Raw genomic sequence first — 448939 nt, forward strand, 5'->3', positions numbered from 1 at the left:
GCAGGCGACGCGCGCGCGAGCCGCGGCTGACATCCTCGGGGGCATGTCGCCCCGCGTGTTGCTGCTCGTCGGCCTGCTGGCCGCCGCCATCCTCGTCGCGTGCGGAAGCGGTGACGGGACGGGGACGACGACCTCCACGGCGGCCACCGCGACACCGGACACGACGAGCGACGACGGCGCAGCGGCCGACGGCACGGCCGCGGCCTCGCGCGGCGTCAAGCTCGTCAAGGCCGGGTCGTTCGATCAGCCGCTCTACGTCACCGCGCCGCCGAAGGACACGCGGCGCGTGTTCGTCGTCCAGCAGGGCGGCAAGATCATGGTCTTGCGCGGCGGTCAGAAGCTCCCGGCGCCGTTCCTCGACGTCTCCGGCAAGGTGACCGCGGGCGGCGAGCAGGGCCTGCTCGGCCTCGCGTTCGCCCCTGACTACGCGACGTCCGGGTTGTTCTACGTCTACTACACGGGCTCCGACCAGAAGCAGCACCTCTTCGAGTACAAGAAGCAGTCCGATGACGTCGCGGATGCCGGCAGCGCGCGCCAGGTCTTCGTCCACGACGACCCCGAGGCCAATCACAACGGCGGGCAACTCGCTTTCGGCCCCGACGGCTACCTGTACGTCGGCACCGGCGACGGCGGTGGCGGCGATGACCAGCACGGCGCGCGCGGCAACGCGCAGAACCTCGCCTCCCCGCTGGGCAAGATCCTGCGGATCGACCCCAAGGCCAACGGCGGCAAGGCGTTCACGCCCGCGCCGAGCAACCCCTTCATCAAGCGCTCCGGCGCCCTGCCGGAGATCTACGCCTATGGGTTGCGCAACCCGTGGCGGTTCTCGTTCGACCGCTCCACCGGCGACCTGACGATCGGCGACGTCGGTCAGGATGCGGTCGAGGAGATCGACTTCGCCCGCAAGGGCACGGCCCGCGGCGCCAACTACGGCTGGCGCCCGTGGGAGGGTCGCGAGCGCAACTTCCCGGGCGAGCCCGCGCCGAGCGCCAAGTTCCCCGTGTTGACCAAGACCCACGCTGACGGCTGGTGCTCGATCACCGGCGGCTACGTCGTGCGCGACAAGGCCGTGCCGGGGCTCTACGGCCGCTACGTCTACGGCGACTACTGCAAGGGCCAGCTGCGGTCGGCCAAGCTCTCCGGCGGCAAGGCGACGGGCGACCGCGCGATCAGCGGCGTGGCGACGATCGCCGGTCTGGACTCCTTCGGCGAGGACGCGCGCGGTCGCGTCTACGTCGTCTCTCAGGAGGGCTCGGTCTACCGCTTCGCCGCGCGCTGATCCGCGGCGCGGCGTGCCTGCGCCCGGGCGCGCCACGGCGTGAGCTCGGAGACCGGCGCCGGCGCGGCGCGCAGCGCGTCGAACGCCGCCTCCAGGTCGCGCGCCAGGTCGACCGCGTCCGGCATGACCTCGGCGTCGGCCGCCACGCCCACGTTCAGCCGCCCGTCGTAGGAGACCGCGCCGACGGTCAGCGCGTGGCCGTGCAGCAGCGGGACCATCGGGTGCACCGAGCGCAGCTCGCGGCCCAGGAGCGACAGCGCGACCGGCGGCCCGGGCACGTTGGAGACCACCAGCGTGAACGGCAGCGCCCGTGCCGCGCCACGCGCGACCAGCCGTCGCGCCACGCCGGGCAACGCGTCGGCGCCGCGGGTCAGGGCGTCCAGCGCGCCCGCGTCGCCGCCGGCCTTTGCCGCGGCGGTGCGCGCCGCCACGAGCGTCAGCGCGCGGTGCGGGTCCGGCTCGCCGACCGGAAGCGCGATCGGTAGGAACGCGATCCGGTTGCCGAACGCGGGGTCGTCGCCCGCCCGGAGGCTCACCGGGACGAGCGCGCGCAGTGTCTCGCGCCGCTCGCCGCGGCGCCGCAGCGCGCCGCGCAGCGCGATCGCCGTAGCGGTCAGGAAGACGTCGTTGATCGTCGCGCCGCGGGCCCGGCCGACCGCTCGCACGTCCTCGAGGGGCGCGTCGGCGTAGGCGACGACGCGGCGCGCGGTGAGCGAGCGCTCCAAGGCGGAGCCCGATGGCGTCGCGGCGGCCAGCGCCTCGGCCGCGCGGGCCGCGTCGCGCAGAAGGGCGGTCGCGCGCTCCGGGGTGGCATGGCGGGCCAGCGACGCCACAGCGCGTCCTCCGGTCGCCGCGGTGGCCCAGAGGGTGGCGGTACCGGTCGGGGGTGGGGCGGGCGTCCACGAGCTCCCTGGGGCGTCGCTGGCGGGTCCGAAGAGCAGCTGGGCCACCTGGATGGCGGCCACGCCGTCGATCAGCGCGTGATGGGCCTGGCCGACGATCGCGAACTCCTCGCCCGGCAGGCCGTCGACGAGGTACATCCTCCACAGCGGCCGCTCGGCGGGCAGCGGCGTGGACAGCAAGCGGCCCGCGACCGCGCGCAGCTCGCCGCGCAGGGAGACCGCGAAGACGTGGTGGGCGACGTCGAAGCCGGGGTCATCAGCCCACACCGGCCCGCCGCCCAGCCCCGGGCGCACCAGGCGACGGCGGAAGCGAGGCACGCCGCCCAGCCGCGCGTCGAGGTGACGGCGCAGCGCCGCCAGCGATGGCGCGCGGCCCGTGAAGCGCAGCGTGAAGCCGACGTGCAGGGGGGCCTGCGGCGTCTCCAAGTCCAAGAAGGCGAGATCCAGCGCGGTGGGGCGATCCACGGTTGAAGCCCCATCCTCTCGCACAAACGTCCATCTGTGGCGCATCCCGCCTCAAGTTCGTTCGGGACTTGCCGCTTAAAAGGCGAGAGGCGCCCTCTTCTCAGAGAGGACGCCTCGAACAAAGGTCGCCGTACTTCGTCAGTTAATTACTGGCGCCAACCCACGGTGCACCTCCAAAGTTCGCGCTGCGCACCACCGCAGCTCAAGCGGACGGACGGATATCCCGACGAACGGCGCCCAGCCTGCCAGCGCGGCGCCGTTTCGTCATGCGGGACGCAAGTTTCCTCGCAAACGTGTCCGTCCCGCCATCCCCACTTTTGGGTATCGGACAGACCTTTGGACGGATGTCCTATCCAGTCGGGTTTATGACGACTGGCCGTCCAGCCCGGTCAGGTGGCCGAGTTTCCAGGCCTTTCTGGCGCACTGAAGCGCACTTCACCGCTGCGGTGAAGTTCCGCCAAATGGCCCTAAGGCCTTGAGGACTCAGGCTGCCTGGGGCAGCGCGTAGCCACGAACCCGCGCGTCGAAGTCGAGCTCGCGCTCGAAGTCCGCATCGGTCGTGTGCTGGAACTGGAGGCCTGACCGCTCCAGGATCCGGATGAAGGCCTCGACGAGCTCTCCGTCGAGCTGCGCGCCCGAAACGCGGCGCAATTCGGCGATTGCCTCCGCCTGGGAGACCGGATCGCGGTAGGAATCGCGCGCCGTCATGACGTCGTAGGTGTCGGCGATCGAGATCATCCGCGACAGCAGCGGGATCTGCTCGCCGGTCAAACCGCGCGGGTAGCCGCGGCCGTCGATGCGCTCGTGGTGGGCGAGGATGATCTCGGCCACCGGGCCGTAGCCGTTGATGCGCCGGACGAGGCGCGCGCCCTGATACGGATGCGTGCGGACGATCTTCCAATCGTCGTCGTCCAGCTTGCGGTTGGCGAGCAGGATCCGGTCCGGGAAGGCGAACTTGCCGATGTCGTGCAGCAGGCCGGCGGTGTGCACCAGCTCCTGCTCGGCGGTCGTGCAGCCGACCTCCTCGGCGATCGCGCGGGCGTAGCGCGCGACGGCGGCGGAGTGGCGGGCGGTCATGCGGTCACGCAGCGACAGCGTCTGGACCAGCGCGGCCAGGACGCCGACCTGCAGCGAGGCCAGCTGCGTCGAGCGCGCCTCGAGCTGCTCGGCGCGGTCCTGCGACGTGAGCAGCTCGCGCGTCAGGACCTGGAAGAGGAACAGCACGCCGATCAGCGCGATCAGCGGCGCGAAGCCGACCAAGTTGTAGGTCACCGCGATCGCGACCGTCAGCGCGCCGGCGAGGGCCTCGGACGGCAGCATCGGCACGAACATGTCGCGCACCTGGTCGCGCAGGTGGAGCCCGTGGGTGACCCGGCGCGGCGCGGCGATCAGGAAGAAGTTGAGCGCGTTGGTGATCGCGAACACCGCGAAGATCCCGAGCGCGAAGTCGATGTCGTCGGCGTCTTCCATCCCGACCGCGCGCACCAGCAGCGCGCCGACGAGCGGGAACGTGGCGTAGGCGCTCATGTTCGCCAGCAGCGCGGTGGTCCGCAGGCGATGGCGGACCGCGTCGATCGCGGTGGTGACGAGGCCGATCATCACCGCCGGGCCGGGACCGAGCAGGGCCATGGCCACCACGAGCGAGATGAAGGCGCCCGAGAGGCGCAGGCTGCGGGTCCCGATGGCGACCGCGTCGGAGACGATTGCGAGCGCGGTGAGCAGCAGGACGAGCGACAGCGGCTCCCAATCGGAGGTACGCGAGGTCGCCACGACAACGACAAGCGATGTCGCGAGCAAAGCGAACTGCGTAACAACGAGGGTCCTACGGCCCATTACGCCCTGCTTATCGGCCTAGTTCCCAGATTCCTTAGCGCAAGCGGGGCGCAGTGCCTCCGGATCCATGTTTAGATTGAGGCCCGTGTCGCCGGTGAGGAGATCCCTTCGGGTACGCGGATTTCCGGCGCTCGCGACGTCCTACGCGATCAACGAGCTCGGCGACAACCTCGGCGTCGTAGCTCTGGCGATCCTCGTCCTGGATCGCACGGACTCGGCGCTGGCGGTGACCGCCCTGTTCGTCGCGGGGAAGTTCCTGACCGCGTTCGCCGCTCCCGCGCTGACCGCCGGCCTCGATCGCCGGAGGATCTCGCGCGTCCTGCCGGCGTTGTACATCCTCGAGGCGGGCGCGTTCGTCGGGCTGGCCGCGCTGGCGGGCGACGCGTTCTGGCTGCCGGCGGTGCTCGCGTTCGCGTTCGCGGACGGACTGCTGGCGCTGACCGCGCGCGGGCTGTCGCGCGGCGCGATCGCGGCGGTGCTCACGCCGCACGACGCGCTGCGGGAGGGCAACGCGCTGATCAACGTCGTCTTCGCCGTGATGAGCGCGGCGGGCCCCGTGCTGGCCGGGTTCATCGTCTTCCAGTGGAGCGCGGCGACCGCGCTGTGGGCGGACGCCGCGTCGTTTGCGATCGTCGCGCTGCTGTTGGCGCTGAGCGCGCGGTCACTGCCCGAGCCGGAGGTCGACGACACGCGCGAGTCGTGGCGGTCGCGCGTCCGCGACGGACTGGACTACGTGCGCGGCCATCCGATCGCCGGGCGGCTGATCGCGGGCGAGGCGATCGCGATCCTGTTCTTCACGCTGATCATCCCGATCGAGGTCGTCTACGCGAAGGAGACGCTGGACTCGACGTCGCTGGGCTTCGGCGTGCTGATCGCGTCGTGGGGCGGCGGGATCCTGCTCGGGTCGGCGCTGTTCGCGCGGTCGCGGTCGCGGTCGCTGTCGTCGCTCGTGCTGCTCTCGACGGCGGCGATCGGCGTCGGCTACGCGGTGCTGGCCGGCGCGCCGACGCTGCTGGTGGCGTGCGTGGGCTCGGTCATAGGCGGGACCGGCAACGGCGTGCAGTGGGTGGCGGTGATGACCGCGCTGCAGGAGGCGGTCGAGGACCAGTACCAGGCGCGCGTCGCGGGGCTGCTGGAGAGCGCGGCGGCCGCAGTGCCGGGGATCGGCTACATCGTCGGCGGCGCGCTGACGTCGGCCGTCTCGCCGCGGCTGGCCTACGCGGTCTCGGCGGTCGGCGTGGGCATCGTGGTGCTGCTGTGGTCGCGGCGGCCGATCGTGCCGGACCGCGCGCCCGAACGGGCGCCCGTGCGTTCGTCGTAGATTGGCCGCATGGACGACGTCGCGCTGGTGCGCGCCGACAACCCGTCGCCGCTGACGCTGACGGGGACGAACACGTGGCTGGTCGGGCGTGATCCGTGCTGGGTCGTCGATCCGGGGCCGGCGGATCTGCCGGAGCACGTCGAGGCGGTGCTGGCCGCGGCGGGGGAGCGGGGTGGTGTCGGCGGTGTCGTCCTGACGCATGGGCACGGCGACCACGCGGGCGCGGCGCGGGCGGTGGCTGAGGGTGGTGGGGGCGTCCCGATCCTCGCGGCGGCGTGGGAGGGCGCGACGGCGCGGATCGGCGACGGAGATGCGGCCGGCCCGATGTTGGAGGCCATCGCGGTTCCGGGCCACGCGTCGGACCACCTGTGCTTCGCGCTGCGCAGCGGTGAGGCGTGCCTGACCGGCGACGCGGTGTTGGGCGCCGGCAGCGTGTTCATCGCGCCGGACCCGGGGGCGCTGCGCGGTTACCTGGACGGCCTGGAGCGCCTGCGCGCGTGCAGGTTCGCGCGGCTGCTGCCCGGCCACGGGCCGGTCGTGGAGGACGCGGACGCCAAGTTGGAGGAGTACATCGGCCATCGCCTGGACCGCGAGCGGCGGCTGGTCGAGGCGCTTGGCGCCGGCGCGCGGTCGATCGACGCGCTCCTGGACGCGGCGTGGTCCGACGCGCCGCCGGAGCTACGGCTGCCCGCGACCGTCACGCTCTTCGCCCACCTCGACAAGCTCGCCGAGGAGGGCCGCTTGCCCGACGGCGTCGAGGAGCGACCGGAGTGGTTCGCCCAGCTCGGGCGCCACGCGCACTGAGCGGACGCGCGGGCGTTGGGTGGGCGGGTACCCTCTCTCGCGATGCTCGCCAACGCCTACGGCATCTTCATCTGCGTGGCCGGCGTAGTCGGGATCATCTGGATCCTGTACGTCATGCGCCACGGCGACAAGGACCGCTACGTCGAGGACGACGCGCGGACCTTCTTCGACGAGCACGGCCACTGGCCGGACGAGACGCCCGAGCAGGCACAGGCCGAGCGCGAGCGCTTGGCGGCGGCCTCGGCGTCGGCGGCGAGCGCGGCGGCGGTGCCGGTGTCGCGGGCGTCGCCGGATGGGTTCGTCTAGGCGCTGACGCTCGGGTCGCTGGCGCTGCGCCGGCGTTGGTGGCGTTCAGTTCGGGGTGTGGGTGGCGGTGCGTTGCGTTGGAGAGGATCCGGCGAGGGAGTGAGAGCGCTGTGGCGTGGCGACCGCGGTCGGTCGTCCTCGGGCGTTGTCTTGGGCGCGGGGAGGGCGGTTCGGGGCCGAAGGGATCGATCCGGGTCGCCTAATAGTCGATATACGACGCTTATTCGACCCGGATCCCTGGAGGTGCTCCATGAGGGCTGTTTTCGGGATGCGGGTCGCGTGAGCCGGAATAGTTCCGGTCAGCGCGACCCGGACCGATCCTTCGGCCCCGAACCCTCCCCCGCGCCCGAGAGGCGGCCCGAGGACGACACCAAGCGGCGGCCACGCCAACCCGGCTTCACTCCCTCGCCGCCCCTCTCCAACGCCCCGCACCACCACCAAAGCCGCGCGCCGAACGCCACAAACGCCCGCGCCACCCCGCGGCAGCGCCCCCCTTCAGACCGCCAAATTCCGCGCCGCCAACGCGCTCGCCGCCGCCAGCGGCGTCGTTCCCGCCCCAGCCGCATCGTCATAAATCCGCCGCAGCGTCTCGCCGATCAGCGCCGTGCGCGCCTTCGCCCGCGCCGGGTCATAGCCGCCGCGCTCGAACTCGACCGAGATGTTCACGATCCCGCCCGCGTTGGCGACGAAGTCCGGCGCCCACAGAACACCCTGCGCCCGCAGCAGATCGGCCACATCGGCGGACGCGAGCTGGTTGTTCGCCGCCCCCGCGATCGTCGGCGCCTGCAAGCGCGGCACGGACTCATGGTCCAGCACGCCGCCCAGCGCGCACGGCACCAGCACATCCACCGCCGCCGTCATCGCCTTGGCCGGCGTCGCCCACTTCGCGCCCAGCCGCTCGGCTTCGGCCTTCTTCCCGCGGTCGATGTCGGCGACGACCAACCGCGCCCCGGCGCGCGCCAGCAGCTGCGCGACCCGCAGCCCGACGTGGCCCAGGCCCACGACCGCGACCCGACGGCCCCGCGGCGATGGATCACCGAACGCGCGCTCCAGCGTCGCCTCGATCGCGTGCACGACGCCGAGCGCGGTGAACGGTGATGGGTCGCCGCTGCCCCCGGCGCGTCGCGACAGCCCGCTGACGTGCTTGGTCGCCTTCGCGATCACGGTCATGTCGCGCGTCGACGTGCCGACGTCCTCGGCGGTCACGTAGGTGCCGCCCAGCCGCTCCACGGTCTCGCCGAAGTCCAGCAACGCGGCGCGGCGGCGCTTGGCGTCCAGCGGCTCGCCGGGGCGCAGGACGATCACGCCCTTGCCGCCGCCCAGCGGCAGGCCCGCGACCGCCGACTTGTAGGTCATGCCCTCGCTGAGCCGCAGCGCGTCGCGGATCGCGGCGCGGTTGTCGTCGTAGGTCCACATGCGGCAGCCGCCGAGGGACGGCCCGCGCACCGTCGAGTGGACGGCGACGATCGTGAACAGCCCCGAGCGCGGCCCGCGCCGCACGTAGAGCTCCTCGTGGTCGAGTGTCGCGAGGTAGCGCTCGATGGCGGCGACGTTAGCGTGCTAGGGCGTCGGAGTCGCCGACGCGCCCTGAGCGACCGGGCCGGTCGTGCCCTGGGAGACCGTGCCCGACGGGGACGTCACCGCGCCGCTCGTGGACCCGGCGGACGAGGAGGACGACGTCGTCGACCCGCTCGTGCCGCTCGTCCCGCTCGTGCCCGCGCTGCCCGCGTCGCTGCCGCTCGCCGTCGTGGCCGAGCCCGCCGCCGCGTCGCCCGCGCCCGCAGTCGCCGTGCTGCCCGCGCCCGAGGTCGCCCCCTGCGCCGCGCCGGACGTCGCCGTGCCGGAGCCGCCCGGATCGACCGGCGTCGAGGTTGCCGCGTCGGCCGGGGCCTCCACGCCGCCTGAGGTCTCGTCCACCTTCGGCGCCGCCTCCGCGGAGGCCGTCGCGGACGTCGAGAGCTTCGTCACGGTCGCGCCGCTGCCGCGATGCGACGCCGGACGCAAGCCGCCCGTGTGCGAGAGCGAGCGCTTCTTCGCCGCGCCGGACGCCGCTGAGGACGAGGCCCCCGACACCGCCGCCGTCTTAGCCGCCTGCTCTGCGACCGCAGAACTCACGGCGCTGACGCTCGCCGTCGCCGGCTTGGCGACGACCCGCTCGTGCGCCGCCGGCTGCTTGACCGCGTGCTCGACCTTCTGCACCGTCGCCGCGCCGCCGCCGACCACGGCCGCCGCCGCGACGACCGCCACGACCTTGGTCGCCACCGCGCTCGTCCCGACCGTCGCCGCGGTCCCGGTGGTCACCGTCGCCGTGGTCGCCGCGCCACCGCCGCCGAGCACCGCCGCGCCGCCGCCCGACCCGGCGCCGCCGATGCCCAGAAGCTTCGCGATCAGCCCGAGCGGCCCGTGCGACGGCGCCAGCCCGTTGAGCTGCTTCTCCACGCTGCGCAGCGCGACGCGGTAGTCGCGGCAGCCCGCGCACTCCTTCAAGTGCTTGCGCGCGCGGCCGGAGACGCGCACGCCGCGGCCGAAGGCGCTGTCGAGGTCGTCGCGGATCTCGACGCACGCGGTGTCGCGCGCCTCGACCGCCTCGACCAGCCCGATCCGCGCGCGGACCAGCAGCGACTTGATCGCCGGGACCGTGACGCCGAGCGCAGCGGCCAGGTCGTTGTAGGACAGGCCCTCCATCTCGCGCATCAGCAGGGCGCTGCGCTGCTGCTCGGGCAGCGCGCGCACGTCGGCGATGAGGCGGCGGAGGTCCTCGCGGCGCTCGGCGGCCTCGGCAGGCTGCTCGGCCCCCGAGCCGCGGTTGACGTCGAAGATGTCCTCGGCCGCGGGGGTGGGCCGGCGGAGGTGGTCGATGCAGCGGTTGTGCGCGACGCGGTACAGCCACGCGCGCAGCGCGACGTCGCGGCGATCGGCGCGCAGCGAGTTGTACGCGCGCAGGAAGACGTCCTGGAGCACGTCCTCGGCGTCGCCGCGCGAGCCGCCGAGCATCTGCCGGCAGTAGGCGAACAGGCGCGCCCGATAGCGGTCGTGGATCTGGCCGAAGGCCTCGTCGTGGCCGGCGCGGAAGAGCGCCACCAACTGGTCGTCGGTCCGGAGCCGGAGCAGCGGTCCCGCGAGCGAGACGCGGCCGAGTCCGACGGGGTGCGATAGCGCTGAAGCTTCCACAGTGGTCCTCCTCCTCGGCGACTCTAACGGGAGGTCAGGAAGAAGGTTTCGCGTTCCTCAGAGAAACTTCACGAAATGACCAACGTCGTGATCACCTCCGCCGCGCGCACCGCGATCGGCTCCTACGGCAAGTCGCTGGCCGGCGTCGCCCCGAGCGACCTGGGCGCGACCGCCGCGCAGGCCGCCATCGAGCGCGCCCAGATCGACCCCGCGCAGATCGAGCACGTCGTGTTCGGCAACGTCATCCACACCGAGACCAAGGACGCCTACATGGCGCGGGTCGTCGGCATCAAAGCCGGGATCCCGAAGGAGACGCCGGCCTTCACCGTCAACCGCCTTTGCGGCACCGGCGTCCAGGCGCTGGTGAGCGCGTGCCAGGCGATCCAGACCGGCGACGCCGACGTCACGCTCGCGGGCGGCGCGGAGTCGATGAGCCGCGCGCCGATGTGGCTGAGCCAGGCGCGCTGGGGCTCCAAGATGGGCCCGGCGCCGGTGATCGACCCGGTCCAGGGCGCGCTGACCGACCCGTTCCACGACATCAAGATGGGCGTGACGGCCGAGAACCTCGCCGAGCGGATGGGGATCTCGCGCGACGAGCAGGACGCGTTCGCGGTCGAGTCCCACCGCCGTGCGAGCGCGGCGCAGGCGGCCGGGAAGTTCGACGACGAGGTCGTCGGGGTCGGCGTGAAGGTCAAGCGCGAGACGGTGGAGTTCACGCGCGACGAGCACATCCGCCACGAGGTCGACCAGGCCGGGATGGCCAAGCTGCCGACGATCTTCAAGAAGGACGGCGGCACGGTGACCGCCGGCAACGCGAGCGGCATGAACGACGCGGGCGCCGCGCTGGTGCTGATGAGCGACGCCAAGGCGGCCGAGCTGGGCGCGCCGGTCCGCGCGCGGGTGCTCGCCTACGCCTCTTGCGGCGTCGATCCCGAGGTCATGGGCATCGGCCCGGTCCCGGCGGTGCGCAAGGTGCTGGACCGCAGCGGCGTGAAGCTGGAGGACATCGGTGTGATCGAGCTCAACGAGGCCTTTGCCGCTCAGGCACTGGCCGTCATCAAGGACCTCGATCTCGATCCCGCGAAGGTCAACCCGAACGGCGGCGCGATCGCGCTGGGCCATCCGATCGCCGCGACGGGCGCTGCGATCACCACGAAGCTGCTGTCGGAGATGGATCGCGAGGGCCATCAGTACGGCCTCGTGACGCTCTGCATCGGCGGCGGTCAGGGCATCGCGATGCTGCTCGGCAAGGAGTAGGGGAACGGGGAGCCCGCTATGGGTCGCGGAAGGCCGGTACCCTCCGCGACCCATGGCGCACTTCGAGTCCGACGCCGAGGTCTACGACCAGCTCGGCGGCATCCTGAACAACCTGGTGTACAACGCGGAGCGGCGTGCTCTGCTGATCCAGGCGGACGCGGTCGTGCAGTTCGCGTTCCGGGACCCCAACGCGACCGTCACGCTCGACGTCCGCGCCAACAAGACGCCCCGCATCGAGCTGGGCGACAGCAAGCTCCGCGCCGACGTCGTGCTGTCCATGGACGCCGACACCGGCAAGGCGCTGTTGACCGGCGAGCTCTCGCCGACCATCGCGCTGGCCCGCGGCGACGTCCGCACCAAGGGCAACGTCGCGAAGGTCCTGCGCATCGTCCCCGCCACCGTCGGCGCCCACGAGGTTGAGGCTGACCTGGAGCCGGAGCCCGAGCCCACGCCGGCGCCCGCCGCCGAGGAGGCGCCGGCCGCCGAGGCCGCGCCCGCCGCCACGGAAGACGCGCCCGCCGCCGAGGAGGCGCCCGCCGTCGATCCTCCGGCCGAGGCCGAGGAGCCCGCCGCCGCCGAGGAGCCGCCCGCCGAGGCGATCCACGCGGAGGAGGCACCGGCCGCCGAAGCCGCGCCGCCCGCCGAGGAGCCCACGGGCCCCGAGGCCGCCGAGGAGTCCGCGCCGGTCGATCCGCCGGTCGAGGCGGAGACCCCGCCCGCCGAGTCTTAGACCCGGCGACGCATGCCGCAACGCCCGGGCGGGAACCGCTGGGGCATGAAGCTGCTCGTACTCGCCACCGATCCCGTCGACGCCGACGACCTGCGCGGCGCGTTGGGCGACGATGACCTCACCGGCGCTGAAGTGCTCGTGGTCTCGCCGGCGGTCAACGAGTCGCCGCTCGCGTTTTGGGTCTCGGACTCCGACGAGGCGATCATCGAGGCCGAGTCGACCGCCAAGCAGACGGCCGAGGCGCTGTCGGCCGAAGGCGCGCGCGCACGTGCGACCGCGGGGGAGAGCGAGCCGCTGCTCGCGCTCCAGGACGCGCTGACGACCTTCCAGGCCGACCGCGTCGTGGTCTTCGCCCGCGGCGACGAAGAGGCCCAGCGCTATCGCGAGGACGACCTCACCGGCGAGGCCGAGCGCCGCTTCGGCGTCCCGGCGACGACCGTCACCCGCTGACGGTCGCGCGCAGCGTCGTCGCCGCGTCGTACTTCGGGCGCCAGCGCAGCTGCTTGCGCGCGCGGGACGTGTCCATCAGCGTCGGTCGCCGGACCGCCTCGATCCACGTCATCTCGTCGGGCAGCGCCGGCAGCCGCGCGATCATCTCGGCGGTCGCGTCGACGGCGATCCCCGGCACGCGCACGCTGATGTAGCCCATCGCCCGCGCGACGTCGCCCATCGTTACCGTCCCCGGACCGGCCAAGTTGTAGGCCCCAGGCTCGCCGCGGCCGAGCACGCCCGCCCGCAGCGCCGTGGCGACATCATCATGATGGACGAGCTGGAACGGCACGCCCGGATCCGGCAGCACCGGCCGCACGCCCGGCACGGCCGCGAGCATCGCCTTGACCGCGCCCGGCAGCCGGTCGCCCCAGCGCACGTATGGGATCTGGTCGATCAGCAGCGGCGCCTGCGGCCCGGCGACGATGCACGGCCGGAAGATGTAGGCGTCGATATCTGCGTCGGAGACGATCTCGCTCAACAGCCCTTCGACCTGCGCCTTGTGATGGGAGTACGGCATCGCCGCGTTGCCCGCGGCCGGGTCGTCCTCGACGATCGGCCGGTCCAGCTCGGGAAACCCGTAAGCCGCCACGCTCGACGCGTACACCAACCGCTTCGCGCCGCTCTGCGCCGCCGCCTCGAAGACGTTGCGCGAGCCCTCCAAGTTGATGTGCTCGCTCTCGCGCGACCCAGCGACGATCACGAACGCGAGGTGCACGACGACGTCGGCGTCCTCGCACAGCCGCTCCACCGACGCGCGATCAAGGACATCGCCTTGCCGGTACTCCACCTTCTTCCAGCCGTGCTGCGCCGGGTCGAACGGCCGCCGCGCCATCCCCACGACCGACGTCACGTCGCGCGAGCGCTCCAGCGCGCGCACGAACGCCTTGCCGATCTCTCCGGTCGGCCCGGTGACCGCGACGCGCACCCGTCAGGCCACCGCGTGCGGGACGACGCGCCAGCCCTCGGCGCCGTCCAACAAGTCGCCATGAACGCACGGCCCACCGCCGGCCGCGTGCAGGCACGCCGGGCCTTCCTCCAGCGGCATCCCCACCGGCAGCCACGGCAGCCGCAGCACGCCACCGCGCGGGTCGGGCGTGACCTCCAGCCGCGCCGCGAACGGGAAGCCGTCCGGGCCGACGCACGCCAGCAGCCCCGACGACACGCCGTCGAGTCGGTAGTCCCAGTGCCCGCGTCCGCCGGCCGGCGCCGCGTGCGGGATCTCGGGCTCCTCGTTGTGGCCGGACCGCACCTCCTCCAGGTGCGTGTCGAACAGCCGCGGCTCGGCGTCCGCGTCGTTCCCATCCCACGCGTACACGCGCTCGGGCCGCACGTGCAGCCCGTCGTCGGCGTACGCGGTGCCCTGCACGAGCACCACCGGCCCATCGGCCGCGAACAGCAGCGCGACGTGCGGGTCCTCGACCGCCGCATCTCCGCCGCCGGCGACGTCGATGCACGGCCCGCCCTCGCGATAGCGCGGTGTGACCGCCTGCGCCCGTGGGCGACCTTGCTCGTCGATCGTCACCAGCTCGGCCTCGGTGCAGCGCGCGAACACCTCGCGCAGGTCATCGGGCAGCGTCGCGGTCATGGAAGGCGACAGTACGCCCACCGCCTAGCCCGCGCCAACTGCAGGCGTCCGGCTAGGCGTCCTCGTACCCCGGCTCGCCCGGCAAGAGGATCCGCGCGGCCTCGCCACCGAGCACCACGCGCGGCTCGACCGGCACGACCTCGCGGCCGGTCGCGAACGCCAGCAGCGCGTCGGCGCTCTCAAACGACGAGAGCTGCTCCAGGTGCTTGATGGTGGGGAAGACCAGCAGCAGCTCGCCGGCGCGATGACGCTCCAGCGCGCCCTCCGGCGTGAACCACCCGAGGTCGACGCACTCGTGGCCGTCGACCGCCGGCTCGGCGCCCTCCGGCGACGGCGCCAGGAAGAAGTGGGTGTCGAAGCGGACCTTGACCTGCGGCGGCGTGATCCAGCGCGAGAAGCGCACCAGCGACGCCGGAGCGACACCGGAGACCGCGGCCTCTTCGTCCAGTTCGCGCACGGCCGCGGCGCGATGGGCCTCATCGCCCTCGCCCTCGCCGCGATCCACCGCGCCGCCGGGGAAGACCCACGCGCCGCCCATGAACCGCTGCGCCGGGTTGCGCTGCACGAGCAGCACCTCCAGCGCTTGCCCACCACCGCGCAGGAGGATGATCGTCGCCGCTTGGCGCGGCGGCGTCACCGTTCCCGCGTCGTTGAGCTCCTCCCCAGGACCCGGCCGATCAACGTCCACTCAGGGGACACTACTGGCCGCTCGGCCAGTACCGTTTCGGTCCACATGAGCGAGACCGTGCAGAAGTGGATCTGCGAGTCCTGCGGGTTCATCTACGACCCGGCCGACGGCGACCCCGATGGCGGCATCCCGCCCGGGACCGCCTTCGAGGACATCCCCGACACGTGGTTCTGTCCCGTGTGCGGTGCGCGCAAGCGCGACTTCGTCGCCTACGAGGACTAGGCCCTCAGGCAGGCGTCGAAGCCGGAGCGACGGCTGCGGGCGCGCGTGGGGTACCTGCGCCCGTAGCCGCCGTGATGGCCTCGGCGGTGATCGCCACGAGCTGGCGCAGCTCGTCTTGTGCGATCGACAGCGGCGGCATCAGCACGACGGTGTCGCCCAGCGGCCGGACGATCGCCCCGCGCTCGCGGGCCGCGAGCGTCACCTGGTGGCCCATCCGCGCCTCGAGCGGGAAGTCCACCAACTCGATCCCGGTCATGAAGCCGCAGCGCCGGATGGACCGGACGGTCTCGATCGGCGCGATCAGCTCCTCCAACAACTCGCCGAGCAGGGCGATCTTCGGCTGGAGCGCGTCGATGACGTCCTCGTCCTCGAAGACCTCGAGCGTCGCCAGCGCCGCCGCGCACGCCAGCGGGTTGCCGGTGTACGTGTGCCCGTGGAAGAACGTGCGGAACTCCTCGAAGCGCCCCAGGAAGCCCTCGTACACGCGCTCGGTGGCCAGCGTCGCGGCCAGCGGCAGGTAGCCGCCGGTCAGCCCCTTGGCCACGCTCATCAGGTCCGGGACGACGCCCTCCTGCTCGCAGGCGAACATCGTGCCGGTGCGCCCGAAGCCGGTGGCGACCTCGTCGACGACCATGAGCACGTTGTAGGTGTCGCACAGCTCGCGCACCGCGCGCAGGTAGCCGTCGGGGTGCATCAACATGCCCGCCGCGCCCTGCACGAGCGGCTCCATGATCAGCGCGGCGATCTCGTCACCCTGTTCGCGTAGGACTCGCTCCAGCCCCGCGGCGTCCCCGGGGGCGACCCGGATGCCCTCGAACAGCAGCGGCCGGAACATGGTGTGGAACAGGTCGATCCCGCCGACCGACACGCTGCCGATCGTGTCGCCGTGGTAGCTCATGTCCAAGTACACGAACTTGAATCGGCGGCCCTCGGGCTCGCGGATCCGGTGCCACTGGAACGCCATCTTCAGCGCGATCTCGTTGGCCGTCGAGCCGTTGTCGGAGTAGAAGACGCGCGACAGCGGCGCGCGGCCCTCGGCGCGCGGGGCGATCGCCAACAGCCGATCGGCGAGCTCGATCGCGCCCGGATGCGACAACCCCAACATGGTCGTGTGCGCGACGCGGTCGAGCTGCGCGCGGACCGCGGCGTCGATCCGCGGATGCTGGTGGCCGTGGACGTTGCACCACAGCGACGAGGTCCCGTCGAGGTAGGCGTTGCCGTCGGTGTCGTAGACCCACGACCCCTCGGCGCGCTCGATGATCGGCGCGTCCTCGGTCGCCCAGCCCTGCTGCTGGGTGAACGGATGCCAGACGGCGGACCGGTCCAGCGCGCGCAGCTCCTCGGTCGTCATGGGCCGAACCGTAGGCGCCCGCGCGGACGGGACCCCGTAGGCTGACGCGGGTGCAGGACCGCCGCTCCGTCGCCCTCGTCGCCGCTGTCGTGGGCGCCGCCACCCTCGGCGCGGAGATCGCCGCCGCGCGGCTGCTCGCCCCGTGGTTCGGCGCCTCCACGATCGTCTGGGCGAACACGATCGCCACCGTGCTCGTCGCGCTCAGCGGCGGCTACTACCTCGGCGGCCGCCTCGCCGACCGCGACCCGACCTTCGCCGGGCTCTGCAAGCTCGTCCTGCTCGGCGCGGGCTTGATGGCGGCGGTGCCGTTCGTCGCCGGGCCTTTCCTGCGCGTCAGCGTCGACGCGCTGGACAGCGTCGAGGCGGGCGCGTTCGTCGGCTCGCTGCTCGCCGTCCTGATCCTGATCGCCGCGCCGGTGCTGGTGCTCGGCTGCGTCTCGCCCTATGCGGTGCGGCTCTCCGTGGGCGCGCTGGACGAGGCCGGCCGCGTCGCGGGGCGCCTGTACGCGATCTCCACGCTCGGCTCGCTGGCCGGCGTCTTCCTGTCTGCGCTCGTCCTGATCCCGTTCGTCGGTACGCGCCGGACGTTCCTGGTCTTCGCGCTCGCGCTCGGCCTGGCCGCGATCCTCGGCCTGCGCCAGCGGGTCGCGCTGCTCGCGCCCGCGCTCGTCGCGCTGCTGATCGCGTTGCCGACCGGGACCGTCAAGGCGACCACCGACGGCCGCGTGATCTGGGAGGCCGAGACCGAGTACCAGTACGCGCGGGTCGTGGAGTTCGACGACGGCGAGCGCCAGCTGGAGCTCAACGAGGGCCAAGCGGTGCACTCGGTCTTCCGGCCGGGCACCTACCTGACCGGCAACTACTGGGACGAGCCGCTCGTGCTGCCGTTTGCCGGTCGCGCGACGCCGCCGCGGTCGATCGCGATCCTCGGCAGCGCCGCCGGGACCGTCGCGCGCGCCTACGGCCACTACTTCCCGGCGACGCGGATCGACGCGGTCGAGATCGACGGCGAGCTGACCGAGGTCGGCGAGCGGCTGTTCGACTTCCGCGCGCCGCACCTGGAGACCCACGCCGCCGACGCGCGCCCGTGGCTGCGCGCGACCGACCGCCGCTTCGACGTCATCTACGTCGACGCCTACCGCCAGCCCTACATCCCGTTCTACCTGGCGACCAAGGAGTTCTTCCGCCTCGCGCGCGAGCGCCTGAACCCGGGCGGCATGGTGATCGTCAACGTCGGCCACCCCGAGGACTCCAACAAGCTCGAGAAGGTGCTGACCGCGACGATGGGCTCGGTCTTCGGGCACGTCGCACGGGACCCGGCCCAGGACGTCAACACGCAGCTGATCGCGTCGGAGAACCCGGTCACGCCGGAGATCCTGCGCGCCTCGATCCCCGCCCTCCCGGCTGAGCTGCGCGCCACCGCCGGCGACACCGCCGCCCGCCTCGCCGGCCCGCTGCGCGGCGGCCGTGTCTACACCGACGACGTCGCGCCGGTCGAGTGGCTGATCGACGCCTCGATCGTGCAGGTCGCCGCGGACGGCGAGCGGTGACGGAGACCGCGGCGCCCGCCGCGCACGCCGCGTCCGGCCCGCGCGTCACGACGCTCGAGCTCTTCTTCGACCTCGTCTTCGTCTTCACGATCACGCAGCTCAGCACCGTCCTCGCCGCCGACCTCTCCTGGGCGGGCGCCGGCCACGTGGCGCTGATGCTGACGATCATCTTCTACATGTACGGCGGCTACGCGTGGCTGACCAACAACCTCGACATGAGCGTGCCGGTCAACCGCGTGTTCCTGCTCGGCGGGATGTGCGCGTACTTCGTGATCGCCCTGTCGATCCCGTCGGCGTTCGACGGCAGCGGCCTGGCGTTCGCGCTCGGCTACGCGGCGGTGGTGGCGATTCACCTGTGGCTCTACGCGCACGCGTCGCCCGCGGGCTTCTGGACGATCGTGCGCCAGCTCGCGCCGGGGAACCTGCTCGGAGCGTTGTTGGTGTTGATCGGCGGCGCGATGGGCGGCGACGCGGAGATCGCGCTGTGGATCGCGGCCGCGCTCGTCTCGTGGATCGTCCCGCGGTTGCTGGTGGACTTCACCGCGATCAGCGTCGCCGCCGACCACTTCGTCGAGCGCCACGGCCTGGTCGTGATCGTGGCGATCGGCGAGTCGCTGATCGCGATCGGGATCGGCGCCGAGGAGCTGCCGGTCGACGCCGAGCTGATCCTCGTGGCGTTGTTGGGGCTGTTGCTGAGCGCGGCGCTGTGGTGGACGTACTTCGGCGGCGACGACGAGCGCGCCGTCCACGCGCTCGACGCGATGACCCCGGCCCGTCGCGGCCAGGCCGCGCTGGAGGGCTTCGGCTACGCGCACCTCGTGCTGCTGCTGGCGATCGTCTTCGTCGCGGTCGGGCTGAAGAAGGCGACCGGTCACGCCTACGACACGCTGGAGGACGGGCAGGCGCTGGTCCTGTCCGGCGGCGTCGCGCTGTTCCTGGCCGCCGACGTCGGGTTCCGGCACGTGCTGGGGCTCGGCTTCGGCCCGCGTCGCCTGGTGTGCGCGCTCGCCGCGCTCGTAGCCTGGGTCGCCGGGGTGGAGGTGGCCGCTATCGCGCAGGTCGCGCTGCTCGTGGTGATCGTCGGCGTGGCGTCGTATGAGCGGGGGCCAACGGCTAAAGGTTCGGTGTCTTGACGCCGAAACATTAGGCGACTAACATTTAGACATCGAAATGAATTCCCCCTCTTCTTCTCTCCCCACCTCCGCCGCCCCAGGCATCGAGCCCCACGTCCGCCGGATCATGATCGTCGTGATCCTCGGCGCGATCATGTCCGTGTTGGACACGACGATCGTCAACGTCGCGCTCGACGACCTCTCGAAGGACCTCAACTCGTCGCTCGACTCGATCCAGTGGGTCGTGACGGGCTACATGCTCGCGCTGGCCGCGGTGATCCCCGTCACCGGCTGGGCCGCGCGCCGCTTCGGCTCGCGCCGTCTCTACCTCATCGCTTTGGTTGCCTTCACGATCGGCTCCGCGCTGTGCGGCCTGGCGTGGTCGGCGGGCTCCCTGGTCGCCTTCCGCGTCCTACAGGGCATCGGCGGCGGCATGTTGATGCCGATCGGCCAGATGGTGCTGGTCAAGGCCGCCGGGCCGCGGAACCTGCCGCGCGTGATGGCCGCGATCGGCGTCCCGATCATCCTCGCGCCGGTCTTCGGCCCGACGATCGGCGGCCTGCTGCTGGAGCACGCGGGCTGGCAGTGGATCTTCCTCGTCAACGTCCCGGTCGGGATCCTCGCGGTGACCGCCGCGCTGAAGCTGCTGCCGCACGACTCGCCCGAAGAGGCCGGGCAGCTCGACGCGATCGGCCTGGCGCTGGTCGCGACCGGCCTGGTCGGCGTGACCTACGGGCTGGCCGAGACCGGCAGCGCCGGCTCGCTGACCGACGCCTCCGTGGTGGTCCCGCTGCTGGCCGGCCTCGCGCTGATCACCGCGTTCGTGCTGCGCGCGCTGCGCATCCCGGCGCCGCTGCTCGACGTGCGGTTGTACAAGAACAAGGCCTTCGCGGCCGCGTCGCTGACGACGTTCTGCCTCGGCGCCGCGCTGTTCGGGGCGATGATCCTGATGCCGCTGTACTTCCAGACCGTGCGCGGCGAGGACGCCGTGGCCACAGGCCTGTTGCTGATGCCCCAGGGCATCGGCGCCGCGGTCGCGATGCGGCTGAGCGCCACGTTCACCGAGCGCTTCGGCGCGGGCGTCACGGCGCTGATCGGCGGCACGATCACGATCTTCGCGACCATCCCCTTCGTGTTGATCGGCGGCGGGACGTCGTACTGGCTGATCGGCGCGGCGATGGTCGTCCGCGGCCTGGGCATCGGCCTGTCGATGATGCCGGCGATGACCGCGGCCTTCGCGGTCCTGCGGCCCGACCAGGTCAACCACGCGACGCCGCAGCTCAACGTGCTGCAGCGCGTCGGCGGGTCCGTCGGGACCGCGATCCTGTCGGTCGTGCTGAGCAACCACCTGACGAGCGCGGCGACGGGCGCCGGCGGGGCGCCGAGCGCCGACGCGCTGGCCGGCGCCTTCGGGACCACCTACTGGTGGGTCATGGGCGTGACGGTGCTGGCGCTGGCGCCGACGGCGCTGCTGGCGATCGTCGAGCGCCGGGCGCGCAAGGAAGGCCGGGTCGCGGCGGCGGACGAGGACGTCTTGGCCGACGCCGCGCTGGTCGAGGCGGCGGCCTGATGAGCGCTCCGGTGCAGGCCGTCGAATCGTCCGCGACCGAGGCGGTCCGGCTGGCGTTCGTGGAGCTGATGGGCGCCGAGCGGCGCCTGCGCGCGCGGGACCGCAAGTGCGCGAAGGGCGAGCTGACCCAGTCGCACATCCGCGCGCTGTTCATGATTGACAAGAGCGGCGAGGCGACGGCCGGCGACCTCGCGAAGGCCGCCGAGCTCTCACCCGCCTCCGTCACCGCGATGCTCGACCACCTCGAACGCGACGGCGTCGTCTCCCGCCGTCGCTCCGAGCAGGATCGCCGCGTCGTCGTCGTCACGCTCACCGAAGCCGGCCGGGCGCTCCTGAACGAGAAGCGCGCCGCCTTCCGCCGCCGCGCTTCCGCCACCCTCGCCGGCGTCTCCGACGAGCACCTCGCCGCGGCCGCCGACGTCATGCACCGCATGGCGTCGCTGCTGGACGAGCTGTAGTCGCCACGGGCGTGGACGTCGTCTTCCTCAAGCCGGTCGAGGGACGGCGGTACCGCTCGCGGCTGCGGCGCGCCGACGGGCGCGTGGTCGAGCTGGAGGGCGGGAGCTGGAACCGGATCGGTGGCGTGGAGCGTGAGCTGCCGCACGACCTCGCCCACCTCGTCGTGGAATCCGGCTTGGCGTTCGGCATGGGGTTGTGGGGCGTGATCGCCGCAGGTGGGCTGTTCGGCGAGGTGCGGGTGGTGGAGGGTCGGCGCCCGCCGCACGGCGAGGCGCGCGGCCGGGCGATCACCGAGGGCGCTGGCGAGACGCTGCGCCAGGCGGAGATCCTCGTGCGCGCGGTGTGCGACGCGGCGGTGTCGGGCGAGGCGCTGACGGTGGCGCGGGTTGGCGAGCGCTGGTGGGATGACGCGCTCGCTTCGCCGCGCCTTGACGCGACGATCGTCGCGCTGCGCGACGCGGCGCGTGCCTGGGCGCGGACGCCCGGCGGCGGCGAGCTGCGCTGGCCGGCGTCGCTCTAGGACGCGAGCGCCAGGATCTCGGCGGCGACGTCGCGGGCGTCGCGGTCGGTGGTGTCGATGACGTGGTCGACGCCGGGGAGCGACGGGATCGTCTCGGCGAGATCCCGGGCGTGGGCGATGAGGCGGTCCTTGCCTGGCCAGTCGTCGGGCTCGCGGGCGTCGATGCGCGCGGCGACGACGTCCGGCGAGGCGGCGAGGGCGACGACGATCGCCCGCTCCGCCGCCGTCGCGTCGACGACCGCGCGTAGCTGTGCCGCGTCCTCGGTCGTGGCTGCGACCACGAACCGCTCCCGGCCCGCGGCGCGCTGTCGCGCCAGTACGTCGGCCAGCGACGCCGTCCACACTGAGGCCTCCAACAACGGCCAGCCCATCGACAGCTGCTCGGACTCGATCGACCCGTACGCCTCGCGTCGCCGCTCCAGCGCGCTGCCGAGCGCCTCCAACACGGAGGACTTGCCCGCGCCCGGCGCGCCGATCAAGATGATGGCCTCGGTCAGGACGGGCGCTCGGCGTAGGAGATGAACTCCAACAACGAGCCGTCCGGGTCGCGAAAGTAGACGCTGAAGCCCGGGCCGCCGGCGCCGTTGCGGGGGACCGGACCCTGCTCGGGCTCGACGCCGTGCTCGCGCAGGTGGGCGATGGCCTCGTCGGCGGTGCCGGGCCAGACCAGGCAGAGGTCGGCCATGCCGGGGGCGGCCGGGATCCGTGCGACGGGCGTGGGGTCCATACCCGGGCCGTGGACGTTGAACATGATGTCGCCGAAGCGGTAGCGCCAGCGGCGCGGGCCGTGCTCGGTCAGCTCGACCAGTTCGGCGCCGCACACATCGCTGTAGAAGGCGTTGGAAACCTCCCAGTTGGAGACGGCGATCACCACGTGGTCGAGGGTGATGCCATCTCCGCTGCCGGTCATGACAGCCAGTGATCGTAGGGGAGGGTCGCGCCCGCGGACGCCAGTTCGCTGACCGAGAACCCCGGCACCCGCGCCAGCGTGGAGACGCCCACGCCGCTGAGCGCCTCGATCGTCGTCGCGTTGGAGCGCTGCATGTCGGTGGGCTCCTGCGGCCATGGCGTAAGCACGACGCCGCGCACGTCGATCCCCGCGCCGCGCGCTGCCTCGATCGTCAACATGGTGTGGTTGATCGTGCCCAGGCCTGGCCGCGCCACCACGACCAGCGGCAGGCCAAGCGCCACGACCAGATCCCGCACGAGCACGCCGTCGAGCGTCAAGGGCACCAACAACCCGCCGACGCCTTCGGCGATCAGGACGCGCTCGCCGCGCTCGCCAGCGGCGGCGCGCGCCGCCGCGACCAGGGTCGCCGCGTCGATCACCTCGCCTGCCAGCTCCGCGGCCAGGTGCGGCGAGACCGCCGGCCCGAACCGGTACGGCGCGACGTCCTCGGGCGCCATGCCCGCGCACGCGGCCAGCAGCTCGTGGTCGTGCGGCTTGTCGCCGTCGGGCTCCTCGTCCAGCCCGGTCACCGCGGGCTTGAACGCGCCGACCGCAACCCCGTCCGCGGCCAGTGCTGCGGTCAGTGCCGCCGCGACGACCGTCTTGCCGATCTCCGTGTCGGTCCCGGTGACGAACAGCCCGCGCACGTCACGCCGCCGCGGAACGCAGCGGCGCGGGCAGCCGCTCGTCCGGGTGTCCTGCAGGCTGCGCGGCGGCGACCGGCACGCCCGCGCCCGGTCGGAACCCCGCCTGTAGCGCCGCGCGGCCCAGCGTCCGGGCGGCGGCGCGCAGCTCGTCGCGCGTGTGCGTCGCCATCACCGCGACGCGCAGCCGCGACGTGCCCTCCGGCACCGTCGGCGGTCGGATCGCCTGCGCGAAGACGCCGGCCTCGATCGCGCGCTCGCAGACGGCCATCGCCAGGTCGGCGTCGCCGACGACCAGCGGGACGATCTGCGTCGTCGACCCCGCGACCTCGAAGCCCTCGCGGGCCAGCTCGTCGCGGAACGCGTCGGCGTTGCCGCGCAGGCGCTCGACCATCTCTGGGTGCTCCTGGAGCACCTCCAGCGCCGCGAGCGCGCCCGCAGCTGACGGCGGCGGCGGCGCCGTCGAGAAGATCAGCGATCGCGCGCTGTTGACCAGGTAGTCGCGCATCGGCGCCGAGCAGGCCGCGAACGCCCCGTAGGCGCCGAGCGCCTTGCCGAGCGTCCCGACGACGACGTCGACCTGTCCCTCGAGGCCCGCCTCGGCGACCGCGCCGCGCCCGCCCGGGCCGAGCGTGCCGGTGCCGTGGGCCTCGTCGACGACGGTCCGGAGCCCGTGCCGTCCCGCTAGCTCGACCAGCTCGGTGAGCGGCGCGACGTCGCCGTCCATCGAGAACACGCTGTCGGTGACGATGATCCCGGGCCGCCCACGGTGTTGCTTCAGCCCCCACGCGAGGTGCTCGACGTCGCAGTGGTCGTAGACGAACGTCTCGGCGCGCGCCAGGCGGCAGCCGTCGATGATCGACGCGTGGTTGAGCTCGTCGCTGAAGACGACGGCGTGGTCGCCGGCCAACCGCGCCAGAGCGCTCACCACGCCGAGGTTCGCCAAATAGCCGCTGCCGAACAGGACCGAGGACTCGGTCCCCTTGAACGCCGCCAGCGCCTCTTCCAGGCGCCGGTGCACGGTCATCGTCCCGGAGACCAGCCGCGACGCGCCCGCGCCCGCGCCCCAGCGCATCGCCGCGTCGGCGGCCGCCTCGCGCACCCGCGGGTGGTCCGCAAGGCCCAGGTAGTTGTTGGAGCACAACAGCAGGACGGGTCGCCCGTCCAGCACCACGCGCGAGCCCTGCGGCCCGGACACGTGGCGCATCCGCCGGTACAGCCCCGACTCACGGAGCTCGTCCAGGCGGGCCTCGACGTCGCTCACGCCGCTGCTCAGTGCCCGAACGGCATGCCGGACAACTGAGCGGGCTTCTCGGCCGGTGGTCGCTCGCCCTCGGGCCAGCGGTTCGGCGCGCCGTCGGGGCGCGGCGGGACGTGGTCCTTCTTGGCGTAACGCAGCTGTGAGGCCGGATCCCAGACCGTGACCTTGATGCCGGCCGCCTCGGCCTCGGTCAGCGTGTCGAGGTAGTCCTCGACCACGTCGGGCGTCTCGCCGTCCAGCCACCCGGAGCGGTTGTCGGGTCGCGGGTTCGCGCCGTTGTCGGCCTGCCGTGCCACGTTGAGGCCCAGATCGGTGAACATCGCCCGGTCGTCGGCCGGGTCGGCGTTGAGCGTCGTCAGGAAGTTGCCCATCATCACGCCGTTGAGCCCCGCCTTGACCGCCAGCGGCTGAAGCTCGCCGAGGTTCTCGACGCGCCCGCCGCAGAGCCGGAACAGCGCGCCCGGCAGGACGAGGCGGAAGATCGCGATCCACTTCACGACCTCCCACGGGTCCATGTAGTCGCGGTCGCCGAACTTCGTGCCCGGGCGCGGGTTCAGGAGGTTGATCGGCACCGAGGTGGGGTCGATCTTCGACAGCTCGAACGCCATCTCGACGCGTTGCGCGCGCGTCTCGCCGAGGTTCAGGATCCCGCCGACGCAGGTCTCCAGCCCGGCCTCCTCGACCGCGGCGATCGTGCGCAGGCGCCCTTCGTAGCGGACGGTCGAGGAGACCTCGGGGTAATAGGACTCCGCGGTCTCGACGTTGTGGTGGACGCGCTGGATGCCCGCGTCCTTCAAGGACTTCGCGCGCTCGACCGACATGTGACCGATCGACGCGCAGCGCTTGAGGTTGGTGTGGGTCGCGACCAGCCGCGCACCCTCCAGGATCTTCTCGAAGTCGCGCTTGGACAGCCCCTGGCCTTGGGTGACCATGCAGAACCGGTGCGCGCCGGCCGCCTCGGCGGCCTTGGCGTGCTCGAGCATCTGCTCGGGCTCCATCATCGCGTGCATCGGCGTCTCGGCCTCCGCGAACCGCGACTGCGCGCAGAACCCGCAGTCCTCGGCGCATCCGCCGGACTTCGCGTTGACCAGCGAGCACATGTCGGTGGCATCACCGAATTGGTCCTGCCGCGCGGCCCATGCGCGGTCGACCAGCGCGAGGATCGCGTCGTGATCCTCGATCTCCCCGAGACGGATCGCTTCCTCGCGGGTGATGAGCGGCGCGGGCATGGTCGGCACAGTAGGCGGGGTTCCGGACGGTTCCTCGAGGGACACGCCACCCACCGATCGCACGGTCGAGTGGACGACCGTCGGTCCCCCGATCAACAGAAGTGGGGATGGCGAAACGACGCTCACCAACCGATGATGTGCAGTACGTGGCTGCCGCCGACCCCATCCGTGTGCTGCTCTGCGACGACGCCGAGGGCTTCCGGGCCCTGATGCGCTCGACGCTGGAGGAGGACCCCTCGATCGAGATCGTGGGCGAGGCCTCCGACGGCGTGGCCGGAGTGGAGGCGACCGCCGAGCTGCAGCCCGACGTCGTCTTGCTGGACATGTCGATGCCGCGCATGGGCGGCCTCCAGGCGATCCCGAAGATGCGCCGCCGCGCGCCGCGCACGTCGATCATCGGGCTGTCGTCGCTGGCGGCCGAGCGCATGGCGGGTCCCTCGATCGAGATCGGCGCCCACTCCTATCTGGAGAAGGGCTCCGACCTGGACCAGATCCGCGCGGCGATTCACGAAGCGGCCGATCGCTGAGGCCGCTAGCGTCGTCCGCGATGGACGATGCTGAGTTGGAGGGTCGCTCGATCCGGGGTTTCGCTGCGATGCTCGCGCTGCTCGATGGGCGCGGGACCGGGAATCCGTGGGTGGACGCGACGGTGAGGGAGGGAGACGCGCACACGCTGTGGCTGGCGGACGAGGCGCAGCCGCCGCCGGGCCGCGTCGAGGACCCGTCGATCGCGATGCCGGTGCTGGGGCTGGAGCTCGACGGCGCGGCGCTGGACGGCGGCGAGCGAGATGCGCAGGCGCCGTCGTTGGACGTGGTCGGCGCGATCAACGACCGCGCCTACGACCAGGGCGAGGTGCTGCGGCCGCTGTTCGTGGCGATTGACGGCGCGCCCGGGCTGGCGACGCACGGGATCCGCATTGATGGCGTCTGGGCGTGCGTGTTGGTGACGCTGCGCGTTGAGGACGACGTCGCGGTCCACTACGTCGCCACCGACTCGGCCTTCCGCCGGCGCGGCTTGGCTTCGCGCCTGATCCGCGCCGCGTTGAGCGACGCACGCGCCGAGGGCGCCATCACCGCCACGCTGCAAGCGTCGCCGGACGGCCTGAGCGTCTACGAGCGCCTGGGCTTCCGGCGCGTCGGGATGCTCAGGGCGTTTCAGCGCGCGTGAGCGTCGGTGGTGCTTCGCTCATCAAAGGGCACGAGGCTGTTGTGGCGTGGCGACCGCCTGGTGCGTGGATCGTCGGGACTGGTGCTGCCAGCGGCGAGGATTTAACTGCGCATCAAGACATCAATCCGGTCCTCAAGGGGCGTCCGCCGGCCCCGGGGTTTGAGGGTTCGGTCCCGAAGGAGGCCCGGATCCCGATTTCGGGATGCGGGTCGCTTGAGCCGGACATATTCCGGTTGCAGCGACCCGGATCTCCGAAACCCTGATCCCTCGAACCCCAGCGGGTGAGGGACCGCAGTGGAGGCCGAGTCTGATGTCTTGATGCGCTGTAAATCCCCGCCCGCTGGCAGTGCCCGAGCGACGATCCACACCGCTAGCGGTGGCAACGCCCCAACAGCCTCACGCCCTTTGATGAGCGAAGCACCACCAACGCCCCGCGCCCGCGCAGCCCCGCCCCGCCACTACCTCCCGCAGCACTTCTTGTACTTCTTGCCCGACCCACACCAACACGGCTCATTCCGCCCCGGCGGCCACGCCACAGCGCCGCCCTCCTGCGCCACGTCATACGCGGCGCGCGCCCGGACCTCCGACGCGCCCGCATCCAACCCGTTGACCGCAGCCAGCTCCAGCACCCGCGCCACCGTCAGCGGCGCCACGACCGGATGCCGCGGAACCCCCGGCGCCACGGCGCGCATGCGCCGGTCAAGCTCCAAGGCATAGGCCTCCCAGCCACCCTCGGCCCAGTCCTCCGCGAACTCAGGCCATTCCTCCACGGCCAGCGCGAACTCGTCGACCGAGAAGAACGGCGTCGCCACCGGGGTGTCGGCGCCCGTCGCTGCCGCGCGGGCAAGCGCGCGGCGCGCCAGGTCGTCGATCTCCTCCGCCGGCAGCTCGGCGTCCGTCAAAGCCTCCGTGCGCGCGCCGACGATCTGGCGCAGGGTCTCACCGTCAGCACCCGCCGAAAGCGCCAGCTCCAGCGCGCGTGCGAACAATTCCGCGGCGACCGCCGGCTCGCCGGCCTCGACGTGCGCGTTGCCGGCCAGGTAGGGCACGGTCGGATCGTGCGGGTGGTCGCGCTCCAGCGCCGCCCAGATCTGGTCGGCCTCGCGCTTGCGCCCGGCCAAGACGTGCATCCACGCGATGTGCCAGCGCTGGTCCTCGCCGGTGACCTCCTGAAGCTCGCCGAGGACCGCGATCGCCTCGTCGTACTGGCCGGACCGCTCCAGCGTGTCGACCCGCGCCTCGAGCTGCTCGACGGACGGCATCCGGAGCTCCTACCGACCCTGCCACCGCGCCGGGCGCTTCTCGCCGAACGCCTTGACGCCCTCGGCGAAGTCCTCGGACTGAAAGCACGCTTGGCGCAGGGCGATGAGCTCCGCCGCAACGTCGTCCTCCAGCGAGGCCTCCGCCTCCAGCAGCGCCCGCAGCACGCGCTTGTTCCCGCGCACCGACAGCGGCGCGTTGGACGCCAGCTCGGCCGCCCAATCCAAAGCGAAGCCTTCGAGGTCCTCCGAGCCCACGACCTCGTGGATCAACCCCCACACGGCCGCCTCGCGGGCGTCCACGTTGCGCCCGAGCAGGAAGAGCTGGCGCGTGCGCGGCTCGCCGATCGCGTGCAAGAAGCGCCGCAGGCCGGTGTGCGAGTAGACCAGCCCGAGCTTGGCGGGCGGCATCCCGAGCTTGATCCCGTCGCGCGCGACGCGCAGGTCGCAGGACAGCGCCAGCTCCAGCCCGCCGCCGATCGTGTGACCCGGCAGCGCGGCGACCGTCGGCACGTCGGTGGCGTCGAGCGCCTCGATCGCGCTCGTGAACGGATGCGCGACGAGCTTCTCGGCTTCGGCGGCGAAGACGTCTTCGGGGATGTCGCCGATGTCGTAGCCCGAGGAGAACATCCCGTGGGCGCCGGTGAGGACGATCGCGCGCGTGCCGTCATCAGACGCCGCGCGCACCGCCTCGGCGATCCCGTCGAGGATCGCGTGGTCGAGCGCGTTGCGCTTGTCCGGGTTGGAGATGGTCAGCCGCCGGACCCCGTCCAGCGGCTCGTCAATGAGCAGTTCGCCCGCCATTCGCGGCGGGACGCTAGTCGAAAGCGGCGGTGCGCCGCCTATTCGAGCACGACGAGCGTGTCGCCCTCGTTGACGGCCTGGCCCTCCTCGCAGCGGATCTCCTTGACCGTGCCCTCGTCCTCGGCCTCGACGGGCATCTCCATCTTCATGGATTCGAGGATCACGACCGTGTCGCCCTCCTCGATCGTGTCGCCGACCTTGCACTCGATCTTCCACACGGTGCCCGTGATGTGGGCCTGGATGTCCGCCATGACAGGGAAACCTAGGTCCCGCGCCGGACGGTTTTGCAGGCCCCTTCGACCGGCGGGCGGAAGACGTCGAGCGATGTTCCGACCGCTGGGCGATAGAGGGCGGACCCACCCGTGGGCATCATGCTGTTCAAGTGATCGGCCGGGGGACATCGCAACAGCGCACACCGTCTCCTCCTGCGACGACTCGCCGTTGTGCCGACCGATCGCCGCTCCGAGTGCCGGCCTGACCCACTGGCCCGGAGCACGCCTGGGGACTATGCGCCGCATGAAGGAGGGACAGCCTTCATGCGGCGCACCCCGGGTGGACTCGATCAGAGATTCCCTCGCGGGCGCGCGCGGGTAGGATCCCTTCACCGTGAGCGAGCCGCAGCTGTCGAAGATGAAGGATCAGGTCTACCTGGATCCGCGCCCATCGAGCTACTTCGACCGCTTTCACGAACGCAGCCGCACCCGCGACCCCGACTGGGTCTACGAAGCGGTCCGCTCCGTCACGCAGATGTACGCGTGGGGCTTCTTCCGCGCGCGGGTGATCTCCTCGGAGAAGGTGCCGCCCACCGGCCCGGTCATCCTGGCGCCGAACCACTTCTCGTTCATGGACCACTTCTTCGTCGGCGACTCCGTGCGCCGCAAGGTCCGGTTCATGGCCAAGTCGCAGATGTTCAAGCCGCCGCTGCAGTTCATCTACACCCACGGCGGCGTGTTCCCGGTCCGCCGCGGCCAGCGCGACGAGGAGTCGATCGAGACCGCGACGACGATCCTCGAGAACGGCCACGTCCTGGCGATGTACTGCGAGGGCGGCCGCTCCCGCGACGGCAAGCTCGCCGACGAGGCCAAGCCCGGCATCGGCCGCCTGGCGCTGGCCACCGGCGCGACCGTCGTGCCGATCGCCATCCACGGCTCCTCCCGCGTGCGCAACTGGAAGCGCCTGGAGTTCCCGAAGGTGACGATCCAGTACGGCGACCCGTTCCGCTACGAGAAGATCATCGAGCCGACGCGCGAGCAGGCCAAGGCGACCGCCAACGAGATCTTCGACGCCATCAAGGTGCTTTACCACGGCCTGGAGGCGCACGGCCGCAGCGGCGTCGTCGCCCGCGTCCGGGCCGAGCGTCGCGCCGCCCGCCGCGCGACGAAGACCAACGCGCGCGTGGCGTAGGCCACGGGCATCGCGGGCAGCACGAGCCGCATGAAGCGGCTCGGTCTCCTCCTCGCGTTCCTCCTCGCCCTCGGCGCCGCCTCGGGGCCCGGCGCGAGCGCCGCGGTCTCGCTCCTGCAGGTCGGGACCTTCGCCCAGCCGGTCTACGTGACCGCGCCCGCCGGCGACGCCGAGCGACTCTTCGTCGTCCAGAAGCAGGGCAAGGTCATCGTGGTCAACAACGGCGTCGCGTCGACGTTCCTGGACCTCACGGCCAAAGTCCGCTCGACCGGCAACGAGCAGGGCCTGCTGTCGATCGCCTTCGCCGCCGACTACGCGACCTCCGGCGAGTTCTACGTGTTCTACACGGCGCCTCCGCCGGGCGGCGCCGGCGCGGGCTCCGACCTGACGGTCGAGGCCTACAAGCGCACCGACGCCGACCATGGCGACCCGGCCTCGGCGCGGCCGCTGCTGACGATCCCGCACCGGATCAACGAGAACCACAACGGCGGCCAGCTCCAGGTCGGACCCGACGGCATGCTGTGGATCGGGACCGGCGACGGCGGTGGCGGCAACGACACGCTCGGCAACGCCCAGAAGACCGACCCGTCGTGGAACGACGCGGCCGCCGGCCACGACGCGCGCCTGGGCAAGCTCCTGAGGATCGACCCCAAGACCGGCGTCGCCGCGGCCGGCAACCCTGGCTTCGCGCAGTCGGAGATCTGGGCCTACGGCCTGCGCAACCCGTGGCGCTACTCGTTCGATCGCGCGACCGGCAACCTCGTCATCGGCGACGTCGGTCAGGAGACCTGGGAGGAGGTCGACTTTGCGCCCGGGCCCGACCGCGGCAAGGGCTACAACTACGGCTGGAACACCTACGAGGGCAACCACCCGCGCGGCACCAGCGACCCGGCCGGCGCGGCCGCGGGCTTTGCCTGGCCGATCCTCGAGAAGGCCCACGCCGCGCCCGACTCGTTCTCCTCGATCGCCGGCGGCTACGTAGTGCGCGACCCCGCGCTCCCCGACCTGGCCAACCGCTACATCTACGCCGACACGTACCGCGGGGACATCCGCGCGGTGACGCTGGCTCCGGGCGGGGCGGCCGGCGACGCCGCCACCGGCCTGCACGTCAACACGCTCGCGTCGTTCGGGGAGGACGCCTGCGGCCGCGTCTACGCCGTCTCGCTCGACGGTCCCGTCTATCGCCTGGCCCAGAGCGGCGACTGCATCCTGTCGACGCCGGGCGGCGGGACGACCACGCCCACGCCGCCCAGCGGCGGCGGGGCGACCGGCGGCGCGCCGAAGCTGACGCTGCGCGCTGCCTCCAAGCAGCGCCCGTGGAAGACCGGCGTCGTGCGCTTCACCGCCTCGTGCGACGCGGTCTGCTCGATCAGCGCCCGCGGCACGTTCCTGATCACGCGCACGAAGTCCGGCGCGGGCGCGGCGGCCGTCAAGCTCCTGCGCACCGCGACCGCGAAGACCACGCTGGCCGCCGGCGCGCGCGTCTCGGTCAAGCTGAAGGTGTCGGCCAAAACGCGCCGCTCGCTGCTGCACGCGCTCAAGCGCAACCGCCGCGTGACGCTGCGCTTCGCGGTCACCACGACCGGCCGCGACGGGAAGGCCGCGACCACTACCGCGCGCTCGCAGATCACGCGGCGCTAGCGCGCCTCAGCGCCGCTCAGGCCCACAGCGCGCTGAGCGGAACGGCCTAGAGGTAGTCGAAGTCGATCCTCTCGCCGACGAGCGGCGCGAGGCGGCGGGCGATCAGGTCCGTCACGGTCGCCGACCTCGGCAAACCTGGAGTTCATTTTCGGCAAAACGGGAATTGGCGTCTGGCAAATCGGGAATCGCATAGCGCCGCCGCCCTTAGCGCCGCACGTCCTCGCAGTCCGCCGCCACCTGGTCGGTCGCGTCCGCGAACACCGTGTCGTTGCCCTCGCCGCACGAGACGCGATCGAAGCCGCCGCCGACGACCTGGATGCGGTCGTCGCCCTCGTCGCCCGCGATGACGTCGTCGTCGAGGTTGCCGAAGATGGTGTCGTTGCCCGGTCCGCCGTTGATGGTGTCGTTGCCGCGATCGCCGGTGATCTGGTCGTCGCCCTCGTTGCCCAACACGATGTCATTGCCTCCGCGGCCGTGCAGCGAGTCGTTGCCCAGGCCGCCGTGCAGCTCGTCGTCGTCGTTCTCGCCGTCGACGTAGTCGTCGCCGCCCGCGCCGAACAGCACGTCGTGGCCGTCGTTGCCGAACAGCGAGTCCGCGTTCTCGGTGCCGGTCAGGACGTCGTCGCCGACCGTGCCGAAGATGTTGTTGGACGGTGGCGGCGCGTCGGTCGCGGGCTCGGCCGGGACCGGGATCACGTTCTCACAGGACTTGAGCGTGTCGCGCGTGGGCGCGTCTTGCTCGACGTAGACGGTGTCCTTGCCCGTGCCGCAGTCGACGGTGTCGGCGTCGCCGTCGGCCACGCGGATGTCGTCGGCGCCGCGCCCGCCGCTCACCGTGTCGGCGCCCGGGCCCGCGACGATCTCGTCGGCGCCGTCGCCGCCCGAGAGGTAGTCGTCGCCCGAGCCGCCGTCGATCTGGTCTGTGCCCGCCGCGCCGTAGAGCGTGTCGCGGCCGGCGTCGCCGCGGATCGCGTCGTTGCCGTCGCGGCCGTAGACCGCGTCGCCGCCGGTGCCGCCGTCGATCGTGTCGTTGCCGTCGCCCGCGTCGATCTTCTCGCCGCCGGGGCCGCCGAAGAGCGTGTCGTCGCCCGCGCCGCCGTCGATGACGTCGGTCCCGCGGTTGCCGTCGATGTAGTCGTTGCCGTCGCCGCCGTCCAACAACATGTCGTTGCCTAGCGACGTCTCGACGATCCGGTCGTTGCCGAGCCCGCCGCGGATGATGTCGTCCCCCTCGCCGCCGTCGAGCGAGTCGTCGCCGTCGGCGCCGTCGATCTCGTCGTTGCCGGTGCCGCCGTTGGCGTAGTCGTTGTCCGGGCCGCCGTCGATGACGTCGTCGCCCTGGTGGCCGAAGATCCGGTCGCTGCCGGCTTCGCCGAAGAGCTGGTCGCCGTCGGCGCCGCCGTCGACGGTGTCGGCGCCGTCGCCGCCGTGCAGGAGGTCGCCGCCGCGCCCGCCGAGCAGCGTGTCGTCGCCGCCGAGGCCGTCGATCCGATCGGCCAGCCGCGTGCCGGTGAGCTTGTCAGGGCCGGGCGTGCCGGTGATCAGGCCGACGCCGGGCTGGACGGCGAGCGCTCGGGGTCGCTCACCGGCGCGCAGACGGCGCACGGTCAGCCGTCGGAACGAGAGCGCGCTGAGGACCGAGATCGTCCCCGCACGCTGGTCGGCGACGTAGATCCGCACGCCGTCGGGCGCGACCGCGGGGTGGCCGGGCCCGACGCCGGTGGCGGTGCGCGCGACGACGCGGCCGGTCGTCAGGTCGAAGACCGCGGTGACCTTCGCGTCGACGCCCGCGCCCGCGATCACGCGCTTGCCGTTGCCGGTGACCGCGAGGCTGCCGCCCGGTCCGCGGGCGGTCTTGATCGCGCGACCGAGCTTGCCGGAGGACGTGTCGACCGTGACCAGCGCGGTGCGCTTCTTGGTGCTGGTCAGGACGTACGCGTGGCGGCCGGTCGGCGCGAACACGACGCCGGTGGCGCCCGCGAGCTTGACGCGCCGGACGCCGCCGCCGACCAGGTCGACCACCGCGATCCGCTTGGAGTCCAGGACCACGACGCCCTTGGCGCCATCGGCCGAGACCGCGATCGCGCTCGGCGCGCGGCCCAGCTTGCCGAGGTTCGCCGAGCGGATCGGCGTCATCGTCGCCGGGTCGATCACGTCGACCGCGCCCCGCCGCGCCGCCGCGATCCGCCGTCCGTCCTTGCTCATCCCCATCGCCAGGACCGTCGAGGTCAGCTGGACGTCGGCGACCTTTGCGCGTGCGTTGAGGTCGATCGCCGCCACGCCCGCGCCCGCGGACACATACCCGCGCACGCCGTCCGGCGCGACCGCGACGTCCCGCGCGGCGCCCGACAGCGGGATCCGCGCGACCACGGAGCCGCTGGAGACGTCAAGCAGCGTGGCGCTCCCCGTGCCCGAGGCGACGACCATCACGCGCGCATGCGCGGAGGCGGCGGCGGTGAGCAGGACGACCGCGAGGGCGATGATCGGCAGCGTTCGGCGCATCGCCGTCATAACCCGAACAAGGCGCCCAAGGTTCCGGTCCTATGGTGGAACACGTATGCCCAAGCTCCACGTGATCCTGGCCAGCACGCGACCCGGCCGCGCCGGGGAGCCGATCGCCGAGTGGTTCGTCGCGCGCGCTCGCGCGCAAGGGGCGTTCGACGTCGAGCTGGTCGACCTCGCCGAGGTCGGGCTGCCGTTCTTCGACGAGCCCGCCCACCCGCGGCTACGTCGCTACGAGCACGAGCACACCAAGGCGTGGTCGAAGCGGATCGACGCCGCGGACGCGTTCGTCTTCGTCACGCCCGAGTACAACTACGGCTATCCGGCGACGCTGAAGAACGCGATCGACTACCTGCACTTCGAGTGGCAGCACAAGCCGGTCGCCTTCGTCAGCTACGGCGGCGTCGCGGCGGGCACGCGCGCGGTCCAGCAGCTCAAGCAGGTCGTCACGACGCTGAAGATGCTGCCGCTGTTCGAGGCGGTGAGCATCCCGTTCCACACGCAGTTCATCGACGAGGAAGGCCGCGTGCAGGCCAACGAGACGATGGAGGCGGCCGCCGACGCGATGCTCGACGAGCTCGTCCTGAGCGAGCAGACGCTGCGCCCGCGGCGCGCGGCGATCCGCGAGGCCGAAGCGGCGTAGTCCTACTCGTACACCTCGGCCAGCTCCGCCCACGCGGCGGTGTCATGACCGGGGATGTACGGCGCGCCCGGGTGGTCGGCGATCCACTTCTGCACGCGCGCGAGCGACTCTCGGTAGGCGTCGTCCTTCCAGGTCAGCAGCGGCGTCAGCGAGCGCTCGACCGTCTCGCGCGCGTAGGCGGCGTCGCCGGTCAGCAGCAGCTCGCCGCCGGAGGCCAGGCGCAGCACCACCGAGCGGTGACCGACCGTGTGGCCGGGCGTGCGCAGCAGGCGGATCGTGCCGTCGCCGAGCAGGTCGACCTCGTCGTCCTGCGCCGCGATCGTCTCCCACTGCTGGCCGGGCGTCTGGAGCTGGTGGGGCATGTACCCGTCCTTCATCGACCCCTTCGTCGCCGCGGCGTGCTCGGCCGCGTCGACGTGGACCGTCGCGCCCGGGAACTGCGACAAGCCGCTGGCGTGGTCGTAGTGCAGGTGGGTCATCACGATGGTCTTGACGTCCGCCGGATCGATGCCCCGCGCGCGCAGCTGCGCCGGTACCGCCCACTGCGGCTGCATGTCGATGGTGAACGCGATCGCGCCGAGCCGCCCGAGGGCGCCCTTGACGTCGGTCGCCACCTGCTCGTGCATCCCGGCGTCGATCAGCACCGGCCCGGCGTCCGGGTGCTCGACCAGGAACGCCGGGATCGGCAGCCAGATCCACTTCGACCGCGGCACGTGCAGCCCGATCCCGCGGAGCATCGCCAGCGGCTTGGGTCCGCCCGGACGGTCGTAGAACGCGGGCATCGCCTTCATCCGCGCGGTCATCAACGGGTGAACGCGCACGCCGGGGGAGGAGCCCATGCGGCGCAGCGTACTTGTAGGCTCAGGCCGGTGCTCGACGTGCTGCGCCCCGGGGTCCTGGACGGCTTGACGGTCTGCGTCGTCGGCGACGGCGCGGCGGAGCGCGAGCGGGCGATCGCGCTGGGTGCGCGGGTCGTGACGATCGATGGCGAGCTGGCCGACGAGGACGCGGTGCAGTTGGCGATCGGCGCGCTCGGTCACATCGACGTGCTGATCGTGGACGCGGCGTCGGCGTTCGCGGAGGCCGGCGGTGGGATGCCCGGGCTGCGGGTCTCGGTCGACGACGCGTGGAACGTCGTGCGCGCGGTGGCGACCGCGTCGTGGATCGGCGCGGAGGGCGAGGACCCCAAGAACGATGGCGGCAAGGTCATCTTCGTCGCCCCGATCGACGCCGCCGGCGAGCACGCCTCAGCGGTCGGCGCCGCGCTGGAGAACGCCGCCCGCACGCTCTCGGTCGAGTGGGCGCGCTTCGGGATCCGCGTCACCGCGATCCGGCCCCGCGAAGGCTCCGCGACCGACGAGCGCGCCGAGCTCGTCGCCTTCCTGGCCTCGCCCGCAGGCGACTACTTCACCGGCTGCTCCTTCTACCCAGGCGGCGCGCCGCCCACCACATGACCATCCCGATCGCCGCCGCACTGGTCCTGCGCGACCGCACCAACGCCGACCATCAGCAGGTCCTCGCGCTCGCGCTCGACGCGCTGGTCGCCGACGGCACGTGGAAGGCCGACCGCGGGTGGCGCCGCCTGCGCCGGGTCCGGACGCTCACGCCCGCGCGCCAGGCCGCCGGCACCGCGCGCCACACCGAGCCGCTCAGCGCCCTCGACCAGGTCCTCCGCCGCGCCGCCGCCGACCTCGGCACGCCGCTGTCGGTCCCCACCGCCGGCGCCTGGTGCGCGCTGCACGCCGAGGGTGACGTCGAGACCCTCCCGCGCCGGACGATCGACGACCTCATCGCCCACGGCCTGCTCGCCACCGACGGCAGTCGCTTCACCGTCACCCGCGCCGGCGACGACGCGCTGGCCACCGCCAAGCCACCCGCCACCGTGCGGCCCAGCGCCCACGACGAGGCGACCCGCGTCGACGCGCTGCAGACGCTCTCGCCGCTGGCGCGAGACTTCCTCCAGGCCTACAGGAACGCGCTCGGCAGCGACCTGCCGAAGTCCGGCCTGCCGACCGGCGGCGACAACCAGACGGCCGGCTGGCGCACGGGCACCGGGACCTACTAGTCCAGCAGCTCGTGCTCCGCGCCGCGCAGCGCGCCGACCGCCGCGTCGAGCTGCGCGCCCGGCACGAGGATCCAGTCGGTGTCGTGCGTCGCGATCGGGAAGATCGGCACGCTGGCCTGCGCCAGCGGCGCCGCGATCGACGCCATCACGCCCGTCATCCCGAGGTCCAAAGGTCCCAGCACCTCCAGGATCCGCCAGCCGCGCACAACCGTCGCGCCGTCGGCCCAGTCGCCGTCGACCAGATCCTCCAGGCAGACCAGCGACCGCTCCTCGCCGACCTCGGTCAGCGACCAGAAGCCGGAGCCGCGCGGCGGCGTCGGCGGCGGCACGTCGACCATCGCGCTCAGACGGCAGACCGCGTACTCGCCCTCCAGCACGCGCAGCCTCATCGCGGCGCCCACGGCACTTCGACGGCGTCCTCGGTCGGCGAGTCGCGCGCGACGACGTACTCGGCGTCCTCGGTCGCCGACGGGTTCTCGAGCACGTGGACCTCGTGCGGCGGCACCCACAGCATGTCGCCGACCTCCAGCTCGACCACATTCTCCAGCCGCTCGCCCCAGCGGATCCGCATCTGGCCGCGGAGCATGTAGCACGCGGATTCGCACCCGGCGTGGAAGTGCGGCCGCGACGCCGCGCCGGCCGGCAGCCGGAAGATCCCCATGAACAGGTTCTCGCTGCCGGTGGTCGCGCGCGAGACCTCGTGGCCGCCGACCACGCCGCGGGGCTCCTCGTGCGGCGGGACATTCGGCCGAATGACCTTCATGCCGCACGAGGCTACCCGCAGAGGGTTCTAGAACGCCATCCCCGTCATCTGGCCGCCGGTGACGTTGAGCACCTGGCCGTGCACGTAGTTCGACCACGGCGAGCACAGGAAGAAGATCGCGCCCGCGGCCTCCTCCGGCGTGCCCGCGCGGCCCAGCGGGATCAGCATCTTGCCCATCTGGGCGAGCTGCTCGGGGATGCCGAGCTGGACCTTCTCGCCGTCGATCTCCATCGTGTTGTCATCCGCCTTGGCGGAGGTCAGGCGCGTCTCGATGAAGCCGAAGGCCACCGCGTTGGCGTTGACCTTGAACTGGCCCCACTCCTTGGCGATGGTCTTGGTCAGACCGACCACGCCGAGCTTGCCGGCCGCGTAGTTGGCCTGGCCGGCGTTGCCGAACATGCCCGAGGTCGAGGAGACGTTGACGATCTTGCGGAAGACCTCGACGCCCTGCTCGCGCTCCTGCTTGGCGGGCTCGCGCAGGTGCGGCGCCGCGGCGCGGATGACCTGGAAGGGGACCTTCAGGTGGATGTCGAGCATCCGGTCCCACCAGTCGTCAGACAGCTTGTGCACCGGCGCGTCGAGCGTGTAGCCGGCGTTGTTGACGATGATGTCGATCTTGCCCCAGGCGTCGATCGCCGTCTGGACGAGCTGCGCGGGCGCGTCGCCCTTGGTCAGGTCCCCGCCGAAGACCGCGGTCTCGCCGGCGATCTCCGAGGCGGTCTGCTCGGCCACATCGGTGTCGAGGTCGTTGATGACCACCTTCGCGCCCTGGGCGCTCAGCAGCTCCGCGGTCGCCCGGCCGATGCCGCGGGCCGAGCCGGTGACGATCGCCACCTTGTCGTCGAGGACTCCCATGCGCGTCTCCTTCGTACGAAATTGAATCCTGCGTCAGGTCAGGCGGCGGATCCTATTGAGAGGAGGTCCGCGGAGATTTCTCCACGCGCCTAGGCAACTGGGTTACGGTCGTCCCGGGTCTTGCAGGAGGAGAGGGTCGTTGGAGTCGCAGGAGGTCCGGGCGGCGGTCGTGGGCGTGCTACGTCCCACGATCGACCGTCTGACCGACCAGGTGCTCGAGAGCGTCGTCGAAGAGGTGCCGCCGTTTGCCGAATGGTGGGGCGGCCGGATCGACGTGCGCCTCGGCGTGCACCAAGGGATCCTCGGCTTCCTCGACCTGTTGGAGAACGGCCGCGCCGACGAGGTGCTGCTGCCGCGCCACGACGTGTTCTTCGACTTCGGCCGCAGCGAGGTCCGCGCGGGACGCTCGGTCGGCAGCGTTCTGGCCGCCTACCGCGTCGGCGCCCAGACCGCGTGGCGGCTGATGGTGGAGACCGGCGACGGCGCGGGCGTCGAGCCGCGCGAGCTGTACGCGCTGGCCGACGCGATCTTCGCCTACATCGACCGCCTCTGCGCGGCGACGGTCGAGGGCTATGCCTACGAGCAGTCGCTCGGCGCGGTCGAGCGCGTCGACGCGCGCCGGCGCCTGGTCGAGCTGGCGGTGCGCCGCGGCCCGTCGCCGTCCTCGGAGGGCGAGCTGACCGGTGCGGCCGCCGACGCGAGCTGGCGTCTGCCCGCCACGCTGGCGGTCGTCGCCTTCCGGGACGAGCGCAGCGCTCGCGTCGCCTCGCGCCTGCCCGCCGACGCGCTCGTCGCGCGCGTGGACGGGATGGGCTGGGCGCTGGTCGGCGACCCCGACGGCCCGGGCCGCCGCGGCTCGATCCTCCAGGCGCTGCGCGACGTGCGCGCCGGGATCGGCCCGGTGGTCGCGCCGACGCTCGCGGCCGCCTCCGCGCGCATGGCCGAGCGCGCGCTGGAGCTGGCCGCCGACGGCCCGGTCCTGGCCGAGGAGCACCGCGTCGACCTGCTGCTGCTCGGCGACGCCGACGTTGCGCGCCGCCTGGTCGCCGACGTCCTTGACGGCCCGCTGTCGATCGCGCCCGCCGCGTCGCGCGAGCGCTTGGTCGAGACGCTGGCCGCGTGGCTGGAGCACCAGGGCGAGATCCGCCCCGCGGCCGCCCAGCTGCACGTGCACACGCAGACCGTGCGCTACCGCGTGGCCCAGCTGCGTGAGCTGCTCGGCGACCGGATGTCGTGCGCCGAGGGCCGCCTGGAGCTGGAGCTGGCGCTCCGGGCGCGGGCTCTGAGGCCCGCGCCCGGCGTGCAGCGCTAGAGACCTAGCCGATGATCGCCCGGATCGCCGGCACGTCGCCGTTGGCGTAGCCGTTGCGCGTCGGGTGGTAGCTGTCGGCCGTGTGCAGGATCGTCAGCCCGTTGGTGAACGGGTTGCTCGCGCACACGTCGTGGCCCGCCCAGTAGGGGTTGACGTCGGCGTAGCTGAACCCGTAGGCCTGCGCCCGCGTCTTGATCGTGTTGTTGAGGCTGTCGACCAGCGTCGTCAGCGACGTCTCCTCCGAGGACGACACGCCGGTGGCGGCCAGGCAGGTCTTCGGCGGGTTGGCGAACGGGCGGCCGTAGCCGAGGACGACGACCTTCGCGGTCGGCGCCTTGGCCTTGATCGCCGCGTAGGTCGAGTTCAGCTTCGCTGGCAGCTCGTTGTTGATCTTGGCCTGCGAGGAGGCGATCTGCGACGCGCAGCCGAGCGTCGTGCAGGCGATGATCAGGTTCGTGAACCCGATGTCGTTGCCGCCGATCGTGATCGTCACGAGCTTCGTGTCGGACGTGACCGAGTTGACCTGGCCGTTGATGACGTCGCCCGTCACGGCGCCCGAGCAGGCGACGAACGTCAGCGCGTAGCCCTTCTGCTGGCTCAGCACGTACGGGTAGGCGTAGGTGTTGCGATTGCAGCTCGAGTTGAGGTTCGTGCTGTTGGCGCCGTTGCCGGCGGAGTAGCTGTCGCCGAGGGCGACGTACTTGTCGGCGGCAAACGCGCTCGCCGAGAGAGACAGCATGAGCAGCAGGACGCCGAGGGTCGGCGCGATGCCGCGGGTAAGACGCTTCATGGGAATGGACACTCCTCCGGTAGATGACCCGGCGCCTCCCGTCATCGACCGTACTCCGGTGAGGAGCGCTCAGCTTCGTGAAAGTGCAACAGCCTGACGGTGTCTGGTTGCGCGATCGCGCAACCGCGTCAGCTTCTGTCCCGCAAACGGCCCAAAACGGGGATAGAGAGGAGCACCGCGGCCGCGCAGACGCCCCACATCGCCTGGTAGCCGTCGGTTGACGGGAAGACGCCGTCGAGCAGGCCGATCGCGATCCCCGCCAGCAGCGGGCCGAGCGCGGTGCCGACCCCGCGCGAGACGGAGTACAGGCCGGTCGTCAGGCCGTGGTCGTCGTCGGCCATCAGGGGGATCAGCAGCGCGTAGGGGAGGGTCATCACGACGCCGCCGCCGAAGCCGACCAGCGGCGCGGCGCACGCGACCACCACCGAGTCGGCGACGAAGAACGGGATCAGCATCCCGATCCCGTAGACCAGCAGCGACCAGCGCATGACGCGCACCGGGCCGAAGCGGTCCGACAGCTTGCCGCTGATCGGCGTCGCGGCGGCGATGAAGACCGCGCCGCCCGCGACGGCCAGGCCGGAGAGTGACGTGGTCACGCCGAGGCCGACCGTGAGGTAGAGGATGATGAAGGTCTTGGTGGCTCCGAGCGACAGCTCCCAGAGCCCGTTGGCGACCATGAACGCGCGCAGGTCAGCGCGCTCGCGCACGAGCGCGTAGAGCCGCCGGACGTCGTCGCGCAGCGACTCCGACTGGTTGGGCTCGTGCTCGGCGCGCTCGCGCGGCAAGAGCATCAGGAACGCCGCGATCGTGATCCCCGAGACGATCGCCGCGGCGACGAACGGCACCGTGTCGCCGATGGCCAGCAGCGCGCCGCCGGTCGCGATCGCCAGGATCGTGCCCAGCCCGCGCCACAGCGCCTGCGTGGACTGTGCGCGGCCCGTGATCCGGTCGTCGACCATGTCGGGGTACAACGCTCGGTAGGGCTCGTAGGCCACGAAGTACGCGGCGAAGAAGATGATGACCAGCGCCAGCGCGACCGGCAGCGACGACGCCAGCCCCATCAGCGCCAGCGCGACGACGAGCACCGGCGACGCCCACTCCACGAACGGCAGCCGCGAGCGCCCGCGATCCGAGAGCGCACCCGCCGGCACCGCGAGCAGCAGCGCCATGATCCCCTCGATCGCGATCAGCAGGCCGATCACCGTCGAGGAGGTCGTGAAGTCCCGCGCGAGCACCGGCAGGTAGGTCGTCGCGACCGTGGTCGCCAGCGCGTAGGCGAACGTCGGGAGCCCCAGGATCAGGAGCAGCCGGCGCTCGCCGGGCTTGATGGGCGATGTGCTCACTCCCGGCGCAACGTACCCAAGCGGGTGCCGCTTACAGCGCCGCGCTGTGGGGCGGCGGCGCCAACCTGCGTGGACCGGTGCTCACAGCGCCAACACCTTGGAGAGGATCTCGCGCATGATCTCGTCCGTGCCGCCGCCGATCGGGCCCAGGCGCGCGTCGCGGGCCATGCGCTCGATCTCGTACTCCTCCATGTAGCCCGCGCCGCCGTGGATCTGAAGGCAGGTGTCCATGACGTCGAAGCAGGCGCGCTGGGTGGCGAGCTTGGCCATCGTGACCTCCTTGACCGCGTCGCCTTCGGTGCGCACGAAGCGCTCCAGCGCGTCGTAGGTCACCACGCGCGAGGTGTGCACGGTCGTCGCGATGTCGGCGAGCTTGTGGCGCAGCGCCTGGAAGCCGCTCAAGGGGCGCCCGAACGCGTTGCGCTCCTTGGCGAACGCGACGGTCTTGTCGTAGGCGACCTGCATCGCGCCCACGGCGCCGAGCGCCATGACCAGCCGCTCCCACTGGAAGTTGGCCATGATCAGGTAGAAGCCCTGGTTCTCGCCGCCGAGCAGGTTCTCCTCGGGCACGAAGACGTCCTCCAGCGCGATCAGCGCCGTGTCGCTCGCGTGCCAGCCCATCTTGTCGATCTTCGACGCGCTCACGCCGTCCTGGCGGTCGACGAGGAAGAACGACAGCCCGTGGTGGCCGCCCTCGGCGGTCGTCTTGGCCGCCGTCACCCAGAAGTGCGCGCGCACCCCGTTGGTGATGAACATCTTCGAGCCGTTGAGGACCCAGCCGCCGTCGACGCGCTTGGCGTGCGTCTTCAGCCCGGCGACGTCGGAGCCCGCGTCGGGCTCGGTGATCGCCAGCGCGGAGATCTTCTCGGCGGCGATCGCGGGGCGCAGGTAGCGCTCCTTCTGGTCCTCGGTCCCGAACTTGGCGATCGGCGGGGTGGCGATGTTGATGTGCGCGCCGATGCCCGCGGCCACGCCGCCGGACCCGCACAGCGCCAGCTCCTCGGCCAGGACCGCCTCGTGCAGGAAGTCACCGCCCTGACCGCCGTAGGCCTCCGGGTACTTCAGCCCCAAGAACCCGTGCTCGGCGAACTGGCCGAAGAGCTCATCGGGGAACCAGCGGGCGCGCTCCCACTCCGAGGCGTGCGGGCGCACGTCGGCCAGCACGAAGCGCCGGATCGACTCGCGCAGCGCGTCGTGCTCGTCGGTGAAGAGGCTGGCGGCGCTCACGACGGCAGCACCGTGTGGCCGCGGGCGGCGTGGTCGAAGCCGCGCAGGTCGCCGCCGCGGTCGCCGTAGTAGGCGCGGACCTCGGCGATCAGCCCGTCGCGGAACGTGAACAGCTCGGCGCCGCGGTCGAGCAGACGGCGTGACGTATCGCGCGGGTCGTCGAAGGCCAGCGACCACTCGATCGCCGCCTCCGTCTCGTTGGCGACGATGTGCTCCAGCCGCCACTCCGCGTGCAGGTGCTCGACCGCCAGCGCGGCGTTGGCGCCGATGACCCCGGAGCCGATGTCCGGGTCGCGGCGCGTGTAGTAGTGCACGGCGTCGGGCGTGAAGTGGGCGGCGACGCGCTCGGCGTCGCCGTCCAGCAGATCGGCGTAGTACGCCTCGACGCGCTCCTTCGGGCTCACAGGCCGTACGAGCGGCCGATGACCTCCAACATGATCTCGTCGGTGCCCGCGCCGATGCGGTTGAGGCGCAGGTCGCGCCAGACGCGCTCGACGCCGTACTCCTTCATGTAGCCCGCGCCGCCGTGGATCTGGATGCACTCGTCGGCGACCTCGACCGAGATCCGCGAGGCGTACAACTTGGCGATCGAGATCTCCCGCACGGGGTACTCGCCGTTGTTGAAGCGCCACGCCGTCATGTACACCAACTGGCGTGCGGCCTCGATCTTGGTGGCCATCTCCGCGAACTTATGGCGGATGACCTGGAACTTGCCGATCGAGCGGCCGAACGCCTGACGCTCCTGGGCGTACTTCAAGGTCATGTCGAAGCAGTGCTGGGCGCCGGCGACGCAGCCCGCGGCGCCGATCAGGCGCTCGCCCTGAAGCTCCCAGCTGATGTGGTAGAAGCCCTTGCCGATCTCGCCCAGGACGGCGGAGGCCGGGACGCGCACGTCCTGGAAGGCCAGCAGCGCCGTGTCGGAAGAGTGCATGCCGAGCTTCTCCAGGCGCTTCTCGCGGATCACGCCCGGCAGGTCCATCGGGACCAGGAACAGCGTGATGCCGCCGTGGCCGGCGTCCGGGTCGGTCTTGGTCACCAGGACGATCACGTCGGCGCGGTGGCCGTTGGTGATGTAGGTCTTAGAGCCGTTGATGACGTACTCGTCGGTGGCCTCGTCGTAGACCGCGCGGGTCTTGATCCCGGCGACGTCGGAGCCCGCATCCGGCTCGGTGATGCCCAGGCAGAGGATCTTCTCGCCCTTGATCGCGGGCACGACCCACTCCTGCTTCTGCTCCTCGGTGCCGAACGCGAGGATCGGCGGCATCGCCATGTCGGTGTGGACGGCGACGCCCATCGCCAGGCCACCGGAGCGGGCGTGGACGAGCTCCTCGGCGAGGACCAGCGACGTGTAGTAGTCGCCGCCCTGGCCGCCGTACTCCTCGGGCTTGTCGAGGCCGAGGAAGCCGAGCTCGCCCATGCGGGAGAAGACCGAGTCCGGGAAGGTCGTCTCCTCCCACTCCTCGGCGTGCGGCGCGAGCTCCTTGGTGGCGAACGCGCGGATCGACTCGCGCAGCTGCGTGTGCTCGTCGGTGAAGATGAAGTGCTTGCGTGCGGCGCCGTGGTCGGGCTTCAGGACGCTGTCAGCGGTGGCCATGGGCGGACCGTACTGGCCCGCCAGCCAAAAGTAAACAGTGGCACGTCCTACTTTCAGCCTTGGGGTGCGGCGGCCTCCAGCGGCGCAAAGGCCGACGCGCACGTCTCGCCGACGTGCCGGCCGGCGTCCTCGACCGACATCCGGCCCGCGCTGATCTCGAACATCGCCACGACCGCGAGGCCGCGCATCGTGGTCAGCATCCAGCTGACCGGGACGTCGGGGCGGACCTCGCCGCGCTGCTGCGCGGCGGTCAAGTAGTCGTTGAGCGGGTCGCGTCCCTCGCTGTCGTCGCTGCCCTGGAGCGTGCGCTCGCGCAGCTCGGGGTGCGCGTCCAGGAAGCGGTAGCGATCGCCGATCGCGATAACGCGCGCGCCGAGGTCGCAGAGCAGGTCGCGAGCGTTGGTCGCCGCGCCGATTGCGTCCTTGATGGTGTGCGCGGACTCGGCCAGCACCTGCTCGTAAAGCGCGTCGATCAGGTCCTGGCGCCGCGGGAAATGTCGGTAGACGGTGGTTCTGCCGAGCCCTGAGGCATCGGCGACCTCCTGCATGGTGGCCTGTGGGCGCTGCGCCAAGAGCGCGACTGCCGCATCAAGCACGGTGCGGCGGTTGCGGCGTGCGTCAGAGCGCAGCCGGGCGTCGGAGGTGTCGTCGTTCATGACTGGGGTCCTATGGTGCCGTAGCGGAGCACGGCGTGTGAACGCTCTGTTCCTCTTTGGCCTTCAGGGTCTTTCCGTCGTTGGCCGAACTGGCCTTAGTGTGGCGCACAAACGCTCACCGCTAACTAAGTGGAGCATTAGTGTGCCGGATGGGCACACCCGCCTGCTGCCCGAGCATGCTTTGCTCCCCGCCCATGAGTTACGAGACCGTCCGCTACGAGATCGACGACCGCGGCGTCGCGACGATCGCGCTCGATCAGCCCGAGACGCGCAACGCGCTGAGCGATGCCGTGTTGGATGACCTCCTTGCGGCGTTCGGGGCCGCGCGCGACGACGACGCGGTGCGGTGCGTCGTGTTGACGTCGACGCACGAGACGGTCTTCAGCAGCGGCGGCAACCTCGCCGGGTTCGCCGAGGACGTCCCGCTGGTGCACAAGCACTTCGGCACCGACCGCTTCCCGCGGCTGTTCCAGCTGATCGGCGAGCTGGGCAAGCCGACGATCTGCGCGGCCAACGGGCACGTGCTGGCGGGCGGGCTCGGGTTGGCGCTGGCGTGCGACCTGATCGTCGCCAAAGACAGCGCGACGTTCGGGACGCCCGAGATCAACGTCGGGGTCTTCCCGTTCATGATCATGGCCTTGATCTACCGCAACATCGGGCGCAAGAAGACCAACGAGCTGCTGCTACTGGGCGACCGGATCAGCGCCGCGGAGGCGGAGCGGATCGGGATCGTCAACAAGGTCGTCGCGGCTGCGGACTTCGACGCCGCCGTGGGGGAGTGGGCTAGCACGCTGGCGGGCAAGTCCCCCGTGTTGATGCGCCTTGGCAAGGATGCGATGTACCGCCAGCAGGACATGCCCTTCGAGGAGGCGCTCGAGTTCCTCCATCACAACCTGACACTGGCGTTCTCGACCGAGGACATCCAGGAGGGTGTGCGCGCATTCTTCGAGAAGCGGGATCCGGTGTGGACCGGCCGTTGAGCATCGTCGGCATGTTGTGCCGGTCCTCGGAGCGCGTCGAGGACGCGGCGGCCGGGACCGAGGCGCTGGCGCGCGAGCTGGCGATGCGCCACGACGTCGACGCACGGCTGATCGGGTCGCCGTCGCCGATGAAGGTGCAGCGCTTCGAAGACGACTTGCGCGAGTCCCGGGGCTGCCTGCTGGAGGCCGGCGGCCAGGTCGAGGACGCGTTGGCGGCGAGCCGGCGCCCGGTGCTGATCGCCGCTGACTGCTCGGTGAGCGTCACCACGCTGCCGGTCGTCGCCCGCTACGCGCCCGATGTGACGGTGCTGTGGCTCGACGCCCACGCCGACTTCAACACGCCCGAGACCACGGTCAGCGGTTACCTCGGCGGCATGTGCCTCGCCGCGGCCTGCGGTCTCTGGGACGCCGGGTTGGGTGACGTGCCGTCGCTCGATCCCACCGCCGTCGTCACCTGCGGCCTGCGCGACGTCGAAGGCCCCGAGTCGGTCCTGCTCGAGACCCGCGGCGTGACCCGCATCACCCGCCCCGGCCTGCTCGCCGACGCCCTCCGCGGCCGCCCCGTCTTCGTCCACCTCGACCTCGACATCCTCGACCCTTCCATCATCCCTTCGCCCTTCCCCTCACCCGGCGGCCTCTCCGACGCCGGCCTCCGCACCCTCCTCACCGAGCTCGCCGACTCCGCCGACCTCCTCGGCTGCGAGATCACCGGCTTCCACGACCCCGCGCTGGTCGAGCTCATCGCCACCGCCGTGGACCCGCTGGTCGCCCAGTAGCGGCGTTCAGCTCGGGCGTTGGCGGTGGCTTCGGGCGTTGGAGAGGGTCATCGAACGGAGTGAGCGCTGGGGCGTGGCGACCGCTGTTGGTCGTCCTCGGGTGTCTGGCCGGGCGCAGGGCGGGCGGTTCGGGGCCGAAGCGATGGGTCCGGGTCGCTTTAGCGTCGATATACGACGCGAAAACGACCCGGATCCCTGACGGCGCTCCATAGGGGCCGTTTTCGGGATGCGGGTCGCGTAGACCGGAACTATTCCGGTCTACGCGACCCGGATCCCGAAAACGGCCCCGAACGCTCCCCCGAGCCCGAGAAGCAGCCCGAGGACGACCGCAGGCGGTCGCCACGCCACAGCGCTCTCACTCCTTCGCCGGATCCTCTCCAACGCAACGCACCACCACGCACGCCCCGCGCCGAGCGCCCTCAGCGCCGCGATAGGCATCGTGTCGTCGTCGCCGCCGCTTGACGCGCGGCGAAGTGGGAAGTAGGACTTCCTACTTCTGATGAGTGACGTCACGAACGCCCCCACGTCCCTGTTGAGGCCTTTGGTCGAGGAGCTGGCCGAGCGGCGAGCGGCTGCGATGCTCGGTGGTGGGGAGGAGCGGATCGCGCGACAGCATGCGGCGGAGAAGCTGACGGCGAGGGAGCGGATCGATCTGCTGGTGGATCCCGGCACGTTCAACGAGCTGGGCCTTCATGCGGGGATCCACTACTCCGTGCGCGGGTTGGAGGACAAGGAGGCGCCGGCGGATGGGGTCGTCACCGGGTGGGGGCTGGTCGAGGGGCGGAAGGTCGCGATCGCGGCTTATGACTTCACGGTGATGGCCGGGTCGATGGGCATGACCGGCGAGATCAAGGTGGCTCGTCTCCGAGAGCTGGCGCTGAGCAAGCGGATGCCGATGGTGTGGCTGCTGGACTCGGCGGGCGCGCGGATCCAAGAGGCGGTGGGTTCTCTGTTCGCCGGCTCCGGCCACCTCTTCAAGGAGGAGGTCGTCGCCTCGGGCGTCATCCCGCAGGTCGCGGCGCTGATGGGGCCGTGCGCCGCGGGCACGGCGTACATCCCGGGGCTGGCCGACTTCGTGCCGATGGTCAAGGGCCGCGGGTCGATGGCGCTGGCCGGCCCGCACCTCGTGCGCGCCGCGGTCGGCGAGGACGTCACGCAGGAGGAGCTCGGCGGCTCGCGCGTGCACTGCCGCAAGTCGGGCGTGGGGGACCTGGAGGTCGCCGACGACCAGGAGTGCATCGAGAAGATCAAGGCCTACCTGTCGTTCTTGCCGTCGCACAACGAGCAGGCGCCGCCGCAGCGCGCGACCTCGGACCCGATCGACCGCATGGACGAGGAGCTGCTGGACGTGCTCCCCGAGTCCAACCGCAAGCCCTACAACATGTACGACGTGATCTCCAAGATCACCGACGACGGCGAGTTCTTCGACATGAAGCCGCAGTTCGCCAAGACCATCATCACGGGCTTCGCGCGCTTCGGCGGGCGCCCGGCGGGCATCGTCGCCAACCAGCCCAAGCAGCTCGGCGGCATCCTCGACAACGACTCCGCCGACAAGGCCGCTCGCTTCGTCAACCTCTGCAACGCCTTCGGGATCCCGCTCGTCTTCTTGATGGACGTGCCCGGCTTCATGGTCGGCACCAAGGTCGAGCAGGCCGGCATCATCCGTCACGGCGCCAAGATGCTCTACGCGGTCGCCAACGCGACCGTCCCGAAGATCACGGTCGTGCTGCGCAAGGGCTACGGCGCCGGCTACTACGTGATGAACGGCCGCGCCTACGAGCCGGACCTGATTGTCGCCTGGCCGTCGGCCGAGATCTCGGTGATGGGCGCCGAGGGCGCGGTCGAGATCGTCTTCCGCAAGCAGGTCGAGGCCGCCGAGGATCCGGCCGCCAAGAAGGCCGAGCTGATCGCCGCCTACAAGCAGATCATCGACCCCTACATCCCGGCCAAGAACGCGATGATCGACGACGTCATCGACCCGCGCGAGACCCGCCCGACGATCTGCCGCGGCCTGGAGATGGCCGAGGGCAAGCGCGTCCAGCGCCCCTGGAAGCGCAACGGCGTGGTCCCTGTCTGAGCTACCGTCCGGTGCGTGAAGCACCCGATGAAGTGCCCCAACTGCGACGCTCGGCTGGTCGAGATCGAGCGCTCGGACGTGCTCATCGACGCCTGCCCGCAGTGCCGCGGCGTGTGGCTGGACCGCGGCGAGTTGGACAAGATCCTGGTCAAGGAGCGCCAGCTGTCCTCGGCGGATCCCGACGAGGACTTCTACCGCGAGATGGAGGGGCGACGCCCGACGGCGCCGCCGCCCCCAGCACGCGACCACGATCGCCGCTACGACGGCGGCGGCGAGAAGCACTACAAGAAGAAGAAGCGCAAGTCCTTCCTAGAGGACCTGCTCGACTTCGACTAGGCAGCATCGCTGCGTGCTTAGAGTGGCCTAAGCCACGCGGCCTACCGTCAAGGCCATGTCATCCCTCACAACGGTGTGGCTCGTCACCATGATCGTCCCGCTCGGGCTCGGCCTGTGGGCGCAGACGATGGTGAAGCGAACCTTCGCGAAGTACAGCCAGGTGCCGGTCCGCAACGGCATGACCGGCGCCCAGGCGGCCGCGGCCGTCGTACGCGCCTCCGGCCTCCAAGGCGTGGAGATCCGCGCGGTCGACGGCACGCTCAGCGACCACTACGACCCGCGCAACCGCACGCTGAACCTCAGCGCGGACGTGGGGCAGGCCAGCAGCGTCGCCGCGCTCGGCGTCGCCGCGCACGAGGCCGGCCACGCGATCCAGGACGCGCGCAACTACCTGCCGATGCGGGTGCGCCAGACGTTCGTCCCGGTCGCCTCGATCGGCTCGTCGTTCGCGATCCCGATCATCTTCGTCGGGCTGATCCTGGGCGCGACCGGCCTGACCAACATCGGCCTGGCGCTGTTCACGGCGATCGTCGCCTTCCAGCTGATCACGCTGCCGGTGGAGTTCGACGCCTCCAAGCGCGCGCTCGTCGCGCTCAACGACGGCCGCCTCCTGGAGGCCGACGAGCTCGCTGGCGCGAAGAAGGTGCTGAACGCTGCGGCGTGGACCTACGTGGCCGCGTTCGTCGCCGCGCTCAGCCAGCTCATCTACTTCTTCCTCGCCTCGCGGCGGTAGGCGCTAGGCGCCGACCGCCAGCTCGAAGCGCGCCACGAGGCGCTCCAGCTCGTTCGCCGTCGACGCCAGGTCGGCGGCGGACGCGGCGATCTCCTCGGCCGACGCCGAGGTCTGCTGGGTCGAGGCGGAGACCTGCTCGGCCGCCGCGGAGGACTCCTCCGCGACCGCGGCGACGTCGCTGACGCGCTCGCCGACCGAGGCCGCCGAGGCCGCGATCTGCTGCACGGCGGCGGCGATCTGGCCGACGCGGGCGGTGACGTCCTCGACCGAGGCGCCGATGCGCTCGAACGCCGAGCGGGCCTCGGCGACGACGGCCGCGCCGTCCTCGGTGCGCTTGGCGCTCTCGTCGACGACGCCGACGGCCGACTGCGTGTCGGACTGGATCTCGGCGACCAGCGCGGCGATCGAGCGCGAGGCGTCCTGGGACTCCTCGGCGAGCTTGCGGACCTCGTCAGCGACGACCGCGAAGCCCTTGCCCTGCTCGCCGGCGCGGGCGGCCTCGATGGCGGCGTTCAAGGCCAACAGGTTGGTCTGCTCGGCGATCGAGCCGATCGTGCCGATCTCGGCGGACTTGGCGTCCAGCGCGCGGATGACCTCGCCGGCGCGGGCCGAGGCGTCGCGGACCGAGACCATCGCGTCGTCGGCGCCGAGCACGGCCTCAGCGCCGGCGGCCGCGATCTGCAGGGCGTCATCGGCGACGCGCGCCGTGTCGGAGGCCTCCTGCGCCGAGCGGCCGGTGGCCTCGCCGACCTCGTCGACGATGCCGCGCATCTGCTCGATCGAGTTGACCTGGCGGGTCGAGCCCTGGGCGACGTCCTCGATCGCGCCCGCGATCTCGGTGACCGCGCGGCCCGTCTCCTCGGAGGTCGACGCCATCTGCGTGGAGGCGGCCGACACCGTGTTGGAGGCGCCCGCGACCTGGGCGATCAGCGCCGACAGCTCGTGGCGCGTCGAGTTGTAGGCGTCGAGCGAGGCCACCGTGTTGACGCGGACGGTCTCGACCGCGCGCGCCGCGTCGCCGAGCTCGTCGCCCGAGAACGTGTCGATGGCGGGCGTGACCGGCGTCGCCTCGTGCGTGAGGTCGCCCTCGGCCATGCGGTCCAGGCCGACGCGCAGGTCGGCGGTGTCGCGCTCGCTGAGCGAGTCGAGGCGGTCGACGATCGTGCGGACCGCGGAGCGGATCGCGCGGGTGATCAGCGTCGCGACCGCGGCGCCGAGCAGCAGGCCGAGCGCGAGCAGGATCCAGGTGGTGCGCTCGGCGCGGTCGCGCGCTTCAAGCGCGTGCTTGGCCGCGACGTCACCGTCGAAGTCGGCGTCGTCGCCCCAGGCCTTCAGGTCCTTCTCCAGCTTGGCGAAGCTCGTCTCGGTGCCGTTCATCAGCGCGAAGGCCTCGGCGTCGCGGCCCGCGGAGGCGAGCGCGGTGAGCTCGGCGGTCGCGGTGCGGTACGCGGCCCAGTCCTGGGAGACGGCGGCGAACGAGCGACGGTCGAGGTCGTCCTGCATCAGCGGGCGGTAGGCGCGGAACGCGGCGGCGACGGCCTGGCGGTCCTTGACGAGGTCGGCCTCCAGCACGGCTGAGTCGGCGGAGGCGATCAGCCGGAACTGGTCTTGGCGGTAGACCTCGATGCCGGTGAGCGCATCGTCGATGTTCGAGACGCTGGGCACGGTCTCGTCGTTGATGGTCATCGCGTGCGAGGTGACCGTCCGGATCTCCTTCTGGCCGAGCAGGCCGAGGGCGGCGGTGATGAGCAGGACCGCGCCGAAGGCGGCAGCCAGCTTGACTCCAATCGAGAAGCGCATACAACCGGGACGATCGGATGTCGTTCGCGTTCCCTCATCCCCCGATAGAGGGACGCGCGCTTGACGGACGGCGTGGGAGTACGACAAAGTAGGAAGTGGCACGTCCCACTTTCCACCTGCTGCCCCATCGGAGCGAGCGAACCGCCTTGAGCCTCGAGGATCCCGTCGTCATCACCTGCGCCATCTCTGGCGCGCTGGCCAACCGCGACCAGTGTCCGGCGATCCCGTACACGCCCGAGGAGTATGCCGCCGAGGCGCGGCGGATCGTCGACGAGGGCGGCGTCCACATCCACATCCACGCGCGCAAGCCGGACGGGACGCCGAGCTACGAGGCCGAGGACTTCACCGCGATCCACGACGCGATCCGCGCCGAGGTCGGCGACGCCGCGATCCTCAACTTCTCCACCGGAACGATCGGCGTCAGCGTCGAAAAGCGGATCGAGTACCTGAAGGCCTGTCCGCCCGAGGTCGCCGCGCTCAACATGGGGTCCATGAACTACGCCAAGTACTCGGCGCGCCGCAAGGACTTCGTCTTCTCGACGGTCTTCGCCAACCCGTTCGACGAGATCATCGCGTTGTTGAAGGCCATGAAGGAGCTGGGGATCAAGCCCGAGCACGAGTGCTTCGACCTCGGCCACGTCGGTTCGCTCACGCCCTTGATCGACATGGGCGTGTTGGAGGCGCCGCTGCACGCGGACTTCGTGATGGGCGTCGTCGGCGGCGTGCCGCCGACCGCGCGCAACCTCGCGGCGATGGCCGACAACTTGCCCGAAGGCGTGGCGGCCCATTGGGGCGTGATCGGGATCTCGCGCGTGCAGTGGACGCTGCTTGCCGCGGCGCTCTCGCTCGGCGGCTCGATCCGCGTGGGGTTGGAGGACAACCTCTACCTGCCCGACGGGACCATGGCCAACAGCAACGGCGAGCTGATCGCCAAGGCGCGGCAGATGACGCAGGACGCGGGGCGGCGCCCGGCGACGGTCGAGGAGGCGCGGGCGCTGCTCGGGCTGAAGGCGCGGGTGTCCGCATGACCGGTCTCCCGTTCGAGGGCCTGCGCGTCCTGGACCTCTCCCGCCTGCTGCCCGGCGGCTTCTGCTCGCTGCTGCTCGCCGACTTCGGCGCCGACGTCATCAAGGTCGAGGACACCGGCATGGGCGACTACATCCGCTGGTCGCCGCCCGCGTTCGAGGGCGCGGAGGAGACCGCGAAGTCCGCGTTGTTCCTGTCCTTGAACCGCAACAAGCGCTCGGTCCGGATCGACCTCAAGAGCGACGCCGGCCGCGAGGTGCTGCTCAAGCTCGTCGAGGACGCCGACGTCGTGCTGGAGTCGTTTCGCCCCGGCGTGCTGGACCGCCTCGGCGTCGGCTACGAGGTCATGCGCGCGCGCAACCCGCGGATCGTCTACTGCGCGATCACCGGCTACGGCCTGACCGGCCCCAACGTCCACCGCTCCGGGCACGACATGAACTACCTGGGGCTCAACGGCGTCCTGGCGCTCGGCGGCGAGCAGGGCGGCGCGCCGGTCCAGGCCGGGGCGCAGATCGCTGACCTGGGCGGCGGCGCGTTGATGGGCCTGTTCGGGATCCTCGCCGCGCTGCGCGAGCGCGACCGCTCCGGCGAGGGCCAGCTCGTCGACGCCTCGATGTTCGACGGGGCGTTGTCGTGGCTGGCGATGGTGACCGCGCGCGTCTTCGCCGCGGGCGAGGCGCCCCGGCGCGGCTCGGAGATGCTCAGCGGCTCCCTGCTTTGTTATAGGCCATATGAATGCGCCGACGGCTGGGTGACGCTCGGCGCGCTGGAGCCGAAGTTCTTCGCGGCGTGGGCCAACGGCGTCGGGCGGCCCGACCTGATCGAGAAGCAGTTCGAGCGCCCGGGCAGCGAGGCTCACGCGCAGGTGGAGGAGATCTTCAAGACGCGCACGCGTGCCGAGTGGGCCGCGTTTGCCGACGAGCACGACTGCTGCCTTGAACCGGTGCTCGAGGTTGAAGAGGCACTGGACTCCGAGCTGGTCAAGGCGCGCGAGATGGTCATCGAGTTCGAGCAGCCCGGGGCCGGGACGGTCAAGGGCCTGGGCTTCCCGGTCAAGTTGTCGCGAACGCCGGGCGCGGTCCGGCGCGGCGGCCCGGCGCTGGGCGAGCACACCGAAGAGGTGTTGCGCGAAGCGGGCTACGACGACGACGCGATCGCGGCGCTCCTGGACTCCGGGGCCGTCGCGGCCGCGGCGGCATCTGCGACCGGAGATACCTTCCTCGCCCAGTGAACGACCAAGGCCTCCTCAAGATGAGCGAGCTGGCCCAGCGCAGCGGCGTCAGCGCGGGCACGATCAAGCACTACCTCCGCGAGGGGCTGCTCGGCGACGGCGAGGGCGTGGTGCGCACGTCGCGCAACATGGCCTACTACCCGCCGGGCTACGTCGAGCGGATCACGCTCATCAAGCGCCTCCAAGAGGATCGCTTCATGCCCCTGAAGGTCATCAAGGGGATGTTGGACGAGGACCCCGACCGCGCGCTGGCGCTGGTCGAGCTGGAGGACAAGATCATCGAGCGCGCGCTGGAGCAGCGCGAGTCCGAGCGCGTCAGCGCGGCGGAGATCAGCGCGCGCTACGACCTGCCCCAGAACGTGCTCGACCGCCTCGTCGAGCTCCAGATCCTGACCCCGACCGCGCGCGGCTACGACGCCGACGACGTCGCGATCATCGAGGCGATGGTCCGCTTCCGCGCGGGCGGCTACGACGAGACGCTGGGCTTCACGGTCTACGACACGCTCCGCTACCGCGAGGCGCTGCAGCCGCTGGTCGAGGAGGAGATCGCCACGATGCTCGGCCGGCTGGCCGGGGAGGTCGAGGCCGAGCGCGCCGCCGAGATCATCGCTTCTGGCACCGAGCCGCTCCGCGAGCTGCTCGGCGCGTTGCACTCCAAGCTGCTGCTGGCGGAGCTGGCCCGCCAGGCGCGGGATCGCTGAAACGTCCGTTCCGGCAAGTCCGCCGGATTCCCGTGTCACACTGGTAGGCGTGATCCCCCGCGTCCTTGCCGTTGTCGTGGCCGTTTCGGCTGCCCTTGTAACCCTCCCGTCCGCCGCCTCCGCGGCCAAGCCGCTCTACGGCGTGCAGGGCGTTCCCAGCTTCGCTGCCGCTACCCCGGCCTCGATCGACCAGGCGCTCGACATCGCCAAGTCGACCAACGCGAAGGTCGTCCGCATCGAGGCCCTGTGGTCGCTGCTGGAGCCTTCCACGAGCGGTCAGCGCGACCCCGCCGAGCTGGCCGCGCTGGACCACGCGATCAACGGCGCCGCCCAGCGTGGGATCAAGACGCTGCTGATGATCGACGCCACGCCGTGCTGGGCCTCGTCCTACGCCGACAAGGGCAGCTGCGCCGCCGGCGCGGCGAACACCGTCAAGGCGACGCGCTACCCGCCGTCTGACGTGTCGAAGTACGTCAGCTTCTCCGCCTTCCTGGCCCAGCGCTACGCGGCCAACCTCGCCGCCTTCGAGATCTGGAACGAGCCCGACCAGGCCAACGAGCTGTACTGGGCCGGTCCGAACAAGATCAAGGGCTACGTCGCGATGGCCAAGGCCGTCTACCCGGCGGTCAAGCAGGTCGCGCCGAAGGTCCCGGTGCTCGCCGGCTCGTTCGTCGGCGCCAACGGCAAGTGGCTTCAGGCGCTCTACGACGCGGGTCTGAAGGGCAGCTATGACGCGCTTTCGGTGCACTTCTATGACTTGCCGTTGTCCGCGCTGACCGCCACGCGTGCGGTTCAGAAGAAGAACGGGGACAGCAAGCCCATGTGGTTGGCGGAGTTCGGCTTCACCTCGTGCTACTCCAAGGGCGGCCCCGCCTACAAGATCGACCACGCGTGCAACACGCGCGCGGGCCAGGCGGCCAACCTGGTGGACACGCTGCGCGCAATCCAGAAGGTCAGCTGGGTCAAGGCCGCGATCGTCTACACGGTCTACGACCAGTCCGACGCCTACCAGTTCGGCCTGCTGACGTCCTCCGGCGTCAAGAAGCCGTCCTTCAACGCGGTGCGCGACGTCTTCGGCGGCAAGAAGAAGGCGATCACCAAGCCCAAGATGAAGAAGCTGACCGCCAAGCGCGGCCGCGTCACCGTCAAGGGCACCGCGTCGCAGACCGAGTTCTACACCTTGCGCGCCTGGGTGCACGGGACGCTCGCCTACCGCGCGACGCTGCGCACCGACCGCTTCGGCGCCTACTCCCTCAAGCTGCCCAAGCAGCTGGGCACGTCGGGCCTGAAGGTCCGGCTGACCGGCGCGTGGACCGGCAGCGTGACGAGGACGCGGTAGGAGCACGGCTCAAGGCGCCCCGGACGGGGCCGATGGGTGTGGCAGAGTGAGATGAGCGTGACCGGCCCCGCACCCGTTCCCGTCCGCGGCACCGTTCCGGCGCCGCGGCCGCTGTACCTGCACGTCGGCGAGCAGGCCGATCCGGTCTTCGGCGTCTTCCACGCCGTGGAGGCCGGCGAGGCCACCGGCGACGCGGTCCTGCTGCTGCCGCCGTTCGGCTACGACGACGTCTGCGCCTACCGCGGCCTGCGGATGTGGGCGCTGTCGCTGTCGGCCGAGGGCGTCCCGTCGCTGCGCATCGACCTGCCCGGCAGCGGCGACAGCGGCGGTTCGCCGCGCGACCCCGGCCGCGCCGAGTCGTGGACCGCGGCGGTCGCCGGCGCGGCCTCCTGGTTGCGCGCGGAGACCGGTGCGCGGCGCGTTGTCGCGATCGCGCTCGGGCTCGGTGGGCTGATCGCCGCCCAGTCGCTGATCGAGGGCGCTGAGGTCGACGACCTCGTCCTCTGGGGCTCGCCGTCGCGCGGCAAGGCGCTCGTGCGCGAGTTGAAGGCCTTCGCGCGCCTGGCCGTCTCGCAGACCGAGGGCTTCGCCTGGGACCCGGACACGATGCCGCCGCTGCCCGAGGGCGCGCTGGAGAGCGGCGGGTTCCTGATGACCGCCGAGACCGTCGCGTGGCTGCAAGGCCTCGACCTGGCCAAGGCCGATTGGCCCGACGCCACCCGCCGTCACGTGCTGCTGCTCGGCCGCGAGGGCATCGCGGTCGACGCCAAACTGCACGCGGCGTTGCAGGAGGCCGGCGTCGGCGTCACCGCTGCCGAGGGCCCCGGCTACACCGAGCTGATGGACGAGCCGCACCGCTCGCTGGCGCCCGAGGAGACGTTCGCGGTGGTCTCGGCTTGGCTGACGGAGACGCGCGTGGGCGAGCGGCCTGCGCCGGCCGCGCCGGCCGCGGTGCAGACCACGCCGACGGCGGAGCTGACCGTCGACGGCCACGCGATCCGCGAGACCCCGATCGCGATCGAGGCGCCCGGCCACGACGGCGCGCTCTTCGGGATCATCGCCACGCCGGCCGATCCGGACCGCGCCGCCGACCTCGGGCCGCTGACCGTCGTCTTCCTCAACGTGGGCGCCGAGCGCCGCATCGGCGCCAACCGCATGTGGTTGGAAGCTGCTCGCCGATGGGCGGCGCGCGGCATCCCGTCGGCGCGCATCGACCTGATCGGCATCGGCGAAGGCGGAGGACCCGCAACGCCCTGGAACGGCGAGTGGGCGCTCTACGACGACGCGCTCGTCGAGCAGGTCCGGATCGCGCTCGACGCGCTGCCGAGCTACGGCCTGCCTGCGCAGTTCGAGCTGATCGGCATGTGCTCGTCGTCGTACTGGTCCTTCAACAACGCGGTCAAGGACCCGCGGATCCAGGCCATGGACCTGCTCAACACGCGGATGCTCTTGTTCGACGACACCTTGGGCGGCGCCGCCGAGGTCCATCGCCTCAGCCACCTCGGGCCCGCGCAGATCTGGGCCGAGATCAAGGCGGGGAAGTTGACCTGGTGGCGCGTGCGCCGCACGTGGGGCGCGCTGATGAAGGTCGTCCGCACGATCCCGGGCAAGGTCCTCGACAAGCTCAAGGCCAAGCAGATCGGCGGCGACCCGCTCGACCTCGCGCTCGACACGCTGCGCGACCAGGGCACGCAGCTGAGCCTGCGCTTCACCGAAGGCGAGCCCTTGCAGGATGAGCTGGAGCGCTCGGGCCACCTCGGGCGCCTGGCGCGCTGGCCGAACGTGACGGTGTCGGAGATCCGCGGGCCGGCCGACTCGCACACGCTTCAGAACGTCCGCATGCAGCCCGCCGTCCACCGGCAGCTGGATGCGTTCCTCGACGCGCAGCTCGCCCGCCTGCGCGCCTCGTGACCGACGCTCCCGCCACCGAGCCGCTCGAAGCGGCTCCGCTCGCGGTGCCCAGCCGGGAGCGCGCGTTCCGCGACGTCGCGATCCAGGTCTTCACGCGCGTCGTGAACCTCGCGCTGGGGATCGTCGTCACCGCCCTGGTCGTCCGCACGCTCGGCGACACCGGCTACGGCCAGTGGATGACGATCCTGACGACCTTCCAGCTCGTCGCGTTCTTCACGTCCTTGGGCTTGGAGTCGGTCGCGGTCCGGGAGGCCGCGCAGGATCCCGCGCACGCCGAGGACTGGGTCGGCGCGCTGATGGTCACGCGGCTGGCGCTGACGCTGCCGGTGATCGCGGTCGGCTTCGTCGTGTTGTTGTTGATCCAGGAGAGCCACGCGATGCTGATCGCGGGGGTGATCCTGCTGATCGAGTTCCCGTTCGGCGTCGGGTCGTCGTTGTCGGTGGTCAACCAGCTGCGCGTCGACAACCGCGTGCCGATGATCATCCTCACGATCAACAGCGTCCTCTGGGGCGCGTGCGTGCTGGCCATCTACCTCGCGGGCGGCGGCCTGGTGGCGATGGCAATCGCCATGACCGGGGTCACCACGATCACCGCGTTCATGCAGGCCTTCTCGGCGTTCAAGATCATGCGCTTCAAGCTGAAGCCGTCGCGGGCGGCGATCGTGCGGCTGATCAAGGTCGGCGCGCCGCTCGGCGTCGCGGGCCTGCTGGTCAACGCCTATGCCCGCATCGATCAGATCATCGTCTTCGAGCAGGCCGGCGCGCAGGAGGCGGGCTACTACGGCGCGGTCTACCGCGTGCTGGAGCAGGCGCACTTCATCCCCGTGTCGGTGCTGACGACGCTCGCGCCGATCATGGCCGGGCTCTACGCCGCGGATCGCCAGCGGATGCTGCGGATCGTCACGCTGACCGCCGAGTTCCTGGCGATCGGCGCGTTCGGCGCGCTGGCGTTTGCGACCGTCGCCGCGACGCCGCTGGTCACGCTCTTCTTCGGCGAGGAGTTCGCACCCGCCGCACCCGCGCTGCCGACCCTCGGCGGCGCGTTCGTCTTCATCTGCTTCGGCTACCTGACCGGCAACCTGCTGCTCACCCTGGGCATCGCGCAGAAGCAGATCGTCGTCGGCCTCGCCGGCCTCGTCGTCAACGTCATCGGGAACCTGATCCTCGTGCCGAAGTACGGCTTCGAGGGCGCGGCGTGGATGACGTTGGCCACCGAGGTCGTCGTCGTGAGCACGGGCGGCTACTACGTGGTCAAGGAGCTGGGCGGGTTCAGCGAGCTCTCGCCCGGCCGCCTGCCCAACGTGCTGGCCGCGGCGCTGCTGCTGCTGGCGATCCTGTTCGGCCTCGACCAGCTCGGCGCCGGGCTGTGGCCGCTGGCCGCCGCGGCGGCGATCGCCTACCCGGCGCTCCTGTTCGGGCTGCGCGCGGTCGAGCCGCACGAGCTCAAGGGCCTGCTGCTCAAGCGCGCGTGATGCGACGCGCGGCCGTGATCCTCGTCCTGGCCGCGCTCGTGGCGGCGTTTGCGCTGGGCTGCGGCGGCAACGACGGCCGCGCGGCGACGACGCACGCGCTGCGGCTCGGGATGGTCGCCAACACCGTCGGCTACGGCACCGCGATGGGCCGCGAGCAGGACCTCATCAAGCGCGCGGGCGCGCCGTGGCTGCGCGAGGAGCTGCTGTGGTCGGTGGTCGAGCCCAAGCGCGGCGCGCGGCGCTGGGTGGCGTTTGACCGGATGTTCGCCGCGGCCGCCGCGCGGGGGCTGCGCGTGCTGCCGCTGCTGTCCGACACGCCGCCGTGGGCGGCGCGCCCCAACGGCGGGCTGCCGACGCGCACCGAGGCCTACGGCGCCTACGTTCGCGACGCGGTCGCGCGCTACGGCGTGGGCGGCACGTTCTGGAAGGCGCACCCGCAGTACGACGACAACTTGGCGCCGGTCTGGTTCGAGCTGTGGAACGAGCCCTACCTGGCCGGCAAGGAGGTCGACGACCAGACCTCGGCGACGCGCTACGCGGCGCTCTTCCGCGCGGGCGTGGAGGGCGGGCGCAGCGCCAACCGCGACGCGCGGTTCCTATTGGCCTTGGACACCAGCGCGGCCGGTCATCCCGGCGTTCCCGGCCGCTGGCTCGGGCGCCTGCTGGCCGCCGACCCGCAGGTCCTGACGCGCGCCGACGGGATCGCCGCCCACCCCTACAACATCTCGCTGGGCTTCGGGCAGAACGCGCTCGACGAGCTACAGGGCGTCCTGGACGCCCACGGCGCGACCAAGCTGCCGATCTGGGTGACCGAGATCGGCTGGAGCACCTGCACGATCCATGGCGGCTGCGTGAGCGAGAAGCGCCAGGCGATCGACCTCGCGTCGTTCCTGGAGCTCGTGCGCGTGCGCTACCCGCGGGTCGACGCGGTGTTCGTGTACCGCTTGCGCGACCTGGTGGTCAAGCCGCAGTTCGACCGCGAGGGCTCGTTCGGGCTGATCCACGTGGACGGCTCGCGCAAGCCGGCGTGGGCGGCGTTTCACCGCTTCGCGCTGAAGCTGAAAGGGCAGTGACCGACGACCATGGCGATGAGCGGGGACACGACCATCAAGCGATCGCGCGCGGGCACCGCCGCGCTGCTGGCCGTGCCGACGGTGATCGCCGCGTTCTTGGTGCTCTACGGGATTGGCCGCGAGTCGCTGTGGCGCGACGAGGTCGCGTCGGTGACGATCAGCGGCCGCTCGCTGAGCTCGATGTGGCACGTGATCACCCATCACGAGTCCAACATGGCGCTCTACGACTTCCTGCTGGCGGCGTGGCAGCAGCTCGGCCATGGCGACGGCTTCCTGCGGCTGCCCAGCGCGGCGGCCGCGATCGCCACCGTACCGGTGACGATGCTCGTCGCGCGGCGCCTGGCGGGCGACCTGGCGGCGGCGGTCGCGGGCCCGGTGGTGGCGCTCAACGGGTTCTTGGTGGTCTTCGGCCAGCAGGTGCGCGGCTACGCGTTCACCATGTTCTTGGCGGCGCTCGCGGCGCTGCTGCTCCTGCGCGCGCTGGAGCACCGGCGCCCGCGCGACTTCGCGCTCTGGGCGCTGGCGATCGCCGCGCTGCCCTACACGCACATGCTCGGCGCGCTGATCGTCGTCGCGCAGGTCGCGTCGCTGGCCTTCTACGGATGGCGGCGGCTCCCGCTCCGTCCGCTGCTCATCAGCCTCGTCGCGGTCGGGGTCGCCTACCTGCCGCTGCTGGTCTTCGCGGCGTCGGGCGACAAGGACCGCACGGACTGGGTCGCGCCGCTCGGACGCGACCTGCTGCGCCAGTCGGTCGAGGCGCTGGCGGGCAGCCTGTTCCTCTTCGGCGTGCTGGCCGTCGCGACGCTCGTCGTGGCGGGCGCGCTGGCGCGGGCGCTGCGGGCGCGTGACCCGGAGGCGTGGCGCTTCGCGCTGCCGGTCTGCTGGCTCGTGATCCCGCCGGTCCTGCTCGGCGCGCTCTGCGTCGTGCAGAACACGTGGGTCGACCGCTACCTGATCGGGACCGTGCCGGCGTTCGGCGTCGTCGCGGGCGTGGCCGTCGCCACGCTGCCGCGCCGCTTCGCCGCGGGCCTGGCGGCGCTCGTGCTGGTGGGCGCGCTGCTCGCCGCGCTGGACGAGCCGCACCCCGCCTCGACCGGCGAGGACCTCCGCGGCGCTGCCGCCTATGTCGCCGACAACGCCCAGCCCGGCGACGCGATGGTCTTCGCGCCCGCCTTCGCTCGCGTCGGCTTCTTGTACTTCTTGGAAGGCGACGGCGGCACGCACCCGGCCGACGTCGGCCTGCGCGAGAGCGCGGTGGCCGCCGGCGACCTCTTCGGTCGCGAGTACCCCGCCGCCGAGGTCGCGCGCCGGATCGGCGGCGCGAACCGCCTCTGGGTCCTCGGCTACGGCTTGGTCGACACGTCCTCCAGCGCCTGGCACCCGACGCCCGAGCCGGTGATGGCGGTCGCGCCGAAGATCCTGAAGGCCGACTTCGTCCGCGTGTCCGAGCGTCGCTTCGGCGTGTTCACCGCGACCCTTTACCGGCACCGCTAGATGGTCGATGCGACATTCTCCCGGTCGATCGATCTCGCATCAACCATCTGATGGGCGTCGCCTACCTCGTCATGGCCCACGGCGCGCCCGAGCAGGTCGCGCGGCTGGTCGCGCGCATCAGCACCCCCGAGGACACCGTCTTGGTCCACGTCGACCGCAAGTCTGACCTCGCGCCGTTCGAAGCGGCCTTCCGTGAGCTGCCGATCCCGCCGGTGCTCACGCCCCGGCGCGTGCCCGTGCACTGGGCGGGTTGGGGCATCGTGCAGGCCACGCTGATCGGCATGCGCGCGGCGCTGAAGACCTATAAGACGAAACCGTGGACGCACCTGGTGCTGCTCAGCGGCGCCGACTACCCGATCCGCTCGGCCGACGAGATCCACACGTTCTACGACGACAACCAGGGCAAGTCCTACATCTTCTGGTCGGCGGGTGAGGAGCGCCAGCTGTCTGATGAAGAGCGAGAGGGCAACCACGTGTGGTCGTGGTCGGGCGACCGCGAGCGGCTTCAGACCTGGTGGATCTCGATCCGCGGCCGGCGCTGGCACATCGACCGCCACCGCCGCTTGCCGCGCGGGCTGAAGACCGCCTACCAGGGCTCGGCGTGGTGGTCGCTGACGCCGGAGGCCGTGCGCTACGCCCATCGCTTCCTGACGCGCCGCCCCGACGTGCGCTTCTACTTCCGCTTCGTCCACGTCCCCGACGAGAACCTCTTTCAGATGGTGTTGTTGCAGTCGCCCCTGCGCGACACGCTGGTCAACGAGGACCTGCGGTTCCTGCACTGGGCCGGCAACAGCCCGCCGCCGATCACGGCCGCCGACGTGCCGGCGATGCGGGCCTCCAAGAAGCTCTTCGCGCGCAAGTTCGACCTGGCCGCGCACCCCGAGCCGATGGACGAGCTCGACGCCCTCGCGCTCGGCGACGGCCGCTAAGGTCCTCAGCCGCTGTGCGGATCCTCGTGACCTCCACGCTGTACCCGCCGATCGCGCTGGGCGGATACGAACGGGAGTGCGCGATCGTCGTCGGGCGCCTGCGCCAAGAGCACGACGTGCTCGTGCTGACCTCGAACTGGGACGTCGCCGACGTGCCCGCAGGGGAGACCGGCGTGCTGCGCACGCTGCCGACGCTCAGCCAGGACGAGAAGGGCGCCCTGCGCGCGCCGCGCGAGTCGGTCGCCGCGGTCAAGGCCGCGCGCCGCGCGCTGGACGACTTCCAGCCCGACCTCATCTACTCGTGGAACGGCACCGCGATCCCGCAGGCCGCGCTGCGCGTCCTGGCCGACTCCGGCACGCCGATGGCCTTCCGCGTCTGCGAGCACTGGTTCGGGCGCCTGTTCGTGGTCGACCAGTTCCTGCGCGAGCTGGCGCCCGAGCAGCGCTCGCCGGCGCGCGCCGCGTGGTCGGCGCTGTGCCGCGGCTACAACGCCGTGCACCCGGCGCTGCGCCTGGACCCGGCGCGCCCGTTTAAGACCGCGATCTCGTGGAACTCCGAGGCGATCCGCCGCCTGGCGGGCACGCCGCCGTCCGCGCGGCCGGTCCTCGAGCGCATCGGCCACTCCGTGCCCCGCGACGGCGCTCGTTACGAGGCGGTCGTCCGCGACCCGGCGCCCGAGCCGGAGATCGCGTTCGTCGGCCGCGTCACGCCCTACAAGGGCCTGGCGATCGCGATCGAGGCCCTTCAACACCTGCGCGACGACCACGGCCTCACGGTCAAGCTCGTCGTCGTGGGCCCCGAGGACGAGGACCACGGCGCGGAGATGCGGGCGCTGGCCGAGCAGCTCGGCGTGGCCGATCAGGTCGAGTGGATGGGGTCGGTCGACCCCGATGGCGTTGCCGCGGTCCTGACGCGCACGCACGCGCTGATCCTCCCGTCGACGTGGGAGGAGCCGTTCCCGCTGGTGACGATCGAAGGCGCGTTCGCGCGCGTGCCGCTGGTGGCCGCCGACGTCGGCGGCGTGGGCGAGGGCATGCACGACGAGGAGCACGCGCTGCTGTATCCCGCCACGGACGCGGTCGCCGCCGCCCGCGCGCTGGCGCGCACGCTGACCGAGACCGAGCAGACCGCCGCGCGCGTGCAGCGGGCCTTCGCGCGCGCCCAGGAGTACCGCTTGGAGCCCTACCTGGAGGCCCAGGCGGCCTTCGTCGCCGACGCCCACGAAGCCTTGCAGGCGGCGTCCGGCGCTCAGGCTGCGCGTGTCAGCGGCCGATAGCCCGGGAAGGCGATGTCCATCACCATGTCCGAGACCGACCTCACCGACGCCTTCCCGCGCGCCGCGATCGCGCACGACTGGCTGACGATCCCCGGCGGCAGCGAGAAAGTCGTGCTGGAGCTGCTCCAGCTGCTGCCCCACGCGGAGGTCTTCACGTCGGTCTATGACCCCGAGCCGTGGGTCGACAAGCTCGCGGGCGTCCCGGTCCACCCGTCGTTCCTGAACCGGATCCCGAAGGCGACCACGCAGTACCCCAAGCTGTTGCCGCTGATGAACCGCGCGTTTGAGTCCTTCGACCTGTCGGGCTTTGACCTGGTGGTGTCCTCGTCGCACTCCTGTGCGAAGAACGTGCTGACCCCGCCCGACACCAAGCACGTCTGTTACTGCCACACGCCGATGCGCCACGCCTGGGAGCCCGGCTACCTGGCGGGCGAGGACCTCGGCCGCGTCGGCCGGCTGGCCGCGTCGGTGCTGATGCCCGGCGTGCGCCGCAACGACTTCCTCGGCGCCTCGCGCCCCGACCTCTTCGTCGCCAACTCGTCGTTCGTCGCGCGGCGGATCGAGAAGTACTACCGCCGCGACTCGGTCGTCGTGCACCCGCCCGTGGAGATCGCCCAGCACTTGGAGCGTCCGCGGGCGCAGGACGACTACTACCTGCTGCTGGGCCGCGTCATCCCCTACAAGCGCGTCGACCTCGCGCTGGCCGCGTGCGCCAAGCTCGGCCGCCGCGTGAAGGTCGTCGGCACGGGCCGCGCGATGGAGGCCGCCAAGGCCGCCGCCGGCCCGGAGGCCGAGTTCTTGGGCTTCGTGCCCGACGAGGAGCTCGGCGACGTCCTGGCCGGCGCCCGCGCGCTGCTGTTCCCGGGCGCCGAGGACTTCGGGATCGTGCCGGTCGAGGCGCAGGCCGCGGGCATCCCGGTGATCGCCTACGGCGCTGCCGGCGTACTGGACTCCGTGATCGACGGCGAGACCGGCGTGTTCTTCTCCGAGCAGACGCCCGACGCGTTGGCGGCCGCGATCCTCCTGTTCGAAGAGCTTTCGCTGGACGAGCAGGCGATCCGCGACAACGCGCGCCGCTTCTCGCCCGAGCGGTTCCGCAACGAGATCGCCGCGTTGCTCGGGGGTCTGGACGTACGATCCACCCGTGGAGGCACGAGATGACGCCGCGGGTTGACGACCTGGGCTTCGAGGACGAGGGCGCGGATCGCGCCACGTCGCCGTTTGAGCTGTTCCGCGTCATCTGGCGCCGGAAGGTGCTCGTGGTGCTCGTGGTCATCCTCTGCGTGCTCGTCTCGGTGCTGCTCGTGCTGCGCACGCCGAAGGAGTACTCGTCGACCGCGTCGCTGCTGTTCCGCGACCCGGGCTTCGCGCGCACGCTCTACGGCAACGACCTCTTCGACGCCGGCCAGGACCCCAAGCGCGCGACGCAGACCAACCTCGACGTCGTCGCGTCGACCAACGTCGCCAACGAGGCCAAGAAGATCCTCCACACCGACGAGTCGGCCGCCTCGCTGCTGGGCTCGATCACGGTGACGCCGGGCTCGGACTCCGACGTCGCGTCGGTCGAGGCCACGCGCGCCTCGCCGGTCGACGCGGCCGCGGTGGCCAACGCGTTCGCCAAGGGCTACATCGCCTACCGGCAGGCGACCGACCGCGCCGCCGTCCAGAACGCCCAGGACCTCATCAACCAGTCCTTGACCACGGCGGGCGAGGACGAGCGCTCCGGCCTCCTGACGAGCCTGCGCCAGCTCGAGGTCCTAAAGACGCTGCAGACCGGCAACGCCGAGGTCGTCGCCTCCGCGCAGCCCGATCCCAACCCCACGTCGCCCAAGCCCAAGCGCGACGCGATCCTGGGCCTGATCCTCGGCCTGCTCGCGGGCTGCGGCCTGGCGCTGCTGGTCGACTACCTCGACCGCCGCCTTCAGACCGAGGAGGACGTCGAGCGCGCCTACTCCGACTTCCCGGTCGTCGCGACCGTGCCGGAGGACCGCGTCGGGTCGCTGCAGATCGAGCCGACCGGCCGCACCGGCGAGTCCTACCGGATGCTGCGCGAGGGCTTGCGCTTCCTCGATCCCGGCCGCGAGGTGCGCTGCCTGGTCGTCACGTCGGCCGACGAGTCCGAGGGCAAGTCGACGGTCGCGCGCCACCTGGCGGTGACGCTCGCCGCGGTCGGCCAGGACGTCATCCTGCTGGAGGCCGACATGCGCCGCCCGACCGCGGGCTCGCGCCTGGGCGTCGATCCCGAGCTGCCCGGCTTCTCCGACGTGCTGGCCTCCGACGAGTCGCCAATGCGCTACCTCGTCACGCCGATGGGCCGCGGCTCGACGCTCGACGTCCTGCCCGGCGGCACCGTGCCGCCCAACCCGGCCGACCTGCTGCGCACCGGCCGCGCGGGCGACGTGCTCGCCGAGCTGCGCGACGCCGCCGACATCGTCATCGTCGACGCGCCGCCGCTGATCCCGGTCGCCGACACCCGCGTGCTGCTCCAGCTGCCGCAGGTCGATGCGGTGGTCCTCGTCGGCCGCGTCGGGACCACCCGTCGCGACCGCGCCCGCGAGGCGCGCCGCGTGCTGCTGCAGTCCGGCCGCCGCGTGCTGGGCCTGGTCGTGACCGGCACGACCGACTCGCTGAACTCCTCGTACTACAGCGATGGGCCGGCGAAGCCGAAGTCGCGCCGCGAGCGCCTGCTCAGCCGCCTCTGACGGCGGCGGGAGCGCCCACGGGCGGTCGAGCGCAGCGCGTACTCGCGCGCTGAGAGCGTGCCGCCCATCGCGGTCAGCAGCAGGATGATCTGCGCCCAGTAGAACGAGTCGTAGAAGATCGTGACGATCGCCATGCCGGTGATGCCGAGCGCGAGCGCGAGGTCCTCGGCGGGTGGCGTGTAGGCGAACCACAGCCAGCGCCCGAGCAGGCTGAAGGCGACGAGGATCGGCACGAGCACCGCGGCGAGGCCGAAGATCCCGGTGTCGACGGTGATCGACAGGTAGCCGTTGTCGACCGCGCCGATGTCGGTCTGGTCGGCGGCCTGCTCGGCGCTGTAGCCGGGCGCGCCGCCGCCGAAGAACGGGCGCTCCTTGATCTGGCCCAGCGCGTAGCCGTAGCTCCATGTGCGGTGGGTGACCGAGTCTGACTGCGTGACGTCGGAGCTGAGCTTGCGCTCGACGATCCCGTGCAGCGACCCGGTGGACATGATCGCGATGAAGCTGATCGCCGCCAGGGCAGCGACCGCGCGCAGGGCCCGCCAGCGCTGTAGGCGGATCAGCATCGCGGTCAGCACGAGCAAGACCCCGACCGCCGCGACCCAGGAGCTGCGCGACTCGCTGAAGATCAGCACGAGCGCGGCGATCGCGCCGAGGCCGATCGCCAGGTAGCGCGAGTAGCGCGCGGCCTGCACGAGCGCGAGCGGCGCGAGGCCGACGACCAGCGCGCCGTAGGTGATGGGGTAGCCGGTGAAGTAGCCGACGCGGTTGGAGCGGTCCTGCGCGTAGGCGAGCAGGCCCATGCCGACCAGGATGATCAGGCCGGCGAGCGCCGCCGGGCCCCAGGCGTCGTTGAGCTTGGCGAAGCGGCGGGCGCAGAGGAACGCGACGCCGGCGAAGAGCAGGCCGAAGTTGCCGGAGTCGATCATCGGCTGGATGCCGCCGACCGCGTCGTGGATCGAGATTGCCAGGCAGAAGAAGACCAACCCGTACAACAACGCGCGACGGCTGGGGCGGCGGAACGTCCCGCTCTGGCGCTCGGAGAGGATCGACCACAGCCACGGCACCAGCGGCGCGCCGGCGATCGCGGCGCAGAGGACCTTCTGCGGCACGCGCGGCGCGGCGGCGACGTCGTTGATGAAGGGGTACCAAGGCGCGACCGCGACGAGCACGATGCCCCACGCGAACGCGCGGTCGCCGAGGACCATCAGGCCCATCACCGCGGTGACGCCGACGCCGATGAGCAGCGCGTAGGACGGGTGCTTGGCGACCGCGGCGCCCATGAAGAGCCCGAGGCCGATGGCGGAGGCCAGGAGGACGAGGCGGTTCTGGGCGAGGGCCGTCATCGCGTCGCGATCCCGGCGAGCAGGTCCACCAGCGCGCGGGTGTTGGTCCGAGCGTCGTACTTCGCTTCCACTCGCGCTCTCGCCGCCGCGCCCAGCGCGCGCCGCTTTGCGTCGTCGGCGATCAGAGAGCGCGCCGCGTCGCCGAGCGCGCGGCGGTCGCCGTAGCGGACGAGCACGCCCGCGTCGCCGACGAGGTCCGGGATCCCGCCGACGTCGCTGCCGAGGATCGGCAGGCCGCAGGCCATGCCCTCCAGGACCGCCCACGGCGCGGCATCGGCGCCGGAGGGCAGCGCGAGCAGGTCGGCCTGGCGGCGCAGCTCCATCAGCTCGGGGTCGCCGGGGCCGAGGCGGTGGACGCGCAAGCCGTCGCGCGGCGCCACGTCGGCGGGCGTGACGGCGTCGATCTCCACCGTCGTGCCGAGGTCGTCGCCCAGCGCGGCGACCAGGTCGGCGCCGCCCTTGTCCTCCCAGCGGCCGCCGACGAAGAGGATTCGCGGGCGCTCGCGCGGCGCGCGCTCGTTTGCCGGCGCCGGGGAGAAGCGGTCGAGGTCGAGCCCCGGGTGGTGGACGACGACGTTGGCGCCCGGCGCGGTCGCCCGCACCGCACGCGCGGCCCAGTCGGTCCAGGCGAGCGTCAGCGCGGCAGTCTCGAACGCGCGGCGCTCGGCGCGCTCGACGACCTTGAGCTGGAGCGCCGCGCCCCGCGACGCCGTCCGCCACGCGGGCATCCGCGCCCAGTCGCCGATCGTCACGTCGACCGACAGCGCGGTGGGCGTCTGCGCCATCAGCCCGCGCATCTGCAGGGCGACCGAGTGGCTGTGGACGTGCATCGCGTCGGGCCGGAACGCCGCAACCGCTTGTGTCAGCGCGCCACGCCCGCGCGTGGACTGCACCGCGTGCCAGCGCAGCGTGCGCAGCTCCAGGCCGGTCTTCGCCAGGATCGGACGGCTCCACGACGCGGCCGCGTGTGCCCAGCGGCCTTGCGGGGCCAGCGTCACGAACTCCGCCTCCAGGCCGGCGACGTCGTCGGTCATCGCGCGCAGGGTCGCCTCGACCTGGGCCTGGCCGAGCACGTGGGAGCCGAGGTTGCCCTCGTTGAAGAACAGGAGACGCACGGGTGCCGGCAGTGACGGTAGACGACCAAGCGCCGCCGGGGTCCGGCCCCGACGGCGCTCCGGTGCTTCGTGATGTCGGCGGGAAGTCCTACACGCCGGTCGTCATCAGCGAGACGACCTCGTCGGTGTAGGCGCCCTTGGGCGTGTTGTCGGACTTCATCGCGCCGAAGTAGTGCTCGCGGTCGGTCGAGGCGCCGGTCGAGCGCTGGTCGGCGGTCGAGTACAGGAAGACCGAGGCGAGGCGGGCGCCGTAGCGGGCGCGCATCCCGGCGACGACCGTCTTGAGCGTGTTGGCCGCCGTCGTGTAGGACATGCACTTGTCGTAGCCGAAGTTGTCGCTGAGGCAGCGGCCGTTGTCGGAGGACACGCCCCACTCGGTGACGTAGAGGGGCTTCTCGGCGGCGCCGCGGGCCTTCATGGCGGCGAGCATGTTGTCCATCGGGATCTGCCACTGCGGGCCGTACGGGTGAACGGTCCAGCCGGCCACGTAGTTCGCGAGGTCCGGGACCGCGTCGAACATGGCGTTGATCCAGGTGGTGTAGCCCGAGTACTGGTCGCCGACGGCGAGGATTCCGACCTTCGGGTTGGCGGCCGTGACGGCGATCGCGGCGTTCTTGGCCTGGCGGGCGTACTCCTTGGCCAGGTTGAGGTACTGCGAGTTCTTGTACCAGTCGTCGGCCAGCGTCCAGCCGTTGTACTGGTAGGGGTTGTTGGTCTCGTTGCCGAACTCGATGCGGGTCACGGCGGTCGACGGGGCGACGTTCTTGCCCTGCCAGAACGTGCCGCCCGGGCCGAAGGCGGCAGCCCAGGTCGCGAGGTTCTGCGCCTCGGTGGCGGTCGGGGTGCGGCCCTGGAAGCCGGCCAGGAGCATCGGCTGAATGCCGGCCTGCGCGTACTGCAGGACGATCGGGGCGATGTCCGACACGTTGGTGTTGATGTCGAACTCCATGCGGACGTGCTTGGCCGACAGCTTGGTGATGAAGCCCATCTCCCAGGCGATCGCCGAGCCGGAGTTCATGCCCATCTCGAAGTTGGACGTGGTGCTCGGGGCGGCGGGCGCCGGGGCCGACGAGTTGCTGGTCGTCGAGCCGCTCGTGGTCGTGCCGGCGGTCGAGGAGCCGTTGCCGGTCGACGGCGTGCCCGCGCCGGGCTGCGTCGTCGTGGTCGAGGGCGCGGTGGTCGTCGTGCCGGTCGAGGCGGCCGGGAAGCCGATCGAGACCTCGCGGGCCCAGGCGGCGCCGTTGACGTTCGTGCGGACCGAGTAGCGGACCGTCTTGCCGGCCTTGGCCGGCGGCGTGACCGACGTGCCGGTCACCGTCTCGTAGACGTCGGCGGCGCCCGGCTCCTTGGTGACCAGGACGTAGCTGTCGACGCCGACGACGCTCGTCCAGCGCAGCGACTTGCCGTCGACCGACAGCGCCGGGGCGGCCTGGCGCTGAGCGGCGGTCGCGTACTTGACCTGCAGCTCGCGGGCCCAGGCGGAGCCGACGACCGCGGTGCGGACGCTGTAGGTGACGGTCTTGCCCGCGATCGTGTCCGGGGTGACCGTCGTGCCGGTGACGGCGGAGTAGAGATCGCTGCGGCCGGAGACCTTGCGCACCAGCACGTAGGTGTTGACGCCGGCGACCTTCTTCCAGGTGAGCTTCGCGCCGGTGGCCGAGAGGACCGGGGCGACCTGGGTCGGCGCCAAGGTGGACGCGTTGGACGCGGCGGAGCGGGCGAGCGAGCCCTGGAGCTTGGAGAGCTTGAGCCCGGCCTTCTGCAGCGCATTGCGCTCGGTCTTGCAAACCTTCGGGGAGGTGCTGTTGGTGCGCACCTGGCAGCGGGAGAGGCTCTGGGCAGCGGAGACCACGGCCTTGTCGGCGGCGCGGTACTTCGTCGTGTTCGCGGACGCGGCGCTCGCGGACGCCGGAAGGACACCGGCGAAAGCGATCGCAGCTGCGATCAAGGTGGCGTGCAGGGGCAGGCGGCGGCCATCCTGCGGGGAACAGAACGTCATCGAGATCCTTTGGGAAGCTGGGCTGTCTCGGAGAGACCCCTGGCTTTGCGAGCCCGCCTCGCGACGGGGGTGCCTTTATCGGGGAGCGGAGCGCCGCGGCTTCAGCGGCGATCCGTTGCTCTAAGTTTCGGGTCGGGTTGGGGAACCCGCGATCGGGGACCCCTGGAATTGGACATCTGTTGGTTCGGATGTCCGTATTCGGTCATTGGCCGATGACCTCGGCACAATGGGGAACACGTGATCGACCTTCACTGCCACCTGCTTCCGGGCCTGGACGACGGGCCCGCGACGATGGACGACACGCTCGTTTTGGCGCGTGCCATGGCGGCCGCGGGGATCGAGCGCGTGGTCGCCACGCCGCACGTCTCCGGCGAGTACCCGAACGACCCGGTGCGGATCGGGCTGCTCGTCCAGCTGGTGGAGAAGGAGCTCGCGCGGCGCGCGGTGCCGCTGCGCGTCGAGGCCGGCGCGGAGATCGACCTCACGCAGTTGCGCGCGCTGGGCGATGACGCGGCGCCCACGCTGACGCTGGGCGACAGCCGCGTGCTGCTGATCGAATGTCCCTTCACGCGCGTGGCACCGCACTTCGAGGCCCGCGTCCAGCAGCTGATGGGTCTCGGCCACACCGTCTTGCTCGCCCACCCGGAGCGCTCGCCGCTGTTCCTGCGCGAGCACGCGCTGCTGGCGCGGCTGACCGAGAGCGGCGCCTACGCGTCGCTGACCGGTGCGTCGCTCACCGGCCGCTTCGGCTCGACCGCGCGCGAGTTCTCGCAGTGGGCGCTGGACGAGGGCATGGCCCACAACGTCGCCACCGACGCCCACAACGTCCGCGGCCGCTCGCCCGTCCTGCGCGAAGGGCTCGCGCACGCCGGCTATGAGTGGTGCGCGGACTGGCTGACGCGCGACGTGCCCGAAGCGCTGCTGAACGACCGCGCGCTGCCGGCCCGCCCGTCGCGCCCGGCGCGGATGCGCCCATGGGGGCGCAAGCGGACTAGCGGCCGAGCGCGCTGATCGCGTCGCCGATCTCTTCGAGGCGGGCCTCCCACGAGTGGGCGGCGGCTTCCTGAGAGCGGGCGGTGCGGTGGGCGTCGTCGTTCTGGGTCAGCGCGGCGTCGAGGGCGGCGGCGAAGGACGGCGCGTCCGGGGCGGTGGTGATCGCGGTGACGCCGTCCAGCGCGGGCAGCTGCGTGGCGACGACCGGCAGGCCCGCGGCAAGGTACTCATACACCTTCATCGGGAAGATGGAGGCGGTGAGCTGATTCGACGCATAGGGGATGATGCCGGCGTCGGCGCCGCGCAGGACGGCGGGGAGCTCGTCGTGGCTGCGCGCGCCGAGCAGGTGGATGTTGTCGACCTTGATCAACGCGGAGACGTCGGTCGATGGGTCGCCCATGCCGGTCGGGCCGACGAGCGCGAAGGACCAATCGGGGCGGGCTTTGGCGACGTCCACGATCAGCTCCACGTCGAGCTTGGTCGCCACGACCGCGCCGGTGAAGACGACTCGCGGGTGGGGGAGCGCGTCGAGCGCGGCGTCGATCGGGCCGGGAGCGAGGGCGCTGGAGAACGCGCGGGTGTCGGCGACGTTGGGCGCGTAGAGCACGTTGTCGTTCAACTCGCGCATGCGCGCGGCGAGCGCGGGTGCGCTGGCCAGGACGAGGTCGGCACGGGCCGCGAAGCGCTGCTCGGCGGCGCGGAAGCTCGCGGCATCGACGCCGGGCTGGGCGGCGATGTCGTCGACGCAGTGGTAGACGACCAGCGCCGGGTTCAGCGCGTCGAGCAGCGCCTCGGCCTGCGGGACGTAGCCCCAGAGGATCGGGCGCTCGTTGAAGTGCAAGCGCTTGGTCGCGCGCTTGACCAGCGCGGGCAGCAGCCGGGCGTTGATCGCGCGGACCGCGGGCCGGGAGTGCAGCGGCAGCACCAGCGGCGAGAGGACGTGCACGCCTTCGGGCGCTGTGCGCGGCGGCTGAAGGCCGCGCTTGAGTCGCCGCGCGATGCGCGACACGTCACGGCCCGCCAGCTGTGGACGGCGCAGCCCGAGCGACTCGATGAACAAGATCCGGTTGTGCTGGGCCAACCGCGACATCAGGTGATGTTGGTTGGTCAGCAGCTCGGTGTCCCAGTCGGCGAAGCCGACGCAGACGATGTCGCGCCCCTGCAAGGTGGTCATCGGCGTTCGATGATGGCGGACCGCAGCTTCTGGGCGGCGAGCCAGGTGTCGTTGCGGACGCGGGTGGCGGTCGAGTTGTCCAGGTTGAAGCGGTGGGCGGCGCGGCCGGCGTCGGCCAGGTCGGCGCGCAGCCGGGTCGTCCGGTCGCGGGTGAGCGCGCGCGCCGCGCGGCGAAATGACAGGCCCTTCTCGGACGGCAGGTGCCAGAGCGCGAGCGCTTTCGGATCGGGCGGGTTGGCGGCGCCGTGGCGCGGGCCGGTCCAGATCCGCCCGGCGAGGTCGGAGCGGTCGGTGAAGCGGATCTGGCCCAGCGCGCCGGCGTAGGTCAGCAGCGCCTCCTCGGTGGGCAGGCGGGCGCCGCTGGGCGCTGCGGCGTCGAGCGCCTCGCAGGTCGCGACGAGCTCGCGCAGCGCTCCGGCCCGGCCGGCCAGCAGCTCGCCGCCGATCCACGGCGGGGGCTCGGCGCTGTTGGCCAGCGCGCCGATCGACGCGCGCGTGTGGCCGGAGACGTCCCAGTCGGGCGGATAGCCGATCGTGACGCAGGCGATCGCGTCGTCCTCTGGCGTGGCGGCAAACGCACGCGCCGGGTCGCGCCAGACGCAGTCGACGTCGACCAGCCAGACGGCGCGCTGCGGATCGTCGGCGCTCGTCACCGCGCCGATCGCGTCGAAGACGTAGCGCGAGCTGTAGAACATCTCGACCTCAGGCCCTGGCGCGTGGTCGTAGGGCGCGGTGAGGCGGCGGACGCCAAGGCGGTCGATCGCGTCCAAGACGCGGCGGCCGTGGTCGTCCAGCGCGGCGGCGGGGTCGGCGAGGTTGGTGACGAGCACCGGCTCGCACGCGACGCCGGCGAAGCGCAGCGAGGCGGCCTGAACGGCGGCGCACTCCAGGTAGCGGGCGGCGAGGCGGCGGGCGTCGCTGCCGCCGCCGGCGCGGGCCGACGGGTAGGTGTAGGTGTCGCCCGGCGCGTGCAGGTAGAGGTACTGGACGACGAGGGGCGGGGCGCTCATACCGCGACCGCCTGGCGCAGCGCGGCCATCGAGTAGCGGTCGGCGACCAGCGCGCGGCCCGCGGCGGCCAGGCGCGCGGTGTCGGCGTTCTCGCCGGTCAGGGCGATGATCGCGCCCGCGAAGGTCTGGGCGTCCTCGCCTTCGAGGTAGTGCTCGCCGTCGCGTACGGCCAGCCCGGCGGCGGCGCGCGGCGTGGCGACGACCGGCAGGCCGTGGGCCATCGCCTCCAAGAACTTGAACGGCGTGCCGCCGCCTTCCAGCAGCGGCACGACGGCGCAGGAGGCGGCCGCGTACTCGGCGTTCAGGTCGTCGACGAAGCCCGCGGGCTGCACGCGTGGGTCGTACGGACCGTCCGGCAGGCCGCGGCCGACCAGGCGCAGCGTCGCCTCCGGGCGCTCGGTCCACACGCGCGGCATCACCTCGTCCACCAGGAAGCGCAACCCATTGGCATTGGGTTCGTAGGTGTAGTCGGCGACCATCAGGATCCGCTGGGCGTGCGGGTCGGCCGTGGCGGCGGGGATGGCCTCGATGTCCACCACATTGGGAACGAGGCGCAGCGTGGCGGTCGGGCACAGCTCACGTGCGCCGGCCAGGTCGACCTCGGAGACCATCCACGACTCGGCGAACGTGGCGAGCAGACGGCGCTCGGCGTTGCGCAGCAGCCCGGGCGAGCCGAGGTCGTTGTCGGCCAGCGTGTGGCGGTAGGCCGACTCCAAGTTATGGGCGTTGTAGATGACCGGGCGACGCTTGGCGAGCCCGAGCAGCGCGGCGGCGGCGCCGGGGCCGTCGGCGATGACGCGGTCGGCGCCCTTGGCGCGGGCGCGGGCGGCGGACACCAGCTCGGGCGAGATCGCGCGCGCCCATCCGGCCGGCAGGCGGCGGCCGCGAGCCAAGGCGTAGGTCAACGCGCGGGCGGCGCCGCGGGACGGGTCGACGGCCTCGAACGTCAGCCCGTCCACCGCCTGCAGCTCCGGCGCCGGCTCGTCGCCGCCGAAGCGGACGTGCAGCACGTGGACGCAGCGGCCGGTGTCGGCGAGCGCGCGCAGCACGGTCGCGACGCGCAGCGCCTGACCGGTCCCGCGCACCGGCGTCTGGACCGCGACGAACAGGTCTTGGGCGTCCATCGCCAGGGATCATCCCAACGGCACCGGCCTGTACGCTCGCTGCCTCGTGCGGGTGCTGGTGATCGAGCAGGGCGGACGCGGTGGCGTCGCCGACTACACCGCCGCGTTGGCCTCCGCGCTTGCCGCGGATGGCGCGCGGGTGGACCTCGCGACGGCGCGCGACCAGACGAGCTACCGCGACGTTCCTGAAGGCGTTCAGGTGCGGACCGTCTTCCGCTACGTGCGCGACGCGTCGCCGATCGGGCGCCTCGTCCGCCGGGCGCGGCTCGGGCGCGTCGCCAACGGGCTGCTGTTCGTCGCGGCGATCCCGCGGCTGGCGTGGTTGGCGCGGCGCGCGGACGTCGTCCACACCGAGGGCTGGGAGGACCTGCGCCTCGGCGTCCTGGCGGTTGGCGCGCTACGGGCGGTCGGCGCCACGGTCGTCCAGACCGAGCACAACACCTTCGAGCGCGAGGCCTCGCTGGAGCGCACGCGCAAGACGCTCGCGCGGATGACCGCGCGCACGATCGTCCACACCGAGAGCGACCTGCCGCGCGCGTATGCGACCGAGCGCGGCGCGGTCGACGTCATCCCGCACGGCGAGTACGGCGGCCTGGCGCGGACCGGCGGCGACGGCGACCGGGCGCGCGCCCGCGCCGCTTTGGGGGTCCCGGTTGACGCGCCGGCGGTGCTGCTGTTCGGCCAGCTGCGCTCGGATAAGGGCCTCGGCGACCTGTTGGGTGCGGCGCTGGAGGTCGAGGCGCTCCACGTCATCGTCGCGGGCGAGGACCTCGGCGCGCCGGCCGCCGAGCGCGACGCCATCGCGGCGTTGGGCTCGCGCCTGCACCTCCGCGCGGAGTTCATCCCCATGTCGGACGCCGCGGACCTCTTCGCCGCCGCCGACGCGGTCGTGCTGCCCTACAAGCGCGCCTCGCAGTCCGGCGTGTTGTTGTTGGCCTACGGCTTCGGCCGTCCGGTCGTCGCCTACCCCGTCGGCGGCTTGGCCGAGGCCGTGGAGGACGGCGAGACCGGCTGGTTGAGCGCCGCGCCCTCACCTGACGCGCTCGCCGAGGCCCTGCGCGCGGTCGTCGCCGCCGGGCCGGACGAGGCCGCGCGCCGCGGCGCGAACGGGCGCGAGCTGGCCGAGACCCGCTTCGCCTGGGACGCCATCGCCCGCCGTACGCGCGACACGTACGCCAAGGCGCGGGGCGAGGACGACGCCGCGCGGCGCACCGCGCGCGTCGTCTTCGCCCGCGAGCTCGCCGACGGCGTCACGACGGAGGCGGCCATCTCCGCGCCAGACGTCCTCGCCGCGCTGCGCACCAAGCGCGTCCCTCCGGCGCCCGTCCGCTTCAAGCAGCTCGTCCAGCGCCGCCGCGGCGGGCTGGACTTCGCCTCCGCCGTCGCCGCGCCGTTGCAGGACGTCCGGCGCTCCGTGCTCGGCGCCGCCGCGTCCGCGCCGCCGCGGTTCCTGGTCCGCGTCGACGAGTTCCCGCACTACCAGGCGTGGGACGAGCCCGGGCGCTTCGGGACCGACAGGTACCAGCGGTTCCACACCATCTTGACCGAGGCCGGGGTGCCGTACTGCATCGCGGTCCCGACGCGGGTCAGCCGCAACCCGCTCGATCCGCAGCAGCGCGAGTGGCGGCCGCTGGACGACTCCGAGCTGGCGATGCTCCAACGCCTTCAACAAGACGGCGTGACGCTCGCACTGCACGGCCGCGACCACCGCACGCGCTTCGCCTCACCGCGCCGCCGCAGCGAGCTGAGCGGCCTCGACGCCGCCGCGACCGCTGAGCTGCTGGACACCGCACTCGCCGAGCTCGCCGCCGCCGGCCTCGAGCGCCCGCGCGTCTTCGTCCCGCCCTACAACCGCTTCGACGCCACGCAGTACGCGCCGTTGGCCGCCCGTTTCGATGTCGTCTGCTCCGGCCCCGAGACCTTGCAGACGATGGGCTTCCACTCCACGCCCCAGTGGCGCGACGGCGCCCTCTACCTCCCGTCCTACTGGCCGCTCTACGGCCACGCCCGCGAGGTCCTGCCCGCCGCCGACGCGCTCATCGCCCAGCAGGCCGGCCTCTGGGCGCCCATCACCTTGCACTGGGGCTGGGAGTCCGACGACGGCTGGACCGAGTTGGAGGCCTTGGTCGCCCGCATCGCGGCGACCACCGCTCACTGGGACGAGCTGCTCGCGGCGATCGACGCCGCCTAGGCGAGCAGGCGCTCGATCTGCTCGGCGACGACCGCGCCGTCGTAGCGCTCCTCGGCCAGGCGGCGGCCGGTGGCGCCTTCGCGGGCGACGCGCTCAGGGTCGTCGCGGTACTGCTTCAACAAGTCGGCGAGCGAGTCGGCGTCGTGCTCGCGTTCGGCGATCGCGCCCATACCGGGCTCGATCATGTCCCAGACGCCTTCGGGGCCGGTGCTGACCACCGGACGTGAGGCCTCCATCGCGTAGATGACCGCGCGCGGCGCGCCCTCGGTCGGCGAGGGGCAGAAGACGGAGACGTCGAGCGCGCTCAGCACGTCGGCGATCGCGCGGTGCGGGGTGGGGAGGACGTGGGCGCGGTCGCCGAGCAGCTGGTGGCTCAAGGCCTTCAACTCGGCCTCGGTCTCGCCGTCGCCGGCCAGCAGGAGGTGGGCGTCCGGCCCGAGCTGGGCGGTCGCGCGGATCAGCACGTCGAGCGGCTTCTTGGGGTGAAAGCGCGACACGCAGCCGACCGTGAACGCGCCCTCCGGGATGCCGTGCTCGGCGCGCACCCGCGCCCGGGCCTCGGCGCTGAAGCGCACCGCGTTCAGATCCATCACATTGGGAACGACCGCGACCTTGTCAGCGTCGATCCCGGCCTCGATCAACGAGTCCTTGGTCCCGGCCGACACGGCCAGTACGACGTGCACGTCGCGCGCCGCGCGCTTGAACACCACGTTGGGCGCGCCGCTGCGCAGCTGGCGTGGGACCGGTCCCCATTCGGCCCAGACGAGCTTGGGCCGCAGGCGCTTGGGCAGCCACGGCGCCAGGAGCTGCTCCTTCTTGTAGTGCACCAACAAGACGTCGTAGGGCGCCTCGCGCTCCAGCGCCGCCTTCAAGGACTTCAACACGAGCGGCGCCTTCGCCGTCAGCGACACCGCGCTGCGCCGCGAGAGCTTCGGCCCGAGGTCGATCGGCTTGACCGGGACGCGCGTGCCCTCGGCGACGTCGGCCACGTTGGACAACATGACGCACTCGTGGCCGCGCCCGATCAGCGCGTCGAGCAGGTCGACCGCCGCGTACTCGCCGCCTCCGCGCGCGGCGGTCGTCATCACGCTCACGATCTTCACGTCGCGGCACCATAGTGGGCGCGTGCTCTTGTCCACCGCCCAGCCGTTCGACGGCGCCGCCGTCCTGAGGTTCCTCGCCGCCCGCGCGATCGACGGGGTCGAGACGGTCGAGGGCGGCACCTACCGCCGCACGCTGGCGCTGCCGGGCGGCCCGGCGATGATCGCGCTTACGCCGCGCGCGGACGGGGTGGACGCGGAGTGGTCGCTCGCCGATCCCGCCGACGAGCCGCGCGCCATCGCCACGGCGCGCGCCCTCTTCGGGCTCGACGAGGACCCCGCGGCAGTGGTGCGAGCGCTCGGCGACGACCCGATCCTCGGCCCGCTCGTCCGCGCCCGCCCCGGCCTGCGCGTGCCCGGCGCGGCGTCCGGCTTCGAGGTCGCGGTCCGCGCGGTCGCCGGCCAGCAGATCAGCGTCGCCGCCGCGCGGCGCCTGCTCTCGCGCTTGACCGCCGCGGCGGGGGAGCGCAGCGGGGACGACGGCGCGCTCTCGCTCCTCTTCCCAAAGCCTTCGGCGCTGGCTGCCGCGCCCGACGAGGCGTTCCGGATGCCACGCAACCGCGCCCGCACCCTGCGCGAGCTCGCCCTCGCCGACCCACCGCTCGCCACACCGGACGACGCCGCGCCGCTCACGCAGCTCTACGGCATCGGCCCTTGGACCGCCGGCTACGTCGCGCTGCGCCTAGGAGACCCTGATGTCTTCCTCGACGGCGACGTCGCGGTCCGCACCTCGCTCACCCGCCTCGGCGCGACGACGGCCGACGCACAGCGCTGGGCGCCGTTCCGTAGCCAGGCAGTCCTGCATCTCTGGGCAAACCTCGCCAAAGCTGCCGTCTAGGCGCCAACCCGTAGAGGAGTCCGCTCGCGGACCGGGTAGGCAACACCCTGAGATGAGGGTTCCTCACCGGGTTGCCGCTGCTCCGCCCGAGGTCCGGTCGCTGTCGGCACTGACCTTCGTGGCCGCATTCGCCTGCGCGTTCTCCGCGGCGTTCCCGGTCGCGCCCGGACGGCCGACCGACCTGCTGATCGCGCTCACGGTCGTCGGCGTCGTCCTGGCGATCGGCCTCGTCGTCGCGGGCCCGCGCATCGACCACACCGGCCTGACGGTCACGGTCGCCGCGGTGATCGTCATCACCAGCGTGTTGGTCGGCGCGTCGTCGACGACCGGCGGCGCGATGCTCGCCGGCTACGCCTACGTGTGGATCACGGTCTACTCTGGGCTCTTCCTCTCGCCTGCGGCCACGCGCCTGCACAGCGCGCTGATCACGATCGGCTTCGGCGCCGGGCTGCGCGCCGCCGGCCTGGACGAGACGCTGACCGCCTGGATCCTCGTCACCGCCACGGTCTGGGGCTCCGGCCACGCGCTCTCGCGGCTGAGCGAACGCGTCCGTCGCCAGGCCGAGACCGACCCGCTGACCGGCCTGCTGAACCGCCGCGCGTTCATCACCGCGGCCGAGCGCGAGCACGAGCTGGCGGCGCGCACGGGCGCCGACCTGGCGGTTGTGCTGATCGACCTCGACGACTTCAAGGCCATCAACGACCACGACGGCCACGCGGCGGGCGATCAGCTGCTGGCCGATCTGGCTCAGGCCTGGCTTGGCGCGCTGCGCCCGGCCGACCTGCTTGCGCGCCACGGCGGCGACGAGTTCGCGCTGGTGCTGCCGGCGACGTCGGAGGACGGCGCCACGCGCGTGGTCGCGCGCCTGCGCGAGGCGCACCCGATGCTGTGGTCGGCGGGCACGGCCGCGTGGCCGCGCGGCGCGACGCTCGACTCCGCGCTGGCCGCCGCCGACGCGCGGCTCTACGCGGCCAAGCGCGCACGGCCGGGCCGCGGCGGCGAGGCGACCGCTCCGCCACCGGCCGCGCCCCGCGCCGAGCCGCTGTCGCCGTAGTCCTAGCTCTTGCCCGCGGACGCCGCGTTGCTCGCCGCGGCGGCGCGGAGATCCTCTTGCGTCCAGGCCTCGGCCAGCCGCACGATCACGGCCGCAGCCGACGCCATGTCCTGAAGCGACGCCCACTCGCGGACCGAGTGGAACTCGTGGCCGCCGGTGAACACGTTCGGCGTCGGCAGGCCCATCGCCGAGAGGCGCGAGCCGTCGGTGCCGCCGCGGATCACGGTCCGCCGCGCCTTCAGGCCCTCGGCGTCGATCGCGCGCTCGGCGGCCGTGACGACCTCCGGGAACGGCTCGAGGTGCGCGCGCATGTTGGGGTACTGGTGGTGGACCTCGATCTCCAGCTTCGCGCGCGGCTCGCGGCTGACGATCTCCTCCGCGGTCGACTTAAGGAGGTCGATGTGCTGCTGGAGCAAGTCGTCGTCGAAGTCGCGGACGATCCACGTGGCGGTCGCCTTCTGGGCGTCGCCGCCGATCGCGTAGGGGTGGACGTAGCCCTCGCGCTCGTCGGTCGTCTCGGGCGTCAGGCGGTCGTCCGGCAGCGCGGCGACGAACTGGGCGATCAGCCGCGCGGCGTTGACGAGGATGCCCTTCGCGAAGCCCGGGTGGATGTCGACGCCGTGGATCGTGACCTCGACCTGGGCGGCGGTGAACGTCTCGTCCTGGAGCTCGCCGACCTCCGAGCCGTCCAGCGTGTAGGCGCAGAACGCGCCGAAGCGCTCGACGTCGAACAGCGTCGCGCCCTCGCCGATCTCCTCGTCGGGCGTGAAGCAGACGCGCAGCGTGGGGCGCGGCAGCTCGGGGTGGGCGGCGAGGTAGGAGACGGCGGTGACGATCTCCGCGACGCCGGCCTTGTCGTCGGCGCCCAGCAGCGTGTCGCCCGACGAGGTGATCACGTCGTGGCCCTGCTTGTCGCTCAACGCGCTCACCGACGCCGGATCCAGGATGGTCCCGCCGCGCGGCAGCTCGATCACGCCGCCGTCGTAGTCGCGGTGCACGATCGGCTCCACACCGGCGCCCGGGGCGTCCGGGGACGTGTCGACGTGCGCGATCAACCCGACGACCGGCGCGTCCTCGACGTTGCCCGGCAGCGTCGCGACGACATAGCCGTTGTCATCCAGGAACGCGTCCTCCAGGCCGGCGGCCTTCAGCTCGTCGACCAACAGGCGCCCCATCTCCAGCTGGCCGGGCGAGCTCGGCGACTGCGTTCGCGAGCGCGCGGCGGTGGACTCGATGCGGCAGTACCGCACGAAGCGCTCGAGCAGGCCTTCGGCCAGCTCCTCGGCAAGGGGCGACGAATGGGACGCGGACATCGCTCCAGCCTAGAAGGCCGCGGCGCCGGGCTACCAGCGGGCCGAGTGGCGCTCCATCACGCCCCAGCCGCGGGCGACAACGACGCCGTCGGGGAGCGTGCCGGAGAAGGTCCCGAACGGCTGGACGTAGTCGGAGGCGAACAGGCCGAAGTCGTCGTCGCGCGCGCGGCGCGTCTCCTCGGCGAAGGCCAGACGGGACTCCGGCGCGTCCGCGAACGTGACCGCGCTGAGGTCGTCGGCGAACGTCGCGAGCGGCAGCTCGGCCGAGCGGCCGTCGACCCACACGGTGCGCTCGCTGCCGACCGGCGCGTCGTGCAGGCCGGTGACGATGTTGAAGGCCAAGGGCGTCCCGTCCGGCGTCTCACCGACGCCCGCGCACCAGCGCCAGTCCGTGCGGCGCGCGTGGTAACCGGCCGAGTCGTCGATCAGCCCGCGCAGCTCGACGGCCTTCCCGGCCACCGTGCCCGTCGCGCGGACCGGTTGCTTGCGCGTCCAGATGTAGGAGTCGCCGTGGCGCGAGGTCACCGCCATCGGCTCGCCGTCGTCGGTCAGCGTCAGCTCGCCTTCGGGGAAGCGGACGCGGTGGCCGTCGACGGCGACAGCGCCCGGGCGGAAGACGGTCTTCTCGCGCAGCTCGTGCCGGTCCCACGTCGCCCAAAACGCCTGCGGCAGCCCCGCGACGCGGACGACCGCCGCGCACAGCATGATGTCCTCGCCGTAGAGGCCCACGTAGCGCCAGCGCTTCAGCGGGCGGCGGTCGTGCAGGAGCGCCATTCGCGCGGGCGGCACCGCCAACCCGGTCGGGCGGTCTCGCAGCGGCAGCTCGGACAGGGTGGACACGGCGGGGTATGCTCCCAGACGGCGATTGACTGACCAGTCAATCGCCAAACCCAGGACCCCCACACACCGTGCGCGCCGCCGCTGTCCAACTCACCGCGACCGCCGACAAGGCGACGAACCTCGAGACGGCCGACCGCCTCGTGCGCGCCGCCGTGCGCGACGGCGCGACGCTGGTCGTGCTGCCCGAGAAGTGGTCGGTCTACGGGACGGCGGAGGACCAGCGCGCGGGCGCCGAGGCGCTCGACGGCCCGGCGCTGAGCTGGGCGCGCGCGATCGCGCGGGAGCTGGAGATCGACCTGGTCGCCGGCTCGATCGCCGAGCGCGTCTCGGAGGCTTCTGACGGTCGCGGAGCCAACACGTCCGTCCACGTCGGGCCCGACGGCGTCGACCGCGCGACCTACCGCAAGATCCACATGTTCGACGTGCTCGTCGGCGGCCGCGATTACCGCGAATCCGACGGCGAGGCGCCCGGCGACGAGATCGTGCTCAGCGCGACCGCTTCTGGCGTCGGCCTCGGATTGACCATCTGTTATGACCTGCGCTTCCCGGAGCTCTACCGCCGCCTGGCGGTCGACGGCGCGCAGCTCCTGGCGGTGCCCTCCGCCTTCACCGAGCCCACGACCCGCGACCACTGGGAGGTGCTGTTGCGCGCCCGCGCGATCGAGAACCAGGCCTTCGTGATCGCCGCCAACCAGGTGGGGCGCCACGCGCCGGGCCTGCGCACCGGCGGCCGCTCGATGATCGTTGACCCGTGGGGCCTCGTCCTCGCGCAAGCACCCGACACCGAGTCCTACGCGATCGCCGACCTCGACCTCGACCGCCAGGCCCGCATCCGCGCCGACCTGCCGTCGCTGGCCAACCGGCGTCCCGAGGTGTACGGGTAGCCATGGCCACCGCACGGTCCTCCGCCGCGGCCGCCGAGAAGCGCCGCCTGATCCTCGACGCGGCCGTCCGCGTCTTCGCCCGCCAGGGCTTCCACACCTGTCGCGTCAGCGACATTGCCGACGAGGCCGGCGTCGCCTACGGCTTGGTGTACCACTACTTCCGGTCCAAGGACGAGGTCTTGGACACGCTCTTCCTCGAGCGCTGGAACGTCATGTTGGAGGCGATCCGCCAGGTCGACTCCCAGGACATCCTCGCCCGCAAGAAGCTCGAGGCGATCGCCGGGTTCATCATCGACTCATACCGCCACGACCCCGACCTGATGAAGGTCATCATCGTGGAGGTCACCCGCGCGGCGAACTCGTTCGGCCAGACGCACCTGGCGAAGATCACCGAGGCCTACAACCTGATCGCGCAGGTCGTCGAGCGTGCGCAGGAGGCCGGCGAGTTCCGCACCGACATCTCGCCGCAGTTCGCCGCGATGGCGTTCTACGGGGCGATCGAGCAGGTGCTGACGGGGTGGATCTTCGACTCGCTGCCCAAGGCGGGACAGGACTTCGACGATGCCAAGCGGTTGATCGTAGAGACGATCTGCGGCGGGCTGGATCAATAGGTCGCGCGCCGTCCGGGTAGGGTTTGGACCCGATGCAGCACAACGACATCACCAAGCGCCTCGCCTGGTCGGGCCTGCTCGCCGCATTCGGGGCGATCGCGTCGATCGCGGCCTCGCGCGTCGCGGCCGTGGCCTACCGCCGGATCTTCGACGAGGATCCGCCGGAGTGATGGCCTCCGAGGACCCGCACAGCCCGACGACTGCGGGGCCGGATCCCGTGGTGGAGCCCGAGCCCGCGGAGGCCGCCGCCCAGGCGCCGATCCCGCCGGCCGCCGATCCGCCCACCGAGCCCACGCCGACCGTCGGCTCGGGCGAGGCGTCTTTCTCCCAGCCCGCGGGCAGCGCGCTGCTCGGCGACGGCTCGGGCGCGGTCGATCCGCACCCCGAGAAGCTCGTCGGCGCCGCGTTCGGCGGCGGGCTGGTCGTCGCCCTGCTCCTGAAGGGCCTGGCCAAGAGGAAGCACTCGTGAGCGATCAGCAGCCGACCAACATCGCCCAGGCGATCTCGGACGTCAGCGAGAAGGCACAGCTCCTCGTCCGCGAGGAGATCGAGCTCGCCAAGGCTGAAGTCACCACCAAGGTGCGGTCGCTCGGCGTCGGCGTCGCGGTCGCCGCGGCGGCCGGGGTCTTCGTGCTCGGCGCGGCGATCATGCTCCTGTTCGGCTTCGCGTACCTGGCCTATTGGGCGATCCCGTTCCCGGACGGCCAGGAGTTCTGGGGCTTCTTCACGGTGGCCGCGATCCTGCTCCTGCTCGCCGCGCTGGCGGGCTACGCCGCGTTCCGGGCGATCAAGAAGGGCTCGCCGCCCGCGCCCAAGATGGCCATCGAGGAGGCCAAGCTGATCAAGGACACCGTGACGGCCGAGCATCCCGGGGGGACGGTCTAGATGTCCGCCCAACGCTCGCCTGAGGAAATCGCGAATCTCCTCCCGGAGGCTTGCTGATGTCCCAGCGCTCCCCTGAGGAGATCCGGCAGTCCATCGAGGCCAACCGCGCAGAGCTCGCGGTCTCGCTGGAGCGCCTGCGCGGCGAGGTCGCCGAGGTGACCGATTGGCGCAAGCAGATCCGCGAGCACCAGCAGGAGGTGCTGATCGGCGCCGCCGTCGCGGGCTTTGTGATCGGCGGCGGCATTGCCGGCGTCGTCGGCCTCCTGCGCCGCAAGAAGCGCCGCTGGTAGCTCTTGCGGTCGTCTGCCCTGGACCGTCCGGCCGCGCGCCTACGGTTCAGGGTGGATGACCTCTCGCCCACCCGACATCCCTGCGCGCACCGTCGTGCGCGTGGTCACGATCGTGGTGTTGGCGGTCATCGCGCTGTACCTGGTCTACCTGCTGCGCAAGCCGATCGGGTGGGTGCTGACCGCGACGTTCATCGCGGTCGCGCTGTCGGCGCCTGTCAACAAGCTCAACCGCCACATGCGGCGCGGGTTCGCGGTCGCGATCGTCTACCTGGCGGTGATCTTCATCCCGGTCGGCCTGACGGCGCTCGTGGTGCCGCCGCTGGTCACGCAGGGCACCGACCTGGCCGAGGACCTGCCGAACTACGCCAACGACGTCCAGGATTACGTCAACAAGAACGAGCGGCTGCGCGAGCTGGACGACAAGTACGACTTGACCGGCCAGCTCCAGAAGCAGGCCGACCAGCTTCCGGCGAAGATCGGCGACGCGGCGAAGGTTCTGAGCGACATCGGCCTCGGGCTGGTCAACTCGGTCTTCGCGCTGGTCAACATATTGATCTTGAGCATCTTCATCGTGTCGGGCGGTCGCGGCTGGACCGACGCGGCGTTGAAGCTGAGACCCGAGGCCGAGCGAGAACGGATGCGGCGCATCCTCGACCACACCGCCTCGGCGGTTGGCGGGTACGTGCAGGGCGCGCTGACGATCGCGTTGATCGCGGGCGTCCAGGCGTTCATCGTGATGGAGCTGCTCGGCGTGCCGTTCGCCGCGCCGCTGGCGGTCGTCGCCGGCCTGGCGTCGCTGATCCCGCTGATCGGGGCGACGGCCGCGGCCATCCTCATCGGGTTGGTCACGTTGTTCAACGACTTCCCGACCGACACCATCATCTGGGCGATCTGGGCCGTCATCTACCAGCAGCTCGAGAACAACATCATCCAGCCGCAGATCCAGCGCCGGACCGTGCAGGTCCAGCCGATCGTGGTCCTGGTCGCGGTGCTGTTCGGGTCGACGCTGCTGGGCGTGCTGGGCGCAATCGTGGCGATCCCGCTGGCAGCGTCGATCCAGATCATCGCGCGTGAGTGGTGGTCCTGGCGTCAGGAGCTGAAGGCCGCAGCGCTGTTGGACCCCAACAAGCCGCTGCCACCGCCTGACGAGGGCGGCGGCGGGTCCGTCGTCCTGCCCTCGACGGGCTAGACGCCCAGCTCGGCCATCAGCGCGCGCGGCAGGCCGCCGGCGCCGATCAGGCCGGGGCCGACGTGGGTGCCGATGACGGGGCCGATCTCGGAGACGAAGACCGGCTCGGAGCCGAAGATCTCGCGGCCGCGCTCGACGAGCTTCTCGGCCTGCTCAGGCGCCTGGATGTGCTGGACGACCCAGCCGTCGGCGCCGTCTTCCTTGCGCGCCTTGAGGTAGTCGACCATGCGCTCGAACGCGCGGCCGGCGGTGCGGACGCGCTCGACCGGCGTGATCTCGCGGTCGATCGTGAGGATCGGCTTGATCTTCAGCGCGCCGCCGAGCCACGCCTGCGCGGTGCCGATGCGCCCGCCGCGCTTGAGGAACTCCAGCGTGTCGACGGCGAACCAGATCTTCATGGCGTCGGTGGCCTCGTCGACGCGGGCGCGGACGGCGTCGACGTCGGCGCCGGTCGAGGCGGCCGCGGCGCCGGCCAGCGCGCAGAGGCCGATGCCGCCGCACGCGGTCCGGGAGTCGACGACCTCGACGCGGCGGCCGGGGTACTTGGTGGCGATCTCGGTCGCGGCCTGGCGCGCGGTTTCAGGCGTGCCGCTGATGCCGCCGGCGATGTGCACCGAGACGATGTCCTGGCCGGCCTCGGCGAGCGGCTCGTAGACCTCCAGGAAGTCGCCGATCGAGGGCTGTGACGTGGTCGGCAGCTGGTCCATCCCGCGCAGCTCGTCGTAGAACGCGTCGAAGTCTGGCATGTCGGACTCGCGCTCGTGGCGATCGCCGAGGTTGACGTAGAGCGACACCTGGTGGATGCCGTGGGCGGCCAGCAGCTCACGCGGCGCGTAGTGGGTCGTGTCGGTGACGACCGCAACTCGGGACATGGTTCGCCAGCCTACGGGTTCCGCCACCTGGCAGGATGCGCGCGAGATGGGAGTGACGCTGGTCACCGGGGCCACGGGCCTGGTCGGATCGCACGTCGCGCGGGCGGTGGTCGCGCGCGGCGATCGCGTGCGCGTGATCGTGCCCGACGGCGCGCGGTTGGAACTGCTCGACGGGCTGGACGCCGAGGTCGTCGTCGCCGACGCGCTGGACACGCGCGCGGTGCGCCGGGCGCTGAAGGACGTCGACCGGCTCTTCCACGTCGCGGGCGCCACGACGCTGCGCGCCGGCTGGCGGGAGCTGCACCGCGCGAACGTCCTGGGCACGCGCGTGGTGCTGGAGGAGGCGCTGCGCGCGGGCGTCGAGCGAACCGTGCACACCAGCGCGGTGGCGGCGATCGGGCCGGCCGGTCACGGAACCGTGACCGCCGACGAGACGCAGGTCTTCAACGCGGCCCGCGTCGGCGTGACCTACGCCAACGCGAAGGCCGAGGCCGAGCGCGAGGCGCTGCGGGTCTGCGCGCAGGGCCTGCCGCTGGTGATCGTCAACCCGGCGCACGTGCTTGGCCGCGGCGACATCCACCGGTCCTCGACCGAGCTGGTGCGGCGGTTCCTGCGCCGCGAGATCCCGGTCTACGTCGACGGGACGCTGTGCATCGTGAGCGCGGAGGACGTCGCGCGCGGTCATCTTCTGGCGGCCGAGCACGGCGCCGTAGGCGAGCGCTACATCTTGGGCGGGCGGAACTTCACCAACGATCGCCTGTTCGCCGACCTGGGACGCCTGAGCGGCGTCGAGCCGCCGGCAGTCAAGCTGCCGCTGCACGCCGCGCTCGCCGTCGCCCGCGGCTTCGAGGCGATGCCCGGGCGTCCGGCGATCACCGTCGAGGAGATCCGCGCGCTGTCCTTGCGCTGGGCCTACCGCTCGACCAAGGCCAAGCGCGACCTCGGCTGGAGCACCGGCCACCACGAACAGCCGCTGATCGACACGATCGAGTGGTACCGCGAACGCGAGCCAGCAGACGTCGGGCGCCCCGGTTCGAGGCAGCCGCTGGCGCTGCGCGTCGCGGGCTTCGGCACGCGGCGGCTGACGGCAGCGGCGCGCGTGCTGCGCGACTGAACGCCGTCAGGGACGAGCGACGCTGAGCGGCGTCGAACGATCTAGGGTGACCACTGGCTCTGGTGGCCGCTTGCGGCGCCAGGTATGGGTTGGCCATGATCGCTCACCCGCGCCCCGCAGTCGGCACCTGGGCCAGGCAGCGAATGGCGTCGCTCATCCCGGCGCTCGCCTTTACGCTCGGCCTCGGGGTCGTCGCGCTGCTGACGGTGCCCAAGCCGCGCCTGTCGGCGGACGCGATGGACGGACTGGCTCGTCAGGTGATGGGCCGCGTTCCGGTCCTCGCCGAGATGGGTGGGGCCCATGGGAACGTCGAATACAACCCGCTCGATCCGAGCGTCGCACACCGGCCGCTGGCTCTGACGCTCGCGCTCGCGCTGCCCTACTTCGTCGCCGTGCTCGCGCTCGGCGCTCCCATCGTCGCCGCGGTGCGCGGTGACGACCGCTGGCCGTCCGCGCTCTCGGGGCTGGCGGGCTTCCTGCCGGGCTACTTGATCGTGCTCGCCCCGGTGCAGCTGCTCTACGGCGTCCTCCCGGTGCGCACGGCGTCGTGGGTCGCGCTCGCAGCGGTCCCGGCGGCAGCGATCCTCCTGCATCGCAAGGCCATCACCGCCGCATGGGTCGAGCCTGGACAGCGGGCCGCGCATGCCCGGCGGCTCGGGTGGGCGGCCGTCGGCGTCGTCCTGATGGTCCTGGTCATGCTCGTCCATCGCCTACAGGTTGATGGGGACTACCTGACCCAGGACTCCATCCACTGGTTCCTGGAGGCCGGCGGTCAGCAGCTCGGCCAGTTGCTCGGGACCCATCTCGCCCAGTGGGCCTCGCAATCCGACGAGTGGGTCTTCAACGCGCCGCTGATGTTCTCCTCGACGAACCCCGGGGACATCTGGCTGCCGTTCTACTTGACCCAGGCCATCGGGATCGCGTCTGTTGCGGCGCTGGCCTACGGTCTCGTGCATCGGCACGCGCGCCAGCGGAAGGCCCTCGCCGGCGTCGTGGTCGTCAGCGCGATGTTCACGGCGACCGTCTCGATCTACCCGTGGGTCTACGTCCGCCTGGTGATCGGCGGACAGCCGCTGTACTGGCTGGGCCACACCGGCCGGCTGATCGGCATCGTCGCGCCATGGGCCGCCCTGCTGCTCGTGCGACGCCATTCGCGGTCCGTCACGGCCCTGCTGGCGCTGACGACGATGGGGCTGGCCTTCACCTCCGCGGAGGTCCTGCCGCACGTGGCGATCGCGGTCGTCGCGGTCCTCCTCTGGCGGGCGCTGTCCGGTCGCCGCGCCGGGTGGCTTGAGGGCCGCGGCGGCGCCCTCGTGCACCTGCTGCCCGTGGCCGCGCTCTCGCTGTGCGCCTTGCCGTTCTGGGCGATCCAGAGCTTCTCCGACAAGGACCAGGCCGCCTGGTTCCTCGTCGCCGCGATGCTGCTGGCGCTGGCCGGCGCGGTGGCGCTCGCCGTGAACTCCGCGCCGGTGGTGACGCAGCCATCGCTCTCCCGAAGGTGGCTCGTCGTTTGGCCGCTCGTCGCCCTGGCCGGTCTGCTGTTGTCCAACAACTTGATCGGCGGCTCGGAAGCGGGGGAGGCGATACGAGACGCGATCGGATCGGTGCTGCCGGGCTTTCGCGGGGAGCTGCTCCAGCGGCCGGACATCGGGGACGGGATGTTCGCCGGGCTGTCCTTCCCGAACCTCTCCGAGGGCGCGTGCTCGGCGCTCATCGAGTGCCGGGGCATCGCGGACTTCCTCGCGACTTTCGGCGTCCTGTCCGCCATCGCCTGGGGTACGTGGGCGGCGCTGGGGTCACTGACCGCCGACGTCGTGGCCAACGCGCGCCGCGCGCTTGTCCTCTTGCTGATCGCCCTCCTGGCGGGCGCGCTCGTGATCCTGTTCTTCGTCGGAGGCGCCCCGCCAGAGGCAGACGCCGGCCTCTACCAGACGGCGATCTTCACGCGCCTGATCGAGCTGCCGCTCTACGGCGTGCTGATCCTCGCCGGCATCACGTTCGTGGAGGCGCGCAACCGCTGGACCTTCGCGGTCGGGACGGCCTTCCTGGTGGTGTGGACGATCACGCCGTTCGTCGCCTTCGACCGACCGCAGGAGTTCGTCCGCAACGCCGGCTGGTACCTGCACCACTTCGGGATCACGTGAGCAGCGCGGCGATAACGGGAAGCGATTCCGATCGCTAAGAGGTTGCCGGGCTGTCTCTGGCAGTCGCCATACTCGGTCAGCTAGAGATGCGGTCTCATGCAGCAGCAGACGCTCCCGGCGGTCGGCGAGCGCCGGAGCGCGCGGGCGCTCCGGCCGGCGGTCGGCCTGGTCGGCGGCCTTGTGCTCGTGGCGAACATCGTCGCCACGCACGGGCGGCTGTCCCCACACGCGCTGGACGCCCGGTTCGGCGTCAACTCGGGGATCTTCCCGGTGGGGGACGCAACCGCCACGTATCCGGAGGACCTGGCGATCAGCCCGTTCGAGACGGCGATCGCGCATCGATGGTGGGTCCTCACGCTCGTGCTGGCTCTCGCCTACTGCGGGGCGACGGCGGCGCTGGGCAGGCCGATCGTCGCGGCGGTCCGGGGCGAGGATCGCTGGCCGGTGGCCATCTCCGCGCTCGCCGGCTTCATCCCCGGGTTCGTGCTGCTGCTCGGCCCGCTGCAGTTGCTCTACGCCGCGGTGCCGACCGAGACGGCCTCGTGGATCGCGCTTGCGGGGACCGTGGCGGCGGCGCTGCTGGTCAATCGTGACGCCGTGCGGGCCTCGCCGACCGTTCTCCGCGCTCGCGCCGCTCGCGCCGGCGTCGGCTGGGGGGTGGCCGGTGCGTTCGCCCTGGTGCTCATCGCGGTCGTCCACCGGCTGCAGGTCGACGCGGCGTTCCTGACCCAGGACTCGATCCATTGGTACCTGCTCGTGGGCGCGCAGCAGCTCGACGGGTCCCTGGGCAGCTACCTCGTCCAGTGGGCGCACCAGTCCGACGAGTGGGTCTTCAACGCCCCGCTGATGTTCTCGTCCTCGCATGCGGGTGACCTGTGGCTCCCGATCTACCTGACGCAGTGCGTCGGCCTGGCCTCGTTCGCGGCCTTGGTCTTCGGGCTCACCCATCGCGCGGCGCAACGGCGCAAGGCCCTCGCAGGGTGGCTCGCCGTCGCGGCGGTGTTCGCGACAACGATGTCGATCTATCCGTGGATGTACGTGAAGAACATCGCCGGAGGTCAGCCGCTCTACGAGATGGGACATCCGGGTCGCCTGATCGCGATCGTCGCGCCCTGGATGGCGCTGCTACTAGTTCGGCGCCACCCACGTGGAACGACGATCGCGCTGGTGCTGGCGACGATCGGATGCGCGTTCCTGTCTGCCAACGTGCTGCCGCAGGTGGCCGCGGCGATCGTGTTGGCCCTGGCGTGGCAAGCACTGCGCGGGGGGCGGGTTCCGTCGCTCCGGCTGCGGGTGGCGACGCATCTGGCGCCTGCGGTGTCGCTGGGGCTGTGCGCCATCGCGTTCTGGGCCATCCACGTGCTCTCCGACCCGTCGCAGGCCGCTTGGCTGCTGGTCGCGAGCGTCGTAGTCGCCTTGGCTGGGGCGGTGGCGGTGGCGGCGGTCACCGAGCGTGGCGATGCGCCGTCGCTTCCCGGGCGAGCATGGCTGGGCGTATGGCCGGCCGTGACCATCGCCGGGGTGCTGTTGTCCAACAACCTGATCGGCAAGACGAACTTCGACGATGCGATTCGACGAGGGATCGCGCATGTGCTGCCGGGCTTCGGCGGGGAGATCCTGCAGCGTCCCGACCTCGGCGACGGCATGTTCAGCATGGTGTCGTTCCCGGACCTCTCCGAGTCGGCCTGCCTCGTCTACCTCCAGTGCCAGGGCTTCGCCGACTTCGTGGCCTGCTACGGCGTCCTGATCGTCCTCGCCGGCGCGATCTGGGCGGTGCTGGGGCCGATCACCTCGGATGCGGTCGTCAACCTGCGCCGGGCGATCTTCCTCGTCCTCGTCGCAAGCCTGTCGGCCGGGATGCTCGTGATCTTCTTCACCGGCGGCAAGCCGCCCACCGGCGACTGGCCCTACCAGCCGCTGATCGCCAGCCGCTTGGTCGAGCTGCCGACCTACGGGCTGCTCGTGCTCGCGGCGATCGCGTTCGCGGAGTCGCGCAACCGCTGGACGTTGTTCGTGTGCACCGGCGTCCTCGTCACGTGGACGGTCGTCCCGTTCGTCGCGCTTCAACGTCCTGAGGAGCTGGTCCGCAACGCCGGGTGGTACCTGGAGCGGCTCGGGGTGTTGTGAGGCTGGACGCGGTCAGCTGAGCAGCGCGGCGATCGCGTCGGTCGTCACCGGCGAGGCGATGCCGCGCTCGGTGACCAGCGCGGTGATGAGCGATGCGGGCGTGACGTCGAAGGCGGGGTTCAGCGCGGGCGTGCCGGCCGGCGCGACGGGCGTGTTGTTGTAGGACGTGACCTCGGCGGCGTCGCGCTCCTCGATCTCGATGGCGTCGCCGTCCGGCGTTGCGAGGTCGATCGTGGAGGTGGGGCCGGCGACGAGGAAGGGGGCGGAGGCGGCTTGGGCCGCGAGCGCGTGGGAGTACGTGCCGACCTTGTTGGCGGCGTCGCCGTTGGCGGCGACGCGGTCGCAGCCGACGACGACGGCGTCGGCGAGGCCGCGGCGCAGGATCGAGGCGGCGGCGCCGTCGACGATCAGGGCGAACGGGATGCCGAGTTTCTGTAGCTCCCAGGCGGTCAGGCGCGCGCCTTGAAGCAGCGGGCGCGTCTCGCAGGCGATGACCTTGACGCCCTCGTGGCGCTCGGCCAGCTCGATGCAGACGGCCAGCGCGCTGCCGCGGCCGCCGGTCGCCAGCGCGCCGGTGTTGCAGTGGGTCAGGATCGTGCGGGCGCCCGCGTCGGTGAGGACGTCCGCGCCGTGGTGAGACAGCGCCAGCGACGCCGCGTCCTCCGAGGCCTGGATCTTCTGCGCCTCGCCCCGCGCCGCGGAGGCGATCGTGGACGGGCCCGCGCCCATGACGGCGGTGCGGACACGCTCGACGGCCCAGGCCAGGTTGACCGCCGTCGGGCGCGAGGAGACGAGCACGTCCGCGCCCTCCTCCAGCGCCCCGAGCGACGGGTTCGCGCTCAGCTCCATCGCCAGCCCGTACGCCGCCGCGATCCCGATGTTCGGCGCGCCGCGGACCGCCAGCCGCTCGATCGCGTCGGCCGTGTCCTTCGCACCGGTCAGCCCGATCCAGACCTCCTGGCCCGGCAGCTTGGTCTGGTCGAGGATCGACAGCTGCTTCCCGTCCCACCGGACGGCCTGGATGCGCTCCCGCACGGACTCGATCGCCACACGCCGGACCATAGTGCGACCGCGGCGCCGGACCCTTCTCTACTGTTCCGCGAACCCGTGTCCCGCCTGCGCCTTGCGGCTGTCGCTGCCGCCTTCCTGCCCCTGCTGGTCCCCGCCGCCGCCCGCGCGGGAGATCCGATCATGCCGCTCAGCGCTGTGCAGAACGGCATGCGGTGCGTCGGCTACAGCGTCATCAAGGGCACCGAGATCATGTCGTTCGACGTCGAGGTCGTCGACGTCCTCGCCGCGCCGTACGCGTCAGTGCTGGTGCGCGTCAGCGGGCCGGCCGTGGACGAGACCGGGATCGCCGAGGGCTTCAGCGGCTCGCCGGTGAAGTGCGTCGACCCGGCCGACGGCGTCGCCAAGACGATCGGCGCGATCGCCGAGGGCACCGGCGACTACGGCAACAAGCTCGTGCTCGTCACGCCGATCCAGACGATGCTCGGCGAGCCTGCGGTCCCGCCGGTCTCCGCGGCTGCCGCGTCCAAGTCCTCCAAGAAGCTCGCGCGGCGGGCCCGCGCGCTCGGCACGCCGCTGGCGTTCGCCGGCGTCTCGGGCCCGGTCGCGACCTCGCTGGCCAAGGCCGCCAAGAAGGTCGGGCGCGCCGTCTACGCCGCGCCCGCCGCGCCGCGCATCGCAGCGTTCCCGACCCAGACGCTCCAGCCCGGCAGCTCGGTCGCCGCCTCGCTGTCCTCCGGCGACATCGAGGCCGGCGCGGTCGGCACGGTCACCTACGTCGACGGCGACAGCGTCTGGGCGTTCGGCCACCCGCTCGACGGCGCCGGCCGCCGTTCGCTGCTGCTCCAGGACGCCTACGTCTACACGGTGGTCGGCAACCCGGTGGACACCGAGGAGGCCACGTCCTACAAGTTCGCAACGCCCGGCCACGACCTCGGGACGCTGAGCAACGACGCGCCGTCGGCGGTCGTCGGCCGCCTCGGCGCGCTGCCCGAGACGTTCCCGCTGAACGTCACCGCCACCGACTTGGACAGCGGCCGCGTCACCCACCAGTCCTCGCGCATCGCCGACGAGACCGCGGTCGGCCAGCCGACCGGCACGTCGTCGCTGACCCAGGTCGCGCCGGTCGCCGTCGCCCAGGCCGCCTACGACATCCTGCGCGGCTCGCCCGCCCGCCAGAGCGGCGAGATGTGCGTGCGCTTGACGATCCGCGAGCAGAAGGCACCGCTGCGGTTCTGCAACACCTACGTCGGCGGCTCGCCGAGCGCGCCCGCCGCGTCGCTGGTCGCCGACGTCGCCACCGCGGCCACGCTGATCGACCAGTACAACTTCGGCGCGATCCACGTCACCGCCGCGTCGATCAGCCTCAAGCTGCGCCGGGCATTGCACCAGGCCTACATCTTGGACGCGACCGGGCCGACGCGGGTCAAGCGCGGGTCGGACGTCAAGGTGAAGGTCTACGCGCAGAAGATCCGTGGCGCGAAGCTGACCAAGACCGTGAAGGTCCACATTCCGCGCTACCTGAGCAAGGGCACGCACCTGCTCACGCTGACCGGGACGCCCGCCGACACGGTCGCCGGCAGCGGCAGCGACGACTACAGCTCGACCTTCACGATCTCGCTCGGAAGCGAGGACTCGCAGAACTCCGACGATCCCGGCCCGCGCTCGCTGGCCGAGCTCGCCGCGATGTTCGGTGCGATCCACCGCGAGGACGGCGTCACCGCGAGCTTCCGCGACACCGACGACACGGCCGGCGACACCGCCACGTCGGAGATCGCGGTGCTCAACGACCCGCAGCTGCGCTTCAGCGGAAGCGCGGCGCTGCGGGTCGTCGTGAAGCCGTAGGCCTCTCGCTAGGAGAGGCGGTTCTCGATGCCCAGCGGCGCGGGCTGAGCCGGGGCGGGCGCAGCGGCGGCGCCGTCCTCGACGTCGTCGGGCTGCTCGACGCCGAGCGCCTCGGCCAGCTCGCCGGAGTCGAGCATCTCGAGCACGATGTCGCAGCCGCCGACCAGCTCGCCGCCCACGAAGAGCTGCGGGATCGTCGGCCAGTTCGAGATCGCCGACAGCTCCTGGCGGATCCGCGGGTCGGGCAGGATGTCGACGGCCGCAAACGGCGCGTCGAGCGTCTGCAGCGCCGCGACCGTGCGCGCGGAGAAGCCGCACGCGGGCGCGTCAGGCGTGCCCTTCATGAAGAGGATCGTGGGGTTGTCGCGGATCGCCTCGGCGATCGCCTCGCGGATGGGGTTGTCGCTCATGAGTGCTCCGGAACCTTGGTGGTCAGTGACAGCGCGTGGATCGCCCCGCCGATCTCATTGCCGAAGACGTCGTACACGAGCCGGTGCTGCTGGATCCGGCTGAGGCCCTCGAACGCGGAGGACACCACGGTCGCGCGGAAGTGGTCTCCGCCGCCCGTCCAGTCCTCCACCTCGGCGGTGCTGCCGGGCAGCGCCGTCTCGATGCGGTTCTTGAGCTCGTCCGTCGTCGGCATGGACGCTTGAGGGTATCGCTATCCTTTGTATAGCGATGACCGGAACCACCGTCACCTTCAAGGCCAAGGGCGTCCACTTCACGGAGAAGGGGGCCGTCAAGGTCCGCGAGTTCCTGGAGTCCCAGGGCGCTGACATCAGCACCGCCGGCCTGCGCGTCGGCGTGCGCGGCGGCGGCTGTTCGGGCTTCCAGTACAACCTCGCCTTTGACGACGAGCACGATGGCGACGCCATCTTCGAGGACCAGGGCCTGCGCATCCTCGTCGACGCCCAGTCGCTGCCTTACGTGGACGGCTCAGAGATCGACTACGTCGACTCCCTCCAGGGCGCCGGCTTCCAGGTCAACAACCCCAACGTGGTCGCCGCGTGCGGCTGCGGCTCGTCCTTCCGGGTGGAGGACGAGGAGCAGGTTTCCGCGGTCTGAGTCGCAGGCTGGCGGTCGCGGCGGCGACGCTTGTCGTCGTTGTCGCCGGGTGCGGTGGGGGAGACGACGACGCGCGCTCTCCTGAGCGTCCGGCGACGACGCAGCAGGCCTCGCAGACCGCTCCGGCGACCACGGCGGCGCCTGCCCCGACGGAGCCCGAGCCGGTCGTGCTGGCGACCGGGATCACGGAGTCCAACCCGCAGCTGCTGTGGGACCGGGCGGCGCGCCCGGTCGTCGCGCCCGGGTTCGACATCTGGCGCGACCGGCTGTTGGCGCTCAAGCCGCGCTACATCCGCGTGCCGGTCTACTGGTCGCAGCTGCAGCCGGATCCGGCGCAGCCCGCGGATCTCGCACACGCGGCCGACGGCTGCTTGCGCGGCGCGCCGCCGTGCGGCGAGTCGAGCGGGATCTCCGACCAGCTCGCGGCGATCGCCTCGCTACAGAAGGCGGGGCAGGGCGTGCCGGAGGTCGAGCTGGTGGTCGCGGGCGTCCCGGAGTGGGCGGCCAACCCGGCGACCGGATGCGAGCGCTCCGACGCCGCCCCGCGGTCGCGGCCGATCAACGCGCAAGGGCTGACGGCCTACCAGGCGCTGATCGGGCAGGTCCTCACGCTGGCCACGCAGCAGGGCGCGACCGTCAAGTACGTCAGCCCGTGGAACGAGCCCAACCACCCGGCGTTCATCTCGCCGCAGCGGGCAACGTGCTCGAGGGATTCGCCGACGCTCGCGGCCGGCGTCTACGCGACGCTCGTACGCGCGGCCAAGGCCGCGCTCGACGCCGCGCCCGGCGACCAGCAGCTCGTGCTCGGCGAGATGGCCGGGACGACCGGCGCCTCGCCGCGGCGCTCGACCGTCCAGGAGATGGTCGCGGCGCTGCCCGACGACGTGGCGTGCCTGTCACAGACGTGGTCCCAGCACGACTACGCCCAGGTCCACCCGGACGCGCGCAAGCCCGACCCGGTCGCCGAGCTGGAGCGCGCGCTGGACGCCCGCGAATGCACGCGCGGCGCGCATATCTGGATCACGGAGACCGGCGTCGGCGGCGACGACCCGGGCGGCGCGCGACCGACCGGCGACACCGCGCTGCGCGCCCAGTGCCGCGCGCAGGACAAGCTCCTGCGCCGCTGGGCCACCGACCCGCGCGTGGACGCCGCGTTCCAGTACACCTTCCGCGAGGACACCGCCTACCCCGTTGGGCTGGCCGACCCGGGCCTGACGCGCCTGTACCCGACCTACGACCTATGGGCCGCCTGGGGCGCGCGCGATCCGAGTGCGCCGGCGCCGGCGCGGCCGGCGGCGTGCGCTTGACGCTTGCTTGCTTGCTTGCGGCGCTCAGTGCGGGGCGCCGATGGCGCGGCGAAGCGCGGTTCGGGGGCGGCGAGGGAGTGAAGCCGGTTGGCGTGGCGACCGCCGGCCGTCGTCCGCGAGCCGGGTCGCCGGGCTCCGAGGGAGGGTTCGGGCCCGAATGGGTGATCCGGGTCGCCTAGTGCTCCATATATGAGCATTAGGCGACCCGGATCTGGCGGAGCCCGCTCACGGCGCGCTCGATGGCACATGACCCGCGGTATGCGCGGGTTAGGTGCCATCCGTCGATCGTTCGACCCTGGATCGCCCTCCCGGGCCCGGCGCCGCGCCCGCGGACGACGAGCCAACGGCGGCCACGCCAACCCGGCTTCACTCCCTCGCCGCCCCGAACGGCGCCCGCGCTACGCCAGCGCCCCGCGCTGGGCGCCACCCACGCCGGCGACCCCTAAGCCACCGGCGACGTCCGCATCCAGCGCCACAGCAAGGCACAAGCCGTCGAGCGGTACGGACGCCACGGCTCGGCCAGCGCGTAAAGCTCGTCGCGGCTCGGCAGCGCGTCCAGCTTCCACCCGCGCTCGACCGCCCGGCGGATCACGAGGTCGCCGGCGACCAGGACGTCCGGGCGGCCCAGCTCGGTGACCAGCAAGACCTGCGCCGTCCACTCGCCGATGCCCTTCACGCGCGAGAGCTCCGCCACGGCCGCGTCGTCGTCCAGCGCGTCGAGCGCCGCCAGGTCCAGCGTGCCGGTCTCCAGATGCTCGGCCAGCGACTGCAGCGAGCGCACCTTCGCCCAGGACAGCCCCACGGACTTCAAGCCGTCCGGGTCGTCTTCGAGCACCTCGCGCGGCGTCGGCACGCGCCCGCCGAAACGCGCCTCCAACCGTCCCAGGATCGCGCGTGCCGCGCCGACCGAGAGCTGCTGGGAGACGATCGCGTCGATCACCGCGCCGTAGGGATCGCCGGACGGCGTCCAGCCCGGGACGTCGTCGCCGACGTCGTCGAGCATCCCGGCCAGGACCGGGTCGGCGGCGCGCAGGTGCGTGAGGGCGCTCAGACCCCGACGCTCAGCGCCTCGCCGTCAAGCGCGTTCAGCGCGCGCTCGATCGACGTGTTGATGCACGTGAACGACGGCGTGTCGCGCAGCGTCCACGCCGAGGCTTCGGTCGTCCGCAGCCGCTGGACGAGGTCCAGGAACGCGCCCGCGTCGTCGGTGTCGAAGGCGACCACGAACTCCTGGTCGTCCAGGCCGAACGAGTACGTCGTGTGGTTGTCGACCGTCGGGTACTGGCGGCCGACCTCGATGTGCTCCTGCATGATCCGCCAGCGCTCCTTCGGATCCAGGCCGTACCACTGCCGGGTCTTCACGAAGGGGTAGACGAACAGGTACTTGCCCTTGAAGCGCCGCGGGACGGCTCGCTCCTCGTCGCTGTACTCCGACGCCTTGCGCAGGCCCAGGAACGAGTAGGGCTGCTCCGCCCACTTCATCAGCCCGGACTGGGCGAGGACGACGTGGAACTCGTGGATGCGATCGAGGTTCTCGGCCTCCATCACCAACATCATCTCGGCGTCGCCACGGGTCCCGACGAGGCTGAACCCCTGGAGCAGGTGGTCGCTCCCGAAGTCCTCGCAAGCCGCCAGGAACTCCGCCTTATGCGCCGCACGCTCGGACTCCGGAAGCCGCCTCCAAGCAGGATCGAGCTTGAGGAACGTGTACTTCACGAAGTGCCGGTCAGCCATAAGGGCGTCCAGTTTAGTGTGAAGACGGGTTATCCCCCGGGTCATTCCGGGCATGCGGCCGATACGATGGCCCGGATGCGCATCGCGCTCGTTAGCCCCTATTCATGGACGTACCCCGGGGGCGTCACGCGGCACATCGAGGCGCTTAGGCAGGAGCTTTCAGTCCTGGGTCACGATGTGCGGGTCTTGGCGCCCGTCGATCCGCCCGACCGCCGGTCGGTGCGGCGGCATCGCGGTGCCGTTCCCCAGGCGCGCGAGCTGCCCGAGTGGCTGGTCCCGCTCGGGCGCACGATCGGCTTCCCGGCCAACGGCGCGGTCACGAACGCGACCCCGATCTCCGCGACGAACGTGAGCGCGCTGCGCGAGGAGCTGCGCAGCGGCGGCTACGACGTCGTCCACGTCCACGAGCCGGTCACGCCGTGCGTCGGCTGGGACACGCTGATGACCTGCGGCGTCCCGATGGTCGGCACGTTTCACTGCTACGCGACCAGCCGCCTGTCGCACGGGATCGCGATCGGGATGGGCGCGCGGCGGCGGCTGAATCGCCTGAAGGTACGGATCGCGGTGTCCGACGCGGCCAAGTGGACCGGCGAGCGCTTCTACGGCGGCCGTTACCGCGTCGTGCCGAACGGCGTGAACATCGATGAGTCTTTGGAGCCGGCGCCCGCCGCGGCGATCACGCCCGAGCGGCCGCTGCGCGTCGCCTTCGTCGGCCAGGCGGTCGAGCGCAAGGGCCTGCCAATCTTGCTGCGCGCCTTCGAGGCGCTGCGCGAGCACGTGCCGGCCGAGCTGACGATCGTCGGCGCCACCGAGGAGGAGGTCGAGCCGCTGCTGCTCGACGGCCACGAGGGCGTCACGGTGCTCGGCAAGGTCGACGACGCGACCAAGACGCGCGTGCTGCGCGAGGCCGACGTGCTGGCGGCGCCGTCGCTGGGCGGCGAGTCGTTCGGCATGGTGCTGACCGAGGGCTTCGCGGCGGGCACGCCGGTCGTGGCGTCCGACATCGCGGGCTACCGCGACGTGGTGCGCGACGGCGTCGACGGCGTCCTGGTGCCGCGCGGAGATGCCGCCGCCCTGGGCGAGGCGCTGCGCGCGCTGGCGCTGGACCACGAGCGGCGCGCGGCGATGGGTGCCGCGGCGCTCGAGTCGGCTCGGCGCTACGCCTGGCCGGTCGTCGCCGCCGAGGTCGTCAAGGCCTATGAGGACGCGATCGCCGTGGGCGCGCCGTCCGGGTCGGTCGTCCAGCGCGCGGCGGTGCGCGTGGGCGCGCTGCCCTCAGACCTTCAGCCGCGCCGTCCGGCGCGGCGCCTGCCGTCGATCGAGCCGCGCGCCCCGCGTGCGCCCCGCGGCAAGCGCCCGGTGCTGGCGTTCGTGCGTCGGGCCGTGATGGGGCTCGTCGCGGCGATGATCCTGGCGGGCTCGTTCTTCGCGCTGCAGCGGATCGGGCTGGACCGGATCGGCCACTCGCTGCTGCACGCGACGGTCTCTTGGGTGTTGGTGGCCTTGGCCTTGATGTGCGCGTCGATGGCGGTGCGCGCCGTGTCCTGGTCGGCGATCCTGCGGGCGGCGATGCCCGGGCCGCCGCGGCCTCGGCTGAGCGACGCCTTGCAAGGGACCATGATCGGCGTGCTGATGTCGGCCACGCTGCCCGCGCGCCTGGGCGAGCCGGCGCGCGCGATGATCGTCGCGCGCCGCATCGGGCGCCCGCGCGACGGCCTGCCGATCGTGCTCGGGACCATCGTCTCCCAGACCTTGTTGAACATCTTGGCCTTGGTGATCCTCGGCTGCGTGATGTTCCAGTCGGTCCCGGTCTTCAACAACCACCAGAGCGGCCTGATCGCCTTTGCGGCACTGCCGCTGGTGATCCTCGCTGTTGTGCTGGGTGCCCCGGCGCTGCTGCGCAGCGGTGGTCGCGCATCGAGCGCCCGCGTCCGCGGCTGGGCGCGGCAGGCGCGACGAGCGACGGCGCAGGTGCGGACGGGCCTGGAGGTCTTCCGCCACCCGAAGCTCGGCGCGGTCGCGGTGAGCGCGCAGCTCTTCGCGTGGGTCATCCAGTGGATGTCCTGCTACGTCTTGTTGGTGGCTTTCGGCCTGGACGACCGCGCCGGCATTGGCGCCGCGGCCGCGGTGTTGTTCGCGGTGAACGTGTCCGCCGTGCTGCCCGCGACGCCGTCGAACCTGGGCGTCTTCCAGGCCGCCTGCGTCTTCGTATTGCACAAGGGCTACGGCATCAGCGTCGAGGACGCGCTGGGCTACGGCATCATCTTGCAGGCCGTCGAGATCGCGACCGCCTTCGTCATGGGCGCGCCCGCCCTGCTGAAGGAAGGCGTCTCCTGGCGCGACGTCCGCATGCGCGCCATGCACGCGACGCCCGTGGAGTTGGCGCCCTTGCCCCGCCGCGGCGACACCGCCGCCTACGAGGTCGACGGTTGACCCACCGCGCGAGCCGGGCCGCGCTGCTGATGCTGCCCGCCCTCGCGCTCTCCGCCTCGGCCACCGCCTGCGGCGACGCCAAGGTCGACAAGAAGGACCTCGAGTCCAAGATCGCCGAGTACGTCAAGCAGCAGACCGACATCGCCGTCGACGTCGACTGCCCCTCCGGCGCAAGCCCCAAGCAGGGCTCGAAGGTCCACTGCACGACGGTCCTGTCGGGGGCGGTCACGGACCTCTACGTGACCTTCACGCACGACCGGCGGTTCTCGCTGCAGGTGCGGCCGCGCGTGAGCTGACGCGGCGCCGCGCTCGCGCCGCTCTCGGGCACACGCGCCCTCCACTACGCTCGAGGCCACCAGCGCCCGGGCCGCGGTCGGCTCCGTGAGGGGCGTCACCGTCCTGCTACCGATCGTCGTCTAACCGCGAGCGTCATCCGCCGCGGGTGAACACGGACGACGCGTCACACGCTACGGCGAAGCCCGCCGCGACCTTTGGCTGAGAAACGGCCCTGGGCAGGGAATTTCGGTTGGGATGGAAGATTACGGGGCGGTCCGAGCGGTTGTCAGGATCACTATTGCTAGGCCTGGGACATGGTTCCGGACACCGAAGCCTAGTCCGGGCGCACGCCGCTGCTTCACATTGCGGAACGTCTCCGCGGCTGTTCACGACCGACTCGTGGTGTCCGGCCAGACCGTGAGAGTGTTAGGGCTTCGATCCAATGCCTGACTCTGCTTCCAACCAGCTCATCGAGCACGTCTGCCGGGTTCTCGACCTGGATGCCGGTTCGCTGTTCGACGCTACCTCAACGCCAGGCGGGGGACTTGCCCCCGAACAATGGCGGACCCATGGCGACTGGCTTCTCCTCGCGAATCGGATGTGCGCAGAGCGCGTTTTCTTTGTGGGCAGCGATCCCGTCATCGTGTTCACCACAGTCGCCTCAGATGCGACGGAAGCCGAGCTAGTCGCTGCGTATAGAAGCGCGTGGAGCTTGTCGAGGCCGCGGTGTCTTTTTCTCGCCCGAGGCGGAGAGTTGCGCGTGTACGCGCTTACGGCTCCGCCGACAATGGACGACGAAGGAACGACCTGCGTTACGCCCATCGAGATCGTGGAGCGTGCTGCTGATGTACAGACCAAGTTGTCGCGCTTCCAGCGAGACCGCGTCGAAGCAGGCGTTGCGTTCGAGGCAAAGGAGTTCCGCTCAGCTGGGGGCCGAGCGGACCACCGGCTCATCGCCGACGTCACCGCGGCCACCGACGCGCTCAGCGACGCCGGCCTCGATCAGGCAACCGCCCACACACTGATCGAACGCGTCATCCTGGTTCGTTACCTCGAAGACCGAAAGATCATCGTTCGCGATTATCTGGAGGCTGTCGCCGCGAAAGACGCCAGATGGGCGGCGCTGTTGGCGACACCGTCAGCGGTGCCCAACTTCGGAGCCGACAGCACATTCGTCAGATGTCTCGCTGACGCCGACCTGTCGTACGCGGTGTTCGATCAGCTGGCGAAGGACTTCAACGGAGACTTGTTCATCGCTGACAGCTCCGAGAAGGCGCACGTCAAGACCAAACACTTGCTTCTCGTCAAGTCCCTCCTAGAGGGGACGGTTGCGACAGGCCAAAAGCCGTTGTTCTTGTGGGCTTATGACTTCGGCGTCGTGCCGACGAGCCTGATCAGCACGATGTACGAAGTCTTCTACCAGCAAGACGTCGTTAGTAAGCTCACGGGAACGCACTACACGCCGAGTGAGCTTGTCGAGTTCACGCTCGCCCAAACCCTGACGGACTCGGCACTGCGGCAGCAGCCCAAGGTTTGCGACCCCGCATGCGGATCCGGCATCTTCCTTGTGGAAGCGTTTCGAATGATCGTTCGTTTCGAGTCGGCCAAGCTCGAACGACGGCTGACCGCCGATGAACTCCGGGCGATCCTCCTGGATCGAATCGCTGGGATCGATCTCAACGAGGAGGCGGTGCGTCTTGCTGCCTTCAGCCTCTATCTCGCCTACCTCGACTACCAAACCCCTCAAGACATCCGCGAGGCTGGTCCCCTCCCGCGTCTGATCTGTCGAGGAGTTGATGACAAGCGGGTCCTGGTGGTCTCAGATGCCTTCGCACCAACCTTGGACGAGGAATGCGAAACCGACGCTCCGCGTCTGCCATGGCCGAGCGGTGCCTTCGATGTCCTGATCGGCAATCCGCCCTGGACCGAACCAAAGGCCAGCGAGCGAGGGCTTCCAGACGAGTGGGGCAATCGAAACGGGCTAGAAGTCGGTGACCGGAACAGGTCCCAGCTATTCCTGTGGCGTGCGTTGGATTTGCTCAATAGAGATGGCATTGGTGCCATGCTCGTTGCTGCCTCGGCCTTCGTGAACAAGCGGCATACCTCGCGCGCGTTTCGCCAGGCGTGGCTACGTCAAGTCGACGTCTCCCACATCGTCAACTTCGCACAGGTGCGCGGGCTCTTCTTCACGCAAGCCGTCGCTCCGTTCTTTCTCATCTCCTTTAGCCCGCGGTCGGACGCGCGTGGCCAAGTTCCGGTGGTCTACGAGACAGCTGTCCCGTCGCCGGCGTTCAGGCGAACGCGATCCATGGCCTTCGCCCGTCTCGAGCGTCGCGTGGTCCCGCAGGCATCGCTCGAAGCGCATGACCATCTATGGAAGGTCTATGCGTGGGGCAGTCATCGCGATGAGGCGCTCCTTGCCCGTCTCGGGATCGAGAAGCGTCTCAAGGATCTGTTCCCGGCAGCCGGACCTCAGCCAGGCTACGGCTATCAGCGCGGGACCGACGAGCCCAGCGAAACGCTCAAGTCCGTGCCTTCTTTGAAGACCTTCACGCCCTGGGGTCCGCTCGAACCGACCGATTTCGAACCGAAGCCGACAGGAACAAAGCGTCAACCAGACGAGCGGCTCTACGGCGGACAGCGCGTCCTCGTCCGGCGCGGAGTGAGCAAGGCGTTCGGACCGTATGCGCGGCTGGTTGACGAGCCTCTCAGCTTCCGTCATCAGATCTACTGCTTGCCGATGCCAGACGGCGAGCCGTGGAAGGCGCGGGTCGTGACCGGGACCCTGCTGTCCTCCCTTGGGCGGTACTACCAGTTCATGACCTCGAGTGCTTGGGGTTTCTGGTACGACCAGGTCTATCTGAACGAGGTGCTCGACGTTCCCGTACGCATGCGAGGCAACGCACCGGCGACCTCCCGAGTCGTGGCCGCCGTTGACAGGCTTCGAGCGCTACCAGAGAAGCCCACTGATGAACACTTTGCAATGCCAAAGATCGATCCAGCCGCACTGACGGATGCGCTACTCGAACTCGATAGTGCGGTCTTCGATCTGTTCGAGCTTTCCAGCGACGAGCGCGATGTCGTGACGGATTTCTGGACTCGGTTCGCCGAGAAAAACAAGCCATCAGCTCTGGTTGTCTCACCAACGCGCTGGGGCGTCGACCCCCCGGGCGACGATGACGTGATCTCCCGTTATCTGCGCACCTTTCTCGGGCAGTGGAATGGCCTCCTCCGCGACCGCGAAGCAAGACTCGACTGGCGACTCATTCGTGATCCGAATGTGCCGGTCGCTGCTGCTGTTTTTCGCGTCATTCCTAGCGGTCAAGACGACGTTACGACCAAAGTTCAGGACACCGCGGAGCGATGGCGGGACGCACTTCTTCGATACTCCGCGGCTGACGCGCAGCGACAAGGTGACGAACGTCTCTATCGGGAAGGCCTCCTGCGTTCCGTGTCGGATGACGGCATCGTCATCGTCAAGCGTGCCGAGGCACGACTCTGGAGTCGAAGCGCGGCGAGAGAGGACGCCGAGGCAACCGTTCTCCAAGCGATGAGGCTTGGAACTCGTTGAGTAAGTCGCCGTCTCCCGGCCTCAGCAGTCTGGATCTGTGGGGGATCCATGCGGCGCGCTGCATTGCCGTCCTACAGCGAGCGCTCGAACTCATGGCGGCGTCGGATCTTCTTCCGTCTCCGCTCGACGAAGTGACCTTGAATCGCGCCTTGTACTGGCACATCCTGGCAGCACAGCGCGAGCTTGGGGAGAAGGGCCTGGCTCCACTTGCACCCGTTATCCCCGAGGGGCACAACCCGCCGGCCGCCGACGACGTGGAGCGCGGGAGTCGCGAGAACAAGATCCCAGACTTCCAATGGGGATTGACAGACGATCAGGTCGCCGACATTCGACGGTCAGCCAAGCACTTCGTAGTCGAATGCAAGTGCCTGATCGAGCCGCGACGGGCGGACTGGATCTACACGGAGCAGTACGTCATCGCCGGCATCAAGCGATTCGTGTCTGTGGATCATGGCTATGGCATCGACGCGCGAGACGGAGCGATGGTTGGTTACGTCCGCTCCCTTTCTTTTGAGGAACTCCTGTCGAGCGTCGGCGAGCATGTCATGGCCGAAGGGCTCCCGGCGCTCGGAGAAACCAGCCGAGACGAAGAGACCCGCATCGAGCTGGCGCAAGACCTGGATCGTCCTTTCGGTGAATCTCCGATCCGCCTCGCGCACTTCTGGCACCGGGTCTAAGACTCTCCGACGCCTTGCAGTCCATTGCGCGTGTGATCAACGGGAAGGCGCGAGTGCTGGACGGAGAACGGCGGCGTACGCCTACAGCAACTTTGGGCTCGTGAACCTACTGACTGGCGGCCCGGGCTTGGCGTGGCTGGGGCAAGACGCGGCCGAGAAGACGAAGGTGCAGGCGGCGGTTGGCGCCGCCCGCGTTCGCTTCGTCTAGACCTTCGCGAGGAGACGGTTCAGCGTGATCGCGGCTTCGCGGTCGCGGTCGACGACCGTCTGGTCCCAGGTCTCCTGCTGCACGCGGTCGATGTTAGTGTGGCCGAGGTCGTAGCGCCGGCGGTGGAGCTGTTCGATGAAGCCGGCGGTGAACGGGACGTCGACGGTCGCGGGCGGGTCGTCGGGGCGGCGCCAGCCGATCGTGTCGAGGACGGCGAAGGCGTCGCGGTAGATGACCGAGAGCGCGTGCTGCGCTTCCGGGCCGAATTCGAGGATCTCCTCGAAGTAGTAGTGGTTGGCCTCCAGGACCACGAGGGTCTGGTGACGGAGGACGTCGGCCGTGGACGGGTCGACGGAAACCACGCAGGCGCTAATACGCTGCTGGGTGCTCATGGAGTTACTGCTCCTTGGGCCATGCCCCCGGCCGCTCCAACGGCGCGGGGGCGCTTTGTTAAGGATGTTGCTTCAGCGGTTGATGGTACCGCTAGGTCCGGCGTCTACGGCAAGCGCCCCAGCCGCGGCAAGGACAGCAGCCCCGCCGCGATCAGGAGGACGAGGCCCGCGCCCGCGAAGCCCGCGGTGATCTCGCGCTGTTCGTGCTTGGTCGCCAGGCGGGAGCCGAGGGACTCGTAGATGGAGCGGAGCTGGCCAGCGTCGTCGGAGGTGAAGGCGCGGCCGCCGGAGACTCGGGCGATCTCGCGGAGGGTCTCGGGGTCGGGTGGGACGGCGATAGGAGGAGAGAGGGGCGAGATCGGGTTGGGGATCGTCGCGTCCTCGGTGCCCAAGGCCACCGTGTAGACCGGGATGCCGAGGCGCTTGGCGACGCGGGCGACCTCGACGGGGTCGCGGCCGGTGGTGGTCTTGCCGTCGGAGAGCAAGATGATGGCTGAGGCCTTGGACTTGGCCTTGGTGCCGTCGGGTGCGAGCGTGTCGATGGCGACCTGTAGGGCTTCGCCGGTGGCGGTCGCGCCCGAGGCGCTCTGGGACTCGATCGTGGTGCGGATGCGCTCGCGGTCGGTCGTCGGCGCGAGCGTGCCGTCGGGGCCGTCGGAGTAGGCAACCACACCAACTCGGGTCTGCTTGGGCAACTTGTCCAAGAAGGTCTCGGCGGCGGCTTGGGCGGCGCTGAGGCGGTCCGGCTCGACGTCGGTCGCCGACATGGACCCGCTGTGGTCGGTAACCAGGACGACCGATGCGCCCTCGACCGGTACCGCGACCGTCTTCTGCGGCTTGGCCAGCGCCAGCGCCAGCGCGGCGATCGCGGCAAGGGCGAACGCGGCGGGCAGGTACTTGCGCCACGCCGCCTCGGCGCCCGCGGCGATCGCGAGCGACCCGGCCGCCGGGAAGCGAACTGCGTAGGCGGTGCGGCGGCGGCGCGCGGCGTACAGCGCGGCGAGGGCGAGCGGGATCGCCAGCAGCGCCAGCAGGCCGAGCGGCGCGCCGAAGGAGAGGGCGAGCGGCGGGGCGGTCATCGCAACCGCCTTCCGAGCTGGAGCAGCCAGTCTTCCTCCGTTGACAACGACGCGTGGTCGACCCGCAGCCTGCGGAGCTCAGACGCCAGCGTCTCCCGCCGCTCGCGCTCGATCGCCTCGAACTTCGCGCGCACCCGCGGTCGCGACGTGTCGACCTCGACGCGCTTGCCTGTCTCCGGGTCCACGACCGCGATGCGACCTACCGGAGGAATCGACGCTTCGCGCGGGTCGTGGACCTCGACGGCCAACACCGCGTGGCGGGCGCGCAACACGCCCATCGCTCGCGCCCAGTCGTGCTGGTCGCGGAAGTCGGAGATCACGACGACCAACCCCGGCAGCCGCGCCACACGCCCCACGCGGCCCAAAGCGTCGGCCAGCGCGTGAGGGTCGGCCGCGCCATCGATCGCCACGCCCGCGCCCAACGCGCGGCGCAACGCCACTACCCCCGCCTTCGACCCGCGCGGCGGCCGCACGACGGTTCCGCCCGCGCCGAACGTCACCATGCCCACGCGCCCCGCGTGGCGCAACGCCAAACGCCCCAAAGCCAGCGCCACGCCCTCCGACACGTCCCACTTCAACCGCCGCGCCGTCCCGAACGCCATCGACGCGCTCACGTCGACTGCCAGCCACGTCGTCAGCGTCCGCTCCGGCACCTCCAGCCGCACGTGCGGCTCGCCGGTGCGCGCCGTCGCGGCGGCGTCGATGCGCCGGACGTCGTCGCCGAACGCGTAGGGCCGGATCTGCGCCAGCTCGGTCCCCGCGCCGACGCCCGCCGCGCGGCGGTCGCCCGGCAGCGAGCCGGCGACCCGCTGCGTCACGGCGATCGCCAAGGCATCCAACAACGCGTGCGGCATCGGGCCCGGGCCCTGTCGGGCGGCGGGCGGTGCCATGGGGATGCGGGGACCGGACGAGGCCATCAACAACGCCTAAGCGGCCGTCCCCCGTGCGACGCGATGCTGGTAGCGATCCTCCGGCACCGGCACGGCCTCCAGCACACGATCGAGGATCTGGTCCGCCGTCACGCCCTCGCTCAAAGCGTCATAGGACAACACCAATCGGTGCCGCAGCACGTCGGGCGCCAGATCGCGCACGTCGCCCGCGTTCACATAGCCCCGGCCGCGCAGCATCGCCAGAGCACGAGCCGCGTGCACCAGCCCGATCGGCCCGCGCGGCGACGCCCCGAACTCCACCATCCCGGCCAGATCGCCCATCCCGTGCGCCACCGGATGGCGCGTCGCATCGGCCAAGGCCACCGCGTAGGCGATGATGTCGCGGTCGACCATCACCTGGCCGCACAGCGCCGCGTAGCGCTCCAGGTCATGAAGCTCCAACCGCTGCCGGATCTCCGCCGGCCCGCCCAGAGACCGACCCACGACCGCCGCCTCTTCACCCGGCGTCGGGTAGTCGACGATCAACTTCATCAAGAACCGGTCGACCTGCGCCTCGGGCAGCGGATACGTCCCCTCGGACTCGATCGGGTTCTGCGTGGCCAACACCAGGAACGGTCGCGGCACCGGGAACGTCTGGCCGCCGATCGTCACCTGGTGCTCCTGCATGACCTCCAACAACGCGCTCTGCACCTTGGCGGGCGCGCGGTTGATCTCGTCGGCCAGCAGCACGTTGCCGAAGACCGGCCCGAGCTCGGTGTCGAACCTGCCCGTGTCCGGCCGCCAGATCCGCGTGCCGACCAAGTCCGCCGGGACCAAGTCAGGCGTGAACTGCACGCGCCGGAACTGCCCGCCGACGACGTCGGCCAGCGTCCGCACCGTCAGCGTCTTGGCCAGGCCTGGGACGCCCTCCAAAAGCACGTGGCCGCCGGCGAGCAGGCTCACCAGCAACCGCTCCAACATCGCGTCCTGGCCGACGATGACGCGCTTGATCTCGTGCAGCGCCTCGCTCAGCGCGCGCCGCGGATCCTCGTGCACGTCGTGGCCCAGCTCGGTCGTCTCGTCCATGGGTCGTTCCTCGTTCTCCATCACATCAACTAGATCAATCGCCCGAACCAGCGCAGCGACATGGCGGCGCCGAGGGCCAGCAGCGCCAGCCCCGCGCCTGCGAACCCCGCGGTGATCTCGCGGGGCTCCTTCTTGGTGCCCAACTGCGAGCCGAGGCTCTTGTACACATCTGACAGCCCTGAAGCGGTCTGCGCGGTGTAGGACTTGCCCTTCGACGCCCGCGCGATCGCCTGCAGCGACTCGACGTCCGGCGGCACCGGCTTGGTGATCGTCCCCGCCGACGGGTTGGCCTCCGAGCGCGGCACCGTGATCGTCCCGCCCTGCGTGCCCAGCGTCACCGTGTAGATCGGAATCCGCACGCGCCCGGAAGCCGTCGCGGCCGCCAGCGGGTCAACGCCCTTGGTCGACGCGCCGTCCGACAGCAGCACGATCGCCGACGGCGGCTTCTTGCCGTTCTGCGCGGGCGCCTGCGCCAGGACGCGCACCGCGGTCTGGATCGCCTCGCCCGTCGCGGTCCCGCCGCTCGACCGCAGCCGGCCCAGAGCGAGGTTCAAAGCGTCGCGGTCGGTCGTCGGGTTGGCCAGCACCTGCGGCGCCTGGTTGAACGCCTCGATCCCGACGTTGACCTGCCGCGGAACCTGCTCGATGAACGCCTTCGCCGCGCGGCGCGCCGCCACCAGTCGGTTGGGCTGCACGTCGGTCGCGAGCATCGACCCCGACACGTCGGTCACCAACATGATCTGCGCCTTCTCGACCGGGACCGCGACCGTCCGCTGTGGCTTGGCCGCCGCGACCACCAGGATCGCGACCGCCAGCAGGAACGCGGCGAGCGGCACGTGGCGGCGCCAGCGCGGGCGGCGCGGCGCGACCGACGGCGCCATGTGCGGCGCGGCGAACGCCGCCGCCGCGCGCAGGCGGTCGCGCTGCAGCACGACGTAGCCCGCCGCCAGCAGCGGAACCAGGACTAGCGCGACGAGGACTAGTGGCGCGCCGAAGCTCACGGCGTGGTCTGGGTTCCCGCCTGCGAGGGGACCTGCTCGGGACGGTTCTCGAGCGTGACGTCGAGATCTTGCGTCTGGCCGCTGCGCTCGACCTTGAGCTTGATCTTGTCGCCCGGCGCCCTGGAGTTGATGTAGGTCGACAGGCCGGTCGAGTCCCGGACCTCCTGGCCGTCGACGCTCTTGACCACGTCGCCGGCCTGCAAGCCCGCGGACTCCGCCGGGCCGCCGGTCTCGACCGACCCGATGACCGCCCCGGACGTGGCGTTGGGGGCCGACGCGCCGGACGTGTCGATCTGGACGCCGAGCCACGCGTGGCTGACGGTCTTGCCCTGCTTCAGGCCCGGCACGACCTGGCGGACCGTGTTAGACGGGACCGCGAAGCCGATGCCGACGTTGCCGCTCGTCACGCCGTTGGTGGCGATCTGCGAGTTGACGCCGATGACCTTGCCGCCGTCGTCCAGCAGCGGGCCGCCCGAGTTGCCGGGGTTGATCGCCGCGTCGGTCTGGATGACGTCGTCGATCTGGAAGCCGTTGGGCGCCTTCAGCGTGCGGCCCAGCGAGGAGACGATGCCCTCGGTCACCGTGCGGTCCAGGCCGAACGGGTTGCCGATCGCGATCGCGACGTCGCCGACCGACACGCCGCGCGAGTCGGCGAACTCCAGCGGCTTGACGCCGCCCGGGATCGTGGAGGCGTCGATGTGTACGACCGCCAGGTCGCTGGACGGATCGACGCCCTTGACCTCGCCCTGGATCGTGCGGCCGTCGGTGCCGAACTTGACCTGGACGTCCTTGGAGGTTTCGACGACGTGGTCGTTGGTGACGACCGTGCCTTGCTTGTCGATCAGGAAGCCGGTGCCGGTGCCGGTGGAGGTCCTGATCGAGACCACGGCGGGGGAGGCGGCGGCGTAGATGGCGCCCGCGCGGGTCTGGCCGCGCGACGGCGTGACCGGCTTGGAGCCGACCGACGGCAGCGCGGCGACCGGCGTCGTGGAGCTCTTGGAGTCGTCGTCGCCGTCGAGCAGCAGGCCCGCGGCGAACGCGCCGCCGCCGATGATCAGGATGGCGACGATCGCCAGCGCGGCGACACGGCCGCGACGGGGCGGCGCGCCCTCGGGCCGGGCGTAGGGATCAGCAGGCGATCCGGGGGCGATCGTGCGGCCGACGGCGGTCGGCGCTTCGGCGGCCTGCGACTCGCGAGTCTGGCGCTCGGCCTCCGCTTCGGCCCGGCGGCGCGCTTCGGCCTCGGACTCCGCCTCCCAGTCGCCGCTCCACACGTGCTTTGGCGGCGTCATGCCTGGTTCTCCCCGGTCCGGACCACATGCATGTCAGCAGCGTGCCGGAACACCCTGAGGATTCCCTGTTGCACAGCTAAGGGGGAAGTAAAGAGGATGGGGTCCATGTCCTCAGACGTGGTCACGCTGAAAGCCGGTGCCTGGACGTCGCGCTGGGTGCCGTCGGTGGGCATGGTCGGAGTGTCCCTCTTCGGCCATGGCCGCGAGCTGCTGGGTCAGCTCGGCGGCCTGGATGCCTACGTGGCGCGGGGGTCGAGCTTCGGCATTCCGCTGCTTCACCCATGGGCCAATCGGCTCAGCGGCTGGTCGTACGCGGTCGACGGGCGGACCATCGCGCTCGAAGCGGGCGCGCACGGACTCCGCACCGACGGCAACGGGCTCCCCATCCATGGGCTCATGGCGGCCTACAACGGCTGGCAGGTGGAGGCCGATGACGGCCGTCGCCTGTCCGCGGTCGCGGAGTGGGACGAGAGCGGCGATCGGTTCCCGGGGTTCCCGTTCGCGCACCGGCTCGAGCTGGAGGTCTTCCAGGGGACCGACGGCGTGACCGTGACGACGACGCTGACGCCAACCGGCGACGCAGGCGTGCCAATCTCGTTCGGCTTCCACCCGTACTTCACGTTGCCGGGCGTCAAGCGCGGCGACCTCGTCCTGCGCACGCCCGCGATGACGCGGCTGCTGCTCGACGAGCGCAACCTGCCCAGCGGCGAGCGCGAGCCGGTGGGCGCACGGCACGCGCGGCTGGGCGACGCGATGCTCGACGCGCACTTCACCGACCTCGGAGAGCATCCGGCGTTCACGGTCGCCGGCGGCGGGCACGAGCTGACCGTCGAGCTGCTGGAGGGCTACACGCACCTCCAGCTCTTCTCGCCGCCGGAGCGCCCGATCGTCGCGATCGAGCCGATGACCGCGCCGATCGACGCGCTGCGCTCCGGCGACGGCCTGCGGATCGCGACCGAGCCGTTCCGGGCCGCGTTCCGGATCGACCTGTCGGAAGCGAGCTAGCGGCGCTGGGCGCGGCGCGGCAGCCGCCGCGTCATCCCCGCCGGACCGGTCGCGCCCGCGATCGCCGGCGGCGCCATGCCGTTGCGCAGCGCGGCGGCGATGGCGTCCACCAGCGCCTCGCCGTCGCCGTAGCGCGGCACCAGCCAGAAGCAGCGGTCGCCATCTGACGACCACGCCTCTACCCGCCACGGCCGCTTGAGCAGCACGCGGCCGAGCACGCCCGCGCCGGCCAGGACCGCGAACAGCGCGACCTCGACGAGCAGGTAGACGACGGGGAAGAAGTAGAAGGCGAAGATGATCGGCAGCAGGATCAGCGAGAACGCCAGCAGAGCGACGTTCAGCGCGCCCTCGGCGCCGCCGAGCAGGGGCGACATCAGCCTCCCGATGATCGACGGGTAGTCCTCGCTGCCACGCCAGCGCGGCGTGACCGACGCGTTGAACACGCGCCGGCGGACCTTCCACGTCACGCCTTCGGGACCTCGGACCTCACGAGCCATCGCGCGCGACAGCGTACGCACGCGCCGCGGGCGGGCTGGACGTTCAGACGATGCCGCGCTCGACGTCGGCCGCCAGCTGGGCGATCGCGTCGCGGCTGTCGCGCCAGCCAGAGACCTCGCGCACGGTGCGCCGGCCGTCGGACGAACGGGCCTCGATCCGCCACGGACGGCGCAGCGCGACGCGGCCGAAGAGGCCGATCCCCGCCAGCAGCAGGAACAGCAAGACCTCGAGCAGCAGCACCGCCAGCGGCAGCAGCACGAACGCGATGAACGCCGCGAGCACGATGATCGCGATGATCGCCGCGATCGCGCCGAGGACGCCGCTGTCGCCCAGGCCGCCGCCGAGGTCGGCGAAGCTGAAGGCGTCGGCGTCACGCGTGCCGCGCCAGCGCGGCCGCACCGGCGCGTGGACCCAGCGGCGCCGGACGGTCCAGCGGACGCCGTCCGGCGCGACGACGCGGCGCGCCAAGTCCTAGGCCTCAGCCGGAACCGGGGCGGCCTCGCCCTCGCCCTCGGCGACGCCGCCCTCGACCGGGTCGCGGTCGAGCTCCTCGGCATCGGCCTGGGCGAACAGCGACGGGTCGCGCTTGGAGCCCTTGATGACGTCGTCGGGCGACGTCGCATCGACGGGCTTGAGCTTGCCCTGCTTCATCCCGTAGTAGAACGCCTGCGGGTGGTGGGCGACGAGCGCCAGCGTCGACTGCTCGGGCACCGGAGCGAAGCCGTCGGACAGCTCCATGCCGATCTGCGACAGGTCGAGGACCGCGTCGAGCTTCTCGTGCTCGGACTGGTCGGGCACCGCCGGGTAGCCCCACGAGTAGCGGCGGCCCTGCGTGGCCGGGATGCCGAGGTCCTCGCGGACCTTCGCGTGCAGCCACTCGGCCAGGCCCTCCGCGGTCTGGACGCCGAGGCCGTGGACGAACAGCTGCTCGGCGAACTCGCCGTCCTTCTCCAGCTGGGCCATCAGGTCGGTGACCTCGTCGCCGACCGTCACGGCCTGCAAGGCAACCACATCAAGTTCGCCGCTGTCCTTCGGGCGGAAGAAGTCGCTCAGGCAGACGTGGTCGTTGCCGGGCTGGCGCGGGTTCACGAAGCGCGTCAGGACCGTCTCGCGATCGGACGGGTCCAGGACGACGAGGTCGTTGTCCTCGCTGTAGCAGGGGAAGTACCCCAACAACGCGCGCGGGTGCAGGTAGGTCTGATCGCGCCACATGCGCTCGAGCTTCGGGCGGAAGCCCTCGTCCTCGTCGGTGCCCTCCAGGAGCTGGCGCCACGCCTCGCCCTTGACGCCCTTGCCGCCCCAGTGCAGCTTGAACAGCACGTGCGTGTCGAGGTGCTGGTAGACCTCGTCGAGGTCGACCGGGATCTCGCGCACGCCCCAAAACGGGGGCTCGGGGATCTCGACGTCGGTGGCCGCGGCGGAGCGCTCCGTGCCGGTCGTGTCGAGTACGACCTCCACGTCGCCCTTCTCGCGGAACGCGTCGGCGTCGGCCTTCAACTTGGCCAGCAGCTCGGCGCGCGCGTCCTCCTCGACGATCTTGTCCATCACGTGCAGGCCCTCGAAGGCGTCCTTGCAGTAGAAGACGCCCGGCGCGTACAACTTGCTGTCGTCAAGGCCATTGACATGCAGCGCCCGGTAGCCGAACGCGCGGTTGATCGCGGCGCCGCCGATCAACACGGGGTACTCGAGGCCCTCGCGCTCCAGCTCCTGCACGGCCAGCGGCATCTGCTTGGAGGTGGAGACCAGCAGCGCGGACAGGCCGATCGCCGTCGCGTCGTGCTCCTTGGCCGCCTCCAGGATCGTGGAGACCGGCACCTGCTTGCCGAGGTCGATGACCGTGTAGCCGTTGTTGGTGAGGATCGTGTTCACCAACGACTTGCCGATGTCGTGGACGTCGCCGAAGACCGTCGCCAGGACGACCGTGCCCTTGGTGTAGCCCTCGATCCGGTCGAGGTAGTTCTCCAGCTGGGCGACCGCGCGCTTCATGACCTCGGCGCTCTGCAGCACGAAGGGCAGGATCAGCTCGCCGGCGCCGAACTTGTCGCCGACCTCCTTCATCGCCGGCAGCAGCACGTCGTTGAGCACGGGGACCGCGCCGATCTTCTCGACCGCGGCGTCGATCTGGGCCTCGACGCCGTCCTTCTTGCGGCGCAGGATGTGCCAGTGCAGCGCCTCCTCGGGCGTCATGCCCGCGGTCGGATCGGCGACCTCGGCCTCGGCCTCCTCGCCGCGGCTCTCGAAGTGCTCGATGAACCGCTGCAGCGCGTCCTCGCGGCGGTTGTACACCAGGTCGTCGGCGAGCTCGCGCTCTTCGGTGCTGATCTCCCCGTACGGCGTGATGTGATTGGGGTTGACCATCGCGAGGTCCAGCCCGGCCTCGACGCAGTGGTGCAGGAAGACCGAGTTGAGCACCGCGCGCGCGGGCTGCCCGACGCCGAAGGAGACGTTGGAGACGCCCAGCGACGTCTTGACGCCCGGCAGCGCCTCCTTGACCGCGCGGATGCCGTTGATCGTCTCGATCGCCGACGGCTTCCACTCGTCGTCGCCCGTCGTCAGCGTGAACGTCAGGACGTCGAAGATCAGCAGCTCGGGATCGAGGCCGTGCTCGTCGCAGGCGATCTCCTTGATGCGCTTGGCGATCTCGACCTTGCGCTCGGCCGTCTTGGCCATGCCGACCTCGTCGATCGTCAGCGCGATCAGTGCGGCGCCGTGGGCGATCGTGAGCGGGATGACCGTGTCGGCCTTCGCGCGCCCGGCCTCCAAGTTGATGGAGTTGACGATCGCGCGGCCCGGGGTCTGCTCCAGGGCCAGCTTGATGACGTCGGGCTCGGTTGAGTCGATCTGCAACGGCGCGGGCTGGGAGAGCGAGACGCGCTTGGCGACCATCCGCATCTGCTCGTCCTCGTCGACGCGCTCGGTTAGCGCGACGCAGAGGTCGAGCACGTGCGCGCCGCCCTCGACCTGGTCCTCGGCGATCTGCACGAGGCCGTCGTAGTCGTCGGCCAGCAGCATCTCCTTGGCCTTGCGCGAGCCCTGCGAGTTGACGCGCTCGCCGACCAGCGTCGGCGCCGGCTCCTGGACGAGCGGCGTGGCGGAGATCATCGAGGAGACCTGCGGCGGCCGCTGCGCGGGGCGCGGGCCCGGCTTGTGGCCCTTGACGCGCTCGGCGATCGCCGAGATGTGGTTGACCGTCGTGCCGCAGCAGCCGCCGACGACCGAGACGCCGTGCTGCTCGACGAACTCACCCAGGACGCCGGCCAGCTCGTCGGGGCCCTCGGGGAAGATCGTCTCGCCGTTGCGGCCCTGCTGGGGCAGGCCGGCGTTCGGGATGCAGTGGATCGGCGTCGAGGAGTGCTCGCCCAGGAAGCGGATCGCATCGCGCATGTCGTTGGGACCGGTCGAGCAGTTCAGCCCGATGACGTCGACCTTCAAGGCCTCCAACGTGGTCAGCACCGCGTCGATGTCGGTGCCGAGCAGCATCTTGCCGCCGTTGGGCAGCAGCGACACGCTCGTCTGGATCGGCACGGAGCGGCCCTCCAGCTTGAACGCCTCGCGGGCGCCGAAGACGGCGGCCTTGACCTCCAGGATGTCCTGGGCGGTCTCGATGATCAGCAGGTCGGAGCCACCGCGGACCAGGCCCTGGGCCTGCTGGGTGAAGATCTCGACCAGCTCGGCGAAGGTGATCGCGCCGAGCGTCGGGTCGTCGGAGGCGGGGAGGTGGCCGGTCGGGCCGATCGAGCCGGCGACGAAGCGATCCTCGCCGACGGCCTTGCGCGCGATCTCGGCGGCCTTCTGGTTGATCTCGAAGGTGTGCTCGCCAAGGCCCCACTCCTCGAGCTTCAGCTTCGAGGCCTGGAACGTGTCGGTCTCGACGACCTCCGCGCCCGCGCGGACCATCGACTCGTGCAGCTCCTGGATGACATCCGGGCGGTGCAGGACGAGCGCCTCGTGGCACTTACCCTCCAGCCCGCCGTAGTCGGCCTGGGAGAGCTCGAACTCCTCCAGGGTCGCGCCCATCGATCCGTCGAAGACGACGACGTGGTCACGGACGGCGGCCAGGAAATCGCGCATGCCCGGAAGGGTAGCGCAACCTTGACACAACTGTGTCAGGGTATGTCCTATGGACGTCCTGGTTCGCCCGTTCAGAGAGGACGACGCCGCCAGCCTCGAGGCGGCGGTCGCGGCCTCGCGCGAGCACCTGATGCCGTACATGCCGTGGGCGTCGGAGCCCTCAAAGGGCGTCGAGTGGCGCCGCGGCTGGCTGGCGCAGGTGATCGCCGAAGAGGCGGCGGGCGGCGACCGCTACCGCGGCTTCTTCGACGCCGACACCGGCGTCCAGGTCGGCGGCGGCGGCCGGCACCGCCGCGTCGGCCCGCGCGCGTGGGAGCTCGGCTATTGGGTGCACGTCGACTGGACGCGGCGCGGGGTTGCCACCGCGGCGGTCGCCGCGCTGGTCGCTGAGGCGTTCTCCGACCCGGAGATCGACGCCGCCGAGATCCGCCACGACGCCACCAACCTCGCCTCCGCGCGCGTCGCGCAAGCGGCCGGCTTCACCGAGTCCGGCACGGTCGCGCGCACCCCGGCCGCGCCCGCCGACACCGGGACGGACCGGTGCTGGCGCCTGGAGCGCCCGCGAGCGTCCTAGTACTGGAAGCGGATCGTCTTGCCGCCGCGCTTGCAGGTGGTGTTGAGCACCAGGCCCTGCACGCTCGTTCGCGCCGTGCAACGGTAGCCGTGGCGGACACACGGGCGGGCGAACGCGAGGTGGTTCTCGCTGTCGAGGAACTTCACGCAGCCTGAGGGCGTTTTGTCGCCGGCGGCGAACGCGACCTTCACCGCGGTCGCGCAGCGGATGCCGGTGGCCTTGATCCCTTGCGGGATGCGCTTGGGCTTGAACGGCGAGCGGCAGCTCTTCTCCTTGGTCACGTGCGCGTCCGGCCCTGGGCTGGGCGCGGCCATGGCCGCCGCGACGAAGAGGACGGGCACGAAAGCGAGTCCGATGATCAATGATCGTGCAGCGGACATGACGAGACCTTAACCGGACCGCAGGTTTACATGCGCAACATCGCTTAGCCCGAGCTGCCGATCACCCGGAACATCTCGATGCGATCGCCGACCGGGTAACGCACCGTCGCGCTGGCGTTTCGCAGGACATATGCGTTGTGCGACACCGGCTCGACGTGGCGGAAGCCGTCGTCGTCGGTGACCTCGATCTTGTCGATGCCATCTGGCAGCACGCCGTAGATCGAGGTGCCGTTGTTGACACGCACGCCGTCGCGGAGCACGACTGCCTCGGTGTCGCAACCGCCGTTGACCCCGCCCGTGGGCTCTTCCACGGCCAGGCATGTGAACCCGTTGCCGGGCACCAGCCAGAGGCGGTTGCCGTCGATCCGCGTCAGGACGCGGGCGGCGGACGGATCCAGGCCGAAGCGGCGGCGGAGGTTGCGTGCCCAGCCGCGCATCTGCGCGTCGTCACGCTCCTCGGCGGAGGGCGCGTCGCGCAGGCGCGAGTACCCGGCCAGCAGCGACTCCGGCGGGCGGGCGAGCGGCGTGCGGTCGATCAGACGGCCGTCCGGACCGGCGCCTAGCGGCGCGGTCCGCGGCTGCTCCTTGGGCGGCGTTTCCTGCACCAGGACGACCACGGCGGCGCCGACGCCGACCGGCAGCGCGGCGCCGATGGCGGCCAGCGCGAGCGTGCGGCGGGTGAGGCGCCCGATCGGCAGGGTGACGCGGAAGCGGCGGCGCTGCGCGGCGCGTGCCGCAACGGCCGCTTCCGCAGCGGCGACCAGGTTGGCGCGGTTCTGTGGAACTAAGGTCATGACGGCTGGTCCTTCATCTGCTCGCGCAGCGTCTTCAACCCACGGCTGACGGTCTTGCGCACGACCATCTCCGAGCAGGCGAGCTGCTCGGCGATCTCCTCGTAGGGGCGCTCGTCCAGCACGCGGGCGCGGACGGCCTCGCGCTGGCGGTCCGGGAGCTGCTCCAGCGCGGCCATCAGCGCGGGACCGTCGCTCTCCAAGGCGACGATGGCGTCGAGGTCGATCTCGTGCAGGAGGACGGGCTCCCAGGTCTCCAGTCGGCGGCGCGCCTGCTCCTCGACGCGGCCGCGCCGGAGCGAGGTCAGCAGCGTGTTGCGGGCGATCGTGAACAGCCATGCTGCGGCGCTCCCACTTCCAGCACCGATAAATCGATCAGCAGCGCCCAGCGCAGAGGCGAACACCTCGCCGCATAGGTCGACGACGAGCTCTGGGTCTTTGACGCGGCGCTGAAGCCAGGCCAAGATCGGCCCTTCCCAGCGCTCGTAGAACACGGCAAAGGCCTCTGCGTCGTCTCTTGTGCGTTTGAGGAGCTCGGCGTCCGGCGCCGATCGCAAGGGCCCCATGTCCATATGAACCGACTGGGGCCCTCGCTGTGACCGAATCTGGACGGCTTCAGCCCGAGACGTCGAACTCCGTCAGGCCGTTCGGACCCTCTACGCCGACCGTGGCGTCCTCCGAGGGCAGCGTGTAGACGCCGCCTTCAGTGACCGGCACAGCCGCCGTCGCCCCGCCCGATGGGGTGACAGTGACGGCGTCTACGCCGTCAGGTGCAACGCCGTAGATGTGCGTACCGTCGCCGATCGTCGTGCCGCGGGCGACGACGTCGCCGCTGGGTTCACACGCGGAGCCCAGCGCAGTCGCGGCGGTCTCCTCGAGCGCGAGGCAGAGCCCGCCGTTGACGGGGACCAGCCAGACCGGGCCGTCGCCGGTCGCACCCACCACGCGCGCGCCGTCGGTGTCCACGCCGATGCCCGAGTCAGTGGCGTATCGCTCCAGCACTGTGCGATCGGCGTCCAGCCCGAACGACAGGTGCGACGTGGCCAGCACCGAGAACGCAGTCTTCTGTGCCTCGGTGGCGGGGACCGCCGCGTTGGTCACCGGCGGCCGCCACAACGGCGCAGGGTCGTCGCCGCCGGCTTGTCCGAGCCCCAGCCCGACGCCGGCGCCCGTCCCGAGCGCAGCTACGACCACGATGGTTCGGATGGGCTTCCTCAGTCTCATTGCCGAACACCCTCAGTAGCTGTAGTGGGTCGATGAGTCCACGAGCAGGTCGTTGCCCGTGCCGTTGCCGATCCAGCCGTGGTAGCAGCAGGCTGCGTTCTCGCTGCGGCTGGCGAAGCCGCCGCTGGACGCGCAGGCCGGCGTCCCAGTGGGGGAGTGGACCGACAGCAGCTCGTACCCGCTGATGTCCTGGTCCTTGGCGACGCAGAACCCGTTGTAGTTGCCGGTGCCCTCGATGTAGGTGATCGAGTTGGCGGCGGTGCTGGCGTAGCCGTACCCCGGGGTGAGAGTCCCGCTGAACCAGTGGTTGGCGGTGGCGAACGCCGCGGTTGCACAGACCGCGAACACCCCGATCAGGATGGCGCCGAACAGCGCCAACCGTCCTCTTCGCATGGAAATCGATCTCCCTCATGACGTTGATTAATGCTAAGCGGCAAGAATCAATAGCTTTTGCAACATCCGCCGCTGTTAAATGACGAAATGATGGAGCTTTCCTTAGCGCAGCAAACGCCAACGCCACCAGCCACCGGCCGGTTGGCTCAGCGGTTCTTAGGAAACGTTGATGTCCCGTAACACGTTCGTAACGTGCCGCCTGGCAAGACGGAAGCCCCGCCGGGTGGCGGGGCTTCCACGGGTCCGTCCGTTTGGTGCGTGCGCGGCGTTCAGCCGGCGACGGTGAACGACACAGTGCCGCTCGGGCCGTCGAGCGCGACCGTCGCATCCTGCGATGGCAGCACGTAGAGCCCTTGCTCGGAGACGGTCACCGACTGCGGCGGTCCATCGCCCGGGGTGACGGTCACCGCGTCGACGCCATCGGGTGCGACGCCGTAGATGTGCGTGCCGTCGCCGACCGTTGTGCCACGGGCGACGACGTCGTCGCTGCCCTCGCACGCGGTGCCGATCGAGCCGTCGCCGGTGTTCTCGATCGCGATGCACACGCCGCCGTTGGCGGGTGCCAGCCAGACTGGCCCAGTCGCCGTCTCACCGACGACGCGAGCGCCGTCAGCGTCGAGGCCGATCTGCGACCGCTCTGCAAGCTGGCGGACCAGCCCGCGGTCAGGGTCCTCTGCACCCGGCTCGGCGCCGAGCGTGGCGAACGCGGCCTTCTGCTCGGCGGTAGCCGGAACCGCGGCCTCGGTCCGCTGGGGCTGCCAGGTCTCCGGGGCGTCGTCGCCGGCGATCGCGAGCCCGACCCCGGCACCCACGCCGAGCACCGCGGTCGCTGCCATCATCGCTGCCTTGTTGGTGGTGCGCATGACGGGACCTCAGTAGTCGTAGTGGGTCGAGGTGTAGACGGTGATGGTGCTCCCGGTGCCGTTGGCGATCCAGCCGTGGTAGCAGCAGGTGCCGTTCTCGAAGCGGCTGGCGAAGCCGCCGCTGCTCGCGCAGGCCGGGGTTCCGGCTGGCGTCCGACTGGACGAGCCGTAGCCCGCGAGGCCGGTGTCCTTGGCGACGCAGAAGCCGTTGGCGCTGGCGTCGCCTTCGATGTAGGTGATGGAGTGGGCCGCCGTGCTGGCGTAGCCGAGCCCGGACCCCAGATTGCCGGAAAACCAGGCGTCGGTTCCCGCATGCGCCGCGGCGACACAGGTCGCAAACACGACGACGAGCGCGATGCCGAGGAGCCCTCGGTGTCCTCTTCGCATGGTGTACCTCCATGGTGGTGGCGAGAGGGTGGACAGATGCGAGCGCAGGGTTGCCCGACTGGCAGGGCGCGGTGTGACCGGCCGCAGATTTGATGGAGGGTGGACCCGCCAGACAATTCCTAAGCTTCCGTTTAGTGCCTAGGAATACAACTTGGTAGGATCAGTACACTAGAACACAAATCGATCAGCACTTTTGCTGAACGTTTGATGTTTCCCAGAACGACGGAAGCCCCGCCAAGGGCGGGGCTTCCGAGGGTCCTGCGACGCTGTCGCGCTGGCGCTACTTGATGAACAGCATCTCGCTGTACTTCGGCAGCGGCCAGAGGTCGTCAGCGACGATGCGCTCCAGCCTGTCGGCGATCTCGCGGACGCCGTCCATCGCCGGGATAACGGTGTCGCGCATGTACTTGGCGTGCTTGATGCCGCCGTCGGGGCCGTCGTGGTCGTTGGCCTTCTCCAGCTTGAGGATCGCGGCGAACAGCTCCTCGACGAGCGGCTCGACCTCCTCGGCCAGGCCGGCGACGCCGGAGGCCTTCAGCTCGGTCAGATGGCGCACGGCCGCCGGGAGGATCGACGTGCGGGCGATCGACGCGGCGGTCTCGGCCTCGATGTTCAGCTTCGTCGCGTACTGCTCGACGAAGACGTCGTAGCGCGACTCCAGCTCGCGCTCGGAGAGCACGTTGTAGGCGCCGAACGCCTTGACCGTCTGCTTGTTGACGATCCACGGCAGCGCGTCGGGCGTCGTCGGCAGGTTGTAGAGGCCGCGCTCCTTGGCCTCCGCGTGCCACTCGTCCGAGTAGCCGTCGCCGTTGAAGATGATCGCGCTGTCGGACTCCCAGACGTTCTTGACGACGAGCGAGACCGCAGCCGTGACGTCGCCCTTGTTGCTCTTGAGCTCCTTGGCCAGCTGGGAGGTCAGCTCGTCGATCGACTCGGCGACGATCGTGTTGAGCACCGTGTTGACGAAGCCGAGCGACATGCTCGACCCCAGCGCGCGGAACTCGAACTTGTTGCCGGTGAAGGCGAACGGCGAGGTGCGGTTGCGGTCGCCGCCGTCACGCGGCAGGTGCGGCAGCACCTCGGTGCCCAGGCCCATCAGGCCCTTCTTGACGCGGCGGCCCTTGCCGGTCGCGATCTTCGTGAACGCCTGCTCCAGCTCGGCGCCGAGGAAGATCGAGATGATCGCCGGAGGCGCCTCGTTGGCGCCCAGGCGGTGGTCCTGGCCGACGTTGGCCACCGACGCGCGCAGCAGCGCCTGATGCTTGTTGACGGCCTTGATGACCGCGGCGCAGAAGAACAGGAACTGCGCGTTCTCGTCGGGCGTGTCGCCCGGGTTGAGCAGGTTGTGGCCGGTGTCGGTGCCCATCGACCAGTTGTTGTGCTTGCCCGAGCCATTGACGCCGGCGAACGGCTTCTCGTGCAGCAGGCAGACCAGGCCGTAGCGGCGCGCCACGTTCTGGAGGACCTGCATCGTCAGCTGCTGGTGGTCGGAGCCGACATTGGAGTTCTCGAAGATCGGCGCCAGCTCGTACTGCGCGGGGGCGACCTCGTTGTGGCGCGTCTTGACCGGCACGCCGAGCTTGCGCAGCTCCTCCTCGGACTCCATCATGAACGCCAGGACGCGCTCCGGGATCGAGCCGAAGTAGTGCTCGTCGAGCTCGTGGCCCTTGGGCGGCTTGGCGCCGAAGAGCGTGCGGCCCGTCGTGTACAGGTCAGGACGCTCGAAGTAGTACTGCTCGTCGATCAGGAAGTACTCCTGCTCGGGGCCGACCGTCGTGAAGATGCGGGTCGCGTCGCTGTCGCCGAATAGGTCCAGCGCCTTCAGCGCGCTCTTGGACAGCGCGTCCATGGAGCGCAGCAGCGGGATCTTGTGGTCCAGCGCCTCGCCCGTCCACGACACGAACGCCGTCGGGATGCACAGGAACGTGCCGTTCGGGTTGTCGATGATGAACGCCGGCGAGGTCGGGTCCCAGGCGGTGTAGCCGCGGGCTTCGAACGTCGCGCGGATGCCGCCGGTCGGGAACGAGGACGCGTCCGGCTCGCCCTGGACGAGCTCCTTGCCCGAGAACTCGGCGATCGCGTGGCCGTCGCCCGTCGGGTTGTAGAAGGAGTCGTGCTTCTCGGCGGTCAGGCCGGTCAGCGGCTGGAACCAGTGCGTGTAGTGGGTGGCGCCCTTCTCCATCGCCCACTCGCGCATCGCCTGGGCGACGGCGTCGGCGAGCGTCGGGTCCAGCGTGGTGCCGGCCTCCAGCGTCGCCTGCAGCTGCTTGTAGACGTGCTTGGGCAGGCGCGCGCGCTGCTCATCGATCGTGAAGACGTTGGCGCCGTACGCGTTGGCGCCCGGCAGGGTCAGGTCCGGCGCGCCGAGGGCGCCGCCGTTGACCGACCACTGGGCGGCCGTGACGTTCTGCTGACGGGAACTCATGGGGCGGGAACTTCCTCCTGTGCGTGCGTGCGTGTTCGGGAGCGCGGCCATGCGCGGGCTCGCGGGCCGGCGCGCTGATGACGAGCGTATTTCTCGCGCGTGAGAGACACCTTGTACCAGTGTCCAAACTGCGGCGTTGGGCCTTCGCCCTGAAGTAGGCCCGCCCGTCAAGCCCTCCTCGACCAGGTGGCGAACGGCACCGGACGATCTTTCGACATCGGGCTAACGACCCTCGACCTGTTGGCGAAGAGACTGCCGTGGCACGCTCGACTAGGAGGTCACATGAGACGTTCCCTGACGGCTCGCGCGCTGATGTTTGGCGCTCTCGCCGCTCTGATCCTGCCGGCAACGGCTTCAGCAGACATCTACGATTCCGGCGCCCTGCCGGACAGCGTCGGCATCAACTCCCTGTGGGTGATCGTCGCTGGTCTGTTTGTCTTCTTCATGCAGGCGGGGTTCGCCTTCTTGGAGATCGGTTTCTCCCGCGGTAAGAACGCGGGCACCATCGTCGCCAAGATCCTCGTGAACCTGGCGATCGCCTCGATCCTCTACTGGGCCGTCGGCTTTGCCTTCGCGTTCGGCGGCGATCCTGGCCACGTCATCGGTACGCACGGGTTCTTCCTGCGCGACTACGGCGATCCGCAGGAGGCGTTCCCGATCATGGGGCTCTCCAACGCGACGATCGAGTCGAAGTTCTTCTTCCAGTTCGTGTTCTGCGCCGTCTCCCTGGCCATCGTCTGGGGCACGACGCTGGAGCGCATCAAGTTCGGTGTGTACGTCCTGTACGCGATCGTCTTCTCGGCGCTGATCTACCCGATCTTCTCGGGCTGGGTCTTCGGCGGCGGCTGGCTGCAGAACAACCTCGGCATGCAGGACTTCGCCGGTTCCACGGCCGTCCACCTCATCGGTGCGACGGGCGCGCTGGCGGTGCTCTTGCACCTCGGACCAAGGAAGGGCAAGTTCGGCCCTGACGGCAAGCCGCGGGCGATCCCGGGGCACAACATGCCGCTGTTCGGCCTGGGCATCTTCATCCTGTGGCTCGGCTGGTTCGGCTTCAACCCGGGCTCGACGCTCGGCGCGCTGGACGGTCGCTTCCCGGAGGTCGTGCTCACGACGAACATCGCCGCCGCTGGTGGCGTCCTGACCGCGGTCGCGACCGCGTACTGGAAGACCAAGACCATCGACATCGGCATGGCCGGCAACGGCGCGATCGCCGCGCTGGTCGGCATCACGGCGCCCTCGGGCTACGTGGTTCCCTGGGCCGCTCTCGTCATCGGCGCGGTCGCCGGCGTCATCGTCGTCCTCGGCGTCTACGCCATCGACAAGAAGATCGACGACCCGGTGGGCGCTCTGTCGGCGCACGGCCTGGCCGGCATCTGGGGAACACTGGCCTGCGGCATCTTCACGCATCCGAAGCTTGCGGCCTACAACGCCGTCGGTGACGGCGGCCTGATCTACACGGGCTCGTTCCACCAGCTCCTGGTGCAGGCGGCCGGTGTGGCGGTCGTGTTCTCCGGCGTTCTCATCAGCTCCTACATCGTCTTCGGGATCATCAAGGCGACGTACGGGCTGCGTGTGAGCGAGGAGGAGGAGCTGGCCGGTCTGGACATCTCCGAGCACGGCATGTACGGGTACCCGGAGCAGTTCATCCCGGCGCCGGAGCTCGTCGGCTACGGTGCGGCCCCCACGGGGACCGCAGCCGCTAGCGGCGCCGGCCCCGTCCCGACCCACACGGAGGTTCCCGCAACATGAAGATGGTGGTGGCATACATCCGCCACGAGTCCTTCGAGCCGATCCGCACGGAGCTCTTGGAGCTCGGCTTCCCCTCGCTGTCGATCAGCGAAGTGAAGGGCTCGGGCCGGCAGAAGGGCATCACGGAGCGCTACCGCGGCGCCGAGTTGACCAACTACCTGCGGCCGAAGATCAAGATCGAGTGCATCGTGGCGTCGGGTGACGTCCAGACGATCGTCGACACGATCCTCAAGCACGCGCGCACCGGGGCCGTCGGTGACGGCAAGGTGTTCGTCATGCCGGTCGAAGAGGCCTATCGGGTGCGGACCGGCGAGGCGGGCGAGGAGATCCTCCAGGCCCACCCCGACGCCGCCACCCCGGCCGCGTAGTTGAAGTACTAGCGAGTCCAGGAGAACAATCAGCTATGGGTGAGGCGGCGGAGAAGATGATGGATCCCACGGGGCGTTCCGCCGCCTCGCCGGCTGGTTCGTTGGTGGAGCGGCTGCGGTCGGTCCACCTCAAGATGGTCGACGCCGTCCTGGGCGGCGACGGCCTGCAGCAGGTTGCGGCATTGGCCGCGGAGGCCGCGGGCGCCCCGGTGGCGATCGTGGTCCCGCGGCTGGATGCCGCGGTCGCGTCCTCCGGGGCCGGGGCCGGCGCCGATGCGGCGCCCGTCCGCGAGAGCACGCTTGAGGAGATCCGGCGCTACGTGAGCGATCGCGTTCGCGACCGGCCGTCGCAGGTGCCTGAGGCGCTGGCGGCGGAGGCGCCGATCCAGTCGGGTGACGACGTGGTCGGCGCGGTCGTGCTGCTGCGTGAGCCCGGCGGCGCCGATCCCTCGCCCGAGGCCGGGGACTTCCTGCACCTGGCCGCGGTGGCCTGCCTGACGGAAGTCGCCGTCGAGGAGGCCAAGGAGGAGGTCGAGCAGAACCTCCGCGGTTCGTTCTTGGAGGACTTGCGGTCCCGTCCTGACCTGGAGCCGCGCGAGGTCGTTCGCCGCGCCGCTCGGTTGGGTTGCGACCTGTCGCGCGGGGCCGTCGTGCTCTGCGCCGAGCTGACGACCGACCGTCCCCGCCACGTGATCGCGACGATCACCGGTGACGAGCCGGGCGCGCTTGCCGAACACCTTGATGGTCGCGTCTACGCGATCCTGCCGGGCACCGGCGGCGACGACGCGCCGGACACCACCACGGCCCGCGGCCGCGCGCTGGCGACGCGGTTGCGCCGCCACGGCACCGTCGGCGTTTCGTCGTTTTACAGCGACCCCGCCGAGCTTCCGCGAGCCATCCAAGAGGCCGAGCTGGTCCTGGATGTGCTCAAGCAGGGTGAAGGCGGCGGCTGGGACGGCGTCCAGGACATCGGCACCGGCACCTACCGGTTGCTCTTCCGCGTGCTCGCCTCGCACCCCGAGGAAGTCCGGAGCTTCTACGAGGACACGGTCGCGCCGATCGTCCGCTATGACGACCAGTACCGCACGGACCTGGTCGGCACGCTCGAGGCCTACCTCGAGCAGAACTGCAACATGAACGCGACGGCCTCGGCCATCTACGCCCACCGCCACACCGTCGCCTATCGCCTAGAGCGCGTGAAGGAGCTCACCGGCCTCGACCCGATGCTCTCCGAGGACCGCGAACGCCTCGGCCTCGGCCTCAAGGCCTACAGGATCATCGCGCCGCGGCTGCCGAAGTAGGCCTTGGCACTGCACCAACGGCATGTTCGTGTCGCCTACCGACACGAACATGCCGTCGGTCGCGCGACGCGCTCGCTCAGGCCGGCGCGCTGGCGCGCTTGACGTGCCGGATCTCGCCCGGCTCCAGCACCGGCAGGTCGCTGATCGCGGGCGCCGGCGCACGGCGGCCCACGCCAAGCACCATCACCGCGCTGAGCACCAGCCCCGCACCGCCCAGTTGCGCCACGGATAGCGACTCGCCAAACACCGCAGCAGCCAGGCCGATCGCCGTCACCGGCTCGAAGGTCGAGACGATCGACGCGGTCGTGGGGCCGACGCGGCCGAGTCCCGCGAAGAAGAGCGTGATCGCGCCGACCGTCGAGACGACCGCGATCGCCGCCAGCCAGCCGTAGCCGCCCAGCGAGACCGCGCCAGGTTGTAGGTCGCCGGTCAGCACGCCCGCGACGGTCAGCGTGAACGCCGCGCCCGTTGCGACCAACGCGGACAACAAGAGCGGGTCCAGGCGGGCCGACACGCCCGAGGAGGTCAAGATGTAGGCGCTGTAGACGATCGCCGCGGTCAGCCCCAGCGCGGTCCCGAGCGGGTCCAGCGCGCCCGATGGCGCGCCGCCCAGCACGAAGACGCCGCCCACGCACGCCGCCGCCAGCGCGGCGACCACGCGGCGCGTCAAACGCTCGCGCCCGAGCGCCGCGGCGGCCAAGGCCACCATCACGGGGAACGTGTAGAGCAACAGCGACAACAACGACGCGTCCAGGCGATCGAGCGCCGCGAAGTACGCGCCGGCCTGCGCCGCGTAGCCGAAGGCGCCGAGGCCCAGCGACAGCAGCACGTCGCGCCGTGGCACCAGGCGCAGCGTGCGCAGGCGGCCGGTCAGCGCGACGATGACCCAGAACAGCAGCGCCGCCCAGGCGAAGCGCACCGACAGCAGCGTTCCGACGGTCGCGCCCTCGTCATAGGCGAGCTTGCCGAAGATCCCCATCGCGCCGAACCCGGCGGCGGACAAGAGGCAGAAGGCGATCCCGAAGGCGGGCATGGGTCCAGGATCGCCGACACGACCCATCACAAGCGATTCGGATTTCTGCACCCGATCCGTTAGCGTCACTAAGGCAACGAAAACGATGCTCGACCTCCGCCGACTCCGCCTCCTCCACGAGCTCCACCACCGCGGCACGATCGCCGCCGTCGCCGACGCGCTCCAGTTCACGCCGTCCGCCGTCTCCCAGCAGCTCGCGGTGCTGGAAAAAGAGACCGGCGTCCCACTCACCCAGAAGGACGGTCGCGGCGTCCGCCTGACCGACGCCGGCCTCATCCTGGCCGAGCAGGCGGCCAACCTCCTCGACCAGGCCCAGCGCGCCGAGGCCGAGCTGGCCGCGGCGACCCACGAGCCGTCCGGCCGCGGCCGGATCGCCGCCTTCCAGTCGGTCGCGCTGCACATCGCCACGCCCGCGATTGCCCAGCTCGCGCAGACCGCGCCCAAGCTCCGGACCGAGCTGATCGACGCCGAGCCCGAGGAGGCCCTCCCGGCGCTGGCGCTCGGCGACCTCGACCTCGTCCTCGCCGACGAATGGGCCGGCCAGCCGCTGCCGCGCCTGGCCGGCGTCGACCGCCACGACCTCCACGTCGAGCCGCTGCTGCTCGTGCTGCCCAAGGACCACCCCGCGGCCCACGCACGGGGCCGGAAGACCAAGGTCCCGCTCGCGGCGCTGGCCGACGCCGCCTGGGTCGGCGCCCCGCCCGGCGGCGGCTGGGAGTCGATGATCCTGCGGACCTGCCGCGACCTCGGCGGCTTCGAGCCTCAGATCCGCCACCGCACCAACGACGCGATCGTCGCCTGCGGGCTGGTCGCCGCCGGCCAAGCCGTGACGCTCCTGCCCGAGCTGACCGACCCCGGACGTCACCCGGGCGTGACGACCCGCCGCGTCGCCGACGGCGACGTCCACCGCACGCTCCTGGCCGCCACGCGCACCGCCGATGCGCAACGTCCCTCGACCCGCGCCCTCCTCGACGCCGTCCGCGCCGCAGGCCATGCCCGCGGCTGGAGCTAGCGACTAGCTCTTCGCCTCGTCGGCGTCGACGACGTCGCCCGTCTTCGGGTCGACGACGACGGCCGGCGGCTCGCGCGAGACGTCGACCGGGAAGGTCCCGACCGCGTCCTTGCCGTCCTCGGTGCGGGCGACGGCCTTGCCGTTGAGCCCGGCCGCGACGTGCCAGCGCAGCGTGTGTGACCCCGCGACGACCGGCGTCACGTGCCACTCGAAGGTCTTGGTGGCGCCGGGCGCCAGCCCGCCGAGTGCCCAGGTGGACACGTAGGCGGTGTCGCCGCCGTGCGGCCCCTCGTCCACGATCCACAGCGGCCGCGACGCGTCCGCGAGCCCGTCCATGTCCGAGCGCGTCGCGAAGCCCGCGCCGCCCTTGGCGTCGTCGTCGTTGGTGATCGTCACCGCGACGTTCGGGATCGCCTTGGAGTCCGCGTTCTTGATGGTGATCTTCATCACCGACGCGTCAGCCAGGCGCTGCTTGGCCGGGAACGAGTGGGAGACGACCTCGACCTTGTAGGTCCCGGCCGTCTCGTCCTTGTCCTGACGCTCGCCGCCGCCGCATCCGGCGACGGGCAGCGCGACGCAAGCCGCCGACAACGCGACCCCCGCCAGACGTAAGGCTCTCCGAGACCCCTCCACTGCGCGCCGGAACGTACCAGAAGCAGGTGTTGTCGAGCGCAGGTGGAATCCGACTCAGAGCCGCGACGGTTCCCGGTTGGCAGGCGTGACGGCGGTCACATAGACTGGCCGCCGTGCGGGAGGCCGCGCGTGCTCTTGCGCACGGCCCGTCCCGAGGGTTGAAAGAGGAGAGGTCCGAGACCGCGTGGTCAGCAGCGTTGCCGACCGGGCGTTTGCCCCGGCGAAGAGCCTGCTCGAAGAAGTAGGCGACATGATGATCCTGACGGGGAAGACCCTTGTGTCTGCCCTGCGCCCGCCGTACCCGTACGGCAGCGAGTTCGTGGGTCAGTTCTTGTTCGCGCTGCGTCTCTGCTGGCTGCCCCTGCTGATCTCCACGGTCGCCGTGTCCTACGGCGCACCGGGTCTGCAGGCTGCGAACTTCCTGATCCTCTTCGGTGCGCTGGACCGCCTCGGCGGCTTCTTCGTCCTGGCGATCATCCGCGAGTTCGCCCCGTTCGTCTGCGCGATCATCGTCGCGGGCGTCGCCGGCACGGCGATCACCGCCGACCTCGGCGCGCGCAAGATCCGCGAGGAGCTCGACGCGTTGCAGGTCCTCGGCGTCGACCCGGTCAAGAACCTCGTCGTCCCGCGCTTCCTGGCCCTGATGCTCGTCACGGGCCTCTTCGACATCTTCGCCATCATCTTCGGCATCACCGGCGGCCTGATCGCGACGCTCGTCAACGGCGCGCCGCTCGGCCCGTTCTGGGCGACGTTCTTCACGAACGCGTCGACGACGGACCTCTGGGGATCGCTGCTGAAATGCACGCTCTTCGGAGCGATCACCGCGATCGTCTGCTGTTACAAGGGGATGACCGCGTCCGGCGGCGCCGAAGGCGTCGGCAAGGCCGTCAACCAGGCGGTGGTGATCACGTTCCTGGGCGTCTTCGCCTTCAACTACGTGTTCACGCAGACGCTCCTGGCCACGCATCCCGAGATCCAGGTGATTCGCTGATGGGCGGCTGGCTGGCAGTTCCCAAGGACTGGATCGGCTCCTTCGGCGCGATCGCGAAGTTCAGCGGCAAGATCCTCAAGCAGGTCTACACCCTGCGGGTCCTGCACTTCTTCGGCGAGACGCTGCGTCAGTGCGGCGTCCTGATCCTGGGCTCGACGCTCGTCATCTGGGGCCTGGTCTTCATCGTCGGCCTGCAGTGCGGCATCGAGGGCGCCTACTTCACGCGCGCGCAGGGCGCGCCCGCCTACGCCGGCGTCTTCGCCGCGTGGTGCGACCTGCGCGAGATCGTGCCCTACGGCTTCGGCTACATGATGGCCGCGAAGGTCGGCACGGGCATCGTCGCCGAGCTGGGCTCGATGCGGATCTCAGACGAGATCGACGCGCTCGAGGTCATGGGCATCGACTCGGTGCTGTTCCTTTGCGCGACCAAGCTGCTGGCGAGCTGGCTGGTGCTGCCGTTCATGTACATGGCGGCGGTCGGCGCGGGCTTCTTCGCGTCCTACCTGGCCGTCGTGCAGCAGATCGGCGAGGTCTCGCCCGGTGGCTTCTCGCTGATCTTCTGGATGTTCCAGAACCCACCTGACCTGCTCTACAGCATCATCAAAGCCATGACGATGGCCACCGCCATCGTCCTGGTCGGCTGTTATTACGGCTACCACGCAGGCGGCGGACCCGTCGGCGTGGGCACCGCCACGGCCAAGTCGATGGTGATGAACATCGTTTTGGTGCATTTGATCGGGATGTTGGGAACACAGGTTTTCTGGGGAGCGAACCCGCGCGCCCCAATCGGAGGCTGACGAACCATGACCGAGACGCCACGCGACCGCGAAGACGACCCGTACGCCGAGGGCTACGAGGGCGACGGCTCCGACGAGCCGACCGCGATGCCCGAGCCGGCGCCGACGCCGGACGACGAGCGGCTGGCCGCTTCCGAAGGCGCCGACGCGCCCACGCGCGCCTCCGTCGTGCGCGAGGCGCCGCCGAGCGACGGCGAGGGCGACGAGGACGAGTACCGCTGGCACACCGGCATGAACCGCCCCACAGGCGTGCCGGACGCGGTCGAGTTCGTCGACGTCCACAAGGCCTTCGGCCGCAACAAGATCCTCCGCGGCCTGAACATGGGCCTCCCGGAGGACAAGATCTCCATGATCCTCGGCCCGTCGGGCACGGGGAAGTCCGTGTGCATCAAGCACATGGTCGGCCTGCTGTACCCGGACGAGGGTGACGTCCTGGTGCACGGCGAGTCGGTCCCGAACATGACCGACGACGAGCTGTTCGACATGCGCAAGCGCTTCGGCGTCCTCTTCCAGGACGGCGCGTTGTTCGGCTCGATGAACCTGCTGGACAACGTGGCGTTCCCGCTGCGCCAGCACACCGACAAGTCCGAAGACGAGATCATGGAGATCGTCAACAAGCGCCTCGAGGAGGTCGGGCTCGGCTCGGCCTACGACAAGATGCCCAACGAGCTCTCCGGGGGCATGCGCAAGCGCGCCGGGTTCGCACGAGCACTGGTCCTCGAGCCCAACATCGTCCTCTTCGACGAGCCGGACTCCGGCCTGGACCCGGTCCGCACCGCGCTGCTGTGCGAGCTGATCCAGGAGATCCACGAGGAGAACGGTGGCTGCTACACGGTCATCACCCACGACATCATGAGCGCCCGCCGCGTGGCGGAGTTCATCAGCGTGCTGTGGAAGGGCCGGATCGTGGAATCCGGGCCCGCGGAAGAGCTGTTCAACTCCGAGAACGCCTTCGTCCGGCAGTTCCTGTCGGGCGAGTCCCAGGGTCCGCTCGGCATGGAGTAGTCCGCACGGCAGCATCCGGCCGGCGTCTAGGGGGCGCCGGGCGGGACGCAACATCGTCTCAACACACCAACTGCATGATCATCGGCCGGTCCACCGGCCAGAACCGAACCCCACACGGTCCTGTCGTCTTACTCATCACCTTGTCCCGACGTGATTGCCGCACCTCTTGAGGTGCGTCGATGACCCTTGCCCGCGGTCTCGCCGTCGGGGCGGTTGGCGTTGCCATCGTCGTGGCGATCCTGCTGCTGAGCGGCGGCAGCAAGCACGAGTACACCTTGGTCTTCCAGAGCGCGGGCCAGTTGGTGAAGGACAACGACGTGCAGATCGGCGGCCGCCGCATCGGCCGCGTCGCGGAGATCAAGCTGTCGTCCAACAACCTGGCCGAGGTCCGGATCCAGGTCGACGAGCCCTACGCGCCGCTGCATCAGGGCACGACCGCGACGATCCGCTCCGGCTCGCTGTCGGGCGTCGCCAACCGCTACATCTCGCTCGCGCCCGGCCCCAACAACGGCAAGAAGCTCGACGACGGGTCCACGCTCGGCCTCGACAAGACCACCACCTCGGTCGACCTCGACCAGCTCTTCGACACGCTGGACCCCGACACGCGCAAGAACCTGCAGAAGGTCATCAAGGGCTCCGCGCAGCAGTACGAGGGCAAGGGCGCGCAGGCCAACGAGGCGCTGAAGTACTTCAACCCGACGCTGTCGACCACGGCCCGCCTGGTCAACGAGCTGGACCGCGACCAGCAGTCGCTGCAGGACTTCATCGTCTACACGGCGCGCGCGACGACCGCGCTGGCGGCCAAGCGCGATGACATCTCAAGCCTGGTCGGCAACGCCAACACCGCCGCGGGCGCGATCGCGTCTGAGAGCGACTCGCTCAACGAGGCGCTGAGCGTGCTGCCGCGCACGCTGCGCCAGGCCAACACCACCTTCGTCAACCTGCGCTCGACGCTGGACGACCTCGACGACCTCGTCGACGCCTCCAAGCCGGTCGCGCCGAAGCTCGCGCCGTTCTTCAAGCAGCTGCGCCCGCTGGTCACCGACGCGCGCCCGACGCTGCGCGACCTCAGCTCGCTGATCTCCCGCAGCGGCGCCAACAACGACCTGATCGACCTCCTTAAGAAGCAGCCGCAGCTGACCAAGGTCGCGACGCCGACCTTCCAGCACTCGATCAAGGGCCTCCAGCAGGGCACGCCGGTGCTGCAGTTCATCCGGCCCTACGCGCCCGACCTGATCGGCTGGTTCCGCGACTTCGGCCAGTCGACGGCCAACTACGACGCCAACGGCCACTTCGCGCGCATCTCGCCGATCGTCAACGCCTTCCAGTACACCGACACGCCGGCCGGCGGGACGCTCACCGCGCTCCAGCCCGCCGACCGCCAGGTCGGCCTGCAGAGCGGCAAGATCAAGCGCTGCCCCGGTTCCTCGACGCAGACGGCGACCGACGGCTCCAACCCCTATGCCCCCGAGGGCTCGGACTGCGATCCGAGCATCGTCCCGCCCGGCCCATGATGCGCGTGCGACTTCTCGGCGTGACCGTCGCGCTTGCCGCCGCCGCCCTCGTGCTGGTCGTCTTCGGCACGGGCGCGGGCGACGACCACAAGGGCGATTACAAGGTCCGCGCGATCTTCTCCAACGCCTTCACGGTGATCGCGGGCGAGGACGTCAAGATCTCCGGCGTCAAGGTCGGCACGATCTCCGACCTCGAGGTGACCAAGGACAACAAGGCCGCGGTCGTCCTCAGCATCACCGAGCCGGGCTTCAAGGATTTCCGCAAGGACGCCACCTGCACGATCCGCCCGCAGTCGCTGATCGGCGAGCGCTACGTCGAGTGCACGCCGACCCAGCCCAAGGCCCAAGGCGACCCGCAGGCGCCGAAGCTCGAGGAGATCAAGGACGGCGACGGCAAGGGCCAGTTCCTGCTGCCGGACTCCCAGACGATCAAGCCGGTGGACATCGACCTGGTCGGCAACATCATGCGGTTGCCCTACCGCCAGCGGCTGTCGATCATCATCAACGAGCTGGGCACCGGCCTGGCCGCCAACGGCGGCGCGCTGCGCGAGGCGATCAAGGAGGCCAACCCGGCCCTCGAGCAGACCGACAAGGTCCTCGCGATCCTCGCCGACCAGAACGAGACGCTGGCCGACCTGGCCAAGAACGGCGACGAGGTCCTGCGCCCGCTGGCGCGCGACAAGGAGAAGGTCGCCGACTTCATCGACAAGGCCGACAAGACCGCGGTCGCCTCGGCCGAGCGTCGCAGCGACATCGAGGCGTCGCTGGAGAAGTTCCCGGCGTTCCTGAAGGAGCTCACGCCGACGATGGAGCGCCTCGGCGGCCTGGCCGACGAGATGACGCCGGTGCTCAACGACCTCAACTCGGCGGCGCCGCAGATCAACCAGTTCATCAAGCAGCTCGGGCCGTTCAGCGCGGCGGGCACGCCGGCGCTGAAGTCGCTGGGCGACACCGCTGATGTCGGCGACCAGGCGCTGATCAAGGCCAAGCCGATCGTCACCGACCTCGGGACCTTCGCCACGCAGGCCAAGCCGCTGACCAAGAACCTCAACAGCCTGCTGACCAGCCTGAAGACCACGGGCGGCATCGAGCGGCTGATGGACTTCCTGTACTTCTCGGCCGCGTCGACCAACGGCTATGACTCGCTCGGCCACTACCTGCGCGCGATCTTCGTGGTCACCAACTGCACGACCTACGTGATCGTCCGCTCGCCCGGCTGCTCGGCGAACTTCGAGAAGCCTGCCACCGGCGACGCCGCGGTCGCGCGCGCGTCCTCCAAGAAGACGCCGACGGTCGAGAGCGTCAACCAGGAGATCGCCGACGGTCGCAGCCCGTTCCTCGCGCGCCAGGACGCGGTCGCCGCGGGCCTCGACCCGGCGCTGCTGGACGGCGACGCGGAGAACAGCAGCTCGGACAGCAAGTCCACCAAGAAGTCCGACAGCAAGTCCTCGTCGAAGTCGTCGAGCGGCTCCGCGGGCGCGAGCGCGCCGATCAGCCTGCCGACCAGCGTCTTCCCGGGCCAGCCTGCGACGTCCTCGTCGCCGAGCGGCTCGGGCTCGGGCTCCACGACGACCGCCACGCCGCAGGCTCCCGCGCCGGCGCAGACGACGTCGACCGAGACCACCACCTCGACCACGACGTCGACCACGCAGTCCAGCAGCACCGCGCCGTCTTCAGGCACCACGACCGATCCCGCGGCCGCCTCGACCCTCCTCGACTACCTGTTGGGCGGCTGAGATGCGGCGCGGATCGTCTTCCATCGCGGCCAACCCCGTCCTGATCGGCGCGGCGACGACGCTCGTCGTGCTCGTCGCCGTCTTCCTGGCCTACAACGCCAACAACGGCCTGCCGTTCGTCCCGACCTACTCGGTCACCGCCGAGGTCCCGAGCGCCGCCAACCTGGTCCGCGGCAACGAGGTCCGGATCGGCGGCACGCGGATCGGCGTCGTCGAGAAGATCACGCCCAAGCGGCTGGACAACGGCAAGGTCATCGCCGAGCTGCACATGAAGCTCGAGACGACGGTCAAGCCGCTGCCCAAGGACTCCACGATCCTGATCCGCCCGCGCTCCGCGCTGGGTCTGAAGTACGTGGAGGTCACCAAGGGCAAGGCGCCGGACGGCTGGGACGAGGGCGCGACGATCCCGCTCAAGCAGGCCACGCCCGAGCCGGTCGAGTTCGACGAGTTCCTGAGCACGTTCGACGAGAAGACGCGCAAGGGCGCCCAGCAGCAGATCAACGGCTTCGGCACCGCGCTCGCCGGCCGCGGCCAGGACCTCAACCGCGCGATCATCGCGCTGAACCCGCTGCTGGCCAACCTCGGGCCCGCGATGGCCAACCTCGCTGACGACCGCACGCAGCTCGCCCGCTTCTCCGAGGCGCTCGGCCGCACGTCGGCGATCGTCGCGCCGGTCGCCGAGCAGCAGGCGTCGCTGTTCGCCAACCTCGACACGACCTTCGACGCGTTCGCGTCGATCGCGCGGCCCTACCTGCAGGACGCGATCAGCGGCGGCCCGCCCGCGTTGCAGACCGCGATCGAGGAGCTGCCCAAGCAGCGCGCGTTCCTGGCCAACTCCGAGGGCTTCTTCCACGACCTGCGCCCGGGCGTCAAGGCGCTGTCGGGTGCGGCGGGCGACCTGGCCGACGCGTTCACCGTCGGCGAGCCCGCGCTGCGCGAGTCGGTCACGCTGAACAAGCGCTTGAAGCCGGTCTTCGCGTCGCTGGAGCGCTTCGCCGACGATCCGCTGGTCACGCTCGGCGTCGACGACCTCACGCAGACCGCGAAGATCGCCAACCCGCTGTTCGCGTCGATCACGCCGTCCCAGACCGTCTGTAACTACTGGACGCTGCTGTTCCGCAACGCGGCCTCGCTGCTGAGCGAGGGCGACACGAACGGCACCGGCCAGCGGTTCATGATCGTCGCCACGCCGCAGGGCCCCAACAACGAGGGCAGCCCCTCCTCGGCACCGGCCAACGGCGGCGGCACGAGCGCGACGACCGGCGCGGCGACCCGCGACAACTACCTGCACTCCAACCCGTACCCGAACACCGCGGCGCCCGGCCAGACGCAGGAGTGCGAGGCGGGCAACGAGACCTACGACCCGGCCAAGCAGGTCATCGGCAACGACCCGGGCAACCAGGGCAAGACCACGCAGGCCACGACCACCTCGAGCGACACGCCGAGCAACTGATGAGCAGCAAGAGCGACAAGCGCAAGCGCGTCCTGCGCAAGGACCGGACCGGGGTCAACCCGGTCACGGTCGGCCTCGCCGTGCTCGTCCTGGCGGCGATCGTCGTCTACGCCGGCTTCTCCAAGCACGTGCCGTTCACGCACGGCTTCCGCGTCAAGGCGGTCTTCGTCAACGCCAACAACGTGCGCCCTAACTCGCCGGTGCGCATCGCGGGCGTGAACATCGGCAAGGTCACCTCGGTCAAGGCCTACAAGGGCGGCGACGGCAACATGTCGCTCGTCACGATGGAGATCAACAAGGCCGGCCTGCCGATCCACAAGGACGCGACGCTGAAGGTCCGGCCGCGCATCTTCCTGGAGGGCAACGAGTTCGTCGACCTCCAGCCGGGCACGCCGAGCGCGCCGACGATCGACGACGGCGACACGATCCCCTCGACGCAGACCGCCGCGCCGGTCCAGTTCGACCAGGTCCTGAGCGCGCTTCAGAGCGACACGCGCGACGACCTCAAGCAGCTGCTGGAGGGCTACGGCACCGCGCTGACCTACGAGCCGACCGCCGCCGACGACAAGAACCAGGACCCCGCCGTCCACGGCGAGACCGCGGCCAAGTCGCTCAACGACTCGATCGACGACGCGCCCGGCGCGTTGAAGAACGCCTCGATCGTCAACCACGCGCTCCTGGGCCTCGAGGATCACGACCTCTCCGGGCTGGTCGACAACACCGCCACGGTCGCCAAGGCGCTGTCCAACAACGAGGCCTCGCTCCAGGGCTTCGTCTCCAACTTCAACACGACGCTCGGCGCGCTCGCCTCCGAGCAGTCCAACCTGCGGCAGTCGATCGCGCTGCTCGGGCCGACGCTCAAGCACGCCGACAGCGCGCTGACGCACCTCAACGCGTCGTTGCCCAACACGCGTGCGTTCGCCAAGGAGATTCTGCCGGGCGTCAAGGAGACGCCGGCAACGATCGACGCGGCCAAGCCGTGGATCGTCCAGGCGACCAAGTTGGTGTCCGACTCGGAGCTGGGCGGGCTGACCAAGGAGCTCAAGCCCGCGACGGTCGACCTCGCCAAGCTCGTGGACGGCACGCTCAGCGCGCTGCCGCAGGCCGACCTGGTCGCGCAGTGCGTGACGCACACGATCCTGCCGACCGGCGACGTCAAGATCCAGGACGGCCAGTTCACGTCCAACGTCGAGAACTACAAGGAGTTCTGGTACTCCATGGTCGGCCTGGCCGGCGAGTCCCAGAACTTCGACGGCAACGGCCACTACGTGCGCTTCGCGACCGGCGGCGGCTCGCAGTCGATCTCGACCGGCAAGTACGGCGGCGCCAACGGCGCCAAGTTGTACTCCAACGTCAACCAGGCGCCGATCGGCACGCGGCCCGCCTACCCGGGCAAGCGCTCGCCGTACAACCACACGGCCAACTGCAAGGACCAGAAGCTGCCCGACCTCAACGGCGCCAAGACCGGGCCCGCGGACGGCAGCCCCCAGGCGCAGGCGGGCGTGATCTCCACCGACGCGATCAAGACGCCGGGCACCACGACGTCGACCGCGTCGAGCGCTTCGGTCCCGACGACGCGCAAGGCCTCCAAGGACGACCTGGCCGCGCAGCTGATCGACCGGCTCAACCCCTTCCGGAAGGGGAGCGGCAAGTGAGGTCGGCGATCGTCAAGCACCGCTGGGACTTCATCGCGATGGTCGGGATCTTCCTGGTCGCGCTGGTCGTCGGCGGCTACATCCTCGGCCACCAGCGCTTCTACCTGCCCAAGTGGGTCCCGGCCGTCGGCACCGACTTCGTCAGCTACAAGGCGGAGTTCGCCACCGCCCAGTCGGTGACGCCGGGCCAGGGCCAGACCGTGAACGTCGCGGGCGTGCCGGTCGGCGAGCTCTCCAAGGTCGAGCTCAAGAACGGGCGCGCGATCATCACGCTGAAGATCCGCCGCAAGTACGCGCACGTCTACAAGGACGCGACCGCGCTACTGCGCCCGAAGACCGGCCTCAACGACATGGTCGTGGAGCTGACGCCGGGCTCGAGCAAGGCGGGGGAGATCGACCCCAAGAAGGGCTACATCCCGATCACCCAGACGCTCCCGAACGTCAACACCGATGAGTTCCTGGCGGCGCTGGACGGCGACACGCGGTCCTACCTGCAGCTCTTGGTCGCGGGCGGCGGCGAGGGGCTGGGCGGCAACGGCAAGGAGCTGTCGGCGACGTTCCGCCGCTTCGAGCCGACCAACCGCGACATCCTGAAGATCACCAAGGCGCTTTCGACCCGCCGCGAGAACATCAGCCGCTCGATCCACAACTTCAAGGAGCTGACCGGCGCGATCGGCACCAAGGACAAGCAGCTGTCCTCGCTGATCGACGCGTCCAATGCGGTCTTCTCCTCGTTCGCCAAGCAGGACGCCAAGCTGCGCGAGACGCTGCAGCTCCTGCCCAACGCGCTGAAGACCACCGACAAGGCTGTGGTGAAGGCCGACGCGCTGGGCAAGACGCTCGGGCCGACGCTCGGCAAGCTGCGCCCCGGCGCACGCGCGCTCGGGCCGTCGCTGAAGCAGTCGCGCCCGTTCTTCGAGCAGACCACGCCGGTGATCGAGAAGCAGCTGCGCCCGTTCGCGCGCGACGCGCTGCCGACGGTCAAGGTGCTGCGCCCGGCTGCCCGCGACCTCGCGGCGCTGACGCCCGACTTCACCTCGGCGCTCAAGACGGCCAACTACCTGCTGAACACGTTGACCTACAACCCGCCCGGCGACGACGAGGGCTACATGTTCTGGGTCTCGTGGCTGAACCACATCGGCCCGACGGTCTTCAGCACGCAGGACGCCCACGGCCCGATCCGCCGCGGCGCGCTGTTCTTCAGCTGCGGCGCGCTCGGCCTGCTCGACCAGCTCAAGACGGCCAACCCGCAGCTCGGCACGATCATCGGCCTCGTCAACGCCCCGTCGCGCGCCGCCGCGTGCGCGACGTCGGCGCAGGCCCCGAACACGAACGCGACGGGGTGATCGGCTAGATGCAACGGCAGATCCCCAGCATCGGCAAGATCCTCGTGATGGTCGGCTTCGCGCTGTCCTGCTTCGGCCTGCTGCTGTTCCTCTGGCTGGCCTTCGGCGGCGCGACGCCGTTCAAGCCCAAGGGCTACCAGTTCAAGGTGTCCTTCGGCGAGGCGACGCAGCTCGCCCACGAGGCCGACGTCCGCATCTCCGGCGTGCCCGTCGGCAAGGTCAAGGCCATCGTCACCGACAAGCGCACCGGCCTCTCAGACGCGACGATCCAGCTCGACCCCGACTACGCGCCGCTGCCGTCGGACGCCAAGGCGATCCTGCGTCAGAAGACGCTGCTGGGCGAGACCTACGTCGAGCTGACGCCGGGCTCGTCGAGCGCCAAGCCGATCGCCGACAACGGGCGCCTGCCGACCGCGAGCGTCGCCGACACCGTCGAGCTCGACGAGATCCTGCGCACGTTCGATCCCGAGACCCGCAAGGCGTTCGGGACCTGGGTGCAGACGCAGGCCCAGGCGCTGGACGGTCGCGGCCAGGCGCTCAACGACGCGCTGGGCAACCTTGCGCCGTTCGCCGAGGACACGACCAAGATCCTCGAGATCCTCAACCGCCAGAAGGCCGGCGTGCGCCAGCTCGTGCGCAACACCGGCGAGGTCTTCGACGCGCTCAGCGAGCGCGACGGCCAGCTGGCGGGCGTCATCACCAACTCGAACCGCGTCTTCGCGACGACCGCGGCGCGCGACGCCGACCTGCAAGCCGCGTTCAAGGCGCTGCCGACGTTCGAGAAGGAGTCGCAGACGACGCTCAAGCGCCTGTCGCAGTTCTCGGCGAAGGCCAACCCGGTCGTCACCGACCTGCGCCCGGCGGCCAAGGAGCTGTCGCCGACGCTCGAGGAGCTCTCGGCGCTGGCGCCCGACCTCAAGCACCTGTTCGAGTCGATCGACCCGCTGGTCAAGGCGTCCAAGAAGGGCCTGCCGGCGACCACGGAGTTCCTCGACCAGCTGCATCCGCTGCTGGCGAACTTCGACGCGCCGCTCAAGCAGCTCAACCCGGTCCTCGACGGCGCCGGCCTGTACAAGAACGAGATCAACGCGTTCTTTGCCAACGCCACCGCCGCGACCCAGGGGACGCAGCCGATGCAGGCCACCGGCGAGCCCGCGCACTACCTGCGCACCTCCAACCCGCTCAACCCCGAGGTCCTCGCGCAGTATCCGAACCGGCTGACGACCAACCGCACCAACGCGTATCCGTTCCCGGGCGACGGCACGAACCTCAAGGACGGCCTGTTCTCGTTCGAGACGCGCCAGTGCACGGGCCAGAACCTGACGCCGACCCTCGGGCCGGCCGTCGAGGGCGTGCTCAGCGAGACCCTGCGCCAGGGCATCCTCAAGTACGCGCTCAACAACGGCAACGTCACCGCGCCGCCGTGCCGCCAGCAGAACCGCTTCGACCTCGGCGGCACGTTGACCCGCTTCCCGCAGGTCACGGCGAACGTCAAGGGCCTGCAGCCGGGCCTGCCGCAGCCGTAGGCGTAGCCGGTCCCACCCACCCACCTGGCGCGGACGCCCGCGTCTCCCGGTAGCCTCAGGGCACTGATGGGTCGGCTGCCGCGCATCCTGGGCGCCGCCATGGGCACGGCCGCCCGCCGTCCGGTGGTGGTCGGCCTCCTGGTGACGGCGCTCGCGCTGGCGGGCGCCGCGCTGGCGCTGCGCCTCACGCCGACGACGGCGACGAAGACGCTCGTCGGGACGTCGAGCGCGTCGTGGCAGGCGACCGAGCGCGACCACGAGCTGTTCGGCGAGGACGCGGTCTACGTGCTCGTCAAGGGGCCGGTGTCGAAGGTCGTGCTGACGACCGACCTCAGCCAGCTCGTCGGGTTGGAGGGCTGTCTGGGCGGCAACGTCCCGAAGGACGCGACGCCGCCGGGCGGCTGGAGCGGGCCGTGCGGTCAGATCGCCAAGGCCAAGCCGTCGATGGTCGTCTTCGGGCCGGGCACGTTCCTCAACGAGTCGGCGCGGCAGATCGCCGAGCAGTTCACCACGCAGCTGGCGTCTTTCCAGGCCGAGGGCAAGAAGGCCTACGACGCGGCCTACAAGTTGGCGCGAGGTAAGAACTACACGGTCGTCAAGGCCAAGGCGGTGGCCAAGCAGGCCCAGGATCTCGCCAGCGCGCAGGCGGCGAGCGACGCGATCCAGCTCGCGCTGAAGTACGGCATCACCTCGGCGCCGAACATCAACGACCCCGGGTTCATCGCCTCGATCGTCTTCGCCGGCGGCAAGGCGGCCGGCACGCCGAAGGCGCGCTTCGCCTACCTGTGGCCGAACAAGGACTCGTCCTTGATCCAGGTCCGGCTCAAGCCGGGGCTGGACGACCAGCAGCGCAAGGACGCGATCGCGAACATCCGCGCCGCGACCGAGATGAAGGACTTCAAGCTCGCCAACGGCGGGACCTACACGGTCACGGGCGCGCCGGTCGTGCTGTCGGATCTGACGACCAACGTGACCGACGCGATCGTCACGCTGCTGATCGCGTCGGTGTTGGTGATGGCCTTGGTCCTGGCGCTCGTCTTCCCGGCGCGGCGGCGGCTGCTGCCGCTGGTCGTCGCGCTGGCGGCGGTGGCGATCACGTTCGGGGCGCTGTCGCTGATCGGCGCGTCGCTGACGATGGCGTCGGTCGGCGTCGTGCCGGTACTTATAGGCCTGGCCGTGGACTACGCGATCCAGCTCCAGGCGCGGATCGAGGAGCGCGCGGGGTGGGGCGCGTCGCGGGCGGAGGTCGTCCGGTCGGCCGCCTACGTGGCGCGCCGCGGAGCGCCGTCGGTGGCGATCGCGGCGCTGGCGACGGCGGCCGGGTTCTTGGTGCTGGGCCTCTCGCCGGTGCCGATGGTGCGCGGCTTCGGGTGGCTGCTGGTCGCGGGCATCTTCGTGGGGTTCGCGACGGCGACGACGCTGGGCGTCGCGGCGCTGGTGGCGACGGCGGGCAGGGCTGGCGACGGCGCCTGGAAGCGTCGCGTGCCCGCCCCGGTCGCCGAGGCGGGCGCGATGATCGGCTCCGCCGGGCGCGGCGCCGGCGAGCTGCTGCGCGAGAACCCGGCGACGCGGGCGCTGCTGCGCGGCGGGCGCGCGGTGCGCGGGCGCGCGCTGAGCGCGGCGGCGCACCGGCCGGGCCGGGTGCTGGCGATCGGGTTGGCTATTGCCTTGGTCGGCTGGGGCCTGGACACCCAGACCAAGGTCGAGTCCGACGTCACCAAGCTCGTCCCGCAGGACCTGCCCGCGCTGCGCAACCTGACGGCGCTGCAGGAGTCGACCGGCGTCGGCGGGCAGATCGACGTCGTCGTGCACAGCGACCAGCAGATCGCGACGCCCACGACGCTGAACTGGATGGCCGCCTACCAGGAGCGGCTGCTGAAGACCTTCGGCTACACCGAGAAGCGCGGCTGCGGGAAGGCCGAGCTGTGCCCGGCGTTCTCGCTGCCCGACCTGTTCGGCGGCGAGAACGGCGACGGCAAGGTCGGCTCGCAGACGCAGGTCGACGCGCTGTTGTCGGTCGTGCCGGCCTACTTCTCCCAGAGCGTCATCACCAAGGACCGCAAGACGGCCACGCTGGCCTTCGGCATCAGGTTGATGTCCTTGGAGCGCCAGAAGCAGGTCATCGACACGATGCGCCGCGAGCTGCATCCGCCCAAGGGCGTGCAGGCAGACCTCGCCGGCCTGCCGGTGCTGGCCGCCGACGCCAACGCGTCGGTGTCCTCGACGGGGCGGCGGATGCTGTTGTTGGTGTTGGGGTTGCTCGCGGTCGCGGTTGTCTTGTTGGTGGCCTTCCGCTCCTGGCGCCGCGCGCTGACGCCGCTGGTGCCTATCGCCCTGGCGACCGGCTGGTCGGCGCTCGTGCTGTTTGCGATCCGCGTGCCGTTGAACCCCATGTCGGTCACGCTCGGCGCGTTGGTGATCGCGATCTCGACGGAGTTCAGCGTGTTGTTGGCCGAGCGCTACCGCAGCGAGCGCGCCGAGGGCCTGGACCCCGCGGCCGCCTTGGAGAAGACCTACAAGTCGACCGGTGCCGCGGTGCTGGCCTCCGGCGTGACGGCGATCGCCGGCTTCGCCGTGCTGACGCTGAGCGACATCCGCATGCTGCGCGACTTCGGCGCGGTGACCGTCGTCGACCTCACGGTCTCGCTGCTCGGCGTGCTGCTCGTCTTGCCCTCCGCCCTGGTCCTCGGGGAGCGCCTCAAGCGCTCCGACCTGCGCGTGCCGCGCCCGTCCCTGCCGCGCCGCCGTCGCCGGCGTCGCGCCGCCGCCAAGCCGGTCGCATGACCGAGCGCGGCCCGCTGGACTTCGACGACGGCGCGCCGGGCGAGGACGAGGAGCCCCCGCGCGCCGCCGCGCCGCCGCCGCGACGGCGCTCCCCGATGGCCATCGCGCCCGCCCGGTCCTACGTCTGGGTCGTCGGCATCGCGGCGCTGGTGCTCGTCGTCGTGCTCTTCGCGTCCACGATCCGCAACGGCACCGACCGCGGCGCGCGCGGGATCCCGGACGGCGAGGCGATGCCGCCGTTCGCGGTGCCGACCGCGACCGGGAAGCTCGACGGCGACGCCAACCTCGCCACCCAGGCCGACGAGGGACAGGCGGGGCGCGTCCCCGCGTGCGAGGTGCGTGGGCCCGACGTGCTCAACGGCTGCACGCTGCAAGACGCCGGCCCGGTGGTGCTCGCGTTCTTCACGGTGCGCAACAAGGAGTGCATCGAGCAGGTCGACGTCCTGGACCAGGCGCGGGCGCAGCTTCCGGGCGTGCAGCTGGCGGCGATCGCGATCCGCGGCGACCGCGGCGATCTGCGCAAGCTCGTGGCCGACCACGGCTGGAAGATCCCGATCGGCTACGACCGCGACGGCGCGCTGTCCAACGCCTACCACGTGCAGGTCTGCCCGCAGATCACGTTCGCGCGGCCGGGCGGGCGCGTCGCGGCGACGACGTTCGGGACGCTGCCTAAGGACGACCTCGTCGCGCGGGCGCGGGAGCTCGGCGGGACGTGAGCGCCGACGACCCGCACGAGGGCACGGTCGACGCGGCGCTGCGCGAGGAGCTGCCCGGCCTGCGCCTCCGCTGGGTCGTCGCGCCGCTGGAAGGCGGCCACCGCACGCCGAAGGGCCTGGCACGCCGCCTGGGGGACGTCAGCACCCGCTTTCGCGGCGCCAACGCGATCCAGCTGCGCACGCGCCCGGTCCCGCGCGCCTACCGCGTGTTCTACCGCCAGGTCGGCCTCGATCCGGACGTCGACCGCACGCCGGTCGAGCAGCTCGCGCTGGAGCGCCTGATCCGCGGCGAGCTGCACACGGGCGACCGCGTCACCGATGCGACCGTGCTCGCGCTGTTCGAGACCGGCGTGCCGATCGTCGCCTTCGACGAGGCGCTGCTGGACGGCGACGTCGTCCTGCGCCCGGCGCGGCCGGGGGAGACGCTGCCGACGGATGGCGGCTTTGCCCACGACGTCCCGTCCGGCCGCCTCGTGCTCGCTGACGGGCGCGGCCCGGTCGCGATCCTCTTCGGCCGCCGCTCGGTCGCCCATGAGCCCGGACGCGCCACGTCGGTGGTCCGGCTGGTCGCAATTGCCGTGCCCGGCGTGCCAGAAGCCCACGTGGACGAAGGGTTGTGGCTGGCGGCCGAGGGCCTCGGGCGCTAACCTCGAACCGGAGAGAGGAGCTTCGTGGTCGTTCTCGCCGACAGCCCCCGCCTTGCCACGCCGCTCGTCGCGCCCGTCGACGAGCGCGCTGCCCGTCGCTCGCTGCGCGCTCAGATCGCACGGCTGGAGCGCGAGCTGGGCGAAGCCGTCTTTGCCGCGTTCCCGCATCTGACCGACGCGGACGTGCACTCCGGCGCTCACAGCTTCGGCCCGCGCCTGCTGGGCCTCGGTGACCTGGAGCGCGTACGCGACGAGTTGGCCGAGCGCGTGCACCGCGCCCGCGTCGTCGTCGCTCATCGCGCGGATCTCGAGGCCGACAGCCGCGCGCTCCTGGAGGAGATGCTCCGGGACCCGCAGCGCTACCGCCACACCCGCATCCCGCTGGCCGACCTCGGCGAGCGCGGCTGCGGCGTCTACTCCGTCCAGCCGCGCCTGGGCATCGTCGGGCGCTGCATGGGCTGGTGGCAGGTCAAGCTCTCCTCCGGGTGTCCAAGACCCGCGCCGGCGTGAGGCCGGCACTCGCTCAATAGCATTCGGTCGCGATGGGTCGCCGCAGCCGCAAGCGCGTCAGCCACGAGATCGCGCCGCCGCCGCCCCCGGAGGCGCCGCGTTCGGTCATGCCGCCGCCGGCTCCGCCGCGGACCGCGACCTACACGTCGCGCCGCGAGGACGCCCCGCCCGCGCCATGGGCGCCGTTCCCGCTGACCGAGCTGTGCATCCTGCTGTCCATCATCTTGCTCGGCGGCGGCTTCCTGTTCGCGTCCGGCGACCGGCGCGCGGTGATGATCGGCGGCGGCTTCGTCCTGGTCACGCTGTCGGCCGGTGAGCTGTCGTTCCGCGAGCACTTCGCCGGCTACCGCTCGCACACGTCGCTGCTGGCCGGGCTGACCGCGGTGGTCGTCGCGATCCCGCCCTACGTCGCCGGTGTCGACCAGGGCGTGATCCTGCCGTTCGCGCTGGTCATGGGCGCCATCGCCTTCGTCGTCCTGCGTCGCGCGTTCGTGCGTCGGAGCGGCGGCGTAGGGTTCCGCACGTGAGCGACCTTCCTCCGTCCGGCGCTGAGCCGCCTCAGCAGCGCATGCAGCTGCGTGGGCTGCACCACGTCACCGCGATCGTGGCCGACCTCGACCGCACGACCGCGTTCTACCGCGACGTGCTCGGCCTCGCGCTGACCGCCCAGGAGGACAACCCCGACGATCCCGGCTCGCGGCACTTCTGGTTCGGCGACGCCTACGGGACGCCCGGGACGCTCGTCTCGTTCATGGAGTACCCGCAGATGGAGGAGGCGCGCGACGGGCGCGGCGGCGTCCACCACTTCGCGTTCAGCGTCGGCTCCTCCGACGAGCAGGAGGCCTGGCGCGATTACCTGCGAGCGCGCGGCGTGCCGTGCAGCGAGGTGTTCGAGCGCGGGCGCTTCAAGTCCATTTACTTCCGCGATCCCGACGGGCACCTCTTGGAGATCGCGACGGCCTAGGCCGTCGCGGAGTGGCCGCGACGCGACGGGGAGCCCACCCGAGGGGCGCCCCGCCGCGCGCTGCGCATCAACCTTCTAGGCCGGAAGACCCTCCAGCAGGCCGGCAAGGGCGTTTCGCTGGCGCTCGGTCATCGACCCCACGGTCTTGTTCTCGGACATGGGGACCGACTGCAGGAGCTTGCGACAGCGTGTGCTGCCCCAACGGCGCTGGCTGGTCAGGAGATCGGAGACCGTCATGGAGGCGGCCTCCCAAGGGCACTCGAGGATGACGTGCGCGGCGCTGATCTCCCCCTCTGCCACCTGGCGCTTGAGCTCGGCGCGCGCGAGGCGCACCTCGTTCGCTCGAGCCAAAGCGCGCAAGTGTTGCGGCGCAGGGGCGATCGTCGCTGCTGCGTTCATCTGTCCTCCCTGCCGTGCTCACCTCAGCGTGAGACGGCACTCGTGTGTTGTGCGTGACGAAGCATCCGGGCAGCGACAGCCACGAGGTCGACCACGTGTACCGGGACGACGAGCGGGCGACTCCTCAATCGAATCCCGCTCCTCGGTCCGGGACATCCACTCCCCGGGGTCCGCCGCGAATGCGCTTCGAACGTATGCCAGGGCGGCACGTTCGATCAAGGTGTGAACGAGCGCAACATTCGCTCAGAGCGCCTTTTTTCTTCCGTCTAGAACGCCTGTTTGTCCGCCGGCTGCCGACCACTCGAGGGGGCGTCACGGAGCGCCTCCGACGTGCTACGGAGACTTGCTGAAATCGGCCTGAGCAGTTTTGCTGAGACGGTCTCAGCGGGCGGGTTCTAATCCGTAGGCGCGCGGCGACGGCCGTGCTCGCCCGGACCGGGCAGCGGGCCGTGCTCGGCCTCGAAGGCGGCCTTGACGGTCGAGAAGGCGGCTAAGGCCTCGTCGAGCGTTGCGCGGTCGTGCGTGGCCATCACCGACGTGCGCAGCAGCGACTGCCCGGGCGGCACCGCCGGGTGCAGCGCGGTGTTCACGAACACGCCCGCCTCGTAGAGGCCCTTCCACATCAACCCGGTCTGCCAGTCGTCGCCGATCAACACGGGGATGATGGGCGTGACGATGTCCTGGCCATAGGCGTGGCCGGCTGGGAGCTGCTGCGGCTCGACGACCGCGAAGCCTCGCTCCTCCAGGCCATCACGCCAGTAGCGCGCGTTGTCCTGGACGGCCTTCAGCAGCGGCGGGCCGTCGGCGCTGCGCACGACGCGCAGGGCGGCCAGGGCGGCGCCGGTAGCGGCCGGGACGGCGCTGGCGGTGAACAGGAAGGTGCGCGACTGGATGCGCAGGAACTCGATGACGTCGGCCTTGCCCGCCACGAAGCCGCCGCACGACGCCAGCGACTTCGAGAACGTGCCCATGCGCAGGTCGACGCGGTCCTCGACGCCGAACAGCTCGCTGGCGCCTGCACCGCGGTCGCCCAGTACGCCGGCGCCGTGGGCCTCGTCGACCATCAGGCGCGCGCCGTAGGCCTCGCAGAGGTCGCAGATCTCCGGCAGCGGGGCGAGGTCGCCCTCCATCGAGAAGACGCCGTCGACGACGACCAGGACGCCGCCGCCGTCGCCGGCCGCGCGCTCCAGCATCCGCTCGAGCTTGTCGAGCTTGTTATGGCGGAACGGGCGCAGCTTGGCCTTAGACAGCAGGCAGCCGTCCAGGATCGAGGCGTGGTCGCCCGAGTCGACGATGACCGTGTCGCCGGGCGCGAGGATCGTCCCGAGCGTGCCGACGTTGGCCTGGTTGCCGGTCGTGAAGACGATCGCGTCCTCGGTGCCCATCCACTCGGCGATCTCGCGCTCCAGCGTCAGGTGCGCCGCGGTCGTGCCGTTGAGCAGTCGTGAGCCGGTCATGCCGGTGCCGTACTGCTCCAGCGCCTCGCGGGCGCCGTCGATCACGCGCTGGTCTTCGGTCAGCCCGAGGTAGTTGTTGCCCCCGAGCATGATCCGGGAGCGGCCCTCCATCTCGACCACGGGCCGCGCCGGGGACTCCATCACCCGGAAGTAGGGCACCATGTCGACCTCGCGGGCGGCACGGAGGATCTCCAGCCGCTCGTGGGTCCGAGCCTTCTCAAAGACGTCGACCTGCGCTCTTGCCGTCACGTCAAGAGCGTACCGGTGCCTTTGGTCGCTAGGGTCGGAGCCGCTTATGTCGGTCACCGTGCGTCCCGCCCGCTCCCACCGCGACATCGGGGCCTTCATCGAGCTCCCGTTCCGGCTGCACGCAGGCACGCCGTGGGTCCCGCCGTTGCGGATCGAACGCCGGCTGTTCCTGTCGCGCCGGCCTCGGATCGGCACCTATGCGTCGCGCGTCGACTTCGAGCTGTTCCTGGCCGAGCGCGACGGGCGTGTGGTGGGGCGGATCAGCGCGCACGTCGACCAGGCCTACAACGCCCACCACGGCGAGCTGCGCGGGTGGTTCGGGTTCTTTGAGTGCGAGGACGACTCCGAGGCGGCGGCCGCGCTGGTCGCTCGCGCCGAGGACTGGCTGCGCACGCGCGGGATGACGCTGATGAGCGGGCCCGCCGACTTCACGATGAACGACGAGTCGGGCATCGTCATCGAGGGCCACGACCTGCCGCCGATGGTCCGCCAGCCGTGGCACCCGCCGTACTACCAGCGGCTGCTGGAGGGCGCGGACGTCGCGCTGGAGAAGGAGGTCGACCTCTTCATGTGGGAGCTCGACATCTCCGACCGCGAGCAGATGCTGGAGATCCTGCCGGAGCTCGCGCAGGACGCCCGCGAGAAGCACGGCGTGACGATCCGCCGGATGACGCGCAAGCGCCTGCGCGAGGACATGGACGTCTTCGGCGAGATCTACAACCGCGCATGGCGGCGCAACTTCGGCTTCGTCCCCTATGACAAGGCCGACCTGGACCAGTACGCGCTGGAGATCCAGTTGGTGTTCAACTCGACGTGGATGATGGTCGCCGAGGTCGGCGACGAGCCGATCGCGATCGCGCTGACGTTCCCGGACATCAACCAGGTGCTGCGCAAGATGAACGGGCGGATCTTCCCGTTCGGCTGGTGGCACTACCTGCGCCGCAACAAGATCATCGACAAGGTCCGCGTCGGGTTCTTGGGGGTCAAGCCCAAGTTCCAGCACACGGGCGCGGCGGCCGCGTTGTACGTCGAGCACTTCGACACCTCGGCGGTGCACCCGTTGATCAAGAGCGGCGAGATGGGCTGGATCTTGGAGACCAACCGGGGGATGAACCGCGGCATGGAGGCCATGCACGGGCGGATCGTCAAGAAGTACCGGGTCTACAAGCGGGACTTGTAGCGCGCCGGATTCCGGTTGCGTGCGCAATCACGTTGCGCTGCATTGATAAGGTAGGCCTAATGGCACGGTCCGACGATCTCAAGGCTTCGCCGCCGATGTTCGAGAGCCCGCTGCTGGACCGCTTCACGCGAGTCCACCCGTCGGTGCCGCCGATCATCTTCGTCCCGATCATCCTGCTCATGCTCGTCACGGGCTTTGGCCGGATGAGCACCCTGCAGGCCGTGCTGCTGCTGGCCGCGGGCTACGTCTTCTGGACGCTGTTTGAGTACTGGCTGCACCGCGTCGTCTTTCACTTCGAGCCCTACAACTCGGCCGTGGGGATGCGCCTGCACTGGATGATCCACGGGGTTCACCACGACCACCCGAACGACCCGCTGCGGCTCGTGATGCCGCCGTCGGTGTCGCTGCCGCTCGGCGCGCTGGTGCTGTCGGTCTTCTGGCTGCTGCTCGGCTACGACGCGGCGCTGGTCTTCGGCGGCGGGTTCCTGGCCGGGTACTTGGCCTACGACATGCTCCACTACCACGTCCACCACCACAAGCCGCGGACGGCGCTGGGGCACAAGCTGCGCGAGCTGCACATGCGCCACCACTTCCAGGACGACGAGACGGGCTTCGGGATCAGCGCGCCGTACTGGGACAACGTCTTCGGGACGTCGACCGCGCAGACCGGCAACCGCGCGGTGGCCCAGCAGCAGCAGCGCGGCGGCGCGGGCTCGCACGACCGCGCGGCGACCTGATCGGGCGCCCGTTGTCCGCGGCGGTCGCGTCCCGCCTGTCGATGCGGCATCCTTGAGGCCGTGACGGATCCCTCCACCGAGCACGCGACCACCGAACCCGACGACGTCGAGGTGGTCGACGCGCTGCCGGTGCCCGAGGCGCACGAGCTGCCGCCGGCCCCCACGCCGGCTCCTGCCGAGCCTTCTCGCGGCGGCCTCGTCGTCGCCGCACCCGTCGCGGTCCAGGCTGCCGCCGTCGCAGTCACCGGCTTCGCCGCCGGCGCCGCCACCGTCGCCGTCGTCCGCAAGGCCCGCGCCCGCAAGCAGGTCCGCGCCCGCCGCTCCGGGAAGGACAAGGCGCGCGGGGACATCCGGGCGACGCGTTCGTTCCTGGTGGACATCCACCTGCTGGGCCGGGACTAGCGCTCGCTGGCGGCGGGGTTCCGGCGCGGGGTGTGGCGCTGGGCGTGGTGAGTGAGATCGGCGATGCGTGATGTGGGGTCGGTGGACGGGATCACCGAGAGCGCGGTGAGGGGTTGATGGCGTGGAGACCGTCTGGGCCGCGCTCGGGCGTTGGTCTTGGGTTCGGGGTTGCGTCCGTGGGGCGTCTTGCCGGGCTCGGGCCCGAAGTGTCGATCCGGGCCGAGTTGGCCGCCACTGTGCCCGCCAACTCGACCCGCACTGTTACTGCGGCCCCGTATGCTCTCCCGAGCCCGGACACGCCACCCGAGGACGACCCCAAGCGGTGGCCACGCCCAGGGCTCTCTCCCTTCGGTGCCCTTGCCCACCACAAGGAGCGCCGTCCTCAATGCCTGCACTGAGGCGCGACGGCGCACGCGGCCCCTCTCGCACGCGCCGCCCTCCGCGCATCCGCCCGACGGCGTACCCTCCGGCCCGCGCATGATCGAGGTTCGCCGTGAGATCCATCCTGTCTGGCCGTTCCGGTTGCCCGGTGCGGGTGGGATGGATGGGATCGCGTCGGTGCGCGGTGGGGTGTGGGAGCGGTTGGTGCACGTCGAAGGCGTGCCGGTGGTGGTCCGGGCGGGGCAGCCGTCCTCTGACCTGGTGGTGATCGGCGCGCGGGGTGGCGCGGTGGACGTCTGCGAGGAGGCGATCGCGCAGGTGCGCGTCGCGTTCGGGGTGGACGAGACGCTGCGGGAGTTCTACGACCGGTTCCGCGATGACCCGTGGATCGGGCCGTCGGTGCGGTTGCGGCCGCATCTGCGGCCGGTGCGGCGCGTGGAGCCGTTCGAGGCGCTGGCGTGGGCGATCTGTGAGCAGCTGATCGAGTACGAGCGCGCGGCGGAGATCGAGCGCGCGATCGTGTGGCGCATGGGGCGGCGGGCGCCGTCGTGGGACGGGTCGCGGACGTTGCGCGACCTGCCCTCCGCGGCGACGCTGGCGGGCTGCGCGCCCGCGGAGCTCCAGGCGCTGGGGTTGGCGGGATCACGGGCCTTGGCGTTGGTGAAGGCTTCGCGGGAGGTGGCCGCGGGCCGCTGCGCGCTGCGGTGCGCCGCCGGCGATGAGGAGGCCGGCTGGGCGCGGCTGCGGCGGATCTCCGGGATCGGCTCCTGGACGATCGCGGTGCTCGCGCTGCACGGCCAGGGGCGCCTGGACGCGTTGCCCGCCGGCGACCTGGCCTACATGAAGCTGATCGGCCGTGCGGCCGCCGGCGGTCGCCCTTCGGCGCGGGCGACCGAGGAGGAGGTCCTCGAAGCCTTCGCGCCCTACACGGGGTGGATGGGGCTGGCCGGCCTGCACGCGCTGGGCGTCAAGGCCACGGGCGGCGGCGCCGCCACGCGCTTCGCCGCGGCGGCCTAGGCGGCGGTGCCGCGGGCGCGCGTCGCGCGGCCGCCGACGCGTGTGGCGGTGATCGCGCCGTCGGCGCGAATCGCCTCGGCCTCGATCCGCGACGGGCGGCCCAGCGCCCGGCCCTGGAGGATCGTGAACGCGTGGCGGCCGTCGGTCGCGGCGAGGTCCGCGAGATGAGCGGCCAGCGCGCAGGCGGCGACGCCGGTCGCGGGGTCCTCGTCGTAACCCGCGCGCAAGGGGAACTGGCGGGCGGCCGCGTCGCCGGCACCGTCGCCGTCGAGCAAGGCGTAGGGGTAGAAGCCGGTCACGTCGAGCGCCTCGCAGGCGGCCCACAGCGCCTCGACGTCGGGCCTCAGCGCGTCGAGCGTCTGCTCGTCGGCGACCGGCACCATCAGCTTGGCGCGCGACGTCGACGCTGCGCGCACGCGGCCTGCCGGCTCCACGCCGCCCAGCGCGGCGACGACCGGCGCGAGGTCGTCCACCCACGGCCCGAACGCCGGCGGGAACTGCTCGACGATCGCGCGGTCGCCGTCCACGCGGACCTCCCGCACGCCGAGCGGCGTCTGCACGCGGGTCACCCCGTCCCGCCCGCGCAGCACGGTCGCCGCGACCGTCGCGTGCACGCACATCTCCATCTCGTGGTTGGGGACGAAGTAGCGGTAGCGGACGTCGGCGGCGTCCGGGTCGTCGGGCGCCAGCACGAAGCACGTCTCGTGGCCAAAGCCCGCCGCGGCGGCCTGCATCAGGTCGGTCGTCCAGTCGTCGGCGTCCAGGACCACCGGGCACGGGTTCCCGCCGCTGGGCCCGTCGGCGAAGGCCACCATGTGGACGACCTCGGACGCCATCGCCTGCCCTCTAGATCCCCCGGCCGGGCAGGAACTCGTTGGTCAGCGACGTCGGCGTCGGCAGCGTGGTCACGAGCTTGTTGTCCACCATCCACTGCCCGTAGATCTTCCACTCGTCAGCGTTCATGTAGCCGAACGGGAAGTTGGTGTCCTCGGGGAAGAAGACCGGGAGCGTCGCCTTGACCGCCGCGAGCTGAAGGCCGCGGTCGAGGCTGGAGTCGGCCTTGACGAGCGCGTCGGCACCGACCGCCGGGTCGGCCTTGACCGCCTTGGCGCCGCGCGAGACCGCCTGCATAAAGCGGCGCATGACGGCGCCGTAGCCCTTCTCGCGTAGCCGGTCCATGTTGGCGACGAAGACCAGCTCCTGGTAGGTCGGGACGCCGACCTGGTCCATCTTGATGATCGTGGGGTCCTTGTGCTGGCGCTGGAGCTGGACGCCCTCGACGTTCCAGAACGCGCCGAGCGTGGCGTCGACCTTCTTGGACAACATGCTCGGCACGAGGTTGAACCCCACGTTGATCTCGGAGATCGAGGAGGCGTCGACGCCGTTGGCCTGCGCGATCGTCTTCAGGTAGGCCGTCTGGTACGGGATGCCCGCGGTCCCGACCTTGGCGTTCTTGAGGTCCTTGACGCTCTTGAAGTCCTTGTCGAGCGACATGATGGACGTGAGCGGCTTCTGCACCAGGGCGCCGATCGCGGCCACGCGCGCGCCCTTGTCGCGGGCGAGCAGCAGCTCGGGCTCATAGGAGATCGCGACGTCGGCCTGGCCGGACTGCACGAGCTTCAGCGGCGCGGCCGGATCGGAGGGGACGCGGATCCGGACGTCGAGGCCGGCGGCCTTGAACGCGCCGATCGCCTGCGCGGCGTAGATCGGCGCGTGGTCGGCGTTGGGGAGGTAGTCGAGGACGAGGTCGATGCGCGCCGAGCTGCCCGTCGTGGTCGTGACGTCCTTCTTGGACCCGCAGGCGGAGAGCGCGAGCGCGGCGAGGAGGAGCACGACGACGGCGAGGCGGGCGGGGGCGGTGCGGCGGCGGATCACGTGTCGGGGTCCTTTGGTCGGTGGGCCCACGGCGCCAGGCGGCGCTCGGCGAGGGCGAGAAGAGCGAAGCAGAAGACGGCGAGGGCGGCGAGGACGGCGACCGCGGCCCAGGCGCGCGCGGTCTCCAGCTGCGGGATCGACTGCAGCAGGAGGTGGCCGAGGCCGTCCTCGGAGCCGGCGTACTCGGCGAACACGGCGGCGATGCCGCCGACGGCGACCGCGATCTTGGCGCCGCTCAGCGCGGCGGGCAGCGCGGTCGGCAGCTCGACCCAGCGCAGCGTCTGGCCCGGCGTCGCGTTGAGCGTGCGCATCAGCTTGTGCTGCTCGGGGTCGACGGCGCGCAGGCCGTCGAGCGTCGTGACGACGATCGGGAAGAAGCAGACGAGCGCGACGATCACGAGCTTGGGCAGCAGGCCGTAGCCGAACCAGGCGGCCAGGAGCGGCGCGATCGTGACGATCGGGATCGCCTGGGTGCCTACGAGCAGGGGGTAGAGGGCTTTGCGGGCCGCGGCGAAGCGATGCAGCAGCAGCGCGAGCGCGGCGCCGGCGATCAACGCCAGCAGCAGCCCGAGCAGCATCTCCTGCGCCGTGACGAGCAAGTTGTCGAACAACAGTCCGCGGTCATGCCACAGCGACGACGCGACCTGGTCCGGCGCGGGCAGGATGAAGTCATCGACCGGGCCCAGGCGCGCGTAGAGCTCCCACGCGCCGAGCAAGATGATGATGATCAGCGCGGCGAGGATCGCAGCGCCTCCATGGCCTCGGCGCGGACGGCGACGACGGCCGGATCGGTCGGGACGCGCGGTCGGGGAAGCGGCGGGCCGGCGATCGTCGCGACGACGTGGCCCGGACGGGGAGAGAGCACGACGACGCGGTCGGCGAGCAGCGCGGCCTCCTCGACGTCGTGGGTGACCAGGAGCGTCGTGCGCGGCTCTTGCTGGAGGGTCTCCGCCAGCCACGCCTGCGCGTCCGCGCGCGTGATCGCGTCCAGCGCGCCGAACGGCTCGTCGAGGCACAGGATCGGCGCGCCGGCCAGCAGCGTGCGCGCGACCGCGACACGCTGGCGCATGCCGCCGGAGAGCTGCCACGTGCGGGCGCGCTCGAAGCCGTCCAGGCCGAGGCGAGTGAGGAGGGCGTGCGCGCGGGTGCGGGCCTCGTCCTTGTCGACGCCCGCCAGGCGCAGCGGCAGCGCCGCGTTGTCGCGTGCATCGAGCCACGGCAGCAGCAGGTCTCGCTGGGGCATAAGCACCGCGCGGCCGGCGCGCACCGACCCGGCGTCGGGCGTTTGCAGCCCGCACACCAGCTCCAGCAGCGTCGACTTCCCGGAGCCTGACGCGCCCACGACCGCGACGACTTCACCCGCAGCGACCGCCAGCGAGACGCCGTCCAGCGCCACGACCGCACCGAACCGGCGGGTCACGCCTTCCAGCCGCACCTCGCTTGTCGCGTCGCCCAGCTCCACCTCCGGAGCCTCGAGCCTCGTCGCCATCGCTCCCTCCGCGGGCATTACCCCGACCAGGTTCGAAGGGTCAGCGCCGGCCTCCTGGGCGCTATCTCAGCCCGCGTCCGCGAGCCCCCCTGTAGTTGTAGCTGCCGAGGCTATCGGAGCGCGGCGCCGGACGAGGTCATCCAGTCATGCCGAGATCAGTCATGTCCCCGGCGCTGATCGCCTCGTTGAACAGCCACAGGTCGTCGATGAACCCGTCAAACTTCTCCGACGAGAAGTAGGTGTCGCCGCCCACGAAGAGGTGGTCTGCCGCGACGTTTACCTTTCCAGTCGCGAGCGAGGACGTTTGCGTATCGGCGAGCGCTCCATCGAAGTAGAGCGACGCCTGGTTGCCGTCGACGATCAGCCCGACGTGGTGCCACGCTCCGTTGGAGAGCGTGTTGCGAGGCGTGTCGTAGAGGTCGAGCGTCTCCAAAGTCGCCCCGTCGCGCATCCTGATGTAGGCGTGAACGGTGCCGCTGTCGTTCGTCGTCCCGTAGATCGCCCAGCTGTACGTGCCATACGTGTCGTCGTCCACGAAGACAAGCGGCTGCCAGCTGAAGCCCCAACCCGTGCTGCGCGCCCAGACGGACACGCTGAAGTCGCCGTCGGAGGCGGAAGTGAACCCCGAGCTACGCCCCTCCGTGTAGTCGTTATCCCCGTCGAGCGCGAGCGAATGGCAGGGTCCTTCCTCTGCCGAGCAGAACGAACGATTACCTGCATGGTTGCTGGCGCCGTCGTGCAGAGTCAGCGTGCCAGTTCCGTATCCGGAGAGCGTAGTAGTGGAAGTTGCGCCACCGAACTGGAAGTTCACGTTCGATGCGGTGGCGGCGGCCGGCAAGACGAGCGCGGCGAGGCTCGCGGCGGCGGCGAGAAGAGGCATACGCATAGAAGGTTCGCTCCGTGAAAGGTGAGAGTGAGTAGTTCTTACCGTAAGCGGAGCGGCCCGGCACGCGCCAGAGCCGAGTGGCTGTGGATGGCGCTGGCTACTTCGGCGGCGCGGACGTAGGCACCGCGAGCGAGCCGCGGTCCGAGCGGGAGTCGGAGACGGCGGTGGCGAGGCCGGAGGGGCCGGGGGCGAGGCCGGCAAGTTGCATGCGCGGGACGGGGCCGTACTCGCCGGACTTGGAGAGCGTGTAGCCGGTGGTGGTGAGGGCGTTCAGGACGTCGGGAGAGAAGCGGGTGTCCTCGATGGTGAGCTTGTTGGTGCCCTGGTCATCGAAGCGCTCGGCGTCGACGGCTTGAGGGAGGGTCATGCCGAAGTCGATGGTGTCGATGACGGCGAGGGTCGGGCCCATGATGATGGTGGAGCCGCCGGCGGCGCCGGCGACCAACACGGGGGCCTTGCCCTGGACCACGATGGTGGGGTTGATGCTCGAACGCGGGCGCTTGCCGGGCACGGGCTGGTTGGCGGTGCCCGGGCCGGAGAAGTCGGTCAGCTCGTTGTTCAACAAGAACCCGGTCCCGGGCGCGATCACCGTGGAGCCGAACTCCTGCTCGATCGTGCACGTGACGGCCACCGCGCCGCCCTTGGCGTCGATCACGCTGACGTGGGTCGTGGACCCGTGCTCGTTGAAGTCCTCGCCCGCGCGGCGCGCCACGGCCGCGCCAGACGGGAAGACGCCCGGCGCGTAGGTCTTCGCGCGCGTCAGGTCGATCTCCGCCCGGCGCTGGGCGGCGTAGTCCTTGGAGACCAACTGGGCGATCGGCTGCGCCACGAAGGCCGGGTCGGCGAGGTAGGCGCCGCGGTCGGCCCAGGCGATCTTCTGGGCCTCGCTGATCGCCGTCACCGCCTGCGCGCTGCCCGCGCCCATGGCCTTCAGGTCGAAGCCCTCCAAGATGTTCAACATCTCGATCATCGTCTGGCCGCCGCTGGTGGCCGGCGGCGCGGCGTAGACGTCGCGCCCGCGGTAGGTCGTGTGCAGCGCGGTGCGCCAGAGCGGCTTGTAGGCCGCGAAGTCCTTGACGGTGAGCAACCCGGCGTCCTTGGTCTCCGGCCGCGGCGCGCGCATGTCGCGCACGATCGCGCGCGCCAGCTCGCCGCCGTAGAGCGCGCTGATGCCCTTGTCCTGGATCAACCGCAAGGACTTGGCCAGGTCCGGCTGCACGAGCAGGTCGCCCGGCGCGTACGGCGCCCCGTTCTTGAGGTACTGCGCCGCCGTCGCCGGGAACAAGGCGATGTCCTTGGCGCGCCGCGCCATCGCACCGCTCAGCGACGTCGGCACCCGGAAGCCGTCGTTGGCGATCTTGGCCGCGGGCGCGAGCGCGTCGCGCAGCGAGAGCGTCCCGAAGCGGTCCAGCGCGGACGCCATCCCCGCCAGCGTCCCCGGCACGCCGACCGTCAAGTGCCCCGTGAACGTCTTGTGCAGCCCCGGCCCAGCGAAGGTATCGGCCTTGATCGCCGCCGGTGCCGTCTCGCGGAAGTCCAGCGCGCGCACCTTGCCATCAGGCGACCGGTACACCATGAACCCGCCGCCGCCGATCCCGCACGACTGCGGTCGCGCGACGCCCAGGGCAAAGACCGTCGCCACCGCGGCGTCGATCGCGTTGCCGCCGCGTGCGAGCACCGCGCGCCCGACGCGCGCCGCCGCCGGCGACTCGGTGGCGACGACGCCCGCGGTGCCGCTGACGCCCTCGTGGTAGCGCGTTCCCTGGACGGCGGAGGCGACAGAGCCGGGCAGGAAGCAGGCGACGGCGAGGGCCGCCACCAGGACGAGGCGCGAAGGCGCACGGCGGAGCATGGCTCCCCGATACCCAACCCGGCCCGAGCCGGAACCGCGGCGGTCAGTGCCGGATCGGCTGCGTCAACGCCTTCACGAAGTCCTCGAGCTGCTGGGTCGTCCAGCACTCGTAGGCGTCGCAGTACTGCTCGTAGGCGCTGATGACGCTATCCCCGTAGTTCCAGTACAACCGCGGCTCGGGGTTGAGCCAGAAGGTGCGGCCGGCCTTGGCGGAGATCTTGGCGAAGATGTCGGCGCGCGGGTCGCGGCCGTTGGTGCGCGCATCGCCGAGCACGATCACGGTCGCGCGCGGGTGCAGGTCGTCCTCGACCAGCTCGCGGAACTCGGTCCAGACGCGGCCGTAGTCGGTGTAGCCGCTGATGTCGGCGACGCCGGAATCCCGGGCGATCGCCTCGCTCACGGCCTTGAAGTCGCGCTCCTTGGCGAAGATCTCCGAGACCTCGGAGATCCGCTCGATGAACACGAACGAGCGCATCTTGCGAAACGAGTCGTGCAGCGCGTGCAACACGGACAAGAAGAAAACTGAGGCGCTCGTCACGCTCGTCGACACGTCGCACAACACGTAGATCTCGGGGCGCCGTGGCCGCTTGGGCTTCTCCTTGATGACCGCGGGCACGCCGCCGAACTCCAAGGAGGCGCGCATCGTCTTGCGCATGTCGACCGCCGCGTGGCGCCGGTGCCCGCGCTGCTCGTTGCCCTGCGTCTTCAACCGCCGCTTGAGCTGCGCGACCACGCGATGGACCGCGGCCAGGTCCTGCAACGGGCCTGACGGCAGCGCGCGGTCCAGCTCGTTCAAGGGCCGCGCCGGCGACAGCTGCTCGGTCCGCTCGATCTGCGACCGCTCCAGCTCCTGGCGCAGCAGCGCCTCGAAGCGCCGGATCTCGTCGCGCGGCAGCCCGTCGCGCCGCGGGTCCTCCGGCGGCAGGTCGGGCTGCGGGTCGGTGCGCAGCGCCAAAGACCTGCGGATCCGCTGCACGTCGACGCCGATCACACCCGAGCCCTCGCCCTGGCGCCCGAACGCCGCGATCGCCAGCCGCGCGAGGTCGCGCATCAGCGCCTCGTTGCCGTCGCGGACCGCCTCAGCGACCTGGCGGCGCAGCTCGTCCATGTCGAGCGTGCCGGCCTCGTCGGGGGAGATGCCGCCCTGCTCGCGGATGCCCTCCTCGATCGCGGCCAGCTCAGCGGCGCGGAAGAAGAAGCGGTCGAAGACCAGCTCGAAGACGCGGCGGTCGTCCTGGGACTTGGCCAGCGTCGCGGCCAGCGCCTCGCGGAAGTCGACCTGCTCGGTCCACGGCACGTGCTGCAGCGCCGCGAAGGCATCCAAAAGCTCCGACGTTCCGATCGCCACGCCCTCGCCGCGCAGCTCCTCGCCGAACTCGAGCAGGCGCCCGGCCATCCCGGGACGGTCGAGCTTGACCGTCCCGTGCACGCCCGCGCGGCGCGCGTTCCTATGAGGAAGCGCCGGCACTGACTCCCAGCCCGCTGCCGAGCTTGGCCGCGACGCGCTCGGTGACGATGTCCAGGTCGGTGCGGTGCTTGACGATCACCGACATCGTCTCGGTGAACACCTTGGAGTCGATGTCCTGCGCGCCAAGCAGCAGCAGCGCGCGCGCCCAGTCGATCGACTCGGCGATCGACGGCGGCTTCTTGAGGTCGAGGTCGCGGACCTGGGAGATGACCTCGACGAGCTTGCGCCCGACGGCCTCCGGCAGGTCCGGCGTGTGGAGGCGGACGATCTCCAGCTCGTGCTCGAGGTCCGGGTAGTCCATCCACAAGTACAGACAGCGGCGCTTGAGCGCCTCGGTCAGCTCGCGCGTGTTGTTGGAGGTCAACAGCACGATCGGGTGCGACTTGGCCGCGATCGTCCCCAGCTCGGGGATCGTGATCTGGAAGTCCGAGAGGACCTCCAGCAGCATGGCCTCGAACTCCTGATCGGTCTTGTCGATCTCGTCGATCAACAGGACGACCGGCTCCGGAGAGGCGATCGCGGTCATCAGCGGGCGCTCCAGCAGGAACTCCTCGCCGAAGATGTCGTCCTGGACGTCGTCCCAGCCCGTGCCTTGGCGTTCGGCCTGGATCCGCAGCAGCTGCTTGCGGTAGTTCCACTCGTAGAGGGCCTTGGCCTCGTCGAGCCCCTCGTAGCACTGCAGGCGCACCAGCTCGCGGCCCAGGTACTTCGCGAGGGCCTTGGCGAGCTCGGTCTTGCCGACGCCCGCGGGACCCTCGACGAGGATCGGCTTGCCGAGCTTGGCCGACAGGTAGGAGACCAGCGCCGTGGACTCGGCGGGCAGGTAGCCCGTGGCGCGCAGGCCCGCGTGGACGTCTGTGACAGAGGAGGGCTCGACCGACATGGGCATGGGAGTCTACGAAGCCCGCGATCTGCGAGGCTCCCGCGCGTGATCCTCGGCGCCATCTCCGCCACGCCGATCTACGCGCTGATGGCCTTCAGCGTCGTCTTGACGCTGATGGGCCACATCTTCAAAGACCAGAAGATCGTCGGGATCGGGATCGCGCTGCTGTTCCTGTCGACCGCGCTGCTGATCATCGGCGCGTACGGCAGCTACCAGGACAGCGGCCCGATCGACGTGAAGTAGGACCCGCCCGCCCCGTCGTCGGACGCCGTCGCTCGGGGCACGATAGTTGTGGTGCTATAACCATTGTGTGGCTATAACGGATCTCGACCGGCGTGGGCGCACGCGCGTCCTGCTCATCTGCTGCATCAGCCTGTTCATCGTCGGGCTGGACAACACGATCGTCAACGTCGCGCTGCCCTCCATCCGGCACGACCTCGACGCGTCCGTGTCGCAGTTGCAGTGGACGATCGACGCCTACACCCTGGTCCTCGCGGCGCTGCTCATGCTCGCCGGGTCGACCGCCGACCGGCTCGGCCGCGTCCGCGTCTTCCAGGTCGGGCTGGCGGTCTTCACCGTCGGGTCGCTGGCCTGCTCGCTGGCGCCGAGCGTCGAGTGGCTGATCGCCTTCCGCGTGCTCCAGGCGATCGGCGGCTCGATGCTCAACCCGGTGGCCATGTCGATCATCCGCAACACCTTCGAGGACCCGCGCGAGCGCGCGCAGGCGATCGGCGTGTGGGGCGCGGTGGTCGGCATCAGCATGGCGCTCGGCCCGGTGCTCGGTGGCGTGCTGGTCGAGGCGTCCTGGCGCGCGATCTTCCTGGTGAACATCCCGGTCGGGCTGGCGGCGATCGCGCTGACCGCGCGTTACGTGCCCGAGTCGCGCGCTGCGCACGGGCGCCGCGTCGACCCCGTCGGGCAGGTGCTGGTGATCGTCCTGCTGTCGACGTTGGTGTACGGGATCATCGAGAGCGCGCCCGTGTTCTACGTGGTGGCGGCCGTCGCGCTCGCGGCGCTCGTGCTCTACGAGCCGCGCCGCGAGGAGCCGCTGATAGAACTGCGCTTCTTCGGCAGCGCGCCGTTCAGCGGCGCGACGCTGATCGCGATCTGCGCCTTCGCCGCGCTGGCCGGCTTCTTGTTCATGAACACGATCTACCTTCAGGACGTGCGGGGCTTCAGCCCGATCCACGCGGGCCTGTTGACGCTGCCGATGGCGGCGATGGCCGTCGTCGGCGGACCGCTGTCAGGGCGGTTCGTCGGGAGCTACGGGACGCGCGCGCCGCTTGTCGTCGGCGGGCTGGGCATCTTGGTCAGCGCGCTGATGCTGACCGGGCTGAGCCCGACGACGTCGATCGGGTGGATCATCGCGGCCTACGTGGTCTTCGGGATCGGCTTCGGGGTCATCAACCCGCCGATCACCAACACCGCGGTCAGCGGCATGCCGCCCGCGCAGGCCGGTGTGGCGGCGGCGGTCGCCTCGACGTCGCGGCAGGTTGGGCAGTCGCTCGGCGTCGCGATCGTCGGCGCGACGCTGCACGGCGCGCTGCCGGGCTCCAGCGCGACGGGCTGGTGGATCCTGGTCGCGGCCGGCACGGTGGTCGTGGCGCTCGGCTTCGGGTCGACGACGCGCTGGGCGCGGCGCACGGCGGACGCGACCGCGCAGCGGCTCGATCAGCCGATGGTGGCGGCGTGACCGGACCGGGCGACGACGACGAGATCGCGCGCCGGGTCTGGACCGAGCTCTCCTCGCTCGTGCGCCGACGGGACCGGCGACCCGCGGTCAGCGACGCGCTGGGGATGAGCTTCACCCGCGTCAAGGCCTTGCTGTACACGGCGATCGAGCCGCGCACGGGGCGCCAGCTGGCCACGCTGCTGGCGATCGACGCGCCGTACGTGAGCGTGATCGTCGACGACCTGGAGAAGCGCGGCTACGTGCGCCGGGAGCCGCACCCCACCGACCGCCGGGCGAAGCTCGTTCGCGTGACGGCGGCGGGCAAGAAGGCGGCCAAGAAAGCCCAGGAGGTGCTCTACCTGCCCCCCGAGGCCCTCCTGGCGCTGCCGACAGAGGACCTCGAGGCGCTCGACCGGATCGTGGCCAAGCTGGCGGGCTCGGACCCGGAGATCGCGTAGATCGCCTAGACGCGGTGGTGCGGCGTGGTGCGCGGTTCGTCGTCGTGCGCCGGGTCGCGGTCGACGACGGCCGTGCGCGGCTCGTCGGTCGCGGCGGCGGCAGGCGCGTCCTCGGCGGGGCCGGGGCGGCGGAAGCGGCGACGGGGTGCGACCTCGTCGTCGTCGCCGACGACGTCGCGGTCGCGTTCCCGGTCGGTCGTCGTCGTGGTCGTGCCGACCTCGCGGCGGCGCGTCACGCGCGGCATCAGCGCGTTGAGCAGCATGGCGCCGCCGGCGATGGCGAAGCCGAGCTTGGTCCAGAAGTTCGCGGCGGCGAGGCCGAGGACGTCGCCGTCGATGATCGCGATCACCGCGCAGGCGGCGAGCGCCAGGCCGACGATCAAGGACATCATCTTGGCGAGGTGATGCTGGGCGGCGCCGAACATCAGCAGCGCGCCGGCCGTGATCGAGAAGAAGCAGGTCCAGCCGTTGACCTCGATGCCCAGGAACGTGGTGCCCTGGACGTCGCCGTCGGGGAACGACGCCGAGAAGCTCGGGAAGTCGTTGTTCTCCAGCAGACCGAGCAGCCCGAAGGCCACCAGGATCGCGCCCGCGATCAGCGCGGGGCCCTTGGCGAGGGAGGGACCGTGCTCGACGATGACCTCGCCCGTGTCATCGACCGGCTCGCGGCGGCGTCGTAGAAGCATGTACTGAGGCGTTCCCGGCCGGGACGCCGCGTAGTCGCCGCGTGTTACTCCTGCTCGTCGAAGGAGAGCTGCGTGCCGCCGTCGATCTCCGGGCGGGCCGGGCCACGCTCGGTCGGCGCGGCCTCGGGCGCGCGCGTCGTCGTCGGTGCGGCGGGCAAGACCGCGGTCTCGCCGGTCTCCCCGCGACGGCGCGCCTCTCGCGCGCGCCGCTCGGCCTCGCGCTCTTCGCGGGTGCGCTCGGCGCGCGACTGGGCCGGCACCGTCGTGGTCGGCGCGTCCGCCGCGGCTGGGCGCCGGTCGACGACCGTCGGCGCGGCGGCATCGCCCGGGCCCTCGCCGGGCAGCGGCGGCTCGGGCACGTTCACCTGGCGGATCCGCTGGCCGGTGATCGCCAGCGCCACGCCGCACAGCAACGTCACGAAGATGCCCCACGAGACGCCGTAGTCGACCTTCTGGAAGTCCGACGTCGCGCCGGTCTTGTTGTCGATCAGCCGGTAGAAGACCAGCAGCGCGACCCACGCGCCGGCGGCGAAGATCACGAGCCCGTCGCCGCCCGGCAGGTGAAACGCCTTCTTCTCGCCGCGCGCGAACAGCAGCGCGAGCACGCCGACGGCGACCAGCAGGATCGCCGCCTCGACGAACGAGAACGCCTTCCAGGCCATCAGCGTCGAGCCGACCGTCTGCAGCCGGCCGCTGACGACCGCGGTCGTGTCCCGCGTGTACCAGGGCAGGAACATCGTCACGAACAGCCCGAGGGCCGCCGCGCCCGCGTACCGCTGCTCGGGCGCCAAGACCCCGAAGGCACGCCGCACGCGCCCGATCATGCTGGAGCCTCCGCGGCCATCTCGGCCCGATTGTAGGCGCGCGGGCGGATCGCCATCAGGCGATCGGGATGTCCTGGAGGCCAGAGCCCCCGCCTGGGCGCCGCGCGCCCGGAGCGCCGTTGGGCTCGTCGCCCATCCGCTCCACGATCAGGTCCAGTAGTGCGCGCAGGAGCAGCAGCAGCTGGCGGACGATCTCGCGGATCTGCTCCCAGAGGTCCTCGGGGACCGCGTCGCGCAGCGTGCGCAGGACGCTGACCAGGGCGCCGATCTCGTCCGCTGCGGCGGCCTGGGCCTGGGCCTGCGGCGGGGTGTGCGGGATCTCTTCGGCCAGACGCGTGGCCGCCTCCTGCGTGTCGCGCAGGCGGGCGCGCAGTTCGTCGATCCGGGTGGGCTCGGCGGGCTCAGGCATGGAAGGCGATGGTCAACGCGCCGTCCTCGAAGGTGGCGCCGGAGGGCTGGAGGTCGTCGAGGGCGGGCGGCAGCAAGAGGGTGCGCTTGTACCCGTCGACGCGGACGATCAACTCCGATCCGAGGCGCTTGAGCGACAGATCGCCGCGCGAGGCGAACGGCAGCTCCAGGCGCAGGGTCGCGCCGTCGGCGCCGAGCTCGAGGCGTTCGGAGACGCTGTGGTGGTGCAGCGCGTGGGCGGACGGGGCGTCGTCGTCGCTGGCAAACAGCGCGTCGCCGAGGCGGTCGAGCATCGCGGTGCCGACGACCTCCTCCTCGAAGTACGGCGCCTGGAGGACCGGCACCGGCGCGAACGCGTCGCGGACCGCTTCGAGCTGCTCCTGCTGGCGCGCGCGCCACGGGCCGAAGTAGTCGCCGACCTCGGCGCCGAACACGCGGTTGACGACGATCGCGTCCGTCAGGTACCCGTACAAGTTGAGGTAGGTGAACGTACGCCGCGCCTCGTCGACGACCATCCGGTCAGGGGTCATCACCAACCGGATCGAGACGCGCTCGTGGTCGCGGAGGATCTCGTTCATGGCAATTAGGTTGCGGACCAGGCGCTGGACGTCGTCGAAGACCTCGGCGCCCGGCAGCGACACGTCGAGCACCGCGCGGGCAAACGGCCGCGCCGCGTCGAGGATCCGGCCCTGCTGCGGGAAGACCTTGTCCAGCCACCAGCGCGCGACGTCCGGGAACGACAGCAGCCGTAGCGTCTCGCCGGTCGGCGCGCAGTCGACGATCACCGCGTCGTATTCGCCGGACTCGTGGTGGCGCTTGATCGCCAGCAGGCTGAAGAGCTCGTCTAGGCCGGGCGGGACCGTCAGCTCCTCGGCGCTGATCCGGTCCACGCCGCGGGCGATCAGCAGGTCGCCGAGCCAGTCCTGCACCCCGGCCCAGTTGCGCTCCATCTCCTCCTGGGCTGAGACCTCCTGGCCCCACAGCAGGTCGCCGACCTGAACGGGCTCGGAGCCGAGCGGGGTCTCGAACGAGTCGCTCAGCGAGTGCGCGGGGTCGGTGGAGAGCACCACCGTCCGCAGCCCCGCCGCCGCGCACCGCCGCGCGGTCGCGGCGGCGACCGACGTCTTGCCGACGCCGCCCTTGCCCGTGTAGAGGATCGTGCGCGGGGCTTGGCTCAAGAGCCGAACCCTAATCCTTCTCGGCGTGCTTCTTCTTCGGGGTCTTCTTCTTGGGGACGGCCTTGACGCGCAAGACCGCCTGGTCGGAGCCCGCGTTGCCCGCGAGGTCGACCGAGGTGGCGCGGAGCGTGAGCGCGCCCGCTGCCGATGGCGTCAGCTTCAGCGTGTGGCGACCGTGGGCGTAGCGGCGCGTGACCGAGTACACCACCTTGCCCTTGCGGGTCGCGGTGAGCGTCACGGTGGAGATCTTGTCCAGCGTGAAGCGGACGGTGATGGTCTGCTTGGCCCGCGGCTTCTTCGGCAGCTTGAAGGTGACCTTCGGCGGCGTGGTCAAGTCCTTGGTGAACCGCGCGGCGGTCGAGCAGTAGAGCTTGGGGCTGGGATCGTCGCCCGCCTTGGTGAGGCGGTCGCAGAGGTTCTGGACGAAGTCGCGCAACACCTTGTGGTAGCCGAGGTCGGACTCGCTGCCCGGCTTGGAGTAGAGCGACCAGGCGCCCGTGTCGAACTGCGGCAGCTCGTGACGCAGCTCGCGCTCGCCGCTGGCAAACAGCGTCCGGCCCTGTTCATCGTTGGCGAGCGCTGCAAAGTCGTGAAGGCCGTTGAGCGCCTGCGTGAAGCCGTTGGCGATCCGCAGCGTGGGCGCGTAGGAGTACTGGAGGTAGTGGACGCCGGTCGAGCGGGTGTAGCGCACGCCGGTCGGCGGCGGCGTCTTGAAGATCCCGAGCGCCTGGCGCGCGGCGTCGAAGTAGCGCGGGGACTTCAGCCGCACCGCGCCGCGCGAGAGCGCCGACAGGCCCGTGCCCTGCGCCAGGCCGCTGACCCACGGCGGCGTGCCGCCGTCGAACTTGAACAGGTACTCGAAGGCGATCCCGCCCGCGCGCTGCGTCGCGTAGGTCAGGGCCTCGTCGAGCAGGCGGCGCAGCTCGTCGTCCTTGCCGCCGTAGGACCACAAGGCGTTGGCGATCCCGAACGTCGCCAGCCACTGGATCTGCCAGCCCTGGCCGGGGTAGTACTGCCAGACGAGCTGGCTCGGGGCAAAGGAGGTGCGCTGGCCCCCGTGGGGCAGCGGCTTGGCCGCCCACCAGTCGCGGTTGCGGCGCAAGGTCATGAACATCGCGGGCAGGCGCGAGGGCGTGAACTGGTGGCGCCGCGCGGCGTCGTTGACGTTGACGACGACCGCCCGCAGCTCGCGAAAGCGGGTGCCGTGGAGCTTCTTCAGCGTTGCCTGCGCGTTGTCGTAATCGGCGCGCCAGGCGGTCGCCTGCTCGGGGACGATCTCGCCCTTCTGCGCCAGCCGGGCGATCTCCCCGCGCACGGTCGGGCCTTTCGCCGTGGCGCTCGCAGGGAGCAGCAAGGCGGCGGCGAGCAGGGCGGCAACCAGCGTGCGCAGCACCCACCCGATGCTACGTTGGCTCGCCGTCGCCCCGCGCAGCATCCCTTGCCATGAAGCCGTCCCGCCTCGCCGTTCTGCTCCTCACCGTCATCGCCCTGACCGCTTCGGCGTGCGGTGGCGGCTCGTCGTCCTCGGGCGGCGGTGGCGGCTCGTCGAGCGACGCGTCCGCGCTGCTGAAGGACACGTTCGGCCAGGGCCACCAGATCCGCAGCGGCCGCGTGGACGCGACGCTCGACGTCGACCTGAAGGGCTGGGCGGTCCTCGGCACGCCGCTGAACCTGCACCTCAACGGGCCGTTTCAGTCAAACGGCGGCAACAAGCTCCCGGACTTCGCGCTCGACGTCGACTTCGGCGGCGAGCAGCCGTTGACGATCGGCGCGGTCTTCGCCCAGGGCGGTGGCTACCTGTCGCTCGAGGGCCAGGCCTTCGACCTCGGCAAGGACACCTACAACGCGTTCAAGAAGGGCTACGAGAAGGCCAAGCAGGAGGCCGCCGCCTCGTCGTCGGCGCCGGCCAACACGTCGTCGCTGTCGGCGCTCGGGGTCGAGCCGATCCGCTGGCTGTCCGATCCCAAGAAGGTGGGGGAGGAGGACGTCGCGGGCACGCCGACCGTCCACCTCGCCTCAGGCGTCGACGTCCCCAAGCTGCTGACCGACGTCTCGACGCTGCTGGGCAAGGCCAAGTCGGTGACCGCGGGCGCGGCGGCAGCGACCGGCACCGACGTCCCGACGCAGCTGAGCGCCGAGCAGCGCGAGCTGATCGCCAAGTCGGTCAAGTCGGCCAAGGTCGACGTCTGGACCGGGACGTCGGATCACACGCTGCGCAAGGTCGCGGTCGCGATTGAGGTCGACGTGCCCGAGGAGCTCGAGGACCAGGCCAACGGGATGACCTCCGGGCACATCAACCTGACGCTCTCGATCGCCCAGCTCAACCAGCAGCAGAAGATCCTCAAGCCCGCCGACGTCAAGCCGATCGCGCAGCTGCGCAGCGTGTTGCAGCAGAGCGGGCTGCTCGGCTCGGCCAGCAGCGCGACGCCGTCGACCACGACGACGCCGGACAGCTCCGGGGCGGACGCCGGCAGCGGCGCCGCGACCAGCGCGACGCCGTCGGCCACCGATCCGCAGGCCGAGTACCAGCAGTGCCTGAACGACGCGGGGTCGGACCTCGCCGCGGTTCAGGACTGCGCCCAGTACCTGAACAAGTAGTCTGCCCCGCGTGCAGCTGCGCTCCTTCCTGACCAGCGGCGCGGGCTGGCCGTACCTGCTGGTCCCGCTGATCCCGCTCGCGATCATCCTCGACGTCATCGGGGCGTCGCCGATCGCGATCTTCTTCGTCTCGGCCGGCGGCGTCATCCCGACCGCGGCGCTGATGGGCCGCGCGACCGAGGAGCTGGCGCACAAGTCCGGGCCGGGCATCGGCGGGCTGTTGAACGTCACCTTCGGCAACGCGCCCGAGATCATCATCGCGCTCTTCGCGCTGAACGCCGGGCTGCACGAGGTCGTCAAGGCGTCGCTGATCGGCTCGATGCTCGGCAACATCCTGCTCGTGCTCGGCGCGTCGATGTTCATCGGCGGCCTGGGCCGCGATCGCCAGAAGTTCGACCGCACCGCCGCGTCGACCCAGTCGGCGATGCTGCTGCTCGCCGCGGTCGCGCTGGTGATGCCTGCGATCTTCGAGCTGATCGCCGGCAACGGGCTGCCGCTGCCGGGCGCCGAGATCGTCGACTACCCGTCCGACGTCGAGAACCTGTCGCTGGCCGTCGCGCTCGTGCTGATGGCGACCTACGCGGCCGGGCTGCTGTTCTCGCTGAAGACCCACCGCGACCTCTTCAACCCCGACCACGGCGAGGACGCCGAGGAGCACGAGGGCGGCTGGACGGTCAAGCGCTCGATCGTGATGCTCTCGCTCGCGGGCGTGGCGGTCGGCGTGATGTCGGAGATCCTCGTCGGCTCGATCTCCGAGGCCGCTGAGGGCGTTGGCCTGTCGGAGTTCTTCATCGGCGTGATCGTCGTCGCGATCGTCGGCAACGCCGCCGAGCACTGGGTCGCGGTCCTGGTCGCGCGCAAGGACCAGATGGACCTCGCGGTCAACATCTCGATCGGCTCCTCGGCGCAGATCGCGCTCTTCGCGGCGCCGCTGCTGGTGCTCTGCTCGTTCTTCATCGGCCCGCACCCGATGGCGCTGGTCTTCAACGGCTTCGAGGTCGGCGCGCTGGTCCTGGCGGTGATGATCGCCAACCACGTCACCAACGAGGGCGAGTCGACGTGGTTCGAGGGACTTCAGCTCCTGGCCGTCTACGTCGTCCTCGGGCTGACGTTCCTCTTCGCCGGCACGTAGCGACGCTAAAGCCAGGTGGCCGGATGTCCGACCACCAAGGGGAGATGACGTCCGTCAACGCGACCACCGCGACCACCGCGACGACCACCACCCCGGCGACGACGACCACGACGCCAGCGTCGACCACGACCAAGAAGTCGTTCGACGCGCTGTTCGCGGAGGCCAAGGACGACCTGAAGAAGGGCGAGAAGCTCTCGAAGGTCGACGGCCACCAGTTCGGCCGCATCAAAGGCGGCGATCGCGACGAGATGTGCGTCAACCTGTCCGGCAACGCACGCAGCGGGCAGGCCTTCGACCTGGTCTGGCGCGACGGGCGCCAGTTCCACATCTACGGCAGCGGCAAGGACCGCCACGTCGTCGAGGTGGGCAAGAAGGCGGCGTCCACGACGGACACGACCTCCACGTCGACCGATTCCACGACGTCGACGGACGCCACGAAGTCGACCGGCACCACCACCGGCGCGACGTCCGGCACCTCTGCCACCACCAACACCTCCGCCGCGTCGACGACCGGCGGGACCAGTACGACCGCCTAGCGGCCGGACGGCCTAGAGGTCGTCCTCGTCGGGGTCCTGGACCTCGAAGCCGTCGAAGTCGTCGCTGTCGTCCAGCTCATCAGGCTCGGCCGAGTCGTCCCCGGTGGCCGCCGCGCTGTGGCGCGCCTGGAAGCGCTCGATGAGGTCATCGCGCGTGTGCTCGTCGACCGGCGCCTCGTCGGAGATCAGCACCCAGTCGGCGCCCTCGGCCTCTTCGAGGTCGAAGATCTCGTTGTCGAGGTCGGGCGAGTCGTCGACGACGATCAGCACCTCCGTCTGCGGGTTGAAATACGTCCCGGGACGGTTGACGAGGTCGTCGAGCTCGAAGCGCCGCATGGCCATGGCTTGGGTTTTATAGGACTTGCCGGATCGGCGGCAAGCTCACGTCAGCTCGCGGAGCTGGCGGGCGACCTCTGCTTCGACGTCCAGGGGCTCCTTCCCGGCCCGCGCGCGGCGCGCGTTGCGGGCCTCGACGAGCTGGCGGACCTCGGCGACCAGCGCCGGGTCGGCGGCGGCCGGCGTCGCGCTCGCGAGCAACCGCGCCAGCTCGGCCTCGACGTCCAGGGGGTCCTGGCCGCGTGCGATCCGGCGGGCGTTGCGGGCGTCCAGCATCTGGCGGATCTCGGCGTCGCGCTCGGCGGCGGCGACGACCGTCTGCACGCCGCCGGCCTTTGGCGCCGGCTCTTCGAACAGCCCACCGCGCCCGATCTGGTCGTACGGCGCACGCGACGCGATCCCCGCCCAGGCCGCGGCGATCACCGCTCCTGCGAGCACGACCACCAAAACCCAGACGAACGCGTCCTGCATGCCGTTCGCATTGTGACGTCGGTCTAGAGTCGCTTGACGCGACCCGGTGTTCCGCTACCCTTCCGAGCAGTCATTGACTGACCAGTCAATCGCCTCCGGCGCACGCGGTCGCCTCCGCGTGCGCTCCCCCGTTCTTCTAGGAGATAGTCCCCATGGTCGACTTCACGCTGACCGACGAGCAGAAGGCCCTTCGCGAGCTGGCCCACGACTTCGCGGAGAAGGAGATCCGTTCCGTGGCCTGGGAGTACGACAAGGAGGGCACCTGGCCGTCCGACGTCTTCGCCAAGGCCCACGAGGTCGGGCTGATGAACACGCACATCCCCGAGGAGTACGGCGGGCCGGGCCTGTCCTACCTCGACGGTTGTCTGATCGAGGAGGAGCTCTCCTGGGGCTGCTCCGGCATCACCACGTCGCTGGGCGCCAACGGCCTGGCCAGCGCGCCGGTCATCCTCGCGGGTTCTGAGGAGATCAAGAAGAAGTACCTGGGCATGCTCGCCGAGGAGCTCAAGTACGCGTCGTTCTGCCTGACCGAGCCGGGCGCCGGCTCCGACGTGTCCTCGATGCGCACGCGCGCCGTGAAGAAGGGCGACAAGTACGTCATCACGGGCCAGAAGTGCTTCATCACCAACGGCACCTACGCCGACTGGTACACGGTCTACGCCAAGACCGACCCGGACGCCGGCCATCGCGGCATCTCGGCCTTCGTCGTGCCCCGTGACGAGACGGTGGTCATCGACAAGAAGGAAGACAAGATGGGCCAGCGGGCGTCGAACACGGCGACCGTGACGTTCAACGAGACCGAGATCCCCGCCGACCACATCCTCGGCGAGGAGAACAAGGGCTTCAAGGTCGCGATGATGACCCTGGACCGCACGCGTCCGGGCGTCGCCGCGATGGCGACGGGCATCGCCCGCGCCGCCATGGAGTTCGCGGTCGAGTACTCCAAGGAGCGCGTGCAGTTCGGCGTGCCGATCGCGATGCACCAGGCGATCCAGTTCATGATCGCCGACATGGCGACCAAGGTCCACATGTCGCGCCTGGCCACCTGGCAGTCGGCCGTCCTGCTCGACAACGGCATGCGCAACACGATCGAGTCGTCGCACGCCAAGCGCTTCGCCGCCGACTCCGCGATGGAAGTCGCCACGGACGCCGTGCAGGTCTACGGCGGCTACGGCTTCATCAAGGAGTACCCGGTCGAGAAGCTCATGCGCGACGCCAAGATCATGCAGCTGTACGAAGGCACGTCGCAGATCCAGCGCCTGGTCATCGCCCGCGAGACGCTGCTGCCGCGCCGCATCGAGGAGCCCACGGCCGCCACGGCCTAGGCCACCGATCAAACCAAGCTCGCGGCGTCCGCGCCGCTTGTGTCAGAACGACGGGCTGTCCGAAAGGGCAGCCCGTCGTCGTTGTGCGTAAGGCCTTTGATGCTGGGCCGTAGAGAGGGGGCAACAACTCCAACCCCTCTCCCCAGGAGCACTCCCCGCATCATGTTCCGTTCTCTCACCATCCTCGGTCTCATCGGCGCCGCCGTCGGCCTCTTCTTCGGCGCCAAGGGCCTCATGACGGCCAAGAACGCCACCGACTCGGTCAACCGCAAGGGCGGCGACGCGAAGTCCCAGTTCCACGCCGATCGTCTGACCAAGTCGCTGGACAAGGTCCGCGCCGAGGTCGGCGCCGACGGCAAGCTCCTGCAGTTGAACATCTACCCCGGCTACGTCGTCGCCGACGCCGCGACCGGCTCCGAGGACAAGGGCCGCTCGTTCCGCATCCAGGAGAACGGCCGCGTCGACGAGCTGCCGGTCACGCTGACCGGCCCGGGCAAGTTGCAGGACAACGTCTTCCCGATCGAGGACGTCGACACGAAGGTCGTCGAGAAGCTGGCCAACGAGGCCTCCGCCAAGGAGCACCTCGGCCTCAACGACGTCTCGCACATCATCGTCTCGATCCAGCCGGACTCCGGCAAGCCGGGCGTAAGCGTGTACCTGAGCAACCAGCGCTTCTGGCGCGCGGCGCTCGACGGGTCCGGCCTGTCGAACCCCGACCAGCAGGCGCGCGCGGCGGTCGACAACGCCGAGAAGGCCGTGGAGGGCCTGGAGAGCAGCGCGCCCAAGACGGCCGCGCCGTCCGCCGGGACCGCCGCGCCGAAGACCACCGACCTGGCGTCCTGCCTGACCGCGGCCGGGACGGACTCGGCGAAGATAACGGCCTGCACGAAGTAGCGATCGCTTGGCTCCCACGCATGGCCCGCCGCCATGCGTGGGAAGCCGAGCTTCCCGTGGTGGTGGCGCGCATGATGCGCCGCCATGCGTGGGAAGCCGAGCTTCCCGTGGTGGTGGCGCGCATGATGCGCCGCCATGCGTGGGAAGCTGAGAGCCATGTCCGGGTCCCGCCGTCGTACCGAGGAGGCCGTCGCTGAGGCGGCGCCGCTGGGTGCTGCGCGCGGGGCCGTTGGCGGTTCCGGGGCCGGATCGAGCGACCCGCTGGCGGGCGAGCTGCGGCGGGCGGGGCTGCTGCCGCTGCTGGTCCTGCAGATCCTCGGCGACGGTCCGTCCTACGGCGGCGCGCTGATCGAGCGGATCGAGACGCTGTCGCGGGGGCTGATCGCGGTCAACCCCAACACGATGTACCCGCTCCTGCGGCGGCTGGAGGCCGAGGGCCTGGTCGCCGGCGAGTGGGAGCATCCCGAGCGCCGGTCGCGCCGCTTCTACCGCCTCACCGACGCGGGCGCCGCCGAGAAGGCGCGGCTGGCCGAGACGGTCGGGCCGCGGTTGGACGCCGTCGCCGCGGCGCTGGACGACATCCGCCGCGCGCTGGGCTGGTAAGACTGCGCCGTACATGGGACGCGTGAAGGCCGAGGTGGAGGTGGCGGCGCTGGCCAGCGCCGCCGAGGAGCTGTGGTACGACACGGCCCGGTGGCCGACGTTCGTCGACGGCCTCGCGCACGTCGCCAAGGTCGAAGGCGAGTGGCCGCGCTCGGGGCGCGTCGTCTGGGACGCCAAGCTCGACGGCCGCGGCCGCGTCCAGGAGCGCGTCATCACCCACGAGGCCCGCGTCGGCCAGACGCTGGAGATCGAGGACGACAAGATCACCGGCACCCAGCGCGTCGAGTTCCACCCCGCCGGCGAGCGCTGCAAGGTGGTGCTCTTGCTCGACTACACGCTCAAGCTGGACCCACCGCAGCGCCAGGTCATCGACTTCTTCGCACGCCGCCCGCTGCGCGACTCGCTCAAGCGGACGCTGAAGCGCTTCCAGCACGAGCTGGAGGCGGGGGACCTGGGCGCTTAACGACGCCGGCCGCCGTCGCTGGGTCGGAGCGACGACGGCCGTGTTGGAGGAGGAGCGTCGTGTTCGGTGCTGCGTCTTCCGGCGAGGGTCAGTCGCCGAGCTTGGGGCGGTCGCAGCCGTGCTGGAAGCAGGCGGCGACGTTGCCCTGTGCGCCCTGGTGGAAGTGGGGGTCGTTGGTGCGGTCGGTGCGCGTGAGGGCGCGACCGACGGCGTCGATGAAGCGACGGGTCATTTCGGATCCTTGGGGAGGTGGGGGAGAGGGGTCCTGCGTCGCCGGTGGTGGGGATTTGGCGACAAGGACATTGTGACACGCTTGTGACAGCTGTCGAGGGATGTGTGACCCCTGCCACAGCGATGGTGGCCCACACAGGTGATCGGGGCTTCGCGACTAACCCGTTCTGGCTAGTCTTGACCGCCGCAGCACCCGCAAAGCCGCCAACCAGAAGGGTTCCCGAGACCTCATGTTCGTGTTCAAGGCCGCCGTCGTCGGCGCCGGGACGATGGGCGGGCAGATCGCGCAGACGATCGCCGCCTCCGGCATCCCCGTCGTCCTCAAGGACGTCAAGCAGGAGTTCGTGGACGCCGGCCTCACCGAGGCCCGCAACGTCACCGCCGGGCAGATCAGCCGACTGGTCAAGAAGGGCAAACTGACCGAGGAGCAGGCGGCGGCCGAGGTCGACCGGATCGTCGGGCTGATCGAGGGCGCGACCGACTACTCGTCCTTCGGCGACGTCGACTTCGTCATCGAGGCCGTCCCCGAGCGCATGGAGATCAAGCAGGCGGTCTTCTCCGAGCTCGACGCGGTCACGCCTGGCCACGCGATCCTCGCGTCCAACACCTCGTCCTTGTCGATCACCGAGATCGGCGACGCGACGCTGCGCCCGGACAAGGTCGTCGGCTTCCACTACTTCTACCCGGCCGCGGTCATGCCGCTGATCGAGGTCATCGAGGGCGAGGACACCTCCTCGGAGACGCTCAACGCCGCCACGACGTTCGCGCAGAACATCAAGAAGCAGCCGATCACCTGCGCCGAGGTGCCGGGCTTCGTCGTCAACCGCATCCTCAACTCCGGCATCGCGGAGATCTGGCGCGACCAAGAGGAGCAGGGCCTCTCGATCAAGAAGATCGACGAGGGCGTCGGCGCGGCGAACGTCGTCCCGATGGGCCCGTACTTCCTCATCAACCTGCTCGGCCTGGACACGGTGCTGCACGTCGCCGAGCACCTCGCCGAGTCCTACGGCGATCGCTTCTACGTCCCCGAGGGCATGTCCAAGCTCGTCGCCGACGGCAAGTTGGGGGCCAAGACCGGCGGCAACGGCTTCTACGACACCGAGGGCAACGCGAACCTCGAGGGCGACGCCGATCCCAACGTGGAGGAGTTGGTCGAGAAGCTGGTGCTCAAGACGTTCGTGGAGGCCGCGAGCGTGTTGGAGGAGAACGTTGCCAGCCACCGCGACATCGACTTCGGGATGATGGCCGGTGCCGGCCTCGATCCCCGCCGCGGTCTGCTGCCGCCGTTCTTGAAGGCCGACATCGAGGGCCTCGACTCGATCCTCGAGCGACTGGAGACGGCCGAGGAGAAGTGGGGCGAGCGCTTCGCGCCGCCGACCATCCTGAAGCGCTTGGTCGCCCAGGGCCGCCTGGGTCAGAAGTCCGGCCAGGGCTTCTACGCCTACCCGCAACCCGACGCCGAGCAGCCCGCGGGCGACGACGCGGTGATCAAGCTGGAGTCGCGCGGCGACATCGCGATCGCATGGCTGGCCAACGGCCAGATGAACTCGATCGCGCCGAAGGTCATCGAGGACCTGCGCAAGGTGTGGGACAAGGTCCAGGCTGACGGCGTCCGCTCGCTGGTGATCGCCTCGTCCAACCCGTTCCTGTTCAGCGCGGGCGCCGACATCAAGGCCTTCACCACGCTCGATGAGGCCAGCGGCGCCGAGCTGATCCACTCCGCGCACGCGCTGTTCCGCGAGCTGGAGACCAAAGGCGTGGCGACGATCGCCGCGGTCAACGGCCTGGCGTTCGGCGGCGGCTGCGAGCTGGCGATGGCCTGCGACGTGCGGATCGCCGCGCAGTCGGCGATCTTCGGCCAGCCGGAGATCAAGTTGGGGATCATCCCCGGCTTCGGCGGCACGCAGCGCCTGCCGCGCCTGGTCGGCGAGAACAAGGCCTTGGAGATGAACCTGATCGGCGATCCCGTCGGCGCCGACGAGGCCTACGAGTTCGGCCTGGTCAACCGCTCGGTCCCCGACCACGAGCTGCTCGACACGGCGCTGGCGTGGGCGCGCAAGCTCGGCGAGGCCGCGCCGCTGGCGCTGGCCGAGGTCAAGCAGGTCAGCGCGGCGGGCGACCTGGACGAGGGCATCGAGAAGGAGAAGGCCGCGTTCGCGCGCGTCTTCGGAAGCGAGGACGCCAAGGAGGGCATTGGCGCCTTCCTCGGCAAGCGGAAGCCGGAGTGGAAGGGCCGCTGAGCACCGCTGAGCGGATCGACCGCCTCGCGTCCCTGGTCCGGGACGCGGGGTCGGTCGTCGCGCTGACGGGCGCGGGGATCTCGGTGCCGTCCGGGATCCCCGACTTCCGCTCGCCCGGGACCGGGCTGTGGGAGAACGTCAACCCGATGGAGGTCGCGCACATCGACGCGTGGCGCGCCGACCCCGAGCGCTTCTGGCACTTCTACGGCAACCGCTTCCAGACGCTGGAGGACAAGGAGCCCAATGGCGCGCACCGGGCGCTGGTGGAGATGGAGGCGCGCGGGAAGCTCGACGCGGTCATCACCCAGAACATCGACCGTCTGCACCGCCGGGCGGGGACGCAGAACCTAGTTGAGGTCCATGGGTCGATCGACACGTCGTCGTGCCTGACGTGCGGTCTTGCGTATCCGATCGCCGATGTGCGGCGGCGGCTGGAGGAGTCGGAGATCTCGGTCCCGCACTGCGACTGCGGCGAGCCGCTGAAGCCCGACGTGGTGCTCTTCGGCGAGTGGCTGCCGCAAGGCGCGCTGGAGGAGTCCTACGCCTTGGCCGCGGGCGCCGACGTCCTGTTGTGCATCGGGTCGTCGCTGGAGGTCCACCCGATCGCCCAGCTGCCAGGCGTGACGCGGCAGAACGGCGGGGCGGTCGCGGTGATCACACAGGGGCCGACGCCGTGGGACGCGCGCGCGGCGGTCAAGCTCGACGGCGACGTCGTGAGCGAGTTGGAGGCGTTGGTCGCCGCGTTGTAGGCGTTGCTACTGGATGCGGCGGGTGATGCGACCGTGCGCGTCGCCGGAGAACGCGGCGCCGCCCTTGAAGTAGGCCGACCACTGCGGGCCGCTGCCAGCGAAGTTGGCCAGGACCACGTAGTCGATGGACTTGGTCGAGCGCCCGAGGCGCTTGGCGGCCTGGCGGACGAGGCGGGACGGAGCCTTGACGTCGACGCGCGCGAAGCCGATGGTCTTGCTCGGCGTGCCGGGCGCCTCGATCACGTTGCGGCCGCCGTCGGCACGGATCTGGACGAGCGTGAGCCCGCCGCTCTTGCGCGCGAGCTGGAGGTCGGCGCGGTCGGGGGCGACGCGCAGGAGCGTGAGGCGGCCGCCCGGATCGCGCTGGGCGGCGGCCAGCGCGGTGCGCAGCGTGGACGCGTGCAGCAGCGAGACGTTGGCCGAAGCCTTCGGTGTGCCGGCCGTGGTGGTCGTGGGCGTCAGGCCGGACGTGAGGCCGCGCGACTTGATCACGACGCCGTCGACGGCGTCCTTGGCGGTGTGGAACGCGTTGTAGGCGACGTAGCCGCCGATCGCCAGCGGGGCGGCGAAGAGCAGGAAGACCGCGAGGCCCACGAAGCGCGCGCCCCAAGAGGTCTTGGAGGGGCCGTAGGTGGGGATGGTGGGGATGGTGGGGATCGCGGTGCCGAAGGCGATCGGCGTGGGCTCGGGCGTTGCGGGCGTGGGCGCGGCCGTCGGCCCGGCGGGCGACGCTGGGATGCCCGCCAGCGGCGTCGCGCTCGACGCTGGCGTCGTGCTGGGGCTGGTCGGCTCGATCGGGTTGCCGAAGGCGTCGCGCTCGGTCACGCCCATACAACGGGCGGCGCGCCGCGTGCTTACGTCGTGATCCAGCTGATGTAGCGCCCGCGGGCGAACGTCCCGAAGAGCACGTTGACGCCGCCGGCGCGGCCGCGGCAGCCGAGCAGGACCCGCTCGCCGGGGCCGACGGTCACCTCGCGGACGGGGCTGCCGGCGTCTGGGAGGCGCAGCTCCAGGCGGTGGGTCCCGGGTGCGACCTCGAGCGTGATGTGGTCGCCGTGCTCGAGCATCCCGGCGTGCTCGTCGTTCAGCAGCACCGCGAAGGGACGTCCTGCGTCGGGCGAACCCACGGGCGGGCGGGCGATCCGGATCAGGGCGGGCTGCACGCTGTCAATCTAGCTGCCGCCCGCGTTTGGCCGAGCCGCTTGACGCGGTAGCCCTTTGGCATGGCCACCAAGGATCACGGACCGTCCATCAAGGACGACAAGCAATATGAGGGCCTGCGCGAGAAGGGCATGAGCAAGTCGCGCGCGGCCGCGATCGCCAACACGCCTGATGCCTCGGAGAAGGGCGGCAAGCACTCGCACTCCGGCGGGTCGAGCCAGTCGAGCAAGTCCTCCGGGGAGGGCAGCGGCGGCAACCGCGCTCAGAAGCAGGCGGCCGGCCGCAAGGGCGGCAAGGCCAGCGCGGCGAAGAACAGCTAGATCGCGCGGGGCGACGAGTCGAAGGGCGCGTCGCCCCAGGCACCCGCGGAGAGCCGGCCCTCGGTGGGCGTGGCGAGCAGGCCGTTGATGATGATGTCGAGGCCGAGCCCGAAGCGCTCCGGACCGGTGCCATGCGTCATCAACGCGGCGATCGACGCCGTCACGGGGAAGCGGTCGGGGGTGATGCTCTGGAAGCGCTCCATCACGCGTCCGATCTCGCGCTGCTCGTGCTCGGGGTCGCGGTAGAGCTCGTGGTAGAGCGCCTGCTCGTAGGCGATCGAGGTGATGTACATCGACACGAGGTCCGGCGCGTAGGCCAGCGCCGGGTCCGCGACGCCGCCCGCGCGCAGCAGCGACACCATCGACTCGGTGATGCGCATCGCGCTGTCGCCGGTCGGGATCGTGGCCATGCCCATGATCCCGATGCCCGGGAAGTCCTCCACCATGGTCTTGACCATGCGGTCGGCCAGCGCGTGGAGCTGTTCGCGCCAGCGGTCCGGGTCGGTCTCCTCGAGCGGGATCGTCGCCAGCGCCGCGTCGAACAGCAGCGCGTGCAGCGCGTCGCGGTTGGCGACGTAGACGTACAACGACGCCGGGCCGGTGTCGAGCGCCGCGGCCACCCGCCGCATGCTCAGCGCGCCGACGCCCTCCTCGCGGAGGATCGCCAGGCCCGCGTCGACGATCGCCTCTTGGGAGAGCGCGGGCTTCGCCGGCCGGTCGCGCCGGCTGCGCGGCGCCCGGGCGGCGGCGAGCGGCTCCTGGGCCGGGATGGCGGCGTCGGCGTCGTCGGTGGACATGCACCGGAGAGCATACCTTGACACGAACGCCATTCGTGACGTACGGTGTTCGTAGCGAACGGCGTTCGCTCTGCATGCCGGCCAAGCGGCGCGCGGGGCGGAGAGCGCTCGCCTCCCCAGTCCTCTGACCCCTCTCCAAGGACCTCTCCCCAATGTCCTCTTCCTCCTCTCTCGCGGCCGAGGCCGCGACGGCGCCGGACGCACCCGGCGAGGCGCGGCATCCCGCCTACCGCCTGCGCTGGGTCTGCCTGGCGATCGTGATCGTCGCCGAGATCATGGACCTGCTCGACAGCACGGTGATCACGATCGCCGCGCCGACCGTGCGGGCCGAGCTCGGCGGCAGCGCCGCCACGATGCAGTGGTGGGCCGCCGGCTACACGATGGCCTTCGGCGTCTTCATGATCGTCGGCGGCCGGCTCGGCGACCTCTTCGGGCGTCGGCGCGTGTTCGTCGTCGGGATCGTCGGCTTCACGCTGGCCAGCGCCGCCTGCGCGCTGGCGACCTCGCCCGAGCTGTTGATTGCCTTCCGCGTCCTGCAGGGTGGCTTCGGCGCGCTGCTGATCCCGCAGGGCCTCGGGATCATCAAGACGGTCTTCCCGCCGTCGGAGATGGGCGCCGCGTTCGGCACGATCGGGCCCGTGATGGGCCTGGCGGCGGTCGGTGGGCCGGTGCTCGCCGGGTGGCTCGTGTCCGCCGACCTGCTCGGGACCGGCTGGCGGATGATCTTCCTCATCAACCTGCCGCTCGGCGTCCTCGGGCTGCTCGGCGCGCTGCGCTTCTTCCCCGAGTCGCGCGCGCCGGAGAGGCTGCGGCTCGACCCGCTCGGCGTCGTGCTCATCTGCGCGGCGACGTTGGCCATCATCTACCCGCTCGTGCAGGGCCGCGAGCTGGACTGGCCGCTGTGGACGTTCGGCCTGATGGCGCTGGGCGTCGCGCTGCTCGGCGTGTTCGCGAAAGTCGAGCGGCGCGGGTACGGCGTGCCGCTGATCGAGCCGTCGCTGCTGCGCAACCGCGCGTTCACGTCCGGGTTGGCCGTCGGCGTCGCGTTCTTCGCCGGGTTCGCCGGGCTGTTGTTGGTGTTGTCGGTGTTCCTGCAGGCGGGCCTGGGCTTCACGCCCGAGCACGCGGGCCTGACGTTCATCCCGGCGACCGCCGCCAGCGCGTTCGCGGCGGGCGCGTCGTTCCCGTTGATGGCCAAGCACGGCCGCTACGTCCTGCAGGCCGGGATCGCGATCATCGCCATCGGGTTGGTCGCGCTGGCGGTCATCCTCGACGGCGGCGGCGAGCTGACGACGTGGTCGTTGGTGCCCGGGCTGATCCCGTTCGGCATCGGCCTCGGGTTCGTCTTCGGGCCGTTGTTCAGTGTGATCCTGGCGGGCGTGGACGACCGCGAAGTCGGCTCCGCGTCGGGCACGCTGAACGCGGTCCAGCAGATCGCCAACGCGATCGGCGTGGCGCTGCTCGGGACGATCTTCTTCTCGCTGATGGACCACGGCCACGCGTCGACCGACGCGATGCGCGACACGACGCTGATCTCGGCCGCGCTGTTCTTGGTGGCCTTCGGACTGTCGTTCCTGCTGCCGCGGGAGGCGCGGCTAGATGACCCGCACTGAGCGCGGCGTCGCTCAGCGCACGCGCGCGGCGCCCGCGTAGACGTTGACGCGGTCGCCGCGCGCGAAGCCCGCGAGCGTGAGGCCGCGGTCGCGCGCCAGCTCGACGGCCAGCGACGATGGCGCGCCGACGCCGACCAGGATCGGCGCGCCGGCCACGGCCGCCTTCTGCACGAGCTCGAACGACAGGCGGCCGGAGACGCAGAGGATCCGGCCGGCCAACGGCAGCTCGCCGTCGAGCAGCGCGCGGCCGATGACCTTGTCCATGGCATTGTGTCGCCCGACGTCCTCGCGGACGTGGATGAGCGTGCCATCGGCGTCGAAGAGGCCGGTGGCGTGCAGGCCGCCGGTGGCGTCGAAGCCCGGCTGGCGCAGGCGCTCAGGGAGCGCGGCGAGCAGGGCGCGGTCGACGACCGGGCCGTCGTCCGGGTCAAGTGGGGCGGCGTGCACCGCGACCTCCTCCAGCGCGCCCTTGCCGCAGACCCCGCACGAGGACGTCGTGTAGAAGCGCCGCTCGCGCGCGTCGGCGGTCAGCTCCGCATCGACGTTCACGATGTTGTTGGCGAAGTCCTCCGTCGGCCCCGCGTCGAGCACCGGCCCCGCGAGCAGCCCTTCGCCGTGCAGGAACCCGACCGCGAGCTCCTCGTCGTGGCCCGGCGTCCGCATCGTCACCGCCAGCGCGCGGCCACGTACCCGGATCTCCAACGGCTCCTCGATCGCGACACGGTCCTCGACGCCGTCGTCGCGAAGCACGGGCGCGTGGCTGAGCATGGCGACGAGTATGCCGCGCGGGGTCAGTCCAGGCCGCCGGCCGTGCGTGCCGCCAGCGCGGCCTCGATGCGGCTGACGATCTCGTCGACCGCTTCGATCTGCTGGGCGCTCAAGCCGCCCTCCAAAGCGCGGTTGGCGGCGGCGGCGACGGCTTCGCGGTCGGCGCGGAGGCCGGGGAGGCGGGAGGCGACGTCGTCGCGGTGCGACCAGGCCTGGAGCTCGGCGAGGGCGGCCTCCAGCGCGACGCGGAGCTGGAGGGCGGCCTCACGGGTGCGGCCGCGGTCGAGATCGAGACGGGCTCGCAAGGTCAGCTCCTCGGCGGCGAGTGCGACGTCGCGGCCCGCCAGCAGCGCCGCGAAGCGCTCCTGCGGGCGCAGCGCGCTCTCGCGTGAGCGTGGCGCCAGCGCGTCGGCCGGCAACGCCCGCGCCTCGGTCCAGTGGCCGTCGGCGACCTCCTCGCCGCGGCCGATCCCGACGCGTGCCGCGACCGCTTGCCCGGCGCGGACCTCGCGCACGTAAGGGTCGGCGCGCACGAGGCGCTCGGCGTGCAGCACGCGGTTGAGGACCTCGACCGCGCCGTGGATCTCGGCCGCGACGTCGGCGGCCTCCAGCCACGCCTGAGCGGCGTCGTCGCCGGCCAGCGGCGCGGCGGTCACCAGCGTGGCGATCGTCAGCGGCGCCAGCGCGGGCGCGGTGCCGGCCTCTTCGCGCTGGGCCTTGGTCGCGCGGCGCGACAGGCGCCGGCGCCGCGGCGGCGCGCCGATCGTCTCCAGGACGAGCACGTGCTCCGGCTCGCCCGCGTGGCCGCGCAGCACGTAGCGCCCATCGGCGGGGCCGAGGGCCCACGGCAGCTCGAGCTGGACGAAGCGGAAGCGAGAGCCTGGGGCGGGGGCGTCCAACGACGCGCCGTTTCCGGAGCTACTCGCCGACGTGCGCGCCGGAGGCGCGCGCGGTCTTCGAGTCCGTCGACGTCTTCGGGTCGTCGATCGCGTACTTCGACGGCGACGTCGCGACCGTCGGGTTGTCGATCTGGCCGAGGCGGTCGATCAGCTTGATCCACTGCTTGGGCTTCAGCGCGCTGTTGAGCTGACGGCCGAGCTTGGAGTCCGAGCCGTACAGCGGCTTGAACCCGACGTGGATGTGATCCGCGTGGTCGGGCAGCGACAGCGTGTTGTCCGCGCCCTCGAAGGTCATCAGGGAGATGATCTGGTGCGGCTTCATCGTGCCCTGGAGCGTCAGCAGGCGGCGGACCGTCATGTCGGTGATCGAGCCCTCGCCCTGGTGGCCGAGGATCGGGATCCCGTTGATCGCCGCGATGTCCACCGCGTTGCCCGAGGAGTGCTCGGAGACGTTGCCCGAGGCGGTCATCAGCGAGTGGCCGCACTCCATGGCGGAGACCGTCGGCTTGAGGCCGGACGTCGCCAGGAACTCCAGCGTCGCGAGGACGCGGCGGTCGATGTTGCCCGCCTTGACGTCGGTGCGGCCGCAGTCGTAGATCGCGATCCGCGAGTCCTCGAGCACGCGCTTCTGCAGCGACTCCTTGGACATCAGCAGGATCTGGCCGATCGACGGGTTCTTCGCGTCGGGGCCGAAGAACGGGTTCTTGCCCGCGGCGCGGTAGACGGCCGTCGACTCGAGCAGCTTCCAGCCGTCAAGGATCGGCTTCGGGTCGATCCGCGGCGCGCCCTTGCCCGCCGGGCGGATCTCGAAGAGGAGGTGCGACGCGACGTGCTTCTGCGTCTTGCCCAGGCGACCGAGGATCGTGCCGGCGACGACCTTGGAGCCGACCTTCAGCTTCTTGATCTCGACGTCCTTGGAGTCGAGGCCGAGCACCTTGGTGAACTGCGCCTGGTAGCTCGTGCCGCCGGCCTGGAACTCGCGGTTGAGGAGCTGCTCCTCGCCGCCGGCCTTGAGGGAGGCCGGGCGCGACGGGTTGGCGAACGCGCGCTCCTTGGTGACCTCGGCGGCCGAGGACGCGGACACGACCTCCTTGGAGGCCTTCGGGTCGGCGACCTGCGAGGCGGTGCGGGCGGCGGTCTGCTCGGCGGCGGAGGACGCGGCCTTCTTGGCCGTCTTCGCGGTGGCGGCGCTCTTCTTCTGCGTGCCCGCGGAAGCGGCCTGCGTCGGCTTGGGGTCCCGCTTGGGGAGACCGAGCTCCTTGGCGACAGATGCCTTGGAGACCTTCTCCTCCTTGGGCACCGCGTACGCCTTGGCGACCTTCTTCAGGTGCGCGTAGGTGTAGGTGTTGCCGTAGACGTCCTCGATCTGGATGAAGTTGCCCAGACGCTTGGACGCGCCGATCTTGAGGACCTTGCCGTCCTGCGTGGCGATCGCAGGGGAGCCCGCCGGGGCGTAGACGTTGATCCCGCGGCGGCTCGTGTTGGCCTCGACCGGCATCGCAGCGTTGCGGCCCGTCGCGATCTTCTTGTTGATCTCGCGCTCTGAGAGGTCGTCCGCGTAGGTCGCCTTGGCGCCGACCGGGAACTGACCCTGCGTGAGGCCCGTGAGCGAGCCGACGAGGTCGGACGGCAGGCCACCGATCAGGCGGGCGCGCATCAGAACGGAGTCGACGTACCAGTCCGCGTGGTTGTAGGCGAAGACCGCCTTGCGGATGTCGGTGTCGGCGCCGGCGGCCTTGAGGTAGCGCGCGGCGGCGAAGATCGCGTCGACCGGGTTGAAGGGGTCCTTCTTGCCGTCGTGGTTGGCGTCGACGCCGTACTGCTTCCACGTGGCCGGCATGAACTGCATCCAGCCCAGCGCGCCGGCGGACGAGACGTTGAGGTTGCGACCGTAGTCGGTCTCGATCTCGTTGATGCCGGCCAGGACCTCCCAGCGCACGCCGTACTCGATGCCGGCGGCCTGGTAGATCGGGAGCAGGAAGGGCGGGATCCGGAACTTGTCGATGAAGAAGTTCGGGACGCCGATCGCAGCGGCGCCCGGGAGCGCCTGCGAGAAGGTGGGGTTGGCCGAGGTCGGCGTGCCGTCGGCCTGGCGGATCGTGGAGGCGTCGGGCTGACCGTCGGCCTTGCGCTTCTTGGAGGCCGCGTCCTCGCCGGTGGCCTTCTTGAGCTCCTTGCCGACCGTCTCCTGGCCCTTCTGGCCACCGGCCGAGACCGTCGGCTTGGAGCCGTCGGCGGACAGCGTCGGGACGCTATCGGCGGGCGTGGTGGTCGTGGAGGCGGGAGCCGTCGTCGACGGTGTGGCCGACGTGGCGGGATCGACCGGAGCGGCGGGCGCGGCCGGCGCGGGCGTGGAGGCGGTCTCCGTGCTCGCGGGCGCGGGCGCCTCGGTCTGGGTGCCGGTGTCCGCCGGGGTGGTGGCGGCGTCGGTTGGGGTCGCAGCGTCGGTCGGCGTGGGCGTCGAGACCGTCGGGAGCGCGTTGGAGGACGTGGTGTCCGTCGCGGCGTCCGGCGGCTCGTCCACCTGCACGGTCACCGTCTGGCCGCCGAGCAGCGTCACGGTGATCGTGCGCAGCTGCGCCGAAGCCGGAAAAACGGCAGCGCTGAAGCCTGCCGTGAATGCTCCGGCAGACATGAGTCCGATCAGCAGCTTGCGCCGTCTCATACGTAAGTGAAATCTCCTCCCGCGACCCGGTCAGGCGCGACCGCGCCGCTGGTGCGGCGTGACCCTACCAAGGGGGACCGATCGGGGGTGCAGGACGCTACTTGCATGTTTCTAGATGTGCAAACCACAACCGACTGGCCGGCTTGTACCCAGGAGGGAACAAGTCCAGAGGGCCGCAGACTGGAAGATCGGCTGGACGGGCGCAGGACTTGAAGACCGGACGTCCGTCGTCAGCATGAAGTTGCGCTGCCGAGGGCAGGAGGCTGACAGCATGAAGCTTAGGTAGAGCTTGAGAGTTTGGCCCTGCCGCGGGGCACGGGTAGGTTGCAGGCCAAGACCCCCGGCATCCAATCGGAGACAACGACGCTATGAGTGAACAGACGGAGAACACCGAGGGCGACGGCCTGCGCGAGCGGCTTCAGAAGCAGGGCGAGGAGACGCTGGGCCAGTTGGCAGCGGGGCTGCTGGAGTCCCCGCTGGTCCACAAGGCGCTGGCCGGTGCGTTCGACGCGCGCGAGAAGGCCACCCAGGCCCAAGAGGCCGCGATGGGCGCGCTGAACCTGCCGTCCGCGGCGGACCTCGAGCGCCTGACCCGGCGCGTGCGGTCGCTGTCGCAGCGGCTGGAGGGGATCGAGGACGGCGTCGACAAGCTCGACGAGCGTCTGGCCGCATTGCCCGGCGCCGGCATCGAGGAGCGCCTGGGCGGGATCGAGGCCGCGCTGGAGAAGCTCGGCAACGAGGTCGAGGCGCTGCGCAAGAAGCTGCCCGCGACGCCGCCCAAGCGCGCCGCGCCCAAGCGCGCGGCCGCCAAGAGGGCCGCCTCCTAGTCCCTTAACGAGCAACGGCCCGGCAGGAGGTCCGGGCCGTTCTCGTTTGTGGGGGTCTGGAGGGGAGGGGTCGTATTTCGGTGCCCGCCGGCCTGGGATGGGGATGAACGGCCGACGGGCACCGGTGGCTGCACAGCCGGGGGTGACAGGAGGGGGAGGAGGTTCAGCGCGTGCAGTCGATGAACTGGATAGTGCCGAAGGTGCTGTAGGCAGACCATTCGGCTTCCTGGCGTCCGCGGGTGTGGTTAGCCGCCTACTTCCTGGAGGCAATCCGCCGCCGCACGGCCGGCCCGCTCGCCCGCCCGCGTGAGCGCGTCGTCGTCCAGGCGGTGGCCGTCGAGGATCAGGATCGCTCCGAAGGCGATGCCGTGGCGCAGCGCGACGGAGGCCAGCGCGGCGGTCTCCAGGTCGGCGGCGTGCAGGCCTGCGGCGCGCCATTGGGCCGCTTGCGCGTCAAGGTCGGGCGCGTAGAGCGCGTCGTGGCTGACGATCGGGCCGCGCGCGTCAGCCGCCAGCGTGTCGGCGAAGGCGAGCGGCATCGTCTCCGGTGCGGCGAGCGCGCGGCTCGTGCCGTCCAGCGCGTGGACCTCGGTCACCGCCAGCAGCGCGCCCGGCTGCACACCGTCTTGCAGCCCGCGCGCCGTTCCGACCCGGATCGCGCGGCGCGCGCCGAGGCGTGCCAGCTCCTCGAACACGACCGCGCCCGACGGCCCGCCGATCCCGGTCGACTGGATCGTCAGCGGCTCGCCGTCGGCCGCCGTGCCGGTGTAGCCCCAGAGGCCGCGATGGTGGTGGAACATCTTGCGGTCGTCGCCGAGGACGACCTGCGCGAGGGCCAGCGCGCGCCCCGGATCGCCGGGCAGCAGGACGCGCGGCGCCAGCGGCGCGGTGGGGCGGAGGTGAAGCGGCTCAGCGGCGGACACGGCGCGGGACTTTAGAATCAACGAGCAGATGCCCAAGGACACCGACCAGGATCCGACGGCGAAGTCACGCGCCGACCAGCTGCGCAGCGCGGTCGAAGGCGCGTTCAGCGCCACAGCCCAAGGTGCCGCGCAAGGCGCCGCGCCGGTGCAGAAGCGCGCGCAAGACCTCGCCGACGAGCTGGTGAGCGTCGCCGCGCGGGTGCGCGAGACGCTCGGCTCCGCGGCCGGCGGCGGCGACCTCGCCACCGAGCTGGCCGCGCTGCGCGCCCAGGTCGACGCGCTCGAGGCGCGCGTCGCCGAGCTGGAGCACCGGAACACCACGTGACCCCCGTGACCGCGCGGCGCGTCCTGATCACGGGCGTCTCCGGCCCGCTCGGCGCGCGGCTGGCCGCGCGCTTGGCGGCCGATCCCGGCGTCGAGCATGTTGTAGGGATCGACACGCGTCGTCCGCCCGCACCGCTGGCCGACCGGATCACGTTCGTCGAGGCCGACCTGCGCCGCGGCGAGCTGGCGGCGATCCTGCGGGTCGCCGCGCCGCAGGTCGTCATCCACCACGACATCACGCAGTTCCCCGAGCCGGGACGCTCGCGCCGCCACCTGCATGACCTCAACGTGATCGGCACGCTCCAGCTCCTGGCCGCGTGCGGCGAGGTGGCGGGGCTGCGCCAGATCGTGGTGCGCTCGAGCGCCTCGATCTACGGCTCGTCGCCTGATGCGCCCGCGTTCTTCACGGAGGACCTCGCCCGCTCCGCCACGCTGCGCACGCGCTTTCAGCGCGACATTGCCGAGCTGGAGCGATTGGTCGACGCGTTCGCGCGCCGCCATCCCGCGATCGTCTGCACCGCGCTGCGCCTGCAGCCGGTGATCGGGACCGCGCTCGACACGCCGATCATGAACCTCTTCCGCGCGCCGGTCGTCCCGACGTTCCTGGGCTTCGACCCCCGACTCCAGCTGCTGCTGGACGAGGACGCCCTTGGCGCGATCCTGGCCGCGGTGCGCGTCCCGGTCCGCGGGCCGGTCAACGTCGCCGCCGACGGGACGGTCTCGCTGGCGCGGATGCTGCGGCGCCTGGGCAAGCGCGCGCTGCCGATCGCCTCGCCGGTCTACGCGCCGACGGTGCGGGCGCTGGCGCGAGCGGGCGTGGTTCCGGCGGTCGACGACGACGTCGTCAGCTACCTGCGGTTCGGTCGCGGGGTCGACACGACGCGGATGCGCGCGGAGCTGCGGTTCGTGCCGACGTGCACGACGGTGGAGGCGATCGACGCGGTCGCCGATCGACTGCGTGAGGAGCGGGCGGCGGCGTGATCAGCTTCGGCTTGTTGAAGGACTTGAAGCGCGCGCTCGACCTCGTCAGCCATCGCCTGCGCGGCGAGTACGACGAGGACGAGTGGGGCTTTGACCCGGAGTTCGCGGCGGCGCTGGAGCCGCTGACGTCGTTCTTATATGACAAGTGGTGGCGCGTCACCGCGACTGGGACCGAGCACGTGCCCGCGCAGGGTCGCGCGCTGGTCGTCGCCAACCACGCCGGCGTGCTGCCGTGGGACGCCTCGATGATGACGGTCGCGCTGCGTCGTGGCGGCATCGAGCGGGACCCGCGCTTCCTGGTTCTCGACTGGGCGTTCGGCCTGCCGTGGGCCTCGGTCGCGATCCGGCGCAACGGCGGCGTGCCCGCCTCGCCCTACAACGCGCTGCGGCTGCTGCGCCAAGACCACTTGGTGATGGTCTTCCCCGAGGGCGCCAAGGGCGTCGGCAAGCCGTGGTCGGAGCGCTACCGCCTGCAGCGCTTCGGGCGCGGCGGGTTCGTCGAGCTCGCGCTGCGGACCGGCGCGCCGATCATCCCGTGTGCGGTCGTCGGCTCTGAGGAGATCTACCCCAAGTTGGGCGAGATCCCCGGCGTGGCGCGGCTGCTGGGCGCTCCGTACTTTCCGATCACGCCGACGTTCCCGCTGCTCGGCCCGTTCGGCACGATCCCGCTGCCGTCGCGCTGGCGCATCGCCTACGGCGAGCCGATCGACCTGAGCGGTCTCGGGCCGGACGCCGCCGACGATCGCGCCACGGTCCTGGAGATCGCCGAGGACGTGCGCGAGCGAATTCAAGGCATGGTGTACGACAACCTGATCGAACGTCAGGGGGCGTTCCGGTGAGGTTGACTCCGGTGCCCGACAGGAGTACCCATAACGCTTATAAGGCCGGAGAGTGGGTGGCTCGACTCCACCCGCAAGGCGCCGCCCAATTGTGGACGAGCGCCGGCGGCCTCGTCGCGGGCCGTGCCCGCGAGCGGCGGGATCCTCACCAGGGTTCCGCCGCTGACATGAGAGGGGCGTTTCGGGCGTGAGTACGCCGCCGGAGCCGTCGTCGCCCTCGCTCGCGGACGTCGCGCGGCGGGTCGGCGTCACGCCGGCGACGCTGCGGCGGTGGGTCGCGTCTAGGTTGGTGCCGTCCGACGGCGAGGGCGGGATGACTCCCGCGTCGCTCGGACACGCGCGGGTCGTCGCGCGGCTGCGCGAGCGCGGGCACTCCTTGGCCGACATCCGTGCAGCGACCGAGAGCGGGAAGCTCGCCACGTCCTACATCCAGGGGTTGCTTCCGGACGCGCCCGCGACGTGGACGCGCGAGGAGGCGGCGGCCGAGACCGGGCTGGAACCAGCGCTGATCGAGCGCATCTTCATGTCCATGGGCTTCGCGGCGCACACGGTCGACCGGCTGACCGACGACGACGTGCAGCTGCTGCGCTACGCGGCGGCGGTGCTCAACGCGGGACTGCCGCTGGTCGCGTTCCTTCAGCTCACGCGCGTCTACGGCCAGGCGATGTCGCAGATCGCTGACGCCGAGGTCCGGCTGTTTCACCTCTACGTCCACGAGCCGCTGATGCGCGACGGCGTGCCGGGCTTCGAGATGGCCGAAGAGATGGAGGGGCTCGCGCGGGAGATCCTGCCGCTGGCGACGCCGATCATGGAGCACGCGCACACGCGGTTCTTGCAGCACTTCATCGAGCAGGACGTGATCGGGCACATGGAGGCGGACCTGGAGGACGGGCCGCTCGACTTGGGTCGGTTGCGCGTGGCGATCGCCTTCGCCGACCTGGCCGGCTACACGCGGCTGACCGAGGAGGTCGGCGACGAGGAGGCGGTGAGCGTCGTGGAGCGCTTCGTGGAGAACGTGGAGCGCTCGCTGCCCGACGAGGCGCGGATCATCAAGACGATCGGCGACGAAGTGATGGTGGTCGGTCCGGACGCGGGCGCGCTGCTGGAGTGGGCGGTCGCGTTCCAGGAGCGTTCTGACTTGCGGCCACCCCCGCGCATCGGCATTCACTACGGCGAGACCCTGTATCGCGACGGCGACTATTACGGGCGCGAGGTCAACCAAGCGTCGCGCGTGGCGGCGCGGGCGGCAGGTGGCGAGGTCCTGGCGACGCGCCCGGTCGTCGAGCACGCGGGCTCCGGGCTGGCGTTCGAGCGGATCGGCGAGGTGCGGCTGAAGGGCTTCACCGAGACCACCGAGCTGTTCCTGGCGCGGAGGGGCTGAGGCGGCGTGGACGTCGTCCCGCGCGTGCGCGCGACCGGGCTGGTCGTGGAGGGCGAGCCGCTCGTGGTGATGCTCAGCGGCGGGCGCGACAGCGTGTGCCTGCTGCACGTTGCCGTAGAGCTCGGCGCGGTGGTCACCGCCTTGCACGTCGACTACGGGCTGCGCGGCTCCGAGAGCGACGGCGACCGGGAGCGGTGCGTGGAGCTGTGTGCGTCGCTCGGTGTGCCGCTGGAGATCCGGCGCGTGGCGCGCGCCGACGATGCCGTCGGCAACCTGCACGCCTGGGCGCGTGACGTCCGCTACGCAGCGGCGGCCGAGCTGGGAGATCGCGTGGCGGTCGCCCACACGTTGACCGACCAGGTCGAGACGATCCTCTACCGGCTGGCGTCCTCGCCGGGGCGACGCGCGCTGGCCGGGATGGAGGCGGTGCGCGGGCCGATCGTGCGGCCGCTGCTGGCCGCGGGGATCCGGCGCGAGGAGACCGCGTCCTACTGCATGGCGCGGTCGCTGGTCTGGCGCGAGGACACGTCGAACACGGACCGCGCGTATGCGCGCGCTCGTGTGCGGGAGGACCTGCTGCCGGCGTTGCGGGCGGTCGACCCGCGGGCGGAAGCCAACGTGCTGCGGACCGCCGAGATCCTGCGCGAGGAGGCGCTGGTGCTCGACGAGGTCGTCGCGGAGGTGATCGCTGGACGCGCCGAGCTTCCGCGCGCCGAGTTGGCGGCGCTGCCGCCCGCGCTGGGGCGCCTGGTGCTGCGGCGGCTGGCCGAGGATGCGATCGCGGCGCCGTGCGCGCGGGCGGCGGGTCGCCTCGGCGAGGTGCTGGCTCTGGGCGACGAAGGCGCCCTGGATCTCGGCGACGGAGCGCGCGCGATCGTCCGCGCGGGCGTGCTCTCCGTGGGCAGGACCCCTGCCCGGCCGTCCAGGCGTTAGCGTGCGCGGCCTCATGCGGGACCCTCAGATCGGCGAGATCCTCGTCCAGCCCGACGACCTCAAGCGCAAGGTCCGCGAGATCGGGGAGCAGATCTCGATCGACTACGCGGAACGCGACCTGCTGCTGGTCTGCGTGCTGAAGGGCGCGGTCTTCTTCCTGGCCGACCTTATGCGGGCGATCGACATCCCGTGCGAGGTCGACTTCATGGCGGTCTCGTCCTACGGGTCGGAGACCGATTCTTCGGGAGTCGTTCGGATCCTGAAGGACCTCGACCGGCCGATCGCGGGCCGCGACGTGCTGATCGTCGAGGACATCGTGGACTCCGGGCTGACGCTTCAGTACCTGCTGCGCAACCTCGGCGCGCGGGAGCCCGCGTCGCTGGAGGTCTGCGCGTTGCTGACCAAGCCGGAGCGCCGGAAGGTCGAGCTCCCGACGCGGTACGTGGGCTTTGAGATCCCCGACAAGTTCGCGATCGGATACGGCCTGGACGTGGCCGAGCGCTACCGAAACCTTCCCTACGTGGCGGCGTTGACGGACCAGTAACCGGGAACCGGCCAGGGGGCCCGGTTGCCCCTGGTACCCTCCAGTCCTTTCCCGAGCGATGCGAAAGCAGTCCGCGTACCCCTCATGAGCAGGTTCTTCAAGAGCGCCGCATTCCCGATCCTGATCGTGGTCTTGCTCGCCTTCTTCGCCCAGAAGCTGATCTCTGACGGCAATCAGAAGGCGCCGCCGACCTACGGGCAGTTCATCGCGGACCTCAACACCAAGGGCGTCATCAAGTCCGTCGACCTGCGGACGAAGAACAACGTCGTCGCCGTCACGCAGACCGACGGCAAGAAGTACGAGACGGGGTTCACCGACCAGGGCGCCGAGCAGCTCAGCACGCAGCTGCAGAAGGCCAAGGACGAGGGGAACATCGCCAACTACGACATCGAGCCGCGGAAGTCGAGCGCCCTGTTGGGGCTGCTGACCTACGTGTTGCCGTTCGTGATCTTCATCGCGTTCTGGATCTTCCTGATGAACCAGGTCCAGGGCGGCGGGTCGAAGGTGATGTCGTTCGGCAAGTCGCGTGCGAAGCGGATGTCGGTGGACTCGCCGAAGATCACGTTCCGCGACGTGGCTGGTGTTGACGAGGCGGTTGAGGAGCTCCACGAGATCAAGGAGTTCCTGGAGAACCCGAAGAAGTTCCAGGCTTTGGGGGCCCGCATCCCGAAGGGCGTGCTCTTGTACGGGCCTCCGGGCACGGGCAAGACGCTGCTGGCGCGCGCGGTCGCGGGCGAGGCGGGCGTGCCGTTCTTCTCGATCTCGGGTTCGGACTTCGTCGAGATGTTCGTCGGCGTCGGCGCGAGTCGCGTGCGTGACCTCTTCGAGCAGGCCAAGCAGAACTCGCCCTGCATCATCTTCATGGACGAGATCGACGCGGTGGGTCGCCACCGCGGCGCCGGTCTCGGCGGCGGGCACGACGAGCGCGAGCAGACGCTCAACCAGCTGCTGGTCGAGATGGACGGCTTCGAGATGAAGGACAACATCATCTTGATCGCCGCCACGAACCGCCCGGACATCTTGGACCCGGCCCTGCTGCGCCCGGGCCGCTTTGACCGCCAGATCGTCGTGGACCGCCCGGACCGCAAGGGCCGCGCGAAGATCCTCGAGGTCCACACGCGCGGCAAGCCGCTGGCCAAGGAGATCAACACCGACGACCTCGCGGGCCAGACGCCGGGCTTCACGGGCGCGGATCTCTCGAACCTCGTCAACGAGGCCGCGTTGCTGGCCGCCCGCAACGGCAAGCGCGAGATCACCCAGGTCGAGCTCGAAGAGGGGATCATGCGCGTGATCGCGGGCCCCGAGAAGAAGACCCGCGTGATGGGCGAGAAGGAGCGCCTGATCACCGCGTACCACGAGATGGGGCACGCGATCGTCGGGCACTACCTCGAGCACTCCGACCCCGTGCACAAGGTCTCGATCATCTCGCGCGGCCAGGCGCTCGGGTACACGATCTCGATGCCGCAGGAGGACAAGTTCCTCACGACGCGCGCCGAGCTGCAGGACACCATGGCGATGACGCTGGGTGGCCGCGCGGCCGAGGAGATCGTGTTCGGCGAGATCACGACCGGCGCGTCCAACGACCTCGAGAAGATCACGGCGACGGCCAAGCAGATGGTCATGCGCTTCGGCATGAGCGACCGCCTCGGTCCGCGCGTGTTCGGCCACGACCACGGCCAGCCGTTCCTGGGCCGCGAGTTCTCCTCCGAGCCGGACTACAGCGACGAGCTTGCGCGTGAGATCGACGACGAGATCCGCCGCATCGTCGAGGCCGCGCACCAGCGCGCGAAGGACATCCTCGAGGAGCACCGCGAGTCGCTGAAGACCATCTCGGAGATCCTGCTCAAGCGGGAGACGATCGAGAAGGAGGAGTTCGTCGCGCTCCTGGACGGCAAGTCCGAGCTCGAAGTCTTCGGCCCCGACGACGAGCCCGACTCCGAGCTTCCGCCCGGCGCCGCCGCTCCCGCAGACCGCGCCGGCCGCGAGGCCCCGCGTCCCCTTCCCCGCCCGGGGTTGGCCGGCGGAGGCGTCGAGGCCCGCGGCCTCGACGCGCCAGAACGACCAAACCTGGCCTGAGCCACACCAAGCTGTCCGACCCGCCCGGCGCCCGCGCCGGGCGGCGTCGTTAAGGGGCCACTTGCTCGGCCCGAGGCCCGAGCGTCTCGACTTGTGGCCCTCCTGGGGCCGTTTCTCGAGACGGACTAGGCGAACGGGTCCTGCGGCATGTGGGTCGGTGGACATATACCCTGCGCCGCCGTGTTGGTCCTGTTGCCGCCGTCGGAAGGGAAACGTGCGCCTGAGGAAGGTGCGCCCTTGGATCTCGGCTCGCTCGTGTACGCGAGCGAGCTGACGCGAGCGCGGGAGAAGGCGCTTGCGGCGCTGGTCAAGCTGGCGGGCGGCAAGCAGCGCAACCGCGCGTTGGGTCTGCTCGGGCTGACGGCGGGGCAGGCGGAGGAGCTCGATCGCGATGCCGCGCTGCTCGACGCCCCCGCAGCGGAGGCGGGCACCGTCTACACGGGCGTCCTCTACCAGCACCTGGACCTCGCGTCGCTCAGCGAGACGGCGCGCGACCGGGCGCGGGAGCGCGTGCTCGTCGCCTCCGCGCTGTGGGGTGTCGTCGCGCTGGACGATCGCATCCCGGCGTACCGGCTCTCGATCGGCGCGCGGCTGCCGGCGCTGACCAAGACCGGCCTGGCGGCGTACTGGCGCGCCCCGCTTGCGAAGGCGCTGCCGGACGACCCCGGCGCGCTCGTGGTCGACATGCGCTCCGGTGGCTACGCGGCTGCCTGGCGGCCGCGCCACGCGACCCTCGTCGAGGTCAAAGCCTCGACGGCCGATGGCAAGCCGATCTCCCATATGGCCAAGGCCGTGCGCGGCACGGTCACCCGCGAGCTGCTGCGATCTCCCCAGCCCGCGACCACGCCCGAGGACGTCGCCACCGCAGCGGAGAAGGGCGACGGCGTGGGCCGTGTGGAGCTCAGCGCGCCGGCGGGCGGCGGCGCCGGCGCCTACGTCGTCAACGTGATCGCCGCGGCCTAGATGGTCGTTGCGAGGTTCCCGCGGCCGTGCTCGCACGCCGTGCGGCGCTGGATCGCCACGCGATCGCTTGCCGATCCAACCAGGATCGGCTGCGCGATCGCGCGGCGCCCAGCATCCACACGACGCACGATCACGACCACGGTCTACCTCGCATCGACCATCTAGAGCGCGACCGGCAGCGCGCGGTCGAGCACGTCAACCAGCGACGCCAGCTCGTAGTCGTGCAGGTCGCCGTCGCGTGCGGCCAGCTCGGCGATCGCGCGCGGGCCGGCGATCGTCACGCCCGCGACGATCAGCGGACGGAGGCGGGCAGTGGGCTCGTCGCCGTCGAGGCAGAGCGCGCTCTGGACCGAGACCCAGTCCTGGATGACCTCCCGCACGCCTGCGGCCCGCTCCAGCACCGGGCCGACCAGCGCGGTGCGGTCGGCGGCGGCGCCGTCGCGCAGCAGGTCCGCGCGGGCGCCGAAGATGCCGTGGAGGCACTCGACCGTCAGCGGCGCAGGGAGGTCGGCGACCGGCCAGCCGGCGATCACGGTCGCGCCGCCCGGCCCGACCGCGAGGTGCTCGATGACCAAGCCGTTGGGCAGCAGGCGGTCGTGCAGCATCACGACCGGCAGGTGCCGCAGCGCCTGCTGCAACGCCCGTGCGAGGTCGCGCTCCGGTACGTCCTCGGCGTGCTGGGTCAGCACCCGCTTCAGCCCCCAGCGCAGATCCGCCCGCTCAGCGGCGCTGAGCGGATGAGGATCGCGATCACGGTGAGCAGGGCTCTCCATGTACGCCTCCTCGGCTTCCACGGCTCTGGGGATGAGCCGCCTGGCCATCTGTTGGACGACTAACGTGACGTTCCATGTCCTACGCCGAGATCATGGGCGTCGTCAACGTGACCCCGGACTCGTTCTCCGACGGCGGCGAGTGGTTCGATCGCGACGCCGCGGTCACGCACGGCCTCCAGCTTGCCGCTGAGGGCGCGGCGATCCTCGACGTCGGCGGCGAGTCCACGCGTCCCGGCGCGCTGCCGGTTCCTGACGACGAGGAGCTCAGAAGGACCGAGCCCGTCGTCCGGGCCCTGGCGCGCGCGGCGGGCGGCGGCGGCCGCGTCACGGTCTCGATCGACACGACCAAGCTCGCCGTCGCCGAGGCCGCGCTGGACGCCGGCGCCCGCTACGTCAACGACGTCACCGCCTTTCGCGCCGCGCCGGATCTGGCGGGCCTCGTCGCCGACCGCAACGCCCGCTGTTGCCTGATGCACATGCTCGGCGACCCGCGCACGATGCAGGCCGACCCGCGCTACACGGACGTCGTCGACGACGTCAAGGCGTTCCTGCTCGAACGCGCGGAGTTCGCGGTCCGCGAGGGCGTCAAGGAGGAGCTCATCGACCTCGACCCCGGCATCGGCTTCGGCAAGACCCTGCAACACAACCTGGAGCTGCTGGCCCGCACCGACGAGATCGTCGCGCTCGGCTTTCGCGTCGTCATCGGCGTCTCGCGCAAGTCGTTCATCGACAAGCTCTCCCCGGCGCCGGATCCGCACGATCGCGTCCCCGGCACGATCGCCGCCAACGTCCTGGCCTACGAGCGCGGGGCACGCGTGTTCCGGGTCCACGACGTGGCCGAGGCACGTCAAGCGCTGGCGGTCGCGAGTGCTACGTTGCATCGCGATGGCGCCTGACCAGGAACCACCGGACGACCTCGAGCCCGACGACGTCGACGAGGACTTCGACGAGGACGGCGGCGACCAGACCGAGGTCACGATCGAGGTCCGCGGTCTGTCGCTCTACACGCACCACGGCGTAAGCGCCGCGGAGCGCGAGGTCGGCCAGCGCCTGGTCCTCGACATCCGCCTGGAGGTCGGCGACTGCGACGCGACCGTCACCGACATGGTCGAGGACACCGTCGACTACGGCGAGGTCTGCAACACGGTCTCGCTCGTCGCCCAGCAGCGCTCCTACAAGACGCTGGAGCGGCTCTGCAGCGCGGTCGCCGACCGGCTGCTGGACGAGTACAGCGCCGACGAGGTCTGGGTGAAGGCGGCCAAGCCCGAGCCGCCGATCCCGCTGCCCGTGGACGAGGTCAGCGTCGAGGTCTGGCGCCAGCGCGGTGGCGACGACGACGACTGAGCTGGACCGCGACACCGCGGTCATCGCGGTGGGCGACGGGGTCTGGCAAGCAACGATCTCCGACCAGTGGGCCGTCCCGCGAGGGCCCAACGGCGGCTACATCGCGGCGCTGATGCTGCGCGCGATGCTCTGCGCGGTCGACGACGAGGCGCGCGCGCCGCGATCGCTGACGCTGCACTACCTGCGCCCGCCGGTCCCGGGCACCGACGCGACGATCCACACGACGATCGAGCGCGCCGGCCGGACGCTGAGCACGGTGACCGCGCGCATGGTCCAGGACGACCGGCCGATGGTGATCGCGATCGGCGCGTTCGCCAACGACTTCCCGACGGTCGCGGACTACTCCACGCCGCCCCCGCCGGAGATCGCGACGCCGCCGAAGGAGCTGCACACGTTGGAGCCCGCGCCCGGCGTCCCGCCGATCGCGCTGCGCGCCGCGCTCTCGCCGGTCTTCGGGCCCGGGCCGATGAGCGGCGGCGACGAGGCGCTCGTCGGCGGCTGGCTGCGGCTCGCCGACCCGCGGCCGGCCGACGCGCTGGCGGTCGCCTTCTACACCGACGCCTGGCTGCCGTCGCCGTTCGCGCGGCTGACGACGCCCGCGCCGGCGCCGACCGTCGACCTGACGATCCACTTCCGCACGCGGCTGCCATACGCCGGGATGGCGCCGGACGATCCGGTGCTCGCGCGCTTCTCGTCGTCGACCTCGGCCGGCGGCTTTTTCGAGGAGGACGGCGCGATCTGGGCGCCGGACGGCACGCTGCTGGCCCAGTCCCGGCAGCTCGCGCTGCTGTTCCCGGGCGCCGCGCCGCCCCCAGCGTCGTCGTGAGCGCCGGCCTCGCGCACCTCGGCCTGGGCTCCAACCTCGGCGACCGCCGCGGGCAGTTGCAGGCCGCGGTCGACGGGCTGGCCGAGCGCGGGGTGTTCGCCGTGGCGTCGTCCTCGACCTACGAGACCGACCCCGTCGGCGACGTCCTCGATCAGCCGCAGTTCCTCAACGCGTGCCTGGCGGTCGAGACCGAGCTGGACGCCGACGCGCTGCTCGTCGCCTGCAAGGACGTCGAGCGCGCGCTGGGGCGGACGACTGAAGGGCCGCAGTACGTGCACCACGGCCCGCGGCCGATCGACGTCGACGTGCTGCTGGCGTTCGGACGCGAGCACGTCTCCGAGCGGCTGACCGTGCCGCACCCGGGTCTGCTCGAGCGCCGCTTCGTGCTGATCCCGCTGTTGGAGATCGACTTCTCCCTGGCGACGCCCGGCGGCGTCGCGCTGGCCGACGCGCTCGCCGCGCTGCCCGTTACCGAGGGCGTCCGGCGGGAGGGCCCGCCGCTGACGCTGCCTGCACGCTGACCGCCGGCACCGGCTCGATCTGCAGCAGCTCGGCGCACTCGTGGTCCATCTGCAAGGTGGTGTGCTCGATCCCGAAGCGATCGCGCAGCAGCGTTTGTAGGCCCATTCGCGCCTGATGGCAGTCGCAGTCGCGGCCGACGACCACGTGCGCGGCCAGCGAGGGGAAGCCGGACGAGACCTCCCAGACGTGAAGGTCGTGGACCTCGACGACGCCCGGCGCGTGCGCGAGCGCCTGGCCGATCTCATCCGGGTCCATGCCGCGCGGGGCGGCCTCCAGGAAGATCCGGCCCGACTCCTTCAACAACCCGTACGAGGCGTACAGCATGATCGCGGCGACGATCAGCGCGGCGATGCCGTCGGCCTCGCGGAAGTCGGTCAGCAGGATGATCGCGCCGGCGATCGCCGTGGCGATGAACGCGGCCAGGTCGGTCAGCAGATGCTGGTAGGCGCCCTCGACGTTCAAGGAATCGCGGTTGGCGCGTGCGAGGACCATCGTGGCGATCAGGTTCACCACGACGCCGACGAGCGCGACGATCAGCACCGCGGTGCCCTCGACGTCCGGCGGGTTGATGACCCGGCGGATGCCCTCGACGACGACCAGCAGCCCGAGCACCAGCAGCGTCGCGCCGTTGAACTGGGCCGAGAGGATCTCCGCCCGGCGCAGGCCGAAGGTGAACGCGCCCTTGGCGGGTCGCTTGGCGAGGTTGATCGCGACCAGCGCCAGCGCGATCGCGGCCGCGTCGGTGAGCATGTGGGCGGCGTCGGAGAGCAGCGCCAGCGACGAGGCCGCGATGCCGACGGCGACCTCGACGGCCATGAAGCCGAGGATCAGCGCCAGCGCGACGGCGAGCTTGCCGCGGTCAGCGTCTGCGCTGATCTCGTGGCTGTGCCCGTGACCGCCGTGGCCGTCATGGGAGTGATCGTGGCCGTGACCCACGTCCACAAGGCTAGTCTGCGCGCGTGACCGAGTCCGCCTCGTTGCGCGCCCACGCCGCGGTGCCGTTCATGAACCCGCTGAGCGAGGCCGACGTCGACGGCGCGATCGCCGGGCTGGAGCTGCCCGCGGGCGCGCGGGTGGTGGAGACCGGCTGCGGTGCGGCGGTGCTGTTGCGGCGCGTCCTGGCCGCGCATCCGGGCGCGAGCGGCGTCGGCGTGGACCCGGACGGCGAGGCGCTGGCGCGAGCGCGCGCGGCCGGGGTGGACGCGGAGCTGATCGAGGCGCGTGCCCAGGACGCGGGCCTTCGGGAGGGCGCCTTCGACCTCGTGGTCAACGTCGCCGCCTCGCACGCCCACGGCGGCTTCCCGGACGCGCTGCGCGAGCTGCGCGCGCTGGCCCGGCCCCACGGCGGCCTCGTCCTCTTCGGCGAGGGCTTCTGGGCGCGCGAGCCCTCGCCGGCGTTCCTCGACGCGCTCGGCGGCGCCACCGCCGACGAGCTCCCGCTCGGCCTCGATGCGCTCTTGGATGCCGCCCGCGCCGCCGGCCTCGCGCCGGTCGCGCCGCCGCGCGTCGCCTCCGCGGCGGACTGGGCCGCCTACGAGGACGGCCTCGCCGCCGAAGCCGAGCGGTACGACGACGCCGAGGCTCGCGACTACGCCGCCCGCATCCGCGCCCGTCACGCGCTGCCCTACGGCCGCGACACGTTCGGCTTCGCGCTGCTCGTCCTCCAGCGCTGAACGCGCTTGAGCATCCGACCGTTCCTGCCGATCACCCGGGACGATGAGCAGGAACGTGACCTGGGGACTGCGGGCGGGCTTCGGCCTGGTCGCCCTCCTGCTGTGGGCCGTGATCGCCAACGGTAGGGCGTCCGACGCCCACGACGCGCAGGTCCTGCGCTGGATGGAGGAGTCCGAGTCGGTCGTGCTCGCCGGGACGACCCCCGGCGGCGACCGCGCCTCGGTGGGGCTCGCCCACTCCATCGACCACGTCGAGAGCCTCGCGTTCGCGCTGGACCTCCGCTGCACCCCACGCCGCGCGCAGCGCCTGTTCATCTGGTTCCCCGGTCTGCGCGCCGAGCAGCCCGGCGACCGCGACGCGGCCGGCGTCCTGCATCTCCGCCAGCGCGTCGCCGACCCGCATCTCCGTTTCCGCATCAAAGGCACCGCCACCGTCGCCGTCGACGCCCGCTACGACGCGCGCCACCTCACCGGCACCGCCTCCGCACGCGTGACGCTGGCCGACGGCACCACGTGCCGCTCGGGCGACGTGCCGCTCCGCCTGACCCGCTAGCCCGCCGCCAGCCCGTCGATCAGGCCGTTGACGACGACCTCGACCTCGGCGCGCGCCGTGTCGGGGTCCTCGGCGCGGGCGACGTAGAGCGCGCCCTCGTCGAGCGCGCCGAGCAGGAGGTGGGCGAGCGGCGTGACGGGTTGGGGGGCGATCGCGCCGGCGTCGATCCCGGCCTGTAGCGTCGCGGCGACGAGGCCGAGGCCGTAGCGGAAGCCGATCTCCCGCCAGCGCGCCCAGCCCAGGACCGACGGCGCGTCGAGCAGCGCGACGCGCTCGATCTCCGGCTCGGCGCAGATCTCCAGGAACGCGCGGGCGCCGTTGCGCAGGGCGGCGACGGGATCGGTCGCGTCGGTCAGCGCGATCTCGGCGATGCGCTGCGTGGTCTCGGCCTCGACCAGCTCGAAGACCGCCTCGAAGAGCTGCTCCTTGCCGTCGCGGAACTGGTGGTAGAGCGCGCCGCGCGTCACGCCCGCGGCGCGGACGATCTCCTCGGTGCCGACCGCGGCGTAGCCGCGCGTGGCGAACAGCGCGCGGGCGGCGGCGATGAGCTTCTCGCGCGTCGCACGCGATCGCTCCTCCTGCTTGTTGGGGGACTTGTCTTCCATACCGTCTGTATGTAAGTTACGTGCAGGCTGTACGTAAATCTACCCGGAGGGCCTGACGCGATGCCCGAGCTGACGCTGGACCAGGGGACGATCCGCTACCTCGACGAGGGCTCCGGCCCGCCCGTCGTCTTCGTGCACGGCGCGCTGGTCGACAGCCGCCTGTGGGAGCCGGTGATCGAGCGGCTGCGCGGACGTTTCCGCTGCATCGCGCCCGACCTGCCGCTGGGCTCGCACCAGATCCCGCTCAAGCCCGACGCCGACCTGTCGCCGCACGGCCTCGCGCGGATCGTCTCCGGCGTCATCGAGCAGCTCGACCTGCGCGACGTGACGCTCGTCGGCAACGACACGGGCGGCGCGCTCTGCCAGCTGCTGGTCGTCGCGGCGCCCGAGCGCATCGGCCGCCTGGTGCTGACCGACTGCGACGCCTTCGAGGACTTCCCGCCGAAGATGTTCAAGCCCTTGATCACCGCCGCGAAGATCCCGGGGGCGCTGCGCGCCGGGCTGGAGCCGATGCGCGCCAAGGCGGCGCGGCGGCTGCCGATGGCCTACGGCGGGCTGCTCAAGCGGCCGATCCCCGACGAGGTCATGGACGGCTGGGTCCTGCGCGCTCTCAAAGACAAGGGCATCATGAACGACCTGCGGCGCGCGCTGTCGGGGATCGACTCCAACATCTTGCTCGACAACACGCCCAAGCTCGCGGGCTTCAAGAAGCCGGTCTTGTTCGTGTGGTCGCGCGAGGACAAGTTCTTCAAGATCGAGCACGCGCATCGGCTGGCGAAGATCTTCCCGGATGCGCGCGTCGAGGAGCTCGACGACGCCTACACCTTCGTCAGCTGGGACCAGCCGGACCGCGTCGCGGAGCTGATCGGCGCGTTCGCGAGCGGCGGCGGTCAGGTCGCCGGGAGCGTCGCGGCAGGCGCCGCGGTGTGAACCGGCAGCGCCCCGGCGGGGACGGACGCGACCGGGCGGTCGAACCACCGGAACGTGAACGCCTCGGCGGGGCGCCCCGCGATCAGCGGCCGGACGTCGTCCAACGCGTACAACAAGCGGATCGTCGGCGCGATCTGCAGGTCGGCGGCGTTCGGCTGCTCGCCGTCCAGGACGCCGTCGGCGATGTAGGTGTCGACCTGGTCGAGCAGGCCGGGCAGCGCGGCGAGGTCGGCGCGCACGCCCGCGTCGTCGACGTCGTTCATCTTGCGCTCGATCGGTAGGACGGCGTAGGAGGCGGCGACGACCACCGGCTTGGGCAGCTTGGGCGACCTGGCGCCCTCCTGGAAGCCGTACATCGCGGCGCGGTCCTTGGTGAACGCCTCCCACAGCAGGCGCCGCGGGATCGACTGGAAGACCTCGTCGCCCCAGCGCTCGGCCTCGAGGATCGCCTCGGCTCCCGCCGAGCCCTCGTAGAGCGACGGCGTCGGAACGCGGTCCTCAAGCGCGCGCAGGATCGCGCGTGACCCCTGGACCTTCACGCCGTCGTCGAACTTGATGCCCGGGACGGTCCGGCCGCCGAAGAGCAGCTTCATCACCAGCGGCTGCGTGGAAGCGGGCAGCTCGACCTTCTTGTAGGCCACTCCCTTGAGGTCGAGAGCCTTCTCGACGGTCTGGCAAGGATGCGAGCCGTGGACGACGTAGAGGCGGGTGGCCATGGCGCGAGCCTAACCGGAGAGGCGCGTTCCGCGCGTGGATTGGCATGATGCGCGCCGATGCTCCTCGTCGTCGACGTCGGCAACACCCAGACCCACTTCGGAACGTTCCGCGGGGACGAGCTGGTCGAGCACTGGCGCTTCGCGACCGTGCGCACGTCGACCAGCGACGAGCTGGGCGCGGCGCTGCGCAACCTGCTGGAGCTGCGCGGGGTCGGCCTGGCGGACCTCAGCGCCTCGATCGTGTCCTCCACCGTGCCGCAGCTGGAGCCCGAGTGGCTGGCGATGGCCGAGCACTACCTCGGGCACCGCATGCTGGCCGTCGGGCCCGGGATCCGGACGGGCATGCCGATCAAGATCGACAACCCGCGCGAGCTCGGCGCCGACCGGCTGGTCAACGCGGTCGCGTCCTACGAGCGGCTCGGCGGGCCGTGCATCTCGGTGGACTTCGGGACCGCGGTGAACTTCGACGTGGTCAGCGCCCAGGGCGAGTACATCGGCGGCGTGCTGATGCCGGGCGTGGAGATCTCGCTCGACGCGCTGACCTCGCGCGGCGCGAAGCTGCCGCGGATCGACCTGGTCGCGCCGCGGCGGGCGATCGGCAAGGGGACGGTCGACGCGATCCGCTCCGGCGTAGTGTTCGGCTTCGCGAGCGCGGTCGACGGCCTGATCGGCCGGATCCAGGACGAGCTGGGCGAGGAGGCGGCGACGATCGCCACCGGCGGCCTGGCGGGCGTGGTCGTGCCGCACACGACGGCGATCGGCGCGGTCGACGACCTGCTGACGCTCAAGGGCCTGAAGTTGCTGCACGAGCGGAACGCGTCCTAGGGGCGGTTGCGCGGTGGCTCGGGCGGTCGTCAACCGGGCGCTGGCGGTGGGCGACGTGCGCGCGCAGGACGGCGCGGACGCCCGCGCGTTCCACGACGGGTTGGCGGGCTACGCGCCGACGCCAGTCCGGGAGCTGGAGCCGGGCCGCGTCTGGATGAAGGACGAGTCGGCGCGCCTCGGGCTGCCGGCGTTCAAGGTGCTCGGCGCGTCGTGGGCAGTGGAGCGAGCGCTGCGCGAGGTCGCGGCCGCCGGCGAGACGGTCCACACGCTGGTCGCGGCGTCTGCGGGCAACCACGGCCGCGCGGTGGCGCACGTCGCCGCGCTGCGGGGCCTGGCCGGCCGGATCTTCCTGCCCGCGCGGTCGGCGGCGGCGCGGCGCGCGGCGATCGCGTCTGAGGGCGCGGAGGTCGTCGTCGTGGACGGCGGCTACGAGGAGGCCGTCGCGGAGTCGGTCGCCGCGGGAGAGCAGGACGGCGTCCTGGAGATCGCCGACGTGGGGGACTCCGGCCCGGCGCGCTGGGTCGTCGACGGCTACGCGACGCTGTTCGCCGAGCTGGGCGATGTCGATGCCTATGACTTGATCATCGTCCCGGTGGGGGTCGGCTCGCTGGGCGCGGCGGCTGCGCGCTACGGCGCGGCGGCCGGGATCTCCGTGGTCGCCGCTGAGCCCACGACCGCCGCGTGCCTGGCTGCGTCGTTGGAAGCGGGGGAGCCGACGACGATCGTCACGCCCGGGACGACGATGGCGGGCCTCGACTGCGCCGAGGTCTCGGCCTACGCGTGGCCTGATCTGCGCGCTGGGATCGCGGGGGCGATCGCGGTGAGCGATTTTGAGGTCCATGGCGCGATGGCCGATCTGGCCGCTCGTGGGTACGCGATCGGCGACTCGGGCGCGGCGCCGCTGGCGGCGCTGCGGGCGTTGCGGGAGGACCCGGAGTGCGGGGCGTTGCGTGACGCCGTCGGCTTCGACGACGGCGCGACGCGGGTGCTGCTGGTTGCCACGGAGGGCGTCACGGACCCGGAGGGGTACGCGGGGGTTGTCGCGCGGGCGTAGGTGGCGTTCGGTGCGCGGCGTTGTTGGTGGTGCGGGGCGTTGGAGAGGGGCGGCGAGGGAGTGAAGCCGGGTGGGCGTGGCCGGCGCTTGGTGTCGTCCTCGGGCTGCCTCTTGGGCGCGGGGGGAGCGTTCGGGGCCGAAGGATCGGTCCGGGTCGCGCTGACCGGAACTATTCCGGCTCACGCGACCCGCATCCCGAAACCGGCCCTCATGGAGCACCGAATGGGATCCGGGTCGAATAAGCGTCGTATATCGACTATTAGGCGACCCGGATCGACCCTTCGGCCCCGAACCGCCCTCCCGAGCCCGGCCACACGCCCAAGGACGACCAACAGCGGTCGCCACGCCACAGCGCTCTCACTCCCTCGCCGGATCCTCTCCAACCCGGAGCACCACCACCCACACCCCGCACTGAACGCCCCCTAGGCCCGCGGCGGCACCCCAACAAAGTCCGGCCGCAAAACCACGCCGTCATAACCCCGAACCTCCCGCCGCCCCCGCAGCAGCTCCTCGACCAGCGCCAGCGCCGCCGCCGCATCCGCGAACTCCGAGTGCATCGCCGAGCAGCCCACGACCACCACCTCCCCCGACGCCTGCGCCCAAACGCTGAACGCGATCTCCGAAGCATGGGCCAGCACGACCTCCACGCCATCCCCCCGCGGCGTCGCCTTCGTCATGGCGACATCCAGCAGCGGTGGCGCCAGCGCGTCGAGCAGCGCCACCAAACCGCTGAAGAACGCCAAGGGCAGCGGGGCCAGGCGGCTGGTGTCGAGCGTCAAGGAAGGCACGAAGCCCCTCTATCCTGAACGCAAGACATGACGCCTCGTCCCGCCCTCACCGATCCCTGGGAGCTCGCTCCGGGCATCACCGTGCCCAACCGCGTGCTGCTCGCACCGCTGGCCGGGATCGGCAACTGGTTCGTGCGCCTGCAGGCCGCGCGCCATGGGGCCGGAATGGCCTACAGCGAGATGGTGTCTTCGTTCGCGATCCACTACGGCAACGAGAAGACGCTCACCGAGCTCCTGCGAGTCCACCCGGACGAGGGCCCGACCGCGCTGCAGCTCTTCGGGCAGGACCCGGACGTCATGCGCTCCGCGGCGGCCTATGTCGCCGAGCACGTGCCGCAGGTCGACGTGATCGACCTCAACATGGGCTGCCCGGTCCCGAAGGTCTGTAAGACCGGCGCGGGTGCGGCGATGCTCAAGGACCCCGACACCGCCGTCGCGGTCGCGCGCGCCGCCCGCGAGGGCTCGGGCAAGCCGGTGACGGTCAAGCTGCGCAGCGGCTCGGTCCCCGGCGACACGAGCGGAGTGGAGCTGGCGCATCGGCTCGTCGAGGAGGCCGGCGTCGCCGCCATCACCTTCCACCCGCGCTCGGCCAAGGTCCATCACAAGGGCACGCCGGACTACGACCTGGCCGCGGAGCTGGTCGCTTCGCTGCCGGCCCCGGTGATCCTCACCGGCGGGCTGCACACGGTGCAGGACGTCGAGCACGCCTACGAGCGCACCGGCGCCGCCGCGGTCATGCTCGCCCGCGGCTCGCTCGGCAACCCGTGGCTGTTCGAGCAGCTCCTCGGTCTGCGCGAGGAGGACCCCTCCGCCGCAGAGATCCTTGCCGAGTGGCACTGGGTCATGGATCGGGCCGAAGAGCACCTCGGGACCGACCGCGCGGGCCGTTACCTACGCAAGTTCCACCCCTGGTACGTCGAGCGCCTCGGCGGCTCGAAGGACCTGCACACGGCCATGCAGCAGACGTCGAGCATCACCGAGGCACGCGCGGTTTTGGACGCGCATGCCGCCGTGGCACCAATGGTCTAGAAGACCCTGGAATCCCGGCGCTGGTAGTGGGTACCTGCGTCGCTATACTGCCGCGCTCGCTGGGCCCGGAAGACGCCGCTGGCTGACCCGGACCCGGACCGGTCTATCCCCCTCACTGAATGCCTCGAGACGTCATCCTCACCCCAGAAGGCCTCACCAAGCTCAAGGACGAGCTGGAGCATCTGCAGAAGGACGGCCGTCGTGAGGTCGCCGAGCGGATCAAGGAAGCGCGGGAGTTCGGGGACATCTCGGAGAACTCCGAGTACGACGACGCTAAGAACGCGCAGGCGATGTTGGAGACCAAGATCGCCCAGCTCGAGGAGCGCATCCGCGCCGCGACGATCGTCGATCCGTCGGAGCTGTCCTCGGACATCGTCGGCGTCGGCTCGACCGTCCACGTCAAGGACGAGAAGACCGGCAAGTCGCAGAAGTTCACGATCGTCGGCTCGGCGGAGGTCAACCCGGCCGAGCTGAAGGTCAGCAACGAGTCGCCGATGGGCCGCGCGCTGCTCGGCCACAAGAAGAACGACTTGGTGTCCGTCGCCGTCCCCAAGGGCCCGGCGCGGAAGTTCAAGATCACCAAGATCGACGTCGGCGTCTAGGCTCCGCACTCACCATGGCTGAGCCCGACGCACAGCCGGGCGAAGAGCCCACGGCTGAGGATCACAACGCGCTGCTCGCGGTCCGCCGCGAGAAGCTCGACCGCCTGCGCGCGGACGGGATCGACCCGTATCCGCCGTCCTACCCGGGCGTCGTCCCGTCGCAGCAGGTCCGCGACGAGAACCAAGGCCTCGAGGCCGGAGCAGAGACCGAGAACGCCTATCGCGTCGCCGGCCGCCTGACCCAGCGCCGCGGCCAGGGCAAGATGGCGTTCCTGGACCTCGTCGACCGCTCCGGCCGCATCCAGCTCCAGGCGCGTCTCGACGTGCTCGGCGAGGAGAAGATGCAGCGCCTGCTCGGCGAGGTCGACCTCGGCGACATCATCGGCGTCGACGGCACCGCGTTCGTCACCCGCCGCGGCGAGCTGTCGCTGCGCGTCGACGACTACGCCGTCCTGGCCAAGGCGCTGCGCCCGCCGCCTGACGCCCATTACGGCCTGCGCGACGTCGAGACCCGCTTCCGCCAGCGCGAGCTGGACCTGATGGCGTCTGCCGACGCACGCGACCTGTTCGTCAAGCGCGCCAAGATCGTCGCCGCCGTCCGTCGCTTCCTCGACGACCGCGGCTTCGTCGAGGTCGAGACGCCGGTCCTGCAGCCGCTCTACGGCGGCGCCGCGGCGCGCCCGTTCACCACGCACTTCAACGCGCTGGACCGCGACTTCTACCTGCGGATCGCGACCGAGCTGTACCTGAAGCGGTTGATCGTCGGCGGCCTGGAGCGCGTCTACGAGCTGGGCAAGGACTTCCGCAACGAGGGCATCTCCTACAAGCACAACCCCGAGTTCACGATGGTCGAGTGGTACGAGGCCTACGCGGACTACGAGGACATGATGGCCGCCGTCGAGGAGCTGTTCCCGCGCGTCGCGGAGGCGGCGCAATACGACGGCGAGATCGACTTCACCACCACGCCCTACCGCCGCGTGCCGCTGATCGACGCGATCCAGGAGGCCACCGGGATCGACGTCATGGCCCACGAGACCGGCGACGCGCTCGCCCAGGCCATCAAGGACGCCGGCATCGACATCCCGACCGACGGCCTCGAATGGCCCGGCCTCGTCGACGACCTCTTCTCAAAGAAGGTCGAGCCCACGCTGGTCCAGCCGACGTTCGTCGTCGACTACCCCAAGGCGCTGTCGCCCTTCGCCAAGGACCACCGCGACAAGCCCGGCCTGGTCGAGCGCTTCGAGTTCTTCGCCAACGGCATGGAGGTCGGCAACGCCTTCACCGAGCTCAACGACCCCGACGAGCAGCGCGCCCGCTTCGAGGCGCAGGTCCGCCTGGCCGAGGCCGGGGACGAGGAGACCACGCCCTACGACGAGGTCTTCGTCGAGGCGCTGGAGCACGGCATGCCGCCGACCGGCGGGATCGGCATCGGGATCGACCGCCTGGTCCTCCTGATGACCGGCCACAAGTCGATTCGCGAAATCGTGCTGTTTCCCGCGATGCGGGACTAGCGCGGGATCGAACCGGGCGCTTTCGCGACCCATTCCCGTCTATTGCGGGTCGTTTCGGAGGTCCGGGTCCGCGTCCTACGGCGCGGTAGACTGGCCTATGCCCGCCGAACGGACCTGATCTGCTCATCCTTCCGGCCCCTACGGTCGAATAGAAGGGTAGATCGGGTAACTCGGTGACCTCCAGCACCGTTTCACCTTCAGCGACGAATTTCCATCCGGACCACCTCTTCGACCGACCGCTAGCGACTCTCCCCCCGCAGTAGGAAGGACGTTCCCCAAGATGTTCGAGCGATTCACAGAGCGAGCCCGCCAGGTGGTCGTGCTCGCCCAGGAAGAGGCGAGGACGCTCAAGCACAACTACATCGGCACCGAGCACATCCTGCTCGGGCTGCTGCGCGAGGAGGAGGGGCTCGCCGCCCGCGTCCTCGAGTCGCTCGACATCACCGTCGAGCGCGTCCGCGCGCAGGTGGTTCGCATCGTCGGCTCTGGCGAGGAGGTCACCTCCGGTCAGATCCCGTTCACGCCGCGCGCCAAGAAGGTGCTGGAGTTGGCTCTGCGCGAGGCCCTGAGCCTCGGCCACAACTACATCGGCACCGAGCACATCCTGCTCGGCCTGGTCCGTGAGAACGAGGGCGTCGCCGCCCGGATCCTCCTGGACTTCGACGCCGACTCCGAGAAGATCCGCAACGAGGTCATCCGCATGCTGAGCGGGCCCGGCGGTCGCCGTCAGGGCGGCCAGGGCACCGGCACGGCTGGCGCCGCGGGCGCCGGAGCGGCGGGCGAGGGCAAGAAGTCCTCCAAGCTGCTCGACCAGTTCGGCCGCAACCTCACCAAGCTCGCCCAGGACGGCAAGCTGGATCCGGTCGTCGGTCGCGAGAACGAGATCGAGCGGATCATGCAGATCCTCTCGCGCCGCACCAAGAACAACCCGGTGCTGATCGGCGAGCCCGGTGTCGGCAAGACCGCCGTGGTCGAGGGCCTGGCCCAGCGGATCACGAACGCCGACGTGCCCGAGCTGCTCAAGGGCAAGCAGATCTACACGCTGGATCTCGCGGCCCTCGTCGCCGGTTCGAAGTACCGCGGCGAGTTCGAGGAGCGCCTCAAGAAGGTGATGAAGGAGATCACCCAGCGCGGCGACATCATCCTGTTCATCGACGAGATCCACAACCTCGTCGGCGCGGGTGCCGCAGAGGGCGCGATCGACGCCGCCTCGATCCTGAAGCCCGCGCTGGCGCGTGGCGAGCTGCAGACGATCGGCGCGACGACGCTCGACGAGTACCGCAAGTACCTGGAGCGCGACTCCGCGCTCGAGCGGCGCTTCCAGCAGATCCGCGTGGAGCAGCCGTCTCCCGAGGAGACGGTGCAGATCCTCAAGGGCCTGCGCGACCGCTACGAGCAGCACCACAAGATCGAGATCACCGACGAGGCCCTCGAGGCCGCGGCGGAGCTCGCTGACCGCTACATCTCCGACCGCCAGCTGCCCGACAAGGCCATCGACCTCATCGACGAGGCCGCGTCGCGCATGCGCATCAAGTCGATGACCTCGCCCCCGGTCTACCGGGAGCTCGAAGAGGAGATCGAGGAGACGCGCCGCGCCAAGGAGGCCTCGATCGAGGCGCAGGAGTTCGAGAAGGCCGCCAGCCTCCGTGACACGGAGCGGCGTCTGACGAACAAGAAGCGCGAGCTCGAGGAGCAGTGGGAGGCCGGCGAGGCCGAGGGCGCCGAGCGTCCGGCCATCGGCGAGGAGGAGATCGCCGACATCGTCTCGATGTGGACCGGCATCCCGGTGTTCAAGCTCACCGAGGCCGAGACCCAGAAGCTGATGCGCATGGAGGACGAGCTCCACAAGCGCGTCATCGGGCAGCACGCCGCCGTCGAGGTCATCTCGAAGGCGATCCGCCGCTCGCGCGCCGGACTGAAGGACCCGAAGCGGCCCACGGGCTCGTTCGTGTTCCTCGGCCCGTCGGGCGTCGGCAAGACCGAGCTGGCCCGCACGCTCGCCGAGTTCCTGTTCGGCGACGAGGACTCGATGATCCGCATCGACATGTCCGAGTACATGGAGAAGCACGCGGTGTCGCGCCTCGTCGGGTCGCCTCCCGGCTACATCGGCTACGACGAGGGCGGCCAGCTCACCGAGGCCGTGCGGCGCAAGCCGTACTGCGTGCTCCTGCTCGACGAGATCGAGAAGGCGCACCCGGACGTCTTCAACATCCTGCTGCAGATCCTGGAGGACGGTCGCCTGACCGACTCCCAGGGCCGCACCGTGGACTTCCGTCACGCCATCGTGATCATGACGTCGAACATCGGCGCGTCCGAGATCGCTCGGAACACGCCGCTGGGCTTCGCCGTGAGCGACGACGAGACGGGCATGACGTACGACGACATGAAGCTGCGCGTCATGGGCGAGCTCAAGAAGGTCTTCCGGCCTGAGTTCCTCAACCGCATCGACGACGTCATCGTCTTCCACAAGCTGCAGAAGGACGAGATCAAGACGATCGTCGAGCTGCTGCTGCGTCGCATCCGCGAGTCGCTGGCCGAACGGGAGCTCCAGCTGGAGCTGTCCGACGACGCCAAGGACCTGTTGGTGGAGAAGGGCTGGGATCCCGCGATGGGCGCCCGTCCGCTGCGCCGCGCGATCCAGCGCTACATCGAGGACCCGTTGGCCGACTTCGTCCTGCGCGCCGAGCTGATGCCCGGCGGCACGGTCATGGTTGGCAAGGCCCCGGAGGACCGCCCCGAGGGCGATCCCGAGGTCACGCTGGAGGTGGTCGCGCCGAAGAAGGCGCCCAAGCCGGTCGGCGTCGGCGCCGCGGGTGAGGCATCGGAAGGCTCGGACGAGCCGGCCGAGGACAAGGTCCTCCCGGGTGAGCCGGACGCGTCGCGCTCGGAGAACCCCGAGGTCGAGTAGCTCGCGCCTTTCAAGGCATAGATGTCGATCGAGGGCGGCCCATGTGGCCGCCCTCGGTCATTCCGGGTTGTCACGAATCCGCTCGATCGGGAAGGATGCGCGTCATGGACACCGCACGGCTCAAGAGCATCCCGGTCTTCTCCGACCTCGACGACGACGCGCTGTCGCAGGTCGCCGCGCTGGCGGCGGAGGTGTCGGTGCCCGCCGGCAAGGAGCTCGTCCGCGAGGGCGACTACTCCTACGACGTCCTCGCGATCGAGGAGGGCACGGCCGAAGTGACCCGTGGCGGCGAGAAAATCGCCGAGCTGGGCGCGGGCGACGTCATCGGCGAGATGGGCGTCCTGGAGCGGTCGCAGCGCAACGCGACGGTGGTGGCGACGTCGTCGATGTTGTTGGTGACCTTGACGTCGTGGGACATCCGCAAGCTGAAGAAGTCGGCGCCGGCGGTGGTCGACCACCTCGTGTCGCTGGTGGAGAAGCGCAAAGAACACGCCTGATCGCTCGCCCAGGGGCGAGGATCAGGTCGCGGGTGTTCGCCCAGAGGGCGAAACCCGCACCGCTTAGGCTTGGTCCCATGGCGGTTGAGATCAAGGTCCGCGACGACGGGCCCTACAAGATCACCGGCGCGGTGCGGATCGTGGACGGCGAGGGCGTCGAGCTGACGCCGCCGCCCGACGACCGCGGCCGGCCGATCGTGCTGTGCCGGTGCGGGCAGTCGCAGAGCAAGCCGTTCTGCGACGCGGCGCACAAGGGCAGCGGCTTTGAGTCGTGTGTGCGGGCGGCGGCGCTGTGAGCGGCGCGGGCCAGGGCGACTCCACGCGGGTCGTCCACGCGGGCCTCGGCGATCCGGCGCACGGCGCGCCGTTCCTGGCCGGGCCCGTGTTCCAGGCGGCCAACCACTGGGTGGGCGACGCCGGGCCGGGCGGCTACGGGCGCACGGGCAACCCCACGTGGAGCGCCTACGAGGACGCGCTTGCGTCGCTGGAGGGCGGCGATGCGCTCGTCTTCGCGTCGGGCATGGCGGCGGTGGCGGCGACGCTGCTGCCGGTGCTCGGTCCCGGCGACGTGCTGGTCGCTCCGCACGACGCCTACCCCGGCGTGCGGGTGATCGCGACCGAGCACCTCGAACGGGCGGGCGTGGAGGTGCGGTTCGTCCCCTCCTCGACCGACGCGTTCGTGGCCGCCGCCGACGGCGCGACGGTGCTCTGGGTCGAGACGCCGTCGAACCCGGGCCTCACGTTGGTGGACATCCCGCGGCTCGCCGCGCTGCCGCCGCGCCTGGTCGTCGACGGGACGCTCGCGACGCCGTTGCGCCAGCGCGCGCTGGACGACGGCGCCGACGTGGTGGTGTCGAGCGCATCGAAGCACCTGACCGGTCACAGCGACCTCGTATTGGGGTACGCGGCGACGCGCGACACCGAGTGGCTGGGGGCGATGCGCTCCTGGCGGGCGATCGCGGGCGCGATCCCGGGGCCGTTCGAGGTCTGGCTCGCGCATCGCTCGCTGCCGACGTTGGCGGTCCGGCTGGAGCGTGCGGAGGCCAACGCGCGGGCCTTGTTGGAGGCCTTGCCCGCCTCGCTCGATCCGCGCTACCCCGGCTTCGGCTCCGTCTTGACCTTCACCCTGGAGAGCGCCGACGCCGCCCAGGCCTTCCTCGCCCGCTCCGCGCTGGTCGCCGAGGCCACCTCGTTCGGCGGCGTGCACTCCTCCGCCGAGCGCCGTGAGCGCTGGGGCACCGACGACGTCCCGCCCGGGCTGATCCGCTTCAGCGCGGGGATCGAGGACACGACGGACCTGGTGGAAGACGTTCTGGGCGCGCTGGCGGCTGGGTAGGCTCGCGTTCATGGGACGCCGCGAGCAGGGATACACGCCGGGCACGCCGTGCTGGATCGACCTGACGACGCCGGACGTCGAGGGCGCGATCGCGTTCTACGGCGCGTTGCACGGCTGGACGGCGCGCGAGGTGATGGAGGGCGCCTACTGGTACTTCGAGCACGACGGCGCGGTCGTAGGCGGGCTCTCGGCGCTCAACGACGAGCAGCGCGCCGCGGGCATGCCGCCAGCGTGGTCGATGTACGTGAACGTCGAGGACGCGGCTGCCTCGGTGGCGTCCGCGGAGGCGCTCGGCGGGACGTCGACGCTGCCGCCCATGGAGATCCCTGGCATCGGGACGATGGCCGCCGTGGCCGATCCGCAGGGCGGCGTGACGCTGCTTTGGCAGCCGGGTCCGTTCGCGGGCGCCGAGGTCGTCAACGAGGTCGGCGCCTGGGCGTGGGACGATCTCCAGACCACGGATCCGGAGGGCGCCGCGCCGTTCTACGAGGGTCTGTTCGGCTGGTCGGTGGCCGAGATCCCAGGCGCGGGCGGGGCCTACATGTCGATCGCCCACGAGGGCCGCGGCATCGCCGGGATCATGCGCGCGACCCGCGACATCCAGCAGCCTTACTGGACGGTCTACATCGGGGTCGACGACGTCGACGCCGCGCTGAAGCGCTCCACCGACGCCGGCGGCCGCGTGATCGTCGAGCCGATGGCCGTCCCGACCGGGCGCTTCGCCGTCGGCCTCGATCCTCAGGGCGCGGTCTTCTGCGTCCTGGAGAGCAGCGCCTACGACGACTGACGCGCACGACCGCCGCCGCTGCTCGTCCTCGCCCTCAAGCTGACGCTCGCGCCCGCGTTCGTCGTCGGCGCGTCGCTGACCGCACGGCGGCTCGGCCCGCGCATCGGCGGCCTCGTCGGCGGGCTGCCGGTCGTCGGCGGCCCGATCCTGCTCGTCCTGGCGGTCGTCCACGACGGCCCCTTCGCCGGCCGTGCGGCAACGGCGGCGTTGTTGGGGTTGATCTCGTTGACGGGCTTTGTCGTCGCCTACGCGCTCGCCGCGCCACGCGGCTGGCCGCTGGCGCTGCTCGCCGCCTGGCTCACCTTCGCGCTGGGGACCGTCGCCTTCGCGCTGCTCACCGCCGCCGTCCACATCCCGCCGACGATCGGCCTCCTCGCCGCCTGCGCGTCCTTCGCCGCCGCCGCACGCTGGTTCCCGGCCACCGCCGACACGCCGAGCGCGCCGCCGCCCCCGCCACCGCCCGCCTGGGACCTGCCGGTCCGCGCGGCCTGCGCCGCTGCGATGGTCCTCGCCATCACCGCCCTCGCCTCCGCCGCCGGCTCCCGCGTCGCCGGCCTCCTCGCACCCGCGCCGATCATCACCTCCATCTTGGCCGCCTTCACCCACGCCCAGGCCGGAGCACCGACCGCGCTGCGCGTCCTGCGCGGCATGCTCACCGGCTTCTACGTCTTCGCCGCGTTCTGCTGGGCCGTTGCGGAGATCGCGCTCTAGAAGGCGCGCGACGGGCGGATCCATCGGGTCGCCGCCCTACTCTGGCTGGCCCGCATGCCGAAGCCCTCCACGATCCACGTCTGCTCCGAATGCGGCCACGCCGAGGCGCGTTGGCATGGCCAGTGCCCGGGCTGTGGTGCGTGGAACACGTTGGTCGAGGAGCGGGCGCCGGTGGCGTCCGCGCGCGGTGGCGGGGGAGGCGGCGGCGGTGCGATCGGGCGGCGCGGTGCGGCCGGGGCGGCGCTGACGCCCGTGGCGCTGCGCGACGTCAAGGCGACGGCGGTCGCGCGGCTGTCGACCGGGATCGGCGAGCTGGACCGCGTGCTCGGAGGCGGCCTCGTGCCGGGTTCGCTCGTGCTGCTCGGCGGCTCGCCGGGCATCGGCAAGTCGACGCTCACCGGCATGGCGATGGGGAACATCACCGGCGCGGGCAGCAGCGCGCTGTACGTCTCGGGCGAGGAGTCGGCGGCGCAGATCAAGCTGCGTCACGAGCGGCTGGAGCACGGCGCCTGCCGCGCGCTCGATGTGCCGGTGCTCGCGGAGACCGACCTGGACGCGGTGCTGGCGACGATCGAGCACCACCGGCCCGAGGTCTGCGTGATCGACTCGGTGCAGACGCTCAACGCGTCCGACCTCACCGGCGCGCCTGGCTCGGTCGGCCAGGTCCGCGAGGTCGCGGCGCGGCTGATGCGCACGGCGAAGGCGGTCCAGACGACCGTGATCCTCGTCGGCCACGTCACCAAGGAGGGCTCGATCGCGGGCCCGCGCGTGCTCGAGCACCTCGTCGACTGCGTGCTGCAGTTCGAGGGCGAGCGTGAGCGCACCTACCGCACCCTCCGCGCGCTGAAGAACCGCTTCGGCTCGACCTCCGAGACCGGCGTCTTCGAGATGAAGCAAGGGGGCCTGGTCGAGGTCCTGGATCCGTCCGCGCGGTTCGTGGGGGAGGCCACCGGCAAGCCCGGCTCGGTCGTCCTAGCCGCGATGGAGGGCTCGCGACCGCTGCTGGTCGAGGTCCAGGCGCTGGTCTCGCCATCCGAGATCGTGCCGCCGCGCCGCGTCGTCACCGGCATCGACCGCAACCGCCTCGCGCTCGTCCTCGCCGTCCTCTCCCGCCACGCCAACGTCGGCACCGGTTCCGCCGACGTCTTCGTCAACGTCGTCGGCGGCGTGCGCATCGACGAGCCCGGCGCCGACCTGGCGATCGCGCTGGCCGTCGCCTCCGCCCAGCGCGGCATCGCGCTGGGCACCGAGAACAAGCCGCTGGCCTGCTTCGGCGAGCTCGGCCTCACCGGCGAGCTGCGCACCGTCGGCCACCCCGAGCGCCGCGTCGAGGAGTCGACCAAGTTCGGCCTCGGCGCGCCCGTGCACCCCGGCTCCGCCCGGACCCTGCGCCACGCGCTCAAGGCCGCCTTCGCGACCGCGGGCGAGCCGGTCGCTGCCTAGCACGTCGCGGATCTCGGATCACCTGATCTGGCACGGATTTGGCGCGCTCCTGGCCATCCGGCCAGATTCTGAAAAACGCTCGTGCCCCGGTAAGGCCGATCTAAAGGAGCCCTGGTAGAATTGTCGTGATGGCGCAGCGATCCGGCGACGATTTGAACGAGCTGGAAAGTCGTCAAGAGCCCCGTCTCGTCAAGGCTTTGGAGATGGTTGCGCCCGGTACGGCGCTCCGCGAGGGCCTCGACAACATCCTCCACGCGCACACCGGCGGACTCCTCGTCATCGGCGATCACGACGAGCTGAGCTTCCTGTTCTCCGGGGGCATCAAGCTCGACGTCGACTACACGCCCGCGCTGCTTTACCAGGTGGCCAAGATGGACGGCGGCATCGTCCTGAACGCCAACGCCACCAAGATCGCGATGGCCAACGTCCAGCTCACGCCGGACCCGACGGTCCTGACGCTGGAGACCGGCACGCGCCACCGCACCGCCGAGCGCGTGTCCAAGCAGACCGACGCGATCGTCATCGCGATCTCCCAGCGGCGCGAGGTCGTCAGCCTCTACGTCGACGGCGCGAAGTACATCCTCGAGGACATCCCGGTGGTCCTCGCCAAGGCCAACCAGGCCCTGGCGACCCTCGACAAGTACCGCACGCGCCTCGACCAGGTCTCCACGCGCCTCACCGCGCTGGAGTTCGAGGGCGGCGCCACGCTGCACGACGTGCTCACCGTGCTGCAGCGCTCTGAGCTGGTCACCCGCATGGCCGTCGAGATCGAGCGCTACATCGTGGAGTTGGGCACCGAGGGCCGCCTGATCGAGATGCAGCTCGAGGAGGTCATGGTCGGCGTCGCCGCCGACAAGGCCGCGCTCATCCACGACTACCTGGCCGCGGACTCCGACGAGACGTTCGCCGCCGCGCTGGACCAACTTGGGCGGATGCCCCATCAGGACCTGCTCGACTTCGGCCGCCTCGCCGAGCTGATGGGCTACGACCGCAAGCTGAACACCCTCGACTACCCGGTCTCGCCGCGCGGCTTCCGGATCCTGGGGCGCGTCCCCCGGCTCCCGAAGCTCGTCGTCGCCCAGATCGTGAAGGAGTTCGGGGGCCTCGACGAGCTGCTCGCCGCGACGGACGCGGAGCTCGAGACCGTCGAGGGCGTCGGAGAGATTCGTGCGAAGGACATCCGTGAGGGCCTTCGCCGGTTGCAGGAGATCAACCTCGTCGATCGGTACCTGCAGACCTGACCGAGCCTGCGTGAAACAGGCCTGGACGGAACACAGTGGCTGCTCGTCTCCTCGGCGCGCGGCCCAAGCCAAGGAGGACCACCATTCCCGGTAGCACCGAAGAGCAACTGCTGGAAGACCTCGACATCGAAGTCGTCGTCGAGAACATCGATTTCGAGATCGGCGACAACGTCGTCTATCCCCACCACGGGGCTGGGCAGGTCCTCAAGAAGGAACTGAAGAAGATGTTCGGTGAGGAGCGCGAGTACCTCACCATCAAGATCCTGCACAACGACATGACGGTCATGGTGCCCTGCGAGAACGCGGGCGTCGCGGGTCTCCGTCGCGTCATCGACGAGGAGACCGTCAAGAAGGTCCTCGCCGTCCTGCAGGACGAGCTGTCGGAGATGCCCAAGAACTGGAACCGCCGGTTCAAGCACAACCGCGACAAGATCAAGACCGGCAACATCTACGAGCTCGCCGAGGTCGTCCGCAACCTGGCGATCCGCGAGCACGACAAGGGCCTCTCCACCGGCGAGAAGCAGATGTTCACGCGCGCCAAGAAGATCCTCGCCTCCGAGCTCATGTACGCGCTTGAGAAGAGCGAAGACGACGCCGAGGCCTACCTCGACGACCTGCTGAAGTCGTCGGCCGAGCGCCTGGCCGCCGCCGCGAAGTAGAACCACTGATGTCTGCGGTCGCGCTCGTCGTGGCCGCCGGACGTGGCGAACGCCTTGGGTACCCCGGTCCCAAGGCGTTCGTCATGTGTGGGGGTCGTCCGATGCTGGAATGGTCGATCGACGCCCTCAAGGCGGTCCCGGAGATCGGGCACATCGTGGTGGCCACGCCCCCGGGCGTCGAGCCGCCGGCCGGGACCTCCGGCGTCTTCGGCGGACAGGAGCGCTCGCACTCGGTGCGCGCCGCGCTGCATCACACGCTGGCCGGCGACCCAGTGCTCGTCCACGACGCGGCGCGCCCGCTCGTGACGCCGGAGATCATCCGCGCGGTCCTGGCCGGGCTGGACGACGCCGCCGACGGCGCGATCGCGGCCTCGCGCGAGGCGGACACGCTCAAGCGCGAAGCGCCCGGCGGCGGCGACGGCCCGAACGGCCCCGCGACCGTCGCCGAGACCGTGCGCCGCGACGGTCTCTGGGCCGTGCAGACCCCGCAGGTCTTCCGTCGCGAGATCCTGAGCCGCGCGCTCGACCAGCCCCACGACGTCGTCGCCGGCGCCACCGACGACGCGTCGCTGGTCGAGGGACTGGGCGGAACCGTCCGCCTCGTAGAGTGCCCACGCGAGAACTTCAAAGTCACGACCCCCGACGACCTGCGCCTCGCGGACCTCATCCTGCGATCGCGGTCGCGCTGATCTCCCCTTGCTGACCGACTATCACGTCCACCTCCGTCCCGACGGAGAGAACACGCCCGCCTCGGAGTACTTCACCGAGGCCAACGCCGAGCGCTACCGCGAGACCGCGGCGGACCGCGGGATCCAGGAGCTCGGCGTCGCCGAGCACATCTACCGCTTCACCGCCGCGCTCGACGTCTGGCAGCACCCGCTGTGGATCGAGAACGCCCACGACGACATCGACCGCTACGCCGAGTTTGTGCGCGAGCGCACCGACCTGAAGCTCGGCATCGAGGCCGACTTCATCCCGGGCAAGGACGACAAGATGCGCTCGCTGCTGGAGGCGCGCGACTGGGATTACGTCGTCGGCTCGATCCACTTCCTCGCCGAGGGCGCGCTCGACTACGACCGCTTCGACGTGTGGAACTCCGCGCGCTCGGCCGATCACGTGTGGAAGACCTACTTCACGTGGCTGGGCGAGCTGGCCGCCTCCGGGTTGTTCGACATCATGGCCCACCCGGACCTCGTCAAGCACTGGGGCAAGGAGCGCCCTTGGCCGGACAAGGACCTGCGCTTCTACTACGACCTCGCGATGGAGCAGATCGCCGAGTCGGGGATCGCGATCGAGCTGTCGACCGCGGGGCTGCGCAAGCCGGTGGGGGAGATCTACCCCGACCGCGCGTTCCTGGAGATGGTCGTCGACGCAGGCAATCCCATTGCCTTGAGCAGCGACGCCCACACGCCCGAGCAGCTCGGCTTTGAGTACGAGAAGGCCATGGAGCTGCTCAGCGACGTCGGCGTGACCGAGATCGCCACGTTCTCGCATCGCAACGTAACCCTGGAGCCGATCGGACCGTCATGAGCGCCGCGCCGTCCGTCCGCACCGGCATCGGCTGGGACTCGCATCGCCTCGCCGAAGGCCGCGCGTTGATCCTCGGCGGCGTGACCATCCCCTATGACAAAGGGCTGGACGGCCACAGCGACGCCGACGTCCTGGTTCACGCGGTGATCGACGCGCTGCTCGGCGCCGCCGGGCTGGACGACATCGGCGCGCTGTTCCCCGACACCGACGCGGCCTACAAGGACGCCGACTCGATCGCGTTGCTTCAGGACGTCGTCGGCCGCGTGATCGCCAAGGGCCTGCGCGTCGACCACGTCGACACCACCGTGATCATGGAGCGCCCGAAGCTCTCGCCGCACCGCGCCGAGATCCGGGCCACGCTGGCGGCCGCGCTGGGCGTCGACGGCGACCAGGTCAACGTGAAGGCCTCGACCGGCGAAGGCCTCGGCTTCGTCGGCCGCGGCGAAGGTGTCGCGGCGCTCGCGGTCGCGACGCTGAGCACCGCGTCGTAGTCTGATCCGCGATGCACGGCGACCTCGTCGTCCTCGCGGTGCTCCTGGGCGCCGGGGCCTTCCTCCTACTCGCGGACCGCACGCAGATCCCGTACCCGATCCTGCTCGTGATCGGGGGGACCACGCTCGCGTTCGTCCCGGGCGTCAGCGAGCTGGTCCTCGACCCGGACGTCGTGCTGATCGCGTTCCTGCCGCCGCTGCTCTACGGCGCGGCGTTCTTCACATCGATCCACGACCTGAAGACCAACTACAAGCCGATCGGGCTGCTGGCGGTCGGTCTGGTCGCGGCGACGACCGTGACGGTCGCCTTCGTCGCCCACCACGTCGTCGGCCTGCCGTGGGCGGCGGCGTTCGTACTCGGCGCGGTCGTCTCGCCGACCGACCCGGTCGCGGCCACCCAGATCGCCGTGCGCTCGCACGCGCCGCGGCGGCTGGTCTCGATCGTCGAGGGCGAGTCGCTGATCAACGACTCGACCGGCCTGATCGCCTACAAGTTCGCGATCGCCGCCGTCGTCAGCGGGACGTTCAGCGCGTTCAACGCCTTCGGCGACTTCGTGCTGAGCGCGGCCGCGGGCGTCGCGATCGGGCTGGCGGTCGGCTGGGCGGTCGCATGGCTGCGCGCCCGCCTGGACGACGCGCCAACCGAGACCGCGGTCTCGTTGCTGACGCCCTACGTCGCCTACCTGCCGGCCGAGGCGCTGCACGTCTCCGCCGTGCTGGCGGCGGTCACCGTCGGGCTCTACCTCGGCTGGCGCTCGCCGGAGCTGGTGACGCCGTCCACGCGGATCCAGATCACGGGCTTCTGGGAGCTGCTGAGCTTCGGCCTCAACGCCGCGCTGTTCGTCCTGATCGGCTTGCAGCTCTCCACGGTCGTCGACGGCCTCGACGGCTACTCGACCGGGGAGCTGCTCGGGTACTCGGCCGCGATCGCCGGGACCGTCCTGGCGACGCGCATGGCGTGGCTGTTCCCCTTCAACATCGCCTCGCGCCTGCTCGTGCGCAAGCTGCCGCGGATCCGCGGCAACGCCACCGAGACCGACCCGCCCGACTACTGGCTGACGCTGCTGCTGGGGTGGTCGGGCATGCGCGGCGCGGTGTCGCTGGCCGTCGCGCTGGCGATCCCGCTGACCACCGACGCGGGCGACCCGTTCCCCGGCCGCGATCTGATCATCTTCCTGGCCTACGCGGTGATCCTGATCACGGTCGTCGGGCAAGGCCTCACGCTCGGCAAGCTGATCGAGGTCGCCGGCGTCTACGACGACGACGAGACGGTCTTCGAGCAGGAGGCCCAGGCGCGGATCGCGGCCTCGCGCGCGGCGATCGCGCGGATCGAGGAGCTGGAGGACGAGGAATGGGTCCGCGAGGCCTCGGCCGACCGCATGCGTCGCGGCTACGAGTTCCGGATCCGGCGCTTCGAAGCCCGCCTGGACGACGATGACGATGGCGACATCGAGGAAGGCTCACAGGCCTTCCAGCGCCTCCGCCGCCACGTCCTGGCCGCCGAACGCGCCGAGATCGTCCGCGCCCGCAACCGCGGCGACATCACCGACGACATCATGCGCCGCATCGAGCGCGACATCGACCTCGAGGACGCGCGCCTGGAAATTTGAGCGGGGGCCGCTAGGACGCGGTGCCCAGCTCGGCGCGCAGCTCCTCGACGATCGCCTTCTGGCGGTCGGCGAGGGCCAGTGAGCGCTGAGGAGCGGTGCGCTGTGAAGAGGCGCGCTGGGTGCGCAGGGGCAGCTCGACAGTGAAGAGCGCGCCGCCCTCAGGGGCGTCGCCGACGGTGACGGTGCCGCCGTGCAGCTGGGCGATCTCGTTGACGATCGCCAGACCGAGGCCGGTGCCCGCGGACTTCGCGCCGCGGCGGTAGCGCTGGAAGATGTGCTCCCGCGCGTCGGGCGGGACGCCGGGGCCGTTGTCGGCGACCTGGAGGATCAGGCGGCCGGGCGCGGTCGACAGCGAGCAGCGCACGATGCCGCCGGCGGGCGCGTGGCGGATCGCGTTGGCCACCAGGTTGCTGACGACCGAGACGAGCTTCTCCTCGTCGGCGACCGCGGGCAGGCGGTCCGGCACGCCGAGGCGCAGGTCCAGGGAGCGCTGCGCAGCCAGCTCGCTGAAGCCGCCGACGCAGGTGCGGACGATCGAGGCGACGTCGACGACCGCGGCCTCCAGGGCCTGGTCGGCGTTCTCCAGGCGGGCGACGAGCATCAGGTCCTGGACGCGGCGCAGCATCGAGTAGGCGTTGGCGCGGATCCGCGCGACGTCCTCGGCGTCCTCGTCCGCCAAGCGGCCGGACTCCTCTAGGCGCGTGCAGAGCGCGAGCATGATCGACAGCGGCGTCTTCAGCTCGTGGCCGACGTCGGCCAGCTGCTGGCGGTGGTCCGGCGCAGGGGAGCCAGAGGCGCCCGCGGCATCAGCATCCGGGGTCGGGCCATCGGCCGCGCTCTGCGCGCGACTGCGCCACCACCGCGATGTCGGCCGCCGACGGCGGTCGTCGTCCATCGCGTCGTGACCGTCCGGGTCCACGTCAGCTTCGGAGCTCACTTTGATCAATCCCCATGTTCCGTATGAACGTCGTGTCCTCCGGAAACCTGCTCGTCCCCATTGAATCGGCAGATGCGGGACGGGCATGGGGGAACTTCCTAACCCACGGACCAAGAGCGACCTGCCTCGCGGGTGCGCATGCAAGTCACCCTCGTGCCGGTTGCGTCCGTCGTAGCTTTCCGGGCGCACGGTCCGCCGGCAGGAGAGCCCTCGATCGTGCAACGCCGCGTGGGCCGGGAACGCACCGGACGGTCCGTGCCTGGCGGCGCGTGGCCGCGTGGCGGTTCCCTTCAATCCCCAGGGAACCGCCTACGCGGCCGCAAATCCCGCGCAACGGCTCGGGCCCGAACGCCTTACGCGGCCACCTGCACGATCGTCCGTTTTCCTGCTTGGGGGTCGAAAAATACCCCACGTGGGTGATGTCTTTGCTCTTTTCTTTGCTTCTCCGGTTGCGGAGATAACCGGTTGGGGACGAGACCGGGAAGGGCTCATTGGGGATGGAATTCAAGGTTGACGGGGACGCGCCGCTGCGCGTCATCGTGGCGGACGACGATCCGCTCGCGCGACGCATGCTGCGCGACGTGCTGCAGCAGGCCGGCATTACCGTGATCGCCGAAGCAGGCTCCGGTCGCGAGGCCGTCGAGCTGACCGCGTACTACACGCCGGACGTCGTCGTGATGGACCTCATCATGCCGGGCATGGATGGCCTGGCCGCGATGGGCGAGATCCGCCGCACCTCGCCGGACGTGCGCGTAGTGATCCTCACCTCGTCTGACGACGACGAGGTCGGGCTCATGACCTTGCGCGCGGGCGCCTCCGGGTTCCTGTGCAAGAACGTCGGGATCGACGCCCTGCCGCGCGCGTTGCGCTGCGCGAAGAACGGCGAGGCGGTCATCACCCGCCGGCTGACGATGCGCCTGATCGAGGACCTGCGCATGGTGCGCACGGATTCCGCGGGCATGCGTCCGATCCGCAGCCAGCTCACGTCCCGCGAGTGGGAGGTCCTCGACCTCCTCTGCCAGGACCTGTCCACGGACGAGATCGCTGATCGCCTCGTCGTGTCGGTCGAGACGGTCCGCTCGCACGTCAAGAACGTCCTGCGCAAGCTCGAGGTCCGCTCCCGTCGGGACGCGGTCGCTGCCGCGTCGCGCCTGCGGGCCGGCATGCTCGAGGACGGGCTCCCGGCCGAGGAATGACCGAGGAGGATCCTGCGACGGCGGGCTCGCTCGCCGCACGGCAGGACGGCCTCGAGTACTTCGCGGCCCTGGCCGCCCACCAGCTCGGCGAGGCGATCGCGCTCATGCGCGGCGCCGCCGCCGTCCTGGAGCAGCAGACCGGGGGCAACCTCGGCACCGGCGGGCAGGAGGCGCTGCGCGCGCTGCACGCCGGCGGCGATCGCGCCCAGCGCTACGTCGACGACCTGCTCGACGTCGTGCGCGCGGCCGGCGCGCTCGAGGATCCCGCGACCTGCGACCTCGACGCGCCCTTCGACGCCGCGGTCGCGGACCTTCAGCTCTTCATGGACCGCGTGCCGGTCCACCTTCAGCGCGAGCCGCTGCCGCGGGCCGCGGTCGCGCCGCGCGACGCCCAGCGCGTCTTCTCGCACCTGCTGCGCGCCGCGCTGTCGGCGGGCGCCACGCGCCTGGGCATCACCGGCCGCGTCGAAGGCGACGACGTGATCGTCGAGCTCTTCGACAACGGCACCCCCGCGCGCGAGGGCACGCAGCCGCTCGAGCCGTTCGGGCGCCCGCGCGGGCGCGGCCCGCTCGTCGGCGCCGGGGTCAGCCTCCCGCTCGTCCGCCGCCTCGTCGAGCGCGCCAACGGCCGGATCGACATGCAGGTGCGCGACGACGGCGCCACGATCGTGACCGTCGAGCTGCCGGCCGCATGAGCGCGCCGTTTCGGGTCCTGCTTGCTGACGACGCCGCCGAGATGCGCGCCCTGCTGCGCTGGGCGCTTCAGCGGGAGGACGGCGCGATCGAGGTCGTGGGCGAGGTCGCCGACGGCACCGATGCGCTGGCCCAGGTCGTCGCCTTGGCGCCCGACGTGGTGATCCTCGACCTCCAGATGCCGGGCCCGCCGCCCGCCGAGCTGCTGCGCGAGATGGCGGCCACCGGCGTCCCGATCGTCACCTTCAGCGGCTTCGAGCCGGACCTCGTCGCGCCCGACGAAGCGCGCCTCGTGGCGCTGCACGTACCCAAGACCACGGACCTGCCGCTCGTGCGCGAGGCGATCCTCTCGGTCGCGCGCGGTGACGACTCAAGCAATACTTAGGGACATCGCGGCGAACGGTGGACATGAGGCACGGCAGCCCGCACGCGTCGTCGTGGTCGACGATGACGATCAGCTGCGCGGGCGCTTGCGCGCCGCCCTGCAAGACGCGGGCCTGACCGTCATCGCCGAGGCCGACAACGGCCGCGACGCGATCGAGCTGGCCGCGCACTACAAGCCGGACGTGATGATCATGGACATCGTCATGGCGAACATCGACGGCCTGTCGGCGACCCGGCAGATCGTCGCGCGCGCCCCGACGGTCCGGATCCTGCTGCTGACCGCCTCCGACGACGTCGACCTCGGCATGGTCGGCCTGCGCGCGGGCGCGGCCGGGCACCAGGTCAAGGGCGTACCGACCGAGGAGGTCGTGGCGGCGGTGCGGCGCATGGCCGCGGGGGAGCCGGTCATCGGCCCCGAGCTGACCTGGCGGCTGATCGAGTCGCTGCGGGCGCTGCCGGTCGGCGGCCAGGGCGTGCGCCCTGTGCGCTCGAAGCTCACCCCGCGCGAGTGGGAGGTCCTGGACCTCCTCTGCGCCGGGCGCTCGGTGGACCAGATCTCCGACGACCTCGTCCTCGCGCGCGACACCGTCCGGACCCACGTCAAGCGCGTGCTGCGCAAGCTCGGCGCCCACTCGCAAGCCGAGGCGATCTCGATCGCTAACGGCATCCGGGCCACCTTCGCCGCCTCCGGCGGCGAAGCGCCGGACGAGGCTTAGGGCACCCACACCGCCTCCGTCGTTTCTCCACCGACCACCCTTCCGGTGTTCGGCGAGCGGCGCCGTGCCACTAAAGGGCTCCCTAGCGCATCGGTTAGGAGGCTCGGGTGAGAGATCTCACCCACTGCGGTGGCTCGCCTGCCCCGTTGGTCGAGCAGAACATCACCGGCTCCGCCACCCGGATATCCCCTGCCACCGAACCCCGCTCGGCCGCAGCATTCAGGGTGTACCGCAAGTAGGGCCGAGGAGGTGCAGGACGCACGCCAAGGCCCCACAACTGCCGAGAAGGCACGGGGTGGATCATGGTGGATCTGGGGATTGCAGTTCAGCAGGGCGTCACGGAGGTTCAGGCGTGATGCGCGTAGTGATCGTCGCTGACGGACAGTTGGCGGCCGAGTCGGTTCGAGGCTGCTTGCAGTCCGTGCCGAGCATGAAGGTCGTCGGTTTCCTCGACGGCCGCCGTCCGTGGGACGACGCGCTCTCGCTCGTCGACCACGACCTGGTCGTCGTCTACGCCGACACGCCGCATTCGGCCAGCGCCGGTGCGCTTGCCAACGTGCGCCACGCGTCGAGCGGCAAGATCATCTTGCTGACGGGCGACATGGACTCCGAGTGGCTCCATGAGGCCCACGACCGCGGCGTTGACGCCGTCGTGTCGGTGAGCGTCGGAACGGCCGGCATCGGCCAGCTGATCCGCCAGCTCGCGCTCGGCGCGGTGTACCACCCGCTGACCGCGCCGCGACAGGCTGCGGCGGCGAGCGACCCGCACCATCCGGACCTTACGACCCGCGAGCTGGAGATCCTGCGGCTGGTTGCCGCCGGCGCCTCCAACAGCCAGGTCGCGATGGAGCTGTGGGTGACCGAGCAGACGGTCAAGTTCCACCTCTCCAACACCTACCGCAAGCTGGGCGTGGCCAACCGGACCGAGGCCGCGCACTACGCCTACACGCACGGGCTGCTCAAGCAGCCCGACCAGGACCGTCGACTCGCCGTGGTGGCAGCATGACCGCCCCGGCCAAGGATGGCCTCAAGGCTCGCGCCGACCAGCTCGGCGCCGAGCGCGCCCCCGGCTCGTTCCGCGCCAAGACGTCGCTGGACGAGAGCTCGGCGACCAAGCCGCTCGTCTCGGCTGCGGTGGCCCGCGCCAAGCAGGGCGACCGGGAGGCGCTGCGCTTCCTGTACCTGCGCTACGCCGACAACGTCTACGGCTACGTCCGCTCGATCGTCCGCGACGAGTACGAGGCCGAGGACGTCACCCAGCAGGTCTTCACCAAGCTGATGGTCGTCATCGGCAAGTACGAGCAGCGCGCCGTGCCGTTCTCGGCGTGGATCCTGCGGCTGGCCCACAACGCGGCCATCGACCACGTGCGCAAGCGCCGCGCGGTCCCCGCCGCCGAGGTCTACGGCGCCGACGAGCGCATGCCCGAGGGCAACGAGGACCGCTCGCGTGAGCTGCGCCTCGCGCTGGCCGACCTGCCCGACGAGCAGCGCGACGTGATCGTGCTGCGTCACCTCGTCGGCCTCTCGCCGACCGAGATCGCCGGCGCGATGGGCAAGACCGAGCCCTCCGTGCACGGCCTGCACCACCGCGGCCGCGCAGCGTTGCGGACCGCCCTGGTGGAGCGCGGCTGCGCTCCGACGACCTTGACCGCCGTGAGGAGCGCGGCATGACCTTGACCGATAACACGCAGGCTCTCGAGCGCATCCCGACCACGAAGCTGGACCCGGCCGACCCGGAGCTCATGGAGGAGCTGCTGGCCGTCGTCGAGCGCGTGGCTCGACAGGGCGCCTTCACGATGGGCACCGAGCTGGAGGCCTTCGAGCAGGAGTTCGCCGAGTACTGCGGCTCCCCCTACGCGATCGGCGTGTCTTCGGGCACCGAGGCGATCGTCCTGGCCCTCAAGGGCCTGGGCATCGGCGCGGGCGACGAGGTCATCCTGCCGTCCAACTCGTTCATCGCCACCGCCGAGGCCGTCAGCCTCGCGGGCGCCCGTCCGGTGCTGGTCGACGTGGACCCGTCCACGCACCTGATCACCGCCGACGCGGTCGAGGAGGCCATCGGCCCGCGCACCCGCGCGGTCATCCCGGTGCACCTGATGGGCTCGACGGTCGACATGGAGGCCTTGCTGAAGGTGACCAAGCCCGCCGGGCTGAAGGTCATCGAGGACACGGCTCAGGCCCACGGCGCCTTCGTCGGCGGCCAGCGCGTCGGCACGATCGGCGACGTCGGCTGCTTCTCCTTCTACCCCACCAAGAACCTCGGTGGCTGGGGTGACGGCGGCGGGGTGGTCACGGCCGACAAGGGCCTGGCCGACCGCATCCGTTTGATCCGCTCGCACGGCGAGCAGCCGCGCTACCACCACAAGGTGGTGGGGACGACCGCGCGTCTCGACGCGCTCCAGGCCGCCCTGCTGCGCGTCAAGCTCCGCCGTCTCGACGGCTGGAACGACGACCGCCGCCGCCTCGGCGCCGCGCTCCGCGCGGGGCTGGAGGGCACGTCGGTGCAGTTGCCGTCGGCGGCGACGCTGGACGGCGATCACGTCTACCACTTGTTCATCGTGCGCACGCCCGATCGGGAGGCACTGCGCGAGCACCTGGACGCCCATGGCATCGCCTCGGCCGTCCACTACCCCTTCCCGATCCATCGCACCGAGGCCTACGCCGACCTCGGTATGGAGGCCGGAAGCCTCCCGGTGGCGGAGCGACTCGCTGAGGAGATCCTCACGCTGCCGCTCTTCCCGACCATGTCCGATGAGGACGTCCAGCGCATCGTGGATGCGGTGCGGACCTTTGGCGGCGAGAACTGATGGAGGCACGACGCACCATGCAGACCCGCAGGTTCCCCTCCCGGATCGGTGAGATCAACACCCCCGAGCCCCCGCTGCGGACGGTTGTGGTGGGCTACGGGTACTGGGGTCCCAACCTCGTCCGCAACGTCATGGAGCGCCCGGAGTTCGAGCTCGTCGCGCTCTGCGAGCGCGACCTCGCCCGCGGCCAGGCGTTCTCGGCCAAGGTCCCCAACGTCCCGGTCATCGACGACCTCGAGATGATCCTCGACGACGACACGATCGACGCGCTGATCGTCGCGACGCCGCCGCACACCCACCACGCGATCTGCAAGGCGGCCCTGCTGGCCGGCAAGCACGTGCTGGTGGAGAAGCCGCTGGCGACGACGACGCTCGACGCGCTCGACCTGGTCGACACGGCCAACACGCGCGACGTGCTGCTGATGCCGGGCCACACGTTCCTGTACAGCCCGCCGGTCGCCAAGGTCCGCCAGCTCATCGACCGCGACGTGCTCGGCGACATGTACTTCGTGACGTCGGCGCGCATGAACCTGGGCAAGTACCAGAAGGACGGCGTCATCTGCGACCTCGCGCCGCACGACCTGTCGATCCTGCTGCACTGGCTCGAGGAGCCGATCGTCCAGGTCGCCGCCCACGGGCGCTCGGTCTTCCAGAGCGGCGTGCCGGAGACGGCGTTCCTGACCGTGACGTTCGCCGGCGGCACGACCGCCAACATCGAACTGTCGTGGCTGGCGCCCCGCAAGGTCCGCCAGATGGTCGTCGTCGGCAGCCGCCGGATGGTGCAGTACGACGACACCGCCGGCGACGAGGCGATCCGCATCTACGACCGCGGCATGGAGTTCGAGACGCCGGAGAACTTCGGCGAGTACCAGCTCACCTACCGCTCGGGCGACATCGTCGCCCCGCGGCTGGAGCCGGCCGAGCCGCTGTCGCTGGAGCTGCAGGACTTCGCCCGCTGCATCCGGACCGGCGCCACGCCGCGCTCCCACGCCTACCTCGGCCTGGAGGTCGTGGCGGCGATGGAGGCGGCGCAGGAGTCGCTCATGCGCGGCGGCGTCCCCGTGGCAGTCGCTGGCATCAGCGAGCGCGCGGTCGCCTAGCCCGCAGCAAGCGCTACAGCTTCAAAACGCGACCGGGCCGGCGTAGGAAAAGCCGGCCCGGTTTGCGTTCTACTGGATGTTGCTGAGGGTCAGGCGACCTTCAGGACGCAGGCGCCCGCGGTGGGCAGCGTCGAGGACACCTTGCCGGCGGCGTCGGAGCGCACCTTCTGCGTCCCGAGCACTTTGCCCGACGTGTCGCTGCACTTGGTGTAGGTGATGGTCTGCTGGCGGCCGGCCGAGGCCAGGCCGTCGAGCTGCGTCACGCTGCCGACCGCGGCGCTGGAGATCCGCCAGCCGTTGGCCGCCGCGACACGGGCCACGGAGGTCCGGGCCTTGGCGGTCGTGCCGGCCTTCACGCGGGTCACGGCGATGGCGACCGACGAGGCCGCGCCCTTCTTGTCAAATGCGCGGACCGACAGCGTGTGGTTGCCGTAGGACAGCGACCTGGGCGCCGTGTAGCTGGTGCTGTACGGCGCCGCCTTGTCGACGGCCACGCGGGTGTTGTCGACCCAGAACTCGACCTTCGCGACGCCGTCGCTGTCGGCGGCCGTCGCGGCGGCGCTCAGCTTCGACGTGAACGTCGAGCCGATCGTCGGGCGGACCAGGGTCAGCACCGGGGCCGCGGGGGCCGGGGCGGGATCGGGCGTGTCGGTGTCCGGCACGTCGGGCGCGTCGGGCGCGTCCGTGTCGGCGTCGGGCGTCGAGACCTCCGGGATCGTCGGCAGCGCGACCGTCAGCCACGAGGCGGACGGGCCGGCGGCCTCGGCGTTGCCGGCCGCGTCGGTGGCGCGCACCGCCGCGGTGTGGTTGCCGAGCGCCAGGCCGGTGAACGTCGCCGGGCTGGTGCAGTCCGCCCATGCGCCGCCGTCGATCTGGCACTCGAACGTCGCGTTGTCCTCGTCGGCGCCGAACGCGAGCGTCGCGGAGCTGCCGAGCGAGACCGGCTGCGGCGCCGAGGTGAGCGTCGTCTTCGGCGCGGTCGTGTCGACCGTCACCGAGCGTGTTGCCGGGGAGGCGTCGGTGTTGCCCGCGCCGTCGGTCGCGCGGACCGAGAACGTGTGGGCGCCGTCGGCCAGCGCGGCGATCGTCTTCGGGCTGGTGCAGGACGACCACGCGGCGGCGTCGACCTTGCACTGGAACGTGCTGCCGGACTCCGAGGAGGAGAACCCGAACGCCGGCGTCGCGTCGTTGATCGTGCCGGACGGGCCGGAGCTGATCGTCGTCTCCGGCGCGGTCGTGTCGGACGGCGTCGTGTCGACCGTGAACGTGCGGGTCGCCGCGGAGGCGTCCTGGTTGCCGGCTGCGTCGGTGGCGCGGACCGAGAACGTGTGGCTGCCGTCGGTCAGGTTGTTGTAGGTCTTCGGGCTGGTGCACGAGGCGTAGCTGCCCGAGTCCAGCTTGCAGCGGAACGTCGAGCCCGACTCGCTGGAGGTGAAGCCGAACGAGGCGCTGGACGTCGCGATCGTGCCGGACGGGCCGGAGCTGATCGTCGTGTTCGGCGCGGTCGTGTCCGGCGCGGTCACGTTGACCGTGAACGTGCTCGTCGCGGCCGACGCGTCGGTGTTGCCGGCGGCGTCGGTGGCGCGGACCGAGAACGTGTGGCTGCCGTTGGCCAGGCCGGTGTAGGCCTTGGGGCTGGTGCAGGACGCGTAGCTGCCGGCGTCGATCTTGCACTCGAACGTCGAGCCCGACTCGCTGGAGGTGAAGCCGAACGAGGCGCTGCTCGTGGTGATCGTGCCGGACGGGCCGGAGCTGATCGTCGTGTCGGGCGCGGTCGTGTCGGCCGGCGGCGGCGTGCTCGTGTCGACCGTGAACGTGGCCGTGGCCGCCGAGGCGTCGACGTTGCCGGCCGCGTCGGTGGCGCGGACCGAGAACGTGTGGCTGCCGTCGGTCAGGCCGGTGTAGGCCTTGGGGCTGGTGCAGGACGCGTAGCTGCCGGCGTCGATCTTGCACTGGAAGGTGCTGCCGGACTCGTTGGAGGTGAAGCCGAACGAGGCGTTGGAGGTGGTGATCGTGCCGGACGGGCCGGAGGCGATCGTCGTGTCGGGCGGCGTGGTGTCGGCCGGCGGATCGACCGGCGTGCCGCCGGAGACGTTGATGCCGCGGTCGGTGCCGTCAGAGGCGTTGGCCTTGCCGGGCGAGCCGTCCTTAAGCGCCCAACCGGCGTAGGTCGTCGGGGCGGTGCCGCCGACGAAGACCGGTGTTCCGGTGATGGCGTTGGTGCCCGTGCTGCCGCTGGTGAACAGGTTGTAGGACACGGTGCATGCCGAGCAGCCGCTGGCGTTCAGCGAGCCGTTGATGACGATGTTGTCGCGCGAGACCATGTTGCGGTTGGGCGAGGAGTCGCCGCTGACCACATAGGTGTTGACGTCGATGTTCTTGGTGGTGTTGTGGATGAACGTCGAGCCGTTGTGGTGGCCGAACTGGACCGCGGGCTGGTAGTCGCCGCTGCCCACCATCACGTTGTTGGAGACGTTTTCGCGGTCGCCGCCGTCGGGCGCCATGAGGATCGTGTCGTTGTTGTGGAAGTAGTTGCCGACGATCTGGGTCTGGCTGGAGCCGTAGAGCTGGATCGAGTCGACGTGGCGGCTGTAGCCGCCTTGGCGGATGCCGACGAACTCGTTGCCGGGTCCGATCTTCACGCCCGTGGCCGCGCCGATGATCTGGACGCCGTCGGACTCGCCTGCGTTGCCGAAGTGGCTGTTGGTGATCGTCACGCCCATGGGCTGCGAGGAGGTGCTGCCGGAGCCGCGCACGGTCAGGCGGCCCTCGTAGCAGCTGCCGCAGGCGTCGATCCCGTCGAACGTGTCGTTATCGAACAGGATGTTGGCGTTGTTCATCGCGCTGCCGTTGCCGACCGTGGTCGACGCGGTGACCTTGCTGTTGACGATCGCGATGTCGTGGGACGAGCCGAAGATCTCGGCGCCCGTGATCGTCAGGTTGTCGAAGCGGATGTTCGCCGCGCCGTTGAGGGCGGGGTGGATCGAGGCGGTCGCGCCGGTTTGGGGACGGATCGTCACCGTTCCGGACTTCGAACCGCCGCTGAAGTTGCCGTACGAGCCAGAGGCGAGCTCGATGACGTCGCCGGCCTGGGCGGAGCTGAAGGCGCTCGACAGGTTCGACGGGGTGGCGGTGAGGGTCGCTGCGTTGGCGGCCGTGGGGACGGCGAGGCAGGCGACAAGAGCAGCAAGCAAGACGGACAGGCGGAAACGCGGGCGCAGACCAGCGTGACCGTCGGACGGATACGGCGGCACGGAGAGTTCTCCCTTTGGAAATGAAGGAACTGGCTGTAATGGGCGGTCCCCTGCGACCGACCCACTGAGTCCGCTGGACGGTGGCAAGACCCCCTGTCTGCCACCGGACTTGGAAGCGTTATCGACATTCCAGCGGAGGCCTAAACCGTCTCGTCTCGACGCTGGACGCCAGGACCTCTCAGAACCTCCCGAAAGCTCCGGGCACGGCGAGAAATCAGGCGGGATGAACGAGTATCCCTACGCGCAACCTGGCACGTAGAAACTCGTCAATTTGGACGCCCAGAATGCGCGTGAACGTCCTGTAATCGATCGCCCTCCCCCGATGAAGGGAGGTCCACCTGCCCCGATCAGGGGATGCTCAGGAAGCTTGACCGACGGCGATGCGAGCGCGCTGGACGGCGTGATCGGACGCGCGTCGCAGGTAATACGTGCTGACCGAGCGCGCCAGGCGTGCCGACGACGGCCGGGCACCTGACCGCGCGCGCTCCGCGATTGCCTCGGCGAGCGGGGCGACGAGCGCTGGCCAGCGGTAGCTTTCGGCAAGTTCGAGGCCCGCGGCGCTCGCGCTCGCGCGCTCCTGCGGCCGCTCGATCAGCGCGATCACGGCGTCGGCCGCGGCGTCGACGTCGCCCGGCGCGACCAGGCGCGCGAAGCCCGACCGCCCGAAGCGGTCGGCGATCTCGTCGCCGTGGGCCAGCACGCACGGCAGCCCGGCCCAGAGGTAGTCCATGTACCGCGCGCGGGCGGCGAACGGGGCCTCGGGCGTGTCGGCGTGCAGCGTCAGCCCGACGTCGGCGTCAGCGAGGTACTCGTGGCGCCGGTCATACGGCGTCCACTCGTCGAGGAACAGCACGTTGGTGTCCAACAGACCCAGCTCGCGCGCGGTGTCGCGTGCGATCTCGGTGCGGTCGGAGAGGTCGAACTTCGCCTTGGGCGCTTTGCCCGCGCTGATGACCAGCCGCGCGTTCGGGATCCGCTCCACGACGCGGCCCATCGCGCGGACCGCGCTCTCAGCGTCAAACCACTTCCAGCACTTGCCCCACCACAGCACGATCGGGTCGTCTGCACCGATCTGCGGGAACGCGTCGCGGAGCGGATGGGCGCTCGAGGCCGGCGGCGCGTCCGGCAGCCCGAAGGGGACCGTGACGACCGCCGGGCGGCGGGCGCCGGTGAGCTTCAGCACCTCCAGCTCGTTCTCCAGCAGCCCGCGCTGGCTGGCGCCCGCGACGGCGACGACGTCGGAGAACCGCAGCTGCGCCTCGCGCGCGTCCTTCTGGGCGCGCAGGTAGCGGCGGATGCCGGGCTGCTCGGTGAAGACCGACAGCTCGAGCTCGACCGGGTCGTACTGGTCGGAGACCGCGATCGTCGACGTGCCGCGCAGCGCGGCGAAGAGGTAGGGCGGGATCGTCGGCGCGATCACCGCGTCGTGGCGGCGTGCCTCGCGGATCAGCGTCCCGCGCGAGAACTCGACCAGGCGCATGCCGTCGCGCTCGGCCGTCGGCGGGTCGTGCAGCGCGACCGTCACCTCGTGGTGCTCGGCGAACGCGTAGGCCAGCGCCCAGCCACGAATCTCCGGGCCGGTGACCTTCGCGCCACCGCCGCCCTGGATGACGACCAGGACGCGCATCTCAGGAGCCTCCGGCGACCGCGCGCTTGAGCGAGACGAGCGTCGGGCCCAGGCGGCGCCGCGGCCGATCCGGCAGCGCGACGATCAGCGCCCACGCGGCGACGCGGGGAACGCGCTTCTGGCGCAGCGACGCGCGGAACGCGACGCCCGCCTCGCGCGGCAGGTCGGCGGCCTCCAGCCGGCGGCCGAGGCGGAACAGGTCGGCGGCCAGCACCGACTTGACCAAGGCCTTGTCCTCGATCATTCGCGCGTGGCGGTGGTGGACGATGCAGCACGACCGGTAGCCCCACACCCAGTCGTTGGTGACGTTGTCCTCGTGGCGGCGGTAGCGGACCAGCGGGCGCGGGTCGTAGTGGAAGATCGCGCCGCGGTCCAGCGCGCGCAGCCAGTAGTCGTAGTCGTCGGCGGAGAAGCGCTCTTTGTAGACGCCGGGCGCCTCGGCGTCCCAGACGTCGCCGACGCCCAGACCGCGGAAGAACGCGTCCATCTCCTCGCGCGTTGTGTTCTCGACGAACGGCCCGAGCTCTTGGGCGAGCGTGCGCCGGAAGAGGATCGAGGACGCGCAAACGATGTTGTAGGGGAACAACCGCTCGGCCAGGGCCTTGGGGTCGAGCCGCCCGACGCCGGGCTCCTCGAACACGTCGTCCTCGGTACCGAAGATCCGCGCCGCGCCGATCGAGACGTCGACGTCGGGGTGCTCGGCGAGCGTGCCGAGCTGCCACTCGAGCTTCTCGGGCGTCCACAGGTCGTCGGCTCCGCACATCGCCAGGTAGTCGCCCTGGGCCGCCGCGAAGGCGGTGTTGAACGCGCCCGGGCAGCCGCGGTTCTCCTGGCGGATGACGCGGATCCGGTCGCCGAACCTCGCGAGCACTTCGGCCGTGCTGTCGGTCGAGCCGTCGTCGACGACGATGACCTCCAGCGGCGCGTGCGTCTGGGCGAGGATCGAGTCGATCGTCTCGGCGACGAAGCGCTCGCCGTTGTAGACGGCGACGAGCGCGCTGACGGTGGGGGTGAGCTGCGACATCACCCCACCAACGCTTCAGGGGTGGGCGCGCTTCCGGGCTCGTCGACCGGCTCGGGAGCCGGCGCGACCGGCGGGCGTCGCCGCAGCCGCGCCGGCAGCATCCGCGCGACCAGCGGCGCGTTCTCGTGCCAGATCGCCGGGAACAGGACGCGCACGGCCAGCAGGTAGGCCGGGACCGACGCGGCGCCGACGACCAGGATCACGAGGCCCGCGGGCAGGCCCGCGTCGTCGAGCCCCATCCGGACCGGGAACGCAACGGCCACGAGCGCCAGCGAGCCGACCAGCGCCGGGGCGACGTCGTCCCAGACGTGGCGCAGCGGCTTCTCCGGTCGGCCGTGCAGCAGCACGTAGTAGGCGACGACGAGGAAGACGACGTGGACGGCGGCGGCGGCGCTCGCCACCCACATGATCCCGTGCGAGGAGACCGCGAGCACGACCCCGGCGTAGACCGCGAAGTGCGCCCAGCCGTAGCCGAGCATCGCGCGGGCGCGGCCGGTGGCCATCAGCGTCGCGCCGACCGCGTCGATGACGAGTGTCGCGGCGCCCGCGATCGCCAGGATCTGCGTCGGCCCGACGGCCGCCGTCCACTCGTCGCCGAAGACGAACGGCACGACCGTCGGCGCCAGCGCGACCAGCCCGGCCAGCAGCGGGAAGACCAGCAGCGTCAGCAGCCGCACCATCCGCAGGCGTAGCGCGAGCATGTCCTCGACCGAGGCGGCGCGGGCGAGCACCGGAAACGCGACCTGGTAGACGATCACGCTGATCTTCTTCTGGTACTCGACCGCCAGCTGGAACGCGCGCCAGTAGATGCCGGCGCTGGCGGCGCCTAGGCGCGCGCCGACGATCGCGTAGTCGACGTTGCGGAAGCCCGCCCAGCTGATCGCGGCGATCGCGGCCGGGGTGCCGTAGGTGCTGAGCTCCTTGCCGGCGCCACGGCCCAGGCGCGGCAGCGGCGGCGGCGACGACAGCACCGCGACCAGGCAAGCAACGGCCGTCGCGGCGACCGTCCCGAGCACGAGCGCCTCGGCGTCGAGGTCGAACGCGACCGCCAGGCCGAGCTGCACGGCGGCGCCGGCCAGCGTCGAGGCGACCTGGAGCTGGCCCAGCCGCCGGAAGTCCAGCCGCCGCTGCAGCATCGCCTGCGGCACGGTCATCAGGCCCGCCAGCAGGAACGCCGGGGAGGCGATCTTCACCAGGTCGGCGGTCTGGTGGCCGAAGATCGGTTCGATCACGTACGGCGCGAGCACCAGCCAGGTCGCGACCACCAGCGTGCCCTGGATCAGCATCACGATCGCCATCGCGGCGCGCTGGTGGGAGATGTCGATCGACGGGCGCTGCACGAGCGCCTGGCCGAAGCCGCCGATCACGCCGACCGACAGCTCGGTCATGAAGATCACGATCGCGTAGCGGCCGAACGCGGCCGGCGGGATCAGATGCGCCAGGACGACGAGCGTGGCGAACAGGACGACCTCGGCCGCGATGCGGGCGAGCGTGATCCAGCGCGCTCCCGAGACGGCGGCCTGTTCTAGATCGCCGCGCGAACGCGCGTCGCCGCTGGAGGCATCGGGGGTCGTCACTACCGGAGCAACGCACCGGAAGCCGCTGCGCTTCCGCTCTCGCGCGTGCCTCGCGTGCGCGCCCGCGTGGAGACCCTTTTGGGGGTCCTCCGAAGTTCATCCCCGGTGAGTGAAGTTGCGTGCGAGTTGCCGGGGAGGCACCCCGTTGTTGGGATGTATGCCCGAATCTCGTCGTGCCCGCACCTTGCCGTCGCGTGTCGCCCTCATGGGCCTGCTCGTGGCCGCCGCGATCCTGTTCCTCGGCGCCGTCCCCGCCGCTTCTCTGGCCGCCTGCTCCAATGCGACGCAGTGCGAGAACCAGCTCACGGGGGCCGATCCGTCGACCTGGGAGATCGATGGCGCCGGCGATCCGACGCTTCAGGGGTTCGCCACGCAGATGAGCGTGAACAAGGGCGAGAACATCTCGTTCAAGATCAGCTCGGCGACGTCGGCCTACCACATCGACATCCTGCGGCTGGGCTACTACGGCGGGAAGGGCGCGCGCCTGATCCAGGGCGGCATCACGCCGACCAACACGGCGACGCAGCCAGCGTGCAACAAGTACTCCGACACGGGCCTGATCGACTGCGGCAACTGGTCGGTCTCGCGGACCTGGGCGGTGCCGAGCACGGCGGTCTCGGGCGTCTACATCGCGCACCTCGTGCCGAACGCGGGTGGCCAGGGCAGCCACATCACGTTCGTCGTGCGGGACGACGCGCGCAGCTCGGCGATCCTCCTGCAGACCTCCGACGCGACCTGGCAGGCGTACAACACCTACGGCGGCAACAGCCTCTACCAGTGCACGGTGTCCTGCCCGCCGGGCGACCCGGGCGGGTACAAGGCGGCCTACAAGGTCTCCTACAACCGGCCCAACCACGTCGCCGAGGACGACAACGGCCGCACCGCGCTCTTCACGGGCGGCGAGTGGCCGATGATCCGCTTCCTTGAGCGCAGCGGCTACGACGTCGGCTACACGACCGATGTCGACAGCGCGAGCCGGCCGGCGGCGATGCTCAACCACAAGATCTTCATCTCGTCGGGCCACGACGAGTACTGGTCGGCGTCCCAGCGGGCCAACGTCAAGGCCGCGCGCGACGCGGGCGTCAACCTCGCGTTCTTCACGGCCAACGAGTCGTTCTGGAAGACGCGCTGGGAGCCGAGCGCGGACGGCACCAACACCGCCAACCGCACGATCGTCTCCTACAAGGACACGCACTTCGACACGCCGCAGGACCCGGTCGAGTGGACCGGCACGTGGCGGGACCCGCGTTGGGCGACGGCCAACCCGGAGAACTCGCTCACGGGCCAGTCGTTCATCGTCAACTCGGGCACGACGGCGATCACGGTCCCGTACGCCTTCAAGAGCCTGCGCCAGTGGAGGAACACCGACGTGGCGAGCCTGTTCTCGTCTTCGCAGTCGGTGACGCTGGCTCCGCAGTCGCTGGGCTACGAGTGGGACGAGGATCCGGACAACGGCTTCCGCCCCTCGGGCATCGTCCACCTGTCCTCGACGACCGCCAACAACCTGGAGGTCTTCACCGACTACGGCACGACGACGAAGTTCGGCGGCACGGCGACGCACAACCTGACGCTGTACAAGGCCGCCTCCGGCGCCCGCGTCTTCGGCGCCGGCACGGTCCAGTTCTCCTGGGGCCTGGACAGCGCGAACTTCGCCGAGAACGACGAAGACCAGAACATGCAGCAGTTCGTGGTCAACCTCTTCGCGGACATGGGCAACACCCAGCCCGCGTCGCTGATCAGCGGCCTGCACACGCAGACCGCGACGACCGACACGGTCGCGCCGGTCGCGACGATCAGCTCGCCGCCCTCGTCGGTCACCGACGGGCAGGTCTACACGATCAACGGCACCGCCACGGACTCCGGTGGCGTGGTCGCGGGCATCGAGATCTCCACCGACGGCGGCAGCACCTGGCACCCGGCCACGGGCACGTCGACGTGGTCCTACAGCTGGCGCGCGCACGGCACGCCGTCGACGGTCCTCAAGGTCCGCGCGACCGACGACTCGGGCAACATCCAGACGCCCGGCGCGGGCTCGACCGTGACGGTCAACTGCCCGTGCTCGATCTGGGGCACGACGTTCGCGCCGCCGGCCGACACGATCGACTCCGGCGACCCCGACTCCGTCGAGGTGGGCGTCAAGTTCAAGTCCGACGTCTTCGGTCAGGTCACCGGCATCCGCTTCTACAAGGCGGCCGCCAACACCGGCACGCACATCGGCAACCTTTGGAACTCGTCCGGCCAGCGCCTCGCGCAGGTGACGTTCACGGGTGAGAGCGCCTCCGGCTGGCAGACCGCGACGTTCTCGTCGCCGGTCGTCATCAATCCGGGCGAGACCTACGTCGCGTCCTACTACGCGCCTAACGGCCACTACGCCAACACGCCGGAGTACAACTACAACAACCCGGCTGGCGGCACCAACGGCGGAGGCACGCTCGACGGCGGTCCGCTGCACGTGATCCGCAACGTCGGCACGACGGTCAACGGCGTCTTCGCCTACGGCACCTCGTCGAGCTTCCCGACCGGTTCCTACAAGGCCTCCAACTACTGGGTCGACGTCACGTTCGCGGCGCTGGCCGCGCCCGGCACGGTCACCGGCGTGAGCGCCGTGGCCGCCGGCAAGACCTCGGCCACCGTGTCCTGGAGCGCCCCGTCCACCGGCGGCACCCCGACCTCCTACAAGATCACCCCATACATCGGCGCGACCGCGCAGACGGTGACCACGATTACCGGCACGCCGCCGGCCACGAGCGCCACGATCACGGGCTTGACCCAGGGCACGACCTACACCTTCCGGGTGCAGGCCGTCAACCCCGCGGGCTCCGGCACGCAGTCCTCGGCGTCCAACGCCGTGACGCCCAACAGCGCCGTCGTGCCGTCCGCGCCGACGAGCGTCGTCGTGGCCCCGGCCACCGGCTCGGCCCGCGTCAGCTGGAACGTGCCCGCCTCCGACGGCGACAGCGCGATCACCGGCTACACGGTCATCCCGTACATCGGCGTGACCGCGCAGACCGCGGTCACGGCCGACGCCTCGGCGACGAGCAAGGTCGTGACCGGGCTGGCCAACGGCACCGCGTACACGTTCAGGGTCATCGCGACCAACGCCATCGGCAACAGCCCGGCGTCGGCGGCATCCGGGGCGGTCACGCCGCGGGCGACGATCTTCGACTTCCTGACGCCGGACCTCGTGGACTCGGGCGACACCCAGTCGATCGAGCTGGGCGTGAAGTTCAAGTCTGACTCTGCGGGCACGATCACCGGCGTTCGCTTCTACAAGGCCGCCGCCAACCAGGGTGTCCACACGGGCAGCCTGTGGTCCTCGACGGGCACGCGCCTGGCGCAGGCGACGTTCACCGGCGAGTCGGACTCCGGCTGGCAGACGGTGACGTTCTCCAGCCCGATCGCGGTGACGGCCGGCACGACCTACGTCGCGTCCTACTTCGCGCCCCAAGGCCGCTACTCGGCCACCAACGCGGGCCTCTCGAACGCGGTCGACAACGGCCTGCTGCACACGATCCCGAACGCGACCAGCCAGAACGGCGTCTACGCCTACAGCACGACCTCGGTGTTCCCGACGAGCAGCTACTCGGCCGGCAACTACCTGGTCGACGTGCTGTACGCGCCGAGCGCGCCCGGCCAGGTCACCGGCGTCGCCGGCGTCTCGGGCGGCGCGACCTCGGTCGACCTGACCTGGAGCGCCCCGTCCACCGGTGGCACGCCGTCGACCTACACGATCACCCCGTACATCGGGGCGACCGCGCAGGCGACGACGACGGTCACCGGCTCGCCGGCCGCGCCGACGAGCAAGACGGTGACCGGGCTGACGACCGGCCAGGCCTACACGTTCCGGGTCCAAGCCAGTAACGACGGCGGCACCGGCACGATCTCGGCGGCCTCCGCGGCGGTCACGCCGCAGGGCTCCACGATCCCCGGCGCGCCGACCGGCGTTGACGCCGATCCGGCCGACGGCGCCGCCCAGGTCAGCTGGACCGCGCCCGTCAACGGCGGCGGTTCCGCGATCAGCGGCTACACGATCACGCCGTACATCGGGGCCGCCGCGCAGACGGCGACCACGGTCAGCGGGACCACGACCAGCAAGGTGATCACGGGCCTGACCAACGGGACCGCGTACACGTTCAAGGTCGTCGCGACCAACTCGTTCGGCAACGGCGCGGCCTCGACGGCCTCGGCGGCGGCCACGCCCGACCAGACGATCTTCGACTTCGACGTGCCCGGCACGGTCGACGGCGGCGATTCCAACGCGGTCGAGCTGGGCGTCAAGTTCACGACGAGCTTTGCGGGTGTCGCGACCGGCGTGCGCTTCTACAAGGCTCCGACGAACACCGGCACGCACATCGGCAGCCTGTGGACCACGGGCGGCACGCGCCTGGCGCAGGTGACGTTCTCGGGTGAGAGTGCCTCGGGCTGGCAGCACGCGACGTTCTCCTCGCCCGTGACGCTGACGCCGGGCACGACCTACATCGTCAGCTACTACGCGCCGAGCGGCCACTACTCGGTCGGCAGCTCCTTCAGCACCGCCGTCACCAACGGCGCGCTGCAGGCGCTGTCCAACGCGACGAGCCAGAACGGCGTGTTCGCGTACGGCCCGGCGAGCTCGTACCCGGCGAGCAGCTTCGGCGCCAGCAACTACGGCGTCGACGTGCTCTTCGAGGCGGCCTCGCCGCCCGGCACGGTCACCGGCGTGAGCGCCACCGCGGGCGCCGCGGCGGCGACGGTCTCGTGGTCAGCCCCGTCCTCGGGCGGCCCGGTCGAGAGCTACGAGATCACGCCGTTCATCGGCACCACGGCGCAGCCGGCGACGACGGTCAACGCTCCTACGACGACCAAGCTCGTCACGGGCCTGACCGCCGGCACGGCGTACACGTTCAAGGTGCGCGCGGTCAGCCAGGCCGGTAGCGGCCCGCAGTCTGCGGCGTCCAACGCGGTCACGCCGCTGGTGTCGGGCGCCCCGGGCGCGCCGACGGGCGTGACGGCCGAGGCCGACTCGCTGGCGGCGATCGTGCGCTGGACGGCGCCGTCAGCTGACGGCGGCAGCGCGATCACGGGCTACATCGTGACGCCGTACGACGGCGCGACGGCGGGCACGCCGGTCAACGTCAACACGCCGACGACGAAGGCGGCCGTGACCGGCCTGACCAACGGGACGGCGTACACGTTCCGGGTCCAGGCGGTCAACGCCAACGGCGTCGGCTCGCTCTCGGGCGCGTCGAGCGCGGCCACGCCGAAGGCGTCGATCTTCGGCCAGGTCACCCCGCCGACGCCCGACGCGGGCGACACCGGCTCGGTCGTCCTGGGCCTGAAGTGGAAGTCCGACGTCGACGGCCAGGTCTCGGGCATCCGCTTCTTCAAGGCGGCGGCGAACACCGGCACGCACGTCGGCGCGCTGTACTCGGCGGCCGGCGACCTACTCGCCCAGGTCACGTTCTCGGACGAGCTCGGAAGCGGATGGCAGACCGCAACGTTCTCTTCCCCGGTGAACGTCCTGGCCAACACGACCTACGTGGTCTCCTACCTGGCGCCCAATGGGCATTACCCGGTGGATCCGGGGGCGTTCTCCAATGCGTTCGACAACTCGCCGCTGCATGCGATTGACGATCACGTGAGCCAGAACGGCGTGTTCACCTATCACTCGGCGATCACGTTCCCGTTCAGCAGCTACAACGCCACCAACTACTTCGTCGACGTGCTCTTCACGCCCACGGGCGCCTGAGCCATCGCCGACACGGGAGCACCGTGCGCCGTCTGCCCATCCTGATCGCCCTTCTCGCCGCAAGCGTCCTGTTGGCCGCCTGCGGCGGGGAGGACAAGAAGTCCGCCCCGCCCAAGGGGAGCCCCGAGAACCCGGTCGTCGCCACGGCGACGCCGGAAGGCTCCTCGGACAAGAAGGCCACCCGCCTGAACGAGGCGGGCAAGCCGGAGGATGCGACCGCGGCCGCCAAGGCGGCCGAGCCGGGCTACAGCAAGCTGCTGGCGCGTCAGTCGGCCAAGCCGAAGAAGCGCTTCAGCCCGTGCAACCTGGTGTCCAAGGCGCAGGCCAAGGCGATCACCGGCCGCGCCATCGAGGACGTGGTCGAGGCGCCGCAGGGCCCGACGTGCATCTACCGCGGCAAGCAGGACCAGGCCGGGTACGTGACGCTCGCCGTCCAGACCGGGACGTTCGCCGCGATGAAGAAGGCGCTGCGTCAGCGCGAGGCGGTCGACGTCGGCGCCAAGGCCGCCTATTGCGGCACGAGTGGCCGGCCGGTGCTGTTCGCGCAGGTCGACAAGCACCGCGTGCTGAGCGTCTCGGCGCCGTGCGCGATCGCCAAGCGCTTCGCCAAGACGGCCATCGCGCACCTCGACGACTGAGTCCGGAACCACCGTCATGTACTCCGTCTCTGACTCCACCGCGATTCTCCGCGCCCACAAGCGCCTGCTCAGCCGCGGCGGCGCCGCCGTCTCCCAGCCGCGCGTCCCGCGCACGGTCATCCTGCTGGGCTTCACGAGCCTGATCACCGACATCTCGGCCGAGATGGTCGTGACGGTGCTGCCGCTGTACCTGATCTACGTCGGCGGCTTCTCGCCGCTGGCCTTCGGCGTCATCGACGGCATCTACAACGGCGCCGCCGCCTTGATGGGCCTGGCGGGCGGCTTCCTCGGCGACCGCTTCAAGCGCCACAAGGAGGTCGCGGCCACCGGTTACGGCATCTCGGCGGTCTGCAAGCTGCTGCTCGTCGTCGGCGGGACCGCGGTCTCGGCGATCGGCGCGATCGTGCTCGCCGACCGCGCCGGCAAGGGCATCCGCACCGCGCCGCGCGACGCGATGATCTCGCTGTCGACGCCCAAGGACCAGCTCGGCATGGCGTTTGGCGTGCACCGCGCGATGGACACCACCGGCGCGCTGATCGGCCCGCTGCTGGCCTTCGCGCTGCTGGCCGCCGCGCCGTTCGCGTTTCACTCGATCTTCCTGGTGAGCTTCTGCCTGGCGGCCATCGGCGTTGCGGTCATCGTGCTGTTCGTCCGCCCGCAGGACCGCGCTGACGACCACGGCACGCCGGCTGAGCCCGCCTCGCTGAAGGCCGCGTTCGCGTTGGTCAAGGTGGCGCGCTACCGCGCGCTGCTGATCGCCGCCGGCGCCCTCGGCCTGGCCACCGCCAGCGACGCCTTCATCTTCCTCGGGCTGCAGGACAAGCTCGACCTGGGCAACTCGATGTTCCCGCTGCTGTTCGTCGGCAACTCGTTGACCTACATGGTGCTGGCCGTCCCGATGGGCCGTCTGGCCGATCGCGTCGGCCGCGGCCGCGTGATGGTCGCCGGCTACGCGTTGCTGCTCGGCGTCTACGCCGCGCTGCTGGCGCCGCTGGGCGGCTGGGTCCTGCTGACCGTCGTGCTCGGCCTGCTCGGCACCTACTACGCGGCGACCGACGGCGTGCTGATGGCGCTGGGCTCGAGCATCGTGCCCGACGAGGTGCGCGGCAGCGGCCTGGCGCTGGTCGGTACCGTGACGAACATCGCTCGCCTGATCGCCTCCGTGCTGTTCGGCTCGCTCTGGGCCCTCCTCGGGTTCCAGGCGGCGATCGCCTGCTTCGCCGGCGGGCTGGTCGTGGCGGCCCTCGTGGCCGTGGTCGTGCTCTTCCGCAGCCGTGTCCCCGCCCTCATCTGACCGTCGCCGCGTCGCGATCTTCGGCGCGATCGTCGCGGTGTGCGCGATCGTGGCGGTCGTCGCGGTGCTCGTCGGCGCTGGCGGCGATGACGGCGGCAAGGCCTCAGCGAACGCGACCACGGCGCTGACGGCGGCCAAGGCCGACGGCAAGCGGACGGTGCTCTACCGCGATCTGGCCAGCCACGGGCGCGTCGAGATCGCGCCGGCCGGCGCGACGGCCGCCGGGACCGAGACGACCTCCGGCATGCGCTGCGACCGCGTCTACTTCGCGGCCGGGCGCGGGATCTGCGTGACGCGCGGGTCCGGCTTCGCGGCCGGCTACCGCGCGAAGGTCTTCGACAGCGCGCTGAAGGTGACGGCCGACCTGCCGGTCGAGGGCATCCCAAGCCGCGCGCGCGTCTCACCCGACGGGCGCTACGGGGCGACGACGTTGTTCGTCTCCGGCCACGCCTACGCAGAGGCCGGGACGTTCTCGACCGCCACGACGATCTTCGACCTCCAGAAGGGCACGGAGATCGCCGACCTGGAGAAGTTCACGACCTACGCGGCCGATGGCAAGGTCGTGACCGCGGAGGACGTCAACTACTGGGGCGTGACGTTCGACCCCGCCGACAGCAACACGTTCTACGCGACGCTGGCCACCGGCGGCAAGACGTTCCTGATCCGCGGCTCGGTCTCCGAGCGGCGCGCGCGGGTCCTCAAGGAGAACGTCGAGTGCCCGTCGATCTCGCCCGACGGCACGCGCATCGCCTACAAGAAGCGCACGGGCTCAAAGAGCAAGCCGTGGCATCTGACCGTGCTGGACGTCGCGACGCTGCGTGAGACGCCGCTGGCCGAGCCGCGCTCGGTCGACGACCAGGTCGAGTGGCTCGACGACCAGCACGTGCTCTACGGCGTCAGCGACGCGATCTACATGGCCAACGCCGACGGCAGCGGCACGCCGGTCAAGTACGCGGCGGGCGCCGACTCACCGGCCGTGGTCCGCTGGGCGCCCGAGTCCGCCGCCGTCCGCCAGTAGCGCCGCCGCGCGAGAAACCCGGCCGTCGGGCCGTTGGTCTGGCAGATGTGCGGCATCGTCGGACAGCTGCGGCCCGCGGGCCTACCGGTTCAAGCGGACCTGATCGAGCGCATGTGCGCCGGTCTGGAGCACCGTGGGCCGGACTCGCGCGGCATCCACCGCGACGCCCGCGTGGGGCTGGGGATCCAGCGCTTGCGCGTGATCGACCTCGGGACCGGCGACCAGCCGATCTACAACGAGGACCGGTCGATCGTCGTCGTCATGAACGGCGAGATCTACAACTACCGCGAGCTGCGCGAGGACCTGATGTCCCGCGGCCACACGCTGGCCACCAAGGGCGACACCGAGGTCATCGTCCACCTCTACGAGGAGCACGGCGCCGACTGCGTCAAGCACCTCAAGGGCATGTTCGCGTTCGCGCTGTGGGACATGAAGCGCCAACAGCTGCTGCTGGCCCGCGACCGCATCGGCAAGAAGCCGCTGCTCTACGCCCGGCGTCCCGACGGCACGATCTCGTGGGCGTCGGAGATGCAGGCGCTGCTGGCCGACACCGAGATCCGCCGCGAGGTCGACCCGGTCGCGATCGACCGCTTCCTCGCGCTGGGCTACGTGCCGACGCCGATGAGCGCGATCCGCGGCGTGCGCAAGCTGCCGCCGGCGCACACCATGCTCGTGCGCGAGGGCGCCGAGCCCGAGCTCAAGTGCTACTGGTCGCTGGACTACTCGACCAAGCTCGACGCCTCCGTGCCCGAGTTGGTGGAGATGGTGCGCGAGGGCCTGCGCGCCGCGACCCGCCGCCGGATGGTCTCCGATGTGCCGCTCGGCGCGTTCCTGTCGGGCGGGATCGACTCCTCGGCGGTCGTCGCCGCGATGGCTGAGGCGTCGTCGGAACCGGTCCGGACGTTCTCGATCGGCTTCGACCACGAGCACTTCGACGAGCTGCCGCACGCGCGGCGGATCGCCCAGCAGTTCGGCACGGTCCACGAGGAGTTCCAGGTCCGCGCCGACGCGGTCTCGGTCCTGCCGACGCTGGCGCGCCACTACGGCGAGCCGTTCGCCGACGCCTCGGCGATCCCGAGCTTCTACCTGGCCGAGATGGCCGGCCGCCACGTGACGGTCGCGCTCAACGGCGACGGCGGCGACGAGTCCTTCGGCGGCTACACGCGCTACGTCGCCAACGCGCTGGCGTCGCGGCTGGACCGGATCCCGGCGCCGCTGCGCCACATGGTCGCCGCGGTCGGCGCGCGTGTGCCCGAGGGCGGCGCGGTCGGCTCGCCGCGCAACCGCTTCCGGCGGCTGGCGGGATCGCTGGCCTTGGATGGGCCGACCCGTTACGCCCGCTACCAGTCCTGGATCGACACCGCCCAGCGCGACGCCTTGTACGCGTCGGGGTTCGCCTCGGTGCTCGCCGAGTCCGAGATCCCGGACCCGATCGGCGACGCCTGGCGTGCCGCCTCGGGGTCGGCGGCGGTCGACAAGATGCTCGAGGTCGACGTACGCACCTACCTGCTGGACGACCTCATCGCCAAGGTCGACATCGCGACCATGGCCCATGCCTTGGAGGCGCGGTCGCCGTTGTTGGACCCCGAGCTGATGCAGCTCGGCGCGTCGATCCCCGCGCACTACAAGGTTCGCGGGCAGGAGAAGAAGTGGATCCTGCGCGAGGCGCTGCGCGGCTGGCTGCCCGACGATCTCCTGGACCGTCCCAAGCAGGGGTTCTCGGTGCCGTTGAGCGACTGGTTGCGCGGCGACCTGCGCGACTACGCGCACGAGGTCCTGCTCGACCGCGAGACGCTCGACCGCGGCTACTTCGACCGCGCCGAGGTCACCGGCCTGCTGGACCGGCACGCCGCCGGGACCGACGGCGAGGCCAAGCGGATCTGGGCCCTATTGACCCTCGAGCTGTGGCACCGCGAGATCGTGGACGCCCCGGCGATCGAACCGCCCGCGGAAGCGCTGAGCGCGCCCGCGCGTTGATCTGGCAGTGGAACCGCGGATTCTGATCATCTCGCCCGTGCGCAACGAGGCTGCGCACATCGAGCTCGTGGTGCGGTCGGTGGCCGCTCAGGAGCTGACGCCGGCGCGCTGGATCGTCGTCGACGACGCGTCGACCGACGACACGCTGGCGATCCTGCAGCGCCTCGAAACCGAGGTGCCGTTCCTGACCGTCGCTCAGGCGCCGCCGGCGCCCACGGGCGGCTCGTCGCGCGACCGCCTTGCGCGGGCCGCCGCGCCGCGCACGTTCAACGCGGGGCTGGCGCTGGCCGGCGAGTTGTCGCAGTACACGCACGTGATGAAGCTCGATGGCGACATCGAGCTCAAGCCCGACTACTTCAAGATTATGGCCGACCGCTTCGCCGCGGACCCATCCCTGGGTCTGGCCGGCGGCGTGCTCGACGAGCCGCTGCCGGGCGGCGGGATGCGCCGGATCAAGATCGCCCGCAACCACGTCCACGGCGCTTTGAAGTTGTACACCTTGCCGTGCTTCGAGGCCATCGGCGGCGTGCAGGAGATGCTGGGCTGGGACACGATCGACGAGACCTACGCGCGTATGCGCGGGTTCGGGACGGTCAGCTACACCGACGTGGTGAGCATCCACCACCGGCCGCTCGGCAGCGCCGACGGCACGGTCCGCGGTCACGCGCGCCACGGCACCTGCGCCTACATCGCGCACCACCCGCTGTCGTGGGTGATGCTGCGCGCGCTGCGCGTCGGCACCCGCCGGCCGCAGGTGATTTCGGGCTTCGCGTTCGTCTACGGGTACGTGCGGGCTGCCGCCCAGCATGTCGATCGGGTCCCGGACCCGGAGTACCGCCGCTTCACGCGGCGTGAGATGCGCCGCCGGATGGTGGGCGCGGTCATTCCGAACCACGAGGGAGCGAGATGAGTATCGGGATCGTCGGCCTGGGGTACGTCGGGCTGCCGCTGGCGATGGAGTTCGCCGAGGCGGGCATGGACGTCATCGGCGTCGACCTGGACGCCGCGAAGGTCGCTGGCCTGCGTGAGGGCCGGTCGCACATCGAGGACGTCTCCGATGAGCGCCTGCAGGGCGTGCTCGAGCGCTGCCACTTCGGGACGCGCTTCGTCGAGCTGCACGAGGCCGAGGCGATCCTGATCTGCGTCCCGACGCCGCTGAACGACAACCGCGAGCCGGAGCTCGGGCCGCTGCTTGGCGCTGGCCGCGCGCTGGCGCAGGTCGTGCGTGAGGGCCAGACGATTGTCCTGGAGTCCACGACGTTCCCGGGCACGACGCGCGACTACATGGTGCCGCTGCTGGAGGAGTCCGGCCTGCGCGCCGGGACCGACTTCGCGCTGGCGTTCTCGCCCGAGCGCGTCGATCCGGGCCGCTTGGACTACAACATCCGCACGACCCCGAAGATCGTCGGCGGCCTGACGCAGGACTGCACGACGCGGGCCAGCGAGATCTACGCGCGCGTCTGCGAGCAGATCGTGCCGGTCACCTCGCCCGAGGTCGCCGAGATGTCCAAGCTGCTGGAGAACATCTTCCGCTCGGTGAACATTGCGCTCGTCAACGAGCTGTCGATCCTCGCCGATCGCATGAACCTGGACATCTGGGAAGTCGTCGACGCGGCCTCGACCAAGCCCTTCGGGTTCATGCGCTTTGAGCCGGGCCCGGGCATGGGCGGGCACTGCCTGCCGGTCGACCCGTTCTACCTGACCTGGCGCGCGCGGGAGTTTGACTTCGCCACCGAGTTCATCGAGCTCGCCGGCAAGGTCAACACCAACATGCCGTACTTCTGCATGGAGAAGGTCGAGCACGCGCTCAACGAGGACCGCAAGGCCGTCAACGGCGCCAAGGTGGTGGTGTTGGGCGTCTCCTACAAGAAGGGCGTGGGGGACATCCGCGAGTCGCCGGCGCTGAAGCTGATCGAGCTGCTGACCAAGCGCGGCGCCGACGTGCGCTACCACGACCCCTACGTGCCGGAGCTGGCCTCCTACGGTCTGAAGAACATGGACTTGGGCGAGGCGCTGGACGGCGCGGACGTCGCGGTGATCGTCACCGCGCATCCGGGCGTCGACCACGAGGCGATCGCCCGCTCGGTGCGCACGGTGGACTTCCGCGGCGTAACGCGCGGGGTCACCGCGCCGGTCTAGGCGGTTCCATGATCGACGCGGTCGTCGTGTCCTATAACAGCCGGGACACACTACGGGCAGCGGTCGAGCCGTTGCTCGCGCTGCCCGGCGTCGACGTGACCGTCGTCGACAACGCGTCGTCGGACGGGTCGTTGGAGTCGATCGCCGATCTCGACGTTCGTGCATTGGAGTCTGGGCGCAACGGCGGGTTCGGGTTCGGCTGCAACCTCGGCGCAGCGGCCGGCGACGCCGAGTACGTGTTGTTCATTAACCCGGACGCGCGCATCTCCGCCGACGACCTCGCGCGGCTGTCGGCGGTCCTGGACTCGTCGCCGTCGGTCGGACTCGTCGGCCCGCAGCTGCGCGAGGAGGACGGCGCGCTGATCCCGAGCATGCGCCGCTACCAGCGCCTGGGCTCGACCTGGGCGACCGCGCTCTTCCTGCACCGCTTCGTCCGCCGCGCGGCGTGGGCGAACGAGATCATCCACGAGGAGTCTGCGTACTCCGCGCCCGCCTCGCCGGAGTGGCTCTCTGGCGCCTGCATGCTCGTTCGGAGATCGGTCTTCGAGGCCCTCGGCGGCTTCGACGAGCGCTTCTTCCTCTACTGCGAGGACATGGACCTCTGCCGCCGCGTCTGGGCCAGCGGCTCCGAAGTCCGCTACGAGCCGGCCGCGACCGCGCGCCACGAAGGCGGCCACTCAGCACCTCGCACCAGCCTCTTCGCGATCCTCGCCGAGAGCCGTACCGCCTTCGCCCGCAAGCACTCCGGCATCGCCATCGCGATGCTCACGCGACTGGGCCTCGCCGTCCACGCAGCCACCCACGCTCTCGTCGCCTCCGCCGCCCGCCGGCCCGCCCACCGCCAAGGCAACGTCGCCGCCCTCCGCGCCGTCGTCCGCGCCCGCGGCTGACGCCTGCGCTTCGCTCCACGCGCCCTCGACGCCTGCGCTTCGCTCCACGCGCCCTCGACGCCTGCGCGAGACGCGGGTCGTTTTAGCGTCGCATAGCGACGCTCAAGCGACCCGGAGCGGGGCGGGGCTAGAGCTCGCGGATGACGCGCGCCGGGTTGCCGGCGGCGATGACGCCGGCGGGGATGTCGGAGGTGACGATGGCGCCGGCGCCGAGGACGGAGTCGGCGCCGATCGTGACGCCCTTGAGGATCTTCACGCCCATGCCCACGAAGATGTTGGGGCCGATCTCGACGGGGGCGAGGCGGGGTGTGCCGGTGCGGCGGCGGTCGGGATGGAGGTCGTGGAAGTTCGAGTCGAAGATCTGGACTTCGGCGCCGAAGAGGCCGTCGGCGCCGACCGAGATGCCCGCGCCCTCGGACTTGATGAAGGTGTTGTTGTTGAACTCGACGCGATCGCCGAGCTCGATCCGGGAGTGGGGGAGGGCGGCCTCGACGTGGCAGTAGCCGGTGTAGAAGTAGGGCGAGCGGCGCCAGCCGAACTGGACGTCCTCGCCCAGGACGACCTCGCCGGGACCGACCCAGAGGACCGGCTGCAGCACCCGCGGCGCGGGCCCGTGGACCCTCCGGCACGTCGACAGCACGCGGTACTTGAGGATCCGCGGGTTCTGGGCGGCGGCCTCGATCGCGGGGCGGACGTGGCGGCGCGCCAGCTCGCGGGCGACGGCCTTAGGGCCGCGGCCGCGTGACGCGCTCGGCTCCGCGGACGCCGGCGGCACGTCGCCCTCCGGCGGCAGCGCGCCGGTCGCGCGCAGGCCATCGATCGCGGCCTCGTCGCCCGGCCGCTGCGCGAGCACCTCGCGGTAGAGGATCTCGGCGGCGTCCAGCCGGCCGGCCTGGCGGTGCTCCTGGGCCTGCGCGAGCGTGCGCGTGACGAGGGGGTGCGCGTCGTCGGTCATCTGCATAAAGAACGCGCGCCCGGAAGTTCCCCTTCCGTTGCCACGTTGCATGAGTAGTGCAACTGGGCAAGCACCTCCGAGAACTGTGGCAGCTGCGCGTAGGCGTGGTCGTCAGCCTGCTCGTCGCCAGCCTCGCCGCCGCGTGGAGCGTCGGCCGGATCGGCGTCGTGCCGCCCAGCTTCACCCCGCGGCACCTGGAGATCTCAACCGCGTCGACGCGCGCGCTAGTCGACACGCCGAAGTCCACGGTCCTGGACCTCGACGTCAACACCTACGCGTTCACCGCGATCACCAACCGCGCGCTGCTGGTCGGCAACATCATGGCCAGCGCGCCCGTCCGCCGCTACATCGCGCGCCGCGCGAACCTGCCGGCCGACGTGCTGCGGATCACCTCGCCGGTGACGGTCGACTTCCCGCGCCCGCTGGCGAGCGCCGGCAAGCGCAAGACCTCAGACATCCTCAAGTCAACCGACGAGTACCGCCTGAACATCCAGGCCAACCCGACGGTGCCGATCGTCGACGTCTACGCCCAGGCGCCGACCCCGCGCGAGGCCGAGCAGCTGGCCAACGGCGCGATCGACGGCATGCGTGACTACCTCCACGACCTCGCCGCGACGCAGAAGATCCCGGTCTCCAAGCAGGTCCACATGGAGCAGCTCGGGCGCGCCAAGGGCGGGATCATCGATCCGGGCATCAGCGTCAAGGTCGCGGGCCTGTCGTTCTTGTTGGCCTTGCTGGCGTCGAGCATGATGGTGCTGTGGGTCGTGCGGATCCGCCGCGGCTGGCGTGATGAGGCCCAGCAGGAGCGGCTGCGCGACCTGGCGGTTCCCTCTGGCGGCTGGCCGGTGGCCGAGCCGCTGCACGAGGACCGCTGAGCGGGCGAGGGGACTGGCGTGGAGATCATCTCCATCCTGCGCGTCATGCGCCGCCACCGCTGGGCGATCGCGGCCGGCCTGCCGATCGCCGCGCTCATCGGGTTGTCCATGCTCTACAACCTGAGCTTCTTCCCGCCGAAGCTCGGCAGCAAGGAGCGCACGTCAGCGACCGCCGCGGCGCGCGTGCTGATCAGCCAGCCCGACCTCTCGACCTTCACGCTGGACAGCGACTCCCACCAGACGCTGCCGACCCGCGCGATCCTGCTGGCGGATCTGCTGATGACCGACGTCGCCCGCGTCGAGATCGCCCGCGACGCCGGCATCGACCCCGAGCAGCTGACGATCCTCGGCCCGGAGACCGGTCCCTCGCCGCTGGAGATCACCCTGGCGACCGAGGCGACCGCGGCCGCCGCCGCGCCGAATGGGCCCTACCTGCTGACCGCCGCCGCCGACGGCCACATCCCGATCATCACCTTGCGCGGCTTCGCCCCTGACGCGCACACGGCGGTTCGCCTCACCTCTGCGGCCAACCGCACCCTTCGCCGCACCGTCGCCGCCAAGTCCGGCACGATGCCCAACCTGATCACCGACCGCCTCGGCGTCCCGACCGCAAAGGTCATCGTCGACGGTCCCAAGAAGGCGATGGCTGCCATCGCCTTCTTGGTGTTCTTCACCTTCTGGGCGACCGCGGTCATCATCTTCTTCGCGCTGCGCGCCCGCCGCCGGCCCAAGCCAGACCTAGACCCTCCGGCCTGGCTGATGCTGGATGCGGCGTAACCGCCGTCGCTCCTAGGGCCAGAGCCGCTCGGTCGTCCACCCGGCGCCGTCGGCCTCGCGCAGGTATCGCAGCCGGACGTGGCGGCGCTCGGCGTCGGCCTGCCAGAACTCGACCTCGTCGGCGACGACCTCGTAGACGGTCCAGTGCTCGGCGACGAGGTCGGCTGGTGGCACCTCGAGCTCGGGCAGCTCGCCCACGAGCGGCTGGCTCTGGCGCGCGAGCAGCGCCTCGGCGCGCGCGGCCGGTCCACGCGCCAGGAAGTCTTGGGCGCTGACGTCCGCCTCGGCGGCCACGACGGCGCCGCGAACGCGGATCTGGCGCCCGCGGGCCGGCCAGTAGAAGGTCAGCGCCGCGGCGGCGGTCGCGGCCAGCTCGCGGCCCTTGACGCTGAGGCCGCTGGAGGCAAAGCGCCAGTGGCCGTCGGCGATGCCCTTGAGGATCAGCACGCGCGCGTTGGGGCGGCCGTCGGTGCCGATGGTGCTGATCGTCATCGCGTGCGGCTCCGCCACCCCGTGGTCAATGGCCTCCTCCAACCACTCGGCGAAGAGCAGCGCCGGATCATCGGGTGCGCCGGACGGGTCGAACGCCGGCAGCGCGAGGTCGAAGACGGGCAACGCGCGCAGCCGCGCGGCGAGGTCGTGGCTCGGGGCGGTCACGCACTCGATGGTGTCCGATCCCACGCGCCGATGCCAACCGCATACTGCGGGACATGCGTCACAGTCCTCATCACGTCGTCACCGACCCGGAGGTCGTTCGCCGGCTGATCGACGAGCACCCGTGGGCGACGCTGGTCAGCGTCAATGACGGCGAGCCAGTCGCCTCGCACTACCCCGTGCTGCTGGACGACCGCGACGACGACCAGCTCGCGGTGGTTACGCACGTCGGCCGGCCCGATGACCAAGTCCATGGCTTTGGACCCGGCAACGAGATGTTGTTCATCTTCGCCGGACCGAGCGGCTACGTCTCACCGAGCTGGTACAGCCCGCTCGGCGTGCGCGCCCCGACGTGGAACTTCAGCGTGGCGCACTGCTACGGCGTCCCCGAGATCCTCGATCCCGACGAGAACGTGGCGGTGCTCACCCGCCTGGTCGCGCGCTTCGAGCAGCACGTCGACGCTCCCGTGTACCTCGACCCTGAGCTCGGCGCCAAGCTCGCGCCCGGCACGGTCGGCATCCGCCTGCCGATCACGCGGTTCGTGTGCAAGGTCAAGATGAGCCAGGACAAGGACCCGCAGAGCCAACAGCAGGTCCTTGAAGCGCTTCGCCGTCCCGGCCCTTACCAGCACCTCGCCCTCGCGGACGACATGGAGCGCGCGCTGGCGGAGGACGTCAGCGCTCGGCGCTGACGGGCACGGCCACCGGCGCCGGCTCGGGCGCCGGCTCGCGCCGCCGCCGCGGCAACGACAGGTTCTTCAACCGCAGCGCCGGCTCCTCGAGCAGGTACCAGCTCGCCGCCGCCGCGATCGTGGTGACCACGAGCGACACGAGCGCCAGCGACAGCCACGGCGACGGACCCAAAGAGGCGCCGTGGTGGTCGACCAGCCAGGCCATCAGCGTCACGTGGTACAGGTAGAGCCCGTAGGACACGGAGCCGAACCAGAGCAGCGGGCGGAAGCTCAGCACGCGGCCCGGGATCGAGCTCGCCGAAGGCGACAGCGCCGGCAGCACGATCAGCGGCGCGGCGATCAACATCAAGGCGTTGGAGGCGAGCACGGTGAGGTGGCCGGCGACGACCACGAGCACGAGCGCCAAGGCCCAGCACAACCCGCTGCGCGCCGTCAGCGCGGCCAGGAAGCGCGGCGGCTCGACGGTCCACAGCGCCAGCACCATGCCCGGGATGAACCAGACGAACGACGCCGGGAGCGTGTTGCCCCAGTGGTCGTGGATCGTCAACGCGCGGAAGCCGAAGGACAGCGCGGCCAGCGCGGCCAAGAAGAGGTACTCGTTGCGTAGCGACAGGCGGCGCGAGGCCACCGCGTACAGCGGCAAGGCGATGTAGAACGTCACCTCGACGCACAGCGTCCAGGCAACGGCCAGGCCGTTCAGCACCGTGTCGTCGGCGTAGACCTGCAAGAACCCGTAGTACTTCCACCAGTCTGCGGTCAGCACGCCGTGCAGCCCGGTCGTCAGCGCGAAGAACGTCAGCGCGGCCCAGTAGGCCGGGACGATGCGCAGGAAGCGACCGAGGCCGTAGCGGCCAACCGCCACCGGGCGCCCGCCGGTCCGCGCGGCGGCGGCAAACGGGCGGTAGAGCAAGAAGCCCGAGATCACGAAGAACACCGGCACGCCGATCCACAGCGCGTCCGACCACGACCGCAGCTCGCCGTTGCGCGCGTAGCTGCCGACCAGCCCCACGTGGAACAGCAGGACCGTGATCGCGGCGATCCCGCGGCAGGAGTCGATCAGCGGGAAGCGCGGGCGGACCGGCGCGGGCGCGGTGGACGTGGGCGACGTCATGTCAGTTGACCTCCGCCATGACCGGGATGCGATCCAGGTCCTCGGCGTCGTAGGGCGGCCGGGGCTCCGGCACCGGCGGGGCGCGGCGGACGACCTCGTCGCGACCGCCGGGGTCGTCAGACGGGTCGCTGCTCACCAACACGGCGAGGAACCCGGCCAGCGACATCAAGATGTAGGGGTCGTGCGGGAAGGAGGTCACGTCGAACAGGAACGCCAGCACCAGGAACGCCACCGCGGCAGCGGCGATCGCCAGCGCCGCCGGGCTCCACACGGGGTGCCGCGAGCGGATCGTCGCCCGCGCCGCGAAGACGATGAACAACAACATCGCAAAGAGCGACAACAAGCCGATCACGCCCGTGTCGACCAGCCGGCCGAGCACCTCGCTGTCCAGCACGCGGTAGGCGTTGTGGTCGTAGGTGCCGTAGCCGCGCCCGAAGAACAGGTGCGTCCACACGTCCGGGCGGACCGCGTCGTAGTCCGACGCGCGGTCGCTGACCGTGCTCACGCCCAACCGACTCGGCTTCAGCTGGAAGACGATCGCGCCCAAGGCCCCTGGTGACAGCGTGTGGATCGCGCCCAACCCCAAGACGCCGAGCGGCGCGAGCTTCAGCAGGTCGCCGCGGCGGAAGTAGGCGATCGTCAGGCAGACCGACAGCGGCGCCAGCAGCGCGCTCTTCCTATACGTGGAGATCGCCGCGGCCAAGAGCACGCACGCGGCCAAGGTGTACAAGATCTGCTTCTTGCGGTCGCCGCCGAGGATGCCCACCAGCGCCACCGGCAAAGCCATCGCCATCATCCCGACGGCCTCCAGCGGATGGTCTGTCGGCCCGCGCGTCAGGTGGCGCCCGATGTCGTCGATGTTGCCGCCCGTCGGCACGCCGACCTGGAAGACCGTCCCCAGCAGCTTGCCTGCGACGTCGTAGAACGGGTTGTACTCAAAGCGGTACTCCCAGATGATCCCGACCGCGCAGATCACCGACAGCCACAGCATGTACCTCAGGAAGTTCGGAACCTCGCTGCGGCGCACTGAGCTGGCGACGATCACGAAGAACATCACGTAGGACAGCAGCAGCGTGATCTTCTTGACCGCCAGCTCGAACTCCAGCTGGTGGTTCAAGGCATGCGCGTTGACCAGCACGCCGATCCCGACCACGGCCATGAACCCGAAGATCCCGATGTGGATCAGCGTCAGCCGCAGCTTCGGCGACTCGGGCCCGCCGATCGCCAGCGACAGGATCCACACCAGGAACAGCACCGGCAGGACGAGCCGGTCGAGCTTGGCGTCAAACGGCAGCGACACCCCGAGCTGGATCACGTTGAACGGGATCAGCCACAGGATCACCATGAAGAGCGCGATCAGCCACGGCATCACGCGCGTCGTGTGCGGCCATACGCCGAGCGTCGCGCCGGTCCGGCGCCGCGCCCGCGTCATCAGCGGCTCGCGCAGGAAAGCCGGCGTGCCGTCGTCGCCTGCGTGGGCGCGCCCGGCCGCGATCCAGCCGCGCCGCACCCGCGCCGCGCCGAGCAGCAAGGCCATCGACAACGCGAAGACGATCACGAACGACAGGCCGGCCATCGTCGGCCGCGTCTGCCCGCTGATCGCCCCGCCGCGCGCGTGCCCGAGCTGGATCAGCCGCACGCGCTGGTCCGGCGGCGTGCCCGCCGCGTCGGCCCGCGCGGTCAGGTATTCCTGCAGCGCCGCGACGGTCCCGTCGGCCAGCCGGATCGCGCCCTCGGGCGTCGGCGCCTGCGTGTACACGTTGAACGCCGCGTGTGCTGGGTTGGCCTGGACGTCGATCCGGTAGGGGCGCGGCATCTCCAGCAGGCGGCTCGACTGCTGCTCGCTGTCGGGCTCGCGCATCGCGGTCTGCACGCCCTCGGTCAAGCGCGTGATCGCCACGATCTCGCCGGGCGCGATCCCGGTGTGCTGCTGGATCAGGTCGAGCACCGGCGGCGTCGGGATCATGTTCCCGTACAACTCGGCGCGCTTGGTGAACGTCGCGAGCACGACGTCGATCTTGTCCTGGTCGACGAGCAGCGACGTCGGCGCGTCGACGACCACGTGCGTCGCGGCCGCGCCGATCCCGAGATGCCGCGGCTTGACGCCGGGCGGCGAGAGGCTGATCGTCGCGAGGCTCCAGAAGACGACGAGCGCGGCGACGACCACGCTGATGGCCATCGCGCCGGGAACCGTGAGCCGGCGGGGGCGGCGCATCACGCGGCGGCGCGGCCGGCCCGTCGCTCAGCGTGGTCGGCGACGACCTGCGCGTACACGTCGACCAGGCGCCGCCCGGCCGCCGTCCAGGTCAGGCCCGGCGCGTCGCGCAGCCCGGTCGCGCGCAGGCGCTCGAGCAGGTCGCGGTCGGCGTGCAGGGCGGTGAACTGGCCGCGGATCGCCTCGACGTCGCCGACCGCGTGCACGAACGCGTTGCGCCCGTCGACGCACTCGTCGGTGCACGCGTCGCTGACCATCGGCACCGCCCCGGACGCCATGCCTTCGGTGCAGACCAGGCCAAAGCCCTCCTCGATGCTCGGCAGCACCAGGACGTCGGCGGTGCGCATCAGCTCGGGCACGTCGGTGCGGTGGCCGAGCGCTTGGACGCTCGGGTGCGCCAGCAGAGGCGCCAGCGCCGCCTCGTACTCGGGCAGGAACTCGCCCGCGATCAGGAACGTGCCGTGCTCGCTGGCGGGCGACTGCAGCCACGCCTCCAGCGCGAAGTGCAGGCCCTTGCGGACCGCGCAGACGCCGACGAACAGCACGGTCAGCCCGTTGTTGCTGCGTCGCGGGCCGGCCGGCGGGTGAAAGAGGGTCTCGTCGACGCCGTAGATGTGGCGGACGAGCTGCGCGTCGTCGTAGCCGCGGTCGCGGAACGTCTTGACCACGAAGTCCGACGGGCACAGCAGCGCGTCGGCAAGGCGGTACTCCTCCTCCTCGAGCGCGAGGATGTCGGAGTTGTAAGCGTGCTCGTGGTCGGGCGGGAGCGTTACACCGAGGCGCTCGCCTTCGGCGCGCGTGACCTCGTAGGCGAAGCCCGTGTGCGCGTTGGGGCGCTCCAGCACCGTCGGGATTCCGAGCCGCCGCGCGATCTGCAGCGTGTGCTTGGCGCCCATCGGCCAGGCGTGGACGACGTCGATCTTGCTGGCCATCCGCGGCAGCGCCCGTGCGACAAGCCGGTCGTGCAGCGCCAGCGCGCGCATCCGGCCCAGCGGCTTGTAGGGGATCCGGATCGGTCCGCGCGCGAGCGTCGTGCGCACGTCGATGCCGTCGGGCAGCGGCCGCGCGACCGCGCCGGTCATGACCGTGAGCTCCGCGCCCGCCTCGGCGACGCCGGTCGCCTGGTACCACGCGGTCGTGCAGATCCGGGCCGCGCCGATCTTGTGCGGGAAGCTCTGCAGGACTCGGAGCGGGCGCTCGGACATGGGTTAGGACCTCCGCGTGATGTCGACGGCGGCCAGGCGCGCGACGGGTCCGGGCGGCTCCTCCAGCGCGCCCTCGTCTGGCAGCGCGGTGGCGCCGCGGCTCTCCAGCTCCTCGGCGCGGCGCCAGCCGCGGACCAGGGCGGAGGAGCCGACGATCGCGCCGCAGCCGAGCAGGAAGACCAGGACGCCGAAGATGAGGCCGATGATCGGCGAGGAACCGCGGCTGACGGTCGCCGCGCGCGCCGGCCCAAGCTCACGGACGACGACGCGGCGCCGCTCGGGCACGTTGTCAGAGCCGGCGAGCTGCTGAATATGGGCCTTCAGCTGGTCGATCGATGCGTTGGCGAGCTTCTCGGCGTCCTCGGCGCTGGGCGCCTGGGTGCGGACCGAGATGATCGGGATCTGGCCGGAGTCGACGTTGGCGATCGCGGACTTCAGGATGTAGGCGTGCTGGTCGTCCTTGACGGCGACCGCGCCCGAGGCGCCCGTCGTCGGGTCCGCCGAGGCGGTGATCAGCTTGTCGTTATCGATGCCCACCTGCGCGGCGATCTGGTCCTTGATCGGCGAGCTGGCGATGAGGCTGGCCAGCAGGCCGGCGCGGGCCGAAAGCGTCGCGATGTCGCTGCCGGTGTCGCCGCCGAGGTCGACGACCTGCGAGTTCGGCGTGTCGACGAGCGCGGTGATTGACCCGACGCCCACGTTGTAGTGGCGGCTCTCGAGCTTCGGGGGGAACCCGATGCGGTAGGCGAGCGACAGCGCGACGAGCACGCCGATGACGGCCATGAGGGCGACGAGTAGACGGTGGCGCCAGAGCAGGCGCAGAGCGGCGACGAGCTCCATGACCATTCAACGGGCCCGGAAGCCGTGTCCTTCCGCTCGCGTTGTATCCCGCAGAACATGACGCAGAGCACCGAGCACCGGATCGACGTCGCCGTGACGCCCGGCGACGCCCTCGCGGCGCGCCCGCGCCTGTTCGCGGCACTCCAGGAGGCCTTCCCGGTGCGGTTCGCCGCGCAGGGCGATGTCGCGCCGGACGCGCCGCTGCTGGCTTTCGCGCCGGCCGGCGGCCCGCTGCCCGACGCCGCGGCGCTGGGCGCGCCCGGCCGCCGTGCCGCCTTCGCCGTGATGGACGGCGACGCGCCCGGCGCCGCCGAGCCGGTCACGGTCGATCTGGCCGACGCGCCCGCGGTCGAGCCCAGCGTCCGCGGGATCGCGCTGGCCGACCGGGTCGCCGCCGAGCTGACGCCCGCGCCGGGCGAGCAGGTGCTCGCGGCCGCCGGCGCCGCCGCGGTCTGGACCGAGGCCGACGGCGTCCACCGCGTCGCGGCCGTCCTGCCCGAGCTGGCCGACGACGAGGTCCTCTACGCGCTGCTGTCGCGGCGCGCGATCGCCTCGGTCGCGCTCGTGCACTTCCTGCGCGCGATCTGCGGCTCGGCGATCACCCGCCGCCGCCCGCGCGCCGCGTTCGTCTTCGATGACCCCAACCTGCGCTGGCGCAGTTACGGCTTCATCGACTACCGGGCGCTGGTCGCCCACGCCGACATGCACGGCTACCACGTCGTGATGGCGATGATCCCGCTCGACGCGGCCGCCCGCGCGCACCGCGCGACCGCGCAGCTCTTCATCGAGCGCCGCGACCGGCTCTCGCTCGTCGTCCACGGCAACGACCACGTCCACAACGAGCTGCTGGCCCAGGAGGACGAGGCGCTCGCGCTGGCGACGGCTGCCCAGGCGCTGCGCCGCGTGGAGCGCTTCGAGCGCCGCAGCGGCGTGCCGGTCGACCACATCATGATGCCGCCGCACGGCCGCTGCTCGCGCGCGATGGCCCGCGCGCTGGCCGCCGTCGGCTTCGACGCGCTGTCGGCGATCCACCCGCTGCCGTGGACGGCCGAGCGCCCGGCCGAGCCGCCGCTGGCGGCCTGGCGCCCCGCGGACTTCGTCGGCGGCTGCGCGGTCATCCCGCGCACGCCGCTGACCTCGACGGTCGCCGATCTCGCGCTGCGCGCGTTCCTCGATCACCCGATGATCGTTTACGGCCACCACGAGGACGTCGCCGGCGGGCTGGACTCGTTGGCCGAGGCCGCCGCGCGCGTGAACCGCGTCGGCGACGTGGAGTGGCTGAGCGTGGGGGAGATCGCCCGCGGGAGCTTTGACGCGCGCACGCGTGAGGACGGCACGCTGGTCGTCCGTCCGTTCTCCGGCCGGGTCGCGCTGGACGCGCCCGCCGCCGCGGTCACCGTCGAGGAGCCGCCGCAGGCAGATGGCGAGCACGCGCTGGCCGGCTGGTCGGCCGACGGCGGCCCGCTGCGCGCGTTCGGCGAGGTCGGGGAAGGGCGCGAGCTGCGCCTGCACCCGGTCGGCGCGGTCGACGCCGCGACGGTCGCGGCACCCGCGTGGCGCCCGTGGCCGAAGCTGCGGCGGACGAGCACCGAGGTGCGCGACCGCGTGCTGGCGCTGAAGCCGTAGTCCTAGAACTACGGCAAGAACTACGAGAAGAGGACTTCGGCGCCGGGGCCGATCGACAGGCGCGTCGTCGCCGACGGCTTGCGGAACTCGCGCGCCACGCGCGCGCCCGCGCCGATCACCGACGACTCGATCCGCGTGCCGACGTAGCGCAGCTGAGCACGCGGCAGGACGATCGAGTGCTCGATCTCCGCGCCGTCGACCTCCACGCCCGCGCCGATCGACGTGTACGGCCCGACGTAGGCGTCGCGCAGCACGGCGTCCGGTCCGATGACCAGCGGTCCGCGCAGCGTCGAGGACTGCACGTCGGCGGTCGGGTGCACGGACACGGGGCCCTGCACGTCGCAGCCGGGCAGCGCCAGCTCCTCCATCGAGGCCGCCAGTTCCTTGAGCATCCGGCGGTTGCCGTCCAGCAGGACGTCGATGTCGCCGTGGCAGGGCAGGCAGCCTTCGACCGCCGTGATCCGCACGCGCCCGCCATGAGCGCGCACCTCGCTGATCGGGTTGGCGGCCGCGCCCGGGTGCTCGCGCAGCAGCGCCAGCGCCTGCGGGCTCAGCATGTAGCCGGGGGCAAGGTCTTGCAGCGACGACGGCTTGCTCGGCATCCGCAGCGCGAGCGCGTCGAGGCGGTCGTCGGAGAAGCTCGCGATGTGGCCGTTGAGCGGCATGTGCAGCAGCGCGTCGGCCTGGTGGACGAGCACGGGCTCGTCGGCGATGAAGCTCTCGCAGGTCGCCAGCGCGCCGCCGAGCTCGGCGGGCTCGTCGATCTCGGCGTAGCGCACGTCGAGGTTGAAGCGGCGGCCGTCGCCGACGGCGTCGCCGATCGCCCCACGCGAGGCGGGGTCGGTGACGATCGTGGCCTCCAGCAGGCCGGCGCGGCGCAGGCTCTCCAGGACGTGAAAGAGGATCGGGCGGTTCGCGAGCGGGAACAGGTGCTGCGGCCCATCGCTCACGCCCTGCCAGGAGGCGCGCGCGGTACCGCGGCTCCCGGTCAGGATCAGCGCCTTAGCGATCTTCATGCCGACATAACGGGCGGGCACTGCCCATTCGTCCACGCGAAATGTGGAAATGCGGGCCAAGCGGATTGCACTCCCGCTGCGCCCGGGCAGCGCGCCACGCTTTCTAAGAGTCGGGTGAGCGGCGCAAGCGCACGCCGGTCAGCGGCGTTACATCCGGCATGAGTGCCGTCGAGGACCTCGCGCTGGCCCGTTCGCCGCAGACGATCATCGCCCTGGGCGATGGCGTCGGCCGCGCGCAGGTCGCCTCCGTCCTGGACGCCGCGGGGCGCGCGCTGACCCACGCTCGGCCGGCCGAGGTGCCGACGCTGCCGGACGGCGCCGTCGCCGTCCTGGCCGCCGAAGGGCGGGCGCTGGACCGCGTGCGGGCACTGCAGGCCGTCCTCGACCTGCGGCCCGACTTGCTCGTCGTCTGCGTGATGCCCGACGACGCCACCAACGGCGTGCTGCGCCGGGCCGTCCAGTCGGGCGCGGTCGGGATCGTCCGCGAGCCGGATCTCGGCGTCGCGCTGGTCCCGACGCTGGAGGCGGTCATCGCCGGCCAGCTCTCGGTGCCGCTGGACATCGGCGCCGCGGTGGCGCCGCGCGCGCTGTCACACCGCGAGAAGGAGATCCTCGGCTTGGTCGCTGAGGGCTGCACCAACCGCGAGATCGCCACGCGCCTGTTCATCGCCGAGAGCACGGTCAAGACCCACCTGTCGTCCGCGTTCGAGAAGCTCGACGCGACCTCACGAACCGACGCGATCGAGCGCCTCCACGAGTTCGAGGCCGCCGCCCCGCACGCGTGAAGCGGCGCGCCGGGCGAGCCGCTTAGGCCGTTTGATCGGTCGAGCGGAAGATCGGCGCCGTCTGACCCGTTTCATGATCGTGCAGACGACCACGAACACGAACAAGGGCGCCCTCCAGGGCGATCGCGTCCTCGTCACCGGCGGTGGCGGCGCGATCGGGTCCAACCTGGTCGACCAGTTGGTCACGGCCGGCGCCGAGGAGATCGTCGTCCTGGACAACTTCGTCCGCGGGCGCCGCGACAACCTCGCCTGGGCGCTGGAGCACGGCCCGGTCACGCTCGTCGAGGGCGACATCTGCGATCGCGACCTGGTGCACTCGCTCACGGCCAGCAAGGACCTCGTCTTCCACCTGGCGGCGCTGCGCATCACGCAGTGCGCCGAGGAGCCGCGCCTGGCCAACGACGTGCTGGTCAACGGCACGTTCAACGTCATCGAGGCGGCGGCCGAGCACAAGGTGCGCAAGCTGATCGCGTCCTCCTCAGCTTCGATCTACGGGCTGGCGACCGAGTTCCCCACGCGCGAAGACCACCACCCGTACGACAACGACACGCTCTACGGTGCGGCCAAGGTCTACAACGAGCAGCTGCTGCGCAGCTTCCACGCCATGAAGGGCCTGGACTACGTCGCGCTGCGCTACTTCAACGTCTACGGCGAGCGCATGGACATCCACGGCCTCTACACCGAGGTGCTCGTGCGCTGGATGGAGCGGATCTCCGCCGGCGAGCCGCCGATCATCCTCGGCGACGGCAAGCAGACGATGGACTTCGTCTTCATCGCCGACATCGCGCGCGCCAACGTTCTGGCCGCCGCGGCCGACGTCACCGACGAGACCTACAACATCGCCTGCCAGACCGAGACGAGCCTGGGCGAGCTGGCCCAGATGCTGTTGAAGGTCATGAACTCCGACCTCGACGTCGAGTACGGCCCGCCGCGCGCGGTCAACGGCGTCACGCGTCGCCTCGCCGACATCTCCAAGGCCCGCGAGCAGCTTGGCTGGGTGCCGGAGATCGACCTCGAGGAGGGCCTGCGCCGCCTCGTCACCTGGTGGCGCGCCGAGCGCGAGCACGAGGGCGTCCAGCAGTCGCTGGCGAAGGCGAGCTGACCATGGAGGTCCCGTTCGCCAAGCCGACCTTGACCGGTGACGAGGGTGCCGCGGTCGCCGCGGTCATCGCCTCCGGCTGGGTCTCCCAGGGCCCCAAGGTCCAGGAGTTCGAGCGTCGTTTCGCCGAGCGCGTCGGCGCTGCCGAGGCGATCGCCGTCTCCAACTGCACGACCGCGTTGTCGCTGGCGCTCTACGCCGCGGGCGTCGGGCCGGGCGACGAGGTCATCGTCCCGTCGCTGTCGTTCATCGCGACCGCCAACTCGGTGTGGACGCTCGGCGCGACGCCGGTCTTCGCCGACATCGACCCGCTGACCTACAACTTGGACGTGGCCGCCGCCGAGCGCGCGATCACGTCTAAGACCAAGGCCATCATGCCGGTCCACCAGGTTGGCCTGCCCGCCGACATGGACGCGTTCTTCGCGCTGGCCGACGCGCACGGGTTGACGATCGTCGAGGACGCGGCCTGCGCGATCGGCGCCCACTACAAGGGCCGTCCAATCGGCTCGCTCGGTCCGTCGGCCTGCTTCTCGCTGCACCCGCGCAAGGTCATCACCACCGGCGAGGGCGGGATGATCACCACCCAGGACGTCGAGCTGGCCGCCCGCATGCGCAAGCTGCGCCAGCACGCGATGGACCTGTCTGACCTGCAGCGCCACGGCGCCAAGGGCGTGATTTTCGAGGGCTATCCCGAGCGCGGCTTCAACTACCGGATGACCGACATGCAGGCCGCGCTGGGCCTCTGCCAGCTCGACGCGCTCGACGGCATCCTCGCCGAACGCGCCCGTCTGGCCGAGCGCTACAACGCAGCGTTCGCGGCGGTCCCGTTCCTGGAGACGCCCTACGAGCCTGAGTACGCGCAGCGGACCTGGCAGTCCTACTGCGTGCGCGTCGCCCCGGGCGCGCCGGTCGAGCGGACCGAGTTGATGCAGTTGCTGCTCGACGACGGCGTTCCGACGCGCCGCGGTGTGATGGCGATCCACCACGAGGGCGCCTACCCGGGCGTCACCGCCGATCTCACGCACACCGAGGCGGCCGCCGCCGAGGTGCTGATGCTGCCGCTCTTCGCCGACCTGACCGACGCGCAGCAGGACCACGTCATCGAGCGCGTCGTGTCGCACTGCGCGGCGCTCGCCGCCTGAGCCACACCGATCGACCGGGAAAGGACCTCTGGGGGCATGGACGCGACCACCACGAGCACTACCGCCGCCCCTGCGACGGTCGGCGACGCTGCCGTCGCGGCGGAGCAGTTGCTGGTCGAGGCCCGCGCCGGGTCCTGGGCCTGCCGTGCGCTGGACATCTTCGTCTCGGCGATTCTGCTGATCTTGCTGGCGCCGCTGTTGGCGTTGCTGGCCGTGGCGATCCGCCTGGACTCGCGCGGCCCGGCGCTGTTTCGCCAGGTGCGGTATGGCCGTCGCCAGGTGCCCTTCACGGTCAACAAGTTCCGCACGATGTGGACCGACGCTGGCCACGAGCAGCACCGGCGCTTCGTCCAGCGGCTGATCGCCGGCGAGGACCCCGGCGAGGACGAGGGCACGCCCGGCTTCCGCAAGATCAAGCGCGACCCGCGTGTCACGCGCGTTGGCCACTACCTGCGCAAGTCGAGCCTCGACGAGCTGCCGCAGCTGTGGAACGTGCTCAAGGGCGAGATGTCGCTGGTCGGGCCGCGCCCGCCGATCCACTACGAGGTCGAGCACTACCCGGCGCACTGGTTCGGGCGCTTTGCCGTCAAGCCGGGGATCACCGGGCTGTGGCAGATCAGCGGCCGCTCGGAGCTGACGCTCGAGGAGATGATCGAGCTCGACCTCGAGTACGCACGCACGCGGTCGTTCTGGCTCAACCTGAAGATCCTGGTCCGGACGATCCCCGCGGTGCTGTTCGCGCGCGGCGCGGCCTGAGCGGATGCCCCGCGCGCTGCTGATCACCGAGAACGCGCCCGTCCCGTCGGACCGGCGCGTCTTCAACGAGGCGCGCGCGCTGCGTGACGCGGGCTGGGAGGTCGTGGTCGTCTGCGCGATGGGCGACGGGCGCGACGACGCGCCTCACGAAGTTCTTGAGGACATTGCCATCTACCGCTACCCGCTGGTTGCGGCCGCGGGCGGCCTGGTGGGCTACGCGCGCGAGTACCTGCAGGCGCTGTGGCGGATCCGGAAGCTGGCGCGGCGGCTGGCGCGCGAGCGGCCGTTTGACGTCGTCCACGCGGGCAACCCGCCGGACTTCCTGCTGGCCGCCGTGCGCTCGCTGCGCAAGCAGGGCACCAAGTTGGTCTTCGACCACCATGACTTGGTCCCGGAGCTCTACCAGGCGAAGTTCGGTGGGGGCAAGGGCATGATGTACCGGGTCGCGGTCGCGCTGGAGCGCGTGGCGTTCCGGATGGCCGACGTCGTGATCTGCACCAACGGCTCCTACCGCCGGGTCGCGCTGGAGCGCGGCGGTCGGGCTGCCGAAGACGTCTTCGTCGTGCGCAACGGCCCCGACCTGGCGCGCTTCCGGCCGGTCGACCCCGATCCGGCCTGGCGTCGCGGCCGCGCGCACCTGATCGGCTACCTCGGGATCATGGGCCCGCAGGACGGTGTCGACCACGCGATCCGCGCGCTGGCGGCGATCGCCGAGCGCGACGACTGGCAGGCGGTCTTCATCGGCGACGGCGAGTCGCTGCCCGACATGAAGGCCTTGGCCGTCGAGCTGGGCATCGCCGATCGCGTCGAGTTCGCCGGCTGGCGCTACGACGACGACATCCGCGCGATCCTCTCGACCTGCGACGTCTGCCTGGCTCCTGATCCGCCGAGCCCGCTCAACGACGTCTCGACGATGATCAAGATCCCCGAGTACCTCGCGATGGGGTGCGCGGTGGCGTCTTACGACTTGCCTGAGTCGCGCGTGTCGGCCGCCGACGCGGCGGTCTACGCGACGCCGGGCGACACGGCCGCGCTGGGCGCTGCGGTCGCGGCGCTGCTCGACGACCCGGCGCGGCGCGAGGCGATGGCGCTCGAAGGCCAAGCCGACGTGCGCGACCGTCTCGCCTGGCAGCACCAGGTCCCAGCGCTGCTGGCCGCCTACGCGCGGGCGACCGGCACCACGACGGCGCCGGTCCCCGAGCCCGTGACGGCTGGCGTCGCCTAAACGGCGGCGGTCGCCGTCAGCTTGCCCTTGCGTGACAGCACCTTGAGGGTGCCGGTCACGCGCACGGTCGTCCCGGAGCGATCCTTGATGCGCACCGTGATGTGCTTGGTCCCGGCCTTGCGGTAGATCACCGCGATCTGGCAGCCGCGGCGCGTGATGCCCTTGGCGATCGTCCACGAGCACTTGCGCCCGCCGGCCTTGGTCTTGGGCGCGGTCAGGATGATCTTCACGCCGACGCGCGGCGTCTTGGGCGTGAACGACCAGCGGGCGCGGATGCTCGCCTGATTGGCCGTCCCGGAGTCGGAGACCAGCGCCGTCGAGGTGCCGCCCGGCGTCGTGCCGTTCGCGCCGGTCGTCGTCCCGCCGGTCCCGGTTCCGGTCCCCGTCCCGGTGCCACCACCGCCGGTGCCGCCGCCCGTGCCGGGCGCGCCCGGAGGGCTGGTCACCGGCGGGACCGAGCTGTAGTTCACGCCGCGGTCGGCGCCGTCAGACGCGTTGCCCTTGCCCGGCGAGCCCGCCTTCAGCTCGTAGCCGGCGAACGTCGTCGGGGCGCTGCCGCCGGTGAAGACCGGCGTGCCGACGACCTGGCTGGTGCCGCTGGCCTTGCCCCGCACGCTGAACAGGTTGTAGGCGTTGGTGCACGCTGAGCAGCCGCTGGCGTTCAGCGAGCCGTTGATGACGATGTTGTCGCGCTGGACCATGTTGTGGTTGGGCGAGGGGTCGCCGCTGACCACGTAGGTGTTGATGTCGATGTTCTTGGTGGTGTTGTGGATGAACGTCGAGCCGTCGTGGTGGCCGAACTGCACGGCGGGCACATAGACGCCGCCGATCATCACGTTGTTGGCGATTACCTCATGGTCACCGCCGTCAGGCGCCATGAGGATCGTGTCGTTGTCGTGGAAGTAATTGCCGACGATCTGCGTCTGCGCCGAGCCGTAGAGCTGGATCGAGTCGACGTGGCGGTCGTAGCTGCCCTGCTTGATCCCCGCGAACTCGTTGCCCGGGCCGATCTTCACGCCGGTCGCCATGCCGATGATCTGCACGCCATCGGACTCGCCGCCATTGCCGAAGTGGCTGTTGGTGACCGCGAAGCCGATCGGAGCGGCCGCCTTGTTGCCGCTGCCGCGAACCGACAGGCGGCCCTCGTAGCAGTTGGCGCAGGCGTCGATCCCGTCGAACGTGACGTGGTCGAAGAGGATGTTGGCGTTGGCCATCGAGCTGCCGTCGACCGTGGCCTGGCCGGTGAAGCGGCTGTTGAGGACCTTGATGTCGTGGCTGCGGCCGCTGATCTCCATCCCGGAGAGCGTGACCCCGTCGAAGGTGATGTTCGCCGCGCCGTTGAGGACCGGGTGCACAGCGGCGGTCGCGCCGGCGGCGGCCTTCAGCGTGACCACGCCGGACTTCGAGCCGCCGTTGAAGTTCCCGTAATCGCCCGCGGCCAGGGTGATGGTGTCGCCAGCTTGGGCCGAGTTGAAGACGCTCGAAAGGTTCGAGGTCGAGGCGTTCAGGTTGGAGGCGGACGCGGGGTGGGCCTTCTGGCCCGCTCCGCAGGCGACGACGCACAGGGCGACCAACGCCAGGACAGCGCTTCTCATGAAGACGACTCCTAGGGACGACAGGGAACGTGCGCTGGACCGCGACACAGTCAACAGCCGGTGGCTCCTCACCTCCGGCCGGATACTCCCGCGCAGGGCCTTGTGCCCACTCGGCACGTCGATGAAGCCCTTGCGGTCCGACACACTAGCGCCAGTTCTCTAGAAGATCCTGTTCGCCGACTTCGCGCACGACCCTGCCCGGAACGCCCATCACCACTCCTCTTGGTGGTACATCGGCGGTCACCACGGCGCCCGCTGCGACGAACGCCTCGGCACCGACCTCGACCCCCGGCGTGAGCACCACGCCGCCACCGATTCGGCACGCACGCCGCAGAACCGCGCCCTTCAGCGCGTAGTTGTCGTCGTGGCGGTTCATGGTGTCGTCGTTGGTCGTCATCGCGCACGGGCCGACGAAGACGTCGTCCTCGACGACGCTGAAGCCCGTGATGTACACGGAGGTCTGGATCCGCACGCGGTCGCCGATGACGACGTCGTTGTCGATCGCGGAGCCGCGGCCGACGACGGTTCCGGCGCCGATCGTGGAGCGTTCGCGGATGAACGACTGGTCGCCGACGATCGAGCCGGCGCCGACCTTGGCCGAGGCGAAGACGATCGCCTGCGCGCAGATCGCGGCGCCGTCGCCGATGATCAGCGGGTCGTCGCCGACGGGCGCCGAGCCGCTGGTCGGGGCGAGCTTGGGGCGCTTGCCGAGGATCGCGCCGTCCTGGATGACGACGTCGTCGCCGATGATCACGCCGTCGTGGACGACGACGTTGGCGCCGAAGCTGACGTTGGCGCCGACCTGGGCGCTCGGGGAGAGCGTGAGGTTCACAGGGGATCCCATGGCGGGCGACCCTATATAGGGAAGGCGATGGGTACCAAGCCGTGGAAGGCGGCGCCCACGGCGCGTTGCGCTTCGTTAAGGCCGCACGGAAACCCGCCGCCCGCGGGCATACCCTCTCACCGCCGTGCTGGTCGATGAGCGTTCCGCTGCTTTGAAGGTCCCGACCGCGCCGTCTGGCACGGCGTTCGTCCGCGCGCGCCCGCGTCCGTGGACCCTCCTCGTGGGTGGATCGCTGCTGCTCGCGGCGCTGACGCTGCTGTTCCCCAGCGCACCGACCTACGACCCGTGGGCGTGGATCATCTGGGGCCGCGAGGTCGCCCACCTGGACCTGGTCACGACCGAGGGCCCGTCGTGGAAGCCGCTGCCGGTGATGTTCACCACGGTCTTCTCGCTGTTCGGCTCGTGGTCACCAGACCTCTGGCTGGTCGTGGCCCGCGCGGGCGCGATCGCCTCGGTCGTGCTCGCCTACGGCGTCGCGCGCCGGGTCGGCGGCGGCGTGGTCGGCGGCGTGATCGCGGCAGCGGCGCTGGGGATCGCTCCGTGGTGGATCCGCAACGCGGCGCTGGGCAACTCCGAAGGGCTGATCGTCGCGTTCCTGCTGGGCGCGATCGACCGGCACCTGGCCGGCGACCGGCGCTTCGCCTTCCTGCTGGCGGTCTGCGCGGGGCTGCTGCGCCCCGAGGCCTGGCCGTTCCTGGGGTTGTACGGGCTGTTCCTGCTGTGGACGCGCTCGGTCTCCTGGAAGCTGATCGTGGGCGCCGGGGTCGGCGTGCTGGCGCTCTGGCTGCTGCCGGAGTGGTGGGGGTCGGGCGACCTGCTGCGCGCCGCGCACCGCGCCAAGAACGTCAACGCGGGCGCGCCGACCTACGCCGACAACCCGGCGCTCGAGGTCCTCAACGACGCGGGCGACATGCTCACCGGGCCGTTGATGGTGGGGTTGGTCGCGGCGGCGGCGATGGTGATGGTCAAGCGGTCCCGACCGCTGGCGTGGCTGATCGCGATGTCGATCGCGTGGCTCGGGCTCGTCGCCTACATGACCCAGGACGGGTTCTCGGGCAACCAGCGCTACCTGATCGCGCCGGTCGCGCTGCTGATCGTGCTCGGCGGCGCGGGCGCCGGCTGGGTCGTGCACACGGTGTTGGGATGGCTGCGTGGGGCGGAGACCCGGCGGGGCGTCGTCGTCGCCCTCGCTGCGGTCGTCGCGGGCGTCGGCTTCATGGTCCCGAGCTTCCAGCGACTGGACCCGACGTTCACCGGGCTGAAGTGGCAGGCCGATCTGGCCGACCAGCTTCCGGGCCTGGTCGCGACGGCGGGCGGGGCGGATGCGCTGAAGCGCTGCGGCAACCCTTACACCGGGCCGTTCTTGGTGCCCTTGGTCGCCTGGCACCTGAACCTGCACACCGAGCAGGTTCAGTTGGCACCGCGCACGCCGGCCGTCGTCTTCCGAGTCAAGACCACCAACTTCTCGCGGGGCGCGGTGCCGTCGCTGCGCGACGTGGGCGCCGGCCGCACCCTGGCGACCAGCGACAAGTGGCGGATCGTGGCGGCCTGCGGGTGAGCGCGGTGGCGGGCGCGCCGGCGTCGTCCTCCTCGTTCTCCGCGGCGCGCGCGTTCGCCGCGCGGCGTCCCTGGCTGCTGCGGCTCGCGGGCCTGGCGGCGATCATGCTGCTGTCGGTCTCGCTGCGCACGCACGCGCTGACCGCGAAGTTCTGGATCGACGAGGGCCTGTCGGTCGGGATCGCGCACCACGGCTTCCTCGACATCCCGGGCGTCCTGCGCAAGGACGGCTCGCCGCCGTTGTACTACATGCTGCTGCACGTCTGGATGGGCGTGGTCGGCGGTGACGGCGAGGCACGCACGCATGCGCTGTCGGTCCTGTGCGCGACGCTGACGATTCCGGCGGCGTGGTTCGCGGGTCGGCGGCTGTTCGGCGAGCGCGCGGCGTGGGCCAGCGCGGCGCTGTGCGCGACGCTGCCGTTCCTGACGTACTACGCGCAGGAGACCAGGATGTACGCCTTGGTGGCGCTCCTGGGGACGTGCGCGTCGGGCGCGTTCGCCATCGCCTACGCGCGGCGCGAGCGCTGGGCGATCCCGCTGTTCAGCGTGCTCACGGCGCTGACCGTGTACGCGCACAACTGGGGGCTCTTCCTCGCGGTCGGGATGGGCGTGGCGTTCCTGGTGCTGTGGCGCACGGCGCCGGCCGAGGAGCGCGGCGCGTTCTTCAAGGACGGCGTCTACGGCTTCGGGTTGTTGTTGGTGCTGTACGCGCCGTGGATCCCGACGCTGTTGTTCCAGGCCAAGCACACGGGCGCGCCGTGGGCGGAAGCGCCGGACTTCAACGGGCTCTTGAACGGGGCGCAGAACCTCGTCGGCGGCGTCGAGACCTCGCTCTTGGTGTTGGTGATCGGCGTCGCGGGCGTGCTGACGCTGCGCGCCGGAGCGCAGCGCGAGCAGTGGCGCTCGGCGGTGGCGCTCGGCGTGGCGCTGTTGGCGGGGATCGGGCTGGCGTGGCTGTCCTCGCAGGCCTCTCCGGCGTGGTCGGTGCGCTACTTCAGCGTGTTCATCGGCCCGGCGCTGCTGCTGGCGGGCGCGGGCGTGACGCGCTTTGGCAAGGTCGGGCTGGTGGTCCTGGCGATCGTGCTGGTGCTGTGGCTCGACCCGCGCGAGCGGCAGTTGCGCAGCAAGAGCGACGCCTACCGCGTGGCGACGACGCTGAAGCAGACCGGGGCGATCCAGCAAGGCGACCTCGTCGTCGCCGTGCATCCCGAGTACGGCCCCGTGATGCGTTACTACCTCGGCGGCGGCTACCAGTGGGCCGACGCGCTGGGCAAGGTGTCCGACAACCGGATCTTCGACTGGCGCGACGCGCTTGATCGCTTCAAGGCCGCCGGGCCGAAGCGGACGCTGGCGACGCTCGAGCCGCTGGTCCAGCCGGGCCAGCGCCTGGTGCTGATCCTGCCGATCATCCGGACCGCGTCGTGGGGCGCCCCGTGGACGTCGCAGATCCGCAAGCGCTCGCCGCAGTGGGAGACCGCGCTGGATCGTTCGCCGGACTTCACCCGCGAAGGCCCGGTGCCGAAGTTCAAGCGCCGCGCGCTGCCGCGCGGCGTGCGCGCGGTCGTCTACGTGCGCAAGTAGCTCGTCGCCGGCGTCCCCAGGGAACGCCCAGCAAGGCTTCAGGGCAAGTTGAGCGGCGGGGTTGATGCTCAACCCATGCGCGCCCCATCCCTCCGCCGCTTCGCCGCTGCAACCCTCGCCTCGTTTGTCGCGGTCTTCGGCGTCCTCGCCCTCCGCGTCCACGACGGCGACGACCCGGGCCTGACCGCGGCGTCGTCCTCGTCGGGGTCGACGACGACGGCGTCGGACACGTCGTCCTCGTCTTCGTCGTCCTCGGGCTCGACCGACGAGCTCTACGACTCGTCGACGTCGAGCGACGACTCCACGTCCTCCGCGTCGAGCGACGACAGCTCCTCCACGTCCAGCGACGACTCCGGGGCAAGCGACTCCGGCTCGGTCTCCTCCACGCCGTCGGCCTCCACGAGCGCGTCATGAGTCTCCTCGACGAGCGCTTCTCCACGATGGGCGCGCGCGGGCGGATCGTCCTGGCCGACCGCGCACCGGGCGCCACGCCCTCGCCGCGCCTTCAGCACGCCTACGCCGACGCCCGCGCGCGGCTCGACGAGCTCCAGCGCCGCTGGACGCGCTTCGACTCGGACTCAGATCTCAATCGCCTCACCGACGACCCGCGGCCTATGGTCCCGGCCGACGCCGACCTGCGCGCGCTGATCCGCGCCGGGGCATGGGCGGGCCGCGTCTCCGGCGGGCTCGTCGACATGACCTTGGGCACCCAGATCGCCCAGGCGGGATACGACCAGGACTGGACGCGCGCCCCCGCGTCCTTGCCTGCGGCGCTGGCGGCCGCCCCTCCCAGAGCGGCCGCCAGCCCTGATCCCGCCGCGCGCTGGCAGGCGCTCGGCACCGATCGCCACGCCGGCACGATCACGCGGCCGCCCGGCGTCGCGCTGGATTCCGGCGGGATCGGCAAGGGCTTGGCCGCCGACCTCATCGCGTCCCAGCTCGTCGGCCTGCGCTTCATCGTGGACGTGGGCGGCGACCTCGCCTTCGGGCACGGCGGCGCCGGGACTCACGAGATCGTCGTCGAGCACCCGCTGACCGGCGCGCCCGCGCACCGCTTCCACCTCGGCTCGGGCGGCGTGGCGACCTCCGGGATCCATCGGCGCCTCTGGCTCGGCGCTGGCGGCACGCCTGGCCATCACCTGCTCGACCCGTCCACCGGCCGCCCGGCGTGGACCGGCGTCCTGGCGGTCACCGCGGTCGGCCGCTCCGCGCTAGAGGCCGAGGTGCTGGCCAAGACCGCGCTGCTGCGCGGGGCCCGCGGCGCGCGCGCCACGCTGGCCGGCCACGGCGGCGTGCTCGTGCTGGAGGACGGCATGGTCGAGGTCGTCCCTGCGCTGGCCCACATCGCCCAACGCGCCGTCCGCGACCTGGCGGCGACGGCGTGAACCCCTTCGACTACACGTGGTGGCTGGCCTCGCGCGCGGCCGGCATCGTCGGCTTCATCGCGCTCGGCCTGGTCGCCGTGCTCGGCCTGCTCAGCGCGCTGAAGGTCTTCTCGCCCAAGACCAACGCGCGGCTGAAGCCCTACCACGAGCGTCTCGCGCTCACGGGCCTGGGCGCGATCGCCGCCCACGGCCTGCTGCTGCTCGCCGATCCGTGGCTGAACCCCGGCGTCACCGGCTTGCTGATCCCGTTCACGATGGGCTACCGCCCGTTCGCAACCGGCCTCGGGATCCTCGCGTTCTACTGCCTCTGCGCCTTCGGCCTGTCCTACTACCAGCGCCGCCGCATCGGGCCGCGCCGCTGGCGCTCGGCGCATCGCTTCGCGTCGATCGCCTTCGTGCTCGGGGGCATCCACGCGCTCCTGGCGGGGACCGACGCGGGCTCACCGCTGCTCTTGGGCATCATCACCGGCTTCTTCGCGCTGGTCGGAATCATGGTCGCGGCACGCGTTTTCGGGGTCTCCGGAAAGCGTCCCGCAGCACGTAAGAGCGCCGCAAGCGCTGCGTGAAGAACTGTTAGGTCGCGTTAGTGGAAGGCCGGATTCGGCCCTCCAACGGGCAAGGTTCAGGGCATGACGCTTGTCGACACACCGCCGACGCTGCCCACCAACGAGGACGACGGCCACGGGGACTCCCGTCCCTACGTCGTCATCGGTGGCGGCCCGGCCGGCCTGTCCGCCGGCTACCTGCTCGCCAAGGCGGGCAGGAAGGTCATCGTGCTGGAGGCCGAGGACCAGGTCGGCGGCCTCGCCAAGACCGTCGTCGATCCTGACGGCTACCGCTTCGACCTCGGCGGCCATCGCTTCTTCACCAAGAACCAAGAGGTCAACGACCTCTGGCTCGAGATCATGGGCGACGAGTTCCTGATGCGCCCGCGCATGTCCCGCATCTTCTGGCGCGGCAAGTACCTCGACTACCCGCTCAAGGGCACCGACGTCATCAAGAAGCTCGGCCCGGTCGAGCTCGTGCTCTGCGGCATGTCCTACCTCTGGGCCGCCGTCAAGCCCAAGGGCAAGGAGGAGACCTTCGAGGATTGGGTCTCCAACCGCTTCGGCAAGCGCCTGTTCAAGCACTTCTTCAAGTCCTACACCGAGAAGGTCTGGGGCGTCTCCACCAAGGAGCTGCGCGCCGACTGGGCCGCGCAGCGGATCAAGAACCTCAACTTCTTCTCCGCCGCCAAGGCCGCGTTCTTCGGCAACAAGGACGACATCACGTCCTTGATCGACAAGTTCCAGTACCCGCGCTACGGACCGGGCCAGATGTGGGAGATGATGACCTCCCGCATCGAGGAGATGGGCGGCGAGGTGCGGCTCAACGCGCCGGCCACCCAGATCGACGTCGAGGACGGCCGCGTCACCAAGATCCACACGCCGCAGGGGATCATCGAGCCGCGCGGCACGGTCTCCTCGCTGCCGCTGCGCCACATGGTCGGCCTGACCTCGCCGGGCGCGCCCGCCGAGGTCCAGCAGGCCGCGCAGGGCCTGCGCTACCGCGACTTCCTGACGGTCGCGCTGGTGCTCGACGGCCAGGACCTCTTCCCCGACAACTGGATCTACATCCACGAGCCGGACGTCCGCGTCGGCCGCATCCAGAACTACCGCTCGTGGTCGCCGTGGATGGTGCCGGACCCCGACACCGCCTGCGTCGGCTTGGAGTACTTCGCCTTCAAGGGCGACGACCTCTGGACGATGGACGACGACAAGCTGATCGACCTCGCCACGCGCGAGCTGGAGCAGCTCGGCCTCGCCAAGCCCGAGCAGGTCAAGCGCGGCTACGTCGTGCGCGTGCCGCTCGCCTACCCGATGTACGACGAGACCTACGCCCAGCGCGTCGAGTCGATCCGCTCGTGGCTCGACCCGCTCAAGGACTTCGTCCAGGTCGGCCGCAACGGCTTGCACCGCTACAACAACTCCGATCACTCGATGCTGTCGGCGATGCGCGCGGTGGACAACATCCTGCGTGGCACCGACCACGACATCTGGGCCGTCAACGTCGAGTCGGTCTACCACGAGGAGCAGACCGACGCCGACACCGAGCAGCCGTACGCCAAGCTGCCCAAGACGGTCTACGAGACCGAGCCGCTGGTCTCCGAGGCGTAGTTTCCGACCTCATGTTTGACGTCGCGTGCGGCCGGGGTATTGACCGGCCGTGCGTGCAACACGACGGGTCGCTGTAGCTAAGGCGGCCCGTCGCTCGTTAAGCGGCGAGTAGCGGTTCGGCCGACGAGCGCGAGCTAGCCGCCCGACGAGCCCGGCATCGACGGCGACTCCGCGGGCGCGTCGCCGGCGTCGCCGCCCGCGTCGCTGGCGGCATCGTCGTCGTCGCGCCCGCGCGGCATCTCGATCGGCAGCGTCAGCACGAAGCGCGCGCCGGCGCCGTCGGTCTGCGACGCCAACGCCAGCTCGCCGCCCAGTCGCCGCGCCAGCTCGCGTCCGATCGCCAGCCCGAGGCCGAAGCCGCCCTCGCCGCCGGTGCGCGAGCCGCGCTGGAAGCGCTCGAAGATCAGGTCGCGCTCGCCGACCGGGACGCCCGGGCCGCGGTCGAGGACTTCGAGCGTCGCGTGGTCGCCGTGGTAGTGCGCGGTGACGCGGATCACCTCGCAGACGGGCGAGAAGCGCAGCGCGTTGTCGACCAGGATGCGGACCACCCGCGCCACCGCGCCCGGATCGCCCGCCGCCCACACGGGCCCGGTCGGCGGCACGACCTCGACGCGCACCTCGCGCTCCCGCGCCCGCAGCGCGAACTCCGCGGCGATCGCGCGCGACATCTCACCCAGCTCCACCGGCTCGCGGCGCAGCTCGACGCCCGCGTCCAACCGCGAGAGATCGAGCAGCTCGCTGGCCAGGTTCGACAGCCTGCGCAGCTGGGCCTGGCCGCCGCGCAGGACCTCGGCGGCCTCGACGGTGTCGAGGTGGCCGGCGTCCAAGTCCTCCAACAAGAGCTCGAAGTTGCCTTGCAGCGACGTCAGCGGCGTGCGCAGCTCGTGGCTGGCGGTCGCCACGAACGCGCGCCGCGCCTCCTCCTGGCGGCGCAGCGCCTGCTGCATCGCCGCCAGGGCGCGGGCGAGGTCGCCGATCTCGTCCATGTTGGGGTCCTCGGGCGGCGGCGGGGCGTTCGTGCCGTCGCGGGCCAGCGCGAGCGCGCTGCGGCGCAGGCGCCCGAGGCGGCGCGCCAGGCCGGTCGACAGCGCGATCCCGAGGATCAGCGCGACGCCGAGGCCGATCACCGCGGCGGTCGCGAACGCGGAGCGGACGGTGTCGACGGCGCTGCCGCCGGGGTCCGACTTGGTGACCATCAACGCGAACCACTGGTTGACGGGCTCGATGTCGCGCTCGACGTTGACGCCCTTGGCGTGCGGCGTGACGCCGAGGATCACGCCGGTGCCGTCCTCCGAGGCGGTGTCGCGCGCCTGGCCGCTGGAGATGATCTTCAGCAGGTCGTCCTGGTTGGGGTCCGTGACGCCCGAGTAGGGGTACACGTTCTCCTGGTCGGCGGTGAACAGGCCGACGCGCGCGTCGGTCCTCCGCGAGAGCGTGTCCAAGATGTCGTTGACGGTCTGGTCGACGATCCCGCGCGACTCGCCGAGCGCGTTCTCCAGCTCGGGGCGCGTCGCGCGTGCGGCCGCGCTGACCGAGTCGCGGCTCTGCTGGTCCAGCCGATCCTGCAAGGGGGAGAGCAGCGCGAGCGCCGCGACCGCCAGCGTCACGACGCTCGTCGCCAGCAGGGCGAGCAGCAGGCGCGTGCGAAGTGTCATCGTTCCGGCGACCTCAGCGGTCTCGGAAGCGGTAGCCCGCGCCGCGCACCGTCAGGATCAACTTGGGGTCCTGTGGCTCGGGCTCGAGCTTCTCGCGCAGGTGCCGGATGTGCACGTCGATCGCGCGCGGGTCGCGGTAGGCGCTGTCGCCCCAGATCGCGCGCAGCAGCTCCTGGCGGTTCTGGAGCCGCCCGGGCTTGATCATCAAGCACTGCAACAACTCGAACTCCGCGAAGGTCAGGCGCACCGGCTTGCCGTCGACCGAGACCTCGCGCTGGCGCTGGTCCAGGACGACGCCGCCGATCTCCAACAGGCCGTCGTCGAGGAGGTTGCCGTGGGCGCGGCGGAGCACCGCGCGGATCCGGGAGCGCAGCTCGGCCAGGCCGAAGGGCTTGGTGACGTAGTCGTCGGCGCCGGCCTCCAGGCCTTGGACCGCGTCGGCCTCGGAGTCCAGCGCGGTCAGCATGATCAGCGGCGTGACGTTGCGGCGGGCGCGTAGCGCGCGGGCGACGTCGTAGCCGGTAGGGCCCGGCCCGAGCGCGACGTCGAGCAGGATCACGTCGAACTGGCCGCGGCCGACCTCTTCCAGCGCGCCGTGGCCGTCGGGGACGGCCGTGATGCGATGACCCTCGCGCTCGAACGAGCGCGTGAGCATGTTGCGCAGGGCGTCGTCATCGTCGACGACCAGGATGTCGAGCGCGGACCCGGGAGGCATGGCGTGCTGTGTGCAGGCTACGCGACGCGGGCGGCACGGCGAGCCGCTGCGGCGGTGCGCAGCTGCTCGTGCTCGACCTGGCGCTTGAGCTGCTGGAGCGAACGACGCAGGTGACCGCGCACCGTGGGGGCGGCGACCTGCTCGGCGATCCAGCCGAAGAGGCCCGAGCCGGCGACGCCGTAAGAGAGGCGCAGCTCGACGCGGGTGACGCCGTCGCGGTGGGTCTCGCGCAGCCGCCAGCGGCCGCGCTGGTCGATGCCGACGACGCTCGTCCAGGCCAGGTCGCGACCGGGCGTGTGCTCTACGACCTCCACCAGCCCGCCGACCTCCGCGGAGCCGACGTGCATCAGCATCCGGTAGCGGGCGCCGAGGCCGGTGGCGTGGTCGGTAGTGACCTCCCAACGCGTGATCCCGGCCATGAAGTGCAGGTAGCGCGCGGGCTCGTCGACGAACGCCCAGATCACGTCGGGCGGGGCGGAGATGTCGATGGCGGCGCCGACGCGCATCTCGCGTTACCCGATCACCGGGAAGCGGCGTTCGGACGCGAGCGCGTCGAGCGTGTCCTGCATGAGGCGCGCGATGTGCTCGTGGACCTCGGCGGGATCGGGGTCGTCGCCGAACTCCTCGCGCGGGTGGATCGGCGGCAGCACCTCGACGACGATCTTGGCTGGGAGCGGGACGTGGCCGAGGAAGTCGCCGACGTTCAGGCCCCACGGGAAGGCGAGCGAGATCGGCAGGACCTTCAGGCGGAAGGCCTTGTCGAGCTGAAGCAGCTTGGCGAGGCCCTCGCCCTGGGAGAGGAAGAGCGCGGTCTCCTGGCCGCCGATCGCGACGACCGGAACGATCGGGACGTCCTGGTCCAGCGCGAGCCGGACGTAGCCGGTGCGCCCGCCGAAGTCGGTCTTGGAGCTCTGCCACGACGGGCGATGGACCTCCAGGTCGCCGCCGGGGTAGACGAGCACGGCGGCGCCGGCCTGGAGCGCGGCCTCGGCGTTCTCGGGCGACGCGGCGACGGTGCCGTACTTGCGCAGGAAGCCCAGCGGCGGGGAGCTCAGCACCAGGTTGTGCGCGAGCTGGTGGAAGCGCCGCTCGACGCCGAAGTACGCGTGGAAGGCGAGCGAGAAGACCGTCGTGTCCGGCGTCATGTTGCCGCCGGAGTGGTTGCCGACCAACAGCACCGGACCCTCGTCCGGGATGTTCCCGAGCCCCCGGACCTCGCCCCGGAAGTAGAGGCTCGACAGCAGCCACAGCCGCGGCAGCGTCTCGCGGATGTAGTCCGGATCGCGCTCGTCGAGGTCGGCGTGAGGGACGCGGCGCTGGACCTGCGAGGCCGTGGCCTTCGCGACACGGCCGAGCAACCCGCGCGTTGTGCCGACGAGGGCGCCCGCGGCGTTGAGCGGGCTCCTGGGCCCGACTGTCACCTGTGCCGTCGCATCGTCCTCGCTGGGGCGCGGGATGTCATCCCACCCTTGCGGGGGCGCACCATGACCGTTGACGGAGGTGTGCGAAGCGGCGGCCATCCGACGGGGACCCTACCCGGCGAGGCGCATGGGAACGCCGGGGTTTGTCGTGAGCGCGTTTTGTTCGGGGAGCGGGTGGCGGGGTTTGAGGGTTCGGGCCCGAAGGTCGCGCGTTTGGGGGTTCGGGTCGTTTTAGCGTCGTATATCGACCATAAAACGACCCGGACCTCGGTTTCGAGGTGCGGGTCGCTCCGAGCTGGCATATGCAGCTCTCAGCGACCCGGATCCACCGAAACCCCGGGTCCCTCAAACCCCGAGGCTGAGGGACCACCGTGACGCTCCGCAGCACGACCAACACCCCGCACTGGGCGCCACCAACGCAGGCAGCGCGAGCCGCGCGTGACCCCTACGCCGCTCGCCGCCGCGCGAAGCGCCGCGGCCCCGACGACCCCAGCGCCTCCGCGTGGTCAAACGACCGCCGCAGCATCCCGGCGATCTGCTCAGCCCGCTCGACCTGCGGCACGTGCCCACACCCCTCGAGCACGATCTGGTCTGCACTCGGCAGCCACTCCTCGACGTGCCGCCGGAACCCGGCCGGGATCAGCTTGTCGTGCGTCCCCCAGACGAACATGGCCGGCGGCTCCAGCCCAGCCAGCCGCGGGTAGAACCCACCGCGGCCGAACGGCTTGTCCAGGTAGATGTTCCGCGCCGATTTGTAGAACGCGACGCGCGCGCCGGCGTTGCCCATGATCCGCTGGAACTCGTCGACGACGACGTCGCTCACGGACGGGTCAAGCGCGTCGGAGTCGCAGAACAGCGACCACAGCTGGCGCTCGACGATGCCGCGCCGGAACCTGTGGGGCAACAACCCCAACTCGGGCCGCAGCAGGCGCACCAGCGGGTGGAACTCGCGCTTGATGAACGCCACGGCGGGACAGAGCGCCGCGATCGACCGCACGCGCTCGGGGCTGCCCAACCCGATCTCGACCGCGACGCGGCCGCCCATCGAGTTGCCGACCAGGTGCGCGGACTCGATCCCGAGCGCGTCCATGACGCCGCAGACCTTCTCGGCAAACCAAGTGGCGTTGTAGGGCGCGGTCGGCGGCTTGGACGACCCGCCGAAGCCCGGGAGGTCCAGCGCGTGGACGCGATAGCCGGCGTCGGCAAGTAGCGCCGCGCAGTCAAAGAACGAGGACTTGGCCGCGCCGAGGCCGTGGATCAGCAGCACGTCAGGGCCGTCGCCCGCGAGCGTCAGCGTCGACACACTTACGCCGCCGACCGGGACGTCGACCACGCGCATCAGCGGGTCGCGGCCGTCGGGCAGCCGGAAGAGGCCTTCGAAGCGGACCGCGTCATCCAGCGCGCCGCGGACGTAGAGATCGCGTGACCGGAAGGCCTTGACCGCGCTCAGCTCTCCGGCGCGCAGTCGCAGCCAGGTCTTCGAGTCGGTTCCGACGACGACGTCCGCCGGCCGCGCGCTGATGCCCTTGCGAACGCGCGCGGCGTGCTCCGTGCAGCGCACCTCGAACGTGTGGCCGATGTCGCCGAGGCGCACGTGGTAGGTGACGTCAAAGCCCTCCGGGCCGCCTAGGTAGCGCGCGGGCAGCGTCCGGAATCCTTCTTCGACGAGGCTCAGCGAGCGTTCTTGCAGGACGGGTGCGGACATCTGAGGGGGCGGCAGACTAAGGGCTGAGGTACACGGAAGCGGATCAACCATGTGTCCATTTCGCTTCATACCCGCTCTGAACCTGTGCCAGCAAGGGGCGTTGCCCCCCGCCTGGATAGGCTCAGGACGTGCCCGAGATCCGTCTTCACGACACCCGCAGCGGCGAGCTCCGTCCGCTGACTGCGCGCGATCCTGGCAACAAGGTCGGCATCTACGCCTGCGGCCCGACGGTCTACAACCGCATCCACATCGGCAACGCGCGGCCGTTCGTGGTCTTCTCGTGGCTGAAGCGCTTCCTGGCCCACGAGGGCTACGACGCGACGTTCGTCGCCAACGTGACGGACGTCAACGACAAGATCTACGACGCCGCCCGCGCGCGCGGGATCGGGTCTGAGGAGCTCGCGCGCGAGATGACCGCGCACTACGTCGCCGACACCGAGGCGCTCGGGCTCGGCCGTCCCGACCACGAGCCGCTGGCGTCGGAGACGATCGACGGGATCGTCTCGCTGATCGCCGCGCTGATCGAGCGCGACGCGGCCTACGCCGTCGAGGGCGACGTCTACTTCCGCGTGCGGGCGGACGCCGAGTACGGCTCGCTCTCGCACCGCCACCTCGACGACCTCGATCAAGGTGAAGGCGTCGAAGGCGCTTCTTTGAAGGAGGACCCGCTGGACTTTGCGCTCTGGAAGGCGCAGAAGGAAGGCGAGGACACCGCCTGGGACGCACCCTGGGGCCGCGGGCGCCCGGGCTGGCACATCGAGTGCTCGGCGATGGCCGAGGAGCTGCTCGGCGTCGGCTTTGAGATCCACGGCGGCGGCTCGGACCTCGTCTTTCCCCACCACGAGAACGAGGCGGCGCAGACCCGGCTGGGCCGCGGCGCCGAGCTCGCGCAGATCTGGATGCACAACGGCATGCTGGAGATGCGCGGCGAGAAGATGTCCAAGTCGCTGGGCAACATCTCGTTGTTGCCCGAGGTCATCGAAGAGTGGGGCGCCGACACCATCTTGATGTTCTACGCGCGCGGCCACTACCGCCAGCCGATCGTCTTCGCGCCGGACACGCTGCGCGACGCCTCCGGGTTCGTCAAGCGCGTGCGCGAGGCGGGTCGCCGGCTGGTCGACGGCCCGTCGCCGGACGACATGGCCGAGCACCGCGATGCGTTCTTCACCGCGCTGGCCGACGACTTCAACACGCCGCGCGCGGTCGCCGCGCTGGCTGCATGGGTCAGCGAGGCCAACCGGCGCGAGGACGTCGGGCGCGACCAGCTCGTCGAGATGTTGGACATCTTCGGCCTGGCGCCGCTGGCCAATGGCGACGCCGCCGACGGCCCCGACGCCGAGGCCCTTGCCCTCCTGGACGCGCGCAACGCCGCGCGCGCCGACAAGGACTGGGCGGAGGCGGATCGGCTGCGCGATGCGCTGGCCGACGCGGGGTGGACGGTCCGCGATGGTCCCGACGGCGCCGAGCTGGTACGGGCATGACGCCGCGCGGCGAGGGCGACGGCGACGGCGGGTCGCGCGGCGGCAGCGGCGGGCGTGGGCGCAAGCCGGCACGCGATCGCGACCGCCCGTCCAAGGCGCACCGCGCCGGGCGGCGGCCGACGCGTGGAATCGGCGCGGGCGCCGAGCCGAAGGCGCCGCGGGAGCGCAAGGAGCCGCACGACGTCCTCTACGGGCGCAACCCGATCTTCGAGGCGCTGCGCTCCGGGCGGCGCGAGGTCAAGCGGATCTGGGCGACGCCCGGCGCGTCCAAGGAGCCGTGGCTGGACGGTGTCGCGCTGGAGCCCGCCGACGCCGACTGGCTGACGCAGCGCGCCGGGTCCGACAGCCACCAGGGCCTCGTCGCCGACGTCGGCCCGTACCCCTATGCCGACCCGGCCGAGCTGCTGACCGGCCCCGCGCCGCTGATCGTCGCGCTCGACGAGGTCCAGGACCCGCGCAACCTCGGCGCGATCGCCCGTTCGGCCGAGGCCGCGGGCGCGTCCGGGATCGTGATCCCGCGTCACCGTTCCGCCGAGGTCACCGCGGCTGCCGCCAAGGCCTCGGCCGGCGCGGTCGAGCACCTCAAGATCGCGCGGGTGCGCAACGTCGCCGACTACCTCGCCGAGGCCAAGGACGCCGGCTGCTGGGTCTACGGCGCCGCCGCCAAGGGCACGCCCTACCGCCAGCCCGACTACACCGGCGGCGTCGTCCTCGTCATGGGCGCTGAAGGCACCGGCCTGCGCCCCCGCGTCAAGCAGATGTGCGACGACATCGTCTCGCTCCCGATGCGCGGCCGCGTCGACTCCCTCAACGTCTCCGCCGCCGCCGCCGTCCTGCTTTACGGCGTCCTCGACGCCCGCGCCGCAGCGCATCCCGAGTAGCCCCGCGGAGGGTGGTTCGGGGCCGCGCATTCGCCGCGCGGACTCGAACCCCTACAACTTCGTCCGTACGGGGCGCAAGAATGCCTGCAAAGCCTTGACGAGGGTCCATAACTGTGGGAGGGTCCCGCCCACATAACGGTCGACCTGAGGTTGAGGACCAAGGGTTGGCACCAAATTTCAGATGGCGCCAGGGGAGGAGTGCGCCACTGAGCAAAAGCCCCTGCATTCGTGCAGAAAGGATTCGCTCGTGGCTCGTCTCTCCTTCAACCCTCAAGGACAGGTTCAGGTCGATGATGGCTATCTCATCGCCTTGGCCAAGCAGGGTGACCCCATTGCGTACGACCGGATCGTGCGCCGCTACTACGGCTTCGTGCGGCTCAAGGCGTCGTCGTACTTCCTCGCCGGCGGCGACGCCGACGACCTGATCCAGGAAGGTCTCGTCGGCCTCTACAAGGCGGTCCGCGACTACCGGACCGACCGCGAGAGCTCCTTCCGGAACTTCGCCGAGCTGTGCATCACGCGGCAGATCATCACCGCCGTGAAGACCGCGACGCGCAACAAGCACACGCCGCTGAACCAGTACGTGTCGTTCAGCGCGACGCCTGCTTCTGCACAGGACGGCGAGCCGACGCTCGACGAGATCATTCCCGGCTCGCCGATCCACGACCCGGTCAACCAGGTCATCTCCTCCGAGGAGCTGCAGTCGCTGGTCAGCTGCCTCTCGACCGCGCTCTCCGAGCTCGAGTCCCGCGTGCTCTCCCTGTACCTCGACGGCTACAGCTACGAGCAGGTCGGCGAGCGCCTGGGCTGCGACACCAAGACGGTGGACAACGCCCTGCAGCGCGTCAAGCGCAAGGTGGGGACGCACCTCACCGCCCGCAACGTCATGCTCTAGGACGTGCCCGTGATCCTCGCCAGCCTCGGCATCGCCGAGATCGTCGTCCCTGCGGTCATCATCCTCCTCGCCGTGCTCTTCGCGGGCGGCTACATCGCCGTCGCCCGCCGGACCGTCGCGCTCTCGGACGCCCTCAAGGGGCGCATCGAGTCCGCCGACGCCGCGCTCGCCGACGCCCGCGCGGAGGACCGCGGCTGGGAGCGCTCGACGATGGAGGCGGCCGCGCGCGACGCCGTCGCCCCGCGCGAGGTGATCGCGCTGCACCTGATCCAGGTCGTCGATCGGCCCGGGACCGACGCCGACGAGGCGGTCTTCCGCGCCGAGCACTCAGATGGCGACGCGACCACCGTCATCCTCGGTCGCCGCGACGGCGCCTGGGTCGCGATCTAGACGACGGCCGGGCTAGGCCAGGACGAGGCCGGCCAGCAGCGCGCGCACGACCGCGCGCAGCTCCGCGCCGGCCAGCGGCGCGTGGCCCGAGGCCATCAGCCGCAACCGCAGGCCGTCGATCGCGCACACCAGCAGGATCCCGGCGGTCGTCACGTCGCGGGCGCCCAAGGACCGCATCGCGGTCTCCGCGAGGTCATCGGTGCCCTCCTTCCACGCCGCGAGGATCTCCCGCGCCTCCGGCCGTCGCGCCGCCTCCAGCTGCAACTGGTACTGGGCGAGCATCGCGACCCGGCCCTCCGGCGTGATCTGCTCCTCGATCCACGCCGACAGCGCGGCGGTCGTCGCCTCGAGGTCGACCGCGCCCGCGGCGCCCAGGGCGGTCCGGCGCTCGCGCAGCCGCACGATCTCGCGTGTGGCCAGCGTGCGCAGCGCCTCGTCGATCAGCTCGTCCTTGGAGCGGAAGTAATAGGAGGTCGACGCCGCCGGCACCCCGGCCGCGGCAGCCACCGCGCGGTGCGTGACCGCGTCCAGGCCGTGCTCGCCGATCAGGTGGATGGCGGCCTCCAATAGCTCCGCGCGCCGCAATTCGCCGCGGCGGTCGCGGCGGCCGCGGGTGGGCGGCGCGGCGGCGGCTGCGGGCTGCGGCGGGGTCGCCATGGCGGGCACCGTAGCGGACTGTCGTTCAAATGTCTTGGACAAGTGTCCAGGTCCTGTGTAGGATCGCCGACGCGCCTGCCGGGGAGAGAGCAGCGCCGCTGCACACCTTCGTCCTGAACCCCCGGCAGACTCTGTCTTCACCATGCCGGACCCGCTCGATCCGTTCGACCCCACAAGCAACCGCCGCCGCTTCCTTCAGGTCGGGGCCGCCGGTGCCTTCCTATGCACGATCGGCGGCGAGACCGTCTCGGTCGCCAAGCGCGGCGACGCCGTTAAGGCTGACGCCGCCGCGTCGAAGGTCACGCGCCCTAACGCCAAGGCCAAGGCCGCGGCGGCCGGGCCGACCGAGCAGCAGAAGTACGTCACGCCCGATCCCCAGCCCGGCGGCCGCAAGGTCGAGTACTGGATCCAGGCCGTCGAGACCAAGTGGACGATCGTGCCGTTCAAGCGCGACGACTGGCACGGGACGAAGATCCCCGGCTCGACGACGTTCAAGGCCACCGTCTACCAGCAGTGGACCGAGGGCTTCGCCGCGCCGCTGGGCCCGGCGGCCATCCCGGGTCCGACGCTGCACGCCGAGGTCGGCGACACGCTCGTCGTCCACTTCCGCAACGGCTTCAAGACGCTCGACCAGGCCGTGACGATGCACCCGCACGGCGTGAAGTACAACCCCGAGTACGACGGGGTCTACCTGGGCGAGTACACGCGGGCCGGCGGCTTCATCGAGCCGACGGAGGAGTTCACCTACACCTGGGAGTGCGTCCCGGAGTCGGTCGGCGCCTGGCCGTACCACGACCACGGCCCCAACCACACGCTGAACACCTTCCGCGGCATGTTCGGGTCCTTGGTGATCCGCAACAAGGGCGAGGGGCTGCCTCCCGTCACGCAGTCGCTGTTCCTGCACCAGTTGCAGCCGCCCGTCACCGGCCTGAAGCGCTCGTTCCAGTGCATCAACGGCCGCGCCTACGCGGGCAACACCCCGGTCATCCGCGCGAAGGTCGGCCAAGAGGTCGCGCTGCACGTGTTCGGGATGGACAACAACTTCCACGACTTCCACATTCACGGCCACCGCTGGAAGGACAGCGCCGGAGCGTTCGTCGACACCCCGTCCGTCGGTCCCAATGAGACAACGACGGTCCGGTTCGTCGAGGACAACCCCGGCCGGTGGCTCTACCACTGCCACGTCTTCTCGCATCAGGACGCGGGAATGGCGGGCTGGTACCTCGTCGAGTAGTACCTCTAGGAGGAGGACGCAGTGTCGCAACGCAGGTCTATCGCCATCGTCGCCGCCACCACCGTGGCCGCGGCGCTGGCTCTCGCCCCGGTCGCCGGGGCCGTCGACTACCCGGAGCCGTCGTTCCCCACGGGCAGCGGCGCCGCCAAGCCGAAGGGTCCGTTCAAGACCCTGAAGGTCTGCAAGAACAAGAAGTCGTGCTTCCCGACCATCCAGTCGGCGGTCAACAAGGCCAAGCCGGGGGACACGGTCAAGGTCGCCAACGGCACCTACAAGGAGGCCGTCAAGATCACCGGCGCCTCCAAGCGCTACGTCAAGCTGGTCGGCAACCCCAAGGACCCCTCCAAGGTCGTCCTTGAAGGCAAGGGCCTCAAGAAGGCCAACGGCGTCCAGGTGACCAACACCATCAACGTCACGGTCAACGGCCTCACCGCCCAGCACTACACGGCCAACGGGTTCTTCGCGGTCAACACGAAGGACTACACCTTCACGAACCTGCGCTCGTACCTGGTCGGCGTGTACGGCATCTACGCCTTCAACTCGGTCGGCGGCACGATGACCGACTCCGAGGCGGCCTGGAACAGCGACTCGGGCTTCTACATCGGCCAGACGCCGCCGCAGTCCAAGCCGAAGCGCACGATCGTCCGGAACATCACCTCCTACGGCAACGTCCTCGGCTGGTCCGGGACGAACATGCGGTACGTGACGATCACGAAGTCGAAGTTCTACAACAACGGCACGGGTGTCGTCCCGAACACGCTGTCCTCTGAGAAGTACCCGCCGGAAGAGGACAACATCATCACCGACAACGACATCTTTTGGAACAACTTCAACTACTACGCGGGCGCGCCGTTCAAGGTCGGCAAGGCCGCCGCGGACTCGACGGCCTACCCGGTCGGCGTGGGCGCGCTGCTGTTCGGCGGCCGTCACAACCGCATTGAGAACAACCGCATCTACGGCAACTGGCTGGCCGGCGCGGGCATGATCCAGCAGATCATCCTGGCGCCCAAGTTGCCCGAGGAGTCGACGCTGCGGGGCAACTCGATCGCCAACAACACGTTCAACGCCGGTGGCGGCGACCAGAACGGTCGCGACATCGTCTACGACGGCAACGGCACCGACAACTGCATCTCGGGCAACACCGGCGTGCTCGTCACGGTCCCGGCGGACGGGTCGAACTTCGCGGCCTGCCCGTTCACGGGGGCCAACGCGTTCAACGGCGGCGCTCAGGGCGAGCTCGTCAACTGGGCGCTGGACCCCACGCACGAGCAGTTCCTCGTGCAGCACCCGCACGGCACGGTCGCCGGCGTGACGCCGCTGTTCCACTACAACGATTATGCGGGTAAGAAGGCTCCGTGATCGCACGCAAGACGACGCTGGCGCTGGTTGGGGTCGCGGCATTCGCCGCGGCCCCGGCCACGCTGGCCGCCGGGGCCACCAAGGGCAAGACCCGCAAGGTCTCGGTCAACGACAACTACTACGGTCCGACGAAGCTCACCGTCCACGTCGGCGACACGGTCGACTGGCACTGGTCCGACGAGATCACCGACGTCCACGACGTCAAGCTGAACTCGGCGCCCAAGGGCGTCAAGAAGTTCGCGTCTGACCCGCTCGCCGCCGGTGACGACTTCAAGCGCAAGCTCACCAAGGCCGGGACGTACAAGATCATCTGCACCTTCCACGAGGAGGAGATGAAGATGACGATCACGGTGAAGAAGAAGTCGTAGGCTCGTCCGCCATATGGCGGAGAAGGCAGAGCTGCGGTGCTTCGGGGCGGACGATCCGCTCTACCGCGAGTACCACGACCACGAGTGGGGCCGGCCCGTCACCGACGAGCGCGGCCTCTACGAGCGGATCTCGCTGGAGGCGTTTCAGTCCGGGCTGGCGTGGATCACGATCCTGCGCAAGCGCGACAACTTCCGCGCGGCGTTCGCGGGCTTCGAGCCCGAGGCCGTCGCGCGGTTCGGCGAGGACGACGTCGCCCGCCTAATGGCGGACGCCGGGATCGTCCGCAACCGCCTGAAGGTGGAGGCGACGATCGCCAACGCGCGAGCGGTCCTGGACTTGCGCGACGCGGGCACGTCCTTGGACGAGGTGGTGTGGGCGCATCGGCCCGATCCGAAGCGCCCTGCGCCCGCCGGATGGGGCGACGTCCCGGCGGTGACCCCGGAGTCCACGGCGCTCGCGAAGGCGTTGAAGAAGCACGGCTTTCGCTTCGTCGGACCGACCACCGCGTACGCCGCGATGCAGGCCTGCGGTTTGGTGAACGACCACCTGGCCGGATGTGTGGCCCGAAAGGCAACGGAAAAGGCTCAGAAAGCGGCGGCGCGGTGATACGGTGGAACGCGCATATGAAGCACCCTTACTTGAACCCAACTGCGTCCGGACGTCGGTCCGGACCGGCCGCCGCGCTTGAGTGCGCGCGGCTGATCGAGCCGAGCTGCGCTCGGCGTCTTCGCTAAGGGGGCCGCTTCACATGGCCCCCGCACAACTCGCGGGGGCCCCACGCCGGGGCAAGACCCCGCAGTGGACGCCCGAGTCCGTCATCCGCGAGATCCAGCACTTCGTGGAGGCGCACGGCGAAGTCCCGCGCCTCGCCGACCTCAACCCCGGCCAGGCCAAGATCACCGGTCAGGTCTGGCGGATCGACCGCTACCGCGCCGGTTGCCCGATCTGTAGCTCGGCTTACCCGTCGGCCAACGCGGCCCGTCGCTGCTTCGAGGGCTCGCTGGAGCGCGCGATCCGCGCTGCCGGCTTCGAGCCCGCCAAGCGCGGCCCGCGCCGCCGCAACGAAGTCGACCTCAGCGCTCGCGCCACCGCGCGCCTGGAGCACGACGCGCGCGTCGCGATCGACGCGGCGCTGTCGCGTGCCGGCGACGCCGAGCAGCGCGCCGAGCGCCTGGCCGTGCAGCTGGAGCGCGCCCGTGCGCGCGCCGCCGCCGCGCCGAAGGTCAAGACCAAGATCGTCCGCGAGCGCGTCACCGACGCTGCTGCACTGGCGCGCGTCACTCGCGCCCGCGAGGCCGCCGAAGGCCGCGCGGTCACGCTGAAGGGCGAGCTGGCCGAGGCGAAGATGGACGCCGCCGAGGCGCGCCGGACCGCCGTCAAGCTCGCGTCGCGTCTGGAGCGCGCCGAGGCGACGATCAACGACACCCGTGCCGCCAAGCGCGGCGTGGGCGCCGAACTGGCCGAGGCGCAGGCCACGGCCGACGCCGCACTGGCCCGGGCCGAAGCCGCCGAAGCGGCGCTGTCTGACGCGCGCGCGTCCGCGGTCCGTGTCGAGACGGTCGTCGAGGCCCCGCCGGAGCAGGCCGTCCTGGACGAGGCGCTGGCCCGCGCGGCCGCCGCCGAGGACGCCGCCACCCGCGCCGAGTCGCGCGCGGCCCGCGCCGAGCGCGAGTACGCCGAGGTCGCGGTCGCCGCGACGGGCGCCTCGCGCAAGCTCACGACCGCCGAGCTCGAGGCGCTGCGCTCCGACGGTCCCGCCGGCCCGGCCCTCCTCGCCGACGCGCTCAAGGCGCTGGCCATGGCTCGCAAGACCGACAACCGCTTCAAGCTGGAAGAGGCCCTGGCGGCCGTCGCCAGCGCGGCGGTCACCTGGCGCGACCGGCTCTAGCCGAGCCGTCCACATCACGCTGCACCTCGACGCCCGGCCTCTTCAGGCCGGGCGTCGTCGTTGCGCCCACGCGGCGACCGGCACCGTCAGCGTCCTCGGTAACCATTGATCGTTTCTAATTGCCGAGCAGTGCGGACAGCTTCGCGGAGACGTCCGTGGGGTCGGAAGCGATCTGCCGATGGGTGAAGCGCAGCACGACGAATCCCGCCGCGGCGAGGGCCTGATCGCGGGCGCGATCGGTCTCGAACGCTGCGCGCGTGCGGTGGTAGCGCCAGCCGTCGGTCTCGGCAACGAGGTGGCGGTCGGGCCAGAGGAAGTCGACGCGGAAGCCAAGCGGTCGCGCGTTGACCGCCGGGCGCGGAAGCCCGTGGTGAGCGCAGAGCGCTAGGAAGCGGTCCTCCAGGTCGCTGAGGGTCTCGGGGAGCGTCGTGGCGAGGGCGGTCGTAAGCGGTCGGCGGCCGGGATGGCGTGGATGCGCGTCGAGCACGTCACGCAGGGCGGCGAGGTCGAACTGGTCGAGGACCTCGGCCTGGCGCAGCGCGGCGGCGAGCTGGTGGTCCGGCACTACGCCGGCCAGGTCAAGCAGGGTGCGGGCCGGCGTGGTGATCGGGAGGAGGCCGAGGTTCGTCGTCTCCAGCGCGTGGGTTGTCAGGTGAATCCGGAGCCCGTCGCGCGCCGTCACCGATCGCGCTCGGACCGTCACCTCGACGCGGGACAGGCCGCCGCCACGCAGTCCCCACGCGATGGCGGCACTACGGTGGCTGAGCGCGGCGCGCTCCCCGCAGGCCCAAACCGCCGCGAGGCGGCGACCCATGGGGGAAAGACGCTTATGGCCAACCGCGTACACGCCGCGATAGAGCGGCAGCAGCGAGCCGCGCGCGACACGATGCCGTATCGCCTTCGCGGTCAGACCGAGTTCCTGGAGCTGCGCGCGACGAACAACCCCATCTTGTTCACCTGCGAGGGTGGCGATCCGGCGATCGATCTCGAGAAAAGGCCCCATAGGGGCCTTAGGTCGAGACGGATGCGAATTCGCCCCCGTGGGTCGGTAGAGCCGAGAACGGGATTCGAACCCGTGACCTACTGATTACAAATCAGTTGCTCTACCAGCTGAGCTACCCCGGCGTGGGGCCGATGGTAGAGGGCAGTACGGCCAGTTGGCAGGGTGGCTCAGGCCGCGCCGGTGATGGCGTGCTCGATGTTGCCGTGGCCGTTGGAGGAGACGACGTGCTCGTAGGAGGGCAGTTCTTCGTCGGGCTCGTCGTTGAGGCGGCGCTCCAGTTCGCCTAGGACGAAGCCGAAGAGCGCGTGGCGCCAGGTGGCCTGGGCGAAGGCGGCGGCGCTCTTGCCGAGGGTCGGCAGCTCATCCCGCGCGGGGTGGATGCGATCGGTGACGAGCACCAGAGGCCATGAGGCGACGTGCTCGCCGAGGCCGGCGGCCGGGCCCTTGGCCCAGGAGGGCAGCGGCACGCGCCGGGCGACGTTGGCGTAGACCGCGCCGAACACCGCGCCGTTGGCCAAGTGCATCGCCAGGCCAACCGCGCGCCAGGCCGGGTCGCGGCGTGTGACGGCCTTGCCGAGGAGCTCGGTGTCGTCGTAGCGCACCCCGAAGACCTTCTGGTCCAGCGGCTGCTGCGCTGCCCACACTCCCGCGGCGACGGCTCCGGCGAGGGCTCCACGGGCGGTGCGAGCGCGGTCGATGGCCATGCGCTCACTGTAACCACCGACAACCTGCGGGTGTACGCCACATACCGATGGAGAGCAACCGCCACCTGGACCGCGCGCGCAACAAGGGCGTCAACCCGTTCGTCTACTGGATCGTCCGCGCCCTGTTCCAGCCGTTCTTCCACATCTACTTCCGGATGTCGCGGATCGGCCGTGAGCACATCCCGGCCGAGGGCCCGGTCATCTTCGCGGCCAACCACCGGTCGTTCCTGGACCCGTTCGTCATCGCCTGCATGTCGCGCCGGCCGCTCTACTATGTGGCCAAGAAGGAGCTCTTCGCGCACAAGCTCACCGCGTGGTTCCTGAACTCCCTCGGCGCGTTCCCGATCGACCGCGGCAACGCCGACTCCGACGCGATGGCGACCGCCCGCGAGATCCTTCAGCGCGGCGACTCCGTCCTGATCTTCCCCGAGGGCACGCGCATCCGCCCCGGCACGCTGGGCACCCCGAAGCGCGGCGTCGGCCGTCTTGCGCTGGAGACCGGCGCGCCGGTCATCCCGGTCGCCGTGATCGGCACCGAGGACATCCGCCGCGCCTGGCGCATCCGCCCGCACAAGGTCTCGATCCGCGCCGGCGCTCCCCTCAGGTTCCCGATCGTCGCCGACCCGTCCCCGCAGCTGGCCGCCGCCGTCACCGAGCGCATCTGGCCCTGCGTGATGCTCCAGTGGGAGTGGCTCGGCGGGCTGCCGCCGATCCGTCGCGCCGCCGTCATCGGCGCCGGCTCCTGGGGCACCGGCCTGGCCGTGGCGCTCGCGCGCGCCGGGGTCGAGGTCGACCTCGGCACCCGCACCCTCACGCAGGCCGACGAGCTCCAGCGCACGCGCGTCAACGAGCGCTACCTGCCCAGCGAGGTCCTTCCGGACGCGATCACCGTCGTCCACGTCAACGACCTCGAGCTGGGCCGCCACGACCTCGTCGTGCTCGCCGTCCCCGCCCGCGCGCTACCTGAAGCCATGGCCGCCCACGGCACTTCGATCCCCGCGCGCGCCGGCCTCCTGCTCGCCTCCAAGGGCCTCGTCGCGCCGCACGGCGCGCTGCCGTCGGCCTACGTCGCCGAGCGCGCGAGCGCGCGAGCGATCGCCTCGCTCGGCGGCCCCGCCCACGCGGCCGACGCGCTCGACCACGGCGCCGCGCTCGTCGTCGCGTCCACCGACCGCGGCTTCTCCCGCCAACTCGCCGACCTGTTGAACAAGGCCGGCCTCTACGCCGAGCGCTCCTCCGACACTGTCGGGGTCGAGCTGGCCGGCGCCGCCAAGAACGCCGCCGCGCTGGCCGCCGCGACCGCCGCGCCCGCCGGCCCCAACGCCGTCGGCGCCGCCGCCGGGCGCGTCTTCGCCGAGGTCGACGCCTACGCCCGCCACCACGGCGCGCACCCGCAGACGTTCGCGGGCCTCGCCGGGGCCGGCGACCTCGTCGCCACGGTCCTGGCCGTCGGCTCCCGCAACCGCCGCGCCGGCGAGCTGCTGGCCGCCGGCACGCCCGCCGGCGAGATCGAGACCGCGATCGGCCAGACGCCGGAGTCGCTGGACGCGCTGCCGCTGCTCGCGCACGCGCTGTCGCACGCCGGCGTGGACGCGCCGACCGTCGCCGGACTGGCCGCGGTCGTCGAGGGTCGCGTCGACGCGACCGACTGGGCCGCAACGATGACCGCCCCGCCCGCCAAGCGCGGCAAGCGGTTCGTCCGGGCGGCGTGACCGAGGGAATAGGCTGCGGTGCGTGCCCGACGCGGACAAGGCCAAGCGGGATGCGGACTTCGCGGAGCTCTACCGGGCGCACCTGAAGGACGTCTACTCCTATGCCTACTACCGAGTAGGCAACCATCACGATGCGGAGGACCTGACGGAGCAGACGTTCCTACAGGCCTACCGGCACTTCGAGCGTGCGCAGGCCGAGAGCGACGGACGGCCGATGCGCCCGTGGCTAATTCGGATCGCGCACAACCTCGCCGCGAACCTCTATCGGGACCGCTCGCGCAAGCCGCAGACGCCGATCGAGGACTCCGAGACGCTGCGCACGACGCACACCACGGAGGACCTCGTGGAGGGACGCGACGAGCTGGCGCGAATCTTGGAGGGGGTCAAGGAGCTGCCGGACGACCGCCGCGAGGCGCTGATCATGCGCTTCGCGCTGGGTATGGACAACCGCGAGATCGCGCGGGCCATGGGCCGCACCGATGGCGCCACCAAGGTGTTGTTGCATCGAGCGATCAAGCAGCTAGAAGAGATCGTGGCCACGCAGTCAGGAGGGAGGTGAGCACCCGATGAGCAGCGACACGTTCGGAGAGTTCGAGCACCTGCTGAAGCGCGCGCTGACGCCCGTCGAGCCGCCCGCGGACCTCGGCCTGCGCCTGGAGTCGACGCTGACCGAGCTGACCGAGCTCGCCCAGGACGAGCTGGAGTCCTGGGAGCTGGGCGCGATGCGCGACCCACGCAACTGGGTCCGGCCCGTCGCGGCCGCAGCGATCGGCACGACCGCCGGCGCGGCGCTGGTCCTGCTGCGCGTCCGCCAGCAGCACCGCAAGCGCGCCGCGAAGTCCTCCGGCCCGATCGACCTCGCCGAGCGCACGCTGCACGCCGTCGCCGACGAGACGCGCAAGATTCTGGATCGTTAGGCGTACAACGCGTGTCGACTTGGCGCGCGGCTGTTGATCCAGTGGGACGGGTATTGGCGTAAGAGCCCATGCCGTGGCCGAACGAGCAGATTTGAGCATCCTCGCCGACGAGGACCTGATGCAGCTGGTCTCCAAGGGAGACCCGCGCGCCTTCGAACTGCTCTACGACCGCCATTCAACCGTCGCCTTCTCGCTCGCCTACCGGATGACCGGGCTGCGCGCCGCGGCCGAGGACGTCGTCCAGGAGGCCTTCTTGTCGATCTGGCGCTCGGGCGCGCGCTACGACCACACGCGCGGTTCGGTGCGCACGTGGATCCTCGGCGTCGTCCACCACCGCGCAATCGACTCGCTGCGCCGCAACCTGCGCCACGACAAGCGCCGCGCGTCCGACGAAGGCATCGAGGAGCGGTTCGAAGCCCCGGACCGCACCGATGTCGCCGCGGCGCGCCGTGAGGAGGCCGCGGAGGTCCGCGATGCCCTTGCCTCACTGCCCCCCGAGCAGAGTAAGGTCATCGAGCTTGCTTACTTCGGAGGCTTCTCCCATTCGGAGATCGCCAACATGCTTGAAACCCCCGTCGGCACGGTGAAGGGACGCATCCGCCTCGGGCTCGAGAAGCTCCGCGGGCAACTCGGCGACGTCATGGAGGTCCCGGCATGACCGGCGACCACGACCGCTGCGCGCATCGCGACGACGCGGGCCCATGGGTCCTCGGCGCGCTGGACGACGCGGACATGCGCGCGTTCGCCACACACCTTGAGCAATGCGATCACTGCCGCGCTGAGGTCGCCGCGCTGCAGCCGGTCGTCGACGTCCTGCCGATGGCCGCGCCGCAGGCGGTCCCGCCGCCCGCGTTGAAGGACCGCATCATGGCGGTCGTCGAGTCCGAGGCGCAGCTGCTGCGCGCCGCCGGGCCCGAGGCCGACCGCGTCGCGCCGCCGGCGCGCGAGCGCGAGCGCGCCCGCGGTCGCTTCGGATGGCTGCGTCGTCCCGTGCCCGCCGCGGCGTTCGCCGCCGCCGCGCTGGCGGTCGTCGTCCTGGCGATCGCGCTGGTCAGCTCCGGTGGAGACGACTCGCACTTGGTTCCCGGCTTCGGCCCGCAGGGCGCGCAGGTCGCGCTACGCGTCAACCACGACAACGACCACGGCCAGCTCGAGATCGAGGGCATGCCCGCAGCGCCCTCGGGCCAGGTCTACCAAGTGTGGCTCGTGACCGGGAAGAACAAGCCGCGCGCGACGCATGCGCTGTTCTCGGTCCCGGCCGACGGCCGCGCGCGCGTGGAGATCCCCGAGTCGCTCGAAGGCACCGACCAGGTGCTAATCACCGCCGAGCCGTCGGGCGGCAGCGACCAGCCGACGAGCACGCCGCTCGCGGGCGCGAAGCTCACGTAGCGCACGCCTCCACTTAGGGGCGCCGAACCATCCGCTGCTAGCGTGCGGCGCCCACATGGCCACCTGCTACCGCCATCCCAACCGCGAGACCGGCGTCTCGTGCTCGAACTGCGGGCGTCCGATCTGCACGAGCTGCATGACCCCGACGTCCGTCGGCATGCGCTGCCCGGAGTGCTCCAAGCAGAAGACACAGGTCCGCACGGCGGCCACCATGTACGGCGGCGAGCCGCGCGTGACGGTCGCGATCATCATCGCCTGCGTGATCCTGTTCCTGGGCTCGGGCGGCTCGATCGGCCTGAGCTCCAGCGGCGGCGGATGGATCTACCAGCACTTCGCCCTTTACGGGCCGCTCGTGCACTACGAGCACGAGTACTGGCGGCTGGTCACCAGCGGCTTCCTGCACAGCGGCATCTTCCACATCGGGTTCAACATGTACCTGCTGTGGATCCTCGGCCAGCAGCTGGAGCGGACGCTCGGCCCGACGCGCTTTGGCACGATCTACTTCACCGCCTTGCTCACCGGCTCGTTCGGCGCGCTCGTGCAGACGACCGAGTCGGTCGTGGTCGGCGCGTCCGGCGCGGTCTTCGGCCTGATGGGCGCGATGGTCGTCATCCAGTGGCGCCGTGGGCTGGAGGCGTTCGGCGGCGGCCTCGGCGGCCTCATCGTCATCAACTTGGTGATCAGCTTCCTGCCGGGCTTCAACATCGCCTTCGGCGGGCACATTGGCGGCCTCATCGGCGGGGCGATCGCCGCGCTGGCGATCCACGAGTCCGACCGCTTCCGCAAGCCGTGGCTCGGCTACGTGGCGTGCGCCGCGCTGGCCGTCGCGGCGGTCATCGGATCGGTCGCCGTCTCCGGCGACTTCCACAGCATCGGCTAGACGCCTACAACATGACGCGGTGCACCCGGCCCGGAGCCTCCGGGACGCGGTCGGGGTGCAGCGCGTGGGCGAGCGTCTCCAGGCCTTCGACCAGACGCGGGCCGGGGCGGGAGAAGTAGGCGGAGGCGTCGAGGGCGATCACCTCGGCGGCGCCGATCGCGCGCAGACGGTCGGTGTACTGCTCGGCCTCGGCCAGCGAGCGCGGGCCGTCGTAGCCGCACGGGATGCAGAGCACGACGGCGGGCTTGGCCGCCTCGAGCACGTCCCACGAGAGCTGCTCGGAGTGCTCGCCCGCGAAGCCGAGCAGGTCGGTGCCGCCGGCCAGCTCGATCAGCTGCGGCGTCCAGTGGCCGGCGATGAAGACCGGGTCGAACCACTCGATCGCGACGACGGAGCGGCGCTCGACGCCCTTGACCGCGATCTTGACCTTGTCGACCCGCGCGCGCTGGCGCGCGACGAGGTCCAGCGCGGCCTCGCGGCAGTTCGTCGCCTGCGCGACCGTGCGGATGTCGCCCATCGTCTCGCCGAAGGTCTTGGGGTCCAGGGCAATGACATTGGGACAGGGGTCGAGCTTCTTGGCGACCTCCTGGACCTCGTCGTAGGAGACCGCACAGACCGGGCACAGCTCCTGGGTGACGATCAGGTCCGGCTCGAGGTCGGCGAGCGTGTCCTCGTCCAACGCGTAGATCGCCTCGCCCTTCTCGGTGCGCTCGCGCACGGCGGCATCGATCTCGCCGGCGCTGAGACCCGCTGGGAGGACGTCGCGCGTGATCTTGGGCAGCGCGAGCGCCTCGGGCGGGTAGTCACATTCATGGGTCACCCCGACGACGTCGTCGCCGAGGCCGAGCGCGAACAGCAACTCGGTAGCGTGGGGGACCAGGCTCACGATCCGCATCGGAGACGAGGATATGGCAGACCTGCTCAAGGATTCCGAGATCGAAGAACGGCTGCGCGAGCGGCCGCAATGGCGGCGTGAAGGTGACGCGATCGTCCGTGATCGCGAGCTGGAGGACTTCGCCGCCGCAATCGCGTGGGTCAACGCGATCGCCGACGAGGCCGAGCGCCGCAACCACCACCCGGACATCCGCGTCCACGGGTGGAACAAGGTGCGGCTCGACGTGACCAACCACAGCGCCGGAGGCCTCACCGCAGCCGACTTCGAGCTCGCCGCAGCGATCGACGCGCTGCCAGGTGGTTGAGAGCCTGGTACCGTTCGGGCCGTCGCTCCATGAACGACGACCCTTCTCGAAGTAGCGCCGGGCTCGGACCCGGCCCCAGCGCGTGACCGTCCTGCTGCTTCTCGCCGTGGTGGTCTTGATCGCCATCAACGGCTTCTTTGTGGCGGCCGAGTTCGGTCTCGTGCGCTCCAAGCGGTCCTCTTTGCAGGACCTCGCAGACAACGGCAACGCCGGTGCGCGCCGTGCGCTGGAGCTGCACGACGACCTCAACGAGTACCTGAGCGCCTGCCAGTTCGGCATCACGCTCGCCTCGCTGGGCATCGGCTTCCTGGGCGAGCCGGCCATCGCGGAGCTGTTCGAGCCGCTGTTCGGCGACGCGATCTCGCACGGCCTGTCCGTCGCGCTCTCGATCGCGATCGCCTACATCATCGTCACGGGCTCGCACGTCGTGCTCGGCGAGCAGGTCCCGAAGATCTACTCGATCATCCACCCGGACAAGATCGCGATCCTGGTGGCGCGGCCGCTGCGCGCGTTCGACCAGGGGATGAAGCCGTTCATCGCGCTGCTCAACATGGTGTCCAACGCGATCCTGCGGCTGCTGCGCGTCGATCCGAACACGGCCTCTGAAGAGGGCGCGACGCCCGAGGAGCTGCAGATCCTGATCTCCCAGGCGCGGGCCGGCGGCAAGCTGGATCCGGGCGAGGCGGGGATGTTGACCGGCGTCTTCCACCTGCACGAGCAGGAGGCGCGGCAGGTGATGACGCCGATCCCGGCGGTCGTCACGGTCGATCTCTCAGAGGATGTCGAGACCGCGCTGCGGCGCTGCATCTCGTCCGGCCACACCCGCCTGGTCGTGACCGAGGACGACAACCGCGATCGCGTGCGCGGGATCGTGCACTCCAACTCGCTGGCGCGCTCGCTGATGGCCGAGGGGCCGACCGCGTCGCTGGAGCCGTTGGTGCGCGAGGCCGTGATCGTGCCCGAGACGAAGGCGCTCGATGACCTCCTGGCCGACCTCCAGCGCCAGCGGAGCTCGATGGCGGTCGTCGTCGACGAGTACGGCCGCGTCGTCGGGATCGTGACCGTCGAGGACATCATCGAGGAGGTCGTCGGCGAGATCGACGACGAGACCGACCCGGCCGGCGGCCACATCCGGCGCCTGGCCAATGGCGACTGGTTCGTCCGCGGCCACGTCGCGGTCACGGACCTGTTGGACTACGGCGTCGAGCTGCCTGTCGACACCGACGCCTACAACTCGGTCGGCGGCTTCGTCTTCGCTGAGCTCGGCCGGTTGCCCAAGCGCGGCGACACGATCACCGCCGACGGCTATTCGATCCGCGTGGAGAGCGTCCGCGACAACCGCATCGAGGCCGTCCGCATCCGCGAGCGCCGCGCGCCGCAGGGTGCGGTGTCCGGCAGCGAACAACGCGGCGACTGACCGCAAGTTCTCCTTTTCGGGTGCGTTCCAGCAGTTGGAACGGGCCCCGGAACGTGGACGGACTGACCGGGGTTCCGCCGATCGTGTCTCGTGGGACAGCCGCGATCGGCGACTGATCATCGGATGGCCCGGGGTGGGTCCATCCGCTTACGCCCTTGGGGCGGCTGACCTGGATCTCCTGCTTTTGGTCGGCCGCCCTTGGCGCGTTGGGCCTTATGGCTTTCAGTGCGCCGCGCTGGTCGTGCTGTGGGGCGTGGTCTGTTGGCACCGAAGGGCGTGAGGCTGTTGGGGCGTGGCGACCGCTTGGGGTGTGGATCGTCGCTGGGGCGCTGCCGGCGGCGGGGATTTACAGCCGCATCAAGACATCAGACTCGGCCTCCAGGGTTGGTCCCTCGGCCGCTGGGTTCGAGGGACCAGGGGTTTCGGAGATCCGGGTCGCTGAGAGCTGCATATGCCAGCTCAGAGCGACCCGCACCTCGAAACCGGGATCCGGGTCGAGTTAGCGTCGATATATGACGCTAAATCGACCCGGATCCCCAAATGCGCGTCCTTCGGGCCCGAACCCTCAAACCCCGGGGCCGACGGACGCCCCTTGAGGCCCGGATTCATGTCTTGATGCCAAAGCCAGCCCGGCCGGCATCACCCGAGGCGACGATCCACACCAGAGACGGTCGCCACGCCTCAACGGCCCCACGCCCTCGCCGCCAAACCCCGGCGCCTCGCGCGCCTTACCCAGCACACCGCGGCTCCATCAAAGCCACCAACTACCGAGCGTCCGTCGCCGTGCGGTCCCTGAAATCGAACCGGCCCGCCTGAGGAGCGGGCCGGATCGTGCTTCTGGGAGGAGGTGCACGTGCGAGTACGTTCGCGAGAGCGATTCTCTGCCCGGTTCCTGAAGCCGCGCTAAAGGTTCTTGGCGTCGCGGACGTCGGTCGTATTTGCCATGCGATTTACCCAGGCAGAAAGGCGCGGAAGTGCAGGCAAACTGTCCTTCAGGATGCCGTGGAAGAGGTCGTCGTCGGAGGGATCTGAAGAGGTTGCGAAGCGTAGGAAGGGATAGGCACAGACGTCGGCGGCGCTGACCTCATCGCCGAACAGGAACGGCCGATCGTGCAACAACGCGTCAAAGCCTGATTGCCACGCCGAAAGCTGCGCGCGCCACCCGGCCACGCGGGGCTCGTCGGTCCCGCGCGCGGCGTCGATCGCGTTCGGCGGGACCTTCCAGACGAAGTTGAAGAAGTCGACGAAGGCCTCGATCTCGCGGCGGGCCTTCGGGTCCTCCGGGTAGAGCCGATGCGGCTCGGGCCAGCGCGCGTCGATCCAGGCGACGATCGGCATCGAGTCGGTCAGGATCTCGCCCTCGTCGGTCTCCAGCACCGGTACGAGGTCCTGGCCGCTCAGCGCCCGGATCGCGCTGCGGTCGGCGACGGCGTGCTGGACGAGCTCGGCGTCGAGGCCCTTCAGCGCGAGCGCGATCTGGACCCGGTGGACGTTGGTGGAGTGGGGGATGGCGTGCAGTCGCATGGTCGCCGGCGACGATCCCAGTTCGGCACCACCAGCGCGACTGCACTTCTTGACGTCAGGCGTAAGCTGCGCTTCATGCTCGACGCGAAGAAGCTCCGGGTGCTGCGCGCGGTCGCCGAGCACGGCTCCTTCGCCGCCGCCGCGGCCGAGCTGCGCTACACGCCGTCGGCGATCTCCCAACAGGTCGCGGCGCTGGAGCGCGAGGCCGGCGCGGTGCTGGTCGAGCGCGGCGCTCGCGGCGCGCGGCTCACGCAGGCGGGCCAGGTGCTCGATCGCCACGCCGCGCTCGTCCTCGGTCAGCTCGCCGCCGCCCGCGCCGAGCTGGACGACCTCACGCGCCTGCGCGGCGGCCACGTCCGCGTCGCCGCCTTCGAGTCGGCCTGGACGGCGCTCGTCCCCGCCGCGGTCTCCCGCTACCGCGCCGACCACCCCGGCGTCGAGTTGCACCTCGCCGAGGAGGACCCGCAGGCCGCGGTCGCCGCCGTGCGCTCTGGCGCCTGCGACGTCGCGGTCGTCTTCGAGCCCCACGGCGTCGGCGACGCCGAGCTCGCCGGCCTGGACCGGACCGTGATCGCCCACGACCCGCTGTGGGCGGTCCTGCACGCCGACCATCCGCTGGCCGACTCCGAGCAGGTCGACCTCACGCAGCTGGCCGCCGACCCGTGGGTCGCGCCGACCGCGTTCTGCGCCGGCGTCGTCCGCGGCGCGTGCGCCCGCGCGGGCTTTGAGCCCGACGTCGTCTTCTCCAGCGCCGACTACGGCGCGGTTCAGGGTTTCGTCGCGGCGGGCGCGGGCGTCGCGCTCGTCCCGTTCCTGGCCCTGACGCACCGCGAGCGCGCCGTGGCGCGCCCGCTGCTCAGCGATGATCCGCCGACCCGGGTCCTGAGCGCGATCACCGCGCCGGAGGGCCCGCGGCCGGCGAGCGCGACGGCGATGGTCGAGACGCTCCTCGCCACCGCCGCCGCGTTGCTCCCGGCTCAGTTGTACGTGTAGAACCCGCGGCCGCTCTTGCGGCCCAGCGCGCCCTCGTCCACCAGCGCGCGCAGCGACTGCGGCACGTCGGCGCCGATCGCGTCGCCGATCGCCTGCGAGACGTCCAGGCCGACGAAGTCCAGCAGCGCCAGCGGCCCCATCGGGTGACCCGCGCCGAGCTGCATGCAGGTGTCGATCGACTCCGACGGCAGGCCCGTCTCCTCCTGCAGCGCGACCGCGCTGAACAGGTACGGGAACAGCAGGCGGTTGACGACGAAGCCCGGGATGTCGGGGACGACGACCGCGGTCTTGCCCAGCGCCTCGCAGAGCGCGCTCGCGCGGGCCTTGATGTCGTCGGTCGCCTCGGCGGGGAACGCGAGCTCGACGAGCTTCATCCGCGGCACCGGGTTGAAGACGTGCAGGCCGACGAAGCGCTCCGGCGCGCCGCTGGCTGAGGCGATCTGCGCGACCGACAACGACGACGTCGTCGAGCCGAGCAGCGTCTCGCCGTTGACGATCCCGGCGAGCTGGCCCCACAGGGCGGCCTTCGCGTCGGCGTCCTCGGCGATCGCCTCGATCACCGCGGTGGTACCGCTGAGCGCGCCGAGGTCCTGGACGATCGAGACGTTGGCGCCGTCTACGCCCTCCATCTTCGATACGGCTTTGTCCACGGTCTTCCGCGCGCGCTCCGCGGAGGCGTCCGAGCGCGCCCAGAGGACGACCTCTCCGTGCTGGGCCGCCGAAGCGGCGAGGCCACAGGCGATGGCGCCCGAGCCGACGATGCCGAGTCTCTCATCCATAGATGCGGAGTTCTATCGATTGAGGCGGGTTGCGCGTTGCGTCCCTGGTTGATCGGCCAGTCGACGGTGTACAGTGCCGCCGGTCTTCCCGGAGGAGGAGAGGCGCGAAGGGCCCGCACGGCGCGTACGTGCGGGCCCTTGCGCGTTCTGGGCAGGAGATCCCTGGTGGCTCCAACGCGCGCGGGGTGGGGAACTTGCGACAGGATGGGCGCGTATGCGCGAGGTCGACGTGGTGGTCGTGGGTGCGGGGCTCGCCGGTTTGGCGGCGGCGCGGGCGCTGGTGGGCGCTGGGCGCGACGTCGTCGTCCTGGAGGGCCGCGACCGCGTGGGCGGTCGCACGCTCAACGAGCGCGTGGGCGACGGCGCCAGCGATGTGGTCGAGCTCGGCGGCCAATGGGTCGGTCCGACGCAGACGCGGCTGATGGCGCTCGCGCGGGAACTGGGCGTCGAGACCTACCCGACGTTCGCCACCGGCGAGTCGCTGTTCGCATGGGGCGGGAAGGTGCGGCGCTACCGCGGGACGATCCCGCGGATCAACCCCATGGTGTTGGCCGACGTCGGCCAGGCGATGGCGCGGTTGAACCGCATGGCGAAGACGGTGCCGCTCGACGCGCCGTGGACGGCCAAGCGCGCCGCGGCGTGGGACGCGCAGACCTTCGCGACCTGGATGGGGCGCAACCTCGCCACGCCCGGCGGCCGCGCGATCCTGCAGATGGCGGTGGAGGGCGTGTGGGCGACCGACCCGAGCGAGCCGTCGCTGCTGCACGTGTTGTTCTACATCCACTCCGCGGGGTCGCTGGAGCTGCTGACCGACACGGAGGGCGGCGCGCAACAAGATCGCTTCGTCGGCGGCTCGCAGTTGTTGTCGCTGAAGATGGCGGAGGCCTTGGGTGAGGAGCGCGTCGTGCTCGGCGCGACGGTCCGGGCGATCGAGCAGGACGCCGGCGGTGTGACGGTGCGGGGCGACGGTGTCGAGTTGCGTGCGCGGCACGCGATCGTCGCGATCCCGGTGCCGCTGACGGCCCGGATCGCGTGGACCCCGGCACTGCCGCACGCGCGCGACGCGCTCACCCAGCGCATGGCGATGGGCAGCGTCGTCAAGTGCATGGCCATCTACGACGAGCCGTTCTGGCGCGCCGAAGGGTTGAGCGGGACCGCGACCGACGCCGACGGCCCGGTCAAGGTGATGTTCGACAACACGCCGCCTGGCGGTCGCCCGGGCGTGTTGTTGGGGTTCTTCGAAGGTCGCGCCGCGCAGGTCGCGATGCGCGCGACCCAGGACGAGCGCCGCGCGCAGGTCACGCAGACACTCGCGCGGCTGTTCGGCCCGCGGGCGGCCAAGCCCGAGCGCTACGTCGATCTGGCTTGGGGCCAGGAGGAGCTGACCCGCGGCTGCTACGGCGCCTACCTGCCGCCCGGCGGGTGGACCGGCTTCGGCGCCGCGCTGCGCGCACCCGTCGGCCGCGTCCACTGGGCGGGCGCGGAGACGGCGCTGGTGTGGAACGGCTACATGGACGGCGCGGTGACGTCTGGCGAGGCGGCGGCGAGCGCGGTGCTCGCCGCCGCCGGGGCCGCCTAGCCCCAGCGGAAGCCGGTCGCGCTCGCTAGCACGGGCAGCGGCGAGGACGGTAGGCCGTCGGGCGGGTCGACGTCGTTGTAGCCGCCCGGTGCCACGTCGTTGGGGCCGTCGGGGTGGAAGATCGCGGCGAGGTACTGGATCTGGCCGCGGCCGACGCCGAGTTCGAACTGGCCGCCGCCGTACATGCGGATTCCGCGCTTCTCGCAGTACTCATAGGCCTTGAAGAGCGGCCGGATGCCGCCCAGGCGCGAGGGCTTGACGTTGACCATCTTGGGCGGGAAGGGCAAGTTGATGATGTCGTCGACCGAGTGGATGTTTGCGTCCCAGGTGATGCGGTCGCGGTAGGGCTCCAGGACCGGGTCGGTCTCGTCGGTCAGGCCCGGGTCCTCGATCCACGCGTCGGGGAAGGCCTCGGCGACGCGGCGGTAGAGGTCCGGGTCCGGCGCGTTGTCGACGACCGACCCCACGTACAAGCCCTTCAAGTCCACCGTGTCGACCGCGCCGGTCTCCACGAGCTGGGCCACGAGCGCGTCGTCCCACGACTGGGTGGGGTCGAGCTTGAAGCGCAACCCGGGGTACTTGTCCAGGCGCGTGCGCAGCGGCTCGGCGGTGGCGGGCTCGCCGAGCCGCAGCGAGCAGACGAACGTCAGCGGCTCGGCGGAGCGGCTGAGCGCGTCGGTCAGCGACAGCCCGTTCTGGCGCAGCGCGAGATCCAACGCGGCTGATTCGTAGGCCCAGACGCGGTACTGCACCGACGCGTCGTGGCGCGCGGGCTCGGGCCAGAGCTCGAGCGTGGCCAGGTGATCGCAGAACGACTCCAGCGTCCAGGAGCCCGCGAGCGGCAGCGTCGCGCCCGCCTCCTGCAACGCGAGCTGGTCGTCGGCGTCGTAGGACACGTCCTCGCCGAGGCCCTCGTGGCCGTCGCCGCCGCGCAGGCGGATCACGGTGGACACGCGCAGGAAGTCGCTGGACACCGAGCGCTCCAGGCGCTCCAAGGCGTAGTCCTCGATCTCCAGGGTCAACCCCGAGAGCTTGTTCCACAACTCGCTCATGCCGGTCGCTGCTCCAGCCGCGCGACGAGCTCGTCGAGCCGCAGCTCCTCGAGCCCCTGGCCGACCGCGTCCAGCTCGCCGGCGCAGAACTCCACCAGCCCGCGGCCCTCCTGGCAGAGGTCGAGCGTCTCGCGCAGACCCGCCTCGCCGGAGTCCAGGCGCTTGATGATGGTCTCCAGGCGCGCGGTAGCGCTCTCGTAGGACATGGTCTCGGTCATCGCGTCACGAGTCCTTGTTGTCGTCGTTGATGGTGGCGCCGACGTCGCCGTCGCCGAAGAAGAGCCGGACGTCGCCCAGCGCGCGGGCCTGGGCAGCGCTCGTGACGATGCCGCCCGCGCCGTCGTCGACGATCGCGTACCCGCGCGCGACCGTGCGCTCGGGATCGTGGGCGGCGAGCGCGGCGGCCAGCGACTCCAGCGTCGCGCGGCGCGCGCGGTCCTGCGGGCCGGCGGCCGCGGCGGCCTTGCGCTCCAGGACCAGAGCCCGGCGCGCCACGCGCTCCTGGTCGGCGCTGACGCGGCGGCGCGAGGCGGCTCTGAGCTCCTTGAGTCGCTGGTGCAGCGCGACGCGGTGACGCGCGATCGCCTGCGCGGGTGCGCGCGAGAGCGCCGCGAGGTGCTTCGCGCGGCCGACGACCGCGCGGCGCCCGTGCGCCTGCAACGACGCGGCACAGCGCGCCAGCGCGGCGCGCGCCTCCAGCGGATGCGCGGGCACGGCGGACTCGGCGGCGTGCGTCGGCGTCGAGCACGACACCGCGGCGACGTCGTCGATCAGCGTGCGGTCGGTGTGGTGGCCGACCGAGGCGATCACCGGGACGCGCAGCATCGCGACCGTCCGGCAGAGCGTCTCATCGCAGAACGCGAACAGGTCCGCCAGCGATCCGCCGCCGCGCGCGACGATGATGACGTCGACCTCGGGCAGCGCCGCGAGATCTTGTAGGGCTTGGGTGATGCGCGGCGCGGCGTGGCGATCCTGGACCGGCGCGAACGCCCACACCAGCCTGCCCGCCCAGCCGCGGCGGTGCAGCCCGGCCAGGACGTCGTCGCGCGCCTTGCCGCCCTCGCCGGTGACGACGCCGATCGTGCGCGGCAGCGCGGGGCGGGGAAGGCGCTTCTGCGGCTCGAACAGCCCGGCCGCGCCGAGCGCCCGGCGCAGCGCCTCCATCTGGGCGAGCAGGTCGCCTTCGCCCGCGATCCGCAGGCCGGTGACGTCGAAGGAGAACGACGGCGACGCCGTGCGCGACCCCGGGTAGTAGTCCGGCCCGCCCGCGACGACGACCGCGCAGCCGTCGACGAACGTCGTCGCCGCGAAGCCCGCGCGCTCGAACGCCTCGCGCCACATCGAGCACGGCACCGCGCCGTCGCCGTCCCGGAGCTCGAAATAGACCTTGGCTTTGGAGGCGCGGAAGTTCCAGACCTCGCCGAACAGCTGCACCCGCGCGCGCTTGCGCAGCTCGTCGCGCAGCTTCTCGGCGTAGGCGCCGACCGGGAACGGCCCGGCCAGTGACGACCCGGCGATGCCGTCCGGGCGTGAAGGAACCGCGCTCATGCGTTCACCGCCGCCGTGCGAGCGAGCCGCAAGGCGAGCTCGCGCCCGGACGCCGAGCCGCCAGGCGAGGCTGTCCGCATCATCGCGTCACCGTCGCCGCCGCCAGCGCGCGCAGCACGCCCGGCTTGTCCTCGCCGCACGGCACGGCGACGAGCGTGTTGACGCCCGCGCGCTCGTAGGTCGCCAGGCGCTCGTCCAGGCCGGCGGGCGTGGTGGCGATCGCGCCCGCGTCGACCAGGCCGTCGGTGACCGCGGCCGCGGCGCCCCAGCGATCGCCGGCCAGCGCGAGCGACTGGACCTCGCGGGCGGCCTCGCCGTGGCCTTGGCGCTCGGCCAGCTCGACGTAGAAGTTCTTCTCCTTGGCGCCCATCGCTCCGAGGTAGAAGGCGAGCCAGGGGCGGACGGCGTCGCGGGCGGCGACGATGTCCTCGTCGATCGCCAGCGGCACCACGGGCGAGATGTCGATGTCCTCGATCGAGCGGCCGGCCTCGGCGACGCCCTCGCGCAGCGGTCCCATCAACGTCTCGGGCTCGCGCGGGTCGAGCATGAACGGCAGCCAGCCGTCGGCGATCTTCCCGGCCTGCTTGACCGCCTTGGGCCCGATCGCGCCGAGGTAGATCGGCAGGTGGTCCTGCACGGGCTTGGCCAGCAACCGCAAGGGCTTGCCCAGGCCCATGCCTTCGGCGCCGCCCTCCATCGGCAGCTGCACCTTCTCGCGATCCAGCACCCGACGCACGGTCTCGACGTACTCGCGGGTGCGCCCGAGGTTGCGCACGAACGGCACGCCGTACCAGCCCTCACTGACCTGCGGCCCGCTCAGCCCGAGCCCCAGGCGGAAGCGGCCTTCGCTCAGCACGTCGAGCGTCGCGGCGGCCATCGCGGTCGCGGTCGGCTTGCGCGCGGGCATCTGCATCAACCCCGATCCCAGGCCGATCCGGTCGGTCTTGCCGGCCAGCAGCCCGAGCACGCTCACCGCATCCTGGCCCCAGGCCTCGGCGACCCAGGCGCTGTCGAGCCCGAGGCGGTCGGCGAGCACCGCCAACTCCACCTGCTCGGCAGGCGTGAACCACGGCCAATAGGCGAGGAAGGCTCCCGCGCGCATCAGCCGCCGAGGGTACCGGCGGTCGAGGCGGTCAGTGCGTCGTCGTCTCGGGCTCGGGCGTCTCGGCGCCCGGGCCGCCGATGCTGCCCGTGTCGGTGACCGACTTCAGCGTCGGCAGGCCGATCTCGGCCGCGTGGCCGCGCGTCTCGCCGTCAAAGCCCAGCCGCGTCAGGCGCGCGATCTCGGTCTCGCCCAGCTCGCGCGCCGGGTGGCCGGCGGGCAGCGGGTCGATCAGCCGCGCGATGCGGTTGCGCAGCTGGAGCGCGAAGTGCGGCGTCGATGCGCCCATGAGCTGGCGGACGTCGTCCACCGTGACGTCGCGGTTGAGGCGGTTGGGGCTCTCGGCCTGGCTCATGAGGTGCTGTCGCTGCTTCCGCGTTCGTTGACGGGGACGATCTCCAGAAGGGAGTCGATCGCCGACTGCACGCCCACGCTGAACGCGGACTCGTCGCCGACGATCCAGCCGTGATTGTAGACGCCGCGGACCGGATCCCTGGTGTAGCCGGGCTGGACGTCCAGCAGGTAGCCGGCCAGCGCGCGCGGGAGCTCGTCGGCGCTGTCGGAGACCAGCAGCGGGCCGTAGGTGCCGGAGGCGCTCAGCGGCGCGACCGCGCCCGCGTCGCCGGGGCGGGAGCTGTTGGCGAACACGAAGCCGTGGCCGGGATCGGTGACGCCCCAGCCGAACGCGCCGTCCTGGAAGCGAGCGAAGGCGACCGACGACGCCGCCGGGCCGGAGCCGGTGATGCGCGTCGGAGAGCCGAGCTTCTTCAGCGCGGTCATGGCCTTGTCCGACACGGTGGTCTTGGTGCCCAACACGTAGATCTTGGGCTGCTGGTGGGCGGCGATCGCCGCGCGCGTGTCCTCGGGGACCGAGTCCTTGTTGACGAACAGGATCGGGTCGCCGGCCTTGGCGGCCCAGGCGGCGGCGGGCATCGCGTAGGCCGGGTCGTCGACGCCGACGACGACCACGCGGTCTGACGTGGTGCCGCGCGCGGCGGCCTGGAAGGCGTCGATGGCGCGTGCGAGCGCGAACGCGTCGGTGCCCTTGAGGTCGGTGGTCTTCAGGCCGTTGGGCGCGGGCACGGCGCCGATCCGGATGACCTGCGCGCCGCCGGCCTCCTTGGAGCCCGTAGGCGCCAGCGCGGTCAGCGCGCTCTGCGTCGCCGCGGGCAGGTCCTTGTCGCCGTGCGCGTAGAGCAGCGGCGCGCGGATGGGGGAGGACATCAGGACGCTGGCGGCCAGCCCGACGCGCCAGTCCGTGTCGTCGGCGAGCACGACCACCTTGGGTCGCGTCAGCTTCGACGCGCCGCTGTAGACCGCGCGCGCGGCGGCGGCCGCGTCGGCGATCGGGTCAGCGCCGCCGATCCGCGTCGTGTTCTTGGTCGCGAACGTCGGGAAGCCGAGGTCGGTCGCGGCGGTCGTCTCGGTGCCCTTGGCGCCGGTGGTCGGCGTGGTGCGGTCCTTGGCGCCGTCTTTCGGGCTCGTGTCGCGGCCGCAGCCGACGGCCAGGAGCGCGACGAGCAACGCCGCGAGGGCGATTGGCACCTTGCGCATGGCCCTGAGGCTACGGCCTGGAGCCCCGGAACCGCGCCGCCAGGAGCGGACGCGAGGGTCCCCAGGCTGGGGGAAAATCCGTCCGGAAGCGAACAATTTCAGTCGTTCTCCCCACACCACCGGCCGAACCCTGGAGTGCAACCTGCCTTGCGGGACGTCGATGTGCATCTTTCGTCCCGGTGGTGTAGGTTTCCGACCACGCCGAACTCGGGTGAGGAGCCCGGGGCGGGGGACCCAAGGTTGTTTGGGGCGAATTCCACGCATAGTCGTGGGAAGCGGAGGCTCTTTTACCGCTAGCCCGTCAGCTAACCCCGCAGGCCTACGAAAGAGGATTTTGCCTTGCGGGCTACTGCCCTTGTGCTGACGATCGCCAGTTCGCTTGCCTTTGCCCCTGTGGCGATGGCGCAGACGGCGACCGGCGGGACCGATGCAACCAGCAGCACCCCGGCTTCGACGGCCGCTCCGGCGGACACGACGGTCACCACGGGCGGCGCGGCCTACGGCCAGCCCAACCCGGCGACGACGAAGCTGACCCCCGAGCAGACGGCGACGATCCTGCCGACCGGCTACGCCGCCGCGCCGGAAACCGCCCCGCAAGAGGTCAAGGACGCGATCGCGGCCGCCAACGAGATCGTCGGCAAGCCCTACGTCTACGGCGGCGGGCACAACGCGAAGTTCCTCTCCCGCGGCTACGACTGCTCCGGCACGGTCTCCTACGCGCTGCACGGCGCCGACCTGCTGAAGGCCCCGCTCGACTCCTCGTCCTTCATGAAGTGGGGCGCCAAGGGCCCCGGGCTCTGGTTCACGATCTACACGAACCCGTCGCACGCGTTCGTCGTGATCGCCGGCCTGCGCCTCGACACCTCCGCCGCGGGCGATCCGTCCGGTGCGAAGGGCCCGCGTTGGCGTCCGGTGCTGCGTAGCACCAAGGGCTTTACCGCCCGCCACCCCGTCGGCTTCTAGCCTGCCGCGCCAGGTGCGCGTCGCGGCTGGGTAGGCTACGAGCAACCCCTTTCCCGCGATGCGTACGGAGGCCCGATGCCGGGTGTGAGTGGCCGTTTCTCCACGGTCGTCAAGGCGAAGATCTCGAAGCTGCTGGACCGCGCCGAGGATCCGGCGGAGACGCTGGACTACAGCTACCAGAAGCAGCTGGAGTCGCTGCAGAACGTCAAGAAGGGCATCGCCGATGTCGTGACGGCGAAGAAGCGCCTGCAGATGCAGTCGAGCAAGCTCGAGCAGTCGGTCGTCAAGCTCGACACGCAGGCGCGTCAGGCGCTGTCCACGGGCAACGAGGATCTGGCGCGCGTCGCGCTGGAGCGCAAGAACGTCGCCCAGACCGAGCTTCAAGGCCTTGACGCGCAGGTCACCGAGCTGGAGGCCCAGCAGCAGAAGCTGACGGACTCCGAGGCCAAGCTGCGGACCAAGATCGAGGCCTTCCGCACCAAGAAGGAAGTGATCAAGGCCCAGTACAGCGCCGCCGAGGCGCAGGTGCGCATCTCGGAAGCCGCGACGGGCGTCGGCGAGCAGATGGCCGACGTCGGGCTGGCGATGCAGCGCGCGGTCGACAAGACCGAGCAGATGCGCGCGCGGGCCGATGCGGTCTCTGAGCTGGAAGAGGCCGGCACGTTCGACGACCTGACCGCGCTGGGCTCCGGCGAGGACGACATCGACAAGCAGCTGCGCGAGCTCTCCAGCGGCGCGGCGGTCGACGACGAGCTGGCCAAGATGAAGGCCGAGCTCGGCTCGGGCTCCGCGCCCGCCGACAGCAAGCAGCTCGAGGAGGGCCAGGCGTGATCGTCAGGATCTCCGAGGAGGCGCAGTTCGACCTCCCCGACGCGCTGCACGACCAGCTCAACGACCTGGACGACGCGACGGTTGCCGCGGTGGAGGCGGGCGACGAGTCCGGCTATTACCGCGCGTTCGAGGCGCTGTTGGACTTCGTGCGCTCGAACGGAAGCGTGGTCGGCGACGACGACCTGCGGCCGTCGGAGATCATCTTGCCGCCGTCGGATTTGACGTTCCGTGAGGCGGGCGAGGATTTCACGGGCGAAGGCTTGGTGCCGGACCCGGCTTAGGCTGTGGCGCCGCCGTTGCTGGCGGCGCCCAGTGCGGGGCGGCGGGGGCGCGGGCGTCGGTGGTCCTTCGCTCATCAAAGGGCGTGAGGCTGTTGTGGCGTGGCGACCGCTTGGGGTGTGGATCGTCGCTGGGGGCGTTGCCGGCGGCGGGGATTTACAGCGCATCAAGACATCAGACTCGGCCTCCACGGTGGTCCCTCAGCCGGCGGGGTTCGAGGGACCAGGGTTTCGGAGATCCGGGTCGCTGCAACCGGAATATGTCCGGCTCACGCGACCCGCACCTCGAAACCGAGGTCCGGGTCGAGTTAACCCCGATATACGACGCTAAATCGACCCGGACCTCCAAACGCGCGTCCTTCGGGCCCGAACCCTCAAACCCCGAGGCCGACGGACGCCCCTTGAGGCCCGGATTGATGTCTTGATGCGCTGTAAATCCCCGCCGTCGGCATCGCCCACCACGACGATCCACACCCCAAGCGGTCGCCACGCCATACCGCTCTCACGCCCTTCGCCGCCAAACCCCGGCGCCTCGCGCGCCCTCGACAACGCAGCGCAGCTACGACAGCGCCGCAGCCAGCGGCAAAGCGCCGGTCAACCCGGCCTCAGCCAGCGCCGCCACCGTCCGCGGATCGCCCAAGGCGGCGACCGTCGGGTCCCACGGCAGCTCCACGTCCCATGCGACAAGCGCCAGCAACCCCGGCGCGTCGGCGGCCATCAGCTCGCGGAGATCGAGCACGATCTTCGGGTAGAGCGTGCGGCGCGTCTCGACGATCTCGCGCAGGCGTGCCACGGACGCCGGATCCAGCAGGCCGATCGGCGCAACGACCAAGCCCGCGGCATCGCGCCCCAGCCGCACGCCCCACGGCACCGCACCGTGCCCACCGCGACCAATGCGGCGTGCCAACAATGGCGCCAACGCATCAGCGGTCCCGACGACGTGATCGGCAGCCATCCCGGAAGGTGATGCCGCCTCGGCGAACGCGACGCCGACGATCAGCGGCGGCGCCGTTGCCCGGCGCAGCAGCGACAGCGCGCGCTGCGAGGCAAGCACTTGCGCGGCGTCGCCGCACGGGGCGACCACGACCTCGGCGCGCGCCGCGACGATTGCGGAAACGACCGCGTCGGCAGAATCGTCAAGCGCCACCAGCTCCGTGACCCAGCCGCCGGCGTCGAGCGCGTCGGCCAGCGCGCGGCCGTCCAACTCGCCGAGAACGCCCGCGGGCACCAGCACCGCCGCACCGCGGCCCATGCCTTCGTCCGACACCGGGAGATGGGCGACCAGTTCGGCGAGCGCGGCCTGCGTGGCCGAGCGGACCAGCGCGCGGCGCTCGTCCGCGATCGGACCACCGCCGCCCGCGACGGCGCCATCAGCCTGCTCGGCGAGCAGGGGTCGCAGCACCCGCGCGTAGGTCGATCCGGGGCCCTCACCGCCGCGCAGGGCGACGTCAATCGCCTCGCGCAGCGCGAGTGGATCGCGCGCGGTGTGCGGCTGCGTCCACGAGGGGACGCTGAAGTCCGGGGCCGGCCCGAACTGGGAATCGCCGGCCATCGAGACCATGGTACGGCACCCACCAACCATCCACACCAATCTGGAGTTCCCTGGCGCGCGGCCGCCACGTCCGCGTTTGGCGTCCGTGGTGCGGGTACTTATCCTGAGAGCGCCGACGTGATCCTCGCCAAAGACATCCCGCGCGACCCGCACGCGCCCGCGATCGCCCGCCGGATGGTGGACGAGCTGGAGGGCACGGTCGATCCGCAGTGCGCCGAGCAGGCGCGCCTGCTGCTCTCTGAGGTCGTCACCAACGCGGTGCGCCACGGCGAAGGCGAGAGCATCCGGGTCCTGCTCGACGCCGCGCAGAGCAGCGAGCTGCGCTGCGAGGTCATGGACGAGGGCCACGGCTTCGTCCCGACCGCGCGCGACAAGCCCTCGATGGTCGAGGGTGGCTGGGGCCTGCACTTGGTCGAGACGCTTTCACGCCGCTGGGGCGTGCGCGAGGGCAGCACCCACGTCTGGTTCGAGCTCCCCGCGGGCTGACGCGGCCGACCTCTCCGAGGTCCGTCGCCGCTATCTGGAGCACCTGCTGACCCCTGACGCACGGGTCGCTTGGAACGCGATCGTCGAGGCGCTGGACGAGGGCGCCCGCGCCGAGCAGATCTACCTGGAGGTCCTCACGCCGGCGATGGTTGAGATCGGCCGGCTCTGGGAGACCGCGCAGATCGGGGTCGCTCAGGAGCACCTCGCCACGCAGATCACCCAGACCGTCTTGGCGCGCCTGGCCCCGTCGCTGGAGGACGCCGCCGTCGCGCTCGAGGTCAGCGGCCGGCGCCGCACCGCGATCGTCGCCGGGACGCCGGGCGAGCTGCACGCGATCGGCGCGCGCATGGTCGCCGACTTCTTGGAGGCCTCGGGCTGGGACGTCCTGCTGCTCGGGCCGGACGCGCCGCTCGCCGAGATTGCCGAGCTGACCGCCGAGCGCGCGCCCGACGTCGTCGCGCTCTCGACCTCGTTGTCCTTCAACCTGCTCGCCGCGGGTCGCGTCTTCGCCCGCCTGCGCGAGCTCGAGAACCCGCCGCTGCTGATCGCCGGCGGGCGCGCTTACGAGGGGCAGGCGGACCGCGCGCTGTTGGCTGGCGCCGACGTCTTCGCCACCGACCCAGAAGCGCTCCTGCGCGAGCTGGCGCTGCGTCTGCAATAGCGTCCACGCCACAGATGAGCCGGGAGGAGTTCGACCAGCCGGTCCTGGAGGCGCTGCTCTGGGCCAGCCGCACGCTGTACGCCGCGCGCGTGGACGCCGACGGCGTGGTGGTCGAGGCCAACCCGGCGCTCGCCGCGGCCGCGGGTGGCGAGCTCGTGGGCGAGCGCTTCGACAGCGTGATCGCCGCTCCGCAGCGGCCCGCGCTGGCCGCGCACCTCGGCGGCGCGACCGCCGAGGAGTGGGCGTGCGCGACGATCGCCTTCTGGCAGGGCGGAACCGCCGCGGCCGAAGACCGGCTCGTGCACGTGCGTGCGGTCGATGACGGCGTGCTGGTCGTCGCTGAGCCGCATGGCGACGAGCGCGATCACCTCGTCGAGCAGGTCCTCAAGCTCAACGACGACCTGATCGCCAGCCAGCGCGACCTCGGCCGCCGCCAGCGCGAGGTGTCGCGCGCGCAGGCCGGGGCGGAGGAGGCCGGGCGCCGCCTGCGCCGCCTGGAGGCCGTCACGCTCGCGGGCTTCAACGCGACGACGCTCGACGTCGCGCTGGAGCGGATGCTCGTGCTCGCCCGCGAGGCCCTTGGCGGCGAGCGTGCCGCGGTCCTGCTGACCGAGGACGCCGACCCGCGGCAGCTCCGCGTTCGCGCCGCGATCGACATGGACATCATCGGCGACTACGCGCGCGTCGGCACCGGCATCTCAGGCCGGATCGCCGCCGTCGGGCGCGGCATGGTCTTCGACGACATCGCCGCCGCCGACGGCCTCGCCCCCGAGCACCGCCGCTTCCGCGGGTCGCTGGCCGGCGTGCCGCTACAGCTCGACGGCGACGTGATCGGCGTCCTGCACGTCTCGACCAGCGAGATCGGCCGCTTCGGCGAGGACGACCTGCGCCTCCTCGAGGCCGTCGGCGACCGCGCCGCGCTGGCGATCGGCCACGCGCAGCTGCGCGAACGCGAGCGCAACCTCGCCGAGACCCTCCAGCGCTCGCTGCTGCCGCGCGAGCTGCCGGTCGTCGGCGGCGTCCGCCTGGCCGCGCGCTACCTGCCGCGTGGCGCGGACGGCCCGGTCGGCGGCGACTTCTACGACGCGATCGCGCTGCCCGACGGCCGCATCGGCCTGGCGATCGGCGACGTCGCCGGCAAGGGCCTGGGCGCCGCCGCCACGATGGGCCAGGTCCGCGCCGCGCTGCACGCCTACGCGCTGGAGGACCAGGACCCGGCGCGCGTGCTCGCGCGGCTGGACCGCTTCGTCACCGCGATGGACGTCACCGCGACCGCGTTGTTCATGACCATCGACCCGGACGGAGAGCTGGCGATCGCCTCCGCCGGCCATCCGCCGGCGGTCCTGTCGGACGCCTCCGGCACGCGCCTGGTGACCGGCGTGCTGGCGCCGCCGCTGGGCTGCGGCATGCCGCCCGGGGCGGACGCCGAACGGCTGCGCCTCGGCCACGGCGCGCGGATGATGCTCTACACCGACGGGCTGGTCGAGCGCCGCGACGAGCGCCTGGACCGCTCGCTGGAGGCGCTGCGCCTGGTCGTCGACTCGGCGCCCGCCACGCTGGACGCGCTCTGCGACCGCCTCCTGGAGGCGCTGGCGCCCGACGGCGGCGTCTGGCCCGACGACGTCGCGCTGCTGGCCGTCGGCCGCGACTGAGTGCGGCGCGCGACGGTCTAGATCGGGATGCCCCAGAGCGGGAACCAGCGCTCGAGCTCGGGCTCGATCGGCAGCTCCGCGCCCAGCTGGGCCTTGACCTGGAGCTCGCGCTCGGTGGAGCGCTGCTGCTCGCCGCCCGCGGGGACGAACGGGTACCAGGTCCCGCGCTTGTAGTTGTAGATGAAGTACAGCGGCTGGCCGGAGGAGTCCTCGAAGGCGAAGACGGCGCACAGCACGCGGTTGCCGTAGCCGCCGATGTTCAGCGCGTCGGAGACCGCGTTGACGCCGACGGCGAGGTCCTCGATGTCGGGGTCGTTGAGCACCATCCAGCGGTAGCCGTAGGTGTCGTCGGAGGTCGTGAGCGTCGTGCCGGTCTCCTCGCCGGTGCCGCGGACGACCTCCTCCATCTCGGAGACGATCTGGGCGAAGTCGCCGGTCGCCAGCGGCTGGAAGACGATCGCGGCCGCGCCGCGGGTGCGGATCCCCGGCCCGGTCTCCATCGCGATCGCTGCGGTCGTGATCGCGAACAGGCGGTCGGGCGCGGGGCCCTTGACCTTGCTGCGCCCGAGCAGGGAGTCGAGGAAGCCCATGGGCTACGCGAGTGCCGGGCGGACCGGGCCCGTCGACTGCAGCTGGGACTCGAGGCGGCCGAGGGCGGCGATGCGCTGCTCCATCGGCGGGTGCGTCGAGAACAGGTTGTAGAGCGACTCCTTCACCTTGACCGGCACGATGTAGAAGGCGTTCATCTCGGCGTGCGCACGCAGGTCGTTCTGCGGGATCCGCTCGTTGACGCCGCTGATCTTCAGCAGCGCGCTGGCCAGCGCGCTCGGGCGGCCGGTGATCACCGCGGCGCCGCGGTCGGCCGCGAACTCGCGGTAGCGCGACAGCGCCTGCATCAGGAAGAACGAGACGACCCAGACGATCGCGCTGACCAAGATGATGGCCATGAACGAGGGGCCGTCGTCATCGTCGTCGTAGCCGCCACCGCCGCCGTACCCGCCGCCGAAGAAGAAGCCGAACTGCACGATCATCGACGCGATCGAGGCGAAGAACCCGCACAAGGTCATGATCATCACGTCGCGGTTGACGATGTGGGTGATCTCGTGGGCCATCACGCCCTCGAGCTCGGCGGGCGACAGCAGGTCCATGATCCCGGTCGTCGCGCAGACGGTTGCCGCTTTCGGCGACCGGCCGAGCGCGAACGCGTTGGGCACCGGCGAGTTGACGACCGCGACCTTCGGCTTGGGGATGTCGGCCTGGACGCAGAGGCGCTCGATCATCGCGTGGAACTCCGGCGCCTCCTGCGGGGAGACCTCCTGAGCACCCATCGAGCGCAGCGCGAGCTTGTCGGAGGCGAAGAACTGGAAGGCGAGCAGCAGCCCGCACCCGATCGCCGCGACGGCACCGCCGACAGAAGCGAACAGCACGCCTGCAAAGACGACGTAGACCAGCCCCAGCAGCAGCATCGTCACGAGCATCCGCACCTGCAGGCCGGTGTCGCGACCGAACGACGTGTTCATGTCCTGAAGGGTAGTGCGGAGCCTTAGCGGAAGCTGAAGGTCCCCTGTTAAGGCACGCGCACGCGGAGTTGCAGCCCAGCCCCACGGCGCCACCTACCATGCTCGGCCGCATGCGCCTGCGCTTTGTACTCGCAGGCGCTGGTCTTCCGCTGCTCCTCTGTGCCGCGCTGTGGCTGTTCCTGCCGCTGGGCTCCGAGGCCCAAGCGCCGACGGCCAGCGCCTCGTCCGTCCAGTCGAAGATCGACACCACCCGAAGCAAGATCGGGAAGCGGAAGGGCACCGAGAAGGTGCTCGCGTCCGACATCGCCCAGTACACGCGCAAGATCCGCAAGCTGCAGGGCTCGATCACCACGCTGCAGTCGCGCGAGCAGAAGATCCAGACCGACCTGGACGCGCGCCGCAGCGAGCTGGCCCAGACCCAGAAGGACCTCCGCGACGAGCGCGCGCGGCTGGCGCGGCTGAAGAAGAAGCTCGCCGACGGCCGCCGCATCCTCGCCAAGCGCCTACAGGAGATCTACGAGGCCGACGTCCCCGACCTCGTCACGGTCGTCCTGAACTCCAAGGGCTTCGCCGACCTGCTGGAGCGCGGCGAGTTCCTGAGCCGCATCCAGGACGCCGACAACAAGATCATCACGCTGGTCCGCTCCGCCCAGAAGGACGCGACCGCGACCGCCGCGCGCCTGGACAAGCTTGAGACGCGCCAGCAACAGCTCACGAAGATCGTCCTCAAGCGCCGCGACGAGGTCGCTGCGGTCAAGAACGAGCTGATCGGCACGCGCGTCGGCTACGAGAGCACCAAGGCCGGCAAGAAGAACGCGCTGACCAAGGTCAAGGGCGAGCGCCACGAGCTCGAGGACCACCTCGACGAGCTGCTCAAGGAGTCGGCCAAGATCCAGGCGCGCCTGCAGGGCGCGCTGCCCGCCGGCCCGATCAAGGGCGGCTCGGGCCGCTTCATCTGGCCGGTCAACGGCACGATCACCTCGCCGTTCTGCGAGTCGCGCTCGTGGGAGTCCTGCCACCCGGGCATCGACATCGCGGTCCCGGAGGGCACGCCGATCCGCGCTGCCGACGGCGGCACCGTCCGCCTCGCGGGCCCGGCCGGCGGCTACGGCAACTACACCTGCGTCCAGCACACGGCGACGCTGTCCTCCTGCTACGGCCACCAGTCCAAGATCATGGTCTCGGTCGGCCAGCACGTCTCCCAGGGCCAGATCATCGGCCTCTCCGGGAACACCGGCTTCTCCACCGGCCCGCACCTGCACTTCGAGGCGCGGATCAACGGTGGAGTGGTCAACCCGATGAACTACCTGTAGCTTCCCGCCCCGTTCCGAGGTCCACGGATGGGGAGAAGGCGCAGTGCACCGACGCGTCGGCGGGTTGTTGGCGATCGCGATGCTGGCGGCAGGCACGAGCGCGACGAGCGCCGTGGCGGCCGATCCACCCGGCGGCATGGACCGGCGCGGTACCGTGCCGGCCGACAAGGGCGCGCGGGCCGCGCGCGGCGCGCTGGAGGACCGGCTCGGCGAGCTGGCGACCGTGCGCACCGCGCCCAGCGGCGGCGTCGCGGAGATCGGCAGCCCCACGCGGCTGCTGACCGGCCCGTCGAGCGCCACGCCTGAGGCGATCGCGCTCGGCTACGTGCGCGACCACCGCGACGTCTTCCGCCTCGACGATGAGGACATCGCCCACCTGCAACTGGTTGCGCGCAGCGTCAGCCCCGACGGCATCACGCACCTGCGCTACAACCAGGTCCTCGACGGCATCGAGTCCTTCGACAGTGGCCTGAACGCCCACGTCACGCGCGACGGCCGCCTGATCTCCGTCTCCGGCGCGCCGCTGCCGGGCGCCTCGCTGGACACGACGTCGCCCAAGATCAGCGCCAGCGCCGGCCTCGGGGCGGCGCGCACCTCCGCCCGCGGTTCGGTCGTGGCGCCCGCGGTCTCCGCGACCGTGCGCGGTCGCGCCACGTTCTCCACCGGCGAGTCCGCCCAGCTGCGGTGGGCGGCGACCAAGGATGGCCCGCGGCTGACATGGTCGGTTCAGGTCGACGGCCAGGACGGCGCGCTCTACCTCGTCCAGGTCGACGCCGCCGACGGCACCGCGCTGACCCGCACGGCGTTGACCGACCACCTCGGCCAGGCCAAGTACTTCGTCAAAGACCCGGACTTCGGGCCGCAGGTTCAGACCACGATGCCCGCGTCCTGGTACGACCAGAACAGCGGCGGCACGCGGCTGTGGGGCAACTTCGCGCGCACCTACGTCGACCCCAACGACCAGGACCCGGCGCCCGGCGCCGAAGACGGCGGCACGCGCGTGCAGATCCCGGCGTCCAACGGCGCCGGCCTGGACTGGCTCTACACCCAGGCCACGACCTTGACGGGGTCCTTCGTCGGCGCGACGCCGTGCCCGACCACGGGCTGCACGTGGAACTCCGCCGACACCACCACCTCGGTCACCAACCGCTTTGAGGCCGCGACCAACGCCCACGTCCTGGCCAGCCGCTTCCACGACTACCTCGCCCAGGCGCCGATCGGCTTCGACGAGGCGTCGGGCAACTTCCAGCGCGTCAACAGCGGCGCGGCCGGCAAGGCCAATGACTACGTCCAGGTCGAGATCAACGACGGCCAGGGCTTCAACAACGCCAACTTCGCGACGCCGGCCGACGGCGCCGCCCCGCGGATGCAGATGTTCCTGTTCAGCACGCGGGACGCCAACGGCGCCGACGTCGCCGACGTCGTCTACCACGAGTACGGCCACGGGCTCAGCAACCGCCTGGTCGTCAACGCCGCCGGCTCCTCGGTGCTCAGCGGGGCCTCGGTCTCCCAGGGCGGGATGATGGGCGAGGCGTGGAGCGACTTCTACGCCTTGGACCTGCTCAACGCCGAGGGCTCGGTGACCGACACGGCCGCGCCCGGCGAGGTCACCACCGGCAGCTACCTGGTCGGCACCGGCGGCATCCGCGCCAAGCCGATCGACTGCCCGCCGAACGCCGGCGGCTCGGTCTGCGACGGCTACTCCGGCGCGGCGGTCGCCGGCGGCTACACCTACGGCGACATCGGCGGCGCCAACAACACCAGCCCGCACAACGGCGGCGAGGTCTGGGCCGAGACGCTGTGGGACCTGCGCGCCGCCGTCGGGCGCACCGCGGCGCTGGCGCTGGTCACCGGCGGCATGCGCCTCTCGCCGGCCTACCCGTCGATGCTCGACATGCGCGACGCGATCCTGCGCCAGGCCGTCGCGATGCGCAGCGGGATCGGCGCGGCCGACGACTACTACTCCACGATCTGGCAGATCTTCGCCGCCCGTGGCATGGGCGCGAGCGCGACGTCGGTGGACGGCAACAGCCTCACGCCGGTCGAGGCCTTCGACACGCCCTCCGGCCTGCGCGCCGGGACGACGACCGTGACCGACCCGTATCCAGGGGGCGACGCCGACGGCCTTTTCGAGGCCGGCGAGACGATCTCGGTCGCCCAGTCGCTGACCGGCATCGGCCTGGTCGACCTCAACGGCGTGACCGGGACGCTGACGACCGCCTCGCCCGGTGCGGCGATCGTCGACGGCTCCGCCGCGTGGCCGGTGCTCGGCCGTGGCCGCGCGGCCGCCAACGCCGACCCGCTGCTCGTCCGGATGCCTACAACCTGCACGGCGCCGATCGCGCTGAACGTCGCCGCCAGCTCACCCGAGGGCGGCGCCGCGGCCGCCGTCCAGGTCGACCCGCGGCCTTCGGACCGCAGCGTCGTCACCATCCCCGACAACGCCACGGCCACCGCGACGTTCAACGCCTACGGCTCGGGATCGATCTCCGACGTCGACGTGCGCATCGACGAGCTGCGCCACAACTACGTCGGCGACCTCGTCATCAAGGTCAGCCACGACGGCGTCACCGTCACGCTGTTCGACCCGGCCGACAACTTCGCGGCCGCCGACATCGTTGACCTGATCGTCGACGACGAGGCTGCCACGGCGATGCCGACGACGGGCGGCGGGCCGATCAGCGGTCGCCGCCGGCCCACGACCGCCGGCGCGTTGGCCGCGTTTGACGGCCATCCGGTTGCCGGCACCTGGACGCTGTCGATCACCGACCAGGCGACGTTCGACGCGGGCGTGCTGCGTCGCTGGGGCGTCGAGGGTCCGCAGGTCGCCTGCAGCCCGCTGGAGATCCCGGCCGCCGACACGGCCGACGCCGCCGACGTCACCCAGACGTCCGCGACCGCGCGCGGCAGCGTCACGCCCAACGGCCGCGCGACCGGCCTGCGCTTCGCCTACGGCACGACCACCGACTACGGGTCGGCGACCGTCGCCCAGGACGTGGGCGCGGGTGGCGGGGCCGTTGCCGGGTCCGCCGCGCTGAGCGGCCTGGCGCCCGGCACGACCTACCACGTGCGCGCCGAGGCGATTCGCGAGAACGGCGTGGTCGCCGTGGCCGGCCCGGACCGGACGTTCACGACGGCGTCCCCGCCGGCGCTCGTCCCGCCCGGCCCGCCCGTCACGCCGACGCCCAAGGACACCACCAAGCCGGTCTTCTCCGCCAAGCCGAAGATCGCGCTGGCCAAGGCCAAGCGGGGCAAGCGCGCGGCGACCGCGACGTTCGCGCTCTCCGAGGCCGCGACCGTCAAGGCGCAGCTGACGCGCAGGACCAACGGCGTGAAGTCCGGCAAGAAGTGCGTCAAGAAGACCGCCAAGCGCAAGGGCAAGAAGTGCGACCTCTACGTCGCGTCCGGCAAGGCGGTCAGCAAGGCCTACACGACGACGACCGGCCTCAAGCTCGCGCTCGGGAGCCTGAAGAAGGGCACCTACGTCGTGACGCTCACGGCGACCGACAAGGCCGGCAACCGCTCGGCGGCGACGACCGTCAAGTTCACCGTGAAGTGAGCGCGCGCGTCAGGAAGCGCACCGACTCGCCTTGAAGCTCGGCGTCGTGCTGGATCGACCGGTGGTGGCCGCCCGGCGTGACGACGAGCTTGGAGGAGGTCGGCGCCGCGGCGTGCAGCGTGCGGGAGAGGTCCGCGGGGATGACCTCGTCGCCCTCGGCGTGCATCAGCAGGACCGGCACGCCGGCGGCGTCGAGCGCCTCGATCGCCGCGGTCTCGTCGTGCTCCTTCAGCAGCGCCACGATCGCGTGACGGTCGCTCTCAAACGGGAAGCGCCCGGCGCGGACCGCGGTCGCCAGCCCGAGCGCGGGGGCCGCGCAGATCGCCACGACCGCGTCCGCCCGCGCCTCGCGCGCGCCGGCCAGCGCGAAGTAGCCGCCCATCGACGAGCCGCGCAGGGCGACGCGCTCCACGCCACCGCGCCCGCGCAGCACGTCGGCCATCCGCGCGACGTCATCCAGCGCGCGCCCATCCATCGGGCTGTCGGACTCGCCGTGTCCGCGCGCGTCGAAGGCCAGCGCCGCCAGCCCGGACCCCGCGCAGACGCGCGCGAAGTCGAAGTGCGACTCCTTGTGGGACCCCGCGCCGTGCAGGATCACCACGCCGCCGACGGGCTCGCGGTCACGGGTCGGCTCGAACCGAGCCCATGCCAGGCCGTCAGATGTGCCGCTCTCCGCGGGCCCCTCAGCTCGAACGGTGCGCACGAACTGACATCATGCCGCCCCGCCGATGGCGACCACACAGACCTCCGCCTCCCACGTCTGGCCCTTGGGCACGACCATCGCCGCCGACGGCACGCTGAGCCTCGGTGGTGTCGACGCGCGCGAGCTCGCGCAGACCTACGGCACGCCGGCCTACATCGTCGCCGAGGATGACCTGCGCACGCGCGCCCGCCGCTTCCTCGCCGCGTTCTCCGAGCGCACCGACGACTTCGAGGTCCACTTCGCCTCCAAGTCGTTCCCGGCCACCGCGGTGTTGAGCCTGTTCGCCGCGGAGGGCCTGGCCTGCGACGTCGCCTCCGGCGGCGAGCTGCACCTCGCGCTCAACGCGGGCTTTGACCCCAAGAAGGTCCACCTGCACGGCAACGCGAAGTCGCGCGCCGAGCTTCAGCAGGCGCTCGACGCCGGCATCGGCGACATCGTGGTTGACAACCACGACGAGCTCGACGCGCTGATCGACCTGATCCGCCCGGGCGCGCGTCAGCGGATCCTGCTGCGGATCGCGCCCGGCGTCTCGCCCGACACGCACCCGAAGATCTCCACCGGCGGGCCGAACACCAAGTTCGGGTTCAACCTCGACGACGCGGCCCGCGCGATCGAGCGCGCCCAGGCCTCCGACAAGCTCGACCTCGACGGCCTGCACTTCCACATCGGGTCGCAGATCCTCGACCTCGCGCCGTTCCGCGCGGCGCTGGAGGCGGTCGCCAAGCTCGGCGACTTCAGGACCTACAACATGGGTGGCGGCCTCGGCGTCGCCTACCTGGACGAGCAGTCCGCGCCGGAGATCGAGGAGTACGTCGACAAGAAGGTCGCGCTGATGCGCGAGATCCTCGGCGAGGGCAAGCGGATCGCCGACGAGCCCGGCCGCGCGCTCGTCGCCCACTCGACCGTCACGCTCTACACGGTGCAGTCGGTCAAGCACAACGTGGTGGACTACGTCGCCACCGACGGCGGCATGAGCGACAACTTGCGCCCGATGCTCTACGACGCGCGCTATGAGGCGCTGGTCGTCGGCACGTCGCAGGACGCGCCTCGCGAGGTGCGCCATCTGGCCGGCAAGCACTGCGAGTCGTCGGACATCTTGATCCACGACTTCCCCCTGCCGGCTGTGACGCCGGGCGACCTCGTCGCCATCCCCGTCACCGGCGCCTACGGCCACGCGATGGCCAACAACTACAACGGCCAACCGCGCCCGCCGATCGTGTTCGTGCGCGATGGCGAGCATCGCGCGGTCGTGCGCCGCGAGACCTACGAGGACCTGACCCGGAGGGATCTCTAGTCCCATGTCATCCGCTGAGCCTTTCCGCATCGGCCTGCTCGGCCGCGGCACGGTCGGCGGCGCGTTCGCCGACCTCGTGTCCGAGCGCGCCGACGCCATCGCCAACGTCACCGGCCTGCGCCCCGAGGTCACCGGCGTCCTGCGCCGCTCGTCAGGCGACTTCGACGAGATCCTCAACAACTCCGACTTGGTCGTCGAGCTGATCGGCGGCCTGGACCCGGCGCGCGACTACGTGCTGCGCGCGATGGCCGCCGGCAAGCACGTCGTCACCGCCAACAAGCAGCTGCTGGCCGAGCACGGCGAGGAGCTGTGGGCGGCCGCGCGCGAGCACGGCGTCCAGCTGCGCTTCGAGGCCGCGGTCGGCGGCGTCGTCCCGGTCGTGCGCGTCTTGCAAGAGTCGCTGGCCGCCGCCCACATCGAGCGCCTGCACGGCATCGTCAACGGCACCACGAACTTCATCCTGTCGCGGATGGCCGAGACCGGCGCCGAGTACGCCGACGCGCTGCGCGAGGCCCAGGAGCTGGGCTACGCGGAGGCCGATCCGACCGACGACGTCACCGGCAAGGACGCGGCGGCGAAGATGGCGATCCTCGCGCGGCTGGCGTTCGACACGCCGGTGTCGCTCAGCGAGGTCCCTTACGAGGGCATCAAGCACCTGACCGCCGACGACCTTCAGTACGCGCGGGACCTCGGCCTCGGGCTGAAGCTGATCGGCACGGCCGAGCGCGTCGACGGCGGGATCAGCGTCCGCGTCTACCCGGCGTTCCTCTACGGCGCGCACCCGCTGGCGTCGATCAACGGCCCGTTCAACGCGGTGACGATCGAGTCGCCGGCGATCACCGAGATCACGCTGAGCGGCCCGGGCGCGGGCGGTCCGCAGACCGCGTCCGCCGTCCTGGGCGACGTCGTCAGCGCGATGATCCCGCCGGCCTCGACTCCCGAGACCAGCGCGAAGCTGACCGTGGTGAGCGACGTGACGTCGTCGTTCTACCTGCACGTGGAAGTCGCCGATCAGCCCGGCGTTCTGGCTCAGATCGCGCAGATCCTGGGGCTCCAGGGCATCAGCGTGAAGTCGTTCGTCCAGAAGGGGATGGGCGGCGACGCGCGGCTGGTCATGGTCGTGCACCCCGTTTTGGAGTCCAAGCTGTTCGCAGCGGTCGAGATGATCGCCGGCCTGGAGTTCGTCCGCACCCGGCCGCGGGCGATCCGCGTCCTCGACGAGGAGTTCTGAGACGCACCGATGCCCGGCCTGATCGAGCGCTATCGCGACCGCCTGCCGTTCGCGCCCGACGACCCCGTGATCTCGTTGCAGGAGGGGTCGACGCCTTTGGTTCCGGCGCCGCGCCTGGGCGAGCGCGTGGGCGCGGACGTGTGGCTGAAGATCGAGGGCGCCAACCCGACGGGGTCGTTCAAGGACCGCGGGATGACGTGCGCGGTCTCAGACGCCGTCCGCAACGGGGCCGAGGCGGTGCTGTGCGCGTCCACCGGCAACACGGCGGCGTCGCTTTCGGCCTACGCCGCCCGGGCAGGCATCCGCGGCGCGGTGATCGTCCCCGAGGGCAAGATCGCCACCGGCAAGCTCGCCCAGGCGCTGATGCACGGCGCGCGGGTGATCGCGCTGCGCGGGAACTTCGACGTCGCGCTCAAGCTCGTGCGCGAGGTCTGCGAGCGGCAACCCATTGCCCTTGTGAACTCGGTCAACCCCTTCAGGTTGGAAGGCCAGAAGACCGCGTCGTTCGAGATCGTGGACGAGATCGGCTCGATCGACGCGCTCTGCATCCCGGTCGGCAACGCGGGCAACATCACCGCCTACTGGAAGGGCTTCCAGGAGGTCGGCGAATCGCCGCAGATGCTGGGCTTCCAGGCGGCGGGCGCCGCGCCGCTGGTCGAGGGTCGCGTGGTCGAGAACCCGGAGACGATCGCCTCGGCGATCCGGATCGGCAACCCGGCGCGCTGGGAGGAGGCGATGGCGGCGATGACCGCCTCGCACGGCATGGTGCGCGCGGTCACCGACGAGGAGATCCTCGACGCCTACAAGTTCCTCGCCGCGGGCGAGGGCGTGTTCTGCGAGCCGGCGTCGGCGTCGGGCGTCGCGGGCCTTTTGAAGTACGGCGCGCCCGAGGGCGTCTCGCGGATCGTCTGCGTGCTCACCGGCCACGGCCTGAAGGACCCGCAGACCGCGCTGATGCAGGCGGGCTCCGTAGTGCCCTGCGAGCCGGATCTGGGCGCGGTCGAATCCGCTGTGCTCGGGTAGCGAAACCTCCACGTTTTCGACACACCGGAAAATCGCCGCGTGATCTTTCGCGCGGCGCCGTTTCTGCGGTCATGAGGGAGGGAATCCGCATGACCCAGCAACCACCAGACTTCTCCGTGGCGGTCGGACACAGCCGCGAGATCGTGACGATCGCGCCCGCGGGCGAGGTCGACCTCGTCACCGCGCCGTTGATCGCCGACCATCTAGAGGCGATCGCCGCCGGCGACGTCCGCCATCTCGTCCTCGACCTTGAGGGCATCACGTTCATCGACTCCAACGGCGTCGCGCTGCTGCTCGGCACCTGGCGCCGCGCCGCCCGCGAGGGCTGGACGCTCACGATCGCCAACACGCCGCCGGTCGTCGCCGAGGTGCTCAGCACCTGCGGGCTGCTCGACGTGCTGCCGCTCAGCAGCGCCCGGGGTTCGTAGCGACCCGTCCGATTCGTTCAAGACCGCGGCCGCGGGGTGGGGGAGGATGCGCGTATGACCCAGATCCTCCCCGACCTCGACGGCCGTCTCGTGCTCCCCGGCGACGCGGCTTACGACGACGCCCGCCAGGGCTGGAACCTGGCGGTCGACCAGCGCCCGGCCGCAGTGGCTGCGGCGACGTCGGTCGCCGACGTGCAGGCGGTCGTCCGTCATGCCCGCGCTCAGGGGCTGCGCGTTGCGCCGCAGTCCACCGGTCACGGCGCCGAAGCGCTCGACCTCGACGCGCTGCGCGGCGCGATCCTGCTCAAGACAAGTGGGCTCGACGCCATCTCGGTCGATCCCGCCGCGCGGACGGCGACCGTCGGCGCCGGCGTCACCGCGGCCGCGCTGGCCGACGCGGCGGCGCAGCACGGCCTCGCGCCGGTCCTCGGCCTGGCGCCGTCCGTCGGCGTCGCCGGCCTGGTCCTCGGCGGCGGCCTCGGCTGGCTCAGCCGCGCCCACGGCCGCGCCGCCGACCACTTGCTCGCCGCCGAGGTCGTCACGCCCGACGGTGACGTGGTCCAGGCCGACGACGAGCTCCTGTTCGCGCTTCAGGGCGGCGGCGGTCGCGGCGTCGTCGTCACGTCGCTCACGCTGCGCCTGCACGCGGTCGACGAGCTGTTTGGCGGCATGATCGCCTGGCCGGCCGAGCGCGCGGCCGAGGTGCTGGAGCAGGCGCGTCGCGTCGCGATCGAGGCGCCGGACGCGCTCAGCCTCGTCGTCCGCGTCATCGCGTTGCCGCCGCTGGACGTCATCCCCGCGCCGATCCGCGGCAAGCGCATCGTCGCCGTGGTCGCGGTCCACGCCGGGCCGCGCGCGGATGGTGAGCGCCTGCTCGCGCCGCTGCGCACCACCCACGGCGCGCTGATCGACACCTATGACTCGATCGGCCCGGCCGATCTCGTTCGCGTCGCGGGCGATCCCGACGCGCCCGGTGCCGCGCGCGGGGAAGGGCTGCTGCTCGCCGACCTGACGCCCGACGCGGTCGCCACGATCGCGGAGCTGACCGCCGACGAGCGCCTCAGCGTTTTCGAGGTCCGCCAGCTCGGCGGCGCGCTCGCCCGGACGCCGGAGCGTTCCGGCGGGCTGGGCGCCGTCGACGCGCCGTTCGCGTTCTTCGCGGGTGGCTTGGCCGACACGCCGCAGGCCACCGCCTCGGTCACGGCCGCGTTGGCCGAGATCGCCGCCCGGCTTGCGCCGCACACCGCGCCGCGCGTCTTGTTGTCCAACAAGGGCGGCGGCGTCGACCCGGCGCGCGGGTACGCCGACGGTGTCTGGGACCGCCTGCGTTCGGTCCGTGACGCGCACGACCCGGACCGCGTGGTCCTCTCCCACCACGACGGGTAGCCTCGGCCTCAGAACGCCAATGGCCCCCGACTACGTCGAGCTGCGACCCGCGCCCGCACTGCGCCGGTTCGTCGAGCGGTTCTGGATCCACCGCGTGACCGGACCGCCGGCGGAACGCCGCCTGCTGCCCGACGGCCGCATGCACATGGTCTGGGTCGCCCAGCTCGGCCTGCGCGTCACCGGTCCCGCCCAGGGGCCGATGACGCCGGCGCCGCTGCCCGAGATGCTCGCGATCGGCGCGACGTTCCGGCCGGGCGCCGCGCCGTACCTGCTGCGCACGCCCGCCGCTGACCTCGTCGACCGCCACGCCCACGTCGAGCAGCTCGACGCGCGTTTTGCCCGCGACGTCGACGCCGCGTTGCAAGCCGCGCCAGACCCGCGCGCGGCGGTGGCGGCGCTGGCGGGCGGCCTGAGGCGCAAGATCGGCGCGCTGGCCGACGCCGCCGAGCCCGATCCGGCCGTCGCGCACGCGGTCGCCCTGCTTGATGGCGACGCGCGCGCCACGGTGGCCGACGCGGCCGCGCAGGCCTACGTGAGCGAGCGGGAGCTCCAGCGACGCTTCGTCCAGGACGTCGGCTACGCGCCCAAGACGCTCCAGCGCGTGCTGCGCCTCCAGCGCTTCCTGACCGTCCGCACGGTCGCCGACCTCGCGGGCGCCGCCGCGCTGGCGGGCTACGCCGACCAGTCGCACCTCTCCCGCGAGGCCAAGAAGCTCACCGGCCTCACACCGACCGGGCTGCTGGGCTACCGGCACTGACGGCTGGCCATCGCGCGGCGACCCTCCGCGCCCCGGCGCGTTAGGGTCCCGCGACCTATGGAGCGCCGTCGCCTCGTCCGCGTGCCCGCCTCCTCGGCCAACCTCGGGCCGGGCTTTGACGCGTTCGCGGCCGCGTTGGCGATCCACACCGAGATCGAGGTCGTCGAGACCGGGAAGTTCGCGGTCGTCACCGACCTGGCGATCGCCAAGGACCGCCGCAACCTCGCGGTCCGGGGCTTCGAGCGCCTGCATCCGCCGGACGACTTCGAGTTCCGGATTCACTCCGACATCCCGCTCAGCGGCGGTCTGGGCACGAGCGCCGCGGCCTACGTCGCCGGCCTGCTGGCCGCCGACCACCTCTTCGAGCTCGACACCGACCTGCTCGCGCTGGCCACCGAGCTCGAAGGCCACCCGGACAACGTCGCCGCCGCGCTGCTTGGTGGGTTCGTGATCTGCGCCGACGGTACCGCGACGCGCTTCGACGCGCCGACCGGCCTGGAGGCCATCCTCGTCGTCCCGCACGAGGCGGTCCGCACCAAGGAGGCGCGCGCCGCGCTGCCCGCCGAAGTCCCGATGGCCGACGCGGTCTTCAACGTCGCGCACGCCTCGCTGCTGACGCTCGGCCTCGCCCGCGGCGACTGGGACCTCGTCGCCCGCGGCCTCGCCGACCGACTCCATCAAGATCGTCGCGCCCACCTCTTCCCCAAGTCGATGGACATCGTCAAGCGGGCGACCTCACTGGGCGCGCTCGGCGGCACGATCTCCGGCGCGGGCCCGACCGTCCTGGTCTGGTGCCACTACGAGCAGACCGGCGCCGTCCTGGACGCCCTGCGCACCCAGACCGCGGGCTGGGCCAACGTCCTGCGCGCGCCGCTGGAGCCGCACGGCGCCGACGTGCGCGAACTGTAGTTGTAGGTCTACGTCTTGATTCGCACCGGCGTGCCGATGCGGACCTTGCGCATCAGCTGGTGCAGGGCCTTGTTGGTGGCCCTGACGCAGCCGTGGCTGACCGCCTTGCCGATCGTCCACGTGTGCGGCGTGGCGTGGATCGCGATCCGGTCGCCGCCGCCCCAGCCCTGGGCGATCTTCTCCTGGTGGCCGTTGAGCGCCAGGATGCAGCAGCCGTAGTCGCTGTTCTCGTCGCCGGTCTTCAGGCGGTCGGTGACCGCGTACTTGCCGGTCGGCGTCGGCGTCGCGGAGGTGCCGATCGCGACGCGGTAGCGGTCGGTCAGCTTGCCGCGGTGAAAGACCGTCAGCGTCTTGGCGCTCAAGTCGATCACGATCGTCCGCGGCTGCTCGAAGAGGGCGCCGGATGCGACCGGCAGCCAGCCGACGTGGTGCTTGGCCAGCGTCGTGCGGACGAGCACCCAGCCGGGCTTGCGCGCGGCGACCGCGAGGATCGTCGGCGACTTGAACTCCGTCTTGGTCTTGATCGTCGCGACCATCTTGCCGCCGGGCTTGACGCGCAGCTGGGTGCGATGGCGGACGTGGAACGCGAGTGGGCCGGAGAGCTTCGGCTTCGCGGCGGGCGCGGGCTTCTCGGCGTCCGGGTTCGGTGTCGTGCGCAGCGTCTGCGACGGGACCGCGGCGGTCGTGCTCGTGGTCTGCGGCTCGACGTCCGCACCGCAGCCGCTCAGAATCAGCGCGCCGAGGACGACGGCGACCAGCAGCGCCGCCGCGTGCGCGGGGCGGGGTCCGGCGGCGCGACGAAGGCTCATCGTTTGGGCGATCCGCCGTTCAACCCGAGTCGGGCGAGCAGCTCGTCGGCGAGCGCGAGGTAGTCCTCGCCGAGGTCGGGCCGGTGGTCGATGATCGATACCGCGCGCTCGGCCGACTCGGCATACGCGATCGACTGGCGGATCGCGGTGCTCAGCAGCTTGTCGCCGTAGTGCTCCTTCAGCCCCGCCTGCGCCTCGCGCGAGTGGACGGTGCGCAGGTCGGCGATCGTCAGGACCACGCCCAGCCAGTTGAGGTCCGGGTTGAGGCCGTCGCGCGCCAGCTCGATGACCTCCAGCGCCTGCTCGACGCCCTGAAGCGCGAAGTACTGCGCCTCGGCGCTCAGCAGCGCGTGGTCGGCGGCGACCAGCGCGTTGACGGTCAGCAGGCCGAGGTTCGGCGGGCAGTCCAGGAAGATGACGTCGAAGTCGCCGTCGATCGGCTTGAGCGCCTTGCGCAGCGTCAGCTCACGGCCCATCTTGCCCGCAAGCGCCACCTCCGCCTCGGCCAGCGCGAGGTTGGACGGGATGACGCTGACGCCGTCGGGCGCCACGTGCAGCGCGGTCTTCGCCTTCGCCTCGCCGATGAGGACGTCGCGGATCGTCGGCTCGGCCTCAGGGTCGACGTCGAAGTAGTCCGACAGGTTGCCCTGCGGGTCCAGGTCGACCGCGGCGACGCGCAGGCCGGTGCGCCGGAACGTATCGGCGAGATGCCGCACGGCCGTCGTCTTGCCCGTCCCGCCCTTCTGGCTGAGAACCGCAACTTTCAGCGCCATCGAGGCGCCGATTGTATGGGTCAGCCCGCGGCGTCCGCGGCAGGCTCTTGCGATTCCGCGAGCGCCTCCGCCGTGAGATGCAGGTATTGCAGGCGATACCGCCCGACGACGATCTCGTCGCCGTCGGCCAGCGCCCGCCACTCGACCCGCTCGCCGTTGACGAACACGCCGTTGAGCGACCGGTCGTCCAGCACGCGGACGCCGTCCGGCTGGCGGACGATGAGCGCGTGGCGGCGCGAGACGGTCGGGTCGTCGAAGCGGACGTCGGCGGCCAGCGAGCGGCCGACGCGCGTCCACTCCTTCTCCAGCCCGACGACGCGCAGGCGGCCGGCGTCCTCGTAGGCGAGGTACTCGCCTGGCTTGGAGACCTCGGCGCGCGCGGCGGCGACCAGCCCGGCGCGCTCCTCTTCGGTCGGCGTTTCGCCAGCTCGGCGTTGGAAGCGAGGGCCGGAGAACAGCGATGCGCGCACGAAGCTCGCTCCGCTACAGCCGGGGCAAGCCGGGAGCTCGTCGGACGCCGCCAACGTCACGACGTAGCCGCACTGCTCACACCGGAAGGACCCCGTTCCCGCGAGCGTCCCAGACGTCAAGGACTCCATTTGACCACTCCCTCTCTGCCGGCTGGCGACCCGAGGGTCGAGCGTACTGCCGATGCGGCAGGACAAAAACCCTGTTGACCAATCCATTGTCAGGCCGTCAACGCCTTCGTGATAACTGAGGGCAGAATCTCCGGGAACGGCCTCCGGCAAACCGAGGTGCAGCGGCAGGACCACCCTCTCGGGTGGAGAACCCCGCGGCATGGCCAGGACGCTGAAGACGCTCGACGAGACCGATCTCGAGACCGCGCTGATGCGCAAGTCGGTTGGAGACCTCACGGCGGGACGCCACGTCTGCGACGACTGCGGTCGCACGCCGCTGGTCGGCGAGCGCATGTTCCGCTTCGGCACCTCCGCGACGGTCTGCGAGCTGTGCACGCCGCTGCGCCGCGCCGAGCCCGACGCGGCGTACCCGGTCCATCACATGGAGCGCGGGATCACGGTCCGGCGCATCACTCCGCGCGCCGCCTGAGCAGGACCTGCGGGTAGAATCTCCCGGCGTGGACCCCGTCAGCGCTGATGTGATCATCGACCGCCCCCGCGAGGAGGTGTTCGAGTACCTCGCGGACATCGCCAACCACGCGGAGTTCTGCGATCACTACCTCGTCGACTGGCGCCTGACGCGCGAGGACTCCTACGGGGTCGGCGCCGGCGCCCGCTACAAGATCAAGACGCCGGTGCGCAGCCGCTACAACTTCGGCGACTCCACGCTGGTGGAGGTCGCGCCGCACCAGATCGTCGAGCGCGGGCGCATGGGCAAGTTCAACCGGATCCTCACGCGCGGCGTCTACGAGCTGCGCGACCACTCCGGCGGCGCCACGCGCGTGACGTTCACGTTCGAGAGCAAGCCGAAGTTCCTCAGCGACCGGCTCAACGAGAAGCTCGGCGCGTCCTGGTTCAAGCGCAAGAACAAGAAGGCGCTGACCCGCCTGCGCGACATCCTCGAAGAGGACCGCGGCCGCGGCACGCGTCCGTCCGTCGCGGGCGGCGCGCGCAAGCCCGCGTCCGCCTTCCGCTTCCGTCCCGACCTCGAACAGCAGTCGTAGATAGAGTCCGCCGCCGCCATGCAGCTTCGTCGCCTGATCGCCACCACCACCGTCGCCTTTGCCGCCGCGACCTCGCTGGCCGCCTGCGGCGGGGAGTCCGAGGAGCCGACCGCCGGCAAGACCGAGGGCGTCTACGTCAACACGGGCGAGCTGGCCTACCAGGTCCAGATCTCGCGGCAGCTCAACGAGAAGGACTTCGAGGACCGTGACTACCTCACGGGCCTGCCCACCGGGACGTCGCTGTCCAAGGGCGAGGAGTACTTCGGCGTCTTCATTCGCGTCTTCAACCGCACCAAGGACGACCACGAGTCGGCCTCCCAGTTCGTGATCCGTGACACGACCGGCAAGGAGTACCAGCCGATCGTGCTCGACACGAACCTCAACCGCACCGCCTACCACCCGGCCGTCGTCCACGGCGGCGACCAGATCCCGGTCCCGGGCTCCTTGGCACGCGAGAACCTCACGCAGGGCGGCCTGCTGCTCTTCAAGGTCGAGAACACGACCTACGACTCCCGTCCGCTCGAGCTGAACATCACGTCGCCGGAGGGCACCACGGCGACAGTCGACCTCGACGTCTAGCGGCGTCGCTGCGTTTGGTGGCGCCCGCGCGAGGGTTTGCGCGGGCGTTGTTCGTTAACGGGCCGTCAAGGGCGTGAGGCTGTTGGGGCGTGGCGACCGCTTGGGGTGTGGATGGTCGCTGGGGGCGATTCCGGCGGCGGGGATTTACAGCCGCATCAAGACATCAGACTCGGCCTCCAGGGTGGTCCCTCGGCCGTTGGGGTTCGAGGGATCAGGGTTTCGGAGATCCGGGTCGCTGAGAGCTGCATATGCCAGCTCGGAGCGACCCGCATCCCGAAATCGAGGTCCGGGTCGAGTTAGCGTCGATATACGACGCTAAAACGACCCGGATCCCCAACCGAGCGTCCTTCGGGCCCGAACCCTCAAACCCCGAGGTCGACGGACGCCCCTTGAGGCTCGCATTCATGTCTTGATGCCAAAGCCAGCCCGGCCGGCGCTGCCCAAAGCGACCATCACCCCCAGGCGGTGGCCGCGCCACCCCGCTCCCACGCCCTTGATGAGCGAAGAACCACCAACGCCCGCGGCCAGCCCCTCAGCCGCCGTTCTTCAACCCCGCCAAAACAACCTCTCGCGCCGCCGGCGCCGCCGTGTCCCCACCTGCGCCCGCGCCCACGAGCATGAACCCGACCGCGATTCGCGGCGTCCCGTTCCCCGCTGGCGCATAGGTCGAGAACCAGGCGTCGGTGTCGCTCGTGTCCGTCGCGTCCTGATCGGCACACGACTCCGGGTTGTCGGCGGTCGGCTTGCAGGTCTGGGTCGACTTCAACTCCGCCGTCCCCGTCTTGCCCGCGACCTTGACGTCCGGGATCGCCGCCGCGGTGCCGGTGCCGTACCGCACGACGCCCAGCATCAGCTTCTCGACCGTCCGCGCCGTCTTGGCGTCGGTGGCCTGGGTCGTCGGCGCGGTCTTCCACTTCTCGGGATCGAGCGTCACCGCCGGGCGCTTGCCGCGCAGGCCGATCGTCGCCGCGACGATCGCCATCTGCAGCGCGGTCGCCTGGACCCGACCCTGGCCGATGGCGGACGACCCGACTGCGAGGTCGTCGCCGATCTCGTCGGCGGCCGGGATCGAGGACGTTGCCGCGCCGGTGATCCCGGTCGGCGCGTTGAACCCGAACTTCTCGGCGGTCGCCACGAGCTTGGCGGCGCCCACCTTCGCGCCCAGTGGCCCGAAAACGCTGTTGCACGACTCCGCGAACGCGTTGGCCAGCGTCCCACCGCAGGACTCGCCGTTGGCGTTCTGCAGCTCCACGCCCTCCAGCGTGGCGCTCGTCTGCACCGGGAACTCGTCGCTGACCTTCGCGACGCCGTTCTCCAGCGCGCTTGTCGCGGTGATGATCTTGAACGTGGAGCCCGGCGGTTGCAGGCCGGAGAAGCCGACGCCGGCCGCGGCGAGGATCTCGCCGGTCTTGGGCCGGATCGCGACGACGCCGCCGAACCGCCCGGCCAGCGCAGTGACCGCGGCCTCCTGGACCGACGGCGCGATCGTCGTGCGCACCGCCGCCGACTTCTTTGGCGCGCGCTGGGCCAGGAGCCGCGCGCCGGCGCGCAGCTCGCCGCCCGGGGTTCCGGCCAGGCGCAGGTCAAACGCGCGCTCCAGCCCGGTGATCCCGACCTGTGTGTCGGCTGGGTAGCCGAGCTGCTCGTACTGCTCCTTGCGGTCTTCCGGGATCGGCCCGAGCGATCCCGCGATCGCGCTGGCGGTCGCACCCAGCGTCGAGGTCCGGTCCGGGCCGGCGGCCAGCGGCGTGCCGTCGCGCGCCAGGATGTCCGAGCGCTCCGGCATCTCGGTCGTGCGCTTGAGCGACTCGCCCGCGCCCAGGCCCGGGAAGACGAGGTTCGGGGCCCACTCGACCATCGCCTTGCCGTCCTTCTCGACGACCTTCAGCCGCAGCGTGCCGCGGACCGGCCCGAAGGCCTTGGTCTGCACGACCACCGGCACGCGCCAGTTGCCCTCGCTGGCCTCCTGCGGCGTGCCGGTGCGCAGCGAGGTGATCGTCGCGGTGTCGGCGGCGCTGGCGTACTTGTCGCGGAACGCCCCGAGGCTGTAACGATCCTGCGACGCACCGCTGGTCTCGGCGCGCATCGCGGTGTAGTCCTTGGCATCCCACGCGCGCGCGAAGCGCGTGACCGCGTCCTTCTCGGACGGCCCGCCGGTCGTCGCGCACACGACGCCGATCCCGAGCGCGACGACGAGGACGACGCCGACCGCCACCAGGCGGCGCGCGCGTGTCTGGGCGCGCGAGGGGCGTGGCGACGGCGGCATAGGTCAAGCAAAGTACCGACGCGCGGGGCGGGTGGGAGCCGAGTACTCTCGGCGCGGTTGACCAAGATCGATTGGCTGATCGTCGCCTTCACCATCCTGATGGCCACCATCGGGTGGCGGCAGGGGTTTGTGGCGGGCGCTTTTGCGCTGGCGGGCTTCGTCGGTGGCGCGTTCCTGGGAAGCCGCATCGGGCCTGCGTTGCTGAGCGACGGGTCGTCCTCACCGTACGCGCCTTTGGTGTCGCTGGCCGGCGCGGTCCTCGGCGGTTCGCTGCTGGCGGGCGTGTTCGAGACCGCGGGGTTCCTCGTCCGGCGCAGCGTCCCGATACCTGGCGTGCGGACGCTCGACGGGCTGCTCGGGGCAGGGCTCAGCGCTGCGATCGGGCTGGGCCTGGCGTGGATCGCGGGCGCCGTGATGCTCCAGACGCCGGGCGCACGCGAGCTTCGACAGGACATCCAGCGCAGCGAGATCCTGTCGCGGCTGAACGACGTGCTGCCGCCCTCGGGGCCGATCCTCAACGCGCTCGCGCGCTTTGACCCGTTCCCGCACGTCGACGGCCCCTCGGCCAACGTGCCCGCTCCACGCGCCGCGGTGGCGCGCGACCCGCAGGTCAAGGCCGCGGCGGGGTCGGTCGTCCGGATCCTCGGCACCGCGTGCGGGCTGGGCATCGAGGGCTCGGGCTGGGTGGCGGGCAACGGGCTGGTGGTGACCAACGCGCACGTGGTCGCGGGCGAGGACGACACAACCGTTCAGATCCGCGGCGAGGGCGACAAGCACGACGCGGTCGCGGTCGCGTATGACTCGACCAACGACGTGGCGGTCCTGCGCGTGGAGGGGATCTCCGAGGTGCCCGCGCTGCCGTTTGCCGACGACACCTCCTCGGGCACGGAGGGCGCGGTCCTCGGCTTCCCGGAGAACGGGCCCTATGACGTGCGCGCCGCGCGCCTGGGCGCCACGCGGGCGGTGGTTTCCCAGGACGCCTATGGCAACGGGCCGGTGACGCGCCAGATGACGACGTTCCGCGGCACCGTGCGATCGGGCAACTCCGGCGGTCCGCTCGTGGACACCGCGGGCCGGGTGCTGGCGACGGTCTTCGCGAAGTCGACGCGCGCGTCACCGGCAGGCGGCTACGGCGTGCCCAACGCGGTCGTGCGCGAGGTGCTCGCGGGCCGGGCTGGCGCGGGCCAGGCGGTCTCCACCGGAGCCTGCGCGGACTGACGCCGAGCCACGCGCGTCCTGCCACGACTTCGCGACAGCGCCCCCGCCACACGGCCTGGCCGCTACGCTCCGGCGTCACATGGGCAAGATCCTCGTCATCGCCGAGAAGCCGTCCGTCGGGCGCGACCTGGCACGGATCCTCCCGGGTCCGTTCGAGAAGAAGTCCGGCGCGGGGGAGAAGACCGAGCGCTGGCTCGAGGGGCCCGAGCACATCATCTCGTGGGCGGTCGGCCACCTCGTGCAGCTCGCCGAGCCCGACGAGTACGACGAGAAGTTCAAGAAGTGGCGCATGGCGGACCTGCCGATCGTGCCGCCGAAGTTCAAGCTCGTGGTGCGCGACGAGCGCTCGCAGAAGCAGATGTCGGTGGTCAAGCAGCTGCTGCGCCGCGACGACGTCGACCAGGTCATCAACGCCTGCGACGCCGGCCGCGAGGGCGAGCTGATCTTCGCCTACCTGTTCGAGAAGGCTGGCGCCAAGAAGCCGGTCCAGCGGCTGTGGCTGAACTCGATGACCAACGACGCCATGCGCGAGGGGTTCAACAACCTGCGTGACGGTGGCGAGTTGGCCAAGCTCGAGGACGCGGCCCGCTCGCGGTCAGAAGCCGACTGGATCGTCGGCATGAACGCCACGCGCGCGGCCACGATCCGGCTGCGGTCCTCGTTTGACGGCGCGGTCTCGCTGGGTCGCGTGCAGACGCCGACGCTGGCGATCCTCACGCGGCGCGAGGAGGAGATCCGCGCGTTCGTGCCCGAGCCCTACTGGCTCGTCGACGCGGTCTTCGACGCGTCCGGCAACCGCGGCTACGAGGGTCGCTTCCACGAAGGCGCCCAGCCGCGGATCGCGACCGCCGAAGAGGCCGAGGCGATCGCCACCGCCGTGCGCGGCCAGGCGGGCGAGATCACCAAGCTCGAGAAGACGACGCGCAAGGAGAAGGCGCCGCTTCTGTACGACCTGACGTCGCTCCAGCGCGAGGCCAACACGCGCTACGGCTTCAGCGCGCGGCGCACGCTGGCCGCCGCGCAGCGCTGCTACGAGGAGCACAAGGCGCTCACCTATCCGCGTACGTCCTCGCGCTACCTGACGAGCGACATGGTGCCGGAGCTCAAGGAGGTCGCGGGCCACGTCGGCGAGCGGCCCGAGTACGCCAAGGGCGCCCAGTACGTGGTCGGGCTCGACCTGCTGCCGCTGGGGCGAGTCGTCGACGACGCCAAGGTCGGCGACCACCACGCGATCATCCCGACCAACTCATCGCACAAGCTCGACAAGATGAGCGATGACGACCGTCGCATCTACGACATGGTCGCGCGGCGCTTCCTGGCGGTCTTCCACCCGGAGGCCGTCTTTGAGAACACGCGCATCGAGACGACCGTGAGCGAGCACATCTTCCGCACGCGCGGCAAGGTCCTGGTCGTCCCGGGCTGGCGCGGCGTCTACGGCGAAGAGGCCGACGACGGCAGCGCGCGCGACGAAGAGGACGAGGGCCGCGACCAGTCGCTGCCCAAGCTCGAGAAGGGCGAGAGCGTCGACACGCGCGCGGTCGAGGTGCTGGCGAAGGAGACCAAGCCGCCGCGGCGCTACTCCGACGCGTCGCTGCTGGGCGCGATGGAGACCGCGGGCAAGCTCGTCGACGACGACGAGCTGCGCGAGGTCATGAAGGAGTCGGGGATCGGCACGCCGGCGACGCGCGCGGCGATCATCGAGCGGCTCATTGACGTCGGCTACGTTGAGCGCGACGGCCGCTCGCTGGTGCCGACCGAGAAGGGCATGAACGTGATCCGGCTGCTCGGCGACCACCCGCTGACGTCGCCGTCGCTGACCGGTGACTGGGAGCAGCGCCTCGCCGCGATCGAGGCCGGTGAGCAGCAGCGCAAGGTGTTCATGGCCGACATCGCGAAGTTCGCGGAGTTCACGGTCGGCGATCTGGACGCCAAGCTGAAGGACGTCCGGATCCCGCGCGCCAACCTCGGCCAGTGCCCGATCTGCGGCAACGACATCATCGAGAACCGCAAGGGCTACTCGTGCTGGTCGCGCGAGGACCCGGGCTGCGGCTTTGTCATCTGGAAGTCCAAGGCCGGCAAGAACCTGCCGGCGGCGATCGCCAAGGAGCTGATCGCCAAGGGCAAGACCGAGAAGCCGGTGACGGGCTTCAAGGGCCGCTCGGGCCGCTCGTTCCGGGCGCGGCTGGCGCTCGTGCAGAACGAGGAAGGCCGGATGCGCGTGGAGTTCGACGAGCCGTGGGCGAAGGAGGGCTTCAAGGAAGCCCAGCAGGACGAGATGGAAGCCGGGGCGACCGGCGACGGCGCGGCCGAGGCTCCGGCGGCGAGCGGGGCGAGTGCGGCGGCCTAGCACGGCGCCGCGCGCCTTCGCCGCGGTCCTGCTCGCGGCGCTGGCGCTCCTGGTCACGCCGTCGCTGGCGTCCGCCAACGATGCCGGCACGGTCACCCGCACGGTCGGCAACGTCACCGCGACGCTCGAGTGGGACAAGGCCGACTACGGCATCGCCAACCCGCGCCTGGCCGTGACGCGCGCAGGCGTGCGCTACGACCTCACGATCGTCGACATCTGCGACGAGGGCTGCATCCTCGTGCCCGACGACGCGAACACCAAGGCGCAGGAGTCGGTCCTCAAGGTCGCCGACCTGGACGGTGACGGCGAGCCCGAGGTCCTGGTCGACACGTTCTCCGGCGGCGCGCACTGCTGCCTGACCGCGCGCCTGCTGTCCTGGGATAGCACCGGCTACCAGCCGCGCGACTTCGAGTACGGCGACGTCGGCTACCAACTTAAGGACCTTGACAACGACGGCCGTCCGGAGCTGGTCGGCTACGACCCCGTCTTCTCGTCGGTCTTCACCGCCTTTGCCGGCTCCGCCTTCCCGCCGCTCGTCCTGCACGTGTCCAAGGGCAAGTTCGTCGACGACACCAAGCAGTTCCCCAAGCTCATCCGCACCGACGCCGCCTCCTTGTTGAAGGCCTTGCGCAAGGCCAAGAAGGGCGACGACATCCGCGGCGTCCTCGCCGCCTACGTCGCCGACCAGTACCTCCTCGGCAAGGCCTCGGTAGCCACCAAGGAACTGGACCGCCAGCGCAAGGCCAAGCGGATCTCAGCGTCCTTCAAGCCCTACTTGTTGAAGAAGCTCCACACCTGGGGCTACCGCTAGCGCCGCGGGCGGAGCGCCGCCGCGGTCAGCGTTACGGCGCCGATGGCCGCCAGCGCGAGGCCGAGCGCGACCGCCGTGCGATCCGGGACCTCCTGCACGGTGATGCCGGAGAAGGCGGGCGTCGCGCCGCTGTCGCCTGAGGCGATGCCGACGGCCTCGTCGGTCAGGACCCAGGTGCCGAGTGCGATCAGGGTCAGCCCCGCGGTGCAGATGAGGGCGCCGAGCCACGTGATGCGGGAGGAGGCCGCGGTCATGGTCAGGACGTTAGGGCAACCCCGCGTGCCGTCAGCTGGTCGCGCAACCGCAGCAAGGCAAGGTCCTTGCCTTTGGCCTCCAACATGATGTCGAAGTCCGGCAGGCCCGCGGCGGTCTCGGTGAGAAAGTGCTCGAAGCCGATCGGGTCGATCATGTCCGCGTGGGCGCGGAGCTGGGGGAGGACCAGCTTCTTGTCCTTCTCCTCCAGCGCGGTCTTCGGCGAGGAGTAGTGGATCTTCGGCGTCACGCCGTCCGGCCACGTCGCCAGCGCGAGTGCCAGCGCTTCGCGGTCCGGGATGCGGTCGGGGTCGTGGCAGTGGTGGTGCAGGATGTCCCACACGACCGGGCGGCCGATCCGGCGGTGCAGCTCCAGGACGTCGGTCAGCGCGAACGTGCGGTCATCGTTCTCGATCACCAGCCGCGCCCGGGCCGCCTCGCTACAGCGTGCGAAGCCGTCCTCGAGCCGATCGAGCGCCGCGTCCCGGCCGCCCGCGCCGCCGCCGACGTGCAGCACGACCACCGCCTCCGGCCCTAGCCCCATCGCGTCCATCAGCTCGGCCTGGACCTCCAGCTCCTCGACCGCGAGCCGCCGCACCCGCTCGTCCTCGCTGTTGAGGACGGTGTACTGGCCGGGGTGCGAGGACAGCCGCACGTCCAGCTCGCGGGCCAGCGCGCCGACCTCCGCCAGGCGCTCCGCGAAGACCTGTGGCGCGTCCCGGAACTGCGGCAGCTCGGGATGCGACGCGTAGGGCGCCAGCCCGGTCGGCATCCGGTACATGTCGATCTCGTACGCGGCGCAATAGCGCAAGATCGCCTCCAGCCGGTCAAGCGACACGTCCAGCGACGGCTCGCTCTGCCACCGCCGCGTGTCGTGGGACGGCAAGCCGCCGTCGCCGAGGACCTTCACCGCGAAGCCGAGACGCATCTTCGCTCCCGTACCCGCCGGGTGACGGCGCGCGCGCCAAACCGCAGGCCGCTAACGAATCCTCACCAACTCGTCCTAAAACGCCGCGAGCCGGTCATGGCGACCGGCTCGCGCGCACGCCGGGGATGAGAGCGTGCGGTGTGCCACGGCCCCGTCCCGGGGACCGTCTGACCCACCGAATACCGCGCAGGTCCGCGCGTCAAACTGAGACGGGGAGCGGCAGCGCGCCGCACTTTCGCAACACCGTCGGGCGCCGCTGCCACCCTGTCGGACCCGCATGCCCCTCCACCTCGTCACCGGACCCGCCAACGCCGCCAAAGCGCGCGTCGTGCTCGAGCGCGCGCGGGCGCGGGCGGCGCAGTCGCCGCTGCTGGTCGTCCCGACCGTCGCCGACGTCGAGATCTACCGGCGCGAGCTAGCTGGCGGTGGGACCGTCCTGGGCGTGCGGGTTGAGCGGTTCGCCGGCCTGGAGCGCGAGCTGGCCTATCGCGCGGGCGTTCCGGGCCGGACACTGACGGCACTTCAGGCTGAGCGCGTCGCGGCCGCCGCGATCGCCGCCACGTCCCTGGAGCGCTTGCAGGCGGCCGCCACCACGCCCGGCTTCCCGGCGGCGCTCGTCGCATTCGCCGGCGAGCTGGGGGAGGCCCGCATCGAGCCGCCCCGGTTCGTCGCCGCGCTGCGCGCCTGGGCCGCGCAGGACCCTGGCCGCGCCGCCTTCGCCGAGGAGCTCGGGGCACTCGTCCTCGCCTATCGCCGCGCGGCTGAGAAGACCGGCCGCCGCGATCGCCCTCAGCACGTCACCGCTGTGCTCGACGCCCTGCGCAACGAACCGACGCGCTGGGCCGGCACGCCGGTCTTCCTGTATGGGTTCGACGATCTCACGCCGCTGCAGCGCGACGTGATCGACACGCTCGCCAACGCGGTCGGCGCCGAGGTCGTCCTCTCGCTTACCTTCGAGCCCGGCCGCGCCGCCTTCGCCGCGCGCGCGACGCTCCACCAGGAGCTGCTCGCGCTCGGTGCCACCGAGGACGTGCAGCCCGCCGTCCCCGACTACTACGACGCGCCCGTCCTGCACCACGTCGAGCGCCACCTGTACGAGCCCGAGATCGCCGACCGCGCTGAGCCGCAAGACGCCGTCCTCGCGCTCGAAGGCGGCGGCGAGCGGGCTGAGGTCGAGCTGGTTGCCGCCGAGGTCTCGCGGCTCATCCGCGAGGACGGCGTCCCGCCCGATGAGATCGCGATCGTCCACCGCGGGCTCGACACCACCGCGCCGCTGATCGACCTCGTCCTGCGCGCCTACGACGTCCCAGCTGCGGTCCGGCGGACGATCCGCGTCGGCCACACCGCGCTCGGGCGCGGGCTCGTCGCGATGGTCCGCTGCGCGCTGCTGGACGCGTCGGCCGACGAGCTGCTCGCGTGGCTGCGCACGCCGGGCCTGCTGAAGACGCCGGCCTTCGCCGACCGCCTCGAAGCACGGGCACGGCGCGACGGCGCGCGCACGGCCAAGCAGGCGCGCGCGCTGTGGGAGCAGGAGCGCTGGTCGCTCGAGGCCCTCGACCACATGGCACAGGCCTACGAGCGCGGCGGCGTCAAGGCGCTGGCCGAGCGCGTCGACGCTGAGGCCGCCACGCTGCTCGCCGCGCCCTATCGCCGTTCCGCGCCGGTCTTCGACGCCGAAGGCGAGCTGGACGCGCGCGTCGCCGCGCAGGTCCGCCGCGCGCTGCGCGAGCTGGGCCAGTTGCCGCCCGAGTTGCAGCCGGGCCCGGCCGAGCTGGCCGCGACGCTCGACGGCCTGGAGGTCTACGTCGGCTCCCAATCTGGAGCCGGGCGCGTCACGGTCACCAAGCCCCAATCGCTGCGCGCGCGCCGCGTACGCGCGCTGTTCTGCCTCGGCCTTCAGGAAGGCGTGTTCCCGGCGCCGGCCAAGCCCGAGCCGTTCCTGGGCGACGACGAGCGTCGCGCGATCAACGCCGCCTCCGGGCTGCGCCTGCGCCTGCACGAGGACGCGCTGAACGTCGAGCGCCTGTTCTTCTACGCGGCGGTCTCGCGGCCGACGGCGCTCCTCGGGCTCTCGTGGCACGCGGCGACCGACGATGGCGCGCCGACGGTCCGATCGCTCCTGGTCGACGACGTCGCCGACCTCCTCGTGCCCGGCTGGGCCGAGAAGCCGCGGCGACGCGAGCTGGGCGCTGCCGGCTGGCCGGGCGACATGGCGCCGACCGAGCGCGAGGCAGCGCGCTTCGCCGCCGCGTCCGCGCCATCCGCCACGCCGCCGGTCATCGGGCATCTCACGGCGCCCGCCGCGCTCGGGCCCTTGCGCGAGCGCCACACGTGGTCGGCGTCCCAGCTCGAGGTTTGGGCGTCCTGCCCGGTCAAGTGGTTCGTCGAGCGCCACCTGCGGCCCGAGGCGCTCGTGCCCGACCCCGAGCCGCTGATCCGCGGCGAGCTGGCGCACCGCGTCCTCGAGATCGCGCTGTCGACGCTCGCGGCTGAGGGCGGCCTGTCGCCGGAGCGCCTGCCCGAGGCGCGCGCGCTCGTCCGCGCCGCGATGGACGAGCACGCCGAGGACTACCGGATCTCCCCGAACCCGGAGCGCCTGCGCAGCGCGCTGCGGCGCCTGGAGGTCGACCTCGTCCGCTACCTGGAGTTCGCCGCCCACGCGGGCAGCGCGCTGGCGCCGACGCGCTTTGAGGTGAAGTTCGGGATGGCCGAGGACCCGTACCCGGCGCTGGACCTGGACGACGACGGCGGGCTGCGGCTGGCGGGGCGGATCGACCGCATCGACACGGACGCTTCCGGCCGCGAGGCCATCATCTACGACTACAAGGGCAAGACCGCGACCGAGCAGGCCAAGTGGCTGGAGAAGGGCAAGCTCCAGATCGCGTTGTACATGTTGGCCGTGCGGTCGGTGCTGGGGCTGGAGCCGGTCGGTGGGCTTTACCAGCCGCTGGGCGGGACCGAGGCGCGCCCGCGCGGCGCCGTGCTGCGCGACGCCGACCCGGGCCTGTCGGCGTTCGCCACCGACCGCCTCGATCCCGAGGAGCTGGAGACGCTGCTGGCCGCCTGCGCCGACGCCGCGCGCACGGCGGTGGGGGAGATCCGGGCCGGGGCGCTGGAGCCGTCGCCGGACTCGTGTGCCTACGTCGGCGGCTGCGCGTTCCCCACCATCTGCCGGTGCGTGAGCGCATGAGCGACGTGTCGTTGTTGTACGCCTCGGACGGCTCGATGGTGGGCCGTGGCGGCATGCCGTTCACGTCCGAGCAGGCCGACGCGATCGCGCGGCGCGACGGCTCGCTGTTGTTGTCCGCCAACGCGGGGTCGGGCAAGACCTCCGTGTTGAGCGAGCGCTTCGTGCGCTCTGTGCTGGAGGACGGCGTGGAGCCGGCCCGGATGCTGGCGATCACGTTCACCGACAAGGCGGCGGGGGAGCTCCGCACGCGCGTGCGGGCGCGGTTCGTGGAGCTGGGGCGCCGCGACCGCGCGCGCGACCTCGACGCCGCCTGGATCTCCACCTTCCACGGGCTCTGCGCGCGGATCCTGCGGGCGCACGCGGTGCGGGCCGGGCTCGACCCGGCGTTCACGGTGCTGGAAGAGGCCGAGGCCCGGGACGTGCGCGGGACGGCGTTCGAGCGCGCGCTGGCCGCCTTCCTCAAGGCAGATCGCCCCGACGCGCTCGACGTGGTCGCGGCCTACGGCGTCGACGCGCTCCAGCCGATCATCACCCGTGCGCACGACCAGCTGCGCAGCGGCGGCATGACACGACCGTCGCTGCCCGCGGTATCGGCCGCGCCTCCGTCCGCTGACGCGCTCGTCGCCGCGCTGGCCCGCGCGGAGACCGAGCTCGATCCCGGCGACGCGCGCAAGTCCGTCATCTCCGCTCGCGCGGCGCTGGAGCGCTGCCGCCGGCTGCTCGCCGATCCCGTTCCGTCGCTCGCCGACCTCGGCGCCGCCGCCTTCAAGCCGGGCAACACGAAGGCCTTGCAGGGCGACGGGTGCGCGGCGTACTTGGAGGCCTTGGACGCGTTCGCGACCGCGTGGCGCGACACGCTCGCGGCGAAGACCATCATCTTGCTCGACGAGCTGCTCGGGCGCTACGCCGACGCCTACGCGGCGGCCAAGCGTGCGCGGGCAGCGCTGGACTTCGACGACCTCGAGCTGCTCACGCGCGACCTGCTGCGCGACGCGCCCGCGATCCGCGCCGGCTACGCCGAGCGCTTCCAGCGCGTGATGGTCGATGAGTTCCAGGACACCAACGCGACGCAGTTGATGTTGTTGGAGCTGTTAGGCGAGGAGCGCTTCGCGGTCGGCGACGAGCTGCAGTCGATCTACGGGTTCCGGCACGCGGACGTGCGGATCTTCCGCACGCAGCGCGCGGCGCTGGCGGAGCGGGGCGCAGCGGCCGAGTTGGCCATGAACTTCCGCAGCCGGCCGGACATCCTGAACGTGCTGGATGAGGCGTTCGGCGCGCTGCACGGCGCGGCGCACGTCCCGTTCATCGCCGGACGGGAGGGAGCCGGCGACGGTGCGGCGCCTGCGGTCGAGCTGCTGCTCACCGACGCTGAGGCGGTCGAGGCGTGGCCGCCCGAGATCCTCGCCTCGCTGCCGCAGGCGACCGCCAAGCGTCGCGCTGAAGCCCGCGTCGTCGCGGCGCGGATCGCGTCGCTGGTCCGCGACGAGGGCATCACGCCGAGCGACATCGTGGTGTTGCTGCGCGCGGCGACCGACATGGCGGTCTTCGAGCGCGCGCTGGAAGAGCAGGGGCTGTCGACGCTCGCCGCGGGCGGTGGCGGCTACTGGGGCCGGCAGCAGGTGCTTGACCTGTGCGCCTACCTCGGCGCGCTCGCCAACCCGCGCGACGAGCTCGCCCTCCTCGGCCTGCTCGCCTCGCCGCTCGTCGGCCTCAGCGCCGACGGCCTCGCGATCCTCGCCCGGACCGCCAAGCCCGGCGTGCGCTGGGACGCCCTTGAGGCCGCCTTCCCGTCGCGCGCCGCCGCGGCCGCCGCCGCGCTCCCCGACGATGACCACGACGGTGCCCTTTCCTCGCCCCTCACCGACCTGCTCCCCGACGCCGACCGCATCGCGCTGGCGAACTTCTGCCCGTGGTTTGCGCAAGAGCGCCGGCACGCGCCGCGCCGCGGTCTCGACGAGCTGCTCGAACGGGTCGTGGACCGCACCGGCTACGACCTCCACGTGCTGGGCCTGCCCGGCGGCCGTCGCCGCTGGGCCAACGTGTTGAAGCTCCAGCGCCTCGCCGCAGGCTTCGAGTCCCGTCGCGGCCGCGACGTCCGCGGCCTGATCGACCTCGCGACCGCCGAGCTGGAGGCCGAGGCCCGCGAGACCGACGCGCCCGTCGAGCTCGGCGACGCCACCGCCATCCGGCTGATGACGATGCATGCCGCCAAAGGCCTGGAGTTCCCGATCGTCGTCGTCGCCGACCTCGGTCGCGCCGGCCAGAACCAGACCGATGACCTGCTCGTCGCCGGCGACCGCATCGGACTGCGGCTGCGCACGGTCGACGGCGGCTCCGCTCCCACCCTCGATTGGGAAGCGCTGCGCGACGAGCGCCGCCTCGCCGACTCCGAGGAGGAACGCCGGATCCTTCACGTCGCGATGACCCGTGCCGAGGAGCGCCTCATCCTCTCGGGCACCTTCGACCCGGACAAGTGGCTGGCCTCGCCGCAGCCCGCGGTTGCGCCCCTGCGCTGGATGGCGCCCCTCCTCACCACCGACCTCACCGGCCTCCTCGCCGCCGCGGACTCGCCGCTCCTCACCGACCCCGATCCGCTCGCCACCCACCCGCGCCTCTCGCTCGAGGTCCACCGCGAGCCGCCACCGCACCCGACCACCTCGCCTTCACCCATCGCCGCCGAGGCCTCCGGCCCCGGCCACGTGACCCCGATCGCCGAAGACCCCGCCGGCCAGCTCGCCTTCGACCTCTTCGCCCCACCGCCCGAGCCACCCCGCGCCGTCTTCGCCGAGCCGCCCGCCGCCGAACTGCCTCTGCCCGCCGAGTCGCCCGGCGCCGCGCCGCCCGCCGTCCCCGCGCCCCGCGCCCCGCGCGCCGACCCGCCGCGGCCGCTGCCCGCGACGTTGTCCTACAGCTCGCTCGCGGCCTACGACCGCTGCGCATATCGCTGGTACCTCGAACGGATCCTCCGCCTCCCGCGCGACGACTCCGGCGGTCGGGTGACGGCGCGCGCGGAGCGGCCGCCGGGACCGGTCGAGGGCGGGCTGGATGCGCTCACGCGCGGGTCGCTCGCGCACGCGCTGCTGGAGGACCTCGACTTCGCCAATCCCGTCGCGCCCGCCGAGGAGGCCGTGCGCCGGCTCGCCGAGCTGCACGAGGCGGAGCTGACCGACGGCGACGTCGTCGACCTCCAGCAGCTCGTCGCCGCCTTCGCCGACAGCAGCCTCGCCCAGCGGTTGGCGGACGCCACCGACGTGCGCCGCGAGCACGGCTTCGTCGTCGGGCTCGGCGACGACCAGGCGCCGTTGCTGAACGGCATCGTCGACGTGCTCGCCTTCGAGCCCGGCGACGGCGCGCTGGTCGTCGACTACAAGTCCGACGTCGTCTCGCCTGAGACCGACCTGGAGGCCTACGTCGAGGCCGACTACGGCGCCCAGCGTCGCATCTACGCGCTCGCCGCGCTCGGCGCCGGGGCGCCCGACGTCGAGGTCGCCCACCTCTTCCTCCATCGGCCCGCCGAGCCCGCCGTCGCGATCTACGACCGCTCGCACATCCCGCAGCTGCGCGCCGAACTGGACGAGCGCATCGCCGGCATCGCCGCCGGCCGCTTCGTCCCGACCGACCGCCCGCACCGTTCGCTCTGCCTCACCTGCCCCGGCCGCCGCGCGCTCTGCCTGCACCCGGAGGAGCTCACGCTGCGCGAGGACCCGGCCCCCGTCGCCTGAGCTGTCGCCCGCGCCTGTCGCCCCGCGCGAGGCGCCGCGGGCGTTCGCGCTGCCCGCGCCCGAGGCACCGCGCGCCGCTCAGCTCGGCGCCGGCGACATCGCCGGCGGCGCGCCCGCGCCCGCGCGCTCGACGCGCTCCAGCTCGGCGTTCAGCTCGCCGCCGAACAAGAACGCGCACGACGACAGCCACAGCCACAGCAACAACACGATGACCGCGCCCGCCGCTCCGTAGGCTGCGCCATAAGACGAGAAGTTCTTGATGTAGATGCCGAAGCCGATCGAGGCGACGATCCAGATCAGCACGCCCGCGATCGCACCCGGGGTGATCCATCGCAGCTTGCGGTTCTCGACGTCAGGTGCGTAGGTGTAGATCAACGCATAGACCATCAACATGCCGCCCAGCGCAATCGGCCAGCGGACGAGCGACCAGACCAGCGACGCGGTGGAGCCCAGGCCGATCGAGCCGAGCAGGTCCTCCGCGAACCCACCGCCCAGGAACAGGGCAGCGACCACGACCAACAGCACGACCACGATCGCGAGCGTCGTGCCGAGGTCGGTCAGCTTGCGGCCGACGAAGCCGCGGTCCTCCTCCACCCGATACACACGGTTCAGGGCACGGCCCGAGGCTCCGAACGCGCCCGAGGCGCCGTTCAAGGCAATCGCAACCGAGATCACCAACGCGACCGACACGGCACCGCCCGAGGCGCTGACGATCTTCTCCATCACCGCGCCGATGGCGTCCTGGGTCTCCTGGTCGGCGCCCTGGCGCGCGAGGTAGTCCACCGCCTTGGTCACGGTCGACTCATCGCCGATCAACGAGAACAGCGATGTCGCCAGGACGATCGCCGGGAAGAGCGACATCATGGCGTAGTAGGTGAGCGCCGCCGCCACGTCGGTCATCTCGTGGCGGCGGAACTCGCTGAAGGCGCGCTTGGCTGCGCCGAGGTACGCCGATGCGCCCCCGCGGCTCAAGCTCACGCTTGGAGGTGCGGCGCTAGACGCGATTGCGGCCACCGAGCCGCACGCCATATCCGCCGGTGCCGACGCCGCCGATCAGCACCAGGATCGCCGCCACGATGCCGACGATGGCCGGCAAACCGAGCGCAAGGCAAAGCCAGTACACAAGCGCGGCGACAAGGACTGCAATGAGAACACCAATCATGGTCATTGTGTTCCCAGTGCAAGGCCGGAGCATGCAGCGCATCGCGCAGACTATGCGTCCGACTCGTCCCCGTCGGTCGTCAGCAGCGCGTGCCCGTCGGTCACCGCCGCTGCGACGTCCACAACGGTCCGGTTGTTGGAGCGAGCATGCGCGCGCAGCCGATCGAACGCGGCACGGTCGCTGATCCCGTGACGCTCCATCAGGATGCCCTTCGCCCGCTCGATCACCGCGCGGCGCTCCAGCGCGCCTTCCAGCCGGTCGACCTGCTCGACCAGCCGTTCGGTCTCCGCGTGGCGTCGCAAAGCGATTTCGATCGCGCTCTGGATCGCGTCCGGATGGCCGTCGCGCACCGCGGCGTATATCCCGCGCTCGGCGGCCCGGCGCACGAAGTCCGCGTCCTCCTCCGACAGCAAGGCGATCACCGGGCCGGTCGCGAACGCGCTGATCTCCTCGATCAGGTCCAGCGCGTGCTCGTCGTCCTGGTGCACCACCACGACCGAGAGCTGCGGTTCCTCGCGCGCGATCGCCTCGGTGACCTGGGCGAGATCCACCGCCGTCGCCGTGACGTCGTGGCCGAGCGTCCCCAGCAGCGCCGAGGTCCGCTCGAGCGCCTTCTGGTCCTCATCAGCGGCCAAGATCCTCAGGCTGTCCGTTGCCTTACTCACGTCGCATATAATGTCTCACGCTCGCCCGGCCCAAACCCCGCCGTGCGTCCAACCCCCGCGCCCCAGCCCCTGGCGCCGTGCCACGCCTCACCCAGTGCAGCACGACGTCGACCGAGCCCGGGAGGAACGCCTCCTCTTCACCCGCCTGGCCCAGAGCCCGGGTGACCCGACCCTGCGCGCGGCGCTGGTCGATCGCTACCTGCCGCTCGCCCGCCAGCTCGCCCGTCGCTACCAACGGCCCGAAGAGCCGATGGACGATCTCATCCAGGTCGCCAGCCTCGGCCTCGTCAAGGCGATCGACCGCTTCGACGCCACCCGCGACGTCGCGTTCTCCTCTTACGCGGTGCCCACGATCCTCGGCGAGATCAAACGCCACTTCCGCGACCGCACGTGGTCGGTCCGCGTTCCGCGCGACCTGCAGGAGTCGGCGCTGAAGGCCGAGCGCGCCGTCGGCGAGCTCATCAAGACCCTGCACCGCCAGCCGACGATCCCCGAGCTCGCGACGCATCTCGGCTGCTCGGAGGAGCAGGCGCTCGAGGCGCTCCAGGCCGCTGGCGCCTACCACGCGACCTCGCTCGACACGCCCCGCGGCACCGAGGCCGAGCCGGGCGACACGCTCGCCGACACCATCGGCGACGATGACGACAACTACGCCCGCGCCGAAGAGCGCGCGACGATCGACCGCCTGATGCGCTCGATCACGCCCCGCGAGCGCGAGGTCCTCCGACTGCGCTTCGAGCAGGACCTCACCCAGGCCGAGATCGGCGAGATCATCGGCGTGTCGCAGATGCAGGTCTCGCGGGTCATCCGCCAGGCGGTGACGCGGCTGCGAACCGCCGCGGCGCACGAGCCGTCGGATCCGTCGTCGGCGTAGACGCCGCCAGCTCGCTCACCAAGCGATCGCGCAGCAGCGCGAAGCCGAGCGCCGCGCTGATCGCGGCCAGCAGCCGTCGGTTGTCGTCGTCCAACGGCTCGACCTCGTCGAAGACCATCACCAACAGCCCCAGGACCTCGCCCGCGACCGCGATCGGCACGCCAACCGCGTGCAGCCCCTCGGGCACGCCCAGCGATCGCGCGGTCGGCTCGTCCAGCCACGCGCCGTCCACGTCGCGCAACGCGCGGCCGACCTGCGGGTGCGCCGCCACCGTCAGCGCGGTCGCGCCTAAGGCACCTCGTCGCGTCCCGTGCAGCGCCAACCGCCCGCTGACGTAGGACGCCAGCCCGACATCGACCGCCTGCGTCTGGCGGATCAAGACGTCCAGCCCCGAGGCGATCACGTCTGGTCCCGGCTCGTGCTGGAACTCCGCGGCCAAGGCGCCGAGCGCGTCCAGCCAGCGCTCGTGGCGCTCGGCGCGGTGCTCCAACGCCGCCAGCCGCAGCTCGGCGCGCGCCAGCGCCGCCCGTGCCTCGTGCTCCCCGCGCGTCTCGATCCCGACGATCGCCAGCAGCGGCTGGTCGCCCGGCGCCACCGGCAGCCGGTAGACGACCGACCGCGCGCTCACCGCCGCGCTCCCCGGCGCCGTCACGCTGCCGCCCCACGGCGGGTGCTCGACCTCCGCGGCGCCCAGGTCGCGCGTGAAGTGCTCGCGCAGCAGCGCGCCCGTCCGCGACCCGCTGATCGCGACCAGCGCCTCGCCCGGCGCCGGCGCGCCCTCGATCCGCCGCAGCGCGCTGTTGGCCCACGCCATCACCAGCGGCTCCGGCCCGCTCACCAGCGCGACCGGGACCGGCGCGTGCTCCACCGTCGCGCGGAACGACAGGTCGGCCGGCGCCTCTGACGGCTCGGTCGCGCGCGCCGCCGCGATCGCGACGTCCAGCGGCGTCCCGGCCTGCGCTGCGAAGCGCACCGCCACGACCCGCGCCGCGTCGGCGACCGCATATCGCCGTGGGCCGGACCCGACGCGCACCGGCTCCGGGAAGCCGTAGCGGCGCTCCCAGGTGCGCAGACGCTCGCGGGAGACGCCGGTCATCTCCGCAAAGCGCGTCGCCGGAACGGTCTGCCCACCCTTGTCCACCCCCATCATGGGGCTAGTTGTCGCCGAAACGACGCCTGACCATGCATGTCCACCTTGCGGCCGCATCCCCAAAAGTGAGGATACGGCCATCCCCAGTTCTGGGGATGGCAGGCAGGGACAATTGGGAGGAAGACCACGATGAACCCGACGACGGCTTCGACGGCGGGCAGCGATGACGTGCGCGCGCTCCTGCACCGTTGGCACGACCACGGCGACCGCGATGCCCGCGACGAGGTAGCCGCGCGGATGCTCCCCTTGGCCCGCAGCCTCGCGCGCCGCTACGCCAACAAAGGCGAGCCGCTGGACGATCTCGAGCAGGTCGCCTGCGTCGGCCTCATCAAGGCGATCGACCGCTTCGACCTCAGCCGCGAGGTCCGCTTCGCCACCTACGCGGTCCCGACGATCGCCGGCGAGCTCAAGCGCCACTTCCGCGATCGCGGCTGGATGATGCGCGTTCCGCGCGAGGTCCAGGAGCTGAGCGGCAAGATCGGCGTCGCCCGCGAGCGCCTCGTCCACGACCTCAGCCGCAGCCCCACGGTCGCCGAGCTGGCGCGCGCCACCGGCGCCGACGAGGACCGCGTGATGGAGGCGCTGGCCGCCGCCGAGGCCTACAGGACGCTCTCCCTCGACCAGCCTTTCCAGGACGGCACCGGCCCGCTGGAGGCGATCGGCGACGACGACCACGGATTCGAGCGCGCCGAGGCCCGCGCGATGCTCGCCGATGGCCTGCACGAGCTGCCGCCGCGCGAGCGCGAGATCGTCCGCCTGCGCTACTACGAGGGCCTGACCCAGCGTGAGATCGCCGAGCACATCGGGATCTCGCAGATGCACGTCTCGCGGCTGATCCGCCGCACGGTCCAGCAATTGCGCGACCGCATCACGGTGCCGGCCGCGGCGTAGGATCGGGCGCGATGGCGCCCGAGGACTCCAAGCACGAGGCACGCGCAGACGAGGACGACGCGGAGCGGCTGGATCGCGAGCTGATCGAGCTGCTCAACGAGCTGCGCGTCGTCATGCCCGGCGTGCAGGTCCTGTTCGGCTTCCTGCTGACCGTGCCGTTCCAGCAGCGCTTTGCCGACACCGACGACTTCCAGCGCACGGTCTACTTCATCACCTTGCTGCTGACCGCCGCCAGCGCCGCGTTCCTGATGGGGCCGTCGGCGTTTCACCGGCTGACGTTCCGCCACCACCAGAAGCCTTACCTCGTGCGGCTCGCGTCGCGCCAGACGATCGCCGGGATGGTCCTGCTGGCGTTCGCCATGAACGGCGTCCTGCTGCTGCTCACCGACGTGCTCTACGGCTCACGCACCGTGGCGATCACGATCGCCTGCACCGCCTCGCTCTTCGCCTGGCTCTGGTTCGGCCTCGCATTCCGGCGCCGCGTAGCGGGCAAGAAGGAGTGGTGACCGCCGCCATCCTGGACATCGACGGGACGCTCGTCGACACCAACTACCACCACGCCATCGCGTGGTTCCGCGCGTTTCGCCAACACGGGCACGTCGTCCCGCTGTGGCGGATCCACCGCCACATCGGCATGGGCGGCGACAAGCTCATCGCCGCGCTGCTCTCCGACGAGGTCGAGGAGCGCGACGGGGACGACATCCGCGCGGCCGAGAAGGCCTTGTACCTGACGTTCATCGAGGAGGTCGAGCCGCTGCGCGGCGCTCGCGCGCTGATGGAGGACCTGCGCGACCGCGGCTCGCAGATCGTGCTTGCGTCGTCGGCCAAGGAGGACGAGGTCGACCACTACCTCGACCTGCTCGACGCGCGCTCGCTGGCCGACGGCTGGACGACGTCGGCTGACGTCGAGGCGACCAAGCCGTCGCCCGACCTCGTGCTGGCGGCGATCGAGAAGATCGGCTCCAAGGACGCGATCATGATCGGCGACTCGACCTGGGACTGCCACGCCGCCAAGGCCGCCGGGATCACGTCGATCGCCGTGCTGACCGGCGGGTTCTCCTCGGAGGAGCTGCGCGAGGCGGGTGCGTCGGACGTGTTCGAGTCGATCGAGGAGCTGCGCCAGAAGTTGGACGACACGCCGCTCGGGTAGGCCTCAGGCATGACCATCGTGTTGGAAGTCCCGCAGCCGGTCGAGCCGGCCACGCCGATCGTCCCCGAGCCGTCTCCCGTGCCCGCCGACCCGACGCCCGCGCCGGAGCCGATCGACCCGGTCGGGCCCGACGTCGAGCCCCAGCCCGACGCCCCGCGCGAAGATCCGATCGAACCGCCCGCGCCCGCGGAGTAGATTCGAGGGCATGGGCTTTGACCAGTACCACGAGCCTCCGGAGGAGCTGCCGGAGGAGACACGGACCTTCGCGCGGCTCTGCGCGTCGCTGACCGAGGAGGCCGAGGCGATCGGCTGGTACGAGCAGCGGCTGGCGCTGGAGCGCGACCCGGAGGCGCACGCGATCATGAGCGATGCGGTCGGCGAGGAGTACAAGCACTTCTCGATGGACCTAGAGTTCCTGCTGCGGCGCAAGCCGAAGTGGCGCGAGATCGCGGCGGGCGTGCTGTTCAAGGAGGGTGACGTGGTCGAGCACGGCGAGGCGGCCGAGGCCGCGGCGGGCGACGACGATGGGGATGCGGACGGCGGGGCGAGCGGTCTCGACGGCTCGCTCGGCATCGGCTCGCTGCGGGGGGTGGCGTGATGGCCAACGGGCATCTGCTGCGCTCGCACGCGCCGATCAGCGAGGCCGGCTGGGCGCTCATCGACGAGGAGGCCAAGGCGCGCCTGACGCCGGGCCTCGCGGCGCGGCGGCTGGTCGACTTCGCCGGCCCGAAGGGCTGGGACCACAGCGCGGTCAACCTCGGGCGCGTGGCCGACGGCGAGATCTCGCCGCTGGAGCACGTCGAGGGCCGCGTGCGTCGCGTGCAGCCGCTGGTCGAGGTCCGGGCGCGCTTTGAGGTCTCGCGCGCCGAGCTGGCCGCGGGCGACCGCGGGGCCGAAGACGTCGACCTCGGCGCGCTGGACGACGCCGCCCAGCGCATGGTCGTCAGCGAGAACACCGCGGTCTTCCACGGCTGGAGCGAGGCCGGGATCGACGGCATCGCGCGCGTCTCGCCGCACGAGTCGATCCCGTGCGGCGACGAGGTCGAGCGCTACCCGTCGTTCGTGGCGCGCGCGGTCGAGACGCTGCTGCGCCATGGGGTCGGCGGGCCGTACGGCCTCGCTTTGGGCCGCGAGGAGTACACGCGGGTGATCGAGGTCGCCGAACGCGGCGGCGTGCTGCTGTTCGACCACCTGCGCAAAATCCTCGGTGGGCCGATCGTATGGGCGCCCGGCGTCGACGGCGGCGTGGTCGTCTCCCAGCGCGGCGGCGACTTCCTGTATGAGTCGGGCCAGGACATCGCGGTCGGCTACGAGAGCCACGACAGCGAGAGCGTGACCCTCTACCTGGAGGAGTCCTTCGCGTTCCGCGTCGTGTCGCCTGAAGCGGCGGTGGCGATCGTCCGGTAGAAAGGTCGCTCTATGAAGCGACCTTGGTTCGACACGCGCCCGGTGGACGAGCGCTTCCTGGAGGAGGCGCCCGTCCGCCTCGTCGCGGCGTTTGCGATCTCCCGCCCGGCCGCGTCGGTCTGGGCCGACCTGACCGGCGACAACCCGCTGTCGTGGTGCCGGATCCTCGACCGGGTCACGTGGACGTCGGAGCGGCCGTTCGGCGTCGGGACCACGCGCGAGGTCGTGGCGCTGAAGGGGCTGAACGTCTTCCACGAGCGGTTCTTCCGCTGGGAAGAAGGGCGGCGCAAGTCGTTCACGGTCCAGAAGGCGAGCGCGCCGCTGGCCAAGGCGTTCGCGGAGGACTACCTCGTGGAGCCGAGCGGCGACGCCTCATGCACCTTCACCTGGACGGTGGCCTACGAACCCTCGACGGTCGGCAAGCCGGGCGACGCCATCAACAAGCGCTTGTTGTCGTCGTTGTTCAAGGACACCCAGAAGTTCTACGGGGCAACGTGGCTGCGCTGATCTACTCGGCGATCGCGTCGCTGGACGGCTACGTCGCCGACGTCGCCGGCAAGTTCGACTGGTCGGTGCCCGACGAGGAGGTCCACGCGTTCGTCAACGACCAGGAGCGCCCGATCGGGACCTACGTCTACGGGCGCAAGATGTACGAGGTGATGCGCGCCTGGCAGGACGACGCGCTGCTGGGCGACAGGCCCAACGCGACGCTGAAGGACTACGCCTCGATCTGGCGCGCGGCCGACAAGGTGGTGGTTTCGACGACGCTCACGGCGCCGACCACGCCGCGCACGCGCATCGCCACGTCCTTCGACCCGGAAGCCGTGCGCGCGCTGGTCTCCCGCGCCGACGCCGACGTCTCGATCGGCGGCCCGACCATCGCGGCCGCCGCGCTGCGCGCCGGCCTCGTCTCCGAGATCCGCCTCTTCCTCTCACCGGCCGTCGTCGGCGGCGGCCTGCGCGCGCTGCCGGACGACCTCCGCCTCGACCTCGAGCTGCTCGACACGCGGCGCTTCGCCAACGGCGTGGTCTTCACGCGCCACGCGGTCCGCGCGCCCTAGCCCGCGCTGCGCCGGAGGCGCGGTGGTCGCCGCCGCCGTTCCGGCGGCGACCATGGCGACGGCGGCGGCCAGGAGGACACACAACGCCGTCGCCCCGCGTTCGTCGGGACCGGCGTCGGGGAACGGCTCCTACGAGACTGGTGAGCAGCAGTGAGCGGCTGACGATTTCACCGCCGCCGCCCACTCGCAACCATCCTGGCGCCCGCGCATCACGGGCTTTCCAGAGTGTTAGGCGAGGCCTTCGGCCTCGTACTCCCGCAGGTAGCCCTCGAAGAGGCGGCGGTGGCCTTCCTCGTCGCGGAGGATCGCGATGACCATGTCGTTGGTGACCGGGTCGACGCCCTCGGTCGCCTCGATGACCGCGTTGTAGTGCTCGATCGCGCCGGTCTCGGCCTCGATCACGCCCTTGATGACGTGGACGACGTCGGTCTGGTGGTCAGGCGGCTGGAGGTAGGTCTGCTCGGCGGTGAAGTCCATGGAGCCCGGGACGACCCCGTAGAGCTCCTTGATCCGCGCGGCGAACTGCTGCGCGTGGCCAAGCTCCTCCTGGATGTCCTTGTTGAGCGACTCGATGATCTCCTGGGCCCGGACGCCGTCCGGGTTGACCGAGTTGGCGATGTAGGACATCACCGTCTCGAGCTCCATCCAGTAGGCCTTCTTGAGCATCTCGACGATCTGCTCGCGCTCGTGGGTCTTGTCATCGGCCAGGATCCCCTGGCTCGCGTTTCGTGTCTGGGCCATGCGGTGAGGCCTACCCCATGACCCACAAGCTCAATGACAAGAAGGTCGCGATCCTCGTCGCTAACGAGGGCATCGAGCAGGTCGAGCTAACCGAGCCGCGCAAGGCGCTTCAAGAGGCTGGCGCGACGGTCGAGCTGCTCGCGCCCGAGGCCGGCGAGGCCCAGGCCTTCAACCACCTCGACAAGGCCGACGCCTTCCCGGTCGACCGCGTCGTCGGCGACGCCAACGCCGCCGACTACGACGCCCTGATGCTCCCCGGCGGCGTCGCCAACCCCGACAACCTGCGCACCCATCCCGAGGCCGTCGACTTCATTCGCGCCTTCTTTGACGCGGGCAAGCCCGTCGCCGCGATCTGCCACGCACCCTGGACGCTCGTCGAAGCCGGCGTCGTCGACGGCCGCAAGCTGACCTCCTGGCCCTCGCTCCAGACCGACATCCGCAACGCCGGCGGCACCTGGGTCGACGAGCAGGTCGTCGTCGACCAAGGCCTCGTCACCTCCCGCAAGCCCGACGACCTCGAGGCCTTCAACGCCAAGATGGTCGAAGAGATCGCCGAAGGCGTCCACGCGGGGCAGACGACCTAGCGCGTGCAGGGGACGCGCCCGTCCTGCTGTAGGACGGGCGCGTTGCCGGGCGCGATGTAGGTGTGGACGCGCACGCGCCACGTCCACCCGCCGGGTGGGCACGAGGTCGACGCGATGAAGAGCTTGGCCGCCTTCGTGTAGCCGTACGTGAAGCCCAGGTGGCTCGGCGTGGTCGGGATCCCGGCGACGACGCGCAGGATCTGCGGGAACGTCCAGCGCGTGCGGTGCGGCCAAATGCTGCGCGGGCGGTCGATCACGGTGGGCGTCGTCGCCGCGCGCACGCGGGCCGGGCGCTGGAGCGTGATGTAGGCCATCGGCAGCCCGCCGGGGCCGTTGACGAACACGAACTTCGGTGCCGCCTCGATGGGGTCCTCGATAAAGGGACCGCTGCCATGACCCACGATTGAATTCCGCGGGCAGCCGTCGGGCCCGCGGCGCGCAAGCGTGACCTGCGCGCACCGCACGTAGCCCTTCGCGCGATCGAACGCCAACCCCGGCCCGTGCCAGACCTCGAAGCCGGTCACGATCGGGTGATCCACGCCCTCCGGCGTGTTCAGGTCCATCTTGACCGCCAGCTTCACGCCCTGCGGCCGCTTTGCCGTCCCCGCTTTGCTCGGCGTCAGCTTCACGTCGGCGCTCAGCGTCGTGGCGCCGGCGCTCGGCGCGAGCGTCGCCACGGCACCGATCAGGACGACCAGGATCTTACGCATGGACACACAATCGTCTATGACACATGGCTGACGCAAGAAGTCCTGCGAAAGGTGTCCAAGTGGCCTAGGTTCGGGCACACTGGTGCGTCCATGCCCCGTTCGATTTGGACCGGCGCCATCAGCTTCGGGCTCGTCACCGTTCCCGTGAAGCTGTACAGCGCGGTCAACCGCAAGACGGTTCGCTTCAACCAGCTCAATGGCCAGACCGGCTCGCGCATCGCGCAGAAGCGCGTCGACGCGTCGACGGGGGAGGAGGTCAACTACGAGGACCTCGTCAAGGGCTATGAGATCGCCAGCGACCGCTATGTCGTGATCGAGCCCTCCGAGCTGGAGTCCGTCCAGCCGGAGAAGACGAAGACCATCGACATCGAGGACTTCGTCGACCTCGAGGAGATCGACCCGATCTTCTACGACCACCCGTACTACCTCGCGCCCGGCACCGGCGGCGCCAAGCCTTACCGCCTCCTGCTCGAGGCGATGCGCGCCACCAACAAGGTCGCGATCGCCAAGGTCGTCATCCGCCAGAAGGAGTCGCTGGTCGCGATCCGCGCCATGGCCGACCACGACATCCTCGAGATGGCCACGATGCTGTTCGCCGACGAGGTCGTCGACCCCGAGCGCCTGGACGACATCCCGGGCGCCGACGACGTCAAGACCAACGCGCGCGAGCTGGACATCGCCAAGCAGCTGGTCGAGTCGCTGGCCGGCCCGTTCGAGCCGGACAAGTACCACGACACCTACCGCGAAGCCGTTCTCGCGATGATCGAGAAGAAGGCCGCCGGCGAGGAGATCGTGGTCCAGGAGGTCGAGGAGGAGGCCGTGCCGGTCCCCGACCTCATGAGCGCGCTGAAGGCGTCGCTGGACGCGGTCCGCAAGACCGGCGGCGGCAGCGACGACTCGGACTCCGACGCCTCCGCCGAGAAGCCCAAGCGCAAGCGCGCCACCGCGTCGGGCGCCTCGGCGACCAAGGCCAAAACGGGCGCGAAGAAGTAGTTCACTCTCTGCCGGTCGACGGGTACGTCGACCGGCACGATGCCCCAGTCGCGTCTTCGCAAGGTCGACTGCTCCGGACCAGGTCTACGCCGCGTGCGCCGCGGTCGCGGCTTCGCGATCACCGATGCCGATGGCCAGCGCGTCGAGGACCCCGAGGTCCTGACGCGCGTCAACGAGCTCGTCATCCCGCCCGCCTGGCAGGACGTCTGGATCTGCCCGTACCCCGGCGGCCACATCCAGGCCACCGGCGTCGACCAGGCCGGCCGCAAGCAGTACCTGTACCACCCGCGCTGGCGTGTCCGGCGCGACGCGATGAAGTTCGACGACATGGTGGTCTTCGCCCGCGCGCTCCCGGCGCTGCGCAAGCGCGTCGAGGAGGACCTCGCCCGCGAGGACTACTCCTTCGACCATGTGATGGCCATTGCCGTCCGGCTCCTGGACCGGGGCTTCTTCCGCATCGGCACCGAGGACTACGCGGTGACCAACGAGACCTACGGGTTGGCCACCATGAAGAAGCGCCACGTGCGCGTGCGCGGCGACGACCTGCTCTTCGACTACCCCGCCAAGCACAGCAAGCGGCGTGTCCAGGCGGTGATCGACGGCGACGTGGCCCAAGACATCTGCCGCCTGAAGGGGCGCCGCGCCGGTGGCGACGAGCTGCTGGCCTACAAGAACCCGAAGACCCGCCGTTGGACCGACGTCAAGTCCTCCGACATCAACGCCTGGCTGAAGGACGCCACCGGCGAGGACGTCTCGGCCAAAGACTTCCGCACCTGGGGCGCGACCGTCCTGGCCGCCGTCGGGCTCGCGGTCTCGCCCGTCCCCAACACCAAGACCGCCCGCAAGCGCGCGATGGCGCGCGTCGTCAAGGAGGTCGCTCACCACCTCGGCAACACGCCCGCGGTCGCACGCGCGTCCTACATCGACCCGCGCGTGTTCGACCGCTACCTCGACGGCACCACGATCGCCGGCACGCTCCCGGGCCTGGCCGAGGAGGGCGACGGCACGGCGATCCAGGGCGAGGTCGAGCTTGCGGTGCTGGAGCTGGTGACCGGCGAGGACTCGCCCGCGATGGCGCCGCCGGGCGGCGCCGACCTCCTGATCGCGGCGTAACGCAGCGCTCATGTGACAGATCGCTCGATCTGGGTATTGCAACGTCTGGAGAGATTGTTGCAGCCCGGCAGCGGGCTGGGCTGCGCGCTGGGTCGAAGGGAGCGATGTGGAATGAGCACGGTCGCAGGAGGTCGCGCCGACTACGGCGACGGCGGGAACGGGTCCATCTGGAACCGCCAGCTGGCGCGCTATCCGGACACCGCCCGACGAACGACGTACCTGGCGATCACGGTCCTGGCGACCGTGGTCCTTTACTACCAGCTGTACGTGCAGGGCGCGGTGGCCACGAAGATCATCAGCGACTTCGGGTTCACCTTCTCGCAGTTCGTCGGCGTGCTGGTGATCGGCAACCTGGTCGGCGCGTTCGCGTCGCTGGGCGCTGGGCTGGCCGACCGCTGGGGCCGCGCGAACCTCGTCGTCGGGGGCCTGCTGCTGACCGGTCTGCTGACCGCGTTCGCGCTGCCCAACGCGTCGAGCAAGGGCATGTACACGGTCTTCTTCGCGTTGGTCTCGATCGTCGAAGGCATGGCCTTGGTTGCCACGCCCGCGCTGATCCGCGACTTCTCGCCGCAGATCGGCCGCGCGAGCGCGATGGCGTTCTGGACGATGGGCCCGGTGCTCGGCTCGCTGCTGGTCACCGAGGTCTCCAGCCACACGCTCGAGGATCACACCAACTGGCAGTTTCAGTTCTACGTCGCGGGCGCGGTCGGCCTGGTGGTCTTCGCGATCGCCGCGGTCGGGCTGCGCGAGCTGTCGCCGCGTCTGCGCGACCAGTTGATGGTGTCGATGCGCGACCGCGCGCTGATCGAGGCCCGCGCGAAGGGGATCGAGCCGGAGCGCCTGGCCGAGAACCACTGGAAGCAGATGCTCCGCGTCGACATCGTCCTGCCGGCGCTGGCGATCAGCGTGTTCCTGCTCTTGTACTACATCTTCGTCGCGTTCCTGGTGGTCTACTTCGCGACGGTCTTCGGCTACAGCGAGCACCGCGCCAACGCGCTGGCCAACTGGTACTGGGTCGCCAACGCGATCGGGTTGCTCGTCGCGGGGCTGCTCAGCGACCGGCTGCGCGTGCGCAAGCCGTTCATGATCGTCGGCACCGCGCTCAGCCTCATCGCCGCGGCGGTCTTCGCCACGCGAGCGACCCATCCCGACACGAGCTATGAGACGTTCACGTGGATCTTCGTGCTCGGCGCGATCGGCGGCGGCACCGCCTACGTCGCGTGGATGAGCGCGTTCACCGAGACGGTGGAGAAGGTCAACCCGGCGGCGACGGCCACGGGCCTGGCGGTCTGGGGCTGGATCCTGCGCCTCGTCGTGACCGCGAGCTTCGCGCTCCTGCCGGTCGTCGTCCCGGCCACCTCGACGCTGGTCGACAAGGGCGAGCGCGTCAGCGAGATCGTCGCCAAGCACCCGCAGGAGGTCCAAGTCCTCGGCGTGGTCGAGCCGGCGACGCTGACCGCGGCGGGCGCGGGGGACAAGGGCGCGCAGGCCGCGGCCGTCGCGCAGATCGCCAGCAAGCTGAAGATCTCGCAGCAGGCCGCCGTCGCCCGTCTGACCGCCGTCGCCAAGGTGCCCAAGGAGGACATCGCGTTCCTCGGCGCCAACGCGGCGAAGGTCCAGCAGGCCCAGAAGGACAACCCCGGCCAGTGGCAGACCTGGTGGTGGATTTGCTTCGCCGGCCAGCTCTGCCTGGTCCCGGCGGCGTTCCTACTCACCGGCCGCTGGTCCCCGCGCAAGGCGCGCGAGGACGAGGCCGAGCACGAGGCAATGGTCCAGCGCGAGCTAGCCGAGCTGGAAGCCACCCGCTAAAAGCGGGTGGCGCCGCGCTCAGGACGAGGCTTCGGCCTCGTCCAGCGCGGCGAGGGCCTCGTCGCGTGAGCCGCGGATCGTGAAGATCTGGTCCAGGCCCGTGATCTCGAAGGTCTTGGCGATGTTCTGATCGACGTTGACGATCGTCAGGCGGCCGTCCCGCGAGCGCAGGCGCTTGACCGTCCCGATCAGCACGCCAAGCGCGGTCGAGTCCAGGAAGGTCGTCTCCTCGAGGTCGACGACGATCCGCGACTTGCCGCCCTCGATGGCCTCTCCCAGCGCGGTCTTCAGCTCCGGCGCCGTGAACAGGTCGATCTCGCCACGTACCGCGACCACTTGGGTGGTCCCGTCGACGGCGTCCTGGCTCAATGCGAATTCCGGTGGCATCTCTTCCTCAGTGTGACGAATCGGCTCGCACGCCGTTCACTCGCGGAACGCGAGCCGCAGCAGCAGCTCGGAGCCTTCGGTGCGCACGTCGGAGGCGACGCGTTCGAACACGTTGCCGACCCCCGGCAGCGACGCGGCCTCGACGAGTGCGTCACCTCCAGACGGGTCCGGCAGCGGCCCGATGCGCAGCGACAGGCCCGCGGGCTCGGCGTGGACGTGGACGGTGACCTGGCCCTCCGCCGTATGGCCCGGGGCATGGGCCGCGACCGCATCGGTCAACAGCAAAGCGTCGTCGAGCCGGTCGATCGGGCACTGGGCGCGCGCGGCGAGCATTCCCACCACGCGGCCGAGCACCGGGCCCAGCAGCTCAGGGCGGCGAACCGTGAGGGTCGCCTCGTTAACGGTGCTGGCGTCGGGGCTCATGCCGTCGGCTCTCCAGACGGCACGGGGTCGATCTCGAACACCATGCGCACCTCCGTGTGCTCGCGGTCGTTGGTTCCCAGCTCCAGCGACGATGCAAGCGTCGCGATCAGCGGCAGGCCCAGCCCGAGGCCGGGACTGTCCGGGCGCGGCAGGATGCCGCGACCCTCGTCGCTGACGACGACCGTGAGGGCGCCGTCGGACAGGCCGGCGCTCACGCTCATGGGGCCATCGCCGTTGGGGTAGGCATGGACCACAACGTTCGTGCACGCCTCGGTGACCGCCAGCTTGACGTCCGCGAGGGCGTGATCGGGCACGTCGAGAGCGTCGCCCAAGCCTCCGAAGGCATGCCGGACGACGGCCACGTTCTCGGCGCGGGCCGGAAGAGTCAGCTCGAAGTCGGGCGTCGCAGGCTCCTGGCAGTCGTGCCGGGGCATCCCAGCCCCGGGGTTCTCATCGGCGTGCATATGCCCACCCGGTCGCAGTCCTATTCGCGACTTCGCACCCGCACGGGCGAAGCGGCGGTGAGCATAGACGGTGCAGCCGTCGGGACGAGGCAGTCTGGTCCGTTAAGCACACCGGGCCGCCTTGCGGCGGCCCAGCGCGTGTGGGGGAGGTCATCGCATCGCACCGAGGCAGGGATTCAGTGCTGTCCGTGACGCGATATGGGGCGGGAGAATGGGTCCCGCTGGCGTCTGTATGCCCGTGCCCCGCCCCGGCAAACAGCGCGCTGTCCGTACGCCAGAATCCGGTTTGCGTACAGACGAAGCCCCTGCACCGCCCCGGTGTCCGTGCCCATCCGAACCGGCTGTATGCGATCACGTACGCCTGTCCAATCTGGAGTGGTCTTGCTACTCTGCCGCTTCCTTCTCCGTGCCCCCGGGCCGCCACGGGACACCTCATGACGATCTCCGCTTTGCCTCAGGCCGACGGCCTGTACGACCCCCGCTACGAGCACGACGCCTGCGGCGTCGCCATGATCGCCCGGCTGGATAACCAGCCTGATCACGGCGTCATCCACCGCGCGCTGACCGCGCTCGACAACCTCGAGCACCGCGGCGCTGAAGGCGCGGACATCCGCACCGGCGACGGCGCGGGCATCCTCGTCCAGGTTCCCGATGCGTTCTTCCGCGCGGTCGTGGACTTCGAGCTGCCGCCGCGTGGTGAGTACGGCGTCGCCGTCTGCTTCCTGCCGCGCGACGCCGCGCAGCGCCGCAAGATCGAGCAGCTCCTGGAGCTGAACGTCCGCATCGAGGGCCAGTCGGTCCTCGGCTGGCGCGACGTTCCGGTCGACGCCGATCACGTCGGCGACACCGCCAACCAGTCGCGCCCGTACATCAAGCAGCTGTTCGTCGGTGCTGGCCCTGGCTTCTCCGACGACCAGGACCGCTTCGAGCGCAAGCTGTACGTCATCCGCCGGATCGTCGAGCTGGCGGCCGGCCCGGACTTCTACGCGCCGTCGTTCTCCTCGCGCACGTGCGTGTACAAGGGCATGCTGATCTCCCATCAGCTGAGCAACTTCTACCCAGACCTCAAGGACGAGCGCTTCGGCTCGGCCCTGGCGCTGGTCCACTCGCGCTTCTCCACCAACACGTTCCCGTCCTGGGATCTCGCCCACCCGTTCCGCGTCATCGCCCACAACGGCGAGATCAACACGCTGATGGGCAACGCGAACTGGATGCGCGCGCGTGAGTCGCAGCTGGCCTCCGACCTGTTCGGCATGGACCTCCAGAAGGTCCTGCCGGTCGTGCGCCCGGGCGGCTCGGACTCGGCGACGTTCGACAACGTCCTCGAGCTGCTGATGCTCGCCGGCCGCTCGCTGCCGCACGCGGCGATGATGATGATCCCGGAGGCCTACGCCGACCGCGATGACCTGCCCGATCATCTGAAGGGCTTCTACGCCTTCCATTCGTGTCTGATGGAGCCGTGGGACGGACCGGCCTCGGTCTGCTTCACCGATGGCTCCGTGGTCGGCGCCACGCTGGACCGCAACGGGCTGCGCCCGGGCCGCTGGGCGGAGACCAAGGACGGCTACGTCATGCTCGGCTCCGAGACCGGCATGCTGCCGCTCGAGCCGCACGAGGTCGTCCGCCTCGGCCGCCTCGCGCCGGGCAAGTTGTTCCTCGTCGACCTCGAGGCCGGTCGGATCGTCGACGACTCCGAGGTCAAGGAGCAGGTCGCGACCGCCGAGCCCTACGGCCGCTGGTTCGAGGAGAACGTCGTCCGCTTCGACGACCTCGCGCCCAAGGACGGCTTGCAGCTGGCACAGCCGCTGCAAGACCTCCAGCTCGCGTTCGGTTACTCGCAGGAGGACCTCCGCGTCCTGCTGGCGCCGATGTCGAAGGCCGGCGAGGAGCCGCTGGGCTCGATGGGCAACGACAACGCCCTCGCCGTTCTCAGCGACCAGCGCCCGCCGCTGTTCTCCTACTTCAAGCAGCTCTTCGCGCAGGTGACCAACCCGCCGATCGACCCGATCCGCGAGTCGATCGTCATGTCGCTGGGCACCGGCGTCGGCGCCGAGGGCAACCTCCTGGAGGCGACTCCCGAGCACGCGCGCCAGCTGGTGATGAGCCAGCCGATCCTGCGCAACGGCGAGCTGGAGACGCTGCGCACGCTCGAGCACCCGTGGTTCAAGTCGCACACGATCGACATCACCTGGGCGGTCCAGGACGGACCCGAGGGCCTGCACCGCCGCCTGGCCGAGATCTGCGACGAGGCCCACGACGCGATCGCCACCGGCGTCAACGTCCTGATCCTCAGCGACCGCGGCATCGGCAAGCGCCGCGCGCCGATCCCCTCGCTGCTGGCCGTCGCCGCCGTCCACCACCACCTGGTCCGCGAGGGCACGCGCCTGCAGACCGGCCTGGTGCTGGAGTCCGGCGAGCCGCGCGAGGTGCATCACTTCGCCACGCTGATCGGCTACGGCGTCAGCGCCATCAACCCGTACCTCGCGTTCGAGACGGTCGACCAGCTCGTGGCCGAGGGCCGCGTGGCCGGCATCGACTCCGCCGAGCAGGCCGAGCGCCACGTCGTCAAGGCGATCGGCAAGGGCCTGCTGAAGACGATCTCCAAGATGGGGATCTCGACGATCCAGTCCTACTGCGGTGCGCAGATCTTCGAGGCCGTCGGCCTGGAGAAGACGCTCATCGACCGTCACTTCTGCGGGACCGCGTCGCGGATCGGCGGCGTCGGCCTGGAGACGCTGGCCCAGGAGGCGCTCGATCGCCACGAGCGCGGTTACGGCGCGCTCGACGCCGGCCAGGAGCTGCTGCCGGTCGGCGGCGTCTACGCATGGCGTCGCGACGGCGAGCACCACATGTGGAACCCGGAGACGATCGCGGCGCTGCAGCACGCGGTCCGGGACACCAACGGCTCCGCCCAGGACAAGTACGACGAGTACTCCAAGATGGTCAACGAGCACGCTGCCCGCAAGGCGACGCTCCGCGGCCTGCTGAAGTTCGCCGGCGGCCGCGACGCGATCCCGCTCGACCAGGTCGAGCCCGCCAAGGAGATCGTCAAGCGCTTCGCCACCGGCGCGATGTCGCTGGGGTCGATCTCGACCGAGGCGCACGAGAACCTCGCGATCGCCATGAACCGCCTCGGCGGCCGCTCGAACACGGGCGAGGGCGGCGAGGACCCGCGGCGCTTCACGCGCGACGAGAACGGCGACCTGCGCCGCTCGGCGATCAAGCAGGTGGCGTCGGGCCGCTTCGGCGTGACGATCCACTACCTGGTCAACGCCGACCAGCTCCAGATCAAGATGGCGCAGGGCGCGAAGCCCGGCGAGGGCGGCCAGCTGCCCGGCCACAAGGTCGACGAGTACATCGGGTCGGTCCGGCACACGACGCCGGGCGTGGGCCTGATCTCGCCGCCGCCGCACCACGACATCTACTCGATCGAGGACCTCAAGCAGCTCATCTACGACCTGCGCTGCGCGAACCCCAAGGCGCAGGTGTCGGTCAAGCTGGTGTCCGAGGTCGGCGTCGGCACGGTCGCCGCGGGCGTCGCGAAGGCCAACGCCGACCACGTGGTCATCGCCGGCCACGACGGCGGCACCGGCGCGTCGCCGCTGTCGTCGATCGTGAGCGCTGGCGCGCCGTGGGAGATCGGCCTGGCCGAGACCCAGCAGACGCTGCTGAAGAACGACCTGCGCTCGCGCATCGTCGTCCAGACCGACGGCCAGCTGAAGACCGGCCGCGACGTCGCGATCGCCGCGATGCTCGGCGCCGACGAGTTCGGCTTCTCGACGGCCCCGCTGATCGCGACCGGCTGCATCATGATGCGCGCCTGCCACCTGAACACGTGTCCGGTGGGCATTGCGACGCAGGACCCGGAGCTGCGCAAGCGCTTCCAGGGCACCCCGGAGCACGTCGTCAACTTCTTCTTCTTCGTGGCCGAGGAGCTGCGCCAGATCATGGCGTCGCTCGGCGTCGCGACGATGGACGAGCTGATCGGCCGCGTCGACCTGCTCGAGGCCGACGCCGCGATCGACCACTGGAAGGCGCGCGGGATCGACCTGACGCACCTGCTGACGTTCCCGCGCGACGTGGACGCGTCCAAGCCGCGCCACCGGACGCAGGCGCCGCCGCCGGTCCTGGACGACGCGCTCGACCACATCCTGTTGGAGAAGGCGCGCCCGGTCGTCGAGGGCGGCGACGCACACGTGGATATCAGCGTCCCGGTGCGCAACGTCAACCGCTGCGTCGGCGGCATGCTGTCCTCGCGGATCGCCGAGCTGCACGGTCGCGACGGCCTGCCGGCCGGGTCGGTCGACGTCGAGTTCATGGGGTCGGCCGGGCAGTCGTTCGGCGGCTGGCTCGCCCCGGGCGTGACGTTCACGCTGCACGGCGACGCCAACGACTACACGGGCAAGGGCCTGTCGGGCGGCACGGTCGTCGTCACGCCGCCTCAGGGCGTCACGTTCGCCGCCGAGGACAACGTGATCGTCGGCAACACGGTGCTCTACGGCGCGACCAAGGGCAAGGCCTTCTTCCGAGGTCTGGCGGGCGAGCGCTTCGCGGTCCGCAACTCGGGCGCTTCGGCCGTCATCGAAGGCGTGGGCGACCACGGCTGTGAGTACATGACCGGCGGGCGAGTTGTCGTCCTTGGCGAGACGGGTCGCAACTTCGCGGCCGGCATGTCCGGCGGGTTCGCCTACGTGTTGGACGCCGAGGGCGCGTTCCGCTCGCGGGTCAACCCCACCATGTTGGACCAGCTCGAGGAGCTGACCGACGAGGACAGCGCCGACGTGCGCGCGCTGGTGCAGGAGCACTTCGACCGCACCGGCTCGACGATCGCCGCGGCGCTGCTCGAGGACTGGGACGCCGCGCGCGGCAAGTTCGTGAAGGTCTTCCCGACCGATTTCAAGCGCGTGCTCACGGAGAGAGCCGCTGCCAAGGCGGCGCCGCGCGCCGATGAGTTCGCGGGCGTCGCCGTCGACGCCGGCGGTGAGCCGCCGGTTCGGACCGGAGAGGGGGAGTAGACATGGGTGAGCTCGGAGGCTTCCTCAAGATCGACCGCTCCAACATCCCGTACCGGGATGCGGCCGAGCGCGTCGGCGACTTCCAGGAGTTCGTCGTCCAGCGTCCGGATCCGGAGCTGGCGGCCCAGGGCGCGCGTTGCATGGAGTGCGGCGTGCCGTTCTGCCACAACGGCTGCCCGCTCGGGAACCTGATCCCGGACTGGAACGACCTCGTCTACCGTGAGCGCTGGCCGGACGCGATCAAGCAGCTGCACGCCACCAACAACTTCCCGGAGTTCACGGGTCGTCTGTGCCCGGCGCCCTGCGAGGCCGCGTGCGTGCTGGAGATCCGCGAGGGCGACGCGGTCACGATCAAGCAGATCGAGAACTCCATCATCAACCGCGCGTGGGACGAGGGCTGGGTCGTGCCGCAGCCGCCCACGGTGGAGACCGGCCTTTCGGCGGCCGTCGTGGGCGCCGGCCCTGCGGGCATGGCGGCGGCGCAGCAGCTGCGTCGCGCCGGCCATCGCGTGGTCCTGTTCGAGCGCGACGAGGCCGGCGGCGGGCTGATCCGCTTCGGCGTGCCGGACTTCAAGATCGAGAAGTGGGTCATCGAGCGGCGGCTGGACCAGCTGCGTGGCGAGGGCGTCGAGATCCGCTGCGGCGTCGACGTCGGACGCGACATCACGGCCGAGCAGCTGCGCGCGGAGTTCGACGCGGTCGTGCTGACGATCGGCTCGCGCGTGCCGCGCGACCTGCCGGTCCCGGGCCGCGAGTTCGACGGCATCCACCCGGCGATGGACTACCTGTACGTGCGCAACCGCGCGATCGCCGTCGAGCTCGGTCCCGAGCCGACGACGGCTGCGCCGGAGCCGGTCGAGATCACGGCCGCGGGCAAGCATGTTGTCGTCATCGGTGGCGGCGACACGGGTGCCGACTGCGTCGGGCACTCGATCCGCGAGGGCGCGTTGTCGGTGACCCAGCTGGAGCTGCTCCCCGAGCCGCCGACCAACCGCCCGGACGACCGCACGCCGTGGCCGCTGTGGCCGCAGAAGTTCCGCTTGTCCTACGCCATGGAAGAGGCGACGGCGATCGGCAAGGGCGAGCAGGACTACTCGATCGTCACGACGCGCTTCGAGGGCTCCGAGGGGCGCGTGACGTCCCTGCACTACGCGGCCGCCGCGCCGGCGCCGCCGTTCGGTCCCGTCGAGGGCACCGACGGCGAGATGCAGGCCGACCTGGTGCTGTTGGCCATGGGCTTCCTGCATCCGGAGCACGAGGGCATCGTCGAGCAGCTCGGCCTGGACCTCGACCCGCGCGGCAACATCAAGGCCTCCACCTACGCCACGAGCGTCCGCGGCGTCTTCGCCGCCGGCGACGCCCGCCGCGGCCAGTCGCTGATCGTCTGGGCGATCAACGAAGGCCGCCAGGCGGCGCGCATGGCTGATCGGTTCCTGCACGAGCTGGCCGCGGCCGACCGCGAGCCGGTGCTGGTCGGCAACGTCTCGCCGGCGGACGAGGGTCCCGAGGGCCCGCCGTCGCACGCCGATGGTGGCGTGCTGGCCGAAGAGGACTAGAGGGTTCGCGGCGCCCTCGTGGCGCCGCTCGGCCTCGCGCCGGGCTCGGGGCGGGCTGTTCGGGGTCGAATCGTCATGGATCGCATCTAACCCGCGTATATGGCGGGTTAGATGCGATCCGTCGACCGATGGCACATAGCCCGCGCGTATATCGCGGGTCAGGTGCCGCGGACCGCGCGCCACAAAGCGTCCGAACTCGGACGCCGCCCGCCGGCCAGCTCCAGCCCCGCCAACCCGAACCGAACATAGATAGGGCAGGCACTTCGTCGTCCTATCCGCTGGAGCAGGCACTCTTCATGTCGTACAAGTTCCCCGCGGCGCTCGCCGCGGGCGTCGCCGTCCTCGCGATCGGTGCTCCGGTCGCCTCTGCGGCCGTCACCCAGGCGCCGCTGACCATCGCCCAGGCAGGCGACACGGTCTCGTTCACGATCGCCGCGCCGGGCGCGTCGCCGACGCCCGACCGCGTCATCGCGCTGTTCGTCGCGCCTGCCGACAGCGGCAAGACGACGTTCGCCGCCACGATCGCCCAGGGCGTCGGGGCCGGCGCCGCGACGGTCGGAGGCAGCACCGCCGACTGCCAGGTCGTCACCGGCGCCGACGCCCAGTCGTTCGACCTGCTGCAGCCCGAGTACGCCGAGGGCACCGGCTTCACCTGGAAGGTCCCGGCGAGCTTCCTGCCCGCGTCCTTCGACGCCAAGGCCGTCATCTCCGACGACCCCTACGGCCCGGACGGATGTGCGCCCGACGCCCAGCACAACGGCCTGGCCGCCACGCTGGCCGGCGCCACCCGCTGGCCGGCCCCGGTCGTCACGCCGCCCGTCGTCACAACGCCCGCCCCGGCGCCGGCTCCGGCCCCCGCCCCGGTCGTCGCGCCCAAGCCCGTCGCGGACCCCGACAAGGACGGCATCAAGAACGACTGGCTCGTGGGCGGCCAGCCCGTCGCCGCGCCCAAGGCGCCCAAGGCCTCCGGCGTCACCGCGCACGCGGCCACGCTGACGCTGCCCAAGGCGCCCAAGGGCGGGACGATCCGCGTCTTCGTCCGCGTCGCCGGCACCGGCACGTTCAAGGCCGTGACGGCCAAGGTGGACAAGAAGACCGGCAAGGCCACCATCTCGGGCCTCAAGGCCAACAAGCGCTACGAGGTCAAGGTCGTCGCCGTCAACAAGGCCGGCCAGCAGACGCAGGCCTCCAAGGCCGTGGCGGTCAAGACCAAGAAGAAGTAGCACGACGATCCGGGTCACCTCGTGCACCGCATGCGTGCACGAGGTGACCCGCGTCGCTTGCCCGGCCGCCGCGACCGGCGTTAGGGTCGGCCGATGTCCCAGCGTCTCACCCGCCGTCGTCTGATCCAGGTCGGTGCCGCGGGGGCGGCGGCGAGCGCGTTGCCCACCGCGGCGTTCGCGGCGTCGAAGAAGACCAAGAAGGCCGACGTCGCGATCGTCGGCGCCGGGTTCTCCGGCCTGGTCGCCGCGCGCGCCCTCGCGGCGAAGGGCCACAGCGTGGTGGTGCTAGAGGCGCGTGATCGCGTCGGCGGCCGCACCCAGAACGCGTCCATCGCGGGCGGCAAGGCGATCGCCGAGGTCGGCGGCGAGTTCGTCGGGCCGACGCAGGATCGGATCCTCGCGCTGGCCAAGGCGGTGGACGTCGACACGTTCCCCGTCTACAACAAGGGCAACAACGTGTTCATCGCCCGTGGGCAGCGCGCGTTCTACGACGCCACGGTCGGCATCCCGAACGACCCCGAGGTCCAGGCGGGGCTCGGCGCGCTGCTGGAGGTTGACGCGATCGGCAAGGCCGTCGGCGTCGCCGCACCGTGGAAGCACAGCAAGGCCAAGCAGTACGACGCCCAGACGCTCGCGCAGTTCTTGGCCACCAAGAACCTCAGCGCCACCGCGCTCGCCGTCCTCGACGCGGTCTGCGAGGCAATCTGGGGCGCGGACCCCACCGAGCTCAGCCTGCTCTACGTCGCCCAGTACGTCGCGGCGGCCGGCAACGCGAAGACGCCCGGCTCGTTCGTCCGCCTGATCGCGACCGGCGGCGGCGCGCAGGAGCAGCGGATCGTCGGCGGCAGCGTCGTCATCGCCGAGAAGGTCGCGGACAAGCTCGGCTCCCGGATCATCCTGAAGGCGCCGGTCGAGAAGATCAGAGAGCACGACGGCGTTGTGACCATCACCACCCGCGGCGGCCCGACCGTGGTCGCCAAGCGCGCGATCGTCGCGGTCCCGCCGGTGCTCGCCGCGCGCATCGCCTTCGCGCCCGGGTTGCCGTCGTCCAAGAAGACGTTGTTGAAGGCCATGACGCCCGGCTCGCTGACCAAGGTCGAGGCCGTCTACGACACGCCCTTCTGGCGCGAGACCGGCCTCTCCGGCCAGGGCGTCTCCGACACCGGCCTGGCGCGCGTCCCCTATGACAACTCGCCGCCGGACGGCTCGGTCGGCGTGTACTTCTCCTTCATCGGCGGCAAGCGCCACGGCGAGTGGGCCGCGCTCAGCGCCGCCGACCGTCGCGCCCGCGTCCTGGACGACTTCGTCCGCTTCACCGGCGACGAGCGCGCCCGCACACCCTCGGAGTACCTGGAGAAGGACTGGACGACCGAGACCTGGACGCGCGGCTGCCCGGTCGGCCACTTCGCGCCTGGCGTCCTGTCCAAGCACGGCGCCCAGCTGCGCGCCGCGCACGGCCGGATCCACTTCGCCGGCACCGAGACCTCCGACTACTGGCTCGGCTACATGGACGGCGCGGTGCGCGCGGGGGAGCGGGCGGCGCACGAGGTCCACTCCAAGCTCTGAACGCGTGGCGGCGCGGGCGCGGCTCGACACCGTGTCAACTGAAACTTGACGCCCCCGTCATCTTCTGCGACGCTGGCGCCATGTCCGCTGCTGCCGCACCGTCGTCGTCCTCGCTTCCCACCGTCTGCGTCATCGGCGCCGGGTCGTCCGGCATCGCCGCCGCGAAGGCCCTGCACCAGGCCGGGATCCCGTTTGACTGCGTCGAGGCGTCGGACCGCATCGGCGGCAACTGGGTCTTCGGCAACAACAACGGGATGTCGGCCGCCTACCGCGACCTGCACATCAACACGTCGCGCGATCGCATGGCCTACTCGGACTACCCGATGCCGGCCGACTACCCCGACTACCCGCACCACAGCCAGATCGCGGCGTACTTCGAGTCCTACGTCGACCACTTCGGCTTTCGCGACCGGATCCTCTTCAACACGCGCGTCGAGAAGGTCACGCGCGCCGCCGACGGCGTCTACACAGTGGCCTACGCCGACGGCGACACCCGCGAGTACGACGTCGTCCTCGTCGCCAACGGCCACCACTGGGACGCGCGCTGGCCGGAGCCCGCCTTCCCCGGCGCCGAGAGCTTCAAGGGCACGCAGCTGCACGCCCACCAGTACGTCGACCCCTCCATCTTCGAGGGCAAGAACGTGGTCGTGCTCGGCATGGGCAACTCGGCGATGGACATCGCGGTCGAGTCCTCCTACGTCTCCGGCAACACGTTCTTGGCCGCGCGTCGCGGGGCCTGGATCGTTCCCAAGTACCTCTTCGGCCGCCCGACCGACCACTTCAAGAACGATCCGCGGATCCCGTTCAAGCTGCGCCAGAAGGTGATGGAGAAGCTGATGCGCTTGCACACCGGGGACATCACCAAGTACGGCCTGCCCAAGCCCGACCACGAGTTCGGCGAGGCGCATCCGACGGTCTCCGGCCGCATCCTGGACCGCATCCAGCACGGCCGCGTCAAGCCCAAGCCCAACATCAAGGCCTTGGACGGCGACCACGTGGAGTTCGTCGACGGCACCCGCGAGCCGGTCGACGTGGTGGTCTACTGCACGGGCTACAAGATCTCGTTCCCGTTCTTCGACGATGACTTCATCGCGGCGCCCGACAACCACATCGAGCTGTTCCGCCGGGTCTTCCACCCCAAGTACTCCGACCTCGGGTTCATCGGCCTGCTGCAGCCGCTCGGCTCGGTGATGCCGCTGGCCGAGGCGCAGGGCGTCTGGGTGGCCGAGTACCTGCGCGGCCGTTACGCGCTCCCGACGCCGACCGACCTGGCCGCCGACATCCGCGAGGATCAGCAGTCCATGCACAAGCGCTACGTCGCGTCCAAGCGCCACACGATCCAGGTCGACTTCGAGGACTACCTTTGGCGCCTGGACAAGGAGCGCAAGGCCGGCGCCGAGCGCGCCCAGGCGCGCGGGTTCGCGCTGCCGGTCCCGCACCGCGCCAAGGACGCTCCGCGGACCGCCGGTGGCGCGGCGGTGGCGGCGTGATCACGGGCAAGCGCGAGCGCACCAAGGCCGCCAACCGCGCCGCGATCCTGCAGGCCGCGCGCGAGGTGTTCGCCGACATCGGCTACGGCGCGGCGACGATCCGCGACATCGTCCGGCGCACCGACCTGGCTACGGGCACCTTCTACAACTACTTCCCCGACAAGGAGTCGGTGCTGACCGCGCTCCTGGACGAGACCGCGGGGGAGGCTCGCATGCGCGTGCAGGCGGCGCGGCGCCAGGGCACGACGCTGGAGGCGTTCGTCCGCGACGGCTTCGAGGCCTACTTCGACTTCCTGCTCGAGGATCGCGAGACCTCCGAGCTGCTCTCGCGCAACGCCGGAACGATCCGCGCGCTCTTCCAGGAGCCGTCGCTGGTCGCGGGCGTCGAGGAGCTGGCCGAGGACCTGCGCGCCGGCGTCGTCGCCGGGCTCATCCCCGACCACGACGTCGAGTACATGGCGGCGTCGATGGTCGGCGCGGCGTTCGAGATCGGCTCGCGCATGCTCGAGCACGAAAACCCGGATCCCGCGCGCGCGACCGAGTTCATCTCGAACCTGTTCATCGCCGGTCTCAAAGCCGCCCGCATCTAGGTACAGCGCAACCCCTGTTGCGCGGACGCCGCACCGCAACTTCCAAGGTGGCTAGGCTGTCTTGGTCTTCGAGGCGCCCCACCCGCAGTTCGTGCCGTCCGGGCGCCCGCCGACACTAAGACCCGTCCCCGACGCCGACAAAGGAGCACTCCGCATTCCGATGCGACGTCTCGCTCGCACTTCCCTGCTCGTCATCGCCCTGACCGCGCTCGTGGTTCCCTCGAGCGCCTCCGCTGCCACCACCGTTGGTGTGTCGGATCAGCAGGCGAGCACGTTCACCAACCCGCTCTTCGCGCCGTTGAAGTTGAAGGTCGCGCGCTACATCGCGCCCTATGACGTCACGAGCGAGCCCAAGCAGAAGGCTGACTTCGAGGCCTGGCTGAAGGCCGCCAAGTCGGCCAAGCAGACGATCCTGATCTCGTTCGAGCACTCGCGGACGTCCACGAAGTACAACAAGGCCCCGAGCGTCTCGACGTACACCAAGGCCTTGACCGCGTTCAAGAAGAAGTACGGCAAGTCGTTCGACATCACGCCGTGGAACGAGGTCAACGTCTGCCAGGCCTCGGGCCGGCAGGAGGGCCAGCCGTCGAAGATCTGCAAGTCGGCGACCGGGCCCAAGCTCGTCGCCCAGTACTACTCGGCTGCCAAGAAGGTCTTCTCGGGCCGCAAGGTCACGGCGATCGACATCCTCGACGGGTTCAACGTGGGCGGCGCGGTCAGCTACCTGCGCAAGTTCAAGAAGTACGTCAAGGGCACGCCCAAGTACTGGGGCATCCACAACTACAGCGACACCAACCGCGGCTCCACCTCGCGGACCTCGCGCCTGATCAAGGAGATCGGGAACAAGAAGGCTGAGGTCTGGCTGACGGAGACCGGGGGCCAGCTGCGGCTGCGCGGCGTCTACGCCGGCGGCTCGGAGGCCGCGGCCGAGACGAAGGCCGCGACCGCGCTGAAGTGCATGTTCTCGATGCCGAAGAAGTACAAGCAGATCAAGCGCCTGTACGTGTACCAGTTCAACGGCGCGCCGGTTGCGAACGACTTCGACGCCGGCCTGATCAACGTCGACAACACGATCCGCAAGGGCTACACGGTCGTGCAGAAGCGCCAGTCGGCCACCTGCCACGCGTAAGTCCGCCGTCACTCCGTGACGCAGTTGCGAAGGGCGCCCAAGCGGGCGCCCTTCGTCGTTCGTAGACTGGGGTGCGATGCCCACCTTCTGCCGCCACAACCGGCTCGTCGAGAACTGCCCGATTTGCTCGAAGAAGTCGCGCGTCGAGTCGTCGCCGGCGTCGCGCGTCGAGCGGCGTCCGTCGCGGGCGGAGTCGGCCGGTGGCCGGGCGCGCGCACCGCGCAAGTCGGTCTCGTCCGGGATGACGGTGCGGCGGATGGCGCGAGCGGCCGACGACGGCTACGAGCACGACCTGGTGCCGGGCCTGCGGTCCTCAGAGGACGCGGCGCGGCTGGCCGACGAGCTGGCGTTCAGCGCCGCGCGGGTGCGCGAGCTGTCGTCTGCGCCTCCCGGCCTCTACGCCGAGGTGGCGGGCGCAGAGGACCGTGAGGAAGCGGCGTGGCTGACGTTCTTGATCGCCTTCCTGTCGCCGCTGGCCGGGGACGACCCGTGGGCGGGCATCTCGGCCGTGCGCACGTCGTGGGCCTCGGGCGAGGTGCCGTCTCTTGAGGATGTCGCGGTCGGTCCGCGCAGCGCCTACGAGGCGCGCCGGGGCAACGCCGCGCTGGGCGCCTACCGCGCCTGGGCCGAGCGCTTGGGCGGCCAGATCCCGGCGCTCGCGGGCGAGGAGTCTTGGACGTTGCAGCACCGCTACGACCGCGCGTTCGAGCGGCTCGGCCTGCCGGGCTTCGGGCGCGCTCAGCGGATGGAGTTCCTGGTGTTGGCGCATCACCTCGGCCTGGTCGAGCTCGACCCGTGGACCCTGCACCTGAGCGCCGCGTCGCCGACCGACCCGGTCGGGATCGCGGCCAAGCGGATCCTCGGCATCGGCGACCCGGTCCTGCTCCAGCGGCGCCAGCGTGAGCTGACGCACGGGGCGGGCGTGCCGGTCGAGGCGCTGGACCTCGCGCTTTACAACTGGTCGTCGGGCGGCGAGCGCTACACCGCGGGCTCGGCGGCGGTGGTCGACGACGAGGAGCGCGCACGGATCGCGCGGGCCCTGGGGCTTTGACCCGGCGCATCGGTTTCACCGCGCTCGCGGTTTGCGCGGTTTGCTCGGTCGCCGCCGGGTGCGGGTCTCAGAAGACGCAGAACCCGGCCACCGCGCCGACGGTCTCGCTGTGGGTCAACGCGACCACGCAGGACTACCGGCAGGTCGCGGCGGGGGCGAAGCTGGCGCTCGCTGAGGCCGAGGGGCGCGCGGGCACGTTCCGCGTCAACTACGCGGGGCGTCAGGTCAGCGGCGATCCGGCGCTGGCGACCAAGGACGCGCTGAACAACGCGCGGACGTCGCTGAGGGACACGCAGGTCAGCGCGGTCGTCACGGCGTTGGGCGACGAGCAGGCCAAGTCGGCGATCACGCTGCTGAACTCCGCCGGGATCTCGGCGGTGGCGTTGGGCGACGGCGCGCTGAAGGCGTTGACCTGCGACGCCGCGAGCGACGTCAACCCCTCGGGGCATCCGACCACGATCGTGGTCGAGGACGCGCCGGTGCCGGGATCGTTCCGCACCACCTTCCAGGACCGCCTCGGCTTCGCGCCGACGAGCGACGCCTACCGGTCCTATCAAGGCGTCAAGTCGGTGCTGTCGTCGCTGGCCGCGCGGGGCGTGGCGACGGATGACACACCGCCGCGGCTGGACCGCGAGGCGCTCGCCGCGCAGCTGACCGCGGCGCACGGCGGCTGCTGAACACGCTCGCCCTGCGCGGGCGATCTGGACAGATCCTGGACGGTGTCCGCGCGCCATGCTACGGGACGGTATAGCGCTAAAGGATCTCTTCTTAATCCGCACCTAGCGGCATTTCGCGTGGCGATCGTCACGTGGCCGGTGCGGATTGGGTCCTCCGGCGGACCCGTTGTGCGTGCGTTGCCGGCTGTGGGGTTGATGCGTTCGGTTTAGGTCTGGGTGCTTGCTCGCGATTACCAGGTGGCAACCCTCACCGATGTACGAACGTCCTTGTTCGGACCACTCATCGATCGAGGGGGGCGAGAAACCGGGCGCCGCGCCCTAGGCACGGCGACAGAGCAGCAGACCCCACGGCTGGGACTAGATGAACGACCTCGCACCGCCCGAGCACGACGCTCGGGTGCGGCTCACCGACGATCAAGCGCAGGAGCTCGTGCTCCGCACCCTCGCCACGCAGAGCGAGTCGCTTTTGCGCACCGCGCATCGGCACAGCCTCTGCGCCGACGACGCGCACGACGCCTTCCAGCGCAGCATGGAGATCTTCCTGCGCCGCGCGCGCACGCTGGACCCCGAGTCGGCGCATCGCTGGCTGCATGTTGTCGTCAAACACGAAGCGATGGAGGTCCGGCGTGCGCGCATCGCGGCGGTCGGCTACGAGGAGGTCGACTTCGACCGTCAGTCCTCGCCGCACGCGCCGTCGCCCGAGGAGCAGGTCCTCGGCGCCGAGCGCACGCGCCGGGCGACCGAGGCGCTGAAGCGGCTCAAGCCGCAAGAGCTGCGCGCGATGTGGCTGAAGGCCAGCGGCCACAGCTACGCGGAGATCGGCGCGGTCACCGGGTTCAGCGCCACAAAAGTCAACCGCTCGTTGACCGAGGGTCGCCGCCGCTTCTTCGATCGCTTCGAAGGCATCGAGTCCGGCGTCGAGTGCGAGCGCTGGCGGCCGGTCCTGACCGCGATCGCCGAGGGCAAGGCGACCGCCGAGCAAATCACCGACGCCCGCCCGCACCTGCGCAATTGCCCGGCCTGCCGCGCGCAGCTGCGTGGCCTGCACCGGCGCCCCTTCGCGGCCGTCCTTCCGCTCGGTTTGCTCGGGACGCTCAGCCGTCTCGCGGAGCGGCTGCTGCCGGGCGGCGCCGCTGGCGACGCTGCCGCGAGCGCCGCGAGCGGCACGAAGCTCGCGGCTTTGCTGGCGACCGGCGCGGCCGCAACCGCTGGCGGCGGCTTCGTGGTGGCGCAGGAGACGGCGGGCACGGGCCAACACACGCCACGTGCCCACACGACAACCGCCGTCGCGACGCCCGCTGCTTCACCCGTGGCGACCACGGTGACCGCAGCCGCCGCGGTGTCCCACACCGCCGCTCGCACGACCCGCACGACGCCACGGCCGGCGCGCAAGCACCTCACCGCGCGCCGCCACGCCTCAAAGCCCTCCCACATCGAGTTCGCACCCCGCGGCACCGAGCCATCGAGCCCACCGCCGACCAACCGCCCCGTCGCCCACGCCGCGACGCCGCGCCAGCTCCCCCGCCAGCCCACCACCCCCGACTCCACCCACGGCGAGTTCTCGCCCCAGCCCTAAGAAAGGAACCCATTGCCTCCCTTCACCCACTCCTGCCGCGCCGCCCTAGCCGCCCTCGGCACCCTCCTCGCCCTTTCCCTAGCCCTTCCGACTCCATCCAAAGCCACCGGCACCTACATCCACCGCAGCTGCATCACCGGCACGGACATCTCCGACGGCCCTCTTGGCTGGCAGCCCTTCTCCTACGCCATTCCGGGCAGCCAGACCATGATGCGCTGCGCCGACGACGGCAGCCTCTACGCCGAGATGCTCACCTACGGCAGCGTGCCCGCAGGCAAAGACGCCGGCTGGACCTACCACGCGCCCACCGGCACCACCATCTCCCGGATCACCGGATCCATCGCGGGCTGGACAAGCCCATGGAGCGGCAGCCAGGGGCTCATTCAGGTGCTCGATGAAACGAGCGTCAAGCTCGAACTGACGGGGTTGATTCAGCAGCAATATCCGAGCACACTCGACCTCGATCATCTCGGCGCATCGAAGGTCACTTTCCGCGCGATTTGCGATCCGATCGGAACAGCATGCCCCAACAACGTTGCGTGGGCGGCGTTGTACCAACCGGAGCTGTACCTCGCCGACGACGCACCACCGGTGGTTGGTTTTCGAAGCGGAAGTTTCGTGACCGATCAGACACTCGTCGGCGATGAACGTCTGAACTTCTCGGCCACGGATGCTGGCGGCGGCGTCGCACGCTTGCGCCTCTACGTGGACGGCCAGCCGACGTCGGTTGATCATGTCATCGATGAGAACGAAGGCCGGTGTGTCCCGTCGGACACACTCGCTGGTGTCTGGGTCTTCTCCGTCCCACGCCCTTGTCCAGTATCGGTCAGTGGTAATGAGGTGATCGACACCACCAGGATCGCTGATGGCTCTCACACGCTGACGGTCAAGGTGGCCGACACAGCGCAGCAAGAGACGACCGTTTGGAGCGGAACGTACCTGGTGGCTAACCGTCCGCCATTCAATGCGCGGCTACCGCTCTTTGCCGACAACTCTGTGGTCACGAATGCGCTTGTCGGCAGCGCGATCGAGGCGGTAAATGATGGCACCTGGACGGGGCCGAATCTCACCGTGACTCGCAATTGGGCTCGTTGCCAGGCCGACGGCTCGGATCCGTGCGTGACGATCCCGGGTGCGACGGGACTCACGTATACGCCGAGCACGGCAGATGTCGGCCATCGCTTGCGGCTGTTGGTGACTGCGCTCAACGTGGCAGGCGCGGTGACGGTCGCCTCTCGTCCGACCGGCATCGTTACCTCGCGCAACGGTGGCGGTGGCTCGACGTCTGACCCGACGCCCGATCCCGATCCCGATCCAACTGCTGATCCGGACCCCGACCCGACGCCGGGTGGCGGCGGAGGCGGAGCGCCGTCGGGCTCGTCCGCGACGAACAACACCACCCTGCCGCCGGCGCCGCTGCCGGTCGCGCCGTTTCCCGTTGCGACGGCGCATGCGCTGGTTGGGCATGTCGTGGGGGAGGCGAGTGGGGTTGGTTGCCCGCAGGACAAGGCGACGCTGAAGTTCCAGCACGGTGCCGTGAAGCTTGGCTACGGACGGACGTCGACCGCGCAGCTACAGCTGATGTGCACCAACAACGGTAAGGCGATTGAAAGGGCGAGGCTGGATGTGGTCACGCGGGTCGGTTCGCGGCCGGCGGTGGCTAGCAGCGTGACGACGGATGGGGCTGGACGTGCGCTCGTTCGGCTGGCGGCGGGGCCTGGGCGGGCGATTGTGGTCGGGTACCGGATGTATGCGGATGACCCCGTCGCACGGGCGACCGCTGCGTTGAAGGTGTCGGTCAACGGGCGGATCAGCCTGCGGGGCGACCACCGCAAGCTTCGCAATGGCAAGGCCTTGCGGCTGCGTGGTCGTCTGCTCGGCGGCTACGTGCCACGGCGCGGCGTCACGCTGACGGTGCAGTGGAAGGACCACAACCGCTGGCGTCCGTTCGCGCAGATCAAGACCACCAAGAAGGGCAGCTTCTCCTACGCCTACCGGTTCACGCGCACGAACCGGCCAATCACGTACACCTTGCGTGTGCAGGCCACGAAGGGGCAGCTCGACTACCCGTTCTTGCCCGTCGCATCCAACCCGGTGAAGGTGACCGTCATGCCCTGATGCCTGATTTGGGCCCAGCATCGCTCGCGCATGACCGAGCCTCCGTCGCCTCGTGCGGCGGGGGTTCGCGCCATGCTCCCCGCGCGCTCGTCGTCCTCCGTCCGAGCACCGAGGGTGAGACCTTCTAAGACGCTGAGCGTCGCTGATTCGGGGGCGAACACTGTGGTGGTCGGTGCTTTGCAGTGGGACCTGCGGAATTCGTTTTCCCCAAAGTGCAGGAACTTCCGTGAAGCCCTACGAAATCAAGGGGTTTGCCGTCCGGTGGGGGGTCTACTTTGGCGTCGTCCAGTCCTCGAGCGCCGGGAGCTCCCATGGCCCTCTGCTTCATCGAACCCCACGACGCAATTCGCGTGATCGCAGAGTCCGTCGGCCGAGAGGCCCGCCGGCAGCTGCTTGGCGAGCTCGTCCGTGCGTGGGTCGACGAGATCCCCGAGCGCGAGTTGGACACGCACTACGCCAAGGCCGTCGCGGATCTCGATGAGCACGATCTCTCGATGCTTGCCGCCTGGCACGCCTCGTTGGAGGTCGGCCAGCCGATTGCCAACCGCGACTTCCTCATGAACGTCTTCCCGACGCTCGGCGAGAACCGTCGCGAGGCGCTGAAGATCGCCGCCGGGTTCCGCGGCGAAGAAGCGTTCGACGCCGGCGTTGCGGAAGAGCAAGCCCTGGAGACCGTCCTGCCGCGCCTGTCGCGCGAGCGGTCGGTGGAGCTGGCGCAGGAGTGCGTCGAGCTCTACCTCTGGGACCGGCTCGGCTCCGACAACTAACCGCACCGCGCGGCGAGAGAGCCGGCGCGCGCGGGGAGCAAGGCGCCAGCGCGCCCCTACCCGTCCTCGTTGCGCCGCAGGATGTCGTAGCGCCCCACGCCGCTGCGCCCCTCCATGCGCCACGTGAAGAACGCGCAGTCGAGGCGCAGGCGGCCCAGATCCAGCGTGGTTCCGCAGGCGACCTCACCGGCGGCGCGGCGGGCGTAGGGGGCCTCGTCGGTCTCGTAGAGCTCGAGGCCGGTGTGGCGCTGGCGGCCTTCGCTGTCGTAGGTCGTCGAGATGCGCGGGTCGGCGACGACCAGCGATGTCGGCGAGTCGGTCTCGCCGTCGCGCCCCAGCAACACCGCGTGGATCGCCTCGTCCGCGTGTGACGAGGCCTTCGCGCCGCGGATGGCGGTCAGCGTGATGCCGGCGTCGCCCTCCAGCCAGACGCCTACCGTGCGCGCCAAGGCGAGCTTGTCCCAGTCCGGCGCGCCCCACGAGTGACCGCGCTGGCCCCGGCCGGAGAACGTGCGCTGCACCCCGCCGACGGTCACCGTCCCGGTCACCTTCACGAGCTGGTCGTAGCCCTCCATGCCACCCAACTTGCCCGCGGGCGTGTCGGGGCTCAAGGATGCCGGCACCGACACGGCCTCGACGTCGAGCAGGAACCCGTGCGCCCCGTCCTCGTCGTCGTAGTGAAAGCGCCACGCGCGCAGCGGATCGACGACCTCGGTCCAGACGCCCGCCGCCTCGGCCTCGCCCCAACCGACGCCCTCGCCCTCAGGCACGCCGCCCTCGGCGCGCACCGACACCGGCGTGCCGCCCGCGAACAGGATCGCCAGACCGCTGGTGACGACCTCGCCGTCGGCGTCCAGCGCGCGGCCGATCCGGGCGACGCCGCAGACGTCGGCCTCCGCGTCAGAGAACGCGAGCGTTACCGCGTCGCTCTGGCCGCGGGACAGCTTGCGGGGAGCCTCGCGTGTGGCGGCGGCGTCGTTGGCGTCGGTCGTCAAGGAAGTCTCCTGGGGTCGATCTCGGTCGCGGTGCCCTCGACGTCTGCGCCCGGCTGTGGCTCGCGCGCGCTCCCGCTCACCCGCACGCCCGGAATCGCACCGAACAGCTTGAAGCCGAAACGGCGGACGATCAGGCGGCGGATCACCGCGCGGGTCGGCGGCAGCAGGAGCAACGCCCCGAAGATGTCGCTACAGAAGCCGGGCGTCAGCAGGAACGCGCCGCCGAAGATCACCAACACGCCGTCGACGACCTCGCGGGCGGGAACGCGCCCCTCGGAGAGCGCGAGCTGGAACCGCCGCCACGCCGCTCGGCCTTGCGACCGCATCAGCAGGGTGCCGAGGATCGAGTCGACGATCAGCAGCACGATCGTCCAGACCGCGCCGATCGCCTGGCCGACCTGGATGATCACGTAGATCTCGAGGATCGGGACGACGATGAACAGCAGGAGCAGGAAGGGCATCCGGCTCCGAAGGCTACGCGGTCGCGCGTGGATGGCGGTCGAGGCCTACGCCGGCGTCGGCGTGGGGTCCAGGATCACGTTCGAGAGCCGGTGCAGGCCGACCAACTCGATGAGGCGGTGGATCTGCGGCTGGGCGCCGCTGATGCGCAGCTGGCCGTCGCGCTGGCGCAGGCGCCGGGCGACCATGGCCAGATCGACGATCAGGGACGGATCGGCAAAGACCAGCTCATGCAGGTCGACGAGCACGGTCCCCCCGGCATGCAGCGCTCGCGACAGCGCGGGCCGTCGGAGGCTCTGGGTGGACCGATCCTCGTCACCCGCACAGCGGATCACCGGGGGGTGTTCGCTGAACGAGACGATGGTGTCCCGGAACCTACCCAACCTTCGGGGCTAGACTCAAGGGCTATGCCCTCCGTCGAGGATGTTGAAGCCGCTCTCACCAACGTGATCGACCCGGAACTCGGGCTCGATTTCGTCGAGCTCGGGCTCATCTATGGAGTCGAGGTCTCAGGCGGCGACGTCCACGTGACGTTCTCGCTGACCTCCCCGGGCTGCCCGATCGGACCCCAGGTTTCCGAGCAGATCGAGGAGTTCGTGACCGAGCTCGACGGCGTGAGCTCCGTCGAGTCCACCATGACGTTCACCCCGCCGTGGACGCCGGACAGGATGTCCGAAGACGCGAAGTTTGCGCTGGGCTACTGAGCCCGGTCTCTTCACTAGTTCTTATGCGACGGTCGGCGCTCGCAGCGGCGACCGTCGGGCTCGTGGCGTGTGCCGCGGCGCCGGTGGTCGCGCGCGCTGACGAGACGGCGAGCGCAACGACCACGGGCCGGCTGTTGGTGACGCTCAAGCCGCCCGCGCCCGGCAAGGCCAGCGCGTCGGCAGCGCGGGTCGCGCGAGCGGTTGCGGCCAGGGCGGGCGCGACGACCAAGCTCACGATTCCCAAGCTGCGCGCGGCAGCCATCAAGCCGCGCGCGGGGGAGACGCTCGCGGCGTTGGAGCGGCGGCTCGAAGCGGATCCGCGCGTGGCAGACGTGCACGTCGAGCGCCGGTTCGCGCTGCGGTCGGTCCCCAACGATCCCGCCTTCACCACCGCCGACCGCGGCGAGGAGGGCACCGTCCTCGAGTGGTGGGCCGCGCGCGAGAACCTTCCGGCTGCCTGGGACCTTGCGTCCGGCGACGGTGCCAAGGTCGCCGTCATCGACACCGGCGTCGACGGCGCGCACCCCGAGTTGGCCAACAAGATCGTGGCTGCCGGGGACTTCGACGACAACCTGGGCGCCGGTCCGCCGACCGTCGACGAGGACGGCCACGGCACACATGTCGCGTCGCTGGCATGCGCGCAACCCAACAACACCCAGGGCCTCGCGGGCGCCGGCCTCGGCTGCAGCCTGCTGATCGCCAAGTCCGACCTCACCGAGGGCTCCGTCGCGCGCGCCCTGATCTGGGCCGCCGACAACGGCGCCGAGGCCATCAACATGTCCTTTGGCACCGACGGCCGCTACGCCGCTGCGGCCGTCATCGTCCAGGCGCTCCATTACGCCAACGACAAGGGCGCCGTCCTCGTCGCGGCCGCTGCCGACAACGCGACCGCGCGCAACCCGGTCCTCGAGCAGGGCGACCCCGCCAACGTGCTCCAGCCGACCGACACCGGCAGCGACATCAACAACAACTTCGGCCTCAGCGTCACCGCCGTGTCCGCCGCCGACACGCGGGCGACCTTCGCGGGCCGCGGCACCCAGATCTCACTCGCCGCCTACGGCACGTACGGCACCGGCGGCTCCAACGGGCTGCTCGGCGCGTTCCCGTCCCAGACCACCAACTTGGAGCGCGGCGACAAGGCCAAGGAGATCGCTCCCTGCCGCTGCCGCACCACCGTCGGCAACGACAACCGCTATGCCTACCTGCCGGGGACGTCGATGTCCGCGCCGCAGGTCGCAGGCGTCGCCGCGCTGATGCGCCACCTCAACCCGGATCTACCGCCCGCCGACATCGTCCGGATCCTCAAGCAGACCGCACGCCGCCCGGCCAACATGGCGTGGAGCCCGGAGGTCGGCTGGGGAATCCTCGACGCGGGCTCCGCGGTGTCGGCCGCCCGCAGCGTCGATGCGCACCCGCCGCGGTCGCAATTGCAGCGCCCGAAGGTCACCGGCCGCTCGATCTTGTTGAAGTGGAAGGGTGACGATGACGCCGTCGCGGGCGTCGTCGCGTCGGGGATCGACAAGTTCGAGGTCTGGCGCCAGGTGGCGGGGCACAAGGCGCAGAAGATCAAGACGACGCGGGCGCACACGTTCCGGCTGCGGGGCGTGCGGGGGCGGCTGTATCGCTTCTACACGATCGCCATTGACCACGCGGGGAACCGGGAGGCGCCGCCGGCGCGGGCGGATGCTTCGGTGAGGGTGGCGCGGTAGGCGGCTAACGCTGCGCGGGCGGTGCGGGGCGTTGGGGGTGCTTCGGCTCATCAAAAGGGTGAGAGCCTTATGGCGTGGCCACCGCCCGGGAGTGATCGTCGCTTCGGGTGGTGCCGGCTGGGCTGGCTTTGGCATCAAGACATGAATGCGGGCCTCAAGGGGCGTCCGTCGGCCCTGGGGTTTGAGGGTTCGGGCCCGAAGGTCGCGCGTTTGGGGGTCCGGGTCGTTTTAGCGTCGTATATGGACGCTAACTCGACCCGGATCCCGGTTTCGAGGTGCGGGTCGCGTGAGCCGGACATATTCCGGTTGCAGCGACCCGGATCTCCGAAACCCTGGTCCCTCGAACCCCGCCGGTCGAGGGACCGCCCTGGAGGCCGAGTCTGATGTCTTGATGCGGCTGTTAATCCCCGCCGCCGGCAGCGCCCCCAGCGACGATCCACACCCCAAGCGGTCGCCACGCCACAACAGCCTCACGCCCTTTGATGAGCGAAGGACCACCAACGCCCCGCGCCCCGCCGACCTCAGGCCGGCGCCGGCGACGCGTCGCGCGTCGCCCCATTGGACGACGACCGCGCCGGCCCCGTCCTGCGCCGCGCCAACGCCAGCAGCTCCGCCAGCGACGCCTCGATCCCGTCCCCGATCCGGTCGAGGTCGGGCAGCGCGTCGTAGTCCCCCAACAAGCCGAAGTTCATCTGCCCGTTGTAGGACATGATCGCGATCGCCAGCGCGTGGCCCTTGGGCAGGAACGCGATTGGGAAGACGTCCTCCATCTCGCGCCCGCGCACGTACAAGGAGAACTGCGGGCCCGGCACGTTGGTTACGATCAGGTTGAACAACCTGGTCGAGAAGTTCAGGCGCGAGGCCTGCGCCAGGACCGTCGGTGGTGCGAAGGACTGCACACCGGTCAGCACCTCGGCGCCGACGGCCTGCTTGGACTCCTTCAGCCCGTCCATCGCCGCCTTCACCGCGCGCAGCCGCGCGACCGGGTCGGCGATGTAGACCGGCAGCGGCCCGCGCATCACGGTGATGCGGTTGCCGAGGTCGCCGGACTGCTCGGCCGAGCGCGTCGACACCGGGACCAGCGCGCGCAGCTCCAGGCCCTCGGTCCGGACGCCGCGCGAGTGCAGCCAGTCGCGCAGCGCGCCGGTCACGACGGTCAAGACCACGTCGTTGACGGTGCCGCCAAACGCGTTCTTGACCTCCTTGAAGTCCTCCAACCGGTTGCGCACCACGCGGTAGCGCCGGTGCGGGCCGATCTCCACGTTCAGCGGCGTCGCCGGCGCGGGGTTCAGGCCGGCCCACGCGACCTCGCCGAGCCCTTCGGCGGCTTCAGACACCGCGCGCCAGGTCGCGCCCGGCCGTCGCACCAGCGACAACCCCGCGCCCACCGCGCCCGCCGCGACTCGCGCCAGGCCCGCCGCGCCGCCCGCGACCAGCTCGGCGCCGGTCGGCTCGGGCTGCGGCTGCCAGGGCTCGTCGCTGTGCGGGATCTGCGGCGGCACCGGCGACAGGTCGAACATCACCGTCGCCAGGTCGACGCCGCTGATGCCGTCGATCAGCGCGTGGTGGGTCTTGGTGATCAGCGCGAAGCCGCCCTCTTCGAGCCCTTCGATGATCCACATCTCCCACAGCGGCTTGGACCGGTCCAACTGCTGGGACATGATCCGCGCGACCAGGCGCATCAGCTGGTCCTCGGACCCGGGGGCGGGCAGCGCGGTCTGGCGCACGTGGTACTCGAGGTTGAACGTGGGGTCGTCGACCCACAGCGGCCGGCCGGTCTCCAGCGGCGGCTGCGCGAGCCGCTGCCGGTAGCGCGGCACCAGGTGAAGCCGCGTCCGGATGTGGTCCAGCATCTCCTCGTAGCCGGGCGCCGGACCCTCGCAGATCACGATCCCGCCGATGTGCATGTGTGACGACGGTCCCTCCTGCGCGAGGAACGACGCGTCGACCGCGGTCAGACGATCCAGGTGCTGCTGTGCCATCCCGTACTCCCCCGATGAAGAACGTCGAGCGTCGAGCCTACTCGGGGATCGTGCGCAGTGCAGGCCCTTCGTCGGCGCGCCCACCCGGTCCTACGGGTACCGTGCCGGGCTGGCATGGCCGACGAGCCCGACGACGCACCCGAGGAGGACGCGCCCGCCGAGGACGGGCCTGGCGAAGACGCGCCCGAAGCGTCTGACGCGGCGTCGGCGCCCGCGTCGCCGCTCCCGCCCGACGACGACAGCGGCGGCCGCCTGTCGGTCAAGGTCCTCGTGATCGCGCTCGTCGTCCAGCTCGTTCTCTTCGGCGGCCTGATCGCGCTGACGCTGCACGGCTTCCCGTTCATCGGCGGAGGCGGCGGCAACAACGACGACAACCCGTACCCCAAGACGTTCCCGGCCGGCCGCGTCCCCAAGACCCACGGCGACCGCTTCGACGCCCAGGCGGCGATGGCGATCGCCAAGGAGCAGGTCGACGCCGGGCAGCGGCCCGCCGGATCCAAGACGCTGCGCGCGGAGGCCGAGAAGCTGAGGGCCCGGCTGCCCAACGGGCGCTTCGAGGCCGTCCCCGCCCAGCCCGGTCTGCGCAACATCATCGGCGACCTGCCGGGCCCGGGCCCGGTGATCGTCATCGGCGCGCACTACGACACCGAGAACCACCCGAAGGGCTTCGTCGGTGCCAACGACGCGGCCGCCGCGGTCGGCACGGTGATCGAGCTGGCCAACGCCATCAAGAAGCTCCAAAGAAGCGCGGTCGCGCCCGGGGTCCGGTTCGTGCTCTTCGACGGCGAGGAGGAGCCCCACGCGACCGACGACTTCTACCGCGACGCGCTGCGCGGCTCCAAGGCCTACGTCCAGCTGCACGCCGAGGAGGTCCGCGCGATGGTCCTGCTGGACTACATCGGCAACACCGGCGCCCGCTTCCCGCGCGAGGGCTCGTCGACCACGTCGCTGTGGGAGGACGTGCGCGCCGCGGCGACCAAGGTCGGCGTCGGCGCGATCTTCCCCGACGTCAAGGGCGTCTCGATCTTCGACGACCACACGCCGTTCCTGCGCGCTGGGATCCCGGCGGTCGACCTGATCGACTGGAACTTCAAGTACAAGGACACCGTCGAGGACACCTACGACAAGCTGTCGGTCGACTCGGTGGACGCGGTGGGGGAGACGATCGCCCAGCTGATCGCCGACTGGCCCGACACCGCCGACAGCGGCGGCGGCGGGTAAACCGCTCGCGCGGGCGCTCTACACTGGAGCGCGATGGCTTTCACCGTCGAGAAGCTGCTGCTCGCCGCGCCCCGCGGCTACTGCGCCGGGGTCGACCGCGCCGTGCAGACCGTCGAACGCGCCCTGGAGCTGTACGGCGCGCCGGTCTACGTGCGCAAGGAGATCGTGCACAACAAGCACGTCGTGGAGCAGCTGCGCGAACGCGGCGCGATCTTCGTCGACGAGCTCAACGACACGGTGCCTGAAGGCGCCACCACGGTCTTCTCCGCCCATGGCGTCTCGCCGGCGGTGCACGCCGACGCGGCGCAGCGCGGCCTGCAGACGATCGACGCGACCTGCCCGCTGGTGACCAAGGTCCACCGCGAGGCGGTCAAGTTCGCCTCCGAGGGCTACACGATCGTCCTCATCGGCCACGCCGGCCACGAGGAGGTCGAGGGCACGATGGGCGAGGCGCCGGACCACATCGTCCTGGTCGAGACCGAGGCCGACGTCGACGCGCTCGTCGTCGAGGACCCCGAGAAGATGGCCTACATCTCGCAGACGACGCTGAGCGTCGACGAGACGCGGGCGATCATCACCCGCCTGCGCGAGAAGTTCCCGGCGATCACCGGTCCGCGCACGGACGACATTTGCTACGCCACGACCAACCGCCAGGCGGCGGTCAAGCAGATGGCCGCGCACTGCGACCTGCTGCTGGTCATCGGCTCCAAGAACTCCTCGAACTCCAACCGGCTGGTGCAGGTCACGCGCGAGCTGGGGACCGACGCGCACCTGATCGACGACGTCTCCGAGGTCGACGAGACGTGGCTCGAGGGCAAGCGCGTGGTGGGCATCTCGTCCGGCGCGAGCGCGCCCGAGGAGCTCGTCCAGCGCCTGGTCGACTACTTCCGCGACCGTGGGACCGAGCAGGTCGAGGAGTTCCAGGTCGTCCAGGAGGACGTCCGCTTCATGCTCCCCAAGGCCATCCGCCAGGCGATGGCCGCCGCAGCGCCCGCGTCCGCCTAGGCCGGCGCTAAAAGTTGCCTTAAGCAGGGACGTTCCCGCTCAAGGCGGGTGTCTGTTGGCCGACAACTTCGTGTGGAATGTCCCTCCGCATCCCCACGCCGGGCGCGTTTGCCCATGCCGTTCTCGCCTCTGCCGGCCTCGTCTGCGGCTTTGCCGTCGGTGACTGGCCCGCCGCCACCGCGTGCTTCGCGCTCGCGCTCGCGGCCGCCGTCCTGCGCGCGCGCCGCGCGGAATCGGAGGCGACCGAGTTCCGTCGTCGCTCCGAGCACGACCCGCTGACCGGCGTCGGCAACTACCGCAAGCTTCACGAGCGGCTGGCCGCCGCGACCGCGCACGACCCGCAGAAGTTCGCGCTGCTGACGCTCGACGTCGACCGCTTCAAGGAGATCAACGAGACCCACGGCCACCTGGAGGGCGATCGCCTGCTCCAAGAGGTCGGGCGCGTGCTCGCCGAGAATGTCCGCGGCACCGACGTCGTGGCCCGCCAGGGCGGTGACGAGTTCTCCGTCTTGATGCCGGACTCGACCGAGGAGGGCGCCGAGATGCTCGCCCGCCGGATCGAGGAGGCGCTGGCGATGATCAAGGTGGCCGACGCGGCGCCGGTGCGCGCGTCGATCGGCGTCGCGCTGTACCCGCAGGACGGCGCGACTCCGGACGATCTGCTGGAGAAGGCCGACCTCGACCTGCGGACGACCAAGGAGCGGCGCCGCGCGGCGTCGATCGCGGTCCCCGAGGTCGCTAGCGTCGGCGCATGGAGCTCGACGCCGACGCCCTCTCAGGTCTGAACGACCACGAGGCGCGCAACCGCGCCTGGTGGAACGAGGACGCTCCGCGCTGGGTCACCTCCGCGGAGCGCAACTGGGCTGTGGAGTGCGAACCGCACTGGGGGATCTGGCACCTGCCGGAGTCCGACGTGCGGATGCTGCCGATGGGTCTGGACGGCGTGGACGGGCTCGACTTGGTCGAGCTGGGCTGCGGGACCGCGTACTGGTCGGCGTGGCTGGCACGTCGTGGGGCGCGGCCGGTCGGCGTGGACCTGAGCGAGAACCAGCTCGTGACCGCGCGGGCGATGCAGGAACGCCACGGGCTGTCGTTCCCGCTTGTGCACGCCAGCGCCGAGGACGTGCCGCTGGACGACGCGTCGTTCGACCTCGCCTTCAGCGAGTACGGCGCGGCGATCTGGTGCGAGCCGCGCGCGTGGATCGGCGAGGCCGCGCGGCTCCTGCGTCCGGGCGGGTGGCTCGTGTTCCTAGCCGGGAGCGTCCTGGCGATGCTGACCGCGCCACCGCTGCTCGGGCCCTCGGGCGAGACGCTCCAGCGGCCGATGGCGGCGCTGCGGCGCATGGAGTGGGACGACGACCCGACCGTCGAGTTCCACCTCCCGCACGGCGAGATGCTCGACCTGCTGCGCGAGACCGGCTTCGAGGACGTGCGGCTGCGCGAGCTGTACGCACCGGAGGGCGACGACGAGGACCTCGCCCACTTCGCGACGCGCGGGTGGTCGCGGAAGTGGCCGGTCGAGGAGATCTGGGCGGCGCGCAGGCGCGCTTAGAGCTGGCGGCGCAGGCGGTCCAGCCGTGCGTCCCACTGCGCGCCGGCCTCGGCCATCCAGGCCATCGCGCCGGCCAGCGGCGCGGGGGTGAGGCGGTAACGCGTCTCGCGGCCGGAGACCTCGGCGGTGGCCAGGCCGGCGTCGCGGAGCTGGGCGAGGTGCTTGGCGATCGCCTGGCGGGAGACCGGCAGCTCGCCGGCCAGCGCTGAGGCGGTTAGGCCGGGCTGCCGGGAGAGCAGCTCGATGACCTGGCGACGGGTCGGATCGGCGAGCGCGGCGAAGACGGGTCCGGGATCGGTCTGCGGGGTGGACATCAGGCGAGCGCGGCGGCGGCCATCTGCGGCCCGCGGGCGGCGGACGCGGCACGCACGGTGGTGATGGAGGCGATGCGGAGCGTGACGAGCGGGATCTCGACGACGACCAGGCGCGTGGCGGCCTCGTCGTCCGTGTCGTCCAGCGTCAGTTCGACCAGCGACGGGTCGCCGTCCTCGGCGCACCACGAGAGCGCGACGCGGCGGCCGGCCTCGACCTCCTCGATCGTCACGTGGCGGCGGATGCCGTCCTCGACGACGGTCCCGGAGGCGCCGGGCTCGACGGCGGGCAGGTCGATCTCGTCGGCGAGCCAGGTCTCCAGCCCCTCGGGCGAGGCGACGCGCTCCCAGACCTCGTCGCGCGGCGCGTCGAGCACGGTCTCGCGCCGGACGGCGCCGATCTCTTCGTGCAACTCCATGGTTGCGATGCTAGCGTGTCGCTCAACCTGCAACCAAATGGTTGCGTTACACGCACGGAAGGAGCCCCTCTTGCCCCTCGTCCCCATGGTCGTCGAGCAGTCCCCGCGCGGTGAGCGCTCGTTCGACATCTACTCGCGCCTGCTCAACGACCGCGTCGTCTTCCTCGGCAGCGTGATCGACGCGGAGATCGCCAACCTCGTCGTCGCCCAGCTCCTGCACCTGGAGGCCGACGACCCCGACAAGGACATCAGCCTGTACGTCAACTCCCCAGGCGGCGATGCGTACGCGGCGCTGGCGATGTACGACGCGATGCAGTTCGTCGCCTGCGACGTCGCCACGATCTGCTGCGGGATCGCGATGTCCGGCGGCTCGCTGATCCTCCAGGGCGGCGCGGCCGGCAAGCGGTTCGCGCTCCCCAACGCGCGGATCCTGATCCACCAGCCGCACGGCTCCTACCAGGGCCAGTCGACCGACATGGAGATCCACGCGCGCGAGGCGATCGCGTTGCGCACGCGCTACGAGGAGATCTACGCCGAGCACACCGGCCAGGACCAGTCGCGGGTCAAGGCCGACATCGAGCGCGACCGCTACTTCACGGCGGCCGAGGCGGTCGGCTACGGCCTGATCGACCGCGTGATCACCAACCGCCACGAGCAGGCAGCGGCGCGCAAGGCGGCAGGGCTGGCGTAGGCACCGCCTCCGAGATGGCTAGCGTGCGCACCCGATGCGCACGCTCGTCGTCTCCGACCTGCACCTCGGCGGCCGCACCGGCGTCGACGTCCTCCGCCGGCCCGAGGCGCGCGAGCCGCTGCTCGCGGAGCTGGCCAACGTCGGCCGGCTCGTGCTGCTCGGCGACACGCTGGAGCTGCGCCACGGCCCGGCCAAGGAGGCGCTGGCCCATGCGCGGCCCGCGCTGGAGGCGATCGGGGCGGCGCTGCCGGCGGGCGCCGAGGTCCTGATCGTCCCGGGCAACCACGACCACGCGCTCGCCGCGCCGTGGCTGGACGCTCGCGCCGGACGGCCGCTTGGTCAGGAGACGCGCGTCAAGCCGCAGACCGCGTCGCCGCTGGCGCGTCAAGTCGCGTCGTGGCTGGGCAACGGCGACCGCACGACCGTCGAGGTCGCCTACCCCGGCGTGCGGTTGCGCGAGGACGTTTACGCAACCCATGGTCATTACCTTGACCCGCACGGCTCGGTGCCGACGTTCGAGCGGCTCGCCGCGGGCGTGATGTCGCGGATCGCGGGCCAGGTGCCGGATCCCGCCACCACCGAGGACTACGAGCGCGTGCTCGCGCCGCTGTACGCCTGGATCAACTCGGCCGCCCAGCGGGCGGCGCCCGAGGGCCTCGGCGCGGGCGCCGGGCGCGCCGGCAAGGCCTATGAGTTGCTGCAGGGTGACGGCCACAAGCCGGTCCGCGCGCGCCTGCTGACCGCGGTCTTCCCGCTCGGCATCCGCGGGATCAACCTGCTCGGCGTCGGGCCGGTCTCCTCCGACCTCTCCGCCGACGCGCTGCGGCGCAACAGCCTGGAGGCGATGAGCCAGGTCGTCGAGCGCTTGGGCATCGAGGCCGAGCACGTGATCTTCGGCCACAGCCACCGCACCGGTCCGCTGGCCTCTGATGACATCACCGAGTGGCGCACGCCGTCGGGCGCGTGGCTCTACAACAGCGGCTCGTGGGTGCACGAGCCGTCGTTCACGGGCGCGGCCGGCGCGTCGAGCCCGTACTTCCCCGGCGGCGCCTACGTCGTCGGCGACGAGGGGCCGCCCGGCCTGCTCAGGCTTCTGGACTCGGTGCCAGACCCGGCGTGAAGCACGTGGCGTGGGCGATCACGCCGTCGCCCACGCTGAACTCGAGCACTCCTGCCTCGTGGCGCTCGTGCGCGACGAGCTGGTGCGCGCCCGTGTAGTCCACGGTGCGCTCCTCGCCGTTGACGACGATCGTCCCTGGCGTGCCGGCGTCGGCGGACTCCAGCTCCAGGACCGCCCAGACCCCGCCGGCCTCGTAGGGCCCCTCGTAGGCGCCGGCGACGTCGTCGGTCGGCACGACCACCAGCGCCTCCGGGTCGTCCTCGGGGTGGAGGTACGCGGTCAGCGGCTCGCCCTCGAGGCCCAGCAGCTCCTGGATCGCCTGCTCGGTCTCGTGGTAGCCGCCCTCGCCCATGTGGGCCTCGAACAGCCGCAGGTCCTGGTTGTAGAGGTAGCGCGCCGGCCAGCCGCGGTTGTCGTAGATCCGCCAGAGCTGAAGGTCGGGGTCCAGGAGCACCGGATGCTCGATGCCTAGGCGCTTGACGGCGGCTGCCACGGCAGCGGGGTCCTTGCCGGGTGCGAAACCCGGCGCGTGGACCGAGATCACGCGCAGGCCCGCGGCCTCATAGCGCGCGTGCCAGGCCTGGAGATACGGCAGCGTGCGCAGCGAGGCGGGGCGGCAGAAATCCCAGAACTCCAGGAGCACCGGGCGGCCCTTCTGCTTGTCCATCCGCAGCGTCGCGACGTTGAGCCACTCGAGGCTCGCGGGGAACATCGGGGCGGTAATGGTGTCGGTCGGGACGCGCACGAGGGCGGCGACGGTACCAGCGCGAAAGGCAAGGACGCGGACAGACGTCACACACCCACCGCAACTCTTGTGCCTGCGGTGTTCTAGATAAGCTGCGCACCCGTCCCGCGAATTCTCTGGAGGAGAAGCTTTGCGCAAGGTCTCACTCGTGGTGGCTGCTGCCGCCGCGCTTTTGTGCTTCGCTGCCGTCGCCCTGGCGCAGACGAACACGTACACCGTTTCTGGCAAGATCGCCAGCGGCGGCTCGAAGAAGAAGCCGAAGCCGGTTAGCGTCGACTTCGGCTACACGGTCGGCACCCAGGAGAGCACGCTCGCCTCGCCGGTCAAGACGTACAAGATTCATCTCGACGGGGTCAAGGGCAACGCCGACTTCGTGTCCAAGAAGTGCGCCGCGTCGAAGCTGAACGCCATGACGACGCCGGACCCCTCGTCCTGCCCGTCGGGCTCGAAGGTCGGCTCCGGCTCGGTTGACGCGCTCGTCGGCACGGCCGGCCAGCCGGTCACGCCCGACACGATCAAGTGCCACCTGGACCTGTCGATCTACGCCGGCACGAAGAAGAGCCTCACGCTCTTCCTCTCGGGCAAGCTCCCGACGTGCATCACGACGATCAACCAGGCGATCGACGCCAAGTTGACGACCGACAGCAAGGGCGGGAACCTGACGTTCACGGTTCCGGACGAGCTCCTGCACCAGGTCGGCCTGGACATCTCGGTGACCAAGGTCACGTCGAAGATCAAGAAGCTCGGCAAGGGCACGAAGGGCCTCTTCACGTCGACGGGCTGCAAGGGGACCCGCAACGTGGAGGTCACGTTCACGTCCGAGACCGGCCAGACGGCCAAGCAGGCCAGCCCGGCCGGCAAGTGCTGATCTAGTAGCACTCGCACGACCAGCAGTTTCGCTGTACGAACGAAGGGCGGACCACATGGTCCGCCCTTCGTCGTTGTTGGGGGACTACTCCGAAAGGACTAAACGCATGTCCTAAGGACGCGGCAGGGTCATCCCGAAGAAGGTAGGCGCGTCCCGGAAGTTCCCCCGCAGGAGGAGAAGGAAGCGTGCGCATCACCCGCGTGGTCGCCGCGGCGGCCACCATCGCCGTCGCGGCGTCGGCCGTCGCTGTCGCCCAAACCACGACGTTCGCGGTCGGCGGCTCGGTCACCGTCACGGGCGGCACGAAGGCCAAGCCCAAGCCGGGCGGCCTGTCGTTCAAGTTCGACGTGTCGGACCCGTCGGGCAACCAGACCCCGCCGGTCCAGACGTACAGCATCATGTACGAGGGCGGGCGGCTGAACACCGGCATCCTGCCCGCGTGCAAGGCGGACACGCTGAACGCGATGTCGACGCCCGACGTCGCGTCCTGCCCGTCGGGCTCGAAGATCGGCTCGGGCAAGCTGACCGCGCTGATCGGCTCGGCCGGCCAGCCGACCTCGTCCGCGTCGCCCTGCCAGGCGTCGCTGTCGCTGTTTGCCTCCAACAAGGGTCACGCGACGCTGTTCGTCAGCTCCAAGCTGGCCAACTGCCCGGTGGCGCTGGCCCAGGCGATCGACATGCAGTACGTGACAAAGGGCGAGTACGCCGGCCTGAAGTTCACCGTGCCCGAGCTCCTGCGCCACCAGGTCGGGCTGGACATCACGGTCACCCACGCCGACGTCGCGTTGAGCAAGATCGTCAAGACGGTCAAGAAGAAGAAGGTCGGCTACATCGAGTCGACCGGCTGCAAGGACGGCAAGCGCGACATCGTCGTGACGTTCACCGACGAGACCGGCGCGTCGTTCCCGGCCCAGGCGACGCTCGGCAAGTGCTGATCTGAGCTGACGGACGGCAGAAGACGGACGGGGGCGGGGCGTCGCTGCGACGCGCCGCCCCTTCGTCTTCCCGATGGCCGAGGCGAAAGTCGCGCGGTCGTGCTCGCACGCCGCACGATCACAACCGCGCGCTTTTTCGCCTCGACCATCTAGGTTGTCGGGCATGTCCTCACGTGCCCGCATCGGGATCGTGGTCGGCGCCGTCGTGGTGTTGGTGGTGGCGTTCATCGTCGCCAGCGGTGGTGGCGACGACGACAACGACAAGACGTCGGCGTCCACGACGCAGCAGACGGCGACCGCTCCCACGTCCACCGATGAGACGTCCACCGACATGTCGGGTGGGACGTCGATCGTCAAGACGACGACCGCGGCGACGAAGCCCGCCGAGCCCGCGATCCCGGTCGTCACCGTCAAGAACGCCAAGCCGGTGGGCGGGATCCAGAAGATCAAGTTCACCAAGGGCGACACGATCGAGTTCAAGGTCGTCTCGGACACGACCGACGAGATCCACTTCCACGGCTACGACATCGGCCAGGACGTCAAGGCCGGCGGCTCGACCACCTTCAAGACCAAGGCGACGATCGAGGGTCGGTTCGTCGTCGAGCTCGAGGATCACGAGCAGCAGATCGCCGAAGTCGAGGTCGACCCGTCGTGACGCCGCGGCGCCGGCGGGCGCTGATCGCGGCGTGCGGCGCGGGCCTGGCGCTCGCGGCCCCCGCGACCGCGTCCGCGCACGGGCTGGTCGGCAAGCAGGACCTGCCGATCCCGCGCTGGCTGTTCGCGTGGGCGGCGGCGGTCGTGCTGGTCGCGTCGTTCGTCGGGCTCGCCGTGCTGTGGGCGACGCCGCGACTGCAGGACGTCGCCGAGCGACGGCGCTTCGACGTGCCGCGCGCGCTGGAGGTCTTCTTCGGCGCGCTGGGCGTCGCGTTCTTCGTCTTCTGCATCTACGCCGGGTTCGCGGGCACCCAGGCGGCGACGGCAAACCTGCTGCCGACGATCATCTACGTGTACTTCTGGGTCGTCATCCCGTTCGTGAGCGTGCTGTTCGGCGACGTCTTCCGCGCGGTCAACCCGTGGCTGGCGATTGGCAAGGCGGCCGGATGGGTCGTCAAGCGGACCGGCGCGGCGGGGGAGGACGGCGCGGAGCCGTTGCAGTACCCGGCGTGGCTGGGGCGCTGGCCGGCGGCGATCGGGGTCCTGGTCTTCGCGTGGGTCGAGCTGATCTACGCCGACAAGGACGATCCGTCGCAGCTGGCGACGATGGCGCTCGCCTACACCGCGGTGCAGCTCGTCGGGATGTCGCTGTACGGCGTGCAGCAGTGGTCGACGCGCGGCGACGCGTTTGGCGTCTACTTCGGGATGTTCGCGCGGATCTCGCCGCTGCACTGGAAGGACCGCGGGCTGTTCACGCGCCCGGTCCTGGGCGGCGCGCCGAAGCTGAGCGCGGTCGCAGGCACGGTGCCGCTGTTGTGCATCATGATCGGGACGACGTCGTTCGACGGCTTCTCGCAGGGCACGACGTGGAACTCGATCGTGCCGCACCTGCAGGACTTCTTCGGGTCCTTGGGGTTGAACGCCGAACACGCGCTGGAGTGGGCGGGGACGGTCGGCGTCGTCGCCATGTGCTGCTTCATCGGCGTGCTCTACCGGCTGGGCGTGATGGGCATGCACACGGTCGGGCGGGGACGGTTCACGGCCGCGCAGCTCAGCGGGTCGTTCATCCACACGCTGATCCCGATCGCGTTCGCCTACGTGTTGGCGCACTACTTCTCGCTGGTGGCCTACCAGGGGCAGGCGATCCTGCCGCTGGCGTCCGACCCGCTGGGCGACGGCTCGGATCTCCTCGGGACGGCGACGTCGACCATCAACTACACGTGGATCAGCGCGACCGGCGTCTGGTACGTACAGGTCGCGGCGCTGGTGATCGGACACGTCGCCGGCCTGGCGCTCGCGCACGACCGCGCGCTGGCGCTGTTCGAGAAGGCACGCGACGCGACGCGCTCGCAGTACTGGATGCTCGCGGTGATGGTGGCGTTCACCTCGCTCGGCCTGTGGCTGCTGTCGGCGGCGGCGCAGTCATGAGCGCGCTCGCGGTGTTGATCCTCGCCCACGCCGGCCACTGGCTGGCGGGACTGCTGTACCTCGCGCCGGTGGTGATCGTCGTGGGCGCGCTGGTGTTCCAGTCCTGGAAGGACCGGCGCCTGGGTCCCGACGACGCCGACGAGCGCGCAGGCGACACGCCGGACGCTTCCGTGTGATCTCCGGCCGAGGGCGGGTAGGACCCGGCCGGGATGACGGTGAGGCAGCTGCACAACCTCCTCCGCGGGCTCGATGACACCCGCGAGGTCGTCGTGCGGCGACGCGGCGGGCGCCAGGGCGACGTCCTGAAGGAGATCTGGCGCGGCGCGCAGGACGAGGCAGACGCGGCGTACGCGCTGTGGTGCGAGCTGCGGGGGCGCGACGCGTACCTGGCTTATCGCGCGGCGGCGGACCGGGCGGACGCGGCGCTGGACGCGTTGGTGGCGGGGTAGGGGCGGCTGCTGCATCGCGCCGCGGCGTAGGGCGCGGGGCGTTGGTGGTTCTTCGCTCATCAAGGGCGTGAGGCTGTTGTGGCGTGGCCGCCGCCTGGGAGTGATGGTCGCTTCGGGTGGTGCCGGCCGGGCTGGCTTTTGCAGCAAGACATGAATGCGGGTCTCAAGGGGCGTCCGTCGGCCCTGGGGTTTGAGGGTTCGGGCCCGAAGGGCGTGCGTTTGGGGGTCCGGGTCGTTTTAGCGTCGTATATCGACGCTAACTCGACCCGGATCCCGGTTTCGAGGTGCGGGTCGCTTGAGCCGGACATATTCCGGTTGCAGCGACCCGGATCTCCGAAACCCCTGGTCCCTCGAACCCCGACGGTCGAGGGACCGCCGTGGAGGCCGAGTCTGATGTCTTGATGCGCTGTAAATCCCCGCCCGCTGGCAGCGCCCCCAGCGACGATCCACACCCCAAGCGGTCGCCACGCCTCAGCGGCCTCACGCCCTTCGCCGCCCAACCCCAACGCCTCGCGCGCCGCCACAAGCCCTATGAGGAGCCAGCAGCCGGCGCCCGCGTCGCCGCCTTCTCCGCCTCCAAAACCCGAAGGTCGTGCGCCAGCCCCTCCGGCGTCAGCTTCTCCACGGGCCACCCAACCCGCTGAACCCCGCGCGCATCCACCAACACCACGTACGCCGAGTGGTCGAACGCCTTGCCCTGCGGCTGCACGCCGTAGGCCTTCCAGATCGGCTCCAGCTCTGCCCGCGATCCCAACAAGAAGCGCATGCGCCCCGTCAAAGACTGCTGGTTGACGAAGCGCCGCGCATTCAACTGCGTGTCGTTCGCCGGATCGACGGAGATCGCGAGCGTCGGGACGTCCTGGCCGATGTCGTCGAGCGCGCCGCGGATCTGCTGGGCGGTCAGCGGGCAGGTGTCCTTGCACGTCGAGTACATGAACGTGAGGACCACCGGCTCGCCGCGGTACTGGGCGAGCGTCGCGAGCTTGCCGTCCTGGTCCTTCAAAGAGAACCGGATCGGCGGGATCCCGTCAGGGCGCAGCGCGCCCTCGAACCCGTCAGAGCTCGACTTCGACCCGCCGGCGAAGACGACGACCGCCAGCGCACCGAGCAAGACGAGCGTCGCGACCAGCATCAGCGTCAGCCGGACGCGGGGCGGAATCCCGGCCCCCGGCGACGCCTTGCCGGTCTCGACAGCAGGCACCTCTAGGCCGGGGCGTCGCCCTCGTCCGCCTGATCCTCACCCTCGACCTCAGCCTGAGGCTCGGCCTCGGGGGAGGTCGTGGCGGGGGTGACGGGCGCTTCGTCGGCCTCGGCCGTCGCCGTCTCGTCAGCCGGCGACGGGTCGATCGCCGGGGCATCGTCGGCGCTCGTCGTGGCGGGCGTAACCGGCGCTTCGGGGGCGTCGGTCGCTGCCTCGGCGGCCGGAGCGGCCTCCGTCGCGGGAGCCTCCGCGGCCGGCGTCTCCGGCTCATCGGCCGGCTCCGGCTCCTGGTCGGCGAACAAAGCCGCGAGCGCGTCGAGGCCCTTGATCTTCGCGCCGCCGAAGCCGCCGCCGAAGGACGTCTGCTGGCGCGAGGACTTCGCGTCCTCGCGACGCTTGCGGCGCTGCTCGTCGCGGCGCTTGTCCTCCTCGTCGCGGGCGCGGCGCTGAGCCTGGCGGGACTCGCGCTCGAGCAGGTCGCGCTTGGGCAGGATCACCTGGGCGGCGATCTCCGGCTCCAGCGACGCGATCAGCTCGGCGGCCATCGCCTGGCCAAGGGCCTCGGCGACCTCGCCGGACGGGTGCGCGTTGCGCTTCATCCGGCGCGCGGTGTGCGACGCGCGGGCGAGCTGCTTGGCGGCGTGCTGGGAGACCGGGCGCCGGGCGCCCTTCTTGAACCCGCGGACGTTCTCGGTGACCTCGTCGCGCAACTTCTCCGGGAACCCGCGGAAAAGCTCCTTGAGCTGGGCGACGTCGAGGTCGTCCTTGGTCGCCGCGACGGCCGCGCGCAGCTCGGGCCACGGCAACGGCTCGCGCTTGGGCTTCTCCTGCAGACGCTTCTTGACGACGGGAAGCTTCTTCTCCTCGGCGCGGCCGAGGATCTTCGGGCCGACGGGCTCATCGGACGCGGGAGCGTCGGCGGCAGGCGCGGCCTCGGCGGCGGGAGCGGCCTCGGTCGACTCAGCCCCGGCGGCCGGAGCGTTCTCCGTCGGCGTCGCATCCGCGGCGGGAGCGGCCTCAGCGACCTCCGGCTCGGTCGTCTCCGGCGCGGGTGTGTCCTCCGCGGGCGGCACGGAGCCGGCCGGGTCGGCCTCCGGGGACGCAGCCGCGCCCTCGGTCGCGCCGGCCGGCGTCTCCTCGGCGGGCGCCTCGCCCGTAGGCGTGGGCGCGTCCGGCTCCGAGGGGGCCGCGGCCTCCGTCGGGGTCTCTTCCTGCTGCGGCTCCGGCGCGGTCTCTGCCGCGACGGCGCCCTCGGGATGCTCCTGCTGCTCGCTCACCACCCTCAAGGATGCCCCATCCGACAAGAGGACGTCGGCAGGGCGAGCGATTTCTACGGCTCGACCAGCCCGCGCCGGATCGCGTAGCGCACCAGCTCGACCCGATCGCGCATCCCCAGCTTGCGCAGGAGGTTTCCGCGGTGCGACTCCACGGTCTTCTCGGAGAGGTGCAGGATCTCGCCGATCTCGCGGTTGGTGTGCGCCTCGGCGATCAGCTTGAGGACCTCCTGCTCGCGCGGCGTCAGCGGCTCGACCGGCCCGGTGCTGTCGTCGGCCATCCACTCGCGCACCAGCGCCCGCTGGGCCGCGTTGGTCAGGAACGGCTCGTTGCGGACGACCGAGCGGACCGCGTCCACGAGGAACTGGTCCGCCTCCTTCTTCAACACGTAGCCGCCCGCGCCGGCCTTCAGCGCCTCGAAGAGGTAGCGGTCGTCGTCGTGCATCGAGAGGATCAAGACCGCCACTTCCGGTGCATGCGACTTGATCTCGCGCGCGGCCTGCAGCCCGGTCAGCTTCGGCATCGAGACGTCGAGGATGCAGACGTCCGGCCGTTCGGCCAGCGCGCGCTCGACCGCCTCGGCGCCGTCACCGGCCTCGGCGACGACCTCCATGTCGGCCTGGCGCTCCAGCAGCAGCTTCAACCCGCCGCGCACGACGCCGTGGTCGTCGGCGATCAGCAGCCTCATGCCGCCGCCTCCGCCCAGAGGTCGTGGTCCAGGCGCAGCTCGACGGCGGTCCCGCGTCCTGGCTGAGACGCGACCCGCACGCGCCCGCGCGCGAGGCGTGCGCGCTCGCGCATGCCCACCAGGCCGATGCCGTCGGTCGCGTCGCCGGGAGAGAACCCGACGCCGTCGTCGACGACGCGCACGACCGGCCGCCCGTGGTCGCGCCCGACCTCGACGATCACGCTCGTCGCGTTCGCGTGGCGCGTCACGTTGGACAGCGACTCCTGCACCACGCGGTAGACCACCGTCTGCTCGTGGTCGGCGAGGTCGGTCAAAGGGTCGTAGCAGCGCAACACGGCCGGGACGCCCGTCGCGTCGCTGAAGCGCTCCAGCTGGGTGCGCAGCGCGGCCTCCAGACCGTGGTCGTCCAACGCGGCCGGGCGCAGCTCGCGCGCCAGGCGCAGCAGCTCGTCCATCGCGGTGATCGCCACGCTCTTGGTTTCCCGCAGCTCGGCCTCCAGCGCAGGCGGCGCGTCGTGGACGTGTGCCTCCAGCCGCAGCAGGACCGCGGTCAGCGCCTGGTTGCACTCGTCGTGCAGATCGCGCGCGACGCGTGCGCGCTCGGCCTCTTGGCCCTGGAGCACCGCGGCGGCGGTCCGGGACCGCTCGTCCTCGATGCGGTCGAGCATGCGGTTGAACGCCTGCACGAGCCGGATGACGTCCTCGGAGTCGGCCTCCGGCACGTCGGCGCGCTTGCCGGGCGTCGCGAGGTCGATCCGCTCCATGACGTCGATCAGCTTCTCCAGCGGCGCGAAGCGGCGGCGCAGCACGAAGCCGTTGACCAGGACGGCGCCGAGGATGCCCGCGACCAGCACGAGCGCCTGGCGTCGGCCGACGACGTCGTCCCACGACAGGCGCGCAGCCGCGATCGCCGCCGCGCCGGTGGCGACGATCAGCAGGGCGTTGATCGCGAGAATTTGGGTGGCGAGCGTCGGCTTGCGCATCTTGGGGTCTAGACCCCATATCGGCCGCTCGCGCCAAATCCGATACTGGTGGTGCAGCAAGTCCCGACCGGCAGGCTTTTCAGTCTCGGTAAGGCAAGGTGGCGAGGCACCGTTCATCCGGCGCCGGGGGGCACCCCGGATGAACGGTGACCTCCACTCTTCTCGGCTCTCGGCAACGCGGTCTCCGCGCGCTACACTTTCTGAAGCGCGAATCCCGACCGACGTTCAGGTGATTACCCTCCGATGAGCCCTTCCGGCGCCGAGTACATCAAGCAGGTCAAGGCCCAGATCAACGAGACCGACCCCTCCGCCGTGAGCGAGGTCCTCGGCGCCCACGGCGTCGTCATCGTTGACGTCCGCGAGCAGGACGAGTGGTCCGCCGGCCACATCCCCGGCGCGAAGTTCGTCACCCGCGGCCACCTGGAGTCCCGGATCGAGGGCGCCGCCCCGAACCGCTCGGACCGCGTGATCCTCTACTGCGCCTCGGGCAACCGCTCCGCGCTCGCCGCCAAGACGCTGCGCGAGGAGCTCGGCTACGAGCACGTCGAGTCGATGACCGGCGGCTTCACGTTGTGGAAGGACCGCGGCTACGCCGTCGACACCCCGCGCACGTTCACGCCCGAGCAGCGCCAGCGCTACTCGCGCCACTTCCTGCTCAACGAGGTCGGCGTCGAGGGCCAGGAGAAGCTGCTCGACGCCAAGGTGCTGCTGCTCGGCGCCGGCGGCCTCGGCTCGCCGACCGCGCTCTACCTCGCCGCCGCCGGCGTCGGCACGATCGGCATCGTCGACGACGACGTGGTCGACGTCTCCAACCTCCAGCGCCAGGTCATCCACTCCACCTCGCGCGTCGGCGTCGCGAAGGTCGACTCCGCCGAGCAGGCGATCAACGACCTCAACCCGGACGTCGTCGTCAAGAAGTTCCAGACGCGCCTGGACGCCTCGAACATCGTCGACATCATCAAGGACTTCGACATCGTCGTCGACGGCGTCGACAACTTCCCGACGCGCTACCTGCTCAACGACGCGTCGGTGCGCCTGAAGATCCCGGTCGTCAGCGCCGCGATCCTCGGCTTTGAGGGCCAGCTCAGCGTCTTCGCCCCGTACGACGGCCCGTGCTACCGCTGCCTCTTTAACTCGCCGCCGCCGGCCGAGCTGGCGCCGTCGTGCGGCGCCAACGGCGTCCTCGGCGTGCTGCCGGGCACGATGGGCCTGCTCCAGGCGACCGAGGTCATCAAGTTGATCATCGGTCAGGGCGAGCCGCTCATCGGCCGCCTGCTGATCTACGACGCGCTCGACGCGACGACCACCGAGCTGAAGGTCCGCCGCGACCCCGAGTGCCCGATCTGCTCGCGCGAGCCCGAGTCGATCACCGACGAGGAGCTCGGCGTGTTCCCCGACTACGAGGCGTTCTGCGCCGCGGCGGGCTAAGGGCTAGGGTCCCGAAAAGCTATGGCAACGATCCGCATTCCCCCCGTCCTGCGCCCGTCCGTTGGCGGCGAGCGTGAGGTGAGCGCCGATGGCGCCAACGTCGGCGAGGTCCTCGAGGGCCTGGCGACCGCCCATCCCGACACGCGCGGTCAGCTCTTCAGCGCCGAGGGCGAGCTCAACAAGTACGTCAACGTCTACCTCAACGACGAGGACGTCCGCGTGCTCGACGGGCTGACGACGCCCGTCGGCGAGGGCGACAGCCTCGTGATCCTGCCGGCCATGGCCGGCGGGTCGTGACCCCAGCCGTCGATCCAGGGGAGCAGCGTGCGGCGATCGCCAACGCGATCGTCGCGCTCTTCAAGGAGTTCTACGGCAAGGGTCCGACCGCGGCCAAGACGTATTTCAACGACGACTGGGTCTTCGTCGTGCTGGACGAGGGCCTCACGCGCAACGAGCGCACGCTCGTCGACGCCGGCGAAGGCGAGATGGTCCGCACCGTGCGCCTGCGGTTCCAGGCGGTGATGACCGACCGGATGACCGGCGCGGTCTCCGACGTCACCGGCCGTCGCGTCCTGACCTACCACTCCCAGCTGCTGCTGGACCCGGACTACAGCGTCGAGATGTTCCTGCTCGAGCCGTTGCCGGACGGGCACGGGGCATAGCGTCCGCGCGCGTAGGCGCGCTGCTGGACCATCGCTATATTTCGTGAAGTTATGGCTGTCCCGCCCCTTCAGAACCGGCCTTGCGGCGGTCGCTACGGCGACATCGTGCAGGCGATCGGCAACACCCCGTTGGTCGAGCTGCGCCGCCTGTCGCCTAAGCCGGGCGTGCGCATCTGGGCCAAGATGGAGTCCCACAACCCGACGGGCTCGGTCAAGGACCGCGTCGCGCGGGCGCTGATCGAGGACGCCGAGGAGAAGGGCGCGATCCAGCCCGGGATGACGATCCTGGAGCCGACGTCGGGCAACACCGGCATCGCGCTGGCGATGATCTGCTCACGCAAGGGCTACAAGCTCAAGGTCGTCATGCCCGACAACGTCACCCCGGAGCGCACGCAGCTCCTGGAGATGTACGGGGCGCAGATCGTCTACTCGCCGGGCGACCAGGGCTCCAACGGAGCCGTCGCGATGGCGCTGAAGATGGCCGAGGAGGACGCCTCCTACTACATGCCCTACCAGTACGGGAACGCCGCGAACCCGCGCGCCCACTACGAGGGCACCGCGCCGGAGATCCTGCGCGAGCTGGACGGCGACATCTCCGCGTTCGTCGCGGGCCTGGGCACCGGCGGCACGCTGATGGGCAACGGGCGCCGCTTCAAGGAGGAGCTCGGCGACGCGGTCAAGATCGTCGCGGCCGAGCCCATGCAGGGCGAGCCCGTCCAGGGCCTGCGCTCGCTGGACGACGGCTTCATCCCGCCGATCATCGACCTCTCCGTGCTCGACCGGAAGATCTTCGTCACCAACCGCGACGCGATCATCTGGACGCGCAAGCTGCTTGACGAGGAGGGGATCTTCGCCGGCGTCTCGAGCGGCGCGATCGCCTCGATCGCCGTCCGGATCGCCAACGAGATGGACGAGGGCAACGTCGTCTTCATCGTCTGCGATGACGGCTGGAAGTACCTGTCATCCGGGATCTACACGCTGCCGGTCGACGAGGTCGCCAACCTCGACTCGACTGTGTGGTGGTAAATGCCGATACAGGTTTGGACGGCGATCCAACCCAACCGCAACACGACGTCTGCGAGAATGTGACCTATGCCCGGTGTCGGTGTTCCTGAACTGCTTATCATCCTCGTCATTGCCTTGATCGTCCTCGGCCCGAAGAAGCTGCCCGAGGCGGGCCGCTCGCTGGGCAAGGGGATGCGCGAGTTCAAGGACTCGCTCAACGGGATGCACGTTGACGACGACGAGAAGCCGGCGATCAAGAGCGAGTAGCTCGGATCGCTAGTGTCGGGGTGACCATGAAGATCGCCCCGGCATTGCTACAGCAGGTCGTCGACCACGCGTTGCGTGAGGCGCCCAACGAGTGCTGTGGTTTCGTCTGGCTACGCGATGGCGTGGCCATTGAGGTCGTAGAGGTCGAGAACACGACCCCGAGCCCGTTCCGCTTCGAGATCGGGCCGAAGGACCTGCTTCAGCTGGCCGACGCCGACGAGGACGGCCGCGAGGCGATCATCTACCACTCGCACACGCGGTCCGAGCCGCGGCCGTCGCAGACCGACATCAACTTCGCGGTCAACTGGCCGGGCGTGGAGTGGCTGATCATCGGGACGGCCGGCGAGGAGCCCGACGTCCGCAATTGGCGCATCGACCCGGACGGCACGGTCACCCAGACCGCGGTCGAGGTCACGGCCGATGCCGGCGTCTGACGACGACGCGCCGCCTCCGGTCTGCCCGTCGTGTGGGATCTCGCATGCGCCCGAGGAGCGCTTCTGTCGCGACTGCGGAATGCCGTTGATCGACGCGCGGCTGCCGCGTGACGCCGACTTCGTGGTCTCCGATCAGCACGAGCGCGCGCGGAAGATCAAGCCGCAGCTCTCCGAAGGGCCGCTGACGAAGGTCGCGCGGGCGCGCCACCAGGCCGAGGCCGAGTGGATCCAAGGGCTGCTGCTGGAAGAGGGCGTGCCGTCGATGCTGCGGCGCTCGGCCGGGTTCGACGTGCCGGACATGCTGGCGGCGGGGCCGCGGGACATCATGGTGCCGCGGTCGGGCGTTGACGTGGCGCGCGACGTGCTGATGCAGGTCGACGTGGTGCCGTCAGGCGGTGGCGAGGGCTCTGAGCGGCCGATCGTGGCGCCGGGACGGTTGTTGGTGGGGTTGCTGAGCGCGCTTGTGCTCGTGGCCCTGGTGGCGTGGATCGGGACGGAGTTGTTGGTGTGATCGCGGTGACGGGTGTGACCGGCGGGATCGGCGGGCGCGTGGCGCAGCTGCTCGAAGGCCGCGGGGTGGACGTGTGCGGGCTGGCGCGCGACCTGGCGCGGGTGCCCGGCGTGGCTGGCCTGGAGGCGCGGCAGATCGGGCCGCGCGGGTATCGGGATGAGCCTTTGTTGCGCGAGGCGCTGGCGGGGGCCTCGACGTTGTTGTTGGTGTCGGCTTCTGAGTCCGCGGATCGCGTGGTTGAGCATGCGCACGCGGTGAGCGCGGCGGCCGACGCGGGCGTACGCCACGTCGTCTACACCTCGTTCTTGGGTGCGGACCCGGACGCGACGTTCACCTTCGCCCAGGACCACTACGCGACCGAGCAGCTGATCCGCGAGAGCGGGATGGCGTGGACCTTCCTGCGCAACTCGCAGTACCTGGACTACGTGCCGAAGCTGGTTGGCGAGAACGGCGTGATCCGCGGGCCGGCGGGAGAGGGGCGCTGCGCGTGGGTCGCACGCTCCGACGTCGCCGACTTCGCGGCCGCGGTGCTCGCAGACGTGGGCGCCCACGAGGGCGTCACCTATGACTTGACCGGGCCGGAGGCGCACACCGTGGCGTGGGCCGCCGAGCAGCTCTCCGCGGTGACCGGTCGCGAGATCACGTTCAAGAACGAGACCGTCCAGGGCGCCTACGAGTCGCGGTTTCCCTTGGATCGCCCCGACTGGGAGATCGACGGCTGGGTCACCTCCTACGTCGCGATCGGGACCGGCGAGATGGACGTGGTCTCAGACGCGATCCCGACGCTGCTCGGTCGCGAGGCCCTCGACCTTCCGGGTTGGCTCGAAGCCAACCCGGAGGCCTGGGCGCATCTGCGTAGCTAGCGGGCCCGGTGGCCCTTGATCTCCACCGCCTGCTGGTAGGTCGGGCGGTTGATCCACGGGATCAGCGGCTGCGAGATGCCGCCCAGCGCGCGGAAGGAGACCGCGTCGAAGCAGGTCTGCTCGCCGTCGCGCTTGGCGTCGGCGCAGGTGGCGTCGTTGGCGTAAACGGTTGACGCCGGGACCTTGATGGCCTGCTTCAGCGACTGCCGTAGCGCGGTGCGACAGGCGGCGAGGTCGCCCTTGCCGCAGAACGTGCGCGCGTAGGGCTCCTTGACCTTGGTGCCGAGGACCGTGTTGAGGTCCTTCTTGACGTAGCCGTACCAGCCCTCCTGGAAGGCCGAGCCGAGGTGGTCGCCGTGGTTGTTGGGACTGTTGTCCTGGGCGTGGGGGAGGGTCTGGAAGATCGTCGGTCCCAGCGTCGGCTGGAACTGCGCCTTCAACCAGAGCGGCCACCACGCGTCGAGGATCCGGATCGCGTCGGCGTGCTCGTAGACGTTGTTGTTGTCCTTGTCGCGCCGCTGGGTGCCGTCCTTGATCCAGGCCTTGAGGGTCTTGACCGCCGCCTTCAGGTCCGGGTCGCTCGGGTTCCCAATCACCTTGAGCGCGAGCGGTAGGTCCTCCTGGCCGCGCAGGTCGGTCGTCCCGGCCTCCTCCATCGCGTCGACGAGGCCGGGGAGGTCGATCTTCGACGTGGCCTTCGGCAGACGCTTCTCGATCTGGCGGTCGAGCATCTGCGAGCGGAAGACCGAGCTGAACAGGTTGGAGTCCGCGCCGGCAAAGCCCTTGGCCTGCTTGTTGTTCCAGGAGGTGATCCAGTCCTGGTTTACGACCTGCGGGTGCTGGGCGGCCGGCGTGTAGGTCGCCAGGTTGGTCTCCGGATCCCAGCCCTTCCAGGTCTTGTCGGAGGTCATCGGGAGCTGGCCGGTCGTGCCGTTGGCGCGGATCGGGTTGGCGCCCGAGTTGTAGTAGGCGATGTCCTTGTCGTCGGTGTAGAGCCAGTTGAAGGTGTAGCCGATCTTGTCGGCGGCCTTCATGAAGTCCTTGGGGGACTTCATCTTGTTGGGGTCGTTGAAGTCGGAGAACCCGCGCGCGGAGTCGACCTCGTGCATGTAGGTCGACCGCAGGGACGTGAACAGCACCGGCTTGCCGTTGACGGTGCCGCGGGCGCGGACGAGGCCGAGCTTGGTGCGTAGGACCCTGAGGGTCTGCGTGCCGGGCGCGGTCTGGTCGGCCAGGTTCGGCAGCCAGGAGTTCGTGCGCTCCAGGACCTCGACCGGCAGGCACTGCCCGCGGAACTCGTAGTGGCTGTCGTCCTGGCAGGTCGGGACCGCGAACGTGTCGATGATGTCCTGCCCCGCCGAGGTCGCCGACCACGCGTAGTCGCGGCCGTGCCCGAGCTGGACGAACAGGTTGACGCCGGCGAACGACGCGCCCCGCGCATCGACCGTCGGCGCGTGGATCTCCTCCTCCATCAGGATCTGCGGCGAGAAGTAGCCGACCTGCGGGCCGAAGACGGCGATCGGGTGGCCGGACTTGGACTTGGCCGCGGAGACGACCAAGGCGTTGGAGTTGGACTTGGGCAGGGCGATGAGGCCGTTGGTCGCGGATCCCACCGTCTGGGCGATGCCGCTCAGCGCGGCGTTGACGGCCGTGGCGGGATCGCCGGTGCCCAGGCCGCTGAGCGTCCCGGTCACGGTCGAGCTGACGCCGCCCAGGACGCCGCCGAGCGCGCCGGTCACCGCGCCCGTGGTGGTGCTCGCCGGGTCGCTGGCGGTCGCGCCGCCGCCGCCGGCCGCCGCCGCGTCCGTCCCGCTCACCACGAGCGGCTCCACGGCCAGCGAGCCCTCGTCAGGCAGCGCCTCCGCGCCCTTCGCGGGCTTGTCCGGCGCGGTCTGGTACGGGAAGGACCCGTCCTTGATGGTCGTCGGGGCGTCCGGGTCGTCGAACGCCGCGAGCTGGCGCCACAGCGTGCGGCCGTCAGCGTCGCCGAAGCGGTCCTGCAGGCGCTGAAGGAACTGCGCCATGCCCAGCTCCTGGCCGCCGCCCTTGCCGAAGATCGCGCCGACCAGCGACGCGGTGGCGATGATGTCGGTGCCCTTCCACTGCTCCGGCCCGAGCGGGTGGTTGGTCGCCGCGTACTCGCCGGGCATCTTGGTGGGGTCGAGCTTGGCCTCCGTGATGTAGGCGTTGATACCGTCGACGTAGTCCTTCAGGTCGTTCTGGAGCTGCACGCCGTCGGCGCCGTAGAGGTCGTCGAACTGGTCGATCTGGTGCTGGAGGTCGTCCTCGGTGTAGGGCGCCAGCGACCACTGCTCCTGGTCCATCGCCCGGTTGCCGGGCGCGCCGCCGGCGAACGAGCTCAGCTGCCCGCGTCCGAGATGGCGCAGCACGTCGATGAAGAACAGCCGGTCCTGCCCCGCCGCGTAGCCGGCCCCGAACATCGCGCCGCCTCGCGTCGACCCGTAGATGTGCGGCACGCCGAACTGCTTGTCCCGCGCGATCGTGACGTCGGCCCGCGGCGACACCGTCGAGGCGATGTCATTGGGTCGCACGCCGAACGTCGAGTCCTTGAAGTACTTGTCCAGCTTGTCGTACGTCATGCCCGGCGTCGCCCGCACGAGGTCGGCGTACATCGAGAGCTGGTCGCTGTTGTGCGCCGGCCGCGCGCCGGTCGTCAGGAACGCCCCCAGCTCCACCAGGTTCGCGCGCCCGTTCGTGCCAGGCGGCAGCACATCCCGGAACCCGCCCTGGCTCTCATCACCAGCGCCATACGCGGGCACCGGCACATCGGCCTTCGCCTCCCCGGCGAACGCCAATCCCACGGCCGCCACCGCGACCGCACCCCTGATCCCTCTCATGCGTCCTACATCTCCCAGGCAAGACCGACCCACCCGAGACTCAGGAAACTAGCGGTTCCCGACCCACTTCGCGCCGGTTCGGGAGGCCGTCTGCACACCGCGCCCATGCCGTCCGGCTCTGGCATTGGCCCCGGCGCGGGCGTTATGCAGGCGGGATGATCAGCGCGCCTAGGCAGGAGGACCCGGCCGCCGCACGGCAGACCCGACTCCGCGCCTTCCTGCCCCTGCTCGTCCTGGCCGCCGGCCTGTTGGTCGTGCTCATTGTCGTCGGGGCCGATCCGGACATCACCGTCGCGCGGCTGCGCGACCTGACCAGCACCCTGTACCTGCCCCAGGACGTCGGCACGATCTACAAGGAGTTCAACTTCCCGCCGATCGACCCGTTCGCTGGCGATCTCGCGCAGCGCGGATGGCTGGAGACCGTCGCGTTCGAGGTGGTCTACCTGACCTCCACGACGGCGATCGGCAGCCCGGTCGTCGCGGCGATCCGCGGCGACGACGTGTGGCCGGCGCCCGTGCGGATCCTCGCGGGCTTCCTACCCGGATACCTGATCGTGCTCGCGCCGCTGCAGCTGCTGTTCGTGGCGGTGCCGCTGGCTTCCGCGTCCTGGATCGGGCTCGCAGCCCTCCCGGTGGCCGCGATCGCGCTGCACCGGCGGGCGCTCGTCGCCGGGTTGCGGGACGTGCGCCTGGGCGTGCCCCGCCGTGGCGGGGCGGCCATCGCGGCGGCGGGGGCGACGGCGTTCGTCCTCGTGGCGCTCGTCCATCGCCTCCAGCAGGGGATCTTCTACCTCACGCAGGACTCGATCTCCTACTTCCTCAACATCGACCGGATCATGGTCGCCGGGCGCGCCGAGTACCTGGCCCACTGGCAGACCCAGACCGACGAGTGGGTCTACAACGCGCCGCTGACGCTGGCCAACGGTCACGACGGCGACCTCTGGTTCGTCTACTACGTGACGCAGGGCATCGCGACGGCCGCGTTCCTGTGCCTCGTGTACGGCGTCGTGCATCGCGTGGCGCGGCGGCGCAAGGCGCTGGCCGGAGCGTTAGCGGTGGCGGCGACGTTCGGCTCGACGCTCGCGATCTACCCGTGGGTGTACACGTTGATCGTGGGCGGCGGCCAGCCGGAGCTGGCGCTCGCGCATCCTGGGCGGCTGATCGGGATCATCGCGCCGTGGGTGGCGGTGCTGATCGTCCTCAACCCGCGTCGGGCGCCGGTCTTGGCGCTGGCGCTCGCGACGCTCGGGCTGGCCTTCACCAACCTCAACAACGTGCTCTACGTCGGCGTGGCGCTCGCGGCCGTGGTGCTCTGGCGCGGGCTGCACGCGCGCCCGAGCGGCTTCGCGCCCGCGGCGGTGCGCGTCGTCGTGCACGGGTCGCTGGGACTGGCCCTCGCGCTGCCGATCGCCGCGTTCTCCTTCACGCGCGGCACACCGTCGGGGCCGATCGTCCCGGTGCTGATGCTGGCCGGCGCGAGCGCGGCGGCGGTCGTGGGCGCGGCGCTCGTCGCCTGGGGCACGGCGAGCCCGGGCGTTGACGGGCCGAGGGTCGGGCGGCGCGAGCTGCGGTGGGTCGCCGTGTGGGTGGCGACCGCGGTCGTCGGCCTGCTGATCTCAGACAACCTCGTCGGCGGATCGCTCGGCCGGTCGGTGCATGAGCTCCTGGCACACGTCCTCCCGGGTTACGGGGCGCCGGTCGCCAAGCGCACCGAGCTCACCGGCGGGGTGTTCGCTGGCCTCTCGTTCCCGACGTTCTCGCAGGACGCGTGCAACGCGAACGTGACCTGCGGCGGCATCCCCTACTTCTTGGTCGGCTACGGCGTCCTGTTCTCATTGATCGCCGCGACCTGGGTTGGGTACGGGCGCCTGCGCACCGACGCCGAGCAGACCAACCTGCGCCGGGCCGCGACGCTGCTCCTGCTCGCGGCGATCCCGGTCGTGCTCATCTTGGTGTTCTTCACCGGCGCCGACACGCTGCGCTCCGCGACGTTCACCCGGATGCTCGAATGGCCCTACTACTCACTGCTCGTGCTTGGCGTGCTCGCCTTCTGCGAGGCGCGCGACCGGCGGGTGATGATCGGCGGGGTGGCGTTCCTGGCCGTCTGGACGATCGTGCCGCTGATCAGCTACGAGTGGCCCGAGCAGATGGTGCGCAACGCGGGGTGGTACCTGGACCGACTGCTCTAAGGCGCGGACTGCGCCGCGGCGTCGCGCTCGTAGTCGAGCTCGGTGCGGACGCCGAGGGCGGTGAGGATCTGCTGGGCGTCCTCGAGCGAGGAGGCGTCGGCCACCGCGGCGGCGAGGCGCGCGGCGGAGGCGATCGCGAGCTTGGGGTCGAAGCAGATCAGGCGGCCGCCGGCGGGCGTGAGCGGGACGGTGCGGCGGCCTTGGCGGATCGGGACGTCGCCGGTCTCGCCGCGGGCGCAGCGCAGGGCCATCGCGGAGGCTTCGGTCGTGACGTGGGCCAGCGACGCCTCGGTCCGGGCGATGGCGGCGTCCGGAAGCGGCAGGTCGCCGAGGTCGCCGCCGGCGGCAGCGACCTCGTCCAGGCGCTCAGCGACCTCGGCGGGCGTCAGCTCGCCGTCGCAGCCGGTGCCGAAGACGATGCCGAGCGTCGGCGTGGCCATGTGGAGCGCGGCGGCGAGGACGGTCGCGTCGGCCAGCGGGGAGGCGAGGCCGGGCTCGGTGCCGTGGGTGAGGACGTCGCCACCGACGTCAAGCAGGATCACCATGTCGGCCGTGAAATGCCGGGCTGCCGCGTCGAGGCCCGCGGCGATCGCGCGTGGGCCCGGGTTCGGGTCGACCAGCAGGACCGGCGCGCCGTCGAGGAAGGCCGACATGTCGGCCTCGCAGAAGCGGAAGCCGCCGGGGCCGGTGGTGTCCGGGCCGGCGATGGCGGCGGAAGTGCCGTCGCCGAGGCGCTCGACGAGCCCCTCGATCTCGTCGAGGAGGCGCGGGCCGGGCAGCGGGTCGACCGGTCGGCGCTCCCATGTAAGGCCGCCGACGATCGCGTCGGTGACACCGAGAGCGCGCGCGGATTCGGCGGCGGCGAGGGCGCCGGCGACGTCTCCTCCGCCACCGATCCCGACCACCAGAACGCGCGAAGCGGCGGCGACCTCCTCCTTCGCTCGCCGCCGCTCCACGGTCACTTCATCAGGGTGCTGCAACCCGCGTTCCGGCTTAGACCAGCGCCGGGACGCGCGCGTCGCAGATCTCTGCGATCTGCTCGCGGGCACGGTCGAACTCGTCGTCCGACAACACCGGGGTGCCCTCGAAGGGCAGGTCGCGCGTGATCTCAAGCCACGAACGACAGCCACCGAACTCGTCCTTCACACGAACGGTCACCGGACGCGGGATCCGATACGTGCGGAGCAGGACGACGTGCAGCGGGTGACGACGCTTCCAAGCAAGGCGCTTTTCGGCGTAGTCGGTGGTCCACACGTAGTAGGGGGACAACTCGCCGACCGTGCGGGGATCGGTGATCGTCCAGCTGGCGGTGACCTCCGCCCAGGCGCGAATCCGCACGCGGTCCGGCTGGCCGATTCCACCGTCGCGAGTCAACGCGTGCAGCGGGGGCTCACCGTCCGGCCATACGCCCTCTTCGAGGGCGCGGCGGAGCTCCGGCTGGTGCGAATCACGCACCAAGTCGTAGCGCTGGTGGTCAAAGGTCGGGTAGAGGAAGAAGCGGTCATGCTCGAGCGAGAAATTCCTGCTCGGCTCACCGACGCCGCCCTTGCGGAGGGTGACGAGCTGCTCACCTTCGGCAAGGGCGCGGACAGTGACCGCCCATTCCTTGATCGCAATAGGCATAGAGGGGGTTCAGAGGTAAGTGACGACAGAAAATCCCGTCGCGCCGGTCGGGGGAACCGTCCGAACGCGATGCGCAACAACCGGTACCCGGTGTCGCGCTGCGAGAAGGACCTCGATTGTGGCATGGGATGTGAAGATCCCAAAATCGTCCTGCTAATTCCGCGTTTCACAAGGCGGTAACCTGGCGCGTAGGCGCTCAAAACAAACGTCTGCGTACGGTCATTCGTCGTCAATGCGCAGACCAGCGAGGCCTTCGTAGGCCTCCACGATCGACGCGAAGTCCTGGTCGGCGAACCCCCGGCCGACCGCTGCGGTGAGCGCGTCTCGTGCGGAATTTGCAGCCGGAAACGGGATTCCGGCGCGTTGGGCCTCTTCGATGCAGAGGCGCACGTCCTTGAGCATGTGCGCGGTCTTGAACAACGTCGCGTAATTGTGCTGACGCATCGGTTCCGCTTTAAGTCCGACCATCGTCGAGTTCCCGCTGCCAGCTGACAGGACCTGGGTCAGGGCTTCGAGGTCGACGCCGGTCCCGGCGCCCATGACCAGCGCCTGGGCGAGGGTCGCGGCGTTGGCGGCGGCGACCGCGTTGTTGATGAGCTTGATGACCTGGCCGTGGCCGAGCTCGCCGACGTGGATGATCGTGCTGCCCATGGCCTCGAGCGCGGGCCGGGCGCGCGCGATGTCGTCGCCCGCGCCGCCGGCCATGATCGTGAGCGTGCCGTCCTCGGCGCGCGGGGAGCTGCCGGTGACGGGCGCGTCGACGAAGGAGTAGTCGCCGTCGCGCGCGGCGAGGTCTTCGCCGATGCGGCGCGCGTCGGCCGGAGCGATCGTCGACATGTCGATGAACAACGTGTGGGCGCGAGCGCCCGCGGCGGCGCCGTTCTCGGGGTCGAGCAGGATCGTGTCGACCTGTGCGCCGTCGACGACCATCGAGATGATGATGTCGGCCTGCGCCGCCGCTTCGCGGGGCGTGGCCGCGGCGGTCGCACCGGGGTTCTCGGCGACCCAGGCCTCGGCCTTGCCGGGCGTGCGGGTCCACGCCGTGACGGCGAACCCCTTGCGCTGGAGGTTCGCGGCCATCCGCGAGCCCATGATCCCCAATCCCAGGAAGCCGACCGTCGTCATGGCGGGCAACCTAGCGAGCGGCGGGCGGAAGGTTTGCGCGGGGGCGCTCGCCGAGGGTGGGCGCGCAGGCGCGGGCGGCGCTTCAGGGGCGGGCGGTGCCTCAGGCGACGGCGGTGGTCGCGTCGTCGTCGGTCGACTCGAGGCCCAGGCGGTGGGCGACGGCCGCGGCCTCGGTGCGGGAGCGGACGTCGAGCTTGGCGAGGATGCGGGAAACGTGGACCGAGGCGGTCTTCTCGGCCATGAAGAGCTCCTCGCCGATCTCGCGGTTGGTGCGGCCCTGAGCGACGAGCGCGAGGACGTCGCGCTCGCGCGGCGTCAGGCCGAGGCCGGCGAAGTGGTCGGGCGGGGCAGAGGCGGGGGCCGCGGCGCCGCCGCCGGAAGGTGCGTGCGGGAGCGGCGGCGCGGAGGCGCCGGCAGCGAGCACGGCGCTAGGCGTGTCGGAGGCCAGCGGCGCGTGCGCTGCGACAAGCGGGTCGTCGCCGAGCGCGACAGGCGCGGGCGCCGGCGCGAAGGGATGCGGGAGCGCCGCGAGGAGCGCGGCGGCGGTCGGCGAGAGATCCCCGGGCCCGGCGGCGGCACCAGCTGCTCCACGGCTGCGGCTCGGCTTGGACACCCGCAGGCGCCCGCGCCGGGCGAGGGCTTGGAGCTCGTCGACGAGCCAGCGCGACCCCAGGCGCGAGGCGATGGCGAGGGCGTCGGTGGCAGCCGACTCGGCGGCGGCGCGGTCGCCGCGGATGAGATGGGCTTCGGCCTCGCGCCAGCGGGTGCGGGCAAAGCGGTACGGCCGCGGCATCGCGGCCCAGGCCTCGGCGGCCGCGGCCCAGCGCGCCGGGTCAGAGGCGCCTTCGGCGGCGGCGATCTCGGCTTCGGCGACCAGGACCATCGCCGCGGCCTCGGGCATCGCGGCGGCGAAGGGGCGCGACGCGGCCTCGCGGGCGCGCTCGGCGTACTCGCGCGCGGCGGTGATGGCGGCGGCCTCGTCCTCGGGGCGGCCGAGGTCACGCGCCTGCTGGGCGGCGTCGGCCTCGACGCCCGCGGCCGCGGAGAAGATGCGCGCCAGTCGGGCGCCGTCGTCCATCGCCTCGGTGGTGGCCAAGCGCTCCAGCCCGGCATGGATCGCGGCGCGCGCCGCCGTCAGGTTGCGCTCGCGCCGTTCCAGCCCGGCGAGCATTGCGGTGATCGGCGCGTGCCACTGCGGCTCGTAGGAGCGCGTCACCAGCTCGCGCGCCTCGACCAACCGCGCTCGCGCGTCGTCGTGCTCGCCGCGTGCGAGTGCCAGCGCCGCCCGCGTCAGCTCGAAGAAGACCTTGGTCATGCCCTGGATGCCGCGGCCCAGCTCATCAGAGGCGAGCTGCTCGGCCTCGGCCCACGACCCCAGGTCGAAGGCGATCTCCGCCTGCTGGATCGCCAGCCACTTCGCGTGGCGCCCGAGCGTGCGGACCTCGCGGCGCCCGGCGATCAGCAGGTCGCGCGCGCCGTAGGTGTCGCCGGTCAGGTGCATCGCGTCGGAGAGGTTGAGGTAGGCGCGCAGCAGCTGGTCGACGTTGCCCTCGGCCCGCGCCATCTCCATCGCCTCGCGCAGCGTCGCCAGCCCGAGCTCGGTCCGACCGCCGCCGCGCAGCGACACGCCCTTCGTGTTCAGCGCGTGGATCCAGACGCCGCGGGCGCCGACCGCGTCAGCGACCTCCAACGCGTCGTCGGCCATCGCGCTCGCGTCCGCGTAGCGGCCCCAGAGCATCAGCCCGCCGGCCTTCGCGGCCAACAGCTGCGCCCGCGCCTCGGTCGGCGGCGAGACCGGCAGCAGCGCGAGCGCCGCGTCCCACGCCTCCAGCGCGATCTGGCCCTTGCCCTGCGACCACCGCGCCTTGCCCAACCGCTCCAACAACAGCGCTGCGCGCTCGGGCTCGGCGTCCTGGTCGACCTCGTGCAGCGCCCGCTTGATCAGCACGATCGAGCGGCCGTGGTCGAACTGGTGGGCGGCCGCGGCGCGCGCGAGCAGGTCGACGTGGTCGCAGCCCGCCAGCGCGGCCGGATCCTCGACGCGGTCCCACAGCTCCAGGGCCCGCTCGTAGAACGCCGCGGCCTCGGCATCGGCGTGCACGCGCGAGGCGGTCGCGCCCGCGCGCACCATCGTCCGCAGCGCGGCCGGCTGGTCCATCGCGAGGTCGAAGTGATGGGCGATCTCGGCGGCGCGGTCCAACGCGATGCACGCCTCGGACACGACGCGGCCTTCCAGCACGCGCGCAAGTTGTAGGTGCATGTCGGCGTGCTCGCCGGGCAGCAGGTCGTCGTGGACGGCCTCGCGCAGCAGCGCGTGCCGGAAGGCGATGCGGCCGTCAGCCTGGGTGACCAGGACGTGGTGGGCGACGGCCTCGCGCAGCGCGTCGCGCAGCGCGCGCGGGTCCAGCCCCGAGGCCTCCTCGAGCACGTCGTGCTCGATCCGGTGCGCGGCCGAGACCCAGCGCAGCGCCTCCTGCGTCATCTCTCCGAGCGCCTCGACGCGCAGCATGAGCACGTCGCGCAGCGACTCCGGCAGCGTGCCGTCGCCCTCCCGCTCGGCGGCGAGGATCTCCTCGGCATAGAGCGCATTGCCTTCGGAGCGCGCGTAGACGCGGTCCAGCAGCTCGGGCTCCGGCGGCGTCCCGAGGATCGACGTGAGCTGCGCGCCGACCTCCTTGCGCGAGAAGCGCTCGATCGGCAGCCGCGACGCGCGCTCGGTCCGCTCGATCTCCGCTAGGAACGGGCGCAGCGGGTGACGGCGGTGCAGCTCGTCGACGCGGTAGGTGCAGACCACCATCAACCGCTGGGCGCACACGTTGCGCGCGAGGAACGCGAGGAAGTCACGCGTGGAGCGGTCCGCCCAGTGGAGGTCGTCGATGACCAGCAGCACCGGCGCCTCCTGCGCGAGCCGCTCGAAGAGCACCAACAACAACTCGAACAGGCGGCCCTGCGCGCTGCCCGCGTAGGGCTCGACGAGCAGGTCGCCGGGCGCGCCCAGCTCGGGGAGCAGTCGGGCCAGCTCCGCACGCGCGGGGCCGAGCGCGTCGAAGACCGGATGGCCCGCCCGGGCCAGAGAGCGCAGCGCCGAGACGATCGGCGCATAGGGGAGTTCGCTCTCGCCCAAGTCGATGCAGTCGCCCCACAGGACCCGGACGCCCGTGGCCTTGACCCGTTCGGCGAAGTGATCGGTGAGGCGGCTCTTGCCGACGCCGGACTCTCCCGCCACGAACACCAGCGCCGCGCGGCACGCCTCCGAGGAGCAGTCCCCACCGGTGGCGGCCGCCAACGCCGCCTCCAGCTGGGAGAGCTCGCGACGGCGGCCGATGAACGCGTCGCTGGTGACCCGGGCAGGCATGCCCGGACCATGTTGGCGCACGCGGCGCCGTTCGGTGAGGTCGACGGTCTTCGGCGGCAAGTTCGGTGCGGTCTTGTCGCTGGGCTACGCGTGCACGAAGCGCGGACGCGCGCCGCGCCGGCCACGGACCCGATCGAGGAGTGCCGCGCGCTGAGGGATGCGCGGCTGGAATCGGAGCCGGTGGCCGGCGCGAGAGGCGTCCTCGTCGCGGACGGCGGCGAGAGGCTGGTTGAGGAGGAGGAGCATGGACAGCATCTTGCGCCTGAGACGGGCGCGCCACATCGGGCGGACGGAGCGAGCTGAGGCGATCGACCCCTTACTCCTGAGCGCGGACCCCTTACTCGGCCGCGGACCGTCGCGGAGGGGACCCCTTACCTCGTCGCGGAAGCCGGGCCCGACGGACCCCTTACTCCCGGCGAGGGCCGGCGCGCGCGCTAGCGTGCGCGCGGTGTCCGATGGGTCCCTTCACGTCATTGTCGCCGGGTACGGCCTGGCCGGCCGGACCTTCCACGCGCCGCTGGTCGCGGCGACGGACGGCCTACAGCTGAGCGCGGTCGTCACCAACAACGCGGAGCGCCGTCAGGAGCTGGCCGCCGACCACCCGCAGGCGCGCGCGGTCGGGAAGCTGGACGAGGCGCTCGATGGTGCCGACCTGGTCGTCGTCGCGTCCCCGAACCGGTTCCACGTCGAGCTGGCGCGCCAGGCGATCGCCGCGGGCAAGCACGTGGTGGTGGACAAGCCGCTGGCGGTCACCGCCGCGGAAGCCCGCGCGCTCGACGCGGAGGCCCGCGAGGCCGGCGTCGTCCTCAGCGTCTTCCACAACCGCCGCTGGGACGACGACTTCCTCACGCTGCGGCGCGAGGTCGCCGCCGGCGCGCTGGGCGACATCATCACCTTGGAGTCGCGCTTTGACCGCTGGCGCCCGCAGATCAAGCAGGGCGCCTGGCGCGAGCTGAGCGATCCGGCCGACGGCGGCGGGCTCCTGCTGGACCTCGGCAGCCACCTCGCCGACCAGGCGATCCAGCTGCTCGGCACGCCGACGCACGTCTACGCCGAGCTGCGCACGACCCGGCCCGACGCGCAGGTCGAGGACGAGGTCTTCATCACGCTGGAGCACGCCGGCGGCGTCCGTTCGCACCTGCACGCGGGCGTCCACGCCGCCGATGGGCCGCCGCGGTTTCGCGCGCTCGGCACGAGCGCGGCGTTCGTCTCGCGCGGGCTCGACCCGCAGGAAGGCCAGCTGCGCGAGCGGCTGGATCCCGGCCAGGACCCGAGCTTCGGATGGCGCCCGGAGGATGCGGCCGGCGCGACCCGCTACGCCGACGACGCGGAGCCTTTGACGATGGAGCGCGGCGCCTGGCCGGCCTTTTACGCCGGCGTCCGCGACGCGATCCGCGGTGACGCCGCTCGCCCGCCCGTCACCGCCGCCGAGGCGATCACCGTTCTCGACGTGCTCGAAGCCGCGCGCGAGAGCGCCCGCGCCGGGTCCGTCGTCGCGCTCGGATGAGCGACCGCCGCGCGCTCCGCGGCGCCCTCTACGCCGGCGGCTTCATCGGCCCCTTCGGCGGCGGCATGGTCACCGTGCTGATCCCGGAGCTGCGCAACGCCTTCGACGTCTCGACCTCCGCCGCGTCGCTGAGCCTCACCGCCTACCTGGTGCCGTTCGCCGCGCTGCAGCTCGTGTCAGGGACGCTCGGCGAGCGCCTCGGCCGCTCGCGCGCGACCGGGATCGCCTTCCTCGTCTACGCGGTCGCCTCCGCCGCCGCGGCGCTGACCACCGGCTACGCGGCGTTCCTCGCCGCTCGCGCGATCCAGGGCGCCGCCAACGCGTTCACGACGCCGCTCGTCCTCGCGACGCTGGCCGAGGACACGGCGCCGCCCGACCTCGGCCGCACGATGGGCACCTTCGCCGCCGTCCAGACCGCCGGGATCGTCGCCGCGCCGCTGATCGGCGGGCTGGCGGGCGCGCTCGACTACCGCCTGGCCTTCCTGGCGGCGGCGGTGGCGGCGATCGCGCTGGCGGTGGCGTCGCGGCCGCGCCGTGGGGTGGAGGAAGGGGTGGGCGACGCGGCGGTGGGCGGAGCGACCGCCATGGGCGGCGACGCGGTGGCGGGCGAGGTCGCGGCCGCGCCCGCCGAGCGCCCTCGCTTCGCCGACGCCCTCACCCGCGAGACCTACCGGACCGCGCTCGCCGCCTTCCTCGCGTACCTGGCGATCACGGGCGTCGGGGTCGTCGTTGCCCTACGCGCGGGCGACGCCTTCGGGCTCGGGCCGACCGCGCGCGGGCTGCTGCTCGCCGGCTTCGGCGCGGCTGGGGTCTTCGCGGGGCGTCCGGCCGGAGCATGGGTCGACCGGGCGGGCGCGCGGCGGGTCGCGGTGACCGGCGCGATCGCGTGCGTCGTAACGCTGCCGCTGCTCGGCATCGTCGACGGGGCGGCGGGATTGGCGCTCTGCTGGATCGCGGCTGGCGTCGCGTCCGCGTTCGTCTGGGCCGGCCTCAACGTCTTCACGGTCTCCGCCGCGCCGCGCAACCGCGGCGGCGCGGTCTCGCTGATCGGCGCCTTCAAGTTCGCCGGCAACGCGCTCGCGCCGGTGCTCTGGCTGCCGCTTGGCAATGCCGCGTTCACGGCCGCGGCCGGCGTCTGCGTGGCGATGGCGCTGGTGGTGGCCAGGAGCTAGCCGCTTCAAGACGGCGCGCCGTGCCCGCCACCGCCCGGCGTCTCCAGCCGCAACCGCGACCCCGCGCGCAGCGTCCCGCCCGCCTTCGAAGCCACTTCAACCCCATCAACGAGGTTGCGACCCACGGCGCCGTCCGCGCCGCCCTCAGCGCCCGGCGGCGCGTGCCGCCGCCGCTCGGTGATGAGCGAGAACGACATGTCGGTCAAGGCCTCCAGCTCGCGGACGATCCCGTCGCCGCCGTGGAAGGTCCCCGCGCCGCCGCTGCCCCGCCGCACCGAGTACTCCACGACCCGCAGCGGGAACTCCAGCTCCAGCGCCTCGACCGGCGTGTTCAAGGTGTTGGACATCGCGACGTGGACGGCGCTTGGCCCGTCCGCATCCGGGCACGCCCCTTGCCCGCCGCCGAGCGTCTCGTAGTAGGAGAAGTCGTCGTTGCCGAGCGTCACGTTGTTCATGGTGCCCTGACCACAGGCCCGCCCGAAAGCGCGAAGCACCAGGTCTGCCACGCGCGAGGAAGTCTCCACGTTGCCGCCCGCCACCGCCGCCGGGGCGGCCGCGTCGAGCAAGGACCCCGCCTCGGTGATGACCTCCACCGGCCTGTGGGCGCCGGCCGAGGGTGGGATGTCCGCGTCGGTCAGCACACGCACCGCGAACAGGCAGGCGCTGCGCGTCACCGCGACCGGGCAGTTGAGGTTGCCCGGGTCCTGCGCCGCGCTGCCGCGGAAGTCCAAGACCAACATGTCGCCCTTGACGGTCGCGGCGACGCGCAACTCCAAGTCGCCATCGACCCCTTCAAGAACGTCGACCGCATGCCGCGTGCCGTCCTCCAGCGCCTCCAGGCAGGCGCGCGTGCGCCGCTCCGCGTAGTCGAGCACCGACGCGAACGCGTCGCGCAGCCCGTCCTCGCCGAGGCGCTCCGCGAGCTCCCGCACGCGCCGCGCGCCGAGCCGGTTGGCGGCAAGCTGCGCGCGCAGGTCCGCGCGGCGCTCCGCGGGCTGGCGCATCAAGGACGACAACTCGTCGATCGCCGCGTCGTCCAGCACGCGCGGGGCGATCACGACGCCCTCCTCGTCCAGCGTCCGCGAGTCGAACGGCATCGACCCCGGGACGCGCCCGCCGACGTCGGCGTGATGGGCGCGCGAGGCCGAGAACCCCAACAACGCGCCGCCTTCGGCCAGGACCGGCGTCACCGCCGTGATGTCCGGCAGGTGCGTGCCGCCCTGGTAGGGGTCGTTGAGCACCCAGGACACGCCGCCTGAGTGATCGCGATCCAGGACCGCCGCCACCGACGCCGGCATCGCGCCCAGGTGCACCGGGATGTGCTCGGCCTGCATGACCATCTCGCCGTGCGCGTCGAAGAGCGCGGTCGAGCAGTCGCGGCGCTCCTTGATGTTGGCCGAGTGCGCGCTGCGGATCAGCACCGCGCCCATCTCCTCGCACGCGGCGCGCAGCGCGCCCGTGGCGACCTGCAAGGCAATGGGGTCAAGCACGTTCCAGGATCACCGTCCCTGTCGCGTCGGTGTGGCCGGACCAGCCGCCGGGGACCACGAGCGTCGACTCCGGCAGATCGACCCGCGTGGGGCCGCTGAACGATGGCGAGGACTGCGCGTCCCACACGACGTCCGGACCGGCATCGACGCGCGCCGTCCGCACGGTCACCAGCTCGACCTCCGCGTCCTCGTCGGCGTAGCCGTAGCGCTCGCGGTGGGCCTCGGCCAAGGCGCGGCGCAGGGCTTCCGCGCGCGGCTCCACATCGCGCAGTGCCAGCTCGTGCGACTGCCCCGCATAGCGCGCGTCCCACACGACCTCGTCGGCGCCCTCGGCCAGCGCGCGCAACGCCGCGTCGGTCAGCTCCGGACCGCGCAGCAGAACCGATGCAGCCGTGTCCTGCCGCCGCTCCGCCGCCGCCAGCCCCAGCGCGCTCAGCACGCCTGCGGCGCGCGGCACGACGATCCGCGTGATCCCCAGCTCGTCGGCGATCGCCGCGGCGTGCAGCGGTCCGGCGCCGCCGAAGGCCAGGAGCGCGAAGCGCCGCGGGTCGATCCCGCGCTCGACGGTGACCACGCGCAGCGCCCGCACCATCTCGGTGTTGGCGACCTTCACGATTCCTTCCGCGCACGCGCGCGCGTCTGAGAGTCCCAGCTCCTGCGCCAGCGCGTCGACTGCGCGCAACGCGGCGTCCGCATCCAACCGCACGTCGCCCGCCAAAGGCCGTTCCACATCAAGATGCCCAAGCACGACGTTGGCGTCGGTCACCGTCGGCTCGACGCCCCCGCGTCCATACGCAGCCGGCCCCGGCACCGCGCCCGCCGACCGCGGCCCAACGCGTAGCGCGCCGCCCGCGTCGCGCCAGGCGATCGACCCGCCGCCCGCGCCGACCGTGTGTATGTCGACCATCGGCAGCGCCAGCGGCCGTCCGCCGACCTCGCGGGGTGGGTGGGTGCCGGCTACGCGCACGCGCCCGTCCTCCACGACGCAGACGTCGCACGACGTCCCGCCCATGTCGAAGCACAACAGGTCGGGCTCGCCCAGGCGCTCCGCCAGGAGCGCCGCCGCGGCCGCGCCGCCCGCGGGCCCGCTCAACACCGTCAGCGCGGCGTGCGACGCCGCGTGCGACGCCTCCGTCAGGCCGCCGCTGGACTGCATGATCGATGGCTCGACGAGGCCCGCCTCGCGCGCGCCGTCAACCAACCGCGACAAGTACGACCGCAACAGCGGTGACAACGCCGCGTCGACCTCGGTCGTCGCGGCGCGCTCGTACTCGCGGAACGTCGCGGTCACCTCGTGCGACAGCGACACGTGGACGCCGTCGCCCAAGCGCGCCCGCAGCGCGTCGCCCAGAAGCGACTCATGCGACGGATCTCGGTAGGCGTGCAGCAACACCACCGCGACCGCCTCGGGCTCCAGCGCGGCGACCTGCTCGGCCACCGCGTCGGCCGCTTCGCGTGTCAACGCCCGCAGGACCCCAGATGGCCCCATCCGCTCCGGCACCGCCACCCGCCGCTCCGGCGGCACCAACGGCGCCGGCCGGTCCGCGCACAGCCGGTACAGCTCGGGCCGCGCCTGACGCCCGAGCTCTACGACGTCCACGAACCCCTCGGTCGCGCACAGCACCGTGCGCGCGCCGACGCCCTCCAGCAGCGCGTTGGTCGCCACCGTCATCCCGTGCGAGAACGCCTCGACCGCGGATGCCGACCGCGACGCGCCGGCCGCGCCCAGCGCGCTCGACACCGCCTCCAACACGCCCCGCGACTGATCCTCGGGCGTCGTCGGCGCCTTGGCGGTGATCAGCCGCCCGCCGTCGACCAGGACCGCATCGGTGAAGGTCCCTCCGACGTCGACCCCGAGCAGCATCCGGGCCCGCACGCTACTAGCGCACAGGCCCGGGGTGCACTCTCCAAGAAGCTGCGGTCTTAGGCCGCCATCGCCTCGACCACTTCCAGCGGCTCCTCGGTCTCGGCGAGGTGCTGGTGCGACGGGCAGTAGCCGTTGTGGGGCAGCGGCATCCGCTGGCAGGCCGTGCCGCGGCGGGTGGTCGCGCGACACTGCAGGGGCTGGCCGTTGACGTCGATGCCGTTCTGGGGCAGGTTGTCGAGCCAGTCCTCGGTGGCGGCGACGTAGCGCTCGACGACGGCGCAGACGCGTGCCTGTGCGGTCATCGGGAAGTAGCGGCGGATGTCGTTGAACAGCGTGCGCGCGGGACGGGCGAAGTAGTGACGATCGCCGACCAGGCGCTCGATGTTGGCCTCGCACGCGTGGAGCACGTGGTGGTGGGCTTCGTCGCAGACCGTCATGTCGACATCTGCGGCGAGCTCTCGGTACATGGCCCTGCTGAACTGGTACATCGCGACCTCCCCTTGACCATGGGATTGGCTTGCTCCTCGACCGGATGCATCATGCCCCGGCCTCATGAAGCACCAACGCAAGGTCTGTTGAGTTCGCGTTAAGAGGGTGCCGACGTTCAGCCGACCGATGGTCGTGCTACGTCCAGCGCTCGAAAGTGGGTGCTCCGCCGTTGCGGACGACGGCGTGATGGCCGTCGAGAGCGGGGTCCACCTCAGGGAAGTCGCTGCGCACGTGCGCGCCGCGGCTCTCCTGACGCAGGATGGCGCACTCGGCGACCAGCTGCGCCAGTGGATGCGGGTCGTCGCGGAGCTGTTCTAGGCCCGCGGCGTCGCGGGTGAGCCCCGCGTGGCGCCAGAGCGCGTCGCGCGTCGCCTGCGTCGGGGCCGGGATCGGCGCCGCGACCGGCGGGTTCTCGGGCGCGACGTGCAGGCGCGGCTCGTCGAGGCCCGCCAGCGCCGCGCGCTTGCCCTGGACGAAGCACTCGGTCAACGAGTTGGAGGCCAAGCGGTTGGCGCCGTGCAGGCCGGTGCAGGCGGTCTCGCCGACGACGTAGAGCCCGGAGACGGTGGAGGCGCCGTCGAGGTCGACGACCACGCCGCCCATGCAGAAGTGGCTGGCCGGTGAGACGGGCACGAGCTCGGTCGCGGGGTCCAGGCCGGACTCCCGCAGCGCGCCGACGACATTGGGGAAGGACATGGGGTCGACGTGGCGCATGTCGAGCCAGACGTGCGTGGTGCCCTGGGCCTGCATCGTGTTGTAGACCGCTAGCGCCACCTCATCACGCGGCTTGAGCTCCTCCACGAAGCGCTCGTGGTTGGCGTCCAGCAGCGTCGCGCCCTCGCCGCGGATCGCCTCGGTCACCAGGAAGCCCTCGCGGCCGGGGATCGACGTCACCGCGGTCGGATGGAACTGCACGAACTCCAGATCGGCGAGCGCGGCGCCCGCTTGGCGGGCGAGCATCAGCCCGATTCCGAGCGAGCCCGGCGGGTTGGTCGTGCGAGCCCACAGCGCGGCGGCGCCGCCGGTCGCCAGGATCGTGGAACGGGCGCGGATCGCGCGGCCGTCCTCCAGGACGATCCCGACGAGGCGGCCATCAACGGTCCACGGCGCGGCGGCGCGGGCTTGTTCCAGCACTTCGATGCGCGGCTCCTCGACCACCACGGCGGAGAGCTGCCGGACCACGCGGCGCCCGGTCGCGCTGCCGCCGGCGTGGACGACGCGGCGCTTGGAGTGCCCGCCTTCGAGGCCGAGGCCGAACGTGCCGTCGGCGTTGCGATCGAAGACGACGCCGAGCTCCTCGAGCTCCCGGACCGCGCGCGGCGCCTCGCGGCACAGCAGCTGGGCGGCGGAGCGGCGGACGATCCCGCGCCCGGCGATCTCGGTGTCCTTGCGGTGCAGGTCGGGCGAGTCGGTCGGGTCGAGCGCGGCGGCCAGGCCGCCCTGGGCCCAATAGGACGCGGTCTGGGCGAGGGGCGTGGCGGACACGAGCGCGACGCGGGCGCCCGCGCGGGCAGCGGTCAGCGCGGCGTAGAGGCCGGCCGCGCCCGCTCCTACGACCGCGACCTCGGCGTCGACGATCACGGCGGCGGGCTCCGGCTGCGGCACGCGGGTACCGTACCGACGCGATGGCCGCACCCGTCTTGTTCCATCACCCGTCGTCGCTCGAGCACGATCCGGGACCACACCCGGAGCAGCCGGCGCGGATCGTCGCGATCGAGCGCGCGCTGGAGGCCCGCGAGTGGTTGGGCTTCGACGTGCGTTCGTCGCCGCCGGCGGCTCGCGCGCAGCTGGAGGCGGTGCATCCGGCGCGGCTGATCAACGGGATCCAGGAGCTGTGCGCCAGCGGCGGCGGCGCGATCGACGGGGACACGGTGGTATCTCCTGGGTCCTGGGAGGCGGCGCTGCACGCCGCGGGCGGGGCATGCGCCGTCGTTGATGCTTTGGTCGGCATGCCGGGCGCGGTGGACGCGCCGCGGCTGGGCGTCTCGGTGCACCGGCCGCCTGGCCACCACGCGGAGGCGCGGCGGTCGATGGGCTTCTGCCTGTTCAACAACGTGGCGGTCGCGGCGCGGCACGCGCTCGCGTCCTCCGACGTCAAGCGCGTGCTGATCCTGGACTGGGACGTGCATCACGGCAACGGGACCCAGGACGTGTTCTGGCAGGACGACGACGTCCTGTTCTGCTCGATCCACCAGTGGCCGCTGTACCCGGGGACGGGCGCGGCGGACGAGGTCGGCGCGGGCGCGGGGCGCGGATACACCGTGAACCTGCCGGTGCCGCCCGGGTCGGGCGACGCGGTCTTCTGCTCCCTGGTCGAGCACGTCGTGGTGCCGTTGGCGCGCTCCTACGACCCGGGGTTGATCCTGATCTCGGCCGGCTTCGACGCCCACCGCGACGACCCGCTGGCCGACGGCGAGGTGAGCGACGCGGGCTACGGGACGATGGCGGCGTCGGTCCGCGCGGTGGCGGACGCGCTGGGCGTTCCTGTAGGAGTAGTCCTGGAGGGCGGCTACGACCTCGGCGCGCTGGCGCGGGGGATGGTGGCGACGCTCGAGGTGCTCGCGGCCGACGGGCCGGTGGCGGCGCCGCTGCTGGACGTGCACCCGCTGAGCGAGAAGTACCGCGCGCGCCACGCGGCGCTGCTGGGCTAGCTAGATGCTCTGGCGCTTTGGCGGGCGCCGTCAGCCCGCGGGCGCCGCGCTGGAGGCGACGTCGGGGTTCGTCGCTGCCGCGGGCGGCGCGGTCGGGACGCTGTTCTGAGGGATGGTGTCCGGCTCGACCGGCGCGGTCGTGGCCGCCGAGACGCGCCCGTCGTCGTTGGTCAGCTCGGTGAACGCGAACGCGAGCACCAACCCTGCGAGCAGGACGACGACGGCCACGAGCGCGATCGGCGCCCTCCAGTTCGGCGTCGGCGCCAGGCGCGTCCGGGCCGGGGCCCCGCACTCAAGACACCAGTCCTGCTCGGGCGCGACGTACGTGCCGCACCGCGGGCATCGCAGCGGCACCGGCGCCGGACCGGTGACCTGCTGGGGATCCTGGCCGGTCACTCCGCCGAACGCTCGCGTGACGCGAGCGGATCGCCGCCGGTCATGGCCGACCCATGTCCGTTGTCCTCACCCAGCGACGGGAAGGCCTGCGTGGGCTGGTCGGGGGTCGTCGCGTCGCCGTCGCCGTTGGCGGGCGCCGCGTCGCTCGGGGCCTGGGGATCGTTCACCGTGGTCGGCGCTTCTCCAGCCGTCGGCGCGTCGACGCCGTCCGGGGCCGGGGCCTCTTCAGCGATCGGCTCTGGCGGCGTCTCGACCGGCGGGTTGCCCGCCAGCGCGCCGGAGACCGGCGTCGAGCCTTGATCGGAAGCGCTGATCGGAAGGGTTTCCTGAGCGGGCGAGACCTCGGGCGCGGCGGGCTGGCCGCCGACCTCGCCGATCGCCCGCGGCCCGCTGAACTGCGTGCCGCACTGCGGGCAGAAGTTCGCGTCGGAGCTGTGCAGCGCGCCGCACCGCGGGCAGGCAGCGACGCCCGGCTCGCGCAGCTCGATGATGTCGCGGCGGTCGTTCAGGACGCGCTCGATCGCGCGCAGCTCGCGGTCCACCGCGTCGAGCGCCGCGAGCTTGCCGAGCACCAGCTCGTCGTTGCGGCGGCGGAAGCGGTGCAGGTCGAAGGCGAGACCGCCGAGGTCCCGGAAGCCCAGCTCCCGCACGCGGCGCAGGTAGCGCAGGCGGCGGCGCAGGCGGCCGCGATCGCGGAAGCTCGGGCGCGTCGGCGCGACGTCGGCAGGCGCCAACCCCGCCGGCAGCGGCTCCGCGGGCACGGGCTGCTCAACCGGCGGCTGGACCGCGGTGACGTCGGTAGGCGCAGGAAGCGGCGGGACGACGAGCGTCGCCTGCGGATCCTGCTGCTGGCCCGGGTCGTCGGCCGGACGCCGGCCGGGACGGATGCGTCGGAAGGGACCCTTCATAGGGAGAAGGCGCCCATGAGGCGCCGCGTCGGACGATACCAGCGGCCCATGTCGCAAGCGCTGCGCGGTTTCGTGACGTTTGCGTGTGGTTCCGTCACACGCGCTCGCGCACCATCGGCGTCGATCCTGTTCATCCGCATCACTTGGAGAGACGCATGTACCCCGCCTTTGGTTTCGCTCACGCGACCGCCTACCACGCCCTGCACCGCGCCCACCGCCGCTTGGCCACCTCCGACGACGGCCAGGGGACCGTCGAGTACATCGGGTTGATCCTGCTGCTGGCGGGCGTGATGGTCGCGGTCGTAAAGACCGGCAGCGACGGCACGATCGCCAAGACGATCGTGCAGAAGGTCAAGGGCACGATCGACGACGTCGGCGGCGCCGGCAAGGGCTAGATGGCCGACGTCGCCGTGGCGGCGGGTGCGCTCCGTACGATGATCCTCGTGCCCGCCGCCGATCCGCGCGACCGCCCCATCGCCGTCTTTGACTCCGGCGTCGGTGGTCTGACCGTGCTGCACGAGCTGCTCGTGTCGCTGCCCCAGGAGGACTACGTCTACCTGGGTGACAGCGCGCGCTTTCCGTACGGCGAGCGCACGGCGCAGGAGCTCGAGGCGTTCGGCATGGACATCGCCGACGAGCTGGTCGCGCGCCGCGCCAAGCTGCTGGTCGTCGCCTGCAACTCGATGACCGCCGCGGCGCTGCCCGCGCTACAGCGGCGGATGCTGGAGACGACGCTTGGCGTCGATGTGATCGGTGTGGTCCGGCCGGAGGCTGCCCAGGCGGTGGCGGTCACGCGGACCGGTCGGATCGGCCTCTTGGCCACACGAGCGACGGTCGCCTCCGGCGCCTACGAGCGTGCGGTCGCCGCCGTTGATCCGCACGTCGACCTCGTGGCGGTCCCGTGCCCGGACCTCGCGCCGCTGATCCAGGACCCGCCCGGCGGCGAGCTGTTCTCGCGCGAGCTGCAAGAGGTCGTCCGCGGCTACTGCGCCCCGCTGGTCGAGGCCGGGGTGGACACGGTCATCCTCGGCTGCACGCACTACCCGCTGGTGCGCTCGATGCTCCAGCGGATGCTTGGGCGCGGCGTGACGATCGTGACCTCCGGCGCGGCGTTGGCCCGCCAGGCCGAGCACGTCCTCGGCTCCCGCGACCTCGCCTCGCGCCGCGACGGCGAGGGCACCTACTCCTTCCTGTGCACCGGCGACGCCGACGCCTTCCGCCGCCTCGGCACCCGCTTCCTGCAGATGCCGCTGACCGAGGTCGAGCACGTCGATCTCTCGGCGTCGGAGTGGCGGGCGCCGGCGTCCGCACGCTGAGATCGCGCGCCGTCGGTCTCGAGTTGTGGCCCTCCTGGGGCCCAAAGTCGAGATCGACTTCAACTGGGTCCGCACAACCGCCCTCGGCCGCACCGTCGTGCGCTGTAGACCGGCCTGGTGCGTACCATCGGCGCGATGGCCGCGACCGTGACCCGTAGCTACGACCGCGCGCCCGATGGGCTGCGGCCGGTGACGATCGAGCCCGGGTTTGTCCGGACCGCGACCGGCAGCGCGCTGATCTCGATGGGGGAGACGCGGGTGATCTGCACGGCGTCGGCGCAGACCGGGGTACCACGGTGGCGGGCCAACTCCGGCCTCGGGTGGGTCACCGCCGAGTACGGGATGCTGCCCGCGTCGACCGGCGACCGCAAGCAGCGCGACATCTCGCGCGGCAAGCAAGACGGGCGCACGGTCGAGATCCAGCGGTTGATCGGCCGCTCGCTGCGCGTCGTCGTCGACTTCGCCGCGCTGGGCGAGAACACCATCTACCTGGACTGCGACGTTCTGCAGGCCGATGGCGGCACGCGCACCGCGTCGATCACCGGCGCTTTCGTCGCGCTCGCGCTGGCCTGCGCGGAGCTCCAAGCCAGCGGGCGAATCGCCAAGTCGCCGCTGACCGGCACGATCGCCGCGATCTCCTGCGGCATCGTCGGCGGCGTGCCGCTGCTCGACCTCGACTACCCCGAGGACTCCGCCGCCGAGGTCGACGCCAACGTCGTCATGACCGGCGAGGGCGGGCTGGTCGAGGTCCAGGCGACCGCCGAGCGCACGCCGCTAAGCCGCGCGCACCTGGACGAGCTGCTGCACCTCGCCGAGGGCGGGATCGCGGCGCTGCGCGTCGCCCAGGACGCGGCGATCGCCGCGGGCCGCGGAGCGACATCATGAAGTTGGTCCTCGCCACCCGCAACGCTCACAAGGCCGAGGAGTTCGAGCAGCTCCTCGCGCCCCATGAGGTCGCGCCGCTGCCCGACGCGGTCGTCCTCCCGCCCGAGACCGGGACGACCTTCGCCGAGAACGCGCTCGGCAAGGCACGCGCGGCCGCGCAGGCGCTGAACGTCGTCGTGATCGCCGACGACTCCGGCATCGAGTCCGAGGCGCTGGGCGGCCGGCCCGGCGTCTACTCGGCGCGCTTCGCGGGCGAGGACGCCACCGACCAGGAGAACCTCGACAAGCTGCTCGCCGAGGCGCCGACCGGCAGCCCGATCGCGTACGTGTGCGTCATCGCGCTGGCCGACCCCATCAACAACACCGAGCACCTCTTCGAAGGCCGCTGCACCGGCACGCTGGCGCCCGAGCCCCGCGGCGACGGCGGTTTTGGCTACGACCCCGCCTTCCTTCCCGACGACCCGATCCCGGCGCCCGCCGGCCGCACGATGGCCGAGCTGACCCCGGAGGAGAAGGGCGCGATCAGCCACCGCGGCCGCGCCGCCGCGCTGCTCGCGGAGCACCTCTCCGGATGAGCGCGGCGACGACGCGCGGGGTGGGGCGATGAGCGAGACGACCGCTGCGGTAACCGGCGGCGGAGCGGCCCCGGCGATGCCCGACGGCACGGCCTCGAAGACCGTCCTGCGCTCGGCGCTCGGCTCGGTCTTCGCCGCCGCGTTCCTGGTCACGCTCAAGCTCATCGCCGGTCTGATCTCCGGCTCGCTCGGCCTCGTCGCCGAGGCGGTGCACTCGGGTACGGACCTCGTCGCCGCGCTGCTGACCTTCCTCGCACTGCGGGTCGCGATTCGGCCGGCGGACCGGGACCATCCTTACGGGCACGGCAAGGCCGAGCACCTGGCGGCGCTGGGCGAGGGCGGGTTCCTCGTGCTGGCCTCGGCGTTCATCGGGGTGCAGGCGCTCTCGCGCCTGATCGAGGGCGGCGAGCACCACGTTGACGCCAACGCCTGGACGTTCGCCGTGCTCGCGGTCGTGCTGGTGGTCGACGTCTCGCGCTTGACGATCTCCCGGCGTGCGGCGATCAAGCACGGCAGCCCGGCGCTGGCATCCAACGCCTTGCACTTCGCCTCGGACTTCGTCGGCACGATCGCCGTCCTCATCGGCCTGGCGCTCACCTCCGCCGGGACGCCCGCTGCCGACTCGATCGCCGCGCTGATCGTCGCGGTCCTCGTCGTCTCCGCCGCGGTCCGGCTGATGCGACGCAATGTGGATGTCTTGATGGACGCCACGCCGGAGGAGGCCCAGCGCGAGGCGCGCACCGCGATCCTCGCCGCCGAGCCGACGATCGAGCTGCGCCGCCTGCGCGTGCGCGCCGCCGCCGGGCGCAACTTCGTCGAGGCGACCGTCGCCGTCCCGCCCGACGCCGCGCTCGGCGAGGGCCACGCGGTCGCCGACTCGATCGAGGAGGCCGTCCGCCAGGCGCTCCCCGGCAGCGACGTCGTCGTCCACGTCGAGCCCGGCACCGCGGGCGCCGACGTCCGCCAGCGGGCGTCCGCCGCCGCCCTGACCGTCCGCGGCGTGCGCGAGGTCCACAACGTCCGCACGACCGCCGTCGACGGCAGCCTCGAGCTGTCCCTGCACCTCAAGCTGCCGGCTGACCTCGGCCTCGGCGCCGCCCACGCGATCGCCTGCGCGGTCGAGGAGGCGATCCACGACGCGGTCCCCGAGGTCGTCGACGTCCACACCCACATCGAGCCGCTGGCCGGTTCGGAGGCGGAGGGCGCGGAGCCGGCGCGGCGCGAGGTCGCCCACGAGGAGGCGGTGGTGCGCGAGCTCGTCCAGGAGCTCACCGGCGCGCCCGTCGAGGACCTCCGCTTCCGTGCCGCAGCCGACGGCCTCGTCGTCCTTCTCACCGTCCGCCTGGCCGGCGATCAGACCCTCGACCAGGCCCACGGCGTGGCCAGCGAGCTGGAGCGCCGGATCCGCGACCGCGCGCCGGCGATCGACGAGGTGATCGTCCACACCGAGCCCGCCGTCGAAGACGGCGGCGCCGAGGACGCGACGCTCAGCGCAGGTTGATCGCGGCGGACAGCGCGACCGCCGTGAACAGCGCCGCGTAGCCCTGGTAGTTGGACAGCAACATGATGAGCGCCCCGATCAGGAGGGCCACCACGGTCACCAGCCAGGCGATGCGCTGAAGGGTCATCGTCGCCATCATTCTGCTCGTCGGGCCCGACGCCTGCATGCCGGTCCGTCCGGACCGGAGTCCACACTGCCCGGCCGCCACCCCCGCCAACCCTCGGAAAGGACCGCCGAAAGATGACGAAGAGCGAGTTCGTCGACCACGTCGCCAACAAGTCCAACCTGGACAAGAAGGACGCTGCTGCCGCCGTCGACGCTGCCCTCGCCGTCATCGAGGAGACGCTCGCCCGCGGTGGCGAGGTCAGTTTCTCGGGCTTCGGGAAGTTCCACGTCGCCGAGCGCGGCGCGCGCGAGGGCGTGCACCCGCGCACGGGTGAGCCGATCCAGATCGCGGCTTCGAAGGTCCCGCGCTTCACCGCTGGGTCGGGCCTCAAGAAGGCCGTCAAGGCCTAAGGCGTGCCCCCCGGCCACGTCGCCGACCGCCTCGCCGCGCTCGTCGCCGAGCGCGAGTCCCAGATCGTCCTCGGCCTGGACCCGGACCCGGCACGCCTGTGGCCGGACGCCGGCGGCGACCCCGATCCCGCCGTCGCCGTCCTCGCGCACTGCCGCGCCGTCATCGACGCCGTCGCGCCGGCGGTCGTCGCCGTCAAGCCGCAGGTGGCCTGCTTCGAGCGCCTTGGCGCACCCGGCTGGGCGGCGCTGGCAGCGACCGTCGAGCACGCCCGGGCACAAGGCCTCTTCGTCCTGGCCGACGGCAAGCGCGGGGACATCGACGTCACGGCGACCGCCTACGCCCACGGGTTCTTCGACGCCGGCGGCCTGAACGCCGACGCGCTCACGGTCAACCCCTACATGGGGCTCGACACGCTGCGGTCCTTCGCGGCCGTCGCGCGCCCCGCCGGCGGCGGCCTCTTCGCGCTCGTCCGGACCTCGAACCCCGGCGCCGCCGACCTGATGGATGAGCCGCTGGCCCGCGGCGGCACGGTCTGGGAGCGCGTGGCCGAGCTGGTCGCCGAGCTCGGCGACGAGCACCGCGGGCCGGAGTCGGGGCTCGCGGACGTCGGCGCCGTCCTCGGCGCCACCCAGCCCGAGCACCTGGCCCGCGCTCGCGAGCTGCTGCCCCACGCGATCTTCCTGCTGCCCGGCGTCGGCGCCCAGGGTGGCCGCGTCGAGGACCTCGCCCCGGCGTTTGCGCCCGGTCGCGCCGCCGGCCTGGTCACCGCGTCGCGCTCGATCGTCCGCGCCCACGAGCAGAGCGGCGGCGCGCCCGCCGCGGCCGCCCGCGCTGAGGCTGAGCGCCTACGCGAGACCGCGTGGGCGCTGGGCTGAGACGTCCAGACCGGTCGGCCCCATATCCTCCTGCGCAGATGCGCCGTCGCCGCTCCCATGCCCGCTGGCTGGCCCCGCTCGCCCTGATCGCGTGCGCGTTCGCGATCTACACGGTGGTCGACCAGGGGCTGCTCAAGGACGACAGCGGCGCAAAGACGACGACGTCGAAGACGAGCAAGGACGGCGATTCCGCGTCGACGTCCACGACGAAGAAGAAGGCCTCCAAGAAGGCCAAGTCGTACAAGGTGAAGTCCGGCGACACGTTCTCCGGCATCGCCGACAAGCAGGGGGTCGAGGTGGAGGCGCTGCAGGAGGCAAACCCGGACGTGAACCCGTCCGCCCTCTCACCCGGTCAGAAGCTGAAGCTGCCGCGATGACGGCGCGCTGGTCCGCATCCGTGCGGGCGGGCGGCGTCCTCGCGCTGCTGCTCGCCCTCACCGCCACGCTGCTGCTCGCCCTTGCGCCCGCGCGCTCGGCCCACGCCGCGACCAAGGCCCCGCAGGTCCGCGCCCCCGCCGCGATCCTGGTCGAGCCCGCCACCGGCGACGTCGTCTTCCAGCGCAACGCCAACCAGCGCCGCGGGATCGCTTCCACGACCAAGCTGATGACCGCGCTGGTCACGCTCGAGCACGCCTCGCTCGACGACGTGATGAGGACGATCGACTACCACGGGGGCGCCACCGAATCCCTAGCCGGCTTCGGGGAGGGCGAGCGCGTCACGGTCCGGGACCTTCTGCGCGCGCTGCTGATCACCTCGGCCAACGACGCCGCCGCCACGCTGGCCCAGCGGATCGGCGGCACGCGCGCGAAGTTCGTGGCAATGATGAACGCCAAGGCGCGCGAGCTGAAGCTCGACGACACCCACTACGACAACCCGGTCGGGCTGGACGGCAAGGGCAACTACTCGTCGGCGACCGACCTGGCCAAGCTCGCGCTGATCCTGCGCCGCAACGCGTTCTTCCGCGAGACGACCGACCTCAAGCAGGTCACGCTGAAGTCCGGCGCGCACCCGCGCACGTTCGCCAACCGCAACCTGCTGGTGCGTTCGACGCCCGCGGTCAACGGCGTAAAGACCGGCCACACCAACGCCGCGGGCTACATCTTGGTTGGCAGCGCGTCGCGTGACGGGATCACGGTGATCTCGGTCGTTCTCGGCGACCCGTCCGAGGCGGCGCGCGACTCCGACTCGCTGACGCTGTTGAAGTACGGCCTCAACCGCTACCACGTGGTCACGGCCGTCAAGAAGGGCCAGGTCGTCGCGCACGCCTCGCTCTCGCACCGCGACGAACAGGTCGACCTCGCCGCTTCTGAGACCGTCAAGCGCACGACCAAGCGGGGCGACAAGCTCGTCGTCACCGTCACCGGTGCGCCGACCGAGATCGACGGGCCGCTGCCCAAGGGCGCGCGCGTCGGCACCGTCAACGTCTTGCAGCGCGGGAAGGTCGTCGCGCGCATCCCGCTGGTCACCGCGGACGCCGTCGACGCGGCCACGTTCTTCGATCGCCTGCGCGACTGGCTCGACAGCCCGGTGACGCTCGTCCTGCTCGCGGCGTTCGCCGTCTGTAGCCTCTACCTCGTGCTGCTGAGGCGGCGCGCGGTGCGGCGCAGGCAGAGGCGGCGCGCCGGTCGAGGGGCACCCGTCGCGTGATCATCACCGTCACCCTTAATGCCGCGATTGACAAGTCGCTGTCCGTGCCGAACTTCCGGCTCGGCCGTCGGCATCGCACCGTGGAGCAGCGCACCGCCGCAGGCGGCAAGGGCGTCAACATCGCCCGTGCGCTGAAGACTCTCGGCCAGCCGGTCATCGCGACCGGCTTCGCGGGCGGTCCGACCGGCACGCGGATCGTCGACCAGCTCACCGAGGAGTCGATCCTCAACGACTTCGTGCGCATCCGCGAGGAGTCGCGCACGAACACCGCGGTCTATGACCCGACCAACGGGCAGACGACCGAGATCAACGAGCGCGGTCCCGCGGTCTCGGCCCAGGAGATCGGGCTCTTCCGCGACAAGCTGCTCTACCTGGCGCGCGGCGCCGACATGGTGGTCATCGCCGGGTCGCTGCCGCGCGGGGTCGACACCGATATCTACGCGGGCCTGATCCGGGAGCTGAAGAAGGCCGGCGTGCTGACGATCATCGACACCGACGGCGAGCCGCTGCGCCACGCGGTGCGCGCCGAGCCGGACGTGATCTCCCCGAACGTGCTCGAGGCCGAGGAGCTCGTTGGCCACGAGTTCAACGACGACGAGGACCGTCTCATCGCCGTAGGGGAGATGGTCGAGCAGGGCGCCCACGAGGCGGTCATGACGCTCGAGGACGGCTGTGTCGCGTGCATGAGGGTCGACGGGACGCGGGCGCGGTTCCGCGTGTCGATCGCGCCGCGCGAGTCGGTCGCGGGCGTCGGCGCCGGCGACGCGTTCCTGGCGGGCTACGTCGCAGCGCGGTACGCGGGCAAGTCGACGGCGGACTGCCTGGCGTTCGGCGTCGCGTGCGGCGCCGAGTCGACCGAGCACCTGGGCGCGGGCATCGTCGAGCCGCGCGCGGTGGAGCGGCTGTTGGATGAGGTTGAAGTCCAGCAGTTGTCCGCTCCGACCGCCGACGTGTCCTAAATCACACGACGCCGCGAGCGTCCGGTTCGGTTCCGTACGAACCCACTGCTACGCTGCCAATGCGTGTTTGGTTGCCGCCACATCACGCCGTTTACGACCCGTCCTCGGACCCCGCCTGCGCGGGGTCTTTTCGTCCGGCCCCAGACCTAGGATTCGCTAATGGAGATCGAGATCGGCCGCGGGAAGAAGGCCCGCCGTGCTTACGGATTCGACGACATCGCCATCGTGCCCTCGCGGCGCACGAGGGACCCCGATGACGTCGACGTCTCCTGGAAGCTGGGTGATTACCGCTTCGAGCTGCCGCTGCTCGCGTCCGCCATGGACGGCGTCGTCTCCCCGCGCACCGCGGGGATCATCGGCAAGCTCGGCGGTCTGGCTGTCCTGAACCTCGAGGGCATCTTCGCCCGCTACGAGGACGCCGACGAGCAGCTCGAGCGCATCGCGCAGCTGCCCAAGGACGTCGCGACCCGCGAGATGCAGGACATCTACCGCGCGCCGATCGACGAGGACTTGATGGTCCAGCGGATCCGCGAGATCAAGGACCAGGGCGTCGTCACCGCCGCCTCGCTCACGCCGCAGCGCGTCAACCGGTACTACGAGAAGGTGCTGGACGCGGGCCTCGACATCCTGGTCATCCAGGGCACGGTCGTCTCGGCCGAGCACGTCTCGCAGACCTCCGAGGCGCTCAACCTGAAGGAGTTCATCGCCGACCTGCCGGTTCCGGTCGTCGTCGGCGGCTGTGCCTCCTACCACACGGGTCTGCACCTGATGCGCACGGGCGCCGCTGGCGTTCTTGTAGGTGTCGGTCCCGGCGCGGCGTGCACGACGCGCGGCGTGCTGGGCATCGGCGTCCCGCAGGCGACGGCGATCGCCGACGTCGCGGCCGCCCGCTCCCAGCACATGCTGGAGACCGGCGAGTACGTGCGCGTGATCGCCGACGGCGGCATGCGCAACGGCGGCGACGTCTCCAAGGCCATTGCCTGCGGTGCGGACGCCGTGATGATCGGCTCGCCGCTGGCGCGCGCCCACGAGGCGCCGGGCCGCGGCTTCCACTGGGGCATGGCGACGTTCCATCCGACGCTCCCGCGCGGCGCGCGTGTGGCGACGACGCAGAACGGCACGCTCGAGGAGATCCTCGTCGGGCCGGCCCGCGAGAACGACGGCACGTTCAACCTGATGGGCGGCCTGCGCACCTCGATGGCCACGTGCGGCTACCAGGACATCGCGGAGTTCAACCGCGCTGAGCTGATGATCGCCCCGTCGCTTCAGACCGAGGGCAAGCAGCTGCAGTCGTCGCAGGGCGTGGGCATGGGCTCGCGCGGCGCGGCGGTCTCGGCGCACGGCTCGGGCGGCGAGAACGGCGCCGCGGCCGACAAGACCCCGGTCGGCGCTGGGGCGTAGAACACCAACATGACCGACCATCTCGTCACCGCCTCGACGGCGGCCACGGAGCTCGCCGACGAGTCGGCGCCCGTCGACCGCCCGACGGCGGTCGACGAGGTCGTCGTCCTCGACTACGGCGGGCAGTACTCGCAGCTGATCGCGCGACGCGTCCGCGAGTGCGGCGTGTTCAGCGAGCTGCTGCCCCACCACGTGGGGGCAGAGGAGGTCCGCAAGCGCAAGCCGAAGGGCCTGATCCTGTCCGGCGGGCCGGCGTCGGTGTACGCCGACGGCGCGCCGAAGCTCGATCCGGAGCTGCTCGAGCTCGGGATCCCGGTGCTGGGCATTTGCTACGGCATGCAGCTGCTGGCGCTGAAGCTCGGCGGCAAGGTCGAGGGCGCCGAGGTCGGCGAGTTTGGGCGGTCGCAGCTGACGGTCCGCGAGAGCGGCACGCTGCTGGCCGGGCTGCCGCTGGAGCAGTCATGCTGGATGTCGCATCGCGACACGGTCTTCGAGGCCCCCGAGGGCTTCACCGCGCTGGCGTCGTCGACGGCGTCGCCGGTGGCGGCGTTCGAGTCGGTCGAGCGCGGGATCTACGGGATCCAGTTCCACCCCGAGGTCGTGCACACGCCCTACGGGACCGACGTCCTCAAGAAGTTCCTGGGCGACGTGTGCGAGGCGGACCTCGGCTGGTCGGCGGCGTCGATCGTCGAGGAGCAGATCGCGCGCATCCGGGCGCAGGTCGGCGACGCGAAGGTCATCTGCGGTCTTAGCGGTGGCGTCGATTCCAGCGTCGCCGCGGTGCTGGTGCACCAGGCGATCGGCGACCAGCTCACGTGCATCTTCGTCGACCACGGGTTGATGCGTAAGAACGAGGGCGAGCAGGTCATCAAGGCCTTCCGCGACCAGTACAAGATCCCGCTCGTCGCCGTGGACGCCGAGAACCGCTTCCTGGACAAGCTGGCGGGCGTGAGCGAGCCCGAGGCCAAGCGCAAGATCATCGGCGCCGAGTTCATCCGCGTCTTCGAGGAAGAGGCCGCCAAGATCGGCGACGCCAAGTACCTCGTCCAAGGCACGCTGTACTCCGACGTGATCGAGTCGGGCGGCGGCACCGGCGCGGCCACGATCAAGTCCCATCACAACGTCGGCGGCCTGCCCGAGGACCTCGAGTTCGAGCTCGTCGAGCCGCTGCGCGCGCTGTTCAAGGACGAGGTCCGCGCCGTCGGCGCGGAGCTGGGTCTGCCCGAGCGCCTGGTCTGGCGCCAGCCCTTCCCGGGCCCGGGTCTCGCGATCCGCGTCGTCGGCGGCGAGGCCACCAAGGAGCGCCTCGACGTCCTGCGCGACGCCGACTACATCCTTCAGGACGAGATCCGCAACGCCGGCCTCTACCGCGACCTGTGGCAGTCCTTCTGCGTCCTGCCCGACGTCCGCACCGTCGGCGTCCAGGGCGACGAGCGCACCTACGGCTACGTCGTCGTCATCCGCGCGGTGACCAGCGACGACGCCATGACCGCCGACTGGGCGCGCCTGCCCTACGACCTCCTCGAGCAGATCGCCTCGCGGATGATCAACGAGCTGCGCGAGGTCAACCGGGTCGTGCTCGACATCACGTCGAAGCCGCCGGGCACCATCGAGTGGGAGTAACCCGGGGCGCGTTCGTGCCCCGGCGACCGGTGTAAGGTCGCGCGATGTCCCGTCTGTCCCGTCTCGTCCTCGCGGTCGCGTGCTGCTCGTCGATCGCCGCGCTGCCTGCCGTCGCCTCCGCGAAGGTGAAGGTCGGCCCGGCCGGCGATGCGTTCTACACCGCGCCGAACCCGTTGCCGGGCAAGGACCACGGTGACGCGATCTGGGCGAGGACGCTGAAGGGCGCGGCGGTCGTGCCCGGCGCGAGCGCGACCAAGGTGGTGTTGTACCGGTCCCAAGATGCGCATGGGGCGCAGGTGCCGGTGTCGGGTGTCGTCTCGGTGCCGAAGGGCAAGGCGCCGAAGGGCGGGTGGCCGGTCATCACGTGGGCGCACGGGACGAGCGGGATCGCGGACCAGTGCGCGCCGTCGCGCGACGACGGGACGGCCCTGGTCCACGCCTACCACGCCTACGTCTTCCCGCTGCTGACCTCGTGGCTGAAGGCCGGCTACGCGGTCGTGCGGACCGACTACGAGGGGCTCGGCACGAAGTACGACCACCAGTACCTCAACGGCAAGGCCGCGGGCCGGGGCGTGCTGGACATGGTGCGCGCGGCGCGGCAGGTCGATCCGCGGCTGAGCAAGACCACCATCATCGCCGGGCACTCCCAAGGCGGCCACGCGGCGCTGTTCGCCGCGGCGCTCGCGCCGACCTACACGCGCGATCTCGCGGTCAAGGGGACGATCGCGTTCGCGCCGGCCTCGCACCTCGACGAGCAGATCCCGCTCACGCGCTCGCTGACGGCGCCGAACCCGGGCCTCAGCGGGCTGGTCGCGACCATCGCCTATGGGTTGCAGGCCGCCTACCCCGACCAGTTCCAGCTCGCCGACTTCATGACCGAC

The 448939-nt window shown here is 71.2% G+C and carries 436 protein-coding genes, 1 tRNA gene, 1 pseudogene and 3 riboswitches (2 of these 441 cut by a window edge); of the genes and pseudogenes, 270 read left to right on the forward strand and 168 right to left on the reverse strand.

Annotation, left to right across the window (positions count from 1 at the left end; all coding sequences use genetic code 11):
* Together ACT01A_RS20545 and ACT01A_RS20550 are read left to right on the forward strand one after the other, a co-directional pair.
* Positions 1–30, forward strand: partial view of a SanA/YdcF family protein gene (locus ACT01A_RS20545; RefSeq protein WP_445148958.1) — the 3' end only. The gene continues 636 nt to the left of window position 1, outside the view; the window shows 30 of its 666 coding nt (coding positions 637–666); its start codon lies off the left edge, out of view; its stop codon occupies positions 28–30.
* A gap of 13 nt (positions 31–43) precedes the next feature.
* Complete coding sequence (locus ACT01A_RS20550) at positions 44–1279, forward strand: PQQ-dependent sugar dehydrogenase (protein WP_445148959.1); 1236 nt, start codon at positions 44–46, stop codon at positions 1277–1279.
* Here the strand turns inward: ACT01A_RS20550 and ACT01A_RS20555 are convergent.
* Both ACT01A_RS20555 and ACT01A_RS20560 read right to left on the reverse strand, forming a co-directional pair.
* The gene (locus ACT01A_RS20555; RefSeq protein ID WP_445148960.1) at positions 1258–2646 is read right to left on the reverse strand and encodes a wax ester/triacylglycerol synthase family O-acyltransferase; all 1389 of its coding nucleotides are present in this window, start codon (positions 2644–2646) and stop codon (positions 1258–1260) included. The genes ACT01A_RS20550 and ACT01A_RS20555 overlap by 22 nt on opposite strands.
* A gap of 483 nt (positions 2647–3129) precedes the next feature.
* Entirely contained in the window at positions 3130–4416 is a 1287-nt protein-coding gene (locus ACT01A_RS20560; RefSeq protein ID WP_445148961.1) for an HD-GYP domain-containing protein, read from the reverse strand.
* 157 nt (positions 4417–4573) lie between these two features.
* Here ACT01A_RS20560 and ACT01A_RS20565 point away from each other — a divergent pair, with 157 nt between their 5' ends.
* The 3 genes from ACT01A_RS20565 to ACT01A_RS20575 are packed head-to-tail and all read left to right on the forward strand — an operon-like array spanning position 4574 to position 6910.
* Positions 4574–5800: an MFS transporter gene (locus tag ACT01A_RS20565; RefSeq protein WP_445148962.1), complete on the forward strand. Its 1227-nt coding sequence runs from the start codon at positions 4574–4576 to the stop codon at positions 5798–5800.
* Between the two features lie 9 nt (positions 5801–5809).
* The gene (locus ACT01A_RS20570) at positions 5810–6604 is read left to right on the forward strand and encodes an MBL fold metallo-hydrolase (protein WP_445148963.1); all 795 of its coding nucleotides are present in this window, start codon (positions 5810–5812) and stop codon (positions 6602–6604) included.
* 42 nt (positions 6605–6646) lie between these two features.
* Positions 6647–6910 carry a hypothetical protein gene (locus ACT01A_RS20575; RefSeq protein ID WP_445148964.1) on the forward strand — a complete coding sequence of 88 codons (264 nt, stop codon included), beginning with the start codon at positions 6647–6649 and terminating at the stop codon, positions 6908–6910.
* A gap of 495 nt (positions 6911–7405) precedes the next feature.
* Here ACT01A_RS20575 and ACT01A_RS20580 read toward each other — a convergent pair whose 3' ends face one another.
* Together ACT01A_RS20580 and ACT01A_RS20585 are read right to left on the reverse strand one after the other, a co-directional pair.
* On the reverse strand, positions 7406–8410 hold the full coding sequence (locus ACT01A_RS20580; RefSeq protein WP_445148965.1) for a Glu/Leu/Phe/Val family dehydrogenase: 1005 nt from the start codon (positions 8408–8410) through the stop codon (positions 7406–7408).
* A gap of 60 nt (positions 8411–8470) precedes the next feature.
* Positions 8471–10081, reverse strand: a complete 1611-nt coding sequence (locus ACT01A_RS20585) for an RNA polymerase sigma factor (protein ID WP_445148966.1) — start codon at positions 10079–10081, stop codon at positions 8471–8473.
* A gap of 75 nt (positions 10082–10156) precedes the next feature.
* On the opposite strand from ACT01A_RS20585, the gene bktB reads away from it, so the two are divergent.
* Genes bktB through ACT01A_RS20600 form a run of 3 tightly spaced genes read left to right on the forward strand, consistent with a single transcriptional unit; the run spans position 10157 to position 12518 of the window.
* Complete coding sequence (gene bktB / locus ACT01A_RS20590) at positions 10157–11338, forward strand: beta-ketothiolase BktB (RefSeq protein ID WP_445148967.1); 1182 nt, start codon at positions 10157–10159, stop codon at positions 11336–11338.
* A 52-nt stretch (positions 11339–11390) separates the two neighbouring features.
* On the forward strand, positions 11391–12068 hold the full coding sequence (locus ACT01A_RS20595) for an SCP2 sterol-binding domain-containing protein (RefSeq protein ID WP_445148968.1): 678 nt from the start codon (positions 11391–11393) through the stop codon (positions 12066–12068).
* Positions 12069–12113: 45 nt separating this feature from the next.
* Positions 12114–12518, forward strand: coding sequence for a hypothetical protein (locus tag ACT01A_RS20600; protein ID WP_445148969.1), 405 nt, complete (start codon positions 12114–12116; stop codon positions 12516–12518).
* Here the strand turns inward: ACT01A_RS20600 and ACT01A_RS20605 are convergent.
* The 3 genes from ACT01A_RS20605 to ACT01A_RS20615 are packed head-to-tail and all read right to left on the reverse strand — an operon-like array spanning position 12508 to position 14833.
* The gene (locus ACT01A_RS20605; protein ID WP_445148970.1) at positions 12508–13485 is read right to left on the reverse strand and encodes an NAD-dependent epimerase/dehydratase family protein; all 978 of its coding nucleotides are present in this window, start codon (positions 13483–13485) and stop codon (positions 12508–12510) included. The two genes, ACT01A_RS20600 and ACT01A_RS20605, sit on opposite strands and share 11 nt — an antisense overlap.
* 3 nt (positions 13486–13488) lie before the next feature.
* Positions 13489–14145, reverse strand: a complete 657-nt coding sequence (locus ACT01A_RS20610; protein WP_445148971.1) for a hypothetical protein — start codon at positions 14143–14145, stop codon at positions 13489–13491.
* A 52-nt stretch (positions 14146–14197) separates the two neighbouring features.
* Positions 14198–14833, reverse strand: a complete 636-nt coding sequence (locus ACT01A_RS20615; RefSeq protein WP_445148972.1) for an NUDIX hydrolase — start codon at positions 14831–14833, stop codon at positions 14198–14200.
* 45 nt (positions 14834–14878) lie between these two features.
* Here ACT01A_RS20615 and ACT01A_RS20620 point away from each other — a divergent pair, with 45 nt between their 5' ends.
* On the forward strand, positions 14879–15055 hold the full coding sequence (locus tag ACT01A_RS20620) for a rubredoxin (RefSeq protein ID WP_445148973.1): 177 nt from the start codon (positions 14879–14881) through the stop codon (positions 15053–15055).
* 4 nt (positions 15056–15059) lie between these two features.
* On the opposite strand, the gene bioA is transcribed toward ACT01A_RS20620, so the two are convergent.
* Entirely contained in the window at positions 15060–16406 is a 1347-nt protein-coding gene (bioA, locus tag ACT01A_RS20625) for an adenosylmethionine--8-amino-7-oxononanoate transaminase (protein WP_445148974.1), read from the reverse strand.
* A 50-nt stretch (positions 16407–16456) separates the two neighbouring features.
* Here bioA and ACT01A_RS20630 point away from each other — a divergent pair, with 50 nt between their 5' ends.
* The 5 genes from ACT01A_RS20630 (at position 16457) to ACT01A_RS20650 (ending at position 21617) form a co-directional block, all read left to right on the forward strand.
* Positions 16457–17956, forward strand: coding sequence for a spermidine synthase (locus tag ACT01A_RS20630; RefSeq protein ID WP_445148975.1), 1500 nt, complete (start codon positions 16457–16459; stop codon positions 17954–17956).
* Complete coding sequence (locus ACT01A_RS20635) at positions 17953–19089, forward strand: low temperature requirement protein A (protein ID WP_445148976.1); 1137 nt, start codon at positions 17953–17955, stop codon at positions 19087–19089. Before ACT01A_RS20630 ends, ACT01A_RS20635 begins: the two co-directional genes overlap by 4 nt.
* Positions 19090–19195: 106 nt before the next feature.
* Positions 19196–20638, forward strand: a complete 1443-nt coding sequence (locus tag ACT01A_RS20640; RefSeq protein ID WP_445148977.1) for a DHA2 family efflux MFS transporter permease subunit — start codon at positions 19196–19198, stop codon at positions 20636–20638.
* Positions 20638–21096, forward strand: coding sequence for a MarR family winged helix-turn-helix transcriptional regulator (locus tag ACT01A_RS20645; protein ID WP_445148978.1), 459 nt, complete (start codon positions 20638–20640; stop codon positions 21094–21096). Before ACT01A_RS20640 ends, ACT01A_RS20645 begins: the two co-directional genes overlap by 1 nt.
* An 11-nt stretch (positions 21097–21107) precedes the next feature.
* Entirely contained in the window at positions 21108–21617 is a 510-nt protein-coding gene (locus ACT01A_RS20650; RefSeq protein WP_445148979.1) for a hypothetical protein, read from the forward strand.
* Here the strand turns inward: ACT01A_RS20650 and ACT01A_RS20655 are convergent.
* Genes ACT01A_RS20655 through bioB form a run of 5 tightly spaced genes read right to left on the reverse strand, consistent with a single transcriptional unit; the run spans position 21614 to position 25700 of the window.
* Positions 21614–22096: a hypothetical protein gene (locus ACT01A_RS20655; protein WP_445148980.1), complete on the reverse strand. Its 483-nt coding sequence runs from the start codon at positions 22094–22096 to the stop codon at positions 21614–21616. The genes ACT01A_RS20650 and ACT01A_RS20655 overlap by 4 nt on opposite strands.
* A 14-nt stretch (positions 22097–22110) precedes the next feature.
* Entirely contained in the window at positions 22111–22527 is a 417-nt protein-coding gene (locus ACT01A_RS20660) for a VOC family protein (protein ID WP_445148981.1), read from the reverse strand.
* Positions 22524–23213, reverse strand: a complete 690-nt coding sequence (gene bioD / locus ACT01A_RS20665; RefSeq protein WP_445148982.1) for a dethiobiotin synthase — start codon at positions 23211–23213, stop codon at positions 22524–22526. Before bioD ends, ACT01A_RS20660 begins: the two co-directional genes overlap by 4 nt.
* A 1-nt stretch (position 23214) precedes the next feature.
* The gene (gene bioF, locus ACT01A_RS20670; RefSeq protein WP_445148983.1) at positions 23215–24474 is read right to left on the reverse strand and encodes an 8-amino-7-oxononanoate synthase; all 1260 of its coding nucleotides are present in this window, start codon (positions 24472–24474) and stop codon (positions 23215–23217) included.
* Between the two features lie 8 nt (positions 24475–24482).
* Complete coding sequence (bioB, locus tag ACT01A_RS20675) at positions 24483–25700, reverse strand: biotin synthase BioB (protein ID WP_445148984.1); 1218 nt, start codon at positions 25698–25700, stop codon at positions 24483–24485.
* A gap of 146 nt (positions 25701–25846) precedes the next feature.
* On the opposite strand from bioB, the gene ACT01A_RS20680 reads away from it, so the two are divergent.
* Both ACT01A_RS20680 and ACT01A_RS20685 read left to right on the forward strand, forming a co-directional pair.
* Positions 25847–26227, forward strand: a complete 381-nt coding sequence (locus tag ACT01A_RS20680; RefSeq protein WP_445148985.1) for a response regulator — start codon at positions 25847–25849, stop codon at positions 26225–26227.
* Between the two features lie 20 nt (positions 26228–26247).
* Positions 26248–26868 (forward strand): GNAT family N-acetyltransferase, encoded by a 621-nt coding sequence (locus ACT01A_RS20685; RefSeq protein ID WP_445148986.1) that lies wholly within the window; start codon positions 26248–26250, stop codon positions 26866–26868.
* A 458-nt stretch (positions 26869–27326) separates the two neighbouring features.
* Here ACT01A_RS20685 and ACT01A_RS20690 read toward each other — a convergent pair whose 3' ends face one another.
* The 3 genes from ACT01A_RS20690 to ACT01A_RS20700 are packed head-to-tail and all read right to left on the reverse strand — an operon-like array spanning position 27327 to position 29182.
* Complete coding sequence (locus tag ACT01A_RS20690) at positions 27327–28130, reverse strand: SEC-C metal-binding domain-containing protein (RefSeq protein ID WP_445148987.1); 804 nt, start codon at positions 28128–28130, stop codon at positions 27327–27329.
* Between the two features lie 9 nt (positions 28131–28139).
* Positions 28140–28931 carry an enoyl-CoA hydratase/isomerase family protein gene (locus tag ACT01A_RS20695; RefSeq protein ID WP_445148988.1) on the reverse strand — a complete coding sequence of 264 codons (792 nt, stop codon included), beginning with the start codon at positions 28929–28931 and terminating at the stop codon, positions 28140–28142.
* 38 nt (positions 28932–28969) lie between these two features.
* A complete protein-coding gene (locus tag ACT01A_RS20700) occupies positions 28970–29182 on the reverse strand; it encodes an acetyl-CoA carboxylase biotin carboxyl carrier protein subunit (protein ID WP_445148989.1) in 213 nt (70 codons plus the stop codon).
* Positions 29183–29537: 355 nt separating this feature from the next.
* On the opposite strand from ACT01A_RS20700, the gene ACT01A_RS20705 reads away from it, so the two are divergent.
* Positions 29538–30335 (forward strand): lysophospholipid acyltransferase family protein, encoded by a 798-nt coding sequence (locus tag ACT01A_RS20705; protein ID WP_445148990.1) that lies wholly within the window; start codon positions 29538–29540, stop codon positions 30333–30335.
* 30 nt (positions 30336–30365) lie between these two features.
* Positions 30366–31976, forward strand: coding sequence for a PQQ-dependent sugar dehydrogenase (locus ACT01A_RS20710; RefSeq protein WP_445148991.1), 1611 nt, complete (start codon positions 30366–30368; stop codon positions 31974–31976).
* Positions 31977–32180: 204 nt separating this feature from the next.
* Here ACT01A_RS20710 and ACT01A_RS20715 read toward each other — a convergent pair whose 3' ends face one another.
* Entirely contained in the window at positions 32181–34478 is a 2298-nt protein-coding gene (locus ACT01A_RS20715; protein WP_445148992.1) for a hypothetical protein, read from the reverse strand.
* Positions 34479–34533: 55 nt separating this feature from the next.
* On the opposite strand from ACT01A_RS20715, the gene ACT01A_RS20720 reads away from it, so the two are divergent.
* Positions 34534–35121, forward strand: coding sequence for an NADPH-dependent FMN reductase (locus tag ACT01A_RS20720; protein ID WP_445148993.1), 588 nt, complete (start codon positions 34534–34536; stop codon positions 35119–35121).
* A gap of 2 nt (positions 35122–35123) precedes the next feature.
* On the opposite strand, the gene ACT01A_RS20725 is transcribed toward ACT01A_RS20720, so the two are convergent.
* Positions 35124–35960 (reverse strand): N-acyl homoserine lactonase family protein, encoded by an 837-nt coding sequence (locus ACT01A_RS20725; protein WP_445148994.1) that lies wholly within the window; start codon positions 35958–35960, stop codon positions 35124–35126.
* A 30-nt stretch (positions 35961–35990) separates the two neighbouring features.
* On the opposite strand from ACT01A_RS20725, the gene ACT01A_RS20730 reads away from it, so the two are divergent.
* Together ACT01A_RS20730 and ACT01A_RS20735 are read left to right on the forward strand one after the other, a co-directional pair.
* Positions 35991–36575 carry a hypothetical protein gene (locus tag ACT01A_RS20730; protein WP_445148995.1) on the forward strand — a complete coding sequence of 195 codons (585 nt, stop codon included), beginning with the start codon at positions 35991–35993 and terminating at the stop codon, positions 36573–36575.
* Entirely contained in the window at positions 36572–37186 is a 615-nt protein-coding gene (locus tag ACT01A_RS20735; RefSeq protein WP_445148996.1) for a hypothetical protein, read from the forward strand. The genes ACT01A_RS20730 and ACT01A_RS20735 overlap by 4 nt, the downstream gene beginning before the upstream one ends.
* On the opposite strand, the gene ACT01A_RS20740 is transcribed toward ACT01A_RS20735, so the two are convergent.
* From ACT01A_RS20740 to ACT01A_RS20750, 3 genes are read right to left on the reverse strand one after another with little or no spacing between them, the layout of a single operon-like run.
* On the reverse strand, positions 37183–37575 hold the full coding sequence (locus tag ACT01A_RS20740) for an ACT domain-containing protein (protein WP_445148997.1): 393 nt from the start codon (positions 37573–37575) through the stop codon (positions 37183–37185). The genes ACT01A_RS20735 and ACT01A_RS20740 overlap by 4 nt on opposite strands.
* On the reverse strand, positions 37572–37949 hold the full coding sequence (locus tag ACT01A_RS20745) for a cupin domain-containing protein (protein ID WP_445148998.1): 378 nt from the start codon (positions 37947–37949) through the stop codon (positions 37572–37574). Before ACT01A_RS20745 ends, ACT01A_RS20740 begins: the two co-directional genes overlap by 4 nt.
* 27 nt (positions 37950–37976) lie before the next feature.
* A complete protein-coding gene (locus tag ACT01A_RS20750) occupies positions 37977–38804 on the reverse strand; it encodes an SDR family NAD(P)-dependent oxidoreductase (protein ID WP_445148999.1) in 828 nt (275 codons plus the stop codon).
* A 139-nt stretch (positions 38805–38943) separates the two neighbouring features.
* Here ACT01A_RS20750 and ACT01A_RS20755 point away from each other — a divergent pair, with 139 nt between their 5' ends.
* Complete coding sequence (locus ACT01A_RS20755) at positions 38944–40116, forward strand: PucR family transcriptional regulator (protein WP_445149000.1); 1173 nt, start codon at positions 38944–38946, stop codon at positions 40114–40116.
* 4 nt (positions 40117–40120) lie between these two features.
* Here ACT01A_RS20755 and ACT01A_RS20760 read toward each other — a convergent pair whose 3' ends face one another.
* From ACT01A_RS20760 to ACT01A_RS20785, 6 genes are all read right to left on the reverse strand, one after another.
* Positions 40121–40906 carry an SGNH/GDSL hydrolase family protein gene (locus tag ACT01A_RS20760; protein WP_445149001.1) on the reverse strand — a complete coding sequence of 262 codons (786 nt, stop codon included), beginning with the start codon at positions 40904–40906 and terminating at the stop codon, positions 40121–40123.
* 128 nt (positions 40907–41034) lie between these two features.
* Complete coding sequence (locus ACT01A_RS20765) at positions 41035–42249, reverse strand: MFS transporter (protein WP_445149002.1); 1215 nt, start codon at positions 42247–42249, stop codon at positions 41035–41037.
* An 81-nt stretch (positions 42250–42330) separates the two neighbouring features.
* On the reverse strand, positions 42331–43476 hold the full coding sequence (locus ACT01A_RS20770) for an acyl-CoA dehydrogenase family protein (protein ID WP_445149003.1): 1146 nt from the start codon (positions 43474–43476) through the stop codon (positions 42331–42333).
* Positions 43473–43880, reverse strand: a complete 408-nt coding sequence (locus ACT01A_RS20775) for a nuclear transport factor 2 family protein (protein WP_445149004.1) — start codon at positions 43878–43880, stop codon at positions 43473–43475. Before ACT01A_RS20775 ends, ACT01A_RS20770 begins: the two co-directional genes overlap by 4 nt.
* On the reverse strand, positions 43877–45070 hold the full coding sequence (locus ACT01A_RS20780) for an acyl-CoA dehydrogenase family protein (protein ID WP_445149005.1): 1194 nt from the start codon (positions 45068–45070) through the stop codon (positions 43877–43879). The genes ACT01A_RS20775 and ACT01A_RS20780 overlap by 4 nt, the downstream gene beginning before the upstream one ends.
* A 53-nt stretch (positions 45071–45123) precedes the next feature.
* A complete protein-coding gene (locus tag ACT01A_RS20785) occupies positions 45124–45726 on the reverse strand; it encodes a TetR/AcrR family transcriptional regulator (protein WP_445149006.1) in 603 nt (200 codons plus the stop codon).
* 194 nt (positions 45727–45920) lie between these two features.
* On the opposite strand from ACT01A_RS20785, the gene ACT01A_RS20790 reads away from it, so the two are divergent.
* From ACT01A_RS20790 to ACT01A_RS20810, 5 genes are all read left to right on the forward strand, one after another.
* The gene (locus ACT01A_RS20790) at positions 45921–46706 is read left to right on the forward strand and encodes an enoyl-CoA hydratase/isomerase family protein (protein WP_445149007.1); all 786 of its coding nucleotides are present in this window, start codon (positions 45921–45923) and stop codon (positions 46704–46706) included.
* Positions 46707–46717: 11 nt separating this feature from the next.
* Positions 46718–47482, forward strand: coding sequence for an arginase family protein (locus tag ACT01A_RS20795; RefSeq protein WP_445149008.1), 765 nt, complete (start codon positions 46718–46720; stop codon positions 47480–47482).
* Between the two features lie 499 nt (positions 47483–47981).
* A complete protein-coding gene (locus ACT01A_RS20800) occupies positions 47982–49559 on the forward strand; it encodes an acyl-CoA carboxylase subunit beta (protein ID WP_445149009.1) in 1578 nt (525 codons plus the stop codon).
* A 15-nt stretch (positions 49560–49574) separates the two neighbouring features.
* Entirely contained in the window at positions 49575–49895 is a 321-nt protein-coding gene (locus tag ACT01A_RS20805; protein ID WP_445149010.1) for a TFIIB-type zinc ribbon-containing protein, read from the forward strand.
* A 55-nt stretch (positions 49896–49950) separates the two neighbouring features.
* Positions 49951–50628 carry a zinc metallopeptidase gene (locus ACT01A_RS20810; RefSeq protein ID WP_445149011.1) on the forward strand — a complete coding sequence of 226 codons (678 nt, stop codon included), beginning with the start codon at positions 49951–49953 and terminating at the stop codon, positions 50626–50628.
* Positions 50629–50631: 3 nt separating this feature from the next.
* Here ACT01A_RS20810 and ACT01A_RS20815 read toward each other — a convergent pair whose 3' ends face one another.
* Positions 50632–52428 (reverse strand): methyl-accepting chemotaxis protein, encoded by a 1797-nt coding sequence (locus ACT01A_RS20815; protein WP_445149012.1) that lies wholly within the window; start codon positions 52426–52428, stop codon positions 50632–50634.
* A gap of 146 nt (positions 52429–52574) precedes the next feature.
* Here ACT01A_RS20815 and ACT01A_RS20820 point away from each other — a divergent pair, with 146 nt between their 5' ends.
* The 12 genes from ACT01A_RS20820 to ACT01A_RS20875 are packed head-to-tail and all read left to right on the forward strand — an operon-like array spanning position 52575 to position 67583.
* Positions 52575–53456, forward strand: a complete 882-nt coding sequence (locus tag ACT01A_RS20820) for a 3-keto-5-aminohexanoate cleavage protein (protein WP_445149013.1) — start codon at positions 52575–52577, stop codon at positions 53454–53456.
* Positions 53453–54685, forward strand: coding sequence for a CaiB/BaiF CoA transferase family protein (locus tag ACT01A_RS20825; protein ID WP_445149014.1), 1233 nt, complete (start codon positions 53453–53455; stop codon positions 54683–54685). The genes ACT01A_RS20820 and ACT01A_RS20825 overlap by 4 nt, the downstream gene beginning before the upstream one ends.
* Positions 54686–54705: 20 nt before the next feature.
* Positions 54706–55386 carry a MerR family transcriptional regulator gene (locus ACT01A_RS20830; protein WP_445149015.1) on the forward strand — a complete coding sequence of 227 codons (681 nt, stop codon included), beginning with the start codon at positions 54706–54708 and terminating at the stop codon, positions 55384–55386.
* Between the two features lie 49 nt (positions 55387–55435).
* On the forward strand, positions 55436–56725 hold the full coding sequence (locus ACT01A_RS20835; RefSeq protein WP_445149016.1) for a cellulase family glycosylhydrolase: 1290 nt from the start codon (positions 55436–55438) through the stop codon (positions 56723–56725).
* Positions 56726–56782: 57 nt separating this feature from the next.
* Positions 56783–58636: an alpha/beta fold hydrolase gene (locus ACT01A_RS20840; protein ID WP_445149017.1), complete on the forward strand. Its 1854-nt coding sequence runs from the start codon at positions 56783–56785 to the stop codon at positions 58634–58636.
* Complete coding sequence (locus tag ACT01A_RS20845; RefSeq protein ID WP_445149018.1) at positions 58633–60108, forward strand: flippase; 1476 nt, start codon at positions 58633–58635, stop codon at positions 60106–60108. The genes ACT01A_RS20840 and ACT01A_RS20845 overlap by 4 nt, the downstream gene beginning before the upstream one ends.
* On the forward strand, positions 60108–61181 hold the full coding sequence (locus tag ACT01A_RS20850; protein ID WP_445149019.1) for a hypothetical protein: 1074 nt from the start codon (positions 60108–60110) through the stop codon (positions 61179–61181). The genes ACT01A_RS20845 and ACT01A_RS20850 overlap by 1 nt, the downstream gene beginning before the upstream one ends.
* Before the next feature lie 15 nt (positions 61182–61196).
* On the forward strand, positions 61197–62675 hold the full coding sequence (locus tag ACT01A_RS20855; protein WP_445149020.1) for a glycosyltransferase family 39 protein: 1479 nt from the start codon (positions 61197–61199) through the stop codon (positions 62673–62675).
* Positions 62676–62725: 50 nt separating this feature from the next.
* Entirely contained in the window at positions 62726–63604 is an 879-nt protein-coding gene (locus ACT01A_RS20860; protein WP_445149021.1) for a beta-1,6-N-acetylglucosaminyltransferase, read from the forward strand.
* A 14-nt stretch (positions 63605–63618) separates the two neighbouring features.
* Positions 63619–64881 carry a glycosyltransferase gene (locus tag ACT01A_RS20865; RefSeq protein WP_445149022.1) on the forward strand — a complete coding sequence of 421 codons (1263 nt, stop codon included), beginning with the start codon at positions 63619–63621 and terminating at the stop codon, positions 64879–64881.
* A gap of 12 nt (positions 64882–64893) precedes the next feature.
* Positions 64894–66042 carry a glycosyltransferase gene (locus ACT01A_RS20870; RefSeq protein ID WP_445149023.1) on the forward strand — a complete coding sequence of 383 codons (1149 nt, stop codon included), beginning with the start codon at positions 64894–64896 and terminating at the stop codon, positions 66040–66042.
* A complete protein-coding gene (locus tag ACT01A_RS20875) occupies positions 66039–67583 on the forward strand; it encodes a polysaccharide biosynthesis tyrosine autokinase (protein ID WP_445149024.1) in 1545 nt (514 codons plus the stop codon). Before ACT01A_RS20870 ends, ACT01A_RS20875 begins: the two co-directional genes overlap by 4 nt.
* On the opposite strand, the gene ACT01A_RS20880 is transcribed toward ACT01A_RS20875, so the two are convergent.
* From ACT01A_RS20880 to ACT01A_RS20890, 3 genes are all read right to left on the reverse strand, one after another.
* On the reverse strand, positions 67523–68926 hold the full coding sequence (locus ACT01A_RS20880; protein WP_445149025.1) for an O-antigen ligase family protein: 1404 nt from the start codon (positions 68924–68926) through the stop codon (positions 67523–67525). The two genes, ACT01A_RS20875 and ACT01A_RS20880, sit on opposite strands and share 61 nt — an antisense overlap.
* Complete coding sequence (locus ACT01A_RS20885) at positions 68923–70041, reverse strand: glycosyltransferase family 4 protein (RefSeq protein ID WP_445149026.1); 1119 nt, start codon at positions 70039–70041, stop codon at positions 68923–68925. The genes ACT01A_RS20880 and ACT01A_RS20885 overlap by 4 nt, the downstream gene beginning before the upstream one ends.
* Positions 70042–70129: 88 nt before the next feature.
* Positions 70130–71989 carry a hypothetical protein gene (locus tag ACT01A_RS20890; RefSeq protein WP_445149027.1) on the reverse strand — a complete coding sequence of 620 codons (1860 nt, stop codon included), beginning with the start codon at positions 71987–71989 and terminating at the stop codon, positions 70130–70132.
* 60 nt (positions 71990–72049) lie between these two features.
* A riboswitch (cyclic di-GMP riboswitch) is annotated at positions 72050–72124 on the reverse strand.
* A gap of 153 nt (positions 72125–72277) precedes the next feature.
* On the opposite strand from ACT01A_RS20890, the gene ACT01A_RS20895 reads away from it, so the two are divergent.
* On the forward strand, positions 72278–73051 hold the full coding sequence (locus ACT01A_RS20895; protein WP_445149028.1) for a tyrosine-protein phosphatase: 774 nt from the start codon (positions 72278–72280) through the stop codon (positions 73049–73051).
* On the opposite strand, the gene ACT01A_RS20900 is transcribed toward ACT01A_RS20895, so the two are convergent.
* Genes ACT01A_RS20900 through ACT01A_RS20910 form a run of 3 tightly spaced genes read right to left on the reverse strand, consistent with a single transcriptional unit; the run spans position 73032 to position 76341 of the window.
* Positions 73032–74207 carry a glycosyltransferase gene (locus ACT01A_RS20900; RefSeq protein WP_445149029.1) on the reverse strand — a complete coding sequence of 392 codons (1176 nt, stop codon included), beginning with the start codon at positions 74205–74207 and terminating at the stop codon, positions 73032–73034. The genes ACT01A_RS20895 and ACT01A_RS20900 overlap by 20 nt on opposite strands.
* Positions 74204–75217 (reverse strand): hypothetical protein, encoded by a 1014-nt coding sequence (locus ACT01A_RS20905; RefSeq protein ID WP_445149030.1) that lies wholly within the window; start codon positions 75215–75217, stop codon positions 74204–74206. Before ACT01A_RS20905 ends, ACT01A_RS20900 begins: the two co-directional genes overlap by 4 nt.
* Entirely contained in the window at positions 75214–76341 is a 1128-nt protein-coding gene (locus tag ACT01A_RS20910; protein WP_445149031.1) for a glycosyltransferase, read from the reverse strand. Before ACT01A_RS20910 ends, ACT01A_RS20905 begins: the two co-directional genes overlap by 4 nt.
* 46 nt (positions 76342–76387) lie before the next feature.
* Here ACT01A_RS20910 and ACT01A_RS20915 point away from each other — a divergent pair, with 46 nt between their 5' ends.
* Positions 76388–78532: a glycosyltransferase gene (locus tag ACT01A_RS20915; RefSeq protein ID WP_445149032.1), complete on the forward strand. Its 2145-nt coding sequence runs from the start codon at positions 76388–76390 to the stop codon at positions 78530–78532.
* On the opposite strand, the gene ACT01A_RS20920 is transcribed toward ACT01A_RS20915, so the two are convergent.
* Positions 78529–79635: a glycosyltransferase family 4 protein gene (locus tag ACT01A_RS20920; RefSeq protein WP_445149033.1), complete on the reverse strand. Its 1107-nt coding sequence runs from the start codon at positions 79633–79635 to the stop codon at positions 78529–78531. The two genes, ACT01A_RS20915 and ACT01A_RS20920, sit on opposite strands and share 4 nt — an antisense overlap.
* 22 nt (positions 79636–79657) lie before the next feature.
* Here ACT01A_RS20920 and ACT01A_RS20925 point away from each other — a divergent pair, with 22 nt between their 5' ends.
* Both ACT01A_RS20925 and ACT01A_RS20930 read left to right on the forward strand, forming a co-directional pair.
* The gene (locus tag ACT01A_RS20925; protein WP_445149034.1) at positions 79658–80470 is read left to right on the forward strand and encodes a DNA-3-methyladenine glycosylase family protein; all 813 of its coding nucleotides are present in this window, start codon (positions 79658–79660) and stop codon (positions 80468–80470) included.
* Positions 80471–80522: 52 nt separating this feature from the next.
* Positions 80523–81524: a diguanylate cyclase domain-containing protein gene (locus tag ACT01A_RS20930; RefSeq protein ID WP_445149035.1), complete on the forward strand. Its 1002-nt coding sequence runs from the start codon at positions 80523–80525 to the stop codon at positions 81522–81524.
* A gap of 2 nt (positions 81525–81526) precedes the next feature.
* Here the strand turns inward: ACT01A_RS20930 and pepT are convergent, their stop codons facing one another.
* Together pepT and ACT01A_RS20940 are read right to left on the reverse strand one after the other, a co-directional pair.
* Positions 81527–82837, reverse strand: coding sequence for a peptidase T (gene pepT / locus ACT01A_RS20935; protein WP_445149036.1), 1311 nt, complete (start codon positions 82835–82837; stop codon positions 81527–81529).
* Between the two features lie 30 nt (positions 82838–82867).
* Positions 82868–83677 (reverse strand): DUF2804 family protein, encoded by an 810-nt coding sequence (locus ACT01A_RS20940; RefSeq protein ID WP_445149037.1) that lies wholly within the window; start codon positions 83675–83677, stop codon positions 82868–82870.
* Between the two features lie 68 nt (positions 83678–83745).
* Here ACT01A_RS20940 and ACT01A_RS20945 point away from each other — a divergent pair, with 68 nt between their 5' ends.
* Genes ACT01A_RS20945 through ACT01A_RS20975 form a run of 7 tightly spaced genes read left to right on the forward strand, consistent with a single transcriptional unit; the run spans position 83746 to position 87536 of the window.
* Positions 83746–84561 carry a carbon-nitrogen hydrolase family protein gene (locus ACT01A_RS20945; RefSeq protein WP_445149038.1) on the forward strand — a complete coding sequence of 272 codons (816 nt, stop codon included), beginning with the start codon at positions 83746–83748 and terminating at the stop codon, positions 84559–84561.
* Positions 84562–84563: 2 nt separating this feature from the next.
* Positions 84564–85172, forward strand: a complete 609-nt coding sequence (locus tag ACT01A_RS20950; protein WP_445149039.1) for a TetR/AcrR family transcriptional regulator — start codon at positions 84564–84566, stop codon at positions 85170–85172.
* 32 nt (positions 85173–85204) lie between these two features.
* Entirely contained in the window at positions 85205–85342 is a 138-nt protein-coding gene (locus ACT01A_RS20955; RefSeq protein ID WP_445149040.1) for a hypothetical protein, read from the forward strand.
* The gene (locus tag ACT01A_RS20960) at positions 85342–85641 is read left to right on the forward strand and encodes a hypothetical protein (protein WP_445149041.1); all 300 of its coding nucleotides are present in this window, start codon (positions 85342–85344) and stop codon (positions 85639–85641) included. Before ACT01A_RS20955 ends, ACT01A_RS20960 begins: the two co-directional genes overlap by 1 nt.
* A complete protein-coding gene (locus ACT01A_RS20965; protein ID WP_445149042.1) occupies positions 85638–86057 on the forward strand; it encodes a phage holin family protein in 420 nt (139 codons plus the stop codon). The genes ACT01A_RS20960 and ACT01A_RS20965 overlap by 4 nt, the downstream gene beginning before the upstream one ends.
* Before the next feature lie 56 nt (positions 86058–86113).
* Positions 86114–86347 (forward strand): DUF3618 domain-containing protein, encoded by a 234-nt coding sequence (locus tag ACT01A_RS20970; RefSeq protein ID WP_445149043.1) that lies wholly within the window; start codon positions 86114–86116, stop codon positions 86345–86347.
* A 55-nt stretch (positions 86348–86402) separates the two neighbouring features.
* Entirely contained in the window at positions 86403–87536 is a 1134-nt protein-coding gene (locus ACT01A_RS20975; protein ID WP_445149044.1) for an AI-2E family transporter, read from the forward strand.
* Here the strand turns inward: ACT01A_RS20975 and ACT01A_RS20980 are convergent.
* Positions 87533–88408 (reverse strand): DegV family protein, encoded by an 876-nt coding sequence (locus ACT01A_RS20980; RefSeq protein ID WP_445149045.1) that lies wholly within the window; start codon positions 88406–88408, stop codon positions 87533–87535. The two genes, ACT01A_RS20975 and ACT01A_RS20980, sit on opposite strands and share 4 nt — an antisense overlap.
* Positions 88409–88454: 46 nt before the next feature.
* On the opposite strand from ACT01A_RS20980, the gene ACT01A_RS20985 reads away from it, so the two are divergent.
* From ACT01A_RS20985 to ACT01A_RS20995, 3 genes are all read left to right on the forward strand, one after another.
* Positions 88455–89522: an NAD-dependent epimerase/dehydratase family protein gene (locus tag ACT01A_RS20985; RefSeq protein WP_445149046.1), complete on the forward strand. Its 1068-nt coding sequence runs from the start codon at positions 88455–88457 to the stop codon at positions 89520–89522.
* A gap of 95 nt (positions 89523–89617) precedes the next feature.
* A complete protein-coding gene (locus ACT01A_RS20990; protein WP_445149047.1) occupies positions 89618–91666 on the forward strand; it encodes a hypothetical protein in 2049 nt (682 codons plus the stop codon).
* A gap of 96 nt (positions 91667–91762) precedes the next feature.
* The gene (locus ACT01A_RS20995; protein ID WP_445149048.1) at positions 91763–93793 is read left to right on the forward strand and encodes a hypothetical protein; all 2031 of its coding nucleotides are present in this window, start codon (positions 91763–91765) and stop codon (positions 93791–93793) included.
* A gap of 12 nt (positions 93794–93805) precedes the next feature.
* Here the strand turns inward: ACT01A_RS20995 and mtnA are convergent, their stop codons facing one another.
* Positions 93806–94843, reverse strand: a complete 1038-nt coding sequence (gene mtnA, locus ACT01A_RS21000; protein ID WP_445149049.1) for an S-methyl-5-thioribose-1-phosphate isomerase — start codon at positions 94841–94843, stop codon at positions 93806–93808.
* 57 nt (positions 94844–94900) lie between these two features.
* On the opposite strand from mtnA, the gene ACT01A_RS21005 reads away from it, so the two are divergent.
* Positions 94901–96646: a hypothetical protein gene (locus ACT01A_RS21005; protein WP_445149050.1), complete on the forward strand. Its 1746-nt coding sequence runs from the start codon at positions 94901–94903 to the stop codon at positions 96644–96646.
* Positions 96647–96654: 8 nt separating this feature from the next.
* Here the strand turns inward: ACT01A_RS21005 and grxD are convergent, their stop codons facing one another.
* Together grxD and ACT01A_RS21015 are read right to left on the reverse strand one after the other, a co-directional pair.
* Positions 96655–97056: a Grx4 family monothiol glutaredoxin gene (grxD, locus tag ACT01A_RS21010; RefSeq protein WP_445149051.1), complete on the reverse strand. Its 402-nt coding sequence runs from the start codon at positions 97054–97056 to the stop codon at positions 96655–96657.
* Complete coding sequence (locus ACT01A_RS21015; protein WP_445149052.1) at positions 97053–97289, reverse strand: BolA family protein; 237 nt, start codon at positions 97287–97289, stop codon at positions 97053–97055. Before ACT01A_RS21015 ends, grxD begins: the two co-directional genes overlap by 4 nt.
* Positions 97290–97324: 35 nt before the next feature.
* Here ACT01A_RS21015 and ACT01A_RS21020 point away from each other — a divergent pair, with 35 nt between their 5' ends.
* Positions 97325–97711, forward strand: coding sequence for a HesB/IscA family protein (locus ACT01A_RS21020; RefSeq protein ID WP_445149053.1), 387 nt, complete (start codon positions 97325–97327; stop codon positions 97709–97711).
* 167 nt (positions 97712–97878) lie between these two features.
* Positions 97879–99018, forward strand: coding sequence for a hypothetical protein (locus ACT01A_RS21025; protein ID WP_445149054.1), 1140 nt, complete (start codon positions 97879–97881; stop codon positions 99016–99018).
* A gap of 442 nt (positions 99019–99460) precedes the next feature.
* On the opposite strand, the gene ACT01A_RS21030 is transcribed toward ACT01A_RS21025, so the two are convergent.
* Together ACT01A_RS21030 and ACT01A_RS21035 are read right to left on the reverse strand one after the other, a co-directional pair.
* Positions 99461–100021 carry a DNA-3-methyladenine glycosylase family protein gene (locus ACT01A_RS21030; RefSeq protein ID WP_445149055.1) on the reverse strand — a complete coding sequence of 187 codons (561 nt, stop codon included), beginning with the start codon at positions 100019–100021 and terminating at the stop codon, positions 99461–99463.
* Between the two features lie 44 nt (positions 100022–100065).
* Positions 100066–100752, reverse strand: coding sequence for a chlorite dismutase family protein (locus ACT01A_RS21035; RefSeq protein ID WP_445149056.1), 687 nt, complete (start codon positions 100750–100752; stop codon positions 100066–100068).
* 75 nt (positions 100753–100827) lie between these two features.
* On the opposite strand from ACT01A_RS21035, the gene ACT01A_RS21040 reads away from it, so the two are divergent.
* The 4 genes from ACT01A_RS21040 to ACT01A_RS21055 all read left to right on the forward strand — a co-directional run bounded on the left by ACT01A_RS21040 (position 100828) and on the right by ACT01A_RS21055 (position 107709).
* A complete protein-coding gene (locus ACT01A_RS21040) occupies positions 100828–103185 on the forward strand; it encodes a lysylphosphatidylglycerol synthase domain-containing protein (RefSeq protein ID WP_445149057.1) in 2358 nt (785 codons plus the stop codon).
* On the forward strand, positions 103182–103481 hold the full coding sequence (locus tag ACT01A_RS21045; RefSeq protein WP_445149058.1) for a DUF4333 domain-containing protein: 300 nt from the start codon (positions 103182–103184) through the stop codon (positions 103479–103481). Before ACT01A_RS21040 ends, ACT01A_RS21045 begins: the two co-directional genes overlap by 4 nt.
* A 422-nt stretch (positions 103482–103903) precedes the next feature.
* The gene (locus ACT01A_RS21050; RefSeq protein WP_445149059.1) at positions 103904–107032 is read left to right on the forward strand and encodes an HsdM family class I SAM-dependent methyltransferase; all 3129 of its coding nucleotides are present in this window, start codon (positions 103904–103906) and stop codon (positions 107030–107032) included.
* Positions 107029–107709: a hypothetical protein gene (locus ACT01A_RS21055; RefSeq protein ID WP_445149060.1), complete on the forward strand. Its 681-nt coding sequence runs from the start codon at positions 107029–107031 to the stop codon at positions 107707–107709. The genes ACT01A_RS21050 and ACT01A_RS21055 overlap by 4 nt, the downstream gene beginning before the upstream one ends.
* A gap of 204 nt (positions 107710–107913) precedes the next feature.
* Here the strand turns inward: ACT01A_RS21055 and ACT01A_RS21060 are convergent, their stop codons facing one another.
* From ACT01A_RS21060 to ACT01A_RS21085, 6 genes are all read right to left on the reverse strand, one after another.
* Entirely contained in the window at positions 107914–108309 is a 396-nt protein-coding gene (locus ACT01A_RS21060) for a hypothetical protein (RefSeq protein ID WP_445149061.1), read from the reverse strand.
* 104 nt (positions 108310–108413) lie between these two features.
* Positions 108414–109388 carry a VWA domain-containing protein gene (locus ACT01A_RS21065; RefSeq protein WP_445149062.1) on the reverse strand — a complete coding sequence of 325 codons (975 nt, stop codon included), beginning with the start codon at positions 109386–109388 and terminating at the stop codon, positions 108414–108416.
* Positions 109385–110278, reverse strand: coding sequence for a DUF58 domain-containing protein (locus ACT01A_RS21070; protein ID WP_445149063.1), 894 nt, complete (start codon positions 110276–110278; stop codon positions 109385–109387). The genes ACT01A_RS21065 and ACT01A_RS21070 overlap by 4 nt, the downstream gene beginning before the upstream one ends.
* A 36-nt stretch (positions 110279–110314) precedes the next feature.
* Entirely contained in the window at positions 110315–111343 is a 1029-nt protein-coding gene (locus ACT01A_RS21075) for an AAA family ATPase (protein ID WP_445149064.1), read from the reverse strand.
* A 29-nt stretch (positions 111344–111372) separates the two neighbouring features.
* Positions 111373–112344, reverse strand: coding sequence for a VWA domain-containing protein (locus ACT01A_RS21080; RefSeq protein WP_445149065.1), 972 nt, complete (start codon positions 112342–112344; stop codon positions 111373–111375).
* Positions 112341–113636: a S1C family serine protease gene (locus ACT01A_RS21085; protein WP_445149066.1), complete on the reverse strand. Its 1296-nt coding sequence runs from the start codon at positions 113634–113636 to the stop codon at positions 112341–112343. Before ACT01A_RS21085 ends, ACT01A_RS21080 begins: the two co-directional genes overlap by 4 nt.
* Positions 113637–113741: 105 nt before the next feature.
* Here ACT01A_RS21085 and ACT01A_RS21090 point away from each other — a divergent pair, with 105 nt between their 5' ends.
* Entirely contained in the window at positions 113742–114641 is a 900-nt protein-coding gene (locus ACT01A_RS21090; protein WP_445149067.1) for an aldose 1-epimerase, read from the forward strand.
* Here the strand turns inward: ACT01A_RS21090 and ACT01A_RS21095 are convergent.
* Genes ACT01A_RS21095 through ACT01A_RS21105 form a run of 3 tightly spaced genes read right to left on the reverse strand, consistent with a single transcriptional unit; the run spans position 114638 to position 119210 of the window.
* Complete coding sequence (locus ACT01A_RS21095) at positions 114638–115138, reverse strand: hypothetical protein (RefSeq protein ID WP_445149068.1); 501 nt, start codon at positions 115136–115138, stop codon at positions 114638–114640. The two genes, ACT01A_RS21090 and ACT01A_RS21095, sit on opposite strands and share 4 nt — an antisense overlap.
* 43 nt (positions 115139–115181) lie before the next feature.
* Positions 115182–115607, reverse strand: a complete 426-nt coding sequence (locus tag ACT01A_RS21100) for a hypothetical protein (protein ID WP_445149069.1) — start codon at positions 115605–115607, stop codon at positions 115182–115184.
* Positions 115608–115610: 3 nt separating this feature from the next.
* A complete protein-coding gene (locus tag ACT01A_RS21105; RefSeq protein ID WP_445149070.1) occupies positions 115611–119210 on the reverse strand; it encodes a homocysteine S-methyltransferase family protein in 3600 nt (1199 codons plus the stop codon).
* Between the two features lie 49 nt (positions 119211–119259).
* Between ACT01A_RS21105 and ACT01A_RS21110 the strand changes: the two genes are divergently transcribed.
* Entirely contained in the window at positions 119260–119784 is a 525-nt protein-coding gene (locus ACT01A_RS21110; protein WP_445149071.1) for a GNAT family N-acetyltransferase, read from the forward strand.
* Here the strand turns inward: ACT01A_RS21110 and ACT01A_RS21115 are convergent.
* From ACT01A_RS21115 to ACT01A_RS21150, 8 genes are all read right to left on the reverse strand, one after another.
* The gene (locus ACT01A_RS21115; RefSeq protein ID WP_445149072.1) at positions 119781–120164 is read right to left on the reverse strand and encodes a hypothetical protein; all 384 of its coding nucleotides are present in this window, start codon (positions 120162–120164) and stop codon (positions 119781–119783) included. The two genes, ACT01A_RS21110 and ACT01A_RS21115, sit on opposite strands and share 4 nt — an antisense overlap.
* A gap of 44 nt (positions 120165–120208) precedes the next feature.
* Complete coding sequence (locus tag ACT01A_RS21120) at positions 120209–120958, reverse strand: hypothetical protein (RefSeq protein WP_445149073.1); 750 nt, start codon at positions 120956–120958, stop codon at positions 120209–120211.
* Positions 120955–121449, reverse strand: a complete 495-nt coding sequence (locus ACT01A_RS21125) for an RNA polymerase sigma factor (RefSeq protein ID WP_445149074.1) — start codon at positions 121447–121449, stop codon at positions 120955–120957. The genes ACT01A_RS21120 and ACT01A_RS21125 overlap by 4 nt, the downstream gene beginning before the upstream one ends.
* A 121-nt stretch (positions 121450–121570) precedes the next feature.
* Positions 121571–122179, reverse strand: a complete 609-nt coding sequence (locus ACT01A_RS21130) for a hypothetical protein (protein ID WP_445149075.1) — start codon at positions 122177–122179, stop codon at positions 121571–121573.
* 12 nt (positions 122180–122191) lie between these two features.
* Positions 122192–122572, reverse strand: coding sequence for a hypothetical protein (locus ACT01A_RS21135; RefSeq protein WP_445149076.1), 381 nt, complete (start codon positions 122570–122572; stop codon positions 122192–122194).
* A 269-nt stretch (positions 122573–122841) separates the two neighbouring features.
* A complete protein-coding gene (locus tag ACT01A_RS21140) occupies positions 122842–123435 on the reverse strand; it encodes a hypothetical protein (RefSeq protein WP_445149077.1) in 594 nt (197 codons plus the stop codon).
* A gap of 9 nt (positions 123436–123444) precedes the next feature.
* Positions 123445–123822 (reverse strand): hypothetical protein, encoded by a 378-nt coding sequence (locus tag ACT01A_RS21145; protein WP_445149078.1) that lies wholly within the window; start codon positions 123820–123822, stop codon positions 123445–123447.
* 280 nt (positions 123823–124102) lie between these two features.
* A complete protein-coding gene (locus ACT01A_RS21150) occupies positions 124103–126247 on the reverse strand; it encodes a glutamine synthetase III family protein (protein ID WP_445149079.1) in 2145 nt (714 codons plus the stop codon).
* Between the two features lie 186 nt (positions 126248–126433).
* On the opposite strand from ACT01A_RS21150, the gene ACT01A_RS21155 reads away from it, so the two are divergent.
* Genes ACT01A_RS21155 through ACT01A_RS21165 form a run of 3 tightly spaced genes read left to right on the forward strand, consistent with a single transcriptional unit; the run spans position 126434 to position 129668 of the window.
* Positions 126434–127999, forward strand: coding sequence for an ammonium transporter (locus ACT01A_RS21155; RefSeq protein WP_445149080.1), 1566 nt, complete (start codon positions 126434–126436; stop codon positions 127997–127999).
* The gene (locus tag ACT01A_RS21160) at positions 127996–128367 is read left to right on the forward strand and encodes a P-II family nitrogen regulator (RefSeq protein WP_445149081.1); all 372 of its coding nucleotides are present in this window, start codon (positions 127996–127998) and stop codon (positions 128365–128367) included. Before ACT01A_RS21155 ends, ACT01A_RS21160 begins: the two co-directional genes overlap by 4 nt.
* Positions 128368–128423: 56 nt before the next feature.
* Positions 128424–129668: a PucR family transcriptional regulator gene (locus ACT01A_RS21165; RefSeq protein WP_445149082.1), complete on the forward strand. Its 1245-nt coding sequence runs from the start codon at positions 128424–128426 to the stop codon at positions 129666–129668.
* 76 nt (positions 129669–129744) lie between these two features.
* Here the strand turns inward: ACT01A_RS21165 and ACT01A_RS21170 are convergent, their stop codons facing one another.
* Entirely contained in the window at positions 129745–130701 is a 957-nt protein-coding gene (locus ACT01A_RS21170) for a DMT family transporter (protein WP_445149083.1), read from the reverse strand.
* Between the two features lie 85 nt (positions 130702–130786).
* Between ACT01A_RS21170 and ACT01A_RS21175 the strand changes: the two genes are divergently transcribed.
* Entirely contained in the window at positions 130787–131713 is a 927-nt protein-coding gene (locus ACT01A_RS21175; RefSeq protein ID WP_445149084.1) for a LysR substrate-binding domain-containing protein, read from the forward strand.
* 3 nt (positions 131714–131716) lie between these two features.
* Here ACT01A_RS21175 and ACT01A_RS21180 read toward each other — a convergent pair whose 3' ends face one another.
* Positions 131717–132304, reverse strand: coding sequence for a hypothetical protein (locus ACT01A_RS21180; protein WP_445149085.1), 588 nt, complete (start codon positions 132302–132304; stop codon positions 131717–131719).
* Positions 132305–132596: 292 nt separating this feature from the next.
* Between ACT01A_RS21180 and ACT01A_RS21185 the strand changes: the two genes are divergently transcribed.
* From ACT01A_RS21185 to ACT01A_RS21255, 15 genes are all read left to right on the forward strand, one after another.
* Complete coding sequence (locus tag ACT01A_RS21185; RefSeq protein WP_324909821.1) at positions 132597–133337, forward strand: MlaE family ABC transporter permease; 741 nt, start codon at positions 132597–132599, stop codon at positions 133335–133337.
* Positions 133337–134134 (forward strand): ABC transporter permease, encoded by a 798-nt coding sequence (locus tag ACT01A_RS21190; protein WP_445149086.1) that lies wholly within the window; start codon positions 133337–133339, stop codon positions 134132–134134. Before ACT01A_RS21185 ends, ACT01A_RS21190 begins: the two co-directional genes overlap by 1 nt.
* 6 nt (positions 134135–134140) lie before the next feature.
* Complete coding sequence (locus ACT01A_RS21195; protein WP_445149087.1) at positions 134141–135139, forward strand: ABC transporter ATP-binding protein; 999 nt, start codon at positions 134141–134143, stop codon at positions 135137–135139.
* A gap of 179 nt (positions 135140–135318) precedes the next feature.
* Complete coding sequence (locus ACT01A_RS21200) at positions 135319–136653, forward strand: MlaD family protein (protein ID WP_445149088.1); 1335 nt, start codon at positions 135319–135321, stop codon at positions 136651–136653.
* 20 nt (positions 136654–136673) lie between these two features.
* Complete coding sequence (locus ACT01A_RS21205) at positions 136674–138389, forward strand: MlaD family protein (RefSeq protein WP_445149089.1); 1716 nt, start codon at positions 136674–136676, stop codon at positions 138387–138389.
* Position 138390: 1 nt separating this feature from the next.
* Entirely contained in the window at positions 138391–139842 is a 1452-nt protein-coding gene (locus ACT01A_RS21210; RefSeq protein ID WP_445149090.1) for an MlaD family protein, read from the forward strand.
* Positions 139842–141497, forward strand: a complete 1656-nt coding sequence (locus ACT01A_RS21215; protein ID WP_445149091.1) for an MlaD family protein — start codon at positions 139842–139844, stop codon at positions 141495–141497. Before ACT01A_RS21210 ends, ACT01A_RS21215 begins: the two co-directional genes overlap by 1 nt.
* On the forward strand, positions 141494–142843 hold the full coding sequence (locus ACT01A_RS21220) for an MlaD family protein (RefSeq protein WP_445149092.1): 1350 nt from the start codon (positions 141494–141496) through the stop codon (positions 142841–142843). The genes ACT01A_RS21215 and ACT01A_RS21220 overlap by 4 nt, the downstream gene beginning before the upstream one ends.
* A gap of 8 nt (positions 142844–142851) precedes the next feature.
* Entirely contained in the window at positions 142852–144369 is a 1518-nt protein-coding gene (locus ACT01A_RS21225) for an MlaD family protein (protein WP_445149093.1), read from the forward strand.
* 66 nt (positions 144370–144435) lie between these two features.
* On the forward strand, positions 144436–147153 hold the full coding sequence (locus tag ACT01A_RS21230) for an efflux RND transporter permease subunit (RefSeq protein ID WP_445149094.1): 2718 nt from the start codon (positions 144436–144438) through the stop codon (positions 147151–147153).
* Positions 147150–147869, forward strand: a complete 720-nt coding sequence (locus ACT01A_RS21235) for a TlpA family protein disulfide reductase (protein ID WP_445149095.1) — start codon at positions 147150–147152, stop codon at positions 147867–147869. Before ACT01A_RS21230 ends, ACT01A_RS21235 begins: the two co-directional genes overlap by 4 nt.
* Positions 147866–148516: a phenylalanine--tRNA ligase beta subunit-related protein gene (locus tag ACT01A_RS21240; protein WP_445149096.1), complete on the forward strand. Its 651-nt coding sequence runs from the start codon at positions 147866–147868 to the stop codon at positions 148514–148516. The genes ACT01A_RS21235 and ACT01A_RS21240 overlap by 4 nt, the downstream gene beginning before the upstream one ends.
* A 24-nt stretch (positions 148517–148540) precedes the next feature.
* Complete coding sequence (locus ACT01A_RS21245; RefSeq protein WP_445149097.1) at positions 148541–149026, forward strand: hypothetical protein; 486 nt, start codon at positions 148541–148543, stop codon at positions 149024–149026.
* A 32-nt stretch (positions 149027–149058) separates the two neighbouring features.
* Complete coding sequence (locus tag ACT01A_RS21250; protein WP_445149098.1) at positions 149059–149553, forward strand: hypothetical protein; 495 nt, start codon at positions 149059–149061, stop codon at positions 149551–149553.
* Complete coding sequence (locus ACT01A_RS21255) at positions 149550–149990, forward strand: VOC family protein (RefSeq protein WP_445149099.1); 441 nt, start codon at positions 149550–149552, stop codon at positions 149988–149990. The genes ACT01A_RS21250 and ACT01A_RS21255 overlap by 4 nt, the downstream gene beginning before the upstream one ends.
* Positions 149991–150065: 75 nt before the next feature.
* On the opposite strand, the gene ACT01A_RS21260 is transcribed toward ACT01A_RS21255, so the two are convergent.
* Together ACT01A_RS21260 and ACT01A_RS21265 are read right to left on the reverse strand one after the other, a co-directional pair.
* Positions 150066–150341: a hypothetical protein gene (locus ACT01A_RS21260; protein ID WP_445149100.1), complete on the reverse strand. Its 276-nt coding sequence runs from the start codon at positions 150339–150341 to the stop codon at positions 150066–150068.
* A 443-nt stretch (positions 150342–150784) separates the two neighbouring features.
* Positions 150785–152095 (reverse strand): aminotransferase class I/II-fold pyridoxal phosphate-dependent enzyme, encoded by a 1311-nt coding sequence (locus ACT01A_RS21265; protein ID WP_445149101.1) that lies wholly within the window; start codon positions 152093–152095, stop codon positions 150785–150787.
* Positions 152096–152141: 46 nt separating this feature from the next.
* Between ACT01A_RS21265 and ACT01A_RS21270 the strand changes: the two genes are divergently transcribed.
* The 4 genes from ACT01A_RS21270 (at position 152142) to ACT01A_RS21285 (ending at position 155812) form a co-directional block, all read left to right on the forward strand.
* Complete coding sequence (locus ACT01A_RS21270) at positions 152142–153275, forward strand: hypothetical protein (protein ID WP_445149102.1); 1134 nt, start codon at positions 152142–152144, stop codon at positions 153273–153275.
* Between the two features lie 59 nt (positions 153276–153334).
* The gene (locus ACT01A_RS21275) at positions 153335–154012 is read left to right on the forward strand and encodes a sterol desaturase family protein (protein WP_445149103.1); all 678 of its coding nucleotides are present in this window, start codon (positions 153335–153337) and stop codon (positions 154010–154012) included.
* 60 nt (positions 154013–154072) lie between these two features.
* Positions 154073–154414, forward strand: coding sequence for a hypothetical protein (locus ACT01A_RS21280; protein ID WP_445149104.1), 342 nt, complete (start codon positions 154073–154075; stop codon positions 154412–154414).
* A gap of 477 nt (positions 154415–154891) precedes the next feature.
* Positions 154892–155812, forward strand: coding sequence for a DNA-3-methyladenine glycosylase family protein (locus ACT01A_RS21285; protein ID WP_445149105.1), 921 nt, complete (start codon positions 154892–154894; stop codon positions 155810–155812).
* On the opposite strand, the gene ACT01A_RS21290 is transcribed toward ACT01A_RS21285, so the two are convergent.
* The 8 genes from ACT01A_RS21290 to ACT01A_RS21325 all read right to left on the reverse strand — a co-directional run bounded on the left by ACT01A_RS21290 (position 155809) and on the right by ACT01A_RS21325 (position 164265).
* Positions 155809–156648: a PhzF family phenazine biosynthesis protein gene (locus ACT01A_RS21290; RefSeq protein ID WP_445149106.1), complete on the reverse strand. Its 840-nt coding sequence runs from the start codon at positions 156646–156648 to the stop codon at positions 155809–155811. The genes ACT01A_RS21285 and ACT01A_RS21290 overlap by 4 nt on opposite strands.
* 10 nt (positions 156649–156658) lie before the next feature.
* Positions 156659–157687: an ABC transporter substrate-binding protein gene (locus ACT01A_RS21295; RefSeq protein WP_445149107.1), complete on the reverse strand. Its 1029-nt coding sequence runs from the start codon at positions 157685–157687 to the stop codon at positions 156659–156661.
* Positions 157684–158403, reverse strand: coding sequence for an ABC transporter permease (locus tag ACT01A_RS21300; protein WP_445149108.1), 720 nt, complete (start codon positions 158401–158403; stop codon positions 157684–157686). The genes ACT01A_RS21295 and ACT01A_RS21300 overlap by 4 nt, the downstream gene beginning before the upstream one ends.
* Positions 158404–158414: 11 nt before the next feature.
* Positions 158415–159176 carry an ABC transporter ATP-binding protein gene (locus tag ACT01A_RS21305; protein ID WP_445149109.1) on the reverse strand — a complete coding sequence of 254 codons (762 nt, stop codon included), beginning with the start codon at positions 159174–159176 and terminating at the stop codon, positions 158415–158417.
* A riboswitch (TPP riboswitch) is annotated at positions 159163–159277 on the reverse strand. Its footprint overlaps the gene before it by 14 nt.
* A 35-nt stretch (positions 159278–159312) precedes the next feature.
* A complete protein-coding gene (locus ACT01A_RS21310) occupies positions 159313–160056 on the reverse strand; it encodes a LamG domain-containing protein (protein ID WP_445149110.1) in 744 nt (247 codons plus the stop codon).
* 103 nt (positions 160057–160159) lie between these two features.
* Positions 160160–161914, reverse strand: a complete 1755-nt coding sequence (gene ggt, locus ACT01A_RS21315) for a gamma-glutamyltransferase (protein ID WP_445149111.1) — start codon at positions 161912–161914, stop codon at positions 160160–160162.
* 43 nt (positions 161915–161957) lie between these two features.
* Positions 161958–163343, reverse strand: coding sequence for a VWA domain-containing protein (locus ACT01A_RS21320; protein ID WP_445149112.1), 1386 nt, complete (start codon positions 163341–163343; stop codon positions 161958–161960).
* Between the two features lie 19 nt (positions 163344–163362).
* The gene (locus tag ACT01A_RS21325) at positions 163363–164265 is read right to left on the reverse strand and encodes an AAA family ATPase (RefSeq protein WP_445149113.1); all 903 of its coding nucleotides are present in this window, start codon (positions 164263–164265) and stop codon (positions 163363–163365) included.
* Between the two features lie 45 nt (positions 164266–164310).
* On the opposite strand from ACT01A_RS21325, the gene ACT01A_RS21330 reads away from it, so the two are divergent.
* The 3 genes from ACT01A_RS21330 (at position 164311) to ACT01A_RS21340 (ending at position 166395) form a co-directional block, all read left to right on the forward strand.
* Entirely contained in the window at positions 164311–164508 is a 198-nt protein-coding gene (locus ACT01A_RS21330; protein ID WP_445149114.1) for a hypothetical protein, read from the forward strand.
* 73 nt (positions 164509–164581) lie between these two features.
* Positions 164582–165958, forward strand: a complete 1377-nt coding sequence (locus tag ACT01A_RS21335) for an MFS transporter (RefSeq protein WP_445152854.1) — start codon at positions 164582–164584, stop codon at positions 165956–165958.
* A complete protein-coding gene (locus ACT01A_RS21340; protein ID WP_445149115.1) occupies positions 165955–166395 on the forward strand; it encodes a MarR family winged helix-turn-helix transcriptional regulator in 441 nt (146 codons plus the stop codon). Before ACT01A_RS21335 ends, ACT01A_RS21340 begins: the two co-directional genes overlap by 4 nt.
* 5 nt (positions 166396–166400) lie before the next feature.
* On the opposite strand, the gene ACT01A_RS21345 is transcribed toward ACT01A_RS21340, so the two are convergent.
* Genes ACT01A_RS21345 through ACT01A_RS21365 form a run of 5 tightly spaced genes read right to left on the reverse strand, consistent with a single transcriptional unit; the run spans position 166401 to position 170884 of the window.
* On the reverse strand, positions 166401–167081 hold the full coding sequence (locus ACT01A_RS21345; protein WP_445149116.1) for a DUF4383 domain-containing protein: 681 nt from the start codon (positions 167079–167081) through the stop codon (positions 166401–166403).
* A 44-nt stretch (positions 167082–167125) separates the two neighbouring features.
* Complete coding sequence (locus ACT01A_RS21350) at positions 167126–167905, reverse strand: hypothetical protein (RefSeq protein ID WP_445149117.1); 780 nt, start codon at positions 167903–167905, stop codon at positions 167126–167128.
* 55 nt (positions 167906–167960) lie between these two features.
* Positions 167961–168314: a hypothetical protein gene (locus ACT01A_RS21355; protein ID WP_445149118.1), complete on the reverse strand. Its 354-nt coding sequence runs from the start codon at positions 168312–168314 to the stop codon at positions 167961–167963.
* Entirely contained in the window at positions 168307–169491 is a 1185-nt protein-coding gene (locus ACT01A_RS21360) for an ArsA family ATPase (RefSeq protein WP_445149119.1), read from the reverse strand. The genes ACT01A_RS21355 and ACT01A_RS21360 overlap by 8 nt, the downstream gene beginning before the upstream one ends.
* Before the next feature lie 10 nt (positions 169492–169501).
* The gene (locus ACT01A_RS21365) at positions 169502–170884 is read right to left on the reverse strand and encodes a D-glucuronyl C5-epimerase family protein (protein WP_445149120.1); all 1383 of its coding nucleotides are present in this window, start codon (positions 170882–170884) and stop codon (positions 169502–169504) included.
* Between the two features lie 50 nt (positions 170885–170934).
* On the opposite strand from ACT01A_RS21365, the gene ACT01A_RS21370 reads away from it, so the two are divergent.
* From ACT01A_RS21370 to ACT01A_RS21380, 3 genes are read left to right on the forward strand one after another with little or no spacing between them, the layout of a single operon-like run.
* Complete coding sequence (locus ACT01A_RS21370; RefSeq protein WP_445149121.1) at positions 170935–172089, forward strand: hypothetical protein; 1155 nt, start codon at positions 170935–170937, stop codon at positions 172087–172089.
* Between the two features lie 10 nt (positions 172090–172099).
* Entirely contained in the window at positions 172100–173221 is a 1122-nt protein-coding gene (cax, locus tag ACT01A_RS21375) for a calcium/proton exchanger (protein WP_445149122.1), read from the forward strand.
* A gap of 44 nt (positions 173222–173265) precedes the next feature.
* Positions 173266–173757 carry a hypothetical protein gene (locus ACT01A_RS21380; protein WP_445149123.1) on the forward strand — a complete coding sequence of 164 codons (492 nt, stop codon included), beginning with the start codon at positions 173266–173268 and terminating at the stop codon, positions 173755–173757.
* Between the two features lie 12 nt (positions 173758–173769).
* Here ACT01A_RS21380 and ACT01A_RS21385 read toward each other — a convergent pair whose 3' ends face one another.
* On the reverse strand, positions 173770–174099 hold the full coding sequence (locus tag ACT01A_RS21385) for a hypothetical protein (protein ID WP_445149124.1): 330 nt from the start codon (positions 174097–174099) through the stop codon (positions 173770–173772).
* Between the two features lie 39 nt (positions 174100–174138).
* The gene (locus tag ACT01A_RS21390; protein WP_445149125.1) at positions 174139–174564 is read right to left on the reverse strand and encodes a hypothetical protein; all 426 of its coding nucleotides are present in this window, start codon (positions 174562–174564) and stop codon (positions 174139–174141) included.
* A 152-nt stretch (positions 174565–174716) separates the two neighbouring features.
* Between ACT01A_RS21390 and ACT01A_RS21395 the strand changes: the two genes are divergently transcribed.
* The 4 genes from ACT01A_RS21395 to ACT01A_RS21410 all read left to right on the forward strand — a co-directional run bounded on the left by ACT01A_RS21395 (position 174717) and on the right by ACT01A_RS21410 (position 177849).
* Complete coding sequence (locus ACT01A_RS21395; RefSeq protein ID WP_445149126.1) at positions 174717–175889, forward strand: acyl-CoA dehydrogenase family protein; 1173 nt, start codon at positions 174717–174719, stop codon at positions 175887–175889.
* 162 nt (positions 175890–176051) lie between these two features.
* Positions 176052–176783 carry a hypothetical protein gene (locus ACT01A_RS21400; RefSeq protein WP_445149127.1) on the forward strand — a complete coding sequence of 244 codons (732 nt, stop codon included), beginning with the start codon at positions 176052–176054 and terminating at the stop codon, positions 176781–176783.
* 156 nt (positions 176784–176939) lie between these two features.
* A complete protein-coding gene (locus tag ACT01A_RS21405) occupies positions 176940–177386 on the forward strand; it encodes a PadR family transcriptional regulator (RefSeq protein WP_445149128.1) in 447 nt (148 codons plus the stop codon).
* Between the two features lie 22 nt (positions 177387–177408).
* Positions 177409–177849 (forward strand): SRPBCC family protein, encoded by a 441-nt coding sequence (locus tag ACT01A_RS21410; RefSeq protein ID WP_445149129.1) that lies wholly within the window; start codon positions 177409–177411, stop codon positions 177847–177849.
* Between the two features lie 88 nt (positions 177850–177937).
* Here the strand turns inward: ACT01A_RS21410 and ACT01A_RS21415 are convergent, their stop codons facing one another.
* Positions 177938–178081, reverse strand: coding sequence for a hypothetical protein (locus tag ACT01A_RS21415; RefSeq protein WP_445149130.1), 144 nt, complete (start codon positions 178079–178081; stop codon positions 177938–177940).
* A 229-nt stretch (positions 178082–178310) separates the two neighbouring features.
* Between ACT01A_RS21415 and ACT01A_RS21420 the strand changes: the two genes are divergently transcribed.
* Together ACT01A_RS21420 and ACT01A_RS21425 are read left to right on the forward strand one after the other, a co-directional pair.
* Positions 178311–180320, forward strand: coding sequence for an enoyl-CoA hydratase-related protein (locus ACT01A_RS21420; RefSeq protein WP_445149131.1), 2010 nt, complete (start codon positions 178311–178313; stop codon positions 180318–180320).
* Positions 180305–181069 carry an SIR2 family NAD-dependent protein deacylase gene (locus ACT01A_RS21425; RefSeq protein WP_445149132.1) on the forward strand — a complete coding sequence of 255 codons (765 nt, stop codon included), beginning with the start codon at positions 180305–180307 and terminating at the stop codon, positions 181067–181069. Before ACT01A_RS21420 ends, ACT01A_RS21425 begins: the two co-directional genes overlap by 16 nt.
* A 6-nt stretch (positions 181070–181075) precedes the next feature.
* Here ACT01A_RS21425 and ACT01A_RS21430 read toward each other — a convergent pair whose 3' ends face one another.
* A complete protein-coding gene (locus ACT01A_RS21430; RefSeq protein WP_445149133.1) occupies positions 181076–181894 on the reverse strand; it encodes a hypothetical protein in 819 nt (272 codons plus the stop codon).
* 29 nt (positions 181895–181923) lie between these two features.
* Positions 181924–182232 (reverse strand): hypothetical protein, encoded by a 309-nt coding sequence (locus ACT01A_RS21435; RefSeq protein WP_445149134.1) that lies wholly within the window; start codon positions 182230–182232, stop codon positions 181924–181926.
* Between the two features lie 60 nt (positions 182233–182292).
* Between ACT01A_RS21435 and ACT01A_RS21440 the strand changes: the two genes are divergently transcribed.
* Entirely contained in the window at positions 182293–182550 is a 258-nt protein-coding gene (locus tag ACT01A_RS21440) for a DUF7218 family protein (protein WP_445149135.1), read from the forward strand.
* On the opposite strand, the gene ACT01A_RS21445 is transcribed toward ACT01A_RS21440, so the two are convergent.
* Positions 182547–183347, reverse strand: a complete 801-nt coding sequence (locus ACT01A_RS21445) for a TetR/AcrR family transcriptional regulator (protein WP_445149136.1) — start codon at positions 183345–183347, stop codon at positions 182547–182549. The genes ACT01A_RS21440 and ACT01A_RS21445 overlap by 4 nt on opposite strands.
* 152 nt (positions 183348–183499) lie before the next feature.
* Here ACT01A_RS21445 and ACT01A_RS21450 point away from each other — a divergent pair, with 152 nt between their 5' ends.
* Positions 183500–184960, forward strand: coding sequence for an MFS transporter (locus ACT01A_RS21450; protein ID WP_445149137.1), 1461 nt, complete (start codon positions 183500–183502; stop codon positions 184958–184960).
* A gap of 12 nt (positions 184961–184972) precedes the next feature.
* On the opposite strand, the gene fdhD is transcribed toward ACT01A_RS21450, so the two are convergent.
* From fdhD to ACT01A_RS21465, 3 genes are read right to left on the reverse strand one after another with little or no spacing between them, the layout of a single operon-like run.
* Positions 184973–185728 carry a formate dehydrogenase accessory sulfurtransferase FdhD gene (gene fdhD, locus ACT01A_RS21455; RefSeq protein WP_445149138.1) on the reverse strand — a complete coding sequence of 252 codons (756 nt, stop codon included), beginning with the start codon at positions 185726–185728 and terminating at the stop codon, positions 184973–184975.
* A gap of 23 nt (positions 185729–185751) precedes the next feature.
* Positions 185752–186627 (reverse strand): hypothetical protein, encoded by an 876-nt coding sequence (locus ACT01A_RS21460; RefSeq protein WP_445149139.1) that lies wholly within the window; start codon positions 186625–186627, stop codon positions 185752–185754.
* 19 nt (positions 186628–186646) lie between these two features.
* Positions 186647–189262 carry a peptidoglycan DD-metalloendopeptidase family protein gene (locus tag ACT01A_RS21465; RefSeq protein WP_445149140.1) on the reverse strand — a complete coding sequence of 872 codons (2616 nt, stop codon included), beginning with the start codon at positions 189260–189262 and terminating at the stop codon, positions 186647–186649.
* A gap of 398 nt (positions 189263–189660) precedes the next feature.
* Between ACT01A_RS21465 and ACT01A_RS21470 the strand changes: the two genes are divergently transcribed.
* Positions 189661–190119 (forward strand): hypothetical protein, encoded by a 459-nt coding sequence (locus ACT01A_RS21470; protein ID WP_445149141.1) that lies wholly within the window; start codon positions 189661–189663, stop codon positions 190117–190119.
* Between the two features lie 245 nt (positions 190120–190364).
* Here the strand turns inward: ACT01A_RS21470 and ACT01A_RS21475 are convergent, their stop codons facing one another.
* Positions 190365–191042 (reverse strand): phosphorylase family protein, encoded by a 678-nt coding sequence (locus ACT01A_RS21475; RefSeq protein ID WP_445149142.1) that lies wholly within the window; start codon positions 191040–191042, stop codon positions 190365–190367.
* 28 nt (positions 191043–191070) lie between these two features.
* On the opposite strand from ACT01A_RS21475, the gene ACT01A_RS21480 reads away from it, so the two are divergent.
* The 8 genes from ACT01A_RS21480 to ACT01A_RS21515 all read left to right on the forward strand — a co-directional run bounded on the left by ACT01A_RS21480 (position 191071) and on the right by ACT01A_RS21515 (position 199083).
* Complete coding sequence (locus ACT01A_RS21480; protein WP_445149143.1) at positions 191071–191367, forward strand: hypothetical protein; 297 nt, start codon at positions 191071–191073, stop codon at positions 191365–191367.
* Complete coding sequence (locus tag ACT01A_RS21485) at positions 191364–192347, forward strand: NAD-dependent epimerase/dehydratase family protein (protein WP_445149144.1); 984 nt, start codon at positions 191364–191366, stop codon at positions 192345–192347. The genes ACT01A_RS21480 and ACT01A_RS21485 overlap by 4 nt, the downstream gene beginning before the upstream one ends.
* Complete coding sequence (locus ACT01A_RS21490) at positions 192344–193186, forward strand: lysophospholipid acyltransferase family protein (protein WP_445149145.1); 843 nt, start codon at positions 192344–192346, stop codon at positions 193184–193186. Before ACT01A_RS21485 ends, ACT01A_RS21490 begins: the two co-directional genes overlap by 4 nt.
* 187 nt (positions 193187–193373) lie before the next feature.
* Complete coding sequence (locus ACT01A_RS21495) at positions 193374–194567, forward strand: adenylate/guanylate cyclase domain-containing protein (protein WP_445149146.1); 1194 nt, start codon at positions 193374–193376, stop codon at positions 194565–194567.
* Between the two features lie 6 nt (positions 194568–194573).
* The gene (tilS, locus tag ACT01A_RS21500; protein ID WP_445149147.1) at positions 194574–195500 is read left to right on the forward strand and encodes a tRNA lysidine(34) synthetase TilS; all 927 of its coding nucleotides are present in this window, start codon (positions 194574–194576) and stop codon (positions 195498–195500) included.
* Positions 195501–195513: 13 nt separating this feature from the next.
* The gene (gene hpt, locus ACT01A_RS21505) at positions 195514–196044 is read left to right on the forward strand and encodes a hypoxanthine phosphoribosyltransferase (protein WP_445149148.1); all 531 of its coding nucleotides are present in this window, start codon (positions 195514–195516) and stop codon (positions 196042–196044) included.
* Positions 196045–196128: 84 nt separating this feature from the next.
* Positions 196129–198120 (forward strand): ATP-dependent zinc metalloprotease FtsH, encoded by a 1992-nt coding sequence (gene ftsH / locus ACT01A_RS21510; protein WP_445149149.1) that lies wholly within the window; start codon positions 196129–196131, stop codon positions 198118–198120.
* 237 nt (positions 198121–198357) lie between these two features.
* On the forward strand, positions 198358–199083 hold the full coding sequence (locus tag ACT01A_RS21515) for a YaaA family protein (RefSeq protein ID WP_445149150.1): 726 nt from the start codon (positions 198358–198360) through the stop codon (positions 199081–199083).
* Here ACT01A_RS21515 and ACT01A_RS21520 read toward each other — a convergent pair.
* Both ACT01A_RS21520 and ACT01A_RS21525 read right to left on the reverse strand, forming a co-directional pair.
* On the reverse strand, positions 199080–199217 hold the full coding sequence (locus tag ACT01A_RS21520; protein WP_445149151.1) for a hypothetical protein: 138 nt from the start codon (positions 199215–199217) through the stop codon (positions 199080–199082). The genes ACT01A_RS21515 and ACT01A_RS21520 overlap by 4 nt on opposite strands.
* Before the next feature lie 27 nt (positions 199218–199244).
* On the reverse strand, positions 199245–199856 hold the full coding sequence (locus ACT01A_RS21525) for a hypothetical protein (RefSeq protein WP_445149152.1): 612 nt from the start codon (positions 199854–199856) through the stop codon (positions 199245–199247).
* Positions 199857–199930: 74 nt separating this feature from the next.
* Between ACT01A_RS21525 and folP the strand changes: the two genes are divergently transcribed.
* The 4 genes from folP to folK are packed head-to-tail and all read left to right on the forward strand — an operon-like array spanning position 199931 to position 202547.
* Entirely contained in the window at positions 199931–200752 is an 822-nt protein-coding gene (gene folP, locus ACT01A_RS21530) for a dihydropteroate synthase (RefSeq protein ID WP_445149153.1), read from the forward strand.
* The gene (gene folB, locus ACT01A_RS21535; RefSeq protein ID WP_445149154.1) at positions 200742–201200 is read left to right on the forward strand and encodes a dihydroneopterin aldolase; all 459 of its coding nucleotides are present in this window, start codon (positions 200742–200744) and stop codon (positions 201198–201200) included. The genes folP and folB overlap by 11 nt, the downstream gene beginning before the upstream one ends.
* The gene (locus ACT01A_RS21540) at positions 201181–202026 is read left to right on the forward strand and encodes an acyl-CoA thioesterase (RefSeq protein ID WP_445149155.1); all 846 of its coding nucleotides are present in this window, start codon (positions 201181–201183) and stop codon (positions 202024–202026) included. Before folB ends, ACT01A_RS21540 begins: the two co-directional genes overlap by 20 nt.
* Complete coding sequence (gene folK, locus ACT01A_RS21545) at positions 202023–202547, forward strand: 2-amino-4-hydroxy-6-hydroxymethyldihydropteridine diphosphokinase (RefSeq protein WP_445149156.1); 525 nt, start codon at positions 202023–202025, stop codon at positions 202545–202547. The genes ACT01A_RS21540 and folK overlap by 4 nt, the downstream gene beginning before the upstream one ends.
* On the opposite strand, the gene ACT01A_RS21550 is transcribed toward folK, so the two are convergent.
* Positions 202495–203484 (reverse strand): cation diffusion facilitator family transporter, encoded by a 990-nt coding sequence (locus ACT01A_RS21550; RefSeq protein WP_445149157.1) that lies wholly within the window; start codon positions 203482–203484, stop codon positions 202495–202497. The two genes, folK and ACT01A_RS21550, sit on opposite strands and share 53 nt — an antisense overlap.
* A gap of 23 nt (positions 203485–203507) precedes the next feature.
* On the opposite strand from ACT01A_RS21550, the gene ACT01A_RS21555 reads away from it, so the two are divergent.
* Both ACT01A_RS21555 and ACT01A_RS21560 read left to right on the forward strand, forming a co-directional pair.
* Entirely contained in the window at positions 203508–204221 is a 714-nt protein-coding gene (locus tag ACT01A_RS21555) for a class I SAM-dependent methyltransferase (protein ID WP_445149158.1), read from the forward strand.
* Between the two features lie 43 nt (positions 204222–204264).
* A complete protein-coding gene (locus tag ACT01A_RS21560) occupies positions 204265–204774 on the forward strand; it encodes a hypothetical protein (protein ID WP_445149159.1) in 510 nt (169 codons plus the stop codon).
* On the opposite strand, the gene ACT01A_RS21565 is transcribed toward ACT01A_RS21560, so the two are convergent.
* Entirely contained in the window at positions 204771–205379 is a 609-nt protein-coding gene (locus tag ACT01A_RS21565; protein WP_445149160.1) for a TetR/AcrR family transcriptional regulator, read from the reverse strand. The two genes, ACT01A_RS21560 and ACT01A_RS21565, sit on opposite strands and share 4 nt — an antisense overlap.
* Positions 205380–205439: 60 nt before the next feature.
* On the opposite strand from ACT01A_RS21565, the gene ACT01A_RS21570 reads away from it, so the two are divergent.
* On the forward strand, positions 205440–206309 hold the full coding sequence (locus ACT01A_RS21570) for an alpha/beta fold hydrolase (RefSeq protein ID WP_445149161.1): 870 nt from the start codon (positions 205440–205442) through the stop codon (positions 206307–206309).
* On the opposite strand, the gene ACT01A_RS21575 is transcribed toward ACT01A_RS21570, so the two are convergent.
* Positions 206270–207025 (reverse strand): glutathione S-transferase family protein, encoded by a 756-nt coding sequence (locus ACT01A_RS21575; RefSeq protein WP_445149162.1) that lies wholly within the window; start codon positions 207023–207025, stop codon positions 206270–206272. The two genes, ACT01A_RS21570 and ACT01A_RS21575, sit on opposite strands and share 40 nt — an antisense overlap.
* Positions 207026–207082: 57 nt before the next feature.
* Here ACT01A_RS21575 and ACT01A_RS21580 point away from each other — a divergent pair, with 57 nt between their 5' ends.
* Positions 207083–207850 (forward strand): type III pantothenate kinase, encoded by a 768-nt coding sequence (locus tag ACT01A_RS21580; RefSeq protein WP_445149163.1) that lies wholly within the window; start codon positions 207083–207085, stop codon positions 207848–207850.
* A 13-nt stretch (positions 207851–207863) separates the two neighbouring features.
* On the forward strand, positions 207864–208904 hold the full coding sequence (locus tag ACT01A_RS21585; protein ID WP_445149164.1) for a pyridoxal-phosphate dependent enzyme: 1041 nt from the start codon (positions 207864–207866) through the stop codon (positions 208902–208904).
* A 422-nt stretch (positions 208905–209326) separates the two neighbouring features.
* On the opposite strand, the gene ACT01A_RS21590 is transcribed toward ACT01A_RS21585, so the two are convergent.
* A complete protein-coding gene (locus ACT01A_RS21590) occupies positions 209327–209683 on the reverse strand; it encodes a hypothetical protein (RefSeq protein WP_445149165.1) in 357 nt (118 codons plus the stop codon).
* A gap of 36 nt (positions 209684–209719) precedes the next feature.
* Here ACT01A_RS21590 and ACT01A_RS21595 point away from each other — a divergent pair, with 36 nt between their 5' ends.
* The 16 genes from ACT01A_RS21595 to ACT01A_RS21670 all read left to right on the forward strand — a co-directional run bounded on the left by ACT01A_RS21595 (position 209720) and on the right by ACT01A_RS21670 (position 226047).
* On the forward strand, positions 209720–210721 hold the full coding sequence (locus tag ACT01A_RS21595; protein ID WP_445149166.1) for a tRNA dihydrouridine synthase: 1002 nt from the start codon (positions 209720–209722) through the stop codon (positions 210719–210721).
* Between the two features lie 119 nt (positions 210722–210840).
* Positions 210841–211323, forward strand: coding sequence for a transcription elongation factor GreA (gene greA, locus ACT01A_RS21600; protein ID WP_445149167.1), 483 nt, complete (start codon positions 210841–210843; stop codon positions 211321–211323).
* A gap of 14 nt (positions 211324–211337) precedes the next feature.
* Entirely contained in the window at positions 211338–212834 is a 1497-nt protein-coding gene (gene lysS / locus ACT01A_RS21605) for a lysine--tRNA ligase (RefSeq protein ID WP_445149168.1), read from the forward strand.
* 280 nt (positions 212835–213114) lie between these two features.
* Positions 213115–215742 (forward strand): ATP-dependent Clp protease ATP-binding subunit, encoded by a 2628-nt coding sequence (locus ACT01A_RS21610; protein WP_445149169.1) that lies wholly within the window; start codon positions 213115–213117, stop codon positions 215740–215742.
* A 104-nt stretch (positions 215743–215846) separates the two neighbouring features.
* Positions 215847–216239: a cyclic nucleotide-binding domain-containing protein gene (locus tag ACT01A_RS21615; protein ID WP_445149170.1), complete on the forward strand. Its 393-nt coding sequence runs from the start codon at positions 215847–215849 to the stop codon at positions 216237–216239.
* A gap of 77 nt (positions 216240–216316) precedes the next feature.
* On the forward strand, positions 216317–216535 hold the full coding sequence (locus ACT01A_RS21620) for a CDGSH iron-sulfur domain-containing protein (RefSeq protein ID WP_445149171.1): 219 nt from the start codon (positions 216317–216319) through the stop codon (positions 216533–216535).
* A complete protein-coding gene (locus ACT01A_RS21625; RefSeq protein ID WP_445149172.1) occupies positions 216532–217575 on the forward strand; it encodes a PLP-dependent transferase in 1044 nt (347 codons plus the stop codon). Before ACT01A_RS21620 ends, ACT01A_RS21625 begins: the two co-directional genes overlap by 4 nt.
* Before the next feature lie 10 nt (positions 217576–217585).
* Complete coding sequence (locus ACT01A_RS21630; RefSeq protein ID WP_445149173.1) at positions 217586–218362, forward strand: VOC family protein; 777 nt, start codon at positions 217586–217588, stop codon at positions 218360–218362.
* Positions 218363–218578: 216 nt separating this feature from the next.
* Positions 218579–219073: a hypothetical protein gene (locus tag ACT01A_RS21635; protein ID WP_445149174.1), complete on the forward strand. Its 495-nt coding sequence runs from the start codon at positions 218579–218581 to the stop codon at positions 219071–219073.
* 54 nt (positions 219074–219127) lie between these two features.
* Positions 219128–220516, forward strand: a complete 1389-nt coding sequence (gene radA, locus ACT01A_RS21640; RefSeq protein ID WP_445149175.1) for a DNA repair protein RadA — start codon at positions 219128–219130, stop codon at positions 220514–220516.
* A 128-nt stretch (positions 220517–220644) separates the two neighbouring features.
* The gene (disA, locus tag ACT01A_RS21645) at positions 220645–221757 is read left to right on the forward strand and encodes a DNA integrity scanning diadenylate cyclase DisA (protein WP_445149176.1); all 1113 of its coding nucleotides are present in this window, start codon (positions 220645–220647) and stop codon (positions 221755–221757) included.
* A gap of 35 nt (positions 221758–221792) precedes the next feature.
* Entirely contained in the window at positions 221793–222416 is a 624-nt protein-coding gene (locus tag ACT01A_RS21650) for a CarD family transcriptional regulator (RefSeq protein WP_445149177.1), read from the forward strand.
* Between the two features lie 8 nt (positions 222417–222424).
* Entirely contained in the window at positions 222425–223105 is a 681-nt protein-coding gene (gene ispD, locus ACT01A_RS21655) for a 2-C-methyl-D-erythritol 4-phosphate cytidylyltransferase (protein ID WP_445149178.1), read from the forward strand.
* Between the two features lie 7 nt (positions 223106–223112).
* Entirely contained in the window at positions 223113–223946 is an 834-nt protein-coding gene (locus ACT01A_RS21660; RefSeq protein WP_445149179.1) for a histidinol-phosphatase, read from the forward strand.
* Positions 223943–224437, forward strand: coding sequence for a 2-C-methyl-D-erythritol 2,4-cyclodiphosphate synthase (gene ispF / locus ACT01A_RS21665; protein ID WP_445149180.1), 495 nt, complete (start codon positions 223943–223945; stop codon positions 224435–224437). The genes ACT01A_RS21660 and ispF overlap by 4 nt, the downstream gene beginning before the upstream one ends.
* Positions 224438–224448: 11 nt before the next feature.
* The gene (locus ACT01A_RS21670; protein ID WP_445149181.1) at positions 224449–226047 is read left to right on the forward strand and encodes a Na+/H+ antiporter; all 1599 of its coding nucleotides are present in this window, start codon (positions 224449–224451) and stop codon (positions 226045–226047) included.
* A gap of 10 nt (positions 226048–226057) precedes the next feature.
* On the opposite strand, the gene ACT01A_RS21675 is transcribed toward ACT01A_RS21670, so the two are convergent.
* The gene (locus tag ACT01A_RS21675; RefSeq protein WP_445149182.1) at positions 226058–226984 is read right to left on the reverse strand and encodes a sensor histidine kinase; all 927 of its coding nucleotides are present in this window, start codon (positions 226982–226984) and stop codon (positions 226058–226060) included.
* Between the two features lie 497 nt (positions 226985–227481).
* Between ACT01A_RS21675 and ACT01A_RS21680 the strand changes: the two genes are divergently transcribed.
* The 8 genes from ACT01A_RS21680 (at position 227482) to ACT01A_RS21715 (ending at position 233880) form a co-directional block, all read left to right on the forward strand.
* On the forward strand, positions 227482–228180 hold the full coding sequence (locus tag ACT01A_RS21680; RefSeq protein ID WP_445149183.1) for a response regulator: 699 nt from the start codon (positions 227482–227484) through the stop codon (positions 228178–228180).
* Complete coding sequence (locus ACT01A_RS21685) at positions 228177–228875, forward strand: sensor histidine kinase (protein WP_445149184.1); 699 nt, start codon at positions 228177–228179, stop codon at positions 228873–228875. The genes ACT01A_RS21680 and ACT01A_RS21685 overlap by 4 nt, the downstream gene beginning before the upstream one ends.
* The gene (locus ACT01A_RS21690) at positions 228872–229258 is read left to right on the forward strand and encodes a response regulator (protein ID WP_445149185.1); all 387 of its coding nucleotides are present in this window, start codon (positions 228872–228874) and stop codon (positions 229256–229258) included. Before ACT01A_RS21685 ends, ACT01A_RS21690 begins: the two co-directional genes overlap by 4 nt.
* A 52-nt stretch (positions 229259–229310) precedes the next feature.
* The gene (locus ACT01A_RS21695; protein ID WP_445149186.1) at positions 229311–229973 is read left to right on the forward strand and encodes a response regulator; all 663 of its coding nucleotides are present in this window, start codon (positions 229311–229313) and stop codon (positions 229971–229973) included.
* Positions 229974–230403: 430 nt separating this feature from the next.
* Positions 230404–230979: a helix-turn-helix domain-containing protein gene (locus tag ACT01A_RS21700; protein ID WP_445149187.1), complete on the forward strand. Its 576-nt coding sequence runs from the start codon at positions 230404–230406 to the stop codon at positions 230977–230979.
* The gene (locus tag ACT01A_RS21705) at positions 230976–231644 is read left to right on the forward strand and encodes an RNA polymerase sigma factor (protein ID WP_445149188.1); all 669 of its coding nucleotides are present in this window, start codon (positions 230976–230978) and stop codon (positions 231642–231644) included. Before ACT01A_RS21700 ends, ACT01A_RS21705 begins: the two co-directional genes overlap by 4 nt.
* Positions 231641–232780 (forward strand): DegT/DnrJ/EryC1/StrS family aminotransferase, encoded by a 1140-nt coding sequence (locus tag ACT01A_RS21710; protein WP_445149189.1) that lies wholly within the window; start codon positions 231641–231643, stop codon positions 232778–232780. The genes ACT01A_RS21705 and ACT01A_RS21710 overlap by 4 nt, the downstream gene beginning before the upstream one ends.
* Positions 232781–232797: 17 nt before the next feature.
* Positions 232798–233880 carry a Gfo/Idh/MocA family protein gene (locus tag ACT01A_RS21715; protein ID WP_445149190.1) on the forward strand — a complete coding sequence of 361 codons (1083 nt, stop codon included), beginning with the start codon at positions 232798–232800 and terminating at the stop codon, positions 233878–233880.
* A gap of 89 nt (positions 233881–233969) precedes the next feature.
* Here ACT01A_RS21715 and ACT01A_RS21720 read toward each other — a convergent pair whose 3' ends face one another.
* From ACT01A_RS21720 to ACT01A_RS21735, 4 genes are all read right to left on the reverse strand, one after another.
* Positions 233970–237074 carry an Ig-like domain-containing protein gene (locus ACT01A_RS21720; protein ID WP_445149191.1) on the reverse strand — a complete coding sequence of 1035 codons (3105 nt, stop codon included), beginning with the start codon at positions 237072–237074 and terminating at the stop codon, positions 233970–233972.
* A 418-nt stretch (positions 237075–237492) separates the two neighbouring features.
* A complete protein-coding gene (locus ACT01A_RS21725; RefSeq protein WP_445149192.1) occupies positions 237493–238761 on the reverse strand; it encodes a hypothetical protein in 1269 nt (422 codons plus the stop codon).
* Between the two features lies 1 nt (position 238762).
* Positions 238763–239785 (reverse strand): glycosyltransferase family 2 protein, encoded by a 1023-nt coding sequence (locus ACT01A_RS21730; RefSeq protein ID WP_445149193.1) that lies wholly within the window; start codon positions 239783–239785, stop codon positions 238763–238765.
* Positions 239785–241362: an oligosaccharide flippase family protein gene (locus tag ACT01A_RS21735; RefSeq protein ID WP_445149194.1), complete on the reverse strand. Its 1578-nt coding sequence runs from the start codon at positions 241360–241362 to the stop codon at positions 239785–239787. The genes ACT01A_RS21730 and ACT01A_RS21735 overlap by 1 nt, the downstream gene beginning before the upstream one ends.
* 184 nt (positions 241363–241546) lie before the next feature.
* Here ACT01A_RS21735 and ACT01A_RS21740 point away from each other — a divergent pair, with 184 nt between their 5' ends.
* The 8 genes from ACT01A_RS21740 to ACT01A_RS21775 are packed head-to-tail and all read left to right on the forward strand — an operon-like array spanning position 241547 to position 255046.
* Positions 241547–247090 (forward strand): DUF4082 domain-containing protein, encoded by a 5544-nt coding sequence (locus tag ACT01A_RS21740; protein ID WP_445149195.1) that lies wholly within the window; start codon positions 241547–241549, stop codon positions 247088–247090.
* A 23-nt stretch (positions 247091–247113) separates the two neighbouring features.
* Positions 247114–247728: a hypothetical protein gene (locus ACT01A_RS21745; RefSeq protein WP_445149196.1), complete on the forward strand. Its 615-nt coding sequence runs from the start codon at positions 247114–247116 to the stop codon at positions 247726–247728.
* 16 nt (positions 247729–247744) lie between these two features.
* On the forward strand, positions 247745–249022 hold the full coding sequence (locus ACT01A_RS21750; RefSeq protein WP_445149197.1) for an MFS transporter: 1278 nt from the start codon (positions 247745–247747) through the stop codon (positions 249020–249022).
* Positions 249003–250040, forward strand: coding sequence for a TolB-like translocation protein (locus ACT01A_RS21755; RefSeq protein WP_445149198.1), 1038 nt, complete (start codon positions 249003–249005; stop codon positions 250038–250040). Before ACT01A_RS21750 ends, ACT01A_RS21755 begins: the two co-directional genes overlap by 20 nt.
* Positions 250041–250085: 45 nt before the next feature.
* On the forward strand, positions 250086–252017 hold the full coding sequence (asnB, locus tag ACT01A_RS21760) for an asparagine synthase (glutamine-hydrolyzing) (protein WP_445149199.1): 1932 nt from the start codon (positions 250086–250088) through the stop codon (positions 252015–252017).
* 37 nt (positions 252018–252054) lie between these two features.
* Complete coding sequence (locus ACT01A_RS21765) at positions 252055–252927, forward strand: glycosyltransferase family 2 protein (RefSeq protein ID WP_445149200.1); 873 nt, start codon at positions 252055–252057, stop codon at positions 252925–252927.
* Positions 252924–254156 (forward strand): nucleotide sugar dehydrogenase, encoded by a 1233-nt coding sequence (locus ACT01A_RS21770; protein ID WP_445149201.1) that lies wholly within the window; start codon positions 252924–252926, stop codon positions 254154–254156. The genes ACT01A_RS21765 and ACT01A_RS21770 overlap by 4 nt, the downstream gene beginning before the upstream one ends.
* 8 nt (positions 254157–254164) lie before the next feature.
* Entirely contained in the window at positions 254165–255046 is an 882-nt protein-coding gene (locus tag ACT01A_RS21775) for a glycosyltransferase family 2 protein (protein ID WP_445149202.1), read from the forward strand.
* A gap of 127 nt (positions 255047–255173) precedes the next feature.
* Here ACT01A_RS21775 and ACT01A_RS21780 read toward each other — a convergent pair whose 3' ends face one another.
* Positions 255174–256001 (reverse strand): acyltransferase, encoded by an 828-nt coding sequence (locus ACT01A_RS21780; protein WP_445149203.1) that lies wholly within the window; start codon positions 255999–256001, stop codon positions 255174–255176.
* 56 nt (positions 256002–256057) lie between these two features.
* Between ACT01A_RS21780 and ACT01A_RS21785 the strand changes: the two genes are divergently transcribed.
* A complete protein-coding gene (locus ACT01A_RS21785; RefSeq protein ID WP_445149204.1) occupies positions 256058–256876 on the forward strand; it encodes a hypothetical protein in 819 nt (272 codons plus the stop codon).
* An 18-nt stretch (positions 256877–256894) separates the two neighbouring features.
* Entirely contained in the window at positions 256895–257653 is a 759-nt protein-coding gene (locus ACT01A_RS21790) for a hypothetical protein (RefSeq protein ID WP_445149205.1), read from the forward strand.
* 12 nt (positions 257654–257665) lie between these two features.
* Here ACT01A_RS21790 and ACT01A_RS21795 read toward each other — a convergent pair whose 3' ends face one another.
* On the reverse strand, positions 257666–258310 hold the full coding sequence (locus tag ACT01A_RS21795; protein WP_445149206.1) for a pyridoxine/pyridoxamine 5'-phosphate oxidase: 645 nt from the start codon (positions 258308–258310) through the stop codon (positions 257666–257668).
* A gap of 53 nt (positions 258311–258363) precedes the next feature.
* Here ACT01A_RS21795 and ACT01A_RS21800 point away from each other — a divergent pair, with 53 nt between their 5' ends.
* On the forward strand, positions 258364–258999 hold the full coding sequence (locus ACT01A_RS21800; RefSeq protein ID WP_445149207.1) for an FMN-binding negative transcriptional regulator: 636 nt from the start codon (positions 258364–258366) through the stop codon (positions 258997–258999).
* On the opposite strand, the gene ACT01A_RS21805 is transcribed toward ACT01A_RS21800, so the two are convergent.
* Genes ACT01A_RS21805 through ACT01A_RS21820 form a run of 4 tightly spaced genes read right to left on the reverse strand, consistent with a single transcriptional unit; the run spans position 258983 to position 264370 of the window.
* Entirely contained in the window at positions 258983–260110 is a 1128-nt protein-coding gene (locus ACT01A_RS21805; protein WP_445149208.1) for an acyltransferase family protein, read from the reverse strand. The genes ACT01A_RS21800 and ACT01A_RS21805 overlap by 17 nt on opposite strands.
* A 1-nt stretch (position 260111) precedes the next feature.
* Positions 260112–262325, reverse strand: coding sequence for a hypothetical protein (locus tag ACT01A_RS21810; RefSeq protein WP_445149209.1), 2214 nt, complete (start codon positions 262323–262325; stop codon positions 260112–260114).
* Complete coding sequence (locus ACT01A_RS21815) at positions 262325–263530, reverse strand: glycosyltransferase family 4 protein (protein WP_445149210.1); 1206 nt, start codon at positions 263528–263530, stop codon at positions 262325–262327. Before ACT01A_RS21815 ends, ACT01A_RS21810 begins: the two co-directional genes overlap by 1 nt.
* A 3-nt stretch (positions 263531–263533) precedes the next feature.
* Positions 263534–264370 carry a hypothetical protein gene (locus ACT01A_RS21820; RefSeq protein WP_445149211.1) on the reverse strand — a complete coding sequence of 279 codons (837 nt, stop codon included), beginning with the start codon at positions 264368–264370 and terminating at the stop codon, positions 263534–263536.
* A gap of 57 nt (positions 264371–264427) precedes the next feature.
* Here ACT01A_RS21820 and ACT01A_RS21825 point away from each other — a divergent pair, with 57 nt between their 5' ends.
* Positions 264428–265996 carry a hypothetical protein gene (locus ACT01A_RS21825; RefSeq protein ID WP_445149212.1) on the forward strand — a complete coding sequence of 523 codons (1569 nt, stop codon included), beginning with the start codon at positions 264428–264430 and terminating at the stop codon, positions 265994–265996.
* Between the two features lie 20 nt (positions 265997–266016).
* Here the strand turns inward: ACT01A_RS21825 and ACT01A_RS21830 are convergent, their stop codons facing one another.
* Positions 266017–267012 carry a sugar phosphate nucleotidyltransferase gene (locus ACT01A_RS21830; protein ID WP_445149213.1) on the reverse strand — a complete coding sequence of 332 codons (996 nt, stop codon included), beginning with the start codon at positions 267010–267012 and terminating at the stop codon, positions 266017–266019.
* Between the two features lie 158 nt (positions 267013–267170).
* Here ACT01A_RS21830 and ACT01A_RS21835 point away from each other — a divergent pair, with 158 nt between their 5' ends.
* The 5 genes from ACT01A_RS21835 (at position 267171) to ACT01A_RS21855 (ending at position 272019) form a co-directional block, all read left to right on the forward strand.
* Positions 267171–267797: a response regulator transcription factor gene (locus tag ACT01A_RS21835; RefSeq protein ID WP_445149214.1), complete on the forward strand. Its 627-nt coding sequence runs from the start codon at positions 267171–267173 to the stop codon at positions 267795–267797.
* Positions 267798–267870: 73 nt separating this feature from the next.
* Entirely contained in the window at positions 267871–268899 is a 1029-nt protein-coding gene (locus ACT01A_RS21840) for an NAD-dependent epimerase/dehydratase family protein (protein WP_445149215.1), read from the forward strand.
* Positions 268900–268901: 2 nt separating this feature from the next.
* Positions 268902–270038 carry a DegT/DnrJ/EryC1/StrS family aminotransferase gene (locus ACT01A_RS21845; protein WP_445149216.1) on the forward strand — a complete coding sequence of 379 codons (1137 nt, stop codon included), beginning with the start codon at positions 268902–268904 and terminating at the stop codon, positions 270036–270038.
* 36 nt (positions 270039–270074) lie between these two features.
* On the forward strand, positions 270075–270794 hold the full coding sequence (locus tag ACT01A_RS21850) for a sugar transferase (RefSeq protein WP_445149217.1): 720 nt from the start codon (positions 270075–270077) through the stop codon (positions 270792–270794).
* A 4-nt stretch (positions 270795–270798) separates the two neighbouring features.
* Positions 270799–272019: a glycosyltransferase family 4 protein gene (locus ACT01A_RS21855; protein WP_445149218.1), complete on the forward strand. Its 1221-nt coding sequence runs from the start codon at positions 270799–270801 to the stop codon at positions 272017–272019.
* Here the strand turns inward: ACT01A_RS21855 and ACT01A_RS21860 are convergent.
* Together ACT01A_RS21860 and ACT01A_RS21865 are read right to left on the reverse strand one after the other, a co-directional pair.
* Positions 272016–273614 (reverse strand): hypothetical protein, encoded by a 1599-nt coding sequence (locus tag ACT01A_RS21860; protein WP_445149219.1) that lies wholly within the window; start codon positions 273612–273614, stop codon positions 272016–272018. The two genes, ACT01A_RS21855 and ACT01A_RS21860, sit on opposite strands and share 4 nt — an antisense overlap.
* A gap of 145 nt (positions 273615–273759) precedes the next feature.
* Complete coding sequence (locus ACT01A_RS21865) at positions 273760–274458, reverse strand: acyltransferase (RefSeq protein WP_445149220.1); 699 nt, start codon at positions 274456–274458, stop codon at positions 273760–273762.
* A gap of 124 nt (positions 274459–274582) precedes the next feature.
* Between ACT01A_RS21865 and ACT01A_RS21870 the strand changes: the two genes are divergently transcribed.
* From ACT01A_RS21870 to ACT01A_RS21895, 6 genes are all read left to right on the forward strand, one after another.
* A complete protein-coding gene (locus ACT01A_RS21870; RefSeq protein WP_445149221.1) occupies positions 274583–276016 on the forward strand; it encodes a hypothetical protein in 1434 nt (477 codons plus the stop codon).
* Positions 275989–277596, forward strand: a complete 1608-nt coding sequence (locus ACT01A_RS21875) for a glycosyltransferase family 39 protein (RefSeq protein WP_445149222.1) — start codon at positions 275989–275991, stop codon at positions 277594–277596. The genes ACT01A_RS21870 and ACT01A_RS21875 overlap by 28 nt, the downstream gene beginning before the upstream one ends.
* A gap of 75 nt (positions 277597–277671) precedes the next feature.
* On the forward strand, positions 277672–278010 hold the full coding sequence (locus tag ACT01A_RS21880) for a hypothetical protein (RefSeq protein ID WP_445149223.1): 339 nt from the start codon (positions 277672–277674) through the stop codon (positions 278008–278010).
* Positions 278007–278981 carry an FAD:protein FMN transferase gene (locus ACT01A_RS21885; protein ID WP_445149224.1) on the forward strand — a complete coding sequence of 325 codons (975 nt, stop codon included), beginning with the start codon at positions 278007–278009 and terminating at the stop codon, positions 278979–278981. Before ACT01A_RS21880 ends, ACT01A_RS21885 begins: the two co-directional genes overlap by 4 nt.
* Positions 278978–279547, forward strand: coding sequence for a hypothetical protein (locus ACT01A_RS21890; protein WP_445149225.1), 570 nt, complete (start codon positions 278978–278980; stop codon positions 279545–279547). The genes ACT01A_RS21885 and ACT01A_RS21890 overlap by 4 nt, the downstream gene beginning before the upstream one ends.
* A 63-nt stretch (positions 279548–279610) precedes the next feature.
* Positions 279611–281137 carry an NAD(P)/FAD-dependent oxidoreductase gene (locus ACT01A_RS21895; protein ID WP_445149226.1) on the forward strand — a complete coding sequence of 509 codons (1527 nt, stop codon included), beginning with the start codon at positions 279611–279613 and terminating at the stop codon, positions 281135–281137.
* 134 nt (positions 281138–281271) lie between these two features.
* Here the strand turns inward: ACT01A_RS21895 and ACT01A_RS21900 are convergent, their stop codons facing one another.
* From ACT01A_RS21900 to ACT01A_RS21920, 5 genes are all read right to left on the reverse strand, one after another.
* Positions 281272–282792 carry a sensor histidine kinase gene (locus ACT01A_RS21900; protein ID WP_445149227.1) on the reverse strand — a complete coding sequence of 507 codons (1521 nt, stop codon included), beginning with the start codon at positions 282790–282792 and terminating at the stop codon, positions 281272–281274.
* 13 nt (positions 282793–282805) lie between these two features.
* The gene (locus ACT01A_RS21905; RefSeq protein WP_445149228.1) at positions 282806–283507 is read right to left on the reverse strand and encodes a response regulator transcription factor; all 702 of its coding nucleotides are present in this window, start codon (positions 283505–283507) and stop codon (positions 282806–282808) included.
* A 17-nt stretch (positions 283508–283524) separates the two neighbouring features.
* Positions 283525–284013 carry an SRPBCC family protein gene (locus tag ACT01A_RS21910; protein ID WP_445149229.1) on the reverse strand — a complete coding sequence of 163 codons (489 nt, stop codon included), beginning with the start codon at positions 284011–284013 and terminating at the stop codon, positions 283525–283527.
* 6 nt (positions 284014–284019) lie between these two features.
* Positions 284020–284865, reverse strand: a complete 846-nt coding sequence (locus tag ACT01A_RS21915; protein ID WP_445149230.1) for a 1-acyl-sn-glycerol-3-phosphate acyltransferase — start codon at positions 284863–284865, stop codon at positions 284020–284022.
* Positions 284866–285373: 508 nt separating this feature from the next.
* The gene (locus ACT01A_RS21920) at positions 285374–286633 is read right to left on the reverse strand and encodes an alpha/beta fold hydrolase (RefSeq protein WP_445149231.1); all 1260 of its coding nucleotides are present in this window, start codon (positions 286631–286633) and stop codon (positions 285374–285376) included.
* Positions 286634–286761: 128 nt separating this feature from the next.
* Between ACT01A_RS21920 and cysS the strand changes: the two genes are divergently transcribed.
* The 4 genes from cysS to ACT01A_RS21940 all read left to right on the forward strand — a co-directional run bounded on the left by cysS (position 286762) and on the right by ACT01A_RS21940 (position 290280).
* Complete coding sequence (gene cysS, locus ACT01A_RS21925; protein ID WP_445149232.1) at positions 286762–288114, forward strand: cysteine--tRNA ligase; 1353 nt, start codon at positions 286762–286764, stop codon at positions 288112–288114.
* Positions 288111–288995, forward strand: a complete 885-nt coding sequence (gene rlmB / locus ACT01A_RS21930) for a 23S rRNA (guanosine(2251)-2'-O)-methyltransferase RlmB (RefSeq protein ID WP_445149233.1) — start codon at positions 288111–288113, stop codon at positions 288993–288995. The genes cysS and rlmB overlap by 4 nt, the downstream gene beginning before the upstream one ends.
* A 247-nt stretch (positions 288996–289242) precedes the next feature.
* Positions 289243–289890, forward strand: coding sequence for an RNA polymerase sporulation sigma factor SigH (sigH, locus tag ACT01A_RS21935; RefSeq protein ID WP_445149234.1), 648 nt, complete (start codon positions 289243–289245; stop codon positions 289888–289890).
* A gap of 3 nt (positions 289891–289893) precedes the next feature.
* Entirely contained in the window at positions 289894–290280 is a 387-nt protein-coding gene (locus ACT01A_RS21940; protein ID WP_445149235.1) for a hypothetical protein, read from the forward strand.
* Between the two features lie 12 nt (positions 290281–290292).
* Here the strand turns inward: ACT01A_RS21940 and ACT01A_RS21945 are convergent, their stop codons facing one another.
* Positions 290293–290937: a TetR/AcrR family transcriptional regulator gene (locus tag ACT01A_RS21945; RefSeq protein WP_445149236.1), complete on the reverse strand. Its 645-nt coding sequence runs from the start codon at positions 290935–290937 to the stop codon at positions 290293–290295.
* Between the two features lie 142 nt (positions 290938–291079).
* Between ACT01A_RS21945 and ACT01A_RS21950 the strand changes: the two genes are divergently transcribed.
* From ACT01A_RS21950 to ACT01A_RS21970, 5 genes are all read left to right on the forward strand, one after another.
* Complete coding sequence (locus tag ACT01A_RS21950; RefSeq protein WP_445149237.1) at positions 291080–292171, forward strand: multicopper oxidase domain-containing protein; 1092 nt, start codon at positions 291080–291082, stop codon at positions 292169–292171.
* Between the two features lie 21 nt (positions 292172–292192).
* Positions 292193–293530 (forward strand): hypothetical protein, encoded by a 1338-nt coding sequence (locus ACT01A_RS21955; RefSeq protein ID WP_445149238.1) that lies wholly within the window; start codon positions 292193–292195, stop codon positions 293528–293530.
* Positions 293527–293898 (forward strand): cupredoxin domain-containing protein, encoded by a 372-nt coding sequence (locus tag ACT01A_RS21960; protein WP_445149239.1) that lies wholly within the window; start codon positions 293527–293529, stop codon positions 293896–293898. The genes ACT01A_RS21955 and ACT01A_RS21960 overlap by 4 nt, the downstream gene beginning before the upstream one ends.
* A gap of 13 nt (positions 293899–293911) precedes the next feature.
* Positions 293912–294505 carry a DNA-3-methyladenine glycosylase I gene (locus ACT01A_RS21965; RefSeq protein ID WP_445149240.1) on the forward strand — a complete coding sequence of 198 codons (594 nt, stop codon included), beginning with the start codon at positions 293912–293914 and terminating at the stop codon, positions 294503–294505.
* 142 nt (positions 294506–294647) lie between these two features.
* The gene (locus ACT01A_RS21970; RefSeq protein ID WP_445149241.1) at positions 294648–295787 is read left to right on the forward strand and encodes a hypothetical protein; all 1140 of its coding nucleotides are present in this window, start codon (positions 294648–294650) and stop codon (positions 295785–295787) included.
* A gap of 115 nt (positions 295788–295902) precedes the next feature.
* Here ACT01A_RS21970 and ACT01A_RS21975 read toward each other — a convergent pair whose 3' ends face one another.
* From ACT01A_RS21975 to ACT01A_RS21985, 3 genes are all read right to left on the reverse strand, one after another.
* A complete protein-coding gene (locus tag ACT01A_RS21975) occupies positions 295903–296790 on the reverse strand; it encodes a type IV toxin-antitoxin system AbiEi family antitoxin domain-containing protein (protein ID WP_445149242.1) in 888 nt (295 codons plus the stop codon).
* A gap of 49 nt (positions 296791–296839) precedes the next feature.
* A tRNA-Thr gene (locus ACT01A_RS21980) sits at positions 296840–296912 on the reverse strand.
* Positions 296913–296957: 45 nt separating this feature from the next.
* Positions 296958–297494 (reverse strand): hypothetical protein, encoded by a 537-nt coding sequence (locus ACT01A_RS21985; protein ID WP_445149243.1) that lies wholly within the window; start codon positions 297492–297494, stop codon positions 296958–296960.
* A gap of 47 nt (positions 297495–297541) precedes the next feature.
* On the opposite strand from ACT01A_RS21985, the gene ACT01A_RS21990 reads away from it, so the two are divergent.
* The 6 genes from ACT01A_RS21990 to ACT01A_RS22015 all read left to right on the forward strand — a co-directional run bounded on the left by ACT01A_RS21990 (position 297542) and on the right by ACT01A_RS22015 (position 302392).
* Complete coding sequence (locus ACT01A_RS21990; protein WP_445149244.1) at positions 297542–299206, forward strand: 1-acylglycerol-3-phosphate O-acyltransferase; 1665 nt, start codon at positions 297542–297544, stop codon at positions 299204–299206.
* A 22-nt stretch (positions 299207–299228) separates the two neighbouring features.
* Entirely contained in the window at positions 299229–299765 is a 537-nt protein-coding gene (locus ACT01A_RS21995; RefSeq protein WP_445149245.1) for an RNA polymerase sigma factor, read from the forward strand.
* Positions 299766–299772: 7 nt separating this feature from the next.
* A complete protein-coding gene (locus ACT01A_RS22000; RefSeq protein WP_445149246.1) occupies positions 299773–300123 on the forward strand; it encodes a hypothetical protein in 351 nt (116 codons plus the stop codon).
* Positions 300124–300196: 73 nt separating this feature from the next.
* The gene (locus ACT01A_RS22005; protein WP_445149247.1) at positions 300197–300781 is read left to right on the forward strand and encodes an RNA polymerase sigma factor; all 585 of its coding nucleotides are present in this window, start codon (positions 300197–300199) and stop codon (positions 300779–300781) included.
* Positions 300778–301512, forward strand: coding sequence for an anti-sigma factor domain-containing protein (locus ACT01A_RS22010; protein WP_445149248.1), 735 nt, complete (start codon positions 300778–300780; stop codon positions 301510–301512). The genes ACT01A_RS22005 and ACT01A_RS22010 overlap by 4 nt, the downstream gene beginning before the upstream one ends.
* Positions 301513–301567: 55 nt before the next feature.
* Positions 301568–302392, forward strand: a complete 825-nt coding sequence (locus ACT01A_RS22015; protein ID WP_445149249.1) for a rhomboid family intramembrane serine protease — start codon at positions 301568–301570, stop codon at positions 302390–302392.
* Between the two features lie 4 nt (positions 302393–302396).
* Here the strand turns inward: ACT01A_RS22015 and ACT01A_RS22020 are convergent, their stop codons facing one another.
* Complete coding sequence (locus tag ACT01A_RS22020) at positions 302397–303287, reverse strand: cobalamin-binding protein (RefSeq protein WP_445149250.1); 891 nt, start codon at positions 303285–303287, stop codon at positions 302397–302399.
* 13 nt (positions 303288–303300) lie between these two features.
* On the opposite strand from ACT01A_RS22020, the gene ACT01A_RS22025 reads away from it, so the two are divergent.
* Positions 303301–303591, forward strand: a complete 291-nt coding sequence (locus ACT01A_RS22025) for a 4a-hydroxytetrahydrobiopterin dehydratase (RefSeq protein WP_445149251.1) — start codon at positions 303301–303303, stop codon at positions 303589–303591.
* 82 nt (positions 303592–303673) lie between these two features.
* Positions 303674–305008, forward strand: a complete 1335-nt coding sequence (locus ACT01A_RS22030) for a hemolysin family protein (protein WP_445149252.1) — start codon at positions 303674–303676, stop codon at positions 305006–305008.
* 903 nt (positions 305009–305911) lie between these two features.
* Here the strand turns inward: ACT01A_RS22030 and ACT01A_RS22035 are convergent.
* Positions 305912–306532: a glutathione S-transferase family protein gene (locus tag ACT01A_RS22035; protein ID WP_445149253.1), complete on the reverse strand. Its 621-nt coding sequence runs from the start codon at positions 306530–306532 to the stop codon at positions 305912–305914.
* Between the two features lie 75 nt (positions 306533–306607).
* Between ACT01A_RS22035 and ACT01A_RS22040 the strand changes: the two genes are divergently transcribed.
* A complete protein-coding gene (locus ACT01A_RS22040) occupies positions 306608–307525 on the forward strand; it encodes a LysR family transcriptional regulator (protein WP_445149254.1) in 918 nt (305 codons plus the stop codon).
* Here ACT01A_RS22040 and ACT01A_RS22045 read toward each other — a convergent pair.
* Positions 307510–308304, reverse strand: a complete 795-nt coding sequence (locus ACT01A_RS22045; RefSeq protein WP_445149255.1) for a 3-hydroxyacyl-CoA dehydrogenase family protein — start codon at positions 308302–308304, stop codon at positions 307510–307512. The two genes, ACT01A_RS22040 and ACT01A_RS22045, sit on opposite strands and share 16 nt — an antisense overlap.
* 214 nt (positions 308305–308518) lie before the next feature.
* On the opposite strand from ACT01A_RS22045, the gene ACT01A_RS22050 reads away from it, so the two are divergent.
* A complete protein-coding gene (locus ACT01A_RS22050) occupies positions 308519–309883 on the forward strand; it encodes a flavin monoamine oxidase family protein (RefSeq protein ID WP_445149256.1) in 1365 nt (454 codons plus the stop codon).
* On the opposite strand, the gene ACT01A_RS22055 is transcribed toward ACT01A_RS22050, so the two are convergent.
* The 6 genes from ACT01A_RS22055 to ACT01A_RS22080 form a co-directional block, all read right to left on the reverse strand.
* A complete protein-coding gene (locus tag ACT01A_RS22055) occupies positions 309880–310935 on the reverse strand; it encodes a hypothetical protein (RefSeq protein WP_445149257.1) in 1056 nt (351 codons plus the stop codon). The two genes, ACT01A_RS22050 and ACT01A_RS22055, sit on opposite strands and share 4 nt — an antisense overlap.
* Positions 310932–311153, reverse strand: a complete 222-nt coding sequence (xseB, locus tag ACT01A_RS22060) for an exodeoxyribonuclease VII small subunit (RefSeq protein ID WP_445149258.1) — start codon at positions 311151–311153, stop codon at positions 310932–310934. Before xseB ends, ACT01A_RS22055 begins: the two co-directional genes overlap by 4 nt.
* Before the next feature lie 4 nt (positions 311154–311157).
* Positions 311158–312483, reverse strand: a complete 1326-nt coding sequence (gene xseA, locus ACT01A_RS22065; protein ID WP_445149259.1) for an exodeoxyribonuclease VII large subunit — start codon at positions 312481–312483, stop codon at positions 311158–311160.
* A gap of 79 nt (positions 312484–312562) precedes the next feature.
* A complete protein-coding gene (locus ACT01A_RS22070) occupies positions 312563–313585 on the reverse strand; it encodes an LLM class flavin-dependent oxidoreductase (RefSeq protein ID WP_445149260.1) in 1023 nt (340 codons plus the stop codon).
* Positions 313586–313616: 31 nt separating this feature from the next.
* Positions 313617–313940: a hypothetical protein gene (locus ACT01A_RS22075; RefSeq protein ID WP_445149261.1), complete on the reverse strand. Its 324-nt coding sequence runs from the start codon at positions 313938–313940 to the stop codon at positions 313617–313619.
* Positions 313937–315139, reverse strand: coding sequence for a cell wall-binding repeat-containing protein (locus ACT01A_RS22080; RefSeq protein ID WP_445149262.1), 1203 nt, complete (start codon positions 315137–315139; stop codon positions 313937–313939). The genes ACT01A_RS22075 and ACT01A_RS22080 overlap by 4 nt, the downstream gene beginning before the upstream one ends.
* 189 nt (positions 315140–315328) lie before the next feature.
* A riboswitch (cyclic di-AMP (ydaO/yuaA leader) is annotated at positions 315329–315474 on the forward strand.
* 58 nt (positions 315475–315532) lie between these two features.
* On the opposite strand from ACT01A_RS22080, the gene ACT01A_RS22085 reads away from it, so the two are divergent.
* From ACT01A_RS22085 to pspAA, 3 genes are all read left to right on the forward strand, one after another.
* Positions 315533–316102: a hypothetical protein gene (locus ACT01A_RS22085; protein WP_445149263.1), complete on the forward strand. Its 570-nt coding sequence runs from the start codon at positions 315533–315535 to the stop codon at positions 316100–316102.
* A gap of 75 nt (positions 316103–316177) precedes the next feature.
* Complete coding sequence (locus tag ACT01A_RS22090) at positions 316178–316933, forward strand: PspA/IM30 family protein (protein WP_445149264.1); 756 nt, start codon at positions 316178–316180, stop codon at positions 316931–316933.
* Positions 316930–317214, forward strand: a complete 285-nt coding sequence (gene pspAA / locus ACT01A_RS22095) for a PspA-associated protein PspAA (RefSeq protein WP_445149265.1) — start codon at positions 316930–316932, stop codon at positions 317212–317214. The genes ACT01A_RS22090 and pspAA overlap by 4 nt, the downstream gene beginning before the upstream one ends.
* Before the next feature lie 556 nt (positions 317215–317770).
* On the opposite strand, the gene ACT01A_RS22100 is transcribed toward pspAA, so the two are convergent.
* Positions 317771–318763 carry a hypothetical protein gene (locus ACT01A_RS22100; RefSeq protein WP_445149266.1) on the reverse strand — a complete coding sequence of 331 codons (993 nt, stop codon included), beginning with the start codon at positions 318761–318763 and terminating at the stop codon, positions 317771–317773.
* A 117-nt stretch (positions 318764–318880) separates the two neighbouring features.
* On the opposite strand from ACT01A_RS22100, the gene ACT01A_RS22105 reads away from it, so the two are divergent.
* From ACT01A_RS22105 to ACT01A_RS22115, 3 genes are read left to right on the forward strand one after another with little or no spacing between them, the layout of a single operon-like run.
* Positions 318881–319249: an ATP-binding protein gene (locus ACT01A_RS22105; protein ID WP_445149267.1), complete on the forward strand. Its 369-nt coding sequence runs from the start codon at positions 318881–318883 to the stop codon at positions 319247–319249.
* On the forward strand, positions 319155–319910 hold the full coding sequence (locus ACT01A_RS22110) for a cobalamin B12-binding domain-containing protein (protein ID WP_445149268.1): 756 nt from the start codon (positions 319155–319157) through the stop codon (positions 319908–319910). The genes ACT01A_RS22105 and ACT01A_RS22110 overlap by 95 nt, the downstream gene beginning before the upstream one ends.
* Before the next feature lie 14 nt (positions 319911–319924).
* Positions 319925–321562, forward strand: a complete 1638-nt coding sequence (locus ACT01A_RS22115; protein ID WP_445149269.1) for a PP2C family protein-serine/threonine phosphatase — start codon at positions 319925–319927, stop codon at positions 321560–321562.
* A gap of 17 nt (positions 321563–321579) precedes the next feature.
* On the opposite strand, the gene pspAB is transcribed toward ACT01A_RS22115, so the two are convergent.
* Both pspAB and htpX read right to left on the reverse strand, forming a co-directional pair.
* Entirely contained in the window at positions 321580–322152 is a 573-nt protein-coding gene (gene pspAB, locus ACT01A_RS22120; protein WP_445149270.1) for a PspA-associated protein PspAB, read from the reverse strand.
* Between the two features lie 3 nt (positions 322153–322155).
* Entirely contained in the window at positions 322156–323082 is a 927-nt protein-coding gene (gene htpX, locus ACT01A_RS22125) for a zinc metalloprotease HtpX (protein ID WP_445149271.1), read from the reverse strand.
* A 110-nt stretch (positions 323083–323192) separates the two neighbouring features.
* Here htpX and ACT01A_RS22130 point away from each other — a divergent pair, with 110 nt between their 5' ends.
* Positions 323193–324395, forward strand: a complete 1203-nt coding sequence (locus ACT01A_RS22130) for a murein hydrolase activator EnvC family protein (RefSeq protein WP_445149272.1) — start codon at positions 323193–323195, stop codon at positions 324393–324395.
* A 43-nt stretch (positions 324396–324438) separates the two neighbouring features.
* Positions 324439–327954, forward strand: a complete 3516-nt coding sequence (locus tag ACT01A_RS22135; protein WP_445149273.1) for a M36 family metallopeptidase — start codon at positions 324439–324441, stop codon at positions 327952–327954.
* Here the strand turns inward: ACT01A_RS22135 and ACT01A_RS22140 are convergent.
* Positions 327941–328657 (reverse strand): alpha/beta hydrolase, encoded by a 717-nt coding sequence (locus tag ACT01A_RS22140; RefSeq protein ID WP_445149274.1) that lies wholly within the window; start codon positions 328655–328657, stop codon positions 327941–327943. The two genes, ACT01A_RS22135 and ACT01A_RS22140, sit on opposite strands and share 14 nt — an antisense overlap.
* A 25-nt stretch (positions 328658–328682) precedes the next feature.
* On the opposite strand from ACT01A_RS22140, the gene lysA reads away from it, so the two are divergent.
* The 7 genes from lysA (at position 328683) to thrB (ending at position 335685) form a co-directional block, all read left to right on the forward strand.
* Positions 328683–329951: a diaminopimelate decarboxylase gene (gene lysA / locus ACT01A_RS22145; RefSeq protein WP_445149275.1), complete on the forward strand. Its 1269-nt coding sequence runs from the start codon at positions 328683–328685 to the stop codon at positions 329949–329951.
* A 4-nt stretch (positions 329952–329955) separates the two neighbouring features.
* Positions 329956–331182, forward strand: a complete 1227-nt coding sequence (locus tag ACT01A_RS22150; RefSeq protein WP_445149276.1) for a homoserine dehydrogenase — start codon at positions 329956–329958, stop codon at positions 331180–331182.
* 9 nt (positions 331183–331191) lie between these two features.
* Positions 331192–332205: a threonine synthase gene (gene thrC / locus ACT01A_RS22155; protein WP_445149277.1), complete on the forward strand. Its 1014-nt coding sequence runs from the start codon at positions 331192–331194 to the stop codon at positions 332203–332205.
* A gap of 89 nt (positions 332206–332294) precedes the next feature.
* Complete coding sequence (locus tag ACT01A_RS22160) at positions 332295–332633, forward strand: STAS domain-containing protein (RefSeq protein WP_445149278.1); 339 nt, start codon at positions 332295–332297, stop codon at positions 332631–332633.
* Positions 332634–332687: 54 nt separating this feature from the next.
* Entirely contained in the window at positions 332688–334019 is a 1332-nt protein-coding gene (locus ACT01A_RS22165) for an FAD-binding oxidoreductase (protein ID WP_445149279.1), read from the forward strand.
* Positions 334020–334038: 19 nt separating this feature from the next.
* Positions 334039–334776, forward strand: a complete 738-nt coding sequence (locus tag ACT01A_RS22170) for a DUF6597 domain-containing transcriptional factor (protein WP_445149280.1) — start codon at positions 334039–334041, stop codon at positions 334774–334776.
* A gap of 57 nt (positions 334777–334833) precedes the next feature.
* Positions 334834–335685 carry a homoserine kinase gene (gene thrB, locus ACT01A_RS22175; RefSeq protein WP_445149281.1) on the forward strand — a complete coding sequence of 284 codons (852 nt, stop codon included), beginning with the start codon at positions 334834–334836 and terminating at the stop codon, positions 335683–335685.
* A gap of 8 nt (positions 335686–335693) precedes the next feature.
* On the opposite strand, the gene ACT01A_RS22180 is transcribed toward thrB, so the two are convergent.
* From ACT01A_RS22180 to ACT01A_RS22190, 3 genes are read right to left on the reverse strand one after another with little or no spacing between them, the layout of a single operon-like run.
* Positions 335694–336494, reverse strand: a complete 801-nt coding sequence (locus ACT01A_RS22180; protein WP_445149282.1) for a L,D-transpeptidase — start codon at positions 336492–336494, stop codon at positions 335694–335696.
* Positions 336491–337267: a ParA family protein gene (locus tag ACT01A_RS22185; RefSeq protein ID WP_445149283.1), complete on the reverse strand. Its 777-nt coding sequence runs from the start codon at positions 337265–337267 to the stop codon at positions 336491–336493. The genes ACT01A_RS22180 and ACT01A_RS22185 overlap by 4 nt, the downstream gene beginning before the upstream one ends.
* A 20-nt stretch (positions 337268–337287) precedes the next feature.
* Entirely contained in the window at positions 337288–337866 is a 579-nt protein-coding gene (locus ACT01A_RS22190) for an FHA domain-containing protein (protein ID WP_445149284.1), read from the reverse strand.
* A gap of 199 nt (positions 337867–338065) precedes the next feature.
* Between ACT01A_RS22190 and ACT01A_RS22195 the strand changes: the two genes are divergently transcribed.
* From ACT01A_RS22195 to ACT01A_RS22205, 3 genes are read left to right on the forward strand one after another with little or no spacing between them, the layout of a single operon-like run.
* The gene (locus ACT01A_RS22195; RefSeq protein ID WP_445149285.1) at positions 338066–338335 is read left to right on the forward strand and encodes a hypothetical protein; all 270 of its coding nucleotides are present in this window, start codon (positions 338066–338068) and stop codon (positions 338333–338335) included.
* A 28-nt stretch (positions 338336–338363) separates the two neighbouring features.
* On the forward strand, positions 338364–338909 hold the full coding sequence (locus tag ACT01A_RS22200; RefSeq protein ID WP_445149286.1) for an SRPBCC family protein: 546 nt from the start codon (positions 338364–338366) through the stop codon (positions 338907–338909).
* An 18-nt stretch (positions 338910–338927) separates the two neighbouring features.
* Positions 338928–339488 carry a hypothetical protein gene (locus ACT01A_RS22205; protein ID WP_445149287.1) on the forward strand — a complete coding sequence of 187 codons (561 nt, stop codon included), beginning with the start codon at positions 338928–338930 and terminating at the stop codon, positions 339486–339488.
* A gap of 532 nt (positions 339489–340020) precedes the next feature.
* On the opposite strand, the gene ACT01A_RS22210 is transcribed toward ACT01A_RS22205, so the two are convergent.
* A complete protein-coding gene (locus ACT01A_RS22210) occupies positions 340021–341754 on the reverse strand; it encodes a penicillin-binding transpeptidase domain-containing protein (protein ID WP_445149288.1) in 1734 nt (577 codons plus the stop codon).
* A 57-nt stretch (positions 341755–341811) separates the two neighbouring features.
* Here ACT01A_RS22210 and ACT01A_RS22215 point away from each other — a divergent pair, with 57 nt between their 5' ends.
* From ACT01A_RS22215 to ACT01A_RS22225, 3 genes are all read left to right on the forward strand, one after another.
* A complete protein-coding gene (locus ACT01A_RS22215) occupies positions 341812–342972 on the forward strand; it encodes a MarP family serine protease (protein WP_445149289.1) in 1161 nt (386 codons plus the stop codon).
* A gap of 79 nt (positions 342973–343051) precedes the next feature.
* Positions 343052–345319 (forward strand): DNA topoisomerase 3, encoded by a 2268-nt coding sequence (locus tag ACT01A_RS22220; protein ID WP_445149290.1) that lies wholly within the window; start codon positions 343052–343054, stop codon positions 345317–345319.
* The gene (locus ACT01A_RS22225) at positions 345306–346130 is read left to right on the forward strand and encodes a hypothetical protein (RefSeq protein ID WP_445149291.1); all 825 of its coding nucleotides are present in this window, start codon (positions 345306–345308) and stop codon (positions 346128–346130) included. Before ACT01A_RS22220 ends, ACT01A_RS22225 begins: the two co-directional genes overlap by 14 nt.
* On the opposite strand, the gene ACT01A_RS22230 is transcribed toward ACT01A_RS22225, so the two are convergent.
* Together ACT01A_RS22230 and uvsE are read right to left on the reverse strand one after the other, a co-directional pair.
* Entirely contained in the window at positions 346127–346384 is a 258-nt protein-coding gene (locus ACT01A_RS22230; RefSeq protein ID WP_445149292.1) for a hypothetical protein, read from the reverse strand. The genes ACT01A_RS22225 and ACT01A_RS22230 overlap by 4 nt on opposite strands.
* 2 nt (positions 346385–346386) lie before the next feature.
* Positions 346387–347310, reverse strand: a complete 924-nt coding sequence (gene uvsE / locus ACT01A_RS22235) for a UV DNA damage repair endonuclease UvsE (protein WP_445149293.1) — start codon at positions 347308–347310, stop codon at positions 346387–346389.
* A 277-nt stretch (positions 347311–347587) separates the two neighbouring features.
* Between uvsE and ACT01A_RS22240 the strand changes: the two genes are divergently transcribed.
* Positions 347588–350500 (forward strand): PD-(D/E)XK nuclease family protein, encoded by a 2913-nt coding sequence (locus ACT01A_RS22240; RefSeq protein WP_445149294.1) that lies wholly within the window; start codon positions 347588–347590, stop codon positions 350498–350500.
* Positions 350497–354222 (forward strand): UvrD-helicase domain-containing protein, encoded by a 3726-nt coding sequence (locus ACT01A_RS22245; RefSeq protein WP_445149295.1) that lies wholly within the window; start codon positions 350497–350499, stop codon positions 354220–354222. Before ACT01A_RS22240 ends, ACT01A_RS22245 begins: the two co-directional genes overlap by 4 nt.
* Before the next feature lie 78 nt (positions 354223–354300).
* Here ACT01A_RS22245 and ACT01A_RS22250 read toward each other — a convergent pair whose 3' ends face one another.
* From ACT01A_RS22250 to ACT01A_RS22260, 3 genes are read right to left on the reverse strand one after another with little or no spacing between them, the layout of a single operon-like run.
* Positions 354301–355200: a YihY/virulence factor BrkB family protein gene (locus ACT01A_RS22250; RefSeq protein WP_445149296.1), complete on the reverse strand. Its 900-nt coding sequence runs from the start codon at positions 355198–355200 to the stop codon at positions 354301–354303.
* Positions 355201–355216: 16 nt separating this feature from the next.
* Positions 355217–355390: a hypothetical protein gene (locus ACT01A_RS22255; protein WP_445149297.1), complete on the reverse strand. Its 174-nt coding sequence runs from the start codon at positions 355388–355390 to the stop codon at positions 355217–355219.
* 44 nt (positions 355391–355434) lie between these two features.
* Positions 355435–356019: an ANTAR domain-containing response regulator gene (locus ACT01A_RS22260; RefSeq protein ID WP_445149298.1), complete on the reverse strand. Its 585-nt coding sequence runs from the start codon at positions 356017–356019 to the stop codon at positions 355435–355437.
* A 124-nt stretch (positions 356020–356143) separates the two neighbouring features.
* Between ACT01A_RS22260 and ACT01A_RS22265 the strand changes: the two genes are divergently transcribed.
* Complete coding sequence (locus tag ACT01A_RS22265) at positions 356144–356923, forward strand: SigB/SigF/SigG family RNA polymerase sigma factor (protein ID WP_445149299.1); 780 nt, start codon at positions 356144–356146, stop codon at positions 356921–356923.
* On the opposite strand, the gene ACT01A_RS22270 is transcribed toward ACT01A_RS22265, so the two are convergent.
* The gene (locus tag ACT01A_RS22270; RefSeq protein ID WP_445149300.1) at positions 356853–358073 is read right to left on the reverse strand and encodes a MerR family transcriptional regulator; all 1221 of its coding nucleotides are present in this window, start codon (positions 358071–358073) and stop codon (positions 356853–356855) included. The genes ACT01A_RS22265 and ACT01A_RS22270 overlap by 71 nt on opposite strands.
* Positions 358074–358202: 129 nt before the next feature.
* On the opposite strand from ACT01A_RS22270, the gene ACT01A_RS22275 reads away from it, so the two are divergent.
* From ACT01A_RS22275 to ACT01A_RS22310, 8 genes and pseudogenes are all read left to right on the forward strand, one after another.
* The gene (locus ACT01A_RS22275; protein WP_445149301.1) at positions 358203–358964 is read left to right on the forward strand and encodes a SigB/SigF/SigG family RNA polymerase sigma factor; all 762 of its coding nucleotides are present in this window, start codon (positions 358203–358205) and stop codon (positions 358962–358964) included.
* An 11-nt stretch (positions 358965–358975) separates the two neighbouring features.
* On the forward strand, positions 358976–359470 hold the full coding sequence (locus ACT01A_RS22280; RefSeq protein ID WP_445149302.1) for a DUF6328 family protein: 495 nt from the start codon (positions 358976–358978) through the stop codon (positions 359468–359470).
* Positions 359467–360114, forward strand: a complete 648-nt coding sequence (locus ACT01A_RS22285) for an HAD family hydrolase (RefSeq protein WP_445149303.1) — start codon at positions 359467–359469, stop codon at positions 360112–360114. Before ACT01A_RS22280 ends, ACT01A_RS22285 begins: the two co-directional genes overlap by 4 nt.
* A 9-nt stretch (positions 360115–360123) precedes the next feature.
* Positions 360124–360309: a hypothetical protein gene (locus ACT01A_RS22290; protein WP_445149304.1), complete on the forward strand. Its 186-nt coding sequence runs from the start codon at positions 360124–360126 to the stop codon at positions 360307–360309.
* A gap of 10 nt (positions 360310–360319) precedes the next feature.
* A pseudogene (locus tag ACT01A_RS22295) lies at positions 360320–360619 on the forward strand (ferritin family protein); the annotation flags it as partial.
* Positions 360620–360711: 92 nt separating this feature from the next.
* Positions 360712–361521, forward strand: coding sequence for a family 1 encapsulin nanocompartment shell protein (locus tag ACT01A_RS22300; RefSeq protein WP_445149305.1), 810 nt, complete (start codon positions 360712–360714; stop codon positions 361519–361521).
* Positions 361522–361533: 12 nt separating this feature from the next.
* Positions 361534–362028 carry an SRPBCC family protein gene (locus ACT01A_RS22305; RefSeq protein ID WP_445149306.1) on the forward strand — a complete coding sequence of 165 codons (495 nt, stop codon included), beginning with the start codon at positions 361534–361536 and terminating at the stop codon, positions 362026–362028.
* Positions 362016–362582, forward strand: a complete 567-nt coding sequence (locus ACT01A_RS22310) for a dihydrofolate reductase family protein (protein ID WP_445149307.1) — start codon at positions 362016–362018, stop codon at positions 362580–362582. The genes ACT01A_RS22305 and ACT01A_RS22310 overlap by 13 nt, the downstream gene beginning before the upstream one ends.
* Positions 362583–362810: 228 nt before the next feature.
* Here ACT01A_RS22310 and ACT01A_RS22315 read toward each other — a convergent pair whose 3' ends face one another.
* Entirely contained in the window at positions 362811–363323 is a 513-nt protein-coding gene (locus ACT01A_RS22315; protein ID WP_445149308.1) for a ferritin-like domain-containing protein, read from the reverse strand.
* 17 nt (positions 363324–363340) lie between these two features.
* Here ACT01A_RS22315 and ACT01A_RS22320 point away from each other — a divergent pair, with 17 nt between their 5' ends.
* Positions 363341–363907 carry a type 1 glutamine amidotransferase domain-containing protein gene (locus tag ACT01A_RS22320; protein ID WP_445149309.1) on the forward strand — a complete coding sequence of 189 codons (567 nt, stop codon included), beginning with the start codon at positions 363341–363343 and terminating at the stop codon, positions 363905–363907.
* Here ACT01A_RS22320 and ACT01A_RS22325 read toward each other — a convergent pair.
* Positions 363904–364617, reverse strand: coding sequence for a hypothetical protein (locus ACT01A_RS22325; protein WP_445149310.1), 714 nt, complete (start codon positions 364615–364617; stop codon positions 363904–363906). The genes ACT01A_RS22320 and ACT01A_RS22325 overlap by 4 nt on opposite strands.
* Positions 364618–364707: 90 nt before the next feature.
* On the opposite strand from ACT01A_RS22325, the gene ku reads away from it, so the two are divergent.
* From ku to ACT01A_RS22340, 3 genes are all read left to right on the forward strand, one after another.
* A complete protein-coding gene (gene ku, locus ACT01A_RS22330; RefSeq protein ID WP_445149311.1) occupies positions 364708–365610 on the forward strand; it encodes a non-homologous end joining protein Ku in 903 nt (300 codons plus the stop codon).
* 93 nt (positions 365611–365703) lie between these two features.
* The gene (locus tag ACT01A_RS22335; RefSeq protein ID WP_445149312.1) at positions 365704–366723 is read left to right on the forward strand and encodes a DNA topoisomerase IB; all 1020 of its coding nucleotides are present in this window, start codon (positions 365704–365706) and stop codon (positions 366721–366723) included.
* A gap of 111 nt (positions 366724–366834) precedes the next feature.
* Complete coding sequence (locus tag ACT01A_RS22340) at positions 366835–368532, forward strand: MFS transporter (protein WP_445149313.1); 1698 nt, start codon at positions 366835–366837, stop codon at positions 368530–368532.
* A gap of 18 nt (positions 368533–368550) precedes the next feature.
* Here the strand turns inward: ACT01A_RS22340 and ACT01A_RS22345 are convergent, their stop codons facing one another.
* Genes ACT01A_RS22345 through ACT01A_RS22355 form a run of 3 tightly spaced genes read right to left on the reverse strand, consistent with a single transcriptional unit; the run spans position 368551 to position 369776 of the window.
* Positions 368551–368901, reverse strand: coding sequence for an STAS domain-containing protein (locus ACT01A_RS22345; protein ID WP_445149314.1), 351 nt, complete (start codon positions 368899–368901; stop codon positions 368551–368553).
* Positions 368902–368955: 54 nt separating this feature from the next.
* Positions 368956–369342 (reverse strand): hypothetical protein, encoded by a 387-nt coding sequence (locus ACT01A_RS22350; protein ID WP_445149315.1) that lies wholly within the window; start codon positions 369340–369342, stop codon positions 368956–368958.
* On the reverse strand, positions 369339–369776 hold the full coding sequence (locus tag ACT01A_RS22355; protein ID WP_445149316.1) for an ATP-binding protein: 438 nt from the start codon (positions 369774–369776) through the stop codon (positions 369339–369341). The genes ACT01A_RS22350 and ACT01A_RS22355 overlap by 4 nt, the downstream gene beginning before the upstream one ends.
* A gap of 464 nt (positions 369777–370240) precedes the next feature.
* On the opposite strand from ACT01A_RS22355, the gene gltB reads away from it, so the two are divergent.
* The 12 genes from gltB (at position 370241) to ACT01A_RS22415 (ending at position 388564) form a co-directional block, all read left to right on the forward strand.
* Positions 370241–374821 carry a glutamate synthase large subunit gene (gene gltB, locus ACT01A_RS22360; RefSeq protein ID WP_445149317.1) on the forward strand — a complete coding sequence of 1527 codons (4581 nt, stop codon included), beginning with the start codon at positions 370241–370243 and terminating at the stop codon, positions 374819–374821.
* 2 nt (positions 374822–374823) lie between these two features.
* Positions 374824–376377: a glutamate synthase subunit beta gene (locus ACT01A_RS22365; protein ID WP_445149318.1), complete on the forward strand. Its 1554-nt coding sequence runs from the start codon at positions 374824–374826 to the stop codon at positions 376375–376377.
* Between the two features lie 296 nt (positions 376378–376673).
* Positions 376674–377600 (forward strand): fibronectin type III domain-containing protein, encoded by a 927-nt coding sequence (locus tag ACT01A_RS22370; RefSeq protein ID WP_445149319.1) that lies wholly within the window; start codon positions 376674–376676, stop codon positions 377598–377600.
* A 93-nt stretch (positions 377601–377693) separates the two neighbouring features.
* Complete coding sequence (locus tag ACT01A_RS22375) at positions 377694–379166, forward strand: flavin monoamine oxidase family protein (RefSeq protein ID WP_445149320.1); 1473 nt, start codon at positions 377694–377696, stop codon at positions 379164–379166.
* Positions 379167–379246: 80 nt separating this feature from the next.
* Positions 379247–380656 carry a flavin-containing monooxygenase gene (locus ACT01A_RS22380; RefSeq protein ID WP_445149321.1) on the forward strand — a complete coding sequence of 470 codons (1410 nt, stop codon included), beginning with the start codon at positions 379247–379249 and terminating at the stop codon, positions 380654–380656.
* On the forward strand, positions 380653–381246 hold the full coding sequence (locus ACT01A_RS22385) for a TetR/AcrR family transcriptional regulator (RefSeq protein WP_445149322.1): 594 nt from the start codon (positions 380653–380655) through the stop codon (positions 381244–381246). The genes ACT01A_RS22380 and ACT01A_RS22385 overlap by 4 nt, the downstream gene beginning before the upstream one ends.
* Before the next feature lie 160 nt (positions 381247–381406).
* Complete coding sequence (locus ACT01A_RS22390) at positions 381407–382375, forward strand: hypothetical protein (RefSeq protein ID WP_445149323.1); 969 nt, start codon at positions 381407–381409, stop codon at positions 382373–382375.
* 76 nt (positions 382376–382451) lie between these two features.
* On the forward strand, positions 382452–383426 hold the full coding sequence (locus tag ACT01A_RS22395; protein WP_445149324.1) for a hypothetical protein: 975 nt from the start codon (positions 382452–382454) through the stop codon (positions 383424–383426).
* Entirely contained in the window at positions 383423–384103 is a 681-nt protein-coding gene (locus ACT01A_RS22400; RefSeq protein WP_445149325.1) for a hypothetical protein, read from the forward strand. The genes ACT01A_RS22395 and ACT01A_RS22400 overlap by 4 nt, the downstream gene beginning before the upstream one ends.
* Positions 384104–384464: 361 nt before the next feature.
* Complete coding sequence (locus tag ACT01A_RS22405; protein ID WP_445149326.1) at positions 384465–385679, forward strand: RNA polymerase sigma factor; 1215 nt, start codon at positions 384465–384467, stop codon at positions 385677–385679.
* Between the two features lie 12 nt (positions 385680–385691).
* Positions 385692–387797 carry a hypothetical protein gene (locus ACT01A_RS22410; protein WP_445149327.1) on the forward strand — a complete coding sequence of 702 codons (2106 nt, stop codon included), beginning with the start codon at positions 385692–385694 and terminating at the stop codon, positions 387795–387797.
* Between the two features lie 350 nt (positions 387798–388147).
* Complete coding sequence (locus tag ACT01A_RS22415; RefSeq protein WP_445149328.1) at positions 388148–388564, forward strand: hypothetical protein; 417 nt, start codon at positions 388148–388150, stop codon at positions 388562–388564.
* A gap of 56 nt (positions 388565–388620) precedes the next feature.
* On the opposite strand, the gene ACT01A_RS22420 is transcribed toward ACT01A_RS22415, so the two are convergent.
* From ACT01A_RS22420 to ACT01A_RS22430, 3 genes are read right to left on the reverse strand one after another with little or no spacing between them, the layout of a single operon-like run.
* Positions 388621–389559 carry a hypothetical protein gene (locus ACT01A_RS22420; RefSeq protein WP_445149329.1) on the reverse strand — a complete coding sequence of 313 codons (939 nt, stop codon included), beginning with the start codon at positions 389557–389559 and terminating at the stop codon, positions 388621–388623.
* Positions 389556–390020, reverse strand: coding sequence for an FxsA family protein (locus ACT01A_RS22425; RefSeq protein WP_445149330.1), 465 nt, complete (start codon positions 390018–390020; stop codon positions 389556–389558). Before ACT01A_RS22425 ends, ACT01A_RS22420 begins: the two co-directional genes overlap by 4 nt.
* A 45-nt stretch (positions 390021–390065) precedes the next feature.
* Positions 390066–390353, reverse strand: a complete 288-nt coding sequence (locus ACT01A_RS22430) for an STAS domain-containing protein (RefSeq protein ID WP_445152855.1) — start codon at positions 390351–390353, stop codon at positions 390066–390068.
* Between the two features lie 72 nt (positions 390354–390425).
* On the opposite strand from ACT01A_RS22430, the gene ACT01A_RS22435 reads away from it, so the two are divergent.
* The gene (locus tag ACT01A_RS22435) at positions 390426–390722 is read left to right on the forward strand and encodes a metal-sulfur cluster assembly factor (RefSeq protein ID WP_445149331.1); all 297 of its coding nucleotides are present in this window, start codon (positions 390426–390428) and stop codon (positions 390720–390722) included.
* 23 nt (positions 390723–390745) lie between these two features.
* A complete protein-coding gene (locus ACT01A_RS22440; RefSeq protein ID WP_445149332.1) occupies positions 390746–392431 on the forward strand; it encodes a S8 family peptidase in 1686 nt (561 codons plus the stop codon).
* Between the two features lie 521 nt (positions 392432–392952).
* Here ACT01A_RS22440 and ACT01A_RS22445 read toward each other — a convergent pair.
* Positions 392953–394413, reverse strand: coding sequence for a WS/DGAT/MGAT family O-acyltransferase (locus ACT01A_RS22445; protein WP_445149333.1), 1461 nt, complete (start codon positions 394411–394413; stop codon positions 392953–392955).
* Positions 394414–394527: 114 nt separating this feature from the next.
* Between ACT01A_RS22445 and ACT01A_RS22450 the strand changes: the two genes are divergently transcribed.
* From ACT01A_RS22450 to ACT01A_RS22465, 4 genes are all read left to right on the forward strand, one after another.
* Entirely contained in the window at positions 394528–395634 is a 1107-nt protein-coding gene (locus ACT01A_RS22450) for a M28 family metallopeptidase (RefSeq protein WP_445149334.1), read from the forward strand.
* A gap of 33 nt (positions 395635–395667) precedes the next feature.
* On the forward strand, positions 395668–396639 hold the full coding sequence (locus ACT01A_RS22455; protein WP_445149335.1) for a 4-hydroxy-3-methylbut-2-enyl diphosphate reductase: 972 nt from the start codon (positions 395668–395670) through the stop codon (positions 396637–396639).
* A gap of 77 nt (positions 396640–396716) precedes the next feature.
* The gene (locus ACT01A_RS22460) at positions 396717–397424 is read left to right on the forward strand and encodes a GGDEF domain-containing protein (protein ID WP_445149336.1); all 708 of its coding nucleotides are present in this window, start codon (positions 396717–396719) and stop codon (positions 397422–397424) included.
* A complete protein-coding gene (locus ACT01A_RS22465; RefSeq protein ID WP_445149337.1) occupies positions 397391–398191 on the forward strand; it encodes a class I SAM-dependent methyltransferase in 801 nt (266 codons plus the stop codon). The genes ACT01A_RS22460 and ACT01A_RS22465 overlap by 34 nt, the downstream gene beginning before the upstream one ends.
* Here the strand turns inward: ACT01A_RS22465 and ACT01A_RS22470 are convergent.
* Positions 398188–398505, reverse strand: a complete 318-nt coding sequence (locus ACT01A_RS22470; protein ID WP_445149338.1) for an ArsR/SmtB family transcription factor — start codon at positions 398503–398505, stop codon at positions 398188–398190. The two genes, ACT01A_RS22465 and ACT01A_RS22470, sit on opposite strands and share 4 nt — an antisense overlap.
* Positions 398505–398921, reverse strand: coding sequence for an SRPBCC domain-containing protein (locus tag ACT01A_RS22475; RefSeq protein WP_445149339.1), 417 nt, complete (start codon positions 398919–398921; stop codon positions 398505–398507). The genes ACT01A_RS22470 and ACT01A_RS22475 overlap by 1 nt, the downstream gene beginning before the upstream one ends.
* 70 nt (positions 398922–398991) lie before the next feature.
* On the opposite strand from ACT01A_RS22475, the gene ACT01A_RS22480 reads away from it, so the two are divergent.
* Together ACT01A_RS22480 and ACT01A_RS22485 are read left to right on the forward strand one after the other, a co-directional pair.
* Positions 398992–399612, forward strand: a complete 621-nt coding sequence (locus ACT01A_RS22480) for an ATP-dependent Clp protease proteolytic subunit (protein WP_445149340.1) — start codon at positions 398992–398994, stop codon at positions 399610–399612.
* A gap of 34 nt (positions 399613–399646) precedes the next feature.
* A complete protein-coding gene (locus ACT01A_RS22485) occupies positions 399647–400732 on the forward strand; it encodes a metallophosphoesterase (RefSeq protein WP_445149341.1) in 1086 nt (361 codons plus the stop codon).
* Here the strand turns inward: ACT01A_RS22485 and ACT01A_RS22490 are convergent.
* Positions 400698–401477 (reverse strand): redoxin domain-containing protein, encoded by a 780-nt coding sequence (locus tag ACT01A_RS22490; protein WP_445149342.1) that lies wholly within the window; start codon positions 401475–401477, stop codon positions 400698–400700. The two genes, ACT01A_RS22485 and ACT01A_RS22490, sit on opposite strands and share 35 nt — an antisense overlap.
* A gap of 130 nt (positions 401478–401607) precedes the next feature.
* Between ACT01A_RS22490 and ACT01A_RS22495 the strand changes: the two genes are divergently transcribed.
* The 6 genes from ACT01A_RS22495 to ACT01A_RS22520 all read left to right on the forward strand — a co-directional run bounded on the left by ACT01A_RS22495 (position 401608) and on the right by ACT01A_RS22520 (position 405811).
* Positions 401608–402345, forward strand: coding sequence for a hypothetical protein (locus ACT01A_RS22495; RefSeq protein WP_445149343.1), 738 nt, complete (start codon positions 401608–401610; stop codon positions 402343–402345).
* Positions 402346–402530: 185 nt separating this feature from the next.
* A complete protein-coding gene (locus ACT01A_RS22500; RefSeq protein WP_445149344.1) occupies positions 402531–403280 on the forward strand; it encodes a hypothetical protein in 750 nt (249 codons plus the stop codon).
* A 163-nt stretch (positions 403281–403443) separates the two neighbouring features.
* Complete coding sequence (locus ACT01A_RS22505; protein ID WP_445149345.1) at positions 403444–403935, forward strand: hypothetical protein; 492 nt, start codon at positions 403444–403446, stop codon at positions 403933–403935.
* Positions 403932–405362 carry a fenitrothion hydrolase gene (locus tag ACT01A_RS22510; protein ID WP_445149346.1) on the forward strand — a complete coding sequence of 477 codons (1431 nt, stop codon included), beginning with the start codon at positions 403932–403934 and terminating at the stop codon, positions 405360–405362. Before ACT01A_RS22505 ends, ACT01A_RS22510 begins: the two co-directional genes overlap by 4 nt.
* The gene (locus ACT01A_RS22515; RefSeq protein WP_445149347.1) at positions 405359–405538 is read left to right on the forward strand and encodes a hypothetical protein; all 180 of its coding nucleotides are present in this window, start codon (positions 405359–405361) and stop codon (positions 405536–405538) included. The genes ACT01A_RS22510 and ACT01A_RS22515 overlap by 4 nt, the downstream gene beginning before the upstream one ends.
* 33 nt (positions 405539–405571) lie before the next feature.
* Positions 405572–405811 carry a hypothetical protein gene (locus tag ACT01A_RS22520; RefSeq protein WP_445149348.1) on the forward strand — a complete coding sequence of 80 codons (240 nt, stop codon included), beginning with the start codon at positions 405572–405574 and terminating at the stop codon, positions 405809–405811.
* 529 nt (positions 405812–406340) lie between these two features.
* On the opposite strand, the gene ACT01A_RS22525 is transcribed toward ACT01A_RS22520, so the two are convergent.
* The 4 genes from ACT01A_RS22525 to ACT01A_RS22540 are packed head-to-tail and all read right to left on the reverse strand — an operon-like array spanning position 406341 to position 409958.
* A complete protein-coding gene (locus ACT01A_RS22525; protein WP_445149349.1) occupies positions 406341–407012 on the reverse strand; it encodes an SCO family protein in 672 nt (223 codons plus the stop codon).
* 2 nt (positions 407013–407014) lie between these two features.
* Positions 407015–408289: a hypothetical protein gene (locus ACT01A_RS22530; protein WP_445149350.1), complete on the reverse strand. Its 1275-nt coding sequence runs from the start codon at positions 408287–408289 to the stop codon at positions 407015–407017.
* Between the two features lie 53 nt (positions 408290–408342).
* Positions 408343–408975 (reverse strand): response regulator, encoded by a 633-nt coding sequence (locus ACT01A_RS22535; protein ID WP_445149351.1) that lies wholly within the window; start codon positions 408973–408975, stop codon positions 408343–408345.
* Entirely contained in the window at positions 408972–409958 is a 987-nt protein-coding gene (locus ACT01A_RS22540; RefSeq protein ID WP_445149352.1) for an ATP-binding protein, read from the reverse strand. Before ACT01A_RS22540 ends, ACT01A_RS22535 begins: the two co-directional genes overlap by 4 nt.
* 243 nt (positions 409959–410201) lie before the next feature.
* On the opposite strand from ACT01A_RS22540, the gene moeB reads away from it, so the two are divergent.
* The 8 genes from moeB to ACT01A_RS22580 all read left to right on the forward strand — a co-directional run bounded on the left by moeB (position 410202) and on the right by ACT01A_RS22580 (position 415128).
* Positions 410202–411386 (forward strand): molybdopterin-synthase adenylyltransferase MoeB, encoded by a 1185-nt coding sequence (gene moeB, locus ACT01A_RS22545; protein ID WP_445149353.1) that lies wholly within the window; start codon positions 410202–410204, stop codon positions 411384–411386.
* A 21-nt stretch (positions 411387–411407) separates the two neighbouring features.
* The gene (locus ACT01A_RS22550; protein ID WP_445149354.1) at positions 411408–411683 is read left to right on the forward strand and encodes a ubiquitin-like small modifier protein 1; all 276 of its coding nucleotides are present in this window, start codon (positions 411408–411410) and stop codon (positions 411681–411683) included.
* Positions 411680–412048 carry a DUF2294 domain-containing protein gene (locus tag ACT01A_RS22555; RefSeq protein WP_445149355.1) on the forward strand — a complete coding sequence of 123 codons (369 nt, stop codon included), beginning with the start codon at positions 411680–411682 and terminating at the stop codon, positions 412046–412048. The genes ACT01A_RS22550 and ACT01A_RS22555 overlap by 4 nt, the downstream gene beginning before the upstream one ends.
* A 51-nt stretch (positions 412049–412099) precedes the next feature.
* Entirely contained in the window at positions 412100–413074 is a 975-nt protein-coding gene (locus ACT01A_RS22560) for a PLP-dependent cysteine synthase family protein (RefSeq protein ID WP_445149356.1), read from the forward strand.
* Positions 413075–413140: 66 nt separating this feature from the next.
* On the forward strand, positions 413141–413320 hold the full coding sequence (gene tatA / locus ACT01A_RS22565; RefSeq protein WP_445149357.1) for a twin-arginine translocase TatA/TatE family subunit: 180 nt from the start codon (positions 413141–413143) through the stop codon (positions 413318–413320).
* 26 nt (positions 413321–413346) lie between these two features.
* Positions 413347–413754, forward strand: coding sequence for a Mov34/MPN/PAD-1 family protein (locus ACT01A_RS22570; protein WP_445149358.1), 408 nt, complete (start codon positions 413347–413349; stop codon positions 413752–413754).
* Complete coding sequence (locus ACT01A_RS22575; RefSeq protein ID WP_445149359.1) at positions 413741–414265, forward strand: hypothetical protein; 525 nt, start codon at positions 413741–413743, stop codon at positions 414263–414265. The genes ACT01A_RS22570 and ACT01A_RS22575 overlap by 14 nt, the downstream gene beginning before the upstream one ends.
* On the forward strand, positions 414262–415128 hold the full coding sequence (locus ACT01A_RS22580; RefSeq protein WP_445149360.1) for an NAD(P)H-binding protein: 867 nt from the start codon (positions 414262–414264) through the stop codon (positions 415126–415128). Before ACT01A_RS22575 ends, ACT01A_RS22580 begins: the two co-directional genes overlap by 4 nt.
* Here ACT01A_RS22580 and ACT01A_RS22585 read toward each other — a convergent pair.
* Positions 415125–417986, reverse strand: coding sequence for a penicillin acylase family protein (locus ACT01A_RS22585; protein ID WP_445149361.1), 2862 nt, complete (start codon positions 417984–417986; stop codon positions 415125–415127). The genes ACT01A_RS22580 and ACT01A_RS22585 overlap by 4 nt on opposite strands.
* A 155-nt stretch (positions 417987–418141) precedes the next feature.
* Here ACT01A_RS22585 and ACT01A_RS22590 point away from each other — a divergent pair, with 155 nt between their 5' ends.
* On the forward strand, positions 418142–420175 hold the full coding sequence (locus ACT01A_RS22590) for a hypothetical protein (RefSeq protein ID WP_445149362.1): 2034 nt from the start codon (positions 418142–418144) through the stop codon (positions 420173–420175).
* Here the strand turns inward: ACT01A_RS22590 and ACT01A_RS22595 are convergent.
* The 5 genes from ACT01A_RS22595 to ACT01A_RS22615 form a co-directional block, all read right to left on the reverse strand.
* Positions 420172–421131 (reverse strand): DUF1152 domain-containing protein, encoded by a 960-nt coding sequence (locus ACT01A_RS22595; protein WP_445149363.1) that lies wholly within the window; start codon positions 421129–421131, stop codon positions 420172–420174. The genes ACT01A_RS22590 and ACT01A_RS22595 overlap by 4 nt on opposite strands.
* A gap of 37 nt (positions 421132–421168) precedes the next feature.
* Positions 421169–421798: a DUF1802 family protein gene (locus ACT01A_RS22600; RefSeq protein ID WP_445149364.1), complete on the reverse strand. Its 630-nt coding sequence runs from the start codon at positions 421796–421798 to the stop codon at positions 421169–421171.
* Positions 421799–422017: 219 nt separating this feature from the next.
* Complete coding sequence (locus ACT01A_RS22605; RefSeq protein ID WP_445149365.1) at positions 422018–422923, reverse strand: NAD(P)-dependent oxidoreductase; 906 nt, start codon at positions 422921–422923, stop codon at positions 422018–422020.
* 100 nt (positions 422924–423023) lie between these two features.
* Positions 423024–426278: a helix-turn-helix transcriptional regulator gene (locus tag ACT01A_RS22610; protein WP_445149366.1), complete on the reverse strand. Its 3255-nt coding sequence runs from the start codon at positions 426276–426278 to the stop codon at positions 423024–423026.
* A gap of 84 nt (positions 426279–426362) precedes the next feature.
* The gene (locus ACT01A_RS22615) at positions 426363–426524 is read right to left on the reverse strand and encodes a hypothetical protein (RefSeq protein WP_445149367.1); all 162 of its coding nucleotides are present in this window, start codon (positions 426522–426524) and stop codon (positions 426363–426365) included.
* 202 nt (positions 426525–426726) lie between these two features.
* Between ACT01A_RS22615 and ACT01A_RS22620 the strand changes: the two genes are divergently transcribed.
* Positions 426727–427785, forward strand: a complete 1059-nt coding sequence (locus ACT01A_RS22620) for a Gfo/Idh/MocA family protein (RefSeq protein WP_445149368.1) — start codon at positions 426727–426729, stop codon at positions 427783–427785.
* On the forward strand, positions 427782–428957 hold the full coding sequence (locus tag ACT01A_RS22625) for an MFS transporter (protein ID WP_445149369.1): 1176 nt from the start codon (positions 427782–427784) through the stop codon (positions 428955–428957). The genes ACT01A_RS22620 and ACT01A_RS22625 overlap by 4 nt, the downstream gene beginning before the upstream one ends.
* Positions 428958–428962: 5 nt before the next feature.
* On the opposite strand, the gene ACT01A_RS22630 is transcribed toward ACT01A_RS22625, so the two are convergent.
* The 4 genes from ACT01A_RS22630 to ACT01A_RS22645 all read right to left on the reverse strand — a co-directional run bounded on the left by ACT01A_RS22630 (position 428963) and on the right by ACT01A_RS22645 (position 434408).
* Complete coding sequence (locus tag ACT01A_RS22630; protein WP_445149370.1) at positions 428963–430447, reverse strand: hydantoinase B/oxoprolinase family protein; 1485 nt, start codon at positions 430445–430447, stop codon at positions 428963–428965.
* Positions 430440–432311: a hydantoinase/oxoprolinase family protein gene (locus tag ACT01A_RS22635; RefSeq protein ID WP_445149371.1), complete on the reverse strand. Its 1872-nt coding sequence runs from the start codon at positions 432309–432311 to the stop codon at positions 430440–430442. The genes ACT01A_RS22630 and ACT01A_RS22635 overlap by 8 nt, the downstream gene beginning before the upstream one ends.
* A gap of 59 nt (positions 432312–432370) precedes the next feature.
* A complete protein-coding gene (locus ACT01A_RS22640) occupies positions 432371–432781 on the reverse strand; it encodes a hypothetical protein (RefSeq protein ID WP_445149372.1) in 411 nt (136 codons plus the stop codon).
* A 157-nt stretch (positions 432782–432938) separates the two neighbouring features.
* On the reverse strand, positions 432939–434408 hold the full coding sequence (locus ACT01A_RS22645; protein WP_445149373.1) for an L-aspartate oxidase: 1470 nt from the start codon (positions 434406–434408) through the stop codon (positions 432939–432941).
* Between the two features lie 20 nt (positions 434409–434428).
* Between ACT01A_RS22645 and ACT01A_RS22650 the strand changes: the two genes are divergently transcribed.
* Positions 434429–435454: a histone deacetylase family protein gene (locus tag ACT01A_RS22650; RefSeq protein ID WP_445149374.1), complete on the forward strand. Its 1026-nt coding sequence runs from the start codon at positions 434429–434431 to the stop codon at positions 435452–435454.
* 30 nt (positions 435455–435484) lie between these two features.
* Here ACT01A_RS22650 and ACT01A_RS22655 read toward each other — a convergent pair whose 3' ends face one another.
* Together ACT01A_RS22655 and ACT01A_RS22660 are read right to left on the reverse strand one after the other, a co-directional pair.
* The gene (locus ACT01A_RS22655; RefSeq protein WP_445149375.1) at positions 435485–435850 is read right to left on the reverse strand and encodes a hypothetical protein; all 366 of its coding nucleotides are present in this window, start codon (positions 435848–435850) and stop codon (positions 435485–435487) included.
* Positions 435847–436758, reverse strand: a complete 912-nt coding sequence (locus ACT01A_RS22660; protein WP_445149376.1) for a zinc ribbon domain-containing protein — start codon at positions 436756–436758, stop codon at positions 435847–435849. The genes ACT01A_RS22655 and ACT01A_RS22660 overlap by 4 nt, the downstream gene beginning before the upstream one ends.
* Before the next feature lie 155 nt (positions 436759–436913).
* Between ACT01A_RS22660 and ACT01A_RS22665 the strand changes: the two genes are divergently transcribed.
* The 5 genes from ACT01A_RS22665 to ACT01A_RS22685 all read left to right on the forward strand — a co-directional run bounded on the left by ACT01A_RS22665 (position 436914) and on the right by ACT01A_RS22685 (position 441035).
* The gene (locus ACT01A_RS22665) at positions 436914–437153 is read left to right on the forward strand and encodes a hypothetical protein (RefSeq protein WP_445149377.1); all 240 of its coding nucleotides are present in this window, start codon (positions 436914–436916) and stop codon (positions 437151–437153) included.
* Positions 437154–438074: a glutamate racemase gene (murI, locus tag ACT01A_RS22670; RefSeq protein ID WP_445149378.1), complete on the forward strand. Its 921-nt coding sequence runs from the start codon at positions 437154–437156 to the stop codon at positions 438072–438074. It begins immediately after the preceding gene.
* 135 nt (positions 438075–438209) lie between these two features.
* Positions 438210–438959: a ribonuclease PH gene (rph, locus tag ACT01A_RS22675; RefSeq protein ID WP_445149379.1), complete on the forward strand. Its 750-nt coding sequence runs from the start codon at positions 438210–438212 to the stop codon at positions 438957–438959.
* A complete protein-coding gene (gene rdgB, locus ACT01A_RS22680; protein WP_445149380.1) occupies positions 438956–439534 on the forward strand; it encodes an RdgB/HAM1 family non-canonical purine NTP pyrophosphatase in 579 nt (192 codons plus the stop codon). Before rph ends, rdgB begins: the two co-directional genes overlap by 4 nt.
* Before the next feature lie 28 nt (positions 439535–439562).
* A complete protein-coding gene (locus ACT01A_RS22685; protein ID WP_445149381.1) occupies positions 439563–441035 on the forward strand; it encodes a cation-efflux pump in 1473 nt (490 codons plus the stop codon).
* On the opposite strand, the gene ACT01A_RS22690 is transcribed toward ACT01A_RS22685, so the two are convergent.
* Positions 441022–441162 carry a hypothetical protein gene (locus ACT01A_RS22690; RefSeq protein ID WP_445149382.1) on the reverse strand — a complete coding sequence of 47 codons (141 nt, stop codon included), beginning with the start codon at positions 441160–441162 and terminating at the stop codon, positions 441022–441024. The genes ACT01A_RS22685 and ACT01A_RS22690 overlap by 14 nt on opposite strands.
* Positions 441163–441275: 113 nt before the next feature.
* Here ACT01A_RS22690 and ACT01A_RS22695 point away from each other — a divergent pair, with 113 nt between their 5' ends.
* The 8 genes from ACT01A_RS22695 to ACT01A_RS22730 form a co-directional block, all read left to right on the forward strand.
* Positions 441276–441551: an HU family DNA-binding protein gene (locus tag ACT01A_RS22695; RefSeq protein WP_324909042.1), complete on the forward strand. Its 276-nt coding sequence runs from the start codon at positions 441276–441278 to the stop codon at positions 441549–441551.
* Between the two features lie 3 nt (positions 441552–441554).
* Positions 441555–442427 carry an orotidine-5'-phosphate decarboxylase gene (gene pyrF / locus ACT01A_RS22700; protein WP_445149383.1) on the forward strand — a complete coding sequence of 291 codons (873 nt, stop codon included), beginning with the start codon at positions 441555–441557 and terminating at the stop codon, positions 442425–442427.
* A gap of 38 nt (positions 442428–442465) precedes the next feature.
* Positions 442466–442804 (forward strand): LysM peptidoglycan-binding domain-containing protein, encoded by a 339-nt coding sequence (locus tag ACT01A_RS22705; RefSeq protein WP_445149384.1) that lies wholly within the window; start codon positions 442466–442468, stop codon positions 442802–442804.
* Positions 442801–444075, forward strand: coding sequence for a D-alanyl-D-alanine carboxypeptidase family protein (locus tag ACT01A_RS22710; RefSeq protein WP_445149385.1), 1275 nt, complete (start codon positions 442801–442803; stop codon positions 444073–444075). The genes ACT01A_RS22705 and ACT01A_RS22710 overlap by 4 nt, the downstream gene beginning before the upstream one ends.
* Positions 444072–445034, forward strand: coding sequence for a 1-phosphofructokinase family hexose kinase (locus ACT01A_RS22715; protein WP_445149386.1), 963 nt, complete (start codon positions 444072–444074; stop codon positions 445032–445034). The genes ACT01A_RS22710 and ACT01A_RS22715 overlap by 4 nt, the downstream gene beginning before the upstream one ends.
* A gap of 159 nt (positions 445035–445193) precedes the next feature.
* A complete protein-coding gene (locus ACT01A_RS22720) occupies positions 445194–446435 on the forward strand; it encodes a GuaB3 family IMP dehydrogenase-related protein (RefSeq protein ID WP_445149387.1) in 1242 nt (413 codons plus the stop codon).
* A 9-nt stretch (positions 446436–446444) separates the two neighbouring features.
* On the forward strand, positions 446445–448058 hold the full coding sequence (gene guaA / locus ACT01A_RS22725; RefSeq protein ID WP_445149388.1) for a glutamine-hydrolyzing GMP synthase: 1614 nt from the start codon (positions 446445–446447) through the stop codon (positions 448056–448058).
* Between the two features lie 44 nt (positions 448059–448102).
* Positions 448103–448939 carry the 5' portion of an alpha/beta fold hydrolase gene (locus ACT01A_RS22730; RefSeq protein WP_445149389.1) on the forward strand. Its footprint extends 348 nt past the window's final position, so 837 of the gene's 1185 nt are visible here — the first part of the coding sequence; its start codon is at positions 448103–448105; its stop codon lies beyond the right edge, outside the window.

It is taken from the genome of Baekduia sp. Peel2402, from assembly GCF_052567285.1.

Excerpts from the sequence above, each read along its gene's own strand:
- ACT01A_RS20550 (WP_445148959.1), top strand. The coding sequence starts at position 44 with ATGTCGCCCCGCGTGTTGCTGCTCGTCGGCCTGCTGGCCGCCGCCATC.
- ACT01A_RS20570 (WP_445148963.1), top strand. The coding sequence starts at position 5,810 with ATGGACGACGTCGCGCTGGTGCGCGCCGACAACCCGTCGCCGCTGACG.
- ACT01A_RS20575 (WP_445148964.1), top strand. The coding sequence starts at position 6,647 with ATGCTCGCCAACGCCTACGGCATCTTCATCTGCGTGGCCGGCGTAGTC.
- bktB (WP_445148967.1), top strand. The coding sequence starts at position 10,157 with ATGACCAACGTCGTGATCACCTCCGCCGCGCGCACCGCGATCGGCTCC.
- ACT01A_RS20595 (WP_445148968.1), top strand. The coding sequence starts at position 11,391 with ATGGCGCACTTCGAGTCCGACGCCGAGGTCTACGACCAGCTCGGCGGC.
- ACT01A_RS20600 (WP_445148969.1), top strand. The coding sequence starts at position 12,114 with ATGAAGCTGCTCGTACTCGCCACCGATCCCGTCGACGCCGACGACCTG.
- ACT01A_RS20610 (WP_445148971.1), bottom strand. The coding sequence starts at position 14,145 with ATGACCGCGACGCTGCCCGATGACCTGCGCGAGGTGTTCGCGCGCTGC.
- ACT01A_RS20620 (WP_445148973.1), top strand. The coding sequence starts at position 14,879 with ATGAGCGAGACCGTGCAGAAGTGGATCTGCGAGTCCTGCGGGTTCATC.
- bioA (WP_445148974.1), bottom strand. The coding sequence starts at position 16,406 with ATGACGACCGAGGAGCTGCGCGCGCTGGACCGGTCCGCCGTCTGGCAT.
- ACT01A_RS20640 (WP_445148977.1), top strand. The coding sequence starts at position 19,196 with ATGATCGTCGTGATCCTCGGCGCGATCATGTCCGTGTTGGACACGACG.
- ACT01A_RS20645 (WP_445148978.1), top strand. The coding sequence starts at position 20,638 with ATGAGCGCTCCGGTGCAGGCCGTCGAATCGTCCGCGACCGAGGCGGTC.
- ACT01A_RS20660 (WP_445148981.1), bottom strand. The coding sequence starts at position 22,527 with ATGACCGGCAGCGGAGATGGCATCACCCTCGACCACGTGGTGATCGCC.
- bioB (WP_445148984.1), bottom strand. The coding sequence starts at position 25,700 with ATGCCCGCGCCGCTCATCACCCGCGAGGAAGCGATCCGTCTCGGGGAG.
- ACT01A_RS20685 (WP_445148986.1), top strand. The coding sequence starts at position 26,248 with ATGGACGATGCTGAGTTGGAGGGTCGCTCGATCCGGGGTTTCGCTGCG.
- ACT01A_RS20690 (WP_445148987.1), bottom strand. The coding sequence starts at position 28,130 with ATGCCGTCCGTCGAGCAGCTCGAGGCGCGGGTCGACACGCTGGAGCGG.
- ACT01A_RS20695 (WP_445148988.1), bottom strand. The coding sequence starts at position 28,931 with ATGGCGGGCGAACTGCTCATTGACGAGCCGCTGGACGGGGTCCGGCGG.
- ACT01A_RS20700 (WP_445148989.1), bottom strand. The coding sequence starts at position 29,182 with ATGGCGGACATCCAGGCCCACATCACGGGCACCGTGTGGAAGATCGAG.
- ACT01A_RS20710 (WP_445148991.1), top strand. The coding sequence starts at position 30,366 with ATGAAGCGGCTCGGTCTCCTCCTCGCGTTCCTCCTCGCCCTCGGCGCC.
- ACT01A_RS20715 (WP_445148992.1), bottom strand. The coding sequence starts at position 34,478 with ATGCGCCGAACGCTGCCGATCATCGCCCTCGCGGTCGTCCTGCTCACC.
- ACT01A_RS20720 (WP_445148993.1), top strand. The coding sequence starts at position 34,534 with ATGCCCAAGCTCCACGTGATCCTGGCCAGCACGCGACCCGGCCGCGCC.
- ACT01A_RS20725 (WP_445148994.1), bottom strand. The coding sequence starts at position 35,960 with ATGGGCTCCTCCCCCGGCGTGCGCGTTCACCCGTTGATGACCGCGCGG.
- ACT01A_RS20735 (WP_445148996.1), top strand. The coding sequence starts at position 36,572 with ATGACCATCCCGATCGCCGCCGCACTGGTCCTGCGCGACCGCACCAAC.
- ACT01A_RS20740 (WP_445148997.1), bottom strand. The coding sequence starts at position 37,575 with ATGAGGCTGCGCGTGCTGGAGGGCGAGTACGCGGTCTGCCGTCTGAGC.
- ACT01A_RS20745 (WP_445148998.1), bottom strand. The coding sequence starts at position 37,949 with ATGAAGGTCATTCGGCCGAATGTCCCGCCGCACGAGGAGCCCCGCGGC.
- ACT01A_RS20750 (WP_445148999.1), bottom strand. The coding sequence starts at position 38,804 with ATGGGAGTCCTCGACGACAAGGTGGCGATCGTCACCGGCTCGGCCCGC.
- ACT01A_RS20760 (WP_445149001.1), bottom strand. The coding sequence starts at position 40,906 with ATGAAGCGTCTTACCCGCGGCATCGCGCCGACCCTCGGCGTCCTGCTG.
- ACT01A_RS20780 (WP_445149005.1), bottom strand. The coding sequence starts at position 45,070 with ATGGCCACCGCTGACAGCGTCCTGAAGCCCGACCACGGCGCCGCACGC.
- ACT01A_RS20785 (WP_445149006.1), bottom strand. The coding sequence starts at position 45,726 with ATGAACGACGACACCTCCGACGCCCGGCTGCGCTCTGACGCACGCCGC.
- ACT01A_RS20790 (WP_445149007.1), top strand. The coding sequence starts at position 45,921 with ATGAGTTACGAGACCGTCCGCTACGAGATCGACGACCGCGGCGTCGCG.
- ACT01A_RS20795 (WP_445149008.1), top strand. The coding sequence starts at position 46,718 with ATGTTGTGCCGGTCCTCGGAGCGCGTCGAGGACGCGGCGGCCGGGACC.
- ACT01A_RS20800 (WP_445149009.1), top strand. The coding sequence starts at position 47,982 with ATGAGTGACGTCACGAACGCCCCCACGTCCCTGTTGAGGCCTTTGGTC.
- ACT01A_RS20810 (WP_445149011.1), top strand. The coding sequence starts at position 49,951 with ATGTCATCCCTCACAACGGTGTGGCTCGTCACCATGATCGTCCCGCTC.
- ACT01A_RS20815 (WP_445149012.1), bottom strand. The coding sequence starts at position 52,428 with ATGCGCTTCTCGATTGGAGTCAAGCTGGCTGCCGCCTTCGGCGCGGTC.
- ACT01A_RS20825 (WP_445149014.1), top strand. The coding sequence starts at position 53,453 with ATGACCGGTCTCCCGTTCGAGGGCCTGCGCGTCCTGGACCTCTCCCGC.
- ACT01A_RS20830 (WP_445149015.1), top strand. The coding sequence starts at position 54,706 with ATGAGCGAGCTGGCCCAGCGCAGCGGCGTCAGCGCGGGCACGATCAAG.
- ACT01A_RS20850 (WP_445149019.1), top strand. The coding sequence starts at position 60,108 with ATGCGACGCGCGGCCGTGATCCTCGTCCTGGCCGCGCTCGTGGCGGCG.
- ACT01A_RS20855 (WP_445149020.1), top strand. The coding sequence starts at position 61,197 with ATGAGCGGGGACACGACCATCAAGCGATCGCGCGCGGGCACCGCCGCG.
- ACT01A_RS20860 (WP_445149021.1), top strand. The coding sequence starts at position 62,726 with ATGGGCGTCGCCTACCTCGTCATGGCCCACGGCGCGCCCGAGCAGGTC.
- ACT01A_RS20870 (WP_445149023.1), top strand. The coding sequence starts at position 64,894 with ATGTCCATCACCATGTCCGAGACCGACCTCACCGACGCCTTCCCGCGC.
- ACT01A_RS20875 (WP_445149024.1), top strand. The coding sequence starts at position 66,039 with ATGACGCCGCGGGTTGACGACCTGGGCTTCGAGGACGAGGGCGCGGAT.
- ACT01A_RS20880 (WP_445149025.1), bottom strand. The coding sequence starts at position 68,926 with ATGACGGCCCTCGCCCAGAACCGCCTCGTCCTCCTGGCCTCCGCCATC.
- ACT01A_RS20900 (WP_445149029.1), bottom strand. The coding sequence starts at position 74,207 with ATGACCACCTTGCAGGGGCGCGACATCGTCTGCGTCGGCTTCGCCGAC.
- ACT01A_RS20905 (WP_445149030.1), bottom strand. The coding sequence starts at position 75,217 with ATGAGCGCCCCGCCCCTCGTCGTCCAGTACCTCTACCTGCACGCGCCG.
- ACT01A_RS20910 (WP_445149031.1), bottom strand. The coding sequence starts at position 76,341 with ATGGACGCCCAAGACCTGTTCGTCGCGGTCCAGACGCCGGTGCGCGGG.
- ACT01A_RS20930 (WP_445149035.1), top strand. The coding sequence starts at position 80,523 with ATGAGGGTTCCTCACCGGGTTGCCGCTGCTCCGCCCGAGGTCCGGTCG.
- pepT (WP_445149036.1), bottom strand. The coding sequence starts at position 82,837 with ATGTCCGCGTCCCATTCGTCGCCCCTTGCCGAGGAGCTGGCCGAAGGC.
- ACT01A_RS20950 (WP_445149039.1), top strand. The coding sequence starts at position 84,564 with ATGGCCACCGCACGGTCCTCCGCCGCGGCCGCCGAGAAGCGCCGCCTG.
- ACT01A_RS20955 (WP_445149040.1), top strand. The coding sequence starts at position 85,205 with ATGCAGCACAACGACATCACCAAGCGCCTCGCCTGGTCGGGCCTGCTC.
- ACT01A_RS20960 (WP_445149041.1), top strand. The coding sequence starts at position 85,342 with ATGGCCTCCGAGGACCCGCACAGCCCGACGACTGCGGGGCCGGATCCC.
- ACT01A_RS20970 (WP_445149043.1), top strand. The coding sequence starts at position 86,114 with ATGTCCCAGCGCTCCCCTGAGGAGATCCGGCAGTCCATCGAGGCCAAC.
- ACT01A_RS20975 (WP_445149044.1), top strand. The coding sequence starts at position 86,403 with ATGACCTCTCGCCCACCCGACATCCCTGCGCGCACCGTCGTGCGCGTG.
- ACT01A_RS20980 (WP_445149045.1), bottom strand. The coding sequence starts at position 88,408 with ATGTCCCGAGTTGCGGTCGTCACCGACACGACCCACTACGCGCCGCGT.
- ACT01A_RS20985 (WP_445149046.1), top strand. The coding sequence starts at position 88,455 with ATGGGAGTGACGCTGGTCACCGGGGCCACGGGCCTGGTCGGATCGCAC.
- ACT01A_RS20990 (WP_445149047.1), top strand. The coding sequence starts at position 89,618 with ATGATCGCTCACCCGCGCCCCGCAGTCGGCACCTGGGCCAGGCAGCGA.
- ACT01A_RS20995 (WP_445149048.1), top strand. The coding sequence starts at position 91,763 with ATGCAGCAGCAGACGCTCCCGGCGGTCGGCGAGCGCCGGAGCGCGCGG.
- grxD (WP_445149051.1), bottom strand. The coding sequence starts at position 97,056 with ATGAGCGACAACCCCATCCGCGAGGCGATCGCCGAGGCGATCCGCGAC.
- ACT01A_RS21015 (WP_445149052.1), bottom strand. The coding sequence starts at position 97,289 with ATGCCGACGACGGACGAGCTCAAGAACCGCATCGAGACGGCGCTGCCC.
- ACT01A_RS21020 (WP_445149053.1), top strand. The coding sequence starts at position 97,325 with ATGACCGGAACCACCGTCACCTTCAAGGCCAAGGGCGTCCACTTCACG.
- ACT01A_RS21030 (WP_445149055.1), bottom strand. The coding sequence starts at position 100,021 with ATGCTCGACGACGTCGGCGACGACGTCCCGGGCTGGACGCCGTCCGGC.
- ACT01A_RS21035 (WP_445149056.1), bottom strand. The coding sequence starts at position 100,752 with ATGGCTGACCGGCACTTCGTGAAGTACACGTTCCTCAAGCTCGATCCT.
- ACT01A_RS21040 (WP_445149057.1), top strand. The coding sequence starts at position 100,828 with ATGCGCATCGCGCTCGTTAGCCCCTATTCATGGACGTACCCCGGGGGC.
- ACT01A_RS21050 (WP_445149059.1), top strand. The coding sequence starts at position 103,904 with ATGCCTGACTCTGCTTCCAACCAGCTCATCGAGCACGTCTGCCGGGTT.
- ACT01A_RS21060 (WP_445149061.1), bottom strand. The coding sequence starts at position 108,309 with ATGAGCACCCAGCAGCGTATTAGCGCCTGCGTGGTTTCCGTCGACCCG.
- ACT01A_RS21065 (WP_445149062.1), bottom strand. The coding sequence starts at position 109,388 with ATGACCGCCCCGCCGCTCGCCCTCTCCTTCGGCGCGCCGCTCGGCCTG.
- ACT01A_RS21070 (WP_445149063.1), bottom strand. The coding sequence starts at position 110,278 with ATGGCACCGCCCGCCGCCCGACAGGGCCCGGGCCCGATGCCGCACGCG.
- ACT01A_RS21075 (WP_445149064.1), bottom strand. The coding sequence starts at position 111,343 with ATGGACGAGACGACCGAGCTGGGCCACGACGTGCACGAGGATCCGCGG.
- ACT01A_RS21085 (WP_445149066.1), bottom strand. The coding sequence starts at position 113,636 with ATGACGCCGCCAAAGCACGTGTGGAGCGGCGACTGGGAGGCGGAGTCC.
- ACT01A_RS21090 (WP_445149067.1), top strand. The coding sequence starts at position 113,742 with ATGTCCTCAGACGTGGTCACGCTGAAAGCCGGTGCCTGGACGTCGCGC.
- ACT01A_RS21095 (WP_445149068.1), bottom strand. The coding sequence starts at position 115,138 with ATGGCTCGTGAGGTCCGAGGTCCCGAAGGCGTGACGTGGAAGGTCCGC.
- ACT01A_RS21105 (WP_445149070.1), bottom strand. The coding sequence starts at position 119,210 with ATGCGCGATTTCCTGGCCGCCGTCCGTGACCACGTCGTCGTCTTCGAC.
- ACT01A_RS21110 (WP_445149071.1), top strand. The coding sequence starts at position 119,260 with ATGGACGTCCTGGTTCGCCCGTTCAGAGAGGACGACGCCGCCAGCCTC.
- ACT01A_RS21115 (WP_445149072.1), bottom strand. The coding sequence starts at position 120,164 with ATGTCCGCTGCACGATCATTGATCATCGGACTCGCTTTCGTGCCCGTC.
- ACT01A_RS21120 (WP_445149073.1), bottom strand. The coding sequence starts at position 120,958 with ATGACCTTAGTTCCACAGAACCGCGCCAACCTGGTCGCCGCTGCGGAA.
- ACT01A_RS21130 (WP_445149075.1), bottom strand. The coding sequence starts at position 122,179 with ATGAGACTGAGGAAGCCCATCCGAACCATCGTGGTCGTAGCTGCGCTC.
- ACT01A_RS21135 (WP_445149076.1), bottom strand. The coding sequence starts at position 122,572 with ATGCGAAGAGGACGGTTGGCGCTGTTCGGCGCCATCCTGATCGGGGTG.
- ACT01A_RS21140 (WP_445149077.1), bottom strand. The coding sequence starts at position 123,435 with ATGCGCACCACCAACAAGGCAGCGATGATGGCAGCGACCGCGGTGCTC.
- ACT01A_RS21145 (WP_445149078.1), bottom strand. The coding sequence starts at position 123,822 with ATGCGAAGAGGACACCGAGGGCTCCTCGGCATCGCGCTCGTCGTCGTG.
- ACT01A_RS21150 (WP_445149079.1), bottom strand. The coding sequence starts at position 126,247 with ATGAGTTCCCGTCAGCAGAACGTCACGGCCGCCCAGTGGTCGGTCAAC.
- ACT01A_RS21160 (WP_445149081.1), top strand. The coding sequence starts at position 127,996 with ATGAAGATGGTGGTGGCATACATCCGCCACGAGTCCTTCGAGCCGATC.
- ACT01A_RS21165 (WP_445149082.1), top strand. The coding sequence starts at position 128,424 with ATGATGGATCCCACGGGGCGTTCCGCCGCCTCGCCGGCTGGTTCGTTG.
- ACT01A_RS21170 (WP_445149083.1), bottom strand. The coding sequence starts at position 130,701 with ATGCCCGCCTTCGGGATCGCCTTCTGCCTCTTGTCCGCCGCCGGGTTC.
- ACT01A_RS21175 (WP_445149084.1), top strand. The coding sequence starts at position 130,787 with ATGCTCGACCTCCGCCGACTCCGCCTCCTCCACGAGCTCCACCACCGC.
- ACT01A_RS21185 (WP_324909821.1), top strand. The coding sequence starts at position 132,597 with ATGATGATCCTGACGGGGAAGACCCTTGTGTCTGCCCTGCGCCCGCCG.
- ACT01A_RS21190 (WP_445149086.1), top strand. The coding sequence starts at position 133,337 with ATGGGCGGCTGGCTGGCAGTTCCCAAGGACTGGATCGGCTCCTTCGGC.
- ACT01A_RS21195 (WP_445149087.1), top strand. The coding sequence starts at position 134,141 with ATGACCGAGACGCCACGCGACCGCGAAGACGACCCGTACGCCGAGGGC.
- ACT01A_RS21200 (WP_445149088.1), top strand. The coding sequence starts at position 135,319 with ATGACCCTTGCCCGCGGTCTCGCCGTCGGGGCGGTTGGCGTTGCCATC.
- ACT01A_RS21210 (WP_445149090.1), top strand. The coding sequence starts at position 138,391 with ATGCGGCGCGGATCGTCTTCCATCGCGGCCAACCCCGTCCTGATCGGC.
- ACT01A_RS21215 (WP_445149091.1), top strand. The coding sequence starts at position 139,842 with ATGAGCAGCAAGAGCGACAAGCGCAAGCGCGTCCTGCGCAAGGACCGG.
- ACT01A_RS21225 (WP_445149093.1), top strand. The coding sequence starts at position 142,852 with ATGCAACGGCAGATCCCCAGCATCGGCAAGATCCTCGTGATGGTCGGC.
- ACT01A_RS21230 (WP_445149094.1), top strand. The coding sequence starts at position 144,436 with ATGGGTCGGCTGCCGCGCATCCTGGGCGCCGCCATGGGCACGGCCGCC.
- ACT01A_RS21235 (WP_445149095.1), top strand. The coding sequence starts at position 147,150 with ATGACCGAGCGCGGCCCGCTGGACTTCGACGACGGCGCGCCGGGCGAG.
- ACT01A_RS21250 (WP_445149098.1), top strand. The coding sequence starts at position 149,059 with ATGGGTCGCCGCAGCCGCAAGCGCGTCAGCCACGAGATCGCGCCGCCG.
- ACT01A_RS21270 (WP_445149102.1), top strand. The coding sequence starts at position 152,142 with ATGTCGGTCACCGTGCGTCCCGCCCGCTCCCACCGCGACATCGGGGCC.
- ACT01A_RS21275 (WP_445149103.1), top strand. The coding sequence starts at position 153,335 with ATGGCACGGTCCGACGATCTCAAGGCTTCGCCGCCGATGTTCGAGAGC.
- ACT01A_RS21285 (WP_445149105.1), top strand. The coding sequence starts at position 154,892 with ATGATCGAGGTTCGCCGTGAGATCCATCCTGTCTGGCCGTTCCGGTTG.
- ACT01A_RS21290 (WP_445149106.1), bottom strand. The coding sequence starts at position 156,648 with ATGGCGTCCGAGGTCGTCCACATGGTGGCCTTCGCCGACGGGCCCAGC.
- ACT01A_RS21305 (WP_445149109.1), bottom strand. The coding sequence starts at position 159,176 with ATGGCGACGAGGCTCGAGGCTCCGGAGGTGGAGCTGGGCGACGCGACA.
- ACT01A_RS21310 (WP_445149110.1), bottom strand. The coding sequence starts at position 160,056 with ATGCCTCTTCTCGCCGCCGCCGCGAGCCTCGCCGCGCTCGTCTTGCCG.
- ggt (WP_445149111.1), bottom strand. The coding sequence starts at position 161,914 with ATGCTCCGCCGTGCGCCTTCGCGCCTCGTCCTGGTGGCGGCCCTCGCC.
- ACT01A_RS21325 (WP_445149113.1), bottom strand. The coding sequence starts at position 164,265 with ATGTCGGTCGAGCCCTCCTCTGTCACAGACGTCCACGCGGGCCTGCGC.
- ACT01A_RS21345 (WP_445149116.1), bottom strand. The coding sequence starts at position 167,081 with ATGCTTCTACGACGCCGCCGCGAGCCGGTCGATGACACGGGCGAGGTC.
- ACT01A_RS21350 (WP_445149117.1), bottom strand. The coding sequence starts at position 167,905 with ATGATCGGGCGCGTGCGGCGTGCCTTCGGGGTCTTGGCGCCCGAGCAG.
- ACT01A_RS21355 (WP_445149118.1), bottom strand. The coding sequence starts at position 168,314 with ATGCCTGAGCCCGCCGAGCCCACCCGGATCGACGAACTGCGCGCCCGC.
- ACT01A_RS21370 (WP_445149121.1), top strand. The coding sequence starts at position 170,935 with ATGAAGCCGTCCCGCCTCGCCGTTCTGCTCCTCACCGTCATCGCCCTG.
- ACT01A_RS21380 (WP_445149123.1), top strand. The coding sequence starts at position 173,266 with ATGACGTCCGTCAACGCGACCACCGCGACCACCGCGACGACCACCACC.
- ACT01A_RS21385 (WP_445149124.1), bottom strand. The coding sequence starts at position 174,099 with ATGGCCATGCGGCGCTTCGAGCTCGACGACCTCGTCAACCGTCCCGGG.
- ACT01A_RS21390 (WP_445149125.1), bottom strand. The coding sequence starts at position 174,564 with ATGCAGGACGCGTTCGTCTGGGTTTTGGTGGTCGTGCTCGCAGGAGCG.
- ACT01A_RS21395 (WP_445149126.1), top strand. The coding sequence starts at position 174,717 with ATGGTCGACTTCACGCTGACCGACGAGCAGAAGGCCCTTCGCGAGCTG.
- ACT01A_RS21400 (WP_445149127.1), top strand. The coding sequence starts at position 176,052 with ATGTTCCGTTCTCTCACCATCCTCGGTCTCATCGGCGCCGCCGTCGGC.
- ACT01A_RS21405 (WP_445149128.1), top strand. The coding sequence starts at position 176,940 with ATGTCCGGGTCCCGCCGTCGTACCGAGGAGGCCGTCGCTGAGGCGGCG.
- ACT01A_RS21415 (WP_445149130.1), bottom strand. The coding sequence starts at position 178,081 with ATGACCCGTCGCTTCATCGACGCCGTCGGTCGCGCCCTCACGCGCACC.
- ACT01A_RS21420 (WP_445149131.1), top strand. The coding sequence starts at position 178,311 with ATGTTCGTGTTCAAGGCCGCCGTCGTCGGCGCCGGGACGATGGGCGGG.
- ACT01A_RS21440 (WP_445149135.1), top strand. The coding sequence starts at position 182,293 with ATGGCCACCAAGGATCACGGACCGTCCATCAAGGACGACAAGCAATAT.
- ACT01A_RS21445 (WP_445149136.1), bottom strand. The coding sequence starts at position 183,347 with ATGTCCACCGACGACGCCGACGCCGCCATCCCGGCCCAGGAGCCGCTC.
- ACT01A_RS21450 (WP_445149137.1), top strand. The coding sequence starts at position 183,500 with ATGTCCTCTTCCTCCTCTCTCGCGGCCGAGGCCGCGACGGCGCCGGAC.
- fdhD (WP_445149138.1), bottom strand. The coding sequence starts at position 185,728 with ATGCTCAGCCACGCGCCCGTGCTTCGCGACGACGGCGTCGAGGACCGT.
- ACT01A_RS21465 (WP_445149140.1), bottom strand. The coding sequence starts at position 189,262 with ATGTCTGCCGGAGCATTCACGGCAGGCTTCAGCGCTGCCGTTTTTCCG.
- ACT01A_RS21470 (WP_445149141.1), top strand. The coding sequence starts at position 189,661 with ATGAGTGAACAGACGGAGAACACCGAGGGCGACGGCCTGCGCGAGCGG.
- ACT01A_RS21480 (WP_445149143.1), top strand. The coding sequence starts at position 191,071 with ATGCCCAAGGACACCGACCAGGATCCGACGGCGAAGTCACGCGCCGAC.
- hpt (WP_445149148.1), top strand. The coding sequence starts at position 195,514 with ATGCGGGACCCTCAGATCGGCGAGATCCTCGTCCAGCCCGACGACCTC.
- ftsH (WP_445149149.1), top strand. The coding sequence starts at position 196,129 with ATGAGCAGGTTCTTCAAGAGCGCCGCATTCCCGATCCTGATCGTGGTC.
- ACT01A_RS21525 (WP_445149152.1), bottom strand. The coding sequence starts at position 199,856 with ATGGAGAGCCCTGCTCACCGTGATCGCGATCCTCATCCGCTCAGCGCC.
- folP (WP_445149153.1), top strand. The coding sequence starts at position 199,931 with ATGTCCTACGCCGAGATCATGGGCGTCGTCAACGTGACCCCGGACTCG.
- folB (WP_445149154.1), top strand. The coding sequence starts at position 200,742 with ATGGCGCCTGACCAGGAACCACCGGACGACCTCGAGCCCGACGACGTC.
- ACT01A_RS21560 (WP_445149159.1), top strand. The coding sequence starts at position 204,265 with ATGAGCAGGAACGTGACCTGGGGACTGCGGGCGGGCTTCGGCCTGGTC.
- ACT01A_RS21565 (WP_445149160.1), bottom strand. The coding sequence starts at position 205,379 with ATGGAAGACAAGTCCCCCAACAAGCAGGAGGAGCGATCGCGTGCGACG.
- ACT01A_RS21570 (WP_445149161.1), top strand. The coding sequence starts at position 205,440 with ATGCCCGAGCTGACGCTGGACCAGGGGACGATCCGCTACCTCGACGAG.
- ACT01A_RS21575 (WP_445149162.1), bottom strand. The coding sequence starts at position 207,025 with ATGGCCACCCGCCTCTACGTCGTCCACGGCTCGCATCCTTGCCAGACC.
- ACT01A_RS21580 (WP_445149163.1), top strand. The coding sequence starts at position 207,083 with ATGCTCCTCGTCGTCGACGTCGGCAACACCCAGACCCACTTCGGAACG.
- ACT01A_RS21595 (WP_445149166.1), top strand. The coding sequence starts at position 209,720 with ATGACGCCTCGTCCCGCCCTCACCGATCCCTGGGAGCTCGCTCCGGGC.
- greA (WP_445149167.1), top strand. The coding sequence starts at position 210,841 with ATGCCTCGAGACGTCATCCTCACCCCAGAAGGCCTCACCAAGCTCAAG.
- lysS (WP_445149168.1), top strand. The coding sequence starts at position 211,338 with ATGGCTGAGCCCGACGCACAGCCGGGCGAAGAGCCCACGGCTGAGGAT.
- ACT01A_RS21610 (WP_445149169.1), top strand. The coding sequence starts at position 213,115 with ATGTTCGAGCGATTCACAGAGCGAGCCCGCCAGGTGGTCGTGCTCGCC.
- ACT01A_RS21615 (WP_445149170.1), top strand. The coding sequence starts at position 215,847 with ATGGACACCGCACGGCTCAAGAGCATCCCGGTCTTCTCCGACCTCGAC.
- ACT01A_RS21620 (WP_445149171.1), top strand. The coding sequence starts at position 216,317 with ATGGCGGTTGAGATCAAGGTCCGCGACGACGGGCCCTACAAGATCACC.
- ACT01A_RS21630 (WP_445149173.1), top strand. The coding sequence starts at position 217,586 with ATGGGACGCCGCGAGCAGGGATACACGCCGGGCACGCCGTGCTGGATC.
- radA (WP_445149175.1), top strand. The coding sequence starts at position 219,128 with ATGCCGAAGCCCTCCACGATCCACGTCTGCTCCGAATGCGGCCACGCC.
- disA (WP_445149176.1), top strand. The coding sequence starts at position 220,645 with ATGGCGCAGCGATCCGGCGACGATTTGAACGAGCTGGAAAGTCGTCAA.
- ispD (WP_445149178.1), top strand. The coding sequence starts at position 222,425 with ATGTCTGCGGTCGCGCTCGTCGTGGCCGCCGGACGTGGCGAACGCCTT.
- ispF (WP_445149180.1), top strand. The coding sequence starts at position 223,943 with ATGAGCGCCGCGCCGTCCGTCCGCACCGGCATCGGCTGGGACTCGCAT.
- ACT01A_RS21670 (WP_445149181.1), top strand. The coding sequence starts at position 224,449 with ATGCACGGCGACCTCGTCGTCCTCGCGGTGCTCCTGGGCGCCGGGGCC.
- ACT01A_RS21680 (WP_445149183.1), top strand. The coding sequence starts at position 227,482 with ATGGAATTCAAGGTTGACGGGGACGCGCCGCTGCGCGTCATCGTGGCG.
- ACT01A_RS21685 (WP_445149184.1), top strand. The coding sequence starts at position 228,177 with ATGACCGAGGAGGATCCTGCGACGGCGGGCTCGCTCGCCGCACGGCAG.
- ACT01A_RS21690 (WP_445149185.1), top strand. The coding sequence starts at position 228,872 with ATGAGCGCGCCGTTTCGGGTCCTGCTTGCTGACGACGCCGCCGAGATG.
- ACT01A_RS21700 (WP_445149187.1), top strand. The coding sequence starts at position 230,404 with ATGAAGGTCGTCGGTTTCCTCGACGGCCGCCGTCCGTGGGACGACGCG.
- ACT01A_RS21705 (WP_445149188.1), top strand. The coding sequence starts at position 230,976 with ATGACCGCCCCGGCCAAGGATGGCCTCAAGGCTCGCGCCGACCAGCTC.
- ACT01A_RS21710 (WP_445149189.1), top strand. The coding sequence starts at position 231,641 with ATGACCTTGACCGATAACACGCAGGCTCTCGAGCGCATCCCGACCACG.
- ACT01A_RS21715 (WP_445149190.1), top strand. The coding sequence starts at position 232,798 with ATGCAGACCCGCAGGTTCCCCTCCCGGATCGGTGAGATCAACACCCCC.
- ACT01A_RS21725 (WP_445149192.1), bottom strand. The coding sequence starts at position 238,761 with ATGCGCGTCCTGGTCGTCATCCAGGGCGGCGGTGGCGCGAAGGTCACC.
- ACT01A_RS21730 (WP_445149193.1), bottom strand. The coding sequence starts at position 239,785 with ATGTCGCAGCTCACCCCCACCGTCAGCGCGCTCGTCGCCGTCTACAAC.
- ACT01A_RS21750 (WP_445149197.1), top strand. The coding sequence starts at position 247,745 with ATGTACTCCGTCTCTGACTCCACCGCGATTCTCCGCGCCCACAAGCGC.
- asnB (WP_445149199.1), top strand. The coding sequence starts at position 250,086 with ATGTGCGGCATCGTCGGACAGCTGCGGCCCGCGGGCCTACCGGTTCAA.
- ACT01A_RS21770 (WP_445149201.1), top strand. The coding sequence starts at position 252,924 with ATGAGTATCGGGATCGTCGGCCTGGGGTACGTCGGGCTGCCGCTGGCG.
- ACT01A_RS21775 (WP_445149202.1), top strand. The coding sequence starts at position 254,165 with ATGATCGACGCGGTCGTCGTGTCCTATAACAGCCGGGACACACTACGG.
- ACT01A_RS21780 (WP_445149203.1), bottom strand. The coding sequence starts at position 256,001 with ATGACCGACGACGCGCACCCCCTCGTCACGCGCACGCTCGCGCAGGCC.
- ACT01A_RS21800 (WP_445149207.1), top strand. The coding sequence starts at position 258,364 with ATGCGTCACAGTCCTCATCACGTCGTCACCGACCCGGAGGTCGTTCGC.
- ACT01A_RS21805 (WP_445149208.1), bottom strand. The coding sequence starts at position 260,110 with ATGACGTCGCCCACGTCCACCGCGCCCGCGCCGGTCCGCCCGCGCTTC.
- ACT01A_RS21810 (WP_445149209.1), bottom strand. The coding sequence starts at position 262,325 with ATGCGCCGCCCCCGCCGGCTCACGGTTCCCGGCGCGATGGCCATCAGC.
- ACT01A_RS21815 (WP_445149210.1), bottom strand. The coding sequence starts at position 263,530 with ATGTCCGAGCGCCCGCTCCGAGTCCTGCAGAGCTTCCCGCACAAGATC.
- ACT01A_RS21820 (WP_445149211.1), bottom strand. The coding sequence starts at position 264,370 with ATGGAGCTCGTCGCCGCTCTGCGCCTGCTCTGGCGCCACCGTCTACTC.
- ACT01A_RS21825 (WP_445149212.1), top strand. The coding sequence starts at position 264,428 with ATGACGCAGAGCACCGAGCACCGGATCGACGTCGCCGTGACGCCCGGC.
- ACT01A_RS21830 (WP_445149213.1), bottom strand. The coding sequence starts at position 267,012 with ATGAAGATCGCTAAGGCGCTGATCCTGACCGGGAGCCGCGGTACCGCG.
- ACT01A_RS21835 (WP_445149214.1), top strand. The coding sequence starts at position 267,171 with ATGAGTGCCGTCGAGGACCTCGCGCTGGCCCGTTCGCCGCAGACGATC.
- ACT01A_RS21840 (WP_445149215.1), top strand. The coding sequence starts at position 267,871 with ATGATCGTGCAGACGACCACGAACACGAACAAGGGCGCCCTCCAGGGC.
- ACT01A_RS21845 (WP_445149216.1), top strand. The coding sequence starts at position 268,902 with ATGGAGGTCCCGTTCGCCAAGCCGACCTTGACCGGTGACGAGGGTGCC.
- ACT01A_RS21850 (WP_445149217.1), top strand. The coding sequence starts at position 270,075 with ATGGACGCGACCACCACGAGCACTACCGCCGCCCCTGCGACGGTCGGC.
- ACT01A_RS21855 (WP_445149218.1), top strand. The coding sequence starts at position 270,799 with ATGCCCCGCGCGCTGCTGATCACCGAGAACGCGCCCGTCCCGTCGGAC.
- ACT01A_RS21860 (WP_445149219.1), bottom strand. The coding sequence starts at position 273,614 with ATGAGAAGCGCTGTCCTGGCGTTGGTCGCCCTGTGCGTCGTCGCCTGC.
- ACT01A_RS21865 (WP_445149220.1), bottom strand. The coding sequence starts at position 274,458 with ATGGGATCCCCTGTGAACCTCACGCTCTCCCCGAGCGCCCAGGTCGGC.
- ACT01A_RS21880 (WP_445149223.1), top strand. The coding sequence starts at position 277,672 with ATGCGCGCCCCATCCCTCCGCCGCTTCGCCGCTGCAACCCTCGCCTCG.
- ACT01A_RS21885 (WP_445149224.1), top strand. The coding sequence starts at position 278,007 with ATGAGTCTCCTCGACGAGCGCTTCTCCACGATGGGCGCGCGCGGGCGG.
- ACT01A_RS21895 (WP_445149226.1), top strand. The coding sequence starts at position 279,611 with ATGACGCTTGTCGACACACCGCCGACGCTGCCCACCAACGAGGACGAC.
- ACT01A_RS21900 (WP_445149227.1), bottom strand. The coding sequence starts at position 282,792 with ATGACACTTCGCACGCGCCTGCTGCTCGCCCTGCTGGCGACGAGCGTC.
- ACT01A_RS21905 (WP_445149228.1), bottom strand. The coding sequence starts at position 283,507 with ATGCCTCCCGGGTCCGCGCTCGACATCCTGGTCGTCGACGATGACGAC.
- ACT01A_RS21910 (WP_445149229.1), bottom strand. The coding sequence starts at position 284,013 with ATGCGCGTCGGCGCCGCCATCGACATCTCCGCCCCGCCCGACGTGATC.
- ACT01A_RS21920 (WP_445149231.1), bottom strand. The coding sequence starts at position 286,633 with ATGTCCGCACCCGTCCTGCAAGAACGCTCGCTGAGCCTCGTCGAAGAA.
- rlmB (WP_445149233.1), top strand. The coding sequence starts at position 288,111 with ATGACGCCGCGCGGCGAGGGCGACGGCGACGGCGGGTCGCGCGGCGGC.
- ACT01A_RS21945 (WP_445149236.1), bottom strand. The coding sequence starts at position 290,937 with ATGGCGACCCCGCCGCAGCCCGCAGCCGCCGCCGCGCCGCCCACCCGC.
- ACT01A_RS21950 (WP_445149237.1), top strand. The coding sequence starts at position 291,080 with ATGCCGGACCCGCTCGATCCGTTCGACCCCACAAGCAACCGCCGCCGC.
- ACT01A_RS21965 (WP_445149240.1), top strand. The coding sequence starts at position 293,912 with ATGGCGGAGAAGGCAGAGCTGCGGTGCTTCGGGGCGGACGATCCGCTC.
- ACT01A_RS21970 (WP_445149241.1), top strand. The coding sequence starts at position 294,648 with ATGGCCCCCGCACAACTCGCGGGGGCCCCACGCCGGGGCAAGACCCCG.
- ACT01A_RS21975 (WP_445149242.1), bottom strand. The coding sequence starts at position 296,790 with ATGGGGCCTTTTCTCGAGATCGATCGCCGGATCGCCACCCTCGCAGGT.
- ACT01A_RS21985 (WP_445149243.1), bottom strand. The coding sequence starts at position 297,494 with ATGGCCATCGACCGCGCTCGCACCGCCCGTGGAGCCCTCGCCGGAGCC.
- ACT01A_RS21990 (WP_445149244.1), top strand. The coding sequence starts at position 297,542 with ATGGAGAGCAACCGCCACCTGGACCGCGCGCGCAACAAGGGCGTCAAC.
- ACT01A_RS22000 (WP_445149246.1), top strand. The coding sequence starts at position 299,773 with ATGAGCAGCGACACGTTCGGAGAGTTCGAGCACCTGCTGAAGCGCGCG.
- ACT01A_RS22010 (WP_445149248.1), top strand. The coding sequence starts at position 300,778 with ATGACCGGCGACCACGACCGCTGCGCGCATCGCGACGACGCGGGCCCA.
- ACT01A_RS22015 (WP_445149249.1), top strand. The coding sequence starts at position 301,568 with ATGGCCACCTGCTACCGCCATCCCAACCGCGAGACCGGCGTCTCGTGC.
- ACT01A_RS22020 (WP_445149250.1), bottom strand. The coding sequence starts at position 303,287 with ATGCGGATCGTGAGCCTGGTCCCCCACGCTACCGAGTTGCTGTTCGCG.
- ACT01A_RS22025 (WP_445149251.1), top strand. The coding sequence starts at position 303,301 with ATGGCAGACCTGCTCAAGGATTCCGAGATCGAAGAACGGCTGCGCGAG.
- ACT01A_RS22035 (WP_445149253.1), bottom strand. The coding sequence starts at position 306,532 with ATGCGACTGCACGCCATCCCCCACTCCACCAACGTCCACCGGGTCCAG.
- ACT01A_RS22040 (WP_445149254.1), top strand. The coding sequence starts at position 306,608 with ATGCTCGACGCGAAGAAGCTCCGGGTGCTGCGCGCGGTCGCCGAGCAC.
- ACT01A_RS22045 (WP_445149255.1), bottom strand. The coding sequence starts at position 308,304 with ATGGATGAGAGACTCGGCATCGTCGGCTCGGGCGCCATCGCCTGTGGC.
- ACT01A_RS22050 (WP_445149256.1), top strand. The coding sequence starts at position 308,519 with ATGCGCGAGGTCGACGTGGTGGTCGTGGGTGCGGGGCTCGCCGGTTTG.
- ACT01A_RS22055 (WP_445149257.1), bottom strand. The coding sequence starts at position 310,935 with ATGAGCGAGTTGTGGAACAAGCTCTCGGGGTTGACCCTGGAGATCGAG.
- xseB (WP_445149258.1), bottom strand. The coding sequence starts at position 311,153 with ATGACCGAGACCATGTCCTACGAGAGCGCTACCGCGCGCCTGGAGACC.
- xseA (WP_445149259.1), bottom strand. The coding sequence starts at position 312,483 with ATGAGCGCGGTTCCTTCACGCCCGGACGGCATCGCCGGGTCGTCACTG.
- ACT01A_RS22070 (WP_445149260.1), bottom strand. The coding sequence starts at position 313,585 with ATGCGCGCGGGAGCCTTCCTCGCCTATTGGCCGTGGTTCACGCCTGCC.
- ACT01A_RS22075 (WP_445149261.1), bottom strand. The coding sequence starts at position 313,940 with ATGAGCCAGGCCGAGAGCCCCAACCGCCTCAACCGCGACGTCACGGTG.
- ACT01A_RS22080 (WP_445149262.1), bottom strand. The coding sequence starts at position 315,139 with ATGCGCAAGGTGCCAATCGCCCTCGCGGCGTTGCTCGTCGCGCTCCTG.
- ACT01A_RS22090 (WP_445149264.1), top strand. The coding sequence starts at position 316,178 with ATGCCGGGTGTGAGTGGCCGTTTCTCCACGGTCGTCAAGGCGAAGATC.
- ACT01A_RS22100 (WP_445149266.1), bottom strand. The coding sequence starts at position 318,763 with ATGGCCGGCGATTCCCAGTTCGGGCCGGCCCCGGACTTCAGCGTCCCC.
- ACT01A_RS22115 (WP_445149269.1), top strand. The coding sequence starts at position 319,925 with ATGAGCCGGGAGGAGTTCGACCAGCCGGTCCTGGAGGCGCTGCTCTGG.
- pspAB (WP_445149270.1), bottom strand. The coding sequence starts at position 322,152 with ATGGGCTTCCTCGACTCCCTGCTCGGGCGCAGCAAGGTCAAGGGCCCC.
- htpX (WP_445149271.1), bottom strand. The coding sequence starts at position 323,082 with ATGAACACGTCGTTCGGTCGCGACACCGGCCTGCAGGTGCGGATGCTC.
- ACT01A_RS22130 (WP_445149272.1), top strand. The coding sequence starts at position 323,193 with ATGCGCCTGCGCTTTGTACTCGCAGGCGCTGGTCTTCCGCTGCTCCTC.
- lysA (WP_445149275.1), top strand. The coding sequence starts at position 328,683 with ATGGCGACCACACAGACCTCCGCCTCCCACGTCTGGCCCTTGGGCACG.
- ACT01A_RS22150 (WP_445149276.1), top strand. The coding sequence starts at position 329,956 with ATGTCATCCGCTGAGCCTTTCCGCATCGGCCTGCTCGGCCGCGGCACG.
- thrC (WP_445149277.1), top strand. The coding sequence starts at position 331,192 with ATGCCCGGCCTGATCGAGCGCTATCGCGACCGCCTGCCGTTCGCGCCC.
- ACT01A_RS22160 (WP_445149278.1), top strand. The coding sequence starts at position 332,295 with ATGACCCAGCAACCACCAGACTTCTCCGTGGCGGTCGGACACAGCCGC.
- ACT01A_RS22165 (WP_445149279.1), top strand. The coding sequence starts at position 332,688 with ATGACCCAGATCCTCCCCGACCTCGACGGCCGTCTCGTGCTCCCCGGC.
- ACT01A_RS22170 (WP_445149280.1), top strand. The coding sequence starts at position 334,039 with ATGGCCCCCGACTACGTCGAGCTGCGACCCGCGCCCGCACTGCGCCGG.
- thrB (WP_445149281.1), top strand. The coding sequence starts at position 334,834 with ATGGAGCGCCGTCGCCTCGTCCGCGTGCCCGCCTCCTCGGCCAACCTC.
- ACT01A_RS22180 (WP_445149282.1), bottom strand. The coding sequence starts at position 336,494 with ATGAGCCTTCGTCGCGCCGCCGGACCCCGCCCCGCGCACGCGGCGGCG.
- ACT01A_RS22185 (WP_445149283.1), bottom strand. The coding sequence starts at position 337,267 with ATGGCGCTGAAAGTTGCGGTTCTCAGCCAGAAGGGCGGGACGGGCAAG.
- ACT01A_RS22190 (WP_445149284.1), bottom strand. The coding sequence starts at position 337,866 with ATGGAGTCCTTGACGTCTGGGACGCTCGCGGGAACGGGGTCCTTCCGG.
- ACT01A_RS22195 (WP_445149285.1), top strand. The coding sequence starts at position 338,066 with ATGGCCAGGACGCTGAAGACGCTCGACGAGACCGATCTCGAGACCGCG.
- ACT01A_RS22205 (WP_445149287.1), top strand. The coding sequence starts at position 338,928 with ATGCAGCTTCGTCGCCTGATCGCCACCACCACCGTCGCCTTTGCCGCC.
- ACT01A_RS22210 (WP_445149288.1), bottom strand. The coding sequence starts at position 341,754 with ATGCCGCCGTCGCCACGCCCCTCGCGCGCCCAGACACGCGCGCGCCGC.
- ACT01A_RS22220 (WP_445149290.1), top strand. The coding sequence starts at position 343,052 with ATGGGCAAGATCCTCGTCATCGCCGAGAAGCCGTCCGTCGGGCGCGAC.
- ACT01A_RS22230 (WP_445149292.1), bottom strand. The coding sequence starts at position 346,384 with ATGACCGCGGCCTCCTCCCGCATCACGTGGCTCGGCGCCCTCATCTGC.
- uvsE (WP_445149293.1), bottom strand. The coding sequence starts at position 347,310 with ATGCGTCTCGGCTTCGCGGTGAAGGTCCTCGGCGACGGCGGCTTGCCG.
- ACT01A_RS22240 (WP_445149294.1), top strand. The coding sequence starts at position 347,588 with ATGCCCCTCCACCTCGTCACCGGACCCGCCAACGCCGCCAAAGCGCGC.
- ACT01A_RS22245 (WP_445149295.1), top strand. The coding sequence starts at position 350,497 with ATGAGCGACGTGTCGTTGTTGTACGCCTCGGACGGCTCGATGGTGGGC.
- ACT01A_RS22255 (WP_445149297.1), bottom strand. The coding sequence starts at position 355,390 with ATGACCATGATTGGTGTTCTCATTGCAGTCCTTGTCGCCGCGCTTGTG.
- ACT01A_RS22270 (WP_445149300.1), bottom strand. The coding sequence starts at position 358,073 with ATGATGGGGGTGGACAAGGGTGGGCAGACCGTTCCGGCGACGCGCTTT.
- ACT01A_RS22275 (WP_445149301.1), top strand. The coding sequence starts at position 358,203 with ATGAACCCGACGACGGCTTCGACGGCGGGCAGCGATGACGTGCGCGCG.
- ACT01A_RS22280 (WP_445149302.1), top strand. The coding sequence starts at position 358,976 with ATGGCGCCCGAGGACTCCAAGCACGAGGCACGCGCAGACGAGGACGAC.
- ACT01A_RS22290 (WP_445149304.1), top strand. The coding sequence starts at position 360,124 with ATGACCATCGTGTTGGAAGTCCCGCAGCCGGTCGAGCCGGCCACGCCG.
- ACT01A_RS22300 (WP_445149305.1), top strand. The coding sequence starts at position 360,712 with ATGGCCAACGGGCATCTGCTGCGCTCGCACGCGCCGATCAGCGAGGCC.
- ACT01A_RS22305 (WP_445149306.1), top strand. The coding sequence starts at position 361,534 with ATGAAGCGACCTTGGTTCGACACGCGCCCGGTGGACGAGCGCTTCCTG.
- ACT01A_RS22315 (WP_445149308.1), bottom strand. The coding sequence starts at position 363,323 with ATGGCCCAGACACGAAACGCGAGCCAGGGGATCCTGGCCGATGACAAG.
- ACT01A_RS22320 (WP_445149309.1), top strand. The coding sequence starts at position 363,341 with ATGACCCACAAGCTCAATGACAAGAAGGTCGCGATCCTCGTCGCTAAC.
- ACT01A_RS22325 (WP_445149310.1), bottom strand. The coding sequence starts at position 364,617 with ATGCGTAAGATCCTGGTCGTCCTGATCGGTGCCGTGGCGACGCTCGCG.
- ku (WP_445149311.1), top strand. The coding sequence starts at position 364,708 with ATGCCCCGTTCGATTTGGACCGGCGCCATCAGCTTCGGGCTCGTCACC.
- ACT01A_RS22340 (WP_445149313.1), top strand. The coding sequence starts at position 366,835 with ATGAGCACGGTCGCAGGAGGTCGCGCCGACTACGGCGACGGCGGGAAC.
- ACT01A_RS22350 (WP_445149315.1), bottom strand. The coding sequence starts at position 369,342 with ATGAGCCCCGACGCCAGCACCGTTAACGAGGCGACCCTCACGGTTCGC.
- ACT01A_RS22355 (WP_445149316.1), bottom strand. The coding sequence starts at position 369,776 with ATGCCCCGGCACGACTGCCAGGAGCCTGCGACGCCCGACTTCGAGCTG.
- gltB (WP_445149317.1), top strand. The coding sequence starts at position 370,241 with ATGACGATCTCCGCTTTGCCTCAGGCCGACGGCCTGTACGACCCCCGC.
- ACT01A_RS22365 (WP_445149318.1), top strand. The coding sequence starts at position 374,824 with ATGGGTGAGCTCGGAGGCTTCCTCAAGATCGACCGCTCCAACATCCCG.
- ACT01A_RS22370 (WP_445149319.1), top strand. The coding sequence starts at position 376,674 with ATGTCGTACAAGTTCCCCGCGGCGCTCGCCGCGGGCGTCGCCGTCCTC.
- ACT01A_RS22375 (WP_445149320.1), top strand. The coding sequence starts at position 377,694 with ATGTCCCAGCGTCTCACCCGCCGTCGTCTGATCCAGGTCGGTGCCGCG.
- ACT01A_RS22380 (WP_445149321.1), top strand. The coding sequence starts at position 379,247 with ATGTCCGCTGCTGCCGCACCGTCGTCGTCCTCGCTTCCCACCGTCTGC.
- ACT01A_RS22390 (WP_445149323.1), top strand. The coding sequence starts at position 381,407 with ATGCGACGTCTCGCTCGCACTTCCCTGCTCGTCATCGCCCTGACCGCG.
- ACT01A_RS22395 (WP_445149324.1), top strand. The coding sequence starts at position 382,452 with ATGCCCACCTTCTGCCGCCACAACCGGCTCGTCGAGAACTGCCCGATT.
- ACT01A_RS22405 (WP_445149326.1), top strand. The coding sequence starts at position 384,465 with ATGAACGACCTCGCACCGCCCGAGCACGACGCTCGGGTGCGGCTCACC.
- ACT01A_RS22425 (WP_445149330.1), bottom strand. The coding sequence starts at position 390,020 with ATGCCCTTCCTGCTCCTGCTGTTCATCGTCGTCCCGATCCTCGAGATC.
- ACT01A_RS22435 (WP_445149331.1), top strand. The coding sequence starts at position 390,426 with ATGCCCTCCGTCGAGGATGTTGAAGCCGCTCTCACCAACGTGATCGAC.
- ACT01A_RS22440 (WP_445149332.1), top strand. The coding sequence starts at position 390,746 with ATGCGACGGTCGGCGCTCGCAGCGGCGACCGTCGGGCTCGTGGCGTGT.
- ACT01A_RS22445 (WP_445149333.1), bottom strand. The coding sequence starts at position 394,413 with ATGGCACAGCAGCACCTGGATCGTCTGACCGCGGTCGACGCGTCGTTC.
- ACT01A_RS22450 (WP_445149334.1), top strand. The coding sequence starts at position 394,528 with ATGGCCGACGAGCCCGACGACGCACCCGAGGAGGACGCGCCCGCCGAG.
- ACT01A_RS22455 (WP_445149335.1), top strand. The coding sequence starts at position 395,668 with ATGGCTTTCACCGTCGAGAAGCTGCTGCTCGCCGCGCCCCGCGGCTAC.
- ACT01A_RS22460 (WP_445149336.1), top strand. The coding sequence starts at position 396,717 with ATGTCCCTCCGCATCCCCACGCCGGGCGCGTTTGCCCATGCCGTTCTC.
- ACT01A_RS22465 (WP_445149337.1), top strand. The coding sequence starts at position 397,391 with ATGGAGCTCGACGCCGACGCCCTCTCAGGTCTGAACGACCACGAGGCG.
- ACT01A_RS22470 (WP_445149338.1), bottom strand. The coding sequence starts at position 398,505 with ATGTCCACCCCGCAGACCGATCCCGGACCCGTCTTCGCCGCGCTCGCC.
- ACT01A_RS22475 (WP_445149339.1), bottom strand. The coding sequence starts at position 398,921 with ATGGAGTTGCACGAAGAGATCGGCGCCGTCCGGCGCGAGACCGTGCTC.
- ACT01A_RS22485 (WP_445149341.1), top strand. The coding sequence starts at position 399,647 with ATGCGCACGCTCGTCGTCTCCGACCTGCACCTCGGCGGCCGCACCGGC.
- ACT01A_RS22505 (WP_445149345.1), top strand. The coding sequence starts at position 403,444 with ATGTCCTCACGTGCCCGCATCGGGATCGTGGTCGGCGCCGTCGTGGTG.
- ACT01A_RS22515 (WP_445149347.1), top strand. The coding sequence starts at position 405,359 with ATGAGCGCGCTCGCGGTGTTGATCCTCGCCCACGCCGGCCACTGGCTG.
- ACT01A_RS22520 (WP_445149348.1), top strand. The coding sequence starts at position 405,572 with ATGACGGTGAGGCAGCTGCACAACCTCCTCCGCGGGCTCGATGACACC.
- ACT01A_RS22535 (WP_445149351.1), bottom strand. The coding sequence starts at position 408,975 with ATGAGGCTGCTGATCGCCGACGACCACGGCGTCGTGCGCGGCGGGTTG.
- ACT01A_RS22540 (WP_445149352.1), bottom strand. The coding sequence starts at position 409,958 with ATGCGCAAGCCGACGCTCGCCACCCAAATTCTCGCGATCAACGCCCTG.
- moeB (WP_445149353.1), top strand. The coding sequence starts at position 410,202 with ATGAGCCCTTCCGGCGCCGAGTACATCAAGCAGGTCAAGGCCCAGATC.
- ACT01A_RS22550 (WP_445149354.1), top strand. The coding sequence starts at position 411,408 with ATGGCAACGATCCGCATTCCCCCCGTCCTGCGCCCGTCCGTTGGCGGC.
- ACT01A_RS22560 (WP_445149356.1), top strand. The coding sequence starts at position 412,100 with ATGGCTGTCCCGCCCCTTCAGAACCGGCCTTGCGGCGGTCGCTACGGC.
- tatA (WP_445149357.1), top strand. The coding sequence starts at position 413,141 with ATGCCCGGTGTCGGTGTTCCTGAACTGCTTATCATCCTCGTCATTGCC.
- ACT01A_RS22570 (WP_445149358.1), top strand. The coding sequence starts at position 413,347 with ATGAAGATCGCCCCGGCATTGCTACAGCAGGTCGTCGACCACGCGTTG.
- ACT01A_RS22575 (WP_445149359.1), top strand. The coding sequence starts at position 413,741 with ATGCCGGCGTCTGACGACGACGCGCCGCCTCCGGTCTGCCCGTCGTGT.
- ACT01A_RS22585 (WP_445149361.1), bottom strand. The coding sequence starts at position 417,986 with ATGAGAGGGATCAGGGGTGCGGTCGCGGTGGCGGCCGTGGGATTGGCG.
- ACT01A_RS22590 (WP_445149362.1), top strand. The coding sequence starts at position 418,142 with ATGATCAGCGCGCCTAGGCAGGAGGACCCGGCCGCCGCACGGCAGACC.
- ACT01A_RS22600 (WP_445149364.1), bottom strand. The coding sequence starts at position 421,798 with ATGCCTATTGCGATCAAGGAATGGGCGGTCACTGTCCGCGCCCTTGCC.
- ACT01A_RS22605 (WP_445149365.1), bottom strand. The coding sequence starts at position 422,923 with ATGACGACGGTCGGCTTCCTGGGATTGGGGATCATGGGCTCGCGGATG.
- ACT01A_RS22610 (WP_445149366.1), bottom strand. The coding sequence starts at position 426,278 with ATGCCTGCCCGGGTCACCAGCGACGCGTTCATCGGCCGCCGTCGCGAG.
- ACT01A_RS22615 (WP_445149367.1), bottom strand. The coding sequence starts at position 426,524 with ATGCTCCTCCTCCTCAACCAGCCTCTCGCCGCCGTCCGCGACGAGGAC.
- ACT01A_RS22625 (WP_445149369.1), top strand. The coding sequence starts at position 427,782 with ATGAGCGACCGCCGCGCGCTCCGCGGCGCCCTCTACGCCGGCGGCTTC.
- ACT01A_RS22635 (WP_445149371.1), bottom strand. The coding sequence starts at position 432,311 with ATGCTGCTCGGGGTCGACGTCGGAGGGACCTTCACCGATGCGGTCCTG.
- ACT01A_RS22640 (WP_445149372.1), bottom strand. The coding sequence starts at position 432,781 with ATGTACCGAGAGCTCGCCGCAGATGTCGACATGACGGTCTGCGACGAA.
- ACT01A_RS22650 (WP_445149374.1), top strand. The coding sequence starts at position 434,429 with ATGGCCGCACCCGTCTTGTTCCATCACCCGTCGTCGCTCGAGCACGAT.
- ACT01A_RS22660 (WP_445149376.1), bottom strand. The coding sequence starts at position 436,758 with ATGAAGGGTCCCTTCCGACGCATCCGTCCCGGCCGGCGTCCGGCCGAC.
- ACT01A_RS22665 (WP_445149377.1), top strand. The coding sequence starts at position 436,914 with ATGTACCCCGCCTTTGGTTTCGCTCACGCGACCGCCTACCACGCCCTG.
- murI (WP_445149378.1), top strand. The coding sequence starts at position 437,154 with ATGGCCGACGTCGCCGTGGCGGCGGGTGCGCTCCGTACGATGATCCTC.
- rph (WP_445149379.1), top strand. The coding sequence starts at position 438,210 with ATGGCCGCGACCGTGACCCGTAGCTACGACCGCGCGCCCGATGGGCTG.
- rdgB (WP_445149380.1), top strand. The coding sequence starts at position 438,956 with ATGAAGTTGGTCCTCGCCACCCGCAACGCTCACAAGGCCGAGGAGTTC.
- ACT01A_RS22685 (WP_445149381.1), top strand. The coding sequence starts at position 439,563 with ATGAGCGAGACGACCGCTGCGGTAACCGGCGGCGGAGCGGCCCCGGCG.
- ACT01A_RS22690 (WP_445149382.1), bottom strand. The coding sequence starts at position 441,162 with ATGACCCTTCAGCGCATCGCCTGGCTGGTGACCGTGGTGGCCCTCCTG.
- ACT01A_RS22695 (WP_324909042.1), top strand. The coding sequence starts at position 441,276 with ATGACGAAGAGCGAGTTCGTCGACCACGTCGCCAACAAGTCCAACCTG.
- ACT01A_RS22705 (WP_445149384.1), top strand. The coding sequence starts at position 442,466 with ATGCGCCGTCGCCGCTCCCATGCCCGCTGGCTGGCCCCGCTCGCCCTG.
- ACT01A_RS22710 (WP_445149385.1), top strand. The coding sequence starts at position 442,801 with ATGACGGCGCGCTGGTCCGCATCCGTGCGGGCGGGCGGCGTCCTCGCG.
- ACT01A_RS22720 (WP_445149387.1), top strand. The coding sequence starts at position 445,194 with ATGGAGATCGAGATCGGCCGCGGGAAGAAGGCCCGCCGTGCTTACGGA.
- guaA (WP_445149388.1), top strand. The coding sequence starts at position 446,445 with ATGACCGACCATCTCGTCACCGCCTCGACGGCGGCCACGGAGCTCGCC.